At 53.8% G+C, this 461,373-nt stretch carries 391 protein-coding genes, 8 tRNA genes, 3 rRNA genes, 6 pseudogenes and 1 other annotated feature (2 of these 409 running past the window's edge); of the genes and pseudogenes, 152 read left to right on the top strand and 256 right to left on the bottom strand.

Annotated features, from left to right (window positions below; all coding sequences use genetic code 11):
• The 7 genes from ampG to WN53_RS14250 all read left to right on the top strand — a co-directional run.
• Positions 1-677: the final stretch of a muropeptide MFS transporter AmpG gene (gene ampG / locus WN53_RS14280; RefSeq protein WP_024483942.1), read on the top strand. It extends 802 nt beyond the left edge of the window; only the last 677 of its 1,479 coding nucleotides appear in the window; the start codon falls outside the window, past its left edge; the stop codon is at positions 675-677.
• Between the two features lie 445 nt (positions 678-1,122).
• A complete protein-coding gene (gene cyoA / locus WN53_RS14275) occupies positions 1,123-2,076 on the top strand; it encodes a cytochrome o ubiquinol oxidase subunit II (RefSeq protein ID WP_024483941.1) in 954 nt (317 codons plus the stop codon).
• Positions 2,077-2,080: 4 nt separating this feature from the next.
• Positions 2,081-4,072, top strand: coding sequence for a cytochrome o ubiquinol oxidase subunit I (gene cyoB / locus WN53_RS14270; RefSeq protein WP_021180174.1), 1,992 nt, complete (start codon positions 2,081-2,083; stop codon positions 4,070-4,072).
• Positions 4,062-4,676 (top strand): cytochrome o ubiquinol oxidase subunit III, encoded by a 615-nt coding sequence (locus WN53_RS14265; RefSeq protein ID WP_024483940.1) that lies wholly within the window; start codon positions 4,062-4,064, stop codon positions 4,674-4,676. Before cyoB ends, WN53_RS14265 begins: the two co-directional genes overlap by 11 nt.
• The gene (locus WN53_RS14260; protein ID WP_024483939.1) at positions 4,677-5,015 is read left to right on the top strand and encodes a cytochrome o ubiquinol oxidase subunit IV; all 339 of its coding nucleotides are present in this window, start codon (positions 4,677-4,679) and stop codon (positions 5,013-5,015) included.
• 17 nt (positions 5,016-5,032) lie between these two features.
• Complete coding sequence (gene cyoE / locus WN53_RS14255; protein ID WP_021180177.1) at positions 5,033-5,923, top strand: heme o synthase; 891 nt, start codon at positions 5,033-5,035, stop codon at positions 5,921-5,923.
• Between the two features lie 328 nt (positions 5,924-6,251).
• The gene (locus WN53_RS14250; RefSeq protein WP_024483938.1) at positions 6,252-7,616 is read left to right on the top strand and encodes an MFS transporter; all 1,365 of its coding nucleotides are present in this window, start codon (positions 6,252-6,254) and stop codon (positions 7,614-7,616) included.
• Between the two features lie 635 nt (positions 7,617-8,251).
• Here WN53_RS14250 and WN53_RS14245 read toward each other — a convergent pair.
• A complete protein-coding gene (locus WN53_RS14245) occupies positions 8,252-8,743 on the bottom strand; it encodes a YajQ family cyclic di-GMP-binding protein (protein WP_024483937.1) in 492 nt (163 codons plus the stop codon).
• A 169-nt stretch (positions 8,744-8,912) separates the two neighbouring features.
• Between WN53_RS14245 and panE the strand changes: the two genes are divergently transcribed.
• Both panE and yajL read left to right on the top strand, forming a co-directional pair.
• Positions 8,913-9,824: a 2-dehydropantoate 2-reductase gene (gene panE, locus WN53_RS14240; protein WP_024483936.1), complete on the top strand. Its 912-nt coding sequence runs from the start codon at positions 8,913-8,915 to the stop codon at positions 9,822-9,824.
• Positions 9,787-10,377 carry a protein deglycase YajL gene (gene yajL, locus WN53_RS14235; protein ID WP_024483935.1) on the top strand — a complete coding sequence of 197 codons (591 nt, stop codon included), beginning with the start codon at positions 9,787-9,789 and terminating at the stop codon, positions 10,375-10,377. The genes panE and yajL overlap by 38 nt, the downstream gene beginning before the upstream one ends.
• Positions 10,378-10,417: 40 nt before the next feature.
• Here the strand turns inward: yajL and WN53_RS14230 are convergent, their stop codons facing one another.
• Together WN53_RS14230 and thiI are read right to left on the bottom strand one after the other, a co-directional pair.
• Complete coding sequence (locus WN53_RS14230) at positions 10,418-11,209, bottom strand: DUF4198 domain-containing protein (protein ID WP_024483934.1); 792 nt, start codon at positions 11,207-11,209, stop codon at positions 10,418-10,420.
• Positions 11,210-11,386: 177 nt separating this feature from the next.
• Complete coding sequence (gene thiI, locus WN53_RS14225; protein ID WP_024483933.1) at positions 11,387-12,835, bottom strand: tRNA uracil 4-sulfurtransferase ThiI; 1,449 nt, start codon at positions 12,833-12,835, stop codon at positions 11,387-11,389.
• A 284-nt stretch (positions 12,836-13,119) separates the two neighbouring features.
• On the opposite strand from thiI, the gene xseB reads away from it, so the two are divergent.
• From xseB to WN53_RS14205, 4 genes are all read left to right on the top strand, one after another.
• Positions 13,120-13,383, top strand: coding sequence for an exodeoxyribonuclease VII small subunit (gene xseB, locus WN53_RS14220; protein ID WP_024483932.1), 264 nt, complete (start codon positions 13,120-13,122; stop codon positions 13,381-13,383).
• Between the two features lie 5 nt (positions 13,384-13,388).
• Entirely contained in the window at positions 13,389-14,291 is a 903-nt protein-coding gene (gene ispA, locus WN53_RS14215) for a (2E,6E)-farnesyl diphosphate synthase (RefSeq protein WP_024483931.1), read from the top strand.
• 21 nt (positions 14,292-14,312) lie between these two features.
• Positions 14,313-16,175 (top strand): 1-deoxy-D-xylulose-5-phosphate synthase, encoded by a 1,863-nt coding sequence (dxs, locus tag WN53_RS14210; RefSeq protein ID WP_024483930.1) that lies wholly within the window; start codon positions 14,313-14,315, stop codon positions 16,173-16,175.
• Between the two features lie 118 nt (positions 16,176-16,293).
• Positions 16,294-17,268, top strand: a complete 975-nt coding sequence (locus WN53_RS14205; RefSeq protein ID WP_024483929.1) for an aldo/keto reductase — start codon at positions 16,294-16,296, stop codon at positions 17,266-17,268.
• A 146-nt stretch (positions 17,269-17,414) separates the two neighbouring features.
• Here the strand turns inward: WN53_RS14205 and thiL are convergent, their stop codons facing one another.
• From thiL to nrdR, 5 genes are all read right to left on the bottom strand, one after another.
• Positions 17,415-18,395: a thiamine-phosphate kinase gene (gene thiL, locus WN53_RS14200; protein ID WP_024483928.1), complete on the bottom strand. Its 981-nt coding sequence runs from the start codon at positions 18,393-18,395 to the stop codon at positions 17,415-17,417.
• 45 nt (positions 18,396-18,440) lie between these two features.
• Positions 18,441-18,857: a transcription antitermination factor NusB gene (gene nusB, locus WN53_RS14195; RefSeq protein ID WP_021180188.1), complete on the bottom strand. Its 417-nt coding sequence runs from the start codon at positions 18,855-18,857 to the stop codon at positions 18,441-18,443.
• A 21-nt stretch (positions 18,858-18,878) separates the two neighbouring features.
• Positions 18,879-19,349: a 6,7-dimethyl-8-ribityllumazine synthase gene (ribH, locus tag WN53_RS14190; protein ID WP_021805495.1), complete on the bottom strand. Its 471-nt coding sequence runs from the start codon at positions 19,347-19,349 to the stop codon at positions 18,879-18,881.
• A 120-nt stretch (positions 19,350-19,469) separates the two neighbouring features.
• Positions 19,470-20,576, bottom strand: a complete 1,107-nt coding sequence (gene ribD / locus WN53_RS14185) for a bifunctional diaminohydroxyphosphoribosylaminopyrimidine deaminase/5-amino-6-(5-phosphoribosylamino)uracil reductase RibD (protein WP_024483927.1) — start codon at positions 20,574-20,576, stop codon at positions 19,470-19,472.
• Positions 20,577-20,586: 10 nt separating this feature from the next.
• The gene (nrdR, locus tag WN53_RS14180; RefSeq protein ID WP_021180191.1) at positions 20,587-21,036 is read right to left on the bottom strand and encodes a transcriptional regulator NrdR; all 450 of its coding nucleotides are present in this window, start codon (positions 21,034-21,036) and stop codon (positions 20,587-20,589) included.
• A 196-nt stretch (positions 21,037-21,232) separates the two neighbouring features.
• Between nrdR and WN53_RS14175 the strand changes: the two genes are divergently transcribed.
• Positions 21,233-21,775 (top strand): SadB/YajI family lipoprotein, encoded by a 543-nt coding sequence (locus WN53_RS14175; protein WP_024483926.1) that lies wholly within the window; start codon positions 21,233-21,235, stop codon positions 21,773-21,775.
• 123 nt (positions 21,776-21,898) lie between these two features.
• Here WN53_RS14175 and ttrA read toward each other — a convergent pair whose 3' ends face one another.
• The 3 genes from ttrA to ttrB are packed head-to-tail and all read right to left on the bottom strand — an operon-like array spanning position 21,899 to position 26,764.
• On the bottom strand, positions 21,899-24,982 hold the full coding sequence (ttrA, locus tag WN53_RS14170; RefSeq protein WP_024483925.1) for a tetrathionate reductase subunit TtrA: 3,084 nt from the start codon (positions 24,980-24,982) through the stop codon (positions 21,899-21,901).
• Positions 24,975-26,033 carry a tetrathionate reductase subunit TtrC gene (gene ttrC, locus WN53_RS14165; protein ID WP_037411662.1) on the bottom strand — a complete coding sequence of 353 codons (1,059 nt, stop codon included), beginning with the start codon at positions 26,031-26,033 and terminating at the stop codon, positions 24,975-24,977. Before ttrC ends, ttrA begins: the two co-directional genes overlap by 8 nt.
• Complete coding sequence (gene ttrB, locus WN53_RS14160) at positions 26,030-26,764, bottom strand: tetrathionate reductase subunit TtrB (protein ID WP_024483923.1); 735 nt, start codon at positions 26,762-26,764, stop codon at positions 26,030-26,032. The genes ttrC and ttrB overlap by 4 nt, the downstream gene beginning before the upstream one ends.
• Positions 26,765-26,935: 171 nt before the next feature.
• Here ttrB and ttrS point away from each other — a divergent pair, with 171 nt between their 5' ends.
• Both ttrS and ttrR read left to right on the top strand, forming a co-directional pair.
• Positions 26,936-28,672, top strand: coding sequence for a tetrathionate respiration histidine kinase TtrS (gene ttrS, locus WN53_RS14155; RefSeq protein WP_046808469.1), 1,737 nt, complete (start codon positions 26,936-26,938; stop codon positions 28,670-28,672).
• Positions 28,650-29,264 (top strand): tetrathionate respiration response regulator TtrR, encoded by a 615-nt coding sequence (gene ttrR, locus WN53_RS14150; protein ID WP_024483921.1) that lies wholly within the window; start codon positions 28,650-28,652, stop codon positions 29,262-29,264. Before ttrS ends, ttrR begins: the two co-directional genes overlap by 23 nt.
• 56 nt (positions 29,265-29,320) lie before the next feature.
• On the opposite strand, the gene secF is transcribed toward ttrR, so the two are convergent.
• Genes secF through tgt form a run of 4 tightly spaced genes read right to left on the bottom strand, consistent with a single transcriptional unit; the run spans position 29,321 to position 33,663 of the window.
• Positions 29,321-30,289: a protein translocase subunit SecF gene (gene secF, locus WN53_RS14145; protein ID WP_024483920.1), complete on the bottom strand. Its 969-nt coding sequence runs from the start codon at positions 30,287-30,289 to the stop codon at positions 29,321-29,323.
• A 10-nt stretch (positions 30,290-30,299) separates the two neighbouring features.
• Complete coding sequence (gene secD, locus WN53_RS14140) at positions 30,300-32,147, bottom strand: protein translocase subunit SecD (RefSeq protein ID WP_024483919.1); 1,848 nt, start codon at positions 32,145-32,147, stop codon at positions 30,300-30,302.
• Positions 32,148-32,172: 25 nt separating this feature from the next.
• A complete protein-coding gene (yajC, locus tag WN53_RS14135; protein ID WP_021180200.1) occupies positions 32,173-32,505 on the bottom strand; it encodes a preprotein translocase subunit YajC in 333 nt (110 codons plus the stop codon).
• A 33-nt stretch (positions 32,506-32,538) separates the two neighbouring features.
• On the bottom strand, positions 32,539-33,663 hold the full coding sequence (gene tgt, locus WN53_RS14130) for a tRNA guanosine(34) transglycosylase Tgt (protein ID WP_021805505.1): 1,125 nt from the start codon (positions 33,661-33,663) through the stop codon (positions 32,539-32,541).
• A 424-nt stretch (positions 33,664-34,087) separates the two neighbouring features.
• Here tgt and WN53_RS14125 point away from each other — a divergent pair, with 424 nt between their 5' ends.
• Complete coding sequence (locus WN53_RS14125; protein ID WP_024483918.1) at positions 34,088-35,053, top strand: hypothetical protein; 966 nt, start codon at positions 34,088-34,090, stop codon at positions 35,051-35,053.
• A gap of 126 nt (positions 35,054-35,179) precedes the next feature.
• Here the strand turns inward: WN53_RS14125 and queA are convergent, their stop codons facing one another.
• Complete coding sequence (queA, locus tag WN53_RS14120; RefSeq protein WP_021805506.1) at positions 35,180-36,250, bottom strand: tRNA preQ1(34) S-adenosylmethionine ribosyltransferase-isomerase QueA; 1,071 nt, start codon at positions 36,248-36,250, stop codon at positions 35,180-35,182.
• A gap of 117 nt (positions 36,251-36,367) precedes the next feature.
• On the opposite strand from queA, the gene WN53_RS14115 reads away from it, so the two are divergent.
• The 3 genes from WN53_RS14115 to ggt all read left to right on the top strand — a co-directional run bounded on the left by WN53_RS14115 (position 36,368) and on the right by ggt (position 39,773).
• Positions 36,368-36,949, top strand: coding sequence for an ACP phosphodiesterase (locus tag WN53_RS14115; RefSeq protein WP_024483917.1), 582 nt, complete (start codon positions 36,368-36,370; stop codon positions 36,947-36,949).
• A gap of 230 nt (positions 36,950-37,179) precedes the next feature.
• Positions 37,180-37,782 (top strand): peroxiredoxin C, encoded by a 603-nt coding sequence (locus tag WN53_RS14110; protein ID WP_024483916.1) that lies wholly within the window; start codon positions 37,180-37,182, stop codon positions 37,780-37,782.
• 227 nt (positions 37,783-38,009) lie between these two features.
• A complete protein-coding gene (ggt, locus tag WN53_RS14105; RefSeq protein ID WP_024483915.1) occupies positions 38,010-39,773 on the top strand; it encodes a gamma-glutamyltransferase in 1,764 nt (587 codons plus the stop codon).
• 84 nt (positions 39,774-39,857) lie between these two features.
• On the opposite strand, the gene malZ is transcribed toward ggt, so the two are convergent.
• Positions 39,858-41,681: a maltodextrin glucosidase gene (gene malZ / locus WN53_RS14100; RefSeq protein WP_024483914.1), complete on the bottom strand. Its 1,824-nt coding sequence runs from the start codon at positions 41,679-41,681 to the stop codon at positions 39,858-39,860.
• Positions 41,682-41,919: 238 nt separating this feature from the next.
• Here malZ and WN53_RS14095 point away from each other — a divergent pair, with 238 nt between their 5' ends.
• Positions 41,920-43,185, top strand: a complete 1,266-nt coding sequence (locus WN53_RS14095) for a mechanosensitive ion channel family protein (RefSeq protein ID WP_024483913.1) — start codon at positions 41,920-41,922, stop codon at positions 43,183-43,185.
• Between the two features lie 133 nt (positions 43,186-43,318).
• On the top strand, positions 43,319-43,594 hold the full coding sequence (locus WN53_RS14090; RefSeq protein WP_024483912.1) for a hypothetical protein: 276 nt from the start codon (positions 43,319-43,321) through the stop codon (positions 43,592-43,594).
• 227 nt (positions 43,595-43,821) lie between these two features.
• Here WN53_RS14090 and proY read toward each other — a convergent pair whose 3' ends face one another.
• The 6 genes from proY to phoB all read right to left on the bottom strand — a co-directional run bounded on the left by proY (position 43,822) and on the right by phoB (position 51,385).
• A complete protein-coding gene (proY, locus tag WN53_RS14085) occupies positions 43,822-45,219 on the bottom strand; it encodes a proline-specific permease ProY (RefSeq protein ID WP_024483911.1) in 1,398 nt (465 codons plus the stop codon).
• A gap of 73 nt (positions 45,220-45,292) precedes the next feature.
• Complete coding sequence (brnQ, locus tag WN53_RS14080; RefSeq protein WP_024483910.1) at positions 45,293-46,612, bottom strand: branched-chain amino acid transport system II carrier protein; 1,320 nt, start codon at positions 46,610-46,612, stop codon at positions 45,293-45,295.
• A gap of 498 nt (positions 46,613-47,110) precedes the next feature.
• Positions 47,111-48,214: a cobalamin-independent methionine synthase II family protein gene (locus WN53_RS14075; protein WP_024483909.1), complete on the bottom strand. Its 1,104-nt coding sequence runs from the start codon at positions 48,212-48,214 to the stop codon at positions 47,111-47,113.
• A 188-nt stretch (positions 48,215-48,402) separates the two neighbouring features.
• On the bottom strand, positions 48,403-49,341 hold the full coding sequence (locus WN53_RS14070; protein WP_024483908.1) for a PstS family phosphate ABC transporter substrate-binding protein: 939 nt from the start codon (positions 49,339-49,341) through the stop codon (positions 48,403-48,405).
• 13 nt (positions 49,342-49,354) lie between these two features.
• The gene (gene phoR, locus WN53_RS14065; RefSeq protein WP_024483907.1) at positions 49,355-50,671 is read right to left on the bottom strand and encodes a phosphate regulon sensor histidine kinase PhoR; all 1,317 of its coding nucleotides are present in this window, start codon (positions 50,669-50,671) and stop codon (positions 49,355-49,357) included.
• Between the two features lie 24 nt (positions 50,672-50,695).
• Positions 50,696-51,385 (bottom strand): phosphate response regulator transcription factor PhoB, encoded by a 690-nt coding sequence (gene phoB, locus WN53_RS14060; protein ID WP_021180214.1) that lies wholly within the window; start codon positions 51,383-51,385, stop codon positions 50,696-50,698.
• Positions 51,386-51,609: 224 nt separating this feature from the next.
• Between phoB and sbcD the strand changes: the two genes are divergently transcribed.
• The 3 genes from sbcD (at position 51,610) to licT (ending at position 57,151) form a co-directional block, all read left to right on the top strand.
• Positions 51,610-52,839, top strand: coding sequence for an exonuclease subunit SbcD (sbcD, locus tag WN53_RS14055; protein WP_024483906.1), 1,230 nt, complete (start codon positions 51,610-51,612; stop codon positions 52,837-52,839).
• A complete protein-coding gene (gene sbcC, locus WN53_RS14050) occupies positions 52,836-56,087 on the top strand; it encodes an exonuclease subunit SbcC (protein WP_024483905.1) in 3,252 nt (1,083 codons plus the stop codon). The genes sbcD and sbcC overlap by 4 nt, the downstream gene beginning before the upstream one ends.
• A gap of 206 nt (positions 56,088-56,293) precedes the next feature.
• Entirely contained in the window at positions 56,294-57,151 is an 858-nt protein-coding gene (gene licT / locus WN53_RS14045; protein ID WP_024483904.1) for a BglG family transcription antiterminator LicT, read from the top strand.
• 49 nt (positions 57,152-57,200) lie between these two features.
• On the opposite strand, the gene mak is transcribed toward licT, so the two are convergent.
• Complete coding sequence (gene mak, locus WN53_RS14040) at positions 57,201-58,109, bottom strand: fructokinase (protein WP_046808085.1); 909 nt, start codon at positions 58,107-58,109, stop codon at positions 57,201-57,203.
• 240 nt (positions 58,110-58,349) lie between these two features.
• Here mak and rdgC point away from each other — a divergent pair, with 240 nt between their 5' ends.
• Positions 58,350-59,261 (top strand): recombination-associated protein RdgC, encoded by a 912-nt coding sequence (gene rdgC / locus WN53_RS14035; protein WP_021805520.1) that lies wholly within the window; start codon positions 58,350-58,352, stop codon positions 59,259-59,261.
• Positions 59,262-59,337: 76 nt separating this feature from the next.
• Here rdgC and ppnP read toward each other — a convergent pair whose 3' ends face one another.
• The 6 genes from ppnP to WN53_RS14005 form a co-directional block, all read right to left on the bottom strand.
• Complete coding sequence (ppnP, locus tag WN53_RS14030) at positions 59,338-59,628, bottom strand: pyrimidine/purine nucleoside phosphorylase (RefSeq protein ID WP_021180225.1); 291 nt, start codon at positions 59,626-59,628, stop codon at positions 59,338-59,340.
• 184 nt (positions 59,629-59,812) lie between these two features.
• Complete coding sequence (locus WN53_RS14025) at positions 59,813-60,742, bottom strand: DUF1177 domain-containing protein (RefSeq protein WP_024483903.1); 930 nt, start codon at positions 60,740-60,742, stop codon at positions 59,813-59,815.
• Between the two features lie 60 nt (positions 60,743-60,802).
• Entirely contained in the window at positions 60,803-62,371 is a 1,569-nt protein-coding gene (locus WN53_RS14020; protein ID WP_024483902.1) for an OPT/YSL family transporter, read from the bottom strand.
• Positions 62,372-62,589: 218 nt separating this feature from the next.
• Positions 62,590-63,363, bottom strand: coding sequence for an IclR family transcriptional regulator (locus WN53_RS14015; RefSeq protein ID WP_024483901.1), 774 nt, complete (start codon positions 63,361-63,363; stop codon positions 62,590-62,592).
• Positions 63,364-63,769: 406 nt separating this feature from the next.
• Entirely contained in the window at positions 63,770-63,964 is a 195-nt protein-coding gene (locus WN53_RS14010; RefSeq protein WP_024483900.1) for a YaiA family protein, read from the bottom strand.
• 58 nt (positions 63,965-64,022) lie between these two features.
• Positions 64,023-64,412: a nuclear transport factor 2 family protein gene (locus tag WN53_RS14005; RefSeq protein ID WP_024483899.1), complete on the bottom strand. Its 390-nt coding sequence runs from the start codon at positions 64,410-64,412 to the stop codon at positions 64,023-64,025.
• A gap of 98 nt (positions 64,413-64,510) precedes the next feature.
• Here WN53_RS14005 and WN53_RS14000 point away from each other — a divergent pair, with 98 nt between their 5' ends.
• Entirely contained in the window at positions 64,511-65,233 is a 723-nt protein-coding gene (locus tag WN53_RS14000) for an AraC family transcriptional regulator (RefSeq protein ID WP_024483898.1), read from the top strand.
• Between the two features lie 104 nt (positions 65,234-65,337).
• Here WN53_RS14000 and aroL read toward each other — a convergent pair whose 3' ends face one another.
• Both aroL and WN53_RS13990 read right to left on the bottom strand, forming a co-directional pair.
• Positions 65,338-65,862 (bottom strand): shikimate kinase AroL, encoded by a 525-nt coding sequence (aroL, locus tag WN53_RS13995; RefSeq protein WP_024483897.1) that lies wholly within the window; start codon positions 65,860-65,862, stop codon positions 65,338-65,340.
• A gap of 119 nt (positions 65,863-65,981) precedes the next feature.
• On the bottom strand, positions 65,982-66,500 hold the full coding sequence (locus tag WN53_RS13990; RefSeq protein WP_024483896.1) for a GNAT family N-acetyltransferase: 519 nt from the start codon (positions 66,498-66,500) through the stop codon (positions 65,982-65,984).
• Between the two features lie 229 nt (positions 66,501-66,729).
• Between WN53_RS13990 and WN53_RS13985 the strand changes: the two genes are divergently transcribed.
• A complete protein-coding gene (locus WN53_RS13985) occupies positions 66,730-67,191 on the top strand; it encodes a GNAT family N-acetyltransferase (protein WP_024483895.1) in 462 nt (153 codons plus the stop codon).
• A 151-nt stretch (positions 67,192-67,342) separates the two neighbouring features.
• Here the strand turns inward: WN53_RS13985 and WN53_RS13980 are convergent, their stop codons facing one another.
• Both WN53_RS13980 and WN53_RS13975 read right to left on the bottom strand, forming a co-directional pair.
• Positions 67,343-67,624 carry a YdgH/BhsA/McbA family protein gene (locus WN53_RS13980; RefSeq protein ID WP_024483894.1) on the bottom strand — a complete coding sequence of 94 codons (282 nt, stop codon included), beginning with the start codon at positions 67,622-67,624 and terminating at the stop codon, positions 67,343-67,345.
• A 334-nt stretch (positions 67,625-67,958) separates the two neighbouring features.
• Positions 67,959-69,320, bottom strand: a complete 1,362-nt coding sequence (locus tag WN53_RS13975; RefSeq protein ID WP_024483893.1) for an esterase-like activity of phytase family protein — start codon at positions 69,318-69,320, stop codon at positions 67,959-67,961.
• A gap of 424 nt (positions 69,321-69,744) precedes the next feature.
• Between WN53_RS13975 and aqpZ the strand changes: the two genes are divergently transcribed.
• Positions 69,745-70,440 carry an aquaporin Z gene (gene aqpZ, locus WN53_RS13970; protein ID WP_024483892.1) on the top strand — a complete coding sequence of 232 codons (696 nt, stop codon included), beginning with the start codon at positions 69,745-69,747 and terminating at the stop codon, positions 70,438-70,440.
• A 42-nt stretch (positions 70,441-70,482) separates the two neighbouring features.
• Here aqpZ and WN53_RS13965 read toward each other — a convergent pair whose 3' ends face one another.
• Positions 70,483-71,253, bottom strand: coding sequence for a class I SAM-dependent methyltransferase (locus WN53_RS13965; protein WP_024483891.1), 771 nt, complete (start codon positions 71,251-71,253; stop codon positions 70,483-70,485).
• A 119-nt stretch (positions 71,254-71,372) separates the two neighbouring features.
• Here WN53_RS13965 and WN53_RS13960 point away from each other — a divergent pair, with 119 nt between their 5' ends.
• Positions 71,373-72,158 carry a helix-turn-helix transcriptional regulator gene (locus WN53_RS13960; RefSeq protein WP_024483890.1) on the top strand — a complete coding sequence of 262 codons (786 nt, stop codon included), beginning with the start codon at positions 71,373-71,375 and terminating at the stop codon, positions 72,156-72,158.
• A gap of 34 nt (positions 72,159-72,192) precedes the next feature.
• Here WN53_RS13960 and WN53_RS13955 read toward each other — a convergent pair whose 3' ends face one another.
• The 3 genes from WN53_RS13955 to WN53_RS13945 all read right to left on the bottom strand — a co-directional run bounded on the left by WN53_RS13955 (position 72,193) and on the right by WN53_RS13945 (position 74,256).
• Positions 72,193-72,447 (bottom strand): hypothetical protein, encoded by a 255-nt coding sequence (locus WN53_RS13955; RefSeq protein ID WP_024483889.1) that lies wholly within the window; start codon positions 72,445-72,447, stop codon positions 72,193-72,195.
• A gap of 180 nt (positions 72,448-72,627) precedes the next feature.
• Positions 72,628-73,254: an isochorismate family cysteine hydrolase YcaC gene (ycaC, locus tag WN53_RS13950; RefSeq protein WP_024483888.1), complete on the bottom strand. Its 627-nt coding sequence runs from the start codon at positions 73,252-73,254 to the stop codon at positions 72,628-72,630.
• A 114-nt stretch (positions 73,255-73,368) separates the two neighbouring features.
• Positions 73,369-74,256 carry a pirin family protein gene (locus tag WN53_RS13945; protein WP_024483887.1) on the bottom strand — a complete coding sequence of 296 codons (888 nt, stop codon included), beginning with the start codon at positions 74,254-74,256 and terminating at the stop codon, positions 73,369-73,371.
• Positions 74,257-74,381: 125 nt separating this feature from the next.
• Between WN53_RS13945 and WN53_RS13940 the strand changes: the two genes are divergently transcribed.
• Positions 74,382-75,290 carry a LysR family transcriptional regulator gene (locus WN53_RS13940; protein WP_024483886.1) on the top strand — a complete coding sequence of 303 codons (909 nt, stop codon included), beginning with the start codon at positions 74,382-74,384 and terminating at the stop codon, positions 75,288-75,290.
• Here the strand turns inward: WN53_RS13940 and WN53_RS13935 are convergent, their stop codons facing one another.
• The gene (locus WN53_RS13935; RefSeq protein WP_024483885.1) at positions 75,291-75,674 is read right to left on the bottom strand and encodes a VOC family protein; all 384 of its coding nucleotides are present in this window, start codon (positions 75,672-75,674) and stop codon (positions 75,291-75,293) included.
• Positions 75,675-75,676: 2 nt separating this feature from the next.
• A complete protein-coding gene (locus tag WN53_RS13930; protein WP_024483884.1) occupies positions 75,677-76,459 on the bottom strand; it encodes a DeoR/GlpR family DNA-binding transcription regulator in 783 nt (260 codons plus the stop codon).
• Between the two features lie 459 nt (positions 76,460-76,918).
• On the opposite strand from WN53_RS13930, the gene WN53_RS13925 reads away from it, so the two are divergent.
• Positions 76,919-77,524: a hypothetical protein gene (locus WN53_RS13925; protein WP_024483883.1), complete on the top strand. Its 606-nt coding sequence runs from the start codon at positions 76,919-76,921 to the stop codon at positions 77,522-77,524.
• A gap of 15 nt (positions 77,525-77,539) precedes the next feature.
• Here WN53_RS13925 and WN53_RS13920 read toward each other — a convergent pair whose 3' ends face one another.
• The 3 genes from WN53_RS13920 to pagP form a co-directional block, all read right to left on the bottom strand.
• The gene (locus WN53_RS13920) at positions 77,540-77,800 is read right to left on the bottom strand and encodes a putative hemolysin (protein WP_024483882.1); all 261 of its coding nucleotides are present in this window, start codon (positions 77,798-77,800) and stop codon (positions 77,540-77,542) included.
• Between the two features lie 51 nt (positions 77,801-77,851).
• The gene (locus tag WN53_RS13915) at positions 77,852-78,343 is read right to left on the bottom strand and encodes a YjjA family protein (RefSeq protein WP_024483881.1); all 492 of its coding nucleotides are present in this window, start codon (positions 78,341-78,343) and stop codon (positions 77,852-77,854) included.
• A gap of 129 nt (positions 78,344-78,472) precedes the next feature.
• Positions 78,473-79,063 carry a lipid IV(A) palmitoyltransferase PagP gene (pagP, locus tag WN53_RS13910; protein WP_024483880.1) on the bottom strand — a complete coding sequence of 197 codons (591 nt, stop codon included), beginning with the start codon at positions 79,061-79,063 and terminating at the stop codon, positions 78,473-78,475.
• 246 nt (positions 79,064-79,309) lie between these two features.
• Between pagP and WN53_RS13905 the strand changes: the two genes are divergently transcribed.
• The 5 genes from WN53_RS13905 to WN53_RS13890 all read left to right on the top strand — a co-directional run bounded on the left by WN53_RS13905 (position 79,310) and on the right by WN53_RS13890 (position 84,419).
• The gene (locus WN53_RS13905; protein ID WP_024483879.1) at positions 79,310-80,017 is read left to right on the top strand and encodes a DUF554 domain-containing protein; all 708 of its coding nucleotides are present in this window, start codon (positions 79,310-79,312) and stop codon (positions 80,015-80,017) included.
• A 75-nt stretch (positions 80,018-80,092) separates the two neighbouring features.
• Positions 80,093-80,290 (top strand): hypothetical protein, encoded by a 198-nt coding sequence (locus WN53_RS28675; RefSeq protein ID WP_152526581.1) that lies wholly within the window; start codon positions 80,093-80,095, stop codon positions 80,288-80,290.
• A 115-nt stretch (positions 80,291-80,405) separates the two neighbouring features.
• Entirely contained in the window at positions 80,406-82,085 is a 1,680-nt protein-coding gene (locus tag WN53_RS13900) for an alpha-keto acid decarboxylase family protein (protein ID WP_024483878.1), read from the top strand.
• 129 nt (positions 82,086-82,214) lie between these two features.
• The gene (gene tehB, locus WN53_RS13895) at positions 82,215-82,814 is read left to right on the top strand and encodes a tellurite resistance methyltransferase TehB (protein WP_024483877.1); all 600 of its coding nucleotides are present in this window, start codon (positions 82,215-82,217) and stop codon (positions 82,812-82,814) included.
• Between the two features lie 111 nt (positions 82,815-82,925).
• A complete protein-coding gene (locus tag WN53_RS13890; RefSeq protein WP_024483876.1) occupies positions 82,926-84,419 on the top strand; it encodes an aldehyde dehydrogenase family protein in 1,494 nt (497 codons plus the stop codon).
• 780 nt (positions 84,420-85,199) lie between these two features.
• Here the strand turns inward: WN53_RS13890 and tynA are convergent.
• From tynA to WN53_RS13875, 3 genes are all read right to left on the bottom strand, one after another.
• The gene (tynA, locus tag WN53_RS13885) at positions 85,200-87,491 is read right to left on the bottom strand and encodes a primary-amine oxidase (protein WP_046808468.1); all 2,292 of its coding nucleotides are present in this window, start codon (positions 87,489-87,491) and stop codon (positions 85,200-85,202) included.
• A 167-nt stretch (positions 87,492-87,658) separates the two neighbouring features.
• Positions 87,659-88,573 (bottom strand): transcriptional regulator FeaR, encoded by a 915-nt coding sequence (gene feaR / locus WN53_RS13880; protein WP_024486880.1) that lies wholly within the window; start codon positions 88,571-88,573, stop codon positions 87,659-87,661.
• A 295-nt stretch (positions 88,574-88,868) separates the two neighbouring features.
• Positions 88,869-89,066 (bottom strand): DUF4762 family protein, encoded by a 198-nt coding sequence (locus WN53_RS13875; protein WP_046808084.1) that lies wholly within the window; start codon positions 89,064-89,066, stop codon positions 88,869-88,871.
• Positions 89,067-89,513: 447 nt separating this feature from the next.
• Between WN53_RS13875 and WN53_RS13870 the strand changes: the two genes are divergently transcribed.
• Together WN53_RS13870 and alr are read left to right on the top strand one after the other, a co-directional pair.
• Positions 89,514-89,885, top strand: coding sequence for a VOC family protein (locus WN53_RS13870; RefSeq protein ID WP_024486881.1), 372 nt, complete (start codon positions 89,514-89,516; stop codon positions 89,883-89,885).
• Between the two features lie 841 nt (positions 89,886-90,726).
• Positions 90,727-91,956 carry an alanine racemase gene (gene alr / locus WN53_RS13865; protein WP_024486243.1) on the top strand — a complete coding sequence of 410 codons (1,230 nt, stop codon included), beginning with the start codon at positions 90,727-90,729 and terminating at the stop codon, positions 91,954-91,956.
• Positions 91,957-92,025: 69 nt separating this feature from the next.
• Here alr and WN53_RS13860 read toward each other — a convergent pair whose 3' ends face one another.
• The 9 genes from WN53_RS13860 to WN53_RS13820 form a co-directional block, all read right to left on the bottom strand.
• A complete protein-coding gene (locus WN53_RS13860; protein WP_024486244.1) occupies positions 92,026-92,658 on the bottom strand; it encodes a winged helix-turn-helix transcriptional regulator in 633 nt (210 codons plus the stop codon).
• 138 nt (positions 92,659-92,796) lie between these two features.
• The gene (locus tag WN53_RS13855) at positions 92,797-93,306 is read right to left on the bottom strand and encodes a fimbrial protein (protein WP_024486245.1); all 510 of its coding nucleotides are present in this window, start codon (positions 93,304-93,306) and stop codon (positions 92,797-92,799) included.
• A 28-nt stretch (positions 93,307-93,334) separates the two neighbouring features.
• Positions 93,335-93,853, bottom strand: coding sequence for a fimbrial protein (locus tag WN53_RS13850; RefSeq protein ID WP_024486246.1), 519 nt, complete (start codon positions 93,851-93,853; stop codon positions 93,335-93,337).
• 27 nt (positions 93,854-93,880) lie between these two features.
• Positions 93,881-94,882, bottom strand: coding sequence for a fimbrial protein (locus WN53_RS28670; RefSeq protein ID WP_158645282.1), 1,002 nt, complete (start codon positions 94,880-94,882; stop codon positions 93,881-93,883).
• 35 nt (positions 94,883-94,917) lie between these two features.
• Positions 94,918-97,491 carry a fimbria/pilus outer membrane usher protein gene (locus WN53_RS13840; protein ID WP_024486248.1) on the bottom strand — a complete coding sequence of 858 codons (2,574 nt, stop codon included), beginning with the start codon at positions 97,489-97,491 and terminating at the stop codon, positions 94,918-94,920.
• Between the two features lie 106 nt (positions 97,492-97,597).
• Positions 97,598-98,275 (bottom strand): fimbrial biogenesis chaperone, encoded by a 678-nt coding sequence (locus tag WN53_RS13835; protein ID WP_024486249.1) that lies wholly within the window; start codon positions 98,273-98,275, stop codon positions 97,598-97,600.
• 86 nt (positions 98,276-98,361) lie between these two features.
• On the bottom strand, positions 98,362-98,877 hold the full coding sequence (locus WN53_RS13830; RefSeq protein ID WP_024486250.1) for a fimbrial protein: 516 nt from the start codon (positions 98,875-98,877) through the stop codon (positions 98,362-98,364).
• 494 nt (positions 98,878-99,371) lie between these two features.
• Positions 99,372-100,004 carry a winged helix-turn-helix transcriptional regulator gene (locus WN53_RS13825; RefSeq protein ID WP_024486251.1) on the bottom strand — a complete coding sequence of 211 codons (633 nt, stop codon included), beginning with the start codon at positions 100,002-100,004 and terminating at the stop codon, positions 99,372-99,374.
• A gap of 44 nt (positions 100,005-100,048) precedes the next feature.
• The gene (locus tag WN53_RS13820) at positions 100,049-100,741 is read right to left on the bottom strand and encodes a helix-turn-helix transcriptional regulator (RefSeq protein WP_024486252.1); all 693 of its coding nucleotides are present in this window, start codon (positions 100,739-100,741) and stop codon (positions 100,049-100,051) included.
• Positions 100,742-101,088: 347 nt separating this feature from the next.
• On the opposite strand from WN53_RS13820, the gene WN53_RS13815 reads away from it, so the two are divergent.
• The gene (locus WN53_RS13815; RefSeq protein WP_235167037.1) at positions 101,089-101,748 is read left to right on the top strand and encodes a winged helix-turn-helix transcriptional regulator; all 660 of its coding nucleotides are present in this window, start codon (positions 101,089-101,091) and stop codon (positions 101,746-101,748) included.
• 95 nt (positions 101,749-101,843) lie between these two features.
• On the opposite strand, the gene WN53_RS13810 is transcribed toward WN53_RS13815, so the two are convergent.
• The 6 genes from WN53_RS13810 to evgA all read right to left on the bottom strand — a co-directional run bounded on the left by WN53_RS13810 (position 101,844) and on the right by evgA (position 112,154).
• Positions 101,844-102,965, bottom strand: coding sequence for a ribosomal protein uL16 3-hydroxylase (locus tag WN53_RS13810; protein ID WP_024486254.1), 1,122 nt, complete (start codon positions 102,963-102,965; stop codon positions 101,844-101,846).
• Positions 102,966-103,149: 184 nt separating this feature from the next.
• Positions 103,150-104,292, bottom strand: coding sequence for an IS481 family transposase (locus WN53_RS13805; RefSeq protein WP_046808082.1), 1,143 nt, complete (start codon positions 104,290-104,292; stop codon positions 103,150-103,152).
• Positions 104,293-104,660: 368 nt separating this feature from the next.
• The gene (gene gadC, locus WN53_RS13800) at positions 104,661-106,199 is read right to left on the bottom strand and encodes a glutamate/gamma-aminobutyrate antiporter (protein WP_024483686.1); all 1,539 of its coding nucleotides are present in this window, start codon (positions 106,197-106,199) and stop codon (positions 104,661-104,663) included.
• Positions 106,200-106,301: 102 nt separating this feature from the next.
• Positions 106,302-107,702: a glutamate decarboxylase gene (gene gad / locus WN53_RS13795; protein WP_024483685.1), complete on the bottom strand. Its 1,401-nt coding sequence runs from the start codon at positions 107,700-107,702 to the stop codon at positions 106,302-106,304.
• A 236-nt stretch (positions 107,703-107,938) separates the two neighbouring features.
• Positions 107,939-111,535, bottom strand: a complete 3,597-nt coding sequence (locus WN53_RS13790; protein WP_024483684.1) for a response regulator — start codon at positions 111,533-111,535, stop codon at positions 107,939-107,941.
• A gap of 4 nt (positions 111,536-111,539) precedes the next feature.
• Complete coding sequence (gene evgA / locus WN53_RS13785; RefSeq protein ID WP_024483683.1) at positions 111,540-112,154, bottom strand: acid-sensing system DNA-binding response regulator EvgA; 615 nt, start codon at positions 112,152-112,154, stop codon at positions 111,540-111,542.
• Between the two features lie 487 nt (positions 112,155-112,641).
• Between evgA and WN53_RS13780 the strand changes: the two genes are divergently transcribed.
• Entirely contained in the window at positions 112,642-113,811 is a 1,170-nt protein-coding gene (locus tag WN53_RS13780) for an EmrA/EmrK family multidrug efflux transporter periplasmic adaptor subunit (protein WP_024483682.1), read from the top strand.
• 3 nt (positions 113,812-113,814) lie between these two features.
• Complete coding sequence (locus WN53_RS13775) at positions 113,815-115,347, top strand: DHA2 family efflux MFS transporter permease subunit (RefSeq protein ID WP_024483681.1); 1,533 nt, start codon at positions 113,815-113,817, stop codon at positions 115,345-115,347.
• Between the two features lie 39 nt (positions 115,348-115,386).
• Here WN53_RS13775 and arsC read toward each other — a convergent pair whose 3' ends face one another.
• The 3 genes from arsC to WN53_RS13760 are packed head-to-tail and all read right to left on the bottom strand — an operon-like array spanning position 115,387 to position 117,512.
• Positions 115,387-115,806 (bottom strand): glutaredoxin-dependent arsenate reductase, encoded by a 420-nt coding sequence (arsC, locus tag WN53_RS13770; protein ID WP_024483680.1) that lies wholly within the window; start codon positions 115,804-115,806, stop codon positions 115,387-115,389.
• Positions 115,807-115,818: 12 nt separating this feature from the next.
• Positions 115,819-117,108: an arsenic transporter gene (locus WN53_RS13765; RefSeq protein ID WP_046808081.1), complete on the bottom strand. Its 1,290-nt coding sequence runs from the start codon at positions 117,106-117,108 to the stop codon at positions 115,819-115,821.
• Between the two features lie 53 nt (positions 117,109-117,161).
• Entirely contained in the window at positions 117,162-117,512 is a 351-nt protein-coding gene (locus WN53_RS13760; protein WP_024483679.1) for a transcriptional regulator, read from the bottom strand.
• A 295-nt stretch (positions 117,513-117,807) separates the two neighbouring features.
• Here WN53_RS13760 and WN53_RS13755 point away from each other — a divergent pair, with 295 nt between their 5' ends.
• From WN53_RS13755 to WN53_RS13725, 7 genes are all read left to right on the top strand, one after another.
• On the top strand, positions 117,808-118,164 hold the full coding sequence (locus WN53_RS13755) for a YdiL family protein (RefSeq protein WP_037411538.1): 357 nt from the start codon (positions 117,808-117,810) through the stop codon (positions 118,162-118,164).
• A 193-nt stretch (positions 118,165-118,357) separates the two neighbouring features.
• Positions 118,358-119,566, top strand: coding sequence for an MFS transporter (locus tag WN53_RS13750; RefSeq protein ID WP_024483677.1), 1,209 nt, complete (start codon positions 118,358-118,360; stop codon positions 119,564-119,566).
• A gap of 577 nt (positions 119,567-120,143) precedes the next feature.
• Entirely contained in the window at positions 120,144-121,379 is a 1,236-nt protein-coding gene (locus WN53_RS13745; protein WP_024483676.1) for an MFS transporter, read from the top strand.
• Positions 121,380-121,441: 62 nt separating this feature from the next.
• Entirely contained in the window at positions 121,442-122,308 is an 867-nt protein-coding gene (gene ydiB / locus WN53_RS13740; protein WP_024483675.1) for a quinate/shikimate dehydrogenase, read from the top strand.
• A gap of 76 nt (positions 122,309-122,384) precedes the next feature.
• Positions 122,385-123,137: a type I 3-dehydroquinate dehydratase gene (gene aroD, locus WN53_RS13735; protein ID WP_024483674.1), complete on the top strand. Its 753-nt coding sequence runs from the start codon at positions 122,385-122,387 to the stop codon at positions 123,135-123,137.
• A gap of 174 nt (positions 123,138-123,311) precedes the next feature.
• Entirely contained in the window at positions 123,312-124,907 is a 1,596-nt protein-coding gene (locus tag WN53_RS13730; RefSeq protein WP_024483673.1) for an acyl CoA:acetate/3-ketoacid CoA transferase, read from the top strand.
• Positions 124,908-124,920: 13 nt separating this feature from the next.
• Entirely contained in the window at positions 124,921-126,072 is a 1,152-nt protein-coding gene (locus WN53_RS13725) for an acyl-CoA dehydrogenase (RefSeq protein WP_024483672.1), read from the top strand.
• A gap of 68 nt (positions 126,073-126,140) precedes the next feature.
• On the opposite strand, the gene WN53_RS13720 is transcribed toward WN53_RS13725, so the two are convergent.
• Positions 126,141-127,025 carry an AraC family transcriptional regulator gene (locus WN53_RS13720; RefSeq protein WP_024483671.1) on the bottom strand — a complete coding sequence of 295 codons (885 nt, stop codon included), beginning with the start codon at positions 127,023-127,025 and terminating at the stop codon, positions 126,141-126,143.
• Positions 127,026-127,386: 361 nt separating this feature from the next.
• On the opposite strand from WN53_RS13720, the gene WN53_RS13715 reads away from it, so the two are divergent.
• The 5 genes from WN53_RS13715 to fadK all read left to right on the top strand — a co-directional run bounded on the left by WN53_RS13715 (position 127,387) and on the right by fadK (position 132,670).
• Positions 127,387-128,151 (top strand): electron transfer flavoprotein, encoded by a 765-nt coding sequence (locus tag WN53_RS13715; RefSeq protein WP_024483670.1) that lies wholly within the window; start codon positions 127,387-127,389, stop codon positions 128,149-128,151.
• Positions 128,152-128,173: 22 nt separating this feature from the next.
• Entirely contained in the window at positions 128,174-129,124 is a 951-nt protein-coding gene (locus tag WN53_RS13710) for an electron transfer flavoprotein subunit alpha (RefSeq protein ID WP_024483669.1), read from the top strand.
• Between the two features lie 59 nt (positions 129,125-129,183).
• Complete coding sequence (locus tag WN53_RS13705) at positions 129,184-130,473, top strand: FAD-dependent oxidoreductase (RefSeq protein WP_024483668.1); 1,290 nt, start codon at positions 129,184-129,186, stop codon at positions 130,471-130,473.
• On the top strand, positions 130,470-130,763 hold the full coding sequence (locus WN53_RS13700; protein ID WP_024483667.1) for a ferredoxin family protein: 294 nt from the start codon (positions 130,470-130,472) through the stop codon (positions 130,761-130,763). Before WN53_RS13705 ends, WN53_RS13700 begins: the two co-directional genes overlap by 4 nt.
• 266 nt (positions 130,764-131,029) lie before the next feature.
• The gene (fadK, locus tag WN53_RS13695; RefSeq protein WP_024483666.1) at positions 131,030-132,670 is read left to right on the top strand and encodes a medium-chain fatty-acid--CoA ligase; all 1,641 of its coding nucleotides are present in this window, start codon (positions 131,030-131,032) and stop codon (positions 132,668-132,670) included.
• Positions 132,671-132,724: 54 nt separating this feature from the next.
• On the opposite strand, the gene WN53_RS13690 is transcribed toward fadK, so the two are convergent.
• On the bottom strand, positions 132,725-133,321 hold the full coding sequence (locus WN53_RS13690; RefSeq protein WP_024483665.1) for a hypothetical protein: 597 nt from the start codon (positions 133,319-133,321) through the stop codon (positions 132,725-132,727).
• Between the two features lie 252 nt (positions 133,322-133,573).
• Positions 133,574-133,646: transfer RNA gene (locus WN53_RS13685), tRNA-Glu, on the bottom strand.
• Between the two features lie 159 nt (positions 133,647-133,805).
• Here WN53_RS13685 and WN53_RS13680 point away from each other — a divergent pair.
• Entirely contained in the window at positions 133,806-134,345 is a 540-nt protein-coding gene (locus WN53_RS13680; RefSeq protein ID WP_024483664.1) for a phospholipase D family nuclease, read from the top strand.
• Between the two features lie 51 nt (positions 134,346-134,396).
• On the opposite strand, the gene WN53_RS29035 is transcribed toward WN53_RS13680, so the two are convergent.
• Positions 134,397-134,531 (bottom strand): hypothetical protein, encoded by a 135-nt coding sequence (locus tag WN53_RS29035; RefSeq protein WP_261464907.1) that lies wholly within the window; start codon positions 134,529-134,531, stop codon positions 134,397-134,399.
• 20 nt (positions 134,532-134,551) lie between these two features.
• Here WN53_RS29035 and WN53_RS13675 point away from each other — a divergent pair, with 20 nt between their 5' ends.
• Positions 134,552-135,541, top strand: a complete 990-nt coding sequence (locus WN53_RS13675) for an aldo/keto reductase (protein ID WP_024483663.1) — start codon at positions 134,552-134,554, stop codon at positions 135,539-135,541.
• Positions 135,542-135,575: 34 nt separating this feature from the next.
• On the opposite strand, the gene WN53_RS13670 is transcribed toward WN53_RS13675, so the two are convergent.
• On the bottom strand, positions 135,576-136,469 hold the full coding sequence (locus WN53_RS13670) for a LysR family transcriptional regulator (RefSeq protein WP_024483662.1): 894 nt from the start codon (positions 136,467-136,469) through the stop codon (positions 135,576-135,578).
• A 410-nt stretch (positions 136,470-136,879) separates the two neighbouring features.
• Here WN53_RS13670 and WN53_RS13665 point away from each other — a divergent pair, with 410 nt between their 5' ends.
• A complete protein-coding gene (locus WN53_RS13665) occupies positions 136,880-137,203 on the top strand; it encodes a DUF3302 domain-containing protein (protein ID WP_024483661.1) in 324 nt (107 codons plus the stop codon).
• Positions 137,204-137,207: 4 nt separating this feature from the next.
• On the top strand, positions 137,208-138,344 hold the full coding sequence (locus WN53_RS13660; RefSeq protein ID WP_024483660.1) for an HlyD family secretion protein: 1,137 nt from the start codon (positions 137,208-137,210) through the stop codon (positions 138,342-138,344).
• 99 nt (positions 138,345-138,443) lie between these two features.
• Here WN53_RS13660 and WN53_RS13655 read toward each other — a convergent pair whose 3' ends face one another.
• Entirely contained in the window at positions 138,444-139,232 is a 789-nt protein-coding gene (locus tag WN53_RS13655) for a glycoside hydrolase family 16 protein (RefSeq protein ID WP_024483659.1), read from the bottom strand.
• Between the two features lie 229 nt (positions 139,233-139,461).
• On the opposite strand from WN53_RS13655, the gene WN53_RS13650 reads away from it, so the two are divergent.
• The 3 genes from WN53_RS13650 to WN53_RS13640 all read left to right on the top strand — a co-directional run bounded on the left by WN53_RS13650 (position 139,462) and on the right by WN53_RS13640 (position 142,241).
• The gene (locus tag WN53_RS13650) at positions 139,462-140,034 is read left to right on the top strand and encodes a DUF1349 domain-containing protein (RefSeq protein ID WP_024483658.1); all 573 of its coding nucleotides are present in this window, start codon (positions 139,462-139,464) and stop codon (positions 140,032-140,034) included.
• A 307-nt stretch (positions 140,035-140,341) separates the two neighbouring features.
• Positions 140,342-140,599 (top strand): YjhX family toxin, encoded by a 258-nt coding sequence (locus tag WN53_RS13645; RefSeq protein WP_024483657.1) that lies wholly within the window; start codon positions 140,342-140,344, stop codon positions 140,597-140,599.
• A 10-nt stretch (positions 140,600-140,609) separates the two neighbouring features.
• Positions 140,610-142,241, top strand: a complete 1,632-nt coding sequence (locus WN53_RS13640; RefSeq protein ID WP_024483656.1) for a class I SAM-dependent methyltransferase — start codon at positions 140,610-140,612, stop codon at positions 142,239-142,241.
• A gap of 97 nt (positions 142,242-142,338) precedes the next feature.
• Here the strand turns inward: WN53_RS13640 and proA are convergent, their stop codons facing one another.
• The 5 genes from proA to gpt all read right to left on the bottom strand — a co-directional run bounded on the left by proA (position 142,339) and on the right by gpt (position 147,152).
• Positions 142,339-143,592 (bottom strand): glutamate-5-semialdehyde dehydrogenase, encoded by a 1,254-nt coding sequence (gene proA / locus WN53_RS13635; protein WP_037411536.1) that lies wholly within the window; start codon positions 143,590-143,592, stop codon positions 142,339-142,341.
• Between the two features lie 9 nt (positions 143,593-143,601).
• The gene (gene proB / locus WN53_RS13630; protein ID WP_024483654.1) at positions 143,602-144,705 is read right to left on the bottom strand and encodes a glutamate 5-kinase; all 1,104 of its coding nucleotides are present in this window, start codon (positions 144,703-144,705) and stop codon (positions 143,602-143,604) included.
• Between the two features lie 111 nt (positions 144,706-144,816).
• Positions 144,817-145,218 (bottom strand): sigma factor-binding protein Crl, encoded by a 402-nt coding sequence (crl, locus tag WN53_RS13625; RefSeq protein ID WP_024483653.1) that lies wholly within the window; start codon positions 145,216-145,218, stop codon positions 144,817-144,819.
• Between the two features lie 60 nt (positions 145,219-145,278).
• On the bottom strand, positions 145,279-146,526 hold the full coding sequence (gene frsA / locus WN53_RS13620; protein WP_024483652.1) for an esterase FrsA: 1,248 nt from the start codon (positions 146,524-146,526) through the stop codon (positions 145,279-145,281).
• Between the two features lie 167 nt (positions 146,527-146,693).
• Positions 146,694-147,152 (bottom strand): xanthine phosphoribosyltransferase, encoded by a 459-nt coding sequence (gene gpt / locus WN53_RS13615; RefSeq protein ID WP_021805588.1) that lies wholly within the window; start codon positions 147,150-147,152, stop codon positions 146,694-146,696.
• 337 nt (positions 147,153-147,489) lie between these two features.
• Here gpt and pepD point away from each other — a divergent pair, with 337 nt between their 5' ends.
• Positions 147,490-148,950: a beta-Ala-His dipeptidase gene (pepD, locus tag WN53_RS13610; protein ID WP_024483651.1), complete on the top strand. Its 1,461-nt coding sequence runs from the start codon at positions 147,490-147,492 to the stop codon at positions 148,948-148,950.
• 112 nt (positions 148,951-149,062) lie between these two features.
• Here the strand turns inward: pepD and WN53_RS13605 are convergent, their stop codons facing one another.
• From WN53_RS13605 to WN53_RS13560, 10 genes are all read right to left on the bottom strand, one after another.
• Positions 149,063-150,076 (bottom strand): MFS transporter, encoded by a 1,014-nt coding sequence (locus WN53_RS13605; RefSeq protein ID WP_024483650.1) that lies wholly within the window; start codon positions 150,074-150,076, stop codon positions 149,063-149,065.
• 90 nt (positions 150,077-150,166) lie between these two features.
• On the bottom strand, positions 150,167-151,225 hold the full coding sequence (gene dinB / locus WN53_RS13600) for a DNA polymerase IV (protein WP_021805591.1): 1,059 nt from the start codon (positions 151,223-151,225) through the stop codon (positions 150,167-150,169).
• A 100-nt stretch (positions 151,226-151,325) separates the two neighbouring features.
• Positions 151,326-151,553 (bottom strand): (Na+)-NQR maturation NqrM, encoded by a 228-nt coding sequence (nqrM, locus tag WN53_RS13595; RefSeq protein WP_024483649.1) that lies wholly within the window; start codon positions 151,551-151,553, stop codon positions 151,326-151,328.
• A 5-nt stretch (positions 151,554-151,558) separates the two neighbouring features.
• Positions 151,559-152,572, bottom strand: coding sequence for an FAD:protein FMN transferase (locus WN53_RS13590; protein ID WP_244887721.1), 1,014 nt, complete (start codon positions 152,570-152,572; stop codon positions 151,559-151,561).
• 24 nt (positions 152,573-152,596) lie between these two features.
• Positions 152,597-153,820, bottom strand: coding sequence for an NADH:ubiquinone reductase (Na(+)-transporting) subunit F (gene nqrF / locus WN53_RS13585; RefSeq protein WP_024483648.1), 1,224 nt, complete (start codon positions 153,818-153,820; stop codon positions 152,597-152,599).
• 15 nt (positions 153,821-153,835) lie between these two features.
• Positions 153,836-154,432: an NADH:ubiquinone reductase (Na(+)-transporting) subunit E gene (nqrE, locus tag WN53_RS13580; RefSeq protein WP_021181925.1), complete on the bottom strand. Its 597-nt coding sequence runs from the start codon at positions 154,430-154,432 to the stop codon at positions 153,836-153,838.
• Positions 154,433-154,438: 6 nt separating this feature from the next.
• Entirely contained in the window at positions 154,439-155,068 is a 630-nt protein-coding gene (locus tag WN53_RS13575) for an NADH:ubiquinone reductase (Na(+)-transporting) subunit D (protein ID WP_024483647.1), read from the bottom strand.
• On the bottom strand, positions 155,061-155,855 hold the full coding sequence (locus WN53_RS13570; protein ID WP_024483646.1) for a Na(+)-translocating NADH-quinone reductase subunit C: 795 nt from the start codon (positions 155,853-155,855) through the stop codon (positions 155,061-155,063). Before WN53_RS13570 ends, WN53_RS13575 begins: the two co-directional genes overlap by 8 nt.
• Positions 155,845-157,086, bottom strand: coding sequence for an NADH:ubiquinone reductase (Na(+)-transporting) subunit B (locus WN53_RS13565; RefSeq protein ID WP_024483645.1), 1,242 nt, complete (start codon positions 157,084-157,086; stop codon positions 155,845-155,847). Before WN53_RS13565 ends, WN53_RS13570 begins: the two co-directional genes overlap by 11 nt.
• A 3-nt stretch (positions 157,087-157,089) precedes the next feature.
• Entirely contained in the window at positions 157,090-158,439 is a 1,350-nt protein-coding gene (locus WN53_RS13560; RefSeq protein WP_024483644.1) for a Na(+)-translocating NADH-quinone reductase subunit A, read from the bottom strand.
• 545 nt (positions 158,440-158,984) lie between these two features.
• Here WN53_RS13560 and dpaA point away from each other — a divergent pair.
• Positions 158,985-159,755 carry a peptidoglycan meso-diaminopimelic acid protein amidase gene (dpaA, locus tag WN53_RS13555; protein WP_024483643.1) on the top strand — a complete coding sequence of 257 codons (771 nt, stop codon included), beginning with the start codon at positions 158,985-158,987 and terminating at the stop codon, positions 159,753-159,755.
• On the opposite strand, the gene WN53_RS13550 is transcribed toward dpaA, so the two are convergent.
• The gene (locus WN53_RS13550; protein ID WP_024483642.1) at positions 159,693-160,493 is read right to left on the bottom strand and encodes a class II glutamine amidotransferase; all 801 of its coding nucleotides are present in this window, start codon (positions 160,491-160,493) and stop codon (positions 159,693-159,695) included. The genes dpaA and WN53_RS13550 overlap by 63 nt on opposite strands.
• Positions 160,494-160,577: 84 nt before the next feature.
• A complete protein-coding gene (lpcA, locus tag WN53_RS13545) occupies positions 160,578-161,159 on the bottom strand; it encodes a D-sedoheptulose 7-phosphate isomerase (RefSeq protein WP_024483641.1) in 582 nt (193 codons plus the stop codon).
• A gap of 256 nt (positions 161,160-161,415) precedes the next feature.
• On the opposite strand from lpcA, the gene fadE reads away from it, so the two are divergent.
• Complete coding sequence (gene fadE, locus WN53_RS13540) at positions 161,416-163,872, top strand: acyl-CoA dehydrogenase FadE (protein ID WP_024483640.1); 2,457 nt, start codon at positions 161,416-161,418, stop codon at positions 163,870-163,872.
• Between the two features lie 75 nt (positions 163,873-163,947).
• On the opposite strand, the gene mtnK is transcribed toward fadE, so the two are convergent.
• Complete coding sequence (gene mtnK, locus WN53_RS13535) at positions 163,948-165,147, bottom strand: S-methyl-5-thioribose kinase (protein ID WP_024483639.1); 1,200 nt, start codon at positions 165,145-165,147, stop codon at positions 163,948-163,950.
• 143 nt (positions 165,148-165,290) lie between these two features.
• Here mtnK and mtnA point away from each other — a divergent pair, with 143 nt between their 5' ends.
• Entirely contained in the window at positions 165,291-166,319 is a 1,029-nt protein-coding gene (gene mtnA / locus WN53_RS13530; protein WP_024483638.1) for an S-methyl-5-thioribose-1-phosphate isomerase, read from the top strand.
• Between the two features lie 11 nt (positions 166,320-166,330).
• Here mtnA and WN53_RS13525 read toward each other — a convergent pair whose 3' ends face one another.
• From WN53_RS13525 to WN53_RS13515, 3 genes are read right to left on the bottom strand one after another with little or no spacing between them, the layout of a single operon-like run.
• Positions 166,331-166,873, bottom strand: a complete 543-nt coding sequence (locus tag WN53_RS13525; RefSeq protein ID WP_021805602.1) for a 1,2-dihydroxy-3-keto-5-methylthiopentene dioxygenase — start codon at positions 166,871-166,873, stop codon at positions 166,331-166,333.
• Positions 166,873-167,559, bottom strand: a complete 687-nt coding sequence (mtnC, locus tag WN53_RS13520) for an acireductone synthase (protein ID WP_024483637.1) — start codon at positions 167,557-167,559, stop codon at positions 166,873-166,875. Before mtnC ends, WN53_RS13525 begins: the two co-directional genes overlap by 1 nt.
• The gene (locus WN53_RS13515) at positions 167,556-168,170 is read right to left on the bottom strand and encodes a methylthioribulose 1-phosphate dehydratase (RefSeq protein WP_024483636.1); all 615 of its coding nucleotides are present in this window, start codon (positions 168,168-168,170) and stop codon (positions 167,556-167,558) included. Before WN53_RS13515 ends, mtnC begins: the two co-directional genes overlap by 4 nt.
• Positions 168,171-168,276: 106 nt before the next feature.
• Between WN53_RS13515 and WN53_RS13510 the strand changes: the two genes are divergently transcribed.
• Entirely contained in the window at positions 168,277-169,434 is a 1,158-nt protein-coding gene (locus tag WN53_RS13510; RefSeq protein ID WP_024483635.1) for a pyridoxal phosphate-dependent aminotransferase, read from the top strand.
• Entirely contained in the window at positions 169,422-170,195 is a 774-nt protein-coding gene (locus WN53_RS13505) for an amidohydrolase (protein WP_024483634.1), read from the top strand. The genes WN53_RS13510 and WN53_RS13505 overlap by 13 nt, the downstream gene beginning before the upstream one ends.
• A 29-nt stretch (positions 170,196-170,224) precedes the next feature.
• On the opposite strand, the gene hpxK is transcribed toward WN53_RS13505, so the two are convergent.
• The 3 genes from hpxK to WN53_RS13490 form a co-directional block, all read right to left on the bottom strand.
• A complete protein-coding gene (hpxK, locus tag WN53_RS13500) occupies positions 170,225-171,487 on the bottom strand; it encodes an allantoate amidohydrolase (protein ID WP_024483633.1) in 1,263 nt (420 codons plus the stop codon).
• Positions 171,487-172,728, bottom strand: coding sequence for a pyridoxal-phosphate-dependent aminotransferase family protein (locus tag WN53_RS13495; protein ID WP_024483632.1), 1,242 nt, complete (start codon positions 172,726-172,728; stop codon positions 171,487-171,489). Before WN53_RS13495 ends, hpxK begins: the two co-directional genes overlap by 1 nt.
• A gap of 220 nt (positions 172,729-172,948) precedes the next feature.
• A complete protein-coding gene (locus WN53_RS13490; protein WP_024483631.1) occupies positions 172,949-173,788 on the bottom strand; it encodes a MurR/RpiR family transcriptional regulator in 840 nt (279 codons plus the stop codon).
• A 165-nt stretch (positions 173,789-173,953) separates the two neighbouring features.
• On the opposite strand from WN53_RS13490, the gene WN53_RS28165 reads away from it, so the two are divergent.
• Positions 173,954-174,127, top strand: coding sequence for a transcriptional regulator (locus tag WN53_RS28165; protein ID WP_174469078.1), 174 nt, complete (start codon positions 173,954-173,956; stop codon positions 174,125-174,127).
• 199 nt (positions 174,128-174,326) lie between these two features.
• On the opposite strand, the gene WN53_RS13480 is transcribed toward WN53_RS28165, so the two are convergent.
• Positions 174,327-175,205 (bottom strand): siderophore-interacting protein, encoded by an 879-nt coding sequence (locus WN53_RS13480; RefSeq protein ID WP_024483630.1) that lies wholly within the window; start codon positions 175,203-175,205, stop codon positions 174,327-174,329.
• A gap of 1 nt (position 175,206) precedes the next feature.
• On the bottom strand, positions 175,207-176,433 hold the full coding sequence (locus tag WN53_RS13475; RefSeq protein ID WP_024483629.1) for an MFS transporter: 1,227 nt from the start codon (positions 176,431-176,433) through the stop codon (positions 175,207-175,209).
• A 133-nt stretch (positions 176,434-176,566) separates the two neighbouring features.
• Between WN53_RS13475 and WN53_RS13470 the strand changes: the two genes are divergently transcribed.
• The 11 genes from WN53_RS13470 to WN53_RS13420 all read left to right on the top strand — a co-directional run bounded on the left by WN53_RS13470 (position 176,567) and on the right by WN53_RS13420 (position 191,382).
• Complete coding sequence (locus WN53_RS13470; protein ID WP_024483628.1) at positions 176,567-178,297, top strand: IucA/IucC family protein; 1,731 nt, start codon at positions 176,567-176,569, stop codon at positions 178,295-178,297.
• On the top strand, positions 178,294-179,244 hold the full coding sequence (locus WN53_RS13465; RefSeq protein WP_024483627.1) for a GNAT family N-acetyltransferase: 951 nt from the start codon (positions 178,294-178,296) through the stop codon (positions 179,242-179,244). Before WN53_RS13470 ends, WN53_RS13465 begins: the two co-directional genes overlap by 4 nt.
• Complete coding sequence (iucC, locus tag WN53_RS13460) at positions 179,241-180,989, top strand: IucA/IucC family protein (RefSeq protein ID WP_024483626.1); 1,749 nt, start codon at positions 179,241-179,243, stop codon at positions 180,987-180,989. Before WN53_RS13465 ends, iucC begins: the two co-directional genes overlap by 4 nt.
• Positions 180,986-182,311 (top strand): lysine N(6)-hydroxylase/L-ornithine N(5)-oxygenase family protein, encoded by a 1,326-nt coding sequence (locus WN53_RS13455; protein ID WP_024483625.1) that lies wholly within the window; start codon positions 180,986-180,988, stop codon positions 182,309-182,311. Before iucC ends, WN53_RS13455 begins: the two co-directional genes overlap by 4 nt.
• 22 nt (positions 182,312-182,333) lie before the next feature.
• Positions 182,334-184,529, top strand: coding sequence for a TonB-dependent siderophore receptor (locus WN53_RS13450; protein ID WP_024483624.1), 2,196 nt, complete (start codon positions 182,334-182,336; stop codon positions 184,527-184,529).
• A 574-nt stretch (positions 184,530-185,103) separates the two neighbouring features.
• Positions 185,104-185,559: a winged helix-turn-helix domain-containing protein gene (locus WN53_RS13445; protein WP_052754317.1), complete on the top strand. Its 456-nt coding sequence runs from the start codon at positions 185,104-185,106 to the stop codon at positions 185,557-185,559.
• 125 nt (positions 185,560-185,684) lie between these two features.
• Positions 185,685-186,263: a fimbrial protein gene (locus WN53_RS13440; RefSeq protein WP_024483622.1), complete on the top strand. Its 579-nt coding sequence runs from the start codon at positions 185,685-185,687 to the stop codon at positions 186,261-186,263.
• An 18-nt stretch (positions 186,264-186,281) separates the two neighbouring features.
• Entirely contained in the window at positions 186,282-187,070 is a 789-nt protein-coding gene (locus WN53_RS13435) for a fimbrial biogenesis chaperone (protein WP_051346245.1), read from the top strand.
• A 49-nt stretch (positions 187,071-187,119) separates the two neighbouring features.
• Positions 187,120-189,678 carry a fimbria/pilus outer membrane usher protein gene (locus WN53_RS13430; RefSeq protein WP_046808079.1) on the top strand — a complete coding sequence of 853 codons (2,559 nt, stop codon included), beginning with the start codon at positions 187,120-187,122 and terminating at the stop codon, positions 189,676-189,678.
• 29 nt (positions 189,679-189,707) lie between these two features.
• Positions 189,708-190,826: a fimbrial protein gene (locus tag WN53_RS13425; RefSeq protein ID WP_158645281.1), complete on the top strand. Its 1,119-nt coding sequence runs from the start codon at positions 189,708-189,710 to the stop codon at positions 190,824-190,826.
• A 13-nt stretch (positions 190,827-190,839) separates the two neighbouring features.
• A complete protein-coding gene (locus WN53_RS13420; RefSeq protein WP_024483619.1) occupies positions 190,840-191,382 on the top strand; it encodes a fimbrial protein in 543 nt (180 codons plus the stop codon).
• Between the two features lie 61 nt (positions 191,383-191,443).
• Here WN53_RS13420 and speD read toward each other — a convergent pair whose 3' ends face one another.
• The 7 genes from speD to fepB all read right to left on the bottom strand — a co-directional run bounded on the left by speD (position 191,444) and on the right by fepB (position 200,998).
• Complete coding sequence (speD, locus tag WN53_RS13415) at positions 191,444-192,217, bottom strand: adenosylmethionine decarboxylase (RefSeq protein WP_037411530.1); 774 nt, start codon at positions 192,215-192,217, stop codon at positions 191,444-191,446.
• A gap of 36 nt (positions 192,218-192,253) precedes the next feature.
• Complete coding sequence (locus WN53_RS13410; protein ID WP_024483618.1) at positions 192,254-193,393, bottom strand: YncE family protein; 1,140 nt, start codon at positions 193,391-193,393, stop codon at positions 192,254-192,256.
• Positions 193,390-195,618 (bottom strand): condensation domain-containing protein, encoded by a 2,229-nt coding sequence (locus WN53_RS13405; RefSeq protein ID WP_024483617.1) that lies wholly within the window; start codon positions 195,616-195,618, stop codon positions 193,390-193,392. Before WN53_RS13405 ends, WN53_RS13410 begins: the two co-directional genes overlap by 4 nt.
• 52 nt (positions 195,619-195,670) lie before the next feature.
• Entirely contained in the window at positions 195,671-197,692 is a 2,022-nt protein-coding gene (locus WN53_RS13400; RefSeq protein ID WP_390901002.1) for a TonB-dependent receptor, read from the bottom strand.
• A gap of 351 nt (positions 197,693-198,043) precedes the next feature.
• On the bottom strand, positions 198,044-199,036 hold the full coding sequence (locus tag WN53_RS13395) for a FecCD family ABC transporter permease (RefSeq protein WP_024483615.1): 993 nt from the start codon (positions 199,034-199,036) through the stop codon (positions 198,044-198,046).
• Entirely contained in the window at positions 199,033-200,028 is a 996-nt protein-coding gene (locus WN53_RS13390) for a FecCD family ABC transporter permease (RefSeq protein WP_080660665.1), read from the bottom strand. Before WN53_RS13390 ends, WN53_RS13395 begins: the two co-directional genes overlap by 4 nt.
• A 1-nt stretch (position 200,029) precedes the next feature.
• Complete coding sequence (gene fepB / locus WN53_RS13385) at positions 200,030-200,998, bottom strand: Fe2+-enterobactin ABC transporter substrate-binding protein (protein ID WP_024483613.1); 969 nt, start codon at positions 200,996-200,998, stop codon at positions 200,030-200,032.
• 188 nt (positions 200,999-201,186) lie between these two features.
• Here fepB and WN53_RS13380 point away from each other — a divergent pair, with 188 nt between their 5' ends.
• Entirely contained in the window at positions 201,187-205,542 is a 4,356-nt protein-coding gene (locus tag WN53_RS13380; protein ID WP_024483612.1) for an amino acid adenylation domain-containing protein, read from the top strand.
• Positions 205,543-205,585: 43 nt separating this feature from the next.
• Here WN53_RS13380 and WN53_RS13375 read toward each other — a convergent pair whose 3' ends face one another.
• The 3 genes from WN53_RS13375 to dnaQ form a co-directional block, all read right to left on the bottom strand.
• Positions 205,586-206,908 (bottom strand): condensation domain-containing protein, encoded by a 1,323-nt coding sequence (locus WN53_RS13375; protein WP_024483611.1) that lies wholly within the window; start codon positions 206,906-206,908, stop codon positions 205,586-205,588.
• Between the two features lie 314 nt (positions 206,909-207,222).
• Positions 207,223-207,299: transfer RNA gene (locus tag WN53_RS13370), tRNA-Asp, on the bottom strand.
• A 154-nt stretch (positions 207,300-207,453) separates the two neighbouring features.
• Positions 207,454-208,200: a DNA polymerase III subunit epsilon gene (gene dnaQ / locus WN53_RS13365; protein ID WP_024483610.1), complete on the bottom strand. Its 747-nt coding sequence runs from the start codon at positions 208,198-208,200 to the stop codon at positions 207,454-207,456.
• Here dnaQ and rnhA point away from each other — a divergent pair.
• Positions 208,154-208,740: pseudogene (gene rnhA / locus WN53_RS13360) on the top strand (ribonuclease HI). The gene dnaQ and the pseudogene rnhA sit on opposite strands and share 47 nt — an antisense overlap.
• Here rnhA and WN53_RS13355 read toward each other — a convergent pair.
• Positions 208,737-209,456 (bottom strand): class I SAM-dependent methyltransferase, encoded by a 720-nt coding sequence (locus tag WN53_RS13355; RefSeq protein WP_024483609.1) that lies wholly within the window; start codon positions 209,454-209,456, stop codon positions 208,737-208,739. The pseudogene rnhA and the gene WN53_RS13355 sit on opposite strands and share 4 nt — an antisense overlap.
• A 44-nt stretch (positions 209,457-209,500) precedes the next feature.
• Between WN53_RS13355 and gloB the strand changes: the two genes are divergently transcribed.
• Both gloB and mltD read left to right on the top strand, forming a co-directional pair.
• Positions 209,501-210,256 (top strand): hydroxyacylglutathione hydrolase, encoded by a 756-nt coding sequence (gloB, locus tag WN53_RS13350; RefSeq protein ID WP_024483608.1) that lies wholly within the window; start codon positions 209,501-209,503, stop codon positions 210,254-210,256.
• Positions 210,257-210,327: 71 nt separating this feature from the next.
• Positions 210,328-211,701, top strand: a complete 1,374-nt coding sequence (gene mltD, locus WN53_RS13345) for a murein transglycosylase D (protein WP_037411525.1) — start codon at positions 210,328-210,330, stop codon at positions 211,699-211,701.
• 55 nt (positions 211,702-211,756) lie between these two features.
• On the opposite strand, the gene WN53_RS13340 is transcribed toward mltD, so the two are convergent.
• Both WN53_RS13340 and WN53_RS13335 read right to left on the bottom strand, forming a co-directional pair.
• Complete coding sequence (locus WN53_RS13340; protein WP_037411523.1) at positions 211,757-212,530, bottom strand: endonuclease/exonuclease/phosphatase family protein; 774 nt, start codon at positions 212,528-212,530, stop codon at positions 211,757-211,759.
• Positions 212,531-212,777: 247 nt separating this feature from the next.
• Positions 212,778-213,953: an MFS transporter gene (locus WN53_RS13335; protein ID WP_024483605.1), complete on the bottom strand. Its 1,176-nt coding sequence runs from the start codon at positions 213,951-213,953 to the stop codon at positions 212,778-212,780.
• A 105-nt stretch (positions 213,954-214,058) separates the two neighbouring features.
• On the opposite strand from WN53_RS13335, the gene yafC reads away from it, so the two are divergent.
• Positions 214,059-214,949, top strand: coding sequence for a DNA-binding transcriptional regulator YafC (yafC, locus tag WN53_RS13330; RefSeq protein ID WP_024483604.1), 891 nt, complete (start codon positions 214,059-214,061; stop codon positions 214,947-214,949).
• Here yafC and WN53_RS13325 read toward each other — a convergent pair.
• Positions 214,946-215,818 (bottom strand): hypothetical protein, encoded by an 873-nt coding sequence (locus WN53_RS13325; protein WP_024483603.1) that lies wholly within the window; start codon positions 215,816-215,818, stop codon positions 214,946-214,948. The two genes, yafC and WN53_RS13325, sit on opposite strands and share 4 nt — an antisense overlap.
• Positions 215,819-215,997: 179 nt before the next feature.
• Between WN53_RS13325 and WN53_RS13320 the strand changes: the two genes are divergently transcribed.
• Genes WN53_RS13320 through WN53_RS13300 form a run of 5 tightly spaced genes read left to right on the top strand, consistent with a single transcriptional unit; the run spans position 215,998 to position 220,330 of the window.
• The gene (locus tag WN53_RS13320) at positions 215,998-217,284 is read left to right on the top strand and encodes a PTS sugar transporter subunit IIC (protein WP_024483602.1); all 1,287 of its coding nucleotides are present in this window, start codon (positions 215,998-216,000) and stop codon (positions 217,282-217,284) included.
• Position 217,285: 1 nt separating this feature from the next.
• Positions 217,286-218,251, top strand: a complete 966-nt coding sequence (locus WN53_RS13315) for a glycosylasparaginase (RefSeq protein ID WP_024483601.1) — start codon at positions 217,286-217,288, stop codon at positions 218,249-218,251.
• Positions 218,244-219,704: a M17 family metallopeptidase gene (locus WN53_RS13310; protein WP_024483600.1), complete on the top strand. Its 1,461-nt coding sequence runs from the start codon at positions 218,244-218,246 to the stop codon at positions 219,702-219,704. The genes WN53_RS13315 and WN53_RS13310 overlap by 8 nt, the downstream gene beginning before the upstream one ends.
• A gap of 1 nt (position 219,705) precedes the next feature.
• Positions 219,706-220,017, top strand: coding sequence for a PTS sugar transporter subunit IIB (locus WN53_RS13305; RefSeq protein WP_024483599.1), 312 nt, complete (start codon positions 219,706-219,708; stop codon positions 220,015-220,017).
• 1 nt (position 220,018) lies between these two features.
• Positions 220,019-220,330: a PTS lactose/cellobiose transporter subunit IIA gene (locus WN53_RS13300; RefSeq protein WP_024483598.1), complete on the top strand. Its 312-nt coding sequence runs from the start codon at positions 220,019-220,021 to the stop codon at positions 220,328-220,330.
• A 47-nt stretch (positions 220,331-220,377) separates the two neighbouring features.
• Here the strand turns inward: WN53_RS13300 and dkgB are convergent, their stop codons facing one another.
• The 9 genes from dkgB to rluD all read right to left on the bottom strand — a co-directional run bounded on the left by dkgB (position 220,378) and on the right by rluD (position 231,804).
• On the bottom strand, positions 220,378-221,181 hold the full coding sequence (gene dkgB, locus WN53_RS13295; RefSeq protein ID WP_024483597.1) for a 2,5-didehydrogluconate reductase DkgB: 804 nt from the start codon (positions 221,179-221,181) through the stop codon (positions 220,378-220,380).
• 279 nt (positions 221,182-221,460) lie between these two features.
• A tRNA-Asp gene (locus tag WN53_RS13290) sits at positions 221,461-221,537 on the bottom strand.
• Positions 221,538-221,631: 94 nt separating this feature from the next.
• Positions 221,632-221,747, bottom strand: a 5S ribosomal RNA gene (rrf, locus tag WN53_RS13285).
• Between the two features lie 108 nt (positions 221,748-221,855).
• Positions 221,856-224,763: ribosomal RNA gene (locus WN53_RS13280) — 23S ribosomal RNA — on the bottom strand.
• A 242-nt stretch (positions 224,764-225,005) separates the two neighbouring features.
• Positions 225,006-225,081 (bottom strand) — tRNA-Glu (locus tag WN53_RS13275).
• Between the two features lie 205 nt (positions 225,082-225,286).
• Positions 225,287-226,827: ribosomal RNA gene (locus WN53_RS13270) — 16S ribosomal RNA — on the bottom strand.
• Together the 16S, 23S and 5S rRNA genes with 2 tRNA genes alongside form the textbook arrangement of a ribosomal RNA operon.
• A 564-nt stretch (positions 226,828-227,391) precedes the next feature.
• Positions 227,392-229,965 (bottom strand): ATP-dependent chaperone ClpB, encoded by a 2,574-nt coding sequence (gene clpB, locus WN53_RS13265; protein ID WP_021808129.1) that lies wholly within the window; start codon positions 229,963-229,965, stop codon positions 227,392-227,394.
• A gap of 130 nt (positions 229,966-230,095) precedes the next feature.
• Positions 230,096-230,827, bottom strand: coding sequence for a purine nucleoside phosphorylase YfiH (yfiH, locus tag WN53_RS13260; protein WP_024485188.1), 732 nt, complete (start codon positions 230,825-230,827; stop codon positions 230,096-230,098).
• The gene (gene rluD, locus WN53_RS13255) at positions 230,827-231,804 is read right to left on the bottom strand and encodes a 23S rRNA pseudouridine(1911/1915/1917) synthase RluD (protein WP_024485187.1); all 978 of its coding nucleotides are present in this window, start codon (positions 231,802-231,804) and stop codon (positions 230,827-230,829) included. Before rluD ends, yfiH begins: the two co-directional genes overlap by 1 nt.
• Before the next feature lie 132 nt (positions 231,805-231,936).
• Here rluD and bamD point away from each other — a divergent pair, with 132 nt between their 5' ends.
• From bamD to pheA, 4 genes are all read left to right on the top strand, one after another.
• Positions 231,937-232,668 carry an outer membrane protein assembly factor BamD gene (gene bamD / locus WN53_RS13250; protein WP_021808131.1) on the top strand — a complete coding sequence of 244 codons (732 nt, stop codon included), beginning with the start codon at positions 231,937-231,939 and terminating at the stop codon, positions 232,666-232,668.
• Between the two features lie 312 nt (positions 232,669-232,980).
• Positions 232,981-233,325 carry a ribosome-associated translation inhibitor RaiA gene (gene raiA, locus WN53_RS13245; protein WP_021182197.1) on the top strand — a complete coding sequence of 115 codons (345 nt, stop codon included), beginning with the start codon at positions 232,981-232,983 and terminating at the stop codon, positions 233,323-233,325.
• Between the two features lie 124 nt (positions 233,326-233,449).
• Positions 233,450-233,575: a sequence feature (Phe leader region), on the top strand.
• Positions 233,451-233,498: a pheA operon leader peptide PheL gene (pheL, locus tag WN53_RS28840; protein ID WP_192958309.1), complete on the top strand. Its 48-nt coding sequence runs from the start codon at positions 233,451-233,453 to the stop codon at positions 233,496-233,498. It overlaps the preceding feature by 48 nt.
• An 84-nt stretch (positions 233,576-233,659) precedes the next feature.
• Positions 233,660-234,817, top strand: a complete 1,158-nt coding sequence (pheA, locus tag WN53_RS13240) for a bifunctional chorismate mutase/prephenate dehydratase (RefSeq protein ID WP_021182196.1) — start codon at positions 233,660-233,662, stop codon at positions 234,815-234,817.
• A gap of 39 nt (positions 234,818-234,856) precedes the next feature.
• On the opposite strand, the gene tyrA is transcribed toward pheA, so the two are convergent.
• Both tyrA and WN53_RS13230 read right to left on the bottom strand, forming a co-directional pair.
• A complete protein-coding gene (tyrA, locus tag WN53_RS13235; RefSeq protein WP_024485186.1) occupies positions 234,857-235,978 on the bottom strand; it encodes a bifunctional chorismate mutase/prephenate dehydrogenase in 1,122 nt (373 codons plus the stop codon).
• A 6-nt stretch (positions 235,979-235,984) separates the two neighbouring features.
• Positions 235,985-237,058 carry a 3-deoxy-7-phosphoheptulonate synthase gene (locus WN53_RS13230; protein WP_021182194.1) on the bottom strand — a complete coding sequence of 358 codons (1,074 nt, stop codon included), beginning with the start codon at positions 237,056-237,058 and terminating at the stop codon, positions 235,985-235,987.
• Between the two features lie 662 nt (positions 237,059-237,720).
• Between WN53_RS13230 and WN53_RS13225 the strand changes: the two genes are divergently transcribed.
• From WN53_RS13225 to WN53_RS13205, 5 genes are all read left to right on the top strand, one after another.
• Complete coding sequence (locus WN53_RS13225; RefSeq protein ID WP_021182193.1) at positions 237,721-239,067, top strand: anaerobic C4-dicarboxylate transporter; 1,347 nt, start codon at positions 237,721-237,723, stop codon at positions 239,065-239,067.
• Positions 239,068-239,270: 203 nt separating this feature from the next.
• Positions 239,271-240,035, top strand: coding sequence for a DUF481 domain-containing protein (locus tag WN53_RS13220; RefSeq protein ID WP_024485185.1), 765 nt, complete (start codon positions 239,271-239,273; stop codon positions 240,033-240,035).
• A gap of 279 nt (positions 240,036-240,314) precedes the next feature.
• Positions 240,315-240,533, top strand: coding sequence for an HP1 family phage holin (locus WN53_RS13215; RefSeq protein ID WP_021808134.1), 219 nt, complete (start codon positions 240,315-240,317; stop codon positions 240,531-240,533).
• Positions 240,517-241,071 carry a lysozyme gene (locus WN53_RS13210; protein WP_024485184.1) on the top strand — a complete coding sequence of 185 codons (555 nt, stop codon included), beginning with the start codon at positions 240,517-240,519 and terminating at the stop codon, positions 241,069-241,071. Before WN53_RS13215 ends, WN53_RS13210 begins: the two co-directional genes overlap by 17 nt.
• Before the next feature lie 56 nt (positions 241,072-241,127).
• On the top strand, positions 241,128-241,346 hold the full coding sequence (locus tag WN53_RS13205) for a DNA-binding transcriptional regulator (RefSeq protein WP_021182189.1): 219 nt from the start codon (positions 241,128-241,130) through the stop codon (positions 241,344-241,346).
• 61 nt (positions 241,347-241,407) lie between these two features.
• On the opposite strand, the gene rplS is transcribed toward WN53_RS13205, so the two are convergent.
• The 5 genes from rplS to ffh form a co-directional block, all read right to left on the bottom strand.
• Positions 241,408-241,764 (bottom strand): 50S ribosomal protein L19, encoded by a 357-nt coding sequence (rplS, locus tag WN53_RS13200; RefSeq protein ID WP_024485183.1) that lies wholly within the window; start codon positions 241,762-241,764, stop codon positions 241,408-241,410.
• A 77-nt stretch (positions 241,765-241,841) separates the two neighbouring features.
• Positions 241,842-242,585, bottom strand: a complete 744-nt coding sequence (trmD, locus tag WN53_RS13195) for a tRNA (guanosine(37)-N1)-methyltransferase TrmD (RefSeq protein ID WP_021182185.1) — start codon at positions 242,583-242,585, stop codon at positions 241,842-241,844.
• A gap of 52 nt (positions 242,586-242,637) precedes the next feature.
• Positions 242,638-243,186, bottom strand: coding sequence for a ribosome maturation factor RimM (gene rimM / locus WN53_RS13190; protein ID WP_021182184.1), 549 nt, complete (start codon positions 243,184-243,186; stop codon positions 242,638-242,640).
• An 18-nt stretch (positions 243,187-243,204) separates the two neighbouring features.
• Positions 243,205-243,453: a 30S ribosomal protein S16 gene (gene rpsP, locus WN53_RS13185; protein WP_004932501.1), complete on the bottom strand. Its 249-nt coding sequence runs from the start codon at positions 243,451-243,453 to the stop codon at positions 243,205-243,207.
• Between the two features lie 214 nt (positions 243,454-243,667).
• Complete coding sequence (gene ffh / locus WN53_RS13180; protein WP_021182183.1) at positions 243,668-245,029, bottom strand: signal recognition particle protein; 1,362 nt, start codon at positions 245,027-245,029, stop codon at positions 243,668-243,670.
• A 166-nt stretch (positions 245,030-245,195) separates the two neighbouring features.
• On the opposite strand from ffh, the gene WN53_RS13175 reads away from it, so the two are divergent.
• Both WN53_RS13175 and WN53_RS13170 read left to right on the top strand, forming a co-directional pair.
• Positions 245,196-245,990: a cytochrome C assembly family protein gene (locus WN53_RS13175; RefSeq protein ID WP_024485182.1), complete on the top strand. Its 795-nt coding sequence runs from the start codon at positions 245,196-245,198 to the stop codon at positions 245,988-245,990.
• Positions 245,991-246,054: 64 nt separating this feature from the next.
• Entirely contained in the window at positions 246,055-247,344 is a 1,290-nt protein-coding gene (locus WN53_RS13170; protein ID WP_024485181.1) for an HlyC/CorC family transporter, read from the top strand.
• Positions 247,345-247,404: 60 nt separating this feature from the next.
• Here WN53_RS13170 and luxS read toward each other — a convergent pair whose 3' ends face one another.
• The 13 genes from luxS to pncC all read right to left on the bottom strand — a co-directional run bounded on the left by luxS (position 247,405) and on the right by pncC (position 257,267).
• Positions 247,405-247,920, bottom strand: coding sequence for an S-ribosylhomocysteine lyase (luxS, locus tag WN53_RS13165; protein ID WP_021182180.1), 516 nt, complete (start codon positions 247,918-247,920; stop codon positions 247,405-247,407).
• Between the two features lie 164 nt (positions 247,921-248,084).
• The gene (gene gshA / locus WN53_RS13160) at positions 248,085-249,647 is read right to left on the bottom strand and encodes a glutamate--cysteine ligase (protein WP_024485180.1); all 1,563 of its coding nucleotides are present in this window, start codon (positions 249,645-249,647) and stop codon (positions 248,085-248,087) included.
• Positions 249,648-249,728: 81 nt separating this feature from the next.
• On the bottom strand, positions 249,729-250,157 hold the full coding sequence (locus tag WN53_RS13155) for a YqaA family protein (protein ID WP_024485179.1): 429 nt from the start codon (positions 250,155-250,157) through the stop codon (positions 249,729-249,731).
• The gene (gene yqaB, locus WN53_RS13150) at positions 250,154-250,720 is read right to left on the bottom strand and encodes a fructose-1-phosphate/6-phosphogluconate phosphatase (protein ID WP_024485178.1); all 567 of its coding nucleotides are present in this window, start codon (positions 250,718-250,720) and stop codon (positions 250,154-250,156) included. The genes WN53_RS13155 and yqaB overlap by 4 nt, the downstream gene beginning before the upstream one ends.
• Before the next feature lie 179 nt (positions 250,721-250,899).
• Positions 250,900-250,976: transfer RNA gene (locus tag WN53_RS13145), tRNA-Arg, on the bottom strand.
• A gap of 52 nt (positions 250,977-251,028) precedes the next feature.
• Positions 251,029-251,105, bottom strand: a tRNA-Arg gene (locus WN53_RS13140).
• A gap of 200 nt (positions 251,106-251,305) precedes the next feature.
• Positions 251,306-251,382 (bottom strand) — tRNA-Arg (locus WN53_RS13135).
• A 3-nt stretch (positions 251,383-251,385) separates the two neighbouring features.
• Positions 251,386-251,478, bottom strand: a tRNA-Ser gene (locus WN53_RS13130).
• A 332-nt stretch (positions 251,479-251,810) separates the two neighbouring features.
• Positions 251,811-251,996: a carbon storage regulator CsrA gene (gene csrA, locus WN53_RS13125; protein WP_004091602.1), complete on the bottom strand. Its 186-nt coding sequence runs from the start codon at positions 251,994-251,996 to the stop codon at positions 251,811-251,813.
• Between the two features lie 254 nt (positions 251,997-252,250).
• Positions 252,251-254,878 carry an alanine--tRNA ligase gene (gene alaS / locus WN53_RS13120; RefSeq protein ID WP_024485177.1) on the bottom strand — a complete coding sequence of 876 codons (2,628 nt, stop codon included), beginning with the start codon at positions 254,876-254,878 and terminating at the stop codon, positions 252,251-252,253.
• 131 nt (positions 254,879-255,009) lie between these two features.
• A complete protein-coding gene (recX, locus tag WN53_RS13115; RefSeq protein ID WP_024485176.1) occupies positions 255,010-255,543 on the bottom strand; it encodes a recombination regulator RecX in 534 nt (177 codons plus the stop codon).
• Between the two features lie 58 nt (positions 255,544-255,601).
• Positions 255,602-256,666, bottom strand: coding sequence for a recombinase RecA (gene recA / locus WN53_RS13110; protein ID WP_024485175.1), 1,065 nt, complete (start codon positions 256,664-256,666; stop codon positions 255,602-255,604).
• A gap of 112 nt (positions 256,667-256,778) precedes the next feature.
• The gene (pncC, locus tag WN53_RS13105) at positions 256,779-257,267 is read right to left on the bottom strand and encodes a nicotinamide-nucleotide amidase (protein WP_024485174.1); all 489 of its coding nucleotides are present in this window, start codon (positions 257,265-257,267) and stop codon (positions 256,779-256,781) included.
• Between the two features lie 340 nt (positions 257,268-257,607).
• Here pncC and WN53_RS13100 point away from each other — a divergent pair, with 340 nt between their 5' ends.
• The 5 genes from WN53_RS13100 (at position 257,608) to WN53_RS13080 (ending at position 287,128) form a co-directional block, all read left to right on the top strand.
• Positions 257,608-258,999 (top strand): MFS transporter, encoded by a 1,392-nt coding sequence (locus WN53_RS13100; protein WP_024485173.1) that lies wholly within the window; start codon positions 257,608-257,610, stop codon positions 258,997-258,999.
• A gap of 682 nt (positions 259,000-259,681) precedes the next feature.
• The gene (locus tag WN53_RS13095) at positions 259,682-282,196 is read left to right on the top strand and encodes an Ig-like domain-containing protein (protein ID WP_046808077.1); all 22,515 of its coding nucleotides are present in this window, start codon (positions 259,682-259,684) and stop codon (positions 282,194-282,196) included.
• A 189-nt stretch (positions 282,197-282,385) separates the two neighbouring features.
• A complete protein-coding gene (locus WN53_RS13090) occupies positions 282,386-283,783 on the top strand; it encodes a TolC family outer membrane protein (RefSeq protein ID WP_235166950.1) in 1,398 nt (465 codons plus the stop codon).
• 26 nt (positions 283,784-283,809) lie between these two features.
• Positions 283,810-285,948: a type I secretion system permease/ATPase gene (locus tag WN53_RS13085; RefSeq protein WP_024484161.1), complete on the top strand. Its 2,139-nt coding sequence runs from the start codon at positions 283,810-283,812 to the stop codon at positions 285,946-285,948.
• A gap of 10 nt (positions 285,949-285,958) precedes the next feature.
• Entirely contained in the window at positions 285,959-287,128 is a 1,170-nt protein-coding gene (locus WN53_RS13080; protein ID WP_046808076.1) for an HlyD family type I secretion periplasmic adaptor subunit, read from the top strand.
• Between the two features lie 57 nt (positions 287,129-287,185).
• Here the strand turns inward: WN53_RS13080 and dinQ are convergent, their stop codons facing one another.
• Both dinQ and mltB read right to left on the bottom strand, forming a co-directional pair.
• Entirely contained in the window at positions 287,186-287,269 is an 84-nt protein-coding gene (gene dinQ / locus WN53_RS29155; protein WP_363135933.1) for a damage-inducible type I toxin DinQ, read from the bottom strand.
• Between the two features lie 373 nt (positions 287,270-287,642).
• A complete protein-coding gene (gene mltB, locus WN53_RS13075; RefSeq protein ID WP_024484160.1) occupies positions 287,643-288,722 on the bottom strand; it encodes a lytic murein transglycosylase B in 1,080 nt (359 codons plus the stop codon).
• A gap of 267 nt (positions 288,723-288,989) precedes the next feature.
• Between mltB and WN53_RS13070 the strand changes: the two genes are divergently transcribed.
• The 4 genes from WN53_RS13070 (at position 288,990) to WN53_RS13055 (ending at position 294,007) form a co-directional block, all read left to right on the top strand.
• Entirely contained in the window at positions 288,990-289,727 is a 738-nt protein-coding gene (locus WN53_RS13070; protein WP_024484159.1) for a carbonic anhydrase, read from the top strand.
• 201 nt (positions 289,728-289,928) lie between these two features.
• Positions 289,929-290,402, top strand: a complete 474-nt coding sequence (locus WN53_RS13065; RefSeq protein ID WP_024484158.1) for a (2Fe-2S)-binding protein — start codon at positions 289,929-289,931, stop codon at positions 290,400-290,402.
• On the top strand, positions 290,399-292,669 hold the full coding sequence (locus WN53_RS13060; RefSeq protein WP_046808075.1) for a xanthine dehydrogenase family protein molybdopterin-binding subunit: 2,271 nt from the start codon (positions 290,399-290,401) through the stop codon (positions 292,667-292,669). Before WN53_RS13065 ends, WN53_RS13060 begins: the two co-directional genes overlap by 4 nt.
• Before the next feature lie 6 nt (positions 292,670-292,675).
• Positions 292,676-294,007 (top strand): c-type cytochrome, encoded by a 1,332-nt coding sequence (locus WN53_RS13055; protein WP_024484157.1) that lies wholly within the window; start codon positions 292,676-292,678, stop codon positions 294,005-294,007.
• A 324-nt stretch (positions 294,008-294,331) separates the two neighbouring features.
• Here WN53_RS13055 and WN53_RS13050 read toward each other — a convergent pair whose 3' ends face one another.
• The 3 genes from WN53_RS13050 to WN53_RS28665 are packed head-to-tail and all read right to left on the bottom strand — an operon-like array spanning position 294,332 to position 297,597.
• A complete protein-coding gene (locus WN53_RS13050) occupies positions 294,332-295,675 on the bottom strand; it encodes a sigma-54-dependent Fis family transcriptional regulator (protein ID WP_024484156.1) in 1,344 nt (447 codons plus the stop codon).
• Positions 295,662-297,434 (bottom strand): ATP-binding protein, encoded by a 1,773-nt coding sequence (locus WN53_RS13045; RefSeq protein ID WP_024484155.1) that lies wholly within the window; start codon positions 297,432-297,434, stop codon positions 295,662-295,664. Before WN53_RS13045 ends, WN53_RS13050 begins: the two co-directional genes overlap by 14 nt.
• The gene (locus tag WN53_RS28665; protein ID WP_158645280.1) at positions 297,424-297,597 is read right to left on the bottom strand and encodes a hypothetical protein; all 174 of its coding nucleotides are present in this window, start codon (positions 297,595-297,597) and stop codon (positions 297,424-297,426) included. The genes WN53_RS13045 and WN53_RS28665 overlap by 11 nt, the downstream gene beginning before the upstream one ends.
• 153 nt (positions 297,598-297,750) lie before the next feature.
• Here WN53_RS28665 and WN53_RS13040 point away from each other — a divergent pair, with 153 nt between their 5' ends.
• From WN53_RS13040 to WN53_RS13030, 3 genes are all read left to right on the top strand, one after another.
• Positions 297,751-298,203: a periplasmic heavy metal sensor gene (locus tag WN53_RS13040; RefSeq protein ID WP_024484154.1), complete on the top strand. Its 453-nt coding sequence runs from the start codon at positions 297,751-297,753 to the stop codon at positions 298,201-298,203.
• 320 nt (positions 298,204-298,523) lie between these two features.
• Positions 298,524-298,991 (top strand): outer membrane lipoprotein, encoded by a 468-nt coding sequence (locus WN53_RS13035; RefSeq protein WP_024484153.1) that lies wholly within the window; start codon positions 298,524-298,526, stop codon positions 298,989-298,991.
• 149 nt (positions 298,992-299,140) lie between these two features.
• Positions 299,141-300,595, top strand: coding sequence for an alpha/beta hydrolase (locus WN53_RS13030; RefSeq protein WP_037411789.1), 1,455 nt, complete (start codon positions 299,141-299,143; stop codon positions 300,593-300,595).
• A gap of 45 nt (positions 300,596-300,640) precedes the next feature.
• Here the strand turns inward: WN53_RS13030 and WN53_RS13025 are convergent, their stop codons facing one another.
• From WN53_RS13025 to WN53_RS12995, 7 genes are all read right to left on the bottom strand, one after another.
• A complete protein-coding gene (locus tag WN53_RS13025; protein ID WP_024484151.1) occupies positions 300,641-301,219 on the bottom strand; it encodes a helix-turn-helix domain-containing protein in 579 nt (192 codons plus the stop codon).
• 123 nt (positions 301,220-301,342) lie between these two features.
• Entirely contained in the window at positions 301,343-302,515 is a 1,173-nt protein-coding gene (locus tag WN53_RS13020; RefSeq protein ID WP_037411786.1) for a fimbrial protein, read from the bottom strand.
• 317 nt (positions 302,516-302,832) lie between these two features.
• Complete coding sequence (locus tag WN53_RS13015; RefSeq protein WP_024484149.1) at positions 302,833-304,029, bottom strand: fimbrial protein; 1,197 nt, start codon at positions 304,027-304,029, stop codon at positions 302,833-302,835.
• Between the two features lie 63 nt (positions 304,030-304,092).
• Positions 304,093-306,747, bottom strand: coding sequence for a fimbria/pilus outer membrane usher protein (locus tag WN53_RS13010; RefSeq protein WP_024484148.1), 2,655 nt, complete (start codon positions 306,745-306,747; stop codon positions 304,093-304,095).
• Between the two features lie 74 nt (positions 306,748-306,821).
• Complete coding sequence (locus tag WN53_RS13005) at positions 306,822-307,526, bottom strand: fimbria/pilus periplasmic chaperone (RefSeq protein WP_024484147.1); 705 nt, start codon at positions 307,524-307,526, stop codon at positions 306,822-306,824.
• 52 nt (positions 307,527-307,578) lie between these two features.
• A complete protein-coding gene (locus tag WN53_RS13000) occupies positions 307,579-308,124 on the bottom strand; it encodes a fimbrial protein (protein ID WP_024484146.1) in 546 nt (181 codons plus the stop codon).
• 118 nt (positions 308,125-308,242) lie between these two features.
• Complete coding sequence (locus WN53_RS12995) at positions 308,243-308,623, bottom strand: winged helix-turn-helix domain-containing protein (RefSeq protein ID WP_024484145.1); 381 nt, start codon at positions 308,621-308,623, stop codon at positions 308,243-308,245.
• A 719-nt stretch (positions 308,624-309,342) separates the two neighbouring features.
• Between WN53_RS12995 and WN53_RS26855 the strand changes: the two genes are divergently transcribed.
• A complete protein-coding gene (locus tag WN53_RS26855; RefSeq protein WP_024484144.1) occupies positions 309,343-310,161 on the top strand; it encodes a winged helix-turn-helix domain-containing protein in 819 nt (272 codons plus the stop codon).
• Between the two features lie 148 nt (positions 310,162-310,309).
• Here the strand turns inward: WN53_RS26855 and WN53_RS12985 are convergent, their stop codons facing one another.
• Positions 310,310-310,699, bottom strand: a complete 390-nt coding sequence (locus WN53_RS12985) for an SHOCT domain-containing protein (protein WP_024484143.1) — start codon at positions 310,697-310,699, stop codon at positions 310,310-310,312.
• 476 nt (positions 310,700-311,175) lie between these two features.
• Positions 311,176-311,427, bottom strand: a complete 252-nt coding sequence (locus tag WN53_RS12980) for a DinI-like family protein (protein WP_024484142.1) — start codon at positions 311,425-311,427, stop codon at positions 311,176-311,178.
• 429 nt (positions 311,428-311,856) lie between these two features.
• Between WN53_RS12980 and WN53_RS12975 the strand changes: the two genes are divergently transcribed.
• The gene (locus tag WN53_RS12975; protein ID WP_046808073.1) at positions 311,857-312,432 is read left to right on the top strand and encodes a tyrosine-type DNA invertase; all 576 of its coding nucleotides are present in this window, start codon (positions 311,857-311,859) and stop codon (positions 312,430-312,432) included.
• A gap of 111 nt (positions 312,433-312,543) precedes the next feature.
• Here the strand turns inward: WN53_RS12975 and WN53_RS12970 are convergent, their stop codons facing one another.
• The 19 genes from WN53_RS12970 to WN53_RS12880 form a co-directional block, all read right to left on the bottom strand.
• Positions 312,544-313,158, bottom strand: a complete 615-nt coding sequence (locus WN53_RS12970; protein ID WP_046808072.1) for a helix-turn-helix domain-containing protein — start codon at positions 313,156-313,158, stop codon at positions 312,544-312,546.
• Positions 313,155-313,820 (bottom strand): response regulator transcription factor, encoded by a 666-nt coding sequence (locus tag WN53_RS12965; RefSeq protein ID WP_024484139.1) that lies wholly within the window; start codon positions 313,818-313,820, stop codon positions 313,155-313,157. Before WN53_RS12965 ends, WN53_RS12970 begins: the two co-directional genes overlap by 4 nt.
• Before the next feature lie 66 nt (positions 313,821-313,886).
• A complete protein-coding gene (locus WN53_RS12960) occupies positions 313,887-314,804 on the bottom strand; it encodes a fimbrial protein (protein ID WP_024484138.1) in 918 nt (305 codons plus the stop codon).
• A gap of 13 nt (positions 314,805-314,817) precedes the next feature.
• On the bottom strand, positions 314,818-315,324 hold the full coding sequence (gene fimG, locus WN53_RS12955; RefSeq protein WP_037411783.1) for a type 1 fimbrial minor subunit FimG: 507 nt from the start codon (positions 315,322-315,324) through the stop codon (positions 314,818-314,820).
• A 15-nt stretch (positions 315,325-315,339) separates the two neighbouring features.
• Positions 315,340-315,867: a type 1 fimbrial adaptor subunit FimF gene (fimF, locus tag WN53_RS12950; RefSeq protein ID WP_024484136.1), complete on the bottom strand. Its 528-nt coding sequence runs from the start codon at positions 315,865-315,867 to the stop codon at positions 315,340-315,342.
• 22 nt (positions 315,868-315,889) lie between these two features.
• Positions 315,890-318,529 (bottom strand): fimbrial biogenesis usher protein, encoded by a 2,640-nt coding sequence (locus WN53_RS12945; protein ID WP_024484135.1) that lies wholly within the window; start codon positions 318,527-318,529, stop codon positions 315,890-315,892.
• An 82-nt stretch (positions 318,530-318,611) separates the two neighbouring features.
• A complete protein-coding gene (locus tag WN53_RS12940; protein ID WP_376778829.1) occupies positions 318,612-319,280 on the bottom strand; it encodes a fimbria/pilus periplasmic chaperone in 669 nt (222 codons plus the stop codon).
• A 125-nt stretch (positions 319,281-319,405) separates the two neighbouring features.
• Complete coding sequence (locus WN53_RS12935) at positions 319,406-319,948, bottom strand: fimbrial protein (protein ID WP_024484133.1); 543 nt, start codon at positions 319,946-319,948, stop codon at positions 319,406-319,408.
• 78 nt (positions 319,949-320,026) lie between these two features.
• Positions 320,027-320,572, bottom strand: coding sequence for a type 1 fimbrial major subunit FimA (fimA, locus tag WN53_RS12930; RefSeq protein WP_024484132.1), 546 nt, complete (start codon positions 320,570-320,572; stop codon positions 320,027-320,029).
• A gap of 405 nt (positions 320,573-320,977) precedes the next feature.
• A complete protein-coding gene (locus WN53_RS12925; RefSeq protein ID WP_024484131.1) occupies positions 320,978-321,649 on the bottom strand; it encodes a tyrosine-type DNA invertase in 672 nt (223 codons plus the stop codon).
• 589 nt (positions 321,650-322,238) lie between these two features.
• Positions 322,239-323,033 (bottom strand): MrpH family fimbial adhesin, encoded by a 795-nt coding sequence (locus WN53_RS12920; protein ID WP_024484130.1) that lies wholly within the window; start codon positions 323,031-323,033, stop codon positions 322,239-322,241.
• A 68-nt stretch (positions 323,034-323,101) separates the two neighbouring features.
• A complete protein-coding gene (locus WN53_RS12915; protein WP_024484129.1) occupies positions 323,102-323,632 on the bottom strand; it encodes a fimbrial protein in 531 nt (176 codons plus the stop codon).
• A 9-nt stretch (positions 323,633-323,641) separates the two neighbouring features.
• Entirely contained in the window at positions 323,642-324,124 is a 483-nt protein-coding gene (locus WN53_RS12910; protein WP_024484128.1) for a fimbrial protein, read from the bottom strand.
• Between the two features lie 14 nt (positions 324,125-324,138).
• A complete protein-coding gene (locus WN53_RS12905; protein ID WP_024530424.1) occupies positions 324,139-324,573 on the bottom strand; it encodes a fimbrial protein in 435 nt (144 codons plus the stop codon).
• Positions 324,574-324,647: 74 nt separating this feature from the next.
• Positions 324,648-325,403, bottom strand: coding sequence for a fimbria/pilus periplasmic chaperone (locus WN53_RS12900; RefSeq protein ID WP_024484126.1), 756 nt, complete (start codon positions 325,401-325,403; stop codon positions 324,648-324,650).
• Between the two features lie 14 nt (positions 325,404-325,417).
• On the bottom strand, positions 325,418-327,952 hold the full coding sequence (locus WN53_RS12895) for an outer membrane usher protein (protein WP_024484125.1): 2,535 nt from the start codon (positions 327,950-327,952) through the stop codon (positions 325,418-325,420).
• An 18-nt stretch (positions 327,953-327,970) separates the two neighbouring features.
• Positions 327,971-328,549, bottom strand: coding sequence for a fimbrial protein (locus WN53_RS12890; protein ID WP_024484124.1), 579 nt, complete (start codon positions 328,547-328,549; stop codon positions 327,971-327,973).
• Between the two features lie 41 nt (positions 328,550-328,590).
• Entirely contained in the window at positions 328,591-329,133 is a 543-nt protein-coding gene (locus tag WN53_RS12885; RefSeq protein WP_024484123.1) for a fimbrial protein, read from the bottom strand.
• 159 nt (positions 329,134-329,292) lie between these two features.
• Positions 329,293-329,964 carry a helix-turn-helix transcriptional regulator gene (locus WN53_RS12880; protein ID WP_024484122.1) on the bottom strand — a complete coding sequence of 224 codons (672 nt, stop codon included), beginning with the start codon at positions 329,962-329,964 and terminating at the stop codon, positions 329,293-329,295.
• A 393-nt stretch (positions 329,965-330,357) separates the two neighbouring features.
• Here WN53_RS12880 and WN53_RS26850 point away from each other — a divergent pair, with 393 nt between their 5' ends.
• Together WN53_RS26850 and WN53_RS12870 are read left to right on the top strand one after the other, a co-directional pair.
• The gene (locus tag WN53_RS26850) at positions 330,358-331,155 is read left to right on the top strand and encodes a winged helix-turn-helix domain-containing protein (protein WP_024484121.1); all 798 of its coding nucleotides are present in this window, start codon (positions 330,358-330,360) and stop codon (positions 331,153-331,155) included.
• Complete coding sequence (locus WN53_RS12870; RefSeq protein WP_024484120.1) at positions 331,148-331,624, top strand: hypothetical protein; 477 nt, start codon at positions 331,148-331,150, stop codon at positions 331,622-331,624. The genes WN53_RS26850 and WN53_RS12870 overlap by 8 nt, the downstream gene beginning before the upstream one ends.
• Before the next feature lie 12 nt (positions 331,625-331,636).
• Here WN53_RS12870 and WN53_RS28160 read toward each other — a convergent pair.
• The 12 genes and pseudogenes from WN53_RS28160 to WN53_RS12820 form a co-directional block, all read right to left on the bottom strand.
• Positions 331,637-331,882 (bottom strand): annotated as a pseudogene (locus WN53_RS28160) (DDE-type integrase/transposase/recombinase); the annotation flags it as partial.
• Between the two features lie 1,109 nt (positions 331,883-332,991).
• Positions 332,992-333,591 (bottom strand): annotated as a pseudogene (locus WN53_RS27890) (IS6 family transposase).
• A 183-nt stretch (positions 333,592-333,774) separates the two neighbouring features.
• Positions 333,775-334,692, bottom strand: a complete 918-nt coding sequence (locus WN53_RS28660) for an MrpH family fimbial adhesin (protein ID WP_141131194.1) — start codon at positions 334,690-334,692, stop codon at positions 333,775-333,777.
• 118 nt (positions 334,693-334,810) lie between these two features.
• Positions 334,811-335,356 (bottom strand): fimbrial protein, encoded by a 546-nt coding sequence (locus WN53_RS12860; protein ID WP_024484119.1) that lies wholly within the window; start codon positions 335,354-335,356, stop codon positions 334,811-334,813.
• 10 nt (positions 335,357-335,366) lie between these two features.
• The gene (locus WN53_RS12855; RefSeq protein WP_024484118.1) at positions 335,367-335,846 is read right to left on the bottom strand and encodes a fimbrial protein; all 480 of its coding nucleotides are present in this window, start codon (positions 335,844-335,846) and stop codon (positions 335,367-335,369) included.
• Between the two features lie 10 nt (positions 335,847-335,856).
• Positions 335,857-336,345 (bottom strand): fimbrial protein, encoded by a 489-nt coding sequence (locus WN53_RS12850; RefSeq protein ID WP_024484117.1) that lies wholly within the window; start codon positions 336,343-336,345, stop codon positions 335,857-335,859.
• Entirely contained in the window at positions 336,342-336,842 is a 501-nt protein-coding gene (locus WN53_RS12845) for a fimbrial protein (RefSeq protein WP_037411776.1), read from the bottom strand. The genes WN53_RS12850 and WN53_RS12845 overlap by 4 nt, the downstream gene beginning before the upstream one ends.
• Positions 336,835-337,437 (bottom strand): fimbrial protein, encoded by a 603-nt coding sequence (locus tag WN53_RS12840; RefSeq protein WP_024484115.1) that lies wholly within the window; start codon positions 337,435-337,437, stop codon positions 336,835-336,837. The genes WN53_RS12845 and WN53_RS12840 overlap by 8 nt, the downstream gene beginning before the upstream one ends.
• A gap of 74 nt (positions 337,438-337,511) precedes the next feature.
• The gene (locus tag WN53_RS12835; protein WP_024484114.1) at positions 337,512-338,273 is read right to left on the bottom strand and encodes a fimbria/pilus periplasmic chaperone; all 762 of its coding nucleotides are present in this window, start codon (positions 338,271-338,273) and stop codon (positions 337,512-337,514) included.
• A 101-nt stretch (positions 338,274-338,374) separates the two neighbouring features.
• A complete protein-coding gene (locus WN53_RS12830) occupies positions 338,375-340,882 on the bottom strand; it encodes an outer membrane usher protein (protein WP_024484113.1) in 2,508 nt (835 codons plus the stop codon).
• Between the two features lie 13 nt (positions 340,883-340,895).
• A complete protein-coding gene (locus WN53_RS12825) occupies positions 340,896-341,450 on the bottom strand; it encodes a fimbrial protein (RefSeq protein ID WP_024484112.1) in 555 nt (184 codons plus the stop codon).
• 71 nt (positions 341,451-341,521) lie between these two features.
• On the bottom strand, positions 341,522-342,064 hold the full coding sequence (locus WN53_RS12820) for a fimbrial protein (RefSeq protein WP_024484111.1): 543 nt from the start codon (positions 342,062-342,064) through the stop codon (positions 341,522-341,524).
• Positions 342,065-342,599: 535 nt separating this feature from the next.
• Between WN53_RS12820 and WN53_RS12815 the strand changes: the two genes are divergently transcribed.
• Together WN53_RS12815 and WN53_RS12810 are read left to right on the top strand one after the other, a co-directional pair.
• Positions 342,600-343,382, top strand: a complete 783-nt coding sequence (locus WN53_RS12815) for a winged helix-turn-helix domain-containing protein (RefSeq protein WP_024484110.1) — start codon at positions 342,600-342,602, stop codon at positions 343,380-343,382.
• Entirely contained in the window at positions 343,366-343,860 is a 495-nt protein-coding gene (locus tag WN53_RS12810) for a hypothetical protein (RefSeq protein ID WP_024484109.1), read from the top strand. The genes WN53_RS12815 and WN53_RS12810 overlap by 17 nt, the downstream gene beginning before the upstream one ends.
• Positions 343,861-343,947: 87 nt before the next feature.
• Here the strand turns inward: WN53_RS12810 and WN53_RS12805 are convergent, their stop codons facing one another.
• A complete protein-coding gene (locus tag WN53_RS12805) occupies positions 343,948-344,526 on the bottom strand; it encodes a helix-turn-helix transcriptional regulator (protein ID WP_046808071.1) in 579 nt (192 codons plus the stop codon).
• 407 nt (positions 344,527-344,933) lie between these two features.
• A complete protein-coding gene (locus WN53_RS12800) occupies positions 344,934-345,500 on the bottom strand; it encodes a helix-turn-helix transcriptional regulator (RefSeq protein WP_024484106.1) in 567 nt (188 codons plus the stop codon).
• An 812-nt stretch (positions 345,501-346,312) separates the two neighbouring features.
• On the opposite strand from WN53_RS12800, the gene WN53_RS12795 reads away from it, so the two are divergent.
• From WN53_RS12795 to mutS, 12 genes are all read left to right on the top strand, one after another.
• Positions 346,313-346,939, top strand: coding sequence for a helix-turn-helix domain-containing protein (locus tag WN53_RS12795; RefSeq protein WP_024484105.1), 627 nt, complete (start codon positions 346,313-346,315; stop codon positions 346,937-346,939).
• A 628-nt stretch (positions 346,940-347,567) separates the two neighbouring features.
• Positions 347,568-348,119, top strand: coding sequence for a fimbrial protein (locus WN53_RS12790; protein WP_024484104.1), 552 nt, complete (start codon positions 347,568-347,570; stop codon positions 348,117-348,119).
• A gap of 58 nt (positions 348,120-348,177) precedes the next feature.
• The gene (locus WN53_RS12785) at positions 348,178-348,894 is read left to right on the top strand and encodes a fimbrial biogenesis chaperone (RefSeq protein ID WP_024484103.1); all 717 of its coding nucleotides are present in this window, start codon (positions 348,178-348,180) and stop codon (positions 348,892-348,894) included.
• The gene (locus WN53_RS12780; RefSeq protein WP_024484102.1) at positions 348,869-349,435 is read left to right on the top strand and encodes a fimbrial protein; all 567 of its coding nucleotides are present in this window, start codon (positions 348,869-348,871) and stop codon (positions 349,433-349,435) included. Before WN53_RS12785 ends, WN53_RS12780 begins: the two co-directional genes overlap by 26 nt.
• Positions 349,436-349,442: 7 nt before the next feature.
• On the top strand, positions 349,443-350,159 hold the full coding sequence (locus WN53_RS12775; RefSeq protein WP_024484101.1) for a fimbrial biogenesis chaperone: 717 nt from the start codon (positions 349,443-349,445) through the stop codon (positions 350,157-350,159).
• Complete coding sequence (locus tag WN53_RS12770; RefSeq protein WP_024484100.1) at positions 350,156-350,920, top strand: fimbrial biogenesis chaperone; 765 nt, start codon at positions 350,156-350,158, stop codon at positions 350,918-350,920. Before WN53_RS12775 ends, WN53_RS12770 begins: the two co-directional genes overlap by 4 nt.
• A 15-nt stretch (positions 350,921-350,935) precedes the next feature.
• Entirely contained in the window at positions 350,936-353,539 is a 2,604-nt protein-coding gene (locus WN53_RS12765) for a fimbria/pilus outer membrane usher protein (protein ID WP_024484099.1), read from the top strand.
• A 2-nt stretch (positions 353,540-353,541) separates the two neighbouring features.
• Entirely contained in the window at positions 353,542-354,672 is a 1,131-nt protein-coding gene (locus tag WN53_RS12760; protein ID WP_024484098.1) for a hypothetical protein, read from the top strand.
• Positions 354,673-355,421: 749 nt separating this feature from the next.
• Entirely contained in the window at positions 355,422-355,817 is a 396-nt protein-coding gene (locus WN53_RS28935) for a hypothetical protein (RefSeq protein WP_235166948.1), read from the top strand.
• Positions 355,818-355,837: 20 nt separating this feature from the next.
• Positions 355,838-356,953: a hypothetical protein gene (locus tag WN53_RS12750; RefSeq protein WP_244887737.1), complete on the top strand. Its 1,116-nt coding sequence runs from the start codon at positions 355,838-355,840 to the stop codon at positions 356,951-356,953.
• 142 nt (positions 356,954-357,095) lie between these two features.
• Complete coding sequence (locus tag WN53_RS12745) at positions 357,096-357,296, top strand: hypothetical protein (protein ID WP_024484095.1); 201 nt, start codon at positions 357,096-357,098, stop codon at positions 357,294-357,296.
• A 78-nt stretch (positions 357,297-357,374) separates the two neighbouring features.
• The gene (gene mutS / locus WN53_RS12740; protein ID WP_024484094.1) at positions 357,375-359,930 is read left to right on the top strand and encodes a DNA mismatch repair protein MutS; all 2,556 of its coding nucleotides are present in this window, start codon (positions 357,375-357,377) and stop codon (positions 359,928-359,930) included.
• 574 nt (positions 359,931-360,504) lie between these two features.
• On the opposite strand, the gene rpoS is transcribed toward mutS, so the two are convergent.
• From rpoS to ftsB, 13 genes are all read right to left on the bottom strand, one after another.
• Entirely contained in the window at positions 360,505-361,503 is a 999-nt protein-coding gene (gene rpoS / locus WN53_RS12735) for an RNA polymerase sigma factor RpoS (protein ID WP_024484093.1), read from the bottom strand.
• A gap of 54 nt (positions 361,504-361,557) precedes the next feature.
• Positions 361,558-362,541, bottom strand: a complete 984-nt coding sequence (nlpD, locus tag WN53_RS12730) for a murein hydrolase activator NlpD (protein ID WP_024484092.1) — start codon at positions 362,539-362,541, stop codon at positions 361,558-361,560.
• Positions 362,542-362,851: 310 nt separating this feature from the next.
• Entirely contained in the window at positions 362,852-363,478 is a 627-nt protein-coding gene (locus WN53_RS12725) for a protein-L-isoaspartate(D-aspartate) O-methyltransferase (RefSeq protein ID WP_024484091.1), read from the bottom strand.
• Positions 363,472-364,233: a 5'/3'-nucleotidase SurE gene (surE, locus tag WN53_RS12720; RefSeq protein WP_024484090.1), complete on the bottom strand. Its 762-nt coding sequence runs from the start codon at positions 364,231-364,233 to the stop codon at positions 363,472-363,474. The genes WN53_RS12725 and surE overlap by 7 nt, the downstream gene beginning before the upstream one ends.
• A 297-nt stretch (positions 364,234-364,530) precedes the next feature.
• Positions 364,531-365,712, bottom strand: a complete 1,182-nt coding sequence (locus tag WN53_RS12715; RefSeq protein WP_046808070.1) for a CfaE/CblD family pilus tip adhesin — start codon at positions 365,710-365,712, stop codon at positions 364,531-364,533.
• A 70-nt stretch (positions 365,713-365,782) separates the two neighbouring features.
• Entirely contained in the window at positions 365,783-367,051 is a 1,269-nt protein-coding gene (locus WN53_RS27305) for a CfaE/CblD family pilus tip adhesin (protein ID WP_080949237.1), read from the bottom strand.
• Positions 367,052-367,061: 10 nt separating this feature from the next.
• Positions 367,062-369,725: a TcfC E-set like domain-containing protein gene (locus tag WN53_RS12705; protein WP_200865472.1), complete on the bottom strand. Its 2,664-nt coding sequence runs from the start codon at positions 369,723-369,725 to the stop codon at positions 367,062-367,064.
• Between the two features lie 119 nt (positions 369,726-369,844).
• Positions 369,845-370,342: a CS1 type fimbrial major subunit gene (locus tag WN53_RS12700; RefSeq protein WP_024485723.1), complete on the bottom strand. Its 498-nt coding sequence runs from the start codon at positions 370,340-370,342 to the stop codon at positions 369,845-369,847.
• Positions 370,343-370,424: 82 nt separating this feature from the next.
• A complete protein-coding gene (locus tag WN53_RS12695; protein ID WP_024485722.1) occupies positions 370,425-371,150 on the bottom strand; it encodes a hypothetical protein in 726 nt (241 codons plus the stop codon).
• A 401-nt stretch (positions 371,151-371,551) separates the two neighbouring features.
• Positions 371,552-372,598 carry a tRNA pseudouridine(13) synthase TruD gene (truD, locus tag WN53_RS12690; RefSeq protein ID WP_024485721.1) on the bottom strand — a complete coding sequence of 349 codons (1,047 nt, stop codon included), beginning with the start codon at positions 372,596-372,598 and terminating at the stop codon, positions 371,552-371,554.
• 3 nt (positions 372,599-372,601) lie between these two features.
• Positions 372,602-373,075 carry a 2-C-methyl-D-erythritol 2,4-cyclodiphosphate synthase gene (ispF, locus tag WN53_RS12685; RefSeq protein ID WP_024485720.1) on the bottom strand — a complete coding sequence of 158 codons (474 nt, stop codon included), beginning with the start codon at positions 373,073-373,075 and terminating at the stop codon, positions 372,602-372,604.
• An 11-nt stretch (positions 373,076-373,086) separates the two neighbouring features.
• Positions 373,087-373,794 carry a 2-C-methyl-D-erythritol 4-phosphate cytidylyltransferase gene (gene ispD, locus WN53_RS12680; protein ID WP_024485719.1) on the bottom strand — a complete coding sequence of 236 codons (708 nt, stop codon included), beginning with the start codon at positions 373,792-373,794 and terminating at the stop codon, positions 373,087-373,089.
• A 3-nt stretch (positions 373,795-373,797) separates the two neighbouring features.
• A complete protein-coding gene (gene ftsB, locus WN53_RS12675) occupies positions 373,798-374,118 on the bottom strand; it encodes a cell division protein FtsB (RefSeq protein WP_024485718.1) in 321 nt (106 codons plus the stop codon).
• Positions 374,119-374,696: 578 nt separating this feature from the next.
• On the opposite strand from ftsB, the gene WN53_RS12670 reads away from it, so the two are divergent.
• The 3 genes from WN53_RS12670 to WN53_RS12660 all read left to right on the top strand — a co-directional run bounded on the left by WN53_RS12670 (position 374,697) and on the right by WN53_RS12660 (position 377,024).
• The gene (locus tag WN53_RS12670; protein ID WP_024485717.1) at positions 374,697-375,467 is read left to right on the top strand and encodes a basic amino acid ABC transporter substrate-binding protein; all 771 of its coding nucleotides are present in this window, start codon (positions 374,697-374,699) and stop codon (positions 375,465-375,467) included.
• An 83-nt stretch (positions 375,468-375,550) separates the two neighbouring features.
• Complete coding sequence (locus tag WN53_RS12665; RefSeq protein WP_024485716.1) at positions 375,551-376,318, top strand: amino acid ABC transporter permease; 768 nt, start codon at positions 375,551-375,553, stop codon at positions 376,316-376,318.
• Positions 376,302-377,024, top strand: a complete 723-nt coding sequence (locus tag WN53_RS12660) for an amino acid ABC transporter ATP-binding protein (protein ID WP_024485715.1) — start codon at positions 376,302-376,304, stop codon at positions 377,022-377,024. Before WN53_RS12665 ends, WN53_RS12660 begins: the two co-directional genes overlap by 17 nt.
• Positions 377,025-377,077: 53 nt before the next feature.
• On the opposite strand, the gene WN53_RS12655 is transcribed toward WN53_RS12660, so the two are convergent.
• The 5 genes from WN53_RS12655 to cysG all read right to left on the bottom strand — a co-directional run bounded on the left by WN53_RS12655 (position 377,078) and on the right by cysG (position 381,895).
• Complete coding sequence (locus tag WN53_RS12655; RefSeq protein WP_024485714.1) at positions 377,078-377,395, bottom strand: DUF3561 family protein; 318 nt, start codon at positions 377,393-377,395, stop codon at positions 377,078-377,080.
• Between the two features lie 88 nt (positions 377,396-377,483).
• Entirely contained in the window at positions 377,484-378,101 is a 618-nt protein-coding gene (gene cysC, locus WN53_RS12650; protein WP_024485713.1) for an adenylyl-sulfate kinase, read from the bottom strand.
• A gap of 1 nt (position 378,102) precedes the next feature.
• A complete protein-coding gene (gene cysN / locus WN53_RS12645; protein WP_024485712.1) occupies positions 378,103-379,533 on the bottom strand; it encodes a sulfate adenylyltransferase subunit CysN in 1,431 nt (476 codons plus the stop codon).
• 12 nt (positions 379,534-379,545) lie between these two features.
• Positions 379,546-380,454: a sulfate adenylyltransferase subunit CysD gene (cysD, locus tag WN53_RS12640; protein WP_024485711.1), complete on the bottom strand. Its 909-nt coding sequence runs from the start codon at positions 380,452-380,454 to the stop codon at positions 379,546-379,548.
• Positions 380,455-380,464: 10 nt separating this feature from the next.
• Positions 380,465-381,895 carry a siroheme synthase CysG gene (gene cysG / locus WN53_RS12635; protein WP_024485710.1) on the bottom strand — a complete coding sequence of 477 codons (1,431 nt, stop codon included), beginning with the start codon at positions 381,893-381,895 and terminating at the stop codon, positions 380,465-380,467.
• Positions 381,896-382,226: 331 nt separating this feature from the next.
• On the opposite strand from cysG, the gene WN53_RS12630 reads away from it, so the two are divergent.
• The 3 genes from WN53_RS12630 to WN53_RS12620 all read left to right on the top strand — a co-directional run bounded on the left by WN53_RS12630 (position 382,227) and on the right by WN53_RS12620 (position 384,008).
• Positions 382,227-383,309 carry an aminopeptidase gene (locus WN53_RS12630; protein WP_024485709.1) on the top strand — a complete coding sequence of 361 codons (1,083 nt, stop codon included), beginning with the start codon at positions 382,227-382,229 and terminating at the stop codon, positions 383,307-383,309.
• Between the two features lie 83 nt (positions 383,310-383,392).
• The gene (locus tag WN53_RS12625; protein WP_024485708.1) at positions 383,393-383,668 is read left to right on the top strand and encodes a hypothetical protein; all 276 of its coding nucleotides are present in this window, start codon (positions 383,393-383,395) and stop codon (positions 383,666-383,668) included.
• 13 nt (positions 383,669-383,681) lie between these two features.
• Positions 383,682-384,008 carry a type II toxin-antitoxin system RelE/ParE family toxin gene (locus WN53_RS12620; RefSeq protein WP_037412844.1) on the top strand — a complete coding sequence of 109 codons (327 nt, stop codon included), beginning with the start codon at positions 383,682-383,684 and terminating at the stop codon, positions 384,006-384,008.
• 51 nt (positions 384,009-384,059) lie between these two features.
• On the opposite strand, the gene cysH is transcribed toward WN53_RS12620, so the two are convergent.
• From cysH to cysJ, 3 genes are all read right to left on the bottom strand, one after another.
• Positions 384,060-384,794, bottom strand: a complete 735-nt coding sequence (gene cysH / locus WN53_RS12615) for a phosphoadenosine phosphosulfate reductase (RefSeq protein WP_024485706.1) — start codon at positions 384,792-384,794, stop codon at positions 384,060-384,062.
• Between the two features lie 162 nt (positions 384,795-384,956).
• Positions 384,957-386,672 carry an assimilatory sulfite reductase (NADPH) hemoprotein subunit gene (cysI, locus tag WN53_RS12610; RefSeq protein WP_024485705.1) on the bottom strand — a complete coding sequence of 572 codons (1,716 nt, stop codon included), beginning with the start codon at positions 386,670-386,672 and terminating at the stop codon, positions 384,957-384,959.
• Positions 386,672-388,474 carry an NADPH-dependent assimilatory sulfite reductase flavoprotein subunit gene (cysJ, locus tag WN53_RS12605; protein WP_024485704.1) on the bottom strand — a complete coding sequence of 601 codons (1,803 nt, stop codon included), beginning with the start codon at positions 388,472-388,474 and terminating at the stop codon, positions 386,672-386,674. The genes cysI and cysJ overlap by 1 nt, the downstream gene beginning before the upstream one ends.
• A 418-nt stretch (positions 388,475-388,892) precedes the next feature.
• Here cysJ and queD point away from each other — a divergent pair, with 418 nt between their 5' ends.
• Complete coding sequence (queD, locus tag WN53_RS12600; RefSeq protein WP_021179400.1) at positions 388,893-389,252, top strand: 6-carboxytetrahydropterin synthase QueD; 360 nt, start codon at positions 388,893-388,895, stop codon at positions 389,250-389,252.
• 323 nt (positions 389,253-389,575) lie between these two features.
• On the opposite strand, the gene queE is transcribed toward queD, so the two are convergent.
• Complete coding sequence (gene queE, locus WN53_RS12595; RefSeq protein ID WP_021179399.1) at positions 389,576-390,247, bottom strand: 7-carboxy-7-deazaguanine synthase QueE; 672 nt, start codon at positions 390,245-390,247, stop codon at positions 389,576-389,578.
• Between the two features lie 523 nt (positions 390,248-390,770).
• On the opposite strand from queE, the gene WN53_RS12590 reads away from it, so the two are divergent.
• The 4 genes from WN53_RS12590 to WN53_RS12575 all read left to right on the top strand — a co-directional run bounded on the left by WN53_RS12590 (position 390,771) and on the right by WN53_RS12575 (position 397,266).
• Complete coding sequence (locus WN53_RS12590; RefSeq protein ID WP_024483428.1) at positions 390,771-392,108, top strand: MFS transporter; 1,338 nt, start codon at positions 390,771-390,773, stop codon at positions 392,106-392,108.
• 399 nt (positions 392,109-392,507) lie between these two features.
• Entirely contained in the window at positions 392,508-394,199 is a 1,692-nt protein-coding gene (gene hutU / locus WN53_RS12585) for a urocanate hydratase (protein ID WP_024483429.1), read from the top strand.
• The gene (hutH, locus tag WN53_RS12580) at positions 394,196-395,731 is read left to right on the top strand and encodes a histidine ammonia-lyase (protein WP_024483430.1); all 1,536 of its coding nucleotides are present in this window, start codon (positions 394,196-394,198) and stop codon (positions 395,729-395,731) included. The genes hutU and hutH overlap by 4 nt, the downstream gene beginning before the upstream one ends.
• A gap of 140 nt (positions 395,732-395,871) precedes the next feature.
• Positions 395,872-397,266, top strand: coding sequence for an amino acid permease (locus WN53_RS12575; protein WP_024483431.1), 1,395 nt, complete (start codon positions 395,872-395,874; stop codon positions 397,264-397,266).
• Between the two features lie 51 nt (positions 397,267-397,317).
• On the opposite strand, the gene WN53_RS12570 is transcribed toward WN53_RS12575, so the two are convergent.
• The 14 genes from WN53_RS12570 to rlmD form a co-directional block, all read right to left on the bottom strand.
• Entirely contained in the window at positions 397,318-398,514 is a 1,197-nt protein-coding gene (locus WN53_RS12570) for a methionine gamma-lyase (RefSeq protein WP_024483432.1), read from the bottom strand.
• Between the two features lie 33 nt (positions 398,515-398,547).
• Entirely contained in the window at positions 398,548-398,919 is a 372-nt protein-coding gene (locus WN53_RS12565; protein WP_024483433.1) for a hypothetical protein, read from the bottom strand.
• Between the two features lie 11 nt (positions 398,920-398,930).
• A complete protein-coding gene (locus WN53_RS12560) occupies positions 398,931-400,121 on the bottom strand; it encodes an NAD(P)/FAD-dependent oxidoreductase (protein ID WP_024483434.1) in 1,191 nt (396 codons plus the stop codon).
• 294 nt (positions 400,122-400,415) lie between these two features.
• Complete coding sequence (locus WN53_RS12555) at positions 400,416-401,270, bottom strand: cyclic nucleotide-binding domain-containing protein (protein WP_024483435.1); 855 nt, start codon at positions 401,268-401,270, stop codon at positions 400,416-400,418.
• Between the two features lie 33 nt (positions 401,271-401,303).
• Entirely contained in the window at positions 401,304-402,047 is a 744-nt protein-coding gene (locus tag WN53_RS12550) for a fimbrial biogenesis chaperone (RefSeq protein ID WP_024483436.1), read from the bottom strand.
• Positions 402,048-402,054: 7 nt separating this feature from the next.
• Positions 402,055-403,392 (bottom strand): fimbrial protein, encoded by a 1,338-nt coding sequence (locus tag WN53_RS12545; protein WP_037411496.1) that lies wholly within the window; start codon positions 403,390-403,392, stop codon positions 402,055-402,057.
• A 29-nt stretch (positions 403,393-403,421) separates the two neighbouring features.
• On the bottom strand, positions 403,422-405,986 hold the full coding sequence (locus tag WN53_RS12540; protein WP_024483438.1) for a fimbria/pilus outer membrane usher protein: 2,565 nt from the start codon (positions 405,984-405,986) through the stop codon (positions 403,422-403,424).
• A gap of 20 nt (positions 405,987-406,006) precedes the next feature.
• The gene (locus WN53_RS12535) at positions 406,007-406,735 is read right to left on the bottom strand and encodes a fimbrial biogenesis chaperone (RefSeq protein WP_024483439.1); all 729 of its coding nucleotides are present in this window, start codon (positions 406,733-406,735) and stop codon (positions 406,007-406,009) included.
• Positions 406,736-406,873: 138 nt separating this feature from the next.
• The gene (locus tag WN53_RS12530) at positions 406,874-407,407 is read right to left on the bottom strand and encodes a fimbrial protein (protein ID WP_024483440.1); all 534 of its coding nucleotides are present in this window, start codon (positions 407,405-407,407) and stop codon (positions 406,874-406,876) included.
• 625 nt (positions 407,408-408,032) lie between these two features.
• The gene (gene eno, locus WN53_RS12525; RefSeq protein WP_024483441.1) at positions 408,033-409,328 is read right to left on the bottom strand and encodes a phosphopyruvate hydratase; all 1,296 of its coding nucleotides are present in this window, start codon (positions 409,326-409,328) and stop codon (positions 408,033-408,035) included.
• A gap of 80 nt (positions 409,329-409,408) precedes the next feature.
• A complete protein-coding gene (gene pyrG, locus WN53_RS12520; protein WP_024483442.1) occupies positions 409,409-411,046 on the bottom strand; it encodes a glutamine hydrolyzing CTP synthase in 1,638 nt (545 codons plus the stop codon).
• A 365-nt stretch (positions 411,047-411,411) separates the two neighbouring features.
• Positions 411,412-412,206, bottom strand: a complete 795-nt coding sequence (gene mazG, locus WN53_RS12515) for a nucleoside triphosphate pyrophosphohydrolase (RefSeq protein WP_024483443.1) — start codon at positions 412,204-412,206, stop codon at positions 411,412-411,414.
• A 153-nt stretch (positions 412,207-412,359) separates the two neighbouring features.
• The gene (relA, locus tag WN53_RS12510; protein WP_024483444.1) at positions 412,360-414,594 is read right to left on the bottom strand and encodes a GTP diphosphokinase; all 2,235 of its coding nucleotides are present in this window, start codon (positions 414,592-414,594) and stop codon (positions 412,360-412,362) included.
• A gap of 9 nt (positions 414,595-414,603) precedes the next feature.
• On the bottom strand, positions 414,604-415,941 hold the full coding sequence (rlmD, locus tag WN53_RS12505) for a 23S rRNA (uracil(1939)-C(5))-methyltransferase RlmD (RefSeq protein WP_024483445.1): 1,338 nt from the start codon (positions 415,939-415,941) through the stop codon (positions 414,604-414,606).
• Positions 415,942-416,008: 67 nt separating this feature from the next.
• Here rlmD and barA point away from each other — a divergent pair, with 67 nt between their 5' ends.
• Positions 416,009-418,741, top strand: a complete 2,733-nt coding sequence (gene barA, locus WN53_RS12500) for a two-component sensor histidine kinase BarA (RefSeq protein ID WP_024483446.1) — start codon at positions 416,009-416,011, stop codon at positions 418,739-418,741.
• 152 nt (positions 418,742-418,893) lie between these two features.
• Here the strand turns inward: barA and WN53_RS27885 are convergent.
• From WN53_RS27885 to WN53_RS12385, 23 genes and pseudogenes are all read right to left on the bottom strand, one after another.
• Positions 418,894-419,602, bottom strand: a pseudogene (locus WN53_RS27885) (IS5 family transposase).
• A 27-nt stretch (positions 419,603-419,629) separates the two neighbouring features.
• Complete coding sequence (locus WN53_RS12490; protein WP_024483447.1) at positions 419,630-420,208, bottom strand: LuxR C-terminal-related transcriptional regulator; 579 nt, start codon at positions 420,206-420,208, stop codon at positions 419,630-419,632.
• 336 nt (positions 420,209-420,544) lie between these two features.
• Positions 420,545-421,195, bottom strand: a complete 651-nt coding sequence (locus tag WN53_RS26840; RefSeq protein WP_024483448.1) for a lytic transglycosylase domain-containing protein — start codon at positions 421,193-421,195, stop codon at positions 420,545-420,547.
• A 272-nt stretch (positions 421,196-421,467) separates the two neighbouring features.
• Positions 421,468-422,766 (bottom strand): RCC1 domain-containing protein, encoded by a 1,299-nt coding sequence (locus WN53_RS12480; RefSeq protein WP_024483449.1) that lies wholly within the window; start codon positions 422,764-422,766, stop codon positions 421,468-421,470.
• 321 nt (positions 422,767-423,087) lie between these two features.
• A complete protein-coding gene (locus WN53_RS12475; RefSeq protein ID WP_024483450.1) occupies positions 423,088-424,956 on the bottom strand; it encodes a TadE/TadG family type IV pilus assembly protein in 1,869 nt (622 codons plus the stop codon).
• Positions 424,957-425,142: 186 nt separating this feature from the next.
• Complete coding sequence (gene tadF / locus WN53_RS12470) at positions 425,143-425,766, bottom strand: tight adherence pilus pseudopilin TadF (RefSeq protein WP_046808069.1); 624 nt, start codon at positions 425,764-425,766, stop codon at positions 425,143-425,145.
• Positions 425,766-426,275, bottom strand: coding sequence for a TadE/TadG family type IV pilus assembly protein (locus WN53_RS12465; RefSeq protein ID WP_046808068.1), 510 nt, complete (start codon positions 426,273-426,275; stop codon positions 425,766-425,768). Before WN53_RS12465 ends, tadF begins: the two co-directional genes overlap by 1 nt.
• Before the next feature lie 272 nt (positions 426,276-426,547).
• Complete coding sequence (locus tag WN53_RS12460; protein ID WP_024483452.1) at positions 426,548-427,084, bottom strand: protoglobin domain-containing protein; 537 nt, start codon at positions 427,082-427,084, stop codon at positions 426,548-426,550.
• A complete protein-coding gene (locus WN53_RS12455; RefSeq protein WP_024483453.1) occupies positions 427,084-427,455 on the bottom strand; it encodes a roadblock/LC7 domain-containing protein in 372 nt (123 codons plus the stop codon). Before WN53_RS12455 ends, WN53_RS12460 begins: the two co-directional genes overlap by 1 nt.
• A gap of 73 nt (positions 427,456-427,528) precedes the next feature.
• Positions 427,529-427,948, bottom strand: coding sequence for a prepilin peptidase (locus WN53_RS12450; protein ID WP_046808067.1), 420 nt, complete (start codon positions 427,946-427,948; stop codon positions 427,529-427,531).
• A 31-nt stretch (positions 427,949-427,979) separates the two neighbouring features.
• The gene (locus WN53_RS12445; protein WP_024483454.1) at positions 427,980-428,480 is read right to left on the bottom strand and encodes a hypothetical protein; all 501 of its coding nucleotides are present in this window, start codon (positions 428,478-428,480) and stop codon (positions 427,980-427,982) included.
• A 19-nt stretch (positions 428,481-428,499) separates the two neighbouring features.
• Positions 428,500-428,943 (bottom strand): roadblock/LC7 domain-containing protein, encoded by a 444-nt coding sequence (locus WN53_RS12440; RefSeq protein WP_024483455.1) that lies wholly within the window; start codon positions 428,941-428,943, stop codon positions 428,500-428,502.
• Positions 428,940-429,506, bottom strand: a complete 567-nt coding sequence (locus WN53_RS12435) for a GTP-binding protein (protein WP_024483456.1) — start codon at positions 429,504-429,506, stop codon at positions 428,940-428,942. The genes WN53_RS12440 and WN53_RS12435 overlap by 4 nt, the downstream gene beginning before the upstream one ends.
• Positions 429,507-429,814: 308 nt before the next feature.
• A complete protein-coding gene (locus tag WN53_RS12430; protein WP_235166934.1) occupies positions 429,815-430,180 on the bottom strand; it encodes a hypothetical protein in 366 nt (121 codons plus the stop codon).
• Between the two features lie 58 nt (positions 430,181-430,238).
• On the bottom strand, positions 430,239-430,700 hold the full coding sequence (locus tag WN53_RS12425; protein ID WP_024483458.1) for a hypothetical protein: 462 nt from the start codon (positions 430,698-430,700) through the stop codon (positions 430,239-430,241).
• 24 nt (positions 430,701-430,724) lie between these two features.
• A complete protein-coding gene (locus WN53_RS26835) occupies positions 430,725-432,083 on the bottom strand; it encodes a tetratricopeptide repeat protein (protein ID WP_024483459.1) in 1,359 nt (452 codons plus the stop codon).
• Positions 432,074-432,919: a type II secretion system F family protein gene (locus WN53_RS12415; protein ID WP_024483460.1), complete on the bottom strand. Its 846-nt coding sequence runs from the start codon at positions 432,917-432,919 to the stop codon at positions 432,074-432,076. Before WN53_RS12415 ends, WN53_RS26835 begins: the two co-directional genes overlap by 10 nt.
• 8 nt (positions 432,920-432,927) lie before the next feature.
• Positions 432,928-433,833 carry a type II secretion system F family protein gene (locus tag WN53_RS26830; protein ID WP_052754314.1) on the bottom strand — a complete coding sequence of 302 codons (906 nt, stop codon included), beginning with the start codon at positions 433,831-433,833 and terminating at the stop codon, positions 432,928-432,930.
• Positions 433,830-435,116, bottom strand: a complete 1,287-nt coding sequence (locus WN53_RS12405) for a TadA family conjugal transfer-associated ATPase (protein ID WP_024483462.1) — start codon at positions 435,114-435,116, stop codon at positions 433,830-433,832. Before WN53_RS12405 ends, WN53_RS26830 begins: the two co-directional genes overlap by 4 nt.
• A 73-nt stretch (positions 435,117-435,189) precedes the next feature.
• Positions 435,190-436,314 carry a P-loop NTPase family protein gene (locus WN53_RS12400; protein WP_046808066.1) on the bottom strand — a complete coding sequence of 375 codons (1,125 nt, stop codon included), beginning with the start codon at positions 436,312-436,314 and terminating at the stop codon, positions 435,190-435,192.
• Between the two features lie 26 nt (positions 436,315-436,340).
• Entirely contained in the window at positions 436,341-437,798 is a 1,458-nt protein-coding gene (locus WN53_RS12395) for a type II and III secretion system protein family protein (RefSeq protein ID WP_024483464.1), read from the bottom strand.
• A 79-nt stretch (positions 437,799-437,877) separates the two neighbouring features.
• On the bottom strand, positions 437,878-438,747 hold the full coding sequence (locus WN53_RS12390) for a hypothetical protein (protein WP_024483465.1): 870 nt from the start codon (positions 438,745-438,747) through the stop codon (positions 437,878-437,880).
• Positions 438,748-438,952: 205 nt separating this feature from the next.
• Positions 438,953-439,222: a Flp family type IVb pilin gene (locus tag WN53_RS12385; RefSeq protein WP_024483466.1), complete on the bottom strand. Its 270-nt coding sequence runs from the start codon at positions 439,220-439,222 to the stop codon at positions 438,953-438,955.
• Between the two features lie 629 nt (positions 439,223-439,851).
• On the opposite strand from WN53_RS12385, the gene WN53_RS27295 reads away from it, so the two are divergent.
• Together WN53_RS27295 and WN53_RS27880 are read left to right on the top strand one after the other, a co-directional pair.
• Positions 439,852-440,448 carry a winged helix-turn-helix domain-containing protein gene (locus WN53_RS27295; protein WP_080660660.1) on the top strand — a complete coding sequence of 199 codons (597 nt, stop codon included), beginning with the start codon at positions 439,852-439,854 and terminating at the stop codon, positions 440,446-440,448.
• A 175-nt stretch (positions 440,449-440,623) separates the two neighbouring features.
• Positions 440,624-441,194: pseudogene (locus WN53_RS27880) on the top strand (transposase).
• A 269-nt stretch (positions 441,195-441,463) separates the two neighbouring features.
• Here WN53_RS27880 and garR read toward each other — a convergent pair.
• From garR to WN53_RS12360, 4 genes are read right to left on the bottom strand one after another with little or no spacing between them, the layout of a single operon-like run.
• A complete protein-coding gene (gene garR, locus WN53_RS12375; protein WP_037411472.1) occupies positions 441,464-442,348 on the bottom strand; it encodes a 2-hydroxy-3-oxopropionate reductase in 885 nt (294 codons plus the stop codon).
• Positions 442,349-442,358: 10 nt separating this feature from the next.
• Entirely contained in the window at positions 442,359-443,132 is a 774-nt protein-coding gene (gene garL / locus WN53_RS12370) for a 2-dehydro-3-deoxyglucarate aldolase (RefSeq protein WP_024483469.1), read from the bottom strand.
• Positions 443,133-443,153: 21 nt separating this feature from the next.
• The gene (gudD, locus tag WN53_RS12365) at positions 443,154-444,485 is read right to left on the bottom strand and encodes a glucarate dehydratase (protein ID WP_024483470.1); all 1,332 of its coding nucleotides are present in this window, start codon (positions 444,483-444,485) and stop codon (positions 443,154-443,156) included.
• Positions 444,486-444,533: 48 nt separating this feature from the next.
• Positions 444,534-445,892 carry an MFS transporter gene (locus tag WN53_RS12360; RefSeq protein ID WP_024483471.1) on the bottom strand — a complete coding sequence of 453 codons (1,359 nt, stop codon included), beginning with the start codon at positions 445,890-445,892 and terminating at the stop codon, positions 444,534-444,536.
• A gap of 443 nt (positions 445,893-446,335) precedes the next feature.
• On the opposite strand from WN53_RS12360, the gene garD reads away from it, so the two are divergent.
• On the top strand, positions 446,336-447,907 hold the full coding sequence (gene garD / locus WN53_RS12355) for a galactarate dehydratase (protein ID WP_024483472.1): 1,572 nt from the start codon (positions 446,336-446,338) through the stop codon (positions 447,905-447,907).
• Positions 447,908-448,159: 252 nt separating this feature from the next.
• Here the strand turns inward: garD and WN53_RS12350 are convergent, their stop codons facing one another.
• From WN53_RS12350 to dgt, 3 genes are all read right to left on the bottom strand, one after another.
• Positions 448,160-449,314 carry a CdaR family transcriptional regulator gene (locus WN53_RS12350; protein ID WP_024483473.1) on the bottom strand — a complete coding sequence of 385 codons (1,155 nt, stop codon included), beginning with the start codon at positions 449,312-449,314 and terminating at the stop codon, positions 448,160-448,162.
• Positions 449,315-449,492: 178 nt separating this feature from the next.
• Positions 449,493-450,899 (bottom strand): serine endoprotease DegP, encoded by a 1,407-nt coding sequence (degP, locus tag WN53_RS12345; RefSeq protein ID WP_024483474.1) that lies wholly within the window; start codon positions 450,897-450,899, stop codon positions 449,493-449,495.
• Between the two features lie 192 nt (positions 450,900-451,091).
• Complete coding sequence (dgt, locus tag WN53_RS12340; protein WP_024483475.1) at positions 451,092-452,609, bottom strand: dGTPase; 1,518 nt, start codon at positions 452,607-452,609, stop codon at positions 451,092-451,094.
• A 138-nt stretch (positions 452,610-452,747) separates the two neighbouring features.
• On the opposite strand from dgt, the gene mtnN reads away from it, so the two are divergent.
• The 4 genes from mtnN to WN53_RS12320 all read left to right on the top strand — a co-directional run bounded on the left by mtnN (position 452,748) and on the right by WN53_RS12320 (position 455,329).
• Positions 452,748-453,449: a 5'-methylthioadenosine/S-adenosylhomocysteine nucleosidase gene (gene mtnN, locus WN53_RS12335; protein WP_024483476.1), complete on the top strand. Its 702-nt coding sequence runs from the start codon at positions 452,748-452,750 to the stop codon at positions 453,447-453,449.
• Positions 453,450-453,495: 46 nt separating this feature from the next.
• The gene (btuF, locus tag WN53_RS12330; protein ID WP_235166937.1) at positions 453,496-454,257 is read left to right on the top strand and encodes a vitamin B12 ABC transporter substrate-binding protein BtuF; all 762 of its coding nucleotides are present in this window, start codon (positions 453,496-453,498) and stop codon (positions 454,255-454,257) included.
• Positions 454,254-454,868: a TRIC cation channel family protein gene (locus WN53_RS12325; RefSeq protein WP_024483478.1), complete on the top strand. Its 615-nt coding sequence runs from the start codon at positions 454,254-454,256 to the stop codon at positions 454,866-454,868. The genes btuF and WN53_RS12325 overlap by 4 nt, the downstream gene beginning before the upstream one ends.
• Before the next feature lie 224 nt (positions 454,869-455,092).
• Positions 455,093-455,329 (top strand): hypothetical protein, encoded by a 237-nt coding sequence (locus tag WN53_RS12320; RefSeq protein WP_024483479.1) that lies wholly within the window; start codon positions 455,093-455,095, stop codon positions 455,327-455,329.
• Positions 455,330-455,383: 54 nt separating this feature from the next.
• Here the strand turns inward: WN53_RS12320 and erpA are convergent, their stop codons facing one another.
• On the bottom strand, positions 455,384-455,728 hold the full coding sequence (gene erpA, locus WN53_RS12315; RefSeq protein ID WP_021179368.1) for an iron-sulfur cluster insertion protein ErpA: 345 nt from the start codon (positions 455,726-455,728) through the stop codon (positions 455,384-455,386).
• Between the two features lie 89 nt (positions 455,729-455,817).
• Complete coding sequence (clcA, locus tag WN53_RS12310) at positions 455,818-457,245, bottom strand: H(+)/Cl(-) exchange transporter ClcA (RefSeq protein WP_024483480.1); 1,428 nt, start codon at positions 457,243-457,245, stop codon at positions 455,818-455,820.
• Between the two features lie 177 nt (positions 457,246-457,422).
• Between clcA and hemL the strand changes: the two genes are divergently transcribed.
• Positions 457,423-458,712: a glutamate-1-semialdehyde 2,1-aminomutase gene (gene hemL, locus WN53_RS12305; RefSeq protein ID WP_024483481.1), complete on the top strand. Its 1,290-nt coding sequence runs from the start codon at positions 457,423-457,425 to the stop codon at positions 458,710-458,712.
• Positions 458,713-458,749: 37 nt separating this feature from the next.
• Here the strand turns inward: hemL and ampE are convergent, their stop codons facing one another.
• Complete coding sequence (ampE, locus tag WN53_RS12300) at positions 458,750-459,604, bottom strand: beta-lactamase regulator AmpE (RefSeq protein WP_024483482.1); 855 nt, start codon at positions 459,602-459,604, stop codon at positions 458,750-458,752.
• Positions 459,605-459,906: 302 nt separating this feature from the next.
• Between ampE and WN53_RS27280 the strand changes: the two are divergent.
• Positions 459,907-460,095 (top strand): annotated as a pseudogene (locus WN53_RS27280) (IS1 family transposase); the annotation flags it as partial.
• A gap of 265 nt (positions 460,096-460,360) precedes the next feature.
• On the opposite strand, the gene WN53_RS12295 reads toward WN53_RS27280, so the two are convergent.
• A complete protein-coding gene (locus tag WN53_RS12295) occupies positions 460,361-460,720 on the bottom strand; it encodes a hypothetical protein (protein WP_024483483.1) in 360 nt (119 codons plus the stop codon).
• A 572-nt stretch (positions 460,721-461,292) separates the two neighbouring features.
• Here WN53_RS12295 and nadC point away from each other — a divergent pair.
• A protein-coding gene (gene nadC / locus WN53_RS12290) for a carboxylating nicotinate-nucleotide diphosphorylase (protein WP_024483484.1) crosses the window boundary here: on the top strand, positions 461,293-461,373 show its start. Its footprint extends 810 nt past the window's final position; 81 of the gene's 891 nt are visible here — the first part of the coding sequence; its start codon is at positions 461,293-461,295; the stop codon falls past the right edge of the window.

Raw genomic sequence — 461,373 nt, 5'->3', positions numbered from 1 at the left:
GTCTGTTTGCCACCATCGTCGGGGCCCTGTTCGGCGGCGTCTTGATGCAGCGTCTCAGCCTGTTCCGAGCGCTGATGCTGTTCGGCATTTTGCAGGCGGTTTCCAACATCGGTTACTGGCTGTTGGCGATCACCGCTAAAAACATCCTCACAATGGGCAGCGCCATTTTCCTGGAAAACCTGTGCGGCGGCATGGGCACGGCAGCCTTTGTCGCCCTGCTGATGACCCTGTGCAACAAATCCTTCTCCGCCACCCAGTTTGCCCTGCTCTCGGCGCTCTCCGCCGTTGGCCGTGTTTACGTCGGGCCGATTGCCGGTTGGTTCGTGACCGCTCATGGCTGGCCACTGTTTTACCTGTTCTCCATCGCGGCAGCGGTTCCAGGCCTGCTGCTGCTGTTAATCTGCCGCCAGACATTGGAGTACACGCAACGTACCGACAACTTTATGCCACGTACCGAGTTTCGTGCCGCCTATCGCTGGGCACTACGCCTGCTGGGCGCCGGTTGCTCGCTGCTAGGCGTATGGTTGCTGCTGCTGATCGCCAACGCGCTGGATTGGACCGACTGGCCCAACCTCGCCGTGCAGCTGCTGCAAACCGGTGCCATGCTGAGCCTGGTGGGGATTATCATGGGTAGCCTGTTGGACTACCTGGCGTTGCGCCGAACGCAATTAGCGTGATTTTTTTGTTGGCCGATAAAATTCGGCCAACAAAAAAGCATCAGAAAAACGAATTTATTTCGTTAAAAATTTAATATTTTCGCCTAAGCTATTTTTTTACCCGAGTAAAACGCTCGGAAATAGATTTTAATTCACCTCAACAAAACAAAAATTTTACATTAAATAAACCTTTTTGCGCCTATTCAAACATCGCCACCGCTGACGCAATATCCTGACATACCCTTGGTTTTCCATGACATAGCATCCCCCCGGAACGATTCAGCTCGCCAACACGTTGTTGCCATTAGTAAATTGTCACCTTACGTTACATGTGTGACCCCCTTAACAGAAAGTGTCAACAAGCCGCTGACACTCTCTTAAGTATGTTTACAGTACTGCAACCTTCCCGTAAAATGCCCGCACACATGAAACGACAATATAGAGCCTTGGTAATTGGGGTCGTTAGATGAGACTTAAGAAATACAATAAAAGTATTGGGATGTTATCCTTAATTGTCGCCACCGTTATGCTAAGCGGTTGCGATATGGTGTTGATGGATCCCAAAGGAGCAATAGGTGTTGAGCAACGAAGACTGATCCTCACGGCAATCGGCTTGATGCTGATCGTTGTGGTGCCAGTGATCTTCATGGCATTTGCCTTTGCCTGGAAGTATCGTGCTTCCAACAAGAGCGCCAAGTACAGTCCGAATTGGTCACACTCCAACAAGATTGAAGCGGTCGTCTGGACCATTCCAATCATTATCATCGCCATCCTTGGCACCATAACCTGGAAAACAACCCACGCGCTGGATCCATTCAAGCCGATTGTCGCCGACAAAAAGCCAATGACCATCGAAGTGGTGTCGTTAGACTGGAAGTGGCTGTTCATCTACCCAGAGCAGGGTATCGCGACCGTTAATGAGCTGGCTTTCCCGAAAGATGTTCCAGTCGAATTCAAAGTCACCTCTAACTCGGTAATGAACTCGTTCTTTATTCCTCAGTTAGGTGGGCAGATTTATGCGATGGCCGGGATGCAGACCAAACTGCACCTGATCGGCAACGAAGCAGGCAAATACGACGGTATTTCCAGCAGCTTCAGTGGCCGCGGGTTCTCCGGCATGAAATTCACCGCCATTGTCACCCCGACCGAAGGCGACTTCGATCAGTGGGTAGCCAAGGTGAAAGAATCGTCTAATACCCTTAACGCCACCAGCGATTTTAACAAACTGGCAGAGCCGAGTGAAAACAACCCGGTTGAGTACTTCTCCAGTGTCAAACCGAATTTGTTCAAAGAGACTATTGGCAAATTCATGGGTGATATGCACATGCACAAAGGCGCAGAAGCTTCCGCGCACCAGGGCATGGACATGAGCCAGGGTATGGACATGAGTGAACATGCTCACGCCGGAGCCGAGGAATAATCTGATGTTGGGAAAATTAACACTTGATGCGGTTCCGTTGCATGAACCGATCATCATGGTCACCGTTGCTGCAATCATCGTTGGCGGGCTAGCCCTGCTGGCGCTGATCACGTATTTCGGCAAATGGAAGTGGCTGTGGAGCGAATGGCTGACTTCGGTCGACCATAAAAAAATTGGTATCATGTACATCATCGTGGCCATGGTTATGCTGCTGCGTGGTTTTGCTGATGCCATCATGATGCGTAGCCAGCAGGCGCTCGCGTCTGCCGGTGAGGCCGGATTCCTGCCGCCGCACCACTACGACCAGATCTTTACCGCGCACGGCGTCATCATGATCTTCTTCATGGCGATGCCATTCGTCGTGGGTCTGATGAACGTGGTGGTCCCGTTGCAAATCGGTGCGCGCGACGTTGCCTTCCCGTTCCTGAACTCCCTGAGCTTCTGGTTCTTCGTGGTCGGCGTGGTCTTGATCAACATCTCGCTGGGTGTCGGTGAATTCGCGCAGACCGGCTGGTTGGCCTATCCGCCGTTATCAGGCAAGGAATACAGCCCTGGCGTCGGGGTCGATTACTGGATCTGGAGTCTACAGATTTCCGGTCTGGGTACCCTGTTGACCGGTGTGAACTTCTTCGCCACCATCCTGAAGATGCGTGCCCCTGGCATGCCGATGATGAAGATGCCAGTGTTCACCTGGGCAGCACTGTGTACCAACGTGCTGATCATCGTCTCCTTCCCAATTCTGACCGTCACCGTCGCGTTGCTGACCCTGGATCGCTATCTGGGCACCCATTTCTTTACCAATGATATGGGCGGCAACATGATGATGTACATCAACCTGATTTGGGCCTGGGGTCACCCAGAGGTGTATATCCTGGTTCTGCCAGTGTTCGGTGTCTTCTCTGAAGTGACCGCCACCTTCTCGAAGAAACGCCTGTTCGGCTATACCTCACTGGTATGGGCAACCATCGCGATCACCGTCCTGTCGTTTATCGTTTGGCTGCACCACTTCTTTACCATGGGGTCAGGCGCCAACGTTAACGCCTTCTTCGGGATTGCCACGATGATCATTTCCATCCCGACCGGGGTGAAAATCTTCAACTGGCTGTTCACCATGTACCAGGGCCGTATTCAGCTTAACTCCGCGATGCTGTGGACCGTGGGCTTCATCATCACCTTCTCCATCGGTGGGATGACCGGCGTACTGCTGGCGGTACCGGGTGCCAACTTCGTGCTGCACAACAGCCTGTTCCTGATTGCCCACTTCCATAACGTAATTATCGGTGGTGTGGTGTTCGGTTGCTTCGCTGGCCTGACCTACTGGTTCCCTAAATCCTTCGGCTTCCGTCTGAATGAGACCTGGGGTATCCGCGCATTCTGGTTCTGGATCATCGGTTTCTTCGTCGCCTTTATGCCGCTGTATGCACTGGGCTTCATGGGGATGACCCGCCGTATCAGCCAGAATATCAATCCTGAGTTCCACCCTCTGCTGCTGGTTGCGGCTGGCGGTGCAGCGCTGATTGCCTGCGGTATCCTGTGCCAAGTGATCCAGGTTTACGTCAGTATCCGCGACCGCGAGCAAAACCGCGATCTGACCGGTGACCCATGGGGTGCACGTACGCTGGAGTGGTCAACTTCTTCACCACCTCCGTTCTATAACTTCGCCGTAGTGCCAGAAATTCACGATCGTGATGCGTTCTGGGACATGAAAGAAAAAGGCGAAGCCTATAAGAAACCCGCGAAGTACGAGCCGATTCATATGCCGAAGAATACCGGCGCCGGTGTGATTATTGCTGGCTTCAGCCTGGTATTTGGTTTCGCGATGATCTGGGATATCTGGTGGATGGCGATTGCTGGCTTCGTCGGCATGATCGTGACCTGGATCGTCAAGAGCTTCGATGAAGATGTTGATTACTATGTGCCGGTTGATGAGATCGAGCGCATTGAAAACCAACACTATGAACAAATCAGCAAAGCAGGCGTGAAACATGTCAACTGATACTCTGACCAACCATAGCGCAGCCCATGCCGAGCATGGGCACCACGACGCAGGAGAAACCAAGGTCTTCGGATTCTGGGTTTACCTGATGAGCGACTGTATTTTGTTTGCGAGCTTGTTCGCAACCTATGCAGTACTGGTGAATGGGACCGCTGGCGGTCCCACTGGGAAAGATATCTTCGACCTGAATTTTGTACTGGTTGAAACTTTCCTCCTGCTGTTCAGCTCCATCACCTACGGTATGGCGATGATCGGCATGAACAAGGGCAAGGTAAGCAGCGTTAACACCTGGCTGTTCCTGACCTTCCTGTTTGGCGTCGGCTTCGTGGCGATGGAGATCTATGAATTCCATCACCTGATCGCCGAAGGTTACGGCCCAGACCGCAGTGCGTTCCTCTCCAGCTTCTTTGCGCTGGTGGGTACTCACGGTCTGCACGTAACCACCGGTCTGATCTGGATCATCATCATGATGATTCAGGTGAGCAAGCGTGGCCTGAACCCAACCAATAAAACCCGTCTGATGTGTCTGAGCCTGTTCTGGCACTTCCTGGACGTGGTCTGGATCTGCGTATTTACCGTTGTCTACCTGCTGGGGGTAATGTAAATGAGCCATTCATCCCATGATACCTCTCACGGCGGCGCAAGCCACGGTAGCGTGAAGTCATATCTGACCGGCTTTATCCTGTCGGTCATCCTGACGGTAATTCCATTTGCGATGGTGATGAGCGGCAGCGCCTCTCACTCCACCATCCTGGCGGTTGTGGTCGGCATGGCGGTTATCCAGGTGATCGTTCACCTGGTTTACTTCCTGCATATGAACACCTCATCGGAAGAGCGCTGGAACCTGGTGGCATTGCTGTTCACCGCTATGATCATCGGTATCGTTGTTGTGGGTTCACTCTGGATTATGTACAACCTCAACATCAACATGATGGTCGATTAAGAGCAGAGCTGGACGTGATGATTAAGCAATACCTGCAAGTAACTAAACCAGGAATTATTTTCGGTAATTTAATTTCTGTCGTCGGGGGATTCCTGCTCGCTTCCAAAGGGAGCATCGACTATCCCCTGTTTCTCGCCACCCTGTTAGGGGTCTCGTTGGTGGTTGCCTCGGGCTGTGTATTTAACAACTACATTGACCGCGACATCGACAAGAAAATGGAGAGAACGAAGAACCGGGTGCTGGTAAAAGGCCTGATCGCGCCGAGTGTGAGCCTGGTTTACGCTACCTTGCTGGGTATTGCTGGTTTTGCACTGCTGTATATCGCGGCCAACCCGCTGGCCATGTGGCTGGCGGTGATGGGCTTTGTGGTTTATGTCGGCGTTTACAGCCTGTACATGAAACGCCACTCGGTATACGGCACGCTGATCGGCAGCCTGTCTGGGGCCGCGCCGCCGGTGATTGGCTACTGCGCGGTCACCAACGAGTTTGATGCTGGTGCATTGATCCTGCTGGCTATCTTCAGCCTGTGGCAGATGCCGCATTCCTATGCGATTGCCATCTTCCGCTTTAAAGATTACCAGGCAGCCAATATCCCGGTACTGCCGGTGGTGAAAGGCATCTCTGTTGCCAAAAACCACATCACGCTCTACATCCTGGCGTTTATGATCGCCACGCTGATGCTGACCCTGGGCGGTTATGCTGGCTACAAATACCTGATCGTCGCAGCGGCGGTGAGCGTGTGGTGGCTAGGCATGGCGTTACGCGGTTACAAAGCGGAAAATGACAGCGTCTGGGCGCGCAAACTGTTTGTGTTCTCAATCGTGGCCATTACTTCACTTAGCGTAATGATGTCGATCGATTTCAGTGCCAGTGCTACACCAGAAACCCTGTTAACCTACGCTTGGTAAACAGCGGATGTCTGCGAATGGGCCGCTTAGCGGCCCATTTTATTTGTTTCGGAGAAAAGCACGCCAACTGTAATATCTGTTAAACAACATTCGATTTACCCCCCCTGCCCTACGCACTAGAATGACGCAACTTTGCCGAGGCTATTCCAACTGGCTAAGTCCCCCCTACTTAACCCGTTGGAATAGGTTCGATACCCTATGAATTTCAAGTTGCAGCTAGGCGACAAGCTTGCTCATCCCCAGGAGCTTACTTTTGTAAGTGACTGGGGTGAGCAAGTGCAGGTAACAACGCTGCAACTTGAAAGGCGACGGGTTAACTGAGGTTTAGATGAACGACAATATTATGACGCCCCAAGAACGCCGCGCGACCTGGGGCTTGGGAACCGTGTTCTCTCTGCGCATGCTTGGCATGTTTATGGTGTTACCGGTACTGACCACCTATGGGATGGCGCTGCACGGTGCCAGTGAGGCACTGATCGGCCTGGCTATCGGTATTTATGGCCTAGCGCAGGCGGTATTTCAGATCCCCTTCGGCCTGATTTCCGACCGCGTTGGCCGTAAACCACTGATCGTCGGCGGGCTGTTGATCTTCGCCCTTGGCAGCGTTATCGCGGCCTTAAGCGACTCCATTTGGGGCATCATTCTTGGCCGAGCATTGCAGGGCTCCGGGGCGATAGCTGCTGCGGTGATGGCGCTGCTGTCGGATTTGACCCGCGAACAGAACCGTACCAAGGCGATGGCGTTTATCGGCATCAGCTTCGGTATCACCTTTGCTATCGCCATGGTGGTAGGCCCGATAGTGACCCATGCTTTCGGTTTGCATGCGCTGTTCTGGATGATTGCCGTGCTGTCACTAGCCGGTATCGCTATTACCTTGCTGGTCGTCCCTTCTGCCGACGAACACGTGCTGAACCGGGAATCGAGTATCGTACGGGGCAGTTTCAGCAAGGTGCTGAACAATTCGCGGCTGTTGAAACTCAACTTTGGCATCCTGTGCCTGCATATCCTGCTGATGTCCAGCTTTGTCGCCCTACCGTTGGCGATGGAAAAAGCCGGGCTGGCCGCTGCGGACCACTGGAAAGTCTATCTGGTCACCATGCTGGTTTCCTTCATTGCCGTAGTGCCGTTTATCATTTATGCGGAGAAATACCGCCGTATGAAGCAGGTCTTTATGGGCTGCGTGGCAGTGCTGTTTTGCGCCGAGGTAGTGCTGTGGTTTTCTGGCCAGCACCTTTGGGGCATCATTGCCGGGGTGCAACTGTTCTTTATGGCGTTTAACGTCATGGAGGCCATTCTGCCTTCGTTAATCAGCAAAGAGTCCCCTGCGGGTTATAAAGGCACAGCGATGGGGGTTTACTCCACCAGCCAGTTTATTGGCGTGGCCATCGGCGGCAGCGTGGGCGGCTGGTTATATGGTTTTCAGGGAGCAGGGTTGGTGTTTATCGCCGGTGCGGTACTTGCCGCCGTCTGGTTTGTGGTCAGCAGCACCATGAAAGAGCCGCCTTACGTCAGCAGCCTGCGTATCACGTTGTCTGAACTGGCGGTAAAAGATTCGGCGTTACAAAGCCGCTTGCTGGCTCAGCCGGGCGTAGCAGAAGCGGTTGTGGTTCCCGAGGAGCGCAGCGCTTACGTGAAGGTAGATACCAAACAGACCAATCGCGGTCAGTTGGAAGCCCTGATCGCAGCGCTTTAAGGATGCCCATCTACTTTGGCTTGATCGTCTGTTGTTCCCCCTCACCCCAACCCTCTCCCACAGGGAGAGGGAGCCGTACGGAGCTGCATTTAAGTACAGGAGTTAATCTGTCACACTGCGTACGGGGACAAGACGTATTAAGTGTTGAAGTCAGGTGCGGGAGTTAATTCTTGGCACGGTCGGTCCCCAAAAATGCGAGGGAGCTGGTACGGCATTATAGTCAGGCACAACACTCTGTCTGTAGCATGTTCAGTTGAATATTTGACGCGGGATTGCAGACTGGAACAGACGTAAAGTTGTAGCACGATCGGTCCCTTCCCCAAAAAGGATAAGGGGCTGGTACGGCTTTATAGTCAGGCACAACACTCTGTCTGTAGCATGCTCAGTTGAATATTTGACGCGGGATTGCAGACTGGAACAGACGTAAAGTTGTAGCACGATCGGTCCCTTCCCCAAAAAGGATAAGGGGCTGGTACGGCATTATAGTCAGGCACAACACTCTGTCTGTGGCATGCTCAGTTGAATATTTGACGCGGGATTGCAGACTGGAACAGACGTAAAGTTGTAGCACGATCGGTCCCCTCTCCCTGTGGGAGAGGGTTAGGGTGAGGGGCTATCCCCCAGACCGGCACAACTTAATCGCGGAAGTTTTTAAACTGGAACGGCTGCCCCAGATCGGCACCACGGATCAGCGCCATCACGCTTTGCAGATCGTCGCGCGCCTTACCGGTAACGCGGATTTCATCACCCTGGATCTGCGCCTGTACCTTCAGCTTGCTGTCTTTGATCAGCTTGACGATCTTCTTCGCCATTGAGCTTTCGATCCCCTGCTTGAGCTTGGCATCCACGCTGTAGGTTTTGCCACTGTGGGTCAGCTCTTCCGGGATTTCCAGCGCGCCGCCTTCAATGCTGCGTTTCATCAGTTTTTCGCGCAGGATATCCAGCAGTTGCTGCACCTGGAAGTCAGACTCGCTGGCGACCTTAATGCTTTCGTCTTTCTCGTTCAGCTCAAAGCTGGCCGGTACGTTACGGAAATCCCAACGGGTGCTGAGATCGCGGGTAGCGTTATCAACGGCGTTGCGAACTTCCTGCATATCAATTTCGGAAACGATGTCGAAAGATGGCATACTTCTCTTCCTCCTGAATGGGTGCTGTATGATTTCGTTGCCGTGCATGATACCCGCTTTGCGGTTTCAGGCAAAATTCAGATATACGCCTGAACAAGACGTTCAACAACAGAAAAGCCTATAATCAAAAGGATGCATCAGTGGTCTTTCCGAAAACCAGGGAGATGAAATGAAAATAACCATTCTTGGTTGCGGCGCGCTCGGACAACTGTGGCTAGCCAAACTCTATCAGCAGGGCCACGATGTACAAGGATGGTTACGGGTGCCCCAGCCATTTTGTGCGGTCAACGTCATTGAACCCGACGGCACATCGTTTAACCGTAATTTGCCCACCAACGATCCCGAACACCTGCGGCAAAGTGAGTTGCTGCTGGTCACGCTGAAAGCCTGGCAGGTTTCCAGCGCGGTGACGGCATTGCTGCCAAAATTAAACCCTCGCTGTGCCATTTTGCTGCTGCATAACGGCATAGGGACTCAAGAGGAGTTGCCACCGCATAGCCAGCCTGTGCTACAGGGCATCACCACCCATGCCGCACGCCACGATGGTAACACTATTGTGCACGTCGCCAACGGCACCACCCATATCGGCCCAACGACCCAGCAAGCGACCCATCTCAGCCATCTGGCAGAAATTCTGCATCAGGCCCTGCCAGACGTTGCCTGGCATAACAATATTGCTTCGGCCAGTTGGCGCAAGCTGGCGGTCAACTGCGTCATCAACCCGCTAACCGTACTGTATGACTGCCGTAACGGCGATCTACAACGCTACCCTGAGCAGATAGAGCTTATCTGCCGTGAAGTGGCTAGCGTGATGGAGATGGAAGGTCACCACACCTCGTGCGAAAGCCTGGTGTTCTATGTGATGCAAGTGATCCAGTCAACGGCGGATAACACCTCCTCGATGCTGCAGGATATCCGTTCTCAGCGGCACACCGAGATCGACTACATTACCGGTTATTTGCTGCGTCGCGGACGCAGTCACGGCATTCCCCTGCCAGAAAATACCCGGCTGTTTGAAATCATTAAACGCAAGGAAAATAGCTATGAGCGCATCGGTATTGGTCTGCCTGGCACCTGGTAGTGAAGAAACCGAGGCCGTAACCACCATCGACCTGCTGGTTCGTGCCGGTGTCAAAGTAACGACCGCCAGCGTTGCCAGTGACGGTGGCCTGACCATCGTCTGCTCACGCGGCGTGAAGCTGCTGGCAGACGCCCCCTTAGTGGCAATTGTTGACGACCACTTTGACGCCATCGTCTTACCTGGCGGTATCAAGGGTGCAGAGTGTTTTCGCGATAGCCCGTTACTGGTGGAAAAAGTCCGCCAGATGCATCTGCAAGGCAATATTGTCGCCGCCATCTGTGCGGCACCGGCCTTGGTATTGCAGCATCACCAACTGTTCCCGATCGGCAATATGACCGGCTTCCCCGGCCTGAAAGAGCAGATCCCGGAAGGCCAGTGGATGGAAAGACGCGTCGTGTTCGACCCACGCGTCAACCTGCTCACCAGTCAAGGGCCAGGCACCTCGATGGAGTTTGCCCTGAAACTGATCGATTTGCTGTTGGGTAAGGCCAAAGCGGCTGAGATAGCGGCGCAGCTGGTACTGATCCCCGGCATGTACGACTTCCGCGATTGAAGCAATATCGGCAGGCCGGTTGGCCTGCCAAGCCAATGGCTTATTCGTTGATGGTAAAGGTCAGCGTTGAAAGCAACACGGATTCATCACATTTCGCCTTATCCACATAAGGCAGTTTATGTTCGGTTTCGACTACCCAATATCCCGCCTTCAGCGGGTAAACATTGACTTTGCCCTTGCCGTCGGTCTGATTCAAAAAAGCTTTGGCATGACTATGAGTATGCCCGTGGTGCTCGTGTTGGTCGCCAAAACCGGCAAACGTCGCCGTCACATCGGCATTCTTTAGCGGTTTCCCGTCATACAATACCTGTATTGGCAACGGCTGCCCTGGCTTGATGGTGGCCGGGTTGGCTAACGGGATAATTTCCAACTGCAACCCCTGCGGCTGGCTGATGACTGCGGTCTCTGTCGCCCCATCGATGTTCACAATGGTTTTGCCAAACATGGAAGCCCGCTCGCAGTACAGCGCATCTGGCATTTCCGTCCTGCTCTGCTGTTGCCATCCCGCTTTATTTTTCGACCAATAGGTGGGTTTATAGATAGCGATAGCGGCATAGCTGCCCTTGGCTAACGGTTTTTCCGTCACGAACTGGTAATTCTCTTTACCAGGCTTCAGCATCAGATCCCCATCCTTCCCGATCAGCTGTGCCGGTGCGAAAATGTGCAGGCGATCTTCAGGGATCGCTTCTGCGGAAGGGAACTCATCTCCATAACCGAGCTCTATCGTGCTCTGCCCGCCCGCAGCAGGTAGCGCATTAACCCATAATGAATGAGCCTGTGAATAGCTGACAAACCAAAAAGGCAGTATCGCCACCAACTTTTTTAACTGCATTAACCTGCTCCTTTCCCAATCAATAAAAAGATATGTTATAACGTAACAATAGATAAACCAAAGTAAGCCACTATGTCAAAGTTATTCGAGGGGAAAGAGAAAAAAAGAGGATCAAACAGGGGAAGTGGTTAAGGATAGCAACACCAGAGAAACGGCATTGCTACCCTGCAACGCAGATTACGGGCGGTAGACTTTAACGTTAGCGTAGCCCTGCTCCAGCAGGTACAGCGCTTGCAAACGGCTCATCACGCCGCGCTCACAGTACAGCAGATAGGTTTTGCTCTGATCGAGATCGGCAAACTGCGTGCCTAACTTGTAGAACGGCAGCAGTTTGACTTCCACCTGCGCCAGTTGCAGCGGCTTCTCTTCCTGCTCGTCCACCGAACGGATATCCAGGATCACTTCGTCAGCGCTGAATTCAGCCACGGTTTCTACTTCGGCAACCTGCTGACTGGTTTCTTCTGCGATAGTGCGGATATCGACGTTACGTGCTTCGCGCACCACGCGATCGAGGATTTCGAAGTCAAAGTGCCCTTCTTCCTCTTCAATCCTGGTTTTGATTGCCTTGACCGTCGGGCTTTTTGAGATCACACCACAATACTCCGGCATGGTCTTGGCGAAGTCTTCGGTGCCGATTTCACGCGCCACGTTGATGATGTGCTCTTTATCATGTGAGATCAGCGGGCGCAGGATCAGGGTATCGGAGGCGTTATCGATCAGGCGCAGGTTGGTCAGGGTCTGACTGGAAACCTGGCCCAGCGCTTCGCCGGTCACCAAAGCCTGGACGCCATAACGTTCAGCAACCTGGGAAGCGGCACGCACCATCATGCGTTTGAGCACCACGCCCATCTGGCCGTCATCGACCTTTTCCAGGATCTCACCGACCACCGGTTCGAAATCGATCGCCACAAAGCGCACCTTGTGCGAGCTGCCGAAGCGGTTCCACAGATAGTAGGCAACCTGCTTGACGCCAATTTCGTGCGCCGCGCCACCCAGATTAAAGAAGCAATAATGTACGCGACAGCCACGGCGCATCAGCATATAGCTGGAAACACCAGAGTCAAAACCGCCGGAAATCAGTGACAGCACATCTTCCTGGGTGCCGATCGGGTAGCCGCCAATACCTTCGCGGCGCGCCTTGACCAGCATCAGCTTATCGTCATCGATCTCCAGGTTCACCGTGACCTGAGGATGAGAAAGTTTGACGCGCGCGCTTTCAATATGCTGGTTCAAACCGCCGCCAACGTAGCGCTCTACATCCTGCGAGCTGAACTCATGCTTGCCACGGCGTTTCACCCGCACGCAGAAGGTCTTGCCTTCCAGTTGCTCGCGGTAGGTTTCCAGCGTCTGCTCAAAGATGTGGTGGACATCGGTATAGGCGCGATCTTCCACTTCCAGGATATGGTGAATGCCGGGAATACGCGTCAGGGCATCGGCAATCACCGGACGCTGATCTTCATCTTTGGCACGCACCTCGATAAAATCCCAGTGACGGACAACCGCCAGAGTTTCATCATACTGCTTCAGGACGTTACGGATGTTGGTAGTCAGGATCTTAATGAAGCGCAAGCGCACAGATTGACTCTTGATGGTGATTTCCGGGAACAATTTAATGATAAACTTCATGGCGGTCTTTATAGTCTGATGAAAATGAGGCAATACCTCTGCCCTATGGGGTTCAGCGGCGGCGGTTAGCTGCCACTGCAAGGCTATTAGGTATACAATGGCGATAAGATTGATAAAATCGCGGGCTGGCCGAGCTTTTATCAATCTTATCTGGGCGCGAAGTATATCACTATCTGCACGCGTGCCGTGCACAAAACCACATAGACGTGCCATGATTTGCTAATCAAGATCCGCTAGGATAGGCTCGGGCCCCACTGTTCACATGATGATGTAAAAAGAAAACTATGGCGAAAAAACCTGCACAATCAGACAGTAAAGAGCAAAGCATCAGCTTTGAGAATTCTCTGAGCGAACTCGAGAGTATCGTAACCCGTTTGGAATCCGGCGAGTTGCCGCTGGAAGATGCGCTCAACGAGTTTGAACGTGGCGTCCAATTGGCTCGTCAGGGCCAACAAAAGCTGCAACAGGCGGAGCAGCGCGTACAGATCCTGCTCAACGACCAGAACGACGATGCCGCACTGACCCCTTTTACCCCGGACGCTGAGTAATTACGATGTCTGAGTTCCACGATCAGTTACAGGCCTTCCATCAGCGCAGCGATCGCGCACTGCTTGGCTATATCGCTCCGCTGCCGTTCAATGATGGCAAAATGGTTGAGGCGATGCGTCACGGCGCCTTGCTGGGCGGTAAACGGCTACGGCCTTTCCTGGTCTACGCCACCGGGCAAATGTTTGGCCTGAGCCTGGAGAATCTGGATGCCCCAGCGGCGGCGGTGGAGTGCATCCATGCCTATTCGCTGATCCATGACGACCTGCCAGCGATGGATGACGACGATCTGCGCCGTGGGCAACCAACCTGCCATATCAAATTTGGGGAAGCTAACGCGATTCTGGCGGGCGACGCCCTGCAAACGCTGGCTTTCTCGATCCTGGCTGACGCCGACATGCCCGATGTGGCACTGCGCGATCGGCTGGCGATGATTTCCGAACTGGCCAAAGCCAGCGGCGTTGCCGGTATGTGCGGTGGCCAGTCGCTGGATCTGGAAGCCGAAGGTAAGCAGATCGATCTACAGGCACTAGAACAGATCCACCGCCATAAAACCGGCGCGCTGATCCGTGCTGCGGTTCGCTTGGGGGCATTGGCCGCCGGTGAGCCGGGCCGTGCTGCACTCCCTGAACTTGACCGTTACGCGGCGGCCATCGGCCTGGCGTTTCAGGTGCAGGACGATATTCTTGACGTCGTGGGCGAAACCGAAAAAATCGGTAAACGCCAAGGCTCCGACCAACAGCTTGGCAAGAGTACCTACCCGGCCCTACTTGGGCTTGACAGCGCCAAGTTAAAAGCGTGGGATCTCTATCAGGAAGCCTTGGCCTCATTAGACTCGTTGGCCACACAATCTTATAACACTGCACCATTACGTGCATTGGCCAACTTCATTATTGAACGCGACAATTAACTCCTCTGATATGAGTACTGAATGAGTCTTGATATAGCCAAATACCCGACCTTGGCCTTAGCGGAAAATCCTGAAGAGCTCCGCTCATTGCCAAAAGAAAGCCTGCCGAAGTTGTGTGATGAACTGCGGCAATACCTGCTGGACAGCGTCAGCCGTTCCAGTGGCCACTTTGCGTCTGGGCTGGGTACCGTCGAGCTGACGGTGGCACTGCATTACGTCTACAACACCCCTTTCGATCACCTGGTTTGGGACGTTGGTCATCAGGCTTACCCACACAAGATCCTGACCGGACGGCGTGACCGCATCTCGACCATCCGCCAGAAAAACGGCCTGCACCCGTTCCCGTGGCGCGCCGAAAGTGAATATGACGTGTTGTCCGTTGGCCACTCTTCAACCTCGATCAGCGCAGGTCTTGGCATGGCCGTGGCCGCCGCGCGTGAGGGCAAAAACCGCCGCACCGTCTGCGTAATTGGCGACGGTGCCATCACCGCAGGCATGGCGTTCGAAGCCATGAATCATGCGGGTGATATCACCCCGGATATGCTGGTAGTGCTGAACGACAACGAAATGTCGATCTCCGAAAACGTCGGAGCATTGAATAATCATCTGGCACAGCTGCTGTCTGGCAAGCTCTACTCCACGCTGCGCGAAGGCGGCAAGAAGGTGCTCTCCGGCGTACCGCCGATCAAAGAACTGCTCAAGCGTACCGAAGAACACCTCAAAGGCATGGTAGTCCCCGGCACGCTGTTTGAAGAGCTGGGCTTTAACTACATTGGCCCGGTAGACGGGCATGACGTGCAGGGATTGGCCGCTACGCTAAAAAATATGCGTGACCTGAAAGGCCCGCAGTTACTGCATATCATGACCAAGAAAGGCCGTGGCTATGCTCCGGCAGAAAAGGATCCGATCAGCTTCCACGCGGTGCCAAAATTCGATCCGGCCAGCGGCACTCTGCCAAAAAGCGCTGGCGGCCTGCCAACCTATTCCAAGATCTTTGGTGAATGGCTGTGTGAAACGGCGGCCAAAGACAGCCAACTGATGGCGATCACGCCAGCCATGCGCGAAGGTTCCGGCATGGTGCAATTCTCTCGCGACTATCCGCAGCAGTATTTCGACGTGGCGATCGCCGAGCAGCATGCGGTGACTTTCGCCGCCGGGTTGGCGATCGGCGGTTACAAGCCGGTGGTGGCGATCTACTCCACCTTCCTGCAGCGCGCCTACGATCAGGTGATCCACGACGTGGCGATCCAGCAGTTGCCGGTGATGTTTGCCATCGATCGCGGCGGGATTGTCGGTGCAGATGGCCAGACCCACCAGGGCGCCTTTGATATTTCGTTCCTGCGCTGTATCCCGAACATGGTGATCATGACGCCGAGCGATGAAAACGAATGCCGCCAGATGCTGTACACCGGTTATCACCATAATACGGGCCCAAGTGCGGTACGCTACCCACGGGGCAACGGTACGGGTGCACCGCTGGAACCTCTGGCTGCACTGCCGCTCGGTAAGGGCATAGTGCGCCGCGAAGGGGAAAAGATTGCCATCCTCAACTTTGGTACCCTGTTGGCGGAGGCCGCTCAGGTCGCCGAAGCGATGAACGCTACGCTGGTGGACATGCGCTTTGTCAAACCACTGGACGAACAGCTGGTGCTGGAAATGGCCGCCAGCCACGAAGTGTTGGTGACGCTGGAAGAAAACGCCATTATGGGCGGTGCTGGCAGCGGGGTTAACGAACTGCTGATGGCCAAACGCCGTGTGGTGCCCGTACTGAATATTGGCCTGCCGGATTACTTTATCCCGCAGGGCGGCCAGGAAGAGATCCGCAGCGATCTGGGCCTGGATGCGGCCGGTATTCAGCGACAGATCGAAACCTGGTTGGCATAACCTAGCTAGGGGCGCCGCACTGGGCGCCCTTATCAATCCCACTCTTCAACGCCACGCCCATCATTTCTGCATCATTTTCCGCTACAGTTATTTTTTGAACGGTACACAGGAGAGAGGCATGAAATATCTAAAGCTAGGTAACACCGATCTCAACATTTCCCGCATCTGTTTGGGTTGCATGACTTATGGCGAGCCCTCACGTGGCAACCACGCCTGGACGCTGCCGGAGGAAAGCAGCCGCCCGTTGATCAAGCAGGCGCTGGATGCGGGCATCAACTTCTTTGATACCTCCAACAACTATTCCGATGGCAGCAGCGAGGAGATCGTTGGCCGGGCACTGCGCGACTTTGCTCGCCGCGACGAGGTGGTGATTGCCACCAAAGCCTATAACGCCATGAGCAACCTGGAGCGCGGCCTGTCACGCCCCAAGATCATGCAGTCGATCGACGACAGCCTGCGGCGTTTGGGTACCGACTACGTCGATTTACTGCAAATCCACCGTTGGGACTATGAAACCCCGATCGAAGAAACGCTGGAAGCCCTGCATGACGTAGTAAAAGCTGGTAAGGCACGCTATATCGGGGCCTCTTCGATGTACGCCTGGCAGTTTGCCAAGGCGCTGTATACCGCCGATTTGCACGGCTGGACACGCTTTGTCAGCATGCAGGATCAGTACAACCTGATCCAACGGGAAGAAGAGCGCGAAATGCACCCGCTATGCGCCGCCGAAGGGATTGCCGTACTTCCCTGGAGCCCGCTGGCTCGTGGCAGACTGACACGCCCTTGGGGCGAAACTACAGCGCGTCTGGTCAGCGACCTATATGGCAAAACCTTGTATGACGCTACCGAAGGGGTTGATGCCCTGATTGCCGAGCGCGTAGCCACTATTGCTGAAGAGCGCGGCGTTTCGCGAGCGCAAATCGCCCTGGCATGGCTATTGAGTAAACCAGTGGTTACCGCGCCGATTATTGGTGCCTCACGCAGCGAACACTTGGTCGATGCCTTAGCCGCCGTTGATCTGGAACTAACATCGCAAGAGATTGCAGAGCTAGAAACGGCATATGTGCCGCATCATGTGGTCGGCTTTGAATAGCAACTGAGGCGTACTCCAAAATGCAAAAACCCGACTGGTGAGGTCGGGTTTTTACGTTTCGGCCAATAGCTCTGGCCGGAGTAGAGCCATCTCTTACTAACAGTCTCAGTATGAGACCAAAGAGACTCATACCGCAATACTAATAACTATTGAGCGCTCCCGAAGTGATCGTAACCACTCCAAGGCAGTTCAACCTCTTGCTGATCGCGGTAGAACTTCATCCCTTCAGACTGCGGGCCGATCTGGCCAATACAGGTGTAATCCGCACCTAAATGGCTTAATGCCACTTCCAGCGCACCCCGATTGATCTCTGGCACGGTGAAGCACAGTTCATAATCTTCACCGCCGGTCAGCGCCCAGCGCAACGCCTGATCTTCATCGGTATTGCTGGTCAGCGTCTGCGACAGCGGCAACTCATCCAGCTCGATACGGGCACCGCACTCAGAGGCGTTCAGCACGTGTCTCAGATCTGAAATCAGACCGTCGGAGATATCGATCGCCGAGCTGGCCAAATCACGCAGCGCCTGGCCTTGCAGCACACGCGGATGCGGGCGCAGATGGCGAGCCAACAGATATTCTTGAGCAGCCCGATCGCTCACTTGCAAACGATCCTGCAGGATTGCCAGCCCGGCGGCGCTGTCACCCAGCGTACCGGTCACGTAAATCCAATCGCCAATACGTGCACCGCTGCGGGTTAGCGCCCGCCCGACCGGGATATGGCCGTGGATCGTCAACGTCATGCTCAGCGGGCCACGGGTGGTGTCGCCGCCAATCAGCTGCATGCCGTAGTAATTCATCTGTTCGAACAGGCTATCGCTGAATGCCTTGAGCCACTCTTCGTTCACTTCCGGCAACGTCAATGCCAGCGAAAGCCACGCGGGATCGGCGCCCATTGCTGCCAGGTCGCTCAGATTAACCGCCAGGGCTTTATAGCCGAGATCGGCGGGATCGATATCCGCCAGGAAGTGAATACCCGAAACCAGGGTATCGGTACTGATGGCTAAAAGCTGTTTTTCCGGCACTGTAAGCAGTGCGCAGTCATCGCCAATGCCGAGCTGTACGTCGCGGCGCACACTTTTGAACCGGTCAAAATAGCGGGCAATGAGATCAAATTCGCCACATGCCATAATTCGTCTTCCAAAGAAGTAAGGCCGGTTTCCCGGCCTTATATTTTATTTTTTCCTACGGATGCTGGGGGCTGCTTTATCCAGCACGCCATTTACAAACTTGTGGCTATCTTCCGCGCCGAAGGTTTTCGCCAGTTCGATCGCTTCGTTGATGGCCACTTTGTAAGGGACGTCTTCACGCATTTTCAGCTCGAACAGCGCAATGCGCAGTACGGCTCTTTCCACCTGGCCCAATTCTTCGAGCTGGCGCGACAGGAAGGGGGCCATCAGGCCATCCAGCATACCTGCGTTGACTGCCACACCGGACAGCAGCTCACGAAAATAGGCGACGTCAACATCTTTGACATCCTGCTCCGTCAGGAACTGGTGTTCAACATCGGCAATGTCATTTTTAGACAACTGCCAAGAGTAAATCGCTTGAACAGCGCACTCACGAGCGCGACGACGAGCAGCAGGTTTCACGGAATTCCCCTTAAACTAAATTCAGGCTTTAATAGCTTTGATTACATTAATCATTTCAAGTGCGGTCAGGGCGGCTTCTGCGCCTTTGTTGCCCGCTTTGGTGCCGGCACGCTCGATCGCTTGTTCGATGCTTTCGGTGGTCAGCACGCCAAAGGCAACCGGGATCTCGGTATTCATAGAGACTTGGCCCAGACCGGAGCTGGCTTCGCCCGCCACATATTCGAAGTGCGCGGTGCCCCCACGGATCACCGTACCCAGAGCAATCACCGCATCATATTTACCGGTGTTAGCCAGCACGCGTGCGGTTAATGGCAGCTCGTAAGCGCCTGGGACCCAAACAACGGTGATGTTGTCATCAGCAACCTGGCCGATACGCTTCAGTGCATCAATGGCACCTTGCAGCAGGCTGTCGTTGATGAAATTGTTAAAACGTGCAATTGCGATCGCCACACGGGCATTTGGAGTTGCAACAACACCTTCGATAACTTTCATGGGCTTTCCTTAAAAATGGGTTCAATACCCCGCAGGGGGGCGGATTCTATCATATTCTTTGCCCGCCTGCGCGGCGCTTTTGTAAAACGCGGCTGCACCGGCAGGCAAAGGTTACATTCTCTATTTGGCAGTTAACCGCAGGCGCAGATCGGGGCCAATCTGGCGTACCTCGCTAAAGACAAACTCGGGCGCATCGGCCAACTGCGTCAACCCCGGCAGTTGGCACAGCCCACGGGCATTATCACCCAATAATTTGGGCGCGATGTACACAATGAGCTCATCCACCAGCCCGGCCTGCAGCAGCGCACCGGCAAGCTGCGCGCCCGCCTCGACCCAGATGCTGTTCACCTGGCGCTTGGCCAGTTGCATCATCATTACCACCAGATCAATACCGCCGCCGTGCAGTGGGTAAGATAATTGCTCCACACCTGCTGGCCAAACCCGATCGTCTGGCTGCTGGCGAGCCAACCAGATCATCCCCGGTTGCTGCACGACTCGGTGCTGCGGCGTAACCCGGTTCTGGCTGTCTAGAATAATCCGCAGCGGCTGACGTAGGTTGTCACGCGGGTAAATCTGCTGGGTTTCACTGCTCAGCTCATCCCAGCGCACCGTCAGCGCGGGATCGTCGGCCAACACGGTCGCGCTGGTGCTGAGGATCGCCGAACTGGCCGCCCGCAACTCCTGTACATCCCGGCGGGCCTGCGGTGAGGTGATCCATTGGCTTTCCCCAGAGGCCATCGCCGTACGGCCATCCAGTGAAGCGCCCAGCTTGAGCTGTACATAGGGAAACCCGGTGCGCATACGCTTGAGGAACCCCAGATTGACCGCTTCAGCCTCTGCCAGCATTACGCCGTGGCGCACTTCAATGCCCGCCTGTTGCAGCTTGTATAGCCCACGCCCGGCAACCTGCGGGTTGGGATCTTGCATGGCAGCGACCACGCGGCTGACTCCCGCTGCGATCAAAGCATCTGCACAAGGTGGCGTGCGACCATGGTGGCTACAAGGTTCCAGCGTGACATAGGCCGTGGCCCCCCGCGCCTTTTCCCCCGCCATGCGCAAAGCGTGCACTTCTGCATGAGGCTCACCGGCCCGCAAATGGAAACCTTCACCCACGATGCTGCCATCGCGCACGATCACGCAGCCCACATTCGGGTTCGGCGTGGTGGTGAAACGCCCCAGACGCGCCAGCTCAAAGGCGCGCGCCATATAGAATTCGTCGTTTTGCATGCGGATCCCGTTAATCCTGCAGTTTGGCGATCTCTTCGCCGAATTCGCGAATGTCTTCAAAACTGCGATATACCGAAGCGAAGCGGATATATGCGACCTTATCCAGCTTCTTCAACGCATCCATCACCAGGTTGCCGACCATTTTGGTGGGCACTTCACGCTCGCCGGTGGCGCGCAGCTGGGATTTGATGTGGTTGATGGCGTTTTCTACGTCGTCGGAGCTGACCGGGCGCTTTTCCAGCGCTTTCAGCATGCCACGGCGCAGTTTATCTTCGTTGAACGGTTCGCGAACTTCATCACTTTTGATCACCCGTGGCATCACCAGCTCGGCCACTTCAAAAGTGGTAAAACGTTCATTACAGACCAGACATTGGCGACGACGGCGCACCTGCGATCCATCACCCACCAGGCGGGAATCAATCACTTTGGTATCAACGGCAGCGCAGAAAGGGCAATGCATAACTCGTCCTGATAAGCGTTTACATAGTTGAGCACAGTTTACCCCGAACTCCCGCCACAACAAAGACCGCCGGGCATTTGTTGCGAATTGCTTCCACGATTGCGCAATAAAGCAGCCATACTTAGTGGTAGACATGACTTTGGCCAGCGATCGGGCTAAGCTGGGAGCCAGTGTTATTGAAGAGGAAATTGCCGTTATGACAATCCGTTATCGTCAGGTTTGTCTGCTCACCGCCATGATCCTGCTGGCCGGTTGCGCACAGAACCGCGAAGTGCCGAAACTCACCAACCAGGTGGTTGAGCTGAAACAGGTGCTGGGGGAGTTGACCGAGCAGGCTACCGCCCTGGAGCGCCAAAATCGGCTTAACCAAAGCTCAACCAGCGGCGTCTACCTGTTGCCAGCCGCCAATAATGCCGCCAAATTACAAAGCAGCGTGGGTGAGCTTAGCCTGTCGCTCAACTATGTGAAGAGCGAAGCCAACGGCAGCCAGGCAATACTGTATGTGCGCACACTCTCAGGCCAATATCTGCCAGGCTTTACCGCTACGTTGGAGTGGGGCCAGCTGGATGCCGCAACCGGTATGCCACTGACCGCGCAAGCACAGTCGCAGCAAATTCAGAGCGCCAGCTCGCTGCTGCCAAAAACCGAGCAAATCTTTGAACTGCGCCTGAGTGGCGTAACGCCATCGCAACTGGGCTATATCCGTGTGCATAGCGTAGAGCCCATAGCTCAACGTTGATGCGCTGAATGCCCCACCCCGGTGTCAGGGTGGGGCATCAGATTGCTGACAAACCAGTCACTTGAGATCGCACATATTCCACCTTGGGGCGCCGCATGCTGCGCCCGTTTTAAAGTATCTCAGCTATCCCAAGCGCTGCAGCTTCGCCGGTAATCCCTGCCGTACCGCCGCCCCGCTAACCCAGTCCAGCCAGCTATTGCCGACTTCGCGAGTCGGATCGGCCAGCCCCAGATCGTTGAGGTTGATCCCTGCGGCGATGCGTGGATCCGCTGCCAAAGCCTGCCCATCCAGCGAATGAACCCGAGCCCCCATTTCACGATGCCCATAACCGTGTTCAATGGCAATCACGCCCGGCATGACGCCGTCGAGCAAGCTGATCTGCGCTTCCACGCTGCCGCCCGGCGTCTGCAACCTGACTCGGTCGCCATGTTGTAGCCCATAGCGCTCGGCATCTAGCGGGTTGAGCGCGACCAGATTAACCGCCTTCACGGCCCGCAAACGCTCGATAGGAGCAGTTGAGCTGCTCATCAGGTGCGACTTGAACGACATCAGCCGGAACGGCCACGCCTCGCTCGGGTAGTGCTGCGCCACGTCGGAACCGTCGGCAAAACGCGGTGGATAATAGGTTGGGCAGCCGCTATAACGCTCCCCGGTCATGGCATGGCGGTGGCGTGCCACCTCTTCATTCCAGATATTCAGCCCCTGTTTCCACTGTGGGCCGGTCGCCTCCCCTTGCCATGCTTGCTCATGAGGCGCGAAACGGCCACCACGCGCCAGCATATAGCCCACCCGCAGCCGCTCATCCGGTTTTAATACCTGATTCAGCGCCGGTTGCAGACGATCGACGCCGGTCAGACGCAGCTCGCTCTCCGTCGCCTCAGGCACTGGCTCACCGGCAAACGCCACGTTGGCCGCTGCGCGCAGGTAGTAATCTTCGGCACAATGCAGCCCGCAAGGGTTTCCTTGCGCATCCTGCAACGCCCCGTCGCCAAAGCCCGGCAACCCCATGGCCTTCGAGAGCGCAATAACAAAGCTCTCCAGCGCGATCGGCTGCCCATCCGCCGTCTTGGCTGTACGCGCAGGCACCACTGGCCAACGGGCGGTACTAGCCTTGACCATTACGCCAGACCAAGGGGAGGTAAATCCCCAGCTTTCAAAGTTATGCGTATCCGGCACGATATAGTCCGCCAACGCGCTGGTTTCGTTAATAAAGGCGTCGACGGAAATAAACAGCGGCAGATGCTGCGGATCCTTCAGCCTGCTCTCCACCACGTCGCGCAACCCAGCTACACCATAGAGCGGGTTGCCCATATGATTGATCCAGGCTTTCAGCGGATAAGGGTATCCCATCAGCGCCGGAGCCAACTGCTCGGTAAACTGGCCAGCCACAAAGGGATACCACGGCCCCCGCGCCGGATAAGGATTGACGCCTTGTTCTACCTTGCGGCGATATTCGTCTGACTTTTCGTACGCCTGCTTACTGCGCGACAGCACCAATCCTTTCGGCTTCACCATCTCAGGGAAGGTCGCGAGGTTATAACGTGGCCCTTCGGCAAACTCCTTGAACTTGCCGCCGCCCACCGAGACGCCCCCCTTGAGATTAAGGTTACCGATCAGCGCATTGAGCATCATCACCGCCCAACTGCTGTAGAAACCGTTGCCACTCATCATGCCGCCATGGGAGATCACTGCCGCCTGCCGCTGGTAGGAAGTAAACTCCTTGGCCAACGCCGCAATGGTTTCAGCGCTAACGCCACACTGCGCGCTGTATTCGGCCAGCGTAAAGCGTTGCGCCGCCAGTTGCAGACAACGGAAGCTGGATCGCACTCGCACCTGTGAGCCATCGGCCAGTTGAACCTGCTGCTCAACCAGCAGTTGCCCACGCATGGCCTCAGTGGCGGGCTGTGGTTCGTCTCGCTGTGCGTCCCACACTAAGGCAGGGCTTTCCTCATCACCACCAGCCCCACCTACCAGATGTGACTTACGCAGGAACTGGCCGCACAGGGGATGATCGTCATCGATCACCACCAGATGGGTGGCATTCGACCAACTTTTTTCACCGGCCGCCTGCATGGCCGCCTCGCCAGGTAACGCCAGATAATCGGCGTTATAACGCTCCTGGTCGATAATCCAGCGGATCATGCCCATCGCCAGCGCGGAGTCCGTCCCCGGCAATACCGGCACCCAGCGGTTGTGATCGTTGGCCAGCGTGGTGGTTAACGGCAATGCCGGGGCCACCACCACGTAGCGGAACTCATCGCGCAAGCGGGCATTGGCTAACTGACGCCCCTGCCGTTTGAACGGGTTACCGGACTGTGCAGGTGACGTCCCCAGAAACAGTGCAAAGCGCAGATGATCCCAGTCGGGTTTCACATGAGCGTTTTTGTCCAGATCGCCCATCAGCGCTCCGGAACCTGCCCGGTAGGCTAGACCACAGTAAGCGCCGTGATGGCCGAAGTTGCGCGTGCCAAAGGCGTTTTGCGCAAAACGTTTGATAAAGGTATCCCGCCCCTCATCACCTGCGTTGGTGACCAGCAGTTGGTTAGCCTTCGGCCCAAGCGTTGGCTGTGCCGGATCGAGTGGCGTTTGCAGATCGCGGATGGCCCGTAATCCCTCCACTGGCCCTTCACCAAACAGATCGCCACCTTCAACCACTTCCTTGATCAGTTGTTCAAAACTGATGCGCTGCCACTGCCCGCCACCGCGCGGCCCAACCCGCTTCATCGGTTCCAGCACCCGGTACGGGCTGGTCAGCCCTTCCAGCAGGGTTGCACCGCGAGCGCAGGCGGTTGAGCGCTGTTCCAAACCGGCATCACCGCCTAGCCGGTTGAGTGCATCACTCACTGGCAAACGATAGGGAAAATGGTGATCGTGCGATAGCGGATGATAAGGGTTACCCGCTACGCGCAGTATCTGATTGCTGTCCCGATCGACCCGCACCCGCAGGCCGCACAACGTCCAGCAGCCAAAACATTGCGTCATGGAAACGGCCTGCTGCGGATTGGCCTGCCAGCCTTCGGGATGTTGGCGGCCTTCTGGCGGTAACGCATTGGCGCTGATCCGGTCCAGCGTCAGTTTTCCACTGCTGCCGTCACGCAGGCCGGTAAACACCTTTTGCACCATTTCGCTGTAGCTGGCACCAAACACGGCCAGCCCACCCAAAGCGAGCCCGCCTTTCAACCACTGACGACGCGTTGACTTAGCCATAGCGTTTTTTCTCCATCAACCCATGCTGTAATTCACGAACCCCGATGATCAATGCCAGCCACAGCCCGAAGGTACCGAGGATGGCCAATAGCCCCTCGCTGCCGAGCGGTAACACATAGGGGTTGAGCAATATATTGAACTTGGGCAGCGTCTGGGTTTGCATCAGCAGCATCCAGCGCACGCCCCAACAGAGCAGCAACGCTGCCACGCACTGTGCAAACAGACCTGCCGTCCCTAGCGCCCGATGACGCGATCGCCAAGCCGAAACCATCAATAGCAGGATCAAGACGGTAAATGCGCTGCCAACCCATGACCAAACGCTCCCCTGAGTAGGTAACTGACGCAGCGCAGCGGCAGAGTCACTACCGTCCAACCACCAGCCTAGGCTGGAGAGGCACAGCAACAGCAGAGAGAGCCCTTGATAGCGTGCCAAGCGCGATTGCCATTGCGGTTCATGGCGTAACCAATAGGCCAGCATTGGCGGAACGGCCTGCATAGCGGTAAGCAGCAATAGCCAAGGTAACCACAGGCTGTACCACAGCGGTTGTGAACGCAGCACGGACACTTCCCGGCCGGTATAGAGCAGGATGCTGACTGCTGAAAGCAGCGTGGCCAATGCCACCCAACGCAGCCATTTCTCTTCTTGCCAAGCGGGCCAAATCTGTAACCAACGCGCCCAGAACGGCAGGGCTTTTGCCCTCAGTTGGCAACGCAGCAGCAAAATGAAATAGGCCACGACCAGCAAGGTAAACAGTGGTAAAAACACCGAGCCAAGAGACATCCACGACCAAGGTGCGAAATGGGCATAGAAGTGCCAGATTCGAGCGGGCTGATGTAAATCCGCACTCAGGGCCAACGGGGCCACGGTGCCGCTCACCACCGCCAGCGAAACGGCAGCCAGCTCCAGCCGAGATGCCTCAGACGCTGAACGCCAGCGTAACCAGGCCGCAATGGCAATGCTGCTACATGCCAGACCGATGAAAAAGAAATACTGTACCGCCCAGGGCAACCAGGCGATCTCCTGCGGGCGAGCCATCACTTCGCGGATCATGAGTGTACCTCCTGCCACAGCGCCGGTTGTCCCCGGACATGGCTGACAAAAGCCTCATCCAGCCCCAGATAAAACACCTGTGGGTGCGTCCCCTGCTCGGGTTTGAGCACCTTTAGCTCCCCTCGATGCTGTTCCAGCGTGCGCCTCAAAGTACCTCGTTCATCGTTAAGATCGCCGATCATGCGCGCACCGCCGACGCAGGATTCAACGCAGGCAGGCAACAGCCCGGCATCCAGGCGGTGGACGCAGAAGGTGCATTTATCCGCGGTTTGGGTTTCATGGTTGATAAAGCGCGCCTCATAGGGGCAGGCTTGCACACAGTAGGCGCAGCCGACACAGCGGGTGTTATCGATTACCACAATGCCGTCCTCACGCTGGAAGGTTGCCTGTACCGGGCAGACCGGCACGCAAGGCGGGTTATCGCAATGATTGCACAGGCGCGGTAACAGCACGTTGGTGGGGATACGCTGGCTATCCGTGACGACCTGATACTGCAGTACACTGGTGCGAAACTGCCCCTGCGGCAGCTGATTCTCTACCGCACAGCTAACCGTGCAGGCCTGGCAGCCAATACAGCGGCGCAGGTCGATCAACATCGCCATACGCTTTTTGCCGTCGCCTTCACGCCGCTCGGGTTGCAACTGCCAGCCGGAGTGCGCCAGCGGTACCAACGCGGCCCCCGCAGTCAGGACACCGAGGCGTTGTAAAAATTGCCGTTTTCCACTATCCATTGATTTCTCCCAAAAAGTATCAACCGGGGAGCTGATACAAAGGAGTGTAAAAGTGGCGTACGACCGCCCATATTGTGGTTTACCACATTCCCTACTGCGGCTTGATCCAGGACAATTCTTGCTGGCGATCGAGATCATAAAAATGGAGATGATGTGAAAAAAGCAGTACTGATGATCTTGCTATGCGGCTGGTTAAGCCCGGCCTGGGCGGGGCAATGGACCATCGCCGTGCTGGCATTACGCGGCGATACACATGCCCTGGCCCAATGGCAGCCGTTAATTAACCATCTCAATCGTCAGTTCCCAGACGAAAGCTTTCAACTGTTGCCGCTGAACCTGGCCGATATGGGGGAAGCCGTCAGCAACGGCCAGGTCGATTTTCTGCTCACCAACCCGGCGCAGTATATTCAGTTGGACAATAGTTACCCGTTACGCTGGTTGGTCTCCTTACGCTCCAGCCAAAATCAGCAGAACGCCTCAAACAACGTGATAGGCAGCGTGGTATTGGTACGCCGCGATAGCCCTGTGACCGAGGCTAATCAGCTCACTGGTAAAAAAGTGGGCGCGGTCTCCCCTGACGCGTTTGGCGGCTATCTGCTGGGCTATAAGGAGCTGCTGGCCGCCGGCATACATCCGGAAAAAGATCTGCAACTGCACTTCAGCGGTTATCCCGTGGACGCCCTGCTTTATCTGTTGCGCGATCGGGCGCTGGATGCGGCCATAGTGCCGGTTTGCCTGTTGGAAGAGATGGAGAAAGAGGGATTACTCAAAGCCGATGATTACCGTGCCCTGCTGGCCAAACCCAGCACACAGCCCTGCCTGACCAGCAGCGTGCTTTATCCCAACTGGTCGTTTGCCGCCTTGAACCACGTGCCCGATCCCCTGGTCGATGAGCTGACCCGCCAGTTGTTGCAAGTGGATACCCCAGGTCTCCCTGCCTGGGGCGCTCCCGCCTCATCCCGCCAGGTAGATCAATTGCTGCGCGATCTGGATCGCCATCCTGCACAGCGTTCACTCTGGCAAGAGATACACAGTTGGGCATTGCAACATCTGCTCCTGCTTGGCACGATCGCCGGAGGCATGTTACTGCTTGGCGCTAACCATCTGTGGATCGGCCACCTGGTCCGCCTGCGTGGGCGCGAGCTAGAACAAATGCATCTGACGCTGCGGGCCAGAGAAGCAGCGCTAGCCCGGGCGCAACGCCTCAGCACCCTGGGTGAGATGGCTTCCGGTTTCGCTCACGAACTTAACCAGCCTCTGGCGGCTATTCGCCACTACGCCGAAGGTTGCCGTATTCGCCTTGAGCGCAGCGATCCGCAGCACGAGCTGTTGCCGATCCTCGAACAGATTGGCCAACAGGCGCAGCGAGGGGCAGAAACCATCGTCAATCTGCGCCAATGGGTCAGCAAAACGCCACACCATGAAAGCGCACAATGGCTAACGCTGCGCCCCCTGGTGGAAAATGTCATCAAGCTGATGCGCATCGAACAGCATTACCCTCAGTGCCGGCTGGCCATCATCATCGCCCCGAAAAGCCAGTTGTATAGCCAGGCCACGCTGTTGGAGCAGGTGCTAACCAACTTGTTAAACAACAGCCTGCAGGCCGGTTCCCAGCAGATCACCCTGCGGCTGGAAACCGATGGCGATCGGCAGACGCTAATACTGGAAGACGATGGCGGCGGCCTCAGCGCCGAACAGTTAGCACAGCCGTTCGTGCCTTTTCGCAGCACTAAATCGGAAGGACTTGGCCTGGGGCTGGTGATCTGCCAGCGGCTGCTAAGGAGCCAGCAGGGGGAACTGACGCTGGAAAATTATTCGATTTCGCCACAACGGCAGGGGCTACGCGTTACCCTGCTCTTCCCTGAGATCAAAAAGGAAACACGCCATGGCGCTGATACATCTGGTTGATGACGATCTGGCGGTCACCGACGCCAGCCGCTTTTTACTCGAAGGGCTGGACTATCGGGTGAAGATCTGGAACGACAGCCAAAACTTTATCGACCAAGTCGACCCTTACCAATGCGGCGTCGTGATGCTGGATATTCGCATGCCAGGGATCGATGGGCAGCAAATCCATCAGCGGCTACGCGAGCGGGAAAGTACGCTGGCGGTGGTGATCGTAACCGGTCATGGCGATATCGCTATGGCGGTAGCAGAGATGAAATTGGGGGCGTTGGATTTCCTGCAAAAGCCGATTGCTACCGCACCGCTGATCGCCGCGTTGGAACGCGGGATCGCCCATTCTCAACGCCAAGTGGAGCGCTACCAGTTGCAGCAGCGTTTCAGTACGCTGACCTCACGCGAGCGTGATATCGCCAGCGCCGTTGCCGCCGGTATGACCAACAAGGCCATCGCCGATCGTTACTTCGTCGCCGTACGCACCGTAGAGGTACACCGTTCTAAAGTGATGGAGAAGATGCAGGCCACCAGCCTGGCGGAGTTGGTGAGCTCGCTGAACCTGCTGGCGGCACAGGAGCAAAAAAAATGCCGGTCAGCGTAAACTGACCGGCATCTGGTTCAGACGGTGCGTGGCTTATTCAGCCGCACACCGGGCAATCACGGCAGGATCGAAGGCTGATCGGCGCCCTCTTTCTCCACTTTCTGCTGCAGCATGTGTTCGCGTTTCATACCCAGTTTCAACGCCAGCGCAGAGGCGACGTAGATAGAAGATATGGTACCGATAGACACACCGATCAGCATGGTCAGTGAGAAGCCCTGCAGCATCGCGCCGCCGAAGATGTACAGCATCAGAACCACCATCAACGTCGTGGCGGAGGTCATGATGGTACGGCTCAGCGTCTGCGTCAGCGAGACGTTCATGATTTCATAAGGCGTACCGCGACGGATCTTGCGGAAGTTCTCACGAATACGGTCAGATACCACGATACTGTCGTTCAGCGAGTAACCGATCACCGACATCAAGGATGCCACGATGGTCAGGTCAATCTCGATATGGAACAGCGACAGCACACCCATGGTGATGACCACGTCGTGCGCCAGGGCGATAACGGCCCCCGCGGCCAAACGCCATTCAAAACGGAAGCCCACGTAAATCAGGATACAGATCAACGCCACCAGCAGCGCCATGCCGCCGGTTTGTGCCAGTTCTGCCCCTACGCTCGGGCCAACGAATTCAATACGCTTGACGGACGCATTCTTATCGACCGATTCGTTGATCACGCCAATAACTTTGTTACCCAGTTCCTGGCCAGCGGTACCGACCGCCGGTGGCATACGCACCATCACGTCACGGCTGCTGCCAAAGTTCTGGATAATCGGGTCCTGGAACCCGGCTTTTTCCAACGTATCGCGCATCAGGTCCAGATTCGCGGGTTGTTCCAGAGTAATTTCAATCACCGTACCACCGGTGAAATCCAGACCCCAGTTAAACCCACGCACGGACATGGTGGCGATCGACGCTACCAACAGCACCAAAGAGATGCCGAAGGCCACGTAATCCCAGCGCATAAAGTCATAGACTTTACGGCCGTAGTTGAGTTGTTCAACAGTATAATCCTGTGCCACAACGCACTCCTCAGATAGACAGCTTGTTAATGCGCTTGCCGCCGTAAAGCAGGTTGACGATGGCACGGGTACCGACAATCGCGGTGAACATGGACGTCGCCACACCGATTGCGGTGGTAATTGCAAAGCCCTTGATCGAACCGGTACCGACTGCGTACAGAATGATCGCGGTGATCAACGTCGTGACGTTGGCATCAACGATACTGGAGAACGCGCCTTTATAGCCCTCATGGATCGCCTGCTGAATGGATCGTCCATTCTTCAGTTCCTCCTTGATACGTTCGTTTATCAGTACGTTGGCGTCAACCGCCACCGCTAGCGTCAGCACGATCCCGGCAATCCCCGGCATGGTTAGCGTCGCCCCTGGTAGCAGAGACATTACGCCAACGATCAGCACCAGGTTAGCCATCAGCGCGGTAGAAGCGATCAGACCAAACTTGCGATACCAGACCACCATAAAGACGATCGAAGCCACCAGGCCCCACAGGCAAGCTTCCAGGCCCTGGGTGATGTTCTGTTGCCCCAAGGTTGGACCAATGGTCCGCTCTTCCACGATCTGGATAGGCGCAATCAACGCACCGGCACGCAGCAGCAGCGACAGCTGACGTGCTTCGTTCGGGTTGCTGATACCGGTGATACGGAAGCTGTTACCCAGACGTGACTGAATATTCGCCACGTTGATCACTTCTTCCTGCTTCACCAGCACGGAACGGCCGTTGGCATCTTTCTTGCCGCTGTCTTTATACTCCACGAACAGCGTTGCCATTGGCTTGCCAATGCTGTCTTTGGTGAAGTTGGACATGGCAGTACCACCAGCGCTGTCCAGCGAGATATTGACCTGCGGCTGGTTGTACTCATCGGTGCTGGAGGTGGAGTCTGTAATGTGGTCACCGGTCAGGATCACACGCTTGTACAGCACAACCGGTTGGCCTTCACGGGTGTATTTCACCTCGGAGTCACCCGGCACACGGCCATTGGCCGCAGCGGTCGCATCCGCGTTGGTATTCACCAGACGGAATTCCAGCGTAGCGGTCGCACCCAAAATTTCTTTGGCGCGCGCCGTATCCTGGATACCTGGCAACTCAACGACGATACGATCGGCACCCTGGCGCTGTACCAACGGTTCGGCAACGCCGAGCTGGTTGACACGATTACGCAGGATGGTGATGTTCTGCTGCACCGCATACTCACGTGCTTCGCTCAGGCGAGCGTCGGTCATCGTTGCTTTCAGGGTGTTGCTGCCGTTGGCAGAAAGCACCAGATCGCGCTGACGTGGCGTCATGTAGCTGATGGCCTGGTCGCGAGCGGCGTTGTCACGGAAGCGAACTTCCACGCCGTTGTTGTCCAACTTGCGGATCGCAGCGTAAGGAATGCCCTTTTCACGCAGCTCGCTGCGCAGGGTATCCATAGTTTGTTCTTGCAACTTGCTCAGCGCGGTGTCCATGTCGACTTCCATCAGGAAGTGCACACCACCACGTAAATCCAGACCCAGCTTCATCGGCTCGGCGTTGAGCATCGCCAGCCAGGCAGGCGTTGCCGGGGCGAGGTTCAATGCGACGACATATTTGTCACCCAGTTCAGCCATCAAGACTTCACGGGCGCGCAGCTGAACGTCAGGATCTTTAAAGCGAGCCAGGATGGCACCGTTTTCCAGCGCAATCGACTTGCTCGCAATATTGTCTTTTTCTAATACAGTACGGACTTGGTCCAGCGTAGTTTCACTGGCGGCGACTCCGCGCGCGCCAGTGATCTGTACGGCCGGATCCTCTCCGTAAATGTTGGGAAGCGCATATAGCAGTCCGACGAGGATCACTACGATCAGCATCAGATACTTCCACAGAGGATAACGGTTTAGCACGGCAGTTCCCTTAGGGAAAACAAAATTACAGGGCCTTCATAGTACCTTTCGGCAGAACGGCCGCCACGAAGTCACGCTTGATCATCACTTCCGTGGTGTCATTCAGCGCGATGGCAATAATACCGGTATCTGCCACTTTAGTGACACGGCCAATCAGGCCACCGGTGGTCAACACTTCATCACCCTTGCCGATGGAGTCCATCAGTTTTTTGTGCTCTTTAGCACGTTTCTGCTGTGGGCGCAGGATCATGAAATAGAAGATCAGACCAAACACCACCAGCATAATGATCAAAGAGTACGGGCTACCCTGAGACGGAGCCCCTGCTGCTGCCACTGCATCGGAAATGAAAAAGCTCATTAAAATTCCCTCATTAAATTTTCAATTATTAATTCAAGCGTTTAAAGGTGGTATCGGTTTGCCGATCCGACCATAAAAATCCGCCACAAACAGCTCTAATTTACCCTCTTCAATGGCCTGGCGTAAACCCGCCATCAAACGTTGGTAATAGCGCAAGTTATGGATGGTGTTCAATCGGGCACCGAGAATCTCGTTGCAGCGATCGAGATGATGCAAATAGGCACGACTATAATGGCGACAAGTATAGCAATCGCACTCACTGTCCAGCGTGGAAGTATCATCCTTGTGCTTGGCATTACGGATTTTTACCACACCGTCCGTCACGAACAAATGGCCGTTACGGGCATTACGCGTTGGCATCACGCAGTCGAACATGTCGATACCGCGACGCACGCCTTCAACCAGATCTTCCGGCTTGCCAACTCCCATCAGATAGCGTGGCTTATCTTCTGGAATCTGTGGGCAAACGTGTTCAAGAATGCGATGCATATCCTCTTTTGGCTCACCTACCGCCAAACCGCCCACAGCGTAACCATCAAAGCCGATCTCCACCAGCCCTTTTACCGATACATCACGTAAATCTTCGTAAACACCGCCTTGGATAATACCGAATAACGCATTGTTGTTATTCAGTTCATCAAAACGCTGGCGGCTGCGCTGCGCCCAACGCAGAGACATTTCCATCGAACGCTTGGCATAGTCCCAATCCGCCGGGTAAGGCGTACATTCGTCGAAAATCATCACGATGTCAGACCCCAGATCGTACTGGATCTCCATCGATTTTTCCGGGCTGAGGAACACTTTATCGCCGTTGATCGGGTTACGGAAATAAACGCCTTCCTCTTTAATCTTGCGCATTGCCCCCAGGCTGAACACCTGGAAACCACCGGAGTCAGTCAGGATCGGCCCGTGCCACTGCATAAAGTCATGCAGATCGCCGTGCAGCTTCATGATCTCCTGCCCTGGGCGCAGCCACAGGTGGAAGGTGTTACCCAACAGGATCTGCGCACCGGTATCTTTCACTTCTTCCGGCGTCATGCCTTTGACCGTGCCATAGGTGCCCACCGGCATAAAGGCCGGGGTTTCCACTACGCCACGCTCAAAGACCAGGCGGCCGCGACGAGCACGGCCATCGGTTGTCTGTAATTCGTACTTCACAAAACCTCCAGCATCAGAGAAACAGTCTGATGTTTGACAAAATTGGGTGCATCATAACAACGCTGTAAGCCGCGACACAAGCCAACCCGCAAAATGTCCGTATGCAAAATTTGGTGATTTTTCCTTTATTGTACCAACTTTTCTATCCCCCCCTCTCATATCTCCACCTAAAACCTTCAATCCCTCCCACACTCAGTCTCCCTGCCTGGTTGTCACATCTTCAACTCTTCTATCAGTACGGGCTCCTCGGCTGAGGTTAGTTCGGGAATAGTTTGCAGCTCAGTCGCTTCTAGCTCAGCATCCAGAGCATACTTGTGGCTCAGGCTTTCTATCTCAGGCCGCAACTGATAAAATACTGGTAAAGAAAAGCACTCAACCTCACTAGAGCGCTATATTGATGGTTATAAAAAATAGGCAATAATTAATGGTGCATGTATCTCTATCTTTCAAAAAATCTCACCACATAAACCAATATCTTTATGGTTTTATGATGCTCCATAAAAAAGGAATGTTGCATATAGATTCAATCGATAAAAACGATCGTTATTCAGATAAAATACTACGGGCTACTATTGATGGTGTGAATTTCATATATGATGGCCATGATGGAGATCAAATCGACAGGGGTTTTTTCTCACTGATGGATTATGAATGGTGTGACGTCTATTATAAAAGAAGTTACTCACCACAGTTAGGCCATCTATATGAAAAGTGCAAACCTATTGGGTTTAACTACAACATCATCCCTGATTACTCAAAAATTGACTGGCTCAATAATAGCTTTAAACGCTTTGTTGGCAAGGGGATCATACGTCATAGCGATCTAGAGTGTTTGCCAAAACCTTTCAAAAAACCTAGAATCTTATTCCTAACGGGCCTTTGGGATCCTTGTGAAGATTTATCAACAGCTGAAGAGATTGATAATATAAACAAGACCAGACTCCTCATATTGGACACGCTATCCAATAAATATAAAAAAATTGCAACCTTCGGCGTAGGCGAAACACCTTTCACGAGAAAGATTGCGAGTAAGTATATAATCCATCAAAAAATGGTAAAACGCGCCAACTTCATAAAGGCGATAAAAGAACATGACATTTGCATAACTTCAAATGGTCTTCACTTCTCCACTGGTTGGCGATTTGCAGAGTACATTTCAGCATCACGAGCTATAATATCAGAAGAACTGAAATATTCGAGCGTAGGTAACTTCAATAAAAATATAAATTACCTACCATTCTCATGCGAGGAAACATTAGAATCTTCTATTGAAGAACTATTGGACATAAAAAGAAGAAAATCCGTAATGTTAAACAATTACATTTACTATCATAATAGCCTACGCCCGGATTCTCTTATATTGAACTCAATAGTCAACACCTGTCTATAATAGCAGGCGTTGTACTCATACCAATGCGACTGAGTAATACGCCATAACGTTCCCAAGCATCAAGCTTGATTTCTCTTCATCAGTCGCCATAAAAACAGGGCCACGCAGTGTGCGTAACCCGGGAATTTATTCCCCGACGGATTCGCTTTCCGCCAGTGGATTACGGCTGATAAACATCGCATCGCCGTAGCTGAAGAAACGGTACTGCTCGGCCACTGCCTGATGATAGGCGTTCATGGTGTTTTTATAGCCAGCAAACGCCGAAACCAGCATGATCAGAGTGGATTCCGGCAGGTGGAAGTTGGTTACCAGCGCATCGATCACCTGATAGTGATATCCCGGATAGATAAAGATGCTGGTGTCGCCGAAGAAAGGCGCAATCAGCGCATCCTGGCAGGCATTGGCCGCGCTTTCCAGCGAACGTACCGAAGTGGTGCCCACGGCAACCACCCTTTTGCCCCGCGCCTTACAGGCTAATACCGCATCCACCACATCCTGCGGCACTTCGGCGTATTCCGCATGCATCACATGCTCTTCAATGGTTTCTACCCGCACTGGCTGGAAGGTGCCAGCGCCAACGTGCAAGGTGACAAACGCCATCTCTATGCCCTTGGCGCGCAGCGCAGCCAACAGTGGCTCATCAAAATGCAGGCCCGCCGTCGGGGCCGCTACGGCACCCGGCTTTTCGCTGTAGACGGTCTGATACAGCTCGCGGTCGGCGTCTTCATCCGGGCGATCGATATACGGCGGCAGCGGCATATGGCCCACCGCGTTGAGGATGGTGAACACGTCACGATCGTCGTTAAAGCGCAGTTCAAACAGCGTGTCATGGCGCGCGACCATGGTAGCGGCAATGCTTTCGTCATCGCCAAGCAGCAGTTCGGTGCCCGGCTTGGGGGATTTGGAGGCACGTACATGGGCCAGCACCCGATGATCGTCCAACACCCGCTCGACCAACACTTCTATCTTGCCGCCGCTGACCTTGCGGCCAAACAGGCGCGCAGGGATCACGCGGGTATTGTTGAACACCAGCAGATCGCCCGCCTCCAGGTTATCCAGCAGATCGGTGAACACGCCGTGCGTCAGGCCTCCGCTTGGCCCGTCCAGCTGCAGCAAACGGCAACCGCTGCGCTCAGGCTGTGGATAGCGGGCAATCAAAGACTCGGGGAGCTCAAAAGAAAAATCGGCGACGCGCATGGGTATTCACTTCTTCAGCTAGCTAATTGGGAAAAAACAGGCGGTACAGTCTAAAGCCGCGGGCGACAAGCAGCAAGGAATAAGGAGGAATTGCATGACTTGGGTTATAGTTGGCAGATGAATTTTCTCGCTCATCTCCATTTGGCCCAGCTTGCGGAAAGCTCGCTGCTTGGCAACCTGCTCGCCGATTTCGTGCGCGGCAACCCCGCAGGTGATTACGATCCGGCGGTAGTGGCTGGCATCATGATGCATCGGCGCGTCGATGTTTTGACCGATATCCAGCCGGAAGTCAAAGCCTGCCGCGACTATTTCAGCCCGCAATACCGCCGCGTCGCCCCCATTACGCTCGACGTGGTCTGGGATCACTTTCTGGCTCGCCACTGGCAACAGCTTGAGCCAACCTGCAGCTTGCACTCCTTCACCCAGCAGGCTCGCAGCGTGATTGTGCCGCATCTGCCGCAGACGCCGCAGCGTTTCCAGAACCTGAACAGCTATCTTTGGCCCGAACGCTGGCTGGAGCGTTACGCCGAGCTGCCGTTTATCGGCGATGTATTGGCAGGCATGGCTAGCCGCCGCCCACGGCTGGCCGCATTGGCTGGCTCCTTTGCCGACGTGGAACGCCAGTATCATCAGCTTGAAACACAGTTCTGGCAGTTTTATCCCCGTATGATGGAACAGGCCAGAAACAAGTCATTGTGATCGCCGGATAAAAAGCCCTATTACTCATTCAGTTAACGGAATGTGGCTTTTTGTCCTTGCCCTTTTGTACGAAAAGGTTATTTTGAAAGACTGCTGGATTTATTCTCTCGGTTTGATAGGTGGAAGCTATCTCATTGATTGGTCTTTCACCCTTCCCTCACCGAGTGGTGGCCCTTATACTGGCCCCTGCTTTTACATCAACCCATTGAACTACTATTACAGGAGTAATTATGGTCCTGGTAACTCGTCAAGCCCCTGACTTCACCGCTGCAGCCGTTTTAGGCAATGGCGAAATCGTAGAAAACTTCAACCTGAAGAAGCACCTGAACGGCAAACCAGCCGTACTGTTCTTCTGGCCGATGGACTTCACCTTCGTATGTCCTTCTGAGCTGATCGCTTTCGATCACCGCTATGAAGAGTTCCAGAAGCGCGGCGTTGAAGTTGTAGGCGTTTCCTTCGACTCAGAATTCGTCCATAACGCATGGCGTAAAACCCCTGTCGACAAAGGCGGCATCGGTGAAGTGAAATACGCAATGGTTGCTGACGTTAAGCGCGAAATTCAGAAAGCTTACGGCATCGAACACCCAGAAGCGGGCGTTGCCCTGCGTGGTTCTTTCCTGATCGACAAGAACGGCATTGTGCGTTCTCAGATCGTGAACGACCTGCCAATCGGCCGTAACATCGACGAAATGATCCGTACCGTTGACGCGCTGCAATTCCACGAAGAGCACGGCGAAGTGTGCCCAGCTCAGTGGGAAAAAGGCAAAGCAGGTATGGGCGCATCTCCAGACGGTGTAGCTAAATACCTGTCTGAGAACGCTTCCAAGCTGTAATTTCAGCCTGTAAGTGTCAGAACCGGTCAGCCCTGCTGGCCGGTTTTTTTTATGCCCAAAATCGGTGCGACCGCCCCCCTTCAGTGCAATATTCCCCTGTTTCGCTTCACATTTTTCACTCCTCCTACCGTCGTATTCCCTATCCATAGCTACTCTTCATAGGTTGGCCTGCGCTTTGCAGCACCTGCGGGACAAATAAAAACACAGGGATCAACACAGGAGTCGTTATGTTTTTGCAAAAGTGGAGTCAACCGCTGACCTTGGCAGCCTTGCTGGTCAGCAGCCAGCTGTATGCAGCCTCTAACCCAGCGGTGGAAGCGCAAAATGGCATGGTGGTCACCTCGCAGCATCTGGCCTCACAGGTCGGCGTAGATATTCTCAAGATGGGGGGCAACGCGGTGGATGCGGCGGTCGCGGTCGGCTATGCCCAAGCGGTGGTTAACCCCTGCTGCGGCAATATCGGCGGTGGCGGTTTCATGACCCTGCACCTGGCCGATGGCACCGATACCTTTATCAACTTCCGTGAAACCGCTCCGGCGGCGGCCAGTGCCGATATGTATCTGGATGCGCAAGGCAAGGTGAAAAAAGACGCCAGCCTATATGGTTATCTGGCCGCTGGCGTGCCGGGAACGGTGCTGGGAATGGAGACCGCGCGTAAAAAGTACGGCAAGCTGAGCCGCGAGCAGGTGATGGAACCGGCCATCAGGCTGGCCCGTGAGGGCTTTATCCTGACGCGAGCCGATACCGATATTCTCGACACCACCGTCGCACGCTTCAAGCAAGACCCGGAATCGGCCAAAATCTTCCTGCGTAAAGACGGTTCTGCGCTACAACCGGGCGATCGCCTAGTGCAAACCGACTTGGCTAACACGCTGGAAGCCATCGCCAAAGAAGGTCCCTCCGCATTCTATCAGGGCAAAATCCCACAGGCGGTTGAAGCAGCCGCCAAACAAGGGGGAGGCATCCTCACCGCCGCCGATTTCGCCAACTACAAAGTGACCGAGGCTACGCCGATCACCTGTAGCTATCGCGGTTATAAATTCGTCTCTGCGCCACCACCTAGCTCCGGTGGCGTCACGCTGTGCGAGATCCTCAATATCGTTGAGGGCTACGATCTGAAAAGCATGGGCTTTAACTCGGCTGCGACGATCCACACCATGACCGAGGCGATGCGCCATGCCTATATGGACCGCAATACCTATCTCGGCGACCCCGAGTTTATCAAGAATCCGATAGATCGGCTGGTGAGCAAAAGCTACGCCGATGAGATCCGTAAGAAAATCGTCGCCAATCAGGCTACGCCTTCTGTCAATGTACAACCGGGGATGGAGCCGCACGAAAAACCGGAAACCACCCATTATTCGATTGTCGATCATGAAGGGAATGCGGTGTCGACCACCTATACCGTCAACGGCCGTTTTGGCGCCGTGGTGATCGCACCGGGCACCGGCTTCTTCCTCAACGATGAAATGGATGATTTTACCGTCAAGGTCGGTGAGAAGAACCTCTATGGCCTGGTGCAGGGAACGGCCAACGCCATCGCCCCCGGTAAGCGCCCACTATCCTCCATGAGCCCTACGCTGGTGACCAAAGACAACAAAATCTTTATGGTGCTCGGCTCGCCAGGCGGTTCACGCATCATTACCATCACGCTGCAAACCGCGCTGAACGTGATCGATCATGGCATGGCCCCGCAGGAAGCAGTGGATGCCCCGAGGATCCATCATCAATGGTTGCCGGATGAGGTCTATTACGAACAGCGCGGTGTCTCTGCCGATACGATGAGAATCCTCAAGGAGATGGGCTACAAGATGGTTGAGCAAACCCCTTGGGGCGCTGCGGAACTGATTCTGGTGGGATTACCGGGTGCAGCGGGTGTCAGCCCGGCCAACTCGGGTAATGACTCTGCCGTTTCTGGACGCGTACGTGAGGGCTACCTGTACGGAGCCAACGACGTACGCCGCCCGGCAGGATCTGCTGTAGGGTATTAACGAGACTGCTGACAAACGTCACCGACTCACACTGTAAGGGCGCAGCATGCGGCGCCCCTACCTATTCAGCAACATTGCCGGGCATCACCCACGTAACCGCCACACGCTGGCCGACTCGGCCGCTAGCTGCAACCGCAGGCCACCTTCCTGTGCAACCCGTTCGCCTTCCCCTTCCACAAGCTGCCATTTCCCCTCTCGCAACAGCGGGCTATAAGGCAGTTCGACCTCTCCACTACCGCTGCGCTGCAACGCCACCAGTACCTGCTCCCGCTGGTAAGTACGCACAAACACCAGCGTCTCCCCCTGCGCATACAGCACCTGGCAGCCGCCACGGCGTAGCGCCTTGCTCTGCTTACGCAGTGCCGTCAGGCGGCTGAACAAGGCCAACAGTGGCCGATCCCATTGGCTTTCGTCCCAAGGGAACGTCTTGCGGCAGAAGGGATCGTTGCCGCCATCCAGACCAATCTCATCGCCGTAATACAGGCAAGGTACGCCAATCCACGCCAGCAGCCACACCGCCGCCATCTGCATCCGGCGCGGATTGTTATCCAGCAAGGTCAAGAAACGCGCCGTGTCATGGCTATCCAACTGATTGAACTGGATCAGTTGGCGGTTATGGGGCAATCCGGCCCGGTAACCGTCCATCCAGTTCGCACAGTCTGCCGCATCCAGCAGCACCGGGTGATAAGCCACATCGACACCGGCCAGAAACGCCCTAACCGGCAAGGCAAAACCCATATAGTTCATGGCCGCGTCTTCCACCCCGGCATGCAGCCAGCGGCGCGCGTCGCCAAAATGTTCACCCAGCACATAGGCATCTGGGTTCTCTTGCTTGATTGCCTGATACATTCCGGCCAGGTGATGTAGATTCCCCGCTGCACCGCCGTTTTCCCCCAGCATATGCACCACGTCCAACCGCCAGCCGTCGATGCTGTACGGTGGGCGTAACCAATGGCGTACCACGCTGTTGTCCGCCCGATAAATGGTATCGACCACCTGCGGTTCGGCAAAGTTGAGCTTGGGCAGATTGGTATTGCCCTTCCAGCTCAGCACGTTACCGTCTGGATAGAAGTTGAACCAGCCGCGATAAGGCGAATCGGGATGATGGCACGCGCCACCCTCTGCCTGTTGATAACGATCGAACCACGGATGGGAGTCGCCGGTATGGTTAAATACGCCGTCCAGCACCAGTTTCATTCCCACCTTGTGAGTGCTTACTCGCAAACGCAGCAAGGCGTCGTTACCGCCAAAGTAGGGATCGACCTGATAGTAATCTTCGGTATCGTACTTATGGACGCTGGGTGAGGTGAAAATCGGGTTCAGATACAGGGCGGTGACGCCAAGCCGCTGCAAGTAGGGCAGCTTCTCGCTGATGCCATCCAGATCGCCACCATAGAAAGTCGAAGCAGCGTGCTCATCCTCAAGCGGATGTTGCCAGTCACGACGTATCACATCACTTCCGGCGGCATGATGGTGATAACTGCCACTCTGGATGCCATGTTCCCCGCCGCTGCTGGCAAAGCGATCGGGGAAAATCTGATAAAACACCTGATCGGCCACCCAGCCTGGGCTGCTATCTGGCTCATCCACGGCAAACTGTGCCAGCTGCCCCGGCGGGGTCAGCGACCAGCCCTGCGGGCCAAACCACTGCTGACGATCGGCCCACAGCAGTTTAAAACAGTAGCGCCGTACCGGTTCCCCTTCGTGCAGCGTCAGGCTGGCCTGATAGCGCCACAGCCCCTCTACTGCCTTCGGCTTCATGATCAGCAACCACTCTTCATTGTCCGGCTCGACGCGTAGAAAAACCTGTTCAGGCAACTCATCACTTTGTAACCACAAAGCGATTTCCAGACGCTGCCCCTTATTCACCACGAAAGGTGGAACCGGCTGATGCCAGGCATTTAGCATGAATTTTCTCCTGATGTAGCAAACCAAATCGACGACGAATGCAATGCCACGCACCATGCCACGTTGAGCACCGTTCTCCCTCCTCTCTCAGTGATAAACTCGGGGATGAGCCGAGGGGTGGAGATGCTGATTTACAATGTAAAAGTGGGTAAACAGACACATATCATGCCCGATAACCTTTAGGCTAACGGGTTTTAGATTTATTGGATGTTTTTTAAGTACTTTGGAGGGAGCGAGCATGCAACAACAAATAAGGCAATGGCTGGAAAGTATTGGGCTGGAATTCACCGACATGATGTCACTGGCAATGGTGCTTGGGCTGATTGCACTGATTTCCGTGGTGATCCATCTGGTGCTGCACCGCGTGGTGCTGACGGCTATCCAGCGCCGTGGCCAGCACTCACAACGTCTCTGGCAGCAGGCTATCACCCAACATAAACTCTTCCAGCGTGCCGCCCTACTGCTGCAAGGGGTGATCATCAACGTGCAGGCGGTGCTGTGGCTGCATAATGGCAGCCAGACTCAGGCAATTATCGTTACGGCGGCGCAGGTGTGGATCCTGTTATTCTCCCTGCTGACGTTGTTCTCACTGCTCGACACGCTGTTGACTCTGATGCGCCAAAGCCCGCTTGCCAATCAGCTCCCGCTGCGTGGCATCTTCCAGGGGGTGAAACTGGTCGCCGCCATTTTCATCGGCATCATGATCATCTCACTGCTGATGGGCCGTTCACCGCTGCTGTTACTCAGCGGTTTGGGTGCCATGACGGCCGTCTTGATGTTGGTGTTTAAAGATCCCATTCTCGGCCTGGTCGCCGGGATCCAGCTTTCCGCCAACGATATGTTGAAAATCGGCGATTGGCTGGAGATGCCTAAATACGGTGCCGACGGCGCGGTCACCGATATCGGCCTGACCACGGTCAAGGTCAGAAACTGGGACAACACCGTCACCACCATTCCCACCTACGCGCTGATCTCAGATTCGTTCAAGAACTGGCGTTCGATGTCTGAATCCGGTGGCCGCCGCATCAAGCGCAGCATCAATATCGACACCACCAGCGTCCACTTCCTGACGTCAGAGGAGCAAGAACGCCTCAATCGCAACCCCCTGTTGCAACGCTATCTGAACGATAAAACCCAGGAGCTGGGTAAGTACAACCAGCAGAGCGAGGTGGATCTCAGCTCGCCGCTCAACGGCCGCCGCCTGACCAACGTTGGTACTTTGCGCGCCTATCTGGTGGCTTATTTACGTTCGCACCCGGGGATCCACCAGAATATGACGCTGATGGTGCGCCAATTGGCCCCAACGCCGGAAGGGTTACCGCTGGAGATTTACGCCTTTACCAACACCACGGTGTGGGCAGAGTACGAAGGAATTCAATCGGATATCTTCGATCATCTGCTGGCGGTGATCGGTGAATTCGATCTGCGCATCCATCAGACGCCAAGCAGCAACGACATGCGCAGCATGCTGGCAAACCTGCAGCCCGCGCCCAACAATCCCTAACGTAACCTGACGAAATTATTTCTGTTGGTAATTATCTTCAACCGATTGCCAACAGATATCTCCTCTGACTTTCTTTCTGCCGCCGAATGGCTATTAATACGCACACGTCATTTTATCGTTCGGAGCAGGCATCTTGTTAACATCGTCAAAACACCGTCTGATTACCCTATTGGCCACGCTGATGTTTGCTGGCTATCTGCATAGCGCCACGCTAGATGAAAGCCAGATGAGCCGCACATTGCAACCGGCGCTCTGTGCCTTGAGCAGCAGTATGATGGATATTCGTGAAGTACTGGCGCGCTGTGGCCGAGAAGGGAAGGAAGAGCGATTATGCGAAAGTAATCTGGTGATGGAGGTCAGGGCCGCCGGTGATGGCGATACGGAAGAGGAAAACAAATTAATACGGTAGTGAGAAACATTAGCTTCAATATTATGCCCCTCACCCTAACCCTCTCCCACAGGGAGAGGGGACCGATCGAGTGGGCCTGAAAATACGGTGATGCACCTTGGATGAGAGGACTCGCTGATTTTTCAGCGTAATACCTTTACTCCCCACTTTCCGAAGCAGCACAAACCAACCAAGTGCTCCGGGCAGCTCCCTCTCCCTGTGGGAGAGGGTTGGGGTGAGGGGCAATCCTACTCCGTCAGTACAGCTCGCTTTTTCTGGCGGTTAACCTTGATGTAGTAACCCAACAACAGCACCACGACCCACACCAGCCCGGCATACAGGGAAATCCGCGTCGTTGGGAAGTAACCGATCAGGCCGATAATAAACACCAGGAAGATGATGGCAACCACCGAAGTGAATACCCCGCCGCGCAGTGGGAACGCCAGCTTGCTGACCTGGTCTTTGCTCAAACTACGGCGGAAAGCGATCTGCGAGAACAGGATCATGATCCACACCCACACGGTGGCAAAGGTCGCCAGTGAGGCAATCACCAGGAACACGCTTTCCGGCATGATGTAGTTGAGATACACGGCGATCAGCATGGCCGCCATCATCACTACCACCGTCACCCACGGAATGCCGCGTTTGGAGATTTTGCTGAATACCTGCGGGGCGTGCCCCTGCTCTGCCAGGCCATGCATCATACGGCCAACGCCGAACACGTCGCTGTTAATCGCCGACAGTGACGCGGTGATCACCACGAAGTTAAGGATACCCGCCGCAATGGTGATCCCCATATGCTGGAAAGTCAGCACAAACGGGCTACCGTTGGTCCCCACCTGGTTCCACGGATAGATGGACATGATGACGAACAGCGTCCCGACGTAGAACACCAGGATACGCCAAGGCACCGAGTTGATGGCCTTAGGGATCGACACTTTGGGATCTTTGGCTTCACCGGCGGTAATGCCAATGATTTCAATCCCACCGTAGGCAAACATCACCAGCTGTAGCGACAGGATCATACCGATAAAGCCGTTACTGAAGAAGCCACCGTTGACCCACAGGTTGTGTATCCCGGTCGGTTGCCCCCCGTTGCCGATGCCCCAGACGATGATGCCGATACCGGCGACGATCATGATAATAATGGTCGCCACCTTGAAGAACGAGAACCAGAACTCCAGTTCACCGAACACTTTCACGCTCATCAGGTTGATGGCACCGATAATCAGCACCACGCTCAACACCCAGATCCAATGCGGCACTTCCGGGAACCAGACGCCCATGTAGATGCCGAAGGCCGTCACATCGGCAATGGCGACGATCAGGATCTCAAAGCAGTAGGTCCAGCCGGTAATGTAGCCGGCCATCGGGCCGAGATAATCCTGGGCATAGCGCGAGAACGAGCTGGCCTGCGGGTTATTCACCGACATTTCGCCCAGCGCACGCATGATGATAAAGGCAATGATACCGCCGATCAGGTAAGCCAGCAGGACGCTGGGGCCAGCCATTCTGATGGCCTCTGCGGAGCCGTAAAACAGACCGGTACCAATGGCCGAACCCAGGGCCATAAAACGAATGTGACGCGTGCTGAGGCCACGTTTGAGCTTATTGGCTGGAGCTGCGGTGGGTGACTGTTGTTGCATGAAAATGACCCGTCTTAATTTAAACGTAAAAAAGCCACGGACAAGTCCGTGGCCTAAAATTCAGACCGTAGGTTTAAGGGTGAGCAGTCACTTGGCTGCGTGCAAAAACCCGATCATAAATTGCGACCAGTACCAGCATCAGCAGCGAAGGTGGCAACCATGCCAGCCCCTGCGCCGCCAGCGGCAGGTGATTGGTCCATTCTGGCATCAAATGCTGGAAGTTGGACGCTTTCACCGCATCAAGGATACCAAACAACAGGCTGACTAACATCACCGGCGCAACAATACGTGATGCACTATTCCACCAACGCAGGGTGAAACTCAGCAGCACCAGCACGATGCAAGGCGGATAGATCGCGGTCAGCACCGGGATCGAAATCTGGATCAGGTGGCTCAGGCCAAGGTTGGACACCACCATTGAGAACAGGCCGAGAATGAATACCAGCGTTTTGTAAGAGAACGGCAGGTACTGCTCGAAGAACTCCGCACAGGCGCAGGTCAGGCCCACAGCGGTCACCATACAGGCGATGAAGATCAGCGCCGCCAGGAAGAAGCTGCCCAGGCCGCCGAAGGTATTTTGCACGTAGGCATGCAGCACTACCGCGCCATTAGTGGCATCCGGCGTCAGCACGCCGCTGCCGGAACCCAGCTTGAACAGGCTCAGGTAGACCAGCGTCAGGCCCACACCGGCGATCAAACCGGCCAAGATGGTATAACGGGTCAGCAGGCCTGCGTCCTTCACCCCACGAGAACGTGCAGCGTTAACGATAACGATGCCGAACACCATGGCACCCAGCGTATCCATCGTCAGATAGCCGTTAACAAAACCGGAAGAGAACGGCACGGTTTGGTAGGCATCCACCGCAGGGATTGGCGCTCCTGCAGGCCACATCACTGCGGCAATACCCAGCACAGCCAACGCCACAATCTTCAACGGAGCCAGAATATGACCCACGGTATCAAGCAGGCGGCCCGGATAGAGCGAGATGCCTATCACCAGCGCAAAATAGACCAGGCTATAGATAAACAGCGGCAGGGGACCGTCACCGGTCAACGGCGCAATACCCACTTCAAAGGAAACGGTCGCGGTACGCGGGGTGGCAAACAGCGGGCCAACGGCCAAATAGCACACCGTTGCGAGCATCAAACCGGCACTACGGCCAATAGGTGAGCTTAATGCATCAACGCCGCCGCCAACGCGGGCAAGAGCAATCACGGTCAACACCGGTAGACCCACGGCGGTGATCAGAAAACCAATTGCCGCAGTCCAGACGTGTTCGCCAGACTGCAAACCGACCATCGGCGGGAAGATGATGTTCCCGGCTCCGACGAATAAGGCAAAGGTCATAAAACCCAAAGCCAGAATATCTTTTGACGCTAAACGATGACTCATAATCTGTTGTGCTGCCTGTTGAAATAAAAAATTGCCGATAAGCATGGTGGCAAAAGTGCCCCCACTTCGGTTCGGTTGCCGGCCTGCTCTCTCATCGTGATACTCATAGGCAACAGACAGCACGCAATAGCAGCGTCTGACCTTGATAAAGGCGAATACTCATGATGACGAGCAGATTTTTAGACGTTTTTTCCCTGCTGAATTCCTGGTCGCAAGCACCGAAGAAAGCTAGGGAAAATGGAGGTTTAGTCCGGCAATAGGGGGATAGTTAAACGTTTATAGTGCCAAAAGGCAATACGCAGGACGGAAAGCAGAGTGATCGTCCAGATAATATCTCTCATCCAGTCGAACATAGGGGTTATCAATAAATATGCACTACATGATTTGTATTATTTTTGAGCACATCACTCACGAAATGTGAAACAAATGGTTACACGATGCGTGAAAACACCAATAACCAGACGTTGAACGCGTGTCATGTGCTCATTTTAGAGGCGCTTACCAGACCGATGCTGCGATATTGACCACGCTACGTAGCTTATCCCACTGCTGCTGCTCACTCAGGCTGTTGCCTTCTTCGGTAGAGGCAAAGCCACACTGCGTGCTCAGGCAGAGCTGTTTAATATCGACGAACTGCGTTGCTTCCTTGATGCGTTGTTGCACCACCGCCGGATCTTCCAGCTCACCGGTCTTGGTGGTGATCAACCCTAGCACCACCTGCTGCTTGCCCGGCCTGATAAAACGCAGTGGCTCAAAACCGCCAGATCGTTCGTTATCATATTCCAGGAAGAAGGCATCAACATTGACCTGGCCAAACAGGATTTCCGCCACTGGCTCATAACCCCCTTCCGAGATCCAGGTGGAACGGAAATTACCACGGCAAACGTGCAGACCAATGGTCAAATCATCCGGTTTCCCGGCGATGGCTTTATTCAGCACCTCTGCGTAGGTACGGGCCAATTGCTCGGGATCTTCACCCCGCTCACGGATCTGGCGCTTCTGATCGTCGGAGCACAGATAGGCCCAGACGGTATCGTCAAGCTGCAGGTAGCGGCAGCCAGCGTCGTAAAAGGCTTTGATCGCATCGCGGTAGGTTTGTGCCAGATCGTCAAAGTAGCAATCCAGCTCCGGGTAAACCTGCGGGTCGATCGCCTGACGGCCACCGCGGAAATGCAGCACGCTCGGGCTCGGGATGGTCATCTTCGGCACAGCATCACCGGCTACGCTTTTCAGGAAACGAAAATCCTCCAGCATCGGATGGTTGCTAAAGCCCAGTTTGCCGGTCACCTTGATGCTGCGGGCCTTGGTTTGCACTCCGTTAAACTGAATGCCCTGCTCCACCTCGTAGCCTTCTACACCATCAAGCCCCTCAAGGAAGTCGAAGTGCCACCAGGCACGACGGAACTCGCCATCGGTCACGACCTGTAAGCCGATCTCCTGCTGTTTGCCGACAATATGGCGGATTTGCTCGTTTTCTACTGCGCGCAGCTGAGCCGCGTCGATCTCACCATTCTGGAACTGCTGACGGGCCGTTTTCAGCGCCGCAGGGCGCAACAGGCTACCGACAACGTCGGCGTGAAAGGCATGGCTGGCTTTGGACATATTCTGCTCCGATGATGCACTGAGGGCTAGCCGCCATCAGTTCCAATCATTGACAAGTTGAATTATTACGCTGGGTTACAAATGGACATCCAGACGTCTACACTGCTTGAGTGCATCCTTTCATGTCACCGGTCACCCGGCAATGGAGAAATTTTCATGGGTGTTGAATGAAATTCAAGTTGGCCGGACTAATCCAGCCCCAAGAGCGTGCGGGTTTTGCGCAGCGTATCCGGCGGTAGCGGCAAATAACCGTCGTGATTAACCAGATCCTGCCCCTGAGCAGACAGTACACGGTCAAGGAATGCCGCCGTCAGGGGTTCCAGCGGCTGATTGGGAGCTTTGTTGATGTAGATATACAGATAGCGCGCCAACGGATAGCTACCGTTACGCACGTTGGTTTCGCTAGGTTCAATAAAACGATCGCCCGTTTCTGCCAGGGGCAATAGCCGCACCCCGCTGGCACGAAAGCCGATGCTGGCATAGCCAATGCCGTTTAACGATCCGGCCACCGCCTGCACCACCGAGGCCGACCCCGGCAGTTCATTCACCCGCGCCATAAAATCGCCACCGCATAACGCACGCAGTTTGAAATACCCATAGGTACCCGAGGCGGAATTGCGGCCAAAGCGTTGCAAGGCACGCTGCTGCCAACTGCCCTGCAGCCCCAGCTCTCCCCAGCGGTTAATTGGCGTGTTTTCCCCGCAGCGACGAGTCGCGGAAAAGATTTGATCCAACTGTTGCAGATTCAACCCAGGTAGGGGATTGTCCTGATGCACCAGCACCACCAGCGCATCAACCGCGACCGGTACCGCCAGCGGCGCATAGCCATAGCGTTGCTCAAACGCCGACACCTCCGCCGCCTTCATTGGTCGGCTCATTGGCCCAAGCTGCGCCGCACCAGCCGCTAATGCGGTGGGTGCCGTTGAGGAACCGGCAGCCTGCAGTTGCAGGTTCACGTTGGGATAGTGCCGGCTGAAATCCTGCCCCCACAGCGCCATCAGGTTGGCCAGGGTGTCGGAACCTACGCTGGACAGGTTACCGGAAAGCATGCCGTCCGGAGCAGCCACGGCCCCGCGGCCAACCGACAACAGTAGGCAAAGCAGCAAAGCTTGGATAAATCGATTCATGGCGGGCGACCTGTTAATTTTTCACCGCATTCTCTGCTAAAGCCGCGGGAACAATCAACCGGTTAGGCAAGGTAAAGATAAAACGGGTGCCGATGCCTGGCTCGCTGAGGATCTCCAATCGTGAATCATGATGGCTGAGCGCATGCTTCACGATGGCCAAGCCGAGCCCGCTGCCGCCTGTCTGGCGCGAACGTGCTTTATCCACGCGATAGAAACGCTCGGTCAAGCGTGGGATATGTTCGGCACCAATGCCCGGTCCGTTATCGCTGACCTGGAACTGGGCCCCCTGCGGCGTCTGCTGCCAGCTCACTTCGATGTTGGTACCCGCCGGAGTATGGTTGACGGCGTTGTACACCAGATTGGAAACCGCGCTGCGCAGTTGATCCTCGTTACCGAACACCTGCAGATTTTCATTCACCCGGAAATTGATCTGATGATTACCGCCGCTGAGCGATTGCGCTTCACGCTGCAATACCCGCAGCATTAACGGAATATCCACCTTCTCGTTCATATCCACGTTTGGCGCGGCCTCGATCCTGGAGAGCGTAAGCAATTGCTTTACCAGCCCATCCATGCGTTTGGTCTGCTCTTGCATGGTGCCCAAGGCTTTGCCACGCAGCGAACCATCCAGCTCTTCATCGCTCATCATCTCCAGGTAGCCTTGCAGCACCGTTAGCGGCGTACGCAGCTCATGGCTGACGTTGGCGAAGAAGTTGCGTCTGGCCCCTTCCAGTTGGCGCATCTGTGTCACATCACGGGCCACCATCAGCAGTTGGCCTTCGGAATAGGGCATGATACGGAATTCGACGAAGTGTTCGTTATTCAGCTGTAGCGTCAGCGGCCGGGTAAATTCTTGCTGTTGCAGATAATGGCTGAATTCCGGATAGCGCAGCAGGTTGAGAATGTGTTGGCCGTTATCTTCCGGCCAGCGAAAGCCCAGCAGATGCTGTGCCAGGCCGTTACACCAGAAGATATTGCCCTCAACGGTGGTCATCACCACCGCATCCGGTAAGGATTCGGCCCCGCTGCGAAAGCGTTTGATCAACAACGCCAGCTCACGGCGGCGGCGACGGTTACGCTGCTGCATCTGATACAGGCCATAGAATAGCGGCTCCCAGCTCCAGCGGCCCGGCGGCGGCGTCATGCTGCGATCCACCCACAGCCAGTGGGAAAGTTTGAGTTGGTTATAGAAGTTCCAGGCCAGCGCGGCCAGCACCGAAACCAACAGCAACCAGGGCAGATAACCGAAAATCAGCCCCAGCAATAAGGCGGGCAGGCAAAAAAGGGCCAGCTCCAGCGCCAGCCTCTTCCACGATAAACGTTCTAGCACGGTAACCTCTCCAGCGCTGTGCGATCAGTAGCGCGTTGAGAACCGATAACCGGTGCCGCGAACGGTTTGAACCATCTTGTCATGACCACTGGTCTCCAGCGCCTTACGCAGCCGGCGGATATGCACATCAACGGTGCGGTCTTCCACATAAACGTTAGTGCCCCAGACGTGATTAAGCAACTGTTCGCGGCTATAAACACGCTCCGGATGAGTCATAAAGAAGTGCAGCAGTTTGAACTCGGTCGGCCCCATCTCCAGCGCCTGCTCATTGGCCATCACCCGGTGTGAAGAAGGATCCAGGCTTAGCCCCTGCATTTCAATCACTTCTTCTACTGCCATTGGTGAAATACGGCGCATTACCGCCTTGATACGTGCCACCAGCTCCTTGGGCGAGAAAGGTTTGGTGATGTAATCATCTGCACCAACTTCCAGGCCACGTACCCGATCTTCTTCTTCACCGCGCGCGGTCAGCATCATTACCGGGATATCCCGGGTCATCGCCTCACGCTTCATATGCTTGATAAACTGAATGCCGGAACCACCCGGTAACATCCAGTCCAGTAACACCAAATCAGGGAACGGCTCAGACAGGCGCGTAACGGCACTGTCATAATCCTCGGCTTCCAACGGTTGGTAACCATTCTGTTCCAACACAAAGCACACCATCTCACGGATCGGCGCTTCGTCTTCCACCACCAGTATGCGTCTTGCCATCGTCAATCCTGCCAATGTGTTAGCGATCTCAGTTGATTGCGGTCGCCATTATGCGTCAGTTTTGTGACAGTTTTATGAAAAAAAAGCCCGATCGAACGCAGTAAGCATAGCGATTATTTCTGACGGCAAACAAAAATCATTCGGCTCCCTGCTTGATTGAGCCACGACAGGAGAGATCCCCCCCTTTATAATCGTCGCCATTATGTTGTCGCCCTGGGAGTTTTATGCGCCTGATCCATACCTCCGACTGGCATTTGGGCCAGTACTTTTTCACCAAAAGCCGCGCCGCCGAGCATCAGGCCTTCTTACGTTGGCTGATCGAACAGGTGGAACAGCATCAGGTGGATGCGCTTATCGTCGCAGGCGATCTGTTCGATACCGGCTCCCCACCCAGCTACGCCCGCGAACTATACAACCGGTTTGTGGTGGAACTGCAACGCACCGGCTGCCAACTGGTGGTGCTGGGCGGCAACCATGACTCCGTGGCCACGCTGAACGAATCGCGTGAGCTGCTTTCCTGCCTGAATACCACCGTGATTGCCAACGCGCAAAGCGAGCTGGAGCAGCAGATCGTGGTGCTCAACCAGCTTGATGGCCAACCTGGTGCGGTACTTTGCGCCATTCCGTTCCTGCGCCCACGGGATCTGCTCACCAGCCGCGCCGGTGAGTCTGGCAACCAAAAGCAGCAGGCTCTGCAAGAAGCCATCGCCGTGCATTACCAAACCCTGTATCAGGCAGCTTGTGCGCGCCGCGATGCGTTGGGTTTGCCACTGCCGATCGTCGCCACTGGCCACTTAACCACCGTGGGCGTCACCACCTCGGATTCGGTACGGGATATCTATATCGGCACGCTGGATGCCTTTCCAGCCCAGGCGTTCCCCCCTGCCGATTACATTGCGTTGGGGCATATCCATCGCGCGCAGAACGTCGCCAAGTCCGAGCATATCCGCTACAGCGGCTCGCCAATCCCACTGAGTTTTGACGAGTTAGGCAAAGCCAAAAGCGTGTTTATGGTCGATTTTGCCGACGGTGCGCTGCAACAGATCGCGCCATTGGAGATCCCCACCTTCCAGCCCATGCAGCTGATCAAGGGTGATTTGCAGCAAATCGAGGCCCAATTACAGCAGTTTGCCGATTATCACGGCGAACTTCCGGTTTGGTTGGATATCGAAGTGGCCACCCAAGATTACCTCAGCGATATTCAACGCCGCATCCAACAGTTGGCGGAAGATTTACCGGTTGAAGTGGTGTTGCTGCGGCGCAGTAAAGAGCAACGTAACCAGACCCTTGCCCAGCAGGATAAAGAAACCCTGAATGAATTAAGCGTGGGCGAAGTCTTCGAGCGCCGGTTGGCGTTGGAAGCCGAGATGGCCGAACCGCGCCAACAGCAGATGCGGCAGATGTTCCAGCAGGTGGTAGAAACCTTGCATCACCAAGAGGAGCCATCCGCATGAAGATCCTGAGCCTAAGGCTGAAAAACCTGAACTCGCTACAGGGCGAGTGGAAAATCGACTTCACGGCGGAACCCTTCGCCAGCAACGGCCTGTTTGCCATCACCGGCCCCACCGGCGCGGGTAAAACCACCCTGCTGGATGCCATCTGTCTGGCTCTCTATCACCAGACGCCGCGGCTGGAAGTCAGCGCCAGCCAGAACGAATTGATGACCCGCCACACCGCCGAATCGCTGGCCGAGGTGGAGTTTGAGGTCAAAGGTGTCGGCTATCGCGCCTTCTGGAGCCAACGCCGGGCGAAAAACGATCCGGACGGCAACCTGCAGGCTCCCAAGGTGGAGCTGGCACTGCGGGCAGACGGCAAAATCCTTGCGGATAAAATTTCCGATAAAAAAGAGCTGATTGCCGCGATCACCGGGCTGGATTTTGGCCGCTTCACCAAATCGATGATGCTGTCGCAGGGCCAGTTTGCCGCCTTCCTGAACGCCAAGGCCAACGAACGTGCCGAACTGCTGGAAGAACTGACCGGCACCGAGATTTATGGGCGGCTGTCGGCACAGGTATTCGAACAGCACAAACAGGCGAAAAGCGATCTGGACGCTTTGCATCACCGTGCCAGCGGGATTGAACTGCTCAATGATGAGCAACGTCAGGCGCTGGAAAGCCAGCTCAACGAACTCGGTACTGAAGAGCAGCTTCTCAACCAACAATCACAACGGCAACAACATCAGCTGAGCTGGCTGCAACGCTGGCAAACCACCCAGCAACAGACTCAGGAATACCAGCAACAACTGGCTGGCGTGCAACAGGAGTTTCAACTGGCCGAACCGCAGTTGCAACGGTTAGCCCGCAGTGAGCCTGCCGAGAAACTGCGCCCGTTGCTCAATGAGCGTAATCGTTGTCAGCGGGATCGTTTAGCATTGCAGCAACAGATCGAACAGTTGGCTCAGCAGCAAGAGCGGCAATTGGCCGAACTGACCCCGTTACAACAGCAGTTGGAGCAGGCGCAAAAGGCCAGGCAAGCCCAGGCGGAACATCAGCAACAGCAGCAGACGCTGATGGATGACAAGGTGTTGCCGCTCGATCATCAGATTGCTCAGTTGCAAAACCAACTGGCAGAAGCGCGTAAACAGCTTGCGGAGAGCCAGCGGCAGAGCGAAGAGCTGCGGCGCACGCTGGAACAACTCACCGAAAGACGCGGCCAACTGGCTACCCTGGCGGGTCAATATCAGACCAGGCAGCTTGAACTCACGGCGGCGTTGGATAGCCAACTCCAGCAGCAAATCACGTTAGAGGCGCAATCCCCACTGGAGAAACTGCGTCACCGCCAGGCCGAACTGAGTGGCTTGCGCCCGGTTCGCCAGCAGTTGTCAAAACTGGCCTTACTGTTCCAGCAGAACCAGCAACGCCTTGAGCAGCAGCGGCTCGAATTCACTACGCGACAAAAACAGCTGACCGAAGTAGAAACTCAACTCGATGCGGTGCGCCAGCAGTATAAACAGCAAAAAGCGCACCTGACAGACGTTGAGAAGACGCTCGAACTGGAAAAGCGCATCGTCAGTCTGGAAGCCGAACGGGCGCGGCTGCAAACCGATGCTCCCTGCCCGCTGTGCGGCTCCACGCACCATCCGGCGATCGAGCAATATCAGGCTGTCAAACCGTCAGAAACGGAACAGCGCGTCGCCCAGTTACGCACCCAAACCGAAGAACTGCACACTCAAGGGACAGAGCTGCGCGCACGCAGTGAAAGCCTGAAAGAGCAGCAGCAACGGCTGCAAACGCAGTTGAACCAGGAACTTGAGCAGCAGGAAAACCATCTACAAAGCTGGCAGACCCTCAGCGCCCCCTTGGCCTTCGACTTTACGCTGCAAGACAGCGCCCGGTTAACCGCCTGGCTGGAGGCTTGCGATAGTGAAGAGCAGGCCGCTCAGCAGCTTCTGTTGCAACACGAACGGCTCGCCAAATCCGTACAGCTTGCGAAGGATGCCCTGAATGCCCTGCAAACTGAACAGCAGAGTTCGCAACAGGAAACGGCGCGGCTGAATGAACGCTTTGATCTGCTGCAGAAAAACCAGCAGGAAACCCAGCGCCAATTGGCACACTGGCAACAGCAGTGCCTGACGAATGAAACTCAGCTGCTGGCACAGCGTAACGAACGCACCGCGTTGTTTGGTGAGAGAACGGTGGCTGAAGCCCGCGAGCAATTGCGCACGGCACAAATCGCCGCAGAGAACGCCTTGCAGCAGGCTACGGAGCGATTGCACAAAGCCCAAGAGCAGCGCGATCGTCTGGCTGGTCAATGGGTCGGTTTGCAGCAACAGCAGCAACAGCAAGCCGAACGGGGGCAACAGGCCGAGCAACAGTGGCAGCAGGCCTTGGCCAGCAGCACCTTCGACGATGAGGCCGCATTCAACGCCGCGCTACTGGATGACGACGAACGCCAGCGCTTACAGCAGCACAAAGAGCAGTTGCAGGAGCGTCAGGTGCGGGCCACAACGCTGTTGGCGCAGGCCGTACAGGCTCTGGAGCAGCACCGTCTGGAGCGCCCTGCAGATCTGGATGAAACCCAGGCCAATATTGAGCAACTCACCACCGCGCTCAGCGAACTGGCAGAGCGGCTGAAAACACTACAGCTGCGTCAGGGCGAGGTGCGCAACCAACTGAGCAGCGATGCCGAGCGCCGCCTCAATCAACAGTCCCTGTTCGAACAGATCGCCCAAAGCCAACAGCAGTATGACGACTGGAGCCTGCTCAACCAGCTTATCGGCTCCAAAGAGGGCGACAAGTTCCGCAAATTCGCTCAGGGCCTGACCCTGGATCATCTGGTGTACCTGGCCAACAACCAGCTTGGCCGCCTGCACGGGCGCTATCTGTTGCAACGCAAAACCAGTGATGCGCTGGAGCTACAGGTGGTGGATACCTGGCAGGCCGATGCCCTGCGCGATACCCGCACCCTTTCCGGCGGTGAAAGCTTCCTGGTGAGTCTGGCGCTAGCGCTGGCCTTGTCCGATCTGGTCAGCCACAAGACCAGCATCGATTCGCTGTTCCTGGACGAGGGCTTCGGCACGCTGGACGCCGAGACGCTGGACACCGCGCTAGATGCCTTGGACAGCCTTAACGCCACCGGCAAAACCATCGGCGTGATCAGCCACGTGGAGGCAATGAAGGAGCGCATCCCGGTACAGATTAAGGTGAAAAAGGTCAATGGGCTGGGGGTCAGTCGACTGGACGCTCAGTTTCGCATCGAATGACCGTGACAGAGGTTTACGTCAAGAGGTAACTACGGCCAGAAGTGTGATCACGGCGACAGTACAGGCTGAAAAGCATTGAGCCAAAGCCGACAACGGTTATCATGATAATTATTACAGGATTGTCACTGTGCATACAGGCAAAACCTGACCTTCGGGATCGCTCCCGGACGTCGGGTTTTTTCGTTTTCAGCGGGCCGGGAATAGCCATGAAAATCGCTAAAATACTCAATAATAACGTAGTGATTACGCTGAATGACCATCAGGAAGAAACGGTGGTTATGGGGCGTGGCATTGGCTTTCAAAAGAAAGCCGGGGAAAGTGTGGATGAAAGCCTGATTGAAAAGGTGTTCACCCTCAACAGTGGCGAAATGAGCGAACGCTACAAAGAACTGCTGGCGGAGATCCCGCTGGCGTGTGTGACCACCGCAGACAAGATCATCACCCTCGCCCGCGAGCGGCTGCCGGGGAAACTGCATAACATTGTCTACATCACGCTGACCGACCATATCCATTTTGCGCTGCAACGCCATGCGCAGGGGCTGGATATCAAGAACGCACTGCTGTGGGAGATCAAGAAACTCTATCCAAACGAGTTTGCCATCGGGCTTGAGGCGCTGACCATCATCGCCCAGCGTCTGGAAACTACGTTGCCGGAAGACGAGGCTGGCTTTATCGCCTTGCACCTGGTCAACGCGCAGCTCAATGACGAAATGCACAACACCCTGCATATCACCCGTGTGATGCAGGAGATCCTCAATATCGTCAAATACCATTTCCGTTTTGACTACAACGAGGAATCGCTCAGCTACCATCGCTTTGTCACCCACCTGAAATTCTTTGCCCAGCGCCTGTTAGGCAAGAATTACGTCAACAGCGAGGACGATTCGCTGTATCAGGTAGTGAAGGAGAAATACCGTGAGTCATTCGCCTGTGCCGGCAAGATCAACCAGCACATCGAGAAGAGCTACCAGCACCAGTTGACCAGCGAAGAGATGCTGTTTCTGACCATCCATATCGAGCGAGTACGCAGCGAAAGCGAAAAGGATTACACACCTAAGGAGTGAGACAAGGGCTCACAACGGGCGCAGCATGCTGCGCCCCTACGAAGGTTGGTTACACCTGAGGCCATAGCCAGGCGGCGCCGCGCACACCGCTGGAATCACCATGTATTGCCTTGCGGATCGGAGTTTCGCACTCGCCACCAAATACCCAAGGTTTCACCAGTGACGGCACCGTTTGATACAGCCGCTCCACGTTGCTCATGCCGCCGCCCAGGACGATCACATCGGGATCAAACAGATTGATCACGTGAGCCAGAGACTTCGCCAGCCGCATTTCGTAACGCTTAACAGCTAACTCTGCCACCGCATCCTGTTGTGCAGCCAGCGCCATAATTTCGTGACCTTTTAGCGCCTGACCACTCAGCCGCGCATAATCGGTAGCGAAACCGGTCCCGGAGATAAAGGTTTCAATACAGCCAGGCTTACCACAGTAACAGGGCACCTCGGCGCGAAAACGCAGTTCGTCTTCATCCAGCCACGGCAACGGGTTGTGCCCCCACTCGCCGGAAATGCCGTTGCCCCCGGCATGCACCTGGCCGTTTATCGCAACTCCAGCCCCACAACCGGTGCCAATGATCACCGCAAACACGGTTTTTTTCCCGGCAGCGGCTCCATCGGTGGCTTCCGATACCGCCAGGCAGTTGGCATCGTTGGCTAGCCGCACTTCGCGTTGCAGCATGGCAGAAAGATCTTTATCCATCGGCTGACCATTCAGCCAGGTGGAGTTGGCATTTTTTACCAGGCCGGTAAAGGGCGACAGCGTCCCGGGGATCCCCACGCCCACCGAGCCTTGCTGGCCGGTTTTTTCCTCCGCCAGCGTCACCAGCCCGCAGATAGCTTCTAGCGTCAGCTGATAATCATGACGAGGGGTGGCAATGCGATGACGGAACAGCTCTGCCCCATCGTTAGCCAATGCAATCACTTCAATTTTAGTGCCACCCAGATCGATACCAATACGCACAATTTCTCTCCCCAATTCAGCACGACAACAAACTTGCCGCCCAGTGTAGCGCATAGCCCGGCTCACGCCACGCTCACCGAATGTGACGCCAATGGCAATTCCCCTATCTGGCTGTGTGAAACGCGGCAGCGGACGCAAATCAGCGGGAATGAGGCGATTTTTCAGCGTCAATTCGTTATTATGCCGCCCTGCTTTTGATGAATCTGCGTGCCAAATGCACGCCCAGCCTGGGATAACATTATGCTGTGGTTTAAGAATTTGATGGTTTACCGTTTGAGCCGCGACGTTGCGCTAACTGCGGATGAAATGGAAAAACAGCTCAGCGCCTTTGCCTTCACCCCATGCGGCAGCCAGGACATGGCGAAAACCGGCTGGGTTTCCCCGATGGGTTCTCACAGCGACGCGCTGACGCACGCGGTTAACGGCCAGATCATGATTTGCGCCCGTAAAGAAGAGAAGATCCTGCCCTCTCCGGTACTGAAACAAGAGCTACAGGCCAAGATCGAAAAGCTGGAAGGCGAACAGCACCGCAAGCTGAAAAAAACCGAGAAAGACTCCCTGAAAGATGAAGTGCTGCACAGCCTGCTGCCACGCGCCTTCAGCCGCTTCAACCAGACCTATATGTGGATCGATACCGTTAACGATCTGATTATGGTCGATGCCGCCAGCGCCAAGCGTGCCGAAGATATGCTGGCGCTGCTGCGTAAGAGCCTGGGTTCTCTGCCGGTGGTACCTTTGACCATGGAAAGCCCGATCGAGCTGACGCTGACCGAATGGGTCCGCTCCGGCGAACTGCCAGCCGGCTTTATCATTCAGGATGAGGCCGAACTGAAGGCTATTCTGGAGGAAGGTGGGGTGATCCGCTGTAAGAAGCAGAACCTGATCAGCGACGAGATTGCCGTGCATATCGAAGCTGGCAAGCTGGTGACCAAGCTGGCGGTAGATTGGCAGGAACGCATTCAACTGGTGCTGGCCGACGACGGCTCACTCAAGCGCCTGAAGTTTGCCGATACCCTGCGCGATCAGAACGACGATATCGACCGTGAAGATTTTGCCCAGCGTTTCGATGCCGACTTTATCCTGATGACCAGCGAACTGGCGGCCTTGATCAGCAACACCATCGAAGCCTTGGGTGGCGAAGCACAGCGCTAAAACAGAAGGGGCGCAACAAGTTGCGCCCTCTGGGGAGTGCCGGGGAAAATCTTCATCCCCGGCCAAACTGGACTGATTACTTACTCAGATAACGACACAGGTAGGCCGTCGCATCGGCAACCTGAACGTTGAATTCACTCTGCGCAGGCACAAAGAACTTCTCGCCTGGCGTAAACACCTGCCAATCCGGTGCGCCCGGTAACAGCACTTTCAATGCCCCGGTGATCACCGTCATCTCTTCCGGTTGCGCGGTACCGAAGGTGTACTCACCCTCTTCCATCACCCCGACGCTGGTACGACCGATGCTGCTACTATCGTAACCGATAGACTTCACTTTCCCGGCAAAATACTCGTTCACTTTCAGCATAGACTGGCACCTGCGTAATCATCTTTGAGGGATCTCCATATTGGGGGATGAATCCGGGTCTGTCACTGGTTTTTGATGCGAAATGCGATCGTTACGCACGGCAAAACATGAGCGGGATCAAACAATGAGTTCGATGGCCATCACTCGACGTCCTATAGCTCATTCAATCTGGCAGACATCACGGTTATTTCCGCTGTTGAAAATGGCTCAGGCTGCCATAAAGCGCCAGCAGACGGTCATATTCAGCAGGATCGTAGAAGTTGCAGGTACCACGCCCAAACTCTTTGGCCACTTCAACGGCAAATTTCACCGCCAGCGCGATATCCACCTCATGGCTGGCACCGGTGCCACAGCCCGGCACTACCGACTCAGTACAGATTGCCACACCTACTACAGGCGCTGCCGTAGCGGTTGAGGGTTGCAGGATACTGTTGAGGTGATGAACGTCATTACCATAGGGCGTAATATCCTGCATGGTGATCGGGAAGGTCACTGCCGGGCGGCCACTGGTCATTTCCATGATACGCAAAAGGTCTTCCGACACCCGCAGGATGTAGCCCTGTTTCACCGTCGGTGACAGCGCATAGCCCTTGTGGTTGATAATACGATTGCCCTTGGTGGTATCGATCGACAAAATGGCATCGGCTTGCGGCACCACTTCGTTATCATTCATCGTAACGTCATCGATGGGTGAATCCATAAAATCGACCGGATCATGTGGGCGAGTGGGTGCGTTCGGGCAAATATGCGTAGTGATCACCACGTCACCAGGCAGAACGTCACCTTTGCGCTGCATTTCTGCCAGCTTTAGCGCACTGGCGATCGCCGCAATCGCCCCGTCACCGTCTGATACCAATCCTATGCGCGTGGGCCTAGCTCCAATGCCGCCCAACCGGCCAATAATGCCCAACGTTGGCGCATCACCACCGGATTGCTTGCCTGCACTGCCAGGGATCTCGATGCGGACAAAATCCGTGGTGCCCTTCTCACCGCTGACACGATGAGTGCTGGCCTTGACCAACGGGTAATGGGTAAACAGATCGACCACGTCCTGCCCTTTGACATAGGCATTATCAATCAGCTCAAAGACCTGCAGCGTTTGTTGCAAACTCATGTTAATCCCTCGCAAATGTTGCCTGATAGGTTTATGCCTCCCGCAATTGCAGGTACGGCGTTATTTTCCCTTGCTGGAAAAAATCGAGTTGAAGAAGTTGTATAGCGCGTCACCGGCAATAAACCCGGCAGCCATGATCTCCATCGGCGCGCGGCCTTTATCCCCCCAGCGTTTGATGATCAGAATGCGCAGCGCGATACCGGCAAGCACCGCCCATCCTGCCAAGGCATTATTAATCAGCAAACCTGTCGCAAGTAGCACCCCGAGCTGGCGTTTAGGCCCCCCAATAAACTGCACTATCGCGCCTGGTATAGCCCAAATCAGCAGGCTGGACGCAATACCGGGCTGGGCTCCTGCCTCAATGGTTTTGGCGTATACCCGGGCCACCGGTGGGATCAACTCCTGCAGGAAATAGCTGGTGTAAGAGAGATAAACCACGGGAATGGCGATCACAAAAGCAATCATGGCGGCAATCAGCTGAATACGTCGCCCCAGCAACTCCTGCTGTAAATCCTTACCGTGACCCCGCAGGATAAAGCCGGCTTTCAGATCGAACCCCATATCGGCAAACGCCGGCCCGGTCGCTGCGGTAAAACCGGTGAGAATGCACAGCGCCAGAGGAGGGAAACCAAGCATGATCCCAACGATCAGCGTGATCAACGCCACCGCAAATGCCGGAAACCAGCCGGAATGCATCGCCGCAATGCCGACGATCAATTCATGTACAAAGGCAGCAAACGCGGCATAGATGACAAACAACACCAGCATGGTCAGCGACATTTCGCTGTATAACCCGCCTCCCAAAGCCAGCATCCCGGCAATCACGATATATCCGACAGCCCCCAGACCCAAGGCTTTGCGTACTTCGCTGTCAGGTTGGGTATAGGTCGATGTCGAACTTTGATTTTTGTTGCGGATCACCTGTACCACCTGGATCAATGCCACCAGCCCGGCACCGACCATCACGCCGTGCGGAATATAGTGCGCATTGATATCGACACCGGTCAGCGGCTGGCCATAAGCGCGCAGCAGCAGGCCAACACCGAACATGCTCAGCGCCCAGATATTGCCAATAAATGCGGTACCGAAGGCCGCCATGGGGATCTTCAACATGGAGCCTGCAATCCCCACAACAACGCCGACAACCAGCAACCAGGCCTGTTTACCACCACGGTCACCAGCCTTGATAGCCTCCGCCGCCGCGACTCCTGGGGGCCAGGCATTTGCCGCCGGGAACACTTTAGTGTCAAACATCCGGTACAGCAGGTAAGCATCCAGTAGCATCGCCGCCGCTACGCCGCAAAACATCGGCAGGATCAATTGCGGTTGCCCCATGACATAAGGCACGGCAATCGGCATCAGCAGGCTATTGGCCGCGCCGAAAGTAGCTGAGGAGATTACTGTTTGGGCCAGATTCTGGGTATGTGTCGAACGATAGCGTTGGAACATGCGCAGCGGGATCCGTGCCAGCAGCATGGCGATCAGCGCACCGATAATCGAAGTATTGGGCGTCACGCCCAAGGTGGTGATCAACTGTACGCCAATTATCGCCCCGACGATGGATAACAGCACCATCACCAGTAGAGTACCGATATCTTTCAATGGATTACTCGTTGTCTCTGGTTTCATAAATCCACCCTGTGAATATCCCTGCTAAATGGCAAAAATAATATTTCGGACACGGATTTCCGATAGAGTTCCATTATTCGAAACTCTACGCGGTGAAATAAATTATTTAGTGCCTGCCTTGGCCACACCACATTAATGGCAGAATAACTCCCTCTGCTATTAACTAATCAGCGACATGCCCTGGTGTTGGCGCGCTAATAAAGCCGGTTTACGGTGAGCTATTTGATCTCTTGCCAATAGTCATCACCGAGTTTTTCTGCCAGTTGTCGGGAAACCGTCATTAATGCCTCAAGCACCTGGGGAGAATAAGGCTGATCCTCGGCTTGTGAGGGGAAAGAAAGACATAATCCCACCGTCTCACTGCGGTGCTTATTCATCACCGAGGTTGCCAATGAACTGATACCCGGCAGCGTTTCGTTACGGGCCAATGACCAGCCCTGCTGCCGGATGGTTGCCAACTTTTGCAGCAACGCCTCCAGCGTTTTTGGAGAGTTTGCCGAAGCGACCTGGTAGCCAGCAGCAAACCGCTCACGCACCTGCTCATCACTTTCTCGCGCAAGTATCGCGCGCCCCACAGAGGTTTCTGCCGCTGGCGAACTGGCCCCCACCGGTGTCACCACCTGCAAAAAATGGCGGCCAGGCAGCGTACGCATCACCCAATTCTCCCGCCCCTCCAACATCGATATATAGCCGGTACAGAAGGTTAACTGATTAAGCTGCATCATCGCCGCCGTGGCACTTTCCACCAGCGGAGTGGAAAGATAATGGCTGGCCACCCCAAGCAGCAGATAGCCAATATGGTACTGACGGCTTTGCGGATCCCGCTCTAAAAGCCCCTGGCTTTCCATCGTTTGTAGCAGACGCGAAACGGTGCTTTTTGGCAACCTCAACCTTTCGACGACATCAGTAAAAGAAATCCCCCCTTGGCCATGCGTTATCTGCCGTTGAGAAAATAGTTTTAATACCGCAGCAGCATTTTCCAAGGTAGTCATGGCTCGCCTTGTTCCATTATATGGAACCCAGTTCCCAATCGATATTTAGAAACCTAAAACCCACACCACTTATCGTCAAGCAGTTTATTTTTATCACACAGCGAAATTACAGCGAATGATGCTTTAATATTGAAAATACTGCACAGATCGCAAAGTCATTTTCCGAGATGATTGGCATATGTCCGTCTTTCAGCGTCAATATCAGCATAAGATACCAATATTCACCAAGTCATCAGCGCGGCGGATGCCGCTATTAAAAGATTGCGTAAGATACCAATAGCGAGAGAAGTCTCGAACAGAATGATGAGGATGGACCCAAATGCGGGGGAAGACCGGTCATGGATAGCACAACGCAGTTGAAAAAATGAAGCCGGTTTATACCGGCAACTTGTTATGACACCGCAGGCTATTCGCCCAGGTTTTCATCCTCGTAACGCCGCTTGGCATCTAACGCTTCCCGCTCGGTTTCGTGCTCGCTGATCAGCGTATCGGGTTTGGGGTGATCGGCCCGTAGCTCATACCAACGAACCTGCTTGCCCACTTCGCCCTTGTCTACGGCCTTGATACGCGCCGTTCTCGGGTAGGGAGGTTTACTCGGCATAGTGCTCTCCTGTGTGATGACCTGCGGTTAAGTATAGACAACCCCCCTGAAATGCCAGTTATCGGCGCGACCCCAAATCCCGATCCTGGTGTTCACCGGCCAGCAGCTGCGTCAATTCAACACAGGATTGGATCTGGCTATCACGCACGGTGAAATGAGCCAACACCCTGATCTGGCTCTGGCTGCCATCACGTTTTTCAATATTCACCCAATGATGGGTGAAGACATTTTCCCCGGCGGCGGCGATGGCGAGGATCTCAAGCTGCATGCTGCAGGTGATCTGTTTAAGCAAGGCCATATGCTGGATAAACTGCGGGTAATCTAGCGTCTGGCCATCCACCGTCTGGCGATAGTGGCGGCTGAACAGCTTGGCAATCAGCTCGGGCTGGTGTTCGGGGTTGGCTACAATTTGCTGTAAAGCTGACAGGACAAGAGTTTGGTAAGTCATGCTGTTTTCTCCGGTGTGATAGCGTCCGAAGAGCATAAAGGTAATCAGTAATGGCATAATAACCGTATCAAGATATTCAATAACGCTAATCGGCCAATCTGATGAAACTGCACAGCGAACGTTTGTTGCACGCTAAAAAACACCTGACGCCTTGGCATCAGCATCAACAGGGGCAGGTTTATCTGTTGAGCCACGGGATGATGATGTTGGAAACCGCGGGGCAGCAGTGGGCGATGACCGCCGGTAACCTTGGCTGGCTTCCGCCCCACTGCCCTCATCAGGCGCTGGCCTGCGGCAAGGTGATCGGCTGGATCCTCTATTTACCTGAGGCCTGCTGCAACACACTGGCGGCAACGCCACGCCTGACCGCCGCCAACGCCTTAAGCTCGGCGCTGGTTGAACGCATTGCACAGTTTTCTGCGCCGCTCGACATGGCGCAACAACGTTTGGTGGAGGTTCTGCTTGATGAGATGCGAAGCGAGGAGGCCGAACCGCTGCAACTACCGCTGCCGCAAGATGCCCGGTTGCTGAAAATTGCCTATGGCTTATTGAACGATCCCGCCAATGATCGCCAACAAGGTGAATGGGCTGCATGGGCGGGTTTAAGCCCCCGCACCCTTAGCCGACGCTTTATGCAGGAAACCGGTATGAGTTTTTCCCGCTGGCGTCAACAAGCCAGGGTGATCCGTTCGTTGGAGGCGCTATCGGCCGGTATGCCCGTCGCTAACGTGGCCAACGAATGTGGCTATGATAACGTCAGCGCCTATATTGCCGCCTTCCGTCAGCGATTTGGCATAACGCCAGGGCTTTATTTTACTTAGCGGCATAAGGCTAAGCGGGCGCAGCATGCGGCGCCCCTACAGCACATAGCGAGTTGGTTGGGATTGGTCAGTGATATCGTGGCACAAGATGTGGCCAGAGAAAGTTACTTTACCGCCTCGCCTTGCAAGACCGCCAAGATTTGCTCGACTACCTGCTGGGGATTAGCGGTACCATCCATGACATGGTGTGCGGCCTCCTGATAGAGAGCCTCACGTACCGCCAATACTTCCATCATTTCTTCTGCAATAGGGCGGCCAGTGAGCGTTGGGCGCTGCCCCTCTTCCGGAAACTCTGCCAACCGTTGCGCCAGTACGCTGGCTGGGGCACGCAGGTAGATCACCGTGCCATGCTGACGCATAAAACGCCGGTTCTCTTCGGCCAGGATCGCCCCGCCGCCGGTGGCAACTATGGTTGACGGTTGGGTTACCGCTTGCAGGGTCTGGGTTTCGCGCTGGCGAAAACCCTGCCAACCCACCTGTGCAACCATGTCCGCTACGCTCATTTGCGTGGTTTGCTGCATAAACAGATCGGTATCGATAAACCGATAGCCCAGCGCCTGCGCCAATGCACTGCCGACCGTGGTTTTACCTGCTCCACGAGCTCCTACCATAAAAATGGCTTGTGTCATTACGGGTTGTCCCTTTTGCGGTGACTGAATGCATTAGATTGCCTGCGAAGCTGCCCGCAGGTCGATCGAGCGTTGGCGTTGTAACTTCATCATACCGCCCTGAATCTGTATTTCAATCTTTACGATAGTGTAAATTCCATAGCACAGCGGCTATTGGCAGCAAACCCGTGCTCTACCTCCTGCGCCAGAAGATGCTGTAGATACGCATCCAGCCGCGCGACAGGAAGGGTGCGAAAGCCCAGGCGCTGGTAATAAGGTGCATTCCATGCCACTTGCACGAACGTCGTTAGCGTTAACCGTTGGATGCCTTGGTGCAAGGCGAGGCCGGCAATCTCTTCGATCAGGCGCTTGCCCACGCCTTGCCGCTGCCAATCGGCCGCAACCGAAAGCTCGGCGATATGCCAGCTGTGCGAAAATGGCTGCACCGCGATAAAACCGGCGATCTGCTCAGTTGGGCTAGCCATCACCCACTCCTGCTGCTGTTCGATAAAATCGACGTGCTGCTGCGGGCTCATCACCTCGCCTTCGGCAATAAACTGTAACTCTGGCTGCTGGCGAAACAGCTGAGCGGCGGAACGTTCAACCGCGACCAACTGCGGGATATCCTGCGGTTGTGCCAAGCGTAGCTTCAGGCTCATGTCTGGCTCCTGGTTAGCGGCCGGCTATTTAAACAGATTTTGTCGCAGGCAGAAATCACCAATAGCGCCATAAAGTGCTATATGATAATTACTCTCATTTAAATATTCAATCAACAGCGAAGATACGGCTTCCTTTTCCAAGAACGACATCAGCAGATAAAAAACCAAAAGCAGTCGCCACGCTGCGGCCTTGCAGGCTAAATTGGTATCACAACACCGGGGGATAAATATGGCTCAACAGATTGTTACGCTGACAGACTACCCACACTTTGCCGACGTCTGTGCCGCTTGGGCATTCGGCCAATGGGGCTCACAACGCGGCGGTACGCTGGAGCGTACCCGCCAACGCTTTGCTTTGTGCAGCAAACCCAGCGAGGATTTCTTGACGCTACTGCTGATTGATGGCGAGCGCCCTCTGGGGATGGCCAGCCTGTGGCCAAGTGACGACCATCATCGCATGGATCTCTCCCCCTGGTTGGCCGGTGTCTTTGTACACCCGGATCATCGGCGGCAGGGTATTGCCCAGCGCCTGGAGCAGGCGATCGTCAGCGCGGCACAACAACGCAACCATCCCGTTCTGCATCTGATCACCGATCACAGCGAGGCGTTGTACGCCGGTTGGGGCTGGCAGACTATTGAACGCCGCCAGCAATATGGCGACGAAGTGGTGGTGATGGAAAAGCGGCTGTGATCGTTAATCAAATGCAACGGGGCATCATAAAATAAAAAACCAAAAGGCTGCGATAATAATCAACCAACAAAATATTGGACAGATTATTATCCGCAGCCGTCTATTATATTGGCCAACCGAATTGGCCATTCAGCTATTTATCGTGAATTAATTAACGATAAACTTCAGCCGTACCGCGCCAAGCGCTGGAATCCCCTGGATTATCCAGGCCAATGATTCGATAGTGTGTTGCGCCGTCTTCAGTCGCTTTTTGTTTCAACGCATGGATAGCGTCATCCGGTGAGCCGCTGATACCGGAAACTGACACCACGCCGATGCTCTGCATGCTGCTGGCTTGAGTGTTATCAACCTGTTTGGCGCCCATGGTTGCGGCCAGGGTGGAGAATGAAGCGGTGGCGATCAGTGCTGCTGCGATGCATGGTAATAGTTTCATGATTGACTCCGTTATTATCATTTGAACTCGTTCTCAGTGAGGTTAATTATGCGTTAACCATTGAAAACAGACGTCATCCAATGTAAAGAAGCTCAATCATTGTGAGCAAAATAAGGAGAAAGTGAGAGTGGGTATTTCCTGATAGCGCATAACTTTATTTATAGCGCAAATTTTACGCTCTATTTGAAAAAATTAATAATTATATTTAGTCAACTGAGATAACCCGGTTTATTTTAAAGCAATTTTCCTTCTCCCTGCTCCGCTCAACGGATAATTGGGCCAAACCTGGCCCAATTATCCGGCAGACATTCCTCTATCGACTTGCTACGCCCGTTCAGCGCAAGGGCTCTGGCAGAGTTAACACCCACAGTTCGCTCAAGGACTCTGGCTGTTCCAATGGCCGCAATTCAATCGTCGTGTTTACCGGTTTACCTGCCAAACTTAGCTTCCCTTGCTGATCCAGCTGATAGTCGCCAATCTTCTTCCCTTCAGGCTCGGCGTTGACCAGCTTGGCCTGCAAACCAAAATCGTTGTCGTTAATCACCGCCAGTGTGCGGTTGTCGATCAGCGCCAATCCTTCTACCTTCTCCTGCTGCCAACCCAGTTTACGCAGATCGGCCACTTCACGTTTCTGGGCCAGCTTAACCCCTCGCTTGGCCAGTTCGCTGGCATCAGCAAATTCCAGCGCTTTGCCCTGGCCGTCGAACGATGTCAGATCGCTGGCCTGGCTGAGATCAACCAGATAGATCTTGTTCATCATCTGTTTGTCTTTGTCACCGCCCTGTTCAATCAGCAGGATGTGTTGATTATCGACCGCCACGATATCGCCAATCTTGGCATCTTTGGCTTTCTGGTAACGGGTGATATCGATCGGATAACCATACATGGCCGTTTTGCCACTGGCAGGGTCAAAGCTGACCAAACGGGTAAACTGCGCCTGGTTTTTGCTCTTGCCATCGATATCCAGCGTGCTCTGCACCGCGGCCAGGATCCGCCCATCCGGCAAACGAGTTACGCCTTCAAAACCCCGGTTCGGTTGACGCCATTTAATGATGTTTGGCAGACCGCTGGCAACCGCCTGCTCCCCCGCTAACGGCGTTGGGCCATATTTCGCCAGAATTTTACCCTGGCCATCGATATGGATCAGGAAGGGGCCATATTCGTCACACAGCCAATAGCCTCCTTTGCCGTCTGGCGTGATCCCTTCGGTATCCAACCCGCGTTTGTCACTCGGCAGCGGCTTGAGCGTATCCGTCAATGCCACTTCATTCGTTGAGCCAATCAGGTTACCAGGCAGCGGCAAGCCGCTTATAGGGCCTTTATCATCGTGCAGAGGACGCGCTTGGGTGGCTATAGCCTTACCGCCACCAATACGGATTTCCATCAATAGGGGAACAAAAGCCGGGTTGGCAAAAATCTTGGCCTCCTGTTTGCCGATTGCTGGCGCATCGGCGTTCGGGCCACGATCGGTCACGGTGGTCAGCAGCAGATTCCCCCCTTCCTGGCCATTAAATACCAGCCCGGAACCAATCCCTACCGGTAGCCCATTGGGAAACTGGCTGGCAAAAGCGCCGGAATAGCTCACGCGATCGCCATCAGGAAAGCTGACGTTGTAACGAGCAACGCCAATATCGGCAGCATGGGACAACAGCGGTAATACAGAGGCCAACAACACGCCAAGCGGTTTGATTCTCATAGCATTAACTCTTTGTAAGGGGAAGTAACAGCCTGAGAGCCTAACCATCGACAGTGACACTTTCATGACAGCCGGGTCTACATTAGCGGATAACAAATAGAAATAAACAATCAGCCCTTCATTATTGAGTGATAAAAACCAATTGAAAAATAAGAATTTACCCACACTAAAAATAAAACACGGAATTAATCCTATACAAAATAAGATAATTACCCATCACCAAGATAAAAAAACAGCAAAAAATAAGATAAATTCTTAAAATACTCGCTTTCGCATAGACAAAATAAAAAGATAGGGCTTTAATACCGGCCGTCATCGAAGGTGTGCGCGAAAATTTATGCTTTAGACCACTACAATATTAAAAAGGTGCTCTATAGTTTTAGTGCTAACGCCCGTTAGTTTTTTCCCCAGCAGGATGGAGTCTATGTCAAAGCGACTTTTTGCCGAATTTTTCGGTACTTTTTGGTTGGTGTTCGGTGGTTGCGGTAGCGCAGTGCTGGCCGCAGCGTTTCCTCAATTAGGTATTGGTTTTGCTGGTGTGGCTTTAGCGTTCGGCCTTACCGTGGTAACCATGGCCTATGCTGTCGGCCATATTTCTGGTGGGCACTTTAACCCAGCGGTCACTATGGGATTATTTGCAGGCGGCCGTTTCCCTGCCAAAGATGTTATTCCCTATGTGGTTGCCCAGGTGATTGGTGGTATTGCTGCCGCCGCGGTACTTTATTTAGTTGCCAGCGGTAAAACCGGCTTTGATGCAACTGCCAGCGGTTTTGCTTCTAACGGCTACGGCGAGCATTCACCGGGTGGTTATTCTTTGCAGGCCGCCATCGTTATTGAATTGGTACTGACCGCATTCTTCCTGATCGTTATCCATGGTGCGACCGATAAACGCGCACCGGCAGGCTTTGCGCCTTTGGCTATCGGCCTGGCGTTGACGCTGATCCACCTGATCAGTATTCCTGTTACCAATACCTCAGTTAACCCGGCACGTAGTACCGCCGTGGCAATCTTCCAGGGTACCTGGGCGTTGCAACAGCTGTGGGTATTCTGGCTGGTACCGCTAATCGGCGGTGTTATCGGTGGTTTGATCTACCGTTGCCTGTTAGAAGACAAGAAGTAAGCATCGATTTTCAGGGCAGCCCGCAACGGCTGCCCTGAAATATTAACCTTTCACCGCTTCGAACATCATTATGTCACTGGTAAATGAGCCGTCGGCCTGAATCGCAAAGTGTTGGCTAACGTCTTCTGCTACCCCCTGCTGTAACGCACGGATCGCCGTGACAAAATGTTCAGGCGTACGCATCCGCGCCACCCAACTGCTGAACTCCAGATCCAAACGATCGGCCGTGACTTCCCGCACCAACAACCCAGACTCGGTCAACATGCTCAGCCACTCACCTGGTGCATAGTTGCGCACGTGCGAAGTATCCCGCAGCACTTCGACCGTTTGCAGATAAATATCCAATAACGGATGCCCCGGGGAAACCACATCCATAAAGATGGCTCGCCCGCCTGGCTTCAATACCCGTTTAACTTCACGCAGTGCCCGACCCACATCGTGCCAATGGTGTGCCGAGTAGCGGCTGATCACCACGTCAAAGCTGGCATCATCAAAGGGTAACGACTCTGCTACGCCCTGCTGCAGCTGAATATTCTCCAATCCCTTTTCCTGCGCCGCGTTGCCGACCACCGTCAGCATCTGCGCCGACAGATCGTACGCCACCACCTGCCCAACATGGGCCGCAGCGGTAAAGCTGGCGTGTCCTGCCCCACACCCCAGATCGAGCAAGCGGGCATCGGTACTGCCTGCCAACAGCTTGGCCAGGCGTTGCAGGTCTTTCCCTTGCGCGTGTACCGCACTGGTCAGGTAGGCATTGGCCTGTTCGCCAAACTGGCGGTCGACCGCATTTTTATGGCTGTTGCTGATGCTCATAGCTGCTCCCATTATTATCTGGCTTACGCCGGTGCCGAGATGGCTGGTAATGACTATAATCAAGCAGCTATACGGGTACAATATGAGCAGTTATCCTAGTATAAACAGGTACCACCCTAATGGAATCAGACGCAATATCCAGCCAGAAAGCCCTAGGTGCCTTTTTGCGTGCGCACCGCGAGCGGATCACGCCAGAAATGCTGGGCCTGCCCACCGCTACACGCCGCCGCACCAGTGGTTTGCGCCGTGAAGAACTGGCACAAATCAGTGGCATCAGTGCCACCTGGTATACCTGGATAGAACAGGGGCGCGAGGTGTCAATTTCCCCTTATACGCTGGCACGCATCGCCACGGCGTTACGGCTGGGCCATGCCGAGCGGCACTACCTGTTCACCTTGGCACATATCGCCGATCCTGAAAAAGAACAGCCGCAGGAAACGGTTAATGCCGCCGTGCTGCAAAGCGTGCATCAAATGACCGTACCCTGTTATCTGCTGGATCTCACCTGGAATATGATGGCATGGAACCCACAGGCGGAGGAGCTGTTCTGCGATTGGCTTAAGCAGGCAAAAACCCCCAACCTGCTGCACTTCATGTTTTTTCACCCTCAGGCGAAGGTGCTGGTCAGTGACTGGGAAAATCGGGCTCGACGAGTGGTGGCCGAGTTTCGTGCCGAAACCAGCCATCATCAGGGAACGGAAGAGATACGCGCCTTTGTGCGCAATATGACCCACAACAGCGAAGCTTTTCATCATTGGTGGAAGCAGCAGGACGTGATGGCCCGTGAAGGCGGTGAACGTACCTTCAGCCACCCACAGCAGGGGGAGCGGCATTTTCAGCAGGTAACGTTCTACCCGGCGGAGCACAGCGGGTTGAAGTTGGTTATGTTAATGCCGTTATGCTAGTCCGCTAAAAAATTATTGCGCCTGGCAAACGGCATCAGACCGTTTCGTCTGTGCCGATCTTGGCCAGAACCTGGCGGTAGGCTTTGACTTTCTGGCGTTTCTTCAGCCAGGTGGTGGTTGAAACGATAAAAATGGCGCCGGACATGGCCAATACGCCGGTGGGATGACCATAAAACGCCATCAGAGCAAAGTAAGCGGCTGAAACAATTGCCACCCATTTCGCCGAATTGCCGACGGCATTTTTTTCTAGACTCAACCGGCGGAGTGCTTCTTCTTCACTGATTCCCATACGCGCTCCTTGTGAAATTAACACTCCATTATATGGGGAAATACCGCTGAATTTTCAATCGGTTTCTCAGTAAAGAAGCGTAAATTTCAATACGTTGCCCGTTGAGCAAAGAGAGGGGGATGAGATTTGGGGAGACGTTTTATTGGAACAGGGCGCAGCCTGATAGCTGCGCCACACCGATTACTTGCCTGAGGTCAGCGCACTGTAGCTGGTCATCAGGTTACGATAGTCTGGAATATGGTTGGAAAACAGCGTCCCCAAGCCTTCGATATCATTACGCCAGTCACGGTGCAATTCGCAAGCCACGCCGAACCAGGTCATTAACTGCGCCCCTTCGGCTTCCATGCGGCTCCATGCGGATTGCCGCGTCAACTCGTTAAAGGTACCGGAGGCATCGGTCACCACAAAGACCTCAAAACCTTCAGCCAGTGCCGACAATGCCGGGAACGCCACGCAGACCTCCGTCACTACGCCAGCAATAATCAACTGTTTGCGGCCAGTGGCTTTAACTGCCTTAACGAAGTCTTCATTGTCCCAGGCGTTAATCTGACCAGGGCGTGCGATATAAGGCGCATCAGGGAACTGGGCCTTTAACTCGGGCACCAAAGGACCATTGGGGCCAGTTTCAAAACTGGTGGTCAGGATGGTCGGCAGATTGAAGTATTTTGCCAGGTCACCCAGAGCCAATACGTTGTTCTTGAAACGATCGGGATCGATATCGCGTACCAGTGATAGCAGCCCAGCCTGATGATCCACCAGCAGCACGGCGGCCTGGTCTTTATCGAGACGCTTGTAATTTGCTGTCATGTTACAACTCCTTCCTAAGGGTAAGTTCGGCCCGACGAATAGGGCCACGATACAGAGGTTGTCTTGCAATATGCGCCCGATACGGAGCTCGTTTTCCGTACCGGGACACAGAGGTTATTGATTGCTGCCTGCGGTAGTCAGCGGCATCGCGCCAAACTGACCGCTGTTGAAATCACGGAAAGCCTGTTGGATCTCCGCCTCGCTGTTCATCACGAAGGGGCCGTAACCGACGATAGGCTCATCGATAGGCTCACCACTCAGCACCAGCAAGCTGACGTCACCATTTGCCTCAAGGGTGATGGAGTCACCAGCGCGATCCAGCAGCACCATTTGCGTTTCCCGCACAATCTGCTCGCCGTTGACCAGAATCGCCCCATGCAGCATGACCACGGCCAGCGTATGCCCTTCCTCCACCTGCAAGGTGGTGGTATGCCCGGCGTTCAGCTTCATATCCCACACGTTGATCGGGCTGAAGGTACGCGCTGGGCCAGCATGACCGCCGTAGTTCCCGGCAATCACCCTGACCTGCCCGGCGTTATCCGCCAGAGGCACGACAGGAATATCCTGGTTGAGCAAAGTCTGGTAACCCGGCGCCGCCATTTTGTCTTTGGCTGGCAGGTTGACCCAAAGTTGCACCATTTCTATGGTGCCCCCTTTCTGCGAAAAGTCTTTGGAATGAAACTCTTCGTGCAAGATGCCCGACGCTGCCGTCATCCACTGCACATCGCCAGGGCCGATCACCCCACCGCTGCCGGTGGAATCGCGATGCTCTACTTCGCCCTGATAGACGATGGTGACCGTTTCAAACCCGCGATGGGGATGCTGCCCCACGCCACGTCGGCCACTGTGCGAACGGAATTTGGTTGGCGCAGCGTGATCCAGCAGCAGGAACGGGCTCATCTCTGCACCCAGCTCGTTATACGAGAACAGGGAATTCACCAGAAAACCGTTGCCGACCCAGTGAGCTTCCGGGCTGTTATAAACACCAAGGATCTTTTTCATCTTAAACTCCTGTTGCAGGCCTCGCGGCCTAACGTTGATGACAGAAGTTTAGTCCAAGGCGATTTGCAGCAGTAGTCGGCAAGATATACACTCAGTGTTCTATTAATAGAACGATAAGGGAACCGATGCAGATAGACCTGAACGATCTGTATTTCTTTGCCAGTGTAGTAGACCATCAGGGTTTTGCCCCCGCAGGGCGTGCACTTGGCATTCCTAAATCGAAACTCAGCCGCCGCGTGGCGCAGTTGGAAGAGCGGCTCGGCGTACGCCTGATCCAGCGTTCAACCCGGCGTTTCTCGGTGACCGATTTAGGGCAAAGCTATTATGTGCACTGCAAGGCGATGCTGGTTGAGGCCGAAGCGGCACAGCAGGCGATCGAACAGACCCGGGCGGAGCCTTGCGGCACGGTACGCATGTCTTGCCCAGTGGCGATGTTGCATACGCGTATCGGTAGCATGGTGGCCAGGTTTATGGCGGATTATCCACAGGTGACGGTGCACTTGGAGGCGACCAACCGCCGGGTCGATGTGGTAGGTGAAGGGTTGGATCTGGCGATTCGCGTCAGGCCACCACCGTTAGAAGACAGTGACCTGGTATTGAAAATCCTGGCTCAGCGCAGCTGGTGCATCGCAGCGAGCCCGGCATTGGTACGTACCATCGGCGCCATCGATTCGCCTGCTGGGTTACAGAACTACCCAACGCTCGATCTCGGCCCGGCCAGAACGCAGCATCAATGGCAACTCAGCGGCCCGGAGGGGCAGACGTTCCAGTGGGAGCATCAGCCCAGACTGGTCACCGACGATATGCTGATGCTGCGTACTGCAGCAATTGCCGGGGCCGGTATCGTTCAACTACCGACCATGATGATGCACGACGAGATCCTGCGGGGCGATCTGGTACAGCTGTTGCCCGGCTGGCATTCTCAGACCGGCGTGATCCACATAGTCTATCCCTCACGCCGTGGCATGCTGCCAGCGGTACGGCTGCTGATAGATTTTCTGGCTCAGCAGTTTGCCACCCTGGAGGAAGCGTGATCAGGCGGTGATTTCGATCGCGTTGCCGTCTGGATCGCGAATGATGGCCTCATAAAAGCCATCACCGGTCCAGCGCGGTGCCGCCTGCAAAATCCCCTCTTGCTTGGCCCGCTGTGCCAGTTCATCCACCAACGCCTCGCTACCGAGCGACAACGCAATATGGGCCCAACCCACGCGTTCCTCACTTTTCCCCCCTGGCAACAGGCCAGGAACGCACATGATCTCCAGCGCGGGGCCATCCGCCAGTTGAACAAAGCGCGAGATAAAGCCTGGGCGATTCTTGCTCACATACTCCTCCCCCGCTACGCCATTGAAATAGCGCTGCCAGAAGCCGACCTGAGCCTCAATATCCTGTGTCCATAGGGCAACATGGGCGATTTTCATCCTCACTCTCCATCATCTGCGGGAATATACAGCACGTTGCCACCGCTGAGAGTGACCTGCTGTTCGAGTTGCGTATGGCCGCCACGGGCAATCACCAGATAATCGACCTGGCTGGCGGGCATTAGCGTATAAGGCGCGTAGGTATTGAACTTGTCACGGGTACACAGCACCGCGACGTTGCCAGCACGTGCCAGCATCTGCTTCTTGAACTGCGCCTCCTGATAGCGCAGTGCGGTAAAGCCACTGTCGGGATCGTAAGCACAGACGCCGGTGAAGGCGATGTCGAAACGAAACGAGGCAATCTCGGCCAATGCCTTGGCATCGACGCTGCCGCCAATTTCTGCATCCACCTCACCGCCAATCATAATGGTGCGGATCCCGGGGCGTTCCAGCAAGCGACTGGCCACGCTTAGCGCATTGGTCACCACGGTGAGTTGCCGATCGCGGGGCAGCAGATCGGCCAGGTAAAGATAGGTGCTACCCGCATCGAGAAAGATCACCTGCCCGCTCTGGATCAGAGCCAAGGCTGCCTGGGCCAGCCGATGTTTTTCATCGCCACTAATCTCAACCCGCTCGGCCAAATAGCCACCGGCAGGCGTGAGCGCCAACGCACCACCATAGATCCGTTTGCACAGGTTTTGCGCCGCGAGTTGGCGCAGATCGCGGCGGATGGTGGCCTCGGTGGTATGCAGTTGCGCCGCCATTTCGATCGCCAGCACTCGCCCCTGCTGTTGCAAGGTGACAAGGATGGCCTGGTGGCGTTCATTAGGCAGCAGTTTTGACATTCTGAAGGTCCGGATAAGTGACAATGAACAACAATGTACACAAACGTATAAAACCGTACAAACACTTTGTCTAAAAAGAAGACGGCTAACAACCCCACCCGCTCAAAACGTAGGTGTTGTAAAACGGGCGCAGCATGCAGCGCCCCTACGTTTTGAGCCCAATCGTTGGTGTTACAGATCGCCTCTATACCCAACCACAGCGCCGTACCGACCCCCTCTCCTTTTTGGGGAGAGGGTTGGGGTGAGGGGAACAGCGGGCACCAGCTAACCATTGATTATTCAAGCGGCACCCCGACGACAATGTCATCAATCTGAGAAAAAGCGCTTTTGGCGATTTTCGCCGTCAGGATGTTGGCTATACTGGAAAAAGTTACGTTAACGCAGACGTAACGCTCTGATTAAACACCTATTGAAAGGCAAATTGCGGCTTGAAAGGCAGGCGGCCATAAAGGAAAAACAATGCTATTGAGAGTTGCAAGCTGGCTGTTTCAACTGCCGGGCAGACTATTGGCACCGATCTTCCGCAATCGACTGACCCTGTTAATCTTCTTTATGCTGCTTGCAGCCGGGGTTTTGCTGGCTAAACGCCACTTGAGTGAAGGAGTACAGGAGGAGAGTTTTACCCTTGCCGCACCACAGAATTACGTGATCCAGCGGGAAGCCCCGTTACGAGAGTCTCGCCAACACTGCGTTGGGCCGCTGTCCGACAATCAGGGCAGCCCGTGGCCCGCTTCGGCAGGTTATCTGCATGAGCCAGATTGGCAAGCAGGCAGCAAATTGCAGACGTTGGCGCTGGATAATCAGCACAATGAATTTGCCGTGTTGGTCAAACTAGAGAACACCAGCAAGCAACTGCTGGCCGAGGTGTTCCTCCCCGCCGCCAGCAGCTTCAATATCAAGCTGGAGCCCAACGGCCGCTATGTGATGAAGGTGAAAAACATCCACAGCGGTTGTAGCTTCCGTACGGCCCTCTCGTTGGCAGATCGGCCCGATGGCAGGCTGCCATTAACCTTTTCAGAGGAAGGGCCAGATCAATATCATCCAATCAGTGATAGAGATTTCTAGCGCCGTCCTAGCGGGTTATTTTTTCACTGGGTGGTCGCGGCGGAACAGCTCCCAACTTTCAATCTCTTGCCCATCAGGCAAGGTGCAGGTGGAATACTGCCCCTGAGCATTCTGCTTGGGGTTAAGCTTGCCGCCAATCTGGCTGCAATACACATCTGCCGGATTTGCCATGCCAATCACCTTTGGCGGCGCAGGCGCATCATCATTGGTTTTCACCGTACACCCCTGTAACAAAGCCACACTAGCGAAAAGAGAAAGTATCAGCATCTTGTTCATTGAGATTATCTTCACCGTGAGTTGAGTAGGAGCATCGCTGCCCCAAAGGGATCAGGAAATAAAGGACATGCCCTGTTTCAGCACCAGATCGCAGGCTTTCTGCTTCACCTTCTCGGTGATTTGCGAGGTGCCAAGGCTATTGAGATCCAGCGTGTTGCCCTTGCCGGTATTCAACAGGCCACCCAGACCTTGCTGATAATCTTCACTGTTGGCATTGGCCGTGCTGGTGATACCCAGTTTATTCAACAGTTGGTCTTTCACCGCTTCGGTGCCGTTCGCCGACAGGACGTTATTCTGCACGCAGTACTGCAAGATCCCTGCGGCGTTGGTCATGCTGGAAGAGCTCAATGCTTTATCACCGCCGTTGAGTAATCCGCTAAGCGAAGACAGCGACATGCCGCCGTTGCTGGTGCTGCCACCCGATTTGCTCAGTTCTGTGGCGGCACTGCTGAGGGAGTCCATCAACCCGGCGGCCTGGGCACTGCCCGTAGCCATTACCGTGGTCAAGCTCAGGGCCAACAATAAGCGATGTTTGGTATTCATAACGGCAAGACTCCTGTTTAACTGCAAAATGACGGCGCAATTAACACCACGCTTAGCTCGGACGCCGTGCCAACCGACAAGTTCCGTTTATTCGGGCTACCGCGCATTTTTCAGAATTTCGGCAAGTCATCAGAACTGCCAGCGTAACCAGCCGAAGAACACGTTACCGTTGTTGTAGGTACCCGGAATATAGGTGGCCTGGAAAGTCAGTTGCTTATAACCAATTGACGCCAACGGTAGCGGCGCGGGGATCGGGATATATTTCCAGTTGTCACGAGCGGTCACGCTGGCGGTAAACCCAAGCCCCAGACGGAAATCCTCCCCTTCAATCGGCCGCCAGATCTTCTCATAGGCATAACCACCGATCGGCTCCCACTTGTTGTAAGAGTCCTTGAACGCCATCAGGTAGATCGCGTGCCAATCACCATCGGCATCAAACCGTGAGATGCCATAGCCAGCCCCCCAAGGACGCTCGTTGTACTCGTCGGTCTTTTCCTTGTCGTAGGTCCAGCGGTTGTGCCAGGTGATCGCCGGGAGATAGAGCTCCTTATTAGGCGAGTTGTTCCAGGTTTCCGCCACGTTGCCGGTAAAACGCCCCCACCAACCTGGCTCTTCAGCGTGCGCGACATTGCTATTTTCCGCACTAACTTCGGCGTAGGAAGGCAGTGCAGGAAATATCAACGCCAACCCCCCGGCTAACAAGATCCTTTTAACCACCATTTCACAACTCCTGTAAAAATAAAGCCGGGGATTCTTACCGATCGTCCTATCCTGAGCAAGCCGTATCTCACTGGCCCGATGCTTTTATCGCCCCTCGTTGAGAGACGGTTAAGTTTGGTGCTCATTGGCGTACGCGCCCAAGTTATGCGCCTGTACACGCGTTGTCTGTCAGAAAACTCCGGTTATCCTGCTTGCACCTCAACGACTTATGGAGGAACCTTAGGTTTTATTTGCCGAGGGATAGGTATGGTTATTGGTCCATTTATTAATGGTGCAGCAATATTGGCCGGGGGTATTGCAGGGGCAATGTTGGGTCATAGGCTGCCGGAGCGGGTGCGCCTGGCATTGCCAATGACCTTTGGTATTACCTCGATGGGGATGGGCGTAGTGCTGATCGGCAAGGTAGCACATATGCCGGTGATGGTATTGGCACTGGTGCTGGGAGCACTGCTTGGCGAGCTTTGCTACATTGAACGAGGCATCAGCCGCATCGGAGGCTGGGCCCGTAATCTGATGGCTCCCAAAGGCGCTGTGAGAGAGGACCAGAAAGAGTTTCTGGAGGCATATGTCGCCATTATCGTGCTGTTCTGCGCCAGCGGCACCGGCATCTTTGGCTCGATGCACGAAGGAATGACCGGGGATGCCAGCGTGCTGATCGCCAAATCTTTCCTCGATCTGTTCACCGCGCTGATTTTTGCTTCCACGCTTGGCCTGGCCGTGGCGCTGATCGCCGTCCCGCAGTTGGTCATCCAGTTAGCGCTGGCGTTTGGCGCCGTGTTCATTTTGCCGCTGACCACACCGGCGATGCAGGCCGATTTCTCTGCCGTTGGCGGGTTAATGATGTTGGCCACCGGCTTGCGCATTTGTGGTATCAAGCTGTTCCCGGTAGCCAATATGCTGCCAGCCTTGGTGTTGGCGATGCCGATTTCGGCGGCCTGGATTATGTTCTTCTGAGCGCCACTCTCCCACTTTAAATTTCTTCCTCCTGGCGTAGCGAAAAATTGACGCCCAGCCAGGAGAGAAGTGAAGATGGCGGAAAGTACCCGTCTGGCTTTTCGCTTCTGCCCTTGCCGCAATTTCCAGCGGCAATCAATGCAAGAAAAGTACCGCCCCTTGCGAAAACCGCTGCTGCTACCCCTTTTGGGTCGTAAACTCCTTGATACGATAGGCAATCCTCCCCCCAAACCCGCTCAGCTTGAACAAGCCGCCACTTTCACCAACTGTTAATGCTGACGCCCTACAAGCGACTCGCATTTTCAACGATTAACCACGCGACATCGCCAGCCGTTCCCTGCTGCGCGCGGTTAAATAACAATAAATTGACGTGAATGTGGAGCAATCAATGAGGATCACCATAGGTTCATTCATCCTGCAACAGCTGCGCGCCCTGAAAGTGGATCGCATCTACGGCGTGCCCGGCGATTACAACCTGGCGCTACTGGAAACCATCGAGCATGACCAAGAGTGCGAATTCATTGGCAACTGTAACGAGCTGAACGCCGCTTACGCCGCCGACGGCTATGCCCGCCTCAAAGGCGCTGGGGCGTTGATCACCACCTATGGCGTGGGCGATCTGGCAGCCCTTTCCGGCATTGCCGGAGCCTATGCGGAATCGGCCCCGGTGATTTGCATTGCGGGTACGCCACCGCTGCACGCCATGCAGGGCAATGCGCTGCTGCACCACTCCCTGGCAGACGGCAATTTTGATAACGTGATGAACTGTTTCCGGCAGTTCACCGTGGCGCAGGCGCTCATCACCCCGGAAAATGCCGCAACGGAGATCCCGCGGGTCATCGCCTGCGCCTGGCAACGTAAGAAACCGGTTTATCTGCAGCTCCCCTCAGACATTTGTGAAGTGGAAATTGAGGTTGCCGATAATCCTGCCCCGTATCGCTTACCGAGCAGCGATGCCAGCCATCTTCAGCTTGCCAGCGCAGCCCTGCTCGAACGGATTAACCGTGCTAAACGGCCAATCATCCTGATCGATCAGATGGTCGAACGATATCAACTTCAAACGCAGGTGTTAGCGCTGGCGGATAAATTCGCCATCCCGTTGACCAATATGCCCACGGCAAAATGTGCGATCTCAGAGAACACGCCGGGCTGGCAAAGCGGCTACAACGGCGATCTGTCTCGCCCCGAGTTGTTTGAGCTGATGGCCCAATCAGATTGCATCCTCAGCTTTGGCGTACGCCTGGTGGATTCCACCACCGGCTATTTCAGCCAGCAGATCCCAGAGCAGTCGGTGGTGGATATTCAGCCTTTTTCGCTGAAGCTGGATAACGTTTCCTACCCTGCGGTAACGGCAAGCGAGCTGCTGCAAGCTCTACTGGAGAAAGCTCCTGCCACCAGCCAGCCGCCGCTGAAGCCACTATCCGGACCGCAGCAAAAACTGGCGCAGCCAAGCAGCGAACCGCTCGATCAGGACTATTTCTGGCAGCGGATACGGCGCTTTATTCAGGCGGATGACGTGCTGGTCGTTGAAAATGGCACCTCTGGTGCAGCGATCGGCGGCATGCGAATGCCAAACGGCGTTACCGTGGTCAACCAACCGATTTGGGGGTCGATCGGCTATACCTTACCGGCATTGCTCGGCACGATGATGGCCGCCCCCCAACGGCGGCAGTTGCTGTTTATTGGTGATGGCTCCTTCCAGCTCACCGCCCAGGAGCTCTCAACGCTGTTACGCCATGAGCAAAAGCCGATCGTCTTTCTGATCAATAACGACGGTTACACCATTGAGCGCTATATCCTTGGCGAAACGTCGTCTTATAACGATATCGGCTCGTGGGATTACGCCAAACTCCCGGCGGTGCTAAGCCCGCAGACTCAGGCGTTTTGCGTCGCGGTAGCAACCAGCCAACAGCTGGAGATGGCACTGGAGCAGGCTTCGCGTCAGGACCAGTTGGCGTTTATCGAGGTGAAATTGCCGATGATGGATTCCCCACCGGCGATGAAAGAGTTCTGCCGCCGCTGCAACAGCTTTAACTTTGGGCTGCACAATCCAAGGCGCATTGCCTGATAAAACCAGGGCCTGGCGCAGGGATACCGCCAGGCCAAACTGAACGGGTATACTGTGCTCCTCTCAACGGCTAGGCAAAAGGCCACTAAAGATGTATTTTATATACATTAAATATAGAGGAACACCATGATGGATCAGCAGACCACCCAGCCAGATAACTACTACACCCAAAAATACTCCCTGACGGCCACCCATTCCGAAGTCCTTGAGGCAGCCAAACTGATCGCGCCCGGCAAGACGCTGGATCTGGGCTGCGGCAGCGGCCGCAATTCGCTGTATCTCAACCTGAAAGGTTTTGATGTCACCGCCTGGGACAAAAACGCTGCGTCGATCGCCGCGATAAACCAGATCATAGCCACCGAGCAGCTTTCACACATCAGTGCCAGCGAGCAGGATCTCAATACTCATCGCTTTAGCGGCCAGTACGACTTTATCCTGTCTACCGTGGTGTTTATGTTCCTGGATCGCCTGCAGATCCCAAACATTGTGCGCAATATGCAAGACAGCACGGTTAAAGGTGGCTACAACCTGATCGTCGCGGCCATGGATACGCCAGATTACCCCTGCACGGTGCCCTTCTCATTCACCTTCAAACCGGATGAGTTAGCAGACTATTATCAGGATTGGGACATCATCAAATATAACGAGAACCCCGGCGAGCTGCACCGCGTAGATGCCGAGGGCAACCGCATCAAACTGCGTTTCGCCACCTTGCTGGCGCGTAAATAGCCAGCAAGTGTCACGCAGTACAAACCGATTGTCAGGCAGATGAAAACCACGTTGGGCATAACGCTATAGACTGTTAAGGGTAACGATCCGTTTATTCCCTTAGGAGGGCGTATGCCTAATGTGACCATACTGGACAGCGTAGTCCGTTTCCTCGATCGTCAGCACGGCCTGTATATCAACGGCCAATGGCAAACCTCACAGGCCGAATCGCGGTTGGCGGTCTATAACCCAGCCGACGGCAAACAAATCTCCTGCACCGCCGATGCCAACGCCGCCGATGTGGAACTGGCGGTCACCTCGGCCCATCAGGCCTTTACCGCTGGCGTTTGGGCACAGCGCCTACCCGCCGAACGTGAGCGTATTTTACTGCGCTTCGCCGATCTGGTTGAGCAACACGCCGAGGAGTTGGCCCAGTTGGAAACCCTGGAACAGGGGAAATCCATCAACATCTCCCGCGCCTTTGAAGTAGGTTGCACGCTGAACTGGATGCGCTACACCGCTGGGCTGACTACCAAGATCGTCGGCCAAACCCTGGATGTCTCCATTCCGATGCCACCGGGAGCCAAATATCAGGTCTATACCCGCAAGGAGCCAATCAGCGTAGTGGCCGGGATTGTCCCCTGGAACTTCCCGCTGCTGATTGGCATGTGGAAGGTAATGCCAGCCCTGGCCGCAGGCTGTTCCATCGTCATCAAACCGTCTGAAACGACGCCTCTTACCCTGCTGCGTATAGCGGAACTGGCAAGCGAAGCTGGTGTGCCACCGGGCGTGTTTAACGTGGTGACCGGCAAGGGAGCGCTCTGCGGTAAGGCGCTGACGGAACATCCGCTGATCGCCAAAGTGAGCTTTACTGGCTCCACGCCGGTGGGTAAAGGGATCGCACGCGCGGCGGCGGATCGGTTGACCCGCGTCACGTTAGAACTGGGCGGTAAAAACCCGGCCATCGTACTGAAAGATGCCGATCTGCAACAGGTGATCGAAGGGTTGATGGCCGGCAGCTTCCTCAACCAGGGGCAGGTCTGCGCCGCCAGCTCACGTATCTATATCGAAGCACCGATTTACGATCGACTGGTCGCCGGTTTTGAGCAGGCAGTGAAATCGCTTTCTGTCGGGCCGGGGATGGATGGCAACGCCCAGATCAACCCGCTGGTGTCCAAAGAGCACCGCAACAAGGTGGCCGCCTATCTGGATGATGCCCGCAACAAACACGCCGAGTTGATCACCGGTGCCGCCGGGCCTGATTTACAAGGCTTCTATATTCCCCCAACGCTGGTGATCAATCCCGATGACAGCCTGAACCTGGCGCGGGAAGAAGTGTTTGGCCCGGTCGTCAACCTGATCCGCGTAGCGGATGCCGAGGAGGCGCTGCAGAAGGCCAACGATACCGACTATGGCCTGACGGCCAGCCTGTGGACCACCAGCCTGCAAGCGGCGATGGCTTATACGCCACGCATTCAGGCGGGCACAGTGTGGGTCAACACTCATACGTTAATCGACGCCAACATGCCGTTTGGCGGCTTCAAGCAGTCTGGCAGCGGCCGTGATTTCGGCCCGGACTGGTTGGATGCTTATACCGAGTCCAAATCGGTGTGTATTCGTTACTAACCGTTCTGCATCCGTTAAATAGTCAGGGGGCGAATTCTCATTCGCCCCCTGTGTTATTAGCCGTCACCCGATATCGCTGCTTCCCCTCACCCCAACCCTCTCCCACAGGGAGAGGGAGCTGGTACGGAGTTAGGCTCAGGTGCAGGAGTCGTTCTTTGGCATACTGCTGACAAACGCCAACAGAACCAAACCGTAGGGGCGCATGCTGCGCCCGTCTGGATAATCAATAGGTTGCCGGAGCTCGCTGTTCCTCTACTCCTTCAATCTCTCCCACAGGGAGAGGGAGCTGGTTCGGAGTTATGCTCAGATGCAGGAGTCGTTCTTTGGCATACCGCTGACAAACGCCAACAGAACCAAACCGTAGGGGTGCTGCATGCTGCGCCCGTCTGGATAATCAATAGATTGCCGGAGCTCGCTGTTCCTCTACTCCTTCAATCTCTCCCACAGGGAGAGGGAGCTGGTTCGGAGTTAGGCTCAGGTGCAGGAGTCGTTCTTTGGCATACTGCTGACAAACGCCAACAGAACCAAACCGTAGGGGCGCATGCTGCGCCCGTCTGGATAATCAATAGGTTGCCGGAGCTCGCTGTTCCTCTACTCCTTCAATCTCTCCCACAGGGAGAGGGAGCTGGTACGGAGTTAGGCTCAGGTGCAGGAGTCGTTCTTTGGCATACTGCTGACAAACGCCAACAGAACCAAACCGTAGGGGCGCTGCATGCTGCGCCCGTCTGGATAATCAATAGATTGCCGGAGCTCGCTGTTCCTCTACTCCTTCAACCTGGCTTACTGCTGCTTTTGCCCATTCAGATTCAGCGTTGGTGTTTCATCGAAGAAGTTCCACGGTTTGAGCAAGGCGTGCACCCACTCGGTTGGCATAATCGGCCACTCTTCCGCTCGCGCCACATGGGTGGTGCCGGTGGTGAGCCAGACCACGTCGTCGGTGTTGTCTATCGGCTGATTGTCCGCCGTGTACTGGCCCAGCCCGGTATCGTGGATCGAGCGATTCGGGTATTTGCCTTCCGGATAGCGTTCACTCGGGTTATAGCGGGTCACCCACAGTTGCCGATCCATAAAGCTCAGACGGTGGTAAATCCATTCGTCCTTGCCAAAATTGGCCCCCTTGGCGATCGGGTGCGTACCGCCCGCATACGGGATCAACTGATAGGAAACCGGGTTACCCATCTTGTTCAACCGGCTCGGGTTGCTCAGCAAGCGGATGGTGGAAGGATCGAATTTCTGTGCCGCCTGCTGTTCGGTGGTGACCTTCACCTGATCGACCTGCATGGTGCTGGTGCGCGGGCCGCCCCGATCGTTAGGCTTCACATCCGGGTTCAACTCTACCAGGCTGTTATTTTCGCCATCCACATCCATATCCAGCCGGAAGTTGTAAATGTGCTGATGGGTGGTGCCCACAATGTTGTGATCGATTAGCGTGCCATATTGCGTATCCTGCTTGGCCGTCGGATCCTGCATGGTTCTGGCTTTCACCCCTTTCACCGCTTCGATACCCGTTGCCCCAGCGTCGATACCAATGGTGCCGTTCTGGTGGAAAACCCAGTCGAAGATGTAATCGTAGTTGCCTACCGTACTGATCCAGCGCACCACCAGTTCACGGCGTTCGGTGCTGATATTCGGCTGCCCCATTTCCTGATGCTTGTACTCCGGCCCGGCGTAACGCTCAAAGATGGCGATGGCCCGTGGAATAGCGGTCGGCTTGCCGGTGTAATCGGCGATGGTTTCATCCAGCAACACCGCGTTTTGGGGTGCATCTTTGCCAAGAGCAATCGGTGAGGTTAGCGTGCCCATGCCGTAATCCCCGGCATCCAGATAGGCTTTGAAATACCAGCCCACGTCCGGATCGCCATAAGGCACGATCATGCCGCCCAGCGACCCTTCATACATCACCTTGCGCTTACGGCCGTTATCGTTATAGGTCACGGTTGAGATCACCGGCCCGACGCGGGAATTCAGATGCAGGTGGAAATCCCAGTTCTGCCAGTGGATGGTGTTGCCGGTGATGGTGTAGTTTTTGCCTTCCGGCTCAATAATATCCAACGGTTTGATTTTCGGGGCCTTACGATCGCGTCCGTCATACGGCGTTGGCTTCATCGGCACCGGGATCACCGGCCCCTCTTCAATTTTGATGATTTTCTTCTGTTCGAGGTCGACCACTGCTACCAGGTTTTCGATCGGATGAGCCCAGTAGTTGCCATCGCCAACGTCGAGATAGCTGACCACTTTCAGCAGGCGTTGGTCCTGTTGCAGGCCATCTTTGCCATCAAAATAGCCAACGGTCAGCGGCGTGGTGATCACTTTGCTCGGGTCCGCAACGCCATGTTTCTTCAGGGCTTCGGCATACTCTTTACTGGCGTTGATAATGCTCTGAACGCTGGCGAAGTCATCCAGCAGCACCATTCCCTGAGCGTCTTTGATCGGCTGCCAGGACAGCACTTTTTTCTGTTGCAGATCGACCACGGTTTCAATCACGTGTACCCCGTCGAGCAGCGTGATGTCGGCCTGCCGGGGCTGCTGTACGTCGCGACCGCCTAGCACGAACTGCCAGACCTGGCTTTTTTCCGGTTCACGCAGCGAGATTTCGGTAAAGCGCACGTTGTTTTTATACTCCGGGGCCGCCTTGATGATAGCGACCGCCGCGTTAATCTCAGCCGCACTCAAGGGATTTAGCGGATGGGCCCGATGTTCCACCGCAAAGGTCTGATCCAGGCCGGATTGGAACACTTCGTTGATAAACTCGTCGGACATATAGGCCGTTTTACCCTTGAACACCACCGGCACCTGTAATCTCAGCGGCTTGCCGTTAACGATGGCTTCGCGGCTATCCGGTTTGACCTTCACATAGGCGCCGTCTTTCACGATAACGAACATGCGGGCGTAGTCATCCCACTGCACGCTGGCACCAAACTCCTCCAGCGTTTTTTGCAGCGGAACCATGTGTGCCGCAGCGCCATGTGCCAACGCCGCTGTCTGCCAACCCGCGCCGATCAGCAAGCCTAACGCCAGCGCAATCGCCGCTGGCAGACGTTTGGTTTTGATTGTTGTTGTGTTAGCTACCATCTTTCCCCCGTCACCCATCAAAGAGACATTACCGCCGTTGTTGTTGTGATGAGCCCGTTTTACGGGGCCCCAATTCACCATAGCAACTCTTCACTGGGGATATTTTGTTGTGCTTGCCATCCGATTTGCCACTCCTGACAATCTGCTGGCAAATCATCCAGGCGGGGTTACAGATACTGCTTGCGGTACGCGCTCGGTGAGACGCCAAAACGGGCTTTGAAGGCGGTGGAGAAATGGCTGTGATCGGTAAATCCCCAGTCATAACCAATATTGGCCAGCTTTTGCCGCTCCTTGGCCTGGCGCAAAACCTGGGCGCAGAGATCCAGACGACGGTTTTTAATGTACTGCGCCACCACCAGCCCCTTGCGGGCAAATAGCCGGTACAGGCTACGCACGGAGACGCCGATTTCACTGGCAACCCATTCTGGGCGCAGCTGTTCGGACTGAATATGCTGATCGATAAACGCCAGCGAACGGGTAAAAATGCGCTCATGGCTATCTTGCCCCTCGTCTTGCTCCATCAAGGCAGGTTGTAACAAGGTGGCCACGGCGTTAAGCACCGCTTCGCTCTCCAGGCGGCTCATCTGCGTATTCTGCATACTGCCCAACACTAACTGCTGGCTGAGTTTAGCCACTGCGTTATCGGCGGCAATACGCCGCGCACAGGGCAGATCGGTAAAACGCAGCTGCTGCTCGAGATAACTACGCGGCAGCAACAGTGATAACTGGCGGGAACCCTGTTGGTAGGTAAAGCTGCTGGGCTGCGCGGCGTCAATCAGGGTGATATCCCCGGCAGACAGCACCGCCTGCCGATCGCCCTGCTCCATAACCGACTGGCCACGCAGTTGGAATACGGTAAAAAAGTGGCAACCGTCACTTTGCTCTACTTCGCGGCGGGTGCGGTAAAGCCGGGTCTGGGCAGCATCGACTACGCTCAGGCGTAATGCATGGGTGTGGAACTCCTGGATCGCACCGGCAAACCCAGGTGCCAGGGTTTTGGCACAAAACCGGCCACAGGCAGAATTGATTTGGCCTAACCACTGTTCAAAACTGGCATCAGCGAGCCGGGTAGCAACCACCATGATTAACCCCTTGAAACATAAGTAACAAAAGAGAACAGGCTTATCGTACTGAGCAGCATGCCCCGATAGCTGCGGCAATGTGGGCATCCGCCAGAAAATTAACATAACAAACCGATAACATACGTTCAACATTGTTCAGGGGGTTTGATGCTGAGATCACAAACTACAGATAAAGGATAGCTTTCGTCGCGGGGATAATTGCTATAAATAATCGCAGAAAGAAGAAGAGAATATGGGGGTGAAAAGGAAAGGTACGACACCATCCGTAGTGCCGTACCTTAACGATTACTTGCGATTAAGCACCGCAGCGAGCCAGATCGGCTGGTTCACGAGTCAAAAAATCACCGAACTTGCCTTGGCAGGTGGCAACGCGACGGCAAACGGTTACCGCAGAGGTACCGGTACCTGTGATTTGACGCTCATAGGTAATAACACAACCAAGTACATAACCACCAATAACATTTGAAACTTCAGATGCGTTTAATTTTTTCATAAATATATCCTTATAGTAATTACCAAAATGAACTTTCACTATTTTACTAGAAAATAACTTTAGTGTGACGAGATATAATCGTCTTAAAGCGAATAAATTATAATAATAGAATAAATCCACAGTCAACATTAAAGCCTTACCTGCCCTACGTTATGGATTGGTCTTGATTAAAAACAAGAATAATCCATAATTAAAAACCCTAAATATACGTTCATTGTATGATTAATAAAAAAATATCTGGCATAAGATATTACAATATCGGTAACAGGAATAAACCCAGCTGATAATTTATCATCGCATTGGGCTTTATTGAATAGCGTTCGTCCTGGTCAGTCCCCAGCAGCAGACCAAACACGAGTTGATTACGTGATCTATATCACTGTATAAATAAACAGTACATGTAACATAACCAACCAGGAACAACAATCAATACCACTGGAGAATACCATGAATAAAAATATCGTTAGCTGGTTTGAAATTTATGTTACTGATATGCCACGAGCAAAGAAATTCTATGAGGCAGTATTCAACACGCGGTTAGAAAAACTGGAAGCCGAGGGCATGGAATACCTAATATTCCCTTACCAGGAAGGTGGGGAAGGGTCTGGCGGCGCACTGGTAAAAATGGCTGGTGTGCCAGTTGGAGCAGGTGGCACCATGGTTTATCTGTCATGTGAGGATTGCGCCGTAGAAGAAAGCCGCATTGTCCCAAACGGCGGTGAAATCCTGAAAGAAAAATTTGCCATCGGCGAAAATGGTTTTATTTCCATCGCCAAAGATAGTGAAGGCAACGTGATTGGCCTGCATTCCATGAAATAATGCTGTCAGGCTATAACGCTTGCAAGTATACCCACGTTATAGCCTGATGCCATAACAATACGCCAATGATGCCCCTCACCCTAACCCTCTCCCAAAGGGAGAGGGGATCAGATCGAGTTCATTGATTGCTCTGCATAATACCCAATCTTTCTTCTTACGCCCTGATGTGGTTCTGAAAATTCGGCGACACGCTATGGATGGGGAGGTGATCGAGTTTTCTGAGATTATCTATTTACGTCTAAAAGAGCTGGGGCTATCAGCTCCCTCGCCTTGTGGGAGAGGGGATCAGATCGAGTTCATTGATTGCTCTGCATAATACCCAATCTTTCTTCTTACGCCCTGATGTGGTTCTGAAAATTCGGCGACATACCATGAATGAGGGGGCGATCGAGTTTTCTGAGATTATCTATTTACGTCTAAAAGAGCTGGGACTATCAGCTCCCTCGCCTTGTGGGAGAGGGGATCAGATCGAGTTCATTGATTGCTCTGCATAATACCCAATCTTTCTTCTTACGCACTGATGTGGTTCTGAAAATTCGGCGACATACCATGAATGAGGGGGCGATCGAGTTTTCTGAGATTATCTATTTACGTCTAAAAGAGCTGGAACTATCAGCTCCCTCTCCCTGTGGGAGAGGGTTGGGGTGAGGGGAAAACCCAATAGCTCCATTTATTACCCGCATCCTTTTCCACTCTTGTAGATTATTAATAAATTTGACAAAAAGTCACTTTTATCATTTATTTAATGCCGCTGATCGCTCAGCCACACCCGCCGTCAAATCAGATAAAAAAACTGACTGAGGCTGATAAAAACTCTTTTTTATTTCACCAGGAAGGGAATATGCCGCTACATTTACGCCATTTAGTCTTAATACCGCTATTAACGTTGGTGGCTTGCCATCAACCTACTGCCACCAACCCCACTCATTCCCTCGCCGCTACGGCTAAAAGTTCACCAGCAGTAATCAGCAATGCCCGGTTGGAAATCTCACAAAGCGCGCTGGAATATAACACCCACAAGATTCAGCAACTGTTGGGCGATAAAACTACCCTTTGCGCCATTTTGAAAGGCGATGCCTACGGGCACGACCTTTCGCTGGTGGCACCCGTGATGATCAAAAATCACGTGCAGTGTATTGGCGTGGCTAGTAACCAAGAGCTGCAAACCGTGCGCGAACTCGGCTTTAAAGGCCGCCTGATGCGCGTGCGCAATGCCACCGAAGCAGAAATGCGCCAGGCTACCGACTATGACACCGAAGAGCTGATCGGTAATCTGGAAATGGCGAAGCGCCTGGATGCCATTGCCGCCCAGCAGGGCAAAACCCTACGTTTTCATTTGGCACTGAACTCTGGCGGCATGTCACGTAACGGCCTGGAAGTCAGCGAAGCTGCCGGATTGGCTGAAGCCAAGGCTATCTCTGCATTACCTCATCTGAAAATGGTCGGCATCATGTCCCACTATCCTGAGGAAGATGCAGCAGCGGTGCGCAAGGATCTTGCCCGCTTTAAGGTGCAATCCCAGCAGGTGCTAGACATTACCGGGATCAAACGCAGCGACGTGACCTTACACGTTGCTAATACCTTTGCGACCCTCACCGTACCAGAGTCCTGGCTTGATATGGTGCGCGTTGGCGGGGTGTTTTATGGCGATACCATTGCCAGTAACGACTATAAACGCGTGATGACCTTCAAGTCATCCATCGCGGCACTCAACCATTACCCTAAAGGCAATACTGTCGGTTACGATCGTACCTACACCCTGAAACGCGATTCGCTATTGGCTAATATCCCTGTGGGCTATGCCGACGGCTATCGCCGGGTATTCAGCAACGCGGGTCATGTGCTGATCCAGGGGCAGCGGGTTCCGGTAGTGGGCAAAACCTCGATGAATACCGTGATGGTGGATGTGACCGACGTGAAAGGCGTCACTCCTGGTGATGAGGTGGTGTTCTTCGGCAAGCAGGGTAATGCAGAAATCACCGCCACTGAAGTCGAAGACATCAGCGGTGCACTGTTTACCGAGATGTCGATCCTCTGGGGCGCGACCAATAAGCGCGTGTTGGTGGATTGATGCCAAGATCCGGCAACGGCAAACCGTCATTGCCGGATCAACCGATGCAACAAGTTAACTTGGTCAGTTTCAATATTTGAGCGGCAGGTGGTAAATCTCCTTCAGCACGCCATCCTCAAGTTTCACATATCCCCCTTGCTTCAGTTGCGCGAGGATCTTCATGATACTACTGCGTGATAGGTGAGTTTTTTGCTGAATATACTGGGAGGCAGAAATACGCTCTCGGAATTGCGCTGGCTCGCCCATCAACTCTATCAGTTGAAAGCGCAGAACTTCATATGCGCTGGGGGCCGCAAGATAGGTGCCCAAAGTAAACAACCGGTGTGTTGCCCTGAATATATGCCGGGATAGCAGCTCCCACAAATTGAGCCGCGAAACCAGTTGCCTCGCCTCCGATAAAGTGAGGGTGGCAATTTCGGCCTCGCTTTGAGTCTGGATAAATATCCCCCCTTCCGCATCAACGATGCCACCGATCCCGACAATGCCGGGAACACGCAGTATGCTGATGAGGATCTCATCGGCGCTATGATGGAATCCGCAGATCCCACTACGGATAAGATAACAATACGAAACCCCATCTTTAAAAGGGTAGAGCCGGGTTCCAGAAGGAATCATGTCAAAAGAAGCATGGGGGCTCAGTTTTTCAAACAGTTCGATCGTCGCGGCATAATCATGGGGAAACGGCTCAGCTTTCCTGGTCATAGTGTTTGTCAGCGCATGCAGCCAAGTGGTTAAGATTAGCTTAAATCTAGCATATTCTGGCCAAGAGCCAGGCCCCCTGACCTAGACAAAAACCAGGCCCCGCACGGCAGCGTTCGAAACCGCCGTGGGATCCTATGATTACTGATAAGTGAAAGCCATCTGCACTATGCTGCTGAAAGTACCGGGGCCGGTATCGCTGAAGCTCATCAGCCGCCCGGCCAAGGCGTAAGTGGCATTATGCTGTGCATCAACCGATACGGTCATGCTACTACCGTTCCCTTGCACCAACGTTTTATTGGCCGCCTGTGCCAACTGTACCGCGGCATTCACCGCAGTACCTGCATTATCATACAATGTTGCATCAGCCGTAGCTGGCGTACCGCTAAAAGTCACCGTCGCTGAGGTGGTACTTGGTGGGCAATTAACCAGCTTAACCTCAAACGACTGCCAATCAGAAGCATTGCCAGCGGCCCTCATTTCGTTAAGGCGGACCTGGCCAAAGTCCACATCCTGACTGACCGAGGCGGTATCAACAGTACAGGGGCTTGCCACCACTATACCGTTAATATTGAGATCCGTAGCCTGAACGGCACTACTCATTATTCCCGCCACGATGATTAGCAATGTACGCGTTATCAGTTCGCTCATTCAGGCATCTCCTTGCGCAACGACGGGCTTAGTTATAGGTAAAGTTGGCTTGCACCAATGCAATGATACTGCCTGGCATTACGTTACCGGTCGGTGTCACGGCACGGGCACTCAGCGCATAGGTTACGGTTCTGTCCGCCTGTACCGCTTGAGTCAGGGTGCTGCTGTTGCCCAAAATCGTACCACCACTGGATAATTCAACCGCCAGCGGGGTTGCAACCCCCGTATTGAGGTACATATTGGTTTGCGGAGCCGCAGCAGCCGTACCGGTAAAGGTCACCGTAACATTGCTCGTCCCTACCGGGCAGGAGGTTAACAACAGATTAAACGCCTTAGGTGTCGTCCCTGCACCGGCAGTCTCCAGCGTATTGGCTTGAATGCTGGTGCCTAGATCAACGTTAAGGTCGCTATTGTTGTTATTCACCACACAGGGCGAAGCCACAACATTCCCGGTAATATTGATATTGACCGGATCGGCTATCGCGTTATTATACCCCATAGCCATAGCTAATAAGACTAATAGCACATGCTTCACTACTGCTTTCATAATAAATCCTTTTTAGGTGACATTTATCTATCGATAGTTAACATTCAAGGTGGCAATCGTATTAGCTGTACCCGCCGTTACATCAGTCAGAGTACGATAATAACGCGCCGTAAATGGGATATTTTCCTGGCCACCGCTGGTATACCTTGTTGGTATATTAGCGCCAATGGGCAGCGGGATATCATTATTTAATATCTGAATGCCAATGCCTCTTGAAGTCCCAGCCATTCCCGCATTACTCACCTGGAGCACCCCATCAGCTCCCGTATCTGGATTTGGTGTGCCGTTTAATAACACGTAGATCGCTACTTGTGGCTGGCAATTCAGCAATACGTTAAATGTTTTATCTTTGGCCGTTGACCCCACCGCGGGTAAGTCATTGCCTGTAACATCGTCCAGCGTTACCGATTGGTTTTGTGACCCCACATCTACGCTACAGGAATTAGCTATCACATTAATATTAAATGGATTAGTGACAGCCAACCCTTGCCCATTAACCCCTGTTTGGTTACTACTTGTCCCGTTAACCCCCATCAAGGTTAATGCCGGAATACTGTATACGCCCGGCGTCAATGCGGCCGTGGTGATGAATTTTACTTTGACGGTCACAGATACTGATGTTCCATATGGATTACCGGTATAGGGTGTAGTTGCAACATTATCTATTGGCATAGGATAAAAAACACCACTGAATGAATCGCTGATAGCGGCAATAAAACCGATTCCTGGTGTTCCGGTGTTATAGACATTATAGACCACGCCTCCATCCGAATAAGTCAGACCTGATGAGGAAATATAACCAAATGCGGTTAAACCATATATTTGCTCCGTACAGTTGGTTATCAACTGAGCAGAAACCTGCCACCAATCACCCACAGGATTTTCAGTGGAAATGCCGAAAGATGGGATATTAAACGTCATCGTGGATACGGGAACTCTAACATCATAGTTATTTGTGCAACCTGCTCTAGCCGTATTAATCAATAACCACCCACAGACCAGCAGCACTAGCACACTACGGACTCTCATCCATCGATTCATTCTGTTATTTCGCATTGACAACCTCACCGACACTGCTCATTCAGGGTCTGAACGCCAGCATTCTCTGTTGTTTTTTTCACCAGGGAGTAACTCACCTGACACTGTTGGTCTGCTCCTGCCCCCCACTTCACTGTGAGCGAACCGCTGTCCGCCAGACCAGTCAGATAGACCTGGCCCGCATCGCCGACGATAAAGCCCTGTGTGGTTTTCTGCGCAGGATCGCTCACCGTGGCACCAAACGGCACTGGCGCGCCGCCAGTTCGGAGCAGCGTCATCAATACACGCTGGCCCACATTGGCCTCGAAATTGGCCCGCACTACAGCACCGCGGGTCGGTACCACATTTTGGCTGGTCAGCGTCAGGTCGACGTTATCCGGCAACGTTGCGGTATTCAGCTGTACCTGGTTTTTGCGGTACGGACTGGTGTACGGCACGATGGCGTAACCCCGCCAGTCGGTTTTCACCCCGGTCTGGTTGCTGACGCCTACCCCCCTGGCGCCCGGTGCTTTCACCAACGCAATGGTCTCCCCCATCGGCTGACCAAAAGTGATACCGTCCTGATGTACCACGATCCCGCCCTGCACACCATAGTTCACGCGTCGGCTGTTGTTATCATAGGCATATCCGGCATTCACTTCCCCGTAGGTGCCACGATAGTCGGCGTTCAAGTTGCCGCTGTTACCCACGCCCTGGCTGCCATAGCCTTGCTGTGCGCTCCAGCTCAGGTTGTTGTCCGCAAGTGCCGTACCGTTGAGGCCCACCGTGTTGGTGGTCCCCCCTTGCTGACTGCTGTTCACGTTGTAGCTGGCATAAGTGTTTTTCAGCCAGCGATCCAGCGGGATACTGACGTTAAAGGCAAACACCTGGTCACGGTCATACACCTTGCCGCTGCCGTTGCTGGCGCTCGCGTTCTCGTTGTAGCTGTAGTTCAAGCCATAACTGATGCCATTCCAGCTATTGCTGTAACCGGTACCGATAGAACGCATGGTACGATCTGAATTCCAATAGTCTTCAGTTACCAGGCTCAGTGAAAGCGATCCTGCCCCTTGCCACAGGCTCTGGGTCATGGTCAGTTCGGTACGGTTACGCTTGCGTTCGTTAAGCGGCATGCTGAACTGGCGATCGCGGTAGGTATCCAGCACTTCCTGCAGGCTGTAGTAACCGTCCGTCGAATAGCGATAACCGGCAATGGCAAAGTTGGTACCGGTCTGCACAATGTTTTTGCTGTAGCGGATACGCCACGACTGGCCATTGTCTTTTGCCCGGTCTTGCATCGTTGACCACGCCTGGGTAACGTCGGTAGAAAATGCCCCAAAGTCACCGAGGTTTTTACCTACGCCCAGCGCCACCGACTGGTACTTGCTGGCAAACTGCCCACCACCATAGGCAGTAAAGCCACGTGGCAAACCGTAAATCGCCGTCCCCTGACCGAAACTGGTTTTGTCCACGCTGCCGTCATAAGAACGGTACTGCCCACTGGTGGCGCTGTACTTCAGGCGACCTTCACGCTGTAAGACGGGCAATGAGGCAAACGGCACCACCAACAACTGTTCGCTACCATCGGCTTCCTTGATTGTAACGAACAGGTCACCACTGCCCCCAGTCGGGAACATATCATTGATTTCAAACGCGCCTGGAGCCACATAGCTCTGGTAAATCACGTAGCCGTTCTGGCGGATAATCACCTGCGCATTGGTACGAGCAATACCGCGTACCACCGGCGCATAGCCTTTCAGGCTGTCCGGCATCATGTCATCGTCCGAAGCCAGTTGTGCCCCACGGAACGGGACGCTATCGAACACGTCACTCGGTGAACTGCTGTCACCCAGCGTCAACTGGCTTTTCAACGCGACAATATTGCGCTGCGCGTAGGTATAGACCGTATCCCACTTGCCTTGGCCATTACTGTCGCGGTTGTAGGTCGTGTAGTTACGCAGACGCCATGGCCCCAGGTTGATGCCCGGGCGCAGGTTGGCGTACTGGCTGTTATCATCACGGCCATCGCCATTGCGAGCATAATTGTTGGAGCCGCTCAGACTGTAGTTAAGTAACAGTGCGGGGATACCGTTATCCCATTGGTTCTCCGGGACATAACCCCGCGCCTTCTGCGAGATAGCCGCCTGCGGGACGCCCAGCAACAGTTGCTGAGCACTAAAACGGAATTCAGCACTGGCCTGTGGGATACCGCTCAGGTTGGCACACTCGCCCTTGGCATCACCCAAGCCGGGAAACAGATCGGTTTTCACGCCCATGGCATTCAACGATGCGACGCTCAAACACGGCTGCAAGCTCTCTTTGCCGCTAGCGTCTTTCTGCATGCGGAACTCGACGTCGCGCGTATCCTGGCTTTCATTGTTAAGATAGATATCAACCCGGTAAGTGCCCGGAGCCTGGTTGGCCCCGTCTTCAAACACAGTCAGATCGGTACTGCCCTGATGCGGGTTGTCAATCTCCAGCATCGCCGGGTTAAAGTAGTCACGGGCCTGCGCGCCAAAGGAGACGCAACCCAGCATCGTTAATTGAGCAGCAATCAAATACGCCAACCGGCTGATACGCGGCTGTGGGGTAAGTCTGGCCCGACTTTTAGGGGTATTCATCCGTTTTACTCCGTTGCCTGCAGGGCGAAGAACAACCCTGTGTCCTGATCCTCACTGCCTGTGAGAACGCTTACTGTTTTTAGATCTTTGGCAGGCTCAATCAAACTCAAAGTGGCTTGGTGTGTTCATTACCAATGCCGCCGTAGTCGCTGATGATTTTCCAGCTCACGCTGCCACCGCTGGATCCGGCAGGCAGTGCAAAGGTTGCGGTGTCCATCGGGGCCACATAGGTCGCCTCTTTCAGTTCCTTACCGCCCACCTTCACCAGCTGAAAATTCATATAGAACGGTGTCGGATTGGTCACCTGCACGCTGTTGCCTTTACGCTGCCAGGTCAATTTTTCGGTCTGTTCTTCCGGCACGCCTTTCAGGCCTTCCGGGCGGTAAATCAGCTTGATGCGTGTCTTGACCGCAATCTGCAACGTGTTCTGATTGGTATCCTTAGTTACTGACGGGATGGACTTGATGTTCATCCAATACAGCGATTCCTTATCATTTGGCAGGTTGCCGCCTGCACGCACTACGCGCAGCACGTTCTCTTGGCCACCGTCCAGACGGAATAGCGGAGGGGTCACCATAAAGGGGGCTTTCTCAGCGCCACCGGTAGTGGTCTCGATCCAGCTCTGGATCAGGTACGGTGTTTTGTCCGGGTTGTTGACGCTCAGTGAAGACTCCTTCTTGCCGCCGTCATAAATCAGCCGCGTGCCACCTACAACTATACCGGCCTGAGCCACACTGGCGGTCGCCAGCAAGGTGACTAACAGCGTGGTAGGAATAAATTTCATAGTCAGGATCCATTAAAGAGAAGAAAAGCCGGCAAACAAGCGCCGGCTCGAAATAATCATCTGGCACCTACAAGGCACCCCACAACTTAGTTGTAGCTGATGTTAAATAAAGCTACAGCGTTAGCTGCACCCACTGTCATGGCAGTAGAGGCAACCGTCGCGATATACTGCGCTTTGAAGTTCAGGGTGTTATCGCCAGCAGTCAGAGTGTATGGTTCAGAAGCAGTACCCAATGTCACTACGTTGTCAGCACTGTCTAACAGTTGGATACCTACACCTGTTGCACCACCAGCAGTCAGAGCCAGTACTTGAGGGTTGCCACTATCATAAGCACCATCAAACGTCACGTTAGCGGTTGTTGCCGGGCAAGCAGTAACGTTAAGAGCAACTACTTTTGCCGCAGAAGTGGTACCAGCAGCACCAAATGAAGTTACAGGTAAATTACCGAGGAATACTTCCAATGGATTCGCCGGACTGTTAGTTACCGTACAACCAGTAGGAATGAGTGAACCAGTGAAATTCACCTGGCCTTCAGCTGCGTTAGCAGAAACACAAAATGCAGAAGAAATCAGCACAGCTACAGCGATCAGATTCTTTTTCATAACAATTTTCCTTGAGTATATTAAACTTGGCTCCGGACAAAACAAAATCGTGACCATCTCCAATAGAGATAATAAGATTTTTAATATCTGAATTTCCATGCCAGTTTAGGTTTGTAACTAGTAATATAAATTACCCAACCAATAAGGAACTTCTTTCTTAGTAAGGTTTTGTATTCAGACGCAGGGGATAGAGCAGTTATTAACAACCTCACTCGTTATCACCTAAGAACATTCTCGTTTAAAATGGCAAGATCCTCAAGATGTTTGTTGGTGTAATTTTACACCGCTTAACTCTCTTTTTTAATAACGCCAAACCGCCCCTTCAGATAACTTTTAAATGATAAAAATCATGATATTACCGTTGGCAATAAAAAGCAGATAATAATAGCTCTCAATTAACTACTGGCATACAGGCTCTGGGGAAGGTTATTAAAGATAAACCTGCGCCAGGTTTGGGTTGGCACAGGTTTTAACGAGGAAGATAGGCCGCTGTTTTAATACTTAAGCGGCAAATGGCAGATTTCTTTCAGGATACCGTTATCCAGCTTAACAAATCCCCCTTGCTTAAGCTGCGAGAGGATTTTCATAATGCTGCTGCGGGACAGGCGCGTTTTTTGCTGAATATACTGTGCCGCAGAAATATTCTCTCTGAATTCAGCCGGTTCGTGCATCAACTCCAACAGTTGAAAGCGGAGGATCTCGTACGCGGTAGGGGCATTGAGGTAGCTACTCAACATGAAGAACCGGTTGGTAACCCGGTAAATATGCCTAGACAGCTGTTCCCATAAATTGTCACGAGCAATAATTTGCCTGATTTCCTGGGTAGGAACGGTTGCTATCTCTGAGGTCGTCTGTGGATGTAAAAACAGTGCAGCGTTGGCCGCCAAAGCCCCTCCCACACCAATGATGCTGGGTACATACATGACGTTGATTAAAATTTCATCAGGCCCATGATGCAATTTGCAAATGCCGCTGCGTATCAGATAACAGTACGGCTCACCCTCTTTAAACAGGTAAAGCCGGGTTCCTGGTAGGACAACCTCAAAGGTGACATGGGGGCACAGCTTTTCGAACAGTTCGACTGTCGCAGCAAAGTCATCATCGCCATGTTGTTCTTTTATACTCATAAAACCTGTCAGCGTAGAAGGTGATCTGCTTTCAATTTAGCATATCAATACCTTCTACGCGTACCTGCAAAAGGCGACCAAGCGACAACGTTGGCACACTCAATTCGGCAAAGGTTTAAGCATTCTTTGAAGACGTTGGGAATAATGAGCTGATTTTTTAGCAAGTGGAGCAAGGTCAGCAGGTCTTGATCGGTGCCAACGTTAAACTTCTTCATGATGAGATACTTATGTGAACTCACCGTTTTAGTACTGATCTTCATCTTTCTGGCGATAGCATGAGTCTCTTCCCCCAGATAAAAACGCGTAGCGAAGCTAGCCTGCTGCACTGTTAGCGTCTGGTGCTTACAAACCTGGCAGTTTAGCTTGGCCGGAGCTTGCGTCTCTAGCAGGCTACGCAACCAACCCTGCATAACAAGATCCGCTACTTTATCCCGAGAGTCTGAACGGTTGATAAAAACACTATTTGACTGGCATAAGGGGAGTTGTCCGTAGGCTATTTCAGTCTCTCCTTCAACTATCCCAATCAGCAGGCAACCTTGTGGGCGCATTTTGATCATCGGTTGGCAGAGAAATTGCTCACCTGCAGAAAAATTCTTGACGATGATGTTGGCGTGCTTAATAGAATCACTATCCAGTACGTTAAAATGGACTTGTTCACTGTGGCCAAATAAATCCGCCAGCAACCACTCCATACCGATACGATACAAAGTATAGCTATCCTCAAAGACAACGTTCAATGTTTACATCCTTTAACAAATCTATTCAGTCAGGGAAAAATCTTTTTTAGCTAAAAAACAGATTCACCACTAACAGTTAACAGAATTAAGACCCTTGCAATTTGCATGCAGGAATAGACTAATGGGCTTATACGATATGCTTTAATAAGGCAAACACAGCCCATCATAAAAATTAAAATACTGGGATTATTCTGATACGATAGCGCGAGGATATTCAAGCTTTTTCTCGGTGTAATTTTACACCCTTAAATAACTTTTAAAACCCATTAAAATTAGCATAATCCTCCCTTTTGAAAGACTAGCTATACATTGCTGGTGGCTAACCGCGCGCCACGGAGGGAATCAAGGTGAGCAACGAAATAAAACCTTCTATTACATACGATTGTAATATGATACATAAAAAGCCCTTGGCCGAAATCGAACTACTCTTGCGGCATCTCTCGCCACACGCCAACAAGGTTGAAACAAAAAACAGGCAATCACTTAACTACATTGCAGGCGGGCAGCATCACTGTTTTCTGCTGCACAAAGGTAGCGTGACGCTGTATCGCAACATTGATGGCATGGTGTTGAACTCAGAGTCTGCGCCCTACCTCTTTGGCATCAGCACACAACTGCTAGAGGCTGACTATCTCTATATTCGAACCCAGGAGTCCTCAGAGGTCAGCGTTATCTCCATTGAAGAGGCCAATAAAATCATTGCCAAAGAAGATCTCTGGCAAAGTTTATCTACCCTGTTAATTTATACGGCAACCCGGGTCTATGACCATTGCACCAAGATTTCGTCACTCTCGTCCTATGAAATCATCTGTTATCAACTCTTTGAGTTAATGGGTGAACCGGAAGAAATCAGAAACAGCGTCAGCATCGTTTCCTATATTAAGAGCCGTACTTTTCTTTCACGCAGCAGTATTATGAAAATCCTGGCACAGTTGAAAACCGGAAATTATATCGTGACGGATAAGGGCTTGCTTAAAGCAATAAATAATATCCCATCAAGATATTGATCTTATCGTGAGTACCGGATCCAGCGTAAGCACGCGGAGGTTGATAACGCGGCTTCCAGGATACACTCTGCTGGAAGCCACGATGGGCAATACGCTTACTCGTCGAAGAACCAATAACCCTGATTAACCAGGCCGGTTAACTCGGCAACGAACGCCGGGTTTTGCAGCGCCTCACCTAACTCTTGCTTACCGACGATAGTGTAACGGCATAGGGCATCGGCGGCGTTAGGCTCGACGGTATCCAGGCGTTCGCTGTTGATAAAGAAGCTGCCCCCCACCTCCAGCACTCTTAAGCCACTCAGGCGAGTCAGGACGGCACCGTCCATCAACGCTTCGATAACCTCATCCTGCTCGTAAGGTGGTTGCGCTGGGGCGATATCCAACTCGTGGCGTGGCGTGGTCACGAAGCGGCCAAACCACTGTTTAAAATCTTCCGGCTGATTAATCAGATCCGTCATCATCCCACGCAGGCGATCGAGCTCATACTCTTCAACCCGGCCTGGATGTTCCCGGCAGGTTAAATCAGGATCGCTGTAATGCTCGCCCCCGAGATCGTTTTCCAGCGCATAGTCCGCGAAGCTGCTGATTAAATCCCTGCCGTTAGGGCCACGGAAGCCAACGGAATAGTTGAGCGCGGTTTGGTGGGTAAAGCCGTCGTGCGGGAAGCCCGGCGGAATATACAAGATATCGCCCGGCGCCAGATCTTCATCGATAATCGGCTCGAAAGGTTCCACATGCAGCAGCGCCGGATGCGGGCAAAACTGCTTCAGCGGCAGTTTGTCACCCACTCGCCAGCGGCGGCTCCCCATGCCCTGGATGATAAATACGTCGTACTGATCGATATGCGGCCCTACGCCGCCACCAGGAACAGAGAAAGAGATCATCAGATCGTCCAGCCGCCAGTCCGGTAACACGCGGAACGGGGTGACCAGCTCCGCTGACGGGGCATGCCAGTGGTTAACCGCCTGCGCCAGCAGCGACCAGCCGGTTTCCCCCAGGTTATCAAAATGCTCGAACGGCCCGTGGCTGGCCTGCCATTGACCATGGGTTTGGCTGACCAGACGGCTGTCTACCTCAACCTCCATCGCCAAACCGGCCAACTCGTCCGGGGTGATCGGATCGACAAAGTTCGGGAAGGCATTTTTTAATACCACAGGTTGTTTTTGCCAGTATTTCTCTAAAAATTCGGGCCAGTTAAGATTCAGTTGATAAGCCATGGTTCCACACCAGTGAGAAGACAAACGGGCCTGATTATAAAGAGGCTGCCACCCATGCCGCCTTGTCATTGGTCAATGACTGGGCGTTCAATCAGGCGAAAATAATGCCCCTCACCCCAACCCTCGCCCAATGTACAGACCGGGGACATGGTAGACAGGTGTTCAAGGACATGGTGAACACTTTTTAACATCCTTTACCCATGATGATCGACCTATTTCTCAGGTCGATCGTCCCCACTTTCGTGCTGTACCACCATACCTCGTAGTAGCCCTCTCTCTCACTTTCCTTCAGTCCGACATATTCACCGATAAAGGCCTTGCCCACTTTCAGGCCCATCCCTTTCAGACTCAGTTTTCCACTGACATCCACTTTCCTGACCAGGACCCCCTCGTCATACTCGGCTGCCGCTGGATTACCATTGTACTGTCGCGATGAAGGCTGATAACGGGACGCCGGTACCGCCATTGACAGGGCTTCATGTGGGCGTTCCAGGTTGTAGGTTTCTAGCCAGGCGTCGAACACCTCCTGCAACTGCGCGGCATGGGTAAACCACCGCCCCTGCAGGAGCTCTGCCTTCAGGCTGCGGTGGAAGCGCTCCAGCTTACCCTGAGTCTGAGGATGATAAGGCCGCGAGTGACCCACCCGGATACCCTGACGCATCAGCCACAGTTCCAGTGCGGTCCAACTGCCCGTCGTGTCGCCCCAGGGCGCACCGTTATCCATGGTCATTCTCTCCGGCAAGCCATAACGTTCGAACACCGCTACCAACTGAGACTGCACGGTGACGCGTCGTTCGTCTGGGCAGTGCGCCAGACAGAGCGAGAAGCGTGAATGGTCATCCAGCAGGGTCAGCGGATGGCAACGCCCTTCGGCGAAGGGGAAGTGGCCTTTAAAGTCCATCTGCCAGAGCTGGTTCGGTGCATCATGTTCAAAGCGTCCAACAGTGGGCGCTGGTGATGGGCCACCCGGTAGCAGGTCATGGCGGCGCATCAGGTTATGCACGGTGCTGGCGGCAGGTAACGTATGCCCCTGCATCTCAAGCCACCGCTTGAGCTTGCGCGCCCCCCACATCGGATGGGCCAGATGCGCAGCGCGGAGGTGTTGGACAACGATATCGGGTGTTCTGGAAGGGGAATGGTGTGGCACTCGAGAACGTTCGTTCAGACCGGCCCGCCCATCAGACTGCCAGCGATGTAACCACTTGTATGCGGTAGCAGGCGCTATGCCGAACTGACGGCATAGCGCACGGATATTAGCGCCTTCTTGCGAGGCGAAAAGCACAAACTCGGTACGTAATGACATGGCAGATCTCTCATTCCACGGCATAAGCAGCTCCACTCAGAAGTACTCATACCTATGTTGTAAGTGTCTACCATGTCCCCGAACAAGTGTTCATGATGTCCCCGGTCTGTACACCCAAAGGGAGAGGGGGCCGTTACGGCGCTGTAGTCAAGTATGGGAGGCGATCTGTAACATCAACGGCCAGACTCAAACCGTAGGGGCGCTGCATGCTGCGCCCATCGGGATAATCAATGGTTAGCTGGTGCCCTCTGTTCCCCCCTATACGGAGTCAGAGTCAGGTACAGGAAGCAATTTGCAGCATGTTACGCCCCCCTTAAACGCAAAAAGCAGATTGAAGTGGGTTATTACCCACCGCAACCTGCCTGGTGATTCAGTGCTTGAACGAATAACGATTAATGCACTTGCTTGTCATCGACAAAAATATGGTGCGCGGAGCGTGCACGCGGGTGGATAAAGAAGTGCCCTTCTGGCGCAGAATCCGTGCTTACAGGCACCAGCTTGAGGTTGGTCGCCTTCAAGCGTTTATCATGCAGCGCATAGATAATGAACGGGATAGCCACAACCACCAGGAAACACACCACCAGCATAGTCACGTACATATGGTTGGCTTCTACCCCGGCCAGACCTGAAGGCGGGAAGAATGAGACCACAAAGGCAACCGCAGAGGTCAGCAAACCAATCGTAGCCACGGCAAGCTTGACCATGTTGCCACCCGGAATATTGAAGACACGTTCGTTTTCCGGCTGTTTACGTACCAGTTTGATGTAGCCCAGGAACAGCAGGAAGTAACTGCACAGGTAGATCACCACGGTCAACGCCAGCGCAATCAGGAAGGACATGTTATTGCCGCCCCCGGTGTTGGTCAGGACAATCAACGCAATCGAAGTAATCACCAACTGAGAAATCACCAGTGCAACCGGCACCCCATTCTTGTTCATTTTGGCAAAGCGAGCAGGCAAGATCCCTTGTTGTGCGGTAACCAGCATGCCGCGAGACGGCCCAACAATCCAGGCAGCGATTTCTGCCAACACGCCCAACAGCAGCAGTGCAGCAATGACGCGAACAGCCCATTCAAACTGCGGACCGAAGTGCGAGATCAACACACTGAAGGTTTGCATCACCCCTGCAGAAAGGTTGATTTCACCACGTGGGATCACCGCTGCGATAGAAAGCCCGCCGACAGAACTTAAACAAATGGCCGCAACCATCAGCAACAGCATGGCAAGCGGGTAATCCCGGCCTGGGTTTTTCATCTCGTTGACGTGAGTCGCCGAGGCTTCAACGCCCATATAGCTCAGGATAAACGCCACGAACACCACCAGCGTCCCCATTTGGGTAAAGTCTGGGAAGAAGGTAGAGGCGTTCATTTCGATGGCCAGCGGCGCACCAGAATGCAGATAGCTGACGGACAGGATCACCAGGACAGCCGCCGGTAACAGGATGCCGGCAAAGAAGCCAATCTTGGCAATGCGCGCGGTGTTTTTGGTGCCACCGAACTGGGTGAACGCCAGACCCCACAAGATTACCAATGCCGCGACGGTTTTAACGATCGGGTCTTCGTTCAGTTCAGGCCACTTGAGGATATAAGACAGCGCCCCCAGCACAAAATAGAGCATAGGGATAAAACCGATGGCAATTTGCAGATAGCCAAAGGAGATGGCGGCAAAGCCCCATTTTTCACCCAGAGTTTTAGACACCCAGGTGAATACCCCGCCTTCCTGCCACCCTTTTACCGTCGCCATCTCAGCGGCGCATAGACCGACGGGAATGAACCATAGGAACCCGCCTAACAGCAGGAAGAAGATCAGAGAAAAACCCGAGGTTGCAAAGGTCGGATATTCATAAACCGCCATCACCATAGATGCGGTAATAGCAAAGAAGCCTAACAACGTTAATTGTTTTGGAGCGGCGCTTTTTTCTGTGCTCGCCATAACGATTCTCCTGCAGGAAGAGGTTACTCTTCCCAGCGAATATTGGTGGGGAAAAAAGCGGGGCTGGCATCAACGCCGCCCCGAAATAATAAAGCCCTGGCCTTAGCCGTGATTGAACCCGCTGCCTTGTTGCGCAGACACTGGGTTGATGACAGGGTGATTCTCGAATTCAACCAGCGCCCTTTTGATATCTTCGATCAGCAGGCAACCGAGGTCGTAGCTCACACCGTGGCGCACCAGAATGCGTTGAATAACCAGATCTTCACGGTGTGTCGGCATCGAATAGGCCGGAACCTGCCAACCGCGAGCGCGCAGTTTTTCCGCCAGATCGTAAAGGGTATAACCACCGATCGCCGCGCCATCTTTCAGTTTCCACGCCAGCGCCGGGATGCCTTTATCGCTGTCACCATCAAACAGGATTTCAAACGGCCCTAACTTGCCAATCTCGGCCGCCAAATGCTGAGCCGTGGCGTAGCAAGCGCTGTGGATTTTGGCGTAGCCTTCGCGGCCAAGGCGCAGGAAGTTGTAATACTGCGCCACGATCTGGCCGCCGGGGCGTGAGAAGTTCAGCGCGAAGGTTGGCATGTTGCCACCGAGATAGTTGACGTTGAAAATCAGCTCTTCGGGCAAATCCGCCGCTTCACGCCATACCACCCAGCCAGCACCCAACGGCGCCAAACCAAATTTATGACCGGATGAGTTAATGGATTTCACCCGTGGCAGACGGAAGTCCCACTCCAGTTCTGGCGAGCAGAATGGAGCCAGGAAAGCGCCGCTGGCACCATCGATGTGCATCGGAATATCCAGGCCGGTTTCCTGCTGCAGGCGATCCAGCGCATCACTGACCTCTTTCACCGGCTCGTACTGGCAGGTGAACGTCACGCCCAGCGTTGGCACGACACCAATGGTGTTTTCGTCAACGCGCTTGAGCACTTCTTCCGCGTTCATGATCAGACGATCGCCTTCCAGCGGGATTTCACGCAGCTCTACGTCAAAGTAACGAGCAAACTTGTGCCAGCAGATCTGTACCGGGCCACAAATCAGGTTCGGTTTATCGCTAGGCAACCCCTGCTCGGCACGCTTTTTGCGCCACTGCCATTTCAGCGCCAGCCCACCCAGCATGGCGGCTTCAGAGGAACCGATGGTTGAACAGCCAAGGGTGGTTTCCGGCGTTGGCGAATTCCACAGGTCGGCCAGCATTCTGACGCAGCGGGCTTCAATTTCGGCAGTTTGCGGATATTCATCTTTATCGATCATGTTCTTGTCGATAGACAGATCCATCAGTTCACGAATTTCGTCATCCACCCAGGTCTGGCAGAACGTCGCCAGGTTTTGGCGGGAATTACCGTCCAACATCAGTTCATCGCGGATAGCATTAAAGACGTTACGCGGATTACGCTCGGTAATGGGGAAGGTTGACTTAGGTAATTCACCCGCTAAATCTACTGACGCGTAAACATCATCATTTTCATTATAAGTTGGAGTGTTATTTGCCTTGTTCATAATAATAACCTTTTAAGAGAGACCTATTAATCAAGAATTAAATTCGCGATATCAGGCAGCATAAATAGCGTTATTATTTGAACGCTACGTTCGCCGCAAAACTTGATAAGGATATTAGAACAGGCATCGTTTCGAAGATATGAGAGGGATTGGTAATTACTGTAGGTGCGGGACTACAGTTGTAGGCTTATATCAAGGGGCGCAGCAAGCCGCGCCCCTACTGGGAATGAATATACCTAAGGGCGGGAAAATGCCTCAATAGCTGCATTCAGCCCCTGCAGCAACTGTTCCAGCTCGCGCATGCCTTCTTCGATCACCGCCTCATGCTGTTGTGTCGCCAGCGCATTTTCCAGTTTTTCACTAAGCAGATGTAGTGACGTGGCCCCCAGCAGCTGAGCCGTACCATTAATGCGGTGTAAATGGCTTTGGAGAGTTAGCCAGTCCTGAGATTGGAGCGCCTTTCTCGCCGCCAGCAAATCTTGGTCATTTTCCAGGCGCGACTGCGCAAGCATCTGGCGCATCAGCGCGTTGTCACCCAAGCTGAGTGCCTGCAGCGTAGCCATATCGATAAACTCGCTGAGTGGATCGGCCTGCGAAGGTCCTGCCACGCTTTGCAACGCCGCTTCCAACTGCGGTAAATCTACCGGTTTGAACAGGCACAGGTTCATGCCCATCGCCAGGCAGCGCTCTTTCTCTTCAGCCTGTGCGTTAGCGGTTAGCCCCCAGATAATGATGTCCTGATTGAATTCACGCACCCGACGGGTCAGCGTTATGCCATCCATATTAGGCATGTTGAGATCGGTGATGAGCAGATCGTACGGATTGGCCTCAATCAAGGCCAGGGCTGCCACACCATCAATGGCCTCATCGACCCGATAGCCAAGCGTAGCCAACTGACGACGCAGCAGCAGCCGGTTGGTGGGGTGATCGTCAGCAATCACAATCCTCAGCGCTGTAGGCCCACTGACGAGCGATTTAGGTGTGAATGAAACGGCGGTAACCTTTTCCAGATCCGCAACCGCGGTGGTGAGCGTCACCGTCATGGTGGTACCCCTGCCCGGCTGGCTGGCCATGTCTATGGTACCGGCCATGCGTTCAACCAACTCACGGCAGATCGTCAGACCCAATCCCGATCCGGTCTGTTGCTTGCCCCACTTGGTCTGACTAAAGGGCTTGAACAGATGTTGCTGTTCCTGCGGGCTAATGCCCGCCCCACTATCTTTCACGCTCAGCGTCAGGCGAGTTTGATCGGTGCCCTGCGCATGCGTTTGCGCTATCACTTCGATCCCACCCTCAACGGTAAATTTGATGGCGTTACTGAGGAGATTGGCCAGCACCTGTTTCACCGCCTGCGGATCGAGCCACAGCGCCTGCGTTTTTTCCAGGCGGTAATCGACCGACAGCCGCAGGTTTTTCAGCGTGGCCCCCCCTTCAAAACTACTGACCGTCGTAGCTAACAACGAGGCCAGATCTACCCATTCTGGCGCCAGCTCAAAGTTGCCAGACTCAATTTTTTCCATATCCAGCACATCGCCAATCAGGCCGAGTAGTGACTGAGCGGTGGAATAAGCCAACTGAATAGATTCCTTCTCTGCTGCCGGACTTTGGCTGTGGGTAGTCAGTAACTCCAGGAACCCCATGATCGCACTCACCGGCGTACGGATCTCATGGCTCATGGTGGCAAGGAAAGTGCTTTTGGCCCGATTGGCATCGATGGCCTTGTCTTTCTCCACCTGCAACGCCCCCATCAGTTGCCTGGATTCGGTAATGTCCTTCCAGCCGCAAATCAGCGTTGGCGGCGTGTTGGCGGGCAGTTGGCACAGCGTTAACCAGTGCAGGATCAGGCGCTCTTCCGTGCCATTATTCAGCACCAGTTGATGAGGGATAACCTGGTTGACTTGCAGCCCTTGCTGGATATCGGGTTGAAGCGCTGCGAAAATGTCTGCCAGCGGATGGCGGCGATCGAACAATGAATGATGCATCGCGGCATGTAACTCGGGAATGAAGAAGGCCCCGAAGGCGCTGTTGTAGCTTTCAAGCTCGCCTTCCAACGAGATCACGTACACCGGCACGGGGATCGAGTTGAATAAGGTCTGGCGGAAGCCGAGCTGATACTCCAGCGCAGCCTGTGCCTCTTTGCTTTTACGGATGGCCCGCAGCAGATAGGCTCCCCACAGCAAGCTGCTGACAACCAGCAGCGTAGCCAGAACGATCACCAGGTAAAAAGGCCGGTTATAGAGGTTCCAGGTGTCAATTTTCACTTCGGGGGTTTTTACCCACTTCCCGGCCAAATTCATCAGTTCTTTGGGGGGAATATCGTCGATGGCCTTATTCAGAATGCTTTGTAATTCTTGCGAGCCACGTGGAATGACAAAGGCGATCTGGGCGGTGCGCTCGTCGGGGATACGGAAATAGCTCAGCCGATTGGGATAATAGTGATCGATGATGTAGCGCGAGGCGAGCTGTGTGGACACCACCGCGTCAATTTCCCTCCGATCCAGCATGCTCAGCGCCGCGCCGGTGTTCTCTACCTCAACCCATTGCACACCCGGATATTTGGTTTTCAGTTTTTCCGATAACGTATGGTAGGCCGGAATAGCGACTTTCATGCCAGGCTTCATCGTTTCCGTCTGCTTGACTGCAACGCGGGTGACGATCACAAAAGGAGTCGCCAAAAACGGATGAGTGAAGGCCGCCTGTTCTTCCCGCTCTGGGCTGTACGTGGCCGAGGACAGGATATCCCAATTGCCACTACGTATAATGCTGGCCATCTCTTCATTGGAATTGGCAATCACCGGTTCAAAGGTCAAACCGGTTTGCAGCTGGATCAGGTTAAGGATATCGCCAACTATCCCGCGTATTTCCTGGTTTTCATCCACCATGCTGAACGGGGCGTAATAGGGATTAATCACTATGCGCAATTTGCGGTTTTTTTCCAGCCAGCGAGTTTCCTGGGGGGTAAAAGCCAGGTCCCTGGTTAAAAAGGTGAGGTTACCCATATCAATCCAGGACTGAGCAATCTGGCTGTGCTGAGGTTCGGTCAGTGAACTGATAAATCTGTCGACAATGTTGACCAATTGCCGCTGACTATCGAGCGCAATAAGCACGTCGCCACTTTGCGGTGCTCGCCAGAACTTCACCATTCCCAACGTCTGGTAGAAATCGCGCGCGATAATAAAACTGGTGGTGAGGTTATTGCCGAGAAAGTAGTCACTCTGATGGCTGGCAACCGAGGCCAACGCCTGATATTCATCGGCAAAAGAAACGACGCTGGCGTTAGGAAATGCCTGTTTAATAAATGATTCTGGGGGATAATCCCGGGTGATCGCTATCTTGAGCTTATCGCTATTATCGTGAAACGGCTTCATCACCTCGGCAAGCCGCGTCACCAGGGTTGGATAGCCTTGCACCAGCGGCAAGCTGGCAATAAAGGGAGCCTTTTGCGGGCTAATCCTACCGGGAGTAGTGAGAACAAGATCGACGCGGCCCGCAAGCAGTGCCGCCAATGCCTGTTGCTCATCGGCGTAGAGTTTGACGTTTACATTGATATTCAGCGCCTTTCCCAGCAACACCAGATAATCCGCATTCATCCCCCAATAGCGTCCGGTGACGCTATTCATAGTCAACGGTTGGGATTCAATACCATACACCGCGACGGTAAGACTGCGCTTTTGTGCCAGCCAGATAAAGTCGTCGTGGCCTAAGTAGACGGCCGGAGGCGTGACCAGGTGGTTACTCACCAGCGCTAACGTGATCGGCCCGTTGATCACTGCCTGTGCAGGCAGCATCAGACACAGTAAAACCAGCCAAAACCCCAATACCCGTTTTAGCATGCACTCACCCAATTTTATTACGGTTGGCGAAAGCAAATAGATCGGCTAACGAGCTACAGCCAAGCTTCTCCATTAAACGGCTTTTATAGGTGCTAACCGTTTTATTGCTGATAAACATCGCCGCCGCAATCTGCATATTATCTGCACCGCTGAGGAGGGAACGCATCACCTTGATCTCCTGACTGGAGAGCGACAGCAGCATTTCCTGTTCCGAAGAAAGACTGCCGACAAAACCGTTCAGTGAGAAAGGAAAATAGCTGTAGCCATTCTGGGCAGCATGCACCGCGGCGATGATATTGGTCATGCCCTCTTTTTTACTGATAAACGCATTGGCCCCGGCATCCGCGCTACGCTTACCGTAGAACAGATCGTTTTTGGCGGAAACCACGATAATGATTTGGCTGAACTGCTGCTTTCTGAGCTTTTCAACCACCTCAATGCCGCTCATGATGGGAATATCGACGTCGACAATCACCACGTCTGGCTGCTGCTGCGCCACCTGTAGCAGCGCCTCTGCCCCGTCCCCCGCCTCGCCAATGACGCTAATACCTTCACTTTCCAGCAGGTTCTTGATTGCCATACGAGCCAGAGGATGGTCGTCAACAATTACGGCGCTCAAAGACTTGGTTTCACTCATTGTCGTTTCCTGGTCATATAAAAATACGGGCAGCGTTGGTCAACGATGTTTCTTCGCTTACGAAATATCTTAAGGATTTCAAGCTATCTACGAGCTTATAGCATAACCCTGTTTATAGTTCTAATTCGCTGTTGTCCCCTAACCCTCTCCAAAAGGGAGAGGGGGCTGTACGGAGCCGAAGTCAATCTGTGGCATATTCACTCCCCTTCCCCTGTACCTGTAGTTGTAGGATGGACTTCACGTGTAGGACGCTGCCTGCAATGATTTCCGATGTCTCTGCTGTGTTACGGCAACGCCTGCTTTTATAATCACTACGAACTTTCAGCGTTTGTTCCCATAGGCCTATGCCGCTTTAAGCTGAAGGTGATTAACCAAGCCATTCAATGAATAAATTACGCGCTGAGCTTATTGCCCACAGCAGCGTAATGGTTTGCTATTGCTCATAAAACAGACAAGCAAGGGTTTTGCCATGCCACAACCACCACAGTCAGACAGTAATCAGGTGAAAACACCATTAGAAAAAAGAAAGCAGTGGCTGCTCATTTTTCTAATGGTGATTATTATTGCGGCCATGGCCAGTGCAACCTGGTGGTATTTCAATTCGCGCAATGTGCAAAGCACCGATGATGCCTATGTAATGGGCAATCAGGTCACTATTTCTTCGCAGGTTAACGGCAGCGTGGTCAGCGTGAATTACACCAATACCGATTTAGTCCAGCAAGGGGATGTCTTGGTCAATTTAGATGATACCGATGCCAACCTCAACTTTAAAAAAGTCAAAAATAAGCTGGCGGAAACGGTGAGAAAAACCAAACAGATCTATGTCAACGACGCACAATATAACGCCAATATTGCCCAGGCTAAAATCGCTTACCAGCAAGCACAGGCCGATTATCAACGCCGTACCCAATTGATGGGTGCGGGGGCTTTTTCAAAAGAAGACCTGCAACATGCGCGTAATGCCGTTAGCAGCAGCAAAGCAGCGCTGGACGTTGCTATCGAGCAATATCGCAGCAATCGTATCCTGATCCAGAATTCCACGCTTGAACAGCAGCCGGCCATCCTGTTGGCGGCAGAACAAATGCGCGAAGCCTGGCTCGCGCTTCAACGCACCAAAATTCGCAGCCCGGTGACCGGCTATGTTGCTCAACGCAATGTGCAGGTGGGTGAAACGCTCAGTGCTGGCCAGGCCTTATTATCCATCGTCCCGGCCGATCAGCTGTGGATTGACGCCAACTTCAAGGAAACCCAGCTCAGCGGCGTGCGCATTGGGCAAAAGGTGAGCGTGGTGAGCGATCTGTATGGCAGCAACGTGGTGTTCGACGGCGTGGTTGAAGGGATCAATATGGGGACCGGCGGCGCGTTCTCGGTGCTGCCCGCGCAGAATGCCACCGGTAACTGGATCAAAGTGGTTCAACGCCTGCCGGTGCGTATTACCCTGGATGCGGAACAGCTCAAGGCATACCCACTGCGAATTGGCTTATCCACCACGGTGACCTTGCGCGAAAACAACACCAACGGCCCGGCCCTATCTACCACCCAACGCCTGAAACCGGCTTACCAAAGCCAGGCGCTGGTGCTCGATACCTCCAGTATCGACGGGGAAATCCAAGACATCATCAAAGCCAATGCGATGTGATTTATGAGCAACAACACACTGCTGCCGTTAAAAGGCTGGTCATTGATCCTGGTGACGCTGTCGCTGTCGATGGCGACCTTTATGCAGATGTTGGACTCCACCATCTCCAACGTCGCCATTCCCACCATTTCCGGGTTCCTGGGTGCCTCTACGGACGAAGGAACCTGGGTGATCACCTCGTTTGGCGTCGCCAATGCGATCTCCATCCCGATAACCGGGCGTCTGGCGCAGCGGTTCGGCGAGAGTAAGCTGTTTTTAGCTTCGGTGACGTTGTTTGCACTGGCGTCGCTGTGCTGCGGGTTCTCCACCAATCTCGATATGCTGATCTTTTTCCGCGTCATTCAGGGATTGGTCGCAGGCCCGTTGATCCCACTATCGCAAAGCCTGCTGTTGCGTAACTACCCGCCAGAGAAGCGTAATATCGCGTTGGCGCTGTGGTCGATGACGGTGATTATCGCCCCGATCTTTGGCCCGATTATTGGCGGCTATATTTGCGATAACTACGACTGGGGCTGGATATTTTTAATCAACGTTCCATTCGGCATCATCGTCGTTGCCATTACCGCATGGAAGCTGAAAGGAAGAGAAACGCCCACCGAGCCGGTAAAAATCAACCTGTTCGCCCTGAGCCTACTGGTGCTCGGTGTGGGTAGCCTGCAAATCATGTTGGATAAAGGCAAAGACCTCGACTGGTTTAACTCTACCACCGTGATTGTGTTGGCCGTGATCGCCGTAGTCGCGCTGATTTTGCTGATTATCTGGGAAGCTACCAACGATAACCCGATCATCGATCTGAGCCTGTTCCGTTCACGTAACTTCAGCATCGGCATCCTGTGTATCAGTTGTGCGTATCTGATTTACGCCGGGGCCATTGTGCTGATGCCGCAACTGCTACAGACGGTGTTTGATTACACCTCGGTGTGGGCAGGGCTGGCCTATGCCCCCATCGGGCTGATGCCGCTGCTGATCGCGCCATTGATTGGCCGCTACGGCGATCGTATTGATATGCGGGTATTGGTGACCTTTAGCTTTATCGTGTATGCCGGTTGCTACTACTGGCGTGCGATGACGTTTAATCCGGCGATTGATTTTACTGCCGTGGTGTTGCCGCAGTTGATGCAGGGTTTCGCCGTGGCTTGCTTCTTCCTGCCGCTGACCACCATTTCATTGTCAGGGCTCGCACCAGAAAAATTCGCAGCGGCCACCAGTCTGAGCAACTTTTTCCGGACGTTATCTGGCTCGATCGGCACGTCACTCACCATGACCCTGTGGAGCCACCGGGAATCGTTTCATCATGCGCAGCTGACGCAGTCAGTGACGCAATTCAACCCGGCTGCGATCAACCTGGATCACCATCTGCAACATCTGGGGTTCAATCAGCAGCAAGCCGCGACCTATATCAACGATCAAATTACCCAGCAGAGCCTGCTGATGTCGGCCAACGATATTTTCTATCTCTCTGCCGGGGTATTCCTGATGCTGACCCTGCTGGTGTGGTTCGCCAAGCCGCCGTTTAATACGGCCAAGGCGGGGTGATAAACGGGGAATTAGAGAGGCGCTGGCGCGCCTCCCGATTTACTTAATCCGTTTGCCGGAGACATCAACAATCTTTTCGCCGTCCTCTTTGGCCAATGCCCCTATTTGCGGATCGGGCAGGATATCAAGCACCGTTTCGGAGGGGCGGCATAGGCGGGTCCCCAGCGGCGTCACCACAATCGGCCGGTTAATCAGAATCGGGTGTTGCAGCATAAAGTCGATCAGTTGCTCGTCGGTGAAGACGTCTGCTGCCAGCCCTAACTGCTCGTAGGGTTCCACATTATTGCGCAGCAAGGCCCGCACGCTGATCCCCATGTCTGCAATGAGTTTCGCCAGTTCAGCGCGGCTGGGGGGTGTCTCCAGATAATGGACGATCGTTGGCTCTGTACCGCTGTTGCGAATCAGCGCCAGCGTATTACGTGAGGTGCCGCACGCCGGGTTGTGGTAGAACGTAATCATGGGTGTTCCTCGCTACAAAGTGATGGATAGACGTAACGCCAAGGCCGTCAGCGTGACCAACAACACGGGTACGGTCATGATAATTCCGGTACGGAAGTAATATCCCCAGGTGATCGTCATGTTTTTCTGTGACAAGACATGCAGCCAGAGCAGCGTTGCCAAGCTGCCAATCGGCGTGATTTTTGGCCCCAGATCGCAGCCAATAACGTTGGCGTAAATCATGGCCTCCTTAATCACTCCTGACGCAGTACTCCCCTCAATGGACAGCGCGCCAATCAACACCGTTGGCATATTGTTCATAATGGATGACAGGAATGCGGTCAGGAAGCCGGTGCCAAGCGTGGCGGCCCATAAACCATTCTCCGCCAGCAGGTTCAACACGCCGGAGAGGTACTCCGTTAGCCCGGCGTTGCGTAGGCCATAAACCACCAGATACATCCCCAACGAGAAAATGACGATCTGCCAAGGCGCGCCGTGCAGCACCTTCCCGGTGTTGATGGCATGGCCTCTTTTGGCCACCGCAAACAGGATCAGCGCCCCCACGGCAGCAATAGCGCTGACCGGAATGCCGAGCGGCTCCAGCACGAAGAAACCCACCAACAGCAGGATTAATACCACCCAGCCAGTTTTGAACGTGGCCGGATCTTTGATGGCTTTCGCCGGTTGTTTCAGTCGTTCAAGATCATAGGTCGGCGGAATGTCCTTGCGAAAGAATAGGTGCAGCATCACCAGCGTCGCGATAATCGCAGCGATATCGACAGGCACCATCACCGAAGCATATTGCGTGAAGCCCAGACCAAAGAAGTCTGCCGAGACGATATTGACCAGATTGGACACAATCAGCGGCAGACTGGCGGTATCAGCAATAAACCCGGCAGCCATGACAAACGCCAACGTGGTGCCTTTGCTGAACCCAAGCGCCAACAGCATGGCGATCACTATGGGGGTCAGGATCAGCGCTGCTCCATCGTTGGCAAACAAAGCCGCCACGGCTGCGCCTAGTAACACGATGTAAGTGAACAACAGGCGCCCCCGCCCGTTTCCCCAGCGGGAGACATGCAGCGCAGCCCATTCGAAAAAGCCAGACTCATCGAGCAACAGGCTGATAATGATCACGGCGATAAAGGTCGCCGTGGCATTCCAGACAATATTCCACACCACCGGGATATCGGCAATCTGCACCACTCCGGTGATCAAGGCCAGCCCCGCGCCAAGTGTGGCACTCCACCCAATCCCTAACCCTTTCGGCTGCCAGATCACCAGCACAATGGTCAGGATAAATATCGCCCCAGCCAATAACATACTTACCACCTCAATTTTATATATGTATTTTCATATGTGTTTGCGCAAAAAATTTAGCTACACAGGGTTTTGCCCTCGCTGGAGCCATTCGCCGCTGCCAGCTTACGTGCCATAGTGTGGACTTCGTCCTGTTGGCTCAACCAGGCTTGTTCAACAACCAGGGCTGCCCAGGCAGGAATATGCGGGGAAAGACGATAATGCACCCACTTGCCCTGCTTACGATCCAGCAGCAACCCGCACTCTCTTAGCATTGCCAAGTGGCGCGAGATCTTGGGTTGCGACTCTTCCAGCCCGGTGCAAAGATCGCAAACGCACAGTTCACCCAGCTGTTTGAGCAGCAACACGATACCCAGGCGGGTTTCGTCCGACAGGATTTTGAACAGCTGCAAGGAAGTCAGGGTCATAGGTCTCTCCACTACGATCGGTGGATAAATCATACCCACAGGCGCTTTCAAGTCAACAACACATTTGAATTTTCATATATGTTTTCTTCCCTTGCCCCAGAAAGCGGTCAACGTTGTGTCGCTCCGGCAATATGGCTTTACATTTAAGCCAATTAAGAAGCCATAATGCGGCAATATATTCACACCCCGGCAACAAATAATATTGCACCAAATAGTGTGAGCCTGTTCAAGACGAAAAACGCCCAATAATGCTATTTATTCTGCATGGTTTTCTCTAACGTGGATCTGCGTCATCATGAATCATTTAGAACTGCAGGCACTGCGTCAGCTTTTTTTTATGACGGTCGAAGAATGTGCGACATATATTTCACCTGACAACAATTTAGCTACATGGCAACAATGGGAGCGTGGTGAAAGTGAAATACCGGACGCTATTATTGATACATTCACAAAAATGATTAAAAAAAGAAAAACCCACATCAACGCCATCATCGACAAGATCAACAATCGCATTGGGAATAACACCATGCGCTTCTTCCCCGATTATGCGTCCTTCCTGGCTGTCTACCCCCAAGGTGATTATCTGGAATGGAAAATTTATCAGTCGGTTGCCGCACAACTTTATGCTTATGATCTAGAGCGGCTATGTTAACCCAAACTAATAGGATAAATCGCGCTCGTTAACCTGGACGGAATTTAATAAGGACGGCTTATCAACACCGTCTGCCCATAGTTTTAACTGACTATCACTCCTGACAGCAGGCTAACGCCTGTAACAATCTCGTGCCCAGCCGTTTTTCCCGGCACGAATTATTTATTATGAACGAGTTTCTGAGCAACAACCTATGGAAAACAAGTATGTACCAACGGCCTTGGGGCTGTATCTGAACTATCTGGTGCACGGTATGGGGGTAATATTAATCAGCTTGAATATGCCTTATCTGGCAGAACAATGGCACACCGATGCCGCAGGCATCTCTATCGTCATCTCTTCTTTGGGCATTGGCAGGCTAAGTGTGTTATTAATCACCGGCATGTTATCCGATCGTTTTGGCCGCAGACCCTTTATTTTCCTGGGGATAGTGTGCTATTTGGGCTTCTTTTTCGGCATTCTGCTTAGCCACACCATTATTATCGCTTATGTATTTGGTTTTTTAGCCGGCGTCGCCAACAGTTTTCTCGACTCGGGCACCTACCCTACGCTGATGGAGGCGTTCCCCAAGTCGCCAGGCACTGCCAATATCTTGATCAAAGCCTTTGTCTCCGGCGGCCAGTTTATGTTGCCGATGGTCATCAGCCTGCTGGTCTGGGCTGAGGTCTGGTTTGGCTGGTCCTTCCTGATCGCCGCCGGCATTATGCTGCTCAACGGCCTGTTCCTGCTGCGCTGCCCATTCCCCGCTCACCCGGGGCGACGAGTGGCCGCCGAGCCCGATGTAGCTACAGATGACAATCACCGCTGTTCCATTGTTGATCTGATCAGCTATACCCTCTATGGCTATATCGCCATGGCCACCTTTTACCTGATCAGCCAGTGGCTGGCACAGTATGGCCAGTTTGTGGCGGGTATGAGCTATACGATGTCGATCAAGCTGCTGAGCATCTACACTATCGGCTCACTGATGTGCGTATTCATCACCGCCGGGCTGGTAAAGAAAAGGTTTAAATCAACCACCTTTCTGATGCTGTATACCTTTATCTCTTTCATTACCTTACTCACCGTTTGCCTGTATCCCAACATGTACGTCGTGATGGTTTTCGCCTTTGTTATCGGCTTCTCTGCCGCAGGCGGGGTCATGCAGTTGGGGCTGACGCTGATGGCTACCCGCCTTCCCAATGCGAAAGGCAAAGCCACCGGCATCTATTACAGCGCCGGCAGCCTGGCAACCTTCACCATTCCGTTGATTACCGCCAAGATTTCCGAAACCAGTATCGCCAACATTATGTGGTTCGATACCGCTATTGCAGCCTGTGGTTTTCTACTGGCGCTGTTTATTGGCTACCGTAGTCATAAAGAAGCTAACCGTCCCTTCAAGATGGCCCAAGTTATCAACTGATCCCACACCTTTTACCTCCTCCTGAACACGCAGATAAACGGGCGCAGCATGCAGCGCCCCTACGTTATGAGCCGGTTGGAAAATGTGGTTTTATTCCTCCGGCTGGCTGCAGAGACAATATTATTATGACCGCATGCAATATGAGACAGTATTCAGCCTGAGGTTGCCCCCCAGACAAAGTAAATAGCTTGTTAATAACCATTAGCTTTCACTGCTCCCAAAAAGGAAACACCTGGCTACAGCCCTTCGCACCTAATTTAGCTGGGGAAATACCGGCACAATTCGGCAACACCATCACGCGCCGTCTCAGCATCTTTCCCTGCAATAAAGTTGAAAACTAAAACGGCATATTACGTATTTATCACCTACTGCATTACCTATACTCAGCACACGTCAGGTTGCCGGTGTATTGGCGGTTATCCATGACCAAAGTTATTTACCGCAGTGTGACTTATCGGGATATTTCCACCCATTACTTTCCCGCAATGATTAACGATTGATTAAAAAGAAAGGCCACCAGAACAACAGGTCCCCTGGATCCAAAAACGTAAAAAATTAGCGACAAGCGGAGAACAGCATGAGCCAGAGCAAGGCCTTCAAAGCGCCATTTTTGTTAGCGGTCATCAGTATCTATTTGAGTTATTTTCTCCACGGCGCCAGCGTCATTACGCTGGCGCAAAACATGACGCCACTGGCCGAGAAGTTCGGCACCGACAACGCGGGTATTGCCTACCTGATATCCGGCATTGGGTTGGGCCGGCTAGTCAGTATTCTGTTCTTTGGCGTGATATCGGATAAGTTTGGCCGCCGCGCCGCCATTTTGATCGGCGTCGCCCTGTATATTCTGTTCTTCTTTGGCATCCCGGCCAGCCCTAATCTGATCGTCGCCTTTGGCCTGGCGGTTTGCGTTGGCGTTGCCAATGCGGCGCTTGATACCGGCGGCTATCCTGCCCTGATGGAGAGCTATCCCAAGACTTCCGGCTCGGCGGTGATCCTGGTGAAAGCCATGGTCTCTTTCGGCCAGATGTTTTATCCGATGCTGGTCAGCTACCTGCTGGTCAGCCACATCTGGTACGGCTACGCAATGGTTATCCCGGGGATCCTGTTCGTCCTGATCACCTTGCTGCTGCTTAAAAGCAAGTTCCCGAGCCAGCTGGTTGATGCCTCCGTGGCCAAAGAGTTGCCGCAGATGAACAGTAAGCCGCTGGCCTGGTTGGAGGGCGTCTCCTCCGTTATCTTCGGCGTAGCCGCATTCTCTACCTTCTACGTGATCGTGGTCTGGATGCCTAAATACGCCATGGCATTTGCCGGTATGGCGGAGGCCGACGCGCTGAAAACCATCTCCTGGTATAGCCTTGGCTCGCTGATGTGCGTGTTTATCTTCGCCCTGCTGTTAAAAAGCACCGTACGCCCGGTGTGGGCCAACGTGTTTAACGCCGGTGTCTCGGTGATCGCGGCAACCATTATCTATCTGTATCCCTCACCGCTGGTTTGTAACCTTGGTGCCTTTGCGATTGGTTTCTCTGCCGCCGGTGGGATATTGCAACTTGGCGTCTCCGTCATGTCGGAGTTTTTCCCGAAAAGCAAAGCCAAGGTCACCAGCGTTTATATGATGATGGGCGGGTTAGCCAACTTCTTGATCCCGTTGATTACCGGCTACCTCTCCACCATTGGTTTGCAATACATCATCCTGCTGGATATTGCCTTTGCCCTGCTGGCATTTGTTACCGCCATCATCGTCTTCATTCGCTATTACAGAGTATTCAAAGTCCCGCAAAGTGACCTGCGATTGGGTGAGCGCTTTTTCCAATAACCCAAAACAGCAATTACGCAGGTTTGCGCCCCACACGAACATGGTTAGACAAGGAGTTTAGAATGGATGTAACCGCAAAATATGAGCTTATCGGGCTGATGGCCTATCCGATCAGACACAGCTTATCGCCAGAGATGCAAAATAAAGCATTGGATAAAGTCGGGCTACCTTTTACCTATATGGCTTTCGAAGTCGACACCACCACCTTCGCCAGTGCGATTGAAGGGCTGAAGGCGTTAAAAATGCGCGGCACCGGCGTCTCGATGCCTAACAAGCAGTTTGCCTGCCAGTATGTCGATGAGTTGACGCCAGCGGCCAAACTGGTCGGCGCTATCAACACCATCGTCAACGACGACGGCTATCTGCGCGGCTATAACACCGACGGTACCGGGCATATTCGGGCCATCAAGGAAACCGGTTTTGATATCAAGGGCAAAACCATGGTGCTGGTCGGCGCGGGTGGCGCATCTACCGCTATCGGCGCTCAGGCCGCCGTTGAAGGCATCAAAGAGATCAAGCTGTTTAATCGTAAGGACGAGTTCTTTGAACAGGCGCTCGCCTTCGCCAAACGGGTCAACGACAACACCGACTGCAAGGTAACCGTGACCGATCTGGCAGACCAGCAAGCGTTTGCCAGCGCCATCGCCAGCGCGGATATCCTGACTAACGGCACCAAAGTCGGGATGAAGCCGCTGGAAAACGAGAGTATCGTCAGCGACATCGCCATGCTGCGCCCGGAACTGCTGGTGACGGAGTGCGTGTATAACCCGCACATGACCAAGTTGCTGCAAATGGCCCAACAGGCAGGTTGCAAAACGGTGGACGGTTACGGCATGTTGTTATGGCAAGGCGCCGAACAGTTCAAGCTATGGACTGGCAAAGATTTCCCACTGGAATACGTTAAGCAGGTAATGGGATTCGAGGCGTAGCATTCCCGTAGCGCGTGGTGATGGGCTTAAATCACCACCTTATTGATTGCGGCAAAACAGCATGCAAAAGGTAAAAATGAAAACCATAACCGTAAAAAACATTGTGTTCGGCGAAGGTGCGCCAAAAATCATTGTCTCGCTGATGGGTAAAGATATCCCTAGTGTGGTGGCTGAAGCGCAGGATTATCGTCACGCCGATTTCGATATTCTGGAGTGGCGCGTCGATCATTTTGCGGATGTTGCCACGCTCAGCAACGTGATAGCCGCCGCACATCAGATCAAAGAGATCATTGCCGACAAGCCGCTGCTGTTCACCTTCCGCAGCGCCCAGGAAGGCGGTGAGCAGGCGTTGCCCGCACAGGCCTATATCGCGCTCAATCTGGCGGCGGTGGACAGCGGCCTGGTCGATATGATCGATCTGGAGCTGTTTACCGGTGACGAACTGGTCAAAGAGGCCGTGGCCCATGCCCACGCCAAGAACGTCAAAGTCATCATGTCGAATCATGATTTCCATAAAACGCCGCCGCAGGAGGAAATCGTCAAACGCCTGTGCAAAATGCAGGAATTGGGCGCCGATATTCCGAAAATCGCCCTGATGCCGCAAAACAAAAGTGACGTATTGACGCTGCTGGCCGCGACGCTGGAAATGCACGAGAAGCATGCCCACGGACCGATAATCACCATGTCGATGGCCAAAACCGGCATTGTGTCCCGGCTAGCGGGCGAAACCTTTGGCTCAGCGGCTACCTTTGGCGCAGTCAAGAAAGCCTCCGCACCTGGGCAAATCTCCGTCACGGATTTACGCACCATATTAACGATACTGCATTAATTCAGTGGTGCACTGATATTACTGTCGGCGGGAATAATAGTATTCCCGCCGAATAAAACAAGTCACTTAAAAGAGCATTCAATTTTAATGCAGCTTAATTGCGGCATCCGCACGCCTGCGTGTGGGTTTGGTCGCCCCGCAAAATAAATGCATCGGTCATCAACAGGAGTAGTTATGGATCTGGTAAAGCCGAAAAGATTCAATGGCAGAGTCCCGGTATTATCGGCACAAGAGGCGGTAAATTATATTCCTGACGAAGCCACCTTGTGCGTATTAGGGGCCGGTGGCGGTATTCTGGAGGCCACCACCTTAATTACCGCGCTGGCAGAAAAATATCAAACCACGCAAACCCCGCGTGACCTGTCATTAATCAGCCCGACAGGGTTAGGTGACCGGGCCGATCGTGGCATCAGCCCGCTGGCACAGGTCGGGCTGGTGAAGTGGGCGCTGTGCGGGCATTGGGGGCAATCCCCACGCATCTCCGATCTGGCCGAGCAGAACAAGATTGCGGCCTACAACTATCCCCAAGGCGTGTTGACCCAAACCCTGCGGGCCGCAGCGGCGCACCAGCCGGGGATTTTAAGCGAAATCGGGATTGGTACCTTCGTCGATCCGCGCCAGCAGGGCGGCAAACTCAATGAGGTGACCAAAGAAGATCTCATCAAGCTGGTCGAGATCGATAACCAGGAATATCTCTACTACAAGGCTATTGCGCCCAACGTCGCCTTTATTCGCGCCACCACCTGCGACAGCGAAGGCTATGCCTCGTTCGAAGACGAGGTGATGTATCTGGACGCATTGGTGATTGCCCAGGCGGTGCACAACAACGGCGGCATCGTGATGATGCAGGTGCAAAAGATGGTCAAGAAGGCGACGCTGCACCCTAAATCAGTGCGCATCCCTGGCTATCTGGTTGATATCGTGGTGGTCGATCCACAGCAGACGCAGCTGTATGGCGGCGCCCCGGTGAACCGCTTTATTTCCGGCGATTTCGTGCTTGATGACAGCACCCAAATCGCCCTGCCCCTTAACCAGCGCAAACTGGTGGCGCGACGTGCACTATTTGAGATGCGTAAAGGAGCGGTGGGCAACGTTGGGGTGGGCATTGCCGACGGCATCGGCCTGGTCGCTCGCGAAGAGGGGTGTGCCGATGATTTCGTACTGACGGTCGAGACCGGCCCCATCGGCGGCATTACCTCTCAAGGCGTGGCCTTCGGTGCGAACGTCAACACCCGCGCCGTGCTGGATATGACCTCTCAGTTCGATTTCTACCACGGCGGTGGGCTGGATGTCTGTTACCTGAGTTTTGCCGAAGTGGATCAACAGGGCAACGTTGGCGTGCACAAATTCAACGGCAAAATCATGGGAACCGGTGGCTTTATCGATATCAGCGCGACGTCGAAAAAGATTGTGTTCTGCGGCACCCTGACCGCCGGCAGTTTAAAAACCGAGGTCGCCGACGGCAAGCTGAATATTGTGCAGGAAGGGCGCGTCAAAAAATTCATCAAGCAATTACCAGAGATCACCTTTAGCGGCAAAATCGCGCTCGAGCGGGGATTAGACGTGCGCTACATCACCGAACGCGCCGTCTTTACGCTCAAAGCCGATGGTCTGCACCTGGTTGAAATTGCCCCCGGCGTCGATCTGGAAAAAGACATTCTGGCAAAAATGGATTTCGCCCCGGTTATTTCCCCGCAGTTAAAACTGATGGACGAAAGACTGTTTATCGACGGCGTCATGGGTTTCACTTTACCTGAAGCAGTATATTAAAAGGAGTAAGGCTATGGACTTTTCTTTAACTGAAGAGCAGGAACTGCTGCTTGCCAGTATTCGGGAACTGATCGGCAATAACTTTTCGGAAGAGTATTTCCGCACCTGCGATCAGACCTCAACCTACCCTACCGAGTTTATGCGCGCGCTCGCCGATAGCGGTATTTCCCTGTTAGGTGTGCCGGAAGAATTCGGCGGCATTCCGGCGGACTATGTCACCCAGATGCTGGCGCTGATGGAAGTCTCCAAATGTGGCGCACCGGCGTTCCTGATCACCAACGGCCAGTGTATTCACAGCATGCGTCGTTTCGGCTCAGCCGAACAGCTGCGCAAGACGGCAGAAAGTACGCTGGCCACCGGCGATCCGGCCTATGCGCTGGCCCTGACCGAACCGGGCGCAGGCTCGGACAATAGCGCCGCGACCACCACCTACACCCGTAAAAACGGCAAGGTGTATCTGAACGGGCAAAAAACCTTTATCACCGGTGCGAAAGAATACCCGTATATGCTGGTACTGGCGCGCGATCCCGAGCCCAAAGATCCGAAAAAGGCCTTCACCCTGTGGTGGATGGAATCCAATAAGCCGGGCATTAAGGTCAATCCGCTGCACAAGATCGGCTGGCACATGCTGAGCACCTGCGAAGTTTACCTCGATAACGTTGAGGTGGATGAGAGCGATATGGTCGGTGAAGAAGGCATGGGCTTCCTCAATGTGATGTACAACTTTGAAATGGAACGCCTGATCAACGCCGCACGCAGCGCTGGCTTCGCCGAGTGCGCGTTTGAAGATGCCGCCCGTTACGCCAACCAGCGTATCGCCTTCGGCAAGCCGATCGGCCATAACCAGATGATCCAGGAAAAGCTGGCGCTGATGGCGATCAAGGTCGACAACATGCGCAATATGGTGATGAAGGTCGCCTGGCAGGCGGATCAGAAGCAGTCACTGCGCACTAGCGCCGCGCTGTGTAAGCTCCACTGCGCCCGTACGGCGATGGAAGTCATTGATGATGCCATCCAGATCATGGGCGGGCTGGGGTATACGGATGAGGCTCGCGTTTCCCGCTTCTGGCGTGACGTGCGCTGCGAAAGGATTGGCGGTGGCACCGATGAAATCATGATTTACATTGCTGGCCGCCAGATCCTGAAAGATTACCAGAGCAAATAAGGCACTAAAACGCCAGGAGGTAGCCAAAGCCAACCTCCTGGCGAGTTATCAATAAGCCACCAGCAGACTCAACCCGGTAAACACACCGGTTCCGCCAAGTTATTATTGAACTGTTTACGATAATCACTTGGGGAACATCCGACATGGCGCATAAATAATTTGGCAAAATGGTCGACGTTTTCGTACCCGACCCGCCAAGCGATCTCATTAAGGCTGTTATCGGTATTAGTCAGCGTAAACTTGGCCTCGGTGATCCGGCGTTGAATAACGTAATTAATCGGTGATATATGATATTCACGAGCAAACTCATGGCAAATATAGCTGACGCTGGCGCGGAACTTTTTAGCTAGCTGTTCGAGAGTGATCTTTTCACGATAATTATTATTCAAATAAACCAGCACATCCTTCACCAACACATCTTTTTTAATGTATCCCAATTCTGAACGGTAAGCGTTTTTAAAGTTCTCATAAAACAGCGCGGTGAGGGCATAACCATAAGCATCATAAATCGATGAGGTTAACTCGTTTTTCTGCTGGGGTAACCTGACGCCGAGTTCATGAAGGATCGTTTTTATCACCTCCCCCCCTTGCCCAACGGAAACTACCGGGCAGGAGTGAGGCTGTAAAATCTGATTTTCTTCCCAGCCCTGAAATTTGAAACCATAGACAGCACAGGTATAGGTGGTGGCCGGGGAGGCGCTGTCCGATGCCACCGCGTGCAGGCGGCCAGGCTCAATAACCACGATATCACCAGCGTGTGCCACGTAGTAAGAGGAGTCGATGACCAGCCTGGCCACCCCCTGCTTAACGTAAATCAGCTCGCTCTCATCATTATGCACATGATGCCCAGACTCCCAGTTGGGATCGTCACTGATGACGAACCGCGAGAGTTTTGGCGTCATCCCCTGCGCAAAAAGGGCTTCTTTTTTATTATCGAAACAGCGCTGAAACATGGCAACCTCCACACAATACAGTTGGCTTTGGCAAAATGATCAGTGGCTAAAATAGAGCGACAGAAAACAATATACAATATGAGCCCAGACGACTAAAACAAGATAGTTTGCCCCGCATGCAAGATGGCACGAAAATAAAATCTCTACGATCGCGCCGCCAGCTTACCTTGCTCACTGGCAAACCACTTTCCCGCACGGCAATCCATCCGTTATTAGCCGTTTTTTTGCAAGATTGTTAGCAACAAAAACAGATTATCCAGTCGTAAATCCCCCTGCGCACTCGCAATATATTGTCATGCTTTTTGTCCTTTCCGCTGATAGAACGCTCTCTGCCGCCAGCGAGCGACCCACAGGAGATATCATGAAAATAATAACCTGCTTTAAGCTGGTCCCCGAAGAGCAAGATATTGTGGTTACCGCACAACGTACGCTCGATTTCGATCACGCCGAAGCCAAAATCAGCCAGTTCGATTTGAATGCGATCGAGGCCGCCACCCAGTTGGCAACCGAGAACGATCAGATTACCGCGCTCTGCGTGGGCGGCTCGCTGCTGCAAAACTCCAAGGTGCGTAAGGACGTGCTGTCGCGCGGCCCTCATGAGCTTTATCTGGTGCAGGATGCGCAACTGGAAAACGCGCTGCCGATGGATACCGCACACGCGCTGGCCGCCGCCGCAGACAAAATCGGCTTTGACCTGATGCTGTTTGGTGAAGGTTCCGGGGATTTATACGCCCAGCAGGTGGGCCTGTTGGTTGGGGAAATCTTGCAGCTCCCTACCGTTAATGCCGTTAGCCAGATCCAGTTTGCCGGTGACCGTGTGCTGGTTGAGCGCACGTTAGAAGAAGAGGTGGAAGTGCTTGAACTACCACTTCCAGCAGTGATCTGCGTGACCTCAGATATTAACGTTCCCCGCATTCCGACGATGAAGGCGATCCTCGGCGCCGGGAAAAAGCCGGTCAATCAGTGGCAAGCCAATGACATTGCCTGGAGCCAGACGCCGCCTTTGGCCGAGCTGGTCGAGATCACCGTACCGCCACAGAAACAGCGCCAACGCATCATTCTGGAAAATGACTCGCCGGAAGCCATTGCCGAGCTGGCGGACCATCTGAAAAAAGCGCTGAACTAACCCACGACTGGAGAAAATCATCATGAGTAAACTGACAAACGTATGGGTGTTCAGCGACAACGTTGAGCGCTACGGCGAACTGATGGCAGGCGCACGCCAGTGGGGCGAGCATGTTTATGCCATCGTGCAGGACAGCGAACAGGTTGCCAGGCTCAAGTCTCTAGGTGCAGATGGCATCTACGTGCTGGAGAAAACCTCCACACTGCAGCGCATTGAAAATTATGCTGAGACCCTGGCGGACATCCTGAAAGAGGTCAACGGCGAACAGACTCCGGCCCTGGTGCTGATGGCAGCCACCAAACGCGGTAAAGCACTCACCGCCCGCCTGGGGGTGTTACTGAACGCAGCGGTAGTGAACGATGTAACCGCCGTACACGTCGACGGGGCTGATTTCATCGCCGAACATCGTATGTACGGCGGATTGGCCTTCGGTAAAGAAAAAATCAATACCACCACCGCCATCATCACCTTGGCTCCCGGCGTGATGGAGCCTGCTGCTGCCGACCCGGCGCATGACTGCCTGGTCACTCAGCTCAGCTATGTTGCCCCACGCCAGGAAATCCTCTGCAAAGAGCGCCGTGCCAAAGCGCTGAGCAGCGTCGATCTCAGCAAGGCCAAACGCGTGGTTGGTGTCGGACGTGGGCTGGCAGCACAGGACGACCTGAAAATGGTCCATGAGCTGGCAGCCTTGTTGGGAGCGGAAGTTGGCTGTTCTCGTCCTATCGCCGAGGGCGAAAACTGGATGGAGCGCGAGCGCTATATCGGGGTATCTGGCGTGCAGCTGAAATCCGATCTCTACCTGATGTTGGGCATTTCCGGGCAGATCCAGCATATGGTCGGCGGCAACGGTGCCAAGATCATTGTCGCGGTGAATAAAGACAAAAACGCCCCGATCTTCAACTATGCCGATTACGGCCTGGTGGGCGACATTTACAAAGTGGTCCCTGCCCTGATCGACCAATTTGGTCGTTAACCCTTTGATACACCGCACGCATCCCGCCGCATACCCGCGGCGGGATAGGGAGCATAAGCATGTCGGATGATAAATTTGATGCCATCGTGGTCGGTGCTGGCGTCGCAGGTGCCGTAGCCAGCTACGTGATGGCGCAGGCCGGGCTGGATGTGCTGGTCATTGAACGCGGCAACAGCGCTGGCAGTAAGAATATGACCGGGGGCCGCCTGTATGCCCATAGCCTGGAACGCATCATGCCGGGGTTCGCGGAAGAAGCGCCGGTAGAGCGCAAGGTCACCCGCGAGAAGATCTCTTTCATGACGGAGGAAAGCGCCGTCACGCTCGATTTTCACAGCGAAAAACCGGACATTGCCGCTCAGGCGTCTTATACCGTGCTGCGCAACCGCTTCGATCCCTGGCTGATGGAAAAAGCCGAACAGGCCGGAGCACAGTTTATCTCGGGCGTCCGCGTCGACGCGCTGATACGGGAAGGTAATCAGGTTACCGGCGTGCAGGCGGGCGACGATATCCTGAAGGCTGACATAGTGATCCTGGCCGACGGCGTGAATTCCATGCTCGGCCGCTCGATTAACCTGTTGCCCCCTTCTTCGCCACATCACTATGCCGTAGGCGTCAAAGAGCTTATCGGTTTATCCCCCTCGGTGATCGAAGATCGCTTTAACCTCTCTGGCAATGATGGCGCCGCCTGGCTGTTCGCCGGTTCTCCGTCCAACGGCCTGATGGGGGGGGGATTTCTCTATACCAACCGGGACTCCATCTCTCTAGGGCTGGTATGCGGCCTGGGAGAGATTGGCCTCGCGGGGAAAAGCGTGCCCCAGATGCTGGAGGACTTTAAGCAGCACCCATCCATTCGCCCGCTGATCCAGGGTGGAAAGCTGCTGGAGTACGGTGCTCACCTGGTTCCGGAAGGTGGCAAGGCGATGATACCCACGCTGGCTGACGGCGGCGTGATGATCGTCGGCGATGCGGCAGGATTCTGCCTGAACCTGGGCTTTACCATACGCGGCATGGATCTCGCCATTGCATCGGCCCAGGCGGCTGCCAATACGGCCATTGCAGCCAAGCAGCGGCAGAACTTTTCCGCCAGTAGCCTGGGGGAATATAAGCACGCCTTGGAGCAAAACTGTGTGATGCATGAGGTGCACCACTTCCGCAAAATCCCTGCGCTGATGGAAAACCCGCGCCTGTTTACACAGTATCCGCGCATGGTCGCGGACATCATGGGGGATATGTTCACCATCGATGGCAGCCCTACCCAGCCCGTGCGTAAGGCTCTGATGAAAAGGGTGAAACAGATTGGGTTGATGAATTTATTAAAAGACGGCATCAAGGGGGCAACAGCGCTATGAGCAGCGAAAATCCGGTCAACGTAGACGTCAAGCTGGGCATCAACAAGTTCCATGTTAATGAGGGCCACCCGCACATCATTCTGGTGGATAACCCCAATATGGACGAGTTCCGTAAGCTGATGCTGGCCTGCCCTGCCGGGCTGTATAAGCAAGACAGCGCAGGCAATATCCATTTCGATTCTGCCGGTTGTCTGGAGTGCGGCACCTGCCGCGTGCTGTGCGGCGACACCATTCTTAAGCAGTGGGAATATCCTCTGGGGACGTTTGGCGTCGAGTTTCGCTACGGGTGAGCCTGTTAACGTCTGCCTGAAAGAGCGTGCCAGCCCCTCACCCCAACCCTCTCCCGTAGGGAGAGGGAGCTGATAGCCCTTGCACTTTTGGCAGTAAAGAGACCATCTCAGCAAACCGCTCGTCACTCATCAAAGGTGAGTCACTACAATTTCAAACACGCTCGATCGGTCCCCTCTCCCTGTGGGAGAGGGTTAGGGTGAGGGGCAATGTTTACCGGACCAGAACAGTTCAACATCCCCCAGAAATAATGAACAGAGATAAACCAATGAGTGTCACGATAAAACTCAATCCCGAACGCCGGGCCAAATACCGGCAACAGGGTTTTTGGGGCGACGCCTCGCTTGCCGATTACTGGCATCAAACCCTGCAGGCCATGCCGGAAAAGATTGCCGTGATCGACAATCGGGGGACGTCCTACACTTATGCCGCCCTCGACCGCGCGGCAAGTAGCTTGGCAACATGGCTGATCTCCTGCGGTATTCAACCGGGTGACCGCGTCGCATTTCAGCTTCCCGGCTGGTGTGAGTTTACCGTGATCTACCTGGCCTGCCTGAAAACGGGGGCAGTTTCCGTTCCCCTGCTCCCCTCCTGGCGAGAGGCCGAGCTGGTCTGGGTGCTGAACAAATGCCAGGCCAAGGTGCTGTTCGCGCCGACCTCGTTCAGAAACACCCGGCCAATTGACCTCATCCTGCCGCTGCGGGATCAGCTTCCCGATCTGCTAGAGGTCGTTGCCGTCGACAAGCTATCCCCCGCAACCGCAACACCTGCACTTAGCCAGTTGCTGCGGGATACTCCGCCACTGACCACACCGATCAGCGTGCATGGCGATGAACTGGCCGCCGTGCTGTTCACCTCCGGCACCGAAGGCAAACCCAAAGGCGTGATGCTGACGCACAACAATATTCTGGCTAGCGAGCGTGCCTACTGCGCGCGGCTCAATCTCACCTGGCTGGATACCTTCCTGATGCCCGCACCGCTGGGGCATGCGACCGGTTTTTTGCACGGCGTCACGGCCCCCTTTCTGATTGGTGCACGCAGCGTCCTGCTGGATATCTTTAATCCACTCGATTGCCTTGCCCTGCTGCAACAAGAGCGCTGTACTTGCGTGCTCGGAGCGACGCCTTTTGTCTATGACCTGTTATGCACCCTGCAACAGCAGCCACATGACATCTCATCGCTGCGCTTCTTCCTGTGTGGCGGTACCACCATCCCGAAAAAAATTGCCCAGGACTGCCTACAAATGGGCATTAAACTGCTCAGCGTCTACGGCTCAACGGAAAGTTCGCCCCACGCGGTGGTCAACCTGGACGATCCCCTTTCCCGCGTGCTCAACACCGACGGTTTTGCCGCACCTGGGGTAGAAATCAAAGTGGTGGATAAAGAGCGCAACCCACTCCCCAACGGCGAAGAAGGCGAAGAGGCCTCGCGTGGCCCCAACGTATTTATGGGGTATCTGGATGAACCCGAGCTGACTGCCCGCGCGCTGGATGAGGATGGCTGGTACTACAGCGGTGACCTGTGCCGCATGGATGCTGACGGCTACATTAAAATCACCGGCCGCAAGAAGGATATTATCGTGCGCGGCGGGGAGAATATCAGCAGCCGCGAAGTGGAGGATATTCTGATGCAACATCCGCGTATCCATGATGCCGCGATTGTCGCCATGCCGGATGAACGATTAGGGGAGAGATCCTGCGCCTACGTGGTGCTAAAGGCCGCTTACGGTTCGCTCACCCTGGAGGAGGTCATCACGTTCTTTGGCCGCAAACGGGTCGCCAAATACAAATACCCGGAACATCTGGTGGTGGTGGACAATCTACCGCGTAACGCCTCGGGCAAGATACAAAAGTTCCTGCTACGTCAGGATATTATCCAGCGTCTTGGTGAAGAGGTCGCTCATTGCTGATCTATGTGGGCGCAGTATGCTGCGCCCCAAGGTAGGAAGCCGGTTAAGGCTTTATCAATCTGACTTCTTTGTGTGATCGGCACGTATATCAAGCAAATCAGTATAGGTCACTACGACGCTCTGATTCACTTTCAGATCTTTCATGCGCGCCTGGATAGCAGGATCTTCAACAGAAACGACCTTCTGACGCCCCGCTGGCCCTTCAAAGGTGATCTCGTGCTTTTTCACATCAATATGCGTGATTTTCAAGGTCAGATTGACCTGATGCACGGCATTGACGTTAGGATTTGGATTGTTCTTGGTGGCGTTGCTTTCTTCATAAAGGCTAGTGATCGCCGGCGCAGCCTTATCCAGATCGGTATCAAGTTTAACGATGCGCGAGCGCACTATCGTGGCTTGGATCGTATCCCCCGCCTTTAAATGGGTTAAATCCTTTGCCTGATCGGTCAGTTTAAAACTGACGTTATGCCCTTCTGCCCCAGCCAAAACCACCACACGGTTTTGTTGGTCGACTGAAACCACTTTCGCAGCGAACTGATCGGTTTGGACCTCTCCGGCCAGAGGGATAACGTCTGCATAGGCTGAAGTGATACTGATGGCCAGGAGGGAAAGTGCGGTGGTGGCTTTAATCAACGAGCGGATAACTTTCATTATACAACTATCCTTATTTATCAATGGTCAATCAAACGGAAATGCATTTCTCTACTAGTCATTCATCACTAGCAAAAGAAGTCATGCATTTAAACCACATGGCATTGAATCACCACGCTAATCGTACCACAGTTAGGATAGTCAAAACTTATGCCTCGGGCAAAGGCACAGCAAAAATGCTGTCACGCCCCGTGGCCGCAAGCCCTGAAATAACAAATAAAATTGATAGGTTTCAACAGGAGAAATGAAAGGCTCTGGCAACAGGGCTCGAACCTGTGTCCAGTCGGATGGAGAGCCGACTGCTCTACCACTGAGCTATACCAGACATCCAAATGACATACTGTTGACTATTTTGATAGAGGTCAATTGATCAACCAGTTTAGTCGTGAAATGCCCCCTGCGACCAAGTTAAACTCACCGAACCTGGCCCGCTTTGTTATTCCTACCGCGTTCACCGTGGAGCACAAAATTGTTTAAATACCGGATGAATCGGCTAGCGCTGATCGCTGTCGTCGCCTTGCCCACCGCTGTCAATGCAGCCCCTAACGTGCAGGTAGGATTTTCGCCGGAGGGTTCGGCGCGAGCGTTGGTGCTGAACATTATTGGCCACGCACATCAGTCAATCCAAATGATAGGTTATTCTTTCCAGGCACCAGATATCACCCAGGCGCTGGTAGCAGCGCACAATCGGGGAGTCGAGGTGCGCGTGGTAGTCGATAAACGCCGGAATCAGGGCAAAGCCAGCCAGGCCGCAATTAACTACGCGGCCACTCACGGCATACAGATACGCATCGATGGGCATTATCATATTCAGCACGACAAGACGATGATTGTCGATGGCAAGACGGTGGAAACCGGCTCGTTTAACTATGCTCCCTCAGCTGAAACTCAAAATAGCGAAAACGTGGTGGTACTGCGCCATATGTCCGACGTTACCAGGCAGTTCATCGCACACTGGCAAAGCCGCTGGGATTTGGGCCTGCCTTACAAAGTGAGGCTTGAAGCCACGAAACTGCCACATTGATGAATTCTATTCATAGTGCTTATCCTATTATCCGCGATTATCTCCCTGCCTTTACCCGCTAACATAGTTTAACGCGCTTTCGGTCATATATAGCGAATCCGCCTTAGTGCCTACCATCATCAGCAGCGGCTGGTTGATAACATCCATGTTGCTGTGACCGGCCGCAAACTCGACGTTTAACGACATAAAATTGGAGGAACTCCCGAATGCAAACACGTTATCTCGGTAAGTCCGGGCTGGAAGTATCAGCACTGGGCCTGGGCTGCATGGGGTTGAGCTTCGGCTATGGCCCGGCAACGGATACGCGTCAGGCCGTTGAACTGATCCGCGCAGCCGTTGAGCGTGGCGTGACCTTTTTCGATACCGCCGAAGTCTATGGCCCGTATCTGAATGAAGAAGTGGTCGGCGAAGCCTTAAAACCCTTGCGCGATCGGGTCGTGATCGCCACTAAATTTGGCTTTACCTTTGGTGATGACAACAAACAGCAGATTTTAAACAGTCGCCCGGAGCATATCCGCCAGGCGGTGGAAGGCTCATTGCGTAGGCTTAAAACCGACGTGATCGATCTGTTGTATCAACACCGCGTCGATCCCGATGTGCCCATTGAAGATGTTGCAGGCACCGTGAAAGATCTGATTGCTGAAGGCAAGGTCAAACACTTCGGCCTGTCAGAGGCTGGCGTTCAAACCATTCGCCGCGCTCATGCGGTACAGCCGGTTACCGCCCTACAGAGTGAATACTCAATGTGGTGGCGCCAACCTGAGCAGGAAATCCTGCCGGTGCTGGAAGAGTTAGGTATTGGGTTCGTGCCATTCAGCCCCTTGGGAAAAGGCTTTTTGACCGGAGCCATCAAGACCGGCACGACCTTCGGTGAAGATGATTTCCGCAGCAAGGTGCCGCGTTTTGCCGCAGAGGCACTGGAAGCGAATGAGCAGTTGGTCAGCCTGCTGGCAATACTTGCCGCAGAGAAAGGCGTGACGTCAGCGCAAATTGCTCTGGCCTGGCTACTGGCACAAAAACCGTGGATTGTCCCCATCCCAGGAACAACCAAACTGCATCGGCTGGAAGAGAATCTGGGGGCCGCAGATCTCATTCTTTCCCAGAATGATTTGCACAAGATTACTCAAGCGCTGGAGAAGGTGAAAATCGTGGGTGAACGTTATCCGGCCGCCTTACAGGCTCGCGTGGGTCGTTAAGGTTTACTCGGGCTTGCGGTTTCCCGCAGGCCATTCAATCACCATAACGCAACGCATCAATCAAAAGAGCAAACGCGGGAGGATGCTGCTTTCTACTTGGGTAATAGAGGTAGTAACCCGGGAAAGAAGGGCACCACTCTTGCAGCACCTGAATGAGTTCTCCGGATTTGACCAAGCCCTGGACCATATCCTCTGGCACGCAGGCAAGGCCAAATCCTGACAGCACCGCGTCTATTCTTTCCGACAACAAGTTCAGCGTCAGTTGCCCCTCAACCCTGACGCGCAGCGGCTTACCTGCTTTCTCAAACTCCCAGTGATATAAACCGCCTGCGGTAGGTAAACGCATATTAATGCACCGATGATCCTGCAGTTCATGTGGTGTCTGCGGAATGCTGTTTGTAGCGAAATACGCTGGTGCCCCCACCACTACCATGCGCATATCCGGGCCGATCTTCACGGCAACCATGTCCTTATCGACGCTTTCGCCAAGGCGTACTCCGGCATCGAAACGCCCCTCGACAATATCGACAAAGCCGTTATCCACCACCAGCTCAACGTTGATTTCCGGGTATTGCCGTAGAAACGGCTTTAGCTTTGGCCATAGCAGGCTGCGCACCGCGTGCTCGCCCGCCGAAAGCCGGATATTACCGGAAGCGGAACCATTCAGTTGAACGAGGGCTTCCAACTCCTGTTCAAGGTCTGCAATACGGGGTTCGAGACAGGCAATGATCCGCTCACCCGCCTCCGTGGGGGCAACGCTGCGAGTGGTTCTAGTTAGCAGACGCAGGTTTAAACGCTCCTCCAGCGCCTTTATAGCGTGGCTGAGTGCAGACTGTGAAACACCCAGCTTACCCGCCGCTTTGGTAAAACTTCGCTCCCTCGCCACGACGAGAAAAACCTGTAGCTCATTGAAGTTTTCTTTCAGCATGCGTATTTCCTTGGTTGACGTAAACCTTGCCAGTGCGAACCGAACTTATGAAATTGATTCATGGACACTACCATTTTAGCCCCGTTGCCGACAAAGGTTGTTGATAACACTCCAACAAAAACGTTCTCGTGCCACCAGATTTTTTGGATGGTGCTATATTTTATGAACTGACCCCACTCTTCCGAGAAGACATATGAAAAAACATCCTTTTAGCATTGCCGTTGGTGTTTTATCTCCTCACATGTCATTTTCGGCCTGTACTGCCAAAGTAGATGAAAAATATCATTATTCATAAATTATTATCCACTACGTCGATGATAACCCACTAATACACACCTAACAGACAAGGTGGCGCAACCCATAGCGCTCTTACCTCATCCGTCGGGTTCGTTTGCTTAGCCGAGGCCACCATGTTCCTAAATTACTTTGCGTTAGGCGTACTCATTGTTGTCTTCCTCGTCATTTTTTACGGGATCATTATTCTCCATGACATTCCTTATCTGATTGCAAAAGCACGCAATCATCCGCATGCGGACGCGATCCATGTTGCGGGTTGGGTCAGTTTGTTTACTCTGCATGTGATATGGCCTTTTTTATGGATATGGGCCACGTTGTACCGGCCAGAGCGCGGTTGGGGCATGCAAGGCCAGCAAGATTCATTTGCCCGCTTAGAGCAAAGAATAACCGAGCTGGAACAAAGCATCGGCGAAACCAAAACACCTTCTGCGGAGTAACTCCATGGACTTGCTCATTATTCTTACTTATGTCGCGTTGGCCTATGGCATATTCAAAATATTTAAAATTCCGGTAAACAAATGGACGGTCCCTACCGCAGCATTGGGGGGCGTTGTTTTAGTGGGCGCTCTGATTTTATTAATGAATTATAATCACCCTTATACTTTTCAGGCGCAAAAGGCCGTAGTTTCCATTCCCATCACACCGCAGGTGACTGGCATTGTCAGTGAGGTTACTGGTAAACAGAATACCTTTATAAAAAAAGGTGACGTACTATTTAAAATAGAACCCACCCGATACCAGGCACGTGTCGATAGGCTACAGGCCGATTTAATGACGGCAATCCATAGCATCCAGGTGCTCCAGGGGCAATTAGATGAAGCCGTCGCCCATACCTCGGGGATCATTGCCGAACGCGATCGTTTATATAAAGACTACCAGCGCTATCTTAGAGGGAGCCGGGCAAAGGTAAACCCGTTCTCCGAAAGCGACATTGATAACGCCAGGCAAAATTTTTTGGCACAGGATGCGCTGGTGAAAAGCTCATTGGCTGAACAGGCACAGATTAAAAGCCAATTAAACAGCGTCGTCAACGGAGAACAGTCGCAGATAGTCAGCCTCCGAGCCCAGTTAACGGAAGCCAAATATAATCTCGAGCAGACCGTGGTGCGCGCTCCCAGTGATGGCTATGTGACCCAGGTGCTTATCCGCCCAGGAACTTACGCAGCGGCACTGCCACTGCGCCCGGTAATGGTGTTTATCCCACAACAAAAACGGCAAATCATCGCGCAATTCAGACAAAATTCGCTGTTACGCCTGAAATCGGGCGATCAAGCCGAGATCGTCTTCAATGCGCTACCTGGCCAGGTATTTCAGGGGAGACTGACCAGCATACTTCCCGTCGTTCCCAGCGGGACGTATCAGGCGCAGGGAACCCTGCAATCACTGAGCATGATACCGGGCTCCGATGGCGTACTGGCGGTGATTGAGTTAGAGCCGAATGCGGATGTTGATGCCTTGCCAGATGGGATATTTGCCCAGGTGGCGGTGTATTCCGACCACTTTACCCATGTTTCCGTGATGCGTAAGGTGCTGTTACGCATGACAAGCTGGATGCACTATCTCTATCTTGATCATTGATCCCGTGTGGCTGAATGGGCAGCAAGAGCGGACCTTGTTGCAACGCTGGTGTCGACAATGGCAAACCACGCCCTAAGGAAAGGGCGATGGTGCTTGGCTTCAAAAGTCGTTACTGCGGAACCCGGCAACATAGTCGATAAAGAAACGCATATTTTCAGCGTTGCTATTTTCAAGATCATAAAGATTTAACATCAGCTGCATTTCATAATCAGGTGATTGACTGATGGTTCTCACTTTTCGATCATTGATAAAGAAATCAATCTTGTTTTCCGTCCATGCAATGGCGTAAGTGTTGAATAGAGTCACATCAATCTCAACAGGCTCCTCATAGAATTCTTCCCTAATGCGGGTATCGCCAAAGGGATGAACCCCATAACCAATCAGAGAGTAGCCGTCACAGATATTCTTACCCTTAAGCTCGAAGAGGCAAATCTCCGCAGACCGTTCGGGGAGATCTTCGTAACCTATCATCCAGAGCGCCGCGACATTGCTTGCTGCAATAGGGCATTTGGCTCGCAGTTCGAAATAGCCATACTTTGGCAGATATTTTTTCTCAGCCACCTGTGCTTGGCGTACCCGGCAGTCTGGCGAAAAGCGATGCTGGCCAAGTAATGACCCCACCGGGCCAGAGTAAACACCGGTTTGCAAAGAAGACACTCTCACTTCTCCATTAAACTCCGGACACCAAGGCTTTTGATCTTGCTCGATATTAAGTGAAAACCCGTTTTCAGAGAACTCGAATCTGGGTGAGGATAACTCCCGGCTACTCCACTGCGGTAGATAGTAGGGAAGCCAATGTGACTCATCGAGATAACCGAGATCAAACCCATCATAAAATTCCAGCTGGTATTTTTTCCCATCAATGATTTTTTGGTTTGCAATTTTCATTATTATCCACCTGAAATATAACAATATTTCTTCAGAATTTATGTGTTGGTTAAAAAAGCCGCTTCGGTTAACCAATGGGCGATAATCATAGCGATAGTCCAATTTTTGACGCTGATCTGGCGCATCATAACGCTGAAAGACTATGGGCTTTGGGGGAGTCATTGTATCGACAAAGGCGTAAACTGATTTCCGGCAGACAAACGTGTATTTCTTGCCCCTGGGAGGCCTGATGCTTGATTCCTTTTACTGGATTAATGAACCCAAACAATGGCAGTGCGATAACGGCAAGTTAAGCGTTGTCACAAATGACAAAACCGACTTCTGGCAAAAAACCTGGTACGGGTTTGAGCGTTTTTCAGGGCACATCTTCGCCACCGACGTCATTGAAGACTTCACTTTTCAGGTAAAGGTCTGTGCGGACTTCACCACGCTGTATGACCAGGCCGGGATCATGTTCATGACCGATGACCAGCACTGGCTTAAAGCCGGTATTGAGTTTAACGACGGCGCACCCGCAATAGGCAGCGTGCTGACGCTGGAGAACTCAGACTGGGCAACCGGCACCTTTGCGGGGGATCCACGTGAGTTCTGGCTTCGCTTGACCCGCAAAGGCAACAGCCTGCGATTACAGTACTCAATGGAGGGTCATCACTGGCCGCTGCTACGCTTATGTTACTTTCCGCAAGGCGCAGCGAAAATCGGTGTGATGTGCTGCACGCCTGAACGTCGTGGGTTATCGGTGGACTTCCTGAATATCACGCTGACTCCACCGGTGGATAAAGCCTTGCATGACCTAAGCTAATCGTTCGAGTCTGTGCGATTCAGTATGCTGGATCGCCTTCACTGCCCGCGCGACAACATTAACGCTGATGTAGCAAGGATCACACTTTTCAGTGTCAGCTTATTTCCATACAAACAATGTGTGTTACTATTCCCGCCGTAAAACCCTTTCAACTCATACCGAGGCTTTGATGCTGGAGAATGTAATCATCCGATAGTCAGCTTCCCGACCTTTTCAGGCCGGACTGATTATCAATGCGCCGAAATCGAATGCGGACACCGCTGTGTGTTTGCACGTTTTGCACATGATGATTAACAGGTTTTTCAGCATGAATTTATCCCGTCAGGAACAACGTACCTTACACGTTCTCGCCAAAGGTGGACGTATTGCGCACGTCCGCGATACATCCGGCCGCGTCACCTCCGTTGAATGCTACAGCCGTGAAGGGCTGCTGCTCAGCGACTGCACGCTAGCCGTGTTCAAAAAACTCAAAACCAAAAAGCTGATCAAGTCCGTCAATGGACAACCGTACCGCATCAATACCAGCGGGCTGAACAACGTTCGCGCCCAGTTGGACAACCGCTAAGGAGAGTGTGATGGACATCAACACGATTATTTCTGGCTCCCACCCCATAAAACTGTCGCCAGATGAAAGCAAAATCCCCTGGGACGATCCGGCGTTTAGCCAGCGCATGTTGGAGAACCACTTGTCACAGGAGCACAACTGGGCCAGCCGGAAGCTACCGGTCATTGAGCGGCAGGTGGCATGGATCGCCAGCCAGCTCCCAGCAGGCGCACGCATTCTCGATCTCGGCTGCGGCCCCGGCTTTTACACCCGCATGCTTACAGAGCGCGGCTTTCGCTGTACCGGCGTGGATTTCTCTCCGGCATCTATCACCTATGCCCGTCAGCAGGCAGAGGCGGCAGGATTAGACATTGAGTACCTGCAACAGGATGTGCGGACATATTCCCCGGCCCAGCCGTTTGATTTCATCATGATGACCTTTGGTGAACTGAATGTCTTCAGCTCGGTGGACGCCCGTACCTTACTTAGCCGTTGTGCGCAGTGGTTAGTTCCAGGAGGCAAGCTGCTGGCAGAAGTACATACCTTTGATGAAGTAAAGCGTCAGGGCATGGCCGCACCGAGCTGGCAACGCTGTCCGCAGGGGCTGTTTCTCGCCAGACCTCACTTGCTGTTGACGGAACACGCCTGGGATGAAACAGCGCAGACCAGCTCAACGTTGTTCTGGGCCATCGAAGAGAATGGTGACGCCACTCGTTTTGGTAACCAAATGACGGCCTGGCACGATGAAGAATATCTCCGCCTGATCGGTGATAACGGCCTCACCGTGCTCCCCGGGCCGGATAGTACAGCATGGCCAGCCAGCGAAACGTTCGAAGGAAAGCTGATTGCCCTGCTGGCAGAAAAAACGATGACAGCAACCTCTGACACGACACAAATCAATGAAAGGAATTCTGCATTGGATATCCCACGTATTTTCACTATCTGCGAAAGTGCTCACCGCATTCATAACCCGTTCACGCCCGAGAAGTACGCCACTCTCGGCGCAGTGTTACGTATGGAACCGGGCGCACGAGTGCTCGATCTCGGCAGCGGTTCGGGGGAGATGCTCTGCACCTGGGCACGCGATTACAACATCATCGGTACTGGTATCGACATGAGTCCGTTATTTACTCAGCAGGCCAAACTGCGAGCAGAGGAGCTCGGTGTCGCCGAACGCGTCGACTTTATCCATAACGACGCTGCCGGTTATGTAGCCGATGAAAAATGTGATGTGGCGGCCTGCGTCGGTGCCACCTGGATTGCTGGAGGCGTCGCCGGGACAATTGAGCTACTGAGCAAAAGCGTCAAGACTGGCGGGCTCCTGCTGATCGGTGAACCTTACTGGCGTCTGATGCCACCGACGGAAGAGATTGCTAAAGAGTGTGGTGCCACTGCCCTCGCCGATTTTCTCCCCCTGGCAGATCTTGTCACCTCCTTCGACACACTCGGCTACGACGTTGTGGAAATGGTGTTGGCAGACCAGGAAGGTTGGGATAGGTACGTCGCGGCCATGTGGCTGACGATGCGCCGGTGGTTAGAGGCAAACCCCGACGATGACATGGCGGAGCAAGTCCGGACGCAGTTAACGACAGAGCCTAAACGACACGTGGTGTACACGCGTGAATACCTTGGCTGGGGAGTGTTTGCTTTGATGGCTCGATGATCAAAAGCCGCAAGTGAGCCAATAGCCAGAAACAACAAGGGCGCAGTATCTACACACTGCGCCCTTAAATATCGTTCAAATCTGGCTAGCGGAAAACCTAGCTGCGCACCAAATCGTCGCCGTAGCCAATCCACTTATAGGTGGTCAGCGCGTCCAGCCCCATCGGGCCACGGGCGTGCAGTTTCTGGGTGCTGACCGCGACTTCCGCGCCCAAACCAAACTGGCCACCGTCGGTAAAGCGGGTGCTGGCATTGACGTATACCGCTGAAGAATCCACCGCGCGGACAAAATACTCGGCGTTGCTCAGCGAGCGCGTCAGAATGGCATCGGAATGGCTGGTGCCGTGGGTGCGAATATGATCGATGGCCTGATCGATATCGTCCACCAGCGTCACGTTCAAATCCAACGATAGCCATTCGTCATCGTAATCTTCCGCAGCAACCGCAACCACCTTCGCTGGTCCTTCCTGCAACAACGGCATGGCGTTATCGCTGGCGTGCAACGTCACCCCAACGGCGGCCATACGCGCGCTCAATGCAGGCAGGAAGCTGTTAGCGATAGTCCGGTTAACCAGCAGGGTTTCGACCGAGTTACAGGCGCTTGGCCGCTGTATCTTGGCGTTTTCGATGACGGTCAGCGCCTTGTCATAGTCTACACTGTCGTCTACATAGATATGGCACACGCCGATACCACCGGTGATCACCGGAATGGTCGATTGTTCGCGACACAGCTTATGCAGCCCAGCACCACCGCGCGGGATCAGCATGTCTACATAGCGATCCATTCGCAGCAGTTCATTCACCAACTCACGATCCGGGCTTTCGATCGCCTGCACCGCCGCCGCTGGCAGGCCGCACTGTTCCAGCGCCTGCTGGATCACTTTCACCGTCGCCTGATTGGTGTGGTGGGTCTCTTTACCGCCACGCAAGATCACCGCATTACCGGTTTTCAAGCACAGGCTGGCGACGTCGATAGTGACGTTGGGGCGCGCTTCATAGATCACGCCAATTACCCCGAGCGGCACACGGCGGCGCTCCAGCTTCAAGCCGCTGTCCAGCAGATTGCCGTCCAGCACGTGGCCAACCGGATCGCTGAGACGGCAGACCTGGCGTACGTCATTGGCGATCGCCGCCAGACGCGCCGGAGTGAGCAGCAGGCGATCCAACAGGGCTTCACTCATCCCGGTGGCACGCGCCTGCGCCATATCCTGCTCATTCGCCTGTAGAATCTCTTCGCTGCGGGCTTCCAGCATGTCGGCCATCACCGCCAACACCTGGTTCTTTTTCGCCGTGCTCAGTACCGCCAACTGCCAGGAAGCCTGTTTGGAGGCTTTCCCCATCTGCTCGAGCATGTTCACTCCTTAACTTACGATCATATCGTCGCGATGCACGGCCACCGGGCCATATTCATAGCCCAGGATCTCGCTGATTTGCTGCGAGTGGTGCCCGGCGATCATGCGCATGGCATCGCTGTTATAACGGCTGACGCCATGAGCCAGATCGCGTCCCGCCAAATTACGGATGCGGATCACCTCACCACGTGAGAAATCACCTTTAACATCGCGGATGCCCTTCGGCAGCAGTGAACTGCCACGGGCCATCATCGCTTCTACCGCCCCATCGTCAACGGTGATCTCGCCCGCAGGCGGTGCACCGAAGATCCAGCGCTTGCGGTTCTCCAACGGGGTTTCCAGCGCATGGAAGCGGGTACCTACCGGGTTGCCTTCAATCACATCGGCGACCACGCCTGGCTTGCTACCGGCTGCGATAATCACATCAATGCCCGCGCGACAGGCCACGTCGGCCGCCTGTAGTTTGGTGCCCATTCCGCCGGTACCCAAACCGGAAACGCTGTCGCCCGCAATGGCTCGCAGCGCATCGTCAACGCCGTGCACTTCACGGATCAGCTCAGCTTCCGGGTTATTACGCGGGTCAGCGGTATATAAGCCCTGCTGATCGGTCAGCAGCAGCAGTTTATCGGCCCCGGCCAAAATGGCAGCCAGTGCAGACAGGTTATCGTTGTCACCAACTTTGATTTCTGCGGTGGCGACCGCATCGTTCTCATTAATCACCGGAACGATACGGTTATCCAGCAGCGCGGTCATGGTGTCGCGCGCATTGAGGAAGCGCTCTCGGTCTTCCAGATCGGCACGGGTCAGCAGCATCTGCCCGATATGAATGCCATAGATCGAGAACAGCTGTTCCCACAGCTGGATCAGCCGGCTCTGCCCCACCGCCGCCAGCAACTGCTTGGAAGCGATGGTGGCGGGCAGCTCGGGGTAGCCCAGGTGTTCACGCCCGGCAGCAATCGCCCCGGAGGTCACAATAACGATGCGGTGGCCCGCTGCATGTTGCTGGGCGCATTGGCGCACCAGTTCGACAATATGGGCACGGTTCAGACGCAGCGAACCGCCGGTCAACACGCTGGTGCCCAATTTCACAACCAATGTCTGGCTGCCGTTCATAATAGTTCTGCCGTTGGAGTTAAAAGGAATGCAAATGACGTTGTAACAGGAGAGACGCGTTATGCCAACAGGCACAACGCGATTTCGGCGTAAATATGCGGGGGAATTGATTTAGGCGGAGAGTTTTATCGGCTGCTCGTTGAAATCATCAGCAGGTTCCAGCTTCAGTTCCATGGTGGTCAGCAGTTCACCCAGCCGACGATGGAACACGCGCAGCGTGGTTTCCAGCTTCTCTTTCACTTCAGCATCTTTAATCTTTTCCTCGTTCCAATGCCCTTCCTTGTCAAACAGACCAAAGTGGTAGCTATAAGTGAAACGGGATTTATCGGCCTGCAGTTCAATCCACCAGCCCCAGAACTCACGTTTTTCCGGCGCAGGCTTGACGTTGACGCAGACCGCCAGGCAGTCAAAGAAAAAGCGGTCGTTCTCACATTGCCCTTCGCGCAGGTAAGGGCCCAGGCTGGCAAAGCGTTTCATTAGTCGGCTTTTAGGGTGGCCACTCGGTAGCGTCATTTTTCAACCTCCACAATGTAGTCCACCCTTTTTAACAAACTGTTAAAAATTAGCAACTAGTTAGCGCATTTTATCTCTTAGCCAATCACAAATTTGCAGTAAGGATTGATGGAAACTCTGATAAACCGGCGTACGCGGGATGGCGAGCAGTTTGCCGTTCAGTGAAGAAGACGCGATCAGCTGCGACTCTTCTTTTGGGCTGAGCGGATCGTCATCCCAATAGGCGGCCAGCATCGGCGTTGGGCAGCGGCGGCCCAGCAGCCCCTGGGTTTTCAGGGAGTAGCGGTTCAGCTCGGTTTTCAACACGCTGTCAGAGGCGTTGGCCATGCCCATGCGGCTGGCCAGCACGTCCATATACATATCCGGCACGTGGTCCTGGCATTTCAACTCACACAGCAGGCTATGCACCACCGGCCCTACGCAGGCTACACCGCGCAAACGCTGCGACTCCAGATAAGCCAGGCGCACCGCCACGTTGGCACCAAAGCGGAAGCCGAAGGCGCTGACACGCGTATGGTCAACCCAAGGCACGGAAGGCAGTTGAGCCAACACCTGCTGGTGCAGGAAGCTGGAGTCTTGCGTCAGCTTCCACTTATAGGATGAACCGATAGACGGCATATCGATGGTCAGCATTGCTATACCGTGCGGCGCCAGATAATCACGGAACAGGCGGTGGTAATCGGTCTGCAAAGTATCCAGGCTGCCGCACATCAGTACCGTTGGGTACGGTGCCTGGCCGTTATCTGGCATATGCAGGAAGCCGGTGATGGAGCTGCCCCCCTCAATGGCGAACTCCAGCTCTTTGAGCTGGTATGGCAACAGCAGTGCGGCCTCTTCATAGGCGCGATTGGAAAGCACCTCTGCCTGTTCGGCCAGCTCATCCCCTTTCAGATGCGGGTAACCGGCAATGCTGTAGAGATTGGCGGCATTCAGCCAATACTGCCCGCCGACCAGCGGATCTTGTTGCTCCAATGCCCGCTGCTGCCACAGCATCCCCTGGCGTACCCACTCGTAGATCCAGTTGCCGTTTCGGTAACCGATCACGGTATCCAGCAGGTGATCGTCGCTATGCTCTGCGTTGGAGGCCGCAATGCGCGCCAACACTTCGCTGATTTCCAACGGATCGGTGCCGCGCCAGGTCCACAGCAGATGATTGAGCATGCGATACCAGTTGCCGTCGGTGTCACCCTCCAACGCAGAGTGCATATCAGCACCTACCGCATGATGGGCACGGGTGACTAACGTCGAGGTTTCGACATGTTTAAAGGAAGGTTTGAACAGTACTTCGGAAAGGTTGGCCTGTGCCATGGTAACAACAGCCTCCTGAGACTTACATCAAGGCTTGAATAGCCGGGATATCTAGGTGTTAGTGTACCTAACTCTGGGGGTAGAAGGCGGGGAATTTACCGAATTTGACGAAACCGCTGTATAAACAACAACGCCCGGTATTGCCGGGCGTTTGAAGCAGGGGCTGATTAACGGCCGCCGATCGGTGGCACGAAGGTCACCGCCATATCCCAAGGCTGCTCGATCCAAGTGTCCTGCGGGATATCAACCACGTAATCGTCAACCAGTGGGCGGCCAGCAGGCTTGGCGAAGATGGTCACGAAATGGGCTTTCGGGTACATGTCGCGGATCGCTTTGGCGGTGCCGCCGGTATCCACTAAATCGTCAACAACGATAAAGCCTTCACCATCGCCCTCGGCGCGCTTGAGCACCTTCATTTCGCGTTGGTTGTCATGGTCATAGCTGGAGATGCAGACGGTATCCACATAACGGATGCTCAGCTCACGAGCCAGCAGCGAAGCAGGCACCAGGCCGCCACGGCTTACGGCAATGATGCCTTTCCATTGATCGGCAGGCAGCAGGCGGTGAGCCAGTTTGCGCGCTTGCATTTGCAACATATCCCAGGTAACAACGTATTTTTCGCTCATAGAATGGTGTCCCAGCCAGCAATAGATGTGGCTTACTCAGTAGTTCAGGGGGAAAAAAGGTTGCGCGAGATTATAGAGACTGCGCGCCACGAATACCAGTTGAACCGAGGAGTTGATGCGTTTTTCCTGTGAATATCTTTGTGGCGAGCCGCGTGGCTTATCTGCGCAACCGCCCGTAAAACGGGGAGCCCAAGCCGATAAACAGCGTTATACGGGGCGCGCACAGCCGCAAATAAAATGATATTCTCAGGCTCACGTGCCTGAAGCACAGATAGCCACTCACCCTAACCGCACAGCATTCACTCCTTGCTGAAAATGCTGTCACAGGAGACTTATAGTGTCTGAATTGTCTCAACTTTCGCCACAGCCGCTGTGGGATATTTTTGCCAAGATCTGCTCAATCCCGCACCCTTCTTACCATGAAGAAGCGCTAGCGCAGCACATCCTCGACTGGGCCAAAGAAAAGAACCTGCATGCCGAGCGCGACCAGGTCGGCAATATTCTGCTGCGTAAACCTGCCACCAAAGGCATGGAAAACCGCAAGCCGGTGGCGCTGCAAGCGCACCTGGATATGGTGCCACAGAAGAACAACGATACGGTTCACGATTTCACCAAAGACCCGATCCAGCCTTATATCGACGGCGAATGGATCAAGGCTCGCGGTACCACGCTGGGTGCCGATAACGGCATCGGTATGGCGTCTGCGCTGGCGGTGCTGGCCGATGACAGCGTAGAGCATGGCCCGCTGGAAGTGCTGCTGACCATGACGGAAGAAGCCGGTATGGACGGTGCCTTTGGCCTGCAGCCAAACTGGTTACAAGCCGACATCCTGATCAACACCGACTCCGAAGAGGAAGGCGAAATCTACATGGGCTGCGCTGGGGGGATCGATTTCATCACCACCCTGCCGCTGCAACGTGAAGCACTGCCAGCCGGTTACCAAACGCTGAAGCTGACCCTGAAAGGGTTGAAAGGCGGCCACTCCGGTGCCGATATCCATCACGGCCTGGGCAACGCCAACAAGCTGCTGGCTCGTTTCCTGTTTGCCCACACGCCAGAGCTGAATCTGCGCCTGCTGGAGCTGAACGGCGGTACGCTGCGTAATGCCATCCCACGTGAAGCTTCTGCCATAGTAGCCGTTCCGGCCGCCAAAGCCGATGCGCTGAAAACCCTGAGCCAGCAGTTCCTGGCTACGCTGCAAAACGAACTGTCTGCCAAAGAGAAGAACATTACCGTTCTGCTTGAACCAGCCACCACCGCTTTGCAAGCGTTAACCGCAGACAGCCAGAGCCGCTTTGTGGCACTGCTCAACGGTACGCCTAACGGTGTGATCCGCATGAGCGACGAAGTGAAAGGCGTGGTAGAAACTTCGCTGAACGTCGGTGTGGTGACCACCAGCGAGCATGAAGCCGAGATCATTTGCCTGATCCGCTCCCTGATCGACAGCGGTAAAGACTATGTGGTGGATATGCTGACCGCCGTGGGCCAACTGGCCAACGCCAAAGTGGCACCGAAAGGCGGCTACCCAGGCTGGCAGCCAGATGCTAACTCGCCGGTAATGCAACTGGTGCGTGAAACCTACCAGAAGCTGTTCAACAAGACGCCGAACATCATGGTGATCCACGCCGGGCTGGAGTGTGGTTTGTTCAAGAAGCCTTACCCAGAGATGGATATGGTGTCGATTGGGCCGACCATCACCGGGCCACACTCGCCGGATGAGCAAGTGCATATCGCCAGCGTTGGCCAATACTGGACGCTGCTGACCGCCCTGCTGAAAGCGATCCCTGAGCGCGGATAAGATGTTGGGCCCAGTTCAACCCTGGGCCCTGAAACTGTTGGTAAAATCTACCGGCCTAACATCCTGGGGCGCGGCATGCAGCGCCCCTACTTATCAGCATTGCGTTTCGGTTTTAGGATTGCGTTTCTCTGTTAGCCAGATTGCCATTGATCTCATTCATCTGCGACTGTATCAACGCCGCACTAACCGGCGGTAACAGGAAAGCAAACAGGATAATCAGCCAAGTTTTATACCTTGCGGTTTGCCCATGACTTTCAATGATGGCGCGTAGATTGTCGTTAAGCGTGGAAAATATCGCCGGCGTGACAAAGGCGGTAACAAAAGCCGACCATCCAGCCCCTCTGGGCGTTAGCAGAGCCGCGGATTGGGTGTAATTTCTGATCTCCCCGTGGATTTTTACCAGCCAGTAAATATTGTAAAACGGCACCAAAAACAGCAGGAAAGTCACGGCAGGATCGCGGTATTTAATCGGCTGTGGTATTGCTTGCCGTACTGGCGGCTCGCCATTAAATAAACAGGCCTTAAGCGGCAGCAGGAACAGTGTCCCGATAATGACGGGGACCGATAGCAGGGTAAAGAAGTACTCCGGGCTGGAAAATAACCGCTCCATATCAAAAAGCCATCCGGATATCGCCATGATGGCTGAGCCAAACACCATTTTTAGCGTCACCATCAGGCCAAATGACAGCACAAATGCCTCTACGCTGCCAACGGCCCCTGCGATAAAGGCCGGAACGATCAGCATGATAGCCCCTAGCCCCATCCCTATCAGGACCTCTCCCGCCATCATCAAAAACTGATTGTTGGTATAAAAGCAGAACAAAAATAGGCCAAACAAATACAGCCCGCTAAAGAGATACAGCAAATAATAGCTTTTCATCCGGCTGGCCATCCAGGCCAACAAGGCTCCAAACAGCATGCCAACCTGTTGTAATCCCACTGCGACCCCAATCATCGAGATCGGTAAATCTGCGGTTTGCCGGATATAGAGTGCCGAATAGGCATTAAAGAGATATTGGCTAGTCACAATCGCGGTGAAATAAACAACCAGGCCCCAAAATCGATAGCTGCTTTGTAAATCGGCCCATGTCCATCTTGTGACCGGTTTTTGCTGAATCACGTCCATTTTTAACTCTTCCCGTTGAATGTCTTAATCCCAAAGAACAGGCAACGATTGTACCTACGGTGGTGCATTTAAACACACCCGATTTTACTATTACCACGTCAGTACCAACTGCCGCTCCAACTGAGGATCGAGCAACGTTACGTGTAGGCCAACCAGGCGCACACCACGCCCTTCTCTCCGCTCCTGCCATGCCTGGCGGGCAACGTTGAGCAAGTCCTCAATATTGAGCACCGGCCAAACGTGCTCCTGGGTGGTTTGCTGGAAGTCCTGGAACTTCAGCTTTACCCCTTGGCGGGCGATATGCAGATCCGGTTTGACCTTGCGCAGCCGCATTTCAAGCTCTGGGTAAAGCTTTTCAACGATTAACGCCTCGCAATCTTCCCACTCATGAATATCGGCCACCAACGTTCGCTCAACCCCTACCGATTTGCGTAAACGATCGGGAGACACCTCACGCTCATCGATACCCTGGCAGCGTTCCCACAGCACCCGGCCAAATTTGCCGAAGCGCTTTAACAAATCGGCCAGATTATAGTTCTGCACATCGGCGCAGGTGATTAGCCCCACCTCTTCCAACCGTTTGGCGGTGACCTTGCCCACGCCGGGGATTTTACTCAGCGGCAACTGCTGCAAGAAAGCGGGCACCTGGGCCGGTGTGATGACGTATTGGCCGTTTGGCTTGTTCAACTCGGAGGCGATCTTGGCGAGGAATTTGATGGGGGCAATGCCCGCCGAAGCGGTCAGGTTCAATTCAGCAGCAATTTCCTGACGGATCTGTTGGGCGATCAGGGTAGCGGAACCGTTGCATTGGGTGCTGTTGGTGACGTCCAGATAGGCTTCATCCAGAGAGAGCGGTTCTATCAGCGGGGTATAGCGGGCAAAGATTTCACGGATATGCAGCGAGGCTTCTTTATAGGCCGCCATGCGGCCCGGTAACAGCGTCAAGTGCGGGCACAGCTTGAGCGCAGTGGCGGTGGGCATTGCGCTATGCACGCCATAACGGCGCGCCGGGTAGTTGGCGGTGCTGATCACACCACGCCGATCGGCGCTGGCACCGATAGCCAGCGGGATATCGCGCAGGCTGGGATTGTCGCGCATTTCTACCGCTGCGAAGAAGCAGTCCATATCGACATGAATGATTTTACGCATCGCGCCTCCAATAACACTGTATAAGTATACAGCTAATTATTAAAAGCTCAATATGGAGAGTGTAGACTAGCAGCGCCCCTGTGTAGGAAATCCCGAGCGGCTAGAGGATTCGGTGTTTTTCCAACATCTCGCGGCGCAGCGCTTCCTTGGCCATGCGCTTTTTGCGCGCATCGCAAGGCTCCGGGCAGTCGCAGACTTTCTCCATCCCCAGCGCGGTAATGCCACCACAGCTGCCCTGCAAGGTTTTGCGCTTGAACACATAGCCCAGCGACATCCCGCCAACCACCAGCAGAAACAGCACAAAGGATGCAGCGAACATCGTCAACATAACGTCTACCCTTTCTTCAGATAGGGTTTGAACGCGTCGGAATAGCGCTCCTCAAACCCCTTGACGGTTTTCACGATCATAAACACCGGGATCCCCAGCAGGTTGGCCAGCGCCATACCCCGCTCCGGCCCCATCACGTTTAACCCGGTAGAAAGCCCGTCCGCCGTCATACACAGCGGGCTGATCACCGTGATCGACACTAAATTGTGGCGGATCGGTTTACCGGTGAGCGGGTCGATAGTATGAGAATAGCGCACTCCGTCCTGCTCGAAGTAGTTTCGGTAATCCCCGGAAGTGGCCATCGCCATCTCACCCGGTTCGATCACCAATAGCGCCTGCTGCTCCCCCCCGGCGGTTGGCCGTTCGATGGCAATGCGCCAAGGCTTCTTCTCGCCGTTATGGCCACGGGTGCGAACTTCCCCACCAATATCCACCATGTAGTTTTTGACGTGCTGCGATTGCAGGTAATGGGCAATCTCATCAACACCGTAGCCTTTGGCAATGGAAGAGAGGTCGACATACAGTTCAGGAATGCGCTTCACCAGCGCATTGCCTTCTACCGCCAGCTTGTCGATCCCCGTCCAGTTACGGCGCTTTTCCAGCTCGGCGGCGCTCGGCACTTTATCCGGCCGCCCTTCCGGGCCAAAACCCCACAGGTTCACCAACGGCCCGACGGTCACGTCCAGCGCGCCGTCGGTCACACGGTTGATGCGCAGCGCTTCCAGCACCACTTCCGTAGTGGCAGCAGAAACCGGGAAAGGTTTGTCCACTTCCCGGCTAGCGTTAAAGCGACTCAGCTCAGAATCAGGTTGATAGGTCGACATCTGATCGTTGACCTGCACCAGCCGTTTGTCGATCTCCGCTTGCAGCGTTGCCAGCGAAGGTGTTCCGTCCCCAGGGAGATAGCTGATCGAGTAGGACGTCCCCATGGTTTTACCCTTGAGGTTTTCCTGTTTCGGCTCACAACCGGTCAGTAACACTGCGGTGGCCAGCGCCACCACCATCATCCAAGCCTTCATTCCTTCGCCGCCTGCTGCTCGCATTTAACCGCCAAAGTCATCGAGCATGATGTTTTCATCTTCCACGCCCAAATCTTTCAGCATCTTGATCACCGCCGCGTTCATCATCGGCGGCCCACACATATAGAACTCACAATCTTCCGGCGCTGGATGGTTACGCAGATAATTTTCCAGCAGGACATTATGAATAAAGCCGGTGTAGCCCGTCCAGTTATCTTCTGGCTGCGGATCGGAGAGCGCCACATGCCAGGTGAAGTTTTCATTCTCTTCCTGCAGGTGGTTGAAGTCGTCCTCGTAGAACATCTCACGCAAGGAACGTGCACCGTACCAGAAGGTGATTTTGCGCTTCGACTTCAGGCGCTTCAACTGATCGAAGATGTGTGAACGCATCGGCGCCATCCCGGCCCCGCCGCCGATAAAGATCATCTCGGCGTCGGTGTCTTTGGCAAAGAACTCGCCAAACGGCCCGGAGATGGTCACCTTATCCCCCGCCTTCAGCGACCAGATATAGGAAGACATAATGCCCGGCGGTACGTCCGGGTTGCTCGGCGGTGGCGTAGCAATACGCACGTTGAGCATGATGATGCCTTTCTCATCGGGATAGTTGGCCATCGAATAGGCGCGCACCGTCGGCTCTTTGACTACCGAACGATAGCGGAACAGATTGAATTTATCCCAGTCGCCACGGTATTCCTGCGGCACGTCGAAATCGGCATAGCTGACTTCATGCTCGGGCGCCTCGATCTGGATAAAGCCCCCGGCGCGGAAAGGCACATCTTCCCCGTCCGGAATACGTAGCTTCAGCTCTTTGATAAAGGTGGCTTTATTATCGTTGGAGATCACCTCGCAGTCCCATTTCTTCACGCCGAAGATCTCTTCCGGCAGCTCGATTTTCAGGTTCTGCTTCACGTTAACCTGGCACGCCAGGCGGCAGCCCTCTTTGGCTTCACGCTTGCTGATATGGGAAAGCTCAGTTGGCAGAATATCGCCGCCGCCCTCTTTGATCACCACCCGGCACTGGCCGCAGGAGCCGCCGCCGCCACAGGCCGAGGAGACAAAGATCCCCTGGCTGGACAGCATATTCAGCAGCTTGTCCCCCGCGGGGGCGGTAAAACTTTTGTCTTGATCGCCGTTAACCTCAACGGCGATGTCACCGGTGTTCACCAACTTGGATTTGGCAAACAGGATCAGTAACGCCAGCACCATCACGATGCAGGTAAACATCACCACGCCTAAAATAATTTCCATAAATGCTTCCTGCCTTTACAACTGGACGCCGGAGAACGACATAAAGCCCAATGCCATCAATCCGGTGGTAATAAAGGTAATGCCCAGGCCACGCAACCCGGCTGGCACATCGGCATACTTCAGTTTTTCACGGATCCCCGCCATGGCAACAATCGCCAGCATCCAGCCAGTGCCGGAGCCGAAGCCATACACCACGGATTCCATAAAGTTGTAATCACGCTGCACCATGAACGACACGCCGCCGAAGATGGCACAGTTCACCGTGATCAACGGCAGGAAGATCCCCAGGGCGTTGTAGAGCGCCGGGAAGAAGCGATCGAGGATCATCTCCAGGATCTGCACCAGCGCCGCAATCACGCCGATAAAGGTGATGAAGTTGAGGAAGCTCAGATCGACGCCTTCCACCAGCGCCCCATCACGCAGGATCAGGTTATAGACCAGGTTGTTGACCGGTACCGAAATGCCAAGCACCAGCGTCACGGCAATCCCCAAGCCAAACGAGGTCGAGACCTTCTTCGACACCGCCAGGAAGGTACACATCCCTAGGAAGAACGCCAGCGCCATGTTCTCAACGAACACTGCACGCACAAACAGGCTGATATAGTGAGCCATCGGCGGTTACTCCTTTTCTATCTGCGCTGGCTTGAGGGAACGCAGTCCCCAAATCAGCAGGCCGATGATAAAGAACGCACTCGGTGCCAGCAGGAACAGGCCGTTAGGCTGATACCAGCCACCGTTCTGCACCGTTTCCAGCACCGTCATGCCAAACAGCTTGCCCGAGCCGACCAGCTCGCGCAGGAAGCCCACCAGGATCAGGATCACGCCGTAGCCCAGGCCGTTGCCGATACCGTCCATAAAGCTCTCAATCGGCGGCGATTTCATGGCGTACGCCTCGGCGCGGCCCATCACGATACAGTTAGTGATGATCAGCCCGACGAACACCGAAAGCTGTTTAGAGATTTCAAACGCATAGGCACGCAGCAACTGATCGACCACGATCACCAGCGAAGCGATGATCGTCATCTGCACGATGATGCGCACGCTGTTGGGGATATGGTGGCGGATCAGCGAAATAAAGAAGCTGGAAAACGCGGTGACCAGGGTGACCGCAATCGTCATCACCACCGCCGTTTCCAGCTTGGTGGTCACCGCCAGCGCCGAACAGACGCCAAGCACCTGCAGCGCGATCGGGTTATTGTCAAACAGCGGCCCCAACAGGACCCGTTTAACCTCTTTGGAATCAGCCATTTTTCAGCGCTCCTTCACGGACTTTCTGCAGGAATGGGCCAAAGCCGTACTCGCCCAACCAGAAATTAAACGTATGCTGTACGCCGTTAGCGGTCAGCGTTGCGCCGGACAGGCCATCCACACCGTGGATATCCCCTTGCCGCGCTCCGCCCTTCACAATGCGGATAGCCGGGTTGCCGTTGTCATCAAACAGCTGCTTGCCGATCCACTGCGCGCGCCAGCTGGCGTTCTGGATCTCGCCGCCCAGGCCCGGGGTTTCGCCGTGTTGATAGAAACTCAGCCCGCGTACCGTATTGCCGTCGGCATCCAACGCGACAAAGGCGTACATCATCGACCATAGACCCGTGCCGTAGACCGGCAGCACAATCTTGTCCACCGCGCCGCTTTCGTTGCGCACCAGGTAGATTTCAGCCTGATTGCTACGGCGGCGGATACCGGCCAGATCTTCCTCGGCGGTCAACGCCCGGCTCTTGGCATCGCTGCGAAGTGCAGCGGCCAGATCGAAGGCGGCCGCATCGCCAGGCACAAACTCGCCGCTGTCCAGATCCAGCAAACGCGGTTCGATGCGCTTGCTAAAGGTGGCTTTCACCTGTTCGCCAGTCATCCCCGGTTGCAGTAAACCGGCTACGTCCAGGATGTTGCGCTGCTTATCCAGCAACCGCTGTTCCTGCTGCTTGGATTGCAGCCCAACGGCAGAACCCGCAACCACCACAGAACACACCAGACACAGCAGCAGCACTACCAGCAGCGTTTTGCCAATGCTGTCATTTTTAGATTCATTCGCCACGTGCTTTTCTCCGCTTGATGTTAGCCTGCACCACCAGGTAATCGAACAGCGGTGCGAACAGGTTGGCGAACAGGATCGCCAGCATCATGCCTTCCGGATAGGCCGGGTTGACCACCCGGATCAGCACGCACATCACGCCGATCAGGATGCCGTACCACCACTTCCCTTTGTTGGTAAACGAGGCGGAAACCGGGTCGGTAGCCATAAACACCATACCGAAGGCAAAGCCGCCCAGCACCAGATGCCAGTACCAAGGCATCGCGAACATCGGGTTGGTGGTAGAGCCAATGGCATTGAACAGATACGCCGTGGCGATCATGCCGAGCATCACGCCAGCCACAATGCGCCAGGAAGCGACGCGGCCAAACAGGATAATCGCCCCGCCGAGCAGGATCATCAGGGTTGAGACTTCCCCGATCGAACCTGGGATGTTACCGATAAACGCGTCCATCCAACTGATGGACTGGCCAGTGGTGACGTTGGTCAGGCTGTGAACTCCGCCAACGCTCCATTGTGCCAACGGTGTCGCACCGGAAAAGCCGTCTGCCGCGGTCCACACCAGATCGCCAGAAATCTGCGCCGGATAGGCAAAGAACAGGAAGGCACGCCCCGCCAACGCCGGGTTGAGGAAGTTACGCCCAGTACCGCCGAAGATCTCCTTGGCAACCACCACACCAAAACTGATGCCAAGCGCGGCCTGCCATAACGGCATAGTTGGCGGCACAATCAGGGCGAACAGAATGGAGGTGACGAAGAAGCCTTCGTTGATCTCATGTTTGCGTACCATCGCAAACACCACTTCCCAGAAGCCACCCACCAGGAATACCACGGCGTAGATCGGCACGAAGTAGGTCGCACCGAGCACCATCTTGCTGATCCAGCCAGCATCGGCGCCGAGCGTTGCCCCCAGCATTTGTGCCAGCCAGTAATGCCAGTCCCCCGCCAGCACCTGTTGCAGCTGCTCGCCGCTGTACAGATGGTGCAGTGCAGGAATGGTCTGCTGGCCCACGTTATACATGCCCCAGAACATGGCCGGGAATACTGCCAGCCACACCAGGATCATCATGCGCTTCAGATCGATGGCATCACGTACGTGCGAAGCCCCGCGCGTTACCGTGCCGGGGGTGTAGAACACCGTCGCCGTCGCTTCAAACAGCGGGTACCACTTTTCCAGCTTGCCGCCCGGCGTGAAGTGATGCTCAATCTTGTCAAAAAAATTCTTCAGGCCCATCGGTTATCCTTCCTGCTCAATCTTGGTCAGCACTTCGCGCAGCACCGGGCCATATTCATACTTGCCGGGGCAAACGAAGGTACACAACGCCAGATCTTCTTCATCCAGCTCCAGACAGCCTAGCGCCTGGGCACTGTCCGTATCGCCCGCCAGCAGATCGCGCAGCAGATGGGTCGGCAGAATATCCAGCGGCATCACCCGCTCGTAATTGCCGATCGGCACCATCGAACGCTCACCGCCGTTGGTGGTGGTGGAGAAAGCGAACAGCTTGTGCTTGAGGAAATGGCCCAGCGTGGTGCGGGTGATGGAGAACTTGTCCGATGCCGGAGCAATCCAGCCGAACAGCTCTTTCTCCCGGCCTTCCAGCAACACCGATACCTGGTTGTGGAAACGGCCAAGCCAGGCACTCGGGCCGCTGGCATGGAAGCCACTCAGCACCGAGCCGGAAATCACCCGGTTTTCACCGGCCTTCAGGCGGCCCGCCGTCAGTTGATCCAGGCTGGCCCCCAAACGAGTGCGCAGCAGCACAGGCTGTTCCACCTGTGGCCCCGCCAGGGCGACCACGCGTTGGGTATCCAGCTTGCCAGTGGTAAACAGGGTGCCGATGGCGATCACATCCTGATAACCGATATGCCAAACGGTTTTCTTCAGGCTGACCGGCTCCAGGAAGTGAATATGCGTGCCCACCAGCCCCGCAGGGTGCGGGCCAGCAAACTCGCTGTAATCAATCTGCGCCCCAGCAGCCGTATCCAACCGCGTACCCGCTGCATGGCAGACCTGTACTTTGCCGTCTGTCAGGCGTGCCAATACCGTCAGCCCGGCATTAAATGCCGCCAATTGCTCGTTGATAATCACCAACGGATCCGCTGCCAGCGGCTGGGTATCGATAGCGCTGACGAAAATAGCGCGCGGTGAGGTACCTGGAAGGGGAGTTTTGCTAAATGGGCGAGTACGCAGTGCCGTCCACAGGCCACTGGCGATCAGATCGCTTTCAACCTGTTGACGCTCCAGCATTGGCAAATCGGCCTGCTGATAATAGGCCAGTTCCACCTGCTGTTCGCCGTCGTTTTCGATGTCAATCACCACCGATTGCAGCATGCGGCGTTCGCCGCGATTGATAGCGGCGATCTGCCCGCTGGCCGGTGCCGTGAAGAAAACCCCAGGGATCTTCTTATCTTCAAACAGCGCCTGGCCTTTCTTAACTCGATCGCCAACCTGTACCAACATGGAGGGACGCATACCAACATATTCCTGGCCGAGCAGCGCCACTTGTGTGACCGCTGGGCCATCCTGGATCACCTGCGAAGGCGCCCCAGCGATTGGCAGATCTAACCCTTTTTTTATTTTGATCATAGGATTTATACGATGTTTTGAATTTTCACACGCCTAACCAACCCAGAGGTAGGCACAAAGCATGCAGGATGATGAGGTGGCCCTAGCCCCCTCCGGATGAACACGATGACCTCATGCCCAACTTGAATATTCACACTGACCGCCGACACCCAGGCCAATGATTAAACCAATACTGCAGAATGTTAAAACATTGCTATCAACGATGGCGGGATTGTTGCTATTTCACACAATATCCCTGTACTGATTACCGATTAATAACGATGCAGCATGGGCAAGATATTAACATTTTCGACAGAATTTTTCCGTGCTATCTAGTGACCTGAGTCGAGGAAATGCAATTAAACACCTGTTATCTCTTGACACTACTCGTTAAAAACGTGGGTTCATTTCACTTTTACCGAGGATTGTAGTTTTTTTATACACTTCGCATATTGCTAAAAAACAACACGCTGGTAATCTGACGGGGTTAAATACGAAATCTCGTCAGTGGCATGCTGGCTGTGTTCTCTCAACCAGCAAATAAATATAAGCAGGAATAATTAAGAATGAGCAAAATCGCGCTGTTGTTTGCGATGCTATTTTGTACGCCGCTGATCACGGCGTGCAGCGCCAGTGAGCCAGCCCCGGCTCCCCAGGCCCCTTTGGTTGCACAGCAGTTATTAGGTTCACCGGTCTATATCCAGATATTCAAAGAAGAACGCAAGCTGGAGTTGTACGCCAAGATGGGCAACGAATTCCGCCTGGTGAATAGCTTCTCTATCTGTAACTTCTCCGGTGGGCTTGGCCCGAAGCGCCGTGAAGGGGATTTTAAAAGCCCGGAAGGTTTTTATAGCGTCGATACCCGCCATCTGAAGCCAGACAGCAAATATTATCGCGCCATCAATATCGGTTTCCCTAATGATTACGATAAAGCGCAGGGATATTCCGGTGCCTATCTGATGATCCACGGGGAATGCAAATCGATTGGTTGCTACGCGATGACCAACGCTTATATGGACGATATCTATCGTTACGTTGAAGCGGCGTTTGCCCATGGGCAAAGCCGGGTGGACATCAGCATTTATCCGTTCCGCATGACCGAACAGAACCTGCAACGCCACCGCTCATCAACCTACATCAGCTTCTGGCGTCAGTTAAAACCGGGTTATGATTACTTCGTCAAAAACCGTCAGCCACCGCTGGTTAGCGTGACCAACGGCCAATATGTGTTGGCACAGCCGGTGATTGGCAGCGGCCAGCCAACGCAGTACGCCTCAACGATTGAGACCAGCAACAACCCGTTCGCCCGCAGCCAGCCGCTCACCGTAGTGAAATAACGCAAACTCGCCTGGTGCAATCTTGTGCCAGGTTTCGTTGCCCGTCAGCGGTTGGGTCGCAATGACCGTGACCACGTCATCCGGCGTGGTCTGCCGCTGAAAATCAATCTCTACGTCCTGATCGAGCAAGGTGGCTTTGCCAAACGGTGCTCGCCGGGTGATCCAGTAAAGGTTGGTGGAGCAATAGGCCATCACAAAGCGCCCATCTGACAACAGCATGTTGAACACCCCTTTCTCTCTGAGCCGATCGGCCAATAACGCGATATAGCGAAACACGGCTGGCCAGTTGCTGGGAGTGCGCGGGTATTTTAGCGCCAACTGATGTAACAGCCAGCAGAAGGCATATTCACTGTCGGTCTGCCCTACCGGGCGGAAATTGCCGGTCGCCAGTTGGCGATAGCCTTTCAGTTGCCCATTGTGAGCGTAAGTCCAGTTGCGACCCCACAGCTCACGGGTAAAGGGATGGGTATTTTCCAGCGCCACCTCACCGCGATTAGCCTGGCGGATGTGGGAGACCACGGCACAGGACTTGATCGGGTATTCCTGCACCAGACGGGCAATAGGTGAATTAAAGCTGGGTTGGGGATCCTTGAATGTGCGACAACCGTTGCCTTCATAGAAGGTAATGCCCCAGCCATCTTTATGTGGCCCGGTTCGGCCACCGCGCTGTACCAGCCCGGTAAAGCTAAAGCAGATGTCGGTTGGTACGTTGGCGCTCATCCCGAGCAGTTCACACATCGATTGCCACCCCTTGAGGACTACTGACATTGGTATAAGGGCGCAGCTTGATGCCACGCCCTATATTTAATGCTGATCTCGCCGTTAAGCTTTAACCATCTCTTTTTCGATCAACATGATCAAGATGTGGATCGCTTTGATATGGATTTCCTGGATACGGTCGGCGTAGCCAAAGTGCGGCACACGGATTTCCACGTCGGCGCTACCGGCCATTTTGCCACCGTCTTTACCGGTCAGGGTGATCACTTTCATCCCTTTGGCACGGGCGGCTTCAATCGCTTTGATGATGTTGCCAGAGTTGCCGGAGGTGGAGATCCCCAACAGCACGTCGCCTTCACGGCCTACGGATTCCACATAGCGGGAAAATACGTATTCATAGCCAAAATCGTTGCTGACGCAAGACAGGTGGCTAACGTCAGAAATCGCGATGGCCGGATAGCCTGGGCGATTCTCACGGTAGCGGCCAGTCAACTCTTCTGCGAAGTGCATCGCATCACAATGCGAACCACCGTTACCGCAGGAGAGCACTTTCCCGCCGGCTTTAAAGGAATCCGCCAGCAGTACTGCCGCGCGTTGGATGGTGTCAATGTTGGCGTCATCGCTAAGGAATTTAGCCAGAGTATCAGCCGCTTCATTCAGTTCACTGCGAATTAAATCGTGGTACATAGAGATCGCCTCTTGTTGTGCGGTGGCATCGTCAATCTTTCGTCTCGCAGTGTAACGGATTGCAGAAAAACCTAGAAGCGTTGCGACGCAAACAGCGCTAGTGTGAAGCGACCCGGTGATTTTTTGACAATTGATGCTGTCAGTTTGTGACTTAAGTTGTAATTAAAGTGTAAATACATTGATAAAAAAATGGGTATGGACTAAAACCATTAGATATACACAACAGGTCAGACCTCTTACTACTTCGGAGCTTCTTATGATGGTTCTTAGTATCGTTGTTTTACTCGCACTCATTGGTGTGGTGTTTTATCACCGAGTGAACCTGGCTCTCAGCAGTCTGCTGCTGTTGGCCTTTACGGCGGCCATGGGCGCTATTGGCCTTTGGACCTACTGGATGCTGGTACCGCTGGCAATCGTGCTGCTGCCGCTGAACATCGTTTCGCTGCGCCGCTCGCTGCTTTCTGCCCCTGCACTGCGCGCCTTCCGCAAAGTGATGCCGCCAATGTCCACCACGGAAAAAGAAGCCATCGACGCCGGGACCACCTGGTGGGAAGGCGATCTGTTCCGCGGCCAACCGGATTGGAACAAGCTGCACAACTATCCGCAGCCTAAGCTGACAGAGGAAGAGCAAGCCTTTATCGACGGCCCGGTGGAAGAAGCCTGCCGCATGGCCAATGACTTCGAGATCACCCACGAACTGGCCGATCTGCCGCCAGAGCTGTGGGCCTATCTGAAAGAACACCGCTTCTTTGCGATGATCATCAAGAAAGAGTACGGCGGGCTGGAATTCTCCCCTTATGCTCAGGCCCGCGTCCTGCAAAAGCTGGCGGGTGTTTCAGGTATTCTGGCGATCACCGTCGGTGTGCCTAACTCCCTCGGCCCAGGCGAGCTGCTGCAACATTACGGCACTGAAGAACAGAAAGATCACTACCTGCCAGGCCTGGCGCGCGGTGATGAAATTCCTTGCTTCGCACTGACCAGCCCAGAAGCAGGTTCCGACGCCGGGGCCATCCCGGACGTAGGCACCGTGTGCATGGGCGAATGGCAAGGCAAACAGGTGCTGGGCATGCGCCTGACCTGGAACAAGCGCTATATCACTCTGGCACCGATTGCCACCGTGCTGGGGCTGGCCTTCAAGCTGCATGACCCAAGCCGCCTGCTGAGCGATAACGAATCCCCCGGCATCACCTGTGCGTTGATCCCAACCAACACCCCAGGGGTAGAGATCGGCAACCGTCACTTCCCGCTCAACGTGCCATTCCAGAATGGTCCAACCCGCGGCAACGACGTGTTCGTCCCGATCGATTACATCATTGGCGGGCCAAAAATGGCAGGTCAAGGTTGGCGGATGCTGGTTGAATGCCTGTCGGTTGGCCGTGGTATCACTCTGCCGTCCAACTCCACTGGCAGTCTGAAATCGGTGGCTTTGGCGACCGGCGCTTACGCCCATATTCGCCGCCAGTTCAAAATCTCTATCGGTAAGATGGAAGGGATTGAAGAACCGCTGGCACGTATTGCCGGTAACACCTATGTGATGGATGCCGCCGCCTCGCTGATCACCTATGCGTTGATGCAGGGCGAAAAACCTGCGGTACTGTCTGCCATCGTGAAATACCATTGTACCCACCGTGGCCAGCAGGCCATCATTGATGCGATGGATATCACCGGCGGTAAAGGCATCATGCTGGGTGAAGCCAACTTCCTGGCCCGTGCCTACCAGGGCGCGCCAATCGCCATCACGGTAGAAGGTGCCAATATCCTGACCCGTACCATGATGATCTTCGGCCAGGGGGCGATCCGCTGCCATCCTTATGTGCTGACCGAAATGGCCGCCGCGCAGAACAACGATCTGCACAGCTTCGACCAGGCGCTGTTTGGCCACCTCGGCCACGTTGGCAGCAGCAAAATGCGCAGCCTGTGGCTTGGCCTGACCAATGGCCGCACCAGCAGCACGCCAACCAAAGACGCTACACGCCGCTACTATCAGCAGCTCAACCGTCTGAGCGCCAACCTGGCGTTGCTGTCTGACGTTTCCATGGGCGTACTGGGCGGCAGCCTGAAGCGCCGCGAGCGTATCTCTGCCCGCTTGGGTGACGTGCTGAGCCAGATGTACCTGGCCTCGGCCACGCTGAAACGCTTTGAAGATGAAGGGCGTCAGAAAGAAGATCTGCCATTGGTTCACTGGGGCGTGCAAGACAGCCTGAACCAGGCGGAGCAAGCGCTGGACGACTTGCTGCGCAACTTCCCGAACCGCTTTATCGCCGGGGTGATGCGCCTGGTGGTGTTCCCATTCGGCCGCGTGCATACCGCACCTTCGGATAAGCTGGACCACCAGTTGGCGAAGATTATCCAACAGCCTTCAGCCACCCGTAGCCGCCTTGGCCGTGGCCAATACCTGACGCCAAGCGAGCATAACCCGGTTGGCCTGCTGGAAGCCGCGTTGCTGGACGTGATTGCCGCAGAACCTATCCACCAGCGCCTGTGCAAGCAAGCCGGTAAGAACCTGCCGTTCACCCGTCTTGATCGTCTGGCACAGCGTGCACTGGATGAAGGCAAAATCAGCGCCGACGAAGCCAAGATCCTGGTGAAAGCGGAAGAGAGCCGTCTGCGTTCAATCAACGTTGATGACTTTGCACCAGACGCGCTGGCGGCGCAGCAGCCGGTAAAGCCAGTAAAGCTGGAAAAACGCCAGCAGCAGACTGAAGCCGCATAACGGTTTCCGGCCATAAATGCCAAAGGGGCGATACCATAACGGATCGCCCCTTTTTCATTGCAGATTCAGATTGGCTCAGCCATGTTGGCGGATACGCGCCAGCAAGGCATCGATATGTTCTATGTGCGGCGCATTGACGATCAGCGCACGGCCCAGATTGAGGGCGTTACGCTGACATTCGGCACGCATTTCCGCATCGGTGATGCTGTCCAGATCGGCCACGTGCGCCAGCCCGATAGTGCGGCGTATCAGCTCCGTACCGCAGTAACCCACCGCATCTGCCCATACCTGTTGCAGGAACTGCTCGGCATAGCCCGGCAGCGCCAGCGTTGCGTCACGGCTATGTTGATGGCACAACGCCAGAAAGCGATCGGCAAAGATCAGCCACAGTTCACGCACATCCTGCAATCGCTGCTCGCGCCCCGCCGCCGCATCACGCGGGCCGAACAAGCCAGGCAAACCGCAATAGTTCAGCAGCAGATTACCCAGCGCAGTGCCAATATCAAAGCCGATCGGCCCGTAGAAGCCAAACTCGGCGTCGATCGCCTTCAGCTTACCTTCCGCGACAAAGATCGAACCGCTATGAATATCACCGTGCAGCAGCGCTTCGGCCTTGCTCAGGAAGCGATGCTTCAGCCCGGCTACCGCCAACTTCAGCGCCGCGTCATCACGCAGTGCCAGCACTTGCGGCAACAGCGCCTCGTCAAACTGATTACGCTCATGATCCTGATAGGGATCGCTAAAGAACAGATCTTCGGTGATCTGGCACAACTCCGGGTTGGTGAAACGGCTGACTTCGGCCTTTTTCAGCTGTGCAGTCTGGTAAAAATCAGAGGTGTGGAACAGAGTTTGCGCCAGGTATTCCGCCAGTTGCCCTGCAGCCAGCGGATAGTAACGCCCCTTCACCAGCTCACTGCGCCAGATGTGATGGTCAGAGAGATCTTCCTGCACCATCACCGCCAGCTCGGGATCGTGATGCAGCACCTGCACCGTGTGGCGTGGGCACAGCGCCCCGTGGATCAGCAGCGTTTCCGCTTCGATACGCGCCCGATCCAGCGTCAACGGCCAGGATTCCCCCACGCAACGTACATACGGCAGTGCCTGCTTGACGATCACCCGGCTGACGCCGTCGGCATCACGGATTTTAAAGACCAGGTTCAGATTGCCATCGCCGATCTCATCGGCACTCACCAGCGCCTGTGGATCGGCCAGTTGCCCATATTGACGCGCGTATTCAACGGCATCGGCAGCAGTAAACGTACGATATTGTGACATCCCCCAACCCCTCTGTTCTTTCCCATAGCGATGATTTTTTTATTTTTAGCCGCAAAAGCGTTTGGACGTCTATACATCCGGATGTCATGTTGGCAGAATGGGTTCACAGATGCAATAAGAAACACACAAGGATTTAACCACTGATGCAAGCACTTAACACCACCAGCCTGAGCCTGCAAGACAACCGCCTCCAGATCCTTGACCAGCAAGCTTTGCCGCAGGAAAAATGCTGGCTGCCCTGCGACAGCGTGGACGAGTTGGTTGGGCATATCCGTGCCCTGCGGGTGCGTGGCGCACCGTTGATCGGGCTGTCTGCCAGCCTGCTGCTCGCCCTGTTGGCCGAACGTGGTCTGCCGCAGGCTGAGCTGGAGCAGGCATTACAGACGCTACGCGCCTCACGCCCGACTGCGGTGAACCTGATGAACAATCTGGATCGTATGAAGCAGGCTTTGGCACAGCCGGATTGGGTGAGCGCGATGGCCGAGGAAGCGCTGCGCCTGGTAGAGGAAGATCGGACCCTGTGCGATCGCATCGCCGATAACGGGGCCGAGTGGGTGAAACCGGGCAGTCGCCTGCTCACCCATTGCAACACCGGGGGACTAGCGACGGCGGGCGTGGGTACGGCGATTGGCGTTCTATTGCGAGCGCACCAGCAAGGCAAGATCGCCCAGGTTTGGGTCGATGAAACTCGTCCGTTGCTGCAAGGGGGCCGCCTTACCGCCTGGGAGTTGGGAGAGCTGGGCATTCCTTACCGCTTGATCTGCGATTCCATGGCCGCCAGCCTGATGGCTACGGGCCAGGTTGATGCCGTCTGGGTAGGCGCAGACCGCATTGCGGCCAACGGTGACGTGGCCAATAAAATCGGCACTTACAGCCTGGCGGTACTGGCTCATTACCACCGTATTCCATTTTACGTGGCCGCCCCACACACCACGCACGATCCTCATTGCCCGGACGGCGCGGCCATTCCTATCGAACAGCGCGCGGCAGAGGAAGTGACGGGGGTCAGCGGTAGCTTTGGCTCCTGCCAGTGGGCACCGCTCAATGCGCCAACCTACAACCCGGCATTCGATGTCACTCCAGCAGCATTAATCAGCGGCTGGGTGTTGGATAGCGGCGTCATTACGCCAGAGCAGGTTGCCGACGGCATTTTCCAACGCGCATTGGCATAACTTTTTGCCCTTCAATCTAGCTTTGGATATGCCTCGGCAATCTGGTCGCCGGTGAAATGGGCCACCCAACCTTCCGGATTATCAAATACGCGGATGGCGGTGAAGTTGGGGGCCGAGCCCATATCAAACCAGTGGCGAGTATTGGCTGGCACCGAGATCAGGTCGTTTTTCTCGCACAGGATTTGGAAGATTTTGCCTTCCAGATGCAGGCAAAACAGCCCCGCCCCTTCGACAAAGAAGCGCACCTCATCCTCGCCATGAGTATGCTCGGCCAGGAATTTCTCCCGCAGCACTTCACGCTGGGCGTTGTCCGGACGCATGCTGATCACATCCCAGCTTTGGTAGCCCTTTTCCGCCACCAGCCGGTCGATCTCATGCTGATAGGCGGCAATCACCGCTTCTGGCTGTGGGCTCTCGCCCAACTCGCGATCGGCCTGCCAACGCTCAAAACGTACGCCAATCTGCGCCAACTGCTGCTGGATAGCCTGCGCATCCTGGCTCTGCCATAACGGCTGCTGCGGCTCTTTATCGCTAAAAATGGTCAATCCACTCATTAGACAAACTCCCCTAATTCGATGTAATCAAAACGGTTAACCTGCCGGTGCTGGCTTTGTGGATCGGCAGCGTCACGGATCAGTTGGCAAGTGTGCCAACCCGCCAGCCGCGCCGCGTCCAGTTCCTGATGGATATCGGACAGGAACAACAGTTCAGTTGGCTCCAGGCCAATAGCCTTAGCGATATTCTGATACGACTGGCTTTCACGCTTGGCCCCTACGTGCGTATCAAAGTAACCACTGAACAGCGGTTGCAGATCTCCCGCAACGCTGTAACCAAACAGCAGCTTTTGCGCTTCAACCGAGCCGGAGGAATAGACGAACAGTTTCAATCCTTGCTGCTGCCAAGCGGCCAGCTGTTCGGCCACCTCGGGGTAGAGATGCCCCTGAAAATCGCCGTTTTGATAGCCGCTGCGCCAGATAATGCCCTGCAAAGCCTTCAACGCGGTCGATTTGCGATCTTCATCCATAAAGCGATAAAGGGTGGTAATAAGCAGCTCATTATCGGCGTCCGGCTGCGCGATCTCTGCACGCAATGCCGCCAGCGGAGCCGCAACTTCGGCGTCGTTGGCATGGCTGCGGATAAACTCCCCCAGCCGCTCACGGGCATAGGGGAACAGCACCTGATGCACAAAACGGATATCGCTGGTGGTGCCTTCAATATCGGTGACGATGGCGCGGATCATTTGGCCTCCAGTAAACGGCGTTGCAGTTCGCACTGGAACAGGAATTCCAGCCCTTCAAGATGGCGGCGCGCTTCCTCCACCTGTTTGCCCCAGCAATACAAGCCGTGGCCGCGCACCAGAAAACCGTACTGCAAGGGCGTTACCTCGGCATATGCGGCAACACGCGCAGCCAGCGCCGGAATATCCTGGTCGTTATCAAAGATAGGGATGCTGACGCTGTCGAGATGGCTCTTCTGCCCGCTGAGGGATTTCTGCATTTCATACCCTTGCAGCACCAGCGCTTCACTTTTCTCCACGCGGGAAAGCACGGTGGCGTTGACCGAATGGGTATGCAGGATGGCACCGACGGTGGGATAGAGGCGGTAGATCAACGTGTGCAGGCCGGTTTCCGCCGAAGGCGTACGGCCGCTGGGAACATGATTGTTTGCCGTTTCCACCAGCAATAAATCCTGTTCGCTCAGGCTGCCCTTGTCTTTGCCGGACTCGGTCACCAGGCAATGTTGGGTATCAAGGCGCAGCGACATATTGCCGCCGGTTGCCGGGCACCAGCCTTTCTCACCGATCCAGTGGCAGGCGGCCAATAGGGCAGATAATTGCGGGTTTACTGTCATTCCGTCTTGTTTCCTGATGGCTACGGACGTCTAAACGTCTTGATTGCTAAACATTAACATCGTGCTATATTATTCGCAACATACGCGCCAGGAGAAATAGCCGGATATGAGTACCGCACCTGTCCCAGCCAGCAAGTTACCCGACCTCGGCACCACCATTTTTACCCAGATGAGCGCTCTGGCGCAGCAGCATCAGGCGATCAACCTGTCGCAGGGCTTCCCGGATTTTGATGGCCCGGAGTATTTAAAACAGCGCCTGAGCTGGCACGTCAGCCAGGGGGCAAACCAATACGCACCGATGACGGGCGCAGCGCCATTGCGTGAGGCTATTGCGGAAAAAACTGCTCAGCTCTACGGCTGGCAGCCCGATGCCAATAGTGAAGTGACCGTCACTGCGGGTGCCACCGAAGCGTTGTTCGCTGCAATCAGCGCCCTGGTTCGCTCCGGCGATGAAGTGATTTGCTTCGACCCAAGCTACGACAGCTATGCCCCGGCGGTACAGCTTTCCGGCGGCGTTCTGAAACGCATTGCCCTGCAACCACCCGCCTTCAAAGTGGATTGGCAACGGTTTGCCGAACAGCTTTCACCGCGCACGCGGCTGGTCATCCTCAACACTCCGCAGAACCCCTCCGCCACGGCCTGGTCGGCAGAGGATATGCAGCAGCTATGGGCCGCCATCGCCGATCGGGAAATCTATATCCTGAGCGATGAGGTTTACGAGCATATCTGCTTTGCCAAAGGGGGGCACGCCAGCGTGTTGGCCCATCCGCAACTGCGTCAGCGGGCGATAGCCGTTTCCTCGTTTGGCAAAACCTTCCATATGACCGGCTGGAAAGTGGGTTATTGCGTGGCCCCGGCAGCGTTAAGCGCCGAGGTGCGCAAGGTTCACCAGTATCTGACGTTCTCGGTCAACACCCCTGCCCAGTTAGCCTTGGCCGATATGCTGCGCAATGAGCCAGAACACTGGCAGCAGCTACCCGCGTTCTACCGAGCCAAACGCGATCGATTTGTGCAGGCGCTAGCTAACAGCAGGCTGGAAATTCTGCCCTGTGAAGGCACTTACTTCTTACTGGCCGATTACAGCGCCATTTCCGATCTGGATGACGTCGCCTTCTGCCATTGGCTGACCGAGCACGCAGGCGTGGCGGCGATCCCGCTGTCCGTTTTCTGTGCCGCCCCTTTCCCTCATAAACTGATCCGGCTGTGCTTCGCGAAGCAAGATGCCACGCTGGATGCCGCTGCGGAGCGCCTATGTCGACTCTAAAAATTACCCTGTTGCAGCAACCGCTGGTCTGGCGCCAAGGTGAGGCCAACCTGCGCCAGTTCGATGCCTTGTTGCCCTCAATTACCGGCCGCGATCTGATTGTACTGCCGGAAATGTTTACTACCGGCTTTGCTATGGATGCCGGGGAAAGCGCGTTGCCAGAACAACAGGTGATTGACTGGTTACATACCTGGGCGGTGAAAACCAACGCCTTGGTGGGTGGCAGCGTAGCGTTGAAAACTGCCGAAGGGGCGGTTAACCGTTTCCTGCTGGTGGAGCCAGGCGGCAAGGTGCATGGCTATGATAAACGCCATCTGTTCCGCATGGCCGGTGAACACCAGCACTATCAGGCTGGGAAACGGCGCACCATTTTCGAATGGCGCGGCTGGCGTATCCTGCCGCAGATCTGTTATGACCTGCGCTTCCCGGTGTGGTCACGCTATCAGCAGGATTACGATCTGGCCCTGTATGTGGCCAACTGGCCAGCTGCGCGCAGCATGCATTGGCAAACGCTGCTGGCGGCACGGGCGATCGAAAACCAGATTTACGTGGCGGGGTGCAACCGCGTGGGCGAGGACGGCAACGGCCTGAATTACAGCGGTGACAGCCTGATTATCAGCCCGCAGGGGGAACGGTTGGCCAGCGCAGAAGCGGGCCAGGCGGCGAGGCTGGATGCCGAGCTTTCGCTGGAAACGCTACAAACCTACCGCGCCGCGTTCCCGGCCTGGCGTGATGCAGATGGCTTCCAGCTGCGCGATTGAGTCGATACCCTTGTATGTTTAAAGGCGCTTTAAATATACAAGGGGTCAGTTATATCCAAGACCCGGCAGTAAGCCTGGATCGCTAGCGCTACGTCGCCTGCTGTGACGGCCTCATCGGGATGATGACTGATACCGCCCTCGCAACGGACAAACAGCATCCCCACCGGCCAACGGGCAGCGATAGCAATGGCATCATGCCCCGCGCCACTAGCCAGCATTAGGCAATTATCTTGCACCTGCATTACCGCGTCATGCCAGCGCTGCTGCCACTGAGAGTCACAAGCGGTGGCCGGTATGCGGTAGAACTCCTCGCTGTCGAAGCCGACTCCGCGACGCGCGCCAATGCTCTGCGCCTGTGCCAGTAATTCGGCCAGTAACGCGTCTAGCAATTCATCTTGCGGGCCACGAACGTCGAGGGATAACCTGACCTGCCCAGGGATCACATTAACAGCCCCCGGTAAGCTTTCGATCTGACCGACCGTGGCGACCACATGAGGATCGTATTCCATGGTGAGCCGCTCAACCGTGACCATCCATTCAGCGGCCGCAGCCAGCGCATCCCGGCGCTGCCCCATCGGCACGGTCCCTGCATGACCAGCATGTCCGGTAAAAGTACAATTGAGGCGACGCGCACCGTTAATCGCCGTGACCACTCCCAGAGCCAGACCAGCAGCTTCCAGACAAGGCCCCTGTTCAATATGCAGTTCAAGATAGGCGCAGATCGAGTCTTGTGCACGCTCGGCAGAACTCACCTCCGCAGGATCAAGGCCCACGTCACGCATAGCCTCAGCCACGCTGATGCCCTCAGCATCGGTACATGCCAGCCAATCCTCTGCCCACTGCCCGGTGATCCCTTTACTGCCGAGCAAGGTAATGCCAAAACGCGTGCCCTCTTCGTCGGCAAAACCGATCACCTCGATCGCCTGCGGCAAACGCCGATTGCGGCTATGTAACAAGGCGACAATCTCGAGCGCGGTCAAGACCCCCAGCATGCCATCGTAGCGCCCCGCGTTGCGCACCGTATCCAGATGAGAGCCAAGCAGTAGCGCCGGTGCGGCCGGTTGCAGCCCTTCATAACGCCCGCAGATATTGCCCACGCCGTCTTGCCAGACCGCCATCCCCAGCTCGCGCATCCAATTCCCTACCAGCTGGTTGGCGCGTAAATGTTCTGGGGAGAGATAAACCCGCGTCAGTTGGCCTGGCGTGCTGCTGATTGCCGCCAGTTCGTCGCAGCGAGCCATCACTCTGGCCGCGGCTCGTTCCGCTTCCAGAGGGGTCAGCAGCATTGCCATCAGTTCTGCTCGGCGTCGTAAACGTTCCATGCTGCCTGCATAGCTTCCCCATGCGGGCTAACAAAACCGAGACGGTTGAGTACCGCTTCCAGCGCGGCCAACGTTTGCAGCACGCAGTCTTTGCGCGCGTTATACCCCATGGTGCCAATGCGCCAGATCTTGCCCTGCAACGGGCCAAACGAGGTGCCGATTTCGATGGCGAAGTCATTGAGCATCATCTGGCGTACCTGCTCGCCATGGATGCCCCGCGGGATCACCACGCCAAGCACGTTGTTCATCTTGTTGGCAATATCACCAAAGACCTCCAGCCCCATTCCCTGGATCCCGGCCAACATCGCCGCGCCGTTCAATTTATGGCGGGCAATAGCCTTATCCAGCCCTTCCTCCAGGATCACCCGGGCGCATTCACGCGCGGCAAACAGCATGCTGGTGGCTTCCGTATGGTGGTTCAGGCGCTCCGGCCCCCAGTAATCCATGATCATGCCGAGATCGAAATAGTTGGAGTAGATCATCTCGTCGTCACCGTCTGCGTGATCGACGGTACGGATCCCCTCTTCAACGCACTTACGGCGGCGTACGATCTCTTCAAACTGCGGGCTAAGGGTGATTGGAGAACTGCCGGAAGGACCACCGAGGCATTTTTGCAGCCCTGCGGATACCGCATCCAAACCCCAGGCATCGGTTTCCAACTCGTTACCCGCGAACGAGGCGGTAGCATCGGTATAGAACAGGACACCGTGACGGCGGCAGATGTCCCCTAATTCCGCCAGCGGTTGCAGCATGGTGGTGGAGGTATCTCCTTGCACCGTCAGCAATAGGCGTGGCCGTACTTTCTTGATCGCATCCTCGATCCGATCGGCACTGAATACCTCCCCCCAAGGTGCTTCGATGGTGTGCACTTCGGCACGGCAGCGGCGGGCGATTTCACACAACAGATGGCCAAAACGGCCAAATACCGGCACCAGCACTTTATCGCCAGGCCGAATGGCAGAGACCAGCATTGCCTCGATACCAGCACGAGAAGTCCCGTCTATCAGCATTGTCCAGCGGTTCTGCGTGCGGAACAGGGCGCGATACAGCTCCATCACCTGATTCATATAGCCGGTCATGGCCGGATCGTATTGGCCAATCAACTGGCTGGACATGGCACGCAGCACGCGCGGATCGGCATTGATCGGCCCAGGGCCCATCAGTAGGCGGTGCGGAGGATTGATTTGATCGAATTGGTTGATAGCTAGCATGTTCATTCCTTGTCAACTTAATAACTTAGCCTGGAGATTGCTACGTCAGCGACCGGCCGGTTTTTTGTTATTGCTAGATTATCGCCAAGCGAGAAAGGATGAAACAAAAGATTCTAAAATTATTAATCTGCAACTAATGGATCACAACGGGCGCAGCATGCAGCTGCTAAAGAATCATGTAGGGGCGCCGTATACTGCGCCCGCTCAGATAACCCATGCTTCAGCGCTGCTCCAACTCCTCCAGATCGCTGAACAGATTGGCGACCTGATGAATACGCTGCCGCCCTTGCGACAACCTGTCATGCAGCAACGCATTGCTCAGCAGGCTCGCCAGGCTCATGGCGCTGGAGTAGCTGTCAAACGCCGAGACGCTATCGAGCGGCGTCATCAAATGCCAGCTAGCCAACGGGATCAGCGCCTGGGCCTGCGGTTCGCAGATCAATAACGTTGGCACCTGCTTGCTCTGCAACTGTTGCAATATCTCTCGCACCAGACGTGGACGGCGGCGAAATGCCACTACCACCACCATGTCCTGTGGCCCCAGATCCACCAGATCTTCGGCCAAGGTTTGGCCCGGCTGCGGTATTAACAAAACCTGCTCACGTACCTGCATCAGTTGCTGGCGCAAATGCATCGCGACGGGATAACTGTTGCGCATCCCCAACAGCAGCAGCCGCCGGGATTGCCCCATGGCCGCGATCACCGCGCCAAACTGTGCCGCATCAATCTGCTGCACCCAGTGCGTCAGATTGGCCATTTCCTGCTGGTAATGGCGAGCCAGCAAGGTATTGCCCTGTACCGCGTCACGGCTGTCGGTCAGTGGCATACCGCTTTGGCGTAGGGTGCGCAACTCGTCACGCATTGCGCGATAGCTGGCATAGCCCAGGCGTTTGAACAAACGGCTGACCGTGGCCTTGGACACCCCACTCAGACGCGCCAACTCGGTGCTGTTATAGCTAATCAGGTCGTCAAAGTGATCGAAGATAAAGTCGGCCACCCGCTGCTCTTGAGGAGCCAATTGCGGGTATTCGCTGCGCAGGCGCTCATCAATCTGTTTCATCGCTACTCCCGCTGTAACTTTTGTTTCAGCGGAACATAACACAGCAGCCAAAGCGGCTGCCAGCGTTGAAATTTGAACGACCATGCATGCTCAAAAACTAGACAACAAGTGTTTGAGCGATTTATTGTAGGGAATGAATTTGCCTCTCACGACTTAGGACGACTTATGGCGATGATAACCCCGATCAAAGTTGATGATGACCCCAGACAACGCTTGCATTTGGATCTGTTACAAGCATGGGAAACCGACCAAACCGAAGGTAACTTTCTGACAATTGAAGAAGCTGATTACTGGCTGGCTAAATTGGAGAATGGTGAGGACACAGAGATCCCGCTTTGATGGCATAGGCTATAAGATAACGGTGTTTAAACCGCGACACATTAAGCCTGAAGCAGGTGGGAGTCATGCAGGTTAACCGACCGTTGAGCGCATGGATGCGCGATTCGAGCCCCCAGGGACGGGTTCACGGCGTGTCGGTGATCTGCATGACTTCCACCTGTAGCGCTATTAGACACAGCAATTTAGTAAGCTCAGAAACTTAACACCAGTACGCCATAAAGTTCACCGTGGAACGGTCCAGATCGCGTTCGCCAATCAGGTAACGGCGCAACGTTTTAACCACCGAAGACTCCGCCGCCACCCAGGCGTAAAAGGTCTTAGCCCCTTCAGCACGCTCCCACAGCAAATCCCCGCCGAGACTATTTTCAGCCAGAGACTGCGCTTCAGCCTGTGCCGAGGCAGGGATGTTAACTCGCTGACGCACCGCCTCCACCAGCAGCGTGCCATGCAGTTGCTGATGCCCAACGTCACGTGGCAACCAGTAAACCTCGGCAAACGGAAAGTGCGCCATATCGAGGCAGTCCCCCGCTACCGGCACTTCGAAGAAAGCCTGCACACTCGGCGGGTTAACCTGCTGCGCCAACTGCTCGAGGATACCCATCGCCGCTGGCAGTGCCGTTTCATCGGCGATCAGCAATGCCTGCCGGGTTTGCGCCGGAGGGGCCCACTCATAGCCGCCGCTGTCCTCTGCAAAATCGGCATTCGGCGCTACAGCCTGGAGTTTATCTCCCGCAACAGCATGCGTTGCCCAGGCAGAAGCCGGGCCATTAATGCCATGGAGCACAAACTCCACATCCATTTCATTCTCAGCAGCGCGCAGTGCCCGCAACGTGTAGGTACGCATCACGGGCCGTTGCTCTTTCGGTATCGCCATGTAGTTACGGTACCAATCGTCGCTATTCGCCAACTCCGGGCTCTGCCCTTCCGCTACCGGGAACAACAGCTTGATCCGTTGATCCGGGGCTTCCAGCTTCATGCGCTGTACCTCTGGGCCGGTAAACACGCAGCGCAGCAGCGAGGGGGAAACATTTTCCTTGTGCTTCAAGGTAAGATCAAAGATGCGATAGCTTGCGGACATATCACTGACTCTCCCGCGCAATGTCTGCCATTCGATGCTGGCACCAGAGCCAGCTGCTAATGCCGCCCAACAGGACGGCGGCTACCAGTGCCGCCGCAACCAACTGCGACTCACCGTAAAATTTACTCACCACCGGAACCATCAGCGCGCTCGCGCCGTAGCCCAGCGTATGGCTGGTGGCGATAGCTCCCGCCCCTTTGCCGGTAGATAACCTATCGTTCAGCATCAGTTGATAGCCCGGCGTCGCCATCGCGGCTCCAAACGAAGCCAGCGCACAGCCGAGATAAAACAGCGCCAGCGGAGCGGTACACATCAACCCCAAGCCAGCGATCATCAACCAAGCGGCAACCATCAGTAGCTGCGGCGGAGTAAGACGCTGCGGTCGCACCACCAAAAACTGTGCCAACAGCGTGCAACCCGCTGCCACGCTGAGCAATACCGCCACATGGTGGCTAACGGTCGTCGCCGAATGGCTAAACAGTTGCTGCAAATGTGGAGCCAAGCCCAACTGCATCAGGCTGACACAGCCCGCCAGCAGCAACGCACACAATAAATAGGGCATCATCGTCAGCCGCAGGCGGTTTTGCTGATGCGCCACCGCAGGCAGTGGCGGGTCGTTATGCTGGCGACAGATCACCAGTAACGCGATCAGCGGCGCAATCGCCATCAACCACAGCGGAGCCATCGGGTGCAGAGACAGCGCCAGGGCCGCACACAGCGGACCAAGCAACCGGCCACAACTGAGGCCGGAACTGATAGTGGCCAACGCCGCCATACGTTGTTCATACCCAGCGCGTTGCAGCGCCCAAGTCTGGCTGGCTGGCACCATGCCCGATACTGTCAAGCCGTAGATAATGCGCGCCACGATCAAGCCACCCAACCCAGCCATTTCAGGCAGCCAGCCAGCAGCCAGCCCCCACACGGCCAAGGCCAATAACGCAAAGCTGAGCAGGTAACCCGCCAGGGCCATAACCACCACGTATTTACAGCCTCGAATTTCTGCCTGCCGCCCCCACCAGGGAGAGCCGACCAGAAACAGCATCGATCCCAGCGTTAGCAACCCTGCCCACACCGACAGCGAGAGCTGGGTCAGGCTGACCAACACGGGTAATGCGACCAGCAAACCATTTTGCCCAATGCCCAATAGCCCGGCACAAAACGCCAGCGGCCAGTTTGAAGGAGAATTATTACCAATTGCAACGATTTTTGAACCGGAAAATAAGCGCATTAAGTAAAATAACCGTTAAAAAAATGATGTTTTTGTGTGTAATTAATCAAAAAATTGTATCATGCAGTGATTGATAATAATAAGAACTATTGATATAAGAATCATTCTCAATCGCTCCAGAGTGACAAGGGTCATGACCATCCAGTTAGCAAGCGCAGCAACCGATGTGGCTGCGCAATGTTTCCTCAACGCGCTAATGCGTGAAACCCGGGACTGGCACATCGTGCCGGCAACCCATAGCCAACAACCTCAGCTACATCTCCCACTTTCGGATAGCCAGTTCATTCGCATTCCATTACGGCATATCTCGCCAACCCAACATCATCAATATCAGTTCCCCGCCTGCCTGAATGGCAACGGTGAAGCGCTGAGTTTTGAGCGGTTGGTTACGTTGTTGCTGGCCAAACCGGCGATAAAAGGCCAACTGAGTGAGGAGGTTTTGGCACGCTTTCGCCAGCGAGTGCTGGAAAGTCATGACAATACCCAACAGGCGATCGCCATCCGGCTGGACTGGCCAAAGCTACTTGACCAGCCGCTGAATTTTGCCCAGGCGGAACAAGGGTTATTAGCTGGCCATGCCTTCCACCCGGCTCCGAAATCCCATGAGCCCTTCGATCAGCAGCAGGCACAGCGCTACCTGCCAGATTTTGCTGGCAGCTTCCCCCTGCGCTGGTTTGCAGTAGATAAGCGCAACCTGTGTGGCGACAGCCTGGACCTGACGTTACAGCAGCGCCTGCAACGCTTTACCGCAGAAAGCGCGCCGCAGCTGCTAGGCCATTTTACCGATGACGTCTGGCTGCTGCCGATGCATCCATGGCAGGCCGATTATCTGCTGGCACAAAGCTGGTGCCGCGAATTGGTCGAGCAGCACAAGCTGTGCGATCTGGGTGAGGCCGGTGAACGTTGGCTGCCAACCAGCTCTTCACGTTCGCTGTATCACGCGGGCAGCCGCGACATGATCAAGTTCTCCCTCAGCGTACGGCTAACCAACTCGGTGCGTACCCTGTCGGTCAAAGAAGTGAAGCGCGGTATGCGTCTGGCTCGACTGGCACAGACCTCCCGCTGGCAGGAACTGCAAGCTCGTTACCCAACGATGCGCGTGATGCAGGAAGATGGTTGGGCCGGGTTACGTTCCGCAGACGGCACAATCCAGGAAGAAAGCCTGATGGCGCTGCGCGATAACCTGCTGTTCGGTCAGGCGCAGAACCAAACCAACGTGTTGGTTACCCTGACACAGGCCGCGCCAGACGGTGGTGATAGCCTGTTAGCCGCGGCAGTGCGTCGCCTGGCTGCCCGCCTGAACTTGCCGTTGCAACAAGCAGCCCATTGCTGGCTGGACGCTTACTGCCAGCAGGTGCTATTACCCCTGTTCAGCGCCGAAGCCGACTACGGCCTGGTGTTGCTGGCCCATCAACAAAACATTCTGGTGGAAATGCAGCAGGACTTGCCGGTGGGCATGCTGTACCGCGATTGCCAGGGCAGCGGCTTTACCCGCGATGCCACGCCTTGGTTGGATGAAATCGGCGAAGCCGAAGCGGAGAATCGCTTTAGCGAGCAGCAGCTGTTGCGCTACTTCCCCTACTACTTGCTGGTGAATTCTACGTTGGCCGTGACCGCCGCAATGGCGGCAGCAGGGTTCGACAGTGAAGAGAGCCTGATGAGACGAGTACGGGATGCATTAACCACGCTGCGTAACACCGCGAAAAATACCCGTTGCCTGGACTATGTGCTCGACAGCCAATATTGGAACTGCAAGGGCAACTTCTTCTGCTATCTGCACGATCACAATGAGAACACCATTGTCGATCCGGCGGTGATCTACTTTGATTTCACCAATCCGCTGCGCGTGGAGGCCGCTCAATGATGCCCGTTGCCAAGATTGTTCACGCCACCAGCGGATTCCGTTGCGAACTGCTGGGGAAAAACCTGTCCCTTAGCCTGGGATTGGACGGCAGTGCCGCGTTGCATTATCCAGGCTCACTGCCAGCAGGCTGGTTGATCCAGGCGTTGGATCAGTTGCTGATCGCAGCTCCACAGCTGAGCGGCATTGCCCTGCCCTATGCCGAATGGCGTGAGGAGCCACAGGCTCTGGCACTGTTCGCCCAAGCCAGCGGTGATTATCTGGCCCGTGAAACCTTCTACCAACTGCCGCTGTGGCTGATTGCCGAACGCCATACCGCTGGCGGCCAAATGCAATACGATGCCGAGCGCGAGCTGTGGTTCCCGCAGCGCCCTGCCCGGCCCAGCGGTGAGGTGTATCGCCGCTACGATCCGCAAATCAAACGTAGCTTGAGTTTCCGTTTACCTGAAGTCGAGCGCGACGCCGAGCAGTTCACCCGTTGGATGAATTCCCCCCGCGTTGACGCCTTCTGGGAAATGAGCGGGCCGCTCGAAGTGCAAGCCGCCTATTTACAGCGCCAGCTTGATTCCAGCTATTGCTACCCACTGCTGGGCTGCTTTGACGACCAGCCGTTTGGCTATTTCGAAGTTTACTGGGCACCCGAAGATCGCATTGGCCGCCACTATCGCTGGCAGCCGTTCGATCGTGGCCTGCACATGCTGGTCGGCGAAGAGGACTGGCGTGGTGCGCAGTACATCCGCAGTTGGCTACGTGGCCTGACCCACTATTTATACCTGGATGAACCCCGCACCACTCGCGTCGTGGCCGAGCCGCGTGCAGATAATCAGCGGCTGTTCCGCCATCTCCCCACCGCTGGCTACCAAACGCTGAAAGAGTTTGATTTCCCCCATAAACGCTCACGGCTGATCATGAACCAGCGTGATGACTTCTTCCGCGAGGGACAGGTATGAGCCGCCACGATTACGCTGATTGGCAACGCGTTAACCTGCAGATGACCGCCAAAATCCTGGCGGAACTGGAGTACGAGCGCACCTTGCAGGCCGAGGAACACGGCGGCCAATGGCAAATAGCCCTGGGTGACGCGACTTACAGCTTTAACGCCAAACGCGGGATCTGGGGTTGGTTGCACATCGACGCCAACAGCCTGAGCTGCGATCGCCTGCCGCTGGCCGCCGATCAAACGCTGCGGCAGCTGGCGCAGGTGCTGAAGATGGACGACGCACAGATCGCCGAACATTTGGAAGATCTGTACGCCACCCTACGCGGTGACATGCAGTTACTCACCGCTCGCCACGGGATGAGCGCCAACGATCTGATTGCGATGGATGCCGACGCGCTGCAATGCCTGCTGGCAGGCCACCCGAAGTTCGTCTTCAATAAAGGGCGCCGTGGCTGGGGGCTGACGGCGCTGCAACAGTATGCGCCAGAATATCAGGGTCAGTTCCAACTACACTGGGTGGCCGCCAAACGCAGCAGCTTTGTCTGGTGCATTGACGAAGACTTCCCGCTAGAAAACTTGCTCAACAGCGCGATGGACAGCGGGGAACGCCAACGCTTTGACCGCCGTTGGCACGACCTGAAGTTGGACAACGACTGGCTGCCGGTGCCGTTGCACCCATGGCAATGGCAGCAAAAAATTGCGCTGCATTTCCTGCCACAACTGGCCAGCGGTGAACTGGTTGAGCTGGGCGAGTTTGGCGATCGCTATCTGGCTCAGCAGTCCCTGCGCACTTTGACCAATACCAGCCGCCGGGTGCCCTTCGATATCAAGTTGCCGCTGACCATTTACAACACCTCCTGCTATCGCGGCATTCCGGGCAAGTACATCAGCGCCGGGCCCGCTGCTTCACGCTGGTTACAGCAGATTTTCGCCAGCGACAGCACTTTGCAGGCCAGCGGCGCCCAGATCCTGGGTGAACCGGCGGCGGGCTATCTGGCCCACCCAACCTACGGCGCGCTGCCCAAGGCTCCCTACCGTTATCAGGAAATGCTCGGGGTGATCTGGCGTGAAAACCCGTCCTGTTATCTGCAACCCGACGAGCAGGCGATCCTGATGGCGACGCTGATGGAAACCGACAATCAGGGTGAGCCGCTGATCGCCGCCTATATTGCCCGTTCCGGCCTGAGCGCAGAGGCGTGGCTGACCCAAATGTTCCAAGCGGTGGTGCTGCCGATGTACCACCTGATGTGCTGCTACGGGGTGGCACTGATCGCCCATGGCCAGAACATCACGCTGGTGATGAAAGACCATGTGCCGCAACGGGTGCTGCTAAAAGATTTCCAGGGCGATATGCGCCTGGTGGATCAGGACTTCCCACAGGCCGCGTCACTGCCGCAGGTGGTAAAAGACGTAACGGTGCGCCTGCCTGCCGACTATCTGATCCATGACCTGCAAACCGGGCATTTCGTCACCGTGCTGCGTTTCATTTCGCCGCTGATGAGCGCCTGCGGCATAAGCGAACCGCGTTTCTATCAAGTGCTGGCACAGGTGCTGGAGCGCTATATGGCGCAGCATCCGCAGTTGGCCGACCGCTTTGCCCTGTTCGACCTTTTCAAGCCACAGATTATTCGCGTGGTACTCAACCCGGTGAAACTCACCTATTCAGAGCAGGATGGCGGCAGCCGTATGTTGCCGAACTACCTGCAAGATCTGGATAACCCTCTTTATTTGGTCTCCAAGGAGTTTGCCCAATGAATCAGCCTCTGGATTTCATCGGCATCGGCGTCGGCCCATTCAATCTGAGCATTGCCGCACTTGGCAGTGAGGTTACCGGCTTTAACAGCAAGTTTTTCGAACGCAAACCGCACTTCTCCTGGCACCCGGGCATGATGGTGCCGGACTGCCATATGCAGACCAGTTTCCTCAAGGATCTGGTCAGCGCGGTTTCACCGACCAACCCGTACAGCTTTCTCAACTACCTGGTGAAAAGGAAGAAGTTCTACCGCTTCCTGACCACCGAGCAGCGCACGGTCTCCCGCGAAGAGTTCGCCGACTATCTCGACTGGGCGGCTAACGGGCTGGAGACGCTCGAGTTCAGCCAAGACATCCGCAGCGTGGATTTTGACGACCAGCAACGCCAATTTGTTGTCACCACCCAGCGTGATGTCTACCGTGCGCGCCATATCTGCTTAGGGATAGGCAAACGCCCCAAGCTGCCGGACTGCGTCAGCGAACAGAACGATCGCTGCTTCCATGCCAGCGAAATGAGCCTGCGTAACCCGGACCTTACCGGCAAGCGCGTCACCGTAATCGGCGGCGGCCAAAGCGGTGCCGATCTGTTTTTGAATATTTTCCGCGCCGAGTGGGGCCAGCCCAAGCAGTTGAACTGGATCTCGCGCCGCAACAATTACAACGCGCTGGACGAAGCCGCCTTCGCCAATGAGTACTTCACGCCGGAATACGTAGAAAGCTTCTACACCCTGAGCGACAGCGCCAAACAGCGCATGCTGACCGAGCAGAAAATGACGTCGGACGGCATCACCAGTGGATCGCTGCTGGCGATTTACCAGGCGATGTATCACCGCTTTGAAGTATTACGCGAAAAGCCTTGGGCCCACCTGCTGCCTAGCCGCTCATTGGCCGCGATGCACGCATCCGGCAATGGCTATCAGTTGGTCACCCATCACCACCTCGATCAGGGCAAGGAAACCTTCGACTGCGACGTGGTGATCTTCGCCACCGGCTATCAGCAAGACCGCCCGGCGTTTCTCGCACCGTTGGCCAATCGCCTGCTGACCACGGCGAACGATGAGTATCGCATCACTCCAGACTTCACCCTGGAATGGCAGGGTCCGAGCGAAAACTGTCTGTTTGCCGTCAATGCCGGCATGCACAGTCATGGCATTGCCGAACCCCAGCTCAGCCTGATGGCTTGGCGTTCGGCCCGTATTCTCAACCGGGCATTAGGACGCGACCAGTTCGACTTAACGTCCACCCCGGCGGTGATCCAATGGCGTAGCCAGCAGGCAGCGGTAACCGCCCAAGCTGCACACGACGCCATCTTTAACTTTAACTAACCATGGAAACGTTTGAACAATAATGAAACGCAGACACCTCTGGGTACTAAACCCTTGCCTGTTGGCAATGCTCGCACCAACGGCCTGGGCAGAAGAACAAAAAAATGATGACCAACTGGTGGTTTCCGCCAGCCGCTCTCACCGCAGCGTAGCGGAAATGGCCCAGACCACCTGGGTGATCGAAGGCCAGGAAATTGAGCAGCAGGTGCAGGGCGGTAAAGAGATCAAGGATGTGCTGTCGCAGCTGATCCCGGGCATGGACGTCAGCAGCCAGGGCCGTACCAACTACGGCATGAACCTGCGCGGCCGCTCAATGATGGTGATGATTGACGGCGTGCGCCTGAACTCATCGCGCAGCGACAGTCGCCAGCTCGATTCGATCGATCCGTTCAACATCGCCCATATTGAAGTGATTTCCGGGGCTACCTCGCTGTACGGCGGCGGCAGCACCGGTGGCCTGGTCAACATCGTGACCAAGAAGGGCCAGGAAGAAAAACAGGTTGAGCTGCAGCTTGGTGGTAAAACCGGCTTTAACAGCAGCAGCGATCACGACGAAAACGTGTCGGCAGCAGTCAGCGGCGGCACCGATAAAGCCTCTGGGCGCCTGTCGGTTTCCTATCAGCGTTACGGCGGCTGGTATGACGGCAAAGGCGACGAGGTGCTGATCGACAACACCCAAACCGGCCTGCAATATTCCGATCGTATCGACCTGATGGGCACCGGCACCATCAATATCGACGATCACCAGCAGCTGCAACTGACCACGCAATATTTCAACAGCGAGTCAGACGGTAAGCACGGCCTGTATCTGGGGCAAAACTTCTCGGCGGTGACCGGTAACGGGCAGGCCTACAACAGCGGTAATCTGGATTCGGATCGCATTCCAGGCACCGAACGCCATCTGATCAACCTGCAATACTCCAACACCGATTTCTGGGGCCAGGATCTGGTGGCACAGGTTTATTATCGTGATGAATCGCTGACCTTCTATCCGTTCCCAACCCTGAGCGGCGGCAAGGTAACCAGCATCGGCGCCTCACAACAGAAAACCGATTTCTACGGCGGTAAGCTGACCCTGAACAGCAAACCGATCGACAGCCTGACGCTGACCTACGGCTTCGATGCCGATCATGAAAGCTTCAATGCCAACCAGCAGTTCTTCAATCTGGCACTGGCCCAGCAGTCTGGCGGGATGACGCTGCAAAATGCCTACAACGTCGGCCGCTATCCGAGCTATACCACCACCAACCTGGCACCGTTCATGCAAGCCAGCTACGACATCGATCCGATGTTTACCCTGAGCGGCGGCGTGCGCTACCAGTACACCGAGAACAAGGTGGATGATTTCGTTGGCTACGCACAGCAACAAGGGATCGCCAACGGTCTGGCGACCTCAGCCGATGCCGTGCCGGGTGGTAAAACCGACTACAACAACGCGCTGTTCAACGCCGGTTTGCTGGCCCATCTGACAGAACGCCAACAGACCTGGTTCAACTTCTCACAAGGGTTTGAGATCCCGGATCTGGCCAAATATTACGGCTCCGGCACCTATAAGCTGGTGAACGGCCACTATCAGCTGCAAAAAAGCGTCAACGTCAATGACTCCAAGCTGGACGGCATCAAAGTTGACTCCTACGAGCTGGGCTGGCGCTACAATGGCGACAACCTGCGTACCCAGCTTGCGGCCTACTATTCCCTGTCAGACAAGACCATCACCATCAACAAGACCGATATGACCATCAGCATGAACACTGATAAGCGTCGGATTTACGGGATGGAAGGCGCGGTGGACTACTTCTTCGACGACAGCGAATGGAGCACCGGTGCCACCTTCAACCTGATCAAGTCGGAAACCAAGACCGATGGCAAATGGGAAAAGTTGACCGTCGACACCGCCAGCCCGTCGAAAGCCACCGCCTACGTTAACTGGGCACCGGGTGACTGGACGGTGCGTGTGCAGTCGCAGCAAACCTTCGACGTTTCGGACAGCCAGGGCCGCAAGCTCGACGGCTATAACACCATTGACGTCCTCAGCAGCTATGCCCTGCCGGTGGGCAAGGTCAGTTTCAGCGTAGAGAACCTGTTGGACAAAGACTACACCACAGTGTGGGGCCAACGGGCGCCAATCCTGTATAGCCCAACCTACGGCGCGCCGGAGTTGTACAGCTATAAAGGCCGTGGCCGTACCTTTGGTTTGAACTACTCAGTGCTGTTCTAAGACCGCTCCGATATCACCAGGCCGAATTCCTCTATTCGGCCTGCTTTTCATCCGCACAAGGGATGCGAGTCCCACCAACACCAAAATCATAAATAAAAAAACATAGATATGTTTAATATCTATACACACCTGTTATTATTGCGATTTATCCTACTTGCGAATGGCAAAAATAAAATATAAGATAAAAAGTCATTAAGATTCCTCCGAATACAAAAGACGTCAAATCGCAGACTATTTCGACCTTAACTTCACTCACGCTATTTTTAAAAGAAAAAACAAAAATCAAAGGCGATAACGCTGCCAAAACAGCATAATATGCTTATGCATTAAATTCCCTACAGTAATGATATTAAATATCAAAATCAATCAAAATAATCTACAAAAACAAACGAAAATATCAAAATAAAGCCAATAACAAGATTTAAACTCTTTTTATTTCGCTTATTTTTTTATCTTTATGAATTGACATTAACTCTTCAGGCAATAATATATAAAGCCGATGTGTGGGAATGACAGTTCCAATTGATGAAGTCAGAGCCAGACAGTTTTAGCAGCGGATGCGGCGGAGTTGATAATGGATGATACGATTCAAATTAAATATGTAGCAGCCCCCATCACCAAGACGAGTGAGAGTGGATTATTGCTTTTTGGCTATATTATCAATGATGAGTATCAGGTAGATATCAAATCGGGTTCGGTAATCAAACTCTATAATACGATAGAGTACCCCCATCAGGGTGAGGAACGATTTACCAACTATCTAAGACTGCGTGAAACGATGTTGCGGTTGTTGACTTATCTATTGGCACACGCCAGCTGTGGCTATGTTTCCAACCAGGAGTTACTGGTACAGGTTTGGGAGAATCATAACCTATCCTCCTCAACCACAAGATTGACCCAAGTTATTTCCGAACTTAAAGCAAGGCTAAGTAAAATTGGTATCGCCGATGACTTTATTAAAAGCTCGAGAGGAAAAGGATATACCTTACGTGGAGCCTATGTGACTCCACTATATATAAAAAAAATATGATTTAATTGTTTATCACCGCCATAAAAGGGAACAGTATTTTCACTGCCATAGTGAAATGACGGCTCTGATGTTACTCCATGTAACGCTCAGAGTATTTTAAGGATAATTAACAAGGATCATATGCAATGAAAAAAACCACATTAGTAATGGCTCTCTCACTGGCTATCGGCGGCTTCGCTGCGCTTCCGGCTTCCGCCGCTATCACCGTAGCGGGTGGTAATATCAATTTCACCGGCGAAGTCACTGACGCAACTTGCCTGATCAACGATCAGACGCCAAATGGTGCTGTTGATCTGAACGTGCCTTTAGAGACGGTCAGCGCCAGTGAGTTAAGCTTTGCCGGTGCCACGGCCAAGCCTGCACCATTTACCATCAAACTGGGTGGCCCTACTGATTTAAACTGCACCAACGGTAAGATTGCTTCAGTGTATTTTGAACCAACTAGCCCGGCTATCGATAATGCGACCGGTTGGTTGAAAAATACTTCAGCCACCAATCCAGCGACAAATGTTCAGGTACAAATCCTGAATGGCGAAACCAACAGCCCGATCAACCTGGTATCCGGCAATAACAACCATGCGCCGAAAACCATCGCCAATCAAACTGCCGAATATACCTACATTGGCCAGTATGTTGCTGTAGGTGGCGCAGCGGGCCCGGGCCAAGTTGCCTCTACGGTTAAATACAGCATCGTTTATCAATAAAACCTGATTGAATAGGTTATGGCCCTGTTACCACAGGGCCATATTTGCCACGTCTTTACTGACGAGATTGCTATGCGCTTGATTAAAAAATATTGGCTACTGCTATCGCTGCTGTTGAGCGGATTTTTTTCCACCTCTTTACATGCCGGTATCGTCATATCGGGTACGCGCGTGATCTACCCAAGTGATGCCAAAGAAGTCACGTTGAAACTGGAAAATAAAAGCCGTTTCCCGCTATTGGTTCAATCTTGGATAGATGCCGGCGATGCGAATTCAGCTCCTGAAGACAGCGATGTTCCTTTTATGATCATGCCACCGGTTTCACGAGTTGAACCCGCCAAGGCGCAAACCTTGCGTATTACCTCAACGCCGTTGGTAAGCCACGCCACCGACCGCGAGACGCTATATTGGATCAACGTGCTTGAAGTCCCTCCCCAGTCGAAAGGGGATCAGAATTACCTCTCCATCGCCTATCGCAACCGCCTGAAGGTATTTTATCGCCCTTCCACGTTGCCAGGGCTGTCACTGGAAACCCTGGATAAGGTGAGCTGGCAACGGCAAGGGGAAAAACTGCTCGCTAAAAACCCCACGCCATACCATATCAGCTATGCCTCCGTGCAGTTATCTGGTTATGGCATCGCCTCGGTAGCCGGCACAGATGGCGGCATGATCGCCCCTTTCTCTGAGCAAACCTTTCAACTAAAACGCGATAACAAGGTCATTGCGGTGCCACCAAATAGCGTAATCACCAAGGCGATTAATGACTATGGGGCTTTTATTGAAAAAATATACCCGTTAGGCCGCTGACATAACCCTTTTTCAGAAGTATTGGCTTATCTGAGTCATCAAGGACGCTATGACTAGGTGTAAACCGACAATAAAAACCGTGCTGAAGTGGTTTCTTTCATGTGCCATGGTTTCAGCCACTTCCAGCTATGCGGCAGACACGCCGGAAGAAGTGACATTCGACCCCAGTTTTTTCCCTGGCGGTAAGGTCGGAACATTCGATCCGGCCCAATTCAGCCGCAGTAACGTCGTTGTTCCTGGTATCTACACCGTGGCGATCGAGCTTAACGGCCAGCGGATCGGCAATGAAAAAATCCAGTTTAAGGCCCAGCCGGGCAATAACCTGCAAACCCTTTCCTGCTATCCGGGCAGTTTCTTCTCGTTGCTCAATTTGAGCGCAGAGAAACTGTTGGCTCAGATCCCTGCCGTGCAATTGGCGCCATTAGTGCAAGAGGGCTATTGCGGTTCACTCAGTGAACTCCTGCCCGGGGCGACCGTCAGTTTTGATGTCGGCGAGCAAAAGCTGACGTTGACGATACCGCAGTTGCTGCTCAACAGGACACCGCGTGGCTATGTCAATCCCGAGCTGTGGGAGGATGGCTTAACCGCCTTGATAGTGAACTACAACGCTAACGTTTATCAGTCAAGACAGCGGGAAAACAGCAACACCTACGGCTATCTCGGGCTGCGTAACGGTCTGAATTTCGGCCCTTGGCGCGTGCGAAATAACGGCAGCATCAATTGGTCCTCGGGAGAGAGTGGCGGGGATTACAAAAGCACATCTTCCTATATCAGCCGCGATGTTACCGCGCTGCAATCTCAATTGATCCTGGGTGACGCCTTTACCAGTGGCGAACTGTTTGACGGCATACGTTTCCGAGGGGCCAGACTTTATTCTGATGACCGCATGCTACCTGACGCTCTACGTGGCTACGCCCCCGTAGTTCGTGGCATAGCCAATACCAACGCCAGAGTGATCATTACTCAAAATGGTTACACGCTCTATACCACGACGGTATCTCCGGGGCCTTTCGAGATTAACGATCTCTACCCCACCAGCTATGGAGGGGAATTGACCGTACAAGTAGAAGAGGCCAATGGCCAAGTCAGAACCTTCACGGTTCCTTATGCTTCAGTGACTCAAATGTTGCGGCCAGGGATTAGCCGCTACGAAGTGGCTGCGGGTAAAGTGAATAGTGATGGGTTGGCAAACAAGCCTGAATTTGGCAGCCTGACCTACCAGTTGGGCCTGAGTAATTTCATTACCGGCTACACCGGCGCCACCGCCAGCAAAGGGTACCTTTCGGCCTTATTGGGTGGCGCTATGAACACGTTTATCGGCGCACTTTCATTGGATGTCACGCAAGCGAAAACCCGGTTGCCCGGCCAGCACCCGCGTTCAGGGCAAAGCTATCGTATCGGCTTCAGCCAGATGTATCCAGAAACACAAACCAGCTTCTCAGTAGCCGCTTATCGTTACTCTACCGACGGTTTCCTGAGCTTAAATGACGCTGTGCAGCTGCGCGATCTGGCACTGCGTAATGGAAATATCGATGCCTATGGCCGTCAACGCAGCCTGTTTACGCTTTCGGTCAACCAGCAACTGGGAGAAGGCTGGGGAAGCCTGTATGCCACCGGTAATCATACCTCTTACTGGAACCAGAGCAGTTCGCAACAGAGCCTGCAGCTAGGCTATAGCAACTTCTGGCGCAATCTCAGCTATACCCTTTCGGTCAACCGAACGCTAAGCGGGCAACTCACAGGAAATACAGAAGAGACAACGGCGGATCAGCGGGAAACCCAATACGCGTTGACGCTCTCGTTACCGCTAGGCTCGAACCTCCATGCGCCAACGCTCAATGCTACCGGCACTACCGACGACAAGGGGAGCACTGGCCTGATTGGCCTGTCGGGCAATGCGGGTGAACAGAATCAGTTTAACTATGTCGTCAGCACCAGCCGTAATACTGAAGGCAATAGCAACTTTTTCAACGGTGGCGTTGGCTACCGCTCATCCCTTGCCCATATGGGCGCAAACTATAGCTATGGGCAGGGAAACCGGCAGGTTTCAGCAAGCATGGATGGTGCTCTGGTAGCCCACCGTGGCGGTATCACTTTAGGGCAATCACTTGGCGAAACAGGCGGTCTGGTACGGGCACCTGGTGCTGAAGGCGCTCTCGTCACCGGCGCTCCCGGCGTTCAGATCGACCGTTTTGGCTATGCCATCGTCCCTTACCTGCGGCCCTACTATCTCAATCAAGTCGATATCGATCCCAAGGGCAGTTCACAGGACGTGGAGTTGCTGTCTACCCGCAATACCACCGCCCCCCGCGCCGGTGCATTGGTCCTGCTTGATTATGAAACCAAACGCGGCAAGGTGACCTACATCAGAGCCAAGCGACCGGACGGTAGCCCACTGCCCTTCGCTGCCAACGTCTATGATGCACAGAACAACGCCGTGGGGGTTGTCGGCCAGGCCAGCCTGGTGGTGGCGCGCGATCTCGACCTGAAAGGCATGTTGCAGGTGAGATGGGGGGATAGCCAGGCAGAGCATTGCAGCATCCATTATTCGCTGCAGCCAGGCACCTCTGTAGACAGCAGACAGTTGATTCAAGGAGTCTGCCAATGACGAAGTGCCCACACTCAATGAGAAACGACATGAAAAGACTATTCGCCTCAGCAACGGCGATATCACTGATGCTCTGCGGCGGCCTGTATGCGCAGAATGCGCTCGCAGCAAGTGCGGGTTGTGATTGGGATAGCTCCTCCGCAGTCAAAGCTCCGCTTGATACCCGATTGACCATCGGCGGCTATGTTACCGTGGGAGAGGACCTTCCCATCGGCAGTGTCATCTATTCCCAACGTATCCAGACCAATGGCAACGGTGCCAGTCTGCTGTGCCGTGCGGGGGTTTATGATCTGGTTAACGCCGTAATCAGCGCCCCCCATGGCCAATCCAGTTACCGTGACGCGACGTTTCCCACCGTGTTCAATACCAATATTTCTGGCGTCGGGGTAGCCCTGTGGCAAGGTACCCCCGATGGTAACAGCGGCTCCCATCTACAGCTCCCAGGTAGGCTTACTGCCTTCTTTTCACCCAGCAGCGAAAGCGTTTTCAACTTTACCGGTCAGGACGATGCCGCAGTCAGTTTTAATATTGCAATGATTAAAATCGCCGCCAACATCGGCAGCGGAACTATTAGCAGTAGCGATCTCCCCAGGTTCAAAACCTCATTCGACGGCAATGGTGAAAGTTTTGTCTATCAACAAGCGAGGATAGTGGGCAACCTGACGGCGATCCCGGCGACCTGTAACGTTGGCAACAATTATTACCTGCCGCTCGGGGAGCACTATCCTGATGAGTTCAACGGTATCGGCAGCACGGCAGGCAGCGCCGAGGCCCAGATTGTTCTGTCGGGTTGCCCTGCCTTCTACGGTTCAACCTCTTACGGCGTGTTCAAGCCCAACGTTATCAGCCTCAAGCTGACACCGCGTAACGGATTTATTGATGCCGAACGCGGGATCTCGAAACTGAATACCACCGCCGGTGACGCAGCCTCAGGGGTAGGTGTCCAACTGAGTTTCAGGCAGGAAAACGGCAACTACCAATGGGCCAAATTCAACCAGAGCATCAATCTGGCAAATTACATTACCTTCCTTGAAGACCGCGGCAGCGATTACAGCCTGGGCGTCAAGGCGACTTATGTTCAAACCTCAACCCCTATCCGGGCGGGCAGGGCTGATGCCCAAATAGAGTTTATGATCACTTACCAATAACCGGGAGTGGAGAATGAAGATAACGAATACGCAGAGAATACTGTCTCTGCTGGTGCTGATTTGCTGCGGTAACAGCGTTGCAGCCGCCTCGACTGGCATACTGAACGTCACTGGCTCCATTAAGCTCGCGACCTGTTATTTTGACAGCGTCGAGGGGCAAGAACACAAGGACTACGACTGGATGATGCCGCAGGTCTCTGTGGGGAGCCTACGCACAGCCGGTATGACTCATGGCCGTTCGCTAGGCAGCATCCATATCGGCGGGGTACATTGTACCAACGGTTACACGCCCTATATTACGCTGGGAAATGGGCCGACGGTCAATGCGGATACCGGCAACCTGGTCAATACGCTGATCGGCGAGGCCGAAAACGTCGAAATCCGGCTTCTGATGAATGACAAGCCGCTGGATTTACGCACTGCCCCACGCGTTGGCTGTGCCGTTATTGTCGATAACCACAGCCAATGTGATATCGGCTACGAGTATTATGCAACCGGGCGCGTAACCCCCGGAAAAGTGAAGAGTGCGGTACTGTTTAATATCAGCTATGACTGATTTCTTCAGTGCTCCGAGCAAATTGATGCCTGCGCTTGTCCGGTAGCAGGCATCACCCCACCTACGGCATATTTCGTCCAGAGCAAATCTCCTGCATCTCTTTACACAACAGCTTGCTGATCTCCAGTTGCCGGGCCTCGCTGAGGGTGTGTAACCTGGTGCTGAACAGGTAATCATGCAAATCGAACGCTTTTAGCAACATCTTGGTATGGAAGATATTTTCCTGATAAACGTTTACATCCACCATCTGGTATAGCGACTTTATCTCTGGCGAAATGAAGTTTTGGATCGAATTGATCTCATGATCGATGTAATGCTTCACCCCATGCACATCCCGGGTAAAACCTCTGACCAGGTAATCGACCGTCACAATATCTGACTCCAACTGCTGGATCAGGTAGTTGAGGGCTTTCAGCGGTGAAATCACCCCGCAGGTCGAGACGTCGATATCGGCACGAAAGGTGCAAACCCCACACCCAGGGTGACTTTCCGGGTAGGTATGAACGCAGATATGACTTTTGTCCAAATGCGCCACGACGGACTCTGGCTGGAGAGGTTTGACGCCATTTGGGCTTATCGGCTCCTCACTGGCGAGAATAGTCACGCTGGCACCTTGAGGCTCATAGTCCTGGCGGGAAACGCTCAGCACGTTGGCCCCAATCAGCGAACAGGTTTCAACCAGGATCTCGGCCAGACGGTTGGCATTATATTGCTCGTCTATATAGGCGATATAGCCGTCGCGCTCAGCTACCGTCTCGGCGTAACAAATATCGTAGATACAAAAACTCAGACTCTTGGTCAGATTATTGAATCCATGCAGCTTAAGCCTTGGCAATTGACTTCACCTCCCTTATTCCTTCACCTGCGGCCACTACCGCAATTGCATACGGGCAACGCATTCCGGCAGCCCGACCTTAATCATGGTTTCATCATTTTTGACGGTGATAAACAGGCACTGCTTATCCTCACCAAACGCCAGGCTGTTGGGATGCGGAGCCATAGGTATGGTCTGCAGCAGGCAATAGCGGGCTGTATCAAATACCGTTAGCGTGCCTTCGCCAATATCCACGCGAATTCCTTTGCGATTGGCGACGTACAGCCTTTGCCGCTCGCTATCCCATGCCAGGCCGATCGGCACTTCATCCGTTGCCATACGTGCAATAACGTCGCCATTGTCGGCGTTCAGAGCGAAGACCTGATGGCCCGCGCTACGGGCAACATATTCACGTTCCAGATGATTGTTACGCCAATCACTGCGGTCAATGCCCTGATCGACACCGAAGATCCGGTTTTGCTGTGGGTCATAGACCATATTAAGCAGCTGATCGACTTCGATCTCCCATTGGGAAACAACCGCCAAGCTGTCTGGATCCACCACAAACAGTTGGCCCTGCATGTTAGATACGAAGACGCGGCGCCCCGCTTCATCCAGCGTGATCCCCACCACGTTATAACCGAAACCGTGAATAATCTTCTCTAGCTGACGCTTGCGGGTATCCACCACAAACAGCACGCTATCGATACCCAGCCCCAGCCCCGGCAAGAACAGACGCTCACTACGGGGATCGAAAACCAGCTCCCGCAGCTTCCATGGGAAGCCTTCGCTCACGCCAAAGCGCTCCAATTCCCGTAATAAAAAAGCCTGACGCTCGCCGACAATCCCCTCCCGTTGGTACAGTTGCTTGAAAGCAATCTCCTGCATCAGCGCAATGGTGGCGATCGGCCGATTGGCGGCAATATCCACTACGGCGACGGTGCCGTTAAATCCCTGTGAGAGATAAAGATGCCCACGGTGATCGTCCAGCGCCACGCCAAACCCTTTGACCTGTAACGATATCTCCTCCTCAACGGCCAGGGTTTGCGGATTTATCCGCAGTACACGGGATTGCCCCTCATCCTCCCAATCGGGAGAGCTGACAAACAGCGCCTGCTGTGAGGCGCTGTAAACCAGCTCTACCAAGGTTTTGGCCGGATAGATGCGCTGAATATCGGTCAACGGCTCCTGCTTCATAACACACTCCTTTTATGGCGTAATGCATCAAGCCGTAGCGCCGGTTGACCAACGGAATCGGCCATAACGGCAAACACCTGACGTGTTGTTTGGACGATCTGCTGTACCTGCTCGCATGAATAGCGATCGGTGCGATAGCTCAGCATGACGCGCACCGAAGGCTCACCGTCGATTTGCTCTTCCATCACCTCAAACTGCAACCCCAGCACCGATTCCGTTTTCTCGGGATCGATCTGGCGAAAGCGGATCTGCTGACCATCGGCCAAGCTAAACGCCCCGTTAAGCTTATTTTTGGCATGAAGCTGAATGAAGACCTCAAACATATGGCTGTCGTGTGACGCGCGATCGCCAAACAGCCCCTCTTCGACCAGATCGATCGGGATGTCGCTAAAAGGCAGTGAATCATTTATCTGCCGTTTCACGTCATCGATCAGCGCGTTCAGCGTGGTGTCATCAGTAAAACCGATCCGATGGGCGACAACGGTGGTGAAGTAACCGATGGTATCGAAAAATTGCGCGTCGTTACGCCCAGAGGCCGAGGTGCCAATGACCAGATCTTTCGCACCACCCAGCAGATGGAGCGCCGCAGCAATTCCGCTGTATACCACGTTAAACAGTGAGGCGCCCTGCTGTTTCGCCAGGCGGTAAAGCCCAGTGGAAACAGCCTGCTCCAGCTTGAACTCAACCCAGTTGCCAGAGTGAGAAGCCGCATCGGCCTGTTGCACTTCGCTGGCGAAAATCGACGCCGAAGACGGCGCTGGGTGCAAACGTTCCAGCCAGAACCGCAGATGTCGATCGTTAACCCCGGCCTGTTGCTGTTGGATTGCGAACGCGTGGAACGGCGGGGGTGTCTGCTGACACTCCGGTGCCGATCCGGCGGAACGGCTTGCCATCGCCTGGGCCAATTCATCCATCAGGATATTCACCGACCACTCGTCCAGCACAATATGGTGGAACAGTAGCGAAACCACCTGTTGGCCATTTTCCTCATCCCGCAGGAAGGTGATGCGTACCGGTAACTCATCATCGAGCTCAAAGTGGTGGCTGGCTGCGCGCTGTAGCGCCTGTTCCAGCGGCATATCCTGAGACTGCGAATGCCAGAACCATTCGTACTGAGAGAGCATCTCCGGCGGAACGATCTGCTGAAAAACCTCGCCGGAAATGTCGACAAACAGGGTGCGCAGAGCCGGATGACGCAGCAAAATATCCTGGAAAGCCTGGAAGAACAGCCCTTCATCAATCGGGTCGAGAAAGCGCAGCGCAAAGGGAATATTGAAGGCTTCGCCGCAGCCTAGCGCCTGATAGATTTTCCACAATGACTGTTGCGCCAGCGATAAAGGAGCCTGCGGGCTTAGCGATGCCAAACTCTCCGCTTGCTTACCCGGCGAAGCGGCCACGTTATTAGCGATGTAGGCATAGCGCGCCAGTTGAGCCGCACTGGGATAGCTGAAGAGATCGTTGATATTGATCTCAAGATGCTGCTGGCTCTTCAAGCGGCCAATAATGCGTGTGGCAATCAGCGAGTGCCCGCCGAAATCGAAGAAATCGTCATGTTCCCCCATCGTGGGCACGGCGAGCGCCTCGCGGAAGGCTTGCAGGATATGTTGCCGTATCGCCGCATCAGATCCCGGTGTGACAGGGGAAGCCACTGCCTGCGCAAAGACCTCAACCGAGCTCTGCCGAGCGGCACAATCCGGCTGCGGCAAGAGCTCCATAATGAATGGCTCAGAGAAGTGCGGGGGAACTTGCTGCTGATACAGTGCGCTGACCTTGTGCGGTATATCTCGCCAATCCAGCGATGCTGACAGAATACGATGCACCACCATCCCCAGAATGCCGTCTCTGTCACCGGAAAACAGCATAAAGCGCAGCGGCGGAGACTGCTCCAGGTCAAAAGGTATCGCTTTGGCGCTTAACAGGGCGTCAATAGCTTCCTGGGGATGGCGGATCGTCTGGATGGTCACCGCAGGCGGTGAACATGAATTGTCACTGCGCATCAGCCCGCGCTCACCATAAACGTAACGGGCGTTCATACCTGGCCACTGCCGTTGGGCTTGTTCGAGTGCGTTGACCAAGCGGCCATAATCCACGGCACCGGTTAACTGCCAGGCCAACACCTGTTGGCCTTCCCCATGTAGCTGTTGCTGATGTTCGAACCAGGCCTGCTGCTCAAACTCGCTGGCGGCTTCTTCTTCACCGCTGAACTCGCTAAAACTAGTGTTCACATTTCCCTCCCAGGCAAAAACCTGCTGCGCCTTTCATTGGCGATAGATGGCCTTAGAAATCCAGTTGGACGACGGCACCCACCAGGCGTGGCCGCTGAATAACCGCGGTAGAAACGTCGTTATTCATCACCATGACGCGTTTATCAGAATCAAACAGGTTTTGTGCAAACACGCTGACGCGCCCCTGCTTGAAGGTGTAAGCCAACTGCATATTGGCAATCACTCTGGAAGGGATTTTCCCGCGTTGATCGTTGTCGTACTGGGAATAATAGGTATCGGAAAGCGTCACATTACCGCTTAACTCCAACCCTGGCATAAGATTATATTTCGCCCCCATATTGGCGGTGACTGCCGGAGCGCGTGGTAATTCATGGCCATCAATTCTGCTGTCGGAGAATTTCTTGATTTTGGTTTTTAATAACCCTACTGAGCTATTCAGCTCAAAATTCCCCGTCGGTTTCCAGATAGCCCCAAGTTCAGCGCCATAGGTTTCGACCTTATCTGCATTGCGGATCATCATTGAGTTCATATTGGAATCCAGATAATACGGCAGTTGCATGTCTTTATAGTCGTTATAAAACAGGTTGGTGATCACCTCGAGATTAAGATCTTCAATGCCATGGCGGCTATACAGCTCATAGTTCCAGACATATTCAGGATCGTAGGTATAGTTGATCAAAGGGGCGGAAAACGTCATCCCAGCGCCACCGCCGTTATAGCCGCGAGCCACCTTGGCACCAAAGGTTTGCCGCGATGAAGGCTTCCACGCGACATCCAGCTTGGGCAGGAACACATCCCAGGTTTGATCAAAATCGACCTTGCGCGCCTTGCCGCCCTTACGTTGACGGTGCTCTCTTTCCACCCGGCTGGCGGCGGTAATATCGATATGTGGCAACACGGCCCAGGTCAATTCGCCAAAAGCAGCGTAGGTATCTGTTTTATCCTTGAACGGGCTACCGCCAGGGAACAGGTTCACGAACTCATCCTGCGACGCATGGAAGTAACGCGCACCAGCCAGGCCACGCCAGCGATCGTTTGGTGTGCCGAAAAGCACCAGCGGCTCCATTTGGAACTCTTTCCCTTCAATGTCGGCCCACGGTAGCGCTTCTGCGGTACGGCGATGGTTACTAAAATCGGTATAAATAAACTTGTTCTGGACGCTTAACTGCTCCGACGGTTCCCAGGCAATATCCCAAATGCCACTGGTGGATTGGGTCTCAACGACTGGGCGACGCCGGTCAAAACGGGAGCTGGCGTGGTTGGCCGGGCTTAGTGCTTCATTCTGCGGAGCCTGGCTTTCATAATGATTTATCGAAAGTTTAGTGGTGAGATCGCGTAGCCCGGCCGGGTTAAACAACAGCTTCCCACGGATGTTGGTCACTTCGATTTCGCGCGGATTACCCACCGGTTCGTAGGAGATCAGATCGACAAAACTCTCCCGCCGCTGGCGGTCGGCACTCAGGCGAAATGCCAATTGGTCCTCAACAATCGGCCCCGATAACATGGCAGAAGCCTGGGTAGAATCCTGATTTCCGCCCCCGGCCCTGACCGCCGAGGTCCAGTCAAACGTCGGGTCCTTGCTGCTCATAACCACCGCACCGGCAATCGCATTACGCCCCTGAATGTAGTTCTGCGGCCCTCGGTAGACTTCGACCCGTTGCATATCCCACAGGGATTGCGGCCCGACGGCCAGTTCGTTGTAGGTTAAAGAACGCCCATCAAGCGAGAGGTTCATACGCGGCCGGGTACCGCTGAGGAAGGCGTTGGCACCCGTGGCGGGCCCTGAGCCATCAATGCCGCGAATGGTTGGAATATCGTTACCAATGCCCGTATCCAGGACGTTGGCCGTCATTTTTAATAAATCGGATACCTGCGTTGCACCGGGCAGTGAATCGATCCGCGCATCGTCAAACACCTCAATACTGGATCCGGTATCGTAAATAGTACGTCTTACTTTCTCCCCGGTAACAATAATGGTATCAGGCTCGTTATTCTCATTACGTATTGGGGCATCATCGGCAGCAATGGCATCCGCTGCGGCGAAGACACATAACCCCAGTATAACGGAGGGCATATGATATTTTTCAGAAATACGCTGGTGCCTGGTACATAATGAAACCGGGCGTTTTTTATCACCCTTTAATTCGCTCATTGATCTCTCCTTTGCCAAATGCACACTAAATTTTTAGTTTTTCAACTGAGCGACAAAGAACACACTGCTTAGTAGCTGGTCTTTACGACCTTATTATTAGTCATCCACTTAATAACTGCGTTTATTACCGCAACATCCAAAATTAGGCACAGCTATTATTTAGAGTTTCCCGAGGTACATCGACCAAGAGACAAGCAAGTCAATAATCACAAACGATAATCATTTACAATCTTGAATGCAAATCAATTTGATCATATTTGCGACACCCCTCCCTTAGCCTTGGCGACAGCCACCACGCAGTAACAGAGCCAGCAAGTACCCGCCACCTATCATCCCCGTCATTAATCCTACCGGCATCATCAGCCCTGATGGCTGTATCTGGGCGACCATATCGGCCCCTAACAACAGGCAGCCGCCCACCAGACCCGCACTGACCACCGGCAGGTTTGAATTGCGTGTCAGGCGTATTGCCAGCTGTGGTGCCATAAGCGCGATAAAGGCAATCGGCCCCGCCGCGCTGGTTGCCACCGCAGCCAAAATCACGCCGCAAAACGTCATAATCTTGCGGGTGAGATCGACACGGACACCCAACTGGTGGGCTACCTCATCCCCCATGGTCATGATGTTCAACCCTCTGGCACATATCAGCACCACCGGCAATAACAACGCGATGCTGGCGGCCACCGGGATAACGTGCAGCCAGTTTCGCCCCTGTGTGGTTCCCGCCAGCCATAAAGTGGCCATCACGGCGTTATCAATATCGCCTTTAACCAGCAGCAAACCATTGAGGGCACTGAGGACCGCACCGACACCAATGCCCATCAAGATCAGGCGGTATCCCTTCACCACGCCGTGATGATGGGCTAGCCAGTAGACCAGCAACGACGTCGCCAACCCCCCGGCCATGGCCGACAGCACGATCGCCACGGTGTTACCGTTGAACAGGACAATCTGCACAATCGCACCAGTTGCCGCACCGGTGGTGAAGCCAATGACGTCTGGCGATCCGAGCGCATTGCGCGATACGGACTGAAAAATCGCCCCGGAGATGCCCAAGGCGCACCCTACTAAAACCGCCGTCAATACACGCGGCAGGCGGATCGCCCTGACAATTTGCTGCGCCATGGGATTTCCTTGCCCTGCGATGGCTTGCAGCACGCTCGATACTGGCAACGTAAAGCGCCCCACCGTCAGAGCGAAAGCGGCAGCAACCAGCAACAAAGAGGCCAAAGCCAGACATACCAGCACCGTCCGGTTGACGCTCATACCCGCTCCCCCTGCCAACGCTTCACCAGCAGCACGAAGCAGGGGCCACCGATCAGCGCCACCATGACGCCAACGCTGACTTCACCGGGATAGCCAACGATGCGCCCCAGAATATCGGCCAACAGCACCAGCATGGCGGAAAACAGCATGGCCCAGGGCAATAGCGCTCGATGCTGTAATCCGGCAACGGCACGGGCAAAATGCGGTGCGGTCAGGCCAACAAAAACGATTGGCCCAGCCGCCGCCGTGGCTGCCCCCGCCAGTATCACGATAATCAGCGCGGACATGACCACCAGCCAGCGCGGATTAACGCCGAGCGCCTGGCCGGCATCCGAGCCGAGTGCCGCAATATCCAGCATTTTGCTGCTGGCCAGCGCCAGCAACAGCCCCACGCCCACCAGCATGGCAACCGGGAGCAGTACGTCGAACCCTCTTCCCTGTAACGATCCAATCACCCAGTGCCGGAAACGATCGAACGCTTCTGGTTCACTGTTGATGATGACGAGCTGAGTCAGGCTAAGCAGCACAATGGTCAGCGCAGCCCCGGCCAGCACAATCCTTACCGGGTTATTGCCATCAATGCCGCCCACCAGCAACACCGCAACGCTGACTATCGCCGCACCGGCCACGCCAAACCACATAGTGCTAAAGACATTCGTCACATCAAACAGCGCGATCGACAGGACGATCGCCAACGTGGCACCGGCATTCACACCGAGCAGGCCGGGATCCGCCAGAGGATTACGGGTGAGCGTCTGCATGATGACGCCAGCCGCGCCAAGTGCCGCTCCAACCACCACCGCCAATAAGGTGCGCGGCAGCCGTAGATAGCAGACCAGTAAATGCTCACTATTGTGCGGATCAAACTGCGTGATCGCCTGCCAAATCACCGCAGGCGGAATGGGGCGAGCACCGAAATAGAGGCTAAAGCAACTGAGAACCAGCAGTAAAACCAGCCCAGAGACCAGGCCAGTCTGTCGCCAAGCACACATTTCACCGCTCCTGCGTTGGGCTACCGGCAAAATGGCGGACAATGTCTGCCACCATCTCACTGGCGCTGTAGTAATCCACCCGGAATGCATGTGCGCCGAGGCTGTAAACCCGGTGTTGTTGTACCGAAGGCAAGCGCTGAAGCAGCGGGTCATGCAGAAATTCGTTTATCCTGACGTCGCCTGCGCTCAACAGAAACGTGGTGCCCGCCGTTAACTGCGTCAGATTCTCATATTCAGCCCAGATAAAGTCACCGGAGCGGGTGAGATTGCTCTGCCAGGCCGGGTTTGGCGCTTCGATCGAAAACCCTAACGACTCAAGTAAACGGGCGTGCACACTGGCCGGTGTCGCCACGGGATTGACCGTTCCCGGGCCGTTAAAATTGATAATATTGGCTTGTCCGTCAGGCAGATGGATTTGCTGGCGGGCGTTGGTCAGCAGCGCGTCAAAACCGCCGATCCGCCGTTCAACCTGCGCCTCAAGCCCCAGTGCGGCTCCCAGCTCACGGGCCAGAGCTTGCCAGGTCTGGTTGCCATAATTCACGATAATGACCGGTGCAATAGCCCGTAGCTCAGCCAAATAGGCGCGCGATGAGTCTGCGCCATTGATTGAGACGACGATCAAATCGGGAGCCGTGGCATAGGCCAGTTCGAGATCGACACTGCCCGCGGGCCAGGCTTTAGCGATGTGACGCTGCTCGGCCACCTTGACCCATTGCCCAAAGAACTGGCCGTTTACCGCCGTCGCGCTGGCGACAACCGGAGCATCGATCGCCAGTAGCGTTCCGGTGACGCTGACGGAGGTAGAGAGAATACGGCCCGGAGGGGCCGGGATTTGAGTGACGGAGCCATCCGCGTTGTGAAACGCCCTGGGCCAACCTTGCGCAAAGCCATGGCCGCTGCCCATCAGCAAGGTCAGTAATAATAAAAACCCCAATGCGGGATGACGACGTTTACCCGGTAACAACCTCATCTTCTGCTTGCTCCCTGTGCATAACCCCGAGGTGCCATCTCAGTGGCCACGGAGTGAACTTATGTGTCTCGCATAACCTTACCCTGCTCAATGTATCGCCAACAACATAAAAAAGAATAATTTTCATTCGCATTAAGCTCTGTTATATATTTAGGCGGCTTCCGTTGGCCAATCAGGAACGATAAGCGATGAAATCATTGACTCCAATGCAGGCAGCTTCATGGGTAGGCAGGCACTCTGCGCAGGCATTAGGCGGTGTTGCCGCGCATTTGTACGCAGAATTCGATGGCACCATCACCGATATCCCCCGCTTTCGGCAGGCTGTGGACGCACTCTATCGCACGCACCCAATGCTGCGTCTTCATGTCACCGCAGAGGGGCTACAGCATGTAGTTGCCAGTCATCCGCCACTGGGTATCGATGATTTTTGTCATTACCCACCAGACGAAGTACAACGATTACTGGCTGGCAAGCGGCGGCGCATGGAGAACCAGCAGTTGCTGCGCGATCAAGGCTACCCTTGCGAAATCAGCCTGACGATATTGCCAGGGCAGGCCAGCCGGCTGCATATCGATCTGGATATGATCGCCGCGGATGCCCTCTCCTTTCGTATCGTGGTGGAAGATCTCGCCCGCTTCTACCAACAACCACCGCCGCAGTGCACCCCAGTAATAGAGGTCGCCTGGTTTAGCTATCTGGCGCAGCGTACCCACGATCCGCTGCTGCTTAGCGCCAGAGAACGAGACCGCGCCTGGTGGCGGCAACGTTTAGCGGATATTCCCCCTGCTCCCGCCATTCCCTATACGGACAGGCAGTGTCAAACCCGCAGAATGGCAATCCAGCTTAATCCCCAAATCAGCCATGCCTTGCAGCACTGCGCGCGTCATCACCATCTGACGTTAAGCTCGCTTTTCCTTGCATTGTTCAGCCTGACAATGATGGAAGGTTTCAGGCAGTCCGCGTTGCGTATCAACGTACCGACCTTTTTCCGCGCTCCCAATATTGCGGGCGGTGACGACATCGTCGGTGATTTTTCCGATCTGTTGTTGTTCAGCGCCGAGCTGCGCCCCGATGAAACGCTGCTGCATTATTGCCAACGCACCATGACGCAGTTGCACGAAATCCTTGGCCACGGCGGCTATTCCGGGGTGAGCGTGATGCGCGACCTTTCGCGCCTGAAGGGCCAGCTGCAATACTCCCCCATCGTCTTTACCGCCGGGTTCGGTATCTCCGGTGGCGTGCTGTTCTCCGAGCGGGTCGGCGGGCAATTGGGTGAACTGGCGTGGGTCATCTCTCAGGGGCCGCAGGTCGCGTTGGACGCGCAGGTAGCCTGGATTGGCGATGGAATTCTGATCAACTGGGATGTGCGTGAAGATGCGTTTCCCCCCGGCCAACTGCATCAGCTCTTTACACGTTTTCACACGCTCGTCGAACGCCTGGCCGCGGCTCCGCAACACATTGATGACAGCGTTTCGGGCTGGTTGACACCACCAGCGGCATTACGGCAAAAGGAGGAGCGAATGGGGAAACCATTAACGGCTCTCCAGCAGGCTTATCTGCTGGGAAGCAGCGAGCAATGGCCGCTCGGTGGCGTTGCCATGCACGATTTCAGGACCTTTAGGGGGCTCATCGATCCTGCGCACTTCCGCCGTCGGCTGGCAGAGTTGGTTAATCACTTCGCCGCATTACGCACCTGGATCGAGGAGGAAACACAACAGCAGCACATTCTGCCTGAGCTGGATCCTCAGCTGGAAGAGATCGACCTGCGCGATGCCAGTGAAGCAGAGGCGGCTAAGAAAGTGCAACAGCTGCGGCAGCATTACCAACAGATCCGCCACGATCCGTCGTCGCCCCCCTGGCGGATCATTCTGATTACCTTGCCTGGCGCAACGGAGTACCAGATTTTCACCAGCTTTGATGCGCTGATCCTCGACGGCCAAGGGATCTCGCATATCATCGCCCGGCTATTTGATGAACAGCCGCTTGCAGCACTTGAACATGACGCTGCACCGAACGAAGCAGATGAAAAAGAGCGGGAACGGGCAAAAACCTGGTGGCAAGACAAACTGGCGCAGGTGGTTACCCCTTCCCGGCTTCCCTGGCAGCAACCTTTGGGCGAGATCGTACAACCCCGCTGGCGGCGTGAACAACAAATTCTGGATGCCAGCCATCTGAAGCAACTCACCCGCCTTGGCACATCTCGGGGACTGTTTGCCAACACCACTCTGTCGGCTATCGTGCTCGACACGTTGGCGCTCTGGTCGGAGGATGAAGCGCTCACGGTAGGCATTCCCGTTGCCTTCCCAGCCAAAGAGGGGCAACCCACCAATCGTTCGACGTTTATTGCCATTCACTACGTCCGTCATCACCAGCCGTTAGTCGACAGTGCCCAACGTCTGCAGGAAGACATTCTTGGCGGATTGCAAAACCTTGCCTGGTCAGGTGTGGTTCTGGCTCGCCAACTGTCACCACGAACCGCGCGTGCCCCCGCGCTGCCGGTGATCCTGACCAACTGCCTGAGCTGGGAAACGCTACCGGCCAACGCGCCAATCCGTGCCGAAAGCGGTCTGACCCAAACGCCGCAGGTCGCGCTGGATATTCGCCTAATGTACGATGAACAGCGCAATTTACTGATGATTGCCGACTATGTTGAGCAGGCTCTCGCGCCCGAACAGGTCAGCGCCATGCTGAATGCAATCCACCAGCGCATGCTGCATATAGTCTCTCAAGGTTCGCTGGATATCCCCGTCCGCGAAACGATGAATTATCCGCATTACCAGGCTAACACTCCCGCCAGCGCCGCCGTGAGCAACGATTTTCTGGGCCGCATCGCAAAAAATCTGTTTTCCAATACTCGTGATGGGGTGGCCGTGATCTGCGGCGAACAACAATTACGCTGGCAGGCGCTGGGTGAGCTCGTCGCCAGCATGGCCAACGGACTGCTCGCACGCCAGCTGGGGCCGGGGAGCGTGGTAGCAATTTATCTTCCACGCAGCCTGGAGCATATCGCTATCTCGCTAGCCTGCTCCCTGTTAGGCATTATCCGGGTGCCGATAGATATTAATTCTCCTACAGAACGAACGGCGTATTTACTGGAAAATTGCCAACCCAAGCTGGTGATATGCGATGAAGACGCCGCAATCCCAGGCTCAGTCACGCCTGATGCGCTCAAATCCGCCAACGTCCACCCACCTCGGTTTGACGCTCAAAGCGACAGCACCCAACCCGCCTATTATCTCTATACCTCCGGTACCACGGGCAAACCGAAATGCGTCGTGCTGAATAACCGGGCAACGGCCAACGTGCTTGGGCAAACCCTCGCTCACTGGCAGATCACCGAACGAGATGTCTTTATCTCGGTGACGCCGCTGCACCACGATATGTCAGTGTTTGATGTGTTTGCCTCACTCAGCGTGGGCGCAACGCTGGTGCTGCCAGCCAGGCATGAGGAAAAAGACGCCATCAGTTGGGGCCGCCTGGTGGCACAACACCGGATCACACTGTGGTGCTCTGTGCCAGCGATCCTGGAAATGCTGCTGGACTGCGCAACGCCAGACCAACTCTCCTCCCTGCGGCTAGTAGCCCAGGGCGGCGATTACATTAAGCCCGCCACCATCCGGTTACTGCGTTCTAGGCATCCCCATTTGCGGCTGATTTCACTCGGCGGCCCGACGGAAACGACGATCTGGAGCATCTGGCACGAGATCACCGCTAGCGATACGGAGCAAATTCCCTATGGTAAGCCGCTGGCGGGTACTCAGTATTTTATCTGTCATGACAGCGGTGAACATTGCCCTTGCGGCGTCGCTGGACGCATCCACACTGCAGGGGCCAATCTGGCCTGTGGCTATCTGGAAAATGGGGCGTTGGTGCAGCACGACTTTGTTGACGTGCTGACTCCAGATGGCATTAGCGAGCGAACGTTCCGTACCGGGGACATTGGCTATTACCGGCCTGACGGCGCCATCATGTTTGCCAACCGCATTAATGGCTACGTTAAAATTCGCGGCGTACGGGTTTCACTGCCGGAAATCGAGGAGGCGTTGCGCCAGCATCCAGCCATCGAGGATATTGTGGTGCTCGATTACGCGGTGGACGATACGCCAGAAAAATCGCTGGGTGCGGTCTATCTGGTAGCTAATAAAGTCCCGCCGAACATGTCGGAGCTACGCATCTTCGCGCAGCGCTATTTGCCCTGTACTCACATCCCTGGCCGCTTCATTGTGCAAACCCGCTTTCCCCTCTCGGCAAATGGCAAAGTCGATCGCCATGCGCTGCGTAGCGAACTGGAGCAATCTCATTCGGCAACGCTCGCCTCCCCGGCGACACCCCAGCAAACGGTGCTGGCAATCTATTGTGCCGTGATGGGTCAGCCGCTGCGGCCTGAATGGTATTCGCAGACCCCGTTTCTTGCCATGGGGCTGAAACTCAGCCATATGCCAGCGCTGAGGGAGAGGATCAGCGTGGAACTCGGCGTTTCACTGCCAGCAGCGGCCTTGATTAAGTGCAAAAACGCCGAAGAGGTTTGCTCTCTGCTGCAATAAAAAGTCAATCTCCGCCAGCGAGCCAGCCCGTTGGCGGAAGATCTTACTGGTTCAGCAGTTGGTAAACCGGCTGCTGCCCCGCTTCGGGCATCATCGCCCTACTCAGGAAGCTGTGCAGATGTGTGAACATCTCCTCGACGTTCAGGGAAGCATACATTGCAGGATCGGCGTCGATATCGATATGCAGTTCGCTAGCATCCGTTCGGCCACGCCAGGTAATGTTAAAACCATCCCCTGGGCCGCTCGCCATGACTTCACGCTCTGCTTCACAGCCTGCAAACAGCGGAGGATCGAAGGGAAGTACGTTGATCAACGGTGAGAAAAAGTAACGCGTTCCTTTTCCCAATCCTTGATCGGCGGCCAAGGTCTCAATGCGATAACGCCCGTGAGCACGCAGGTCGCGCAACGTTTTCGCGGTGCGTTTGACGTAGTCCACCACCTTCTCCTGTGGTTCGACCTGAACAAACAGCGGCAGAATATTCACCGCCAACGCCGGGACGCTGGCGGCCACCATGCCACGGCGATTCATGACGGGCACCCAGATTGGCTGTACCTCAGCCTTGTTCTCCTCATAAAGCCGAAACGTCAGCCAGGCAGCAGAAAGTGCCAGTAGCAAATCCGGCCAGCCTGTACCGCAGCGCTCGGAAAAGGCGCTCAACTGCTGGCTAAAATGTTCAGGTAGTACCGCTTCGCTGTGTAGACACTCCGCACCGTAGTCCTCCCCTCCCTTCTGCAGAACCGGGAGCGAAGGCGCATCGGTAACATACCGGCGCCAATACTCGGCGTCCTGCCGCGATTTTTCGCTACTGGCATAGTGCTGCTCTTCAGCAAGAAAATCATAAAACGCGTGGAAAGGTTGGCTAGCGGTGGTTTTTTGCAGACGGGCACGATAAAGCTCAGCGAGACGATGTTCGATCAGCGCCATGCCGAAACCATCAATAATAATGTGATGTGCCCGGATATAAACGGTGTAATGCGTAGGCGAAAAGCGGATCAACCAGACGACCGCCAGCGGCTGACTCAGTAAATTGAGCTGACGCTCGATGTCGACCTGCATCATCGACTCGGCAACGTCGGTCTGTTGTAACTCAATCAGGCGTACCCGAGGACGTAGTTGGGGATTGCAGCGCTGTAGCGGTAGATCGTCATTGTCAGGCAGTTGAAACTGGATGGTAAAAACATCGGTTTCAGCAACAACCTGCTCCAACGCCGCTAACAGCCCCGGTTCATCAATCTCGCCGCGTAGCGTAATGCGGTGGGCGACGGTAGATACGGGCTGATGCGGGTGAAAGCTAAACTCCTCCCAAAAATCAAACTGTGCCGGTGTCAGCGGCAACCAACGGACTGACTGAACAGTTTCCAACATGTTCCATCCCTTTTCAGTTTTTCAGTGTTGTGAAACAGCGACGTTTTATTCACCACCCGGTGAACGCCCTGCTTCATCCCAGAGAACGATGTGTAGCTCACGACATGCTCAGCACTGAAAATAAAAAGAAGTGTTTGCTCAATCTGACAGGATGAGTAGCCCACCCATTAATGGAAATAGTAATCATTATCAATAAAAAATGAAATATCTTTGCGGTTTTTTCAGCAAAAGCCAACGGGGGGAGGAAGGTGTGAAGACGGCACAATAGAAAAGACGAAGCCCTGAGTTATTGCTAACTCAGGGCTTCTGAATGTTGGCGGAACGGACGGGGCTCGAACCCGCGACCCCCTGCGTGACAGGCAGGTATTCTAACCAACTGAACTACCGCTCCGCAACGTTCCCTCTTGCGGGGGAACGAGCCGAATATTACGGTTGCCTCGCCATTCCGTCAACGTCTTTTCTTATAAAAAGAGTCGTTTGCACAGTTTTTCAACGAACACGCGTTGATTATGCCACTTAAGCGTCATTTCTATCATGACAGGCTGTTATTCGGCTGCTGCGCCACCACGCCACAGACAGCTACCGCCCTTCTTTTGCACCAGATCCAGACGTGATTCGTGAGCCTGCAATTCTGCGTCACTGGCATAGATCACTTTCATCGCCGTAGCCGGGCGTTGGATGCGTTGTATATCCTGCGCTGAATCCGTCTGCTGGGTGTCCCCTTCCATCTGGAAAGCCATCGAGGTCTGGCCACCGGTCATCGCCAGATAGACTTCCGCCAGGATCTCGGCATCGAGCAAAGCGCCGTGCAGCGTTCGCTTGGTGTTGTCTATCTCATAGCGGTTGCACAGCGCATCGAGGTTGTTACGCTTGCCTGGGAACAGGCGGCGCGCCATCAACAGGCTGTCGGTGATGGTGCAGAAAGTATCCGTCTTCGGGATATCTCGCTGCAACATGCGGAACTCGTGATCCATAAAGCCGATATCGAACGCTGCGTTATGAATGACTAACTCGCCACCACGGATAAAGTCGATAAATTCAGCGGCGATCTGATCGAAAGTAGGCTTATCCGCCAGGAACTCATCGCTGATACCGTGTACGCCGTAGGCTTCCGGATCCACCAGCCGATCCGGCTTGACGTAAACGTGGAAATGGCGCCCGGTCAGGCGACGGTTGATCACCTCAACGGCCCCGATCTCAATGATACGGTGACCTTCGTAGTGAACCCCTAGCTTGTTCATACCGGTGGTTTCGGTATCGAGAACGATCTGTCTGGTTGGTGTAGAGATCATAATGCTGTGCTCATGGCGCTGGTTTATGTCAGACTTGGTTTTTATAAAACTGATAGGAAGAGTCTACCAGAGATGCTTAAACAGGTAGAAATTTTCACCGACGGCTCTTGCCTTGGTAATCCAGGCCCCGGCGGTTACGGCGCAATTTTGCGTTATAAACAGCACGAGAAACTGTTCAGCGCGGGTTATTACCTGACGACCAATAACCGCATGGAGCTGATGGCCGCCATTGTGGCGCTCGAAGCCTTGACCACCCCCTGCGAAGTGGTGCTGAGCACCGATAGCCAATACGTACGCCAGGGGATCACCAGTTGGATCCACAACTGGAAAAAACGCGGCTGGAAAACTGCCGACAAAAAACCGGTGAAGAACGTCGATCTTTGGCAGCGCCTGGATCTGGCGATTGCCCGCCACACCATCCGTTGGGAATGGGTCAAAGGCCATGCCGGGCACCCGGAAAACGAACGTTGCGACGTGCTGGCACGCGATGCAGCTGGCAGCCCGACGCAGGACGACGTTGGCTACAAACCCGAAGCTTAAGGCAGTTTGCGATAACTCTTGGTCGCGCCCACTGCGCGGCTGAGAGAGTGTTTTCTCGCCCCCACTTTCATCGGCGTTGGCGTCAGCGGCAAGGTTCGCTTGCGGGCTACAATCACGCTCATACAGCCAAGCGCCGGTAAATGCGTACTCAAGAAAGTCCCTCCTTTGCGCTGCCAAGGCAACACGTGGAAGCGCGTCTGATCCAACACCTCATAATTGAGCAGACTGAGCCAGTCCAGCAAACGCATCTGGGTAAACATCCGGCTGACGTAAGGCTGGCGTTTGCGCAACCGGGGGATCAGCTTCCCCAGGCCTAGCAGGCTAAAAGGGTTGAAACTGCTGATCACCAGCCAGCCATCGTCAATCATGACGCGATCGACCTCACGCAGCAAACGGTGTGGGTCATCGGCATAAGAGAGCGTATGGGCCAATAAGCAGGCATCGACGGACTTGGCCGCAAAGGGCAACTGATAAGGATCGGCCTGCACATGCAGGTTATCCCCGGCCAATCCCACGTTAACCTGATGCGAGATAGCGCACTTTTCGCTAGCCAACTCAGTGCTGAGATTACCGATCTTCAACAGATGGAAACCAAACATCTTGGGCCACCAGGGCTGCAACTGCTGCTCTAACGCCTCACGATAGTATTCGCCCCACGGCAACCCGGCCCAGGAGTAGGGGCTAGTGAGCTTTTGTAGAGTCTGGGCTGGTTTCATGGTTTAGTATCTTCTTTCAAGCCGTTGCCAACGAGAGGTGTTCCATGAATCTTATCAGCATTCCCGCTTTTCAGGACAATTACATTTGGTTATTGGCTAACCAGCAAGGGCGCTGTGTGATCGTCGATCCCGGCGAAGCTGGTCCGGTATTGGCGGCGTTGTCCCAGCGGCAACTGACCCCCGATGCCATATTATTGACCCATCACCACCACGACCACGTCGGCGGCGTTGCGGAAATCGTTGCGCAATATCCGGATCTGCCGGTGTATGGCCCTCAGGAAACCGCTAATAAGGGAGCAAATCGGTTGGTTCAGGATGGCGATATCCTGGAAATTGGCGGGCGTAGCTACACCACCATCGCGGTTCCAGGGCATACCCTGGGTCACGTGGCATTCTACAGTGCACCTTATCTTTTCTGTGGAGATACGCTTTTTTCTGCGGGCTGCGGACGGCTTTTTGAAGGGACGGCAGAGCAAATGTACCACTCATTTCAACGGCTCGCGCAACTTCCCGACGAAACCCTAATTTGTTGCGCACACGAGTACACGCTCTCAAACCTTAAGTTTGCCAGGACAATTTTACCGCAAGACCGCCAGATTGAAACATATCAGCAACAAATTGAGCAATCAAGGGCAAAAGGAGTACCCAGCCTGCCCACAACGTTGCAATTAGAGCGTAAAATTAATCTATTTTTACGCTGCCATGACACTGATTTACAAAAGGAAATAGGCTTTAATTCGCCGCCGAGTCAGCTTCATTCGGTTTTTTCCGAATTACGCCTGCGCAAGGATGCCTTCTAAGCTTTTAGTTGTGTTTTTTGGCGAAGCAAAGTATCCTTGCTCGTCTTTTAAGCAACTATATTGACACACACATGAAGGCTAAAGCGATACTTCTCGCCTCGGTCTTGTTGGTTGGTTGCCAGTCATCCTGGCAGGATGTACCGGCGCCAAAGCAACATGCACAGAGTCTGTCTTCGGCAGGTCAAGAAAGTGAAGCAGGAGAGTACACAGCGAGTTCGGCACGGTGGCTAGACAGTAACAATAGCGCCGCTCAGCAGAACCTGTGGAACTTCATTAGCGACGAGCTGAAGATGGAGGTTCCGGAAAACGACCGGATCCGTGAACAAAAAAGAAAATATTTAAAAAGTAAGAGCTATCTCCACGATGTAACACTACGGGCAGAGCCGTACATGTACTGGATAGTCGGGCAGATTAAGAAACGCAATATGCCGATGGAACTGGTACTGCTACCCATAGTGGAGAGCGCTTTTGACCCTCACGCCACGTCAAGTGCCAATGCCGCAGGGCTATGGCAGATCGTGCCGCAAACGGGTCGCAATTATGGTTTGAAAAACAATCAGTGGTATGACGGGCGCCGTGATGTTGTGGCCTCGACGACTGCTGCGCTTAACATGATGGAGCGTTTGAACCGCATGTTTGACGGTGACTGGTTATTGACCATCGCCGCGTATAACAGTGGTGAAGGCCGAGTCATGCAGGCGGTTAAGGCGAATAAACGTAAGGGTAAGTCCACCGAGTTCTGGGCATTGTCGCTTCCGCGTGAAACGTCAATCTATGTCCCGAAAATGCTGGCACTGAGCGATATCATCAAGCACAGCAAAAAGTACGGCGTCAAGTTGCCAAAAACTGACGAAACCCGTGCACTGGCGCGTATTGATGTCGGTCAGCAGATCCAGCTGACTCAGGCGGCAGAGATGTCTGGGCTTTCTCTCACCAAGATGAAGGCTTATAACCCTGGCTACAAGAAAGGCGTTACGGCACCTAATGGGCCCCATTACATCATGGTTCCCAAAAAGAATGCCGCACAGTTGAAAGACTCGTTGGCCGACGGACAGATAGCTGCAACATTACCAACCACCCAGTTGGCGAAGAACAGCGGCCTGTCAGGCGGAAGTGCGTATAAGGTTCGCTCCGGCGATACGTTATCCACCATCGCCAAACGGTTGAACGTTAAGACCAGCGATTTGCAGAGTTGGAACAATTTGCGTGGCAAGAGCACGCTGAAAGTTGGGCAAACCCTGCAAGTGGCCAGCAATGCCAGAGATAACAGCAGCATCACCTACCAAGTGCGTAAAGGTGATTCGCTATCCAGCATTGCACGTCGTCACGGCGTCGAAATTAACGACGTGATGCGTTGGAACTCAACGATCGGCAAAGCCAGCAGTTTGCAACCTGGTGTGAAGCTGACGCTGTTTGTCAGCAACAAATCGTCGCCGGAAACCTAAGTTTTCGCCACAAAAAAAGCATCCCTCGGGATGCTTTTTTATTGGCCAAATTTCGCTACCAGACCGGTTTATCGGTTTGCGAATGGAACTCCACCAGCAGCGGATTGTGGTCTGAGGCCTGAGTCACCAGCACCGAGGCCTCTGTAACGCCCAGGTTGCGGTAAAAGATAAAATCCAACGGGCGGCCAAAGGCTTTACGGCGATGATCGTCGGCGAAGTTGACCTCGTGCAACGCCATATCGCTGGCAAATTGATACAGCGCGTTGATACGCTTGCGGCTCCAGGCGTTAAAATCCCCCGCCATGATCACCGGACCCCGATGGAGGGCTATCTGCTCACCAATCGGGCCAAGCTGTTTGCTGTAAACATCCACTCCCAGGCTAAAGTTCACCGCGTGGATATTCACGACCATCAACAGCTGACCATCTAATAAAGGGTAGACGGTGATCAACGCCGACTTGGCCAAACGCAGCAGCGGCTCCCGTTCGCGCAGCGGGCAACAATACACCGGATGTGCCGCCGCCAGCGTCATCACACCAGAAGGGTGTTGCGGCAACACAAAGGCGGGCACCTGATCGGCAGCCAGATAGTTAGAAGTGGCAAAGCTGACCAATTCCGGCGTGGTCTGCGCCTCCTGCAATAGCACCAGCTGCGCATCTTTACCGAAGTCTTTCAATACCGAAAGCCAATCGGCACGCTGCTGTTTGAAAATATTCCATACCATCACCCGCAGCGCGCCAGACGTAGGTAAGGCGGCCCCGGGCGGTAGCGGCTGATTGATGGCACCAGGGAAAATCCGTTCAACTGGCTGGCCCGCAACATACCTCATTGCATAAGTTCGTTTCGGCACGTTATTCGCCTATTTCCCGTTCGGATGAAGATCACGTTGATAGCAACATGGCTACCAAGACTAAATTGAGTATACGCCTGAGCGGCTCTGCCAACATGGCTTTTAGAGATCCAGTTATAGGGGCAAGGCGGGCCGATTTCAATCAATGCCGTGTATGTGTCTGTAAAGGTTCGCGCTGAATGCGAAAAGGCCCACCAATGCGGGCCAAGAAGAGTGCAAGATGGGATCAGGCGAACTGCCGTGGGTATTGTTTATCCAAGCGGCCACTGAGACCAATCAGTAACAATGCCCCCACCACAATCAGCGCCCCGATCCAAGGCGTTTGCGCCAACCCTAGTGAGGCCACGGTCTGTCCGCCAATCACGGAGCCCAGTGCGATCCCCACGTTAAAAGCCGCGATATTCAGGCCAGAAGCAACGTCCACCGCGTTCGGTGTGTACTGCTCGGCCTTCTGCACCACATAAACCTGCAAGCCCGGGACATTGCCAAAGGCAAATATCCCCATCACCACCACCGTCAGCAACGCGGCGATGCTGTGGCTTGCTGTAAACTGAAACACCAACAGCAAGGCGGCTAATGCGGCAAAGATAAAGCTCAATGCCCGTACCGCGCCATGACGGTCGGCCAGCTTGCCGCCCCAAATGTTACCGATGGCTACCGCTATGCCATAGGCCAGCAAAATCCAACTGACGGCCGGAGCCGAAAAGCCAGCCAGCTCCTGCATCATCGGCGCCAGGAAGGTGAAGGTCGTAAATACCCCGCCGTAGCCCAGTGCGGTAACAGCGTAAATCAGCAGCAGGCGCGGGTGAGTTAGCACTTGCAGCTGATCGCGGATGCTGGCTCTGGCCTGGTTCTTGATGTTATTCGGGATCAGGATCAGGCTGGCAATAATCGCCACCATGCCAATCAACGACACCGCCAGGAAGGTCTCACGCCAGCCGAAGTGCTGGCCGATAAAGGTGCCTAACGGCACGCCGGTCACCAGCGCAACGGTCAAGCCACCAAACATGATGGCGATGGCCGTTGCCGCCTTCTCTTTGGCTACCAGGCTAGTGGCAATCGTCGAACCCACCGAGAAAAACACCCCGTGCGCCAGGCCAGTCAGTAAACGAGCAACCACCAGTGACTCATAGCTCGGTGACTGCCAGGCCAGCAGGTTGCCAAGGGTGAACAGCACCATCAGGCCCACCAGCAGCATCTTGCGCGGCACTCGGCCGGTTAAAGCGGTCAGTACCGGCGCGCCGATCGCCACCCCAATGGCGTAAAGGGTCACCAGCAGCCCTGCGGAGGGCACAGTGACGTTCAACTGCTCGGCGATGGTCGGGATCAATCCGACAATCACAAACTCCGTGGTGCCGATGGCATAGGCACTGATGGTCAAGGCAAGTAAAGCGAGAGGCATTGCTAACTCCAAAATAGCGTTCGGGTTGATAGCGGTGATTATCTGCCTGTGCTTAAATGATAAAAATGCTCAAAATTTCAAATAAATTTTGCTGACGGAGCAACAATGAAGGCAAATTCGGATGAACTGATCACCTTTGTCACCGTGGTGGAATGCGGTAGCTTCAGCCGCGCGGCGGAGCACTTGGAACAGGCGAACTCGGTGGTCAGCCGTACGGTTAAAAAGCTGGAAAGTAAGCTGGGGGTCACGCTGCTCAATCGCACCACCCGCCAGATCAGCCTGACGCAGGAGGGAGAAAACTATTTCCGCCAGGTGCAGAAAGTCCTGAGCGATATGGCCGCGGCGGAAAATGCGCTGATGGAGAGCCGCCAGCGGCCCCAGGGCCTGTTGCGCGTGGATGCCGCAACGCCGGTCGTGTTGCACGTGCTGACCCCATTGGTTGGCGAGTTTCGTGCCCGCTACCCGGAAATGTCGCTCTCTCTGGTCTCTTCAGAAACCTTTATCAACCTGATTGAGCGCAAGGTCGACATTGCCATCCGCGTAGGGGAACTCACAGACTCAAGTTTGAAGGCGCGCAAACTGATGACCAGCTATCGAAAAATTGTGACGTCACCGGCCTATCTGCAACAGTTCGGTACCCCGCAAAGCGTGGAGGAGCTGGCGCAACACTGCTGCATCGGCTTCAACGATCTGCCCAACCTGAACCGCTGGCCATTAGCCTGCGCCGATGGCCGGCAGTTGGAGATTACACCGGGGCTGACTACCAACAGCGGAGAAACACAGCGCCACCTTTGTCTGCATGGCAACGGCATCGCCTGCCTGTCTAACTTTATGATCGATGAGGATATTCAGCGTGGGGACTTAGTGCAGATCCTGGTCGAGGAGACGCTGCCGGTTGCCGTACCGGTGAATGCGGTTTATTACAGCGACAGTGCCGTAAGCAACCGCCTACGCAGCTTTATCGACTTTCTTAGCGAAAGCCTGGCACCCCGTTAACCTGGTCGATGCTGTAACCAGAATGCGGTGGGCGTCAGGCCACCCAGCTTCTTCTGTGGCCAGTGTTGGTTATAGCTGGCACAGAGCGCCTGCAACACGTTGTCTAGTGATGAGTTCTCCGCCGCCGGTAGCAACTGCGCCAGTTGGCTTTCAAGCCGCAGCACAATCTCCATTTGCGGTAGCGCGGGTTGTTGCAGCGTAATCCCCTGCTCCCGACACCATAGCTGTAGGGGATGGGTCTGAGACTCGCTATTGCCGAACAGCTTTTTATTTTCAGTCTCAATAGATTGTATATCGCCTGGGCAGTGCGGTAACAGTTCCTTCAGCCAGTTGACCACCAGCATCGGCGAAGCGCCCGCAAAGGCTCGTGCACTCAGCCAGCCGCTGACCTTCTCTTCGGCCCACAAGAGGTGCTGTTCGCCGCCATCCTCGGCCGATAGGCTAATTCGTTGATAAAAAAGGGCGAGAGTTACCGGCAGTTCACCAGCCTTCACCGCCTTTTTACCGCGTAGCACCCTGCTCTGTTCCTCACCGCGCTGGCCCACGCCGCGTAGATAGCGATCCAAACCCGCACGGGAGATCGGCTGTTGCATCCCCTGATTCACCACCACCAGCAGCTCATCCAACGGCAACTGTAATTTTTGTCTCAGCCAGTTGATAAGCAAACTCTGCTCGTCCGTCAGCAGTTTGCGGGTAGTTTTTGGCACCGTATGGCGATCGGCGACATCCTGGCGCTGCCGCCAACGGCGTACTGTCGCCACGGAGATGCCCAGCTCCTGCGCCAAAACGCGGTCACTTTTATCCGATTGCTGGATATAACGCCGCACTCGTGGGGTGGTGGTCGCATTGGCATGCAGCTTGATTTCCATCGTGGACTCCACACTAAAATTGATGTCCTATCATAACTAATCTTGTGAGATATTTTATAAATTCACCTCACACTGTGAACTGATTCACCTTTCTTTAAAATCCATTCACTGATAATCCCAGCCAATAAGTCGCCACCCTTACCTGTTTTTCTCCAATAAGCATACCTACGGGGTTTAGCATGAACAACGTTCTGGGATTTCTTGAAGCCAAGCTGATGCCTCTGGCGGCCAAGGCCGCACAGCAGCGGCATTTGTGTGCCATCCGCGGTGCCTATGTTTCCTTTATGCCGTTCATTATCGTCGGCTCTATCCTGCTGGTGATTTCGTCGTTCCCCAATCAGGGTTACCAGCAGTTTATGGCAGGCCTGTTTGGCGCCAGCTGGAGCAATATCATCGAGATCCCGTTCAACGCGGTGTTCTCCACCATGTCGCTGTTTGTCAGCTTCCTTACCGCTTACCGCCTGGCGGAACATTATGACGAGGACCGCGTCTCCAGCGGTATTCTGTCGCTGGTGTGTTTCCTGATCCTCACGCCGTTTATCAAGGTAGAAGCCTTGGGTAATATCAATGTGATCCCGACCGAGTGGATCGGCAGCAAGGGGCTGTTTGTGGCGATGATCGGCTCACTGCTGTGGACCGAACTGTTCTGCTACCTCAAGCGCCGCAAACTGATTATCAAAATGCCCGAAGGCGTGCCACCTGCGGTACAGGAATCCTTCGCCGCTCTGCTGCCTGCTCTGTTCGTGATTATCCTGGTGCTGGCGATCCGTATTCTGTTCGAACACACCAGCTACCAAACCATTCATCAGTTTATTTATAACGTGGTCGCTACGCCGGTACGTCACTTTGGCACTTCCTATATCGGCGCGCTGCTGACGGTATTGAGTATCACCATCCTATGGTCAGTGGGGATCAACTCCGGTTCGATGGTCAACGGCATCATTCGTCCGCTGTGGATGGAAAACCAGACCGACAACATCGCCGCTATCCAGGCCGGGGTTACGCCACCGCACATCGTTACCGAACAGTTTTTCGATATGATCTGGATGGGGGGTGCTGGTGCCACTCTGTCGTTGGTGATCGCCATTCTGTTCTTTGCCCGTAGCAATAGCATCCGCGAAGTAGGTCGCATGGGGGCGGCGGCCTCAATCTTCAATATTAATGAACCGATCCTGTTTGGCCTGCCGGTGATCATGAACCCCATCATGTTGATCCCTTTCAACCTGGTGCCGGTGGTGTTGGTTACCGTGCAATACGTGGCGATGAAGGTGGGGGCCGTCGCCGTCACTACCGGGGTATTTATCCCCTGGACGCTGCCACCGGTGATCAGTGGCTTTATCGTGACCGGCCATTTGAGTGGCAGCCTGATGCAGATCGTTAACCTGCTGATCGGCGCCATGCTTTATCTGCCTTTCCTGCGCATTCTGGACAAACAGTATCGCGCAGCCGAAACATCAGGAGTTTGATATGTGGGGAATGATTGCAACCTGGCGTATGGCCCTGGAAGGCGTCACCCAGGCCAGTGAAGCGCTGAAAGCCGGGGCAAGCGCCGCACAAAGCGTGGTTAGCGCTGTGGCGGAAGTGGAGGATTTTCCGTTTTATAAATCTGTCGGTTTCGGCGGCCTGCCTACCGAAAATGGTGAGGTAGAACTGGATGCGGCCTTTATGGATGGCGATACGCTGGCCTTTGGTGCCGTTGGTAACCTGGTGGATATCGCCAACCCGGTGAAGGTTGCCCAAGCGCTGAGCCGCGAACGCTTCAACAGCGTCCTGGTGGGGGCTGGCGCACGTGAGTGGGCCCTTAGCCAGGGTTTTGCCGACAAGACCATGCTCACCGAACGTGCAACCCAGCACTATCGTAAACGCTGCCGCGAAACCATCGATAAGGGCCTTAGCCCCTACGATGGTCACGATACCGTCGGCATTATCGGCCTCGATCTACATGGTTCAATGAGCGTGGCCACGTCTACCAGCGGGTTGTTTATGAAACGCCGTGGCCGACTGGGTGATTCACCGGTGATTGGCTCCGGTTTCTACTGTGACAGCCAGATCGGAGCCGCAACTGCCACCGGAGTGGGTGAAGACCTGATGAAGGGCTGCACCAGCTATGAGATCGTGCGCCGTATGCAGCAAGGTATGACGCCACAACAGGCGGCCGATTCGGTCGTCTTCGAGCTGGAAGACCGGCTGATAGCCCGCTTTGGCCGGGTGGGCGATCTCTCCGTAGTCTGCATGAATCGGCAGGGAGAGTTCGGCATCTCAACCAATATCAAAACCTTCTCGTTTGTGGTCGCCAGCGCCATCCAGCCACCGACGGTGTATCTGGCAGAACGCCGGGCCGAGCATACCCACTACACTCCAGCCAGCGAGCAATGGCTAACCGACTATGCCGAGCGCATTCGCGCGCCGATTGAGGAGATCCATTTTGATTAATTATCGGTTACTGAGTGAAATCCCCGCATGGGAAGTTAACAACCATGTGATTAGCTATCCCGGCAGCCCATTGCAATTACCCTGCAATGCAGCCCTGTTACAGGAACTGCAGGCCACAGCCCAACAGCAAACCGCCGACTGCGCCTATGGCTGTGCTCCGGTAGGCCGCGTCACGCTGTTGCCAAAAACGTTCTGGCTCGATGGGCAAACCAGCAAGCTGGTCACCGCACTGCGTCCTCTACTACGCAGTGGCTCTAGTACGCAGTTGATCGTCGACTGCACGGTGTTTGATCACCGCAGCCTGCTGGCACTGAACCCTCTGCTGCACTTCCTGTTCAACCTGGATTACCAACTGAGCGATCTCGGTCTGAAAAAGGCAGCAACGGCGCCTGTACCGCGTATCCAGGAGTTGGTGTTCTATTGCCAGCCGGAGCAACGAGCCACTCTCGAGCAGCGACTGTCTCAAGCGGCTGCCACCGCCATGGGGATGAAGGCAGCACGACGCATTGCCGACATGCCAAGCGATCGTTGCACCCCGGCATTTTTCGCCAGCGAGATCGCCCGCCAGATTGCCTCCTATCCCAGCCTGAGTTGCGAAGTGTTGGATGAACAGCAGATCGCTGAGCAAGGTCTTGGTCTGCTACAGGCGGTAGGTAAAGGTGCCGATAATCCTCCACGTTTGGTGGTGATACGTTACCAGGGTAGCGATACCGGCCCCTTCAGCGCCTACGTGGGCAAAGGTATCACCTTCGATACCGGCGGCCTGTGGCTAAAGGGCGGCGATGGCATGTACACCATGAAATATGACATGTGTGGCGCAGCTAACGTCTTTGGCCTGATGCTGGCCGTGGCAGAACTCAAGCTGCCGGTCCGTCTGGTAGGCGTACTGGCGCTGGCCGAAAATATGATTGGCCCGGCAGCGATGCGCCCAGGCGATGTCGCAACCAGCTACAGCGGCTTAACCGTGGAAATCAATAACACCGATGCCGAGGGGCGGCTGGTACTGGCCGATGGTATCGCCTACGCCAGCAGGTTGACCAATAATCAGCAGCCGCCTGAATACGTGATCGATCTGGCTACGCTCACCGGCGCGGTGGTCAAAGCCTTGGGTTACGATCTTAGCGGGCTGATGACCGAGGATGAGAAACTGCGTCACGATCTTACTCAGGCAGGCTTGCACAGTGGCGATCCTTTATGGTCGTTGCCGTTAGATGAGCGCTTCAGCAAACAGGTCGAGAGCGGTATTGCCGATCTGTGTAACACGCCTACCAACAATGCGGCGATCAGTACCTCTGCCGCCTACTTCCTAAGTCGCTTCAGCCGGGCGGAGATCCCCTGGGCACACCTTGATATCAGCGGCACCGCGCTGTGGCGCGAAAATGGCCGTAGCGTGGCCTCTGGCCGACCGATCCCACTTTTAATCCAGCACCTGCTGGAACGCCTGGAGAAATAACATGAAAAAGATCCTGTTAGTGTGTGACTTGGGTATGTCCACCAGTCTGCTGGTGAAAAAGATGCAGGAAGCCGCCAAAGCGCGCGGTATTGACGCCGAGATCTGTGCCAAGTCGATCCGTGAATACAAAACGGCAGTAACCGAATTTGACGTCGCGCTGCTGGGGCCGCAGATCCGCTATAAGCTGGCAGAATGCGAGAAGATAGCCCACGAGCACCATAAAAAAGTCGCCTGCATCGATATGATGGCCTACGGCACCATGAAGGGTGACAAGGTATTGGATCAAGCTCTGGCACTGATTGAGGAAGCCTGAAATGGATTTGGAAAACGAAGTGATGGAGCTGATTGCCAATGCGGGTTACGCCCGCAGTCTGGTGTTTCAAGCCATGCGCTGTGCGCGCGAAGAAGAAGACTTCGTGCAGGCCGAACAGTATATGCAACAAGCGCAGGAGGCACTCTCTGGCGCTCATCACGTGCAGACCAAACTGATCGAAATGGACGAAGGCAGCGGTAAAATCCCGGTTCATCTGGTGATGGTCCATGCACAGGACCATCTGATGAACGCGATTATGCTGATGGAAATGGGCCGTGAGATTATCGCCTTACACCAAAAGATCGCTCGTTAAAACAAGCTAAGCCGTCTGTGGCCTCAAAACCACAGACGGCCAACCTATCAATCCCAGTTTGGTGCCAGACCTTCCGGGCTAACCAGACGGCCATTGCATTCTAATGCAGCAATTTCAGCCATTTCATAATCAGACAGCGTCAGTTGCTGGGCCAACAGATTGCTCGCCAGGTTTTCACGCTTGGTCGAGGACGGGATCACCGCATAACCCAGTTGCATCGCCCAAGCCAGGATCACCTGAGCGGCGGTCACATCACGACGCTTGGCGATATTGTTGATAACTTCATCCTGCAACGCCTTACCATAAGCCAGCGTCATATAGGAGGTGATGGCAATGCCATGCTGTTGTGCAAATTCAACCACCTGACGGTTTTGCAGATACGGCGAGAGTTCGATTTGATTGGTGGCAATCGCATCAGCACCCACTGCATCAATAGCGCGCTGCATCAGTTCAACGGTGAAGTTGGAAATACCAATCTGGCGCGTCAGTCCGAGTTCCTTAGCCTTCACCAACTCCGCCATCGACTCGGCAACCGAGACTTCATCGTTCGGTGACGGCCAATGGATCAGGGTCAGATCCACATAGGAGGTTTGCAGCTTTTTCAGGCTTTCTTGCAGGCTTGGGATCAGTTGGTCTTTGCCCAGGTTGGCGATCCAGATTTTGGTGGTGATAAATAGCTCTTCACGTTTCACGCCGCTGGCTGCGATAGCTTGGCCAACGGCCGCTTCGTTCTCATAGATTTGTGCGGTGTCGATGGCACGGTAGCCCAGTTCCAGAGCGGTGCTCACGGAATCGATCACCACTTGATCTTGTAGACGGAAAGTACCTAAGCCAAATGCAGGGATGCTCATAATTATGTTCTCTCGGTTTGTTTATCAAAACAGCTTGAGAGGATTATGGCAGCAGTTTTGTTGATCAAAAACGCCCTATTGTGCATAAGACTTTTGATTAATTGGCAACAATAGACCTTGATTTGGCAGGAAATCTCCTCACCCCAACCCTCTCCCAAAGGGCTAGGGGGCGGTCCGGCATCGTGGATTAGCTCGGTGCCCCTTGATTGCTTTATGAAGTGTGGGAAATTTAGCAAATGAAAAAGCCCTGAGTCAGAGACTCAGGGCTTATCAATTAAGTGGCGGAACGGACGGGGCTCGAACCCGCGACCCCCTGCGTGACAGGCAGGTATTCTAACCAACTGAACTACCGCTCCACCGATTCTTTTACGTCGCATCTTTCGATGCTGGCAAAACCACCTGAGTGATTTCGCGCATTACCAGGTGTCATACTGATAACGTTTATTTGATGCCTGGCAGTGTCCTACTCTCGCATGGGGAGACCCCACACTACCATCGGCGCTACGGCGTTTCACTTCTGAGTTCGGCATGGGGTCAGGTGGGACCACCGCGCTATTGCCGCCAGGCAAATTCTGTTTCATTCCAACCGCTTCACTCTCGTGTCGCCATCGAAACCAATCTCGGAACTTCGCTGAAAATCTACTTCAATCTCTCTAAAACACCTTGGGTGTTGTAAGGTTAAGCCTCACGGATCATTAGTACTGGTTAGCTCAATGCATCGCTGCACTTACACACCCAGCCTATCAACGTCTTAGTCTTAAACGTTCCTTCAGGGACCTTAAAGGCCCAGGGAAGACTCATCTCGAGGCAAGTTTCGCGCTTAGATGCTTTCAGCGCTTATCTTTTCCGCACTTAGCTACCGGGCAGTGCCATTGGCATGACAACCCGAACACCAGTGGTGCGTTCACTCCGGTCCTCTCGTACTAGGAGCAACCCCTCTCAATCTTCCAACGCCCACGGCAGATAGGGACCGAACTGTCTCACGACGTTCTAAACCCAGCTCGCGTACCACTTTAAATGGCGAACAGCCATACCCTTGGGACCTACTTCAGCCCCAGGATGTGATGAGCCGACATCGAGGTGCCAAACACCGCCGTCGATATGAACTCTTGGGCGGTATCAGCCTGTTATCCCCGGAGTACCTTTTATCCGTTGAGCGATGGCCCTTCCATTCAGAACCACCGGATCACTAAGACCTACTTTCGTACCTGCTCGAGCCGTCACTCTCGCAGTCAAGCTAGCTTATGCCTTTGCACTAACCTCACGATGTCCGACCGTGATTAGCTAACCTTCGTGCTCCTCCGTTACTCTTTGGGAGGAGACCGCCCCAGTCAAACTACCCACCAGACACTGTCCTCACCCCAGATTATGGGGCCGAGTTAGAACATCAAACATTAAAGGGTGGTATTTCAAGGTTGGCTCCATGCAGACTGGCGTCCACACTTCAAAGCCTCCCACCTATCCTACACATCAAGGCTCAATGTTCAGTGTCAAGCTATAGTAAAGGTTCACGGGGTCTTTCCGTCTTGCCGCGGGTACACTGCATCTTCACAGCGAGTTCAATTTCACTGAGTCTCGGGTGGAGACAGCCTGGCCATCATTACGCCATTCGTGCAGGTCGGAACTTACCCGACAAGGAATTTCGCTACCTTAGGACCGTTATAGTTACGGCCGCCGTTTACTGGGGCTTCGATCAAGAGCTTCGCCTTGCGGCTGACCCCATCAATTAACCTTCCAGCACCGGGCAGGCGTCACACCGTATACGTCCACTTTCGTGTTTGCACAGTGCTGTGTTTTTATTAAACAGTTGCAGCCAGCTGGTATCTGCGACTGGCTTCAGCTCCGAGAGCAAGTCTCTTCACCTACGCGCCAGCGTGCCTTCTCCCGAAGTTACGGCACCATTTTGCCTAGTTCCTTCACCCGAGTTCTCTCAAGCGCCTTGGTATTCTCTACCTGACCACCTGTGTCGGTTTGGGGTACGATTTGATGTTACCTGATGCTTAGAGGCTTTTCCTGGAAGCAGGGCATCAACTACTTCTGCACCGTAGTGCATCGTCATCACGCCTCAGGGTTAGTAAGTAACCGGATTTACCAGGTCACTCCCCCTACACGCTTAAACCGGGACAACCGTCGCCCGGCTAGCCTAGCCTTCTCCGTCCCCCCTTCGCAGTAACACCGAGTACAGGAATATTAACCTGTTTCCCATCGACTACGCCTTTCGGCCTCGCCTTAGGGGTCGACTCACCCTGCCCCGATTAACGTTGGACAGGAACCCTTGGTCTTCCGGCGAGCGGGTTTTTCACCCGCTTTATCGTTACTTATGTCAGCATTCGCACTTCTGATACCTCCAGCAAACCTCACAGTTCACCTTCAACGGCTTACAGAACGCTCCCCTACCCAACAACGCCTAAGCGTCGCTGCCGCAGCTTCGGTGCATGGTTTAGCCCCGTTACATCTTCCGCGCAGGCCGACTCGACCAGTGAGCTATTACGCTTTCTTTAAATGATGGCTGCTTCTAAGCCAACATCCTGGCTGTCTATGCCTTCCCACATCGTTTCCCACTTAACCATGACTTTGGGACCTTAGCTGGCGGTCTGGGTTGTTTCCCTCTTCACGACGGACGTTAGCACCCGCCGTGTGTCTCCCGTGATAACATTCTTCGGTATTCGGAGTTTGCATCGGTTTGGTAAGCCGGGATGGCCCCCTAGCCGAAACAGTGCTCTACCCCCGAAGATGAGTTCACGAGGCGCTACCTAAATAGCTTTCGGGGAGAACCAGCTATCTCCCGGTTTGATTGGCCTTTCACCCCCAGCCACAAGTCATCCGCTAATTTTTCAACATTAGTCGGTTCGGTCCTCCAGTTAGTGTTACCCAACCTTCAACCTGCCCATGGCTAGATCACCGGGTTTCGGGTCTATACCTTGCAACTATTCGCCCAGTTAAGACTCGGTTTCCCTACGGCTCCCCTATACGGTTAACCTTGCTACAAAATATAAGTCGCTGACCCATTATACAAAAGGTACGCAGTCACACCACGAAGGTGCTCCCACTGCTTGTACGTACACGGTTTCAGGTTCTATTTCACTCCCCTCGCCGGGGTTCTTTTCGCCTTTCCCTCACGGTACTGGTTCACTATCGGTCAGTCAGGAGTATTTAGCCTTGGAGGATGGTCCCCCCATATTCAGACAGGATGTCACGTGTCCCGCCCTACTCATCGAACTCACAGTTAATGCATTTTAGTGTACGGGGCTATCACCCTTTGCTGCGCGACTTTCCAGACGCTTCCACTAACACAAGAACTGATTCAGGTTCTGGGCTGTTCCCCGTTCGCTCGCCGCTACTAGGGGAATCTCGGTTGATTTCTTTTCCTCGGGGTACTTAGATGTTTCAGTTCCCCCGGTTCGCCTCGTATGGCTATGTATTCACCATACGATAGTGTGTCGAAACACACTGGGTTTCCCCATTCGGGTATTGCCGGTTATAACGGTTCATATCACCTTACCGACACTTTTCGCAGATTAGCACGCCCTTCATCGCCTCTGACTGCCTAGGCATCCACCGTGTACGCTTAGTCACTTAACCTCACAACCCGAAGGTGTTTCTGTAAACAGAGACACTGTCGTGCTGTTTATTTGAGAGACTCTATGACAGGTTAGTCCTTACCCCAATACTTCTACGGAGGGATAAGTTTCAGCTGTCATGTTTCAATTTTCAGCTTGTTCCAGATTGTTAAAGAGCAATATCTTAAACACGACTCGCAAGAGTCATCTTTAAGATAATCAGTCACGAATGACCGGTGATAATGTCTTTCACTCATTATCGGATGGCGTCCCCAAGGGGATTCGAACCCCTGTTACAGCCGTGAAAGGGCAGTGTCCTAGGCCTCTAGACGATGGGGACCCGAAATTTGCTTATCGAATCACTGATTCGATAATTTCGGGTAAAGGTGAGATTTTTCGTGAAAAATCGAGCGCCATTGTTGTTTGTCACTGCACTAGACAGCCACAAATTTCCCGGCACTTACCTATACCACAAGGTTTTGTTTGCTCATTACTTTTCATCAGACAATCTGTGTGGACACTGCACTCAACTGCATATCTTTAGGTAAGGAGGTGATCCAACCGCAGGTTCCCCTACGGTTACCTTGTTACGACTTCACCCCAGTCATGAATCACAAAGTGGTAAGCGCCCTCCCGAAGGTTAAGCTACCTACTTCTTTTGCAACCCACTCCCATGGTGTGACGGGCGGTGTGTACAAGGCCCGGGAACGTATTCACCGTAGCATTCTGATCTACGATTACTAGCGATTCCGACTTCACGGAGTCGAGTTGCAGACTCCGATCCGGACTACGACATACTTTATGAGGTCCGCTTGCTCTCGCGAGTTCGCTTCTCTTTGTATATGCCATTGTAGCACGTGTGTAGCCCTACTCGTAAGGGCCATGATGACTTGACGTCATCCCCACCTTCCTCCGGTTTATCACCGGCAGTCTCCTTTGAGTTCCCGCCATTACGCGCTGGCAACAAAGGATAAGGGTTGCGCTCGTTGCGGGACTTAACCCAACATTTCACAACACGAGCTGACGACAGCCATGCAGCACCTGTCTCACAGTTCCCGAAGGCACCAATCCATCTCTGGAAAGTTCTGTGGATGTCAAGAGTAGGTAAGGTTCTTCGCGTTGCATCGAATTAAACCACATGCTCCACCGCTTGTGCGGGCCCCCGTCAATTCATTTGAGTTTTAACCTTGCGGCCGTACTCCCCAGGCGGTCGACTTAACGCGTTAGCTCCGGAAGCCACGCCTCAAGGGCACAACCTCCAAGTCGACATCGTTTACAGCGTGGACTACCAGGGTATCTAATCCTGTTTGCTCCCCACGCTTTCGCACCTGAGCGTCAGTCTTTGTCCAGGGGGCCGCCTTCGCCACCGGTATTCCTCCAGATCTCTACGCATTTCACCGCTACACCTGGAATTCTACCCCCCTCTACAAGACTCTAGCTTGCCAGTTTCAAATGCAGTTCCCAAGTTAAGCTCGGGGATTTCACATCTGACTTAACAAACCGCCTGCGTGCGCTTTACGCCCAGTAATTCCGATTAACGCTTGCACCCTCCGTATTACCGCGGCTGCTGGCACGGAGTTAGCCGGTGCTTCTTCTGCGAGTAACGTCAATGAACAGTGCTATTAACACTGAACCCTTCCTCCTCGCTGAAAGTGCTTTACAACCCGAAGGCCTTCTTCACACACGCGGCATGGCTGCATCAGGCTTGCGCCCATTGTGCAATATTCCCCACTGCTGCCTCCCGTAGGAGTCTGGACCGTGTCTCAGTTCCAGTGTGGCTGGTCATCCTCTCAGACCAGCTAGGGATCGTCGCCTAGGTGAGCCATTACCTCACCTACTAGCTAATCCCATCTGGGCACATCCGATGGTGTGAGGCCCGAAGGTCCCCCACTTTGGTCCGAAGACGTTATGCGGTATTAGCTACCGTTTCCAGTAGTTATCCCCCTCCATCGGGCAGTTTCCCAGACATTACTCACCCGTCCGCCGCTCGTCACCCAGGAGCAAGCTCCTTGTGCTACCGCTCGACTTGCATGTGTTAGGCCTGCCGCCAGCGTTCAATCTGAGCCATGATCAAACTCTTCAATTAAAAGCTTGATTTGCTGACACTGTTCATTAAAGAACGGTGCAGCGATGCTCGAAAATTAACTTTCGTAATAATTCATTCGCATGAATTACTGCTTGGTCACTCTTCAAGACTTGATATTTTTTTGCTACCGAAGTAGCTGGATATCGTCTTGTGAGTGCCCACACAGATTGTCTGATAAATTGTTAAAGAGCGTTCGTTACCGGGATGTTTCTCGGTAACGCGGGAGGTGCATATTACGCTTTCCCGCTGAAGAGTCAACCTTTTTCTCTTACGAGACGCGGTGTTTTCACCGGGTTGCTTCTTCCTGGCTGGGCGACTTGTTCGTCGTTGTTCCCGGTCAGTGGAGGCGCATTATAGGGAGTTCTCAGAAGGGCGCAACCCCTAAATTCAAAAAACTTTTCAAGCGTTCAAAAAACCAGCCAAAACGTCATTTGTGGGTATTTATTGAGCAAAAAAGGAAGGTTTTAAGCGTTTTGCTCGAAGAAAACCCGTCAACCAGGCTAAAGCCAAAGAAAAGGGGGCGGTAAAAACCGCCCCCTTCTATATAGCTACCAACAACTACTTTTATTGCTTGGCGACGATATGGTCGTTTTCTACGTCCAGCGTCACCGGTTTGCCTGGGATCAACTTGCCAGACAAGATTTGCTGTGCCAGCGGGTTTTCGATTTCCTGCTGGATAGCGCGTTTCAACGGCCGCGCACCATACACTGGGTCGTAACCCGTTTTACCCAACAGCTCCAATGCCGGCTCCGTGATGCTGACTTCGTAGCCGCGCTCTTCCAGACGCTGGTACAGACGCGCCAACTGGATCTTGGCAATCTGCGCGATATGTTTCTGGCCGAGCGGATGGAACACCACCACTTCGTCGATACGGTTGATGAATTCCGGACGGAAATGTTGGCTCACCATCTCCATGACCGATTCCTTCATCTGTGGATAGCTCATCTGACCGAAATGCTCCTGGATCAGATCGGAACCCAGGTTAGAGGTCATGATCACCACGGTATTACGGAAATCAACGGTACGACCTTGTCCGTCTGTCAGACGTCCGTCATCCAACACCTGCAGCAGGATGTTGAACACGTCTGGGTGCGCTTTTTCCACTTCATCCAGCAGGATCACTGAATACGGACGACGGCGCACCGCTTCTGTCAGATAACCGCCCTCTTCATAACCGACATAACCCGGAGGTGCACCCACCAGCCGCGATACGGAGTGTTTCTCCATAAACTCGGACATGTCGATACGCACCATCGCGTCATCACTGTCGAACAGGAACCCAGCCAACGCCTTACACAGTTCGGTTTTACCCACCCCGGTAGGCCCCAGGAACAGGAATGAACCAATCGGCCGGTTAGGATCGGAAAGACCGGCACGGCTACGGCGAATGGCATTGGACACCGCGTTCACCGCTTCATCCTGGCCAATCACCCGTGAGTGCAGTTCCTGCTCAAGACGCAGCAGTTTGTCACGCTCACCTTCCAGCATTCTGGCCACCGGGATACCGGTCGCTTTCGCCAAGACTTCAGCGATTTCGGCGTCGGTAACGCGGTTACGCAGCAGCTTCATGGTCTTGCCTTCTGCCTGCGTGGCCGCCTCAAGCTGTTTTTCCAGCTCAGGGATTTTGCCATACTGCAGTTCAGACATGCGCCCAAGGTCACCTACGCGGCGCGCCTGCTCCAGCGTGATCTTGGCCTGCTCCAGTTCCGCCTTGATATTCTGGGTACCAGACAGCGAAGCCTTTTCCGCTTTCCACTCTTCTTCCAGTTCTGAGTATTCGCGCTCTTTCTGCTCCAACTCGCTACTCAGCATTTCCAGGCGTTTCTTGCTGGCGTCATCCGATTCCTTGTTCAGTGCCTGCTCTTCCAGTTTTAACTGGATGATACGGCGCTCCAGGCGATCGAGTGATTCCGGCTTAGAGTCCATCTGCATACGAATGCTGGAGGCGGCCTCATCGATCAGGTCGATGGCCTTATCCGGCAACTGACGGTCGGAAACATAGCGGTGCGACAGCGTTGCCGCAGCTACGATCGCCGGGTCCGTGATCTGTACGTGGTGATGCAGCTCATAGCGTTCTTTCAGGCCACGCAGGATGGCGATGGTGTCTTCCACGCTCGGTTCCGCGACATAGACTTTCTGGAAGCGGCGCTCCAGCGCAGCATCCTTCTCTATATATTGGCGATACTCGTTTAGCGTGGTCGCCCCTACGCAGTGCAGTTCCCCACGGGCAAGCGCGGGTTTGAGCATGTTGCCAGCATCCATCGCGCCATCGGCTTTACCGGCACCCACCATGGTATGCAGCTCATCGATGAACAGGATGACGCTGCCTTCCTGTTTGGAAAGATCGCTCAGCACCGCCTTCAGGCGTTCTTCAAATTCGCCCCGGTATTTCGCCCCGGCAATCAACGCGCCCATATCCAGGGAAAGCACGCGTTTATGCTTCAGCCCTTCGGGAACTTCGCCGTTGATAATGCGCTGAGCCAAGCCTTCAACGATGGCGGTTTTACCGACACCAGGCTCACCAATCAGTACCGGGTTGTTTTTGGTACGGCGTTGCAGCACCTGAATGGTGCGGCGGATCTCTTCATCACGGCCAATCACCGGGTCAAGCTTGCCCTGTTCCGCACGCTCAGTGAGATCGATAGTGTATTTTTTCAGAGCCTGACGCTGATCTTCAGCACCTTGGTCATCCACGCTGTCTCCCCCTCGCATTTGTTCAATGGCTTTGGCTATTTTGTCCGCTGTGGCACCGGCAGCTTTCAGCAGATCGGTCAAGTTACCGCGATCTTCAAGCACCGCCAGCACAAACAGCTCGGATGAAATAAACTTGTCTGCCCGCTTTTGCGCCAGCTTGTCGCACAGGTTGAGGACGCGTACCAGTTCGTGTGAGGGTTGAACATCCCCACCGGTACCTTCAACCTGCGGCAGACGAGATAATGCCTGATCGATGTCGGTACGCACTCGCGCAGCATCAATCCCGGCAGAAGTCAGTAATGGGCGAACCGTGCCCCCATCCTGATTGAGCAGGGCGCTCATCAGATGTAACGGTTCAATAAATTGATTGTCGCGCCCAAGGGCCAAAGACTGGGCATCGGCGAGGGCAAGCTGGAATTTGTTAGTAAGACGATCCAGACGCATAACACCTCCAATGTAGGTCAAAATTGCTACTGGAGATTAAATGAGGTCATCCCTCAAATTTTCAAGGTTATCTCGACACTATATTATGAGTACAACGTCATGCATCAGTGGATCGTCCTAGGGCAGTAGGTTATCTCACCCAGATCAAACTTGCCATACGTCCGGTTGTTCCGTCGCGCCGATAGGAGAAAAAATGACTCATTTCGTTCATTGTGCAACGATTACCGCCATAAATGGCGAAAATACCAGCACATTGCAAGCGCTGGCGAGCCAAAAGATAGAGGTCTGCGAGGAATTTTTCACCGTGGGGAGTAAAAGCGGCAGCGGCGGCGCTATCAATATCCATAAATGCCGCACGCACTTCAGCCCCAACTTCGAACCGGCTTGGGCCGATCGCCGGGCCTAGCCAGGCAGTGATGTTTTCTGGTGCCGCAGTAAAGCGCGCCACGGTATTTTCCAGCACGCCATGACATAAGCCACGCCAACCGGCATGCGCGGCAGCAACTTCATCACCCGCTTGTGAAGCAAACAGCACCGGCAGGCAATCCGCCGTCATCACCGCGCAGACCAACCCGGCCACATTGCTGTAAACCGCATCGGCGCGCAAATCTTCAGGCGTTTGGCCATCCAGCGTCAGCACACGAGTGCCATGTACCTGTTCCAGCCACAGAGGCATCTGCGGCAAACCAGCCGCCGTTACCAGACATTGGCGGTTACGCGCCACGGCCTGTGCATCATCACCAACATGCTCACCGAGGTTCAGCGAGTCGTAGGGAGGAAGGCTGACACCGCCATGACGAGTGGAGCTGCAGGCTGTTACCCCTGCAGGCAGCGGCCAATCGGGTAAAATCAGCGAACTCATTACCAATCCATCTGATCTTTGAATTCTTCGGTATCGAGCTTCAGCGCGTTGATCAGATCGACCATATCCTGTGGGATTGGCGCATGCCACTCCATCTGGATACCGCTGATCGGATGATACAGGCGCAACATGGTTGCGTGCAGTGCCTGACGGTCAAAGCCGCGCAACGTGTTGATGAAGGCCTCTGACGCCCCTTTTGGCGGACGTGGACGGCCACCGTAGAGCTGATCGCCCACCAGCGGATGGTCGATATACGCCATATGCACACGGATCTGGTGCGTACGACCGGTTTCCAGGCGCAAACGCAAACGGGTATGGGCGCGGAAATGTTCCATAATGCGGTAATGGGTCACCGCAGGTTTGCCCATTGGGTGCACGGCCATGTGAGTACGTTTGGTGGAGTGGCGAGCAATAGGTTGCTCCACCGTGCCCCCCGCGGTCATGGTGCCGATCGCTACCGCTTCGTACTCACGGGTGATCTCACGCTCCTGCAATGCCTCAACCAGGCGGGTTTGCGCCGGAACGGTTTTGGCGACCACCATCAGGCCGGTGGTATCTTTGTCCAAACGGTGAACTATACCGGCACGCGGTACGTCGGCAATCTCCGGGAAATAATGTAACAATGCATTAAGCACCGTCCCATCCGGATTACCCGCACCTGGGTGCACCACCAGGCCGCGAGGCTTGTTGATCACCAGAATATCGGCGTCTTCATAGACGATATCCAGCGGGATGTCTTGCGGTTCCCAACGGGCATCTTCTTCAATCTGTGCATCAATGGCGACCGTCTCTCCCCCCAGTACCTTCTCTTTCGGCTTGTTTATCGTTTTGCCATTGACCTGTACCCTGTCTTCCAGGATCCATTCTTTTATGCGAGATCTTGAATAATCAGGGAACAATTCGGCCAAAGCCTGATCTAAACGTTGTCCGAGTTGAGTTTCGGCCACCGTTGCGGTGAGTTGTACTTGTTGTGCCATATGCAGCTTCTTCGTTAACGTTGGGTTTTCACGGCGATGCCGTTTAATATAATGTGCTATTGTAACTGGTCTTTTGTCGGGAGCTTAACGGACAGTCTCCCAAAATAACACCCTGAGGATAATCTAAACGTCATGACGCGTATGAAATATCTGGTGGCGGCAGCCACGTTGAGCCTGGCGCTGGCAGGTTGCTCCACATCCAAGGATACGGTTCCCGACAGCCCGCCTTCGGAAATCTATGCTACTGCCCAGCAAAAACTGCAGGACGGTAACTTTAAGGGCGCGATTACGCAACTCGAAGCGTTAGATAACCGCTATCCATTCGGGCCGTACTCTCAGCAGGTCCAATTGGATCTGATTTATGCCTACTATAAATCTGCCGATTTACCTTTGGCACAGGCCTCTATCGATCGCTTTATGCGTCTGAACCCAACGCATCCGAACATCGACTACGTCATGTACATGCGCGGTCTGACAGATATGGCGTTGGATGACAGTGCACTGCAAGGCTTCTTCGGGGTTGACCGTTCTGACCGCGATCCACAGCATGCCCGCGCCGCATTCCGCGACTTCAGCCAGCTGATCCAGCAGTATCCGAACAGCCAATACGCGACCGATGCCTACAAGCGTCTGGTATTCCTGAAGGACCGTCTATCCAAGTACGAGCTCTCAGTGGCGGAATACTACACTAAACGTGGCGCTTACGTCGCGGTAGTTAATCGCGTTGAGCAGATGATGCGTGAATTCCCGGATACCAAAGCGACGCGCGATGCGCTGCCGCTGATGGAAAACGCCTATCGCCAGTTGCAATTGAATGCTCAGGCCGACAAGGTAGCGAAAATCATCGCCGCGAACGCGTCTTGAGTCTTTGAGATAGGCACAAAAACAAAACGGCAGCTTCGGCTGCCGTTTTCATTTGCTGTAAATTCAGCCATTTTCAGGATAAATACACAAGCAAAAACACGGTGTTAGCAAGGCTGCACCACCGGTTAACCTATCGATAATGCGCGTTCTGCTGCCAAGACTCAAGCGTTAGATGGCAGTTTCAGACGCTAAATCACAGATTGAACTAACTTTGCAAAAAGTGACAAAAATTTGTGTTTTCCATCACGCATTTCGGCAAAAAGAGCGGTATGCTGAATCTATCCAAGACGGAAAGACAGAGAGGTAAGTTATATGACACTCAACATTACCAGCAAACAAATGGATATCACCCCCGCAATCCGTAATCATGTCGAAGACCGTCTCAGTAAACTGGAAAAGTGGCAGGCGCAGCTAATCAACCCACACATTGTCTTATCTAAAGAACCTAAAGGGTTTGCCGTCGACGCCACCATTACCACGCCTAACGGTCCGCTGGTTGCCAGCGCCAAACATGAAGACATGTATACCGCCGTTAATGATCTGATTGCCAAACTTGAGCGTCAGCTGAACAAGGTACAACACAAAAGCGAGGCACGCCGCGCTTATGCCAGCGTGAAAGACCTGGCTCCAGTAATCACGCAGGAAGAAGAGGAATAACTCTGCAAGTGATTGTTTCACATCAAACGCGCCCGAGGGCGCGTTTTTTGTCTGCCGGTTTCTATTGACACAATGAAAAGCCAGCGGTTACTTTAAACCCTGATTTACACACATTTTGGAACACCATGAGCCGTAAACCGTTTTTCTTCGCATTCTTTTTTACCTTCCCCTGATTGGGAGGCGTTTCGTCGTGTGAGAAAGAATGCGAAGACGAACAACCAAGCCTCCTCAAGCAGGGGGCTTTTTTTATGGCTATTTGACAACCCACCCCGCTGGGCTTCAAGCTGCGGCTTGCAAGACGACGGGATTAGAAGAATACAAGGCAAAGCTGATTATGACTGATAACCCGTTACTCGTGCTGCGCGAACGCATCAGCGCACTGGATATGAAATTGCTGGCCCTGCTGGCAGAGCGTCGTGAACTGGCGGTGGAGGTGGGCAAAACCAAACTGCATTCGCACCGCCCGATCCGCGATAAAGAGCGTGAGCGCGATCTGTTGGACGCCTTGATCAGCGCGGCCAAACCTTATGACCTCGATGGTTTCTACGTCACCCGCCTGTTCCAGCTGATTATCGAAGACTCCGTGCTGACTCAGCAGGCCCTGTTGCAGCACCAGCTTAACCAGACCAGCCAGCATTCCGCGCGTATTGCCTTCCTGGGGCCAAAAGGCTCTTACTCACATCTGGCCGCCCGCCAGTACGCCGCCCGCCATTTCGATCAGCTCATCGAATGCGGCTGTCAGAAATTCCAGGACATCTTTACCCAGGTGGAAACCGGCCAGGCGGATTACGCCATTTTGCCGATCGAGAACACCAGCTCCGGCTCTATCAACGATGTGTACGACCTGCTGCAACATACCAGCCTGTCGATCGTGGGTGAGTTAACCTTGCCGATCGATCACTGCGTGCTGGTAGCCAGCGACACCGATCTGCAGCAGATCGAAACCGTTTATAGTCACCCGCAGCCTTTCCAGCAGTGCAGCCAGTATTTGAACCGCTATCCCCACTGGAAGATTGAGTATTGCGAAAGCACCGCCGCCGCGATGGAGAAGGTCGCCAAGCTGAACTCGCCAAAAGCTGCGGCGTTGGGCAGCGAGGCCGGTGGTGCACTGTACAACCTGCAGGTACTGGAACATAACCTGGCAAATCAGCAGCAGAACATCACTCGCTTCATTATTCTGGCGCGTAAGGCGATTGAGGTTTCCGAGCAGGTTCCGGCAAAAACCACGCTGATCATGGCCACCGGTCAACAATCCGGTGCTCTGGTGGAAGCCCTGTTGGTGCTACGTGACAATGGCATCATCATGACCAAGCTGGAATCACGCCCGATCAACGGTAACCCGTGGGAAGAGATGTTCTACATTGATGTGCAGGCTAACCTGCGTTCTGTGGCGATGGAGAAGGCGTTGAAGGGGCTGACACCGATCACTCGCTCGCTGAAAGTGCTGGGCTGTTATCCAAGCGAAAACGTGGTGCCGGTCAATCCGTCTTAAGTAGCAAAAAGGGTTCGGCTATGCCGAACCCTTTTCCCTTTATTGACGGCTATCGTTCGCCTGGCGCAGCAAAGAACGGCTCTCAACCAGGAAGCGCTGGGCATAATCACCAAACCAGTGCTCCACCTTCTGGAAGCTTTGAATAAAGGCCTGCTTGTCGCCCTGCTCCAGCAGCTTGATCGCCTCACCAAAGCGCTGATAGTAGCGTTTGATCAGATGAATGTTGTCTTCCGAAGACATGATGATATCGGCGTACAGCTGCGGATCCTGCGCAAATAGCCGCCCCACCATCGCCAGCTCCAGCCGATAGATCGGCGAAGAGAGCGCCAACAATTGCTCCAGCTGTACGTTCTCTTCGGCCAGATGCAGGCCGTAAGCAAAAGTAGCAAAGTGGCGCAGCGCCTGGATAAAGGCCATGTTCTGATCGTGTTCGACGGCGCTGATACGATGTAAACGCGCCCCCCAAACCTGCAATTGCTCCAGCAGCCACTGGTAGGCCTCTGGCTGACGACCATCGCAGTACACCACCACCTGTTTGGCCACGCTGCCAACATCCGGGCCAAACATCGGGTGTAACCCCAATACCGGGCCGCTGTGTACGGCCAGCATCGCCTGTAACGGCCGGTTCTTCACCGAAGCCAGATCGACCAGAATACAGTCCTGCGGCAGCGGCGGCAGTTGAGCGATCACCTGCTCGGTGATATGGATCGGCACGCTGACAATCACCATACCGGCATCCGCCAGCAGGCTATCTGCCTGCGGCCAATCCTCTTGATCCAACACTTTGACCTGATAACCCGACAGCGTAAGCAGCCGGTTAAACAGGCGGCCCATCTGGCCATTACCGCCAATAATGACGATAGGGCGCAACTGTGGGCACAGCGTTTTGAAGCCTTTGTCGTTCTCACTGGTGTAGGATTCGCGCATCACGCGGCGCAGTACGTCCTCGATCAAATCGGGCGGAACGCCAAGGCTTTCCGCTTCCTTGCGGCGAGAAGCCAGCATTGCCGCCTCTCGCTCAGGTACGTAAACCGGTAAACCGTAGTGGCTTTTGACTTCCCCTACTTCCGCCACCAGCTCCAGGCGTTTCGCCAACAGGGCCAGCAGCGCTTTATCCACTTCGTCAATTTGATCGCGCAATGCGGTCAGTTCAGCCACCATAACTCACTACTCTCCAGTGCGTGCCATCAGCGCAGCGCCGAGCTCTTGATGCATTTGGCGCAGCAGCGTCTCCGTGCTTTCCCAGTTGATGCAGGCATCGGTCACCGATACGCCGTAGCGCATATCTACACGCGGCTGTTCAGAAGACTGGCTGCCCTCATGCAGATTGCTTTCCAGCATGATGCCGGTGATCGAACGGTTACCCGCTCTGATCTGCTCTACTACGGATTCGGCAACCGCTGGCTGACGGCGATAGTCTTTATTTGAGTTGCCATGGCTGCAATCTATCATCAAGGACGGATGGAGTCCCGCATCCTGCATCTGTTTTTCGCAGGCGGCAACGTGCTCAGCGCTGTAGTTAGGCGTTTTACCACCGCGCAGGATCACATGACCGTCTGGGTTACCCTGGGTTTGCAGCAGGCAAACCTGGCCAGCCTGATTGATACCGACAAAACGGTGCGCCATGGATGCGGCGCGCATCGCGTTGATGGCCGTGCCCAGGCTACCGTCCGTACCGTTTTTGAAGCCCACCGGCATTGAGAGGCCGGAAGCCATTTCACGGTGCGTCTGAGATTCTGTAGTACGCGCACCGATCGCCGACCAGCTGAACAGATCGCCCAGGTATTGCGGACTGTTCGGATCCAACGCTTCGGTCGCCAACGGCAGGCCCATACCGACCAGATCCAGCAGCAGGCGACGCGCAATGTGCAAACCTGCTTCTACATCAAAGGATCCATCCATATACGGATCGTTGATCAGGCCTTTCCAGCCGACGGTGGTTCTTGGCTTTTCAAAATAGACGCGCATAACGATATACAGCTGATCGCTCAATTCAGCCGACAGGGTTTTCAGGCGGCGCGCGTAATCCAGCGCGGCATCAGGATCGTGGATCGAACATGGCCCACAGACCACCAGCAGACGGTGATCTTGCCCTTTAAGGATATTGGCAATGGTCTGGCGGGCCGTCGCGATTTCCGTTTCATCGTTGGCACTGAGTGGGAACTGGTTCTTCAGCTCTTCCGGGGTGATCAGAACCTGTTCTGCACTGATATGTACGTTGTTGAGCGCGTCTTTTTGCATGATGCTATTCCTGTCGTTTGCCGTTATGCGTGTGTAGTTAAAACATTGAGCGTTACAGGTGCTACCTTAACCACTCCTTGTAAAGTTTTCAATCCATTTACTGTAAATAAAAAATTACCATCATAAACAGGAAAGCAAATCACCGGTCACAGGAAACAAAAATCAATTTAATAAACTGTTTTATTTGAAAAATATTTTAAAACCACAATAAAACACAACGAGACCCTACCAACAGAAAACTTATTAAAAACCACGCAGTGTAAATAAAAGTGAACACTAGAATGGATTATTCATTGGCGCTGTAGCACTCAAAAAACCACCTGCCCTGCATGTAGAGAAGCGGCATGCCACACCCGCGCAGACAACAAGTTCCTTGGCAAACCCGCCCCATCCATCGCCAAATTAAACAACTATAAAACAATTGTCATACATTTAACTGGCAATTGATTTTCATTCTTTATTCATTTCAATCTATATCAGAAATAATAGTCACTCTATTGAATAAATATTGCGGAACCTCACAGTTATCCCTCGCCAAATAAATAACTATGGCATAAATCGCTTACACCTCTTTAGGGTTACTCTGCGAAGACAGAGCCCGTACCGCCTGCATTGAGGAGCGATGGGCGTTAGCAGTTTTTTCTTTCTGACAAGGGACTCTCATGATCACATTGCAATTCGCAATTATTATTATCTGCCTATTAGTCGGCACCCGATTTGGCGGTATGGGGCTAGGCTTAATAAGTGGTATTGGCTTATTTCTGCTGTGCTTTATATTCGGTTTGGAACCAGGCAAACCTCCAGTAGATGTCATGCTCACCATTTTGGCGGTGATCGGCTGTGCCTCGGTGTTACAAACCGCTGGCGGTCTGAATGTCATGATGCAATATGCCGAGCGGCTACTGCGCCGCCACCCACAGCACATCACCTTACTCGCCCCCTTTACCACCTGGACGCTGACCTTCCTGTGCGGTACCGGCCACGTGGTCTACACCATGTTCCCAATCATTTCTGATATCGCCATCAAGAAAGGGATCCGCCCAGAACGCCCTATGGCCGTCGCCTCTGTCGCCTCACAGATGGCTATCACCGCATCCCCGGTTTCTGTGGCCGTGGTATCACTGGTTTCGATCATTGCGGCCGGTCATGGGATCGGCAAAGCCTACTCGCTGCTGGAGATCCTGGCCGTTTCGATCCCGGCTTCGCTGGTCGGCGTATTGATGGCAGCATTGTGGAGCCTGCGCCGTGGCAAAGATCTGGATAAGGATGCTGATTTCCAGGCCAGGATCCAGGATCCGGAGCAGCGCGCCTATATCTATGGCGGTACCGAAACCCTGCTCAATCAAACATTTCCCAAGCAGGCTTACTGGTCAACGCTGATCTTCTTCGGCGCTATCGCTATCGTGGTCATGCTCGGTGCCTTTGCCGATCTGCGTCCTTCCTTTGCCGATGCCAAAGGCGTGCTGAAACCGCTGTCGATGAATCTGGTGATCCAGATGATGATGCTGATCGCCGGTGCGGTGATCCTGATGGGCTGTAAAGTCAAACCTAGCGATATCGCCAACGGCGCCGTATTCAAAGCGGGAATGGTCGCCATCTTCTCGGTATTCGGTGTGGCATGGATGAGTGATACCTTCTTCCAGGCACATATGGGGGAGTTAAAGGTGGTGCTGGAAGACGTGGTGAAAAGCCAGCCCTGGACTTATGCCATCGTCTTGTTCCTGGTTTCCAAACTGGTTAACAGCCAGGCCGCGGCTCTGGCCGCCGTTGCACCCATGGCCTTGCAGTTAGGCGTTGAGCCTAAAATGTTGCTGGCCTTCTTCCCGGCGGCCTATGGTTACTTCGTGTTGCCCACTTACCCAAGCGATCTGGCCTGCATCGGCTTTGACCGCTCTGGCACCACTCGCATCGGTAAATTCATCATTAACCACAGCTTCATCATCCCTGGCCTGATCGGCGTGCTGTGCTCCTGCATCACCGGTTATCTGCTGGTGATGACCTTCCTTTAATCGCATTTCTGCCGGCAACGGGCGCTCCCCGTTGCCGCTGTTAACACCGCCGCAAAAGGCCAACGGTATCACTAGACGAAAAGTGCATAAGTCCCCTGTTTAAACTAAAAACATAAGCTAACCAGGCCTATTTTTGTCCCCTCAGCGAATCGATATAATGTGACCGCCATCACTTATAATCACACTTAACTACTGGATCCAAAATGCTCTCTTTACGCGCTCGTCGCGCCATTCCGCTGTATTTTAGCTGCTTGACCGCCTTCACCAGTGTTTCCGTATTCGCCGACAATACCCTCTTCACCGCGATGGACGATCCGGCCACCGCCAAGAAGCCGTTCGATGGTAATGTTCAGGCTGGTTATAACGCCCAGTCGGGCAACACACAGAACTCGACCCTGCTGGCCAACACCACCATGACCTGGTTTAACAGCGATACGGCTTACAGCCTGTGGGGTTCGGCGAACAACACCACCTCCTCCAACGTACGCTCCTCGGAGAAATACCAGGCCGGTGGCCGTACCCGTTATAATCTGACAGCTCGTAATTATATGTTTGGCCAGGTTGGCTGGTTGAACGATCGTTACAACGGTTACGATTCACGTTCTACGCTGACCGGGGGTTACGGGCGCCAGATCTTTAGCGATCCACGCCAGGACCTGCGTGTCGAATTCGGCCCAGGCGTACGCCATGATGAATACCACGGCGGTGGCCGCACCACCCGCGCCCTGGCCTATGGCGCAGCCAACTATTCCTACAGGCTGACAGACACGGCCCGTCTATCCGAAGGCCTATCCGCTTTGGCGAACGACGAAACCACCGTTAACTCCGAAACCGCGTTAAACGTCGCCATCAATAACGACTTCGCCCTACGGCTGGCCTACACGGTGGTCTACAACACCAAACCACCGGCCTCAGCACCGAAAAATACCGATACCACGACTTCAGTGACGCTGGTGTACGGTTTGTAATCTCGTCTTACCGCTCCGCGCAGTCCTTCTCTAAGCCCATAATTAATGGGCTTTTTTTATGCCTATCTCCATGCTTACCATTTTGCTAAAAATAGTCCTATCCTGGCTTGACGGCTTTAGCATTTTGATTAATACTGTATGCATATACAGTAATTATTGCTAAGGTAAAAACCATGATAAACCCGGCAAATGAGGCCAGTATCGACCCGCTTATCGTGGCCGACAGTCGCGTTATCCTACAAAACAACCCGCTGCGACAGCAGATGTGGGGTTAATGGGATGGAGAGATTAACCTCATTCATTACCTACTCCGCAGCGCTGTTTCTCGCCTGGCTTGGCAAGCTCTCACCGCAGGATGTGGCCTTTCTGATCGGCGCGGCCGTAGGGATCGGCACCTTCCTGGTTAATTGGTACTACAGACGCAAGAGTCTGGAGATCCTCAAAAGCATCGAACGCGATGCGGCAGCACGGAGACTTTTTGATGAACTCAATCGTTAAGCGTTGCAGCGCCCTGGCCATTCTGGCGATCGCCATGCTGCTGCCGCAGGCCAATCAAATTAAAACCTCCGAACAAGGGCTATACCTGATTGCCGATTTTGAGGGGTGCCAGTTAACCCCGTATCAATGCGCAGCAGGGGTTTGGACGCAAGGTGTTGGCCATACGGCTGGCGTTATTCCAGGTAAGTCCATCACGCCAGTGCAAGCGGCGGAAAACCTGCTGGAAGATATCCGCCGGGTAGAGAGCCGCATGGCGGCCTGTCTGCCACAGCAGATGCCCCAGGCCACTTATGATGCCGTCATGGCATTTTCCTTTAACGTTGGTACGGGGGCCGCATGTCGCTCTACCCTGGTTTATTTCCTTAACCATGGCCAATGGCAGCAGGCTTGCGATCAGTTACCGCGCTGGATTTATGTCAATGGCGTCAAAAACCGCGGGCTGGAACGCCGCCGGGCCGCCGAACGTGAGCTGTGCCTAAAAGGTCTCAGCACGCCGAACACCACCAGTTTCCCAGGGAAAGAACAGCTCGCTCAGTAACTTTTCGAGCATTGCTGACGAATAGTTTTTCACCGTTTTATCAAGAGGGGGTCTCTATGATGCATTGTCCACTGTGCGGTAGCGTGGCACACACTCGCTCCAGCCGTTATCTGAGTGAATCGACCAAAGAACGCTATCACCAATGCCGTAACATTAACTGCAGTTGTACCTTTGCCACCCATGAATCCGTGGCCCGGGTCATCGTTTCACCCGGCGACATCATTCCGGCGCAGCCTCACCCGCAAGAAAGCAAACAACGCGCCGCTGCGATGTAATGAAAAAAGGGGATTACCATGACGGTAATCCCCTTATAACTATTAACTTTTGGATGCAGCGTTAGTTAACGCGGTTCAGACGCTCTTTGATACGAGCAGACTTACCAGTACGTTCACGCAGGTAGTACAGTTTGGCTTGACGAACGGCACCACGACGTTTAACAGTAATGCTGTCGATTACTGGGGAGTGAGTCTGGAATACACGCTCAACACCTTCGCCGTTGGAAATCTTACGAACAGTGAATGCAGAGTGCAGACCGCGGTTACGAATAGCGATAACCACGCCCTCGAATGCCTGCAGACGTTTTTTGGTACCTTCAACGACCCATACCTTCACTTCCACGGAATCACCCGGACGGAATGCAGGTACGTCTTGCTTCATCTGCTCTTGTTCAATTTGCTTAATAATGTTGCTCATAATATGTCTCTTACCCTAGGTAAACTGATATATCGGTCTCGTCGAGACAACGCTCAGACGTTCCCTTCATAGTCCTGTTACTTAGCTCGATGTTCCCGTTGGAACTCGGCCAGCAACACCTCTTGCTCGTCAGTCAGAGCTAGGCTTTCTAGAAGTTCAGGTCTTCTAAGCCAGGTACGGCCCAGCGACTGCTTTAAGCGCCAGCGACGTATCTCGGCATGGTTGCCCGACAGCAGAACTGGCGGAACCTCCATCCCTTCTAACACCTCCGGGCGGGTATAGTGCGGGCAGTCCAGCAATCCCTCAGCGAAAGAATCTTCTTCTGCCGAAGCCTGATGGCCCAGAACACCCGGTATAAAGCGGGCGACCGAATCGATCAGGGTCATTGCCGGTAGTTCACCGCCGCTGAGAACGTAATCGCCGATTGACCATTCTTCGTCAATTTCGGTTTGGATCACGCGCTCATCTATCCCTTCGTAACGGCCACACACCAGGATCATCTTCTGGTTAGCCGCCAGTTCGCGCACACCGGTTTGATCCAGCTTGCGCCCCTGAGGTGACAGATAAATCACCTTTGCTCCCTCGCCTGCCGCTGCTTTTGCTGCATGAATAGCTTCCCGCAAGGGTTGCACCATCATCAGCATTCCCGGGCCGCCGCCATAAGGGCGATCGTCCACGGTACGATGCCGGTCGTAGGTGAAGTCACGCGGACTCCAACACTGCACGCTCAGCAGGCCATTTTTTACTGCCCGGCTAGTTACCCCGTAATCGGTGATTGCGCGAAACATCTCAGGAAACAGGCTTACGATACCAATGAACACCAGCCAATCCCCATGTTGTTATTCCACTTGCTTCGACCATTAAATCCGGAGGTCAAAAACCAGGATCCCACTCAGCCTCGATAATCTTGGCGGCGAGATCGACTTTCTTGATAACCTGCCCATGAAGAAACGGGACCAACCGCTCCTTCATACCGAATGCATCTTTCAGGTTTGCCCGCACGACCATTACGTCGTTAGAACCGGTTTCCATCATATCGATGACTTTACCCAGTTCGTATCCGGAAGTGGTGACTACCTGGCAGCCCATAAGGTCTTTCCAGTAGTAATCATCACCTTCCAGCGGAGGCAACTGCTCGGAATCTACGACAATTTCGCAATTGGTCAGTAAATTCGCTGCATCCCGATCGTCAATGCCTTTGACCTTGATGATCAGATCCTGACTGTGGCGTTTCCAGTCTTCCAACTCGACAAACTGCCACTGACCAGAGCGCTGGATTAACCAGGGCTGATAGTCAAATATGCTTTCGGCGTTCTCGGTGGATGAAAATACTCTGAGCCAACCACGGATGCCGTAAGTAGACCCCATCTTACCGAGTACAATCGGCTGCTTAGGTGCTACCGGTTTGAGTTGCTTGCTCATTGCCACCACCGCGACAGATTAAGCTGCTTTCTTAGCGTCTTTGATCAGCGCGTGAACGCGATCAGAAACGGTAGCACCCAGACCAACCCAGTGCTCAATGCGATCCAGGTCCAGACGCAGTGCTTCAGCCTGACCAGATGCGATTGGGTTGAAGAAACCTACACGCTCGATGAAACGACCATCACGAGCATTGCGGCTGTCGGTCACTACTACTTGATAGAACGGACGCTTTTTAGCGCCGCCACGTGCCAAACGAATTGTTACCATAACATCCTCTTTAGTTAATAAAACAGCCGGGCCCCATTGAGGGACGGGGCCCGGTTGCAATATAAAAAGCCCGAAAATTTTACTCATTTTGGCGCAAAAAGCAATCTAAAGCGTAGATTGCCGGTAATTCGTTTTTGCACCATCACACTCTCGGACAGGTTTTACCGTGATCGGTAAATCGGCAAACCCGCCACAGCCTTGCTGCGGCGTGGTTTTAACGGCCTGGGAAGCCCGGCGGCATCATACCTTTCATGCCGCGCATCATCTTCGCCATTCCGCCTTTTTTCATCTTTTTCATCATGCGCTGCATATCGTCGAATTGTTTTAACAACCGATTAACATCCTGCACCTGCATGCCGGAGCCCATCGCAATACGACGCTTGCGAGAACCCTTGATAATTTCCGGCTTGGCACGCTCTTTCAGCGTCATTGAGTTAATGATCGCCTCCATGCGTACCAGCACTTTGTCATCCATCTGCGATTTGACGTTGTCTGGCAGTTGGCCAGCGCCCGGCAGTTTGCTCAGCATGCTGGCCATACCGCCCATATTACGCATCTGCTTAAGCTGGTCGAGGAAGTCGGTCAGATCGAAACCGTCGCCCTTCTTCAGCTTGCTAGCCAGTTTTTCCGCCTGTGCGCGGTCAACCTTGCTTTCGATATCTTCGATCAGCGACAGCACGTCGCCCATGCCGAGAATACGTGAGGCCACGCGGTCCGGATGGAATGGCTCCAGCGCGTCGGTTTTCTCGCCCACGCCGAGGAATTTGATCGGCTTGCCGGTAATGTGGCGAATAGACAACGCCGCACCGCCGCGCGCATCACCATCGACCTTGGTCAGCACTACGCCGGTGAGCGGCAGCGCTTCGTTAAAGGCCTTGGCGGTGTTGGCCGCATCCTGGCCGGTCATGGCGTCGACCACAAACAGGGTTTCCACCGGCTTGATCGCCGCATGTACCTGTTTGATTTCGTCCATCATCGCTTCGTCTACGTGCAAGCGGCCCGCGGTATCGACGATCAGCACGTCGTAGAACTTCAGCTTGGCCTGTTGCAGCGCACGGTTAACGATGTCGATCGGTTTTTCTTTAACGTCTGACGGGAAGAAGTCGATGCCGACGCCTTCCGCCAGGGTTTCCAACTGCCGGATCGCCGCAGGGCGATACACGTCGGCAGAAACCACCAAGACTTTTTTCTTCTGCTTTTCTTTCAGGAATTTGCCGAGCTTGGCCACGCTGGTGGTTTTACCCGCACCTTGCAGACCCGCCATCAGCACCACCGCCGGTGGCTGCGCCGCCAGGTTCAGCTCGGTGTTCACTTCGCCCATCGCGGCAATCAGCTCGCTCTTGACGATTTTGACGAATTCCTGGCCCGGCGTCAGGCTTTTGTTAACTTCATGCCCAACCGCGCTCTCTTTTACACGGTTGATGAAGTCACGCACTACCGGCAGCGCAACGTCCGCTTCCAGCAATGCCATACGCACTTCACGCAGGGTTTCTTTAATGTTCTCTTCGGTCAGCCGCCCGCGGCCGCTGATATTGCGCAGGGTGCGCGACAATCGATCGGTTAAATTTTCAAACATCGTCTCATGCTCAACGTAAGAGTCAGGCCGCAGTGGCGACACAATTGCGGCGATTATAACACGTTGCTACAACGATCTCTGCCTCAGCGTTGGAGATTGGTTGGAGTAGGGGCCGCTCAACGTTATACTGGCATTCCAATTAACCATGCCGATGCTAAATAACGCTATGCCAGTATTCTCTCTTGTGGCTTTGATGGCCTACCTGCTCAGCCTTGGACTGATCATTCCCAGTTTGTTGCGGAAGAATAGCGCATACCGTCGGCTGGCCCTGGTCTCGGCCGTAGTGGCGCTGGTCTGCCATGCCATTGCCCTCCAACAGCGCATTTTTGACGTCAGCGCCGGGCAAAATCTCAGCCTGCTGAACATTGGCTCCATTGTTGGCCTGATTATCTGCTCGGTGATGACCTACGTCGCCTCCCGCGATCGCGGCTGGTTCCTGCTGCCGATCGTCTACAGCTTTGCGATGATCAACCTGGCGTTTGCCAGCTTCCTGCCCGGGGAGTTTATCACCCATCTGGAAGCCAGCCCTGAGCTGATGGTGCATATCGGCCTGGCGCTGTTCTCTTACGCCACTCTGATTATCGCCACGCTTTACGCCCTGCAGCTCGCCTGGCTTGATTACCTGTTGAAACATAAAAAACTCAGTTTCAGTGCCGATATGCCGCCGCTGATGAGTATTGAGCGTAAAATGTTTCATATCACCCAGATCGGCGTGGTGCTGCTGACGCTGACGCTGTGTACCGGCCTGCTGTATATGGACAACCTGTTTAGCAAAGAGAACGTACATAAGGCCGTGCTGTCCATCATGGCGTGGTTTGTCTATATCGTGCTGCTGTGGGGCCATTATCACGAAGGCTGGCGTGGCCGCCGCGTGGTCTGGTTCAGCTTTGCCGGCTCTTTTCTGCTTACCATGGCCTACTTCGGGAGCCGCCTGCTCCAGGAACTGATGATGGTGCGCTAGGTCTGGCCTGGCGCTCCATCGCCTCGCCTAGGCACTCTTCTCCCCCAACATAAGGAATACCGCGTTGGAGCATGTTTCGACAGAGACCCTCATTTTCATTTTGGTGATTATGGTCGCGGTCTCCGCTTATTTTTCAGCATCCGAAACCGGCATGATGACGCTCAACCGCTATCGTCTGCGCCACCTGTCCAAACAGGGCAACCGCGCCGCACGCCGGGTAGAGAAGCTGCTGCAAAAGCCTGACCGCCTGATTGGCCTGGTGCTGATTGGCAACAACCTGGTCAATATCCTGGCCTCTGCGCTGGGGACCATCGTCGGGATGCGCCTATATGGCGATATTGGTGTGGCAATCGCCACTGGGGTGCTGACCTTTGTCGTGCTGTTGTTCGCCGAAGTGTTACCCAAAACCTTTGCCGCTCTCTATCCTGAACGAATTGCCTTCCCTAGCAGCTTCCTGCTGGCCCCACTGCAAAAAGTCATGTTCCCGCTGGTGTGGCTGCTCAATGGCATTACCACCCTGGTGCTGCGGATTTTCGGCATCCGCACCAACGTCCGCATCAGTGGCGCGTTGAGTAAAGAGGAGTTGCGCACCATCGTGAACGAGTCCCAGTCGAAGATTTCGCGCCGTAATCAGGACATGCTGATTTCTGTGCTGGATCTGGAGAAGGTGACGGTGGAAGACATCATGGTGCCGCGCAATGAGATTGTCGGGATTGATATCAACGACGACTGGAAGTCGATCATGCGCCAGCTGACACACTCCCCACATGGCCGCATCGTGTTGTACCGCGACTCACTGGACGACTCCATCAGCATGCTGCGCGTACGCGAAGCCTACCGGTTGATGACCGAGAAAAAAGAGTTCAACAAAGAGAACCTGCTGCGGGCGGCTGATGAGATCTACTACGTGCCAGAGGGCACGCCACTGAACGTTCAACTGGTGAAATTCCAGCGCAACAAAGAGAAGGTCGGCATCGTGGTCGATGAGTATGGTGATATTCAGGGGCTGGTGACGGTTGAGGATATTCTCGAAGAAATCGTCGGCGACTTCACCACCTCAATGTCACCTACGCTGGCGGAGGAAGTGAATCCACAGAGCGATGGTTCGGTATTGATCGACGGCAGTGCCAACGTGCGTGAGCTGAACAAGGCCTTCAACTGGACGCTACCCGCTACCGAGGCCAGAACCATCAACGGCATGCTGCTCGAAGAGCTGGAGGAGATCCCCAGCATCGGGACCAGGGTGCGCATCAGCCACTATGATATCGATATCCTCGACGTGCAGGACAATATGATCAAGCAGGTGCGCGTCACGCCGATTAAATCCTTACAGGCCAGCGTGCAAAACCACTAGATACAAGCTAAAGAAAAAGACGCTTTCGCGTCTTTTTTTCACTGCGTTTTTGCACCGAATCTAGATGTGCAACTCTTGCAGCTTATCTTTCGGCAGTGCCAGCTCTTCGTTATGGTTCACTACCACGCCGTGCTCAAGAATATGCTTGGCGATTTCCTGCGCCTCTTCCAGCGAGTGCATATGGTAGGTACCGCACTGGAACTCATTGAGTTCAGGGATCTTGCGCTGGTCAGTCACCTTCAGCACGTCAGCCATCGCGGCTTGCCAGGCATCGGCCACGCGCTGCTCTTCCGGTACGCCAATCAGGCTCATATAAAAGCCGGTACGGCAGCCCATTGGCGAGATATCAATGATCTCCACGCCGTTACCGTTCAGATGGTCGCGCATGAAGCCAGCGAACAGATGTTCCAAGGTATGGATCCCACGCTCTGGCATCACTTCCAGATTCGGGCGACAGAAACGCAGATCGAATACGGTGATGGTATCCCCATGAGGGGTTTGCATGGTTTTAGCAACGCGGACAGCCGGCGCCGCCATGCGAGTATGATCTACGGTAAAGCTATCCAGCAGTGGCATGTCATCACCTCTTGGTAAAATGAATTTATTTCGAAACTTTTTTCGTACCGATGAAACCTTTTCCAACCCTGCGGGTCTTAATCTATGAAAGACGCGCATTTGTTATCATCATCACTGTTTTCAGAGATGTGTATTTGGCCACAGTGATGTGGCCTTTTTCTTTTTCAGCCCCCGCCGTTTTCCTTCAGGAACTGTTCAAAGCTTAGCGTATCACTGGCTTCTATGTCGCGCTGGCGTTGCCACGAGGCTTGCTGCTCCTGAGCGAGTTGCTCTTCGGTCAGCAGTTCCAACGGTTCCTCTATCAGCATTTTGCGATATTTTTCCGCCAGTTCCAGGCCGACGTTACCGGTGCCTTGCGCTTTCATTTCCTTAAGGATACGGGCCGAGAACGTCAGCTCCGGATCGTCAAACGCCGCCACCAGTTGTTCACACACCTGCTGATATTGTCGATCGCCCGCTTCGCTATCCAACACTTCAGCCACGCGCTTCAGATCGTCAAACAACGCCTTACCAACCTTATCCAACGGTTCACGGGTATCGTTACAGCCGATACCGATGGTCTGGCCTGGCTTACGCCCTTCCAAAATCACCCGGTTCCAGTTTTTACGGGTGCACAGCAACTCATCGCTGCTCATTTCTGGCGCATCCGCCAATACGCACCACACCAGGAACAGATCCAGGAAACGCGCCTGCACCGCATCCACACCGATTGGCGAGAATGGGTTGATATCCAGCGAGCGCACCTCGATATATTCGATACCGCCGCGTAACAGCGCATCTGACGGTGTTTCACCGCTGTGGGTGACGCGTTTTGGCCGGATCGGGGCATAGAGTTCGTTTTCGATCTGCAACACGTTGCTGTTCAGTTGCAGATAGCGATCGCCCTCTTTCACTCCCAGCTTGGCATAGTCTTCTGAAGGCGTCGCAATGGCGCGTTTCAGACCTTGCACATAGGTTTGCAGATCGTTAAAGGTAATGCCCAGATTGCTCTGCGACTTATTGGTATAGCCCAGATCGCTCAGGCGCAGCGAGGTGGCATAAGGCAAATAGCACATGCCCCGTTCATTGCGCTCAAACGGCAAATCGGTTTCCCGGCCTTTGAGGAACGAGGAACAGATGGCTGGCGATGCCCCGAACAGATATGGGATCACCCAACCAAAGCGGTAGTAGTTGCGGATCAGGCGGAAATATCCCGCAGAGATCTGCTCTTTACCACTCTCTTCATCCTCAACACCGGCCCACGCCTGCCAAAACTCCAGCGGCAGGGAGAAATTGTAGTGCACCCCGGAAATGGTTTGCATCAACGCGCCGTAGCGGTTCTTCAACCCTTCCCGGTACAGCGTTTTCATCCGGCCAACGTTGGAGGTGCCAAACTGCGCCAGTTCGATATCCTGCTCGGCGTTGATAAAGCACGGCATGCTCAGCGGCCACATGCGCTCATCACCCAGATTGCGCGCCACGTGGCGATGGATATCGCGCAGGAACGTCAGCAAGTGATCGAGGTCATCATCAACCGGTGTAATAAATTCTAACAGCGCCTCGGCAAAGTCTGTGGTGATCCAATGGTGCGTTAATGCCGCCCCCAGTTGTTCTGGATGACCCGTGCTGGCAAGCGTGCCATCCGCGGTTACCCGCAGTGTTTCACGCTCAATACCGCGCCGGATCCCTTTTAATGCATGAGGGTGGGCTTCCAACCAAGAAAGCGCCTGTGATACGTCCGGGATCAAATTGACCTCCCGCTTCTAAAAACGATAGCTGTAAGCATACTGAATCCGCTCCCTAGAGAATATTGAGTTATATTCACTTGGTTAATGCCACCAGGCGATACCCTGCAGCGTAATCATCGTCAAGATGATGTAACGCAACGCTTTTCCGATACACAGAAACAGCGTGACAAAGCCCCATGGCATGCGCAGCCAGCCTGCCAACACGCACAATAAATCGCCCACAACCGGCACCCAACTGAGCAACAGCGCAGCCGGGCCAAAGCGTTTTAACCAACCAAGAGCCGTTTCCAGCCCGCGTTGTGGTTTCAACGCCGGTAACAGGCGCCCGATAATGACGTTGGTCAACCCACCCAGGGTATTTCCCAACGTTGCAGCCAGCACCAGTAAACCTGGTGAAGCGCTGCTGTTGGTCAACAACGCAACCAACACGATCTCTGAATTGCCAGGCAACAGCGTCGCGCTAAGGAAGCTGCTGCCAAACAGCGACATGACCGCCAGCGTACTACTCACAGCGTGCGAACGTCTACCACGGCCATATTGGCGCTTCTGGCGGCCTGAATGCCGAAATCGGCATCTTCAAACACCACGCAGTGCTCAGGAGGCACGCCAATCAACTCCGCACAGCGCAGGAAGGTATCCGGCTCCGGCTTGTGGCGTTGAACATCATCAGCCCCGACGATAGCATCAAAGCAGTCGAACAGCCCTAAATGACGCAGCAACATCTCCGCCATCCGGTGCTCACTGCCCGTCCCTACCGCCATGGGACGGCGGCCATGATAAGACTTCACCACCTCAATCAGCGGTAACGGACGCACCGTGTCTAATAGCATGCTTTCTACCGCGCGGGTTTTCTCGGCGGCCAGCTGATGAGGATCGAGATCGGCCTGATGTGCGGCAATCACCGCCTGAGCAATGCGCCAGGTAGGTGAGCCGTTCAGCCCTGTCATGGCGGCCGCATCAAACTTCATTCCGTAACGTGCCAACACCTCGTGCCACGCCTTGAGATGCGTCGGCTCGGTGTCCAGAATGGTACCGTCCATGTCGAAGATCAGACCCTGATAGCGATCGTACATCGTGACTCCATGACCATTGAGCAAAGAAAGCTACTTTAGCGTAAAGCCGAAAGGTTGTCGCTGCCAGAGCATGACGGAAAATGCGGTGTAGATAAGAGGTTGCGTAAGACAGAAAACAGAAGGTGGGAACTTAGAAATGAAAAGTAAAAAACCCGCCGAAGCGGGTTTCTCTAAGAAGATGGTGCATCCAGGAGGATTCGAACCTCCGACCGCTCGGTTCGTAGCCGAGTACTCTATCCAGCTGAGCTATGGATGCAATCTAATTTTTGTAGCGAATTTGTTTCGTTCCGTGAAACGTCACTGAAGAATGGTGCATCCAGGAGGATTCGAACCTCCGACCGCTCGGTTCGTAGCCGAGTACTCTATCCAGCTGAGCTATGGATGCACAGGAATTCTTTTTTGATACCGTATGGTATGTCGTTACTACCCCACCATACTGCAAAATATGGTGCATCCAGGAGGATTACTCAGCGTAACCGCTTCGCCCGCAGGGCCGTTGCTAAAGCAACGTTATCCCCCTTTGTGCTACCTTTCAGCTCGCACTCATCTGTGAGATAAACACTCTCAGACAAACACTTAGTAATATGGTGCATCCAGGAGGATTCGAACCTCCGACCGCTCGGTTCGTAGCCGAGTACTCTATCCAGCTGAGCTATGGATGCAAATGGCGGTGAGGCGGGGATTCGAACCCCGGATGCAGCTTTTGACCGCATACTCCCTTAGCAGGGGAGCGCCTTCAGCCTCTCGGCCACCTCACCAGTACGCTTCTTGCGAATCGTGCCTAACTTGCTTTAGAGAAGCTCATCGGCACTGCGTGGCGCACATATTACTTTCGTGGGTTTATAAGTCAAACAATTTTTCCCAACTCTCGCGCGTTTGCACAAATCACAGGCAACATGAGTGATTTCGCGGCAAAAAGAGTGCTTTATCAACAAGAAAATGCCGTGCTACCGCGGATAAGAGTTTGATCGCAGGAGAAAGATTATTGGCAAAAAAGTGGGGGGAGATAACAGCAAGTGTGAAAAGAAGGGGAAAGCGGGTCAAGAAAAGCAAGAAGCGTCTCGTTATAGAACGAGACGCTACTTAGAAATCAGTAAGTCGTCTGTTGAGACTTCTCGGCCTGGATGCGCTGGTAGATTTCTTCGCGGTGAACAGACACCTCTTTGGGGGCATTCACACCAATACGAACTTGGTTGCCTTTAACCCCTAGCACTGTGACCGTAACCTCATCGCCAATCATGAGGGTTTCACCAACTCGACGAGTCAGAATTAACATTCTTTGCTCCTTGAAAGATTAAAAGAGTCGGGTCTCTCAGTTTCCCCGCCATTATCCATTATATGCAGTGAAAACGTAAGTCAAGAACCCACAATAAATGTAAGCAGACTTGGTGTCACTCCAGATTAAGAATAAGTTTAGCCGACCTGGAAAACTTTGTTCCCGCAATTGTCACTACATTGTGTTAGCACAGTCTAAAAACGCCATAAGCCACAGTGGCTTACGGCGTCAGTAACGCGCCTATTTATTTATATTCACAGTTTCGCGGCCACCCAGGCCTCTACGCTGTTTAATGCCGCAGGCAAGGCGTTGGCATCACTGCCCCCAGCCATTGCCATATCAGGGCGTCCACCGCCCTTGCCGCCAACCTGCTGTGCGATGTTGCCGATCAGCTCGCCGGCCTTAACCCGGTCGGTCAGATCTTTGGTAACACCCGCAATCAGGCTGACTTTGCCTTCTTCCACCGTGGCCAGCACGATGATCGCAGAACCCAGCTGATTTTTAAGATCGTCAACCATGGTACGCATGATCTTCGGCTCAACGTTATCCAACTGGCTGACCAGCAGCTTCACGCCATTGACCAGCTTGGCTTGACTCGACAGCGAAGCGCTTTCCTGCGCAGCTTGCTGATCTTTCAGCTGTTGCAGCTCTTTTTCCAGCGCGCGAGTGCGATCAAGTACCGCACGCACCTTATCAGTCAGGTTATTGCTGTCACCCTTCACCAAGTGAGCAACATCCTGTAACAAGTCACTCTGTTGATGCAAGGTCGCTATCGCCCCTTCACCCGTCACAGCTTCAATACGACGGATACCGGCTGCGGTACCAGACTCACTCTGGATGCGGAACAGGCCGATGTCACCGGTACGGTTGGCATGCGTACCGCCACACAGTTCGGTAGAGAAATCGCCCATGGTCAGCACACGCACGTGGTCATCGTACTTCTCGCCGAACAGCGCCATAGCGCCCTTCTCTTTGGCATCATCCAACGCCATCACTTCGGTCTGGACCGACAGGTTACGACGGATCTGCTGGTTAACCAAATCTTCTACCGCGCGGATTTGTTCTGGCTTCATCGCTTCGGAGTGCGAGAAGTCAAAACGCAGGTACTTGTCGTTAACCAACGAGCCTTTTTGCGCTACGTGCTCACCCAGGATCTGGCGCAATGCCGCATGCAACAGGTGAGTGGCGGAGTGGTTCAGGCGGATACGGTTACGGCGTTCGCTGTCGATCACCGCATCAACGCGGTCATTCAGCTTCAGCGAGCCGCTAGCCAGCTTGCCCAGGTGACCGATAGCCTGGCCATATTTCTGCGCATCGCTCACGACGAACTCGCTGCCAGCCGCTTTCAACACGCCTTTATCGCCGACCTGGCCACCCGACTCGCCATAGAATGGCGTTTCGTCCAGCACCACCACGGCTTCTTCACCTGCATGGATCTCATCCACCGGCTGACCATCACGGAACAGAGCGGTCACTTTCGCCTGTTGCTCTTCGCGATCGTAACCATTGAACTGGCTTGCGCCGTCAACACGGATCAGGCTGTTGTAGTCCGCGCCAAAACCGCTGGACTCACGCGCACGGCGGCGTTGAGCCTCCATGGCTTGCTCAAAACCTTGCTCATCAACCTTAAGGCCACGCTCACGGCAGACGTCAGCGGTCAGATCCACTGGGAAACCGTAGGTATCATACAAACGGAATGCCGTTTCGCCATCCAGGGTATCGCCCTGCAGCTTGGCCAGTTCGTCATCCAGCAGCGCCAAACCGCGCTCCAGCGTACGGGCAAACTGTTCTTCTTCGGATTTTAGTACCTGCTCAACCTGTGCCTGCTGGCGTTTCAGCTCGTCGGCAGCCGGGCCCATCACTTCAATCAACGGAGCAACCAGCTTGTAGAAGAAGGTATCCTTCGCGCCCAACATGTTGCCATGACGGATCGCGCGGCGAATGATACGGCGCAGCACGTAGCCACGGTTTTCATTCGACGGGATCACGCCATCGGCGATCAGGAAGGCACAAGAACGGATATGGTCCGCAATCACGCGCAGCGACTTGTTACCCATATCGGTTGCGCCGGTCAGTTTGGCGACGGCGGCAATCAGGGTGGTGAACAGATCGATTTCGTAGTTGGAATTGACATGTTGCAGCACCGCAGCAATACGCTCGAGGCCCATACCGGTATCCACCGAAGGCTTCGGCAGCGGCAGCATGGTGCCATCCGACTGACGGTTGAACTGCATGAACACGATGTTCCAGATCTCGATATAGCGATCGCCATCTTCTTCCGGGCTACCCGGAGGGCCACCCCAGATATGGTCACCGTGATCGAAGAAGATCTCGGTGCACGGGCCGCATGGACCGGTGTCGCCCATCTGCCAGAAGTTATCGGAAGCAAAGGCCGCGCCTTTGTTATCGCCGATGCGGATGATACGTTCCGCAGGCACGCCAATCTGTTTTTGCCAGATGTCGAAGGCTTCGTCATCGGTCTCATAGACGGTGACCCACAGCTTTTCTTTCGGCAGGTTGAACCAGTTTTCACCGGTCAGTAGTTCCCACGCGTAGCTGATGGCATCGTGCTTGAAATAGTCACCGAAGCTGAAGTTGCCCAACATCTCAAAGAAAGTATGGTGACGGGCGGTATAGCCGACGTTTTCCAGATCGTTGTGCTTGCCACCGGCACGCACGCAACGCTGTGAAGTGGTGGCACGCGAGTAGGCGCGCTTGTCCAGCCCCAGGAAAACGTCTTTAAATTGGTTCATGCCGGCATTGGTAAACAGCAATGTCGGATCATTGTTAGGTACCAGGGAGCTGCTTGCTACAACCTGGTGGCCTTTACTATGAAAGAAATCGAGAAACGCTTGACGGATCTCAGCGGTGCTCTTGCTCATAATTTTCCCGGAAAGACTAGAATAACGATGCGTGAAAGAGGCTCGACATCCTGACGATATCCTCTGGTTCACGAACTAAATGTGGGGATAAGATAAATTTTCTTCGGGGGGAAGTAAAACGCCGTGTGCATTCATTGCGCAAAATCACGGTAAATCGACTGAATTTCCTCCTGGAAGAAGCCGCGATAGAGCAGATAGCGCAACACCTTGGCTTTCTCTTTCCATTCTACCGGTAACGGATCGCCAAATTTGCGCAGCGCGATCTCCCTGGCTTGTTCACACCAGTCAATTTCGCATTCCGCCAGGGCGTCCTGCACTATCTCTTTATCTACGCCCTTTTGCATCAGTTCTGAGCGAATGCGTTGTGCGCCATATCCCTTGCGGCTGCGGCTGGCGATAAAGCTATTGGCGAAACGCCGATCGTCCAGCCAGTTATGCTGGTAGCAATAGCTAATCACCTGTTCAATGATTGCAGGATCGACGGGTTCTTCGGGGGGTTCTGTAGGGGATTTGCTACCGAATCTGGCGTTCGCCATAAATGGCGGCGCCGCAAGTTTGCGGCGCAGTTCGGCTTCACTATGATCGCGTTGGGACAATAGCCGCATCGCACGGCTAATCAACGTATTTTGCTGATTACCAGCAGATTGGGAACCTACGTCATTCATATCTGCAAGCCTTGGTGATCGGTATACGCCCTAAGGGGCGTATACCCACCGGCAAAGATTAAAACTCTTCGCTGGTTTCTGCTTCGTTGTCATCGGCCTTCTCGGCGCTGGCAGCAGCCGCTTCACCATTGCTGTGCAGCAACAGGTCACGCAGTTTTTTATCCAGTTCCGCAGCAATGGCCGGGTTTTCTTTCAGGAAGTTACAGGCATTGGACTTACCCTGACCGATCTTCTCACCGTTGTAGCTGTACCAGGCACCGGCCTTCTCGATCATCTTGTGTTTCACACCCAGATCGACCAGTTCGCCACGGCTGTTGATCCCTTCGCCATACAGGATCTGGAACTCTGCCTGTTTGAACGGCGCAGCGATTTTGTTCTTCACCACTTTCACGCGGGTTTCGCTGCCGATCACTTCATCACCTTCTTTGATCGCACCGATACGGCGGATATCCAGACGGACAGAAGCGTAGAACTTCAGGGCGTTACCCCCGGTGGTGGTTTCCGGGTTACCGAACATCACGCCAATTTTCATACGGATCTGGTTGATGAAGATCAGCAAGGTGTTGGCGTTCTTCAGGTTACCGGCCAATTTACGCATGGCCTGGCTCATCATACGTGCCGCCAGCCCCATATGTGAGTCACCGATTTCACCTTCGATTTCCGCCTTCGGCGTCAGCGCCGCTACGGAGTCGACGATGATAACGTCAACCGCGCCGGAACGGGTCAGCGCATCACAGATTTCCAGCGCCTGCTCACCGGTATCCGGCTGAGAACACAGCAGGTTGTCGATATCCACGCCCAGTTTCTTGGCGTAGATAGGATCCAGCGCATGTTCGGCATCGATAAACGCACAGGTTTTACCTTCGCGCTGCGCAGCGGCAATAACTTGCAGAGTCAGGGTGGTTTTACCGGAGGATTCCGGGCCATAAATCTCGACGATACGGCCCATTGGCAAGCCGCCTGCGCCCAGTGCGATATCAAGTGACAGCGAGCCGGTGGAGATCGTTTCTACGTCCATGGAGCGGTCTTCACCCAGACGCATGATGGAGCCTTTGCCGAACTGTTTCTCAATCTGGCCCAGTGCTGCAGCTAACGCCTTTTGCTTGTTCTCATCAATAGCCATTTTTGCTCCTTCGTTGCGCAATGTCAGAGTGACTCACATTGCCGCTGAATGTATGTTGTGCAGGAAATTGTCGCTAATTATACTGTATGGTCATACAGTATCAAGCCTAATTTTACAAAAATTCATCAAGCGCCGTTTGCAGCGCAAAAAGGGTTGCCTGCAGGCGCACCGCATCGCGATCGCCGGTAAATTGCATTTTGCGCGCCAGCACCCGGCCGGAACGTTCGGCAAAACCAAACCAGACGGTACCTACTGGTTTTTCCATACTGCCACCATCTGGGCCGGCAATGCCGCTGACCGACAGCGCCAGATCGGCCTTGGCCGCGTGCATCGCGCCCTGCGCCATCTCGCGCACCACTTCTTCACTGACCGCGCCATGAGCCTGCAAGGTCGCTTCCGCCACCCCTAACAGTTCGTGCTTTGCCGCGTTGCTGTAAGTGACAAAGCCGCGATCGAAATAGGCCGAGCTGCCGGCGATATCGGTAATTGCCTTGGCAATACCGCCGCCCGTACAGGACTCCGCGCAGCTGATCCAACGCCCATTGGCCTTTAGCCTTTGTCCGACAGCAATACTGAGCTCACGCAACCGCTTCTCACTCATGGCCTCTCCATTAATCAATGGTTTATAAAACTGCAGACATTCCCCAACAGGCTCACAACGTAAAGGGTACTGCTAGACGGGCGCAGCATGCAGCGCCCCTACGCTCGAATATGAGTGTCTTCTGCCAATTCAGCAACATTGTCACTTTGTCAGCAATCAAGGTATATGCGCCTGATGGTAGCATTTATCAAGCCTCTACGGCATTTTACCGGCCGAAATGCCATGCGCTTCGCAGCGCTGCGGTTTTAAGCCGTTGTACTAACTGCTAGTATCGGGGATACGTCCAGCTTGTTGCGGCAAACCCGTTTGCCTCAATCTTCGACCAAAACAGGAAGGCCGAGTGAAAAAAACGTTAGGTGTATTCTTTCCGCTGTATACCACCACCCTGCTGATGCTGTTGGGTTCAGGGTTACTGACCACCTACATTTCCCTGCGGTTAACCTCCATCAACGTCAGTGGCGCCCTGATCGGGGCCATTATCGCCGCCAACTACATCGGCCTGGTGATCGGCGGCAAGGTCGGCCACTTTCTGATTGCTCGCGTAGGACATATCCGCGCCTATGTCTCCTGCGCCGGGATCATTACCGCAGCGGTGCTAGGCCACGGCCTGACGGAATACATCCCGGTTTGGGTGGTGCTACGGCTGATTATCGGCCTGTGTATGATGTGTCAGTACATGGTGCTGGAGAGCTGGCTGAACGATCAGTCCGAATCCAATCAGCGCGGCATGGTATTCGGCTTTTATATGGCGGCCTCCTACCTTGGCATGTCGCTGGGGCAGATCGTGCTTATGCTACAAGCCAACCTTGGCATCAGCACGCTGCTGCTCATCGCGCTGTGTTTTTCCCTCTGCCTGGTGCCGATCGCCCTGACAACCCGCACCAATGCCCGGCATATGTCGCCCGCCCCCATGGAGCTGCGCTATTTTGTGCATGCTATCCCTAAAGTGTTGGCCACCACGCTGGTGATCGGCATGGTGGTAGGCTCCTTCTACGGGCTGGCGCCGGTATATGCCAGCCAGCAGGCATTAACCACTCAGCAAACCGGTCTGTTTATGGCCATTGCTATCTTTGCCGGGCTGGTGGCGCAGTTTCCGCTGAGCTGGTTGTCAGACCGTTACAACCGTACGCTGCTGATGCGGGTTAACGCCCTGCTGCTGGTGATTGCCGCCTTACCGCTGGCCCTATTGCCCCATATCGATTTCCCCGTGTTACTGATCGTCGGCTTCATAGTCAGCATGTTGCAGTTCACGCTGTATCCGTTGGCAGTAGCGTTGGCCAACGACATGATTGAGCCAGAACGCCGCGTCTCCCTGGCCGCCTGTCTGCTCATGGCATTTGGCGTCGGGGCCAGCATTGGGCCGCTGGCCGTCGGTGCGCTGATCCAGCCTTTGGGTGGAAATATCCTGTACGTGTTTTTCGCGCTGTGTGGTCTATTGATTATGGCCTGTAGCAGAACGGTCAAACAGGATGAGTCGCAGTTTGTACAGGATGCGCCAGTGCCCCATATCGCCATGCCAGACAGTCTCTCCAGTTCCCCACTTTCCCCGGCATTAAACCCGACGTTCGATGAGCAGACCATTCAAGATACGATGCCAGCGCCAGAGGCCGCTCCCGATCCGCTAGCAGAAACTCCGTTGGCGGAACCGCTGCCGGATGAAGAACCCGCCCATCCTCAAGGTGCAGATCCCGAAGAAGACACCGGGCTGAAAAAAGCCTACACCATGCTTTAAGTTAACCAGGCGTGGCTTCCACGCCTCATCCGCTAAAAAATGAAGGTTTTCTTATGCCGCCCTATAAAATCAGTAGCATAACTTATAAATAAAAAATCTTTACTTCACAGTTTCAAAAAATACCCCTTTATTAGTACGCATTTTACTGTCACTAAAACCCGCAATTAAAGGTTAGTTTTGTAATGTAATCATCTTATTTACCCACCCGGTAGCACCTATTTTTAAATATGTACAACCCGCAAAATACAAATAGTTAACCATTTGATTTAAAATCAATTTATTTATAAATCCCGTCTAATAACTGGTAAGTAAAATGCATTTTATCTAGCCAAAAATAAATCAGCCAAGGAGTTTAAAAAACCATTACCTAACTATGGATATTTATCTTCGCTAGCAAATAAGAATTTTTATCAATAACGGCCTAGCACAATAATCATTGCCGCCTATGGCATTTTTATCAAAGCTCGCTTATACCTTACCTCACAGATAAGTTAGGAAACTTAATCATAAAATCCTATCAGGGAAGATTTATTAGTTAATTTTGCATTAATTAGTCATCTAAACACCAGGTTGAATTTAGCTCGAGGGCACCCCCATCGGGCATTCCAGCGCGCCTACAAAAGCCACACAAGCGGCTTTGGCGCGCTATGCAAATTAACTTTGGCGTTCAGAGGCTAACCACATGGCACAATCCAATTTTACCCTTGGGGCTGTTGATATTATTGCTCGTCATGGCGGCGCTAAAATCGCTGACGTAGCAACCGGTACCCGTTCCGTCAGCCTCACACAAAGCAGTATTGTGCGGATCCATGGTACTCAGGCTTTGGTGAGCAGCTATGAACGCCAAGGTAACGACCTGATCGTGCATATGAAAGATGGCACCACGGTACGTTATCAGAGCTTCTTTGAACTGGACGCCGACGGCAAACACAGCGAATTGGTGTTTGATGATGGCAACGGTGCCATTCAGCACGCGATATTCCCGGCAACCGCCGCTACCACCGAACCAATGCTGATCACACCGCAGTTTGAATCATTGTCTGACGTTTCACCGCTGCTAATTACCGATCATGATTTATCCAACGGTGCCATCGCCGCCATTCTGGCTGGCCTGGCGCTGGGGGCTGGCGTCGCCATTGCTACCGGGACTGGGAAGAACGACCACAACAATGACGAACCGTCCGTAACGCCAGAACAACCGACCCTGACCGTCGGGAAGTTGGGCCAGGACAACGTTCTGAACGCCAGTGAAGTTAAAATTGCCCAGTTACTGAGCGGCCTGACCACCGGCGTTGCCGCAGGTGCGACCATCACGCTGACGCTCAACGGCAAAAGTTACACCACTACCGTCGGAGCCGATGGCAAGTGGAGCTTTGACTTTAGCTCCGCTGCGCTTTCTGGCTTGAAAGACGGCAATTACCAACTGACGGTTAAAGTGACCAACCAGGATGGGGTTAGCGTCGAAAAAACCATCTCCGTGCTGGTCGATACCACTCCGCCAGCCTTGACCGTCAACAAGCTGACTGGCGATGATCATCTGACTGGCGCCGAGTTAAAAGCGGCACAGGCTCTGAGCGGTACCGGCGAGGCCGGGCTGACAATTACCATTACCCTGAACGGTAAAACTTACACCACAACGGTGGGTAGCAACGGTAAGTGGAGCCTGCAACTGCCTGCGGCGGATCTGGCTTTGCTGAAAAACGGTAACTACGAGTTAATCGTGACCTCCGTCGATAAAGTGGGTAACCAAACCACGGTCGATCATCAGATCTCGGTGGATACCACCGTAGTTAATCCTACCCCGCAGATTACGATTAACGCCCTGACCGGCGATAACGTGATCAACGCCAACGAAGCGAAAAGCACCCAAACGCTGAGCGGCCATACGCAAAATGTCGAAGCAGGGCAAACCGTTACCATCACCTTGAATGGCAAAACCTATAGCGCCGTGGTTCAAGGCGATGGCAGCTGGTCACTTTCACTGCCTGCCGCCGATCTGGCTGCGCTGGCTAATGGCTCGACCACGCTCAACGCCGCCGTCACCGACAAAGCAGGGCAAAGCGCCAATGCGCATGAGAACATCACCGTCGATTTGACCGCCCCGGTACTGACCGTCAACAAACTGGCCGGAGACGACGTACTCAACGCCGCCGAGGCGCAAACATCACAAACCCTGAGCGGCACCAGCAATCCGGGCCAGACCATTGTCGTTACCCTGAATGGTAAAACCTACACCACAGTCACTGGCGGGGATGGCAAGTGGAGCCTGGTACTGCCTGCCGCAGACCTGCAGGCGTTGGCTCAAGGGGATAATACCCTCACCGTGACGGCCACCGACGCCGCAGGCAATAGCACTACCGTAACGGAGCATTTGCAGGTAGATACCGTGCCACCGGTGCTGACGCTGGATAAATTTACCGGCGATGATGTCGTCACCGCCGACGAGCAAAAATCCGCGCAAAATATTACCGGTACCGCCTCCGTCAGCGAAGCCGGGCTGGTGGTCAGCGTGTCATTCAATGGCAAAACCTATACCGGGATCGTAGGCGCAGATGGCAAATGGAGCATCAGCGTGCCTGCCGCAGATATGGCTGCCCTGACCAACGGCAGCTATGAGATGATCGCCACGCTTAGCGATCAGGCGGGCAACACGACAACCACCGCGCCGCAGCTTATCACCGTAGATAACCAACTCTCGGCCATCAATATCGGCATTGTCTCTTCCGACGATAAGCTCAACGCCGTCGAAGCCGGGCTTCCTCTTGCCATCAGCGGCACCACGGCCAACGTCGCCACCGGGTCGACCGTTACCGTCACGCTTAATGGCAAAACCTATACCGCGCTGGTATTGGCAGACGGCAGTTGGACATTGCAGGTGCCTAGCGCCGATCTGCAACTGCTGACCGAAGGCAGCAACACCATTTCTGCCAGCGTGACAGGCAACGATGGTTCTACCGTGACCACCACGCACAATCTGGACGTTTACACTCATGATTTGCCTGCGGTGACTCTGGACACGCCGTTTGGTGACGGCATTCTTAATGGCGCAGAAGCGGGTCAGCCACAGACGCTTACCGGCACCACCGGCATCACCAGCCCGGGCCAGACCATCACAATCACCCTGGGCGGTAAAACCTACACCGGCACCGTGGATGGCAGCGGCAACTGGAGCGTCACCATTCCAGCCGCCGACCTGCAAGCGCTGCCAGATGGCACGCCAGCATTGACCGTTACGGTCACCGATGCGGCGGGCAACAGCAATACGCTGAACACCACCGTCACCATCGATGAGACCGCGCCAACCCTCACCATCAACACCATCGCTGGCGACGATATCTTCAATGCTGCCGAGGTGCTGGTGGCACAGACCGTGTCCGGCACCGCTTCCGTTGCCGATGCGGGCCGCACCGTCACTCTGACCTTGAACGGCAAGACCTACACCGCGGTGGTGCAAGCGGACGGCACCTGGAGCGCCTCACTGCCAGCAGCCGACCTCGCCGCTCTGGCCGACGGCAGCCATAATCTGGTCGCCACCCTTACCGATGCCGCAGGTAACAGCACCAGCGTCACCCACGGCGTCAGCGTCGATGCCGACCCGGCCAACCTGCCAACGCTCAGCATCGGCGTGTTCGCTGGTAACGATATTGTCGACGGCGCAGAAGTGAAGACCGCTCAAACCCTGTCCGGTACCACCACCCACGTGCAAGCCGGGCAGACCGTTACCATCACCCTGAACGGTAAAACCTACACCGCCACCGTGCTGGCAGACGGTTCCTGGAGCACCAGCGTACCGGCTGCCGATCTGGCGCTGCTAGCCAACGGCCAGACCACCATTACCGCCACCGTCAGCGACAGCGCCGGTAACCCAGCCAGCGCCAGCCATGACGTGACCGTCGACACCAGCCTGAGCGGCCTGTCGATTGCCGTGATTGCCGGTGACGACAAACTCAGCCTGGCCGAAAGCCAGTCGCCATTGGTCATCAGCGGCAGCAGTGCCAACCTGGCCGTCGGGACTACGGTTACCGTGACCCTGAACGGTAAAACCTACACCGGCACCACGCTGGCAGACGGCTCCTGGAGCGTCACCGTGCCTGCCGCCGACTTGGCGTTGCTGGCCGATGGCACCGCCTCCGTGACCGTGAACGCCGTCGATCAGGCCGGTAACCCGGTCAGCGACAGCCATAATCTAGGCGTATTTATCAATGGCCTGCCGGACGTGACCCTGAACACGCCGTTTGGCGATGGCATCCTGAACGGCGCAGAAGCGGGTCAGCCACAGACGCTTACCGGCACCACCGGCATCACCAGCCCGGGGCAAACCGTTACGGTCACCCTGGGCGGTAAAACCTATACCGGCACCGTGGATGCCAACGGCAACTGGAGCGTCACCATTCCTGCGGCCGATCTGCAAGCATTGGCAGACGGCAAGCCGGCCTTGAGCGTCACGGTCACCGATGCGGCGGGCAATAGCAATACGCTGAACACCACCGTCACCATCGATGAGACCGCGCCAACCCTCACCATCAACACCATCGCGGGCGACGATATCCTCAACGCTGCCGAGGTGCTGGTGGCGCAGACCGTGTCCGGCACCGCTTCCGTTGCCGATGCGGGCCGCACCGTCACTCTGACCTTGAATGGCAAGACCTACACCGCGGTGGTGCAAGCGGACGGCACCTGGAACGCCTCACTGCCAGCAGCCGACCTCGCCGCTCTGGCCGACGGCAGCCATAATCTGGTCGCCACCCTTACCGATGCCGCAGGTAACAGCACCAGCGTCACCCACGGCGTCAGCGTCGATGCCGACCCGGCCAACCTGCCAACGCTCAGCATCAACGTGTTCGCCGGTAACGATATTATCGATGGTGCAGAGGTGAAAACCGCCCAGACGATCTCGGGGAGCACTACCCACGTGCAAGCCGGGCAGACCGTTACCATCACGCTGAACGGTAAAACCTATACCGCTACCGTATTGGCAGACGGCTCCTGGAGCACCAGCGTACCGGCAGCCGATCTGGCGCTGCTGGCCAACGGCCAGACCACCATTACCGCCACCGTCAGCGACAGCGCCGGTAACCCGGCCAGCGCCAATCATGACGTGACCGTCGATACCGACCTCAGCGGGCTGTCTATCGCCGTGATTGCCGGTGACGACAAACTCAGCCTGGCGGAAAGCCAGCTGCCGCTGGCCATCAGCGGCAGCAGCGCCAACCTGGCCGTCGGGACTACGGTTACCGTGACCTTGAACGGTAAAACCTACACCGGCACCACGCTGGCAGACGGCTCCTGGAGCGTCACCGTGCCTGCAGCAGACTTGGCGTTACTGGGCGATGGCACCACCACTGTCACCGTGACCGCTGTCGATCAGGCCGGTAACCCGGTCAGCGACAGCCACAACCTGGGCGTATTTACCCATAGCCTGCCAGAAGCCACGCTGAACACGCCGTTTGGCGACGGCATCCTGAACGGTGCAGAAGCTGGCCAATCCCAGACCCTCACGGGCACCACTGGCATCACCACGCCTGGGCAGACCGTTACCGTCACCCTGGGTGGTAAAACCTACACCGGCACCGTGGATGCCAACGGCAACTGGAGCGTCACGCTGCCAAGCGCTGACCTGCAAGCACTGCCAGACGGCACACCAGCCTTGACCGTCACGGTCACCGATGCCGCCGGTAACACCAACACGCTGAACACCACCGTCACCGTCGATGAGACCGCACCAACCCTGACCGTGGGCTTGATTGCTGGCGATGATGTGCTGAACGCCGCCGAAGTGTTGGTAGCGCAGACCGTGTCCGGCACTGCCTCGATCGGTGATGCGGGCCGCACTGTGACCCTGACCTTGAACGGCAAGACTTACACTGCCGTGGTGCAGCCAGATGGTTCATGGAGCACCAGCCTGCCTGCGGCCGACCTCGCCGCCCTGGCCGACGGCAGCCACAATCTGGTCGCCACCCTCACCGATGCGGCGGGCAACAGCACCAGCATCACCCACAGCATCAACGTCGACGCCAACCCGATCAATCTGCCAACCGTCAGCATCGGCGTGTTCGCCGGTAACGACATTATCGACGGCGCCGAAGTGAAAACCGCCCAGACCCTGTCTGGTACCACCACCCACGTGGAAGCGGGCCAGACCGTCACCATCACCCTGAATGGTAAAACCTACACCGCCACCGTGCTGGCAGACGGCTCATGGAGCACCAGCGTACCGGCTGCCGATCTGGCGCTGCTGGCTAACGGCCAGACCACCATTACCGCCACCGTCAGCGACAGCGCCGGTAACCCGGCCAGCGTCAATCATGACGTGACCGTCGATACCGACCTCAGTGGGCTGTCTATCGCCGTGATCGCCGGTGACGACAAACTCAGCCTGGCGGAAAGCCAACTGCCATTGGTCATCAGCGGCAGCAGTGCCAATCTGGCCACGGGTGCAACCGTGACCGTCACGCTCAACGGTAAAACCTACACCGGCACCACGCTGGCAGACGGTTCCTGGAGCGTCACCGTGCCTGCCGCCGACTTGGCCTTGCTGGCCGATGGCACCACCACCGTGACCGTGAGCGCCGTCGATCAGGCCGGTAACCCGGTCAACGACAGCCACGATCTGGGCGTCTTTACCCATACCCTGCCAGAAGCCACGCTGAACACGCCGTTTGGCGATGGCATTCTGAACGGTGCGGAAGCGGGTCAACCACAGACCATCACGGGTTCTACCGGCATCACCACTCCTGGGCAGACCGTTACGGTCACCCTGGGTGGTAAAACCTACACCGGCACCGTGGATACCAACGGCAACTGGAGCGCCACCATTCCTGCCGCCGATCTGCAAGCGCTGCCAGACGGCACGCCAGCCTTGACCGTCACGGTCACCGATGCCGCCGGTAACACCAACACGTTGAACACCACCGTCACCGTCGATGAGACTGCGCCAACCCTCACCGTGGGCCTGGTTGCCGGGGATGATGTGCTGAACGCCGCCGAAGTGTTGGTGGCACAAACCGTGTCCGGCACCGCCTCGATCGGTGATGCGGGCCGCACCGTCACTCTGACCTTGAACGGTAAAACCTACACCGCCGTGGTGCAGCCAGATGGTTCATGGAGCACCAGCCTGCCTGCGGCCGACCTCGCCGCCCTGGCCGACGGTAGCCACAATCTGGTGGCCACCCTCACCGATGCGGCAGGCAACAGCACCAGCGTCACCCACAGCATCAACGTCGACGCCAACCCGGCCAATCTGCCAACCGTCAGCATCGGCGTGTTTGCCGGTAACGACATTATCGACGGCGCCGAAGTGAAAACCGCCCAGACCCTGTCTGGTACCACCACCCACGTGGAAGCGGGCCAGACCGTCACCATCACCCTGAACGGTAAAACCTACACCGCTACCGTCTTGGCGGATGGGTCCTGGAGCACCAGCGTACCGGCTGCCGATCTGGCGCTGTTGGCTAACGGCCAGACCACCATTACCGCCACCGTCAGCGACAGCGCCGGTAACCCAGCCAGCGCCAATCATGACGTAACCGTCGATACCGATCTCAGCGGGCTGTCTATCGCCGTGATCGCCGGTGACGACAAACTCAGCCTGGCCGAAAGCCAACTGCCGCTGGCGATCAATGGCAACAGCCAGAACCTGGCCGTCGGGGCTACGGTCACCGTCACCTTGAACGGTAAAACCTACACCGGCACCACGCTGGCGGATGGTTCCTGGAGCATCTCCGTGCCTGCCGCCGATCTGGCGTTGCTGGCCGATGGCACCACCACCGTGACCGTCACTGCCACCGATCAGGCCGGTAATCCGGTCAGCGGCAGCCACGATCTGGGCGTGTTTATCCATAGCCTGCCAGAAGCCACGCTGAACACACCGTTTGGCGATGGCATCCTGAACGGCACGGAGGCAGGCCAGCCGCAGACCATCACGGGCTCTACCGGCATCACCACCCCAGGGCAAACGGTCACCGTGACTCTGGGCGGTAAAACCTATACCGGCACCGTGGACGGCAGCGGCAACTGGAGCGTCAGCGTTCCTTCTGCCGATCTGCAAGCGCTGCCGGACGGCACACCAACCTTGTCCGTAACCGTTACGGATGCCGCCGGTAACACCAACACGCTGAACACCACCGTCACCGTCGATGCAACCGCCCCAACCCTCACCGTTAACGTGGTGGCCGGGGATGATGTGTTGAATGCCGCCGAAGTATTGGTGGCGCAGACCGTGTCCGGTACCGCCTCGGTCGCCGATGCGGGCCGCACCGTAACCCTGACCTTGAACGGTAAAACCTACACCGCCGTGGTACAGCCGGATGGTTCGTGGAGTACGTCACTGCCCGCCGCCGATCTGCAGGCACTCAGCGACGGCAGCCATAACCTGGTCGCCACCCTCACCGATACTGCGGGCAACAGCACCAGCACTACCCATGTCCTCGGTGTGGATGCCAACCCGGCCAACCTGCCAACGCTCAGCATCAACGTGTTCGCCGGTAACGACATTGTCGACGGCGCGGAAGTCAAAACTGCTCAGACCCTGACCGGTACCACCACCCATGTGGAAGCGGGCCAGACCGTCACCATCACCCTGAACGGTAAAACCTACACCGCCACCGTGCTGGCTGATGGTTCCTGGAGCACCAGCGTACCGGCGGCCGACCTGGCACTGTTGGCCAACGGCCAGACCACCATTACCGCCACCGTCAACGACACTGCAGGTAACCCGGCCAACGCCAGCCATGACGTGACCGTCGATACCAACCTCAGTGGGCTTTCCATCTCCGTGATCGCAGGGGATGACAAACTCAACCTGGCCGAAAGTCTGCAACCGCTGACGATCTCCGGCGACAGCGCCAATCTGCCGCTCGGTGCCATCGTCACCGTGACGCTGAATGGCAAGATTTACATCGGCCTGACCCTGCCAGACGGTTCCTGGAGCGTTCAGGTCCCGGCCGCCGATTTGGCCCTGCTGGCCGATGGCAACGCCACCGTCAGCGTCAGCGCCGTCGATCAGGGCGGCAATCTGGTCAGCAACAGCCATAATCTGGGCGTGTTTATCCACACTCTGCCGGACGCCACCCTGAACACGCCGTTTGGCGATGGCATCCTGAACGGCACGGAGGCAGGCCAGCCGCAGACCATAACGGGGTCCACCGGCATCACCACGCCGGGGCAAACCGTTACGGTCACCCTGGGCGGTAAAACCTATACCGGCACCGTGGATGGCAGCGGCAACTGGAGCGTCACCGTCCCAGCAGCCGACCTGCAAGCGCTGCCAGACGGCACACCGGCCTTGTCTGTAGTGGTTACCGATGCCGCTGGCAACAGCAATACGCTGAACACCACCGTCACCGTCGATGCCACCGCGCCTACCCTGACCGTGGGCCTGATTGCTGGCGATGATGTGCTGAACGCTGCCGAAGTGCTGGTAGCGCAGACCGTGTCCGGCACCGCCTCGATTGGTGATGCAGGCCGCACCGTCACTCTGACCTTGAACGGCAAAACCTACACCGCGGTGGTGCAGCCAGATGGTTCATGGAGCACCAGCCTGCCTGCGGCCGACCTCGCCGCCCTGGCCGATGGCAGCCATAACCTGGTCGCCACCCTCACCGATACTGCGGGCAACAGCACCAGCGTGACCCACAGCATCAGCGTCGATGCCAACCCGGCCAACCTGCCGACCGTCAGCATCGGCGTATTTGCCGGTAACGACATTGTCGACGGCGCGGAAGTCAAAACTGCTCAGACCCTGTCCGGCACCTCCACCCATGTGGAAGCAGGCCAGATCGTGACCATTACGCTGAACGGTAAAACCTACACGGCGACCGTGCTGGCCGATGGTTCCTGGAGCACCAGCGTTCCGGCTGCCGACCTGGCGTTGTTGGCCAACGGCCAGACCACCATTACCGCCACCGTCAGCGACAGCGCCGGTAACCCAGCAACTGCCAATCATGACGTGACCGTCGATACCGATCTCAGCGGCCTGTCGATCGCCGTGATCGCGGGCGATGACAAACTCAACCTGGCGGAAAGCCAACTGCCGCTGGCCATCAACGGTAGCAGCACCAATCTGGCGGTCGGCGCCACGGTTACCGTGACCTTGAACGGTAAAACCTACACCGGCACCACGCTGGCGGATGGCTCCTGGAGCGTCTCCGTGCCTGCCGCCGATCTGGCGTTGCTGGCCGATGGCAACTCTACCGTGACCGTCACTGCCACCGATCTGGCCGGTAACCCGGTCAGCGACAGCCACAACCTGGGCGTATTTACCCATAGCCTGCCAGAAGCCACGCTGAACACGCCGTTTGGCGATGGCATTCTGAACGGCGCGGAAGCGGGTCAACCACAGACCATCACGGGTTCTACCGGCATCACCACGCCTGGGCAAACCGTTACCGTGACTTTGGGCGGCAAAACCTATACCGGCACCGTGGACGGCAGTGGTAACTGGAGCGCCACCATCCCTGCGGCCGATCTGCAAGCGTTGCCAGACGGCACACCGGCCTTGTCTGTAGTGGTCACCGATACCGCTGGCAACAGCAATACGCTGAACACCACCGTCACCGTTGATGCCACCGCGCCTACCCTCACCGTGGGCCTGATTGCTGGCGATGATGTGCTGAACGCCACCGAAGTGCTGGTGGCACAAAGCGTCTCCGGCACTGCCTCGATCGCGGATGCAGGTCGCACCGTCACCCTGACCTTGAACGGCAAAACCTACACCGCTGTGGTGCAACCGGATGGCTCGTGGAACACCAGCGTGCCCGCTGCCGATCTGCAAGCGCTCAGCGACGGTAGCCACAACCTGGTGGCAATCCTCACCGACGCCGCAGGCAACAGCACCAGCGTCACCCACAGCATCAGCGTCGATGCCAACCCGGCCAACCTGCCGACCGTCAGCATCGGTGTATTTGCCGGTAACGACATTGTCGACGGCGCGGAAGTCAAAACTGCTCAGACCCTGTCCGGCACCTCCACCCATGTGGAAGCGGGCCAGATCGTGACCATTACGCTGAACGGTAAAACCTACACGGCGACCGTGCTGGCCGATGGTTCCTGGAGCACCAGCGTTCCGGCTGCCGACCTGGCGTTGTTGGCCAACGGCCAGACCACCATTACCGCCACCGTCAGCGACAGCGCCGGTAACCCGGCAACTGACAATCATGACGTGACCGTCGATACCGATCTCAGCGGTCTGTCGATCGCCGTGATCGCGGGCGATGACAAACTCAACCTGGCGGAAAGCCAACTGCCGCTGGCCATCAACGGTAGCAGCACCAATCTGGCGGTCGGAGCCACGGTTACCGTGACCTTGAACGGTAAAACCTACACCGGCACCACGCTGGCGGATGGCTCCTGGAGCGTCTCCGTGCCTGCCGCCGATCTGGCGTTGCTGGCCGATGGCAACTCTACCGTGACCGTCACTGCCACCGATCTGGCCGGTAACCCGGTCAGCGACAGCCACAACCTGGGCGTATTTACCCATAGCCTGCCAGAAGCCACGCTGAACACGCCGTTTGGCGATGGCATTCTGAACGGCGCGGAAGCGGGTCAACCGCAGACCATCACGGGTTCTACCGGCATCACCACGCCTGGGCAAACCGTTACCGTGACTTTGGGCGGCAAAACCTATACCGGCACCGTGGACGGCAGTGGTAACTGGAGCGCCACCATCCCTGCGGCCGATCTGCAAGCGTTGCCAGACGGCACACCGGCCTTGTCTGTAGTGGTCACCGATACCGCTGGCAACAGCAATACGCTGAACACCACCGTCACCGTCGATGCAACCGCGCCTACCCTCACCGTAGGTCTGGTTGCCGGGGATGATGTGCTGAACGCCGCCGAAGTGCTGGTGGCACAAAGCGTATCCGGCACCGCCTCGGTCGCCGATGCGGGCCGTACCGTGACTCTGACGCTGAACGGCAAAACCTACACCGCTGTGGTGCAACCGGATGGCTCGTGGAACACCAGCCTGCCTGCCGCCGATCTGCAAGCACTCACCGACGGTAGCCACGATCTGGTTGCTACCCTCACCGACGCGGCTGGCAACAGCACCAGCGTCACCCACAGCCTCAATATCGATGCCAACCCGGCCAATCTGCCAACGCTGAGCATCGGCGCATTCGCCGGGGACGATATCGTTAACGGGGCCGAAGCGCTGGTCACTCAGGCCCTGTCCGGTACCACCACCAATGTCGAAGTCGGCCAGACCGTGACGCTAACCCTGAACGGCAAAACCTACTTCGCCACCGTGCAGTTGGGCGGCGGCTGGAGCGTTAACGTTCCGGCGGCAGATATGGCGCTGCTGGCCAATGGCCAGGCTACCATCACCGCCAGCGTCAGCGATCAGGCAGGCAACCCGGCTACCAGCAGCCATACCATCAGCGTTGATACGGCGGTGGAAAGTATCGCCATCAACCTGATTGCCGGTGACGATCAGTTGAACCTGACCGAAGCCTCACAGCCGCTGACCATCAGCGGGACCACGGTCAATGTGAACGCTGGCCAAACCGTTACCGTCACCTTGAACGGCAAGACCTACACCGGCGTTGTTCTGGCCAATGGCAGTTGGAGCGTATCGGTGAACAGCGCCGATCTGCTGGCACTGCAAGACGGCCTGACGACGGTCACCGCCAGCGTCTCCAACCCGGGTGTCGATCCGGTCAGCGACAGCCATTCACTGGATGTGCATATCCATACCCTGCCGGAGCCAACCATCAACCTGCCGTTTGGCGATGGTTTCCTCAATCAGGCTGAGGCCGCCACGGCACAACTACTGAGCGGCAGCACCGGCATCCCTGGTGCGGGACAAAGCGTGATCGTCACTCTGGGTGGCAAAACCTATACCGCAACCGTGGATGGCAGCGGTAACTGGAGCGTTTCCATCCCATCGGCCGACCTGCAAAACCTGCCAGCGGGCAGCAATACCATCAGCGTATCCGCTACGGACTCCGCAGGTAACAGCGTGCCTGGCAGCACTACGGCACAGGTCGATCTGGTGCCACCAACTCTGGCGGTCAAGCCGTTTGCCGGGGATGACAAGGTTAACGCCCTGGAAAGCCTCAGCGACCAGGTGGTTTCCGGCACGGCTTCCATCGGTGATGCCGGGCGTACCGTCACGGTGACCCTCAACGGTAAGTCCTATACCGGGGTAGTCGCCAATGACGGCACCTGGAGTGCCACCATCCCAAGCGCCGATCTGCAAGCAATGGGTGATGGCAGTTATCCATTAACCACCACCCTGAGCGATGCAGCGGGCAACACCACCACCGTCACCCATACCGTAACGATCGACGCCAATCCGCTGGATCTGCCAACCCTGAGCATCAATGTGTTTGCCGGTAACGATATTATCGACGGCGCAGAGGTGAAAACCAGCCAGACGCTGAGCGGCACCACCACCCATGTAGAAGCGGGCCAGTTGGTAACCATCACGCTGAATGGCAAAACCTACACCGCTACCGTACAGGCGGACGGAACCTGGAGCACCAGCGTCTCCGCCGCCGATCTGGGCCAACTGGCTCAGGGCAACAGCACCATTAGCGTCAGCGTCAGCGATACCTCCGGCAACCCGGCATCGGCAACGCATAACGTGGTGGTCAACACGGCCCTGAGCGGCATCGCCATCGACGTGATTGCCGGTGACGATAAGCTGAACCTGGCCGAAAGCCTGTTGCCATTAACCATCAACGGCAGCAGCCTCAACCTGGCTACCGGCGCAAGCGTGACCGTGACGCTGAACGGCAAAACCTACACCGGCACTACGCTGGCGGACGGTTCCTGGAGCGTGCTGGTACCACCGGCCGATCTGGCCCTGTTGGCAGACGGCAATATCAACCTGAGCGTTTCCGCTGTCGACCAGGCAGGTAACCCGGTCAGCAGCAGCCATACCTTGGGCGTGTTTATCCATAACCTGCCAGACGCCACCCTGAACACGCCGTTTGGCGATGGCATCCTGAACGGTACGGAAGCAGGCCAACCGCAAACCATCACCGGTTCCACCGGCATCACCACGCCGGGGCAAACCGTCACCGTGACCCTTGGGGATAAAACCTACACCGGTACCGTGGACGGTAGCGGCAACTGGAGCGTCACCGTCCCGGTTGGCGATTTGCAGGCGTTGCCGGATGGGACGCCAGTGCTCAACGTCGTGGTCACCGATCCTGCGGGCAACAGCAATACCCTGAATAGCACCGTCGTGGTCGATAAGGTCGCTCCGACCCTCACCGTCAGCGTGATTGCCGGGGATGACGTGCTTAACAGCGCAGAAGTGCTGCTCAACCAGACCGTTTCGGGCACCGCCTCCATCGGGGATGCAGGTCGTACCGTGACGCTGACGTTGAACGGTAAAACCTACACCGCAGTGGTTCAGCCGGACGGTTCGTGGAGCACTTCGCTGCCAACCGCCGATCTCACCGCACTGTCCGATGGCAGCTATAACCTGGTCGCCACCCTGACCGATAGCGCCGGTAACAGCACCAGCGTCACCCACGCCATCGGGGTTGATGCCAGCGCGTTGAACGCACCGGTGCTGACCATCGGCACCTTTGCGGGCAACAATATTATTGACGGTGCCGAGGTGCAGGCAACGCAAACTCTGAGCGGCAGCAGCCTGAATGTTGAAGCCGGGCAGATCGTTTCCATCACCCTCAATGGCAAAACCTATACCGCCACCGTGCAGGCAGACGGTTCCTGGAGCACCAGCGTTCCGGCTGCCGACCTGGCTCTGCTGACCAACGGCAGTGTAACGATCACCGCCGACGTCACCGATAAAGCCGGTAACCCGGCCAGTGCCACCCATGACGTCACGGTCGATCTCACCCAGAGCGCCCTGGCGATTGCCCCAATCACTGGCGATAACCAACTGAACGCCATCGAAGCCGCCGCAGGGATCAGCATCAGCGGGAGTTCCACCAACGTAGCCGCCGGAGCCAGCGTCACCATCGCGCTTAACGGTAAGTTCTACGAAGCAATCGTGCAGGCCGATGGCAGTTGGACGACGACCGTTCCTTCAGCCGACCTGACGATCCTGGGCGATGGCAACCTGACCGTCACCGTCAGTGCCACCGACGAAGCGGGCAATCTGGTCACCGGTTCGCAGCAGTTGGGCGTGCTGATCAACAGCCTGCCGGTTGCCACCTTGAACACGCCGTTTGGTGATGGCTATCTGAACAAGGCGGAATCCACCAGCGATCAAACGCTGAGCGGCACCACTGGCGTCAGCGGTAGTGGGCAAACCGTCAGCGTGGTCCTGGGAGGGAAAACCTATACCGGCATCGTCGATAACAACGGCAACTGGAGCGTGAGCGTACCAAGTGCCGATCTGGCGGCCCTGCCTGACGGCCCAACCAGCATTGGGGTCACCGTCGGCGACGTGGCTGGCAACACTTCCAGCCTCACCTCCAGCGCCACGGTCGATCTGACCGTGCCGGTGCTGACCATCAACACCATCAGCGGTGATGACATCATCAACATCGCCGAAAGCCAGCAAGCGCTGCAAATCACCGGTACCGCACCGATCAACGACAGCGGCCAGCCAGTGGTGGTGAAAGTCACCATCAACGGCTTGACCTATAACGGGTTGGTCCTGGCGGATGGCAGTTGGAGCGTCACCATTCCGGCTGGCGATCTGGCTAACCTGCCGAACGGTGCCTCCTCCATCACCGCCACCTTGACCGACGCCGCTGGCAACACCGGCAGCGTCAGCCACGGCATCACCCTGGATACCGACCCGGCCCAGGCGCCGCTGTTGACCATCAACACCCTGTCCGGCGATGACTACCTCAGCCTGGCGGAATCCAACCTGCCGTTGACCATCAGCGGGGGCAGCCAACGCGTCGAACAGGGGCAACAGGTCACCGTAACGCTCAATGGCAAAACCTATACCGCCGTCGTCGGCGCGGACGGCAGTTGGAGCCTGCAGGTTCCGGCTGTGGATGTGGGGGCCTTGCCAGACGGTAAAGACACCCTCACCGCCACGGTTAGCGATACCTCTGGCAACCAGGCTACCGCCAACCACAACCTCACCGTGATCACCGATGCGGGCAATCTGCCGCAGCTGTCGGTCAACGTGATTGCCGGTGATGACATCATCAACGCCAATGAGGCGAATGCTGCCATCATCATCAGCGGGGGATCCAGCCATGTGCAGCCTGGCCAGGTGGTCAGCGTGCTGCTTAACGGCAAAACCTACACCGCAGTGGTACAAGCAGACGGTAGCTGGAGCGCGACGGTTCCATCAGCCGACGTGCAGGCATTGCCACAAGGCCCGCAGACCGTGACAGCCTCGGTGACCGATATCGCCGAGAACCCGGCCAGCGCCACCCATAACGTCACTGTTGACACCGTGCCACCATTACTGGAGATCGATATCTTCGCTGGTGACGGCATCCTGAACCTGGCGGAAGCGCTGCTGGGGCAAGTGTTGAGCGGGCATACCGACCCGGGCCTGACCGTTACCGTCACGCTGGGTGCCAACGTTTACACCGCCCTGGCGGATCCGACGACCGGTGCATGGAGCGTCAATATCCCAAGCAATATCCTGCAAGGGCTGTTGGATGGTAACGTGACTATCGGCGTGAGCGTCACCGACGCCGCAGGTAACGGCGTGTCAGACTCCATCACGGTGGCAGTCAACACCCATACGCTGCCATCGCTGACGCTGAACCCGCTGTTCGGTGACAATATTCTTAATATTGCCGAACTGGGGATCGGTACGCCAATCGGCGGTGCAGCAGCCAACCTGCTGGTTAACACCCCGGTATTGGTCCAGATTGGTACCTACGTGGTGAACGGTATCGTGAATAACGATGGTACCTGGAGCGCGCTGATCCCAGCCAATGCCCTGGCCTTGCTGGCAGACGGCACCGTGCAGGTGGTGGTCTCCGCCGTGGATGCGGCAGGTAACCCAGCCAGTGCGGGCGGTTCGCTGGAGATCCTGTCGCATCTCCTGCCGAATCCAACCATTAACCTGCCGTTTGGCGACGGCGCTCTGAACCTGGTGGAAGCCGGGGTCAATCAGCTGTTGACCGGCACCACCGGCATTATCGGCAACGGTCAAACGGTGGTGGTCAGCCTCAACGGTAAAGACTACAACGCTACGGTCGGCAACAACGGCCAGTGGAGTGTCACCTTACCGACTACCGATCTGCTGGGGCTGGTGGATGGTGATCACACCATCAGCGTGGTTGCCACCGATAAAGGCGGCAACAGCCACGGCGCGACGCTGGACTTTGACAGCATCCTCACCGGGCTGCCGGTGGCCGAACTGAACACACCATTTGTCGATGGTATCGTCAACCACGCCGAAGCCTTGTTGGGCGGTGCCCTCACCGGCACCACCGGCATCAATAGCAATCTCGGCCAGACCGTGAAGGTGAACGTTAATGGCCTGACCCTGAACGCCACGGTAAATGCCGACGGTAGCTGGACGCTGCCACTCGACAGTGCCACCCTGCTTGGCCTGCCGGATGGCACCTGGCCAATCACGGTAACCGTAACGGATAGCGTGGGTAACACCAGTAGCACCAACGGATCGGTCGATATTCTGGTCAACAAGCTGCCGTTGCCAACCCTGGACCTGCCGTTTGGCGATGGTTTGCTGAATATTGCCGAAGCCGCGCTGACGCAAACCCTGACCGGCAAAACCGGTCTGATCGGCAGCGGCCAGATCGTCACGGTGACGGTGGACGAAGGTTTGCCAAATCAGCAGACCTTTACCGCTCAGGCCGATGGGCTGGGTGGCTGGTCTCTGCAACTCAACGCAGCACAGCTTGCCGTATTCACCAACGGGCAGCATACCGTTGAGGTCACCGTCGAGGATCGTGGCGGCAATACGGCCACCACCGCGCCGCTGGACGTTAACGCCCTGCTGACGCTGCCGACTCCTACCATAGTTCCGCCGTTTGGCGTTGACGGTGTGCTGAGCATCAGCGAAGCCGCCGGTGCGCTGACGATCACCGGCACCACCGGGGTGAATGGCGCAGGCCAGGCGGTGAAAGTGGTGATCGATGTCAATGGCGTCAGTTACAACGCGCAGGTTGATATCAACGGCAACTGGTCGTTACCGCTGCCTGCGGCCACCCTGAGCACCTTGCTGGATGGGCCACACGTGCTGACCGTCACGGCGACCGATGCCGCGGGCAACACCAACAGCAGCGCCCTGAACTTCACTAGCGATCTCACCGCACCGGTACCAACCATCAACACACCGTTCGGTGACGGTTTCCTCAATCTGGCCGAAACCAACCTGGGGCAAACTTTGACCGGTAACTCCGGCGATGCGACTGCGGTCAACGTGAAGATCGGCAACATCAACTTTGCTGCTCAGGTCAACGGCGATGGTACCTGGAGCCTGGCGCTCAACAGCGGCGCGCTCAGAGATCTGGTTGAAGGTGATAACACCATCACCGTGACCGCCACGGATGCCGCTGGCAACCAGGGCACGGCCGGCTCTTCGGTGCACGTCTCAATCACCACTCTGCCAACCGTGACCATCTCCAACTTCACGGCGGATAACATCATCAACTATGCCGAAAGTCAGTCGGTACAGCTGATAACCGGTACGTCCACCAACGTCGCGGTTGGGCAACAGGTGACCGTTACGCTCAACAGCAAAACCTATACCGGGGTGGTATTGGCGAATGGCAGTTGGAGCGTATCGGTGCCACCAGCCGATCTGAAAGCCCTGAGCGGGACGCCAAGCATCACGGCTCAGGTCAGCGATCAGGCCGGTAACGTCGCCGTCGATAACCACAGCTTCAACGTTAACCTGACGCCTCCGGGCCAGATTATTACCGTTGATCCGATCACCGGCGATAATATCGTTAACGCCAGTGAAGTCGGGTTGATCATCAACCTGACCGGTAAAGTGGTCGGTGGGATCGGCCTTGGGCAGGTCGTCACCATTACCGTGGGTGGCTTACCGCTGGGTATTCCGGTCACTACCTTGGCGGATGGCACTTTCAGCACCGTGGTGACCTTCCCGGTTGACGGCAATATCGTGGTTACGGCCAGCACCACGCTGCTGTCACCGCTGCCGACGGTGTTTACCGCCAGCGAAACCGTGTTGGTCGACCGCATTCCACCGACGCTCACCATCAATACCTTCGCGGGTAACGACGTATTGAACGCCAGTGAAAGCACCGTCGCCCAGGCGATATCCGGTACCGCTTCGGTGTCGGAAGCGGGCCGCATTGTCACCGTTACGCTGAATGGCAAAACCTACAGTGCACAGGTCAGTGGCACCGGCACCTGGTCGGTCAACGTGCCACCGGCAGATCTGGTTAACCTGCCGCAGGGTAGCAGCACCATCAATGCCACCTTGAGCGACGCCGCAGGCAACACCACGCCAGCAACGCACGTCATTACTACCGATACCACAGCACCGCTGCTGTCGGTCGATCTGCTGGCCGGGGACAATATCCTGACGCTGGCAGAAGCCCTGCTTGGCCAGGCCTTGACCGGTACTGGCGGCATTGGTGAAACCGTCACCATTACGCTGGGGCCATTGACCGCCAGCGTGGTGGTTGGCCCGGATGGCAAATGGAGCATTCCACTGCCGTCGCTCAACCTGCAAAGCCTGACCGATGGGCCGCAGATCATCGGCGTCACGCTGACCGACACCGCTGGCAACAGCAGCCATACCGACGTAACGCTGAACGTGGCGTTGAACAAAACGCTCGGTGCGGGGGTTAACGCCCTGTTTGGCGGCGATGGCGTGCTGAACCTGGCCGAATCGCTGCTGACTCAGGTGATCAGCGGTAACGCCACTGGCGATTACAACGGTGCGGTTGTTCACGTCACCATCGCTGGCATCACGCTGGATGCGGTAGTTGGCGGTAACGGCCAGTGGAGCGTGTCACTGCTGCCTAGCCAGCTCAACCTGTTGGGTGATGGTCTGGCGCAGGTCAACGTGCAGATCGTCGACTCCCACGGCAACGTGGTCAACGACCTGATCGATATCGACGTGCTGACCCACAACCTGCCGGTGATCGGCCCGGTCACCGCCTTTGGCGATGGCCTGCTGAATGCGGTAGAAGCCGGTGTATCACAGACTGTCAGCGGGGTCATTAACGGTCTCGGTATCGGCGGTGGCAGCGTTAGCGTCAGCCTGGGTACCAAAACCTACACCGCCAGCGTTGGCAGTGACGGTACCTGGAGCCTGGCGATCCCACCGCTGGATCTGGCCGCGCTGAGCGACGGCAATCTGGCGCTGGGCGTTTCGGTGACCGACTCTGCCGGTAACGTGGTGAGCAAAAACATCGATATCACCGCCATCATCCACAATCTGCCGCACATCGTGCTGGATCCGATCTTTGGTGACGGCATCCTCAACGTGGCAGACCTGTTGCTGAACCAGACCATCGGCGGCACCGTCACCAATCTGGCGGCAGGCTCCACCATTAATCTGAACATTGCCGGGTCGCAAACTCTGACTGCCACCGTAGGCGCTGGCGGCCAATGGAGTGCCACCGTCACGCCGGATATCCTCGGTGTCCTGCAAGGGCTGGGCAACGGTAACTTTACCGTCACCGCAACCGCGACCGACGCTGTAGGTAACACCACCAGCGCCACTGCCGGGCTACAGCTGGATGTGAAACTACCGGTGATCACGCTCGATCCGCTGTTTGGCGGTGATGGCTTCCTCAACGCGGCAGAAGCTCTGGTGGCACAAACCGTCAGCGGTACCGTAGCCTTTGCCAGCGCAGGTGCGCAGGTGCAGGTTTCTCTTGGCGGTAAAAACTTCCTGACCACCGTCGGTGGCGACGGCAAGTTCAGCCTGGTGCTGCAACCTGCCGATCTGCACACCCTGCTGGATGGCAATATCAACGTTGGCGTTTCGGTGCTAGATGGCTCCGGTAACACCGGCGTGCTGAATACGGCGATTGATGTGATCGTCAACAAGCTGCCAACGCTGGCACTCAACCCGCTGTTTGGCGGTGACGGCTTCCTCAATGCGGCCGAAGCGCTGCTGACCCAGACCATCAGCGGTACCACCACCAATGCGGCGGCGGGTTCCCAGGTGGTAATCAAGGTCGGCACGCTGCAACTGAACGCCGTTGTCGATGCCGATGGTGGCTGGAGCGCCACCATCAATCCGCTGCAGTTGGCGGATCTGGCGGCGGGTAATCTGATCGTCAGCGCCACGGTCACCGATCCGGCAGGTAACACCAGCGGTGCCAGCCTGGGCCTCAACGTGGCAACCATCCTGCCAACGCTGACGCTCAACCCGCTGTTTGGCAACGGCACGCTGGATCTGAGCGATCTGCTGTCACCGCAGATCCTGAGCGGCAACGCAGGTAACGTGTCGGCCGGGACCACCATCACTCTGACGCTGGGCAGCCACACCTACACCACCAGCGTCGATGCCACCGGCAAATGGCAACTGCCGATCCCAACGCTGGATCTGCAAGGACTGTTGGATGGCGTGACCAACGTCACCGCCAGCCTCACCGATGCGGCAGGTAACACCGTGAGCCAGGCCAGCCCGCTCAACGTGTTGATCAACGCCCTGCCAACCCTGACGCTGGATCCGCTGTTTGGCGGTGATGGCCTGCTGAATGCGCTGGAAGCGACCGGCAACCAGATCATCAGCGGTCACGCCACCAACGCGCCGGGTTCAACCATTCAGGTTAACCTCGGCAGCAATACCTTCACCACCCAGGTGAAGGCCGATGGCAGTTGGTCACTCAGCCTGACGCCGCTCAACCTGTCCAGCCTGCTGGATGGCAATCTGTCACTGGGCGTTTCGGTCACCAACTCCGCAGGGAAAACCGGCAGCATCAGCGCCGATCTGGGCGTGGGCATCCACAACCTGCCGACCGTTAACCTGGGCAGCCTGTTTGGCGATGGTTTCCTCAACCTGAGCGAAGCCAACCTGAACCAGCTGATCGGCGGCACCACCACCAACGCCATCGGCGGTAGCGTCAGCGTCAATGTGGGAGGGCTGGTATTGACCGCCGCCGTAGGCAACGACGGGAAATGGAGCGTCAGCGTTCCTACCCTGAACCTGGTCAACCTGGCTGATGGGCCATTGTCGGTCGGTGTTACCGTCACCGACCGCTACGGTAACACCAGCTCGGCCAACGCCAGCGCTACGGTGAAAACCCACGCGCTGCCGTTGTTGGGCATCGATGCCCTAGGAACCCTGACGGGTGCTCTGGGCATTCTGACTAACGGCCTGACCGTCAGCGGTACCAGCCTGAACGTGCAACAAGGCGCGAAGGTTAGCGTGACCTTGCTGGGCAGCACCTTGCAAGGCACCGTGGATGCCACCGGACATTGGACGGTGAAATTCGACACCACCAACGCCCTCAAGGGTCTGAACGTGCTCAACCTGATCCCTACCCTGTTGGGCACCGCGGTGGCGGCTTCTGTCACCGACCTGGCGGGTAACGGGGTCAGCGTCTCTGCGGGGCTGACTTCCGGTATCGAACTGCCACTGCTGCTGACGGCTAACGTGGCGGTCGAAACGCTGTCGCTGGATACGTCGGGTTCAGAAAACACCGGCACCGACAGCACGACCGATAACACCGCTGTACAGCATGCTCAGGTAGCTGCAGTGCAGCACACCACCACCGAGACCAGCACGCCAACCAGCGAGGTCAGCACTACCCAGACCACCACGGATACCAGCGAGCCAGTCACCAGCACGCTGGTGGTGAACCCAACGCTGCCGGTGGATACCGCTGGTGTTACCACGGTTGAAGACACCACCTTCAGCATTGGCGGCGTCACCATCAATCTGGCGAATGGCACTACTGCCAGCGGCGACACCATCCATGGCAGCAGCGGTAACGATGTGATCCACGTCAACGCCCTCGACTTCCTGTCGATCGACGGCGGCGCGGGTATCGATACCCTGGAGCTGGATGGCAAAAACCTCAACCTGGATCTGACGGCCTTGGGTCTGAAGGTGCAACACATCGATATCTTCGATTTGGGCACCAGCGGCACCAACAGCATCACGCTGGATCTGCACGAGGCGCTGAACGTCAAGGATGCTGCCAGCGACAACCTGCTGATCAAGGGCAGCGTCGGTGACCAGGTCAATCTGACCCAGGCCGAAGGCGGCACCTGGAGCTCTGTGGGCCAACGGACGGTCGATGGCCAAGTGTTCGACGTTTACCACAACTCCGCCCTCGAAAGCGGCAACACCCTGGGAGATGTTCTGGTGCAGCAAGGCCTGCACGTCAATCTGGTGTAGTACCCGGCCTCTCCGTCAGTCACTGGCTCGTGCAATGCGGCGAGCCAGTGACATGGGAATGACAGAGTTCAGGCCAAGGCAGTGCGGCGGTTCCGTTCGGGAGACGGGCCGCCGAAATTAACGATCGTCACAATAACAAAGCCGAAACGGCAACCAAGCGCAGTTATCGGCATAGATGTGGTAGCGATAATGAAAAGACACCTTTATGGCATGGATGGAGCTCGGCTCACGCTACGGCGTGCGGCCACAATCGGACTGTTTTTGGGCGGATTAGGCGGGCTGACTGGTCAGTCTCTCGCCGCACCGCAGGTCGAATTTAACTGGCAAGCCGCACCGACGGAGCGTTCGGTGATGACGCTCACTTTACAGGATGCGATCCTGCGAGCCTTTGCTCGTAACCCGCAGATCGCCCAGGCTTCGGCGCAGATTAACGTGGGTAAAGCCGATCTGGCGCTGGCGCAAAGCGCCTGGTTCCCACAAATTGCCCTCAACAGCAATTTTGGCAAATCCAGCCAGACCGACTCTTCCGGTACCTTGAACAACAACGCCTCGGCAGGCGTGACCCTGAACCAGTTGCTGTATGACTTCGGCAAAACCAGCGGCAGCATTGAGGAGCAAAATAACCTCTCCGACGCCTATCGCTACACGCTGTACCAAACCATGACCGAAGTAGGACAGCAAACGCTGCAGGCTTACCTACAGGTCAAGCGCTATCAGGACTTGGGCATTGCGGCGGAGCGCAATCTGGTGTCGCTGAACCGGGTCAAGGAAATTGCCGAGCTGCGGGCCAATGCTGGCCTCAGTTCACAATCCGACGTGTTACAGGCGCAAACCCGCATCGCCGGGATGAACGCCACGCTGGAACAGTATCGCGCCCAACACCGTTCGGCCCTGGCGCAGCTTTCCGTATTGACCGGCGTCGTGCCGGATAAATTGCCCGACCTGCCGCAGCAACTGCTGCAACAGAAAATCACCCTCAAGTCGCTGCCCTATCAAAAAAGCAATGCGGTGCTCAGCGCCCAGGCCAAGCAGGAAGCCGCTACCCAGCGCATTCGCCAGGCGGAGGCCCAACATTGGCCGACCGTTTCCGTCCAGGCAGGCCGCACCCGCTACGAGAGCGATGGCAACGACGCCCGATCCTATTGGAACGATCAGTTGCAGCTGGTGGTGCAGGCACCGATCTATCAGGGCGGCGCGGTCAATGCCAAGGTTGATGCCGCCGAGGGCGATCGCCAGGCAGCACAGGCTCAGGTTGAAGCCGCCAAACTGGATATGAACCAGAAAGCCTCTACCGCTTATGCCGATCTGATCGGTGCACAGCAGCGGGAGCTGGCCGGAGCGCAACAGCTGAGCAGCGCGGACTATACCCGCAGCGTCTACCAGGACGAGTACAAGCTCAGCAAGCGCAGCCTGAACGACCTGCTCAGCGTGGAACAAGACGTACTGCAGGCAGAAACCTCACGCGTCACCGCGCTGTACGACGGCTGGGACGCGGCGGTGCGCTATGCCTCCGCGGTCGACAACTTATTGGATATGTTGGGTATCGAGCGCCAACGAGCCAGTGGCGACAGCTTACCGTCGCTGTAGTCTGAATGATTTTGCCAGGAGCGCTTATGTCACAACCTGCATCACTCGAAGCCTGGATCGCAGCCATGGCCCGGGCGGCCAACGGCTACGGTCTGGCTGTCGATATCAAATCCGTCCGCCAGCAAATGCGCTGGTATGAACAACTGCCTGCCCCGCGCCGGCTGGAACGTCTGGGCCACCTGATGGGGCTTAGCGTCAGCTTGCAGCCGCGGGAGAAAGTCCGCTGGCGTAACGAGATCCTACCCGCCCTGATCGAGATCGACGACGGCGGCCTGATGGTGATCGAATCCCTCGACAGCGAAGGCAAGGCGCTGTACTGGCTCAACGACAGCGGCGACGTGCAACGAGAGGCCGAGTTGGTGGAGTTGCTGCTGAAAGGGCAAGGCAGCATTGTGCTGCTGGGGGCGGCGGAGCGCGGGCAGGATGCGCGTATCGACGACTTCGTACAGCCCTACCGCAAGCACTGGTTCTGGCAACATTTTCGCGGGGCCAAACGGCAAATCGGCGAGATCTCGCTGGCCTCGATCATCAGCAACGTACTGGCACTCGCCGGTATTCTGTTTTCGATGCAGGTCTATGACCGGGTTATTCCGGCTCAGTCTTACTCCACCTTGTGGGTGCTGTTCTTTGGGGTGCTGATCGCGGCGGCGCTGGAGTATGCCATCCGCCTGTCGCGCACCGTGATCTCCGATCTGATGGGCAAGAAAATCGACCTGAAGATCTCCGGCATGCTGTTTGCCCGCGCCCTGGCGATCAAAAACGAAGCGCGGCCAAAATCGACCGGCTCGTTTATCTCGCAGCTGCGGGAGATCGATCAGGTACGGGAATTGCTGACCTCCACCACCGTGGGTGCGGCGGCGGATATGCCGTTCGTGCTGCTGTTCCTCGCCATTATGGCGCTGGTCGGCGGCCCGCTGGTGTTTATCCCGATGCTGGCAATCCCGCTGATCGTCATTCCTGGCATCTTGCTGCAATGGCCGATGGCCAGGCTGGCGAAGGAAGGCATGCGGGAAAGCGCTCTGCGCAACGCGGTGCTGGTTGAGTCGATCGAAGGGGTTGAGGATATCAAGGCACTGCAAGCCGAGCCCTACTTCCAGCGCCAATGGGAACAGACCCACGCGGTCAGTGCCAACATCGGTATGCAGCAGCGGCTGTGGGGCGCGCGGCTCAGCGGTTGGGCCTCAACGGTACAGCAGTTGACCTATGCCGGGATGCTGGTGTTTGGCAGCTATCTGGTGCTCGCTGGCGATATCACTACCGGTACCATGGTGGCCTGTAGCCTGCTTTCCTCACGCACCATTGCCCCGCTGATGCAGTTGACCATGGTGTTCTCACGCTGGCAGCACGCCAAAACCGCCATGACCGGCCTTGACGATCTGTTGAAGAAGCCGCTCGACAAGCCGGAAGAGGGCAAGATGGCTCATTGCCCGGTGCTAAGCGGCCATTTCCAACTGCGCAATCTGCAATACAGCTACGACGTCGAGAAAGGGGATAACTCGATCACCGTCAATAATCTGGAGATCAAACCCGGCGAACGGGTAGCGATCCTCGGCAAGGTCGGCGCGGGGAAATCGACGCTGCTGAAGCTGCTTTCCGGCCAGGCGAGCGCCACCCGGGGCAAGGTGATCATCGACGGTGTCGATATCAGCCATATCGATCCCAGCGATGTGCGCCGCCAACTGGGCTTTCTCTCGCAGGAGTCGCGGCTGTTTTTCGGCAGTCTGCGCCAGAACCTGATGCTCGGCCACCCTCATGCTACCGAATCGGAAATGCTCCAGGCGCTGCGGATCTCGGGCGCACTGAGCCTGGTGCAACAGGACGCCGCCAGCCTGGATCGCATTATTCATGAAGGAGGCCGCGGCCTGTCCGGCGGCCAGCGCCAGATGGTGTTGCTGAGCCGTATGATCCTGCGCAACCCGCAAATCGTGCTGCTGGATGAACCTACCGCCTCCATGGATGAACAGTTGGAAGAGTACGTGATCCGCCAGATGCACGGCTGGCTCAGCGGCCGCACGCTGGTGCTGGTCACCCATCGGCCAGCGCTGTTGAAGCTGGTGGATCGTATCGTGGTGCTGGATAACGGCCGCGTGGTGGCCGATGGGCCACGGGATCAGATCCTGCAGGCAGCCAATAAGCCGATCAATAAAGAACAGGGCGTAGCATGAGGAGCGAGCAATGAGCAATATCACCATGCAAGACGATCTGGCACGCCAGGGGCGGCGGCATTCCTCGGTACTTTGGTTGACACTGCTGGGGATGATCCTGTTTGTGGTCTGGGCCTATTTTGCCATACTCGATGAGGTCACCGTCGGCACCGGCAAGGTCACGCCCTTAAGCCGGGCGCAGCTGATTGAGAGCCTGGACGGTGGGATTATCGATCACCTGTATGTGCACGAAGGTGACATCGTCAACAAGGGCCAAAAATTGGCGCAGTTGGATGTAAAACGCTTCCAGTCCAACTATGGCGAGGCCTTTTCCCGCGTGCGCACCTTGCGCGCCTCCGCCGAACGCCTGCGTTCCGAGCTGACCGGTGAGCCACTGCAGTTCAGCGCCGATACGTTGAAAGAACCAAGTCTGGTGGCCCGTGAACGCCAGCTGTACGAATCCCGCAAGCGCAACCGTGATGAAACCGTCAGCAATCTGCAACAGTCGATGCAGTTAGTCCAGCAGGAATTACGCATGACCGAGCCGCTGGTTGCCAAAGGGGCCGCCGGTCAGGTTGAAGTGATCCGCCTGCGGCGGCAGGTCAGCGAACTGCGCGGCAAGATTGACGAGGCAATTAACCAGTATGCCGTGCGGGCGCGTGAGGAGCAGGTAAAAAACAACGCCGATCTGGACGCCCAGTTGGAGCTGGTGAATGGTAAGGAAGATCAGCTGGATCGCGCCACCATGGTCTCGCCAGTGCGTGGGATCGTGAAGGATATTCAGGTGACCACCGTGGGCGGCGTGTTGCAGCCAGGCGGCAAGCTGATGGAGATCGTGCCGTTGGAAGATCAGTTGCTGATCGAAACCCGCATCAACCCACGCGATATCGCCTATATCCGCCCTGGCCTGCCCGCCACCGTCAAAGTAACCGCCTATGATTCGTCGATCTACGGCAACCTGAATGGCGAGGTGGAGAACGTTTCCCCGGATACCATTCAGGACGAGGTCAAACGTGACCAGTATTACTACCGGGTTTACGTGCGCACCAAGCAGGCGGAGCTGATGAATAAGGCGGGCAAGAAGTTCCCGATTGTGCCGGGAATGGTGGCCAGCGTGGAGATCAAGACCGGGCAGAAAAGCGTGCTGGATTACCTGATCAAGCCGCTGAACAAGGTGAAGGAGTCACTGCGGGAACGGTAATTATTAAAGACCAGAGAGTGGTTAGCCTCCCTGGCCTTATTTACGTTTCCACCTTCATCAGTCGATGAATCTGCGGATCAGTTCCAACAGCGCAACCAGCGCTTTCAGAACGATGAGAACTTTATCAATGAAAGTTTTCATCCGTTACTCCTTAAAAAGGAGTGAGAGCCCCCTACTTGCCCTTACATTGCCTGTTATAGAGGTTGCCCTTCATTGTTAGATATTGGCTGCTTCACTCCGGCTAGAGCACCAGAACCGGCACCACCCGTAACTCCAGCCAGGACTTGAATACGTTCCCTCGCATACCAGAGTTCAACAGCAAACAGAGCTAACCCTCTGATTATATCCGCTACGCGGTAGTTTGAAAATCAATCAAATCCTGCGTATACTGATCGAGTTAGATATTGGCTGTTTCACTCTGGTTAGAGCCACCAACTCAGCGCCAGAATGTAAAAAAACCCGATTCACCATCGGGTTTTTTTACGCCTGAAATTCGCTCAAAAATCAGTAAAACTCACTGCCCGCGCCGAGCCCTGCCCACCGCTTCACCCAACTGCCACACCGCCATCGAATAATGCACGCTGTGGTTATAACGGGTGATAGTGTAGAAGTTCGGCAGGCCGTACCAATATTGATAACGGTTGCCCATATCCAGGCGCAGCAGGCTGACCTGCTGATTCCCTTCCAACGAGCCTTGCGGCGTCAACCCAACCGCAGCCAGCGTAGCGACCGAATAGTTGGTTTTAAAACCGGTCTCTAAACCAGGAGCCTGGCCATTAGCCGGCACCGCCACCGTTGCCCCACGCGTCCAGCCATGAGCTTTGAAGTAGTTGGCCACGCTGCCGATGGCATCCACCGGATCCCACAGGTTGATATGGCCGTCGCCGTTGAAGTCAACCGCATAACTCTTGAACGACGAAGGCATAAACTGACCGTAGCCCATAGCACCGGCGTAGGAGCCGCGCAGGGAAAGCGGATCGTCACCTTCGGCGCGCGCCATCAGCAGGAAGGTGGCCAATTCACCGCTAAAGTACTCGGCACGGCGTGGGTAGTTAAACGACAGCGTCGCCAACGCATCGATAATGCGCGTTTTGCCCATCACTCGGCCCCAACGGGTTTCCACCCCGATAATGCCCACGATAATTTCTGGCGGTACGCCGTAAACCTGGTAGGCGCGCTGAAGATCCGCCTCATATTTATTCCAGAACACCACTCCGTTCTGCACGTTGTCCGGCGTCAGGAACTTGTTGCGATAGCGGATCCAGGCACCGTTTGGCGACGTCGCTGGCTTACCCGCGGGTGCCTGCTTATCCATCAGCGCCACCACCCAGTCTAGCTGTTTGGCCTGGGCCAGTACGTCATGCAACTGCTGGCGCTCAAAGCCGTGCTCCTGCACCATCTTGTCGATAAAGCGCGCCGTCGCCGGATTATTGGCAAAGTCGCCGCCGAGTGGATGAATGGCATGCTCCGGTTCAAGCACAAAACCACTCTGCACCAGGCTCTCTGGGGGAGCCAATTGCTCAGTAGGTTTAGGCTCGCTGCTACAGGCAGCCAGCAAAGGGATCAGGGGTAAAAGCGTAACCAGATGACGCATCGGATATCCATATAGGCCAGGCAAAAATAGTTGTCGCTATGTTAAGCCATTGTCTGGCGCGAACAAACAGGAATCTGGTCCCCGGCGACCTCATTTTGTTCACAAAATACCCAGCTGAAAAGCAAGGACACATATACACTTACTAGTGCTTACCTTTATCAAGGCGATACCCGTTCAACGCCACCACGCCCGGTTGTTTCATTGCCCCTGGGAACTGGCGCAATCAACGTGTTTTCTCTCCAAAACAGCACACGAGGAATAACGTATATGAGTAAGCTCCCCGATCAAGAACCGCCACGCCGTGCCCTGCTAAAACGTACCGCAGCCCTTTCAGTATTAGCCATGACCGGCATTGCCGGTTTCACCGCGCCGTCAGTGGCCTTTGCCGCCGCGATGACCAAAGAACAGCGCGATAAAATGACGCCGGACGACATCATTGCCAGCTTTAAACAAGGCAATATGCGCTTTCGGGAAGGCAAAATGCAGCAGCATGACTATGTTGCCCAGAAGCAGGCCAGCGCTCAGGGACAGTTCCCGGCAGCAGTCATTTTAAGCTGCATTGACTCACGCGCTCCGGCGGAGATCCTGCTGGACACCGGCATCGGTGAAACCTTTAACGCGCGTGTTGCCGGTAATATCCAGAATGACGACATTCTGGGCAGCATGGAATTTGCCTGCGCCGCTGCCGGAGCCAAAGTGGTGCTGGTGATGGGGCATACCGCCTGCGGCGCGGTAAGAGGGGCCATCGAGAATGTCGAGTTGGGTAACCTGACCGGGTTGCTCAACAAGATCAAACCGGCCATCGACAAGACCGAATTTAAAGGCGAACGCAGCGGTAGCAACTATGAATTTGTCGATGCCGTCGCCAAAACCAACGTCGAGATGACCATCGCCGATATCCGCAAAAACAGCCCGGTGCTAAAAAAGCTGGAAGAGGAAGGAAAAATCAAGATTGTAGGCAGCATGTACCATCTGGACGGTGGCAAAGTTGAGTTTCTCGCTTAACCCTTAGGTAACCCCTCACAACAGCGGTGGGCATTGGCTCGCCGCTGCTTATAACTCTTCTTGAGTATCAATGCATTACATCACATCCTGTTTCAATAATTATTCTGCTAATTATTGAAAATCCCTCTTTTGATCAAACAAGCCTCCAGCCATCAACATAGAATTCACAAAAAATTAAACTCATCAAGGATAGGGTTTTACATGGAAATTAAGGTTAATGGCCGTTTGGTCGCACTGAGCAATATCCCACCAGAGACTCCCCTGCTGTATGTCCTTCGCAACGATCTACAACTCAACGGCCCCAAATATGGCTGTGGCCTGGGTGAATGCGGTGCCTGTACCGTACTGATCGACGGCGTTGCGGCCCGCTCTTGTTCCACCCCGCTGTCTGCTGCCCAGGGGAAAGCGATCACCACGCTGGAAGGGCTAAGCCAGGAAGGCCATTTACATCCGGTGCAACAGGGCTTTATCGACGAACAGGCCGCACAGTGTGGCTACTGCACCAACGGCATGATTATGACGCTGGTGGCGCTGTTTGAACGCGATCCCGAAGCCAGCGAGCAACAGATCAAAAACGAATTAGCCTTCAACCTGTGCCGTTGCGGTACCCATCTGGAAATTCTGGCTGCGGCGAAACAGGCCAAGCGGCTACTGGCCGAGCGCGGTGCCCAATGATGGAAATGCAAATAACCCGTCGCCGCCTGCTGCAGGCGGGTGGCGTAGTGATGGTCAGCAGCCTGTTACCCTTCAACGCGCTGGCAGGCAGCCCTGCCGCCGCAGGCAAAGCGATCCCCCTGGACCGTATCAGCAGCTTTATTGCCCTCAGTGCCGACGGCAAAGTGACCGCGTTTAACGGCCACGTCGATCTCGGTACCGGCATACGCACCTCACTGGCGCAGATTGTCGCCGATGAGCTGGACGTGGCTTTCGACGATGTCACGCTGATCCTGGGCGATACCAATCGCACGCCCGATCAAGGCCCAACCATCGCCAGCGCCACCATTCAGGTAACCTCGGTTCCCTTGCGTCAGGCGGCAGCGCAGGTGCGGCAATTGCTGGTGGAACTGGCTGCTCTTGCCTTCAAGCGCCCGGCCACACAGCTGACAACCGCCAATGGCTTCGTGTTTGCCCCAGATGCCCCCTCAGCCCGCCTGAGCTACGCCGAACTGGCGCGTGGGCAGGATCTGCATCTGCCGCTGGACAGCAATGTGGTGCTGAAAAGCCCGCAAAGCGGCCAGTATGTGGGCAAACCGGTGGCTCGCGTCGATATTCCGGCCAAGGTTCGCGGCCAACTGACCTATGTGCACGATATGCGCCTACCAGGCATGTTACATGGCCGGGTGGTACGTCCGCCTTATGCCGGAGCAGACAGCAGCGCGCCATTAGGAAAAGCGATGATCTCCGTCGATCGGGGCTCCATCGCCCACCTGCCCGGTATTGTCAAACTGGTGGTCATCAATGATTTTATCGGCATCGTGGCCGAGCGTGAGGAACAGGCGATCGCAGCCATGCGCCAACTGAAGGTGCAATGGCAGCCCTGGGCCGGGTTACCGGATCTCTCTTTGGACAAGCTGCACGCTACGCTGGAAGCCATGCCGAAAGCCGAGCGAATTCTGCGCGACGATCCGGGCACCACCGACGCCCTTGCCGCAGTCGCAACGCCGGTCAATGTCGACTACGTCTGGCCATATCATTTACATGCCTCTATCGGCCCTTCCTGTGCCGTGGCCGAGGTGAACGCGCATCAGGTGGAAATCTGGTCTGGTACGCAAAATCCCCATGACCTGCGCAAAGACATTGCCAAATTGCTTGGCCGTGAGCCGGAGCAGGTGCATATCAATCGCATGGAAGCTTCCGGCTGCTACGGTCGTAACTGCGCCGACGACGTTTCGGCAGATGCGGCCTTACTGTCACATGCCACCGGCAAGCCGGTACGGGTGCAGTTGATGCGCGAACAGGAAGCGGGTTGGGAGCCAAAAGGCACCGGGCAATTGATCCGCGTACGTGGCGGGCTGGATGCCAATCATCAGGTTGCCGCCTATGAGCTAAGGACCAGCTATCCCTCCAACAACGCCGTTACCCTGCCGCTGGTATTGACCGGCAAGGTCGCCAACCGCGCAGATGTGCAGCAGATGGGTGACCGTACTGCCGTGCCGCAATATGAATATCCGCATATGCGGGTGATTGCGGAAGATGCGGCCCCTATCGTGCGGGCTTCCTGGATGCGTGGCGTGTCTGCGCTGCCGAACGTGTTTGCCCATGAAAGCTGGATCGACGAATTGGCCTACCTCGCCAATCAGGATCCGATCGCCTACCGGCTGCAATATTTAACCGATCCGCGCGCCATTACGTTGATCCAGGCGCTGAAAAAACAGGCCAACTGGCAGGATGGGCCAGCACACCGCCAGCCGGTGGCTGAGGATCAAGAAGTGGTTAATGGGCGAGGCTTCGCCTACGCCCGTTACTTCCACAGCAAATTCCCCGGGTTTGGTGCCGCTTGGGCGGCCTGGGTCTGCGATCTCAGCGTTAATCGCCGCAACGGGCAGATCAAACTGAACAAGATCTACGTGGCCCACGACTGCGGGCAAATCGTCAATCCGGCAGGCGTGCGCCATCAGGTGCATGGCAACATCATCCAGTCTGCCAGCCGCGTCCTGAAAGAGTTTGTCACCTTTGACGCCAGCGGAGTGACTTCCCTGGATTGGGGCGGTTACCCCCTACTGCGGTTTGACGAACTGCCAGAGGTGGATATCCAACTGCTGGATAACCCACATGAGCCACCGATGGGAGCGGGTGAATCCGCCTCCGTACCGAGCGCTGCCGCGATCGCCAATGCGTTATTTGATGCGCTGGGCGTCAGGCTGCGCGAAGTCCCCTTCACTCCAGAGCGGATCCTGAAGGCATTATCGGCTTCGGCCACCTCCAGCCAAGAAAACGGGTAATCTAAAATGAACAAGATAAAGAAAATCGCCGGGCTGGGCGCAGTGGCTGTTGCCGTCATCGTGGCGGTGGGGGCCATTGCCACCTGGCAGCCAGAAATAGTGCAAGTCGAAAGCCTGGATACCCACACCTTCAACCAGGCGCAGATTGAAAAAGGTAAGCAGTTGGCCGCTCTTGGTGATTGCGCGGTGTGTCACACCCGCCCCGGTGGTGAGCGCAATACCGGCGGGCTAGCGATGGAGATCCCGTTCGGTACCATCTATACCAGCAATATTACGCCCGACCTGGAAACGGGTATCGGTAGATGGTCCTATCCCGCCTTTGAACGCGCCATGCGTCACGGGGTCGATCGCCAGGGCAATTACCTCTACCCGGCTTTCCCCTATACCGCATTTACGCGCACCAGCGACGAAGATCTCAAGGCGCTGTACGCCTACCTGATGACGCAGCCAGCGGTGCATTACCAGCCGCCGAAAACCGCATTACATTTCCCGTTCAATATCCGTCAGGGGATTGTGACCTGGAACTGGCTCTATCTGACGCCCGGAGCCATGCAGCCAGACGCCAGCCAGAGTAAAGAGTGGAACCGGGGGGCCTATCTGACGGAGGGGCTAGGCCATTGCAGCGCCTGTCATTCGCCACGAAACTTCCTGTTTGGGGAGCAAGGGGGCAGCAAACACTTGAGCGGCGGTGTCGCAGAAGGCTGGACCGCTCCGTCCCTGACCGCTAATCCTCAGTTGCCGCTGGCCTGGAGCCAGCAGGATCTGCTGACCTTTATGCAAACCGGCTACTCCGCAAACCACGGTGTGGCTGCTGGGCCGATGGCGCCGGTGATCGAGGAAGGTCTTTCTCAACTGCCAACAGAGGATTTGCAGGCCATTACTACCTATCTGCATTCTTTCAATCCTCAGGATGAAAGCCTCCCCGGTAAGGCCACAGAGATTAACCGGCTGGCGGAGCAAAGGGTTGAGCCGCTGACTTCGCAGGGAGCGCGGATTTTCTCCGGTGCCTGTATGGCTTGCCACTCTCAGGAGAAAGGCGCGCAGATGCAGGGCGTACGCCCTTCCCTGGCCCTGAACAGCAACCTGTATAGCGACAGCCCGGATAATGCCATCCGCGTGGTGCTTTCCGGTATCCAGCATCCGGCCAAAGGCGAATTGGGCTATATGCCTGCGTTCCGTTATAACCTCAACGACGAGCAAATCGCTGCGCTGCTGCAGTATCTACGGCAGGACTTTACCAAGCAAAAACCGTGGCCTGATTTGCAACAACGGGTGGCTGAACTGCGGGCGGAGACTGACCCCTCACCCCAACCCTCTCCCACAGGGAGAGGGAGCTGATGACCCCTGCTCTTTTGGAAGTAAAGAGATAATCTCAGCAAACTCGATCGGTCCCCTCGCCTTTTGGGAGAGGGAGCTGATGGCCCCTGCTCTTTTGGAAGTAAAGAGATAATCTCAGCAAACTCGATCGGTCCCCTCGCCTTTTGGGAGAGGGAGCTGATGGCCCCTGCTCTTTTGGAAGAACGGAGGTTATATCAGCAACCTTTGATTGTCCCTTCAACCACCGGTGCTTATTAAGAATTACTACACTTTCAGCCCCGCTCGATCGGTCCCCTCTCCCTGTGGGAGAGGGTTAGGGTGAGGGGTGTGAACGAAAGCCAGAAGCTACTTCTGTAACTTGGCCAACAGCGTTTTACGGGTAATGCCCAGCTGTTTGGCCGCCTCGGTCTTGTTACCGGCGGTTTGTTCCAGCGCCGCCAAAATCGCCTGTTTCTCTACCTGCTCCAACGGCTGGATCGCTTGGCCACATTGGCGATCTGGCTGCACATCAACACACTGGCTAATGCTCAGCGGCAGCTCTTTTTCACTGATAAAGTCCCCACTCAGCAGGATCACCCCACGCTCAACGCTGTTTTCCAACTCCCGCACGTTACCAGGCCAGGAATATTTCAGCAGCATATCCATCGCCAACGGGGTGAATCCCTTAACCGGCTTACGGTTACGCTCGGCAAATTTGGCCAGAAAATGCATTGCCAACAGGGGAATGTCTTCGCGGCGCGCCCTGAGCGGCGGGCTGTCGACCGTCACCACATTCAGCCGATAGTAGAGATCCTGACGGAACCTGCCAGCCTCCACGTCCGCCAACAGATCCCGGTTGGTCGCTGCGATCAGACGTACATCCACCGACAGGGTCTGATTACTGCCCACCCGCTGGATCTCCCGCTCCTGGATCGCCCGCAGTAATTTTGCCTGCATCAACGGCGAGACTTCTCCAATCTCGTCCAGGAACAGCGTGCCCTGATCGGCCTCCATAAAACGCCCTTCCCGGCGTTTATCGGCACCGGTAAATGCCCCTTTCTCATGACCGAACAGCTCCGACTCCAGCAGAGATTCGCTCAAGGCGGCGCAGTTGATGCTCACCAATGGCCGCTCCTTGCGCAGGCTGTTGGCGTGCACAGCTCTAGCTATCAGTTCCTTGCCGGTGCCTGATTCGCCACTGATCAAGACTGTCGCATCAGAAGGGGCGATCATGGCGATCATTTCCAGCAGCTTGCGCATCGGTTCACTGCGGCCAATAAAATTTTGCTGATCGAACCGCAAACGCTGCTTCAGATCCTGGTTCTCGCTTTTTAACGAGGTATGCTCCAGTGCGCGTGCCAACGTGAGCTGCAACGTATCGAAATCGAGAGGCTTGGTCAGATAGTCATAAGCCCCCGCCTTAATCGCTTCAACGGCAGACTCCACGTTGGAGTAGGCGGTCATGATCAGGATCGGGATCGCCGGGTTATAGCTTTTGATGGCCTTCAGCGCCGCGATGCCATCCATTTCCGCCATTCGCACGTCGCTGAGGATCAGATCGAACGGCTGTGCCCTGACCTGCTCCAACGCTTGTCGGCCGTTATGCGCCACGCTGACCCGGTAGCCCCAGCCGCTAATAAGCGCCTGAAGGATGGTGCAATGGCTGATATCGTCCTCAACCAGCAAAATATGTGCGTTAGGCGTCTGCATGAGCCTCCCCTTGTGGATTGTTGTGCCTGAGCGGGATCACTATTTCAAATCGGGTGCCCGTTGGTTGGCTACTGGTAACGGCGATCGTCCCCTGGTGCTCCTCGATCACTTTCTGCACCATGGTCAGGCCCAGGCCAGTGCCCGCCGCCTTGGTGGTGAAGTAAGGGTTAAAGATTTTTCCAAGCTCGTCAGGTGGGATACCGGCACCCGAGTCGCAGACGGTAATGCGCATCGCCCCCTCCTTGGTCGCTTCAACATCAACCTCGAGTACGCCATCCGAGCCAATCGCCTGGATGGCATTGAGATACAGATTCAACAACACCTGAGTGAGGCGATCGGGATCGATCTCCACCAGCGACAAAGCTTCATCACAACGGGAACGAAGGGCGATATTGTTACTCTCAGCATCCTGACGGATCAGGTGCAGCGAATGTTCGATCACCTCGTTAATCGCCACCCGCTGCAAACACAGATCGGCAGGGCGCACCAGCGCCAGTAACTCGGTGATCACCCGGTTGAGACGGTCGACCTCTTTCGCCATCACCTTGGCCAGTTCATGCTGTTCGCTACCCGCAGGCGAGCGGTCGGCAAAATACTTGGCGAAGCCTTTGATGGAGGAAAGTGGGTTGCGGATCTCGTGGGCCACGCCAGCCGCTAAATCGCCGATAGCCGCCAGCTTTTCTTTGCGGCGGATCTCCTCTTGCAGTTGGCGAATTTCCCGCATATCGCGGAAGATAAATACGTTACCCAGAAAATGGCCGCTGTGATTAACAATATTCGCCACGCTGAGGCTCAACGGCAGGCTCTGCCCACCAGCCAGACGATGGTCAATATCCTGTTCGATAATCGGCTGGCCTTGACTACTTTTCTGTGCCAGTTGCTGCCATTCGGCTGGCAGCGCCTGATGGCTAGGCTGGCCAAACAGCTCGGCGGCGCTACAACCCAGCATCACTTCTGCCGCATGGTTAACCACTCGGATCTGGTGCTGATCATTGGTGGTGATCAAGCCCATCGGCAAGTTACTGATAATTTCGCTGGAGAAGGCCCTTGAGTCCTGCAACTGTTGGCTGGAGCGTTGATAACGCCGCCCCCAGAACAGCGCCAACAAACTGGCTAACGCCAGCAACAGCAGGATGGACAGCAAAATCGAGGTGTTGCGCATATCCTTTGCCTGGGCGGCATCCAGCGCGACGGTGTCTAACGCCGCAAAAATAACGGCCTGCTCATCATCCTGAGGCTCGGCAGCCTCCTGCATACGCGATCGGTTCATCATATGGCCAGAGTGGCCGCTGCCGCGCTTGAGCGGCTTAAACCAACGGTAGGCTTCGAAAGCATTCTGCTGCTGAGCCTGCGGCTCATCAAAGGTCGTCATATGCCACTGTGCATCGCTGGAGACCTTCAGCTCAGCCATCTGTTGCGGGCTATACAACTGCTGACCAACGCGTTGCGGATCGCTGTGCGCCAGGATACGGCCAGAGCGATCGGTAATGGCGATGTACAGCACGTTTGGCTGATAGGCCATCTCCTCCAACAGGGTTTGACGCTGATCGTGGCGCCAGCGCATGCCCATACCGGTACGAGCACCGGATTCAAACGAGCTCATCAACACCGCGCTTTTTTCTCGTAGCGTCTGGATTTCCACCTCACGCCCACGCTGCAGATCTTTAATGGCCAGCGTGATGATAATGCCAAGCAGTAACGCGACCGCGGCGATCGCAATCCAGGCAGGTAAGAGCGTCGATTTGGTTTTAAATTCCATTGGCTTCCTCTGCAACCGGCACGCCAGCGTGCGGGTAATTATTACCCACACTATCAGTATGGCGAGTAAAAATAACCCACTTTATCTCTGGATTGCGACCAGCCAACGGCCATCCTCCACCCTCAGTTATTTTTATTACTGTCATAAACTTAACGCGCTGCATGCTGGAGTTCCTTGGCTGGCGCCCGTTGGCTGAGATAGCCAAGCCCTGACGGTGATCCTGGATCTATACAATTCCCATGCCAGCCTGAAGCTGGCACGCGGGTTGCAATTAAAGAAATGGAATCCATGAACCCTAAATAAAAGGAAATCAATCATGACGCTAACTAAAACCACCTTCGCCGCCATTATCTCCGTTGCCCTGCTGGCCGGTGTTAGCACTACCGCATTGGCGCAAAATGGTTACCACGCCAATATGGGCAATGCACAGGGAACCCATCAAGGGATGGGTTATCAGCACGCTAACCGCGCGAACTTGACGCCTGAACAGCAAGTCGTCAGCCAGAAAGCCTTTGATGAGTTCCAGTCGAAAACCGCCGATCTGCGCCAACAGCTGATGTCCAAGCAATACGAATATCAGGCGCTGCTGACCAGCAAGCCTTTGGATGAACAAAAGGTCTTGGCCGTGAGCAAAGAAGTGACCGCATTGCGTGACAACCTGTACCAACAACGCGTAGCACTGGATACCGATCTGGCCAAGGCCGGAGTGCCAGTGATGGGCCATGGGATGGGCGGAGCGGGGATGCACGGCGGACGCGGCTGCCGTTAAGCCCTAACATTACCCTTAGATAAAACCGGGAGAACCCCAGACCCGCTCTGGTTTCTCCCGCCAATGCTTCGCCATTCCAGAATCGCTCAGGCTGTCACCCCGCTATTCATTTATCCCTTCAGAACAATTAATCATGCTGATTAATGAGAATATTCTCAGTAAATTGACTTAAAACAACATACTAAAATTCTTAATCCTTATTCTTACGCCCGAATATAATTTTTTGTCGTACCACCTGAATAAAATCAAGTTCCTGCCATACTTATTTGCATGAGACAACGACTGTCTCTTTGCGCACTTAACTTGCTCGGAGTTTTCTCATGAATAAAACAATCATTGTTGTCGCTCTTGCTGCCGCCGTTCTGAGCGGATGTAACGCTAATCGCACCGCTTCCGGCGATACCTTTACTGCAGCACAGGCCAGGCAGGCCAACTTCGTCACTTATGGCACGCTGGTCTCCGTACGCCCGGTAACCATCCAGGGTGGTGATGGTACCAACGCCGCTGGGGCTATTGGTGGGGCCGTGGTCGGTGGCTTCCTGGGTAATACCGTGGGTGGCGGCTCAGGACGCAGCCTGGCAACAGCGGCGGGTGCCGTGGGGGGCGCAGCTGCTGGCTCAGGGATCCAAAGCGCCATGAACCGCAGCGCCGGGGTGGAACTGGAAGTGCGCCGGGATGACGGCGTGAATATCGTGGTCGTTCAGGCACAGGGCTCAACCCAGTTCCATAACGGGCAGCGCGTCGCACTGGTAACCAATGGCAGCACCACCACCGTATCACCACGCTAAAGGGAACAAGTTGCTTCACGGTTTAGGTGTCAGGCCGCAACATGGCCCCCTTGCTGATAGGATACAGAATTCAGGGACGAACTCCCCTTGCGGGATAATAGCGAGTTTTCCGGCTCGGCCATTACAATAAAAAAACGGAGTTAAACCTGATGTTTATCAAATGGATTAAACGCATTGCCCTGCTGCTGGTGGTGTTAATTATCGGTGCGCTGGGGGCGAGGATTTATGACACCCAGCGTGGGCCATCGCTACAGCTTTGGCATACCTTTGTCCCAGATGAAATGCACGCCGATGAGATCGATAAGGCTAGTTGGGCGGATTATCTGACCGCCGAGGACGCCATTTTCAAAGAGGTCCGCCAGAATGTGACCGACAAGTTGGACAGCAGCCAGCAGACCTCGTTGAACCGCTACTTTGTCGACAGCCCGATCTATCCCGAAAAGTTTCCCACCGACTGGAACCGCTCCTACATCATGATGCCGGACGGCAAACCGAAAGGCGCCGTGGTGCTGTTACATGGTTTGACCGATACCCCTTACAGCCTGCGGCATATCGCGGATAATTACCGTGAATATGGCTATGTGGCGGTTGGTATTCGTTTACCGGCGCACGGCACCGTACCGGGGGCGCTGACCGACGTAGATTGGCAGGATTGGATGGCCGCGACACGGCTGGCGATCCGTGAAGCCAAACGCCTGGCGGGTGACGACGTACCGCTGCACATCGTTGGCTTCTCAAACGGCGGCGCGTTGGCGATGAAATACACGTTAGATGCGTTGGATGACCCCCGGCTGACGAAACCCCAGCGTGTGGTGCTGATTTCGCCGATGATCGGCGTCACCAGCTTTGCTCGTTTTGCGGGTATTGCCGGTTGGCCAGCCATCTTCCCGGCGTTTGCCAAGGCGGCGTGGTTGGGGATTGTGCCAGAGTTTAACCCATTCAAATACAATTCGTTCCCGGTGAATGCGGCACGTCAGTCCTTCCAGCTAACCCAGGCATTGCAAAAGCAGATTGCCGCCGATTCGCGCAACGGCAAAATGGGCGAATTGCCGCCGATCCTGACGTTCCAATCGGTGATGGATTCGACCGTCAGCACCCGCGCGGTGATCACCGCCCTGTATAACCACCTGCCAGCCAACGGCAGTGAGGTGGTGTTATTTGATTTAAACCAGGCGGTGGCGTTTGGGCCGTTACTCAGAAGCTCATCCTATACCGCGCTGCCACGTCTGTTGCCACCGGCACCGCGTAACTATACGGCCACCATCGTCACTAACGTGACGCCAGAAACCACGGATACTGAGGCACGTACCATCGTCGCAGGGCAAACGGCAGAGACCACGGACCTGCTCGGTATCACCTACTTGCCGGATATCTTCTCGCTGTCGCACGTAGCGTTGCCGTTCCCGCTGAGTGATTCCCTGTACGGGCGTTACCCGGAACCGCGCAATCAATACGGCATCAGCCTGGGGACCTTTGCCGCACGTGGCGAGCGGGCGGTGCTGGTGGTCGGGCTGGACTCACTGATGCGTCTGTCCTCTAACCCGTTCTTCCCTTACATGCTTAAACGTATCGATGACAACATCGGCCCGGCACCAACGAAATAAGGTAGGTTAACCACGGCCAGTGCCCAATCGGTACTGGCCGTGGTCTCAACCGGAAAAAATAGCCGAATTGAGCACGCTGCTTTTTATTGGGCACGCCTGAAACAGGTTGCGCACCCCCAGCTTTTGCAAGGCATTACGCCGGTGGGTATACACGGTTTTGGTTGAGATACGTAAACTGTGGCCGATGGCCTGCATATTCATGCCATCGATCATAGACAGCAGTACGGCCTTCTCTCTGCGGGTTAAGCTATCCTGGAGAAAAGTTGCAACAGGAAGCTCCCCACCCACGATCTTGACCAATTCATTAAACACCGCGTCCTCATCGGTATCCTCTGCCAAGGCAATATGCCGCCCAAAATCCAGATTGAATTTAATTTTCATTTCGCTTGGCAAAAAAATCACTTTGCCAGGAAATTTGGCTACCGCAATCAAGAACGACATCTCACTGATTGAATTCAACATATGAAAAACCAGCACATCTTCTTTGCCAAAACCAGTGGTACTGGTGTTTTTCAGTTCATTGAGTGACATTAGGTTAATCACTCTACCCTCGGCATGCAAATACGCATTGAGCCCGACAAAAAAATAATAGTTGTCGGTAATTATATTAATTTTTCCAGGCATGTTAATGGCGCTCCTGTATACAAATTGAATCTCCATCTCATCAATGTCACAGCAAGCCGAGGCTCAAAGATGGCAAATGGAACGTTTTTATCATCGTGAATTACGCTATCCACAGGCCGTAACTCAATAGTAGTTAATGGTAAACACCACTTTGCCATTCGCCTTGCCCGGCGTAGTATTCTCAGCCGTTTGAACATAACGGGCAGCCAGGGGAATACGAATTGTCGGGCTACCGTCTTTTGGCAGAGCCACCGATTTTTCTGATGCCAAGTTAAACAGCGTCGGTGCCTGGCTGCTGTCGCCCCAGCCGATCTGGATGCCTACGCCAGATGCAGCACCGGATACCGTTGAATCTATAGCCATGATCCCATTAGTTGCATCAATCACCGAGGTTGCCGGGGTCAAGCGCACACCAATGCTGTTATTGGTTGAGTTGGTAGCAAGCCCGGCACCGGTAGTGTAATCGAACATCAATAGACTGTTGGCTGCATTATAAAAACCGTAGAAGGTCGGGCAGTTGGTCATCGTGATTGAAGCATCAACCCAGGGAGTCGTTGCCCCCTGGCCAGTAAAGTATTCCCGCGTATCGAAACTGCCCAGATTGACATTCACATCTGGCGTGGTGCAGGTCTGGGCTGATATTGTCAACTGCCCCTGAAACTGGACCCGGGTAACCGTGATAGGCAACCCAGTTGTCGACGGATGACTCAGCGGATTAACAATAGCCAGGCCAGCTACCGGAAGTTTCGACGAATCTAATACATGGTTTCCTGGAGTAATAGCTCCGATTTTAATCAATGAGACATGGATAATCCTATTCACCAAATAAGGTTTTAAATGCCCTCCAGTTATCGGGAACTGAACATCGCCGGGAAACTGATAGTTCGGTACGCCAACCTTGGCCGCATCACCATCATTACTACGTGAGATGGCGATGCCTATGCCTGGAATACCTGTCTCATAAACCGCCCCTCCGAAAGGACTGCCTGACCAGCTAGCAAGCGCCATAGGCGCCTGCTCAACACTCCAGGCAACGTTGAGCCAGATAGAGGCTGGGTCCACCGTTGATGTACAATCCATCACAGCGATGCCGGTTTCACCACTGACCCAACGTCCTTGATAAATTACCGTCCCGAGGGGAATATCTGCCCCTGCTGAAATCGCTGCGGGAGTGAGTTGAACGATATCGATACGGGAGGTACCACTTATCGCTGAACAGGCAACTACCGCCAAGGCGCCATTGCTGGCTACCATGAGCAAAAGTAACCCGACCGTACGCAGTATTATTCTCTTCATTCTTTCACCCCTGGCACAATCGTATGCGCCACACTTGCTCAATTATTATGATCTGCACGACGTAAATTATTTGGCTTTACCAGCCGAATAACGGTCATAGCGGACGACTAACCCTGGTTAACAGCCGAGGTAGGGAAATTTGTTAGCACTATTCCCATCAGCAAATCTGATGCTTTATTTATCGATCTTTGCATGATTAACATCCTTTGTCTCATAATCTATATAGGCAATGACAGAAAGAATAAAGTTGGAATTCGTGGCTACGCTATAATAGGGTCAACCGTCTTTATTTATCCGAGAGGCAATTTTGTCGTTGCTCAATAGTAGTTAACGGTAAATACCACTTTGCCCTCCGCCTTCCCCGGCGTCGGTGCCGCAGCCGTTTGAATATATCGGGCAGCCAGTGGAATTCGAATGGTTGGGCTACCGTCTTTTGGCAGCGCCACCGATTGTTCTGATGCCAAGTTAAACAGCGTCGGTGCCTGGCTGCTGTCGCCCCAGCCGATCTGGATGCCTACGCCTGATGCCGAACCAGATAGCGTCGAGTCAATAGCCATCACCCCATTGGCAGCATCGATCACCGAGGTTGTCGGGGCCAATCTCACGCCAACGCTGTTATTCAGCGCAGTGGAAACCGTCGCCTGTCCCGTGTTGTAATCCATCAGCTTCGTGGTATTGGTACTATTATAAAAACCGTAAAATGTCGGACAGTTAGTCAGATTGATGGAGGCGTCTACCCAAGGGGTGGTCGCACCAATCCGGGTAAAGTGTTCTCTGATATCGAAAGAACCCAATTTCACCGACACATCCGGCGTCGTGCAGGTTTGTGACGAAATCCTCAGGGTCCCCTGGAAATTGATATTATAAAAAGTAAACGGCAGCCCGGTGACAGCTACGGAGCCAGGATGGCTATTTACAGGTGGTTCGAGCGCTGTCTTGACACTAGGGAAATTTGTACCACTCATCGTAAAGCTACCGGGCGTGATCGGCCCCGTTTTAATGAGCGAGACATAACGTGTTGAACCGGCAAAATCCAAGGCTCCCCCTAATTCATTGCCAACCTGCCTGATAGGGTTCTCTGCATCGGTGGTCACTGCAGGCCTGGTTGGTATTATCGGATTGCCACTAGCGGTTCGTGAAATCACCACGCCAATCCCTGGAATATTAGTCTGATAGACGGCCCCCGCAAACGGGCCAGTCATTAAGCCACTTAGAGGCAGCGGAGCATTGCTAATCAGCGTTGAGCTGCTGTACCAAAATGACTTACCTACGTCGGCCTGCGCCCATTGGCACCCCATCTTGGTGTTTTTCATCAACCAACTGCCTTGATAAAGTATCGTACCCACGGGAATATCGGCCCCGGCAGAAATCACCGGCGGGCTCAACGGCACCGTTTCCGTTTGGGTTGCGCCAGCATCAAACGAACAATTGGCTACGGCCCAACTGTTGGAGCTGATAACGCTTAACAACAGACCACCGAGCAAACCCGACACTTTATTTATGGATAGTTTCATCTGTCTTTTACCCACTTTCTGGCAGGCCATGCCAGAAAGAAAAAGAGTTGTCATCCCTGGCTGCTAACCAGAGTTAGCAGCCGATATCGCATCATTGTTCGCCAGTTTCACTCTCTGGGAACTGGAAGAGGCCGCCGCCGTGCAAGGAGAGTTAAATTGCTGTATCTGCTCCTGCGTCTGGCCCTTGGCTATAGGCATCAGCACATAGCTGACGGTGCACTGCATTTCACCACCTTCGCCCCACTTCACGCGCAGTTGGCCTTTGTCTTGCGCCACACGCGCATAGAGCTGTCCACCCTGGCCCACGGAACCTACGCTGTTGCCCTTGCCATCAAAGATATCGGCGCCGAACGGTACCGGCTCTCCTTGATAGGTGGCATTCACCAGGATCGGCGTGCCCTGCTTGGCGTTGTATTTCAGTTTCACCACCGCTCCGGAATACGGTGCGACTTTCTGGCTGGTGTTATCCAATTCCACACCGGCCGCCGTCCCTTTCGGATCGAGACTGATTTCATTCATCTGGTACGGATTCAGATAAGGCACTATCGCGTACCCCCGTGAATCAATGTTCACGCCGGGATACGAAGAAACTTTAGCCCCTTCTGCACCCTTGGCTTCCACCAGCGCAAAGGTATCCGACGTGTACGGTGTAAAGGTCACTCCGCCAGAGTGGGCAATCACCGTGCCGTTCATCCCGGCAGAGGCGCTCTGATAGCCTTTACCGGTACTGTAGGAGCCGCTCAACGCCGTAGCCGGGGTGCGATAGTTAGCATTCAGCGATCCGCTACTGCCCTGGCCCTGATTGGCATTCATCGCCGTCACGCCATAGCCGAACTGGTTATCCGCCCCCGCACTGCCGGATACTGTCGCCTGCTGACCATAACGGCCGCTGCTGTTATGGGACAAATCCATGCGGAGCTGTGGTGTATGTGTCTTGTCGTTGCTTCCCAGCGGCAGGCTGAAACTCAACAAATAGTTGGTTTGCGCCGTCCCCAGGCTGGAGAAACTGCGGTTCACACTCAGGCCGTAAGACAGATCCTTATAACGATTATTGTAGCCCATCTGGTACTGCTTCTCGCTGCCGTCCTTGTTCCAGTAGTTCTGCAAAGAACCACTGATATACAGCTGGCCCCAGTTATCCGGCAGACCTTGTCCCGCGGTCACCGTCAGGCGATTTTTGGCTCGCGAGATCGACTCCGGCGAGAACCCTTCTGCTACCGCGTCACGAGTCTGCATCGCGGTCATAAAGTCCATAAAGCCATCGGTTGAGAAGCGGTACGCCGCCAGCGACAGGTTGCTGTTGGTTTCGCTGATCAGCTTGCTGTAGCTCACCCTGTAACTTTGCCCACTCAGGCTATTACCCGCCTCATGTCGGCCATTGGCATCGGTGCGGTTGCCCAAATGGGTACGCGCCTGCGTAACATCAAATGCCCAGGCACCAATCGGCGTGCCTACCGCCGCACCCAACTGCAGTGCGTAGTAATCCTGGCTGGCCTGCAGGCCGCCATAGCCAGTGATGGCGTTAGTTAGCCCCAGTTGATAGGTGCCCTGATACAGCGCCGGTTTCTCACGCAGATTATCGCTGCGTACTTCACCCGCGGTGATCGAATAACGTGATGACCCAGGCCGCAGCAGTTGGGCCACCGAGGCATAAGGCACGCTGAAGGTCTGCTCGGTACCGTCGGACTCACGTACCGTGACCTGTAGATCCCCACCGTAGCCGGTTGGGTACAGATCGTTGATCAGAAACTCGCCTGGAGTCACCGTAGTTTCGTACAGAACCTGTCCGCCCTGACGCACGGTGACACGGGCGTTGGTACGGGCGATACCACGGATATCCGGCGCGTAACCGCGTTGGGACTCCGGCAACATCCGCTCATCACTGGCCAGTTGAATACCGGTAAACGGCAGCGTATCGAACAGTTGCCCGGTGGTGTTCGATTGGCCCATCAACACGCGCGCCTTGAGCAACGGAATATCGCGCTGCAAATACGTGTTGAGGTTGTTGTACTGGTTCGGCCCATTGTCTATGCGGGTATAAGACCCGTTGTGACGTAGATACCAGGCGCCGACATTCAGCCCGGCATTCACGCCGGCAAACAGCGAATTAAAGGTATTGCCGTGCGATTCGCTGGTGTAACCATTAACGTTATAGCCCAGCAACAACGCCGGTACGCCGCTGTCCCACAGCTCTGGGCTCACGGTACCACGGGCGGTGTTGAGCATGTAAACCTGCGGAACCATAATATCCAGGCGTTGCTCATTACTGTCGTAATTCACCTGAGCTTCCGGCAACTTGCTCTGGAGATCGAAACAGACATCCCCTTTGTCCAGCGAGGTTAAAAAGTCCCCTGGCAGTTTGGCGTAATCAAACGCAATGTTTTTAATCAGTTCACGGGTCAGGCAGGGATAAACGCTTTTATCTGCCCGCGCTTTAAATTCAATATCGGTATTGCTGACCGGTTGATTATTAATATATAAAGCCGTTTTATAGATCCCTGGCAACCCAGATGAACCATTGGCGAAACGACTTAGGTCAACCGACTTCTCATCATCCACATTCAAAAAGGAGGCATCGAACTCAAGATTTTTAGCGATATCTTGGGGTGCAGAAACCGCGACCTCAGCATTAACGTTAGCTACCAAAAAAGTCGATATAATCGCTATGGCCAGTGGAGATAACTGGCTGCGCAGGCCATATTGTAAGTATTTAGACATAGATATCCCTTCAAGAACTGATTCCTGAATAGCGATCAACAGATTAATGCGAGAGTGTTTTATTTATCGGGACGTTACTTTATCACTGCATCAAAAGTATTAACCGCGCCGTAATCATTAACGAAACTTCCTGTCACTTTACTGCCTGCACTACCCGCCAAATCCAATGTCATAGAGCTACGGGGGGCTACCATCGCATGATCAAGTTTTTTGCCATTCACCGATATATTGACCAGTGAGACATAATAAGGCGTTGGGTTGCTGGCCTGTACCCGGTTACCCTGGCTGTTCCAGGTGAGCGCTTTAGCCGCCTCATTGGCGTTACCTTGCAGACCCGCAGGGCGATAGAACAGCTTGATGCGCGAGCGGAAAGCCATCTGCAGGCGGTTTTCAGCCACTTTAGCCTGGGCTTTGGCCGGGACTTCCAGCACGTTCAACCAGAACACCGATTCTTTATCCATCGGCAGCGAACCACCGGCGTAGCTGATGCGTAACGTCTGGCCTTTGCTTGGCTCCACACGGTTCATCGGTGGTGTCAGGACAAATGGTACCTTGATAGCAGCAGGTTTGGCGTTGGCGTCACCGTTATCGATCCAGCTTTGCAACAACACCGGTGATGGACCACCGTTACTGATTTTGACGCTGACTTCTTTGGCATCAGAGGGGTAAATCACCCGCGTACCGCTAATCACTACGCTGGCCAGGCTACTGACGCTGAACAGGGCTGCGGCGGCAAAAGTGCCAACTTGCAGTACATTAATAGAAAGAAACTTCATCATAAGCTCCGAACACACTGACAGATTGGGAGGGGCGTACCCCTCCCACAGTCCATTACTGGTACTGAATAGAATAAACAACGTTGCTGACTACGGTACCCGCAGTGGTCGGTGCTTCTGCGTAGTAACGTACGATGTACGGCAGTGTAGCGCTACCACTGGTAACCCTTTGATAAGACATCGCGGTGACCTGCTCTTGGCTACCGGCTTTGATCACGGCCTGAGTCGAGCTTGAAGCGTCAAGCAATTGCAGGCTGACGTTGGTAGCACCACCGGTAGTGTTAAGCAGACGGCCAGTTACGGCATCAACAGAAGCACCGGCCTGGAAGAAGGCAGAAGCAGTCTCCAGCGTGCCAGCGCAGTTGCTCAGGGCCATCACGAAGCCGGTATCACCTGCTGTACGAGTAGCAGTTTGCAGTTGGCTGGTGCTTACGGTTGGCAGAACTACGAGCGCGTCCGCATCCTGGCCATCGACCACGACGTCACAGGTATTTGCAGTCAGTTCACCGTTAAAAGTGATGGTGCCGGTAGAAGCAGCCTGGGCCATACCTACAGTACCGAAAACAGCGATCAGAGATGCAACGATAGTTAACTTTTTCATATATATTCCTACTTACCTTGTATTATGAATACCATTTTAACATCCATTAAAATGGCCTGGTGGATACCCATAGGTATGGATATAGCTAGATGATTCCAGCCTTTATACTTACAACAACTTACTTAATAAATAGCGAAGAGACTCGCTGGTTATCGACGCAATAGCCAATACCATGAACGTTCGCTATAAAATCTTCCGGGAGTCCAAGTGACGCCAGTTTTCTACGTAATTCATTTATTGCATGCCATAAACGCTGGCTGGATGAAGATAGATTAATCTCCTCCCAAACGTTTCTCATTATGTCATTTTTATAGATGACGGCATCCCGGCTGTTCGCCAGCAAATAAATCAGTAATCGGGTCTGGATCTCGTTTAGAGAGATAACCTTGAAAAACAGGGTGCGCTCCGAAGCTCCATCAGAGTAATAAAGGAGTCTACGGTTGGCAATATCGAATTGAATGTCATCATCAATTAGGAATCCATAAAGTCTATTTTCCATATGTATCTCGGATTATTATTTTGGTTTAATAACAAAAATAACAAACCTCCCTTAAGTGAGACATTATAGAAGCAATTTCCACTATGGCAACCGCGCCAAGATGATCACATTGCCATCTCTAAAAGTCTCATAACAGTGATAAATGCTGATCAATTCAACTTCCTAAGAACTTACCGCCAACTGATGCGAATCATCCTAGTGTTTTTCATATCTCATTACTTCACCTATTTTGAGTAGTCATAAATGTCAAAGATTTTTATCTTACAACATTTATAGCTGGCCATTAAATTTTACTCATTAACATTCAATCCATTACCTACAAACCCGCGATTAGGATTTATCTGTTACACCGATATATAAAATCCGCTACCGGTGAAGCTATCCTTTACCTCAGTAAGATGAAGCTGCTTTACTTCGCTCTCCCTTGCTGATGGGATAAATACTAGATCATGAATGGGATTTTTCTGAGTGAAGTAGTTTTAATCTTAATAAACAACAAAAAAATACATAAAAATCAATAAGTTAAAATAAAATATTAAATCATAACAGATCATTCTAAATCGCTCTTAAATGATATCAGCTCTCATTTGAGGTTTATTATTAACATATTGTTTTTTAAATGAATAAGAATTGTTATTTATTTTACCCACCATCAGGAATGCTTAAACTATACTTCAAACAAACTAGGCACTCAGACCATAAAAAGTTAATATATTGAAATGAAACAAAATATCATCATTAACGACACCGTACTGTACCTTCCCGAAGAGCACCGCCTGCGCCCGCTGCGCGCTCGGGGCAAAGAAACCGTTTTAAACGTTCCTGCCAGCCGTTGCCTGCAATTAATGTTGCAACGCCCCGGTGAGGAGATCAGCCAAAGCGACTTTTTTAACGAGGTATGGCAAAAAAACGGCCAATATGTCACCGCCAATACCCTCTATCAGAACATCTCGTTGGTAAGAAAAGGGATGCGGGAAGCCGGGCTGAGTAAAAATATCATCCGAACGGTTCCTAAAGTTGGGGTGGTTTTTTCTGGAACCATTGAAATACAGCCAGAAGAGAGCGCCAACGTCATTGTGCAGCAAAGCAATAAGCCAGAGCCGATCCCGGTCGAGATCTCACAGGCCGAAACGCTGCCGCCAAAACGCTCGGTTTTAAACCAGACTAAGCTATTGCGCTATGGCCTATTTACGGCGTTCATCCTGGCTATGCTGATCCTGCTGGCCAGCAATCAGTCGCAAAGCGCGCGTTTTTTTGACAGCCACAATAAAGCGGCCACCATCAATCAATGTTCTGTCTATATAGATAGAGACGATCTGGAAACCAATGTGGCCGGCTACAAGGAGTATTTAACCGTTAACAATGTGGTTTGTAATCCGGATGAGTTTGTCTACATTACCCGAACCCCGGCAAACCACAGCACGCTGGTATTATTTTGCGATACCACTGCACAAGGCGACCTGAGATGTTCCTCACGATTTCAAATCGATAATCAACACGACCCTCTTGCCGGCCTGCGACCCGCGGGGAGCCAATAGCGGTTTAGCTATATAAGGTGAAGAAACAACGAACGGCGGCGGCGTGGTTGACCGGCAGATTGCAAGAGATCTGCAAGTGGGTTCCCTGCCGAATAATGGTTATTAGGGGGGCTTGCGGCCCCCCTCCTCTCTCCTGCCAACCTCAACCTCAGGCCAGTGCTTTAGCCTTAAGCTGCTGGTATTCACTTTCGGTGATCACGCCGTCATCCAACAACTTTTTGGCGTCCGAAATTTGTTCGGCTGGCGATTTGCCTGCAACCTCACGGATATACTCGTTGGTGGCAGACACGGATTTCTGCACCTGCGCACGATGCCGCTCGGCCATGCCTTTACCACGGGCAATCAGATAGACCAGGGACGTTAACAGCGGGATGAACAGCAGGAACACAATCCATACTGCCTTATAAAAGCCGCTCAGTTGGTGATCGCGGAACAGGTCGGAGACGACCTGGAACAGGATAAACAGGTAGGCGATGAAAAAGAAAAATGAAAACGTGGTAACCAGGATATCCCACAGGGTAAGTAGATGATAGGTCATTAGCGCTCCTTATGGTCTAGCAAACCAGAATAAAACGGCCTTCACTCAGAGATTCAGCTTTGGCACCATAAGTATATGTCGGACTTTCATTTTTTCCATGTTGGGCGGGAGAAATACGGGAAGGGAGGGTATCTGGATGGGTAAAGCACGGGCCCCTCACCCTAACCCTCTCCCACAGGGAGAGGGGACCGATCGAGTGGGCTGAAAATGCGGTGATATACCTTGAATGGGGACGTTCAAGTTTACTGAGATGACTTCTTTACTTCCAAAGAGCAGGGACTGACAGCCTCCTCTCCCTGTCAAAGGAGACCGATCGAGTTTGCTGAGATTATCGATTTTCTTACAAACGAGCATGGGCTGGCAGCTCCTTCTCCCTGTGGAAGGGGCCGATCGAGTGTTCTGAGTTTATCGCTTTACGACCAAACGAGCAGGGGCTTACAGCTCCCTCTCCCTGTGGGAGAGGGTTGGGGTGAGGGCTATGCGTTACGCCAATGGCCATGCAGGATGACATCGTCGACAATTTCCTGCACGGTCAATTTTGCCTCAACGTCGTTAAAAAAATCACTGGTCGCGATCTCAGTCTTATCATTCAGCCCTGCAATCACCGTGAGGTGACTAGCCGGGTAGACCTCATGGACGCGAGTTTGCAGTTCGTCCAGCAACGCCTCACGGGCCTTCTCAGACAGGTTGTCGAACAGATTGTTATCAACTTTTATTTGAATATTCATTTGGCAGTCTCTAGCAATGGGCTTGGGGTTATCCTTATCATGATAGGCTCAATGTACAATTTTTGGCTAGTACCGGTTCACCACGCCTAACATCAACTTTTTATTCTAACAAATGTGAAATTTATTACACATTACTCTATTAAGAAACCCAATATTCATTATATTTGCGGGAAACAGTCAAATTATAGACTGTATTATCAATGCTATTTAAACAGTGCCGTTCCCCTCCCCCGTAAATGCTGGATATTGTCGGTAGTCACCTGTAACATCACAATAAACAGCAAATAGGAATTATCCTATGAAATTACCTTTAGCTGAATTTTTAGCAAACTTTTATTGCACTCTTTAGATTTAAAAACGGTAGGTAAAAATTTTATTCTATTTAATCCTAACTCTGGCGTTTTTTAAGCGAAAAAATAGGAGTTTTCTTTGGTACAGCGTAAATTTCTCACTCTAACAGAAGTCCGCAACCTGATGAGTGCTGCCAGAAATACACAGACTGGAGTACGAGATAGCTGCCTGATCTTACTGGCTTTCCGCCATGGATTACGTATCAGCGAACTGCTGCGGCTGCGCTTTCGCGATCTTGAAATGGCTGAAGGACGGATAAATATACGCCGGCTTAAAAATGGATTCTCTACCGTTCATCCTCTGATGAATGACGAATGCGAGGCAATTATGGAATGGAAGCAGCTCAGGGCCCAATGGAAACCCGGTGCAGACCCGGACATTATCTTTATTTCTCAGCGAGGAACCCAGCTATCACGGGGTCAAGCCTGGCGCATTATCCGCCAGGCTGGCGAACTGGCAGGCACGGTCATCAACACGCATCCCCATATGCTACGCCACGCCTGCGGTTATGAACTGGCGGAAAGGGGCGCCGATACCCGCTTGATCCAGGATTATCTGGGGCACCGAAATATCCGCCATACCGTCCGCTATACCGCCAGTAATGCGGCTCGATTCGCAGGCATATGGGAAGCGGGTAAACGAAAAAACGGCTGAACCCGCCGAAATAACCTTACTATTAGTATACCATTCAGCAAACCCTGCTTTACCACCGCCGGAGATCGCTGTCATCAGCGAACTCCGGCGGTAGTAATAGCCGATATAGGGCTATTGATTAAAACAGGCATAGAGCTCGACTTCACTCTCAATGCCAAGCTTGCCCATCATGTTGCGTTTATGTGCACTCACGGTCTTGACGCTGCGGGAAATCTTCTTCGCTATCTGCGAAATACTGAAGCCCTCTTGCAATAAGCTATAAACCTTTATTTCCGAGCGGGAAAAAGGTCTGGCATCGGCATTAGACAGACTAGCCCCTTGTTCACTACGCAGAGACGGACTGATAACAATCTTGCCAGCCAGAACCTGATCAACCTGATTAACTAGCTGACGAATATCTTCTGATAAAGCAATATAGGATGCCCCAGGCAGGTAACCCGGGCAACCCAGCACCTGTTTTCCTGGCACATCAGTCATAATCAGTAGCGGTTTATCCTGCCTGACCGATTGAACAAATGACAACAGCTTCGCCCCCATAGTGATATTTTCATTCAGGCCATAGAGCTCACTGACGATCAGATCGGCATCAGATAAATCATCATTAAATACCAAATCATAGATGGAGTGTGCCGGTACGATCTCAGCGTCGGGCAGTTTGCGCCTGAATAACTGATGCAAACCATGCCAGGTAACAATGCAGGGATGCATAATCATTATTTTTTTCATCGAGTCTCACCACTCAGTCCGTTTATCTTGGTTAAATAAACCAGCTTACCCGCCAGCAGGTAGAGCTCCTCATTGGTTGTCATCTGTAACTTTCTAATGATCGATTTCTTCTGCGTGCTGATGGTTCGTACATCTTTGCCGGTCACATTGGCGATAGCCGTGGCACTACGCCCGCGCAGTAAGGCCAGCGCAATCAATCTTTCCTGCTTACCTAATAAAGCCGCATTCTTGGGTGCTTTGTCAGTCTGATCGCTGCCTAGACATTGGGTGATTTGATAAAGGTTAACCGGATCGATCAATACCGTATCTACGCCGAAAGCGTGGAAAAGTTGCACCATCCAGGCCATATCATGCTGCAACCAGATCACTGAGTTGGTTTTATGATGATAACTGGCAATATCTGACAAAAAGGATAATAACGACAGATAGTCAGTGCCACGAGATAATGAGCTAAACAAGATCACATCAGGTTTAAATTCATAAACTTTCTTTTTGGCATCGGTCAATTTACTGACCCGGCAAAAACTTAACTCCGTGCTGCCCACGTCACCCAGTAACCGTTGCAGCCCGATCCAATTGATCCTGGATGGCTCGACAACCAGAATTCTTTTACGGCTTTCCGCTGTCGCATGCTCAGCTTGCTGATGATTTGCCTGCTGCATTTTTCCTCCTAAATAACCGTGTTTAGTGCCGTTCCCCCAGGCTTGAGACCTCGTTCAAACGCACATTCAAGGATACAAAAAGGTCACACCCACCACGGCCTTGACATTACCCGCCACTACCTGACCGGTAGTGCGTGCATAGTTGGCGGTCAAACCTAAACTGACTGCAGAACTACCGACGGTCCCCAGCGCGACGTTCCTGTTGGTCGGAATAGCGCCATTGCGGTTAGCAACCTGAATACCAATTCCCTGAGCTACCGGTGCAGAGGCAGTGTTGGCAAAAATCGTGGATGCGGCATCCGTGGTTGGCCCGGTCAGGTAATAGGCCAGGTTTTGATTCTTGGCGCAACGCACCGTCAACGGTATCGACACCGTTCCCGGATATTCTGGCAGATTCACGGTAACGTCGCGGGAAGAGACATCACAGCCACCGGTAGGGATCACCACGCTATTGCTGGCATAGATATTCCAAATATAGGAATGCGATTCCCCTACGTTATTGGTTTGGTGCATATTTAACACCGCAATCAAAGAACCACTGGTTATCGCCACGCCACCTGCAGTGCTGATAGGCGTGAGATAAAGCACGGCGGGCCATGGCGTCATAGTGGTGGTTCTATAGACCACGGACTTGGTTTCAGAGGTTGTCGGGAATGGGTAAGAAGTACCGTCATACACAAAGCTACCGGTGAAACTTGCCAATACGCCACCATAGGCCGAGCCTCTCTGCAGAGAAACGTAGTCTATTCTGTTCTCTGGAAAGTCATTACGGCAGGAGATCTGACGTGACAAATCAACGATCAGGTTTTGGCCCACCCCGATCTGCGGAGTCAAATCAACAAACACGTTGGCGCTGCCGCCGCCGATAGGGATGGTCGCCCCGGCCGCCGTTCGGCAAGCAAATGCATGGGCACTGGATGAATAGCCAATCAAGAGCGCAGCTGCACCGAGATATTTCAGAAATACGCGGATTAAGTCTTTCATATGTTCTTCATCATCAGGAATAGGTGTAAGTCACGTTGATCAGGGATTGAATCGAACCCTGCGTCACATTGCCGCTGGGCGTGATGGCCCTCACCTGCAAAACCAGGCTGGCCGCCAGCGATGCGTCATTCACCGCCACGACTTTGGTACTGCCGTTGGGCAGATTCCCCCCGTTGCTATCAGCCAGTTGCAACGCAATATTGCGGGCCGCGCCCTGATTGGCGTAATAGTTCCGGGTGCTATCGGCCGTGCCGGAAAAGGTCGCGGTTACCTTTGAGGTCCCAACCGGGCAGTTGGTAAGGTTCAACGTCACCGCATGCCATGGCGAAGTCGCACCTGCCGCCAGCAGGTTAAAGGTATACAAATCACCCAGTTCTACCGTGGTGGACACGGTGGATACCGTGCAGGGTTTTGCCACCACCTTGCCATTGATGGTGATGTTGACATCTGCCGCATGCGCCAGGGGGAGTACCATCATCAGTAACCACCCCGCGATCGGAACCAGCTTGCTCATGTTCATAGCCCTTTTCTCCGGTTACTGAAATTCCAGGGTGAAGTTTGCCGTCGCTCTAACCTGCCCGGCAGTCACCGGGGCACGAGTCGCCATCAGACGCGCATAGAAATACAGCGTATTGGATTGCCCGGCGGTGATGTTTGACCAGTTCAACCCACTCGAGATCTCATTGAGAGCAATGGCATTGCCGCTGTTATCGAGGATCTGTATGCCCATGCCGGCTGCCGCACCGGCCCCACTGTCGATTTTCAGCAAGGTCAGGTTGTCGCTGTCTGCCCCGCCGGTGAAACCCGTTTTCACCGCGATGGCTGAACCGCCGCATTTATCGAGCACGATGCTGAACGGCACCATCGGCGTCGTCGCCCCTACCCGATGCAGCTGCTTGGCCGCATTACTCATCAGATCCACCACAAAACTTTGCGACCCCGGCGCTATAGAGCAGGCATTGTCCTTAACGTAACCGTTAATGGCGATAGTGCTGTCCGCAGCCTGCGCTACCCTGGCGCTAAACAACGCCAGCAGACACAGGCTATAAAGTTGTATTCTCATTGCTCGCCTCTCCCGCCCGGCGTCATCGGCATACTGCCGTTAGATAGCTAAGTGCACGCTGCTGACTTTCCGGCGGCAGCTGGTAACTCGCTACGCACTGCCCGCCCGCACCCTCGCCCCATTTGGCTTTCACCTCGCCACTTGGCGGCAACCCGGTCAGATACACTTGCCCACCGTCGGCAACAATGCTGCCAGAGCGGCCATTATCGAAGGACACCACCGACCCGAATGGCAACGGTTGTCCGTTATAGGTCAGCGTCATCAGTACCTTCAGCCCGATATGGGTTTTAAAATCGGCCAGCACCACCGCGCCATGATTCGGCACCACGCTGACCACCGCGTCATCCAGCTCGACGTTGTTTGCCAGCGTATTGGGGTTCAGCGCTACGCGGTTTTCCCGGTAATCCATGGCAAACGGCAGTACGGCATACCCCCGCCAGTCGGTACGTATCCCGCTCTGGTTTTCCACCGACACGTTACCCGCCCCCGGCGCTTTGACCAGGATCAGGGTGTCGTTCAGCGGTTGGCTCAGGGTGATGCCATTTTCATGTGCCAGCACGCCGCCGCTCAGCCCGTAATACAGTTGGCTGGTACCGCTGCTGCGGCTGTAACCCACGTTGGCGTTGCCAGAAGCCCCTCGATAGTTCAGCGATGTGTTACCCGTCCCGCCTGAAGTACCCGTTCCGCCTCCGGCGTAACCGGCCTGCACGTTGTAACTCAGGTTGTTATCCTCCAGTAACGTGCCATACACCCCAGCCTGATTGGTCATCCTGCCGCTCAGATCGTCAGACATGCTGTAGCTGACGCTGGAGCGGTTGAAAGCGGACTGGCTGTCGGAACGCAGCCAATGGCTGAACGGGATGCTGATGTTGAAGGCCAGCATATTGTCGCGCCCGTCTTGCCAGGCGTTCTTGGTCAAGCTGTAGCTGAGGGTATAAGTGATATCCTCCAACGTACCGCTGTAACCAGCCTGCAGTTGTTCATCCGCCTTACCGACCCCCCAATAAGTCTGGTGGCTACCGGTCAGATAAAAGGTGCCATTGTCCCCAACCTGCTGAGTCACCGTCATCTGCAACCGCCCACGTTTGTTGTAGGCCAGATTGTAGTAATCGGTGAGTTTCGGAATGAGCTCGACGATACCTTCATCGGTTGACGCCTTGTAGCCGCTCATCTGGCGCCAGGTCGTGTCACCCAGCGCGTAATAGCCGCTGGTGGAATAGCGGTAGCCGAGCAGTTGCAGGTTGGTGCCCCACTCGTTTAATGCTTTGTTATAAAGGAAGCGCAGCGACTGCCCCTGATGGGTGCTGTCATCCGGCAAGGTGGCGCTAGCCTGAGTGATGTCCAACGACACGGCGCCGAAAATGCCCAGGTTTTTAGCCACTCCAAGGTTGAACGCACGATAGCGATCGGCAAGCTGGGTGCCACCAGACAGCGTCCAGCCGTCGGCCAGCCCCCACATCAGGGTGCCTTGGCCAAAGGTAGGTTTTTCTTGCTGATCGTTGCCGCTGCGATACTGCCCCACCATCACCGTATATCTCACCTGCCCTTGGCGCAGCAGCCCTGGAACCGACGTATAGGGCACGGTAAAGACCTGGGCCGTGCCGTCGGCTTCCTGAATGCTGACTTGTAAATCACCGCCACTGCCAGATCCAGACAGATCGTCGATGGTAAATGGGCCTGGCGGCACCGTGGTTTGGTACACCTCGAACCCATTCTGCTTGACCGTGACCCTGGCGGTGCCGCGGGCAATTCCGCGGATCACGGGAGCATACCCCCGCTGGCTGTCTGGCAACATATTGTCATCCGTCGCCACCTGTACGCCGCGGAAGTTTACGCCATCAAAAACGTCCCCTGAGGTATAGCCGTCACCCAACGTCAGGCGACTGCGCAGCAGCGCAATGTCCCGCTGCAAATAGGTATTGACGTGCTGCCAGCGGTTTTGATTAGAGCTCGATCCGCCGCCGCTGGTATAGCTCCAGGTCGTATTATCCCGCAGTCGCCAGGCTCCCAGATTCACGCCGCTTTGTAAGTTAAGGAAGGCGTAATTGCTGTTGCTCGACTGGCTGTTACGGACATTACTGCCGGTGAAGCTGTAATTGAGCAGCCCGGCAGTGATGCCGTTTTGCCACTGGTCAGGCGGGATATAACCACGGGCAGAGTTGCCCATGTAAGCCTGGGGAACACTGATAGACAGGCGCTGCCGCCCGACGTCAAAATCAGTGGAGGCTTCCTTGATCAGCGAGGTTAATGGTACGCAGGCTTCCGATGCCAAGATGGCCATTCCCGGGACCGCCTGGGTATTGACCCCCATGGTGGCCAGTTGGCTGCGAGTCAGGCAAGGCACCAAGGCCTTGTTATCGGTATCGGCCCGGAAAGAGACATCCCGGGTCGACATAAAACCGTCATTCATATAAATGTCGACACGGTAGATACCCGGAGGCGCCTCAAGTCCCTTTTCGAACCCAGACAGATCGGCTACCTTCGCCGGATCGTCGGCCAGAAAACGAGGGTTGAAGTAATTTTCCGCTCGAGCCGATGCATCGCCACATAGCGCCCACAGCATCACGGCCAAAGGCGTTAAAGTCAGCTTTAAGATGAGGGCACCCTGGTGGTTATCGTTTATCACTCTGCGACTTTCCGTGCCGTTTTTCAGGTATAGCATGATCCCTCCGGTTCGATACAGGTCGCCCGGCTGCCTGATTTATCTGGTTATAGCTTGATGAAGTGGGTGGCGGCTCCAGGCCTTACTGCATCACACCCTTGAATACCGGCGTTTGGGCACCGTAATCGTTGATCGTCCGATAGGAAATCGTGCTGCCTGCATCGGCGGGGAGCGCCACATTGGTCGATCCCATAGGCGACACCATAGTGTTTGCCAACTGCCGCGTGCCGGCGTTCAACTCGCTCAGCGTGATGAAATAGGGGGTAGGATTGACGATCGTCAACTCTTTGCCGCTACGTTTAAAGCGCAGTTGCTCCGGAGCCTTGTCTGGCGCAATACTCAGCCCATTGGGGCGATAAAACAGTTTGATACGGCTGGTAATAGCCAATTGCAGGGTGTTCTCATCCTGGCGTGATTTGTCCAGTGAGGGGATCGCTTTGACGTTAACCCAGAACAGGCTCTCCCGATCCTTCGGCAAGCTTTGATTCGTCGCATCAATAATGCGCAGCGTGTTCTCTTTTTTTCCCTGCATCAAATATAACGGTGGCGTAATAATCAACCGGCCATCTTTTTGGCCATCGGCGTTTTCTACCCAAGATTGGATCAGATAGGTGCTTTTCTCATCGTTATTGCTGACTCCCAAAGTCACCTGCTTCTGATCGGCAGGATAGATCACCCGGGTCGCGCCCAGGCCGACTCCGGCGTTTGCCATACCCACATGCCCCGCCGCCAACAGCAGCAGCGCGGACATCACCTTTCCAACCATAGAAATTGTTCTCACATTTACCTCGTCCATCAGGATCTGACTTCCATAACACTGCGTGGCCAAGGGCCAAGCATTCACAGCGCTATTACTATTCATCTTGCGGCCAAGGCCTACTGATAAGTCAGTGCGAACCAGGCCTGAGCATTAGCCAAACCATTGTTCACCGGCTGTCCGGTGGCGCGGTATTTCGCTACGAAATGCAGGATCACCGGCCCCTCTTGCAACGGTACCCAGTACCGCGGCGCGGTATTGAGTGGAATAAATCGGCCTCTGTCGTCAAACAGCGCCACGGCTACGCCAGAGGCGACACCTGGCCCGTCACCAACAGAAAGCACCTGCGGATTATTGCTGTCTGCCATGCCATGGAACATCACTCCCACGTTACGGCTGACCGCGGTAGTGCAGTTCTGCAGATGTAAATCAAAGGGGACTGGATCGGCCTCATCGCCAGGCATACGAAACCGATCGGTGGTGATATTCCCCATCGATACCGTCAAGTTGCGATCTCCGGCTTCCACCGAACAGGTTTCAGCGATCACTTCACCCTGAAAGCGCATCAGGCCACCGAGAGGTTGTTCCTCCCAACGATCGTCAGCAACAACCTTCCCCGCCAACAGCAGGGTTAGCAGGAGTCCCGCTCCCATTCTCCACATCGCACGCTCCTTGCCTCCGGTAGCTGAAAATCAGGCCTCCCTGGCCTGTAATCATCATCCCTGATAAGCTAATTCAGCTTACTGATACTGCACCTTGAAGGTCGCATCAGCGTTGGCAATACCGGCAGTGGCTACGCCGGTAGCGATATAACGAGCCTGGAATGGAACAGTAACGGTGCCATCAGAGAGCGTAGTAGCCGCACTGAAGGTAGCGCCATCAACCGCTAACGCAGTACCGGTGCGATCAAGGATCTGAACGCCGACGTTGGTTGCGTTACCCGCCGCAGAACCTTGCAGGGCCAGCGCGGTAGGATAGGTAGCGTTAACCGCTGTGCCGGTGAAAGCAACAGCTGCCTGGGTAGCAACGGTTGAATCACAATCATTCAGTTGGATGTTGAACCCGATAGTGGAGCTGACATCACCAGCGGCAGCCAGTGAAGTCGTTTTAACCTGCCCTAATTGCACAGTCTGGCCAATAGAACCGGCATCCACGGCACAAGCCGCATTAACAACTTCCCCTTTAAAATGAATAGGGCCACCGTTGACGGTAGTTGTAGCCGCATTAGCAACGCCAGCCAGAGAAAGAACTGCGGCAATACCAGCAACCAGTGATTTGATTTTCATACTATTTTCCTTTGAACACATAATGTTTCATAACCATGAAAAAGTGTGGAGGTCGATTCCCCTGGCGGGCAACCGCACAGACTTCATTTCTACTCACGGCCGGACCTCCCTATTCCGTTCAGTTTTCGCCAGCAACATGAGACATTTGGGGCTATTTTGTCGCACCCTATAAAAAAACGGTAAATACATCAATATCGAATCAATTGACTGTTTTTTCTTATTTTAACTTTAAAATAAGAAATTAAATGCTTTGCCATTACCAGGGGAGTGTGTTTTAAGGTGTTTTTGATTTTTGCAACAGCGGGCTGGCGCAATGGCCAAAATTTAGAGGGTGGAGAGAGCGATTTGCAGAGGTAAAAATATAACTCTATTTTTCAGTTAGATAGATCTCGATCAAGGAATATTCTAATACAGGGCATTGCAAATTCTTGTCTTTCGTTTAAGAATTAGGAACAGTTTAGCCCCAATTGTTCCATCTTGCGCCTGATTATTTACCAATAAATCCTTTATAACCAATCCGTTACGATCCCACATCCCGACAAAGCGCGCCGCGTTGCTTGCGGTATAGCGGACGGTATGCCTGATGTTACGATGCCCCAGATAATCCTGAATCAAGCGGGTATCAGTGCCCCTTTCCGCCAATTCATAGCCGCAGGCATGGCGCAGCATATGGGGATGCGTATGGGTAGCGGTGCCCGCCAATTCTCCAGCCTGACGGATAATGCGCCAGGCCTGACCGCGCGATAGCTGGGTACCACGCTGAGAGATAAAAACAATCTCTGGATCCACGGCAGGCTTCCACTGCGCCCTGACCTGGCTCCACTCCATAATCGCCTTGCATTCATCACTCATCAGAGGATGAACGGTAGAGAATCCATTCTTAAGCCGGCGTATATTTATCCGTCCTTCAATCATTTCCAGGTCGTGATAACGCAAGTTCAACAACTCGCTGATACGAAACCCGTGGCGGAAGGCAAGCAGGATCAGGCAACTGTCCCGTACCCCGGTCTGTTTATTCCGGGCAGCACTCATCAGGTTGTTAACTTCGGTGAGAGTGAGAAATTTACGTTGTGCCACAAAAACTCCTATTGCAATTATGCTGGATATTACTCGCTCAAGAATTAATAAAATCTGTCGCTGACAGATTGTTTAAAGCATAGCCTATTGTGATGAAGGATTACCAAATAAAAAATAGCATTAAGCACCAGACGACTAAAACTGAAAACACGACAAGACCCTAAAAATTTGAAGGTTTATTTCACATAACCTACAACTATAAGATTTATCTCACCAAAAGTGCGTTTTGTAAGCAAAGCCAGGGTAGGCCTGCCGCCTATCGCCAAAGCAAGGATTTTTCCTAATAACTCCGCTAGACAGTAATTAGCCAAATAGAATTTTAAATTTTGTAATCAGATGAAAATGCCGTCACGCTATTTTGCTAATCAATTGTTGACCCTATTATTTTTAACCGGCCAGAATGTCACATGTCCTTAGCGGTAATACATTCGCTAATGACGTGCATCCAGTTTATTGATTGGGAAGTTCAGATAAAGGAAAGGCAGACAAGCGGTAATAAAAACCACCCGCCAGGCGAACGTGAAACAGGTCGGAAATGGCTGGGGATGTCAGCCTACAAAACTCAGGCTGACGTCTTCAGGAGAGAACGTTAAAGAATATCCACATTAATCACTGCCGAGCCGCGGAAAGCCCCCCCCGCCAGATTACCGTTAGCCTTCAATACCGAAGAGATGGGTATGGCCATCGTTTGGTTGGCCGCGATCTTTTCCAGGGTGCCAACATTAGCTGGCTGGTCACGCACAAGCACATCCGCCGTCAGTGAACCATCCGTACGCAGTTTGATACCGCTAGAAGTGTAGCCGACCAGCGTGACTTTAACCGTGGCGCTGGCAGTGCATTTAACGTACAAGTCCGAGCTTTTTTTCAATCCCGGTACGCTATCGGCCTGAATATCCCCATAGCTGATGTCTACCGAAGTGCCAACCAGTGAACAGGCGGGGCCTGGCGGTGGCTGAGGTTTCCAGCCATCACCGGTTCCGCTGTTATGTTCAAGAGAAACGTTCATAGTCGGACCATCAGCAGGACGTTTGCCAACTTCTTGACCCAGTCCGAAGAAATTTAATTCATTGGCTTGCAATGTAAACGTGATAGGGAGGACTTTTGCCAAAACTTCACTACAGTTTCCGCTTGCTACCCCCGGCGCGGAGGCAATCATTCGTTGGTACATCCCCGTGGTGGTACTCAATATCGCGTAAAAGTAAACTGTCTTGCCGGTTTTACACAACGTGGTGTAGCCACCGATACCATCAGGCTGGGCACTAATGGTCTGTTGCTTTGGCCCCGTCCAGCTCACATCGATTCCGGCGGTGTAACCATATAGAGGCATCAGCAAACCAGCAACCAGCACGGTTTTTTTGAGTAGTGCTGTTCCTATTAACGTCATTATTAGTTCCTTATTGCTCTGCGCTGCTGCTCATTAGCCCCTTCACAGAGGCCAAGCGGCGTCAGCCCTTAGTCATAGGTCAATGCAAAGGTCATGCTGGCACTGAAAGGGCCGCGGTTAATGGTTCGGTTGGTAATCGCGTCTGGCTCGCCTTGCACATAGGCCATCATGCGCAGATAGTTGTCCCCTGTTGCTAACGGGTAGCGATGAGTGCCTAACTGGTTCAATGGCACTGAATTGCCATTTTCTGTCTCAACACCAATACCGATGCCCGACGCCTGGCTGGAGGCATCCAGCGCCAGTAATCCCGGCAAGGCAGGGTTTTCCACCCCGGTGAAGGTGACCTGAACCGATTTGCCCAACGTCTGATCGCAGTTGCTCAAGTGCAGTTTGAACTCCCTACTGCTGGTTCTTTGATTGTGATACAAGTGTTTGTCAATCACCGTGCCAAAATCCAGTTGGATGGTTTCTTCACCCGGTGGGATGATGCAAGGTTCCGCCACCAGCGTGCCGTGCAAGCGCATCTTTGCCGCCTGAACGCCCTGGCTCAGCGCTAGCAGAGCGACGGTGGCACAGAGAGATCTCAGTATTTGCCGCATATCAGCTCCTTATTGGTAATCCGCAAGCAGCGTCGCCGTGACTTCAAATACCCCTTCAGTCAGCTCGGTGCCCGGTTTTTTAACCGGCACGGCTTCCAACATCGGTGGATTTTGTGGGTCAATAGAGATAGGCGTACCGAGCTCAAACGGCTCGCCGTTCTGGTAAATTTTGATGCCCAGATTGGCAATGTTGGTCTGTAGCGTTGCCGGCTCAAAGGTGGCACCAGGGCCGATCAGCGTCAGCACCATGCTCCAGGCGGATCCCGCCGAACAGTCCAATATGTAATCAACCTGCCTGCGGTGCTTCACCCCATCCACGCTATTGACGCCGATCCGGTCAAAAGGCACGTCGAGGTCTTTGCCGTTGTTCACCTGGCACGGGGGTGGCTCAATCAACGTACCGCTAAAGCCCATATTTTCTGCCGCTTGCAACGGGCTTATGGCCAGCAGAGCAAACGATAGCAATAGTGACATCCCTGCAACCGATCTCATTCCTTTCTCCCGTTTCACTGGTAGTCGACCACCATCGTGGCTACCGACGTAAAGTAGCCAGCGGTGAGAGTGCCCCCTGGACGCTTCACTAAGGTGGCAAACAATGCAGGCTGATTTGGCAGCGTGAAATTCAGCCAGCTATTCACCGGCATTGCCTGGCCGTCATTCGACAAGGCGATCCCCAGATCGCCTTTCGAGGTTTGCAGAGCGCCGGCAAAACCGGCGTCTATGCCCAGGATCTGCATTTTTAACGCGTTGGTATTACCTGCCGAGCATTCCAACGTGTAAGGCACCGGCTGGCGGTAGTTGATACCATCAACCCGGGTCGTCAACACCTCGTTGGTGAAATCCACCATGATGGTTTGATCCCCGTTAATCACGCAGGGCGGCGGCAGTAAAATGTTGCCCGAGATAGTCAGGTTGGACGTCGCAGCAACGGCTGATGACATGCCCACAACCAGTATCAAACCTGCAAGTCCCGTCGACGTTTTCCACGGCATAGTTCACCTCTGTTGCGCGTAGGCTATGAGTTACGTTTGCCAGGTTCTGCCTGACAGGTATCACCCGCACAGCGGAAAATAAGTTCTGGGCGGCCGCCGAAGTCATTCACGTAAGTCAGCACCGGCGAACTACCTAAAGCACTGACGCTGGCGCTTAGCGTTGCATTGGATTTAGGCGGCACCATCAACGGAACAAACCCTTTTGCGCTCTGGCCACCTTTAGTGGTGCTAGCCTCAACGATGGTGATGTAATACGGCGTCGGGTTATTGATCACATAGCGATCGCCTTGGCGCGTCAGCGTCATTTTTTCCTGCCACGGCGTACTCATCTGTTCCTTGGTCGGTTCAATCGCCTGTGGGCGGTAGAACAGTTTAATGCGTGTTTGCAACGCAATTTGCAGCGTGTTCGGCTTGTCGCTGCGCGGTGGAATTTCACGTATGTTGAAATAAAACAGCGATTCACGATCCTGTGGTAATTGCTGCAAAGCAGGCAGCCCCTGCACTTTCACCTGGCTTTTAGCACCAGACTCAATGCGCTGCACCGGAGGCAGAACGATCAGCGGGCTGGTGATCTTATTGCCCTGTTCATCCTCAATCCACCCCTGAGCCAGATAAGGCAGGTGTTTGTTTTCATTGCTGACGTTCATGCTGACAGACTTGCTGGAAGCGTTATAAATCACTCGGGTACGATCCAGGGCAATCGCCGCATTAGCCTGTGAGGTAAAGATGGCCAGCAGCAATGCGCCAGCGGTTAATAAATGTGTGGTCGTTAATTTCATCAGTCTTTTTCCGTTCAGCTTCTGTTTTCCGTTTCCGGATTTTCCCCTGCGGCAATGGGCCGGCAAGGCAGCAGTAAATTCTGTGTCCCGTGTTGTGGGATATGCGTTGGCAGCGTTATTTCGCACTGGGTGATGCCATTCCAATTGGTGGTCATCTTGGCGCCGGGCTGAATACCACTCAGGTAAACGCTGCCGTCATCGTTGACAATGCCGACGTCCCGTTTCTTGCTATTTTGTACTGTGGCACCGAAAGGCGGTGATGACCCATCAGCCAAACGAACTACCGCCATCGCTTTTTCACCGGCAACTACTTCAAAACGCCGCAAACCAATCGCCCCTTCGGTCAATGTCGCCTGCTGCACCGAGCTGAGCGCTTCGGTCTTGTCGTCCAGTGCGTTCAGATCGATGCTGACCTGGTTGCGGTAGTAGCTGTTGAGATCGGACACCACAGCTTTACCAAAGCGGTTGGATAAGGTGGTGGCACCATAGCCGCGCACAGGAACGCCTGCGACCCCGTCGGTATCCAGTAAAATGCGCGTTCCGCCTGGCATGCCAATCCGATGCATTGCCACGCCCTCCCCGGTCGCCGTCACCCCACCTTGCAGCATCAGGCCCAGAGAACTGGATCGCCCTGCTTGATAACCCGCATTGGCACTCACTTGCGCGTCGTTGCCCAAGTGGGTGTAGTAACCGCTGGCAACCGCGCCTTGGCGAGCAGCGCCTGCACTGATCTGATAGGAGTCGGCGTCATTCACACGGCCGAAATAACCCACCTGGTGAGTATTTTCATTGCGATCCCATGACCCGCTATAGGTGATGGAACTGGAGTGACCCCAGGGAATGGTGATCGCCAGATACATGCCGTCGTCGTTAGCGCCGTTAAATTTGTTGCGATAGGCGGTCAACGAGAGGTTAAGATCCTTGAACTTGCCCAGATCGAAGTATCTCGCCAACGACAGGTTGTAATGATCGTTGGCACTGTCGTTCCAATAGGTCTGGTGGCTGTAGTTGATAAACGTGCTCAGACCCAGCTCGACAAACTGCTTATTGAACGTAACGGTGTACATCTCCTTGCTGCTCTGGGTGCGGTAACCGGTAGTCCGAGCGTCCAAAAATTCGCTCATGTTCATAAAGTTGCGTTCGGAGAAGCGATAGCCCGCGAACGTCACCTGGCTGTCATAATCGTCAAAACGTTTGGAATAGCTGAGGCGGTAAGAGTTACCAAACAGCGAGCTCTCCTGCGGCAAATTAGCCCGGGATTGGGTGACATCGAACGACAGTGCGCCCAGCATCATCAGATCGCGGCCAACCCCCAACGCCAACGCGTTATAGTCGTCGCTCCCTACGCCGCCACCGTACAGTGACCAGCCGTTGCTAACCCCCCAGGAGAACTCGCCGGTGGAGAACAGTGGCCCGCTGACGTTGTGTTTCCAATCGCTTGGCCGGCCTGCCGCGAGTTTATAGCGCAACGAACCTGGACGGGTCAGATAAGGGATGCTGGCGGTGTTCACGGTGAACTCCTGCACGCTGCCATCCTGCTCCTCAACGCGAACCTGCAGTTGGCCGGAAACCGCATCATTCAAATCCTGAATGCGGTACGGGCCTGGCGCGACCTGCGTTTCATACAACACCCGGCCCTGCTGGCTAATGGTCACCTTGGCATTACTTTTGGCGACGCCACTCACTTCCGGGGCATAGCCGCGTAAGTTAGGTGGCAGCATGTTGTCATCGGTATTGAGCGTAACGCCGGTGAAACGGAAGCTGTCGAAAATATCTGAATTGAGGAAGTTTTCCCCGAGCGTCAGGCGGGCAAGCAGCTTGGGCAAGGCGCGATAAGCGTAATAACGGCTCCAATCCAGGCTATTCTCGCCGTTGCTGCCAGACTGATTGCGCATCTGCAACTGCCAATCCGCGCGCAGACGCCAAGGGCCAAAGTTAGCCCCGGTGGTCCCATTACCACTCAGGCTATAGGCCTGATCCTGGTGCTGTTGGCGCGTGGTCAGGAAATTCAGGTTATAGTCAAACAACGCACCGGTAATGCCGTTATCCCAACGGGAAGGCGGATCCCAATTCTCAGAACTGTATTCAAGATAGGCTTGTGGCACGCTGAGCAGCAGGGACGACGTCGCCAGGTCGCCCTGAACCGTCAATCCTGGGATGCTTTGCAGATCGATACATTGCCCATCGTCTTCCCAGACAATGTCCTTGAGCACGCTGTCTCTCAGGCCAAATAGCTCGATCAGTTCAGGCGTCAGGCAAGGTTCGCTGCTTTTAGGGTCTGCTTTAGATGGCGCGAAGGTGATTGAACGCTCCGCTATTTGCTGCCGGTTGAGAAACACCGCCATGGTGTAAGTCCCTGGCATAATATAGCCGCCACGGGAGAAATGACTGAGATCGAGATTTTCCCGATCTTTAATATCCAACACATCGGTATTGAACTGAATATCATCTGCGGCATGCGTAAGATAAACCGGGCTTCCCAGCGATAAAGCAATACAGACCCACAATCCGCGCAGCCGGAAAGTAGAATTCGCAACAGGTTTGGCCATCGATAAAAATTCCGTTTATCAGTAATAATCCATTTTGAAACGCACGGTGGAACGGTACTCACCGGCTCGCAGTATTTGGTGATTCGGCAACAGGTTAACGGTGTATTGCAGCAGCTTATCTCCGGAGCTTAACTCTGCCAGGGGCATAGCTACGCCGGGTAATGCAATGTTGCCTGATTGGTCTTTGATCTGTAGCCCAACGCCTCGGGCTTCGCCTTCAATACCCAGTAAGGCGCCATCCTTCAAACCATCAAAGGTAACGCGGAATGCCTGCCAATCGGGCATTGTGGGATCGAAGCGTGGCAAGGTGCAGTTAATTAAGCGAATGACAAAAGGTTTAGCGATACCTTGCCCATCATGAGCAATCTGTGACGCAGGAACGGTGATCATCTCAATCACTTGCTCACGGCTGCTCATCTCGATGGCGCAGGCAGTTTCAATAATGCTGCCTTCCATGACGACACGGCCTCGTCCCAAAAACGTATCCGCCGTTGCGGTTACGCAAAACAGAGCGCTGAGCAGGCAGCTCGCCACGATATATTCCATTTTGTTCACGCTGTTAATTCCCTTCGACACCATGACCTTAAGAATAAACATGCGGGTTTCCCCGCATGTGTGACCGCTTGACCGGTTAAAACTTACTGATAAGCCAGGGTAAAGGTAGTAGTGGTGCTGAAGTCGCCTGGGACGATTTCTGAAGCAGTTTTACCGTCTGCACCCATGTCGCCCTGCAGGTAAGCAGAGAAGTTCAGGATGTTGGTTTGATCCTGGATGCCCTGTGGAGCAGTTGCCTGGCCCAGTTTGATCAGTGTGCCGCTACCGTCGGTGATAGCCAGGCTAGCGCCACGAGCAGTACCGGTGATGCCCAGCAGATCGGCGTTACCCGCAGAAGTTGGACCTGTGAAGGTGGTGGTTACCGTTTTAAGGGTAGATGCATCACAGTTTTCCAGGTGGATGTAGAAGTTTTCAGGGGTAGATTTACCGCCGTCTTTCAACGCCACGTTAGCGATCTGGCCCATTGGGATACGCTGGTTGTCATCGCCTGGGGCGATAGAGCAAGGTGCATCAATGATGGAACCGTAGAATTCGATTGTGCCATGGCCCGCGTCCTTTGGTGCAGCATTGGCAGCAGAAACAAAACCCAAAGCGATTGCGGCAACCATGAATTTGTTCAGTTTCATATTTCTATTCCTTTATTAAATAATTGATATAAACGACTAATAACCATCCATGTCAGACATGGTCTGGGGACTGCAAAAAAACATGAAGCGCCCGCCCCATCATCCAATGGGCGACGTGCTTCATTTTTATACTTCGGCACTCAAGATAGGTTATAACGGTCAGCCTTCTACGCTGGTACCGTAATAGACCCGCAAGGTCTTATATAAGCCTATTTTATTGGTACAGCCAATTTTCTTCATAACGGACACACGATGACTGCTGACCGTTTTAATATTAATTCCTAAAATCGCACCGATCATTTTTGGCGTATAACCGCGAAAAAGATAATAGCAAATCCGTTTTTCTCTGTTGCTTAACGCAGCCAAGGTCCCTTTAGGGATAAACTTGTCGCGTTTTGCCCATGTTGTATTTGGTGAATCGGCAATCTGTGTCAGTAGAGCATTAGAACACTCATTGGCTGCAATAAAAACAACCCGGTCTCTGTAGCGTTGCTCAATGCTTAGCGACAATATATTCAATAACGCAGTACTGGCAATCACCACCATCAACGTTCGGCTTTTCTTTTCACGTATCATTTCGCTAATCAGCATTGCACTGCGTGCCGAACCATCCGATATCGAATGTTCAAAGACAACATGACTATGCTGTTGCTGCAACTTAAGCAAGCTGCATCTGATACCTTGTAAAAAGTAGCTATTATTGCTGGAGATATGGAACGAAATCTCAGTTATATCTTCACTATGAAAATCGAAATTATATTCGTTCACACCGTACCCGTCGTCCATAACGCTACCAAACTTATCGCCAAATCCATGTCGGCTATCGTACATCTGCTTCCCGCCACTATCGCTGAAAAGTTGGATGCATGTTAGCGATCGACGCCAAAATGCCATAATCAATTTATATCAACTTGTGAAATTTCATTTAAGTAATATAAAAAATGCAATAAAATCATTGCCATGCGAAAAATTTCACTTAAGATCAACCAACCTTAAGAAGATGCCTAGAGCGATATATTTGAGCATTAATCGACATTAATCAATTTACTAATCAGAAAAATCTTGCTAAGTTTTATAACGCAAGACCAGGAGCAGCCTGGATCCTGGCAGCTCAGCGGTGATGCATTAGTAATCAACAAGAAAAATCTCATTTAATAAACTGTATGCTGTCCGTTATTTTTTGTTTTAATAACGCTCGTGATTTTGAACAAGGAAGTGAAAGGAATGACTAGTAACTGTAGCGGTTATTATTATCTCATCGGTGACAGCGTTGAGTTTTGGCCTGAGGAAAACTTGCTTTACTCTCGTGTCAACGGTGAGAAAATCACGCTATTTATCGCAGCCTCACGCTGCCTTCAGCTCTTATTAAGCCAACAAGGTGAACTGGTTCCACAGCGGGATCTGTTTGAAGCCGGATGGCAAAAAAATGGTTTAGAGGTGTCTAACAATACCTTTTACCAAAACATCCTTATGTTACGTAAAGGATTAAAGCTTGCCGGCTATGAGCAAGCAGTGATAAAAACAGTGCCCCGCCAGGGCCTTACCATCCCCTCAATGGTTCCGGTTGCCAGAATAATACCGGACACGAGTACAGCCTCTGCCGAAGAAATACCTAGCGTAGAGGAAAACCAACCGCCAACACCCAGCAAAGTGGATAAAAAAGCATCCTCTCGGCCTCGCTATGTGTGGGCAATATTGCTTAGTCTCTCTTTTGGTGTCGGTATTGCGCTGTTAGCTGCATGGAATAGCTCAGAGAACAAGAATTTCTTCTCTACTTTTAACTTCGTAGGGAATATAGAGCAGTGTTCTGTCTATCTCCACAGCGGCCAGACATCGTTGCAGTCCTACATGCAATTTATTGCGCAGAACAACTTCACCTGCAAAAAACAGGAGGTTGTCTACTTTACCGCCAACCCATTGGTTCCACGAGCCTCAGTTATTCGCTGCGAATGGCCATTTGCTTCAGGGACCAAGAATCTCTGTATTTCTGAATATTATCTGGAGTGGCAGCATAATGAATAAGCCTCAACTGTTCGGCGTATTTACACTACTCTCTTTGTTGTTCCTGTTGCTCGCGCTGGGGGCATACCGCCTCTATAGCCAATATCAGCAAACACATTTTAACTGCGAAGCCATGCTGCTGGTTCACAAAGATGATGCGGAGCTGGCCCTCATGGTTAACTTTATCTTCCAGGGTGATAACGGCATCGCCAACCTAAAGGGCACCCTTAAGCAGGGCGACAAGACCACCAGCGTCAGCAGAAAAAGCTATTTTGATTTCAATCAGATGAAACAAGTTTATCATCTTAAGTCAATTTCAGCGGTGACCACACCGGCCGACAACAGTGACAGCAAAGATCTCGCCCGTTACCTCCCTCTGTTTTACCTGGAACCGGGGCTGAAGTTCGACTTCACCGCTTACCCCGCATCTAAAGAAGGGTATGTTTTCTCTACCGGGCAGGTGCCATCATTTTACTGTGCACGTAAGTGAAATACTGCGATGGGGATGGTAAGGCTGCGAATGGCCCACCCGGATACCCTGACGCATCAACCACAGTTCTAGAGCGGTCCAACTGCCCGTCGTGTCGCCTCAGGGCGACCCGTTATCCATGCTTATTCTCTCCGGGAAGCTATAACGTTGGAACACCGCTATCAACTAGGACTGCAGGGTGAACTGTCGTTCGTCTGGGCAATGCGCCAGACAGAGCGAGAAGCGTGAATGATCATCCAGCAAGGTCAGCAGATGGCAATCCCTTAACCGGCTTCAACAGCGTTTGTTGAATAAACGTTCAATGAGGTGTTCGCCAAACGAATGGCAAAAAATAGCAGATGCAATGGAGAAGAAAAGACGTGAATTATTTTTACAGATCCTGACGGCCGTTATGAATAACGAGTTACAGGATAAATCTCCCCGCCGATATCCGGGATTCACACTGGACGAGTAATGTGATAGGAATACATCCATGATGGCTGAGTAATTCACTATAGCCTCACTGGTGGTTGGATTCGAGGTCTATTGTGTCTTCGAGCATGTTAGTGGATCAAGCAAGACAACTAAATCCAAATTAACTCCTTGATAGATCCAAGATAGCTGGATACCCTATGCTGTCAAATATTATTGTCGAAAGCCACGGCTGGACATCACTTACAAACTCCTTATCCTCAATGCAGCAAAAGTTTTTTTTATGCACCTCATATAATTATCCCATCCGTTAGACATTCAGATAACTCTGTCCAGTTCTGCTGGCAGAGTGGGATCTCGGCAGGTATCATTCCATCAGAAAATATCACGCACCATGTGAAAAATATCATTTAAAATTTCACCTATTTTTACAAATAAACCACTTCAACTTAGATTGCGTGTTTCTACGTGACCTTCGTGACCTTCGTGACCTTCGTGACCTTCGTGACCTTCGTGACCTTCGTGATTGAATAGCACTTCCTTTCACTTTGTTATAATGCAAATAAAGTGAACCAACTGTAATTAATAACAAAATACAAATAACCACTACCTCTTTCATCTCCTCCTCCATTTAACCTAAAAATATTTTTATTAACTTTTAATTTCGTTCATTTTTTTAGCTTGCTAGAAGGAAATAATGGGCCGGCAGGAGTGAAGTACCGACCACTTCCTCGGAGGATCGCTTAACATCAAATGACTATTTATTCTATCAATCAACATTTGCCGTATCACACATGTTAGCTACTCAGATAACATGGGAAACTAGTGCAGTAAATGTAGTTAAATGGGCACTGTTGCAAATAGCTGCTTAGAGTAAATTTTTCTGCAATTTAAAGATCTTAGAGGTTGAATACATAGTTCACCACACGCTCTGGGCGATGGTCATAGTACCAAGATTATAACGTGGGCATCACCTCTATCCCTTTGATTGTAGAGTAAGCCATCTTCATGGATTTGAATCCCGCATCGGATTTGTTATCCGCTTCAGCTTACCGTGATCACATTCGATCACGTTGTTAAGGTTTTTCACCTGCCGATGCTCAACGCCAAATGGACACTTGCCCTCACGTTTCAGCAGCGCCAGTGCTCTGTCATAGGTCGGTACCTTATCTGTAATGAAGCATCGCGACTATTCCCCATCTCTTAGGTTACTCAGCATTTTCTTCAAAAATCGTTGAGCCGCCTTGGTATTGAGGCAAGGGGAAAGATAAAAATCGATAGTCCGGCCATAGCTGTCTACTGCACGGCGCAGATAAACCCATTTACAACTGATTTTGACGAAGGTTTCATCCATATGCTAGGGGGCGTAGGTTGGTTGGTTGACGCCAATACCAGCGCAGGTGTTTTTCCATTTCAGGTGTATAGCGCTGAACTCAACGATAAATCGTAGTGTGAACGATATTAACGCCGCGTTCAGCCAACATTTCCTGGAGTTCGCGAAAACTGATGCCATATTTGCGGTACCAGCGAACAGCCAAAAGGATAATATCGGCCATGGAAAGGGTTCATGTGCTGCTCCTTCTGCAAAAAAGAGAGCTCAGTTTATCAACATTTGATATTTGCAACAGTACCTTCTTTTATGCTCTCTGATAATTTCTATTTATAGAGTCACCGCCAAGATCATGAATCTGGCAGTGACATCAATAATTATATTCCAAGTATCTTACATAACAAAAAACTTACTGAACATCAACGATAATTGTCGAGCTACCTGAGATCGTTCCAGCTGTCGGATTCGTTGCTTGTAACGTGGAAGAGATTGTTATGGCCTTCGGTATTGATTTCGTCACACTGATCGTCGAAGGCGTTGCACTACCGTTAACCTGAAGCTCTGACTTAATGCCATTCCCTACGTTGATATCTTGGTTAAGGATACGAAAACCAATGGTCGCGGCCCTAGAACAGGTGACGGTAGCGTTTATTGTAGAGCTGTATCCGTTAACTTCTGCGGCATTTATCGTGCCATGAGCAATGGTATTAGGACCGACGATATCACAGGTGGTTGGAGTCGAAGTCTGTTGTGTCTTTGCGCATGTTTGTGGATCAACCACAGCATATGCTGGTTGATTAGGAGCACTATATCCTCTTGTTCTCCCCACACCCATGCACGTATCAAAGTAAGTATAGATGGTTTTGCCTACCTCGCTTGGGCCGTATGAATATACGGTCTTAGTACCCGATGAACCAAAGGTTTGTGCAAAGCGAGCCGCCAAGGCTGGCCATGTATCACCAGAGTTAATTGCGATGGATAGTTCACTATCGGGTATAGAGAACCAGTCAGATGCGCCGTCTGGGACAGTCTCGTTCAGTTTCACAACAGGACCATAATAACGGTACCCTGCAGCATAGGGATCCGAGGTAACGGGATACCCCATGCTGTCAGATATGCCTGTCCACGATATAATCGAGGTTCCCCTGGTACCCGCCACAGGGGATGGGGTAGACGATGCGGATGTGACGATGATCCGGTTAAGGGCAAACGACTGCGAAGCCATACACATAAGCATGGCACATGCGAGAAGGTGATAGATTTTTTTAGTCATGTCAAAGGTCATTAATAATAAATAAAAATCTGGAGTAGAATGCCACCACGCCATACGCAATGTGCCCTACCCATAATTGCCAACGCGTCTCATATGCCATTGGCCATACCTGCGCTGGGTGAAAGTTGGGTTTGGAGACAGACTGAAGACATTTCCGTCAGCAGCCTGTCTACTACTGGTATTCCAGCGCAAAGGTCGCCGTTGCCGTAAACGCACCCTCTACTATTCCTTGGTTGGCTTTGGCCGCAGGTTCTGCCTGCACGTAGGCCTGCAACGCAATCACCATGTTGCCCTGCGTCAGCGGCGTGGTGGAGCCCTGGACATTGAGTGGTAACGCCTGGCCAGCCCCCGTTTCCATCCCCACCGCCACTCCGCGGGCCACGCTGGCAGCATCCAGCGCCAACAGCCCTGGCAATGCCGTGCTCTCGGTGCCCATAAACGTCAGCTTCACTCCCGTTGCCACCGCCGTATCACAGTCATCCAGATGCAATGAGAACGTCTGGCTTGGGCTGCGCGTATTGGTGTAAAGGAACTTGTTAACCAACGTGCCAAAATTCAGCTCTATCGCCTCATCACCCGGGCGCAGGGTGCAGGGCGCATTCACCAGCGCGCCTCTGAATTCCACGTTCTCGACCGCCTGTGCCGGTGCGCAGAATAAAAACGGGCAGGTCAATAGCAGGGCCAGACCGATCCGTGGTAACGCTTGCCATTGCTTCATGAAACGGCTCCTATTGATATTCGGCCAGCAGCGTGGCTCGGGCAGTAAATGCTCCCGGGCTCGGTGGCTGCGCTGGATCGGCCACTGGCACTGCGGTCAGTACCGGGGGGGACTGCATGTCAACATCCGAAAAATACGAGGTATGCCAAGGAAACGGTACTCCATCACCCAGCAGAATACGAATACCCAACCCCGTCAGATTGGTTTGAATAGCCGCGTAGTCAAAACTGCTCGGGGCCCCCTTAAAACTCAACCTGACTACCCCTGCCGCACTGCAATCAATCTGGTAAGGTATCGGCTTGCTGTAGCGCATCCCGTCTAGATTGCGGATCACCAGATTGTCGCCAAAATCCACTTCGATCGGAGCACCGTTATTGATAGTACAAGGCAGTGCTTCCACCAGGCCGCCCTGAAAGTTCACCTGTACCGCCTTTGCTGGCTGTACCAGCATACCCAGCAACATTGCCAGAGAAATTGTTTTACCCGTCATTGTTCATCCCTCACTGATAGTCCACCAACAGCGTGGTGGCTGCGGTAAAGGTTCCCCCGCTCAGGGTGCTGTCCGTAGCCTTGACCGGGGTTGCCGTCAGTACAGGGCGAGCCGGGTTGGTAAAATTCAGCCAGGTGTTCATCGGTAATTTGACGCCGTCACTGCGCAACTCCAGGCCTAAATTGGTTATGCTGGTACCGAGCACGCTGGCATCAAAACCTGCGCCACCGCCCTGAAATTGCAGTTTCAGCGTTGCGGAGGTTGCGCCAGTACAGTCCAGCGTATAAGCGATGGGCTGTTCGTAATTAACCCCATTTATCCGCCCGGCCAGCATATCGGTGTCAAAATCCACTGCAATATCGCTGTTGCTGTTGATCACGCATGGCGGTGGCACCACCAAGGTACCGGTGAACTTGACGTCCACGGCCTGCGCCGGCAACGCGCTACCTAGAGCGATCGTCAGGGCCAGGACAGGCCATAGCGCTGTTAGCTGTTTCATAGCACCTCCACCAGCAGCGTTGCCGTGCTATTGAACACCCCACCCGGCAGAATAGTCCCAGGCCGTTTCACCGGCACAGCACTGATGGCAGGCGGCGTGGCCGAATAGGCAAAGGTAAACCACTCATCCATAGCCAGCACGCTACTGTCTGGTTTCAAAAGCTGGATCCCCAGATCGGGAAAGTTGGTCGCCAATACGCCCGTGCCAAAGTCAGTGCTCGTCCCCTGGAACCGCAACCGCAGACTCGACGGGTTGCCAACGCAGGTCAGGGTAAACGGCACCGGCGTGGTATAGTTGTTGCCATCAATGCTGGTTGTCTGCAAGGCACTGCCAAACTTCACATCGATCGCGGTATTGGCATTCAGAGTGCAAGCCGGGGCAGTGATTACCGTACCGGTGATACTGACCGTCAATACGTTACTAGCCTGTGCCGGGGCACAGCACAACACCAGGCCGCCGAGTACACCACTCAATGCCCGCAGTGGAAATTTATTCATAGCTTAGCCTGACGTTGACATGGGCCAGATACGCGCCCGCTTGTAGCGGTGCCCCGGTGCGCTCCGGCGCGATATAGTAGGTCAGCACATTGCTGCCCGGTGTCAGTAGCTGCGGTTGTCCTGCCAACCCCGGCACGACGTCACGGCGGGAGGCATCCGTCAGGCGCAGCCCCATACCGCCCACACCGCGCGCCAGGAAAAGATTGGGTTCGTAGTTATCCTGCACGCCGGTAAAGGTCAACGACACCGCAGGCTGGTTGGTGCTCCAGGTCAGGTTACCCTGCTGGTCACGATTGTTGGCCGCGCTGCGCAGGCAGTCTTGCAAACGCAGTTGTACCGCCACCGCCGTGCCGCGATCGCCCACGTGTTGCAGGCGACCCGTTCCCACATCCCCCAACTCGACCGACTGGTCGGCACTGCTCATCTCCAGGCGGCAGGCGCTTTCGGTCAGCGCTCCCGACACGCGCAGCACACCGTGCTCACCGTCAATCAACCCCGTAGCGGCCTGCGCCACGGGAGAAAGCAGGGCAGCCAGTACCATGCCGCTCAGGACGGAATACTTTGCCGTCTTGCCGGGCAGTCTTCTCTTTTCCATGATTGTTTTCCTTGTTCTTCCTTCACGGTTCATGCCCGCAGGGCACCGCCCATCACCCCACTGATGCCGGGTGATTATTTGTCGCGCTTGCTTTCATCCACCTGGCAGTTGCTGCCACTGCATTTGAAAGTCAGCGCCGGTTGACCGCCGTAGTCATTGACATACACCAGCACCGGGGTCGCCCCTAACGCCGCCGCACTGCCGCCCAGCTTGACGCTGCCCTTTGGTGGCACCATCAGCGGTTCAAAACCTTTCACCACTTCGCTTTCTTTCCTGGCGCTGGCACCAATCAACGTCACAAAATACGGCGTTGGGTTGTTGACGGTATATTGGTCACCCTGTTTGCTCAGCGTCAGTTGCTCCTGATACGGCGTCGCCTGTTGCTTGGCCGCCGCTTCGGCTAGTGCAGCCGGGCGATAGAACATCTTGATGCGCGTTTGCAGCGCTATCTGCAATACGTTCGACTTGTCGCTTTTCGGCGGGATTTCCCGCAGGTTGAAGAAGAACAGCGATTCGCGATCCTGTGGCAACATGTTGGCTCCCGGCGTTGCCTGGATTTTTACCTGGGTCTGTCCCTTGGGTTCGACACGCTGTACCGGTGGCAGCACGGTAAACGCACTGTTCCCTTCCAGCTTGGTGCCATGGGCATCCTCCAGCCACCCTTGAGCCAGGTATGGCAGTTCCGGGTTCTGGTTGCGCACGGTCAGGCTCACTGACTTCTCATTCCCCGGGAACACCACGCGGGTCCGATCCAGCGAAATGGCCGCCTGCGCAGAGGGAACCAATGTGGCTACTGCGACTCCTGCCAACAGGCTCATCACAAAAAATCTTTTCATCATCATTACCTATACTCTTCCTATCGGACGCCATCTCGGCAGGCTTAAAAACCTGCGGACGATGACGCCCTTTACTGTTCATTGGGTTTAATTCGCTGCCGTTATCCGTTTACACAAGGCAGCAGCAGGTTGGCGGTCATCCCCGCCGGTATTTCTTTCGGCAGCGTAATGCGGCACTGTTCGGCACTGTTCCAGTGCACCGTCATGGTCTCACCCGGCTTGATACCGCTGAGGTAGACGTTGCCTGCATCGTTCACCATGCCGGTTTCCTGTTGCTTGGCGTTCAGCACCGTGGCACCGAAAGGCGGCACCGAACCATTGGCCAGACGTATTACCGCCATCGCCTTCTCACCCGCGACGACTTCAAAGTGACGATAGCCAATGGCCCCTTCGGTCAGCGTGCCTTGCAGCACTGAGCCGGTGGCTTGGGCGTTGTCGGCCAGTTTGTCTACGTCGATACGTACGCTGCTGCGGTAATAACTGTTCACATCCGCCACTACCGCTTTACCGAAGATATTGGAGTTGACCGTGTTGCCATAACCGCCTACTGGCACTCCTGCTACACCATCGGTATCAACCAGCATCCGCGTCCCACCCATTATCGATGTACGATGTAAAGCGCCGCCTTCACCCGTCAGGGTAGCTCCGCCCGACATCGACACCCCTGCCGAGCTATACTGCCCGGAGCGGTAACTGGCCATGCCATCGACTTGTGCCAAGGTTCCGCGGTGTGTGTAATAGCCGCTCATATCGGCGTCGTGGTTCGACATACCCGTACGTAGGGTATAGTTATCGCTTTCGCCAATCCGGTCAGAATAGCTAACCGAGTTACTGTTGCTACCCGCGGCGTAAGAACCGCTGTAACTCACCGCTCCCGAATTGCCCCACGGTAGGGACAGCGACAGATACATACCGTCATCCTTGGTGTTGCTGAAGTTGTTTCGGTATGCCGTCAGCGACAAGTTAACGTTACGGAAACTGCCAAGGTCAAAATAGCGTGCCAGCGTCAGGTCATAGCGATCACTGGTGGCCTGGTTCCAATAGGTCTGGTGGTTGTAGTTCAGGTACCCACTCATCGCCAGCGATTCGATTTGCTGGCTGAAAGAGACTGTGTACATCTCTTTACTGCGCCCCAGCGCACTTCCGTCTGGATTATCTTTCGCACTCAGGTAATCCGCCATCGACAGAAAGCCACTATCGGAGAAGCGGTAGCCAGCAAAGGTGACCTGGCTGCCGGTCTCGTCAAAGCGCTTTGAGTAGCTCAACCGGTAAGATCCCCCCTGCTGAGTGTTCTGATCCAACCGTGCACGGGACTGAGTCATATCCGCTGACAAAGCCCCTAGGGCCATCAGGTCACGGCCAATCCCCATTGACAGAGCGGTGTAGTCATCCCCACTCAATCCGCCGCCGTACAGCGACCAACCGTTACTCACGCCCCAGGAGAACTCACCCGTGGCAAACATCGGTCCATTGACCTTATGCTGGAAGTCCGATGGACGACCTGCCGCCAGCTTGAAACGCACCTGCCCTGGTCGTGTCAGGTAAGGAATGGTGGCTGTATCCACCTGGAAGCGCTGTACGCTACCATCGACCTCTTCCACCCGCACATCCAATGTCCCAGAAACCGCGCTATCCAGATCCTGGATACGGAATGGCCCGGAGGCGACCAGGACTTCCTTGATCACCCGCCCCTGCTGGCTGATCACTACTTTGCCGTTGCCGCGTGCCACACCGGTAACCTCTGGCGCATAACCACGCAAATTCGGTGGTAACATGTTGTCATCCGAGACCAGGCTGCCCCCGGTGAAACGGAAGCTGTCGAAGATGTCGGAATTCAGGAAATCTTCCCCCAACGTCAGCTTGGCACGCAGCGGTGTAATCGCCCGATAGGCGGTGTACTGTGTCCAGTCAAAACTGCGGGTATTCTTTGTTATCGAATCGCTCTGATGGTCGATCCTGGTCTGCCAACTGGCCCGCAACCGCCACGGCCCCAGGTTGGCTCCTGCCACTCCATTACCACTGAGATTGTAATTCTGGGTGCTGTCCTGGCTCTGCCGCTGAACCTGAGTATTCAGGTTGTAATCCAGCAAAACACCGGGGATCCCTTCTTCCCAGCGCGAAGGAGGATCCCAGTTAGCACTGCTGTATTCCAGATACGCCTGCGGAATACTGAGGTACAGCGTGTTGGTCCCGAGATCGGTACGAGCCTGAAGCCCATGCAAGCTAGCCAGATCCAGACACTCGCCCTTATGCCACCAGGTCAACCCTGCCAATGCGGCCTTGGTTAGCCCCAGTTGATCTACCATCTCTTTGCTCAGACAGACCTGGCTGCCTTTCGGATCGTCGTCCGGTGCCAAGAACGTTACCGGGCGTGCCGGTTGCACCTGGTTATTCAGGCTCAAAGCCAGGTCATAAGTGCCCGGCAGGATAAAGCCCTGATGCGAAAACTGGCCTAAATCAATGTTGTCACGATCTTTGAGATCCAATACATCCGTGTTGAACTGGATATCCTTTGCCTGGGTCACGCTCACTGCGCCGAGCAATACGCCGCTGCCCAAGCTGGCCTGACACAAGATGGCGAGCAGGGAGCGGGAAAAATAACGCACCATGAAGAGAGTCCCTTTAGTAATAATCCATTCTGAACCGTATTGCCGAACGGTAATTCCCTGCCTGCAACTTCTGTTGGTTACCCACCAGACTCAGGGTGTAATGCAGTTGCAACTCTCCAGGGGTAATGGTGCTGGCCAGCATGGCATCACCCGGTGACGCCACCTCCCCTCTGGCATTGCGTATCATCAACGCCACGCCGCGCGCCTCACCGTTCACCCCGAAATAACCGCGATCGTTGTCACCGTCAAAGGTCACCTGAAAGCGCTGCCAATCGGGGGCTGTCGTATCGAAACGAACCAGCGCACAATCCACCAAGCGGATGACAAAATCTTTTTCCGGCCCGCGGCCGTCACGGATCAGTTGACTGACCGGGAGGGTATCCATCACCAGACTCTGGTCACGGTCACCGACTTCAATTGCACAAGGCGTCTCTACAATGGCGCCTTCCATGCTGACGCGCCCCTTCCCCAGGACATCATCGGAAACTACGCTCCCGGAAAACGCCAGGACACAACACATCAGCAGGGAAGGCACCACATAAGGTGAAACGTCATAAGTCCATTTCATGAACCAGCTCCATGGGTAACAAAAAAACCTGCGGCACAGCCGCCGCAGGTTATTAGCACTGCGCAACAAACTTACTGGTAAGACAGTACGAAGTTGGTTGGTACCTGGAAGTTACCTGGGACGATAGTTGCGTCAGCACCGCCACCTTTCAGGGCTGCAGTGAAGCTCAGGGTGCTGTTGGTGCCTTCAGTAACGATCTGGCCAGCTGTAGGGGTATTCAGAGCCACTTTGGCACCGTCAGCCTGAGACATCAGGACGTAAGCACCTTCAGCAGTACCGATCAGGCCAAGGCTGGTAGCGTCGTATGAAGAAGCTGCACCGGTGAAGGTCACAGAGACTTTATCTTTGGTACCTGCAGTAGCAATGACGCAGTCTTTCAGCTCGATGCTGAAAGGCATTGGCGTTGATACACCAGTATTGCTGTTAGCAGCCAGAGCAACGTTGGATACAGCACCCAATGGGATAACCTGATCCAGTGAACCCGCAGCGATTGAGCAAGGGGCATCAGTGATTGAACCCGTGAAGGTGATTTTGCCTTCGCCTTGGTTAGCTGCATAAGCGGTGCTGGCCATCAGGGATGCGCCAATGATCATTGCAATTGCTTTAACTTTCATGAAATCCGTTCCTATGATTTAAATATATTAACTAGAATATTAGGCGGGCCGAGAAATACACTCCCACGCCTTTTGTCACTACCCAACAATAATGCCGTTGCTTAGGATTGGCGCTATAATAGCGCTACCAAAAAATATTAAAATCAGACATTCCTCTTTGTTTTATCTGACTGTCTTATAAAAAATCTTCACATCAAAAACCAATCCCATAACCATATGTATAGACTAAGAAATATCTAACCTCACGAATTTAAAATAATCCTTTCTTTGCTAAAAAATCAGCAAAAAAGACCACTCCTGGGATTTTTTTATCTCCATCTCTTGTGCCACAGACCTTGCAAGCACGATTTTTTACATTGATGCCACTGCCTGCTGAGGGTTACCCATTACCACACCCCCTCGCGCCTTGATGCCTGTAGCAAGACGCAATATCGGCTATATTAAGATTGCAAAGCTGTGACGCTGTACTGCGGCCTGATAGCAGAGTAGGCTGATTTAATGAAGCAGAGTCAGGCCTTAACCGACAGGGGGGGAAATGGTTTTTACGATTTTCAATATGATAGCGTTCAGAAGCGAAGACGGGGCGATGTGGAACATTGCGCAGCCCGATAGAAGGCTCACCTTCACCACCATTCCTACCCGGTTGTTCACTTACCTGCTGGAAAATGCCGATAGAATGGTGGGCCGGGAAGAGTTACTCAATAACATCTGGGACAAGTATGGCTTGGAACCTTCGAATAACTCGGTCAATCAGTATATCTCACTGATCCGTAAATCATTGAGTGAGCTAGGCTGTGACGAAGAGATCATAAAAACCATTCCTAGGGTGGGGTTTTATATCGCCGGGGAAATGGTGACTTACCATGTGGAAACGCAGCAGAGTGTTGTCAGTACCACCACTTCAGCGCAACCTACTCCAGAGCAACCAGGGCTACGCAAATGGTATAAGCCATCATTGCTCGCCATCAGCTTGATTATCTCCACGTTATTAGTTCTGCAACCTTTTCGCTCCGCTACTGGCTATTTGGATTACCGTTTCCCGAAGTCTACGTTGTATAAAATTGGCAATATAGCGACCTGCCCTGTCTATAGTCTTAACGAAAGTTCATCCTCCGCCGCTGTGCGCAAAGAACAGCTTGCTCAAGAACTGGCAACAGAACATGTTCCGTGCGTCAACAATGAGGTGTTTATTTTTCACTCAGGCGAACACTACGCCTACCAGCAGTCCGGCAGAGCATTCATAGCCCGTTGCACCAATAGTGATCATACCCTGTCTCATTTCTCTGACTGTAAGGCCGTCTATGCTTTCGCTAAATAATCGCTCAGGTAAGTTTATCGGGTTAGTTGCTCTCGCCTTGGTCGCGGTGGCCTTGCTATTCAACCTCCTGATGCATAAATTTTTCGTTATCGAGAAAGGCCCAAAAGTGAGCTGTGCTGCCTTTTTCCTGGTACAGAGCGACTTGCAAACCAAGGGCGTTATGAGTTTACATATTGATGGCCAGCGCCACGGAGAAATGGGCATCTCAGCTACCGTAAGGGATAATGCTGGCACCATAAAGTACCATCTCCTGCGTAACGTCAGTTTCGAGTATCGCTACGAAGATAATGGTTACCTCGCCTTGCAGTTGGTGGATATTAATAAAAAAGCCAGCGATGATATGCCCAATGAATTGTTCAATCAGTCCATTTTTGACTTTTCAGTGAAAAACCGACGGTTAAGGATCACCATGACAGGTGATGGCTATTTATTGTGGAATGGCTTTTCGCCGGTGATGATGTGCGTCCGTAGTCAATAACAGCCCCATGGTAACTGAATAGTAAAGCTCGGCGAGTACGATGGCAGAAGGGTAACATCTAACGCCATCATAAAGTTCTTTAGCGGTTTATTGCATATGAGGTAAACTATTACCGAATTTCAGCATATACAGCTCATTGAAGTTTCTTGCTCCATGCCGTTTTACTGCCTTCACCTTATAACCACTGACCGTTTTTATCGACATGTGCAGCATCTCGGCTATCTGTGATTGTGAGTAACCTTCTACCAGCAATTTTACAACCCGCTGCTCTTTCTGCGATGCCTTCAGGATACCTCCAAAAATATCGCCAAAGATATTGTCCGCCAACGCCTTGGGTTCTACCAAGCTCAACACTCTGATCAAACTTTTCAGATCGGCATAGGCGATTTTTTTATCGACCACAATATCGGAAAAATGCTTAATCACGGCGGAACACTCTTTTCCTTTAGAAAGCAGTGTGATCACATAAATAACCTTACTTTCCTTGCGTAGATCATAAATCTGTTTGATGGTGCCGAGCATATCACTGGAGTCACCATCAATAAAAGCAATGTAGCTATCATCGTAACGCAAGTTTAAGTGTGGCTCAGCGTTTAAAATCTCGATGACTGAATCGAATGTAACTTTACTCAAAGGGCAAGGGTAATGAGTGTCAAATAAAAACATTGGCGACTTCCTGCAAAAAATAATGCTTAGATTTTGTGAAATACCAGGCCTAAGGCTATCCAAGATAACCTTGTTCATTGTTAATCGACGTCAGAGACCTAACCCCTCAGGGCTTTATCGATGTCTACCTGGTGCTGAACTTATCGTTACTACTCAGGATTGACGTTGCGCTGCCAGACCAAAACCCGACAAACTGCGCCCCACATCAATCTGAGCCTTAAGTTACAGACAAAGTTGCCAAGTAGTTACTTATAACTACATTTACGTTATTTATAGGTTTAAATTCTAAATTTTAATTTTATTAATGCATTTTCTGGAGTTTAACACTAGGAGATGACAGTGGCATTCAGCAACAACTCACCCTACTGCTTAACCTCAACGCCAAGGATGCGGACTATTAGGTGATATCAAGCATTATTGTTTAGCTTTAGCATATAGAGCTCGTTGAAGTTTCTTGCCCCGTGTCTTTTTATCGCCTTAACCTTATAACCGCTGATGGTTTTTATCGATAAGTTTAACATTTTGGCGATTTGGTATTGGCTGTGGCCATCCAGCAACAGCTTCAGCACCAGATACTCTTTCTGAGAAGACTTCAAAATGTCCCCCCAGATATCGCCAAAAACATTATCGGCCAAAGCCTTGGGCTTTGCCTTAACCATGGTTCTGATCAACTTTCCCAGATCGGCATAGGTGATTTTTTTATCCACCACGTGATCAGATAAATGCCTAATTACCGAGGAACACTCTTTATCTTTTGACAGCAATGTAACCATATAAACAACCTTGCTGCTCTTGCGTAACTCGTAAACAGATTTGACTACGCTGTAGATGTTAGCCGAATCCCCATCAACAAAAGCGATTGAACCCTCGCCATAATACAAGGCAGAGGTTGGCTCACACGTTAAGGATTCAATGAGCGATTTAAAGGTTATTTTGCTCAAGGAACAGGAATAATTTGAGTCTATGAGATTCATTGGAATACTTACCTCCTGGTAAAAAATCCATCCATAATGCCGATTCCATGAGCGCCAATAGTTGGCGACCAAGTATCGTCTTTAGTAAATACCCAAGTTCTAATACAGTGGGCAGAAAAAACTGAATTTAATCTCCAGCACGTTGTTGCAAGCTCAACGTCCTCTCACTTAACTTCGTGCTATTTATGCGGAAACTGCATATACTGCGACCTAGGGAGATTATGGGGAAATCATTCCCCTATAGACGCTTGAACTTTCATTTAATAATTCCATTCAAAGTATACCAAGTTCATCGCCTAACCCTAGATAAAAACGTCAAATAAAACGAAATTAAACACCCAGCCATATCAGTATATTCTTATAAAATTATTATCGTCAATCAATTTAATTTCTTATAATAACCCTAAAAAGATCATGTGGATCTTTCTTATGTTTTATAATCGCTTATGGTTTAATTTATTCAAAAACACAGTTAAATATAAGACAACAAGAGAAAATAAAGAGAAAACTCCCATTTAATCCGCTAGTGAACAGTCATATCATAACGCCAAGGCATTCACAAAAACCCAGCAAAAAAATTATTCATCAGAATGCCAGAGAAAAAATTAAAGCTTAATTTAAGGCTTTGATTTTTCTATGCACAACTGAAGTGATTTCATTCGTAAACAGCCGTTTATTTTATAGTGACAGGTAGATATAACATCTCACCAGCCTTCGATAAAAGGAAACACGGCTCTAAAATACACGACAGCCGAGCTCCCCTACAGGATATAGGGGGGCTGGAGGAGCATTCATGCCGGCAAGGAGGCACTATGGTAAAGCACACCATTTCCATTCTGGTCGTCGAGAGCGACCGCTATTTTACTCATGGGCTTAACCTCGGGCTAAAGGCCTACTGCTCTTTGCACGGGAGATCCCTACGGCTGTCTGAACGCGGTGCCGTCCCGGTAACCGGAGTCGATATCATTTTTCTTGGCGACAGCATTACCTGCCCGCCCTGGCTGTATGATCTGTATCAGCAAGGCTACACTCCCCACGTATTTTTCATCAGGGATCAGCAACGTGGTGAACCAATGGCCCGCCCCTCTGTCACCAATTGCGAATGCGGTGCAGGCACGCTGTATCGCCATCAACCAATACAAGCAATTGAAGCCCTGCTCGATAGCGTTTTGTTCCCGCAGGAAGGGGAACGGATCCCGGCGGCAGGAAAATGCCGATGCTCCTCATCACTGACGTTCAGGGAAACTGAAGTGCTGAAGTACCTGTCCATAGGGATGAGCGGGCATGACACCGCAGGGCTCCTTGGCATCAAGGGCAAAACCGTTAATGGCCATAAGCGCAATGCCATGCGCAAACTGTGCGTCAAGACTAACCAGGAGTTGTACCGGTGGATGAAACTGGGCGGCACCTCTCATCTGCAATGCCAGTCTTTGATCTGAGTAGCTGAAGTTTGCGCAAGAGTCTCGAGCTGCGCATCCAGACTTGGGATCGCAGAGAGTTGGCCTCCTAGTGAGTGCAAAACCACTTTTTTTATTCTATGAGCGTAATAGCGACATAATTATTTTCAGACTATCAACCCGAAAAATAATTAATTCTGCGCACACCCCACTTAATTTAGATAATTTTCATAATTTTTTATTATCCACAGCCTCAAAACGCCTCTTCCTTACTAGCTCCATAAAAAAACACCACAAAAAAGATACAAAACCCAACAGGAGCATTAAAATCAGACAAAAAATCTATGTAATCAAAAATAAACAGAATTAAAAATTAATATTTACCCACCAAAAATCCAGAAATAAAATAATTACCCATAGTAATCAATGCATTAAATTAAAATCACGCACCAAGCCCACACTTTGACAACCATGACGTCTTTTGAAATTATTGAAAACGAAAGTCAGGGTGACTCGCCTTCAGAAACAAATAGCGTCCATTGAGCGCAAACAAATAAATTAGCCCCCATTAATCGATATACATCCAGTTATTTCTGAGCAGAGATAACTGTAAGTCTATCAAGCACCAACTCGTTTTTTAATAAGCCACCTCTCTAAAGGAATAGCACTCATGCGTAAATCAATTTTCACCTTGGCTCCGGCTGCATTGGTTTTACTGGCCGTAGCGGGTAACACTCAGGCGGCAACCAACGCCCAATTAACCGTAACGGCCAACGTGGTTGCTGCCACCTGTGACATTTCACTGTCTACCAACAGCCTGGATCTGGGTAACTTTTCACCCAAGCAATTTACCGGTGTGTTGACGCCAATCCCTGCCAGCCAGAAACAGTTCACCGTGGGTCTGAACAACTGTGAAGCTCCCGTTGCCGCTGCCGATACCGCTAACCTGCTGGTGTCCGGCCAAACGCTGGCTGCCAACTCAAATATCTTCAACTCCACCGGCACCAATACCGGCATCATGTTGAGCGAAGTTAGCAAGCCAAACGTCTATATCAAGGCCGGTGACAAAATCCAGGTCGCTGCCGCAGGCGCAACGCCAGCAGCCAGCGATTTTAATGCCAAGACGGTGAGCCTGCAGGTAGGCCTGGCCTCCACCAGCGCGGACAAAACCAACATTGGCGCCGTCAAGGCACCAATCCTGTTTGCTTTCTCCTATAACTGATTTACCTCTGGGCAGGTGGCTTCGGCTACCTGCTTTTTTTCATACCAAGGGGCAATAAATGACGCGTTTAACGCTATTTTTTCCCGTCCTAATGGCGCTGCTGTGCAATTCACCCGCCGTATTGGCGGATGGATTTGGCATTAATGCCACTCGGCTTATCTACCCGCAAGGGGCAGGCAGCATTGCCGTCACGCTACGTAATACCCAGCCCACCTTGCCTTATCTGGTACAGGCTGCGGTAAGCCCGAACCCAAATAGCCGTGATGCCTCTCCATTTACGGTAACACCACCGGTTTTTAGGCTGGAAGCCAAGAGCGAGAGTCAGATCCGCATTACCGGTAATGACGCATCATTGCCCAAAGATCGCGAGTCGGTATTCTATTTCCAGGCCATGGCGATCCCAGCCGCAGCCGAGCCGACCGCCAGCCAACAGAGCGCCAACGTGAGTGCCACCGCCCAATTTGGCGTTGGCAATATCATCAAGCTGTTTTATCGCCCTACAGAGCTCGCATCAGATTCGGGTTCAGCACAGAAAAACCTGCGCTTCACCCGCGTCAACAACGGGCTGCAGGTCAGTAACCCTTCCCCCTATTTTGTCAGCCTGGCCAGCCTGAGCTTTGCCGGGCAACGGCTTAAGTTAGACACACCCGCCGCGCTAATGATTGCGCCATTCGGTTCCCATACCTATCCCACCACGGCTAAAAGTGGGGCTATTAGCTGGCAAACCATTAACGATCAGGGAGGCGTTGATGCGTTTAAACAGGCTCTGCCTTAAGAAGGTATCCCTCATCTCACTCGCTATGGTTGCCGGATTAACCAGCAGCACGGCCCCCGCCGTGACGCTGAACTTTTCCGCAACGATCATGCCAGGCACCTGTTCCCTAAGCCTGGATAAAAGCGTACTGCCGCTGGACGAGATGTCGCAGGCACGCTTGCGTAGCGGTGCCCTGATCAACTCACAGCCGTTTACCCTCAAGGTTGGCAACTGTGACGGTGTCGCCACTGCTGGCCTACAGCCGATGATTACGGTCAGCGGTGAGGGAGTAACCCAGGATGGTAAATGGCTGTTTCGCAGCAGCGACTCCAGTGCCGGGGGGAGCGGTGTGATGTTGGTACAAAGTGCCAACATGCCCAATTACAACAGTACCGAGGTCAAACCTGCCAACACTTACCCCTTGGCGGCAGTGGGGCAGATACCGGTCGCTAAAGACTTCCCCTTTTTTGCTGGCATCAGTTGCGGTGGTAGTACCGGCTGCGCGACGGTGAAACCGGGGAAGGTTATCGCCCGTATCACCTTTACATTCGCCTACCGCTGAGGTTGCCATGCCATCTGCCTGCTATTTATCTATCGCGCTGCTGTTGCTCTTTACCGGGCCAATGGCAATAGCCGACGGCGGTATCAGTTTAAACCAGACCCGGGTGGTGTTTTCCGCTGCGGATAGGGCACAAACCGTCACGGTGAATAATAGCGGCACACAAAAGTTTCTGATCCAAAGCCGTATCCAACGCGCGCTCGACGACCAGGCAGCAACGCCGTTTATCGTCACGCCGCCGCTGTTTCAGCTCGGCCCTGAGCGCAAGCAATTACTGCGCCTCCTCAAGCAGGATCAGGCATTGCCCACGGATCGGGAATCGCTGTTTTACCTTACGGTATTAGCGATCCCCGCACAGGAACAGACGGCACTGGCAGAGGCGCACTTATCGATGGGGTTTCGCTTTGCCATCAAACTGTTTTATCGCCCTGAAGGCCTGAAGATCGCAGCGAAGGACGCCAGTTGTCAGTTGAAACTGACCCCTACGGCAGCAGGGGTGCGCATTGACAATCCAACCCCCTATTTTCTCACGTTTGCTTCACTGAAGTTCGATGGCCAGCTTATCGATCTCGATACCCAGCTGGCGATGATTGCCCCGATGAGCGCACAGACGTATCCCGGCAACCCGTCGGCCAGGCAAGCCGTTTGGCAAACCATTACCGACTTCGGCGGCTTATCTGCGCCATGCCAGCAGGCCCTGCCATCACCAAAGGACCCACCCGCATGAAACACCTTGGCCAAGCGATATTGCTGCTGTGCAGCCTGTCTTTTTTGACCGCTCCCCAGGCGGCAGAGCCCGACTCCACAGGGATCTCATTTTATGTTCTGCGGGTGATTTACCCCGAAAGCGCCAAGCAAGGCGTCAGTTTGGTGGTAGACAACAAAAGCGCAGACGCCTATCTGATGCAGTCCCGGGTGCGCCCGGTCGATAACCAGACCGGCGATGTCGATTTGAGCGAGGGTGGGCCAGCGAAAATGCCGTTTATTGTCACGCCACCGCTGGCGCGCTTAGAGGCCAAAAGTGAACTGACACTGCGCATCCGCCGTAACGGTGAACCTTTGCCGACCGATCGCGAGTCGGTGTTCTTTATCTCCATGAAAGCGATCCCCGCGCAAGCGCAAAACGATCAACCGCAGTCGGTAGGCCAGATGGCAGTGACGGTAGTCAGCAATATGAAATTGTTCTACCGCCCTGCTGGATTAGCCAAACGCGCCGTGGCCGACGTGGCCTGCCAACTGCGTTTCAACCGCTCGGGCAAAGAGTTGATTGCCAATAACCCGACTCCCTATTGGCTCACCTTTTCGCGGCTGAAAATGGACCGCGTCGCGCTGGATAAACCCGCGTTACGTTTGATGGTGCCGCCGAAAGGACAACAGCGCTATACCGTCCCTACTGGGACCCGCGGCCATGTCGAATGGCAACTTATTGATGAGGATGGTTGGAACACTCCCGTTTGTCAGCAGGACTTGACCCCATTGGATGTTTAAGGACGCGCTAAAATCATGGATAGAACATCAATAAAAAACAGGCCCGGCACTCGGGGTCTTTCACCTTCTTTGGCCGGAGCCTTGCTGCTGGCCGGTGCCGTACCCGCCTGGGGCCGAGACTATTTCGATCCGGGCCTGTTGGCGCTGGGGGGCAGCCAGCTGGCAACGACCGATCTGACCGTGTTTGAATCCTCCGGCCAGACCCCTGAAGGGCGCTATCTGGTGACGCTGTGGGTGAACCAGTCGGAGCAGGGGCAACACAGTCTAGTGTTCAAAAAAGATGCGCTGGGCCAGGTGTTACCGCAACTGACCCCGGCATTCCTCCACGGGCTTGGCGTGAATACTGAGGCACTGCCCAGCTTTAGCGGCTTGTCGCCTGAGGCTCCCATCGCCAACTTGGAGAAGCTCATTCCTGAATCGCAGTTACGCTTCGATTTGGCCCAATTACGTCTGGACATCAGTATTCCCCAGGTCGCCATGCAGCAACATGCCCGGGACTACGTCGATCCCGAACAATGGGACGAGGGTGTCCCTGCATTGTTGATGAATTATAGCCTCAACGGCAGCCGTAACTGGCAAAGCGCACAGCACGGCATGGGCAAAAGCGAGCAGAGCAATATGTTCGCCAACCTGCTGGGCGGGGTGAACTACCAGGGGTGGCGCCTGCGCAGCACCATGACCTATACCTATAGTGAAAGCCGTGGGGGAAGTTCCTCAAGCCGTTATCAGCGCAGCCAATTCTCCGATACCTATTTACAACACGATATCCGTGCGTGGCGCGCCGAGATCCTGGCGGGTGAAAGCAGCAGCGGAAATGACGTGTTCGACAGCATTCCCTTCCGGGGCATCAAACTGAATTCCAGCGAAGATATGCTGCCTAATAGCCTGCGCGGCTTTGCTCCTGTGATTGCCGGCATTGCCCAAAGCAACGCACGGGTGACGGTCAGCCAGAACGGCAACATTGTGTATCAAACTTATGTGGCTCCAGGCCCGTTTCGTATCAACGATCTCTACCAGAGCAGCCAAGGTGGCGATCTGACGGTGACCATCACCGAAGCAGACGGCTCGGTACGCAGCCAAACCCTGGCTTTCTCGTCATTGCCGGTGATGCAACGCCCTGGCGCACTCAAGTATGAGCTCACCAGCGGGCGCTATAACGGGGGTATCACCAAGAGCTCCCGGAAAGCAACCTTCGGGCTTGGCACATTCATGTATGGCCTACCGTATAACGTCACCCTCTACGGCGGTGCGCTGGTTGCCACAGATTATCACTCTCTGGTGGCAGGTTCTGGCCTGTCGTTGGGTGACTTTGGCGCCATATCGGCAGACGTCACCAGTTCGGATGCCCGGTTAGAGGGGCAAAACGAACGCCAACAAGGGGCTTCATATCGGTTGCGCTATGCCAAAAGCCTGCTCAGCACCGGGACCTCGGTAGATCTCGCGGCCTACCGCTACTCCACCCGCAACTATTACACCTTCTCCGACTTTAACAACCTGGGTTTTGAACTCAACGCTGGGCAAACTCCCTGGGCGTTGACACGCCAACGCTCCAATTTCCAGCTGCGTATCAGCCAACAGTTGGATTCTTGGGGAGCCATTTACCTATCGGCCTCACGCAACGATTACTGGGGGAACAGCCAGGTGAACAACACCGTTTCCGTTGGTTACAACGGCAGTTATCGCGGTGTGAGCTACGGCATGGCCTACAGTATTGACCGCATCAAGGGTGACGGCAGTTGGCCGGAAAACCGCCAGCTGTCGATGACGGTGCAGATCCCCGTCAGTCTGTTTAGCAGTGCGGTGGCCAATAACCAAAGCTATGCCAGCTACCAGGTAACCCATAACAATCAAGGCCAGGTTCAACAGCAGGCCGGGATCGGTGGCAACGCCATGGATGACCGCCTTTCCTACAACCTGATGCAGGGTTGGTCGAACGATAATGGCAATGATAACAGCACCTTGAACATGGGTTATCGAGGTAGTAAGGGCCAGGCCAATGTAGGTTACAGCTACAGCAACCAGCTCCGTTCACTCAACCTCAGCGGCAACGGCAGCCTGCTGCTGCACCCGGAAGGCCTGACGCTGGGGCCTATGCTCGGCAATTCAGTGGCGGTGGTCAGCGCGCCAGGCGCTGGCGGCGTTGAGGTGCTCAACGGCAACATTCGCACAGATAGCCGCGGTTACGCGCTGGTGCCGTATCTGGCGAACTACCAGAACAACAGCATCAGCCTGAACCCCACTACCCTGCCGGAAGATGTGGATATGGCGCAATCAAGCCTTAACGTCTATCCAACCAAGGGGGCGGTCATCATGGCGAAGTTTGACACCCGAGTGGGTTACCAGGCGCTGGTGACGCTGCTACGGGGGGATACCAGCCTGCCATTCGGCACGGTGATTACGGTGGCGGATACCCCGGCAGGAAAAAACAATACCGGTATCGTGGGTGATGCGGGCCAGGTGTATCTGAGCGGGCTACCGGAACAGGGCACGCTGACAGCGAAATGGGGGCACGCTGACCATCAGCAGTGCCGTGCCAGCTTCAATCTGAGTGGCATTGCCGCCCCTTCAGCCAGCAACCCCATCCGCCAACTGACGGCACGCTGTGAAACAGGCCGATAACAATGCGCAAACCAAAGAAAGTGAAAATTACCGCCAACATGCCTGGGCATACCCAATATCACCGCCACTGCGCACTCGGCATACTGCTGATAGCAAGCCTAAGCCAACCAGTCGCACAGGCGGAAACTATTACTATTGGCAAAGGGACCGGCATTCTGTGGGAGGGCCTGCCGTTTAATGTCACCTTAAGTGGCCCTTTGGATGCAACGGCTATTTTTCCCCAGTTTACGCCATTGGCTATCTCTTCAAATAGGACAGAATGCCTAAAGACGGATACTCTGACGACCATTGCGGGTTATCCAGCAGTCAAGCTAACGCCAAACGTGGGGCTCATCCCCAGAGCCTTCGGTAATGCAAGCTTTTACCGGTATTACGGCAGTTATGCTACGGCATCCGGTACGCTGGGCCTTCCAGAAAGCAAGGGCATGAGCCAGGATTATGTAGTGACTCCACCTGACAATTATAGCTGGTGCCTGGCGCTATATAGGGGTTACGTTGCCCTCTACTATGACAAAGACAAGATGCGTACAACCACGATATCAGGCACCTGGGTGCTGGTTGCCGATGGTCAGCAGAAGTCTGCAGAAATTAAAGTCCCGGAGATGTATGCCGGCAGTTTCTCAGCAAAGGCGTCTGGCGATAGATCGGCCTCGATCCTCCCATCCAATATCCAACTGCGCATCTCCACGCTCGAGTGCACGGTCAATACCCCCACTTCAATCACCTTTAGCAAAGTGATGAAAAACCTGCAGGCCGGGGCCGAATTGGCCATTCAATCCTACCCACTCATCACCAGTTGCGGGCAATCCTCTGATTTCATCGATGCCAATATCAACCTGCAGTTCCGGCCGTTGACCGGCCTGTATCAATCAGTCCCGAGCCGTTTGGCGCTGCGCGAGGGCGGCGGCTATATCACCGGCGAGATTGATAACGGCGTGACCGGCAGTGGAAGCTGCAGCGCCACCAGCGGGCTGCCGTTCGATAATAGTCAGCTAAAAATCGGCCGTATCTCCAAGACGGAAACCAGCCTGAATACCACCCATCAGGTGACCTGGCGGCTGTGTTCCGGCGGCAAAGATCTGCCACTTGGCGACGTTAGCGCCGCCGCTGAAATGTTAGTGACGTTTAATTAAGCTCGACAGGACAAAGTAAAGTGAAAAAAACAACCAATACGCCAGGACATGCCTCATATCACCGCCGCCTTGCCCTGTGCATATTGCTGTTAGCCAGCCAGAGCCAACCAGCCGCGCTGGCGGAAACCATTACCATAGGCAAAGGTACCGGCATTGTGTGGGAAGGCCTGCCGTTTAATGCAACCTTGACTGGTCGAATAGGAGGTTCCAATGTAACTCCCACCCAGGCACTGGTCGCTATCACTTCGAACATCTATATGTGCCAAACCACGGCTCAATTGTCGTCCATCGCAGGTTATCAGGCAGTCAAGTTAGCGCCAGGCGTGGGGCTTCTCCCCAGAGCCTCCGCTAGTGGAAACTATACCTCAGAGCAAGACATATTATATTCGATATCCAGTACGTTAGGATTGCCCGAAACCAAAGGGGTGCGGACCTCGCCGTATGGAAGTTCTGCAATGTATTTGCCTCCAGATAGGAATTGGTGCCTATCACCATCAAATGCTGATTTTGGATTATTTTTCTCACCGGATGTGCCACGTAAAGCCACAATATCAGGTAGCTGGGTACTGGTTGCCGATGGTAACCAGAAAGCGGCAGAAATAACCGTACCGATAATGTATGCCGCTAGTTTCGGAGCGACTTCTTCTGGGAATAGAACGGCCGCGATCCTCCCGTCCAATCTCAAACTACGCATATCCACGCTCGAGTGCACGGTCAATACCCCCACTTCAATCGCCTTTGGCGGCGTGATGAAAAAAACGCAGGTGGGGGCCGAACTGGCCGTGCAATCCTACCCACTCATCACCAACTGTGGACAGTCCTCCGACTTTATTGATGCCAATATCAACCTGCAGTTCCGCGCATTGAGCGGCCTGTATAAATCGGCACCGACTCGTTTGGCCCTGCGTCAGGGCGGGGGTTATATCACCGGTGAGATTGATAACGGCGTGACCGGCAGCGGGAACTGTGCCACCACCAGCGGGCTACCGTTCGATAATCGCCAGCTCAAAATCGGCCGTATCAACCAGGCGGAAACCAGCCTGAGTATCACCAATCAGGTGACCTGGCGGCTGTGTTCCGGCGGCAAAGATCTGCCGCTTGGCAACGTTAGCGCCGCCGCTGAAATGCTGGTGACGTTTAATTAACCCAGACAGGACAACGTAAAGTGAAAAAAACAGCCAATATGCCAGGACATGCCTCATATCACCGCCGCCGCGCCCTGTGCATATTGCTGTTAGCCAACCTGGGCCAACCAACCGCGCTGGCGGAAACCATTACCATTGGCAAAGGCACCGGCATTGTGTGGGAAGGCCTGCCGTTTACGGCGAACTTAAGTGGCCCTATGAATCACGCACGTCTGAATCTCAAACACGGGCTATTGTCTATCTCTTCAAGCAGGTCTGCCTGCCAAGAGACTGGGGCTCTGAAGGTCATTGCGGGTTATCCGGCAGTAGGGCTGGCGCCAGGCGTGGGGCTCATCCCCAGAGCCAGTGGGCAGGTAGGTTTTTACACATTCGCAGGCAGTTTCGTTTCACTATCCGGTACGCTAGGGTTACCCGAAACCAAAGGGGCAAGCAGCAACGGAAATCAATTGACCTCTCCTGATGCTTATAGCTGGTGCCTGCCGCCAGCCATGAATAGCCAGGAATATTACTATTCCGCTACCAAAGAGCGTGCAGCCACGATATCAGGCACTTGGGTGCTGGTTGCCGATGGCCAGCAGAAGGCTGCTGAAATAGCAGTCCCAGAGATGTATGCTGGCAGTTTCTCAGAGATATCGGCCGGGGATAAAATAGCCTCAATACTCCCGTCCAATCTCAAGCTACGCATATCCACGCTTGAGTGCACGGTCAATACCCCCACTGTAATCGCCTTTGGCGGCGTGTTGAAAAATACGCAACCTGGGGCCCAACTGGCCGTGCAATCCTACCCACTCATCACCAGTTGCGGGCAATCCTCTGACCTGATCGATGCCAATATCAACCTGCAGTTCCGGCCATTGACCGGCCTGTATCAATCAGCCCCGAGCCGTTTGGCGCTGCGTCAGGGCGGCGGCTATATCACCGGAGAGATTGATAACAGCGTGACCGGTAGCGGGAACTGTGCCACCACCAGCGGGCTACCGTTCGATAATCGCCAGCTCAAAATCGGCCGTATCACCCAGGCGGAAACCAGCCTGAGTATCACCAATCAGGTGACCTGGCGGCTGTGTTCCGGAGGTAAAGATCTGCCGCTTGGCGACGTTAGCGCCGCCGCTGAAATGCTGGTGACGTTTAATTGAGGACAACGCCCTTCATCTCTGATTTGCTTGCGCTAAGGCAAGCTTAATCGCCATTAAATATCTAGTTTGCGTAGTGCTTCCAATTTTTGTCTGTGACAGCCTATTGCCGGCTGGGCTAGTATAACGACTGAATCAGATCCTGATGCCTGCGGCACGCAAACGTCGGATCTTGCTGGGTTCTGCCTGGTTTTTGTCTGTTGATTTGGTCTTTGTGCAGGCTTTGAGTGACAAAGGTTTGCCAGCCTGTTTGCCTGTCATATATGCTCGATCTTTTGACCAACCGATTGATTTATTTGAGCCGCGCTTGCTGCTGCTCATCCTGAACGTTTTGGCGGTTTTTTAATGAGGCGACGTGATCCCCAATGACGACAACGAATATCACAATCAATTTTAAATTCAATGGATTGGAAACGGTAACGTTATGACTAGCACCGAAAAACTCGATTCGCACACCCCGATGATGCAGCAATACCTGCGCCTTAAGGCGCAGCATCCGGAGATCTTGCTGTTCTATCGGATGGGGGATTTCTACGAGCTGTTCTATGACGATGCCAAACGTGCCTCTCAGTTGCTGGATATCTCGCTGACCAAACGCGGTGCGTCCGCGGGTGAACCCATCCCAATGGCGGGCGTCCCCCACCATGCGGTGGAGAACTATCTTGCCAAGCTGGTACAGCTTGGGGAATCGGCCGCGATCTGTGAACAGATTGGCGACCCTGCCACCAGTAAAGGCCCGGTAGAGCGTAAAGTGGTGCGCATCGTTACCCCTGGCACCATCACCGACGAAGCCCTGCTGCAAGAGCGCCAGGACAACCTGCTGGCCGCCATCTGGCAGGATGGCCGCGGCTTTGGCTATGCCACATTGGATCTCAGCTCCGGCCGCTTCCGCGTTGCCCAGCCAGAAGATCTTGAAACCATGGCGGCCGAGCTGCAACGTACCAATCCGGCAGAGCTGCTTTACCCGGAAAACTTCGAGCAAATGGCGCTGATCGAACAGCGCCACGGCCTGCGCCGCCGTCCGCTGTGGGAATTTGAGCTGGACACCGCACGCCAGCAGTTGAATCTGCAGTTCGGCACCCGCGATCTGACCGGCTTTGGCGTGGAGCAGGCCCATCAGGCGCTACGCGCAGCGGGCTGCCTACTGCAATATGTTAAAGATACCCAGCGTACTTCGCTGCCGCATATCCGTGGCCTCACCATGGAGCGCCAGCAAGACGGCATCATTATGGATGCGGCCACTCGCCGTAACCTGGAAATCACCCAGAACCTGTCCGGCGGCAGTGAAAATACCCTGGCCGCCATCCTCGATCGTACCGTTACCCCAATGGGTAGCCGCATGCTCAAACGCTGGCTGCATATGCCCACCCGCGACGTCCAGGTGCTGAACAACCGCCAGCAGGCCATCGCCGCATTGCAGCCATTGAGCTGTGATTTGCAGCAGCCCCTGCGTCAGGTTGGCGATCTGGAGCGTATTCTTGCCCGTTTGGCACTGCGTACGGCTCGCCCACGGGATCTGGCCCGCATGCGCCACGCCTTCCAACAGTTGCCGGATATCCGCGCCCTGCTGGAAAACGCTGATGCACCACAGATGCAAAAGCTGTTGTCACAGGTCGGTCAATTTGACGAGCTACAGGCACTGCTGGAGCGCGCCATTGTGGAATCCCCACCGGTGCTGGTCCGTGATGGTGGCGTGATTGCTCCAGGTTATAACGAAGAACTGGATGAATGGCGGGCGCTGGCAGACGGTGCTACCGACTATCTGGATCGTCTGGAAATCCGCGAGCGCGAGAAGCTGGGCCTGGATACGCTGAAGGTGGGTTTCAACGGTGTGCATGGTTACTACATTCAGGTCAGCCGTGGCCAAAGCCATCTGGTGCCGATCCACTATGTGCGCCGCCAAACGCTGAAGAATGCGGAACGCTACATCATTCCCGAGCTGAAAGAGTATGAAGACAAGGTGCTGACCTCTAAAGGGAAAGCCTTGGCGATCGAGAAAGGGCTGTATGACGAGCTGTTCGATCTGCTGCTGCCGCATCTGGAACAACTGCAACAGAGCGCCGGAGCCTTGGCCGAACTGGATGTGTTGGCCAACCTGGCAGAACGTGCCGAAACGCTGAGCTACGCCTGTCCGACCATCAGTGAGCAGCCCGGCATTCGCATAGTCGATGGCCGCCACCCGGTGGTGGAACAGGTGCTGAGCGAACCCTTTATTGCCAACCCGGTTTCCCTTTCACCACAGCGCCGTATGCTGATCATTACCGGCCCGAATATGGGCGGTAAAAGTACCTATATGCGGCAAACGGCACTGATTGTGTTGCTGGCGCATATCGGTAGCTATGTACCGGCGGCAAAAGCCACCATCGGGCCGGTGGATCGTATCTTTACCCGCGTGGGTGCGGCAGACGATCTGGCTTCTGGCCGCTCAACCTTTATGGTGGAAATGACCGAGACCGCCAATATCCTGCATAACGCCACGGAAAACAGCCTGGTACTGATGGATGAGATTGGCCGTGGTACCTCCACCTACGACGGGCTTTCCTTAGCCTGGGCCTGTGCAGAAAACCTGGCCAGCCGCATCAAGGCTATGACGCTGTTTGCCACCCATTACTTTGAGCTGACCACCTTGCCGGAGAAAATGGAGGGCGTGGTGAACGTGCATCTGGATGCGCTGGAGCACGGCGATACCATTGCCTTTATGCATAGCGTACAAGATGGCGCTGCCAGTAAGAGCTACGGCTTGGCGGTGGCGGCGTTGGCCGGTGTGCCGCGTGATGTGATCAAGCGTGCGCGCCAGAAGCTGCGTGAGCTGGAGAGCCTCTCCAGCCAGACGGCGGCAGGTACGGTGGATGCGACCCAGATGACGCTGTTGAACGAAGAGGTTTCACCGGCGGTGGAAGCGTTGGAGACGTTGGATCCGGATTCTCTTTCGCCACGCCAGGCGTTGGAGTGGATCTACCGGCTGAAAAGCCTGGTGTGAGGCTGTTCCATTGATTTGGGTATGTGACCCCTCACCCTAACCCTAACCCTAACCCTCTCCCACAGGGAGAGGGGACCGTCCGAGCTCGCTATCAGTTGCAGAAACCTACCTGGTCACGGTACTGAATCAGATCCTTTTGTCACGGCAAACAGCTCACTGTACCTGACCATAACACTGAAGTGACCCCCTCTCCTTTTTGGGAGCGAGTCGGGGTGAGGGAGCAGCGATCGCTGGCTGACCATTGATTATCCAGGCGGTGTCACAGATCGCCTCCAAAACCTAACCACAACGCCGTACTGGCTCCCTCTCCTTTGGGAGCGGGTCGGGGTGAGGGAGCAGCGATCGCTGGCTGGCCATTGATTATCCAGGCGGTGTCACAGATCGCCTCTAAAACCTAACCACAACGCCGTACTGGCTCCCTCTCCCTGTGGGAGAGGGTTGGGGTGAGGGGCAAATATCGACGAAGTTACCCCAAAAAAGCTGCATATCACCGTCAATCACAGCAAATCGCAGGCATAAAAAAACGGTGAGCGTCATCAACGCTCACCGTTCTTATTTTAGGGCTATAACGCGTTTATTCGCGGAACAGTGCCTCAATACTCAGGCCCTGCATTTGCAGAATTTCACGCAGGCGGCGTAAGCCTTCAACCTGGATCTGACGAACACGCTCACGTGTCAGGCCAATCTCGCGGCCAACATCTTCCAGCGTAGCCGCTTCATAGCCTAACAGGCCGAAACGGCGAGCCAACACTTCACGCTGTTTGGCGTTCAATTCGAACAGCCATTTGACGATGCTCTGTTTCATATCATCGTCTTGCGTGGTGTCTTCAGGCCCGTTGTCTTTCTCGTCGGTCAGAATGTCCAACAGGGCTTTCTCTGAATCCCCACCTAACGGCGTATCGACAGACGTGATACGTTCGTTCAGGCGCAGCATACGGCTGACGTCATCAACCGGTTTGTCGAGTTGCTCCGCAATCTCTTCAGCGCTGGGTTCATGATCCAGTTTGTGAGAAAGCTCGCGCGCGGTGCGCAAGTAAACATTCAGTTCTTTGACGATATGGATCGGCAAACGGATAGTCCGGGTTTGATTCATGATCGCCCGTTCAATCGTCTGGCGGATCCACCAGGTCGCATAGGTGGAAAAACGGAAACCGCGCTCTGGGTCAAACTTTTCCACCGCACGGATCAGACCAAGGTTACCCTCTTCGATCAGATCCAGCAGCGCCAGGCCGCGATTGCTATAACGACGGGCAATTTTCACTACCAGCCTCAGGTTACTTTCTATCATGCGGCGGCGGGACGGCACGTCTCCGCGCAGTGCACGCCGCGCAAAATAAACTTCTTCCTCTGCGGTCAGCAGAGGGGAGTAACCGATTTCGCCCAGATAGAGCTGCGTTGCATCCAATACGCGTTGGGTAACACCTTGAGACAACAGTTCGTCTTCCGCCAAGTCATTCTCGCTGGTCTCTTCTTCTACCTGCGCTTTTTCATCAAATGACTCGGCCTCCATGGCGTTCTCATCGAAATCTGCATCGTCATGTAACTCGTTAACTTTCAGCGTATTTTGGCTCATAAAGCGGCTCCTACCCGTGATACCGCGAGCAGAATACAACGCATTCTGCCCAATCTATCGCTGCGGAAGATAACGCAGCGGGTTTACGGATTTCCCCTTGTAACGAATCTCGAAATGCAAACGTACTGAACTGGTTCCGGTGCTTCCCATCGTTGCTATTTTCTGCCCCGCCTTAACTTCTTGTTGTTCCCGGACCAGCATGGTGTCGTTATGGGCGTAGGCACTCAAGTAATCATCGTTGTGTTTGATGATGATTAGATTACCGTAACCCCGTAAAGCGTTGCCTGCGTACACTACACGGCCATCGGCGGTAGCGACAATCGGCTGCCCACGGGAACCAGAGATATCGATGCCTTTGTTCCCACCTTCCGATGAGGAGAAGTTATCGATGATCTTACCGTCAGTTGGCCATTTCCAGGTGCTAACTGGGGCACTGTTGCTGGCGGTGCTGCTCGCCGGTGGCGTAGCGGCTGGTGCGGTAACAGGAGCTGCGGCTGAGCCTGCCACAACGGCTCCTGATGCAGGTAACATTTTACCTACATTCTGTTTACTCGAATTATCAGAATACGCGTTCGTTGATGGAGAATCAACCGTTGCAGTTTGTATCTGAGTGGTAGAAGGTGGTTTTGACACTGTACCATTACCGCCAGCTAACATCCCACCGCCGCCGTTGGCAGAACCACTCCCCAATTGCAGGGTTTGGCCAACTTCCAGGCTGTACGGCTGTGGAATATTGTTGCGTTGGGCCAGATCGCGGAAATCGTTGCCGGTGATCCAGGCAATATAGAACAGCGTGTCGCCACGTTTAACGGTATAGCTGCTACCACCGTTGTAGCTCCCTTTAGGGATCGAGTTATAGCTACGATTGTAAACAATACGCCCCTGCTGTGATGCGTTACCACCACCGGCGTTGGCCGATGCAGCGGCTCCACCACCACCGACGCTGCTGATAGGTGCCGAGGTAGAATTTTTATCCGAACAGCCAACTAACCACACGCTTAACATCGTACACACCGCAACTCGGCGTAAAGAACTCATTGGGCTTCCCGTGCTCATGCTTCCCCCATGACAGCAATATCAAAAAATACCTTATACATCGTAGCCGAGCTTTATCGTTCTACAGCACAAGGTTTCCCCGGCCGATCCCTGAAAACCAGAAGATCACCCACCAGGGAGCTAAAAAACCGTGGCGCCAATGCTAGCCACATTGGCACGATCACGCCATAAGACAACTACATACTGGAACAATTCTATTGAAAATTAATATTATTCAGCTTGATGACCATGGTCGACGGGCGCAGCATGCAGCGCCCCTACAAGTCTGTTATCCACCTTGATGACCGATCGGCTAAGCCAGTTCGCCCTTCACCAAGGGAACGAATCGCACCGCTTCAACGGTATCGATGGAAAACTCACCGCCCCGCCGCTGAATGCATTGCAGTACCTGAGCCTGTTCGCCCACCGGCAGCACCAAAATGCCACCGTCGTCCAACTGCTGCATCAACGCCTGCGGGATCTCCGGCGGCGCGGCCGTCACGATGATCGCATCAAATGGTCCACGCGAACCCCAGCCTTGCCAACCGTCGCCATGGCGGGTCGATACATTATGCAGGTCCAACTGCTTGAGGCGACGCTTGGCCTGCCACTGTAGCCCTTTGATGCGTTCAACAGAGCAGACATGCTGCACCATATGCGCCAGGATCGCGGTCTGATAACCGGAACCGGTGCCAATCTCCAACACGCGTGAGTTCGGCTGCAGGTTCAGCAGCTCGGTCATGCGGGCGACCATATAAGGTTGAGAAATCGTCTGCCCCGAACCAATCGGTAGGGCCGTGTTCTCATAGGCTTTATGGGCTAATGCTTCATCAACAAAACGCTCACGCGGTACGTTCTCGATTGCCTTGAGCAGCCGTTCGTCCCTGATCCCCTGCTGGCGTAGCTGTGCCAGCAGCGTTTGTATGCGTTTGTTCACCATTCCCCGCTAACCTCTGCTTTGGTTAACCATGTTGATAGCACATCTTGCGCCCCGTAGGCGGTCAAATCCACCTGCAAAGGCGTGACCGACACGTAGCCCTGCTCCACGGCGGCAAAATCCGTGTCTGGGCCCGCATCGCATTTATCCCCCGGCGGCCCGATCCAATACAGCATCTGGCCACGTGGATCCGATTGACTAAACACTTTATCGGCGGGATGCCGGCTGCCACAGCGGGTGACGCGTATCCCTTTAATTTCCGCCAACGGTAAGTCAGGGACGTTGATATTCAGGATTTTACCGGTACGCAGCGGTTCTTGTTGCAGCGCGCGCAAAATACGGCAGGTAACTACCGCCGCCGTCTCATAATGCTGATGACCATTGAGCGACACCGCCAACGCGGGCAGCCCCAGATGGCGGCCTTCCATCGCAGCAGCCACGGTGCCGGAATAGATAACGTCATCGCCGAGGTTTGGCCCGGCGTTGATACCGGACACCACGATCTCCGGCGCTGGCAGCATCAGTTCGTTAACGCCAAGATAGACACAGTCCGTTGGGGTGCCCTGCTGCACGGCAATATCGCCGTTGGGCAACGTCAGAGTACGCAGCGGCGACTCCAGCGTCAGCGCATTGGAGGAACCACTGCGGTTACGATCGGGGGCCACCACCTGCACTTCGGCGAATTCACGCAACGCCGCCGCCAGTATCTGGATACCCGGGGCGCTAACGCCGTCGTCGTTGCTCAGTAGTATTCTCATATTGTCGTTAAACAACTTTCTTGCTGAAAGCGATAACACGAGAGTTGTGCCCTATTTTTTTACATCTATCTGTTTTTAATAATATTTTCAATAGTAAGCCCAACCTGCCGTGTTACCCATTGTGACTTGCGTGGTACAGCAAGGCTTGCCTCGCTGTTGCTGATAGTATTAGCCAAAACAGCCAGCTATGCGATCTACTATACAATTCAACGGTCATCAGTGGCAAACGGGGCAGGTTAGCCCCCTCGACAAAGGGGGCCGGGATGATTACCTGAGGTGGGTCGTGAAATTTCCAGATTACGGTGCTGTCTGGGTGGTGGGGGTATAAATAATGCGCAACGTGCCGGTGTAATCCCCTCCCGTCTTATCCGCCATTGAGAAGGCTAGCGTCGTCAAGGTTAACGGGGCCGGTACGCAAAGTGCCGGGGCAACACCGCCAGGTAACATTACCGGCCGCTGGATATCGCGGCGGTTGGTATCGCTCCAGACGATTTCTTTGCCGTTGGCGATGTCTTGCACCGCCCCGGTGGTGGGATTGATCACGCTGACCTGATAATCCAGCCGGTCACTGTCCTTGGCTTTATCACCGCCGCTGCGATACACTGAAAACTGCCCCTTTATGCGCCCAGGAGCCTTGCCCCCTTCATCCTGCAACAGCAGGCTGATGCGGTTACTTGACGAGTCGTTACCGTCATAAAGGCACATATCCAGGCCTGTACTGCCGCTGACGCTCTTACTCCCACCGACGCCTGGCCGGACCATCAGATTCAGGTTGACAGTGGGTGCTGAAATCGGAAAGGCGGGCAGATAAATTTGCTGATTACCGTAATCCGTCACCTTAAGGATAATATTGGCCTTCCAGTCGACACGGTGAATCCCCGGGCAACCGCCGATGGTGTAGCAGTTATCCCAGGCTTTAACTTGCATCTTGAGGTCAGCACGCCAGACACCGACATCAGATAGTTTGTTCAACTCGGAGGCGGGGATATAAGTATTGAATCCCGAGGAAAACAAAAAGGCTCCAGCAATCCAGGAACCATAAGTACCTGAACCTTTAACAGAGGTGACCCGTAAGTCTTTGGTCTTTCCACTGCTGTGGGTAAAGCGCAGCGTCAGAGCTTTCGAAGTGTCATTGTTAGTATCTAACCCCCAGAACAAATTTACCTGACAGGCACCATTGGTTGGATCCGTAGTGGAATAACACGTTAGGGAATTAACGATATCCTTGTCCTTGCAATTACTAGAATGCGTACATTCGCCATCATCTGTACTACCACCGAATACCTTATCCCAGATAAAGATATTGGCCGGCAGGCTCATACGATCGAAGGTGATATTGACCTTAGTATCCTGTGCCTGTGGAGCGATACTGGCACCGTACGCCTGTATGCTCAGCCCCCCCAGCAGAACGCACAGGTTAAGAGGGTCAATGGCTCCCGCAATGATAAATTTAAAACCGCTGATTATTTTCAATAACATCAATCATTACCTAGTTCGTTTTCACCACCACCGGCATCCCAGCTACGATCGGCTGGCCATGATGGCCAATTTACTGCTGGGTGGTGGGGGTATAAATAATGCGCAACGTGCCGGTGTAATCTCCCGCCGTTTTATCCGCCATTGAGAAGGCTGGCGTCGTAAGGGTCAGCGGGGCCGGCACGCAAAGCGCCGGGGCTCCACCGCCAGGTAACACCACAGGCCGCTGGATATTGCGGCGGTTGGTATCACTCCAGATGATTTCTTTACCGTTGGAGATGTCTTGCACCGCCCCGGTGGTGGGATTGATCACGCTGACCTGGTAGTCCAGCCGGTCACTCGCCTTGGATTGATCCCCTCCTTTGCGATAAATGGAGAACTGTCCGTCGGGCCGTCCTGTCGCCGTGCCGCCTTCATCCTGCAAGAGCAGACTGATGCGGTTACTGGCAGAATTGTTACCATCGTAGAGGCACATATCGAGGTTGGTACTGCCGCTGACGCTCTTCCGGCTCCCGGCACCCGGGCGGGTATTCAGATTCAGGTTGACAGACGGTGCTGAAGTCGGGAACGCAGGCAGATAAATTTGCTGATTACCATAATCCGTCACGTTAAGGGTAATAGTGGCCGTCCAGTCGACACGATGAATGCCTGGACAAGCGTTCGTAGACCAGTTAGAACAAGAATCCCAGGCCTTGACCTGCATCTTGAGCTTAGCGCGCCAGATCCCGGCAGTAGACAGCTTGTTTAACTCAGATGAAGGAATAAACGTTCTAAAACCTTCGGGAGACACAACGCGGCCACTAACCCATGAGCCCACCGGAGAATCATCAGCCCTATTCTTAAAAGATGTAATCTGTAAGTCCTTGGTTTCACCACCATCATGAGTGAATCGTAATGTCAAACTCGTTGAATTACTAACGCCAGAGCCACTCCACCACCACAACAGTACCGGGCAGGCCCCATAGGTGGGGTCACTGGTGGAATAACACACCAGACTATTAATGAAGTCCAGGTTGCTACAAGCAATACCGTTAGTGCTCCCACAAGTGGTTACGCTTGAGCTACCACCGAATACGTTTTGCCAGATAAAGACGTTCGTCGGTAAACTCATACGGTCAAAGCTCATATTCACCACCGTGTCCTGCGCCTGGGGAGGGATATTAGTGACATCACGAACTTTTGCACCAGATATCTTAGAGTGGGCGTTGTCTGGAGTCTGTGGTGTAACACTCGCACCTTGAACGAGTGCCACTGGCACAGCGAAAAACAGACCACACAGAGTGACGGTTTTAACGATCTCTGCACAGAGATATCGCAAACTGCTGTTTTTTTCCAAGAGCATAAGTTAATCCCTAGTTCGTTTTCATCGCCACCGGCACCCCAGAGCCATGGCCCTGTCGCGCGGTCATCAATTGCGCCTGCTTCTGCTCGGCTGGCGGTATACTGGCCATGGCTACCCCGGCACAGCGGGTGGTACCGACATAGCGCACCACGTCACGCATGGTCTGCACTTTGATGGCACACTGATAGAACTGTGAGCCACGCATCAGATACAGCTGCTTCATCGGCCGTGTGGTTTCCAGGCTAAAGCCACCTTCGCCCAGCGGGGTCCAGGACAGCACGTTAAGAGGGATGCCGTTAACCAAAGGCCTATCCTGCTCATCCAGCATTCTGCCCAACCAGGTGTAGCGCGAAGTCACCTCAATATTCCGGCGTAGCACTTTCCCCGGCACCATAAATGCCGTACGGGTTCCCGCCCCTCGGCGGATCTCGCTGCTGATACCGGCAGGAGCGCTAAGCGACTCATTGATATCAAAGGTGGTTGGCTGATAGCCCGGTACGGTAAACAGTGCCCGGCTGTTGCTGCGCACGTCCGTCTTACCGCTGCCGTCTACCGCTACGCTGATCAACGAGGCGCGGCTCTCTTCCTCGGCGTCCACCCCAACCGTGATCGCGGAGGCCGGACGGCCATCTCCCCAGCGCCCCCAATAAAGTCCGCTGCGATCGACCAGTAAAGAGGAGCTATAGCTGCCGCTGCTGCTGAGTGTGTGCCGGTTCTCTACCTTGTCATAGGCATCACTGACGGCGAAGCTGCCGTTACCGTACTGCCCATCGGCACGAGCGTAGGTTGAAGCGGTCAGGGTCTGGCTATTGACGCCATAAATCGAAGCGCCCAGCTCATTTTGCCCGCTCTCGTCCATATAGCGGCTGTAGTTGGCGTTATAGCTGAGTTGCCCTTCCCCACGCTGGCTATTGCGATAGTTGGCGCCCAGAGAGGTATTGCTGTTAGTGGCACCGCCACGGTGCCCAGAGAACGATAGGCTGACGGTGAGGTAGCCGCCTTTGTCAGTTCCCTGCTGGCCGCTGTCGTGACGCCTGAAGGCACTGACGCCACTGTTGATATTAATGTCGTTGAACGCAAAGGAACGGCTGACCCCCATCTGCCAGGTTTGACTGCGCGAACGCGTCGTGTAGATCTGCTCCCAAGGGGCAGCATTCTGATGGCTATCATCATTGTCGGGCAGTTCACTGCGATAGCGATAACGCCCGCCGCTGCTGTTAAGCGAGTAGCCAATATTGGCAAACCACTGCGCGAACGGGACCGAAAACATCAGGTTGGAACTCTGGTAACAACCGCTAAAGCCGTAGTTTCGCTGTTGAGAGTCGCAGTCAGGCGCCGAGAGGGCCGAGCGGTAGAAACTCAATGAAAAACCGTCGTTATAGTTAATTTGCTGAATATTGCCCCGCGTCCCCTCGCTGCCGGCCAGATAACTGACACGAGCCGTCATGACGCCATCCAACGGGCCACTGTTAAAACCGTGGCTCCAGTCCGCCGCCCCTTCCCAGTAGTGTACGTCGCTCAATACCGTGCTCCCTGCCGTCAGCGACAGCGTATCGGTCAACGGAATACGCAGCCCGCCTTGCACCACCCGCCGATCGTCCGCCGTAGGATGCGTATCGTGGTCTACCTCAACCCCGGCTTGCAGGAACCACTGAAGACCATTGAGCTGGGCCACACCGGTGTTGGTATAAGGAACGGTTTCTGTCCTGACTAACTGGTTATCCTCATAGATCCGCAGCGTGACGGTATAGCTGCCGCTGGGGAAGGTGCGCGTATCCAGTTCCTGTGCCCCGGCATTCAGGTAAAAGGAAGACAGTAATTGTTCGTCACGATAGGCGTCGATGCGAGCGTTGCGCGATAGGAAAACCGAGACCGGAGTCCCCCGGGAAACCTGGCTCTGGTTGACCCAGGCCGTGGTCGAGCCAGCCCGTAGCCCGCGGATTTTGCCAATCGGCAATTGGCTCAGGTTGATGTTACCCCCCGCATTGCTGAAGATATCGCGGGAGTCCATCATGCCGCCTTGCAGATAGAGGCTTTTCCACAGGTCCTGCCGAAAATAGGCATTGTTCATCTCTACCTGCTGATGATTGCTATGGCGATAGCGCTGCCCCGTATAGAACCAGTCGGCGTTAAGATAGCCATTTTCAGTGACGCCCAGTGAGCCGGTCCCCTGTAGCGACAATGACTGATAGTTTTCATCAGCAACAAAATTGAGGTTTTGCTGATGGATCAGCGCATTTTCACTTTCTGCCGTCGCCTGATAGAAACCGCTACCGGCCGCTTTTTTCGGGAGGTACCGACGGTCAAGGAACAGGTTAACCTGGGAATTATTCTCGTCATAGATGATGCCAACCGTCTGGGTTTCCAGATAGTCACAGCTTGGCGCATTACCGTTACTGCTGCAGGCAAGGTTGCCGTTACGCGCGAGCGGTTGCACCAACGCGGTCATCAGTTGTGCACCCAGCTCAGGATCGTCGTTGAATTGTTGCTTCACGGCATCAGCCAGTTCCGCTGGCTTTATGAAGACAACCTGCTCCAGATTAATATTGGCTTCATAAAGCCCGAGAGACATGCCATAAAGAGAAACGTCGACCCAGACAAGCTGCCCTTGTGCCAAGGCCTCAAAGCCCGGTGGAATTTTAGGGGTAGCCGACGAATCGTGTTGCATAATCATAAGGCCTACCAACAACCCTGCGGATAGGCTAGCGCGAAAAGCCATTGTTCATCCCTGATAAAAAAGTGGGGCTAGAAAGCCCCACAAGATATGAAAACAAACTTTTGAATTGAGTTGCCTTATTCGGCCTTGGTCGCCTGAGTCACCACCAGGCTGACAATGCCGCTGTAGGTGCCGGTGGCAATAGGGCCTTGCGCAGTCTGGGCAAAACGCAGTGGCAGGACGTCTGAACCATTTTCGATTCCCGCAGGGAACAGAGTCGCTGCTTCCAGCAGTTGGTTGGTGGTGGTCAGAACTGTTTCACCCAGGCTTACGGTCAATGGGATCTTGCTAGCCCCATTGACATCCGCCAGGCTCGCCGCTCTAACCAGGCGAACGTTAACGCCAGCGGTAGCGTTGTTAGACCAGACCTTGGTGTCCAGGTTAAAAGGCGTCAGGCCTTTACCTGGCAAATACTGCATATCGATGCTGCTTGGCAAACTGGTATTATCAGGTTGCGTCATATCAATCGTCGCATCCACGCTGGCATTTACAGTAATATCTTTCTGTACAGCCTGAGCAGAAAATACGGCAGCCATGGTTGAAGCAATCAGCAGTGGTTTAATAAACTTTTTCATAAAATCTCCATTTTATTTTATAAATAACATCCAACTTTACTCACCCCATAAACCCGGGGCTATACATGATTTGACTCTACATTTAACTCTTTACAGACAAATCAATTTCTTCAACGCGCTTATTAAGCCAGTTAAAATAACGCGCTTTATATCTCTTCCCGGGTTTTACCATTAACGAGGCAATTTTAAGCTCGGTACCGGGATATATGGTGGTGGTTTCTTTTTTCCAGTTACAAACGCCGCCCTGGTCACAAATCCCCACCTCTCGTAGCGGAATACGCAACGTGCCATCATTGATAACCTGGTCGCGTTGTGCGTCCAGCATCAGGCTGGCAACAACCTTTTTAGGCGCAACGTGGACCAATGCCCCCCACACCAGGTTGATACCTACCTTGGTCGTGGTCATTTGTGGGCTGGCAGCAGTGGCGTTATCTTCTAATTCCGGTACGCCTTCAAAATAGACTCGCCAGGTGGTTTCCTTTTCCGGTAACTCCAGGGCAACCAGACGTACCAGGCGTTGGCTACCTGCCGAAATAGCCAGTTTTTGCGGCGTTATCACCAGCGAGCTTTGTCCAAATTGCTCAACGTCCGCTTCCTGTTCTTGTTTAGTGCCAGGATTGAGTATTTGTTTTTCTGTTACCTTGACGAATTGCACCCCGTCGCTTTGGGATATAACCTTTATTTGAGCGGCTCCGCTTTCGCCGATCCCGACTTCCATAGGATAAACGCTCATATTGGCCAATACAAAACCTGGTAAAAAACAAAAAATAGCAACACCACTCAGGCGTTTAATAATATTGAGCTTCATGATTAATCCGTAATGAGAGTCTCTTATATCAAACTTTAAAACACAGCTAACTCCAGCCACGCTTAGTCTCGTAAAATTCGCAGCAAGTATAAAAACCAATGAGCGCCCAGATCAACTTAATAATTATAATAATAACAATAAGAATAATAATCGCGATAAGTGCATGATAAAAAACAAGATAATTTTTTGTTATAATAAACAGAAACAAACAGAAATAAACAAATGGTAATGATTAAGGTGAATTACAAGATGAGATTTTAATCAGCGGCGCAATACGGGGGGAAATAAGCCTGGCAAGCCAGGCCGATGACAACATTTTCGCTGTCTTATTCAGTTCAGGCAGAGTTCCTCTCCGCCTGAACGAGAAAGCAGGAATCGATCGCTGAGGATTAAGCTAACGGTTACTCGGCAATATCCGCTTCACCACTAGCCAATTGCATTATTTCGCGCACCACGCTAGTCGCGAAACTGCCCGCCGGTAGCCAGAAACGTAATTCCACGGTGACATCATCCCACCAGTTCCACTGCATTTTCTGCGGCTGTAGCAGCAAAGCCCGTCGCGCAGGCTCTACGCGCTCACGCTTTAACAAACTCAGCAATTCCGGCTGTTGTGCCAGACAACTTTGTTCAAACTCCAGCACCTCTGCGGCGGTTCCCGGCTCACCATCCCCCGGTAACGGAGCGGTGATCATCAGTTCACCCGCGTCCAGCCGTTGTTGCAGGGTGGCTAACTCTTCCGCTTTGGCCACGAACCAGCTACCACGCCCGGCAAGCTGCAACGCATCCCCTTCCAGCACCGTTTGCTGCTGTTGGTTAGCCAAGCGCTGGCTGGTGATGAAGTTGAACAACGCGCTACGGCTGGCAGACAGGTAGAAGCTGCGTTTGCTGCGCTCCTTGACCCGGATCTCATCGTTGGCCCAGCGGCGCGCCATCGTCAGGTTATTACCACCACGGCCAAAACGCTGGCTACCGAAGTAGTTCGGCACGCCGCCTGCCGCGATGGCCTGCAAACGCTGCTCCACCTCTTGGCGATCGCTAATCTGGCGTAGCACCAGGGTGAATTCGTTGCCTTTCAACGTACCAATGCGCAGCTTGCGTAGATGGCGAGCGGCCTGCAACACTTCGCAGCCTTCCAGCGCAAACTGGCTGAGATCGGGAGATTCTTTCCCCGGCAGATGCAGACAGAACCACTGCTCGGTGACCGCATGGCGATCTTTCAAACCGGCATAGCTGACCGAACGGGCATGAATACCGGCAAATTTCGCCAGATAGTCCGCCACAAACTGGGTGTTGCAGCCGTTCTTGCGGATGTTCACCAGCAGGTGTTCACCTTCACCATCTGGGGAAAAACCCAGATCCTCAACCACCACAAAGTCTTCCGGGTTGGCTTTCAGCACGCCGGTAGCCACTGGCTTGCCGTGCAACCAGGTCAGATTAGCCATGTCCATACGTTATTCCTTGATCAACAGGGCAACCGCTTCGCAGGCAATGCCTTCGCCACGGCCGGTAAAGCCCAGCTGTTCGGTGGTGGTCGCTTTGACGTTAACGTCGTCCATATGGCATTGCAGATCTTCCGCCAGGAAGATGCGCATCTGAGGAATGTGCGGTGCCATCTTCGGTGCCTGCGCAATGATGGTGACATCCAGATTACCCAGACGATAGCCCTTGGCACGAATGAGTTTCCAGGCTTCACGCAGCAGCTCGCGGCTGTCCGCCCCTTTGAAGGCCGGATCGGTATCCGGGAACAGCTTGCCGATATCCCCCAACGCCGCCGCCCCCAACAGAGCATCGGTGGCCGCATGCAGCGCCACGTCACCATCGGAGTGAGCCAGCAGTCCTTTTTCATAAGGAATGCGAACACCGCCGATCACCAACGGCCCTTCGCCGCCAAATTTATGGACATCAAAACCGTGACCGATACGCATGATGCGCTCCTTTAGTTGTTCAACTGAGTCAAATAGAACGCCGCCAGCGCCAAATCCTCTGGCCGCGTCACTTTAATATTGTCCGCACGCCCCGCCACCAGCAGCGGATGATAGCCGCAATGTTCCAGCGCCGAGGCTTCATCGGTTACTGTCGCCCCTTCATCCAGGGCGCGTTGCAGGCAGAGTTTAAGCAGTTCCAGCGGGAACAGCTGTGGCGTCAGTGCATGCCACAAATCCTGGCGTTCGACGGTGTGCGAAATAATGCTTTGGCCCACCTGCGCCCGCTTCATGGTATCACGCACCGGCGCGGCAAGAATGCCGCCGACCTTACTGTGTGCCGTGATCGCCAGCAACCGCTCCAGATCGTCGGGATGCAGGCAAGGACGGGCAGCATCGTGTACCAAAACCCAGTGTGCGTTGCCTGCCAATTGCAGCCCGGCCAGCACCGAATCGGCACGCTGTTGCCCACCCTCGGTAACCAACACCCGCGGATCGCTGGCGATCGGTAGCGTTTTAAACTGTTGGTCTTCGGGGCTGATAGCCACGATCACCTGGATAATACGCGGATGACGTAACAAGGCGTGGATGGCGTGCTCAAGAATGGTTTGATGGCCGATGGTTAAATATTGCTTCGGGCAATCAGCCTGCATACGGCTGCCAATACCGGCAGCGGGCAGGACGGCGATCACCTGAGGGGAGGAGCCTACGGATGGATTCATGCGTTACTTCGGTGGGTTGTTCTGTGTGGCAGACGCCGCGTTGCGTCCGGAAGGTTCAGGCACCAGACGATAGAAAGTCTCGCCGGGCTTGATCATGCCCAGTTCATTACGTGCGCGTTCTTCTATCGCTTCCTGACCGCCGTTCAGGTCGTCGATCTCGGCAAACAGCTGATCGTTACGCGCTTTCAATTTGGCATTGTTGCTCTGCTGAGCCGCAACGTCCTCATTGACCCGTACATAATCGTGAATACCATTCTTCCCCAGCCACAGCGAATACTGTAACCAGCCAAGCAGCGCCAACAAAAGCAGCGTTAGTTTTCCCATCTCCGCCCCCTAAAAAAAGCGCTTAATCATCCCACAACTTGCCGTTTGACTCCACAGCAGCAGCGGCTTTTCACCTGCGGCAAGCGAGCGTAATCAGAATTTCCTGAGTTTAGCGCCTGATTGTCGCCTGAAAGCGGCATTAAATCCAGGCGGGTGCAGGCAGCATGGATCGACGGGCGCAGCATGCGGCGCCCCTACAACGTGCACACATCAGTATCCAGATCGTGCACACATCCCCACCCCACATCAGTATGCAGTAAGAATAACTGGGCTGAGGGTATTTTCACCGACATTTACGCCATCTTTTAAATAATTATTCATATTTAACACTGTTAGCATTTTCATCATCAGGTAGGGGTTGTGTTTTTATTCATGTAAGTTTATTTTTATGCATCTAAAGTGCATAAATAAATCCAATGTATAACCAATGAATTTCAAGTTGCAGCTAGGCGACAAGCTTGCTCATCCCCAGGAGCTTACTTTTGGGTAAGTGACTGGGGTGGGCAAGCGCAGGTAACAACGCTGCAGCTTGAAAGGCGAAGGTTATAACCTTTACTCAACTTATTCGGGGATTGCTCATGTTAAAACGTCTAGTGCTGATTAGTGCCTGCCTGGCGGCCACTTTTTCCGCCGCTTCCTTTGCCGCAGAACCGACGTATGTTGTCGGTTCCGGTGGTACCTATCGCCCGTTTGAATTCGAAAACAGCAAAAAAGAGCTGGAAGGTTTTGATATCGATGTGATCAAGGCCGTCGCCAAAGCGGAAGGTTTCCAGGTGAAGCTGGTGAATACGCCGTGGGAAGGCATCTTTGCCACCCTGAACTCTGGCGACCGCGACATCATCATTTCCGGCATCACCATTACCGACAAGCGCAAGCAGATGGTCGACTTCTCTACGCCATACTTCCCGGCAGAGCAGGCTATCGTGGTGCCGAAAGAGTCTAAAGTAGACTCCATCGACGCGCTGAAAACCCTGAAGGTGGGCGTGGTGAACTCCAGCACTGGCGACATCGTGGTTTCCGACGTATTGGGCAAAAACAGCACCTCCATCAAACGTTTTGATAACACGCCGCTACTGCTGCAAGAGCTGTATGAAGATGGTATTGGCGCGGCCGTGGGTGACGTTGGCGTGGCCAAGTTTTACATCAAGACCCACCCGGAGAAAGAGTTCAAGCTGGTGTCAGACGCCAAGTTTGAGCGTCAGTATTTCGGCATTGCGGTGGCCAAGGGTAACGATGAGCTGCGTAACAAGATCAACAGCGGCCTGAAGAAAATCATCGCCGATGGCACCTACGCCAAAATCTACCAGACCTGGTTCGACAGCAACGTCCCTACGCTGCCAGCAGAATAAACCGGCTGTAAATAGGGGCGCAATTGACTGTGCCCCTACGCATTAGACCCACAAGTTCGCACTACCACCGTAAGGATTAAATTTTGTCAGCATTCCGTTGGGAGATCATTGAGGAATACGCTCCGCTGTTTATGGAGGGTGCCTGGATGACCATCAAATGTACCATCATCTGTGTGATCCTGGGCACCACCTGGGGGTTGCTCCTCGGCTTAGGCCGTCTGGCGCAGGCACCGCACGGCATCTGGAAACCGATCCTGCACTATTGCGTGCAATGGCCGGTGCGCATCTACATCAGCGCCTTCCGGGGCACACCGCTGTTTGTGCAAATCATGGTGGTCCACTTCGCGCTGGTGCCGCTGTTTATCAACCCGCGTGACGGCCTGCTGGTCAGCAACGGTTTGATGAGCGTCGACTTCGCACGCGCATTACGTTCCGATTACGGTGCCTTCCTGTCTTGCGTCGTCGCCATCACGTTGAACGCCGGTGCCTACGTCTCGGAGATCTTCCGCGCCGGGATCCAGTCTATCGATCGCGGCCAGATGGAGGCTTCGCGCTCCTTGGGGATGGGCTACGGCAAAACCATGCGTAAGGTGATCCTGCCGCAGGCCTTCCGCCGCATGCTGCCACCGCTCGGCAACAACGCCATCGCCATCGTCAAGGATTCGTCCCTGGCCTCCGCGATTGGTCTGGCGGATCTGGCTTATGCCGCGCGTACCGTTTCCGGCGCGTACGCCACCTACTGGGAGCCCTATCTGACTATTTCAGTGATCTATTGGATCATCACCTTCCTGCTCTCGCTGATGGTGCAACACATGGAAAAAAGGTTCGGTAAAAGTGATTCGCGTACATAACCTGCAAAAACAATTTGGCGAAGCCCACGTGCTGCGCGGGATCTCCTGCCAGATCGCGCCGAAAGAAGTGGTGTGCATTATCGGCCCCTCCGGCTCCGGTAAAAGTACCTTTTTGCGCTGTATCAACGCGCTGGAGACGCTCTCGGGCGGTGAGATCGACGTCAATGGTTTTGCCATTCATGACCAGAAGACCGATCTGAACAAGATGCGTGAAAGCGTGGGCATGGTATTCCAACGCTTTAACCTGTTCCCGCATATGACGGTGTTGGAAAACATCATCATGGCGCCGATGGGGGTGAAAAAACTGTCCCGCAGCGAGGCCATTGAGCGTGCCGAGGTACTACTGAATAAAGTGGGCCTGCTGGACAAGATCGATGCCTATCCCAGCAGCCTGTCCGGCGGGCAGCAACAGCGTGTCGCTATCGCCCGCGCTCTGGCGATGGAACCGCAAATCATGCTGTTTGATGAGCCTACCTCGGCACTGGATCCAGAGTTGGTCGGTGAAGTGTTGGCGGTGATGAAGGCGCTGGCGCTTGAAGGCATGACGATGGTGGTGGTAACCCATGAAATGGGCTTCGCCCGCGAAGTGGCTGACCGGGTGCTGTTTATCGATCAGGGGATTATCCAGGAAGAAGGCACACCGGAGCACATCTTCGGTAACCCGACCAATCCGCGCACCCAGGCATTTTTAAGCAAAGTTTTGTAACCTTCGGCACCGCTTTGACATCTGTTGGGCGCGATTTTATCGCGCCCTTTTCATTACCAACCACTGAGAAAGCTGAATACCAGCCAGAATAAGCAGATGACGGTGATACCGGTCAGCAGCAGCGTGAGGAACAAACGCCCGCGCAGCACCACGCTGAAGACGATACCCAGCAGCACGGAGGCCGGCATCAAAGCCAGGAAAAACGGCCAGGTATAGAGAAGGAAAAACAAGGTATTAGAGCCGTAAACCATAAAAGGCACGGTAAACGCCAACCAATAGAAGACAAAGCCGCTGGTGCCGCCCAAAAAGGAGTACGAGGGTTCCTCTTGCTCGAGTTGGCTATCAATCACTAGTGGCGTGGCATTTTGCATAGCGTTCCCTGGTCTATTGGTTCGCTCTGCGGCGACTTGCTAGAGTAAAAAGCGCGGGGCGGGATCACGCCGCGCGCTTTTTGCGAATTCAGGGTTTGATAATAGCCTGACCACGCAGCAGGTCTAACAATTGCGCGGTCAAATTTGTTACCAATTGTTCACCATTAAGCCGGATATCCGGCCGTTCCGGCGCTTCATACACCGAGTCGATACCGGTGAAATTACGCAGCTCACCAGCGCGAGCCTTTTTGTACAATCCTTTTGGATCGCGAGCCTCACAAATCGCCAGCGGGGTGTCGACAAACACTTCGATAAACTGCCCCTCGGCCAACATTTCCCGCACCATCTGCCGTTCGGCACGGTGCGGTGAGATAAACGCCGTCAACACCACCAGCCCGGCATCCACCATCAGCTTGGCCACTTCGCCCACCCGGCGGATATTCTCGCGCCGATCGTCGTCAGAGAACCCCAAGTCGCGGCACAGGCCGTGGCGCACATTGTCGCCATCCAGCAGATAGGTGCTGACCCCCAGCTGATGCAGCGCCTGTTCCAGCGCGCCAGCCACGGTCGATTTACCCGAACCAGACAGGCCGGTAAACCATAGCACCACGCCCTGATGGCCGTTCGCGGCTTCGCGTTCCGCACGCGTTACCGCATGCGGGTGCCACACGACATTTTCGTCTTTCGCTAACTCAGCCTCGGCCACGTTAATTCCCCTTCAGCAGGTCACGCGCACCCCAGTGTGGGAAATGCTTGCGTACCAAGGCGTTCAGCTCCAGTTCAAAGGCGCTGAAATTACCTGCCGCCGTCGGATTATCCTGCTGCAAGGCTTCGCGGATCAACCCTGCGCCAACCGTGACGTTAGTCAAACGATCGATAAAGATCAGGCCGCCGGTATCATGATTCTGTTGATAGCTGTCCAGCACCAGCGGTTCGTCGAAGGTCAGTTCCACCAACCCAATGCCGTTCAAAGGCAACACATCGGCCTGATGCTGCGCCAGCGAGTTGATCTCCACCTGATGGCGAATGCTCTCAACGCGGGCACGAGTTTTCTTCCCGGCTATCTTGATGTCGTAGCTTTGGCCCGGCAACAGCGGCTGTTCTGCCATCCATACCACGTCCGCCAAGGCGCTTTGCGTGGCCTGCAGGGTTTCGCTGGCATCCACCAGCAGGTCGCCCCGGCTGATATCGACTTCGTCTTTCAGCACCAGCGTGATCGCTTCACCCGGCCCCGCCTCCTGCAGATCGCCATCAAAGGTCACGATGCGCGCCACGGTGGATTCAACGCCAGACGGCAGCACCTTGATGCGCTGGCCCACGCGAACCACACCGGCAGACAACGTCCCGGCATAACCCCGGAAATCGAGATTCGGGCGGTTGACGTATTGCACCGGGAAGCGCAGCGGCTGATGTTCACGCTCGCTGATCACATCCACGCTTTCCAACACTTCCAGCAGCGTCGGGCCGCTGTACCAAGGCATCTGGACGCTCTGGGTAGCCACGTTATCCCCGTCCAGTGCCGACAACGGGACGAATTTAATCTCCAAGTCGTTGGGCAACTGCTCGGCGAAGGTCAGGTAATCCTGTTTGAACTGTTCAAACACAGCCTGGCTGTAATCCACCAGATCCATTTTGTTCACCGCCACCACCAGATGGCGAATACCGAGCAGCGTGGCGATAAAACTGTGGCGACGGGTCTGATCCAGTACGCCCTTGCGCGCATCAATCAGCAGGATCGCCAAGTCGCAGGTCGAGGCACCGGTAGCCATATTGCGGGTGTACTGCTCATGTCCCGGCGTATCGGCGATGATAAATTTGCGCTTTTCGGTCGAGAAATAGCGGTAGGCCACGTCGATGGTAATGCCCTGCTCACGTTCTGCCTGCAGGCCATCCACCAGCAAGGCCAGATCGAGCTTCTCCCCTTGGGTGCCGATGCGTTTGCTGTCGGTATGCAAGGTTGAGAGCTGATCTTCGTAGATCTGACGGGTATCATGCAGCAAGCGGCCGATCAGGGTGCTTTTGCCGTCGTCCACGCTGCCACAGGTCAGGAAACGCAACAGGCTCTTGTGCTGCTGCGCGTGCAGGTAGGCTTCTACCCCGCCCTGTTCGGCGATTTGTTGTGCAATAACGTTGTTCATTCCGGCGGCTCCTTAGAAATACCCTTGGCGCTTTTTCAGCTCCATCGAACCGGACTGATCGCGGTCGATCATGCGGCCCTGACGTTCGCTGGTGGTGGAGACCAGCATTTCCTCGATGATCTCCGGCAGCGTCTGCGCAGAAGAATCCACCGCGCCGGTCAACGGCCAGCAGCCGAGGGTACGGAACCGCACCATACGCTGGCTGATCACTTCACCCGGTTGCAGATCGATACGATCGTCATCCACCATCATCAGCATGCCATCACGTTCCACCACCGGGCGTGGTTTGGCCAGGTAGAGCGGAACGATATCGATCTTCTCCAGGAAGATATATTGCCAGATATCCAGCTCGGTCCAGTTCGACAGCGGGAACACGCGGATGCTCTCGCCCTTGTTGATCTGGCCGTTATAGTTGTGCCACAGCTCCGGGCGCTGGTTTTTCGGATCCCAGCGGTGGAAGCGATCGCGGAAAGAGTAGATGCGCTCTTTGGCGCGGGATTTCTCTTCGTCACGGCGGGCACCACCGAAGGCAGCGTCAAAACCGTACTTGTTCAGTGCCTGCTTGAGGCCTTCGGTTTTCATGATATCGGTGTGCTTGGCGCTGCCGTGGACAAACGGGTTAATCCCCATCGCCACCCCTTCCGGGTTTTTGTGGATCAGCAGCTCGAAACCGTACTCTTTGGCGGTACGATCGCGGAATTGGTACATTTCGTTAAATTTCCAGCCGGTATCCACATGCAGCAGCGGGAACGGCAGCGTGCCCGGATAGAACGCCTTGCGCGCCAGATGCAGCATCACCGAGGAGTCTTTACCGATGGAATAGAGCATCACCGGATTGCCGAATTCGGCGGCCACTTCACGGATGATATGGATGCTCTCCGCCTCCAATTGCCGCAAATGAGTGAGTCGTTTTTGGTCCATAACAGATCCTTTAAGCCAAATTCACGACGGCCGGGCGCGCTGCCACTGCCGTCTGCGATTGATGCCCAAACCAGGCGATTTGATGATGTAACTCCACCACTTCACCGATCACCAGCAGCGCCGGTAACGGGGCCTGCCGAGTTAATTGTTCCAGCTGTTGCAAGGTGCCAGTCTGCACCTGTTGATCGGCCCGCGTACCCCGGCTGATCACGGCGACTGGCGTATCCGCATCACGGCCATGGGCGATCAGATTGCGGCTGATATCCGCCGCCTTCATGGTGCCCATGTAGATCGCCAACGTCTGACGCGCTCGCGCCAGTGCGGGCCAATCCAAGCCGTCGTCATCGTCGCGGCAATGGCCGGTAATAAAGGTCACGCTTTGGGCATGATCGCGATGCGTTAGCGGAATACCGGCATAGGCCGTAGCCCCTGCTGCTGCGGTTACGCCCGGCACCACCTGGAAAGGGATCCCGGCAGCGGCGGCCACCTGTAACTCTTCGCCACCCCGGCCAAAGATAAAGGGATCGCCGCCTTTTAACCGCACTACCCGCTTCCCCTGCTGCGCCAGTTCTACCAGCAGCCGATTGGTCTCTTCCTGGATCACCGAGTGCGCACCGGCGCGTTTGCCCACGCAGATACGTTCGGCGTCGCGACGCACCAAATCCAGCGTCTCTTCGCTCACCAGGTGATCGTAAAGCACCACGTCAGCCTGCTGCATCACCTGCAGCCCGCGTAGGGTCAACAAGCCGACATCGCCCGGGCCTGCCCCGACCAGTGCGATCTCACCTTGCGCCCCCTCATTACCCTGCGCAAAAGCCGTTAAATCCTGTTCCAACTGCTGCTGCGCCTGCTCCGTCTGGCCATTCACCACCAAAGTCGCGAAACGGCCGTTGAAGGTTTTCTCCCAGAAACGGCGTCTGGCCCCGATGGAAGCCAGCCGTTGCTTCACTTTGCCACGCAACCCTCCGGCCAGTTCCGCCATCTGCCCCAGGCTGGCAGGCAGCAATGCCTCCAGCTTCTCACGTAACATCCGCGCCAATACCGGTGCCTGGCCGCTGGAAGAAACGGCCACCACCAACGGTGAGCGATCGATAATCGACGGGAAGATAAAGGAGCAGCGCGGTTGGTCATCCACCACGTTAGCCAACACGCGGCGCTTATCCGCTTCGGCATACACCTCGGCGTTCAGCGCGCTATCGTCGGTAGCGGCAATCACCAGAAAGACGTCGTCTAACTGCTGCGGCACAAAGTTCTGCCCCAGCCACTCAACGCGCCCTTGCAGGTGTTGGTGCTCCAGCTCTGCTGAAAGCGCCTGCGCCACGATCCGCACTTGCGCCCCTGCGCGTAGCAGGAGGTCGACTTTGCGTGCAGCCACTTCGCCGCCGCCAACCACCAGCACTGGGCGTTGTTTCAGGTCGGCAAATATTGGTAGATAGTCCACAACGGCCTTTTCATATAACAGATTGATAGGGTGACTATACGGCGTGCGATTTGCCCCCTGAAATGACGAAAAGGCATGAGATGTTCTTAAATGGAATAAGGCTGTTGGCAGTGCGCCTAACTCGCTGTACGTAATGAGGTTACAGGTGTGGCCTTGATGTCTCCCCTACGGTCGAACATACGGTGCCACTAAACGTGGATAGCAGCGGTTTAGCGGCGAGCACCTAAGACAAAAATAGGACGCGAAGAAATTGTCTTATCGGCGCTGGCGTCCCATACTAACTACCGCAAAAATAATCGGTATCACCGCTGTCAGAGAAGGATTTTTCGGTATGTTTTCCCGCTTGTGCCTGAGAGCAGGGCTGTTGTTAGTCGCTCTCGGCAGTGCTGTAAGCGTTTCGGCCGCTACCAAACCCGTAAAAGAAGCCCCTATGGGCCAGTTCGCCGCTAAACAGATCCGCCATATCGCTACCTACTTCCCCGGCCGCATGGCGGGCAGCCCGGCAGAATTACTGGCCGCAGACTACCTGAAACAGCAGTTTACCGAGATGGGCTACCCGGCAGACACCCGCACCTTTGACGCCCGTTATCTCTACACCAACAAAGACACCAGTGAAAACTGGCGCAAGATTAGCGTCACCTCGGTGATTGCCACCAAAAAAGGTGAGCGGCCCCAGCAGGTCATCATCATGGCGCACTTCGATACCTATACCCCGCTTAGCGACGATGAGGTGGACAATAACCTCGGTGGCCTGACGCTACAGGGGGTCGATGACAATGCCTCCGGCGTGGGCGTGATGCTGGAGTTGGCCAACAGGCTGAAAAATATCCCCACCACCTATAGCCTGCGCTTTGTGGCCATGAGTGGTGAAGAGCTTAAGTCTGTAGGCGCTAAAAACTACCTTGGCCGTATGACGCCGGAGGAGCGGAAGAACACGCTGCTGGTGATTAACCTCGACAGCCTGATCACCGGCGATCGCCTCTATTTCCATTCTGGGCGTAACACCGAGCCGGAAGTGGTGGTCCGATCCCGCGATCGGGCACTGAGCATCGCCCACCGTTATGGCATTGAAGCGGCCATCAACCCAGGCAGCAAAGGTTTTCCAACCGGCACCGGTTGCTGTTCCGATCAGATCGTCTTCGATAACGCCAAAATTCCGGTGATGGCGGTAGAAGCCACCAACTGGTCGCTGGGGGATCGAGACGGTTACCAGCAGCGTGCTGTCAGCCCCAACTTCCCGCAGGGCATTACTTGGCATCGCCCGCAATACGACAATCTGCAATATCTGGAAACCCACCTGCCAGGGCGGATCGACAAGCGCAGCCGCGACAGCGTACGGATCCTGTTACCGTTGGTAAAAGAATGGGTGCAGGCGCATCCGGCCCCTGAGCCGAAGAAGAAACAGAAGAAATAATTGGACGTAAAATCGAGTACAAATTTTGTACTCACCATCTTGGTTAAGTATACTGAGAGAAACCCGTATTCGAGAAGAAACCAATGAGTACGCACAAAACCTTATCGCAACAAGCGACACGAGAGAGTCTCGGTTCACCTGATAGTTTCAAAGGAGGTGTTTGGGTGACTAAAAATGGAACCGCAGAATTATTCGTCCAAACGGCCTTGGAACGACAAGAGGAATTGGCTGCCTGGGAACAGGAACAGCAAACCCATGCACTGCTAAAACTGGTGCTGAAATCCAAGCAAGAAGTCGCCGAAGGGAAAGTCCTGACTCCTGATGAAGCATTAAAAAGGCTAAGGGCTGCAAGAGGTTAAGGAGTAACCACCCATGTATGAAGTGCGTCTGACCGAAACCGCATTTCAGTGCCTTGCCGATATAGAGTCGTTCAAAACAGCCACTATTGGCTCAGTGGATGCAGGGCACTTTGTAGACCAATTGCTCTTGGAAGCTACTGCCACGTTGCGAGAAGATCCCAAGCGCTATCGTTTTAACGCCACTTTGGCTGATTATGGCTTGGCACTACGAGAACGTCTGGATAAACACGAATACCGGACGCTGTATGAAATCACCGGTCATACCGTCGATATCTTGCTATTCTTGCATACCCGCCAAGATTTGACCCGCGCCCTCAGACGTCACATGTTATTGAGCTAGAACTTAATTAGTCGGGCCCTCGCAGAACCCGGTTCGTTAACTATGCGCTCATCAACCTTCGTGCAGACCACACTCGCGCTTCAGGCCGAAGAAGCGGGTTTCTTCCTCGCTCATGCCTTCCTCCCATTTACGGGTGGTATGGGTATCGCCCACCGACAGGTAGCCCTGATCCCACAGCGGGTGGTAGCTCAGCCCATGCTCGGTGAGATATTGGTAAATCTGGCGGTTATCCCAGTCGATGATCGGCAGGATCTTGAATACCCCACGCTGCACCGCCAGCACCGGCAGATTGGCACGGCTGCCCGATTGCTCACGGCGCAGACCAGCAAACCAGGTTTGCGCACCTAGAGTTTCCAGCGCGCGGTTCATCGGCTCAACTTTGTTGATTTGGTTGTACTGCTCAATGCCCTCAACGCCCTGCTCCCACAGCTTGCCGTAGCGCGCCTCTTGCCAGGCCGGTGAATGCTCGGCGCGGAATACCTGCAGGTTCAGGTTCAGTTGGTCGGCCAATTGGTCGATAAACTGGTAGGTTTCCGGGAACAGGTAGCCGGTATCGGTCAGGATCACCGGGATATCCGGCTTGATGCGCGTGACCAGATGCAGACACACCGCCGCCTGAATACCAAAGCTGGAGGAAAGCACAAACTCCCCCGGCAGATGTTCCAGCGCCCAGGCAACCCTCTCCTGTGCCGAAAGCTGCTCCAACTGGCCGTTGACGACCGCCAGGGCCAGCGCCTGCCCGGACTTCGGTAACGCGTTCAGCGCCGCCAGATCCAATTCAGCCATGATGCGATCTCCTGAAAGTGATGATGTGGCCCCTCACCCTAACCCTCTCCCACAGGGAGAGGGGACCGAATGTGCCCTCGTCGGCATATCACTCTACACAGCGACCGAAAGGCCCGGGATAAGGGAGGCTGGCTGCTCCGTAATAACATGCAGCCGCGAAAGTTATTCCCAGAAATCCTGCGCGGGATCCACCACCGGCCGGATAATCCCGGTTCGCACGGTGAAATCGCCAAAACCTTCGCCAGCGGTGCGTTCTGTTGCCCAACGCCCTACCAGTTGGTCGATGGTTTGCAGGATTTCCTCTTCGTTAATATTTTCCCGATACATGCGCGGAATACGCGTCCCTTCACGGTTACCGCCCAAATGCAGGTTGTAACGGCCAATCGCTTTACCAACCAGCCCAATCTCCGCCAGCAGCGCTCGGCCACAGCCGTTCGGGCAGCCGGTGATACGCAGCACCACGTGCTCATCGCCCACGCCATGCCGATGCATGATGCCTTCTACCTTGGTCACAAACTCCGGCAGGAAGCGCTCGGCCTCCGCCATCGCCAGTGGGCAGGTTGGGTAGGATACGCAGGCCATCGAATTCTTGCGCTGCTCGCTGATGCCGTCATCGATCAGGCCGTGCTGGCGCGCCAGGGCCTCGATCTTCGCCTTTTCGCTTTCCGGTACACCGGCCACGATCAGGTTCTGGTTGGCTGTCAGACGGAAATCGCCCTGATGGATCTTGGCGATCTCGGCCACGCCGGTTTTCAGCGGACGGCCTGGATAATCCAGCAGGCGACCGTTTTCAATAAACAGCGTCAGGTGCCAGTGGTTATCAACCCCTTTGACCCAACCGATGCGATCGCCGCGGCCGGTAAACTCATACGGACGCACCGGCGCAAAGGTGATGCCAGCCCGCTTTTCTACCTCGGCGCGGAAGGTATCAACCCCCACCCGCTCCAGCGTATATTTGGTTTTGGCGTTCTTACGGTCGGTGCGGTTGCCCCAGTCACGCTGGGTGGTCACCACCGCTTCGGCGACGGCCAGCGTATGTTCCAGCGGAATATAGCCAAACTCACTCGCCGTACGCGCATAGGTTTTCTTGTTGCCATGCTCGATAGACAGGCCGCCACCCACCAGCAGGTTAAAGCCCACCAGCTTGCCGTGCTCGGCAATCGCCACAAAGTTCATGTCGTTGGCATGCAGATCTACATCATTCTGCGGCGGGATCACTACCGTGGTTTTAAACTTGCGCGGCAAGTATGTCGCGCCCAGGATCGGCTCTTCGTCCGTGGTCGCGACTTTTTCTTTATCCAGCCACACTTCGGCATAGGCACGGGTACGCGGCAGCAGGTGCTCGGAGATTTTCTTCGCCCATTCGTACGCTTCCTGATGCAGCTCCGACTCCACAGGATTCGAGGTGCAAAGTACGTTACGGTTCACGTCGTTAGCCGTCGCCAGCGCATCCAGCCCCAGGCGGTTCAGTAACTGGTGCACCGGTTTCACGTTGCCTTTGACGATGCCATGGAACTGGAACGTCTGCCGGTTGGTGATACGGATGCTGCCGTACAGCGTGCTTTCTGCGGCAAATTTGTCGATCCCCAACCACTGTTGCGGGGAAATAATCCCGCCCGGCAGGCGGCAGCGCAGCATCATGGCGTGGCGCGGCTCGAGTTTTTGTTCGGCACGTTCGGCGCGAATATCGCGATCGTCCTGCTGGTACATGCCGTGGAAACGGATCAGCAAGAAGTTATCGCCGGTAAAGCCGCCGGTCAGACCGTCTTGTAAATCTTCGGCAATGGTTCCGCGCAGGAAGTTACTCTCTTTCTTCAGACGCTCGGCATCGGCCAGTTTGCCTTCAACCACCAGAGGCCCAGGGTGTTTATCACTCATTAGTAAACGTCTCGCTGATAACGGCGCTCAAGGCGCAGCTCGCTTAAGAATTCGTCTGCCAGCTCGGTATCCATACCACCGTGCTCGGCCACCAGTGCTAACAATGTGTTTTCAACGTCTTTCGCCATGCGGTTGGCATCGCCACAGACATAGATGTGCGCGCCCTGCTGGATCCAGTTCCAGATTTCCGCACCTTGCTCACGCAGCTTGTCCTGCACATAAACCTTATGTTGTTGATCCCGTGACCAGGCCAGATCGATACGAGTCAGCAGGCCCTCTTTCACATAACGCTGCCATTCGACCTGGTACAGGAAGTCTTCGGTAAAGTGCGGGTTGCCAAAGAACAGCCAGTTCTTGCCCCCAGCACCTTCGGCTTCACGCTGCTGCATAAAGGCGCGGAACGGAGCGATACCTGTGCCGGGGCCAATCATGATCACCGGAGTTTCCGGATTGGCGGGCAAACGGAAGTTGTCGTTATGTTCGATAAACACCCGCAGTTCGCCTTCTTCTTCCAGACGATCGGCCAGGAAGCTGGAAGCCCCACCGGCACGGCTGCGGCCATCAATGTCGTAACGCACCACGCCAACGGTGATGTGCACTTCGTTTTCATTCTCTGCCTGAGAGGAGGCGATGGAGTACAGGCGCGGCGTCAGCGGGCGCAGCAGGCTGAGTAACTGCTCTGCATTCAGGTCGGCCGGAGCCTGGCGCACCATGTCTACAATCGGGGTGTTATGGGCGTAGTGTTGCAGTTTAGGTTTGTCAGCCAGCAGGCTAATCAGCTGTTCGTCCCGCGACAGACCGGCATATTTTTCCACAATCAGCGTAGTGTTCTGCGTCAGTTCAAAGTGGCTGCGCAAAGCTTCACGCAGCGGCAGGGTTTGCCCCTCAACCTCAACCGGTTCGTCACCTTTCAGCCACAGCAGTTGTACCAGTTCATCCACCAGCGCCGGATCGTTGTCAAACCATACGCCCAAGGCATCGCCCGGCTGATAGCGCAGGCCGGAATCGCCTAAATCGATCTCGATATGGCGTACGTCTTTATCGGAAGCACGGCCAGTGATCTTTTGCTTGGCCGCCAGTTGCGCGGTCAGCGGCTGTTCTTTGCTGTAGGGGCTGCTGTCCAACTGATCGACCGCACCGCTGGCCAATGCCGCCGGAGCGCTGTTTTCCGCTGGTGCTCGAGCCTTCAGGACTTCCACCACCTGCTTACGCCAGGCGATAGCCAGTTCCTGATAATCCACATCCGCATCGATGCGCTCCACCAGGCGCTCGGCACCCAGCTCGGCCAGCTTGCCATCAAAGTCTTTGCCGGACTGGCAGAAATTCTCATAAGAGCTATCCCCCAGGCCAAACACCGCAAAGGCGGTTTCATTGAGTTTGGGGGCTTTTTTTGAATGCAGGAATTTGTGCAGCGCCACCGCTTCTTCCGCTGGTTCCCCTTCCCCTTGGGTGGAGGCGATCACCACCAGCAGACGCTCCTGGGCGATTTGCTTGAACTTGTAGTCACCGGCATTCACCAGGGTGACGCTCAACTTCGCCGCCAGCAGATCGTCGCGTAGCTGTTCGGCCAGACGGCGTGCGTTACCGGTCTGGGAAGCAGAAATCAGGGTGATGCTGGCCGCAGGGGCAGCTGCAACCGGTGCTGAAGCCACGCTTCCCGGCTGCTGGTTAACCATGCCCCAGAAGTAACCAGAGAGCCATGCCAGCTGCGTTGGGGAGTACCCGCCAATGACGGCCTGCAAACTCGCAAGCTGTTCGGGGGTCAGCGGGAGCAAAGATGTTGGAGGAACCTGAGTCGTCATCGCGGTACGGATATCCTATGCTTAGCCAGTGTCAGTCGCTGTAATTGTTGTTGTGTAATGTCCTGAAAAGACCAGGAGAGTTTGTAAGGTTACCGAGCGTCATTGCAACGATTAAATAAGGGATAGCAATAATTAATAACCAAAACGACTAAGCAGTTTTCCTGGTAAGGGATAGTGGCTAAATCGTTAGATATTTATTTTTAATTTATTGATATTTAACTAGTTAATTTTTCAAAGTTTGAATGAATCGCATTTGAGGTTGATAACCGCCTCCAATCGGCTCAATCCCGCCCAAATAAAAATGCCAGCAGCGCTACATGCTGCCCCCCAGGATCTCCCCTGAAGCAGCCCAAAAGATAGTAACCAGGGCCGCTTTCCGTTAGTATTCGGCGGTTTTTGAGTCAATGAGGCCGTAATAATGGCAACCACGCTATTTAAAGATTTTCAGTTTGAAGCCGCACACCATCTGCCAAACGTGCCGGAGGGCCATAAATGCGGCCGCCTGCACGGGCATTCGTTTATGGTGCGTATTGAAGTGACCGGGGAAGTGGACGCCCACACCGGTTGGGTGATGGATTTTGCCGAGCTGAAGGCCGCCTTCAAGCCGATTTGGCAGCGCCTTGATCACTATAATCTGAACGATATTCCTGGCTTGGAGAACCCGACCAGCGAAGTGCTTGCCGCCTGGATTTGGCAGCAGTTGAAACCGCAGTTGCCTGAATTGTCGGCAGTGATGGTCAAAGAGACCTGTACAGCAGGCTGCGTATATAAAGGTTAACAGGGCAAGGCTCAGGGTGAGGCGATTGGCTGCGGTGCGATCTCCCTCACCCTAACCCTCTCCCCAAGGAGAGGGAACCGATCGAGTTCGTTGATTGCTCAGCGTTTTACTTTCCTTTCTTGTTCTTACTCCCCTTTTCCGAAGCAGCACGACCCCACCAAAGGCTCTCCCCAAGGAGAGGGAACCGATCGAGTTCGTTGATTGCTCAGCGTTTTACTTTCCTTTCTTGTTCTTACTCCCCTTTTCCGAAGCAGCACGATCCCACCAAAGGCTCCGGGCAGCCCCCTCTCCCTGTGGGAGAGGGGTGGGGTGAGGGGCCGGTCTTAAGCGATATTCAAATACTTATGCGTCTGCATTGAAAGCCGCCAGTTGCGGGCAATGCAGGTCTCAATACACAACCGCGTCGCCTCTTCTTTTTGGCTGATCGGCTGCAAAGCGATAATACGGTGTTTTTCGTCGTGCAACGTTGCCAGCAACTCATCCAACGCCTCAATATCACGTTCACGCCCCACCGGATGCTTGATCTCATCGGCCCGCATCAGCGCCTGCTCTACCACCTTCAAACCACCGCGCATATTCACTTTGGGTGAAACGGTGACCCAGGTATTGGGGGAACAGAGAACTTCATGGGTGCCGCTGGTTTCAATCTGGCAGCCGTAGCCTGCGTTCTCAAACAGCTTGGTCAACGGGATCAGATCGTAAATACACGGCTCACCGCCGGTGATCACGATATGGCGTGCGGTATAGCCCTGCTGTTCAACCACCTCCAGCAACTGTTCTGCACTGGCGCTCCCCCAGGCATCACTCTCGGCAGTTTTCACCAGGATGCGTTGCATATCCACTTCCCGATCGGCGTCCTTTTCCCAGGTGTGTTTGGTATCGCACCAGCTGCATCCCACCGGGCAACCCTGTAGGCGAATAAAAATGGCCGGCACGCCGGTGAAATAGCCTTCGCCCTGCAAAGTCTGGAACATCTCATTAATCGGGTATTGCATCGCTTTCTCAATCTAGAAAAGTATCCCCGTCGCCTTTCAAGCTGCAGCGTTGTTACCTGCACATAGCTACTCGGCCCATCCCTGGGCCTCACCCCTTCGGGGCCGCTGTGTACAGCGTTCAAATCTGTTCCCGACAGATTTGTCACCCCAGTCACTTACCCAAAAGTAAGCTCCTGGGGATGAGTGAGCTTGTCGCCTAGCTGCAGCTTGAAATTCATAGGGTATAAAAAAAGCATTATCGCAGATCCCGACCGGGCGACCAAACCTGGAAAAGTGTATTAAATTTTGTCCGTTCGGCGGTGGCCAGCAGCTTTCTCCGGCTAACCCACTAATGGGTGACGTTTATTGCAGACTTAACACCAACCACCAATGTTATCCACCGCTCAAAACAAACATAAAATTAACATTTAAAACGAAAATATTTGACATAAAAGCGACTCTGACGCAGATGTATAGACAGGCAGGCACAAGTCGGGCGCAGTTCCGACGATCCATCAACATCCTATCTGCGTTTAAGGAAACTATGGCCCATTCCACCGAATTGAATATTCAGCAGGCTATCGACGACAGCAAATTTTCGCTGTTTCACTGGACCCTGATCATCCTGGGTTTCCTGATCCTGGCAATTGACGGTTACGATACGGCGGCGATGGGCTATATCGCCCCTTCGGTGGCCAAAGACTGGGGGATCGTGAAACAGGATCTGGGGCCGGTATTAAGCGCGGCGCTGCTTGGCCTTTCGTTGGGAGCCCTGGTTGCCGGGCCGATTTCTGACCGCGTTGGCCGCAAACGGGTGCTGGTGTTCTCCTGCCTGTTCTTTGGCCTTTCCAGCCTGGCCACCGCCTACGCGGGTTCACTCAACAGCCTGACGCTGTGGCGCTTCCTCACCGGGCTTGGCCTGGGTGCCGCCATGCCAAATGCCATCACGCTAATCTCAGAATATGCTCCGCAACGCTGCCGATCGCTGGCCATCAACACCATGTACTGCGGCTTTCCGCTGGGAGCGGCAGGCGGTGGTGCCATCTCTTCCTGGCTGATCCCCGCTTACGGCTGGCACAGCGTGTTGCTGCTGGGGGCCATTGCCCCGCTATTGCTCACCGTGCTGCTGATCCTGCTGCTGCCGGAATCGGTGAAATACATGGTTAACCGTGGTCAGGATGCCGCTAAAATCAAACAGATTGCCCAACGCTTTATCAGCCATAACATCAGCCATATCACCCGTTTCTACCTGTATGAGGACAAGCTGGCCCTGTCGAAGACCAGCGTCGGCCTGCTGTTCAGCCGCCCCTACCTGGTGGGGACACTGATGCTGTGGCTCACCTACTTTATGGGGTTGGTGATCTACTACGTATTGCTGAGTTGGATGCCGCTGTTGATGCAAGGGTTGGGGTATCAGCTTGAGCAATCGGCGATCCTGACGTCGCTGTTCACCTTTGGCGGTACGCTGGGGATCCTGATGGCCGGTTGGTTGATGGACCGTTGGAATGCCCACAAAGTGGTTTCCACCGGCTTTGCCATCAGCGCCCTGCTGATTGTGGCGATGGCCACCGAGGATAGCCAGATCGTGCTGCTCGGCACCTTTATCTTCCTGATGGGCATTACCATGAACGGCGCACAATCCGGCCTGCAAACCCTGGCTGCCACCTACTACCCAACGCACAGCCGCGCTACCGGTATTGCCTGGATGCAGGGCATTGGCCGCTTTGGCGGCGTGGCTGGCACCATGATGGCGGCTCAGCTACTGGCGATGGAGTGGCAGGTGCAGAGTATTTTGCTGTTCCTGGCGATCCCGGCGCTGCTAGCCAGCCTGGCCACGGTATTCAAGATGACGCGTTCAAGCGCATTGCAACCGGCTATCTAACCTATTGATTATATTAGCGGGCGCTGCATGCGGCGCCCCTACAAACCATTGTCTCCCAATCCCCCGGTAATACGTTTTTTTTATCGCTGCCGCTTAGTTGTAATCCATATGTAAAATTATTGTGATTTGTCGCTCAAAAATGACACTATTTTAATTCATTTTTGTAGAGCAGCTCACTGTTTTGCCATGTCCGGCTAATAGCCTTAATCCGAAAATAAAACATAACAACATGATTTAAAACACAAATAACCTTTGCTTATGCCATTTTTCTCAAATTATCGCCGCTGTTGCATATGCTTGTACATACAAGTATATGTTAATAAACCCCGCTCATTGTTATGGCCTGTGAGTTGCCGTCATAAGATGAGATTTGTACCGATACTGTTTGAGGAACTAGCTGTGACTGCAAATAACAAAGTTCGCCATGTTGATATTCGCGCGCCCCGCGGCACACAATTAAACGCCAAAAGCTGGCTGACCGAAGCGCCACTGCGCATGCTGATGAACAACCTCGATCCTGAAGTGGCTGAAAATCCACACGAACTGGTCGTTTATGGCGGTATCGGCCGCGCAGCCCGTGATTGGGACTGTTACGACAAGATCGTTGCCACCCTCAAAACCCTGGAAGACGACGAAACCTTGCTGGTGCAGTCCGGCAAGCCGGTCGGCGTGTTCAAAACGCACAGTAACGCCCCGCGCGTACTGATTGCCAACTCCAACCTGGTGCCTCACTGGGCCACCTGGGAACACTTTAACGAGCTGGATGCCAAGGGCCTGGCGATGTATGGCCAGATGACCGCTGGCAGCTGGATTTACATCGGTAGCCAGGGCATCGTGCAGGGCACTTACGAGACCTTCGTCGAAGCTGGCCGCCAGCATTACGACGGCAGCCTGAAAGGCCGCTGGGTGCTGACCGCCGGGCTGGGTGGCATGGGTGGCGCACAGCCACTGGCCGCTACCTTGGCCGGGGCCAGCTCGCTGAACATCGAATGCCAGCAGAGCCGCATCGATTTCCGCCTGAAAACTCGCTATGTCGATGAGCAGGCCACCGATCTGGATGACGCTCTGGCGCGCCTGAAAAAGTACTGCGCCGAAGGCAAAGCCATCTCGATTGCCCTGTGTGGCAACGCGGCAGAAATCCTGCCGGAGCTGGTCAAGCGTGGCGTGCGCCCGGACATGGTCACCGACCAGACCAGCGCCCACGACCCGCTCAACGGTTACCTGCCAAAAGGCTGGAGCTGGGAAGAGTATCGCCGCCGTGCACAAACCGAACCTGCAGTGGTGGTGAAGGCTGCCAAACAATCAATGGCCGAACACGTAGAAGCCATGCTGGCGTTCCAGAAAATGGGCGTGCCTACCTTCGATTACGGCAACAACATCCGCCAGATGGCCAAAGAGATGGGCGTTGATAACGCCTTTGACTTCCCGGGCTTTGTACCTGCCTATATTCGCCCGCTGTTCTGCCGCGGCGTCGGCCCGTTCCGTTGGGCTGCGCTTTCTGGCGATCCGCAGGATATCTACAAGACCGACGCCATGGTTAAAGAGCTGATCCCTGACGATGAGCACCTGCACCGTTGGTTGGATATGGCGCGTGAGCGCATCAGCTTCCAGGGTCTGCCAGCCCGTATCTGCTGGGTCGGCCTGGGCCAACGCGCCAAGTTGGGCCTGGCATTTAACGAAATGGTACGCCGCGGCGAACTCTCTGCTCCAATCGTCATTGGCCGTGACCACCTGGATTCCGGCTCGGTCGCCAGCCCGAACCGTGAAACCGAATCAATGAAGGACGGCTCTGATGCCGTATCCGACTGGCCGCTGCTCAACGCCCTGCTCAACACCGCCAGCGGTGCCACCTGGGTGTCTCTGCACCACGGCGGCGGCGTCGGCATGGGCTTCTCCCAACACTCCGGCATGGTGATCGTCTGTGACGGCACCGATGAAGCCGCCGAGCGTATCGCCCGCGTGCTGCATAACGATCCGGCCACCGGCGTCATGCGCCATGCCGATGCGGGTTACGAGATCGCTATCGACTGCGCCCGCGAGCAAGGTCTGAACCTGCCAATGGTTGCCGCTACTCAGGGAGAAAAAGCATGAACGCTCTGACTATCCGCCCAGGTAAGCTGACGCTTGCCGAACTGCGCCAGGTTTATCAGCACCCGGTCACCCTGACACTGGACGACAACGCCTATGGCGCGATCCAGCAGAGCGTTTCCTGCGTGGAACGCATTGTGGAAGAGAACCGCACCACTTACGGTATCAATACCGGCTTTGGCCTGCTGGCTTCCACCCGTATCGCCCGCGAAGATTTGGAGAACCTGCAACGTTCCATCGTGCTGTCACATGCAGCCGGTGTAGGTGCGCCTACCGATGACAGCCTGATGCGCCTGATTATGGTGCTGAAGATCAACAGCCTGTCGCGTGGTTTCTCCGGCATCCGTCTGGAGGTGATCCAGGCGCTGATGGCGCTGGTGAACGCCGAAGTGTATCCACATATCCCGCTGAAAGGCTCCGTTGGCGCTTCAGGCGATCTGGCCCCGCTGGCACACATGAGCCTGGTGCTGTTGGGCGAAGGTAAAGCCCGCTATCAGGGCGAGTGGCTACCAGCCACCGAGGCGCTGGCCAAAGCGGGTCTGAAACCGTTAACGCTGGCAGCCAAAGAGGGTCTGGCACTGCTGAACGGCACCCAGGTTTCCGCCGCCTTTGCGCTGCGTGGCCTGTTTGATGCCGAAGATCTGTTTGCTGCCGCCACCGTAACCGGCAGCCTGACCGTGGAAGCCGCGCTGGGATCTCGTAGCCCGTTCGATCCACGCATCCACGAAGTGCGTGGCCAGCGTGGGCAGATCGACGCCGCCGCCGCTTATCGCCACCTGCTTGGTGCGCGTAGCGCCGTGTCGGACTCACACGCCAACTGCGAAAAAGTGCAGGATCCTTACTCCCTGCGCTGCCAACCGCAGGTGATGGGTGCCTGCCTGACGCAGATCCGCCAGGCCGCAGAAGTGCTGGAGATCGAGGCCAACGCCGTTTCCGATAACCCGCTGGTGTTTGCAGAACAGGGCGATGTGCTGTCCGGCGGCAACTTCCACGCCGAACCGGTAGCCATGGCCGCCGATAACCTGGCGCTGGCGTTTGCCGAAATCGGTTCACTCTCCGAGCGCCGTATTTCACTGATGATGGATAAACACATGTCGCAGTTGCCACCGTTCCTGGTGGATAACGGCGGGGTGAACTCCGGCTTTATGATCGCCCAGGTCACCGCCGCCGCGCTGACCAGCGAGAACAAGGCACTGGCGCACCCGGCCAGCGTTGACAGCATCCCAACCTCGGCCAACCAGGAAGACCATGTCTCGATGGCACCGGCAGCGGGCCGTCGCCTGTGGGAAATGGCGGATAACGTCCGCGGCATTCTGGCTGTAGAATGGCTAGCGGCCTGTCAGGGGCTGGATCTGCGTAAAGGTCTGCAAACCACCGCAGGGCTGGAGCAGGCTCGGCATCTGCTGCGCGAGCATGTCGCCTACTACGATAAGGATCGGTTCTTCGCCCCCGATATCGAAGCTGCCAGCCAACTGTTGGCAGCAGGCCATCTGACCGCGCTGATCCCAGCCACCTTGTTACCTAGCCAGGCGTAACGCCTTTAGGCCGTGCCCCGTCAGTCTGGGGCACGGCCTATTACCCTGCACAATTCGTCCTCTATCCCGCCGGGGTTCGTTCCCCCAGTGCGGATAGCGCTGCCTGTCCGACAACTACATTATTAAAACGGAGAAGCAACATGCGTAATGAGAAACCCCAACTCCGGCGTGGCCTGAACGCGCGACATATCCGCTTTATGGCCCTGGGTTCGGCCATCGGTACCGGTCTGTTTTATGGTTCCGCTGGCGCGATTCAACTGGCTGGCCCGGCCGTACTGCTTGCCTATCTGGTGGGTGGTGCGGCGGTATTTATGGTGATGCGTGCCTTGGGCGAGATGGCGGTGCATCAGCCCGTCTCTGGCTCCTTTGGCCACTACGCCAGCCATTATCTCGGCCCGTTAGCGGGCTTCCTCACCGGTTGGACCTATACCTTTGAAATGGTGATCGTGGCTCTGGCCGACGTGACAGCCTTCGGCATCTATATGGGGCTATGGTTCCCAGACGTCGCGCAATGGGTCTGGGTACTGAGCATCATTCTGTTTATCGGCGCGCTTAACCTGTGCAGCGTCAAAGTGTTTGGCGAGATGGAGTTCTGGCTGTCGCTGATCAAGGTTGCCGCTATCGTGGCGATGATCATTGGTGGGGCTGCCGTTATGCTGTTCGGTTTCGGCGTCACGCAGGAAGCGACCGGTTTCAGCAATCTGTGGCAACACGGTGGCTTTATGCCTAACGGCATCGGTGGCGTCATTGCCTCCCTGGCGGTGGTGATGTTTGCCTTCGGCGGGATTGAAATTATCGGTATCACCGCCAGCGAAGCCAAAGATCCCGCCAAGGTGCTGCCCAAGGCAATCAACGCCGTGCCTGTCCGTATCCTGCTGTTCTACGTGCTGACCCTGCTGGTATTGATGTCTATCTATCCGTGGAACAGCATCGGCCAGAACGGTAGCCCGTTTGTCGAGATTTTCAGCCATATGGGCATCAGCTCGGCGGCTAACGTGTTGAACGTGGTGGTGATCACCGCCGCCATCTCCGCCATCAACAGCGACATCTTCGGCGCTGGCCGCATGATGTACGGCATGGCGCAGGATGGCCAGGCTCCTAAGGCCTTCACCAAGCTGACCGGTAACGGTGTACCTTGGATGACGGTGTTGGTGATGTCCATTGCCCTGCTGTTGGCCGTAGTGCTCAACTATCTGATCCCCAAACAGATCTTTATCATCATTGCCTCCATCGCCACCTTTGCCACGGTATGGGTATGGCTGATGATCCTGCTGTCGCAGATCGCCATGCGCCGCACGCTTACTAAAGATGAAGTGGCCAAGCTGAGCTTCCCAGTCCCTTGGTGGCCGGTAGCTCCTGCATTGGCAACGGCGTTTATGGTGTTCGTCATCGGCCTGCTCGGTTACTTCGAGGAAAGCCGTATCGCGCTGTATGTCGGGCTAATCTGGGTAGCCTTCCTGACGCTGGCTTATACGTTGTGGGTACGCAAAAAAGGTGGGGAAACTCCTGTCGTAGTCTCAACAGAAAGCCGCTAAAAACCAGCCCACCAGCCTCGACTCATGAGGCTGGTGGCCGCTGCAGCAGGTTTACTGGCAACGCGCCAGCGCCTGATTGATATCCGCCTTCAAATCTTCAACATCTTCCAGTCCTGCAGAAAGCCGGATCAGCCCGTCGCTGATATGGTGCCGCCGGCGTTCTTCGGCACTATAGGCGGAGTGCGTCATACTCGCCGGATGCTGTGCCAACGATTCGCAATCCCCCAGGCTCACCGCCCGCAGGATCAGATTTAGTCCGTTGAGGAAGCGGATCCCGGCTTCCATTCCCCCTTTCAGCTCAAAGGCCAACATCCCGCCAGGGCGGCTCATCTGCTGGCTGGCCAAGCCATGTTGCGGGAAGTTCTCCAATCCAGGGTAATAAACTCGCTCCACCGCCGGATGCTGTTCCAACAGCTCTGCCAACTGCTGAGCGTTGTCGCAATGGCGCTCCATGCGCAATGGCAGGGTTTTCAGGCCACGTAGCAGCAAAGACGCATCCTGAGCTGACAGCACCGCTCCGGTCATGTCCTTCAAACCGACCAGGCGGATCTCCTGCGCCAACTCAGCCTTGGCGATCACCAGCCCGGCCAGCAGATCGCCATGCCCACCCAGATATTTGGTGGCGGAGTGCACCACCATATCCGCCCCCAACGCCAGCGGCTGTTGCAGGTATGGCGTGCAGTAGGTGTTATCTACCAGCAACTGCGCCCGTGGTTGCCCGTGAGTGATTTCGGCGATGGCCGCAATATCGATCAGGCGCATATTCGGGTTGGCTGGCGTTTCGCAATATACCAACCGGGTACGTGGCCCGATGGCCTTCGCCAGTTGGTCTGGACGTGTCAGGTCAACGTGGGTGATATTCACGCCGTAACGCGCCAGGCCATGATGGAAGTAGCTGAAGGTGCAGCCATAAATCGTCTCATCGACGATCAGTTCATCGCCCGGTGCCAGCAACGTCCAACAACAGGCAGTGATCGCTCCCATGCCGGAGGAGAAGGCTACGGCGGCCTCTCCGCCCTCCAGGTTGGCGATGCGCTGCTCCAGTAAATTCAGCGTTGGATTGGCAATACGCGAGTAAAAATAGCCAGGCTCGGTACCAGCGAAACAGGCACCGCCATATTCCGCGGAGGGAAAGGTAAAGGTCGAACTCATAAAAACCGGTGGGCAAAGCGCACCCAGAAATTGCTGCGGATCATAACCGTGATGAATGGCGCGTGTGGCGAACGCCTGTTTGGATTGCATTGACATAGAGCTGTCCTGTTGGGGGAAGAAAAGTTGCCGTCAGCTTTCCGCTGGCAACGTCGAGGTTCGCAACCGCTGGCCGATGATTTGCAACGTGCGCAACACCAGCATCAATCCCAATAGCGTGTCCGGCTGGCGCAGCAGCGCATAGACCGAACGGTAGTTGGCGGGCGAGGTGTTCAATTGCAGCTCGCTATGCGCCATCTTCAGCGCCATGCCGCCCTCCCAACCCGCAGCGACCACGCCTTCGAACACCCCGGCCAGTTTTTCCACCAGCGCGTTGTCCGCAATATCCGTTATGTCAGACAGCAACGACAGCAGATCGACCACGTTATCCAGCCTGCCGGTCGCCAGCAGCGGATCAAGCTTGGCTAACAGGGCATCTAACGGCTGTGCTTGCGATGAGTCCATATTTCCTCCGTTCAAATCAGTCCGCGCACGGTGGCCCAGTACAGGCCACGGTTAAACCCGTTGCGCAACATGCCGCCCAGCTTAGTGGCAGGTGTGGGGATCACGTCATGGCGATAGTCGTAAACCAACGGCATACCGGCCTGTAGCCCCATTTGGGCGATGGCCTGCACCTTGCCGTCGTAATGGGTGTGGGGCTGGCCTAAGCGCAGTTCCGCGACGATATTGTCGGCAATCACCGGGGCCTGGTTATGGCAGGAACCGCCCGCCTTGCTGACCGGCAGATCGACGGTATCGCCAATCACATAAACGCCCTGCTGGCCATAAACCTGCAGCGTCTGGTGATCGGTGGGGAGCCAGCCTTCGCCGTTATCGATATCGCTCAGCCCGGTGTTGCGCACCGCTTCCACCGCACGGATCGGCGGGGTAGCCATCAGGATGTCGAAGGGTTGTTCGTCACCCTCAGAGGAATAGGCAATGCGCCGTTCGCTATCCACTTTGCTTAGGGTAAAACCGCGCTGATGCTTGATATCGCGGGCCGCAAAAATGCTGGGCAGAGCCTCGCCGGTGGGGCGTTGTAGGAACAGGCAGTTACGCAGGAGCTGTGAAATGGTCGGGTAGGTATAAACAATTTCAACGTTGTTACGCACCCCGCGCCGCCGCAGATAGTCATCCAGCATCAGGGTGGTTTCTATCGGGGCAATACCACATTGGTGCGGTACGTTGGGCGTTTGTGGGAATGACACCGTGATAAAAATGCGCCCTTTCTCGATAGTGGCCAACTTTTGCGCCAACTGGCGAGCCGCCTGATATTGGTAAAAGTGATCGCCCGCCTGGGCCAATCCTTCAATCTGTTCTGGCCAGGGTACGCAGCCGGTGGCAAAGACTAAAAAGTCGTAGTGATATTTATTGCCACTGCGGGTATAAATACAACGCTGGGATAAATCGAATTGTTCAGCCTTATCAACAATAAACTGTATCTCTGGCCGTAATAGACTTTGCTGTGGCCTGGTCAGTTCTTGTTTGAAAAAAGCATTAAAGGCGACATACATAAACGCGGGCTTGTAATAATGCACCGGTGAGTCAGAAATCATCATGATTTCAACCTGATTATTGATAACCTCCCGGTGTAACTTGGCGGCCAAGAGATTGGCCAGTATGGTACCTCCCGTACCACCACCTACAATAATTATCCTACTTCGCATTCCAACCTCTCAGTCTGTATGCAACAAAGTACGATAGCCAATGGCATTATTCCACCAGCTCTATTTAAGGTATTTAATCGAGGGGGAAAGCAGATATTTCCCTGATAGATTTTAGAGTCTAGTAGCTAACAACTATAAGACATAATAAAAAAGAATATAAAAATGGGATTTTTATTACAGCAATAAAATCATGGTGTTATAAAAATTAAAACCACAATAAATACCATGATAATTAGTTGAATGCTATAAATTGCATGTCGCAGCTATATCACTGTCGTGGTTTTCCTGGCAGATCTAGTTATTATGCTGCTGACATGCTCCATCCAGGCTATAACCCACCATCGCCATATACAGGCTAAAGTAGCGCTCTGCCATCTCAATAAACGAGCTATTCAACTCAATCAGCACGTTATTTTTAGTGGTGAGCAGGCCCGATTTTTCCGCCGCCAGCAGGATCCGATTGATATGCGTACGGGACACCGAGCTAAACTTGGCGATCTCCGCCGAGGACAAAAACAGCATGTGGGAATTGTGGCGGATACTTTCCATAAATAGCATCAGCAACACCATATGGCCCGCATCTTTAGTAATAAATAATGCGGCCTGTGGTACCAGATCGTTCAGATAGATCTCCTGTATCATCAGTTGGCCGTAAACCTTGAAGAACGCAGGTAAAAACCAGCTCTGATCCAGCAGGTCGGCAACCGGAATTTCGGGGGCCAACGTTTGATAGGGCAACGCCATCGAGGAAACCAGCTCATGGGTTTGGCGCAGGGCATTCGGGGTAGGCCTAAACAACAGCGTGCGCCGGTCTTGATCGTCCTTCTTGACCTCTAGCCAGCGCCCAACGCGCAGGAAGAACAGAAACGAATCCAACGCGTTCTCGCTGATAATATCTTTGCCTTTAAAAAAGGCTTTAACATCCTTCAGGGCTGCCTCGCCTTGAGTGTAATAAATGGCCAGCAGAGTCGAGCAGATAATAAAGCGGCTGTTACGAAAGATGATTTTGTAGAACATGGGATGATTCCGATAGGTTTCATCTATCAGCACGCCGTGTTTAATTATCGCCTGATGGAACCGCCCCGAGCTTCTTATCTTGGTGGCTCGTTGTGCCAATTCTAGTTCGATCTGATGTTTAGTGGGTGTCATCTTATTCTCTATTTGACCACAAGGTGCGGCCTGTTATTTCCGTACGGCATATTGCTGATCGACCGCATTACCCTGATCATCGATAATGGCGGCGTTGACCATCGCTGAAGAGATAGCCCCCGATTGAACAATATCATTAATCCGATACTTTTTACTGCCGTAAGGCGGCGTCATCATATCGCTCTCTTGTTGCACCGGATAATCCTGCTGGCCAACGCGCAGCGCAAGACGGGAAAAAGAGAGATAAACCGGCGATGGGTTATCGCACAGCAAGACGTAATGATTATCTTCCTTTTGCAGGGTGAACACCGGCTTAGGGGCATCCTTCTCGGCCGCGACCACCGCCTTGGGCCGATAGAAAATCTTCATCTGGGTGTTCATCGCCATGGTCACGCTAGGCTGCAGCGGGGGGATCACCGGGCGCGTCGGTGGGATTTCGTACAGATTAATCCAGAAGACCGATTCCCGATCCTTTGGCAGTGACTGCTGGTTATAAATCAGCCTCAGCCCTTTCATGGTCTTGGGCTGCATGCTAAATACCGCTGGCAAGCTGACAAAAGGCGCTGTTGATTGTTCAGGGGCCGCATTGACATCCCCATCGTCTACCCAGGTTTGCACCACGATCGGGTAGTCGTTGGTATTGAGGAGCATCAAGCTTTTTTCATTATCGCCCTCACGAAAAATCACTCGCGTCGCGGAGGCAATAATGCCGGCCTGAGCCAACATTGCAGGTAACAAGCCAGCGAGCAGCAGTAGCGTACAGACGATTCTCTTCATAATTTTCCTACTGCACCTTGACCCAAACATACGCCTTGGCATCAACCTTGCCCGCCGTAACGGTCTGCCCCGGCAAGCGCGATAATGTGGCTGTCAACTGCGTGGTGTAATGGGTATACCCCGTCGCGGTGCTGCCCCCGTTGCTTGCGCCATCGAGAACAGGGTACCAACCCGCATTGTTACCCTGCGGGCACTGGCCAGCACTACAGCGGGCCCAGCCGACAAAATTCATTGGTGTACCGTTGCTACTGTTAGAGAGCGCAATTCCCACGCCGGTCGCTACACTGCTGTCCGTGCCATAACCGTCAGAGAGCAGATAGCTGACGCCCCCGCTAGCGTTGACCAGACCAAGCTGTTGCGCCAGAGCAAAGCTGGCATAAGGGACTTGCAGGCCCAGGGCGGTGCGATTGGTGCTAATCCCCGAAACGGCAGCATTATCACATTCAATATTGATGGTGAATTGGGCCTGAGAAGTTCGCCCCGCGGTTAATTGGCCGACGGAAAGCGTCGGCAGGATCACCAGCGGCGTGACGTTGCGTGCCACACAGGTGGCGGTGTAAGAAAGGGAAGAAATCGGCGACGTTCCCATCCCCATCGCATTCCAACGCCCAGTACCCCAGGTCGAATAGTTGGTGGCCGAATCGCTACCGATAGGATCTGACGCAATGCCCGGCCCTTGGAAGGTCACATAGCCATTAGGCTGGATGCAAGTATAGTTCGAATTACCCGTGGTGGAAGCCATACCACTCAATGGATTAGACGCGCTGTAACCACAGTAGTTACTGGCACCACGGCCGGGGAGTGAACTGATGCGGATCAGATCGGCCCGGATGGGGCTGAAATCCTTGACCCGGATCTGGATCTTGTCACCCACCGTGGCATAACGGGTGATCGGCGTTGCCTGCCAGTAACGGGTAAATACCTTGCCCGAATCCAGATGGGTTAGCCGAATGCCGACATAGGGAAAGTAGGTGGCATAATAATTGGGGTTGCCGTCTGCCGCCCCTAAATCATAATAGCCCCCCACCCGGTCGTCACCGTTGGTGGCAAACACTTCAAAAATCTGCCCGACGTCACTGGCATCGCACTGATACAAGACTTTGTTCGGATCCGGGTAACGGACGCCGGAGGTGAAATCAAACACGCTACTGCCCAGCGGCGTGCCTACGGGCTGCAGGTATGTGCTGGTCAGGTTGATACGCCCCAGGCCGACCCCGACGCCACAGGCGTCGCAACCGGAGTCAATAGCTGGAGAAACGCGGGTGCATCTGGCCGCCGCTGGCAGGCCGATCCCTGCAAGTAGGCTCCCCAATAGCGCCAACCGCAGCAATGAAAATAACTTCATGGAATAACCTCCGGTGAATAATCGGTGAATCAGCGGCATGTCGCCTTCAGCAGCAGGAGCGGCTCATCGGTTGGCGGAGGTAATTTATAGGGCAGACTGCATCGTTCAGTCGCCCCTTCACCCCAGCGTAAGGTCAATTTCCCTTGCGGTTTATCACTGCGCAAATAGACCTGATTAGCCTGGCCGACCATGCCGACATCGTTATTGTTCTCATCAAAGACCGAGGTACCCATCGGGATTATACTGCCATCCGGCCGCTGAACTTTGATCAGCACAGCCTGGCCCCGTATCGTCTTGAAATGCACCCGCACCGTGGCTCCTGCGAAAGGAGCCACGCGCTGTTGCCCATCTTCCAATTCTGCTTTGCTGCTCATCCCCTGCGGATTCAGAGCCACGGTATTGAAATGATAGGGCACCAGCGAAGGAACCAGGGCATAGCCGAAACGATCGACACGGGCGCCCTGCCCATCCATCACTTGCGCACCACGCGCACCAGGGGCATCGATCAGGGCAAAGGTATCACCAACATAAGGCCCGAGCGTGACCCCACCACGGTGGGCAACCACGGCCCCCTGTAGTGCAGCCGACCCCTGCCAATATTGGCTGGATGCTGAAACCGAACCGGTGGCACTGGCATAAGGCAGGCGGGTTTGCAGGTTCCCCCCCCAGATGCTGTTACGGTTATTATCGTCGGTGGTGAAATTAAGCCCATAGCCGACCTGCTGCGTCTCCCCCACGTTGCCCGAGATCGCCGCCTGATAGCTCCCTCCCTGCCCCTGGCTATGGTTAGAGAACAACGATGCCGTTGGCGCAGAAGAAGAGCGGCCAAGAGGAAAGGAAACCGAGAGCGAACTAACGGTTTGCGAGGTATTGCTACTCGCGGGATCATTGGTATTCACATAGGGCTGGCTGCCGTCGTAATAGGCGCTATTGTTGCCGTTCAGGCTACGGGTACGCGTCACAGAAAGGTTCAACGCGACGCCGTTGCCAAAGACCTTGCCCCAACCCAACTGTAGCTGATTATCCCGGCCGCGCCCATCGCGGTAATCCTGGGTAGAGCCTGATAGCGTCAGGTTGCCCAATGAGCCGATCCCCTGATTGACGGCCACTTCAAAGCGTGACTGCTGGCGATAGGAATCGGATTGCCAGCTTTGCCCACTGCTGTCGGCCTGACGTACGCCAAGCACATCGCTCAAATCACGAAACCCTTCGGTGGAGTAACGATACCCGGCGATGGAAAGCGTGGTATCCGTTGGGGTAAAGCTTTTACTATAGGAGAGATGCAGCATCCAACCAGAGGTATCGCCTTCCGGCAGGCTGGCATGGGAAAATGTGCTATCCAGGCCAAAAGCCCCCAGTGAGTTACTGTAGACCCCACCCAGCATCAAGGCCTGATAGCCATCAGCTAGCTGGTTGCCAGCGTTAAACGTCACCGAGTTGCTCAAACCATACTGCCAGGTCAACTCACTGAACAGATCGTTGTCGCCGATAAAGCGCGATCGCCCAAGGGTCGCCGAATAGCGTGAGGATCCGGGGCGCATGGATTGAGGAACGGCAGAGAATGGCACGGTGAAGGTGCTGACGCTACCATCGGCCTCGGTCACCACCACCGTCAGGTCACCAGAGAAATTGGTGGCAAACAGATCGTCAATCGCAAAGGGACCCGGGGCCACCGTGGTTTCATACAATTGGCTTTTGCCCTGTAATACGGTCACTCTGGCGTTACTGTTGGCAATACCGCGCACCACGGGAGCATAGCCTCGCAGCGAGTCGGGCAGCATACGATCGTCCGACGTCATCCGAACGCCGCGAAACCCCAGCCCGGCGAAGAAATGGCCGTCAGTAAAGCCTTCCCCCAGCAACACCTCACTGCGTAACGGCAGCACCGCCCGCTGAACATAGCGGCGGCTGGTCTCCCAATGGCTGCCAAGTTCATTATCAAAACGGAAGCTGGATTGCTGGCGGTAACGCCATAACCCCAGGTTAAAACCCCCGTTCATGTTGGCGAAGGTGGAGTTGAGATCCTTGGTCTGCCCCTGGCGGTAGTTGACGTGATATTGGTTAACGTTGTAGTTGAAAAACGCCATTGTTTCACCACTGCTTAGGCTGTCAGGGCTAACGCTGCCACGGGGTTTATGGTTCAGCAAACTTTGTGGAATGCTGAGATCCAGTCTCAACTGTGACATATCGGCCTGAACCTGAATATCTTTAAGATCGCGTCCAGGTTGCAGGCAGCCTTCCGCAGGCGCCACAGGCACTTCCTTAAGGCCAAGGCGCTCCAGCTGTTGCTGCTCAAAACAGGGCAATACGTGCCGATCGTCGCCCAGGACAAAGCGGATTTTGCTGCGTTCAACAAACACACCGTTGGTAAACAGCTCGACCTCATAAGTGCCTGGCGTCACCAGATCCTGTTGGTTGAACTGTTCAAGTTGCGTAGTGCTGAAAACGCTGCCACGCAGTAAATCGGCGTCGAAGGCGTAGTCGTCCGTCGCGCCTTGTGCCAGGGAGATCCCGCCCAGAGAGAGCAAAAAGAGGCCATAGCGGCAGCACGTTGATAGCAGAGGCGGAAATATGGGATAGTTTTTGAGCGACATCAGGACCTCCCTGTCCTTTTTTATTGCGGCGTCTCTAGCGTTACGGGAACCTCTACCCCGTAGTCATTCATAACGCCGAGCTCCACTTTCAGCTTCCCTTTGGGGAACGCCGAACCTAGCGGCCAACTCACCTGTGAAAAAGGCGCGACCATATCGGCCGGTTCAATATGCAGGTTTTTATTGCCGCTTTTGGCATAGCTGATGCTGACGTAATAAGGCGTAGGATTACTGACCTGTAATGCATTGCCATTACGCTGGATACGCAACTGTTTGCCCGCCTGGTTGCCTTCTCCCGGCAGCCCTTCGGGCCGATAGAACACTTTCAGCCGATTGCTGACCAACAGCACCAGCTTGTTTTTATCCGTTTCGCTTTGTTTGACGGCTGGCACCTGGAGGAAGTTAAGGTGAAACAGGGATTCGCGGTCAGTCGGTAACCCTTTCCCGGTGTACATCAGCCGTACCATTTGCCCGCTATGGGCATTCATCCGGAAAATCTGTGGCGATGCGATAAAGGGGGCATCGGCCGTTTCCGGCGTCGATTTGTCATTATCGATATCAAGCCAGACCTGGATCAGCGCCGGGGCAGCATCATCGTTGGTAAACTGCAGCGTCTTTTCGCGTGCCTGGGCCGGGTAGATCACTCGGTTGCCCAGCATGGTGACGCTGGCAGCAGCGCTATCGACAATCAGCAACGTCAGGCTGAACAGCAATGCCGCCCAACAAGAAAAGGTACGTGTGGTATACGCCATAAGAGAGACCAGTCAACAAGACTAATAACCCAGCACCCCTTAGCTTTTCGGGCAGTGCTGACATTATTGTGGGTAACAGGCTATTTCCCGCCATCGGGCTTGAGCCCGCTGGCGGAAACAACCTAGAGCAGCAGAGTGTTATTTATAGGTAATCGCATATTGTGCGGTGGCGATCACTGAACCTGCAGTCACCCCAGCCTCTTCGGCATAATAACGGGCAACCAGTTCTTGCGAGGTGGATGTCGCGCCGGTTGCCAGCGTCATTGCGCTGGTGGTGGCCGTTGAACCCGTAGCAAAGCTCAATGGCGTGGTGGCATCGCTATCCAACAGTTGAATAGAAACCTTGGTTGCATCACCGGTGTTACCCAGGTTGCCATTGGTGGTCGCGTTATTGCCCACAAATACCGTTTTGATGGAGGTGTCGCTGGCCGCGGTAGTACAACCGGTTACGTTAACGGTAAAGGTCGTTTCCCCTGCGGTGGCACCTTTGGTAGCGAGCGAGTTGGCCGCAACCGTCTGCAGTAACACCACCGGATTGGCTTCATTGCCGTTAATATTAACCGAGCAGGTTTGAGTACTAACTTCACCCTTGAATTGCACTGTGTTGGCAGAATCAGCCATGGAGGTACTAGAGCATGCAATTAAAGCGAGAGCCATCATTTTGATTTTCATAAGAATCCTTTTAATATACTTTTTCCAATAAAGCAGTCCTGGCAGTAAATATTTACTGGCTTAAACTCACTAAGAATATACATGTCACACCATCTTTCTCAGACGCCCTGTGGACATGTGAGATTATTCTAGCAAACCAAGATTTTTCTTAACAACTGTTTTTTCGTAGCAATAGCAGACAATAGATTTTAATTACATCTTGTTACACTTATTAATTTTGCTTTATGAACAAATTAAATCAATAAATATCAATGAGTTAAAAATCAATTTGAATTAATATGTTATCATTTGAAATATTTTGAAACATATAGGTTTTTTTAGGGGTATTACCCATGGTTAGGATTATTCCCAACATTTTAATATTTTAATGTCTTTGTTTAGGCCCTTATTGATTACTCAGTAACCAATCTGATATCAAAACTTGCTTATCCGGGCAGGAAAATATCAGCACCAAATAGGATAATTAGCGCTGAAATAATTTTTTCTGACCAAGTAAAATCCCAAACCCATTATTGCGTTATGTTGCAGATTGGTGAATCTATTTAACGCAGGCAAAAAAAACGGAGAGTACCTTTACGGCACTCTCCGTTTGCTTACTGATTCGGTAACGAATCAAACCGTGATATTACTGACCTTTAACTTCTTTCAGGCCATTGAACGGTGCGCGGTTGCCCAGCGCTTCTTCGATACGGATCAGTTGGTTGTATTTAGCAACGCGGTCAGAACGGCTCATAGAACCGGTTTTGATCTGGCCAGCCGCAGTACCTACCGCCAAGTCAGCGATGGTAGCATCTTCGGTTTCACCTGAACGGTGAGAGATCACCGCAGTGTAGCCTGCGTCTTTCGCCATCTTGATTGCAGCCAGAGTTTCGGTCAGAGAACCGATCTGGTTGAATTTGATCAGGATGGAGTTAGCGATGCCTTTCTCGATGCCTTCTTTCAGGATCTTGGTGTTGGTCACGAACAGGTCGTCGCCCACCAGCTGGATTTTGTCGCCCAGCACTTTGGTCTGGTATGCGAAACCATCCCAGTCAGATTCGTCCAGGCCGTCTTCGATAGACACGATTGGATATTGCTTGGTCAGGTCTTCCAGGAAGTGAGTGAACTCTTCAGAAGTGAAGGCTTTGTTGCCTTCGCCAGCCAGCACATATTTGCCGTCTTTGTAGAATTCAGACGCTGCACAGTCCATAGCCAGAGTAATGTCTTTACCCAGCTCATAGCCTGCCGCTTTTACCGCTTCAGCGATAACAGCCAGCGCTTCGGCGTTAGAACCCAGGTTTGGCGCGTAGCCACCTTCGTCACCAACAGAAGTGCCCATGCCTTTAGACTTCAGTACTTTAGCCAGGGTGTGGAACACTTCAGAACCCATACGTACGGCTTCTTTCAGAGTTTTAGCGCCAACAGGCTGGATCATGAACTCTTGAATATCAACGTTGTTGTCTGCGTGCTCACCACCGTTGATGATGTTCATCATAGGCAACGGCATAGAGAATTTGCCTGGGGTGCCGTTCAGTTCAGCGATGTGCTCATACAGCGGCATACCTTTAGAGGCAGCAGCGGCCTTGGCAGCAGCCAGAGAAACAGCCAGGATGGCGTTAGCACCAAACTGGGATTTGTTCTCGGTACCGTCCAGATCGATCATGATCTTGTCGATGTTAGCCTGGTCTTTGGCATCTTTACCCACAACCGCCTGAGCGATTGGGCCATTTACTGCGGCAACGGCTTTCAGTACGCCTTTACCCAGGAAACGAGACTTGTCACCGTCACGCAGTTCCAGTGCTTCACGGGAACCGGTAGAAGCACCTGACGGCGCTGCAGCCAGACCGACGAAACCGCCTTCCAGATGAACTTCGGCTTCAACAGTTGGGTTGCCGCGTGAGTCGATGATTTCACGACCGATGACTTTAATGATTTTGGACATTAGGTTTTCCTCAGACAAGTTAAACTAAAACTCCAGACAAACAACGCGCGGTTTTGGCCGCGCGTTGCTTACTAAAACTCTTATTTCACCTGACGCTTCTGGTGCTCACCAGCTGCCTTGACAAAGCCAGCGAACAACGGATGTCCATCACGCGGCGTCGACGTAAATTCCGGATGGAACTGACAAGCCACAAACCACGGATGATCAGGCAATTCAATAATCTCAACCAGCTTGTTATCCGCAGAACGACCTGCCACACGCATACCCGCGGCTTCGATCGGCTTCAACAGCATGTTGTTGACTTCGTAACGGTGACGGTGACGTTCCACGATGGTTGGTTCGCCGTACATCTTGCGCACCAGGCTGTTGTCGGTCAGGTGGCATTGCTGGCCACCGACGCGCATCGTGCCGCCCAGATCGCTTTCTTCGGTACGGACTTCGACGTTGCCGTCTTCGTCACGCCACTCGGTGATCAATGCGACAACCGGGTACTTACAGTCTGGCACAAATTCGGTGGAGTTAGCATTTTCCATCCCCGCCACGTTGCGCGCAAACTCCATCAACGCCACCTGCATACCCAGGCAAATACCCAGATAAGGAATTTTGTTTTCACGCGCGTAGCGTGCGGTCATCACCTTGCCTTCCACGCCACGATAGCCAAAGCCGCCAGGGATCAGGATTGCATCCAGATCTTTCAGCACTTCAACGCCGCGGGTTTCAACATCCTGCGAATCGATCAGCTTGATGTTGACAGTCAGACGGTTTTTCAAGCCACCGTGCTTGAGCGCTTCGATCACCGACTTATAAGCATCTGGCAGTTCGACATATTTGCCGACCATCCCGATGGTCACTTCGCCGCCTGGATTGGCTTCTTCGTAGATCACCTGCTCCCACTCGCCCAGATTGGCTTCCGGCGGTGTCAGGCTGAATCGTTTACAAATATAATCATCCAAGCCCTGAGATTTCAAGAGGCCTGGGATTTTATAAATGGAATCAACGTCTTTCAGGGAGATAACCGCTTTTTCCGGTACGTTACAGAAAAGAGCGATTTTAGCGCGTTCATTAGCAGGAACTGCGCGATCGGAACGGCAGATCAGCACATCTGGCTGAATACCGATGGAAAGCAGCTCTTTTACCGAATGCTGGGTAGGTTTGGTTTTCACTTCACCCGCGGCAGCCAGGTATGGCACCAGCGTCAAATGCATGTACAGAGTGTGCTCACGGCCCACTTCGACGGCCATCTGACGAATGGCTTCCAGGAACGGCAGGGATTCGATATCGCCGACGGTGCCGCCGATTTCGACCAGCACCACATCGTGGCCTTCGCCGCCTTCGATAATGCGTTCTTTAATGGCATTGGTGATGTGTGGGATCACCTGTACGGTGGCACCCAAGTAGTCGCCACGGCGCTCTTTGCGCAGCACGTCGGAGTAGATACGCCCGGTGGTGAAGTTGTTACGACGCGTCATTTTGGTACGGATGAAGCGCTCGTAGTGACCCAGATCCAGATCGGTTTCTGCCCCGTCTTCGGTGACGAAAACTTCCCCATGCTGAATCGGGCTCATGGTGCCCGGATCCACGTTGATGTACGGGTCCAGTTTCATGATGGTAACGTTGAGGCCACGGGCTTCAAGAATAGCCGCCAAGGAGGCTGCGGCAATGCCTTTACCCAGAGAGGATACGACCCCGCCGGTTACAAAAATATAGTTAGTTGTCATGCTGAACCTGAGAGTTTAGGTTTAAAGACGATGGAAGAACCAAGACGGGAAAGTAGTATACCCGAACCTCTCTTGACCTACAAACGATCGTTTTACCTGCCATCATCTCTGCCACCCTCGTGAGTTCATCCCGGTTTAATCGTTCGGCCCCTGTTTTAGAGCCTTTTAGAAACAATGAGTTAGCGTAAAAAACCGCGTGCAAACCGACTTTTGATGCAATAAAACACCTTAGATTTCAGTTTGTTGAGCTTTTCTGCCGGTTAAACCAGATTCAGCAATCCACAACTCGAGCTTAACCGTTTCAGCTTGAGTAAATATTGTCGCCGATCAAACAAGCGACACAGTTAGGACAACGCGATGAGCAATTAGTTTTCCAGGCGTTTGACCTGCTGCCAGGCCTCTTCCATCTGCTCCAACGTGGCTTCCTGCATTGTCAGACCACGGCTTTGCACGATCTCCTCAACCTGGCGGAAACGGCGTTCAAACTTGCGGTTGGCCACCTGCAACGCCTTTTCCGCTTTATGCCCCAGATGGCGGGAAAGATTGACCGTGGCAAACAGCAGATCGCCAATCTCCTCTTCCAGCTTCTGCTCGTCTACCACCGCTTGCTGGGCTTCGTGCATCACTTCATCCAGCTCTTCATACACTTTGCCTACGACCGGCCCCAAGGTGTTCCAGTCGAAGCCGACCGCGGCACAGCGCTTCTGGATTTTATGAGCCTTCATCAGCGCCGGTAAGGCGTTGGGAATATCATCCAGCGCCGAGTGCAGCGCTTTCTCTGCCCGTTCTCCCGCCTTCAACTGCTCCCAGCGGGCGGAAACCGCCGCGCTGTCTGCTGCCTCTGCCTCACCGAAGATATGCGGGTGACGGCGCTCCAGCTTGTCGCTGATGGCGTTACACACCTGATCGAAGTCAAACAGCCCCTGCTCCTGCCCCATCTGGGCATAAAACACCACCAGGAACAGCAGATCGCCCAGTTCATCACGCAGATCGGCATAGTCCTGGCGCTCAATGGCATCCAGCACTTCGTAGGTTTCTTCCAGGGTGTAAGGCGCGATGCTGGCGAAGGTCTGCTTACGATCCCACGGACAACCCACATGCGGATCGCGCAGGGTTTTCATAATGGTCAGCAGGCGTTGTAACGGCATAGGTTGGGTCATGTTGAGTCTCTGAATAATTAGGCTCACCACGTAGGGGCGCCGCATGCTGCGCCCGTTCCATTGATATCTGAATGGGCGCGGCATGCAGCGCCCCTACATTGGGAACCGGGTGCAACATTGTCAGTATGCTGCCCCTTGAGCAAAAAAGAAAAATCAAGCGCCGTGCAGGCGTTTGGCGTCGATAACGTCGGGCAGTTGATTGAGCTTGGCCAGCACGCGGCCCAGCACCACCTGGTTATAGATTTCGATGTCCATATCGATGGTGGCCAACTGCTTTTTGGTGTCGCTTCGACTGGCGACCCCCAATACGTTGACCTTCTCGTTGGCCAGGATAGTGGTGATATCACGCAGCAAACCGCTGCGATCGTTGGCCACGACGCGCACCACCAGCGAATAACCGCTGGAGTAGCTTTCCCCCCAGACCGCATCCACGATACGTTCCGGCGCGTGAGACTGTAGCTCCGCCAGTTGATCGCAATCCGCACGGTGGATCGAGATCCCGCGCCCCTGGGTGATAAAGCCGACAATGTCATCACCTGGGATCGGCTGGCAGCAGCGAGCAATGTGGTGCATCAGATTGCCGACGCCTTCGACCACCACGCGGCCATTATCTTTGCTGCGGGCCGAGGTTGCCGGGGCTTTCTGCTGGGTCAGTTGGCGTAACGCTTCGCGATCCTGCTCCTCAGCGCTAGGCTTGTTGAGCTTGCCCTGCAGGAAGTTCACCATCTGGTTCAGACGGATATCGCCGCCGCCAATGCCCGCCAACACTTCATCCAACGAGTTGACGTTATAACGTGGGATCAGCAGCTTTTCGGCTTCCCGCAGGCTGATACCGAGGTGTTCCAGCTCGTTGTCCAACATCTGCCGCCCGGCCAGGATGTTTTTATCGCGATCCTGCTTGCGGAACCAGTTGTGGATCTTGGAGCGCCCACGGCTGGTGGTGACATAGCCCAGGTTCGGGTTCAGCCAGTCGCGGCTCGGGTTCGGCTGCTTTTGGGTGATGATTTCAATCTGATCACCCATCTGCAACTGGTAGGTGAAGGGCACGATACGGCCGCCGATCTTGGCACCGATACAGCGGTGGCCGACGTCGCTGTGGATATGGTAGGCAAAGTCCAGCGGCGTGGAGCCGGCTGGCAGATCCACCACGTCGCCCTTCGGCGTAAACACGTAGACGCGATCGTCGAACACCTGACTGCGCACTTCGTCGAGCATTTCGCCCGAGTCCGCCATCTCTTCCTGCCAGGCGATCAGCTTACGCAGCCAGGCAATACGTTCTTCGTAGCCGGAACGCGCCGTAACCACCGCACCTTCTTTGTATTTCCAGTGTGCAGCGACGCCCAGCTCGGCATCTTCGTGCATCTGGCGGGTGCGGATCTGGATCTCCAGCGTTTTGCCACGCGGCCCGAGCACCACGGTATGGATCGACTGATAGCCGTTCGGTTTCGGGTTGGCGACGTAGTCGTCAAACTCATCCGGCAGATGGCGGAAATGGGTATGGACGATGCCTAACGCCGCATAGCAATCCTGCAGGCGCTCCACCACTACGCGCACCGCACGCACGTCGAACAGCTCATCGAACGCCAGCGATTTCTTCTGCATCTTGCGCCAGATGCTGTAAATGTGTTTCGGGCGGCCATAAATGTCCGCCTTGATGCCTTCGATCTCCATCGCGCTATGTAATGAAGCCACGAAGTCATCAATAAACTGCTCACGATCGATACGGCGTTCATGCAGCAGCTTGGCAATGCGTTTGTATTCATCGGGATGCAGATAGCGGAAGCAGAAATCTTCCAGTTCCCATTTCAACTGGCCAATGCCGAGGCGGTTGGCCAGCGGGGCGTAGATATTGGAACACTCTTTGGCCGCCAGCACGCGTTCGTCTTCCGGCGCATCCTTCACTTCACGCAGGTGGGCAATGCGCTCTGCCAGCTTGATCACCACGCAGCGGAAATCTTCCACCATCGCCAGCAGCATGCGGCGCACGTTATCGACCTGCTCGGAGCCCATCGAGTCGTTGTGGGTGGCTTTCAGTTGGCGGATGGCGTCCATATCGCGTACGCCGTGTACCAGGGAGGTAATGCCGGAACCGAACTCTTCGGTAAGGGTGGCTTCAGGAACAATTGCCGCGTCCACCAGCGGGAACAGCAGCGCGGCGCGCATACTGTCGTTATCCATGCTGAGGGTCGAGAGGATCTCCACCATCTCCAGGCCACGCCATAACAGCAACGGCGCATCGGGATGGTCTTTCGTCTGCTGCTCACAGTAACGCCAGGTTGCGGCTAATCGCTCACCTGACTGCGGGTTGGGCAACCCCAGGCTGGCTATCCAGTCATCAAGCGCGAATTCACCCGCCGTATTCAGATGTGCAGTTCTTACCGCGACCATAACTTCTCCCTACTTTTTCCGCGCCCCGTGGATAAACAGCGCCATGGATTCAAGATGCCCCGTGTGCGGGAACATATCCAACATCCGCACACGCGCAAGACGATAACCGGCGTCCAGCAACACTTTGCTGTCGCGTGCCAATGTCGTGGGGTTACAGGATATATACACCACGCGCTCTGGCGCCAGTTTTACAATATGTGACATCACCCCAGCCGCACCTGCGCGGGCTGGGTCCAGCATCACCTTATCAAATCCCTGTGCTGCCCATGGTTGTCGCGCAACGTCATCTTCCAGATTTTCATGGAAAAAGGAGACATTACTGAGCCTATTCCTATCGGCATTATATTGCCCATTCGCTACCAGCGTGGCAACACCTTCAATCCCGACCACCGCCTTGGCCCGCTTGGCCAGCGGCAGGGTAAAGTTGCCCATGCCACAAAACAGATCCAATATGCGATCATTGGGCTCAATCTCGAGCCATTCAAGGGCCTGAGCCACCATTTGCTGATTTACCGCATCATTTACCTGAATAAAATCGCGCGGATTGAAGTCTAAGCGTAGCCCGTCAACCTGATAATACGGCGCTTCACCGCACAGTTTTTCCAGCCGATCGCTGTCTGGTGCCAAATAAACGGTGGTGCCATTTTGCTGGGCAAACTGCTGCAAAGCCTGATGATCGCCCTGCTTGAGCGCATCCAGGTGGCGCAACACCAGCACCGGTCCGTTATCCGCCAACACCAGCTCCGCATGGCCCAAACGCTGCACGGCCTGCAAGCCGCTCAGACATTGATACAACGGCACCAGCAGCCGTTCCAGTTCCGGTGCCAATACCGGGCACTGCTTCACCGCCACCAGATCGGACGAGGCGGCCTGGTGAAACCCCATCAGCAAACGATGCTGCTGGGGTTGCCACTGTAACCCCAGCCGCGCCCGCCGACGGTAGCCATATTGTGGCCCGGCAATCACCGGTTCCTGTTGCGGCGTCACCCCAGTTTCGCGGCAGATCAAGCGCCCCAGCGCCGCCGCCTTGCTTTGCTGTTGCAGCGCCTCGGAGACATGCTGCTGCTGGCAACCTCCGCACACACCAAAGTGTGGGCAGCGCGGCTCAACACGTTGTATGCTGCAATTTAACAGTTGCCTGAGTTGACCTTTGGCGAACTGTCGTTTGTCCTGCGTTAACTGGATTTCGGCCTGTTCCCCCGGTAAAACTCCGGGGACAAATACCGCTTTGCCTTCATGGCGCGCCACTCCCTGGCCAAATGGATCGAGGTCCGTTACCGTCACCGTGAATATTTGTGAAGCTTGCCGGGTCGTCACGCGGCGTTTCGGAGAGTAGAATTGCGCCATAATTATTGATTGTGTGTTGGTTAATTAAGCTTAAGATTAGCCTCCAATTCTCCCACATTGGAATCCCATGACCAAATACAGCTTGCGCGCGCGCATGATGATCCTGATCCTGGCACCGACTTTATTGATCGGTCTGCTGCTCAGCACCTTCTTTGTAGTGCACCGCTACAACGAGCTGCAGGAGCAATTGGTGGATGCCGGTGCCAGCATCATCGAACCTCTGGCCGTCGCCAGCGAATATGGCATGACCTTCCGCAGCCGTGAGTCGGTGCGGCAACTGGTCAGCCTGCTGCATCGCCGCCATTCGGATATCGTCCGGGCGATCACCGTGTTTGATGCGCAGAACAACCTGTTTGTCACCTCCAACTATCATCACAATTATACCCAGTTGCAGTTACCCAAAGGTGTGCCGGTGCCCACCGATATGATGCTGACCCGGCGCGGCGATTCACTGATCCTGCGCACGCCAATCCTGTCGGAGTCGCAGTTCCCGGACGAAGGCACCAGCGAGGAGGCACATCCCGACAGCAATCTCGGCTATGTGGCGATCGAGCTGGATCTGCAATCGGTACGCCTGCAGCAATATAAAGAGGTGTTCGTTTCTACCCTGCTGCTGCTGCTGTGTATGTGTATTGCCATTCTGTTTGCCTACCGCCTGATGCGCGACGTCACCGGTCCGATCCGCAATATGGTCAACACCGTCGACCGTATCCGCCGCGGCCAGTTGGATAGCCGGGTAGAAGGCTTTATGCTCGGCGAGCTGCAAATGCTGAAAAACGGCATCAACTCGATGGCAATGTCGCTGACCGCCTATCACGAAGAAATGCAGCAGAACATCGACCAAGCCACCTCCGATCTGCGTGAAACGCTGGAACAAATGGAGATCCAGAACGTTGAGCTGGATCTGGCGAAGAAACGCGCGCAGGAAGCCGCCCGTATCAAATCGGAATTCCTGGCCAATATGTCCCATGAGCTGCGGACTCCGCTCAACGGGGTGATCGGCTTTACCCGCCAGACGCTGAAAACCGACCTGAGCGCCACCCAGACCGACTATCTGCAAACGATCGAACGCTCGGCCAACAACCTGCTGACCATCATCAACGACGTGCTGGACTTCTCCAAGCTGGAGGCTGGCAAGCTGATCCTGGAACACATTCCGTTCTCGCTGCGTGAAACGCTGGATGAGGTGCTGGTATTGCTGGCCCCTAGCGCACACGACAAAGGGCTGGAGCTGACCCTGGATGTGCAAAACGATGTGCCAGAGCAGGTGATTGGCGATTCACTGCGGCTACAGCAGGTGATCACCAATCTGCTCGGCAATGCGGTGAAGTTCACCGAAACCGGCAATATCGATATCCGCGTCGAGCTACGTAACCAGTTGGAACGCCAGGTGGAGCTGGAGGTGCAGATCCACGATACCGGCATCGGGATTTCTGAACGCCAGCAATCGCAGCTGTTCCAGGCTTTCCGCCAGGCAGACGCCAGCATCTCGCGCCGCCATGGCGGTACCGGGTTGGGCCTGGTGATCACCCAGAAGCTGGTGAAAGAGATGGGAGGAGATATCAACTTCCACAGCCAGCTCAATCGCGGCTCAACCTTCTGGTTCCACATCACCCTCGATCTCAACGAAGGGATGTTGTCGCTGCCACCAAGCCTGCCGGATCTGCGCGGTAAAACCCTGGCCTATATCGAAGCCAACCCAACGGCGGCCCAGGCAACACTGAATATGTTGAGCGTCACCCATTTGGTGGTAACCCATTCGCCAACCCTGGGGCAATTGCCGAAAAATCATTATGACTTCCTGTTGGCAGGCGTACCGATCCCTTATCGGGATGCTAACGGCCAGCATCGAGACAAGCTGCTGGAGTCGCTGAAACTTGCCGATCGGGTGATCCTGGCGGTACCTAGCCAGTCGCAGATCGATGCCGAAAAAATGAAAAAGCTGGGCGCTATCGGCTGCCTGACCAAACCGATCAGCAGTAATCGCCTGTATCCGTTACTGCGTCTGGATGCCCCGCTGCGTCAGAACGCGCCAAAGGTACATAGACGCTTACCGCTGACGGTGATGGCAGTCGATGATAACCCGGCCAACCTGAAGCTGATCGGTGCCTTGCTGGCAGAACAGGTAGAAAAAACGCTGCTGTGCGAAAGCGGTGAGGAAGCCATCGTGCTGGCACGTGATAACGTGCTGGATATGATCCTGATGGATATTCAGATGCCGAACATTGACGGTATCCGCGCCAGTGAGCTGATCCGCCAGATGCCGCATCACAACTCCACGCCGATCGTCGCCGTAACCGCCCATGCGGTGAGCGGCGAGCGCGAGCACCTGTTGCAGGCCGGCATGGATGACTATCTGGCCAAGCCGATTGACGAAGCCATGCTGACACGGGTGCTCTCCCGTTATCACACCGTCGAACTTGAACCAGAGGCAGCCCAGCCGCGTAGCCCGGCTGAACCACCGTTATCGCTGGATTGGCCGTTGGCATTGCGCCAGGCCGCCAATAAAGAGGATCTGGCGCGCGATCTGTTGCAGATGCTGATCGAGTTCCTGCCGCAGGTCAGCGATCGGGTAAAAGCCGTGCTGGAAGGAGAAGAGGACGACACCATTCTCGATCTGATCCACAAGCTGCACGGCAGTTGCAGCTACAGCGGCGTTCCGCGCCTGAAGCAACTCTGCTTCTATCTTGAGCAGCAACTGCGTCAGGGTGTCAGCAACGGTGATTTAGAACCGGAATGGCTGGAGCTGTTGGATGAGATTGAGCTGGTGGAGACGGAAGCGAAGTTCCAGTTGGGATAAGCTAGACGCCCCTTTCTCACCAGAAAGGGGTCAAAGATATTGCGTTGTCCTGCGTCATACGTCGCACGTAATTATGCCAGTTTTAGCACGCCCTGGCGCACGGAGAACAGATTTCGCTGATTAAGAGAGAGCTTAGGCAATAGGCTTAGGGCCTATCCCAATAGGATTTTATTCCAGACAATGACGCTGCATGAAAAATGCAGCATTGACCTTCTTCTCCAAACGCCTCAGTACGCGGCGAAAGCGATTCATCCAGCTATGGCGTTCTTTCTACAACCCAACGATGAGCCTTAAAATCGATGTTTTTAATGGCATCAGACTCCTCTTTCCTCGACTGGATATAGGGTTCATAACAACGCACTTTCAGACAGGTTTCCAACCATTTGGCTTCGTAACCTTTGTCCAGGCACAGACACAGCCTGTGCCCCGGTCTGCCTGTCTGTAGCGCGTCGAGCGTATCCTCAACCAATTTTATGTCGTGGGTATTTTCCCCAGCAACTACCAACAAGAGCGGAAGTCCGTTCGCATCTGTCATCAGGTTGCGCTTTACCCCTGCTTGCCCCGCTCAGTCGGGTTGCAACCTGTTTTGTCGAGCCTGCAAGTGGCGATTTTATTATGCAGCCATCCATCGACAACCATGACCAGTCAAAAACATCGCGCTTCTCGCAGGCAAGCAATCCGTTTTGCCAAAGCCCTTCCAAAAACCCCGGCATCGCGCCACTCCTGGAAACGGCGATAGGTTGAGCTTGATGAACAAATGCCTGTCGCATTCAGCGCATTCCACTGGCAACCAGTCCTGAGCACGATGAAAATGGCGTTCATTGTAGCCCGATTATCGACGCGTTTGCGATGCGTCCCCAGCGGGTGATGGCCAGCAGATAACCCGAGTTATCGATAACTATTTGCTGTCTGCATGTAGATATCTTTCATTCTAGTTAGCCCCATTTTCTGCAGCACCCTATGACGCATGGTATAAACGCCTTTAGGGCTGAGCTGTAACTTGTCAGCAATATCACGTATGGTCATGCCATGGAGCGATTTGCGGAGTAAATAAATATCACGCGAAGAAAGACTATCATTTGACGATGATAATGCTTCCCCCCCTGACATAACATGCTCCAGCTTGTTGAAGAAGCTTTTTGATGTTCCAGTGACTTGGATAACTAAATCAACGTGGTTAAACATGCCTTTATAATAATTCGCTAATGGCAGTAAGTGACTGTCAGTAATCAAGATAATTCTAACGCCAACGAAGTACAGCACCCATTTCTGCTCAAGCAAGGCAAATAAATTGGACAACTGAAAGTCAACAAAAACGACATCTGATATATCCAGGAGGGCACCGATCGAATCAAAATAACTTACGACACCCTCATGGAAATATCTATTCGCATTTGGCCAGGTCATACCATCGTTAAGAAGAATATTTCTTTTAACCATAAAATCATTACTCAATACCAGTGACATAGATATCCCTTCCTTACGGAAAACACTAACCATTAATAAATAGCCAGATAATTAAACGAATCAATAAAATCATCGAAATAATGATTGATTAATATTAATGACATTTAATAAAACTACCATCACCAAATTCAAATAAATATTTTTTAATTCACATGCGGATATTTTAAAGCAATTAAATATATAGCCAAAATAACTGGAGCTGCATCAAGTCGGTAAGTGAGTTAATCCTGGTGCTTACTTCAGTAAGTGATTCAGGTGAACGAACGCGGCCAATACCGAGACAACTTCAAGTATGACGGGTATATCAGCCCAAAACTAACTGGTTAAATAATATTATTACTCGTCACCTCTAAACTCTTTGATCCCCCTTCGAGTGACTTTATCATGATAGGACACGCGGGCACTTTGTTGGTCGATTTTCTTAGATGATGGGGTAGTTCGCTCATTAGTTTTCTTAGGCGTCGAGCGGGTTGATATCACAGGAATAGCTAGCGTATCACTATGGTCTCCAACTACTGATGGAAGCGTTACAGCCAGGATTCTATCAACATAGCTGGTGTTGTTCTTACCTTCAGGTTTAAAACCTCGCGTGAAATTACCACTGTAATAACAAGAGTAAGATGCCAGCAATGCTTCTCTTTTGGTTGGAAGTTTAGCTAATGCACGTTGATAGCATTCGTTGAAAATGTCAGCGGCCACACGTAAATTATCACAAGGTTCAAATACCTGGTCAAAACTCAGATTGTATTTTGGTAGATTATGAAGATTGATCTGAGCCATTCCCATCGAAAAATTCCATCCCCCCTGACGTAAGGCGTGTGCAGTTGCTATCGCCTCCTGCTTACTTTTTGGTTGCCTAACAAGATAACCATCCACGACCCCTATCGAATAAGGATTTTGGCTTGATTCAACCTTCACAATAGCAGAAAGTGTTTGAGGGGAAATATTAGGTGCGCATTGCGCAGCCAATAGCATAACATCAATCATCTGCAGTAACCTATTGTTAGTCTTTCTGAAAGCTCGAGAAAAATACCCCATGCATGGGCAACGTGAACAACTAATTGGTTATCCTACGAAGATCATCTACCGATGCATGATGATATTTATACCCGTCATACTTGACATTGCCTCTTTATTGGTTACGATCACTTACCCGAATCACTGACTGATGTCAGCTCATCGGGATAAGCTCCCTTGCCGCCGCGATGCAACTCCCATTTTTTGGGGTATAATCTATTCCGAACCGACTTATTAACGCATTAATCATCTGCGGTAAGAAATGTCATCTGCACTCCTGGCCAAGGTATATTATCAGTACTATTAATATTCAGTTTGTACGCCGCACCGTAGCCTACCGCATAAGCCTTGCCACTAAACGTCCAGTAATAGAGATGCTCCTTACCACCACCAAAACCTTCTATCGGCCCATAAGGGGAGGCCCGTAAGGTTGGTTGGTGTCCATATATATCTTTGAATGCAGAACCGGCAGTCTGTCCCCACGTATATAACTCACCCGACTTAGTCATAGCTGCGGAGCCAACATAGCGCCCATAAAGTCGGGCAACATTTCTCACGACTAAACGCGGTGTTGCGCTGTTATTTACAGAGGCTAGAGATCCATCGTAAGTTTGCCCTATGGAAGCACCTCGCCCCCACCCCCATACTGTCCCATCATTGAGCAAAACCTCGCCCCAAGCATTGCCTCCAACAATCTGAACGATATTGTTGATATTTATGCCAGTCAATGGGAACTCACGTGGGGTAGTAACATACTCATGTCCAACGCAAGTTGATGATCCGCCCATGGGGCCTAACTCACAATTTTCATTGTCTCCCCAGCCAAAAACTTTTCCGGAGTGCGTGACAACATAGGTTGATTCATAAGCCACGCCGAGCAAACGCGCGCGCTCCCCCCTCAAATTAACCTCATGAATGGCTCCCTGCGCATTCGAATTCGCTAAATATGCGGTCTTCAAACCATCGCCACGCTGGCCGTAAATACCGTGCCCCCAAGTGTAAACTTTTCCATCTTCACTCATCGCCGCGGAGAAATACTCACCGGCACCAATTTGGGTGATTCTCTTGCCAGCTAGCACCTTGCAAGGAGTAGATACATACCCCCGACCACATCCGGTCTCACCATAACCGCTTTGTCCCCACCCCCAGACATCGCCGTTCTCATCAAGGGCAATCATATGGTAAGCACCTGAAGCTAGCGCATAGATTTTCACACCTTGATCAATAAATTTTTGAATTTTGGCTGGCGAAGCTTTCACATCAACGACATTAACCCCATTACCCTGTTGACCTGAGCCTCGAAAGCCCCAGACCCAGACCTCGCCATTATGTATGGCCAGACCAGTATCAAGCGATGAGCCAGTTGGCATAATATTACCCGCAAAGCTCGGTTCTGCTGGCGTCTCACCTCCACCTCCGCCCGTGACCGTGGAGCCCGGTAGAACGGAATCCCCCGCCTGTAGAGAAGGACTGAATAATATGCCGGACAACGCTAAAAACGTAGCCACATTTATTTTACTTTTAACCGATTTAACATCCATGCTTAACCTCACTGGCTGTTATTTGTAATTAGGAATATATCCTATGAATTTCAAGTTGGCCGCTCTGCGCGTCCATGCGCTTGTGGTATTTGTACATCCCTGTACATCACAATTAGGCGACAAGCTCACTCATCCCCAGGAACTTGATTTTGGGTAAGTGACTAGAGTGACAAATCTGTCAGGAACAGATTTGAACGCTGTATCCAGCGGCCCCGTAAGTGGTGAGGCCCATGGACGGGTCGAATAACTAAGTGCAGGTAACAACGCTGCTGCTTGAAAAGTGACTGATATAGAGTATTGAAATTGTCGGGTAATAAAACATCACTGCTGGTCATCTCGAATATAATATCCTGTCTCAACACCAATAATTGATTTTAATGTGGAAAGCAATGACGAGTAGTTGGTTGCAGTATGGACGTATTGTGTACTATCAGTATCTGAATCACCTTTAGCACAGTATCGCCCCCAAAAGGCCATTCTCTCGGCATTGGTGATATCATCATTAATTGAGACGTAGTGAATTTCAACCACATCAGCGACAGTTCCAATTTTATTTTTCTGATAGAGAGACCCACTTTTCAAGCCTGATTTAATCACGTCACACATACCACGAGCGTGAAATTCTTCTGCGACAATCGCTGGGTCAACTTCATCTTCACCATCGGAAATAACGATAATAACCTTTTTCTTATTCATGCCAGAAGCAATAATGGGTACCGAACGTAATAGCCCACTGGTGCTATCTGTACCGCCACCGGCTTGCATCTGCATAAGGTTATTAACCAACGCTTCTTTTTCAATTTTATTAGTTGTGAGCGGGATAAGAAAAGCACTTGGTTTGGCGGAATCTAATGTTTTAGCCATTTCCTTTTCGGCATAATCTTGTGTCACCCTCTGACCGACAGTTATTAATTTTGTAGCTGATTGACACATTCCGCTAAAAGCACGGTATTCGTACATATTAGGTGCCCATGGTTGGATAAATTCCTGCACATTATCCGTATTAAAAATATTATCATCATCAAGGGTGGCTGCATAATCGATAGTTTCGCTATTGGCAATCGATGAACGTTCAAAACTTAATTTCCCCCGCATAGTCTCAATTAAAGCAATAACCGCTGCATATTGTTCATCGATTATGTTTTGATTTGTGGGGGTGAAAATACTACGCGTAGGATCTTTTTCACAACTGAACATATAGCGTCCAGCAAGAGGATTAGCTTGTTGATTTAAAACACACCAGGAACGTTTCTCCAGACCTTCAATAGTTTCACCTAGGGATTCACCTACAATAAAACGATAATATAAGTAACGAGAGCGATCGAAATTATAAAATATCGCACTTCTATTTCCATCCAGTTCAGAGTATGACTTATGCACAATATGTTTATTGGCCCAAAAATCATAATCAATATTATCGGAGGAAAACTTCACTTTTGGGACATATAATGTTGAACACCCCACCAGTTCGCCTCCGGCCTCATTTTTTTCATTGCGGTAGGGTAAGGTATTATTGACGGCATCCTTTGCTCTGAAGGGAACGCCTAAATCAAAAGGAACCAGAGCAAATTGTGAGTCCGTGTGTTGGCTGCCGCTGATAACATCATTCACCACAGTCTTTAGCATATTGAGTCGATTGGTCGCCAAGCCATCGCTACCTGTGTAAGCTATATTCATTGTAGCTGAAAAATCAACGACAAAAACATAATCTGCAGGGACTGAGTTAGTTGTTATAAATTTACGAGCATTACCACTATTGTTATCTTGATTACCAATGCTTACTTTTTCCCCAAAAGCAGGGAAGCCAATATTCGCCAAAGGTAATAACGTCTTAAAATCAGCGGTAATATTGAGTTTATAGTCAACATAGCCATCTTCATCGACGTTATCCGTCATGGTGACGCCTAGCGAAACATTTTCAATAGCCCGACTTGGGAAATAAAAACCGATATACTCATTGATTATTTTATCATTAACATTACGTGCGGTATCGTCAATAAGGCGGTTATCTATCGCGGCAATTGCTAATACGGCTTCACTAGATGCATCAGCAAGACGAGCTTTTCTTTTTAGAATCATCGAACCGTCAAGAGCAACGGCTGTCGCAGCAAGTAGAAACGGGAAAATGATAACATATACTATCGCAATGGCACCATTTTCTGAGGTAAATGTTGAAAATAATCGTTTCATAATATCATCACTTAATAGATAAGCTTCATGTTATATACCAAAAATAATTGGATTTGCATCGCGGTGGCAAGGGAGCCTATCCCAATGAGCTACCTCAGCCAGTGATTTCGGGTAAATTAGCGTAGTCAACAAAGAGGCAATTTCAAGTATGACTGGTATATTACGAAGTTAACTAATCGCTGTGGTTTAGTTTCTAGAAATAACAATGCTACTGGTTGTTATGTTAGGTAATACTTCATCGTTGAACGTACTTGCCAATCGTTTGAAAAGGCTAGATTCATTAGGAATACAAGCACTAACACGGTATATTGGCACCCATCTACCAGAGCTGGAAGCATAGGGAGAAAGGCCTTTAAGGGCAGAGATATCAACAGACCACTGCTCCCATTGACACTCACTACCCCCTGAATGAAATGAGAGTATTTGACTTATATTAGCCAATGTATTGTTGCTGGGATTTATAAGATTAGGTGAAAGGTAAAGGGCATCAACCTTAAGGGTTAAACGGGTTCCTGGGAATAGGCTTTGGGCAACTAAAAGTAACTGATCAACCTCCTCTTGAGTAATATCTTCATTTGAGTGATAAAGTGCTTTCCTCTCTCTCAGCATTGATGCCAAAGAATGATTCAGCCTCTCAAGGCGGCCCTTTTTAGCTATTTCAATACCAAAGTCAGAAACCAAATACATAACAAGAATAAAGCAAAGAATAACAACACTGAACTCAATAGTGATAGAGCCTTTATCATTTTTTATTTTATTTAATTTTTTCGCGAGGAATTGTAATGAAGGTTTAACACTTTTAATAAGCATCAGTTATTATCCCTGTTATATTCCTGAACATAAATCACGCTCCTCTGCAAATACGAATTCAACGTAGCCATTTCGAAAGTATCGAAAAGAAGCGTATAATTATATCCTACTGTATATATAGCAAGAGGTTTTTCGTTGGAAATACTGTCGCAATTGTTGATTATAACATCCTCAATTGTGCTACAGTAGTTAACATTAACATAAATGTTTTTATCTGCGGTTAACAATGGCATCAGAGGGATGTCTTTATTGAGTTTATCAATAAAGACTTTTTGATATCCTACCTCACTAATTTGAGATATTGCTGCGTAACGGCTTGCCTCTGCAACAGCTAGGTCTAATGCTGAAGATATATAGATAACCCTGCAAATTTCAAACATGAAAAGAATAATGAAAATGAAAGGGAAAAATATTAACGAAATCTCTACCGCAACAGCGCCCTGCTCCTTTTTAGTTGAAAGTATTAGTTTTTTTTTAATTAAAACCATGGTCCTTATGTAAATTAACATTATAGCCTCGAGATATTCCGCACTAAGGAATTAAACCAAATTGAAGCAAAACGCAACGCAGTACGCTTATTTAACCCTATCTTTTTAGCATAATTAAACATTCACTATAAACCTGTCTTTAATACCGCGCTATTTTAAGCCTGAGACAAATAGCGGACATGTAGGTTTACTCGTCGTCGATCGCGCGGTGACACGAATCGAGTCCCCAAAAAGGGATTACGACATGTTGTTATTCTACATATCCGTTTGCGGCATTATCAGTCCACAGCGATTTAGTACTCATCATGTAGTAATCGCCTGGCTAGATCACCACTGCCTCCAACCAGATCTTTCAAGTTATTTAATTGGGTATTATCGTAAGCTTGTGTAAATGTAGCGACATCCAGAGCGAGAACTTTGCGGAATGCGTTCACTGCTGCCTCACCGCCTTTTTCAGCAACTTCTACACCATAGCGATCAAGTACTGCAAACATTGCTAATGGATAGCGAACAGGTAAACCTATACGAACGTGTGCCATACCAATACGCAGGCGATCAGATGCATAATCTTTATCATAGTTCCCGCAGAATAGCTTCACAAACCATTGTGCCAAGGTTGATTTTAGTGCAGGTAGATTAGTAATAAATTCGTTTGTCAGTTCATGTGCTATCAGCAGATCATAATACTCATCGACCAGTCGTTTTGAGATTTTTTCCGCTTCTTGTTGTAAGGTTTGAAGTAGCTTGCACTCTTCAGATGAGATGCATAGTAATGCTACTAAATCATCTACAATATTTTCATCTTTAACATCCCAGCTCATTCTTTTCATTACAAAAGATCCTCATCTTGAATTGCCTTGACCGCGCGTAGAGCAACGATATTAAGCATGGCAATATTACATTCACGTGGAGAAACCACACCAAGGAAAAAATTATCATTCAATCTGAAAATAAAGATACGACCAAACTTACCCGCTATAGTTAACTCGGAACTAACCCCCAGATTTAACGAACTCCCCATACGTGAAGAAACCCCAAACACTGTTGCTGCCTGTACTGCGACACGGTTCAAATCGACTTCGATACCGTGATCGGTTTGTACAATTAAGTCACCATCATTCGAGCAAATAATAACGGTGTTTTTAGTGGAAATGTTCTCACTTAATGTCTCAATTTGTTGTTGCAACAAATTTTTTTTCATATGTCACCTCGATATCTCTGATATGAAAAGGATATGTAAATCAAATAATTAATGACAAAAAAGCCTAGGATCACTACAATGTTGGGGCCGTTACCAGTAGATATCCGAGTGTTATAGCCACACCGTAAGGAACCGTCATTCTTTTCCTTTTATATCCTCCCCAACAAAGAGCAATTATGCCAACGAAAAAACCAGATGCTGCAGTCATTAATATAAAATGGCCAATTAATTCATTTGACAGTGAAAAACTGAGAGCGAAGATAAGTTTGACATCACCGAAACCCAGCAAACCAAGCAGACTTAGAAAAAAACCAACAACAATAATAACTAATGGTAACTTAATCACTGGGAGGTCATGTTGAATAAAACCAATTGCCAGCGATAAAATACAAACAATAATTACTGTTTTGTTTTTTATCCTTCTGTTGATGATATCAGTGTAACAAGCATACAAAAGCAACATATAATTAAATATGAAAAGATATTTTATCAAAGTACCCTCTAGTCAAATAACCATTTTAATATTATCTTCTCTTCCTCTTTCCCTTGTTTCTGGTCAGCCTATTATTTTTCTCCGATGGTAATGTAATGCTATTAGTAATAACATTACTGTTTCCTAATGGAGCCACACTCTCAATCATCTGTTTATTTTGACTCCTTATGATATCAGCCATTTCAAAAGAAAAGTATTTCTTTAGGTAATTAAAGTAAAACTCTATTCTTTCACGCACTCTATCATTTCGGTCATAAAGCACAGGGTCTAGTGAGATTGCCTCACTTATGATGTCAGCGCTAACTAACTCGATCGCACTACACCATTGCTCATCCTGAATTTCATGTCCGATACCAATATTTTCCGGAGTCAACTTATTCTCTATATCACTCAATAACTCATTATAGAGAACGTGTTGGCTTTCAATTAATTCATCTCTGTTATCTAGAATTGGTGTAACAGAAATATAGCCACAACTCATATCAGCCGCACATAAAGCTACTGCCAGTCTTTCTTTTAAGATCGCATCCATGGAGAGAGCTCCGTTTTATTTAGATATCTATCTTATTACATATTACGGTAATTTCTGAAGAGAGCTTTCTTATTAGCCAGAAAAGTTGACCTAACGGTTCATTCGCAGCACTCACTAACGTTAATACTAGCTCCGCCTTAATATCCTGCACAATAAAAATCAGGATGTTATTTTTATCCCCTTCCAATGTGAGCAAACGTTGGCCACCGGACTCAATTTCCCTGAACATCGCAATACCAATAGATAGTATTGAACTGGTCATGGCCGCCAATCGTCTCATGCTCGCACGATCCTGTTCCTCAAGCACAGCAGCCACTTCAAAACCGTCGACGGTGGCTAACAGCATATTGGTCAGGCCAGGATTGTCCAACGAAAATTTCTCAAGCGTCTTTTGAATGTCCATACATTGTGTAGAGGTCAAACCTGAATAATTATTGACAATCCAGGCATCGGATGTAGTCATGGTTTTATTTCCTCCTCATGAGTGTTTATCGACTTCTCTAAATGACGAGACATTACCCTAAGTAATAACAAGACGTTTGCTGGATCACGCGCATCAACATTAATAATAGGGATAGATAGCCCCATATCATGCAACAGCTGCTCATAATCGTTTTTGTCCGGGTAGGGCGCAATATCGGTTTTGACAATACCCAGTACAGCGACCGTATCCCTTTTAGCTAGCTGAGTTTTAAAGGCATTAAGATACTTTCTGATTTCGCCTAAAGGATCATTACGGCTATTATCAGAGAGGAAAACAATCCCAACGCTCCCTTTACCCAGAATTTCCCACATAAATGAAAAACGATCCTGGCCAGGTGTTCCATATAACCGCAGTAAATTAGTCTGGCCCGGCAGGGTGACCTCACCATAATCCAGCCCAACAGTCGTCGCCTCTTTGTCATAGTTTACCCGGTCTGAATTAGTCACATCTGTAGATACGGTGCTAACTTCACTGACAGCAGCAATGGCAGCGGTTTTTCCTGAACCGCTGCAGCCAACAAACATAACTTTAAAATCTCTCATTTCCCGAGCGATCCTTTATATAAACGTCGAAAAAATCTGGATATCCCGAGTTTCTTTTCCTCCGGAGGATCCGGCTCTTCGTCGTATTCTTGCTGGTTATAGTCTTCAGTAAGAATATTAGCTTCACTACTATTTGATGACAAAATTTCAGACGATGAACTCTCACTGTTTACTTCCGGCACTACAGGCATCGATATCGTGGGCGGAGTTACTAGAACATCAGCTGCTAATATCTTTTCCTGAGCCACTGGCACTGTAGGTTGAGGTAGCCACTCTTGGCCACCCCCCGTCCCAGATTCCGCAAGAGTTCAGATATCGTTGATCGTCGACTCAAAGTCATTAACTTTACGTCTGGCTAATGCCAGATTGGCATTACGTAAATCAAGTGCTAAATAGATGAAAACCCCCTCCACGGAATCAAGCGGTCTGATAATATGATACTGTTTCCCCATGGTGATAAGAATATCTTGGACCTTATCGTTTGTGCCTAGCATGCTTTCTATTTTATTTTTTGCCCGCAATACATCTGAGTGACCTGCTGCGGAAATTTCAATATCAATACCGGAGCCTGCTGAAGCCAGGATCATCCCATTTTTACTGTCAACCATAGCTGCACAGAGTGAACCATCAATTGTTAATAGCTCTTCAACTCTTTCTTTTAAACTCGCCATCATTGGCTCCTTAATCTAGATTGTTATTTTTAATCTATTAAAAATTGTTAATACGTGGTAATCATTTGCCTAAATGCAATTCATGTATAACTTCAACGACACTAGAAAGTAACTGATTATCAATCGATAGACCATTCACATTTACATGAAGAACCTGAGTCCAAAAAGCGGTTCCAGGCGTATAGCCATTGAGTATGACATGCACTTCAGAATTAAGACATTCCTCTTCATTGACTGCAGATTGAATAATATACTTATCTCCAACTGAGAAAGGTTTCTCTCCTGGAGGGACGGTTTCCGTCAATACCAAAGGTGCGAAAACCTTAAGTAATGAGATATCAATTAATGACTTACTGGCATTGAGTACTGTCAAAGGTGAAGCATAGGTATCATCCAGAGAACCATCAAAATTCACCTCAGGCATATCGCTATAAGCATTTATTACGCCATTAGCCCCCACGGCAATATACTTGGCCGATTCCGGTATCCGGACTAAAACACCTCTATATTCATAAATTTTCATAAAAAAACCCGCATTAATGTATAGTTATATAAAATCAAAAACCAGACGCTCCTTTTCTTTCCCACTAGAAGGTAGTCTAAATATATTTACCTCTAGGTTTCTCGTAAAATGAATAGTCACGAGCAAAGAATTTTCTTCCTTGGGCTCTATACTTATTGCTTTCAGATCTCGATGTTTGTTACCTATATTTTTTTTGATCCTAGATAACGTCTTCTTTATATTATCACTTTGGCGAGTATTGTTCAGAACAACTTGCAGAGAGACGTTTCCATCTTTCGTCACTCGCTCAAAATTCATGCCCATGACTGATTCTAGGGTTAAACGAGAAAAACCAGTATGAGTACCAAAACGGGCACCTGTAACTTCATTGAGATTCCTCGTGTCTTTTTTGGCAATCAATTCAGTACGCTGAACACCTTTATTATTTGATCCCGACTTTCTAGATATAATAGGTGGAGGTTGAACTAATTTTCCTATTGCTGGCACATTTTCTGATTGAGTCAGTACTGGTTTTATGGTAGCCGTAGGTGTTTTTTCAAGCAACATTTTTGGTTGATTATTTGATTCTACTGTCACCGCAGATTTTTTCTGTAAATTACCTTGCGGCTTACTGCTATTTGAGACTCCCATAGCATTAACCGTATTATTACTTTTGATACGTGTCCTTGTACGCATTAACCCGGCAATCAGTTCATCAGGATTTTCATTCAAACTATTTACGCGTATTAAATTAGCCGCCTCTTCATAATTTTGCATTTTTACTAATACGAAAATGAGGTTATGCAAAATTGAATCTGTACTATGCCCTCTAAAATATATAGGCATTAGATAGTTATAGGCTTGTTCATAGTTTTCCATTAGGATCATTAACATAGCCAAGTTATTAACCACCTGCTCTTCAGGTACAAACAGCGCACGCGCCGTATTGAACGACTGCAGGGCAGCATCAAACTCTCCTCTTTGCGCCTGAAGGACCCCCAACCGATTATAGGCCTCACCGTTCTTTGGATTTAATTCTAAAACCGCAGAAATAGCCGTTTGGGCCTCCTGATCCTTACCCATTGCCGCTAAATTTTTCGCCTGTAGAAGATAGATTTTATCACTCGGCTTATTATCGAGTAATGGCGCGAGATAATGGAGCGATGAGCCGTAGTCCTCAACAAGATTATAATACTCAGCTAATTTAAAGCGAACCTCAGGATCCTCTTTTTTACTTAACTTTTCACGATAAAGCTTCAATAACCCTTGGTAATTATTGACTTTAGAAAGAATATACTCCTGTTCGTTTTCATCCAATTTATTATCATTATTTAATCTACCTTGGCAGCCAACAAGTAACAATAATAGTAAGCTAGAAAACATAACTTTATTTATTATGACCATATTGCCACCATTCTAATAACCCCAGGGCCACCAACCAATGCTAAAATAGGGAACATAATAAACAAAATCATCGGTAGTGACATTTTAGCCGCAAGGCTTGATACTTTCTCGTCGATGATAAGCAACTGAATCTCTCTCATTTCTTTCGAAAGCTCTAACAATACGACATACACGGAAGAACCGAATTTTATGCTTTGCTGCAACGTAGAGGAGAACATACGTATCTCTTGGCACGGAACTTCCTCATGGAGCATATCCAATGCTTCTGTCATTCCACTAACCTCCATTTTCATAATGACGCGCGTTAGTAAAGCTGAAATATCTGGATTTATTGTTGCAGTATTAATTGACAAATAACGAATGGCATTTTCAATAGTCATACCTGACTGAACACAGACGGCCATCATATCAATAATGAATGGCAGATCGTCACAAATTCTCTTTACACGTGATGCAATTATCATGTTCTTTATTTTATTTGGCAGCAATAAAACAGAGGCGATACCTATAAACAATATAATAGATTTTATGACAGGCGATAGGTTAATGACGTTAAAATTTTCTAATAACTGCATTGCTAAAAATAAAATAAGTATTGTCAAAGCCTTTAGGGCAATATTCTTATCGAGCATCGCGGCCAAGACAACACCTTTACTACTCTTTTTCAATAATCGTTCAGTCGGAGAATCATCCTGTTTAACGTTATCAGATGGTGTCTCAACCCTCATGGATATTTCCAACTTTTTTTTAACTGATTCTTTTCTTTTATGCCTGCGAATGTTTTCAATAATACCAATAAAACCAAACGCCAATAGCAACCAAAGTATGTAAGCCATGATTTTTCCTATATTTTATTCATCATCGTCCAAACACAAAATAGACCAAATAACTCACTTGCTATGCAATAATAAAGGATCATCCTACCGGTAGGATCATTAATTAGGACGTCGAAATTTTCTGGGCTAAGGACCTTTAAGATGAAAAAGAAGCCAACAGGGATCATAATCAATATTTTAATTGATGCTCTAGGCTCGGCAGTTTTTGCATATTTTCTTCTATCCATAACTTTAGCATTTGAAATTATTTTCCCAAGCCTATTAATAACTTCTTTTACCTCACCACCACCTTTCATACTTATCAAAACTGCAATGATGAAGAAAAAGTACTCACGATAAAAAAGACGTTCATACGAATCCATGAAGACTCTCTCTATATCTTCACCTATTTCCAACCTTTGAGTAATAATTTTGAACTCGGTCCCAACAGTGCCATCAACTTTATCTCCGCACTGAGCAATGGCGTGTAACAATGAATGACCAGCACCCACAGCACCATTGATAATATTTAGGGCTTCGGCAAAACCTGTTTCAAAATTTACTCTAGCCGCCTTTTTGCTCCGTAAGTACAAAGTATAAAGTGTAATAACGGCAAGCACAGGTAATAAAAATTCTACAGGTGCCTTAATATAATTTTCATTAATAACCACACCAGCAACTAACGCCGCAAAAAAAATAGAAATATGCTGTAGAGTTACAGCTCTGGTTTCACCCTTTATATGGCGATAAAAATCCTTCCATAAATTATTTAATGCAATTCCATAGGTATAACCATTTAATTTTTCGCTTAGCGTGTTATTGTTTGTGGTTAAGTCAATATGACTTAGACGTTGAAGCCTTTTACTTTTACGATAAGAAGTAATTACCCCAATAAAACCAGCTAAAATTAATATACTGTATAGGAGTGCAATCATGACGTTTTCCCAAATAACTGTTTGAGTGGTTCTATGAGTTCATGAAATATCGCATTTTTATAAACAGCAGAGCGTTGCAATAGCCCAAATGAGTTGAAGGTGCCTTTTATTCGGCCATTTTCATCGCGTTCCGGTATGGCGGTGAAATTAAATATATCCTGTAGGATAATATTCTCCCCTTCCATACCCATCACCTCAGTGATATTTATTACTTTTCGCGAACCATCGGGTAAACGAGTTACTTGTAATATCAAATTTACTGCTGATGAAATATTGCGACGAATAGCGACAAGAGGCAATGCAGCACTTGACATCATAACCATACTTTCAAGACGAGCCAGCGCATCACGTGGTGAGTTAGCATGTAGGGTTGACATAGAACCATCATGGCCCGTGTTCATTGCCTGCAGCATTTCAAACGCCTCTTCGCCACGGCATTCCCCTACAATGATCCGATCTGGACGCATACGTAATGAGTTAACCACCAGATTTCGCATAGAGATCATTCCACGATTTTCAGCACCTGCCATACGTGTTTCAAGGCGAACTACGTGAGGTTGAATAAGACGCAATTCTGCGGCATCTTCTAAAGTAAGAACTCGTTCATCGTCGCCGATATACTGGGAGAGAGCATTAAGTAATGTCGTTTTTCCTGAACCGGTCCCTCCTGACACGATAATATTCACTCGGCATCGGGCCGCAATGACCAGGAAATTTGCCATCATCTCATTAATACTGCCGTATTCGATCAAATTGGCTAGAGTCTTCTTTCCTTTGCCAAATTTACGGATAGATATTGACGTGCCATCCAGGGCTATTGGAGAAATAACGATATTTAGACGGCTCCCGTCTGGCATTCTCGCATCGACAAGGGGTTGTGAGTCATCGACACGCCTACCCACTTTAGAAACCAGCCTACGGGCGATATCGGTGAGCTGTTCGTTGCTGATAAATTTTTTATTTACACGTTCAAGACATCCACCGCGTTCTACATAGATATGATTCGGTCCATTGACCAGAATATCACTAATGGAATCATCCTCCATCAGTTCACGCAGAGGTCCGTAACCAGTTATTTCGTCGACAATATCTTCAGCAAGTTGATTTAACTCATGGTTTGCAAGATAGCGACCTAAGCTGTTGACAGCACGTTGAATATTCTCAACAATATCCTTAGTGAGTAAGTCTCTATCATTTCTTAAATCATTTATTTTTTCTAGATCGATGTTTTTAAGTACTTGCTCTCGAATCAATAACAGAGTAGATGACTTTTTATTGTCCATGGCTGCCAATTCAAATTTAGACTAAAATAGAGTGTTAACGATCCCAAATTGCCATAAAGACTTACATTCCAGTCTATTTTTTTGAGAGAAATTTTCCAAGAAAATCTTTCGGGCTTGACTTTTTCTTGATTATTTTTTTTCCCAATAACATCGAGGCAAAAACTGACAAGCTGTCATCATTGTTATTGATTTTAGAGTCTTGTTGATAAGAACGTACAGCATCAATTTTTTGACCTAAATATTCTTCGATGTCATCATTAGTGAGCTGTTTTTTTATTGATGGCCTATAATCATTTAGGCAAATGAAGATTCTGGTAGCACGGTTTATATTTCCAGGCACCGAACGACGCGAAACATCATCAATGATAGTTTTAGCAACCCGCAAAGAGGACAAATCACGAGTTATGATCAGCAACAAATTGTAAGAACGCTTCAGCATATAATCCAGTTTATCTTGTGAGCAATTATATACTGGGTTATCAATGAACACCATGTTGAAACGGTTGAAGTTCTGATCTTCAAACGACCATGGGTTATCTTTGCTCTCCATTTTGACACTAATATTTTTGTCAAACGGTACAATAGACCCATCTTTAGGTATTGCTCTTCCCAGCAATAGATCCAGATCCAAGCTCCCGGAGGCCCCTTGAACCATCAATAATGGAATAGTGCTCATCTTTCCTGCTGTTTGCAGTAAATCATAGCAAAATGAGGAGGTTCCACTACCACCTTTGCATCCTAAAACGCTGAAGATAATGGTTCCGCGCATTAGCGTGTTGCTGGATTTCTCCAGCACCAACTCAGGTAACTCTTGCAATTGGCTTGTCAAGTGAAGGTAATCCACACCTAACTTGTTAATTTCCTTGCCAAATGCTATGGAGTCATTTTCCCCCAATAATATACAGCGCGTGTTAACAGGAACCAAGACGCTAATCACTTGTTTAATGTTTATTAAATCACTGCAATCCGCGATATCTGCAATAATGATATCCACCCCTTGGGCAATCGAAACATCTGCAATGTTCAAAAAGTTCTGCTTAATGGTTTCTGTATCATCAATATCATACATGAGCAGCGAGCTATGTATATCGTCTAGCACTCTCACTCTGGGAGATATAATAACCGTTTTGTTTCTTGTCTCAGCACTGACAATACTACTTTCTTTTTGCTCAACGTTATCATCGCTGAATAATTTCATTTTAACCTCCCTGATATATCATCGTACTATTTCGAAAATCCGCCACGCTCAAGAAAATTATCGGTATTTTTCGATAACCGTTCTTCTCTTATCGACTTATCTACTCCGACATTAAAAAACAGTTTGTAATTGTTTGTTTTCCGATACTGCGGCAAATTTATTTCCCGATTTGATGCCACTGGTTTAACCAGATTCACGGTGGCAAATATTACCAGTTCAGTTTTTTCACGCTGCGTGCCTGCATTACTTGCCAGCGCGCCAAGGATAGGAATATCGCCGACCAGGGGAACTTTGCTCAACGACTCTTTATCACTTTCACTTAGCAATCCACCAATAACAAAACTATCACCATCGGCCAGTTCAATTGTTGAACTTGAGCGGCGAGTCACCAAGGTAGGTATATTGTAGGCATTATAAGAATAAGAACCGGAGACACTGCTGATCTCATTAGACAAAAAAAGTTTGATTTTCTTTTTTTTCTCTACTTTTGCAGCAATGCTCAGCCGTATTCCATACTCTTTATAGGTCACCGTGGAACCATTATTTTCTTCATTTTTAGTGAGAATGGGGATTTCTCCGCCGACCAAAAAGTCTGCGGTTTCACCAGACAATACGGTCAGATTTGGCTGAGCCATGACTCTGGCAACTGAATCATTACGGATGGCATTAATCGTAGTACTGATATTTTTGGCATCAAATCCCCCTTTAAAGCCAATCAAGCTAAAAATGCCTGGACCGTTTGCACTGCTTCCTCCATTTACAATACTGTCTAGCGTAAGGCTGCTCCAGTCAATGCCCAACGCGTCTGTAAAACTCTTACTGACTTCCACAACCGTCAATTGTACATTCACCTGATTAGTACTAGCTAGTTGCATACGGTTTATGACATTCTCATACTTCATACTATTCATAAAGCTGATTTCTTTTTTATTTAGATTATCATTTATTTTGAGCTCACGCTCTTCAGCTTTTGAGTTATTATTGACCGTACTGCCAACCAGACGATAAATTGCATCCATACTCTCTTCGTCAGTAACTGTCCCACTAATGATGTATGTTACTTTTTCGGCATTAGCATCACCGACAAAACGAGTTATCTCAATGTTATTTCCTGGAAATTTCTTGCTAACTTTTTGATTAAGATCACCTAAGAATGGATCTACGCTAACATTTAGTTTAAGTAATATTTTTTGTTTTTTACCATAAACTACCAGCTCAGAATTTCCGGTATTTTTAGCATATAAAACGATATTTTTATCATTAATCACCTTGTAGTCTGCCACTCTAGGATTAGAGATAAATACCGTATCTAGCACACCATTAACACTAATATTTTTTGACTGACCATATTTCAGATAAATAGAATTAGCCAAGGCTGCATTGCTGAATGAAAAAAGCAATAACGCTACCATAGACGACGAGCAGAAGAGAGCACGAAGAGCGCCTATGCTGAAGATGAAGGCGCGCAAAAGCATTTTACCCATGATTTTTATCCTTAAATAACAGTCTGAATCGATTCCACAATATTTATGGTATCAATATTGCTTTGGTTGATACGTTACATTAACCACGCAACTGGTTGACAGACGCCTCGAGTTCTAATTCCTTTTTTTCATTATCAAAAATGACATCTTCAGAAACTGGCCACATCGCTTCACTATCAGGAAGGGTAGATATTTCACCAAATTCATACTCTTTTTTTGACGCAGGGAATATAACAAGTTTCGCCTTTTCTTCTAATCCCTTCAACAGCTTGACATCCTTATCTTTGAGTTCAGCAATTAGTTGGCTACCATTATCCAGGTCAGGAACGCCATTTTTCTTAACCGTTGTGGCAGGCCGAAGAGCAAGTACTCGCCTGTCTTTTATCAAGGGTTTAAGCCGGGTATTCTGAATTGAGGTACCAGGTGAAACGATCCCTTCAGTGCCGTCGTTCAGTATTTTTTTATTGTATACCAAGTAAATATCGATACCTTGGCCAACCTGAATATTGTCGAAAAGATAGTTATCATTTTGAGATATCTTGAAGGTATAAAGCACATTGCCCGGCCGCAAAAACATTGAAAGATAGGACTGAGAACCTGGTTCAACTAACGCAGATGTAGGGATCAGAGCACCTTCAACCACTGATGTGTTTATGGCGTAAGTGTCTAACGATTTATTCCCTATTGAAAACTGTTGTTTTTCATCGCTCCCTTTAACGATTTTAAGCGTCTGCAGACGATAATCATCCGTGGTCAGTATGGTATTGGCTGGAACGTTTTTTAAAGCCATAGCGACAGTGATGCTTTCTTCTTTTAGCACTGGAGCCGCTGGAGTGTTTGCCATTGGGGGTTTAACAACTTGAGGTGCAGGTTTACTTAATATAAGGAAAAGGCCAATGACTCCAGCGATAGTCATGATAATATAAATAATTAACGCATTTCTCTTCATCTTGACGTTCCTAACCTCAAATAGAAGTGCATAGCCACCTTGGTATCATTATCATAAAAGCCGTTAATGGGTGGGTATTCTTTGGGCATGGCTACCGCACGGAATTTCACTTCCGGATTTTTAAAAAGCGTTGAACCACCGCATTCAACGCTTTGCGGTTTAACTTACAGATTTAAATATGGTGCCTGGATACACCTGACTTAGGTTATTCACCACCACCAGACTCAGGGGCGGTTTCCTGTAATGTGTCATTGATACGTTCTTCCAGGGTGTTGAAGGTGTTCGTCAGCATCTCGTTTACAGGCCCCTCTCTTCCGAAAATAACCATCACAACCGCGGCTACACCCGCGATAACAACTGCGTATTCAATTGCAGTCACCCCTTTTTCACTGGTAACGATAGCGCGGAAGGATTCTTTCGCTTGCTGAAGTTTGATACATCCCATCAAAAAGACGTTGTTTAATGACATTGTCATAGTCGTATTCCTTATTTTTTATGTAGTGTTATGGACCTTTATATCAGTTGTGGAAAGCAAGTCGATACAACCTGATTTTCCTTGTATCTATCTTCCTTTGCACTTAACTGTACCTTCCCTATTTACTAATCCAGAAATGATAGCTGTTTCTTCATCACCACATCTTGGACAAGAAGACTATAGCGCCACGGATTTTGGCGAGCAATGCGTCTATCTCTATTAATTTTATGCATAATCAACATTACCAACTATTGATAACCGTTGGATTTATTGTTAAATTAAAACAAAAATAAAAACCCAGAAAAAACAATAAGATAGAAACAAAAATAACATCAAGATATTATCTTGATATGATACATTAATCATCGATAGGTCATTTTTAATAAATTTCATCCAGATTTAATCTGGTTGCATACATAATATTAAAACATTAAGTAATGCCAAAGTGAGCCAACTACGTCCTCGTGTTCTCTATCTGGATGAACATGGTTTTTTAGAAAAAATTAAATTGAATTTATGATAATTCGATCACAATCAAATTCAATTATTTGTTTGATAAATGTAACCTTATGTGAAACTATTTATCTTATCTATAAGGCTTCAAGGTAACTTTCTTTTGCAAGGTGTTAATGATGATAGCCCATAATAAAAACAGTCAATTTTCCATAAGTTTACTTAATGGATTCATCGCTGTATATTTAGCTTCAACCCCAGAGGATTTACTTTTTTATTCATATAATTCAGAAAGTGCTGCTTACGAACTACATACCAGACACCACTTGAAACCAATGGAGTCACATCTATTGCTTGCGCTTCTATCTGCACCAGGACAGGTAGTGAGAAACTCTATTTTGCAATCTAATGGCTCTAATGGCAAAAGCCTTACCAGCAATAAGTTGCGACAATTGATTTTATCGCTTAGAGTCTTGATGAAGGACACTCAAAAGCCAAGCAGAATAATCAAAAATCAACCACGCATTGGTTATAGTATACATCAGGCGGTTAAGTTCACTGGCTCGATTCAATCACATTTATCAGGAATGGGCCCGGTTCCCCCAACAGATCCAGGCATATCTCTGATGAGTAAGTACTCTGATGTAATGGATGACAAGATTCAGGTTATCAAGGGGCGGGATGGTTTAAAAAAGACTATTTATAGCTACTTCAAGCGCGTTTTATATGCAGTGAATATTATTTCTATTTTGCTAATATTTTTGCTTGAATAGGAAATATCCCCAATCCCTTTGTTAAGCGCTTGACACATACTTCACCAACCCAATCATTTTCTTCTATGTTATACAGCGAACTGGTTTTGTTGAGTAAATTTTACTTTTGGTCGAAATCTGGAGCAGAACACCACATTCCTGACGATATCCTGTATCCCGTGGCAAAAAATTCAAAATTACCCACTGGACTGTCTACAACAAGACGCTTATCAATCGGGTTCACTGACATTGTGGCTTGATGAGTCGGTTATTCAGGCCTGACAACATCCTCACGGGGACGCCCTAAACGCTACTCTGAGTTGGCTATTCCCACTATACTGATGCCCAAACGTATGTTTTGTCTGACGCTGCGGGCCGCTCAGGGATCCTGACATCATTTTTATCTTAATGAAGCTTTCATTCCGCGGCCCGGATTATTTTTGTGTCATCAGGTGTGCTTAATCCTTCAGCATCCCGTTTAAGTAACGAGACAACGACTCACGAGGAACAACGCCTACGGGAAATGGAACATGGCTTACAACCGGCGTTCGGTGGCCGACACGGCGATATATCATGTAAAACAACTGTTCGGTAGTCATCTGACACGGCGGGATTACGATGCCCAAGTCGAAGAGGCTATGGCCATGCTCCGTGCCTTAAACAAAATAACGCGTGCAGGCATGCCAGAAAGTGTAAGAATTGGCAGGCAAGAGACTGACAAGCGGATGGTTAATCTACATTCGATTTATTCAACCAAGCCGAACTGAGCTCAAGATTGATGACGAAGTGGCTATATTGCTGAATGTGTAGGGGTGAATCACTATTTTCATTTAGAGCCTATCCCATTAGGGCAGTTTTACTGGCCATTTTGAACCTGGGCAGTGCTCGAAATCATCACGTACTACGTGTACACTCCGGTTTCTCTGCGCTGTTCGCGTTCAAACTGCCTGCTCCAATAACGCCTGCTGGGATAGGTTCTTACTGTCAGCTTCCGAGCAGTAAGGGCCGCGACCTGCAGCCCCAGTGATTTATGCCGCTATCGGGTGACTTCTGCCTTGGCCAACTTTTCGTAATAACACGCCAGTGCGCTGTGATCGGCATTGCCCAGACCATCGGCGCGCAGAGCCTGCATCATTTCCATCACCGCAGCGGTCAGTGGTAGCTGTGCCCCCACGCCATGGGAGGTATCCAGCGCGTTGGCCAGATCCTTGATGTGCAAGTCAATGCGGAAACCCGGTTTGAAATTGCGATCCATCACCATCGGTGCCTTGGCTTCCAACACCGTGCTGCCCGCCAGCCCACCGCGGATCGCCTGGAAAACCAAATCTGGATTAACCCCGGCCTTGGTCGCCAACACCAGCGCCTCGGACATGGCCGCTATATTGAGTGCCACGATCACCTGATTCGCCAGCTTGGTGACGTTGCCAGCGCCAATATCACCGGTATGCACCACCGAACCGGCCATGGTTTTCATCACTTCAAAACAGCGATCAAACACCTCTTTATCGCCGCCCACCATCACCGACAATGTGGCATCGATCGCCTTAGGTTCACCGCCGCTCACCGGTGCATCCAGCATGGCAATCTGTTTGGTAGCCAGTGCTTCGCTGATTTCACGGCTTGCCAATGGAGCAATAGAGCTCATGTCTATCAGCACGGTCCCCGCTTTGGCTCCCTCAATCAGGCCATTTTCTCCCAATGCCACTTCCCGCACCTGCGGTGAGTTAGGCAACATGGTGATCACGATATCACTCAGTGCGGCCACCGCCTTTGGCGTGGCGGCAACATCGGCACCCAGTGCGGCCAGTTCAGCCACCGCTTCGGCATTGCGGTCCATCACCACCAGCGAATAACCCGCCTGCAGCAGGTTTTTACTCATGGGTTTCCCCATAATCCCCAAGCCAATAAATCCAATTTTCATCCTGTACTCCTTATTCAACACCCTGTTTAAACCGATCGCACAAGGCCTGCGTGGCCGTGCGGAATACACCAAGATCGCTGCCAACGGCCACGAACCTGGCTCCCCATTCCAGATAACGGCGAGCATCAGCCTCAGCCGGTGCCAAAATGCCACTGGCTTTACCGTGCGCGCTGGCACGCTCGAAAATATGACGGATCACCGCCTGCACCTCCGGGTGATTAGGCTGGCCGAGATATCCCAAAGCGGCGGAAAGATCCCCCGGCCCGACAAAGATGCCGTCAACGCCCTCAACGCCAGCTATCGCATCCAGGTTATCGACCCCCTGCTGGCTTTCGATCTGCACCAGCACCGCAATCTGCTGGTTGATCTGGGCGAAATAGTCCGGCACGGTGCCGTAACCGTTGCTGCGGTGTGACACAGAGACCCCACGGATCCCCGCAGGGGGATAACGCGTCGACGCTACCGCCTGTTGTGCCTGCTCGGCACTTTCCACAAACGGGATCAGAAAGTTATAGAAACCGATATCCAGCAGGCGTTTGATAATCACCGGTTCGTTGCAGGGCGGGCGTACCACTGCGGCGCTAGGGCTGCCCTTCAGCGCCATCAGTTGTGGCACGAAAGTGCCAATGTCATTCGGCGCATGCTCGCCATCCAGCACCAGCCAGTCAAAACCGGCCAGCCCCAAGACTTCGGTGGAGATCGGGTTGGCAAGCGCAGACCAGCAGCCGATCAGGGTTTCGCCCGCGAGCAACGATTGGCGAAAAAGGTTATGGCAGCTCTTCATGAAATTTCCTCTGTAGACGGATTAACGCACCAGGCACGGGCGTTTGTTATCAAAGATCCAGCCAGGGATGAGGTACTGCATACCCTGCGCGTCGTCGCGTGCTCCAAGCCCGTGTTTCTGGTAAAGCTCATGGCCCTGCATCAAACGATCCCGATCCAGCTCGATCCCCAATCCTGGCCGTTGTGGAACCTGTACGCGGCCACCGACAATCTGCAGCGGTTCCCGCGTCAGCCGTTGGTTGCCCTCCTGCCAGATCCAATGGGTGTCGATCGCCGCAATGTTGCCCGGTGCCGCCGCGGCCACATGGGTGAACATCGCCAACGAGATATCGAAGTGGTTATTGGAGTGTGAGCCCCAGGTCAGGCCGAACTCATGGCACATCTGCGCAACGCGCACCGATCCCTGCATGGTCCAGAAATGAGGATCCGCCAATGGGATATCCACCGACTGCAACTGCAGCGTGTGCCCCATCTGCCGCCAATCCGTGGCGATCATATTGGTCGCGGTAGGTAGGCCAGTGGCACGGCGGAACTCCGCCATCACTTCCCGCCCGGAGAAGCCCTGCTCTGCCCCGCAAGGATCTTCGGCATAGGCCAGCACGTTACGCAGCTGTTTGCCGAGCACGATCGCCTCCTTCAGCGACCAGGCGCCGTTGGGATCGAGCGTAATACGTGCCTGAGGAAAACGCTGCGCCAACGCCGTGACGGCTTCGGCCTCTTCACTGCCCGCCAATACGCCGCCCTTTAACTTGAAATCGTTGAAGCCGTACTTATCAAAAGCCGCTTCCGCCAACCGCACAATACTTTGCGGCGTCAGCGCTTGTTCATGACGCAGGCGATACCAGTCGCAGGCATCATCCGGCTGGCTCTGGTAAGGCAGCGGCGTTTTGTTGCGATCGCCGACATAAAACAGATAACCCAGCATTTCCACCGAGTCACGCTGCTGCCCATCCCCTAACAGGGCAGCTACCGGCACATCAAGGAATTGCCCCAGCAGATCCAGCATCGCCGCTTCAATGCCGGTCACCACGTGGATGGTGGTACGCAAATCGAAGGTTTGTAGGCCGCGCCCGCTGGCATCCCGATCGGCAAAGCGTTCGCGCACCCGGTTCATCACGTTCTTGTATTCCCCCAGGGTTTTGCCAACCACCAGGGACTGAGCCTCTTCCAGGGTCTGGCGGATTTTCTCGCCTCCTGGGATCTCCCCTAGCCCGGTGTTACCGGCGTTATCCTGCAAGATCACGATATTACGGGTGAAGAATGGGGCGTGAGCGCCGCTGAGATTGAGCAGCATGCTGTCGTAACCGGCCACCGGTACAACCTGCATGGCAGTAATTTTTGGTGCTGTAGTCATAGAGATGTCCTCAAAATTTTGGGTTCAATTGCCAAACTCGCCGCCGTGTCACTGCCTGCTGGCCTTGGCCATCGGTTTCAGTTCGATACGCTTGATATCCCCCACGATGAACAGGTAGCTGGCCACCGCCAACAGCGCATGGATCCCGACGTAGACCAGCGCGCCGTTAAACGATCCGGTGGTACCAATGATGTAGCCGATGGCGATCGGCGTGACGATGCCGGAGATATTGCCGAACATATTGAACAGGCCACCGCTCAGGCCGCTGATCTCTTTGGGGGCGGTATCTGCCATCACTGCCCACCCCAGCGCGCCCAGCCCCTTGCCGAAGAACGCGGCGGCCATGATGCCCACCACCATCCACTCGGTTTCAACGTAGTTGCAGAAGATCATCGACATCGACAACAGCATGCCCAGCACGATCGGCGTTTTACGGGCGAAGGTCAGCGACTGGGTACGGCGCATCAGGTAGTCGGAAATCACGCCGCCGAGCACCCCACCGACAAAACCACAAATGGCCGGAACCGAGGCGACAAAGCCAGCCTTGAGGATCGACATCCCCCGCGCCTGCACCAGATACACCGGGAACCAGGTGATAAAGAAATAGGTCAGCGCATTGATGCAGTACTGGCCGATATAGACGCCAATCATCATGCGTGATTGCAGCAGCTGCTTGATCTGGAACCACTTCTCGCCTTTGACCTTCACCTGTGTGGCCTGTTTCTGATCCATATTGATCAAGGCACCGCCGGCTTCGATATAGTCCAGTTCGGCCTGATTGATGCTGGGGTGGTCTTTGGGATTGTGCAGCACCTTAAGCCAGACAAAGCTCAGGATGATGCCCAGCCCACCCATAAAGAAGAACACGTGCGACCAGCCAACGGCATGCGTCAGCCAGCCCATGATCGGTGCGAAGATCACCGTGGCAAAGTATTGGGCCGAGTTGAAGATCGATACCGCTGTGCCACGTTCATGGGCAGGGAACCAGGCGGCGACAATCCGGCTGTTACCGGGGAATGACGGTGCTTCTGCCAGGCCGACCAGGAAGCGCAGCGCAAACAGCGCTATCACGATGCCAAAACCGCTGAAGATATCCACGAAGCCTTGCAGCAAGGTAAACAGCGACCAGATGAAGATGCTCCAGAAGTAGACCCGTTTGGAGCCGAAGCGATCCAGTAACCAGCCACCGGGGATCTGGCCAATTACATAGGCCCAGGAAAACGCCGAAAAGATATAACCCATTCCAACCGGATCGAGGCCAATATCCTGAGCCATTGCGGTACCGGCAATAGAAAGCGTGGCACGATCGCCATAGTTAAATGAGGTGACGATAAACAGCATTACCACGATCCAGTAGCGCTTATTGGTTCGCTTGATGGCACTGTTGGCAGCGCTGATAGTAGACATGGTGCTCTCCTGCATTACTATATTCATCCTGAAAAACCGCTAAAAATATCTCAGAACGAAAGGTTTAAATTAAATTGCAGCCTTTTTTGAGCAGTTCGATTAATACGGCATCGGCAATTTTTAAACGCATTAACGCTTGGTGGAGAAAAGTATAGGGAACCGACTGCCGGGACTCATCGGGCAAATAACCCAATAACAGGGCTAATATGGCGGCTTATTTATGGCGTATGCCCAATCGGGCGCGGGCTGGTTCACGGTTCCCGCGGTTGCGTGAGCTATCTCACAGCGGATTAGCACAATGCCAAAGATTGACCTCTGGAAAACGCCAAATCTAGGTCATTTGCATAATGCCCGACACAATAGCGAATGTTATGCTTTTTGCTGAGCCAGTCTTTCGATTATTACCCACGGCGTACATAAATCAGAGTACGTGAGGTTTCACTATGTCAGAATATGCAGTTGGCAGTATTAAAGCATTACCGCGCTATATTCAGGTTCATAGGCAAGATAACGTCGCCATTGTGGTTAATGATCATGGGCTGCCTAAAGGGGCAAGCTTCCCTTGCGGTCTGACATTATTGGAACATATTCCCCAAGGGCATAAAGTTGCGCTGCAAGATATTCCTCAAAACGGCACTATTTTGCGCTATGGCGAAGTGATTGGCTTTGCCGCACGGGATATTCGCCGTGGCAGTTGGATTGATGAATCGCTGGTGCTGCTTCCCCCGGCGCCCGAGTTGGCCAGCTTGCCACTAGCCAACAATGTGCCCCAGGCATTACCGCCTCTGGAAGGTTATACCTTTGAAGGCTACCGTAATGCCGACGGCAGCGTTGGCAGCAAGAACCTGTTGGCCATCACCACCAGCGTGCACTGCGTGGCCGGTGTGGTGGATTATGTGGTGAAAATCATTGAGCGCGACCTGCTGGCGAAATACCCCAACGTCGACGGAGTGGTGGGTCTGAATCATCTCTATGGCTGCGGCGTCGCTATCAATGCTCCCGCCGCGGTGGTCCCTATCCGCACCCTACATAATCTGGCGCTCAACCCGAACTTTGGCGGCGAAGTGTTGGTGGTGGGACTCGGCTGCGAAAAGTTGCAGCCGGAACGCCTGCTGCAGGGAACCCCAGATGTCCAACCCATTACCGTGGATGAAAACCGGATTGTGCGCCTGCAGGATGAGAAGCACGTTGGGTTTCAGGCCATGGTGGCCGATATTCTGGCCGTTGCAGAGCAGCACCTGCAACGCCTGAACCGTCGCCAGCGGGAAACCGTGCCGGCCTCAGAGCTGGTGGTGGGGATGCAATGTGGCGGTAGCGATGCCTTTTCCGGGGTGACGGCCAACCCGGCGGTGGGTTTTGCTTCCGACCTGCTGGTACGCTGCGGGGCCACCGTGATGTTCTCAGAAGTCACCGAAGTGCGTGATGCCATCCACCTGTTAACCCCACGGGTCGCCGATCAACACGTTGGCAAGCGCTTACTGGAGGAGATGGCCTGGTATGACGATTACCTCAACCAAGGGCAAACCGATCGCAGCGCCAACCCTTCACCCGGCAACAAGAAAGGCGGTTTGGCCAACGTGGTAGAAAAGGCATTAGGCTCAATTGCCAAATCTGGCAGTAGCGCGATTGTCGAAGTGCTCTCCCCTGGTCAACGCCCCAGCAAACGTGGGCTTATTTATGCCGCCACCCCCGCCAGCGACTTTGTTTGCGGCACGCAGCAGTTGGCTTCCGGCATTACGGTGCAAGTGTTCACTACCGGCCGGGGAACCCCTTACGGCCTGACTGCCGTGCCGGTGATCAAAATGGCAACGCGCAGCGCGCTGGCTGAACGCTGGCACGATCTGATCGATATCAACGCTGGCACTATCGCCACCGGGGAGGCGACCATTGAGCAGGTGGGTTGGCAACTGTTTGAGCTGATCCTGGATATCGCCAGCGGCCGCAAGCAAACCTGGTCAGATCGATGGGGTTTGTTCAACGCGTTGGCGGTATTTAACCCGGCACCGGTGACCTGACCCCTCACCCTAACCCTCTCCCACAGGGAGAGGGAACCGAATGTGCCACTATTTAGCCTCCTAGCTAGACCTCAACTCCGTATTAGCTGGGGTTTAAATACCGCGACACTGAAGGTTGAGGCTGGCGGGAGTCATGCAGGTTAGCCGACCGTTGAGCGCACGGATGCGCGATTGCGAGCCCCCATGGATGGGTTCACGGCGTGTCGGCGTTCTGCATGACTCCCGCCAGCAACGCTATTGCGTACAGCCAGGCTAGTCTTCATCAAGCTGTAACCCCACATACAGCAACAGGCGAGCATCGAAATTGGCGAGGTTCAACCCGGTCAGCTCGGATATGCGATTGAGACGATACTCCAGCGTATTGCGGTGAATATAGAGTGCCTTGGCGGTCGCGGTGGGCTGCACATTATTCAGGAACCAGGCATTTAAGGTTCGCAATAACAATCCATTTCCGTCCATCGCCTTCAAACGCTCCAACGGCCGAGCCAGCTCATCCGCCTGCCAACCGCTACGCAGGCTGCCCAGCAACACCGGCAGCATCAGATCCTGATAATAATAGGCCCAGCTTCCAGGCATGCGCTGCTTGCCAACGGCCATGGTGGTACGCGCAGTGCGGTAGGAACGCACCAGGCTGCCTGGGCCAATGAAATAGTTGCCGAGTGCAATACGCACTCGCAAACGGCTGCTTTCATTGATCCGCACCAGCAGATTCTCCACTCGCCGCCGGTGGGCCTCCGCATCCCAGCGCCCGTGGTGATTCAGCGCCGGTTTAAGTACCACCATCTCGCTGAGAGAAACAATGGCGATCAAGTTGTCACGTTCAGGTAGCGTCAGCAGCTCCTGTAACTGCTGCAACTCGGCCATGGCGCTGTCGACCCCCAACTGGCCGCTATCCACCTCTACTACCGCCGCGACGCGGGGTTGGTTGGGATCTATCCCCAGGCGGTGCGCCCATTCCATCAAGGCTGGTGACAGCTCCTCCGTACGGATCAGGTTCAACACAAACTCTTCACGAAAGCGGCTGTCCTGCGCCAATAAACTCAACAATCGCGCCTGCTCCAGCATCATTTCAGCGGTCATGCAGACCAGTTCACCGTACTGCCGCAGTTGCACCGGATCGCCGGTCAGGCCGATGACCCCAACGATATTCCCGTCAACGTGCAACGGCAGATTAATACCGGGCCGAACGCCGTGCAAATGACGGGCAACGGCATCGTCGATAGCGACCACCCTGGCCTGAGATAGCACCAGCAATGCCCCTTCATGCAGTTCCCCCAACCGCTCAGGATCGCCACTGCCAATAATCCGGCCCCGGTTGTCCATCACGTTGATATTGCTATCAATAATTTTCATGGTGCGAGCGACAATTTCCCTGGCTAGCTTGGCATCAAGATGATACTCCGCCATTGCGTCTTATCCCCGTCGGATGATAAACCAACGTTCAGCATACCGACGCGCCTCTACGGGCACATTGTGCAGATGCCCAAATGCGTTTTGGCCGGGCACAAGTTGTGTTCAAACTCACAGTTTTTAGCCATAAAAAAAGGCACGCCGCAGCGTGCCTCTGTAGAACAACGGGACAACATTACTGCATCAGCAGATACAGCGTCGAGTCGCCACGTTGGATGTTCAACGCCAACACCGCAGGCTTGCTGTCGAGCACCTTACGCAGTTCGCCCAGGTTATTGATTGGCTGCTGGTTCACACCCATGATCACGTCGCCTTTTTTCAGCCCGATGCGCGCAGCGGCACTGCCAGGTTTCACCTTCTCAATCTTCACACCTTTCACTTTGTCGGTGCTGTTGCTCAGTTCTGCACCTTCAATACCGGTGTAAATATTGCTGGAATCAACCTGCTCCTGGCTGCTTTGCTGAAGAGTAACGTCAATGGACACTGGCTTGCCGTCGCGGATAATGCCCAGCGCCATCTTGGTGCCCACCGGCAAGCTGCCGATCTCGGCACGGAACGACGCAAAGCTGGAGATGGCTTTACCGTTCAGGGTGACAATCACGTCACCGGCCTTGATACCAGCCTTGGCAGCGGAGGATTTCGGCACAACCTGGCTGACGAATGCGCCACGCTGGGCATCCACTTTCATCGCTTGCGCCAGCTCGGAGTTCAGCTCGGTACCCATAATGCCCAGCTCACCGCGTTTCACCTGGCCATATTCCACCATTTGCGAGGTCAGGTTTTTCACCATGTTGCTTGGAATAGCGAAACCGATACCGATGTTGCCGCCGTCCGGCGCCAGGATTGCGGTGTTAATGCCAACCAGCTCACCGTTCAGGTTAACCAACGCGCCGCCGGAGTTACCCCGGTTGATCGCCGCATCGGTCTGGATAAAGTTTTCGTAGTTTTCAATGTTCAAACCGCTACGCCCCAAGGCAGAAACGATCCCGGAGGTCACTGTTTCACCCAGGCCATACGGGTTACCGATCGCCACGGTGTAGTCACCCACGCGCAGCTGCTCGGAATCGGCCATTTTGATCGCCGACAGGTTTTTGGCGTCTTTCAGCTGGATCAACGCGATATCAGAACGCGGATCCTTGCCGATCACCTTGGCTTCAAAGCGACGACCATCGCTCAATTGCACCGTGATCTTGCTGGCATTGTCTACCACGTGGTTGTTGGTGACCACATAGCCTTTTTCCGCGTTGATGATGACGCCTGAACCCAGGGCTTTAAAGGCTTCCTGGGTAGTTGGCCCACCCGGTGCGCCACCTTGGCACATTGGGGAACCCTGGAAGGGTGAACCATCCTGGCAGAACGGCGACATTTGCTGTACCGTTTTCGCATTCACCGCGGCACTCCCTTCCACGTTAATGCTTACCACTGAAGGCATCACTTTTTCCAACATCGGTGCCAGGCTTGGCAACGGTTGGGCGCTAGTGGAGGCAGAAGCCGTTTCTGCGGCATTGGCGGTAGTTACCGGACCCATTGCCAAACCAATACTCAAAGCCAGGGCGCTTAAAACCAGTGCTGTTTTTTTCATCTGTGTGTCTCTTAAAAGTCGTTCAATAGGAATAACGGGTCTTGGTGCTTAGTAAGAGCCTGCTGATTAGCTGAAGTTCCCCTGGTGCGGCTGGCTAATAGTAAACAAATATTCTCGGTCTTTACAAAACTCGAAATAATGTTCCAGCTTAAGAGTCATCTCGCTAAAATAAGCGAGAATTATCTCATGAATTTATTCCGCTGCCATTAAACGACGATATTCATCATAGGCATAAAGGTCGGTCATGCCGCTGATATAATCCTGTAACAACCGTGCCCGGAAATAATACTCCCTAATAGCCTGCTGTTCGGCCGAAAGATGCTGCAAACCTTCCACCGCCTCGACATAGGCCAGGCGATGTTTGGTAGAAAGCTTGTGAAACAGCCGCGTTTCTATCGGAAACGCCCGATGGCTGTCTTCCCGCACCAACTGGCTGAAATCGGCCAGCGACATGGCCAGCAGCGGGCTATAAATGTCCAGCAGGCCGTTGATCACCCGGTAGCCCTGGAGTTCCAACTGCTCCACTTCCGGGTGGTTGAACACGTGTTTGAACGCAACGTTCTTGAAGATAGCGAGCAGGCGGCAAGCCGGGCTGGCATCCTCCAACAAGGCTCCGTTGAAATGGCCGTGATACACCGCGTCCAGGTTATCGATAAACCGCTGGGCCGCATGGGGAACCAATTTGGCAACGGTAAATACCCGCAGGTACATAAAGAACTGATCTTCTGAACTGCGGCGCGCTGCGCTGCGCTCAATTTTGCGAAACGCACTGGCCACGGTCTTATCAAACAGATCCCCTGGAGCAATCTCGCCCCATTCCTGGGTTAAATGCTGATACAGCTGCTCCACGGTAAAGATGTTCTTTTCTACCGCGTCTTCCAGATCGGCCACGCAATAAGAAATATCATCGGCGGCTTCCATAATATAGGTGAGAGGGAAACGATCGAACTCTCCCATATGTAATTCGCGCCGCAAGCGATCGACAAAGGCTTCTTCCGCCAGATAAAACCCCGGCTTCTTCATCAGATAGCTGTGGCTGGCGGGAATATCGCTCGCCCAATAGGCCGGACGGGTATATTTCAGGATGCAGCCAACCTGCGCATAGGTCAGGTTCAATTTCAGCAACGTGTAGACCAGGCGGATCGCCTGAGCATTGCCCTCAAAGTGGCTGAGATCGTGGCGAATACGGCTGCGCAGCCGGTTAAGGTCGCTCTCCCCTTCATGCAGGCGTAACACCTCTACCTGGCAACGATCGTGGCTACCCGGCTCACTGCCACAGCTGGCGGGATCGAGCCGCTGGCGGAACCAGTCGTTGATGGCAGATTCGCCGAAATGGCCAAACGGCGGATTGCCGATATCGTGCATCAGGCAGGCCATTTCGACAATGCTCTCGAAAGGATCGAGCAGCTTGCTCAGGCCGAGCGCATCAATACGCTTTTCCTGTTTGAAACGGTTGAGGATCTCTTTGGCAATATGCCGCCCCACCTGCTGCACTTCCATCGAGTGGGTCAAACGGCTGCGGACCGCCGCGTTACGCTCCAGCGGAAACACCTGCGTCTTCTGCTGCAAACGACGTATCGCCGCAGAATTGACGATGCGACCGCGATCGCTCTCGAACTGGCGAATGATGTCGTACTCTTCTTCGGCTTCAATCGGCTTGCTAAAAGGCCGCTGAAAGCTGATCTTCTGCTTAAAGTCGATCCCGGACATCTGCTTCTCCTCCCGTTGCGCATTCCCTCCGTGATAACAATTCCCGGCGGCGGATGCAACGGTATTGCGGATTATCTCTCTCACAGAGCCATGATAGACTATGGCGCAATTTCCATACCCTATCAGCGAGTATTATTTATGAAAGTAGGCATCATCGGCGCAATGGAAGAAGAAGTTACCCTGCTGCGCGAGCAAATTGCGAACCGCCAAACCCTGCAACGTGCGGGTTGTGAGATCTATACCGGCCAAATCAACGGCGTGGAAGTCGCCCTGCTCAAATCGGGCATCGGTAAAGTGGCGGCGGCTCTGGGTACCACCCTGCTGCTGGAACAGTGCCAACCCGATGTGGTGATCAATACCGGTTCCGCCGGTGGCCTGGCCGCTACGCTGAACGTGGGCGATATCGTCGTGTCTGAAGAAGTGCGCTACCACGACGCCGACGTGACCGCCTTTGGCTATGAGCCTGGCCAGATGGCCGGTTGCCCGCCAGCGTTCGTTGCCGATCCTGCGTTGATCGAGTTAGCGGAAAACTGCATCAAACAGCTTAACCTGAACGCGGTACGCGGCCTGATTTGCAGCGGTGACGCCTTCATTAACGGTGCCGAGCCTCTGGCCCGCATCCGCAACACCTTCCCAACCGTTGCCGCCGTTGAGATGGAAGCCGCCGCCGTTGGCCACGTTTGCCATCAGTTCGGCACGCCATTCGTGGTGGTACGCGCGATTTCCGACGTTGCCGATAGTGAATCCCATATGAGCTTCGACGAGTTCCTGGCAGTGGCCGCCAAGCAATCCTCGCTGATGGTCAATGCCATGCTGCAAGCCCTGGCCAAGCGCGGTTAATGTGAAGCTGCGTCTGTGCGCCCTGCTGAGCTGGCTGATCCTGGGGATGCTGCTGCCTGCCAGCGCCGCCCAACGGGTGATCAGCCTGGCACCGAGCACCACGGAGCTTGCCTACGCGGCCGGTATGGGGGATACCCTGCTGGCCGTCAGCGCTTACTCCGATTATCCCCCTGCCGCCAAGCAGCTGGAACAGGTCGCCTCCTGGCAAGGGATCAACCTGGAACGGATCCTGGCGTTGAAACCCGATCTGGTTCTCGCCTGGCGTGGCGGTAACCCCCAGCGGGTATTGGATCAGCTCGCCTCCTTCGGCATCCCGATTTTTTATGCAGATGCCAAGAATATTGACGAAATCGCCCAATCGCTGGATGCGTTGGCGCAGTACAGCCCTCACCCAGAACAGGCACATCAGGCCGCAGCCAGCCTCCGCCAACAGGTAGATGAGCTGAAAACGCGCTATGCCAGCAATTCGCCAAGGCCTGTGCTGCTGCAGTTTGGTACCCAACCGCTGTTCACCAGTTCGGCGGCCACGTTGCAAAGCCAGGTGCTGTCCTTGTGCGGCGCAGAGAATATCTTTGCCGATAGCCCCGTGCCTTGGCCGCAAGTAAGCCGTGAACAGGTGCTGGTGCGTAAACCACAGGCCATCGTTATCAGCGGGAATGCCCAGCAGATCGCCAATGTGAAAGCCTTCTGGGGCCCACAGCTGGACGTGCCGGTGATTGCCGTTGAGGAAGATTGGTTTAACCGTGCTGGGCCACGCATCATGCTGGCGGCACAATCACTATGCGGTCAATTGGCGGAGATCCATTGATGGTATTTTGGCTGGATATTCTTGGTACGGCGGTGTTTGCCATTTCCGGCGTGTTGCTGGCGGGCAAATTACGGATGGATCCCTTTGGCGTATTGGTACTGGGGGTAGTGACCGCGGTCGGCGGCGGGACGATCCGTGATATGGCGCTCGCCAACGGCCCGGTATTCTGGGTAAAGGATCCCACCGATCTGGTGGTGGCGATGATCACCTGTGTGCTTACGCTGCTGCTGGTGCGCCAGCCGCGTCGGTTACCGAAATGGATCCTGCCGGTGCTGGATGCCATCGGGCTGGCGGTGTTCGTGGGGATCGGCGTCAATAAGGCGTTCGCCGCTGGCAGTGGGCCGCTGGTGGCCGTCTGCATGGGAGTGATCACCGGCGTCGGCGGCGGGATTATCCGCGACGTGCTGGCTCGCGAGATCCCGATGATCCTGCGAACTGAAGTCTACGCCACCGCCTGCATCGTCGGTGGCACGGTGCACGTCACGGCGTTCTACACCTTTGGCATGCCGTTACAGCATGCCATGATGCTGGGGATGATCATCACGCTGGGTATCCGCCTGGCCGCCATTCGTTGGCATCTGAAACTACCGGCGTTTATCCTCGAACAGTAATTCTTGCCTCCGCCAGCTTCGGCGGAGGCTTTCCTGCCAAGCAGGATATTCGACTATTATCTAAGCAATGTGCTATTATTTTGCGCTAATAAAATGCGCTTGAATAATGTAATCATCTGGTTAACTCTTCGTTAAAAATTATCCCGCGCCGTTAAGTTCCGTTCACTTTCGCCGATAGGTCCTATTGCTGTGGCCTGCGGATAGGTATTGTTTTGAGTTTAAGCATGAAGAAAAATCTTTTGATCGCTAGCACACTGTTGTTGAGCAGCAGTGTGCTGGCCGAAAACACCAGCGGCAAGATTGGTATCAGTCTGACGATTGTGCCTACCTGCAGCGTAACCACGACCGGCAACACGCCACAGGTAGAATGCGGCAATGGCACAGTCTTGCAGCCGAAGATGAGCCATAGCAAACGGATAGTAGACGATCGGGAAAGCGAACTGATCACCGTGGAATGGTAGGCACAAAAAAACCCGCGCACCGTACAGGCAGGCGGGTTTTTTAACGGCGGCAAATCAGATACTGAATGAAGAACCGCAGCCACAGGTGGTTTTGGCATTCGGGTTAGTCACGATAAAGCGTGAACCTTCCAACCCTTCGGTGTAATCCACCGCGCCGCCAACCAGATATTGCAGGCTCATCGGATCAACCACCAGCGCAACGCCCTGTTTCTCGATGGTCATATCGCCGTCGTTGATCTTGTCATCAAACGTGAAGCCGTACTGGAATCCACTGCAGCCGCCACCGGTAATGTAAACCCGCAACTTCAGGTTTGGATTCTCTTCGTCAGCAATCAGGAATTTCACCTTGCTTGCTGCTGCCTCGGTAAATTGCAGGGGCAGTGCTGTTTCATCACTCATACTCGTTACTCCCAACAGTGTTTCACATCAGGCGACGACGACGGTAACCTGATTAATGGTGCTGATTATCTAATACCTGAGTGTTGCGTTCAAGTATTCACCGCATTTGTTGTATTTTCTTTACCTGTTTTCTCGGCCAATTCCTGCTGCTGCTTTTGTAAGGTGCGGGCTAAAATGGCGGAATACAATGGCTTACCGCCCATAAACTGCGCCACCAGGGTCGCGCCGAGGCAGGTGATGATCATCGGTAAAATCAGCTGATAGTTATCGGTCATTTCCAATACCAGCACAATACCGGTTAACGGGGCACGCACGGTAGCGGCAAACAGCGCCCCCATGCCAGCAATAGCAAAGGTGCCAGCCTCAAGCCCATATTCAGGGAACAGGTGAGCGCCAAAAAGACCAAAAGCGGTGCCTAGCAGCGTCCCCAGGGCGAGCATCGGCGCAAAAATACCACCCGGTGCGCCTGAGCCGAAGCATAACAGCGTGGTGATCACCCGTGCGATAAAGATAAACAGCAGCATGCCAACGCTGTAATTGCCCGCCGCCGCGATCGGGATCAAGGCCGAACCACCTCCCGCTGCTGCTGGCTCGATCAGCCCAAGCACGCCACAAACGCCCCCTAGCAGGGCACCAATCAGCAGGATCTTGCTCATCTTGCCACCATGGAAACGGGCAAACATATCCTGCGTACGAAACACCAGTGCGTTAAACATCACCCCTACCGCGCCAAACACCGTCCCCAACACCAGGTACAACCACAGCGTATTGAGCGGTGCCGAAGCAAGTTTACCCACCTCGATCAGCGGACTTTCACCATTAAAAATGCGAAAGACAATGCTCGACATAATCACGCCGATAAACACCGCCTTGATGGAGATCAGGTTGTAACGAAACTGCGGCCGCATCTCTTCGATGACGAACAAGATCCCCGCCAGAGGGGCGTTGAACGCAGCGGAGAGACCGGCTGCAGCACCGGTGGCCAGCATGGAGTGGCGCGCTTCCGCGCTGCGCATACGGAAAATATCCAGCACCATTCGCCCGGCATTGGCCCCCATCTGTACCGTCGGCCCTTCACGCCCTAGCACCATGCCAGCGCCGAGCGTCCCCATACCGCCGATAAATTTCACCGGGATGACCCGCCACCAGCGCACCGGGCGTAACTCTTCCAGTGCCCCTTCGATCTCCGGGATCCCTGAACCACCCGCCTCTGGCGCAAAACGTTTGACCAGATAAAAGCCAAAAGCGGCCAGCACGGCAGACAAAATAAACGCCAGCGGCCACACCAGGAACCAGGAGTTGGCGACAGAGGCCAGGCCCGACAGCCGCTGCTGTTGCACCCACTCCACCGCTTTATCAAAAGCGACGCCCAACAATCCCGCCAACGTCCCTACCACCGCCGCCATGATCAGGATGACAACCGGCGTTTTATCCTGGCGAATAAACTGACGGACCCTATAGTTGCGAGTCAGGCGCACGCCTGAAGCCGCAGGAGGCTGTTGCTGTAATTCAGTCATAGTGAGTTCATTATTGAATTGAAAAATCAGACTAATAGCGATGTAAGCTATTCTAGCTCAGTCGTTGTCTTACCGCCCCCTCAAAATAGGTATCGGTCTATGATCGTTTCATAACTCCGTACTCTCCACTAGAATAGCGCGGTCAAATCATTCAAAAGCAAACCCAGGAGCCGGTTTATGAGCTTACACAGTAAGTCCGAAAGTCTGTACGCCCAGGCGCAACAGCTGATCCCAGGCGGAGTCAACTCCCCAGTGCGTGCATTCACCGGTGTAGGCGGTACCCCGCTGTTTATCGAACGTGCCGACGGTGCCTATCTGTTTGATGCCGATGGTAAAGCCTATATCGATTATGTCGGTTCCTGGGGCCCGATGGTGCTGGGCCATAACCATCCGGCGATCCGCAATGCGGTGATCGAGGCGGCGCAGCGCGGCCTGAGCTTCGGCGCACCTACCGAGATGGAAGTGAAAATGGCCGAGTTGGTGACCAATCTGGTCCCAACCATGGATATGGTGCGTATGGTGAACTCCGGTACCGAAGCCACCATGAGCGCCATTCGTCTGGCGCGTGGCTATACCAACCGCGACAAGATCATCAAGTTTGAAGGCTGCTACCACGGCCACGCCGACTGCCTGTTGGTAAAAGCCGGTTCCGGCGCACTGACGCTGGGCCAGCCGAACTCACCGGGCGTGCCGGCAGACTTCGCCAAGCACACGCTGACCTGTACCTATAACGATCTCGACTCCGTGCGTACCGCATTCGAGCAGTACCCTTCAGAGATCGCCTGCATCATCGTTGAGCCGGTCGCGGGCAACATGAACTGCATTCCACCGCTGCCAGACTTCCTGCCGGGCCTGCGCGCCCTGTGTGACAAGTATGGCGCGCTGTTGATCATTGACGAAGTGATGACCGGTTTCCGCGTCGCGCTGGCCGGTGCTCAGTCTTATTACGATGTGGTACCAGACCTGACCTGCCTGGGCAAAATTATCGGTGGAGGGATGCCAGTGGGGGCCTTCGGTGGCCGCCGTGAAGTGATGGCCGCTCTGGCACCTACCGGGCCGGTGTATCAGGCTGGTACGCTGTCTGGCAACCCGATTGCCATGGCCGCCGGTTTCGCCTGCCTGACCGAGGTTTCCCAGGTTGGCATTCACCAGACCTTGACCGAACTGACCAACAAGCTGGCAGAAGGCCTATTGGCGGCGGCCAAGGCAGAGAACATACCGTTTGTCGTCAACCATGTAGGCGGCATGTTCGGGCTGTTCTTTACCGATGCGCCAACGGTCACCTGCTATCAGGACGTGATGGGTTGCGATGTCGAGCGCTTCAAGCGCTTCTTCCATCTGATGTTGGATGAGGGGGTTTATCTGGCCCCGTCGGCATTCGAGGCTGGCTTTATGTCTGTCGCACACAGCGACGAAGATATTCAGCGCACCGTCGATGCCGCACGCCGCTGCTTCGCCAAGCTGTAATCTTCTGGCGGGCGCCACTCGGCGCCCGCCGTTACCTTCAGAGCAAGGTACCGTAAATCGTCAATATCGCCACGACCACCACCACAATCAGGGTCACTTTACGCGCTAACGTTACCGCTGCACGCGGCGTCTGAACCGGGTCCATATGCGGTTCACGGGCCAGAGAGAACTGCGCCAAACGCGTCAACACCTGGTACTGCGGAGTATGACGATCCCCCAGCGAAGCAAACCACGCGGGCAGCGCCCTTTCACCATGCCCAATCAACGCATACGCCACCCCAGCCAGACGAACCGGGATCCAGTCCAACACATGCAGCAGGAAGTCGATCCCCGTTTGTGAGCGTTGCAGCGGTGAATGATGCCGTGCCAGCCAGGTTTGGTAGGCCCGTAGAAAAGCATAGCCTGCCAGAGCGAGTGGCCCGTATGGCCCGCACACCGCAAACCAGAACAGCGGTGCCAGATAGTAACGATAGTTAATCCACACCAAAGCGTTTTGCAGTTCACGCAAGCGCTCTGCCTCGCTGCAATCCACCGGTAAACCGTGGATCAGCGCCAGCTCTTCCGCCATCTGATCGCTGGCGTGGGTATCGCCCTGCCGCGCGGCCTGCAAATAGGCTCGATAATGTTTGCGTGTGATCCCGGCCCCAACGCACAGCAGACCAATCACAATCCACAACAGTAGCGCCACAACGCCGAAGAACAGGCCCTGGGCCAACCACAGGATGCCCCAGACGATAAACATCCAGACCAGGGTCATTGCCAACGTTTGTGCCAAAGAAAACCGATGCAGCCGCTGAAACACTACTTCTAAACGATGGTCCAACTGCCAATGCTCACCCAGTTTAAACAGGCGTTCCCACGCCAAAACCAGTAACAGCGTAAACAGCGTCATTAGCTAATCCTCTCCTTCTGTCTGTTCCCCAGCATAATACTTGCGGTGGGACGAGTGCCAGCAGCAGAGTAGCATGTTTACGAGAAGTGAATTTAATGCATTGATAATAAATGGATTTGTTACCTGCACTACCACATCAAGCACGGTACCCGGCAGTCGCGGCCTGTTGATGCCAGTCAGTACAAAAAATCATCTTAACGTACACTCTTTTTCGTTTCTCAAAGGTAGTCCTAAAATAACGCGGTGAATGGCCTATATCCAGTATCTTATTAGGCGGTGTACTTGGTCCACGAACCGATGCAACTTGCCGGGAAGTGCCGAAGGATAAGCATTTGACGGGTAAAATCTTTACCCAGCGCATTGAGCGCAATAATCTGACGCTGAGAACCAGAATCAAAAGGTTGGCCCGCAGAACCATTTGCTTTTCACGTTCTGTAGAACTTCATGAAAAGGTTATCGGAGCTTTTATCGAAAAATACATATTCTACTAACTGGAAACATTACCAAATATCCTATGCTAAGCCATTTTGTTTCCGGCGAAGCCCCCCCATTAACAAAGCCGCATCTACGCAATGATGCCGAGGACTTTTAATAGAATGAAAGTAGCGTGCTTGTGGCATGCTACTTTCAGGTAAATGACCTATATCCAGATATCTTGACGGTGATAAATATAGGCATGTTATTTCAATAATTAAACAGGCTAAGTGTTATAATATACACTTTCCATTATTAAACTCCAATAATACCAAAAAATCATCAAGGAGCCAGACCTTCCTCCCAAGTTGTTGCGCCCACTTGAATCATTGAACGTTCACAATCATATACCTCGAAAGGATCTTTAATGTTATAGAATGGCTCGTAGTATCGGGCTGTTCGAGATGAGTCATTAGCGTCGGTAGGGTAACGAGGTGCCGTCCTACTTGTATAATAGTATTTTCCATCAGACAGATCTTTAAACAACAACGTATAGATAGGCGATAATACCAAATACTCTTGGTCATTAGGCTGACTTTGGACTACCCAACCGCTAGCCAGACGAACATAATTATTATCAACCACATCACCTTCCTCAGCTTTATAGAGTTGATGAATAATGTTTGCTTGAATTTGTTTCATACTACATCCTTTTGATACACACGAAGTGTAGATTATTAATTATTAAAAATTTATTACTGAGCTTTAAACTCACCAAACAATTGTCTGGATAAACAGTATCCCAAATAGCAAAAGGTATAGCTATTCAACACTGTTGTACTAGAGTTGAAACAACGTGGGGATATGCGTTCATTTTCTCAAAAGGTGTCATCTAAAAGGAAATATTTAAGTAATAACATATTGTTGAGTATATTTTTGAACATATCACGCCTGCGGCGTGAGCGGCGCTGCTACGGTTGGGTTTCAGACCCCGCTTACAGTTGTTCCTTCCTATTAACACCCCCTCACTCTCCCTGCACATGCAATGCACCACACTGCGTAGGGGCGCTGCATGCCGCGCCCGTGTTAAGGTCAGATGTGAGAGTAAAATTGTGGCACATGCAGTCCCCGCTCACTAAAGCACAAGGTTAGGGTGAGGGGGATTAGAGCATCATTAACCTATTGATATTATGTAAAACTAGCGGCTGGCACGGGGCTATAAAACAGAGTAGCATGTGGATCCACCGACCTATCGTCCATTTCCGGAGTTTGCCATGCCGACCCGTCGCTACAGTGCCGACAGCCGCCGTACCGCGCTTCTCGAACGTATTGCCAATGATGTCCCTGCCACCGTC

This window comes from Serratia fonticola (assembly GCF_001006005.1).
Lineage (GTDB): Bacteria > Pseudomonadota > Gammaproteobacteria > Enterobacterales > Enterobacteriaceae > Chania > Chania fonticola.
This window is presented reverse-complemented; position numbering and strand designations above follow the sequence as displayed.

Bases quoted from the DNA above. Each gene is read 5' to 3' on its own strand.
- WN53_RS28165 (WP_174469078.1), top strand. From the start codon at position 173,954: ATGGCGATGATAACCCCGATCAAAGTTGATGATGACCCCAGACAACGC.
- mazG (WP_024483443.1), bottom strand. From the start codon at position 412,206: ATGACCCAACCTATGCCGTTACAACGCCTGCTGACCATTATGAAAACC.
- WN53_RS14245 (WP_024483937.1), bottom strand. From the start codon at position 8,743: ATGCCATCTTTCGACATCGTTTCCGAAATTGATATGCAGGAAGTTCGC.
- WN53_RS13175 (WP_024485182.1), top strand. From the start codon at position 245,196: ATGCCAGTATTCTCTCTTGTGGCTTTGATGGCCTACCTGCTCAGCCTT.
- pheA (WP_021182196.1), top strand. From the start codon at position 233,660: ATGACTGATAACCCGTTACTCGTGCTGCGCGAACGCATCAGCGCACTG.
- WN53_RS13470 (WP_024483628.1), top strand. From the start codon at position 176,567: ATGACCATCCAGTTAGCAAGCGCAGCAACCGATGTGGCTGCGCAATGT.
- WN53_RS13095 (WP_046808077.1), top strand. From the start codon at position 259,682: ATGGCACAATCCAATTTTACCCTTGGGGCTGTTGATATTATTGCTCGT.
- WN53_RS12860 (WP_024484119.1), bottom strand. From the start codon at position 335,356: ATGAAGCAATGGCAAGCGTTACCACGGATCGGTCTGGCCCTGCTATTG.
- WN53_RS13860 (WP_024486244.1), bottom strand. From the start codon at position 92,658: ATGACCAGGAAAGCTGAGCCGTTTCCCCATGATTATGCCGCGACGATC.
- fadK (WP_024483666.1), top strand. From the start codon at position 131,030: ATGAGTGTCACGATAAAACTCAATCCCGAACGCCGGGCCAAATACCGG.
- WN53_RS12770 (WP_024484100.1), top strand. From the start codon at position 350,156: ATGAAACACCTTGGCCAAGCGATATTGCTGCTGTGCAGCCTGTCTTTT.
- WN53_RS13675 (WP_024483663.1), top strand. From the start codon at position 134,552: ATGCAAACACGTTATCTCGGTAAGTCCGGGCTGGAAGTATCAGCACTG.
- WN53_RS12540 (WP_024483438.1), bottom strand. From the start codon at position 405,986: ATGTCGCTCAAAAACTATCCCATATTTCCGCCTCTGCTATCAACGTGC.
- WN53_RS12985 (WP_024484143.1), bottom strand. From the start codon at position 310,699: ATGACCTATCATCTACTTACCCTGTGGGATATCCTGGTTACCACGTTT.
- WN53_RS13315 (WP_024483601.1), top strand. From the start codon at position 217,286: ATGTGGGGAATGATTGCAACCTGGCGTATGGCCCTGGAAGGCGTCACC.
- WN53_RS26850 (WP_024484121.1), top strand. From the start codon at position 330,358: ATGACTAGTAACTGTAGCGGTTATTATTATCTCATCGGTGACAGCGTT.
- WN53_RS13870 (WP_024486881.1), top strand. From the start codon at position 89,514: ATGAATAAAAATATCGTTAGCTGGTTTGAAATTTATGTTACTGATATG.
- tadF (WP_046808069.1), bottom strand. From the start codon at position 425,766: ATGCTTATTAAAAGTGTTAAACCTTCATTACAATTCCTCGCGAAAAAA.
- ydiB (WP_024483675.1), top strand. From the start codon at position 121,442: ATGGATGTAACCGCAAAATATGAGCTTATCGGGCTGATGGCCTATCCG.
- WN53_RS13435 (WP_051346245.1), top strand. From the start codon at position 186,282: ATGGCCCTGTTACCACAGGGCCATATTTGCCACGTCTTTACTGACGAG.
- WN53_RS13955 (WP_024483889.1), bottom strand. From the start codon at position 72,447: ATGGGAATCAGTGAAGAAGAAGCACTCCGCCGGTTGAGTCTAGAAAAA.
- rimM (WP_021182184.1), bottom strand. From the start codon at position 243,186: ATGAGCAAGCAACTCAAACCGGTAGCACCTAAGCAGCCGATTGTACTC.
- clcA (WP_024483480.1), bottom strand. From the start codon at position 457,245: ATGACTGAATTACAGCAACAGCCTCCTGCGGCTTCAGGCGTGCGCCTG.
- garL (WP_024483469.1), bottom strand. From the start codon at position 443,132: ATGAAGAGCTGCCATAACCTTTTTCGCCAATCGTTGCTCGCGGGCGAA.
- dgt (WP_024483475.1), bottom strand. From the start codon at position 452,609: ATGTCCGGGATCGACTTTAAGCAGAAGATCAGCTTTCAGCGGCCTTTT.
- btuF (WP_235166937.1), top strand. From the start codon at position 453,496: ATGCTGCTGCCTGCCAGCGCCGCCCAACGGGTGATCAGCCTGGCACCG.
- dinB (WP_021805591.1), bottom strand. From the start codon at position 151,225: ATGCGTAAAATCATTCATGTCGATATGGACTGCTTCTTCGCAGCGGTA.
- gad (WP_024483685.1), bottom strand. From the start codon at position 107,702: ATGAACAAGGCAAATAACACTCCAACTTATAATGAAAATGATGATGTT.
- fimG (WP_037411783.1), bottom strand. From the start codon at position 315,324: ATGAACATGAGCAAGCTGGTTCCGATCGCGGGGTGGTTACTGATGATG.
- WN53_RS12440 (WP_024483455.1), bottom strand. From the start codon at position 428,943: ATGACTACATCCGATGCCTGGATTGTCAATAATTATTCAGGTTTGACC.
- WN53_RS14205 (WP_024483929.1), top strand. From the start codon at position 16,294: ATGAAATATCTAAAGCTAGGTAACACCGATCTCAACATTTCCCGCATC.
- WN53_RS12790 (WP_024484104.1), top strand. From the start codon at position 347,568: ATGCGTAAATCAATTTTCACCTTGGCTCCGGCTGCATTGGTTTTACTG.
- WN53_RS13070 (WP_024484159.1), top strand. From the start codon at position 288,990: ATGAGTAAGCTCCCCGATCAAGAACCGCCACGCCGTGCCCTGCTAAAA.
- WN53_RS13515 (WP_024483636.1), bottom strand. From the start codon at position 168,170: ATGACAGTAAACCCGCAATTATCTGCCCTATTGGCCGCCTGCCACTGG.
- WN53_RS12430 (WP_235166934.1), bottom strand. From the start codon at position 430,180: ATGATGGCGAGTTTAAAAGAAAGAGTTGAAGAGCTATTAACAATTGAT.
- mutS (WP_024484094.1), top strand. From the start codon at position 357,375: ATGACTAGCACCGAAAAACTCGATTCGCACACCCCGATGATGCAGCAA.
- WN53_RS12555 (WP_024483435.1), bottom strand. From the start codon at position 401,270: ATGACACCCACTAAACATCAGATCGAACTAGAATTGGCACAACGAGCC.
- WN53_RS12935 (WP_024484133.1), bottom strand. From the start codon at position 319,948: ATGTGGAGAATGGGAGCGGGACTCCTGCTAACCCTGCTGTTGGCGGGG.
- WN53_RS12760 (WP_024484098.1), top strand. From the start codon at position 353,542: ATGCGCAAACCAAAGAAAGTGAAAATTACCGCCAACATGCCTGGGCAT.
- mtnK (WP_024483639.1), bottom strand. From the start codon at position 165,147: ATGTCACAATATCGTACGTTTACTGCTGCCGATGCCGTTGAATACGCG.
- WN53_RS13965 (WP_024483891.1), bottom strand. From the start codon at position 71,253: ATGAGCATCAGCAACAGCCATAAAAATGCGGTCGACCGCCAGTTTGGC.
- WN53_RS13400 (WP_390901002.1), bottom strand. From the start codon at position 197,692: ATGCCCTCCGTTATACTGGGGTTATGTGTCTTCGCCGCAGCGGATGCC.
- WN53_RS13780 (WP_024483682.1), top strand. From the start codon at position 112,642: ATGCCACAACCACCACAGTCAGACAGTAATCAGGTGAAAACACCATTA.
- cyoA (WP_024483941.1), top strand. From the start codon at position 1,123: ATGAGACTTAAGAAATACAATAAAAGTATTGGGATGTTATCCTTAATT.
- WN53_RS14260 (WP_024483939.1), top strand. From the start codon at position 4,677: ATGAGCCATTCATCCCATGATACCTCTCACGGCGGCGCAAGCCACGGT.
- WN53_RS12795 (WP_024484105.1), top strand. From the start codon at position 346,313: ATGGTAAAGCACACCATTTCCATTCTGGTCGTCGAGAGCGACCGCTAT.
- rlmD (WP_024483445.1), bottom strand. From the start codon at position 415,941: ATGGCGCAATTCTACTCTCCGAAACGCCGCGTGACGACCCGGCAAGCT.
- WN53_RS12480 (WP_024483449.1), bottom strand. From the start codon at position 422,766: ATGGATGTTAAATCGGTTAAAAGTAAAATAAATGTGGCTACGTTTTTA.
- tynA (WP_046808468.1), bottom strand. From the start codon at position 87,491: ATGGTAGCTAACACAACAACAATCAAAACCAAACGTCTGCCAGCGGCG.
- WN53_RS13215 (WP_021808134.1), top strand. From the start codon at position 240,315: ATGGAGAGATTAACCTCATTCATTACCTACTCCGCAGCGCTGTTTCTC.
- ampE (WP_024483482.1), bottom strand. From the start codon at position 459,604: ATGACGCTGTTTACGCTGTTACTGGTTTTGGCGTGGGAACGCCTGTTT.
- WN53_RS13700 (WP_024483667.1), top strand. From the start codon at position 130,470: ATGAGCAGCGAAAATCCGGTCAACGTAGACGTCAAGCTGGGCATCAAC.
- WN53_RS13755 (WP_037411538.1), top strand. From the start codon at position 117,808: ATGAATCATTTAGAACTGCAGGCACTGCGTCAGCTTTTTTTTATGACG.
- WN53_RS13810 (WP_024486254.1), bottom strand. From the start codon at position 102,965: ATGGCTTATCAACTGAATCTTAACTGGCCCGAATTTTTAGAGAAATAC.
- WN53_RS13005 (WP_024484147.1), bottom strand. From the start codon at position 307,526: ATGATGAAGTTTCTTTCTATTAATGTACTGCAAGTTGGCACTTTTGCC.
- WN53_RS13020 (WP_037411786.1), bottom strand. From the start codon at position 302,515: ATGAAGAGAATAATACTGCGTACGGTCGGGTTACTTTTGCTCATGGTA.
- WN53_RS12870 (WP_024484120.1), top strand. From the start codon at position 331,148: ATGAATAAGCCTCAACTGTTCGGCGTATTTACACTACTCTCTTTGTTG.
- WN53_RS12465 (WP_046808068.1), bottom strand. From the start codon at position 426,275: ATGTTAATTTACATAAGGACCATGGTTTTAATTAAAAAAAAACTAATA.
- WN53_RS12625 (WP_024485708.1), top strand. From the start codon at position 383,393: ATGAGTACGCACAAAACCTTATCGCAACAAGCGACACGAGAGAGTCTC.
- nqrM (WP_024483649.1), bottom strand. From the start codon at position 151,553: ATGTTGACGATGTTCGCTGCATCCTTTGTGCTGTTTCTGCTGGTGGTT.
- mtnA (WP_024483638.1), top strand. From the start codon at position 165,291: ATGCAAGCACTTAACACCACCAGCCTGAGCCTGCAAGACAACCGCCTC.
- WN53_RS13920 (WP_024483882.1), bottom strand. From the start codon at position 77,800: ATGAACAAGATGCTGATACTTTCTCTTTTCGCTAGTGTGGCTTTGTTA.
- WN53_RS12695 (WP_024485722.1), bottom strand. From the start codon at position 371,150: ATGAAGCTCAATATTATTAAACGCCTGAGTGGTGTTGCTATTTTTTGT.
- WN53_RS28665 (WP_158645280.1), bottom strand. From the start codon at position 297,597: ATGCAGCGCGTTAAGTTTATGACAGTAATAAAAATAACTGAGGGTGGA.
- feaR (WP_024486880.1), bottom strand. From the start codon at position 88,573: ATGGTGGTTGCTACCCGGCTCGCTGATGCCAGTTTTGAACAGTGGTTA.
- hutH (WP_024483430.1), top strand. From the start codon at position 394,196: ATGAACGCTCTGACTATCCGCCCAGGTAAGCTGACGCTTGCCGAACTG.
- dkgB (WP_024483597.1), bottom strand. From the start codon at position 221,181: ATGAGCATCCCTGCATTTGGCTTAGGTACTTTCCGTCTACAAGATCAA.
- WN53_RS13000 (WP_024484146.1), bottom strand. From the start codon at position 308,124: ATGAAAAAGTTAACTATCGTTGCATCTCTGATCGCTGTTTTCGGTACT.
- rplS (WP_024485183.1), bottom strand. From the start codon at position 241,764: ATGAGCAACATTATTAAGCAAATTGAACAAGAGCAGATGAAGCAAGAC.
- WN53_RS12320 (WP_024483479.1), top strand. From the start codon at position 455,093: ATGAAGAAAAATCTTTTGATCGCTAGCACACTGTTGTTGAGCAGCAGT.
- ispA (WP_024483931.1), top strand. From the start codon at position 13,389: ATGTCTGAGTTCCACGATCAGTTACAGGCCTTCCATCAGCGCAGCGAT.
- WN53_RS13040 (WP_024484154.1), top strand. From the start codon at position 297,751: ATGACGCTAACTAAAACCACCTTCGCCGCCATTATCTCCGTTGCCCTG.
- frsA (WP_024483652.1), bottom strand. From the start codon at position 146,526: ATGGCACAGGCCAACCTTTCCGAAGTACTGTTCAAACCTTCCTTTAAA.
- WN53_RS12415 (WP_024483460.1), bottom strand. From the start codon at position 432,919: ATGGCTTACATACTTTGGTTGCTATTGGCGTTTGGTTTTATTGGTATT.
- WN53_RS13355 (WP_024483609.1), bottom strand. From the start codon at position 209,456: ATGAAACCAGCCCAGACTCTACAAAAGCTCACTAGCCCCTACTCCTGG.
- WN53_RS13980 (WP_024483894.1), bottom strand. From the start codon at position 67,624: ATGAAACTATTACCATGCATCGCAGCAGCACTGATCGCCACCGCTTCA.
- WN53_RS13465 (WP_024483627.1), top strand. From the start codon at position 178,294: ATGATGCCCGTTGCCAAGATTGTTCACGCCACCAGCGGATTCCGTTGC.
- WN53_RS13495 (WP_024483632.1), bottom strand. From the start codon at position 172,728: ATGCTAGCTATCAACCAATTCGATCAAATCAATCCTCCGCACCGCCTA.
- cysD (WP_024485711.1), bottom strand. From the start codon at position 380,454: ATGGACCAAAAACGACTCACTCATTTGCGGCAATTGGAGGCGGAGAGC.
- WN53_RS13450 (WP_024483624.1), top strand. From the start codon at position 182,334: ATGAAACGCAGACACCTCTGGGTACTAAACCCTTGCCTGTTGGCAATG.
- WN53_RS13340 (WP_037411523.1), bottom strand. From the start codon at position 212,530: ATGAGGTATGTTGCGGGCCAGCCAGTTGAACGGATTTTCCCTGGTGCC.
- WN53_RS12670 (WP_024485717.1), top strand. From the start codon at position 374,697: ATGTTAAAACGTCTAGTGCTGATTAGTGCCTGCCTGGCGGCCACTTTT.
- cysI (WP_024485705.1), bottom strand. From the start codon at position 386,672: ATGAGTGATAAACACCCTGGGCCTCTGGTGGTTGAAGGCAAACTGGCC.
- degP (WP_024483474.1), bottom strand. From the start codon at position 450,899: ATGAAAAAAACAGCACTGGTTTTAAGCGCCCTGGCTTTGAGTATTGGT.
- WN53_RS13935 (WP_024483885.1), bottom strand. From the start codon at position 75,674: ATGAAAATCGCCCATGTTGCCCTATGGACACAGGATATTGAGGCTCAG.
- WN53_RS12895 (WP_024484125.1), bottom strand. From the start codon at position 327,952: ATGGCCAAACCTGTTGCGAATTCTACTTTCCGGCTGCGCGGATTGTGG.
- tehB (WP_024483877.1), top strand. From the start codon at position 82,215: ATGGATCAGCAGACCACCCAGCCAGATAACTACTACACCCAAAAATAC.
- WN53_RS13645 (WP_024483657.1), top strand. From the start codon at position 140,342: ATGAATTTATCCCGTCAGGAACAACGTACCTTACACGTTCTCGCCAAA.
- WN53_RS13060 (WP_046808075.1), top strand. From the start codon at position 290,399: ATGATGGAAATGCAAATAACCCGTCGCCGCCTGCTGCAGGCGGGTGGC.
- WN53_RS13760 (WP_024483679.1), bottom strand. From the start codon at position 117,512: ATGACCCTGACTTCCTTGCAGCTGTTCAAAATCCTGTCGGACGAAACC.
- WN53_RS12780 (WP_024484102.1), top strand. From the start codon at position 348,869: ATGCGTTTAAACAGGCTCTGCCTTAAGAAGGTATCCCTCATCTCACTC.
- eno (WP_024483441.1), bottom strand. From the start codon at position 409,328: ATGTCCAAAATCATTAAAGTCATCGGTCGTGAAATCATCGACTCACGC.
- gloB (WP_024483608.1), top strand. From the start codon at position 209,501: ATGAATCTTATCAGCATTCCCGCTTTTCAGGACAATTACATTTGGTTA.
- WN53_RS12960 (WP_024484138.1), bottom strand. From the start codon at position 314,804: ATGAAAGACTTAATCCGCGTATTTCTGAAATATCTCGGTGCAGCTGCG.
- WN53_RS14125 (WP_024483918.1), top strand. From the start codon at position 34,088: ATGGTGCATGTATCTCTATCTTTCAAAAAATCTCACCACATAAACCAA.
- hemL (WP_024483481.1), top strand. From the start codon at position 457,423: ATGAGCTTACACAGTAAGTCCGAAAGTCTGTACGCCCAGGCGCAACAG.
- WN53_RS12995 (WP_024484145.1), bottom strand. From the start codon at position 308,623: ATGGAAAATAGACTTTATGGATTCCTAATTGATGATGACATTCAATTC.
- WN53_RS12590 (WP_024483428.1), top strand. From the start codon at position 390,771: ATGGCCCATTCCACCGAATTGAATATTCAGCAGGCTATCGACGACAGC.
- WN53_RS14265 (WP_024483940.1), top strand. From the start codon at position 4,062: ATGTCAACTGATACTCTGACCAACCATAGCGCAGCCCATGCCGAGCAT.
- WN53_RS12880 (WP_024484122.1), bottom strand. From the start codon at position 329,964: ATGTACGATAGCCGACATGGATTTGGCGATAAGTTTGGTAGCGTTATG.
- pyrG (WP_024483442.1), bottom strand. From the start codon at position 411,046: ATGACAACTAACTATATTTTTGTAACCGGCGGGGTCGTATCCTCTCTG.
- WN53_RS28935 (WP_235166948.1), top strand. From the start codon at position 355,422: ATGAAAAAAACGCAGGTGGGGGCCGAACTGGCCGTGCAATCCTACCCA.
- WN53_RS12490 (WP_024483447.1), bottom strand. From the start codon at position 420,208: ATGTCACTGGTATTGAGTAATGATTTTATGGTTAAAAGAAATATTCTT.
- ggt (WP_024483915.1), top strand. From the start codon at position 38,010: ATGTTTTTGCAAAAGTGGAGTCAACCGCTGACCTTGGCAGCCTTGCTG.
- WN53_RS13835 (WP_024486249.1), bottom strand. From the start codon at position 98,275: ATGAAATTTATTCCTACCACGCTGTTAGTCACCTTGCTGGCGACCGCC.
- WN53_RS13085 (WP_024484161.1), top strand. From the start codon at position 283,810: ATGTCACAACCTGCATCACTCGAAGCCTGGATCGCAGCCATGGCCCGG.
- WN53_RS12350 (WP_024483473.1), bottom strand. From the start codon at position 449,314: ATGGCGGAGTATCATCTTGATGCCAAGCTAGCCAGGGAAATTGTCGCT.
- WN53_RS12575 (WP_024483431.1), top strand. From the start codon at position 395,872: ATGCGTAATGAGAAACCCCAACTCCGGCGTGGCCTGAACGCGCGACAT.
- WN53_RS13680 (WP_024483664.1), top strand. From the start codon at position 133,806: ATGAATCGGCTAGCGCTGATCGCTGTCGTCGCCTTGCCCACCGCTGTC.
- bamD (WP_021808131.1), top strand. From the start codon at position 231,937: ATGACGCGTATGAAATATCTGGTGGCGGCAGCCACGTTGAGCCTGGCG.
- WN53_RS12385 (WP_024483466.1), bottom strand. From the start codon at position 439,222: ATGACAATGTCATTAAACAACGTCTTTTTGATGGGATGTATCAAACTT.
- WN53_RS12475 (WP_024483450.1), bottom strand. From the start codon at position 424,956: ATGAAACGATTATTTTCAACATTTACCTCAGAAAATGGTGCCATTGCG.
- WN53_RS13605 (WP_024483650.1), bottom strand. From the start codon at position 150,076: ATGGACGTGATTCAGCAAAAACCGGTCACAAGATGGACATGGGCCGAT.
- WN53_RS12455 (WP_024483453.1), bottom strand. From the start codon at position 427,455: ATGAAAAAAAATTTGTTGCAACAACAAATTGAGACATTAAGTGAGAAC.
- WN53_RS12535 (WP_024483439.1), bottom strand. From the start codon at position 406,735: ATGGCGTATACCACACGTACCTTTTCTTGTTGGGCGGCATTGCTGTTC.
- WN53_RS13030 (WP_037411789.1), top strand. From the start codon at position 299,141: ATGTTTATCAAATGGATTAAACGCATTGCCCTGCTGCTGGTGGTGTTA.
- WN53_RS13410 (WP_024483618.1), bottom strand. From the start codon at position 193,393: ATGAAGCAGGAGCCGTTGACCGATATTCAGCGCATCTATCCGGCCAAA.
- WN53_RS13985 (WP_024483895.1), top strand. From the start codon at position 66,730: ATGGCTCAACAGATTGTTACGCTGACAGACTACCCACACTTTGCCGAC.
- WN53_RS13560 (WP_024483644.1), bottom strand. From the start codon at position 158,439: ATGATCAAAATAAAAAAAGGGTTAGATCTGCCAATCGCTGGGGCGCCT.
- thiI (WP_024483933.1), bottom strand. From the start codon at position 12,835: ATGAAGTTTATCATTAAATTGTTCCCGGAAATCACCATCAAGAGTCAA.
- WN53_RS28670 (WP_158645282.1), bottom strand. From the start codon at position 94,882: ATGAGAGTCCGTAGTGTGCTAGTGCTGCTGGTCTGTGGGTGGTTATTG.
- WN53_RS12805 (WP_046808071.1), bottom strand. From the start codon at position 344,526: ATGTTTTTATTTGACACTCATTACCCTTGCCCTTTGAGTAAAGTTACA.
- WN53_RS13220 (WP_024485185.1), top strand. From the start codon at position 239,271: ATGCTCTCTTTACGCGCTCGTCGCGCCATTCCGCTGTATTTTAGCTGC.
- barA (WP_024483446.1), top strand. From the start codon at position 416,009: ATGACCAAATACAGCTTGCGCGCGCGCATGATGATCCTGATCCTGGCA.
- WN53_RS12765 (WP_024484099.1), top strand. From the start codon at position 350,936: ATGGATAGAACATCAATAAAAAACAGGCCCGGCACTCGGGGTCTTTCA.
- WN53_RS14230 (WP_024483934.1), bottom strand. From the start codon at position 11,209: ATGCAGTTAAAAAAGTTGGTGGCGATACTGCCTTTTTGGTTTGTCAGC.
- WN53_RS13660 (WP_024483660.1), top strand. From the start codon at position 137,208: ATGGACTTGCTCATTATTCTTACTTATGTCGCGTTGGCCTATGGCATA.
- clpB (WP_021808129.1), bottom strand. From the start codon at position 229,965: ATGCGTCTGGATCGTCTTACTAACAAATTCCAGCTTGCCCTCGCCGAT.
- WN53_RS13225 (WP_021182193.1), top strand. From the start codon at position 237,721: ATGATCACATTGCAATTCGCAATTATTATTATCTGCCTATTAGTCGGC.
- WN53_RS13390 (WP_080660665.1), bottom strand. From the start codon at position 200,028: ATGTGTGCTTGGCGACAGACTGGCCTGGTCTCTGGGCTGGTTTTACTG.
- WN53_RS13455 (WP_024483625.1), top strand. From the start codon at position 180,986: ATGAATCAGCCTCTGGATTTCATCGGCATCGGCGTCGGCCCATTCAAT.
- WN53_RS12945 (WP_024484135.1), bottom strand. From the start codon at position 318,529: ATGCTATACCTGAAAAACGGCACGGAAAGTCGCAGAGTGATAAACGAT.
- WN53_RS13900 (WP_024483878.1), top strand. From the start codon at position 80,406: ATGAGGATCACCATAGGTTCATTCATCCTGCAACAGCTGCGCGCCCTG.
- WN53_RS12980 (WP_024484142.1), bottom strand. From the start codon at position 311,427: ATGAATATTCAAATAAAAGTTGATAACAATCTGTTCGACAACCTGTCT.
- WN53_RS13855 (WP_024486245.1), bottom strand. From the start codon at position 93,306: ATGAGCGAACTGATAACGCGTACATTGCTAATCATCGTGGCGGGAATA.
- WN53_RS14095 (WP_024483913.1), top strand. From the start codon at position 41,920: ATGCAACAACAAATAAGGCAATGGCTGGAAAGTATTGGGCTGGAATTC.
- WN53_RS12845 (WP_037411776.1), bottom strand. From the start codon at position 336,842: ATGAATAAATTTCCACTGCGGGCATTGAGTGGTGTACTCGGCGGCCTG.
- WN53_RS13050 (WP_024484156.1), bottom strand. From the start codon at position 295,675: ATGCAGACGCCTAACGCACATATTTTGCTGGTTGAGGACGATATCAGC.
- WN53_RS13925 (WP_024483883.1), top strand. From the start codon at position 76,919: ATGCTATTGAGAGTTGCAAGCTGGCTGTTTCAACTGCCGGGCAGACTA.
- WN53_RS13905 (WP_024483879.1), top strand. From the start codon at position 79,310: ATGGTTATTGGTCCATTTATTAATGGTGCAGCAATATTGGCCGGGGGT.
- mtnN (WP_024483476.1), top strand. From the start codon at position 452,748: ATGAAAGTAGGCATCATCGGCGCAATGGAAGAAGAAGTTACCCTGCTG.
- WN53_RS13720 (WP_024483671.1), bottom strand. From the start codon at position 127,025: ATGTTTCAGCGCTGTTTCGATAATAAAAAAGAAGCCCTTTTTGCGCAG.
- WN53_RS12965 (WP_024484139.1), bottom strand. From the start codon at position 313,820: ATGCAGCAGGCAAATCATCAGCAAGCTGAGCATGCGACAGCGGAAAGC.
- arsC (WP_024483680.1), bottom strand. From the start codon at position 115,806: ATGATTACGTTCTACCACAACCCGGCGTGCGGCACCTCACGTAATACG.
- ycaC (WP_024483888.1), bottom strand. From the start codon at position 73,254: ATGACAGCAAATTACAAGCGTCTCGATAAAGACCAGGCCGCCGTGCTG.
- WN53_RS12940 (WP_376778829.1), bottom strand. From the start codon at position 319,280: ATGTCCGCGCTGCTGCTGTTGGCGGCGGGGCATGTGGGTATGGCAAAC.
- WN53_RS13380 (WP_024483612.1), top strand. From the start codon at position 201,187: ATGAAATCATTGACTCCAATGCAGGCAGCTTCATGGGTAGGCAGGCAC.
- WN53_RS12820 (WP_024484111.1), bottom strand. From the start codon at position 342,064: ATGAAAGTTAAAGCAATTGCAATGATCATTGGCGCATCCCTGATGGCC.
- WN53_RS27305 (WP_080949237.1), bottom strand. From the start codon at position 367,051: ATGCTCTTGGAAAAAAACAGCAGTTTGCGATATCTCTGTGCAGAGATC.
- WN53_RS13475 (WP_024483629.1), bottom strand. From the start codon at position 176,433: ATGCGCTTATTTTCCGGTTCAAAAATCGTTGCAATTGGTAATAATTCT.
- WN53_RS13420 (WP_024483619.1), top strand. From the start codon at position 190,840: ATGAAGATAACGAATACGCAGAGAATACTGTCTCTGCTGGTGCTGATT.
- WN53_RS28675 (WP_152526581.1), top strand. From the start codon at position 80,093: ATGGCGGAAAGTACCCGTCTGGCTTTTCGCTTCTGCCCTTGCCGCAAT.
- WN53_RS12855 (WP_024484118.1), bottom strand. From the start codon at position 335,846: ATGACGGGTAAAACAATTTCTCTGGCAATGTTGCTGGGTATGCTGGTA.
- phoB (WP_021180214.1), bottom strand. From the start codon at position 51,385: ATGGCAAGACGCATACTGGTGGTGGAAGACGAAGCGCCGATCCGTGAG.
- WN53_RS13395 (WP_024483615.1), bottom strand. From the start codon at position 199,036: ATGAGCGTCAACCGGACGGTGCTGGTATGTCTGGCTTTGGCCTCTTTG.
- cysJ (WP_024485704.1), bottom strand. From the start codon at position 388,474: ATGACGACTCAGGTTCCTCCAACATCTTTGCTCCCGCTGACCCCCGAA.
- WN53_RS13840 (WP_024486248.1), bottom strand. From the start codon at position 97,491: ATGAATACCCCTAAAAGTCGGGCCAGACTTACCCCACAGCCGCGTATC.
- WN53_RS13445 (WP_052754317.1), top strand. From the start codon at position 185,104: ATGGATGATACGATTCAAATTAAATATGTAGCAGCCCCCATCACCAAG.
- WN53_RS13830 (WP_024486250.1), bottom strand. From the start codon at position 98,877: ATGAAAAAGAATCTGATCGCTGTAGCTGTGCTGATTTCTTCTGCATTT.
- WN53_RS13035 (WP_024484153.1), top strand. From the start codon at position 298,524: ATGAATAAAACAATCATTGTTGTCGCTCTTGCTGCCGCCGTTCTGAGC.
- WN53_RS12910 (WP_024484128.1), bottom strand. From the start codon at position 324,124: ATGAGATCGGTTGCAGGGATGTCACTATTGCTATCGTTTGCTCTGCTG.
- sbcD (WP_024483906.1), top strand. From the start codon at position 51,610: ATGCGCCTGATCCATACCTCCGACTGGCATTTGGGCCAGTACTTTTTC.
- WN53_RS13650 (WP_024483658.1), top strand. From the start codon at position 139,462: ATGCTTGATTCCTTTTACTGGATTAATGAACCCAAACAATGGCAGTGC.
- xseB (WP_024483932.1), top strand. From the start codon at position 13,120: ATGGCGAAAAAACCTGCACAATCAGACAGTAAAGAGCAAAGCATCAGC.
- WN53_RS13430 (WP_046808079.1), top strand. From the start codon at position 187,120: ATGACTAGGTGTAAACCGACAATAAAAACCGTGCTGAAGTGGTTTCTT.
- WN53_RS13825 (WP_024486251.1), bottom strand. From the start codon at position 100,004: ATGAGTATAAAAGAACAACATGGCGATGATGACTTTGCTGCGACAGTC.
- WN53_RS12295 (WP_024483483.1), bottom strand. From the start codon at position 460,720: ATGAAACAAATTCAAGCAAACATTATTCATCAACTCTATAAAGCTGAG.
- WN53_RS13525 (WP_021805602.1), bottom strand. From the start codon at position 166,873: ATGAGTGGATTGACCATTTTTAGCGATAAAGAGCCGCAGCAGCCGTTA.
- WN53_RS13325 (WP_024483603.1), bottom strand. From the start codon at position 215,818: ATGGAAATCAAGCTGCATGCCAATGCGACCACCACCCCACGAGTGCGG.
- proB (WP_024483654.1), bottom strand. From the start codon at position 144,705: ATGAACGGCAGCCAGACATTGGTTGTGAAATTGGGCACCAGCGTGTTG.
- relA (WP_024483444.1), bottom strand. From the start codon at position 414,594: ATGGTCGCGGTAAGAACTGCACATCTGAATACGGCGGGTGAATTCGCG.
- gudD (WP_024483470.1), bottom strand. From the start codon at position 444,485: ATGACTACAGCACCAAAAATTACTGCCATGCAGGTTGTACCGGTGGCC.
- WN53_RS14250 (WP_024483938.1), top strand. From the start codon at position 6,252: ATGAACGACAATATTATGACGCCCCAAGAACGCCGCGCGACCTGGGGC.
- WN53_RS12715 (WP_046808070.1), bottom strand. From the start codon at position 365,712: ATGTTATTGAAAATAATCAGCGGTTTTAAATTTATCATTGCGGGAGCC.
- WN53_RS13025 (WP_024484151.1), bottom strand. From the start codon at position 301,219: ATGCCTGGAAAAATTAATATAATTACCGACAACTATTATTTTTTTGTC.
- cyoE (WP_021180177.1), top strand. From the start codon at position 5,033: ATGATTAAGCAATACCTGCAAGTAACTAAACCAGGAATTATTTTCGGT.
- queE (WP_021179399.1), bottom strand. From the start codon at position 390,247: ATGCAATACCCGATTAATGAGATGTTCCAGACTTTGCAGGGCGAAGGC.
- rpsP (WP_004932501.1), bottom strand. From the start codon at position 243,453: ATGGTAACAATTCGTTTGGCACGTGGCGGCGCTAAAAAGCGTCCGTTC.
- WN53_RS13575 (WP_024483647.1), bottom strand. From the start codon at position 155,068: ATGGCTGATTCCAAAGAGGTTAAACGGGTCCTGTTGGGGCCGCTGTTT.
- WN53_RS12460 (WP_024483452.1), bottom strand. From the start codon at position 427,084: ATGAAAAGAATGAGCTGGGATGTTAAAGATGAAAATATTGTAGATGAT.
- WN53_RS13480 (WP_024483630.1), bottom strand. From the start codon at position 175,205: ATGTCCGCAAGCTATCGCATCTTTGATCTTACCTTGAAGCACAAGGAA.
- WN53_RS12530 (WP_024483440.1), bottom strand. From the start codon at position 407,407: ATGAAAATCAAAATGATGGCTCTCGCTTTAATTGCATGCTCTAGTACC.
- WN53_RS12825 (WP_024484112.1), bottom strand. From the start codon at position 341,450: ATGAAATGGACTTATGACGTTTCACCTTATGTGGTGCCTTCCCTGCTG.
- WN53_RS14005 (WP_024483899.1), bottom strand. From the start codon at position 64,412: ATGACTTACCAAACTCTTGTCCTGTCAGCTTTACAGCAAATTGTAGCC.
- WN53_RS12815 (WP_024484110.1), top strand. From the start codon at position 342,600: ATGGTTTTTACGATTTTCAATATGATAGCGTTCAGAAGCGAAGACGGG.
- WN53_RS12360 (WP_024483471.1), bottom strand. From the start codon at position 445,892: ATGTCTACTATCAGCGCTGCCAACAGTGCCATCAAGCGAACCAATAAG.
- WN53_RS12705 (WP_200865472.1), bottom strand. From the start codon at position 369,725: ATGATTATGCAACACGATTCGTCGGCTACCCCTAAAATTCCACCGGGC.
- WN53_RS14015 (WP_024483901.1), bottom strand. From the start codon at position 63,363: ATGACTACCTTGGAAAATGCTGCTGCGGTATTAAAACTATTTTCTCAA.
- WN53_RS12700 (WP_024485723.1), bottom strand. From the start codon at position 370,342: ATGAAAAAGTTTATTAAACCACTGCTGATTGCTTCAACCATGGCTGCC.
- WN53_RS12570 (WP_024483432.1), bottom strand. From the start codon at position 398,514: ATGTCAATGCAATCCAAACAGGCGTTCGCCACACGCGCCATTCATCAC.
- WN53_RS12890 (WP_024484124.1), bottom strand. From the start codon at position 328,549: ATGTTTATTCTTAAGGTCATGGTGTCGAAGGGAATTAACAGCGTGAAC.
- WN53_RS13640 (WP_024483656.1), top strand. From the start codon at position 140,610: ATGGACATCAACACGATTATTTCTGGCTCCCACCCCATAAAACTGTCG.
- WN53_RS26830 (WP_052754314.1), bottom strand. From the start codon at position 433,833: ATGATTGCACTCCTATACAGTATATTAATTTTAGCTGGTTTTATTGGG.
- WN53_RS12905 (WP_024530424.1), bottom strand. From the start codon at position 324,573: ATGTCATCAGCCGTTGCTGCGACGTCCAACCTGACTATCTCGGGCAAC.
- rdgC (WP_021805520.1), top strand. From the start codon at position 58,350: ATGCTGTGGTTTAAGAATTTGATGGTTTACCGTTTGAGCCGCGACGTT.
- WN53_RS12725 (WP_024484091.1), bottom strand. From the start codon at position 363,478: ATGGTGAACAAACGCATACAAACGCTGCTGGCACAGCTACGCCAGCAG.
- WN53_RS14020 (WP_024483902.1), bottom strand. From the start codon at position 62,371: ATGAAACCAGAGACAACGAGTAATCCATTGAAAGATATCGGTACTCTA.
- ispF (WP_024485720.1), bottom strand. From the start codon at position 373,075: ATGCGTATCGGTCACGGTTTTGATGTCCATAAATTTGGCGGCGAAGGG.
- tyrA (WP_024485186.1), bottom strand. From the start codon at position 235,978: ATGGTGGCTGAACTGACCGCATTGCGCGATCAAATTGACGAAGTGGAT.
- queD (WP_021179400.1), top strand. From the start codon at position 388,893: ATGGCAACCACGCTATTTAAAGATTTTCAGTTTGAAGCCGCACACCAT.
- sbcC (WP_024483905.1), top strand. From the start codon at position 52,836: ATGAAGATCCTGAGCCTAAGGCTGAAAAACCTGAACTCGCTACAGGGC.
- gadC (WP_024483686.1), bottom strand. From the start codon at position 106,199: ATGGCGAGCACAGAAAAAAGCGCCGCTCCAAAACAATTAACGTTGTTA.
- proA (WP_037411536.1), bottom strand. From the start codon at position 143,592: ATGCTCGAGCAGATGGGGAAAGCCTCCAAACAGGCTTCCTGGCAGTTG.
- WN53_RS26840 (WP_024483448.1), bottom strand. From the start codon at position 421,195: ATGATTGATGTTATGCTATTGGCTGCGCAATGCGCACCTAATATTTCC.
- WN53_RS13945 (WP_024483887.1), bottom strand. From the start codon at position 74,256: ATGAAAAAGATCCTTGGTGTTTATAACAGCCCGGAAGCTCACTGGGTC.
- WN53_RS14175 (WP_024483926.1), top strand. From the start codon at position 21,233: ATGACAATCCGTTATCGTCAGGTTTGTCTGCTCACCGCCATGATCCTG.
- WN53_RS13705 (WP_024483668.1), top strand. From the start codon at position 129,184: ATGTCGGATGATAAATTTGATGCCATCGTGGTCGGTGCTGGCGTCGCA.
- mtnC (WP_024483637.1), bottom strand. From the start codon at position 167,559: ATGATCCGCGCCATCGTCACCGATATTGAAGGCACCACCAGCGATATC.
- thiL (WP_024483928.1), bottom strand. From the start codon at position 18,395: ATGGCATGTGGCGAATTTGATCTCATTGCCCGCTATTTTGACCGGTTC.
- ribD (WP_024483927.1), bottom strand. From the start codon at position 20,576: ATGCAAAACGACGAATTCTATATGGCGCGCGCCTTTGAGCTGGCGCGT.
- WN53_RS13850 (WP_024486246.1), bottom strand. From the start codon at position 93,853: ATGAAAGCAGTAGTGAAGCATGTGCTATTAGTCTTATTAGCTATGGCT.
- csrA (WP_004091602.1), bottom strand. From the start codon at position 251,996: ATGTTAATTCTGACTCGTCGAGTTGGTGAAACCCTCATGATTGGCGAT.
- WN53_RS12565 (WP_024483433.1), bottom strand. From the start codon at position 398,919: ATGGACTCATCGCAAGCACAGCCGTTAGATGCCCTGTTAGCCAAGCTT.
- WN53_RS12445 (WP_024483454.1), bottom strand. From the start codon at position 428,480: ATGGATGCGATCTTAAAAGAAAGACTGGCAGTAGCTTTATGTGCGGCT.
- malZ (WP_024483914.1), bottom strand. From the start codon at position 41,681: ATGCTAAATGCCTGGCATCAGCCGGTTCCACCTTTCGTGGTGAATAAG.
- licT (WP_024483904.1), top strand. From the start codon at position 56,294: ATGAAAATCGCTAAAATACTCAATAATAACGTAGTGATTACGCTGAAT.
- alr (WP_024486243.1), top strand. From the start codon at position 90,727: ATGCCGCTACATTTACGCCATTTAGTCTTAATACCGCTATTAACGTTG.
- WN53_RS12775 (WP_024484101.1), top strand. From the start codon at position 349,443: ATGCCATCTGCCTGCTATTTATCTATCGCGCTGCTGTTGCTCTTTACC.
- WN53_RS13230 (WP_021182194.1), bottom strand. From the start codon at position 237,058: ATGCAAAAAGACGCGCTCAACAACGTACATATCAGTGCAGAACAGGTT.
- WN53_RS27295 (WP_080660660.1), top strand. From the start codon at position 439,852: ATGATGATAGCCCATAATAAAAACAGTCAATTTTCCATAAGTTTACTT.
- recX (WP_024485176.1), bottom strand. From the start codon at position 255,543: ATGAATGACGTAGGTTCCCAATCTGCTGGTAATCAGCAAAATACGTTG.
- WN53_RS13510 (WP_024483635.1), top strand. From the start codon at position 168,277: ATGAGTACCGCACCTGTCCCAGCCAGCAAGTTACCCGACCTCGGCACC.
- WN53_RS12620 (WP_037412844.1), top strand. From the start codon at position 383,682: ATGTATGAAGTGCGTCTGACCGAAACCGCATTTCAGTGCCTTGCCGAT.
- dnaQ (WP_024483610.1), bottom strand. From the start codon at position 208,200: ATGATCTCTACACCAACCAGACAGATCGTTCTCGATACCGAAACCACC.
- WN53_RS12390 (WP_024483465.1), bottom strand. From the start codon at position 438,747: ATGAAGAGAAATGCGTTAATTATTTATATTATCATGACTATCGCTGGA.
- garR (WP_037411472.1), bottom strand. From the start codon at position 442,348: ATGAAAATTGGATTTATTGGCTTGGGGATTATGGGGAAACCCATGAGT.
- ttrR (WP_024483921.1), top strand. From the start codon at position 28,650: ATGGCGCTGATACATCTGGTTGATGACGATCTGGCGGTCACCGACGCC.
- WN53_RS12435 (WP_024483456.1), bottom strand. From the start codon at position 429,506: ATGAGAGATTTTAAAGTTATGTTTGTTGGCTGCAGCGGTTCAGGAAAA.
- fimA (WP_024484132.1), bottom strand. From the start codon at position 320,572: ATGAAAATCAAATCACTGGTTGCTGGTATTGCCGCAGTTCTTTCTCTG.
- WN53_RS12560 (WP_024483434.1), bottom strand. From the start codon at position 400,121: ATGCGAAGTAGGATAATTATTGTAGGTGGTGGTACGGGAGGTACCATA.
- WN53_RS12900 (WP_024484126.1), bottom strand. From the start codon at position 325,403: ATGAAATTAACGACCACACATTTATTAACCGCTGGCGCATTGCTGCTG.
- WN53_RS12920 (WP_024484130.1), bottom strand. From the start codon at position 323,033: ATGACGTTAATAGGAACAGCACTACTCAAAAAAACCGTGCTGGTTGCT.
- WN53_RS13320 (WP_024483602.1), top strand. From the start codon at position 215,998: ATGAACAACGTTCTGGGATTTCTTGAAGCCAAGCTGATGCCTCTGGCG.
- WN53_RS14115 (WP_024483917.1), top strand. From the start codon at position 36,368: ATGAATTTTCTCGCTCATCTCCATTTGGCCCAGCTTGCGGAAAGCTCG.
- iucC (WP_024483626.1), top strand. From the start codon at position 179,241: ATGAGCCGCCACGATTACGCTGATTGGCAACGCGTTAACCTGCAGATG.
- WN53_RS13790 (WP_024483684.1), bottom strand. From the start codon at position 111,535: ATGCTAAAACGGGTATTGGGGTTTTGGCTGGTTTTACTGTGTCTGATG.
- lpcA (WP_024483641.1), bottom strand. From the start codon at position 161,159: ATGTACCACGATTTAATTCGCAGTGAACTGAATGAAGCGGCTGATACT.
- WN53_RS12425 (WP_024483458.1), bottom strand. From the start codon at position 430,700: ATGAAAATTTATGAATATAGAGGTGTTTTAGTCCGGATACCGGAATCG.
- hpxK (WP_024483633.1), bottom strand. From the start codon at position 171,487: ATGGCAATGCTGCTGACCCCTCTGGAAGCGGAACGAGCCGCGGCCAGA.
- fimF (WP_024484136.1), bottom strand. From the start codon at position 315,867: ATGAGAATACAACTTTATAGCCTGTGTCTGCTGGCGTTGTTTAGCGCC.
- WN53_RS13205 (WP_021182189.1), top strand. From the start codon at position 241,128: ATGATGCATTGTCCACTGTGCGGTAGCGTGGCACACACTCGCTCCAGC.
- WN53_RS12970 (WP_046808072.1), bottom strand. From the start codon at position 313,158: ATGAAAAAAATAATGATTATGCATCCCTGCATTGTTACCTGGCATGGT.
- WN53_RS13805 (WP_046808082.1), bottom strand. From the start codon at position 104,292: ATGCCGTGGAATGAGAGATCTGCCATGTCATTACGTACCGAGTTTGTG.
- rpoS (WP_024484093.1), bottom strand. From the start codon at position 361,503: ATGAGCCAAAATACGCTGAAAGTTAACGAGTTACATGACGATGCAGAT.
- WN53_RS12915 (WP_024484129.1), bottom strand. From the start codon at position 323,632: ATGCGGCAAATACTGAGATCTCTCTGTGCCACCGTCGCTCTGCTAGCG.
- yfiH (WP_024485188.1), bottom strand. From the start codon at position 230,827: ATGAGTTCGCTGATTTTACCCGATTGGCCGCTGCCTGCAGGGGTAACA.
- fepB (WP_024483613.1), bottom strand. From the start codon at position 200,998: ATGAGGTTGTTACCGGGTAAACGTCGTCATCCCGCATTGGGGTTTTTA.
- ttrC (WP_037411662.1), bottom strand. From the start codon at position 26,033: ATGATCCGCGAAGTGATGGCTCGCCCGCAGGAGATCGCCTGGTTGCCC.
- WN53_RS13960 (WP_024483890.1), top strand. From the start codon at position 71,373: ATGGAATCAGACGCAATATCCAGCCAGAAAGCCCTAGGTGCCTTTTTG.
- WN53_RS14025 (WP_024483903.1), bottom strand. From the start codon at position 60,742: ATGAGTTTGCAACAAACGCTGCAGGTCTTTGAGCTGATTGATAATGCC.
- dpaA (WP_024483643.1), top strand. From the start codon at position 158,985: ATGAGCAAAATCGCGCTGTTGTTTGCGATGCTATTTTGTACGCCGCTG.
- aroD (WP_024483674.1), top strand. From the start codon at position 122,385: ATGAAAACCATAACCGTAAAAAACATTGTGTTCGGCGAAGGTGCGCCA.
- WN53_RS13010 (WP_024484148.1), bottom strand. From the start codon at position 306,747: ATGTCTAAATACTTACAATATGGCCTGCGCAGCCAGTTATCTCCACTG.
- WN53_RS12405 (WP_024483462.1), bottom strand. From the start codon at position 435,116: ATGGACAATAAAAAGTCATCTACTCTGTTATTGATTCGAGAGCAAGTA.
- WN53_RS13940 (WP_024483886.1), top strand. From the start codon at position 74,382: ATGCAGATAGACCTGAACGATCTGTATTTCTTTGCCAGTGTAGTAGAC.
- nqrE (WP_021181925.1), bottom strand. From the start codon at position 154,432: ATGGCTCACTATATCAGCCTGTTTGTGCGTGCAGTGTTCGTTGAGAAC.
- ttrB (WP_024483923.1), bottom strand. From the start codon at position 26,764: ATGGATAGTGGAAAACGGCAATTTTTACAACGCCTCGGTGTCCTGACT.
- WN53_RS12830 (WP_024484113.1), bottom strand. From the start codon at position 340,882: ATGGTGCGTTATTTTTCCCGCTCCCTGCTCGCCATCTTGTGTCAGGCC.
- WN53_RS13505 (WP_024483634.1), top strand. From the start codon at position 169,422: ATGTCGACTCTAAAAATTACCCTGTTGCAGCAACCGCTGGTCTGGCGC.
- WN53_RS13550 (WP_024483642.1), bottom strand. From the start codon at position 160,493: ATGTGTGAACTGCTCGGGATGAGCGCCAACGTACCAACCGACATCTGC.
- pncC (WP_024485174.1), bottom strand. From the start codon at position 257,267: ATGAGTGAGAAGCGGTTGCGTGAGCTCAGTATTGCTGTCGGACAAAGG.
- WN53_RS14070 (WP_024483908.1), bottom strand. From the start codon at position 49,341: ATGAATCGATTTATCCAAGCTTTGCTGCTTTGCCTACTGTTGTCGGTT.
- cyoB (WP_021180174.1), top strand. From the start codon at position 2,081: ATGTTGGGAAAATTAACACTTGATGCGGTTCCGTTGCATGAACCGATC.
- WN53_RS13375 (WP_024483611.1), bottom strand. From the start codon at position 206,908: ATGTTGGAAACTGTTCAGTCAGTCCGTTGGTTGCCGCTGACACCGGCA.
- ftsB (WP_024485718.1), bottom strand. From the start codon at position 374,118: ATGGGAAAACTAACGCTGCTTTTGTTGGCGCTGCTTGGCTGGTTACAG.
- WN53_RS13080 (WP_046808076.1), top strand. From the start codon at position 285,959: ATGAGCAATATCACCATGCAAGACGATCTGGCACGCCAGGGGCGGCGG.
- yajL (WP_024483935.1), top strand. From the start codon at position 9,787: ATGAGCGCATCGGTATTGGTCTGCCTGGCACCTGGTAGTGAAGAAACC.
- WN53_RS13655 (WP_024483659.1), bottom strand. From the start codon at position 139,232: ATGAAAATTGCAAACCAAAAAATCATTGATGGGAAAAAATACCAGCTG.
- WN53_RS13990 (WP_024483896.1), bottom strand. From the start codon at position 66,500: ATGAGCCTGAAGCTACGCTTGGCACAACCGCAGGATATCCCGCAGTTG.
- cysH (WP_024485706.1), bottom strand. From the start codon at position 384,794: ATGGCTGAATTGGATCTGGCGGCGCTGAACGCGTTACCGAAGTCCGGG.
- WN53_RS12885 (WP_024484123.1), bottom strand. From the start codon at position 329,133: ATGAAACTGAACAAATTCATGGTTGCCGCAATCGCTTTGGGTTTTGTT.
- WN53_RS13690 (WP_024483665.1), bottom strand. From the start codon at position 133,321: ATGAAAGTTATCCGCTCGTTGATTAAAGCCACCACCGCACTTTCCCTC.
- ttrA (WP_024483925.1), bottom strand. From the start codon at position 24,982: ATGGCTAAGTCAACGCGTCGTCAGTGGTTGAAAGGCGGGCTCGCTTTG.
- WN53_RS13765 (WP_046808081.1), bottom strand. From the start codon at position 117,108: ATGTTATTGGCTGGGGCGATATTTATCCTGACCATTGTGCTGGTGATC.
- fadE (WP_024483640.1), top strand. From the start codon at position 161,416: ATGATGGTTCTTAGTATCGTTGTTTTACTCGCACTCATTGGTGTGGTG.
- crl (WP_024483653.1), bottom strand. From the start codon at position 145,218: ATGACGCTACCGAGTGGCCACCCTAAAAGCCGACTAATGAAACGCTTT.
- WN53_RS13775 (WP_024483681.1), top strand. From the start codon at position 113,815: ATGAGCAACAACACACTGCTGCCGTTAAAAGGCTGGTCATTGATCCTG.
- WN53_RS13210 (WP_024485184.1), top strand. From the start codon at position 240,517: ATGAACTCAATCGTTAAGCGTTGCAGCGCCCTGGCCATTCTGGCGATC.
- WN53_RS13015 (WP_024484149.1), bottom strand. From the start codon at position 304,029: ATGAAACTATCCATAAATAAAGTGTCGGGTTTGCTCGGTGGTCTGTTG.
- cysN (WP_024485712.1), bottom strand. From the start codon at position 379,533: ATGAACAACGTTATTGCACAACAAATCGCCGAACAGGGCGGGGTAGAA.
- WN53_RS13305 (WP_024483599.1), top strand. From the start codon at position 219,706: ATGAAAAAGATCCTGTTAGTGTGTGACTTGGGTATGTCCACCAGTCTG.
- yajC (WP_021180200.1), bottom strand. From the start codon at position 32,505: ATGAGCTTTTTCATTTCCGATGCAGTGGCAGCAGCAGGGGCTCCGTCT.
- brnQ (WP_024483910.1), bottom strand. From the start codon at position 46,612: ATGAGTCATCGTTTAGCGTCAAAAGATATTCTGGCTTTGGGTTTTATG.
- WN53_RS13710 (WP_024483669.1), top strand. From the start codon at position 128,174: ATGAGTAAACTGACAAACGTATGGGTGTTCAGCGACAACGTTGAGCGC.
- gpt (WP_021805588.1), bottom strand. From the start codon at position 147,152: ATGAGCGAAAAATACGTTGTTACCTGGGATATGTTGCAAATGCAAGCG.
- dinQ (WP_363135933.1), bottom strand. From the start codon at position 287,269: ATGAAAACTTTCATTGATAAAGTTCTCATCGTTCTGAAAGCGCTGGTT.
- WN53_RS12800 (WP_024484106.1), bottom strand. From the start codon at position 345,500: ATGAATCTCATAGACTCAAATTATTCCTGTTCCTTGAGCAAAATAACC.
- WN53_RS29035 (WP_261464907.1), bottom strand. From the start codon at position 134,531: ATGTCGTTAAACGTCGAGTTTGCGGCCGGTCACAGCAACATGGATGTT.
- WN53_RS13730 (WP_024483673.1), top strand. From the start codon at position 123,312: ATGGATCTGGTAAAGCCGAAAAGATTCAATGGCAGAGTCCCGGTATTA.
- ffh (WP_021182183.1), bottom strand. From the start codon at position 245,029: ATGTTTGAAAATTTAACCGATCGATTGTCGCGCACCCTGCGCAATATC.
- erpA (WP_021179368.1), bottom strand. From the start codon at position 455,728: ATGAGTGATGAAACAGCACTGCCCCTGCAATTTACCGAGGCAGCAGCA.
- garD (WP_024483472.1), top strand. From the start codon at position 446,336: ATGTCAGAATATGCAGTTGGCAGTATTAAAGCATTACCGCGCTATATT.
- WN53_RS14110 (WP_024483916.1), top strand. From the start codon at position 37,180: ATGGTCCTGGTAACTCGTCAAGCCCCTGACTTCACCGCTGCAGCCGTT.
- WN53_RS12745 (WP_024484095.1), top strand. From the start codon at position 357,096: ATGCCTGCGGCACGCAAACGTCGGATCTTGCTGGGTTCTGCCTGGTTT.
- panE (WP_024483936.1), top strand. From the start codon at position 8,913: ATGAAAATAACCATTCTTGGTTGCGGCGCGCTCGGACAACTGTGGCTA.
- WN53_RS13590 (WP_244887721.1), bottom strand. From the start codon at position 152,572: ATGAAGGCTTGGATGATGGTGGTGGCGCTGGCCACCGCAGTGTTACTG.
- WN53_RS13975 (WP_024483893.1), bottom strand. From the start codon at position 69,320: ATGAGAATCAAACCGCTTGGCGTGTTGTTGGCCTCTGTATTACCGCTG.
- WN53_RS13745 (WP_024483676.1), top strand. From the start codon at position 120,144: ATGAGCCAGAGCAAGGCCTTCAAAGCGCCATTTTTGTTAGCGGTCATC.
- WN53_RS13490 (WP_024483631.1), bottom strand. From the start codon at position 173,788: ATGAAACAGATTGATGAGCGCCTGCGCAGCGAATACCCGCAATTGGCT.
- raiA (WP_021182197.1), top strand. From the start codon at position 232,981: ATGACACTCAACATTACCAGCAAACAAATGGATATCACCCCCGCAATC.
- WN53_RS13725 (WP_024483672.1), top strand. From the start codon at position 124,921: ATGGACTTTTCTTTAACTGAAGAGCAGGAACTGCTGCTTGCCAGTATT.
- WN53_RS12400 (WP_046808066.1), bottom strand. From the start codon at position 436,314: ATGAAATTATTCAGCGATGATAACGTTGAGCAAAAAGAAAGTAGTATT.
- WN53_RS13065 (WP_024484158.1), top strand. From the start codon at position 289,929: ATGGAAATTAAGGTTAATGGCCGTTTGGTCGCACTGAGCAATATCCCA.
- queA (WP_021805506.1), bottom strand. From the start codon at position 36,250: ATGCGCGTCGCCGATTTTTCTTTTGAGCTCCCCGAGTCTTTGATTGCC.
- yqaB (WP_024485178.1), bottom strand. From the start codon at position 250,720: ATGTACGATCGCTATCAGGGTCTGATCTTCGACATGGACGGTACCATT.
- mltD (WP_037411525.1), top strand. From the start codon at position 210,328: ATGAAGGCTAAAGCGATACTTCTCGCCTCGGTCTTGTTGGTTGGTTGC.
- WN53_RS13425 (WP_158645281.1), top strand. From the start codon at position 189,708: ATGAAAAGACTATTCGCCTCAGCAACGGCGATATCACTGATGCTCTGC.
- WN53_RS12835 (WP_024484114.1), bottom strand. From the start codon at position 338,273: ATGAAAAGATTTTTTGTGATGAGCCTGTTGGCAGGAGTCGCAGTAGCC.
- pagP (WP_024483880.1), bottom strand. From the start codon at position 79,063: ATGGTGGTTAAAAGGATCTTGTTAGCCGGGGGGTTGGCGTTGATATTT.
- WN53_RS13090 (WP_235166950.1), top strand. From the start codon at position 282,386: ATGAAAAGACACCTTTATGGCATGGATGGAGCTCGGCTCACGCTACGG.
- mltB (WP_024484160.1), bottom strand. From the start codon at position 288,722: ATGCGTCATCTGGTTACGCTTTTACCCCTGATCCCTTTGCTGGCTGCC.
- WN53_RS13045 (WP_024484155.1), bottom strand. From the start codon at position 297,434: ATGGAATTTAAAACCAAATCGACGCTCTTACCTGCCTGGATTGCGATC.
- WN53_RS12785 (WP_024484103.1), top strand. From the start codon at position 348,178: ATGACGCGTTTAACGCTATTTTTTCCCGTCCTAATGGCGCTGCTGTGC.
- WN53_RS12550 (WP_024483436.1), bottom strand. From the start codon at position 402,047: ATGAAGAGAATCGTCTGTACGCTACTGCTGCTCGCTGGCTTGTTACCT.
- WN53_RS13670 (WP_024483662.1), bottom strand. From the start codon at position 136,469: ATGCTGAAAGAAAACTTCAATGAGCTACAGGTTTTTCTCGTCGTGGCG.
- WN53_RS13915 (WP_024483881.1), bottom strand. From the start codon at position 78,343: ATGAATACCAAACATCGCTTATTGTTGGCCCTGAGCTTGACCACGGTA.
- WN53_RS26855 (WP_024484144.1), top strand. From the start codon at position 309,343: ATGAAACAAAATATCATCATTAACGACACCGTACTGTACCTTCCCGAA.
- surE (WP_024484090.1), bottom strand. From the start codon at position 364,233: ATGAGAATACTACTGAGCAACGACGACGGCGTTAGCGCCCCGGGTATC.
- WN53_RS13890 (WP_024483876.1), top strand. From the start codon at position 82,926: ATGCCTAATGTGACCATACTGGACAGCGTAGTCCGTTTCCTCGATCGT.
- rluD (WP_024485187.1), bottom strand. From the start codon at position 231,804: ATGGCACAACAAGTACAACTCACCGCAACGGTGGCCGAAACTCAACTC.
- proY (WP_024483911.1), bottom strand. From the start codon at position 45,219: ATGCAACAACAGTCACCCACCGCAGCTCCAGCCAATAAGCTCAAACGT.
- ribH (WP_021805495.1), bottom strand. From the start codon at position 19,349: ATGAAAGTTATCGAAGGTGTTGTTGCAACTCCAAATGCCCGTGTGGCG.
- nqrF (WP_024483648.1), bottom strand. From the start codon at position 153,820: ATGGAAATTATTTTAGGCGTGGTGATGTTTACCTGCATCGTGATGGTG.
- WN53_RS12395 (WP_024483464.1), bottom strand. From the start codon at position 437,798: ATGGGTAAAATGCTTTTGCGCGCCTTCATCTTCAGCATAGGCGCTCTT.
- nrdR (WP_021180191.1), bottom strand. From the start codon at position 21,036: ATGCATTGCCCTTTCTGCGCTGCCGTTGATACCAAAGTGATTGATTCC.
- WN53_RS13750 (WP_024483677.1), top strand. From the start codon at position 118,358: ATGGAAAACAAGTATGTACCAACGGCCTTGGGGCTGTATCTGAACTAT.
- alaS (WP_024485177.1), bottom strand. From the start codon at position 254,878: ATGAGCAAGAGCACCGCTGAGATCCGTCAAGCGTTTCTCGATTTCTTT.
- WN53_RS13300 (WP_024483598.1), top strand. From the start codon at position 220,019: ATGGATTTGGAAAACGAAGTGATGGAGCTGATTGCCAATGCGGGTTAC.
- WN53_RS13440 (WP_024483622.1), top strand. From the start codon at position 185,685: ATGAAAAAAACCACATTAGTAATGGCTCTCTCACTGGCTATCGGCGGC.
- WN53_RS12840 (WP_024484115.1), bottom strand. From the start codon at position 337,437: ATGGAAAAGAGAAGACTGCCCGGCAAGACGGCAAAGTATTCCGTCCTG.
- ispD (WP_024485719.1), bottom strand. From the start codon at position 373,794: ATGAATCCATCCGTAGGCTCCTCCCCTCAGGTGATCGCCGTCCTGCCC.
- WN53_RS14010 (WP_024483900.1), bottom strand. From the start codon at position 63,964: ATGCCGAGTAAACCTCCCTACCCGAGAACGGCGCGTATCAAGGCCGTA.
- WN53_RS13875 (WP_046808084.1), bottom strand. From the start codon at position 89,066: ATGAAAAAATTAAACGCATCTGAAGTTTCAAATGTTATTGGTGGTTAT.
- recA (WP_024485175.1), bottom strand. From the start codon at position 256,666: ATGGCTATTGATGAGAACAAGCAAAAGGCGTTAGCTGCAGCACTGGGC.
- WN53_RS13665 (WP_024483661.1), top strand. From the start codon at position 136,880: ATGTTCCTAAATTACTTTGCGTTAGGCGTACTCATTGTTGTCTTCCTC.
- WN53_RS13335 (WP_024483605.1), bottom strand. From the start codon at position 213,953: ATGCCTCTCGCTTTACTTGCCTTGACCATCAGTGCCTATGCCATCGGC.
- WN53_RS13715 (WP_024483670.1), top strand. From the start codon at position 127,387: ATGAAAATAATAACCTGCTTTAAGCTGGTCCCCGAAGAGCAAGATATT.
- ppnP (WP_021180225.1), bottom strand. From the start codon at position 59,628: ATGCTGAAAGTGAACGAGTATTTTGCCGGGAAAGTGAAGTCTATCGGT.
- WN53_RS13055 (WP_024484157.1), top strand. From the start codon at position 292,676: ATGAACAAGATAAAGAAAATCGCCGGGCTGGGCGCAGTGGCTGTTGCC.
- WN53_RS26835 (WP_024483459.1), bottom strand. From the start codon at position 432,083: ATGGTCATAATAAATAAAGTTATGTTTTCTAGCTTACTATTATTGTTA.
- WN53_RS12655 (WP_024485714.1), bottom strand. From the start codon at position 377,395: ATGCAAAATGCCACGCCACTAGTGATTGATAGCCAACTCGAGCAAGAG.
- WN53_RS12850 (WP_024484117.1), bottom strand. From the start codon at position 336,345: ATGAAACAGCTAACAGCGCTATGGCCTGTCCTGGCCCTGACGATCGCT.
- WN53_RS12810 (WP_024484109.1), top strand. From the start codon at position 343,366: ATGCTTTCGCTAAATAATCGCTCAGGTAAGTTTATCGGGTTAGTTGCT.
- dxs (WP_024483930.1), top strand. From the start codon at position 14,313: ATGAGTCTTGATATAGCCAAATACCCGACCTTGGCCTTAGCGGAAAAT.
- nlpD (WP_024484092.1), bottom strand. From the start codon at position 362,541: ATGAGTTCTTTACGCCGAGTTGCGGTGTGTACGATGTTAAGCGTGTGG.
- WN53_RS14075 (WP_024483909.1), bottom strand. From the start codon at position 48,214: ATGTCCAAAGCCAGCCATGCCTTTCACGCCGACGTTGTCGGTAGCCTG.
- WN53_RS13565 (WP_024483645.1), bottom strand. From the start codon at position 157,086: ATGGGCCTGAAGAATTTTTTTGACAAGATTGAGCATCACTTCACGCCG.
- WN53_RS12545 (WP_037411496.1), bottom strand. From the start codon at position 403,392: ATGAAGTTATTTTCATTGCTGCGGTTGGCGCTATTGGGGAGCCTACTT.
- WN53_RS12630 (WP_024485709.1), top strand. From the start codon at position 382,227: ATGTTTTCCCGCTTGTGCCTGAGAGCAGGGCTGTTGTTAGTCGCTCTC.
- luxS (WP_021182180.1), bottom strand. From the start codon at position 247,920: ATGCCACTGCTGGATAGCTTTACCGTAGATCATACTCGCATGGCGGCG.
- ttrS (WP_046808469.1), top strand. From the start codon at position 26,936: ATGATCTTGCTATGCGGCTGGTTAAGCCCGGCCTGGGCGGGGCAATGG.
- aroL (WP_024483897.1), bottom strand. From the start codon at position 65,862: ATGACACAAGCCATTTTTATGGTAGGAGCTCGTGGAGCAGGTAAAACC.
- yafC (WP_024483604.1), top strand. From the start codon at position 214,059: ATGAAGGCAAATTCGGATGAACTGATCACCTTTGTCACCGTGGTGGAA.
- WN53_RS28660 (WP_141131194.1), bottom strand. From the start codon at position 334,692: ATGGCGTGGTGGCATTCTACTCCAGATTTTTATTTATTATTAATGACC.
- aqpZ (WP_024483892.1), top strand. From the start codon at position 69,745: ATGTCAAAGCGACTTTTTGCCGAATTTTTCGGTACTTTTTGGTTGGTG.
- truD (WP_024485721.1), bottom strand. From the start codon at position 372,598: ATGGACATGGCTAATCTGACCTGGTTGCACGGCAAGCCAGTGGCTACC.
- WN53_RS13930 (WP_024483884.1), bottom strand. From the start codon at position 76,459: ATGTCAAAACTGCTGCCTAATGAACGCCACCAGGCCATCCTTGTCACC.